Here is a 456654-nt window from a genome sequence, read left to right on the forward strand (position 1 = left end):
GCGCGAGGTGTCGACCGAGATGCCGCCCCCCGGCGCGTTGGTGTGGCCCTCAAGCGAGGAACCGACACCGAAGGCGATGACAGGAACGCGGTGCGCGGCGCAGGCGCGCACGATCTCCTGCACCTCTTCTGTCGTCTCCGGGAAAGCGACACCGTCAGGCGCCTGCGTCGGGATATAGGTGGTGGTATGCGCGTGCTGTGAACGAATCGCCGCGCCGGTCTGAAAACGTTCGCCGAGCTGCTGCTTGAGGATGCCGAGCACCGCGGCGATGCCTTCCTCGTTGCGTTCGACCGGGTTGAGGTCGCTCAGAGCCATGAATTCCTCCGCGAATGGACCAGCGTCCACGCTTGTTATGCGATTATGGATGCGTAGTCTCACCTACCGCGGCCTGTCCAGCACCAGAACTCGGTCCAGCACCAGAACAAGGAAGTTCCAATGTCCATCCCTGCCCCCTACGTCTCCAAGCCGATGGACATCGAGAAGGACTGGATCGACTATAACGGCCACCTCAACATGGCCTACTACAACGTGCTGTTCGACCGCTGCTCGGATGAAGCCTTTGCGGCAATGGGCATGGGGCTGGACTATGTCAAGGAGCGGCGCCTCACCATCTACACGGCCGAGGTGCATGTCTGCTACGTCCAGGAGCTGCATCTGGAGCACAAGGTCGTCGTCTCGTTCCAGTTGATCGACCATGACGACAAGCGGCTCAGGGCCTATCAGGAAATCCGCCATGTCGACGGCTGGCTCGCCGCCACCTCCGAAACCCTGTCGCTGCATGTCGACATGTCCGGGCCGAAGGTCGCGCCCTTCCCCGCCGACGTGCAGGCCAAGGTGGAAGCCATGCGCGCCGCCCATTCGGCGCTGCCGATGCCCGAGCGCGCCGGCCGTTCGATCGGTATTCGCCGCAAGACCGCTTGAAGCGCTTCCGTGCCCGCGTTAACCTTACCGAGCTTTTAACGTTAACAAACCATTTGAGCCATTGAACGACTCAGCGGACCGTTTGAGAACGGGTCGATCCGAGTTGCGATGCGGGCGGCGGGGCACAGGCGGTTCGAGGAACGTGCATGAAAACCGACATCAAGGTCGAAGCGGACAGGCTGGCTGCCGATCCGCGCATCACCGACTATGATTTCTGGCGCTCGTTGAAGAACGTCAACAACGAGATCTTCCACATCGCCAACAGCAACGAACCGATCCCGTTCGACATGATTCGCTGGCGCGCCATCCTGAAGCAGGCGCGTATGAAACGCGGCCACGCCTGACGTCGGCCTGCACTGCCCTCATTGCCCCGCCGGGCGTTGACCGGTCTACTAAGCCAGCTTCTCCTTCAGGAAAGCGATCGTCCTGCCCCAGGCCAGATCAGCTGCGTTCTTGTCGTAGCGCGCGGCCGATGTGTCGTTGTTGAAGGCATGGTTGACGCCGTCATACACATAGACGGTGTATTCGACATGCGCCGCGTCGAGCGCCTTCTTGTAGGCATCGATGCCGGCGTCGATGCGCTCGTCGAGCCCGGCATAGTGCAGCAACAGCGCCGCCTTGATCTTAGCCGCATCCTCGGCCTTCGGCTGCATGCCGTAATAGGCGACGCCGGCCGCGAGATCCGGCGCGTTGACGGCCAAACCGTTGACCGCGCCGCCGCCCCAGCAGAAGCCGACGGCGCCGACCTTGCCGTTGCCGTCCTTCTCGGCCTTGAGATAGGCGATGGTCGCCACACCGTCAGCAGCTACTTGCTTGGCGTCGAGCTTGGTGAACATGTCGCGCGCCTTGTCTTCATCAGCGGGCGTACCGCCGAGCGGCGACAGGAAATCCGGCGCCAGCGCCACGAAACCTTCAAGCGCCACCCGACGCGCCACATCCTTGATATGCGGATTGAGGCCCCTGTTCTCATGCACCACGATGACCGTGCCGAGCTTGCCCGACTGGTTCGCCGGCTTGACCAGATAGCCCTTCATCTCGCCGCTGCTGCCGGGATAGGTGATATCCTCAGCCTTCACCCGCGGATCATTGTCGGCGACGATTGCCGCCTGCGCCGAATTCGCGGCCAGCAGCGGCGCGATCGCGGCGGCTGCGGCGCCCGATCCGGCGAGCCTGGTCAGCTGTTCCATGAAGCGGCGGCGGTCGAGCGTCAGATGCGTGTATTCGTCATAGGCATCGATCATCGCCTGGCTAATGGCAGGAGTCGTGATGGCAGGCTTGGTGGCTTCGGCGGCGGCTTTCGTCATGGCGTGCTCCTCGCTAGGAGATGACCTCACGGTCACTCCGGGATGACCTTGCGGGTCAAGATAGGGTGCAAGCTCGCACGGTCCAGTCACGGGTGAGTGACGGTTTCGCCACTAGGCCGCCGGTTGGCACGAGACAGCGTCGACAACCGCGCGGCCATCACATTTTGGTCATTTCAGAGAATGTTGATGGTGCCGCCACAATATCAGGGGAAGTTGATTGTGGCTTCGCTCGTTGCGGCAGCCACACGAGAAGGAACAACGCCATGACCTTGTCCACTCCGATCCTTTTAAGCGCGCTCGTGGTTGCCTCAACCGCCTTGCTGGCCCTGCGCTCCGCCGCGTCGGAAGCAGCCAAGCGGATGGTGAAGGTCCGGGTCGACCGGCGCCGTTCGAAAACCCGCTGACTGACAGCCGAGGGGAAATACTATGGACGCCCAGAGCATCGTGACCATCGTCTCGCAGAAAGCCGGCCTCGATTCGGCGGTGACCGAAAAAGTCGTCCGCACCATTTTTTCGGTGCTCGAGCATGAAGCCGAAGGCACCAGCATCTCCAGCTTCTTCGCCAAGATCCCCGGCGCCGATGCGCTGGCCCAGAAATACGACGTCACGGCTGCCGGCACCAGCAGCGGCGGCGGTTTGCTGTCGTCACTGCAAGGCGCGCTTGGCGGCGTGCTCGGTGAAAAGACCGGTGCGCTGATCAACGGTGTCGCCGCACTCAAAGCCTCCGGCCTCGACATGGCGTAGATCCAGAAGGCCGGCACCACGCTGATCCAGCAGGCCGAAGCCGCGGCGGGACCGCAGCTGACCAATAAAATGCTGGACTCAGTGCCTAGCCTGAAGGGCCATCTGGGACTTTGAGCGAAGGCTACTTCGGTAGCGTATACGCCATCACATAATCGCCCGGCTTGGTGCCGACCGAGCCATGGCCGCCGGCGACGATGACGACGAACTGGCGGCCGTCGGCGACGGTGTAGGTCATCGGCGTCGATTGCCCGCCGGCCGGCAGCCTGGCCTGCCAGAGCTGGTTGCCCGACGTCACATCATAGGCGCGCAGATAGTCGTCGACGGCCGCACCCAGGAAGGCAACGCCGCCGGCAGTGATCATCGGTCCGCCAATGCCGGGCACGCCGACCTTCAGCGGCAGCGGCAGCGGTGTCATGTCGTAGACGGTGCCGTTGCGGTGCTTGTAGGCGATCTTGCCGGTTCTGAGATCGGCGCCTGCGACATAGCCCCATGGCGGCGCCTGGCATGGCACGCCGAGTGGCGACAGGAACGGCCCCATCACCACTGCATATGGCGCGCCTTCATTGCGGTTGAGCCCCTGTTCGCTGCCGCGACCTTCATCCGGCGGTGGCACCTGGTCGCGCGGAATGAGCTGCGATTTGAAGGCGAGATAGGTCGGCATGCCGAACATCACCTGCCGCACCGGGTCGACGGCGACGCCGCCCCAATTGAAGGTGCCGAAATTGCCGGGATAGATCAGCGCCCCCTGCACGGAAGGCGGTGTATAGCGGCCCTCATAGCGCAAGCCCTGGAATTCGATCCGGCAGGCCAGCTGGTCGAACATGGTGATGCCCCACATGTCGGCGCCGGTCAGCGGCTTCGGGTTAAAGGACAGATCCGAAACCGGCTGCGTCGGCGAGGTGTGATCACCCTCGACGGCGCCGCCTGGCGCCGGCACTTCCTTGACCGGGATTATCGGTTCGCCGCTGCGCCTGTCGAGCACATAGAGGTCGCCCTGTTTGGTTGGCCCGACCAGCGCCGGCACCAGGCCGGCAGCCGTGGTGATGTCGATCAGCGTCGGCTGCGCCGGCACGTCCATGTCCCAGAGGTCGTGATGCACGGTCTGGCGCACCCAGCGCAATTGTCCGGTGGCAAGATCGAGCGCGGTGATCGAGGAAGAGAACTTCTCGACATTGGCGCTGCGCCCCGCGCCGAGCTGGTCCGGCGTCTGGTTGCCGAGCGGCACGTAGAGAAGGCCGAGCTTCTCGTCGGCGCTCGGTGTCGACCACATGTTGGGTGAGTTGTGGGTGTAGGTCTGGCCCGCCGCTAGCGGTGTCGTCTGGTCCGGATTACCGGAATCCCAGTTCCATACAAGCGCGCCGGTGTCGACATCGAAGGCGCGGATGACGCCGGACGGTTCCTCGGTCGAATAATTGTCGTTGACCGCGCCGCCGACGATGATCTTGCCGCCTGATATCAGCGGCGCCGATGTCGAATAGTAGTAGCCCGACTTCGGGTACGGCATGTTGGTCAACAGGTTCAGCGTGCCGGCTTCGGCAAACGACGGGCAGACCTGGCCATTGGCGGCATCAAGCGCGATCAGCCGCGCGTCCGAGGTCGGCAGATAGACGCGTGTCGCGCAGGGCTGGCCTGCGGCGATCTTGGCATCGGCGTAATAGGACACGCCACGGCAGGTCTGGTGCTGGCGGTCCTTGTCGAGCTTGATCTTGGGGTCGAAGCGCCATTTCTCCTTGCCGGTCGCGGCATCGATGGCGATGGCGAAATTGTGCGGCGTGCAGATGTAGAGCGCATCGCCCACCTTGAGCGGCGTTACCTGATAGGTGGTTTCGCCGATGTCATCCGGACCCTTGACGTCACCGGTTTGGTAGGTCCAGGCCGGCTGCAATTTGGCGACATTGTCCGGCGTGATCTGGTCGAGCGGCGAATAGCGCTGACCATAGGGCGTGCGGCCATAGAAGTGCCACTCGCCCGGAGGCACATTGCCACCGAGATCCGCGGTCGGCGTCACCTTGTCGGCGCTGAGCTCGCCGGCGATGTCCTTGGGATCGGCGGTCATCGAATAGCCGGCCACTGCGAGCGATGCGAGCACCGCCAGGATGAGCGGCGCACGCGCGTCGGGGCCGGTGAGGCCCTGCCTTGCCCACGGCGTCAGCAGCCACAGCGCCAGAAGCACGATGACGCCGCCGCGCGGGCCGAGTTCCCACCAGTCGAAGCCGATTTCCCACACCGCCCAGGCAAGCGTGCAGAGCACGATCGCAGCGTAGAGCCACAGCGCCGTCGATTTGCGCCGGAAAAGCAGCCAGGCGGTTATCAGGAAGGCGAGCCCGGTGATGACATAATACCAGCTGCCGCCCAGCATCACGAGCCGGACGCCGCCGCCGCCAAGTGCCAGGCCGATGAGGAACAGGATGAGGGAGGTGATGACCACAGCCAAGACGATACTCCTTCGACTGTTACGCTTTGCGGCGCCTCTCAGGCAGCCGTCCCTGCCCTGTCGTCAGCTTTCTCCCGCAGGCCGCGTGTGTCAAGCTTGGCCTGCCAGCATAGGGTGAGAACAAGGCGGTCCCTTTGACCGCCTTTCGCGACGGCTTAACGGTGCAGCACATCCATGAGATTTTGACCGGTCGCGCGCTGGACATGCGCAGCGACCATCTCGGTCGGCACTGGGCGATCGGGTCGCCCTTGGCGGCCTCTATATCTGCGACCTTCATTCCAGCACTCGACCTCTTCCACCATGATCCATGGCGCGGCGCGGGATGCCGTCTATGTCGCCGACAAGGTCGGCGAGCGTATGCGGGCAGCAGCCAGGTAGGCCGGGCGAAAGGTTTTGCACAGGCTGTCGGGCGCTGGGGCGATAATATTCGCACGGCGCGCGGGAATCTGGCTTCCAAACCAGAACAAAACGTAGACACTTCTGGTCTTTCGCCGCCGAATCACTACATTCGGGGGCGATGTCCGGCTTTTCGGAAGACATGCCCTTCTTTGACGAACCGAATGCGCGGCCCGCGGCCCCGTCGGGGATCGCCGCGCGCGCCATGGCGGCCCGCAGCGGCCGCAACGAAACGCCTGATTATCTCAGCGGCCTCAACCCCGAGCAGCGGCTGGCGGTGGAAACCACCGAAGGCCCGGTCCTGGTGCTGGCCGGCGCCGGCACCGGCAAGACGCGGGTGCTGACCACCCGCATCGCCCACATTCTCGCAACCGGCCGGGCCTTTCCGTCGCAGATCCTGGCCGTGACCTTCACCAACAAGGCCGCGCGCGAGATGAAGCAGCGCATCGGCATCCTGATCGGTGAAGGCAATGTCGAGGGCATGCCGTGGCTCGGCACCTTCCACTCGATCGGCGTCAAGCTGTTGCGCCGCCATGCCGAGCTGGCCGGGCTCAAATCCGACTTCACCATTCTCGACACCGACGACGTCGTGCGGCTAATCAAGCAGCTGATCCAGGCCGAAGGCCTCGACGACAAGCGCTGGCCGGCCAAGCAGTTCGCGCAGATGATCGACGGCTGGAAGAACAAGGGGCTCGGCCCTGCCGACATTCCCGAAGGCGATGCGCGCAGCTTCGCCAACGGCAAGGGCCGCGAACTCTACAAGGCCTATCAGGAGCGGCTGCAGACGCTGAACGCCTGCGACTTCGGCGACCTGCTCTGCCATCCGATCCGCATCTTCCGCGCCAATCCCGACGTGCTCAAGGAATACCACAGGCGCTTCAAATACATCCTCGTCGACGAATACCAGGACACCAACACAGCGCAGTACATGTGGCTGCGGCTCCTGGCGCAGCGGCCGCAATCCTCCCCCCTTGAGGGGGAGGTGCCCGCGAAGCGGGCGGAGGGGGTCGCCGCAGAAGGCACCACCAAGGCGTCGAGCACTGCCGCGAGGACCCCACCCGACCGGGCTTCGCCCGGCCACCCTCCCCTCAAGGGGGAGGGATCCCAGCGCTCCACCGTGAATATCTGCTGCGTCGGCGACGATGACCAGTCCATCTATGGCTGGCGCGGCGCCGAGGTCGACAACATCCTGCGCTTCGACAAGGATTTTCCGGGCGCCACCATCATCAGGCTGGAGCGCAACTATCGCTCGACCGCGCATATTCTCGGCACCGCCTCGCACCTCATCGCCCACAATGAGGGTCGCTTCGGCAAGACATTGTTCACCGAGAAGGTCGCCGAGGACGACGAGAAGGTGCATGTCCACGCAGCCTGGGATTCCGAGGAGGAGGCCCGCGCCGTCGGCGAGACCATCGAGGCCTATCAGCGCGCCAAGCATAACCTCAACGACATGGCCATTCTTGTCCGCGCGTCCTTCCAGATGCGCGCCTTTGAAGATCGCTTCATCACGCTCGGCCTCAATTACCGCGTCATCGGCGGTCCGCGCTTCTACGAGCGCATGGAAATCCGCGATGCGCTGGCCTTCTTCCGCGTTGTCGCCAATGGCGGCGACGACCTCGCTTTCGAGCGCATCGTCAATGTGCCCAAACGTGGCCTCGGCGAAGCCACCATCCGCCAGATTCACGACACGGCGCGTGCACTGCGCATCCCGATGCTGGAAGCGGCCGGCAACCTCGCCGAAAGCGACGAGCTGAAGCCGAAGCCGCGCGCCGCCTTGCGCGAAGTCGCGGCCAATTTCGAGCGCTGGCAGAAGGCGCTGGAAACCACGCCGCACACCGAACTCGCCGAGACCATTCTGGAGGAGAGCGGCTACACCGACATGTGGAAGAACGACCGCTCGGCCGAAGCGCCGGGCCGGCTGGAAAATTTGAAGGAACTGGTTCGTTCCATGGAGGAGTACGAGTCGCTGCGCTCCTTCCTCGAACATGTGGCGCTGGTCATGGATGCCGAGCAGAATGCCGGGCTCGATGCCGTCAGCATCATGACGCTGCATTCGGCCAAAGGCCTCGAATTTGAGACCGTCTTCCTGCCGGGCTGGGAGGAAGGCCTGTTCCCGCATCAGCGCGCGCTCGACGAAGGCGGCCGTTCCGGACTGGAGGAAGAGCGCCGCCTCGCCTATGTCGGCCTGACCCGCGCCAAGAAGAACCTGCATATCTGGTTCGTCTCCAACCGCCAGATCCACGGCCTGTGGCAGTCGACCATCCCGTCGCGTTTCCTCGAAGAGTTGCCGAACGCCCATGTCGAGGTCGCCGAAAGCGGCAACTCCTATGGCGGCTACGGCAATGCCTATGGCGGCGGTTCCTTTGCTTCCGGTCGTGGCGGCCGCCAGAACCCCTATGGCGCCTCACGTTTCGACAATGTCGGCGCGGAAAAATCCGGCGCCTTCTCCAACACCTATGCGACGCCGGGCTGGCAGCGCGCGCAGGCCAACCGCACCGAGGCGACCGACCGCAACTGGGGCTCGCGCTCCGGCCACCAGGTCGAGCGCATCGGCTATGGCGAGACCGACTCCGGCTATGGCGCCGGCCGCACCTCGGTCAAAGGCCGCACCATCGATGGTGAGCTGGTCGCCAAATCCGTAGCCGACACGCCGTCGCCCTTCAGCGTCGGCGACCGCGTGTTCCACCAGAAATTCGGCAACGGCAACATCTCGGCCATCGAAGGCAACAAGCTGACCATCGACTTCGACAAGGCCGGCCAGAAACGCGTGCTGGACGGGTTCGTCGCGGCGGTGTGAGCTGCCTTAACGGCTACCCCCTCACCTGTACCGCGCCTGGTTCCACTTATGCCCCAGTAGCGACAGGATGATGATCAGCCCGTTGAAGAACTGCACATAGAAGCCGCTCAGCCCCGCCGCCACCACGCCGGTCTGGATGAAGGCGACGGTGACCGCGCCGATGGCGCCGCCCGCAACCGTGCCGATGCCGCCCCAGGTCGGCGTGCCGCCGACGAACACCGAGGCCAGCACCGGCAGGAGATAGCCGTCTCCGGCCGTCGGCCACCAGGTGAAGTTGATCATCACCGAGAACGTGCCGGCGATCGCAGCGCCTATGCCGACGAAGACGAACACTTTCACCCGCACACGCTTGACGTCGATGCCCATCTGTTGGGCGCTGTCGGGATTGTCGCCGACCACCCTGACCTGCGCGCCGAAGCGGTGGCGGTTGTAGAGCATCGCTGACAAAACGACGAAGGCGAGCGCCCAGAAGATCTGCACCGGGACACCCCACACCTGGCTGGAGAAGATCTTGTAGGCCCAGCTGTCGGCAAGTCCGGTCAGCGCCGTCGACTTGCCCTCGTTGATGATCTGGATCAGGCCGCGCAGCAAAAAGTTCATGCCGAGCGTGGCGATCAGCGACGACAGCCCGCCATAGACGACCAGCGATCCGACGAGGAAGCCGAGCAGCGTCCCGGTGACGATTGCTGCCGCAATGCCGAGGAACGGATCGTAGCCGGCCTGCACCACCAGCGCAAACACCCAGGAGGCAAAGCCCATCGTTGCCGGAAACGACAGGTCGATCTCGCCGCAGGTGACGACGAAGACCAGCGGCACCACCACGAACAGCGCGACCGGCAGCGTCGTCAGCACCGAACTGTAGAGATACCAGGTCGTGAACACGGTCGGGTTGGCGACCAGGAACACCGCCATCATGACGATGAACACGGCGAGCGTGCCGAGAGCGGCGCGATTATCGATGACGAAGCCGCGCAGCCAGTGATCGGACGGGTGTTTCCACTCAGGTCGCGCTGCCTCACCGCCGAGCGGGCTCTGCAGATCGGGTTCCATGGTCTTGCTCATCGCACTGCCCTCCCTGCGTCGCCGGCATCGTGCAATCCAGCCAATCCGCCGGGGTGCGCCACGTCTTCCATGAAATTGATGAGATCCTCGGCCGAGTTGACCTCGGTGCGGTCGGCGGTCAGCGCCACCTTGCCGCGGTCCAACACCACGAAGCGGTCGGCAATGTCGAAGACATGGTGGATGTTGTGGCCGATGAACAGGATCGAGCGGCCGCTTGCCCGCACCTGGCGCACGAAGTGAAAGACCTTGGCGGTCTCGGTCAGCGACAGCGCCGTCGTTGGCTCGTCGAGGATGATCAGCTCGGCCTGCTTGTAGATGGCGCGCGCGATCGCCACGCCTTGGCGTTCGCCGCCCGAGAGCTGGCCAACGATCGAATGCGGCGTGAACACCTTCGAGGTGAAGCCGATTTCGCGCATCAGCCGGCTCGCCTCCTCGATCTCCTTGTTGACCTTCAGAAAGCCCATGAAGCCAGTGAGTTCGCGACCCATGAAGATGTTGCGCACGATGGTCTGCTGCACCGCCAGCGCCCGGTCCTGGAACACCGTCTCGATGCCGGCGTCGCGCGAGCGCGCCGCGCTCCAGCCGGTCACCGGCTTGCCACGCACCAGGATCTCGCCGCTGGTCGGCTTGACGACGCCCGACAGGATCTTGATCAGCGTCGACTTGCCCGCGCCATTGTCGCCGATCAGGCCGACCACCTCGCCGCGGTCGACCGAGAGATTGACCCCACCCAGCGCATAGACCTGGCCGTAGGATTTGCTGATGTCGCGCAGTTCGATGATGCGTTCGGCCATGGCGATCCTCGCGTTTATTGTCGCTTGCCGGCATTCTCGCCGGCGGTCCTGCCGGCCGGGCTTGGGCCCAGCCGGCAGCTTGGGAGGTCAGCGCAGCGCCTGCTTGGCGAGCTCGGCGACAATCTCGTAATTCTGCGGCGTGACGAAGCCGGCGCCGGTGTCGACATTCATCGGCGCCAGGCCCAGCACCACCTGCTGGCAGAGGCTGAGGATCGGCAGGTAGCCCTGCAGGAACGGCTGCTGGTCGGCCGTCAGCTGCACCCAGCCGCCCTTGAACGCCTCGACGATCTGCGGGCTAGTGTCGAAACCGAAATTGAAGATGTCGCCGGGCTTGCGGCCTGCCGCCTGCATGTAGGTGGCGACATTGCCGAGCATCTGGCCGCCGGGATAGCCGACCGCCTTGACGTCAGGATTGTTGAGGAGCGCTGCCGTGATCACCGGGATCGCCAGATTGGGGTCGGACGCCCATTCGCCGCTCGGCGGAGACGACAGCTGGATGACCTCGACGCCGGCCTCCTTGAGCGCGGCCACCGTGCCGCGCTCGCGCGCCCCGCGGGCCTCGTTCTCGAACGGCCCGATCATGATCGCCTTGTCGCCGGACTTGAGCTTGCCGAGCTTGAACGCCTCGGCGCCGAGAGCGCGGCCCTGCTGTTCCTGCTGGGCGCCGACATAGCCGCCGCCGAACGCTTCCACCACCTTCGGCACCGGCACGTTCTGGTACATCATCTTGATGCCGTCCTTATGCGCCTGCTCGGCCAGCGGCATGATCGCGGCGTCGCCGGGATGGCCCATCATGGCGATGCCGTTTGGCTTCACGGCGACGGCCTCGCGCAATTGCTGCACCATCTTCTCGACGTCCCACTGCGAGAAGATGTAGTCGACCTTCGGTCCAAGATCGGCCGCCGCCTGCTTGGCGCCATTATAGACGATGGTTCCAAAGGCGTCGCCCTCGGCGCCGCCGACGAAGAAGCGGATGTGGACGTCCTTGCACCACTGGGCGTCGAGCGCCTGCGCCGGCAAAGTGGAGATGGCGGCGCAGAGCGCGGTGGCGGCGGCCACGACGGTCGAGCGCAGAAGTGTCGTTCTCATTGCGATGCTCATACACGTTCCTCCCTTTTGTCCTCGGTGAGCCGAGGGGTTTCGTCATTCGCTTGACAGCAGTGCTCAACACTCTTCTCCGGCCGGCTCCTCCCGCCGGCCGCTCCTCACGCCGGGTTCGGCAGATAGGTCGCACCTCCCCGGCATTGCTTGAGATAGTCGAGCGCGCGCACCTGGCCGGTGATCTCGAGATCGCCGCGATAGACCGGATCGTGCCAGCCCTCGATGTCGATGGCGCCCTTGTAGCCGGCCAGCCGCAATTCGCTGATCACCCGCGTCCAGTCGCTGTCGCCGAAACCGGGCGTGCGCATCTGCACGAAGGGCAGCCGGCCGAACACGCCGTGCTCGCGGATCACATCCCAGCGCACCGTCGCGTCCTTGCCGTGGACATGGAAGATGCGCGGCGCCCATTTGCGGATCTGCGGGATCGGATCGATCAGGTAGACGAGCTGATGGCAGGGCTCCCATTCCAGCCCGAGATTGTCGTCGGGCAATTCGTTGAACATCAGTTCCCAGGCATCCGGGTTGTGGGCGATGTTCCAGTCGCCGGTTGCCCAGTTGCCATCCATGGCGCAGTTCTCGAACGCGATGCGCACGCCCTTGTCGGCGGCGCGTTTTGCCAGCAGGCCCCAGACCTCGCGGAAGCGCGGCAGGCTGTCGGTCAACTTCTTGCCGCGCAGGCGACCGGTGAAGCCGCTGACCATCGAGGCACCGAACAGATGCGCATTGTCGATGACGGTTTCCCAGGCCGCGAGCACGCCGCGATCGACTTCGCCATCCTCCAGCGGATTGCCGAACACGCCGAGCGAGGACACGCTGACATCGGCATCGCCGATCGCCTCGCGGATCTCACCGGCGAGCCGCGGCAGATCCTTGCCGCCGAGCGTCTGCCAGAAGAAGGGCTGGATGCTCTCGAAACCGAGCGGCAGGATCTGCTTGATGTAGGCTGCCGGGTCATCGAGATTGGCCCGCACCATGGTGCCGATCCGGATGTCGAGAAGCGGGTTTGGCATCATTGTGTTTCCTGTGTGGGGATAGCCACCCGGCGCCCGGTCTCGGCGCTCTCGATCGCGCCAAAAACCATGGCCAGGCTTTTGATGTTGTCGCTCCCACGCGTTTCCGGCTCGCTGCCGGTCTCGATGGCGCGGATGAAATCCCTGATGATGCCGAGATGCCCCCCGACCCGGTCGGCCGGATCGAGCACCGGCACTTCGATCGCCTGCGTTTTGTCGATAATCCCGTCGCGGCCCGGCACCACCACTTCCGCCTTCAGGCCGTCATTGCCGTCCCAAATGAGGCTGCCGCGCTCGGCGACGATGCGCCAGCTGCCTTCCCAACTGGTGCGGAAACCGTCGGCGCACCAGGAGCCGGCATAGGTGAACACCTTGCCGCCGCCGAGATCGAAGACGGCGCTAGCCGACGAGCCCTGGCGGTACCAGGAATTGGCCGGCTCCCATTCCTGGCAATAGACGCCGGCGGGATCGCCGCTGACCATGTAGCGGGCGGCGTCGAACGTATGGATCGCCATGTCGAGCAGCAGCACATGCGCCATCTCCTCGCGAAAGCCGCCGAAATGCGGCGCGACGAAGAAGTCGGCGTGAATACTGGTCGGCTTGCCGATGGCGCCGGAGTCGAGAAACCGCCTTATGCGCCGGACATTGGCGACATAGCGGCGGTTCTGCACCACGGCATGGATGCGCCCGGCCCGGCGCGCCGCCTCGACGATGGCGCGTGCGTTCTCCGGAGTGTCGGCCAGCGGTTTTTCCGTCAGCAGATGGCAATTGTGGGCAAAGGCGGCAAAGGCGACGTCGCGGCGGGCGGCGGGCACCACGACATCGAACACGGCGTCAGGCTTGGTTTGGTCGAGCACCTGCTCCAGGCTGGTGCCGATGACGGCGCCGTCGAGCCCATATTCGCGCGCCCTCGCCTTCGCCCGTTCGGCGTCGAGATCGACAAGGCCGACAATGGCGAGCCCGTCGATTTGCCTTGCGGCATCGAGCCAGGCCTTGCTCATCGCACCGCAGCCGACGAGGACGGCGTTCATCATCCGGCATTCCTCCCGTCCGGTCCCTCCAGACCGAATGTCACGGCATTGACGGCATCACCGTAAACGTTTTTCCGTAAACGTTTACGAGAACACACCCGATGGCGTAGAATGTCAATCGGCTGCCTGCAAAAATCATCCCGAAGCCTTGGCCTGAGCGGCAGCCGGTGCTAGCCAAGGGTCGGCGGAGAGAAGTCCTTGGCGTCCAGCATCCACGACCTTGCGCGTCACCTGAACATTTCGATCGGCACCGTGTCGCGGGCGCTGAACGGCCGCGCCGACGTCAATGCCGACACCCGCCAGCGCGTGCTCGCCGCCGCCAAGCAACTGAACTATTCCCCGAACCAGTCGGGCCGAAGCCTCAGACAGGGCGCCACCCATTCGATCGCCTTCATGCTGCAACCGCATCCCGGCGACCAGCAATATGGCGAACCGTTCTTCATCCCGTTCCTGACCGGTCTGCAAGCGCGGCTCGCCGAGTATGACCTGGATCTGATGGTCGTCATGGGTGAGCCCGGCCAATATCAGCAGGAGAGGCTGCGCCGCGTGGTTGAGACGCGCCGGGCCGACGCGGTCGTGTTGGCCAATACACGGCGGGAAGACGATCGGATCGACTATCTCAGCAAGGCCGGCTTTCCCTTCGCCACGCTTGGCCGAAGTCAATCCGGCGACGACACCTACCCTTCGCTCGATATCGATTTCGAGAGGGCGGGTGATGAAGCCGTCGGCCGGCTGGTCGCGCGCGGCCACCGCCGCATTGCCGCCATCCGCCCTTCGCTTGATCTCAACTTCGGCTACCTGTTCCTCGACGGCTACCGCAAGGCGCTGAAGCGGCACGGCATCGAAGTCGACCCCGGCCTGATCGCCGACGGCTTCATCAACGAGGCCGGAGGCTACCAGGTGACGCCGCGCGTGATGCTCTCCAAGGACCGGCCCACAGCCATCATCTTCAACAATGACGCAATGGCGCTCGGCGGCTGCAAGGCACTGGCCGAGATGGGCATCAGGCCCGGCCACGACATCGCGGTGATCGTCATCGTCGACACGCCGCTTTGCCGCTACTTTTCGCCGGCGCTGACCGCCTTCCGTCCGTCGCTGGAGCCCATGGGCCGGCGGCTGGCCGAAATGCTGCTGGCCTCGCTCCCCGCCTTCGCCGGCCCCGAAGGCACACGCATCATCCGCGAAGTCTGGCCGCTGGAACTGATCGCACGCGACAGCGATTGATCCGCCGCGGGATGTAGGTCGGTCGGCCTCAATCCACCTTCTTCTCGCCCTTCTCGCCGGCCTTGACGATGTCGCCCGTGGTGAACAGGATTTCCTTCAGCTCCGCCCGCCAGTCTTTCTTCTGGCGCAGCAGGAATTCGAGATCCATGCCGAAATGCTTGAACTCCTCGCCTTGCGCGTTTTTCATGATCGCCTTGGCCTGCGGGTCCTTTTCCACCGACATGCGCTGTTCGTACCAGCCGATCGCCTCCGCCTCCTCAATCAGCGAAGTGATCATGCGGGCGAAGGTCCGCACCTTCTGCGTCAATTCTTCCGGCGGCTCGTGATACTGATCGAAACCCATGTCGCCCTCCCGAAAATGGACCGGCAAATCCAGCCGTATCCAGGAATGCGTTGGAGCGCCGCGGGTTCCGCCTCACTGCTGCAATTCGACCAAAGCCCTCTGCAAAGGCGCCGACGAAATCTGGATCGGGCCGGAGAACGGCACATCCATGTCGAGGATCAGGTAAAGCGCTCCGGCAATCAGCGCTGCCGACACCACGAACGTCTCTATGGTGATGGCATTTCGCGGCGCCCTGAAACCGAAACTGGCGAAGATCAGCACCAGCCAGGCAACGAGCATAACGATCAGCGGCCGCGGGATGGTACCTTCCGATTGCTCGATCAAAGCCCAGCGCAGTTCCACCACCTTCTGCAGATGCTGGTGGGCGTCCTCCAGCAGGGAACCATGCGCTGCGTCAGCAGGCTGCAGAGCGGTCAATCGTGTGCTGATCTCGGTCAACAGACGTTCAGACAGCCGGTTGGCGACGAGGGGTGTTTCGTTGGCTTCTGTCCAGTTGTTGGTCTGTCTTTGCACATAAGCGACCAGCGGCTGACGGACCTCGGCGGTCTCGGGCCCATATTGCCGAAGCGACCGGTCGAGAAGGATCAACTCGGTCGCATATGTGTGCACGTTGCGGTCGATCGACTCGAAAGTGTTCTTGGCCGAGTTGATCATGAGACCAAGCACCAGCGAGGTCATGACGACGAACAGGTTGGCGGCCAGCCGTACCACATTGTTGGTGTCGTCCTCGCGGTGATGCGCGGGCAATTTGCCATAGACAGCCATGCTGACCAGCGGCGCCGCCATCAGGCAGAGGAAAACGGCCACCGCGATGAGTGTTTCCTGCATGCAGCCATTTCTGCACGGCAAGCACCGAATGCCAATGGCCGGCAGAACGCCTTGTCACGCAAGTATCATGTTCGCGTCCTAGACCGCTTTGCGGGGGGCGACATCGTCGATGCGACGCGGAGCCCTTTGCAGTCTCGGCCGCTTGAAGGCTTGTCATAAAGAGGATCTCCATGAAAATCTCGCACCGAACCCTGTCGCTCGGCGTCGCGTTGGCGCTGTTTACCGCTTTGACCCCTGCCCTTGCCGACAGCACCGCCACCGTTGGCGGTGTCAGCTTCGTCAACAAGGGCTTGGTCGGCGTCGGTCGCCTCCCGGCCGACCTGAAGGACAAGTTCGGCGAGACCTTCGGCTCCGGCTCCGGCATGTCGATCGACGCCGCAAGCTGGACGCATGACGCCAACGGCTACAAGGGTTCGCTGTGGCTGCTGCCGGACCGTGGCTACAATGTCGTCGGCACCACCGACTACCGGCCGCGCCTCAACACTATTCGTATCGAGCTCACGCCGACCGCGCTGGGCGCCACGCCCGCCGCCGGCCAGGAACAGACCGGCGTCAAGGCGACGCTTGCCGATTCCCTGCTGCTGACCGATGACAAGGGCGCCGACGCCACCGGTCTTGATCCGTCGAATGGCGTGCGCGCGGCAAGCGGCGACCTGCCGATCCTCCCCGAAGCCAACGGCAAGCTGGCGCTCGACAATGAGGCGATCGCCCGCCTGCCCGACGGCACCATGTTCATCTCGGATGAATACGGCCCCAACATCTACCGCTTCTCGGCCGAGGGCCATTTGTTGTCGGCAACGCAGCCGCCGGCGGCCTTGGTACCGATGCGCAAGGGCACGCCGAACTTCGCCTCCGACAATCCAGGCCCCGGCGCGGCCGAGCCAGATCCGAAGGATCCCGAGACCGGCCGCCAGAACAACCAGGGCCTCGAAGGCATGGCGCTGACGCCGGACGGCAAGTCGCTGATCGCGGTGCTGCAGTCGGCGCCGCGCCAGGATGGCGGCGATTCCGGTGCGACGCGCCAGAACACCCGCGCCCTGGTCTATGACGCCTCCGACCCGGCCCATCTCAAGCAGGCGCACGAATATGTCATACCGCTGCCTGTGTTCAAGGACGACAAGGGCAAGACCAAGGTCGCCGCGCAGAGCGAGATCGTGGCGCTGTCCGACAAAACCTTCCTGATGCTGGCGCGCGACAGCGGCAGCGGCCAGGGCGTGAAGGGCGACACCTCGCTGGTGCGCCAGATCTTCGTCGTCGACGTCTCTGGTGCGACCGACATTGCCGGCGGCGCCTTCGATGCCGCCGACAAGCCTGTGGCGCCCAAGGGCGTGCTCGACCCCTCGGTGACGCCGGCCAAGCTGACGCCGTTCATCGACATCAACGACAACAAGGAACTCGGTCGCTTCGGCCTGCATGACGGCAAGCCGAACGACAAGAACAACCTGTCGGAGAAGTGGGAGGCAATGTCGGTGGTCAGCGTGCTCGATCCGGCGCTGCCCGACGACTATTTCCTGTTCGTCGGCAACGACAACGACTTCCTCGCCCAGGACGGCTTCCAGGTCGGCGCGCCCTACAAGGCCGAGGACGGCGCCGATGTCGACACCATGTTCCTGGTCTATCAGGTCACGCTGCCGGGCCTCGCCAAGAAGTAGTCGTATACAACAGACAAAAAGCGGAGGTACCCGGGCGCCTCCGCTTTTTTGTCGGCGATCAGCGAACCGTTGATGTCCTATTTCAGGATCTCCGCATCCCTCGGCACGCCGGCATCGATCGGCTCGGCGGTCCTGTTCGACACGGCGGAGCTCTCCCCAGCGATCGAGAAGTTCGCGCGCACGTGGACCTGGGTTACGCCGTTGACCCGGCTGTAGAGGTCGATGATGTCCTGGTTCATGAAGCGCACGCAGCCCGACGACGCGTTCTTGCCGATGGAATCCCATTCCGGCGTGCCATGCAGCCGGTACATCGTGTCCTTGCCGTCGCGGAAGAGATAGAGCGCGCGGGCGCCGAGCGGGCTCTGCGGTCCCGGCGGCATGCCGTCCTTGTATTTCGCCAGTTCGGGGCGGCGCTGGATCATTTCCGGCGGCGGCGTCCACACCGGCCACTTCTTGCGCGCCTGGACCACGGCGCTGCCGGTCCAGCCGAACCCGGCCTTGCCTAGGCTGACGCCGTAACGGATCGCCTTGCCGCCATCGCGCACCAGATAGAGGAAATGCTCCGACGTATCGACGACGATGGTGCCCGGTTTTTCGCCGGTCGGGTCGGTCACGATCTGGCGCACGAACTTCGGATCGAGCTTGGATATCGGGATCGCCGGCAGTTGATAGCCCTCGTCGACGCGTGCCGCGTACATGCTTTCGGCAGCGCCGAAAGCCGAATCGCTTGGCGGCGGCGGCGCTTCCACCGGCGGCGGCGCCACGTCCGTGGTTGTGCAGGCCGAAAGCGCCACGGAAGCAGCGCCCAAGGCGGATGCCCCAAGAAACGCGCGCCGGTTCATGCGCTCGGAAAAAAGCGGATTGTCGGACATGATCCCCCCGGTTTGCGACCCCACGCGGCGACGACCCATAGCCCATTCCGAGTGCTTTGAGAACCTGATTGGCTCAGACGCGCAAGGCGGAATGTTCCGATGGCGCATCGACCTTATCCGTCAAATCGGCAATCATTGCCGGGCGGACTTTGAGATGAACCTTCGCCGAGCAGCCCATGGACGAAAAAATGCCCGCGCGCCGGCGAGCCGCCCGACACCGGCCTCGGCATACCGCGCCAGCGCGCCAACATGGCGCCCGAGACGCCTAACGGGTGATCCTCAGCGCGCGTATTTTGCGCCGAATCCCAACGCGATTACGGAGAAGAGAGTGATCATACCGGCAAAGGCCAGGCTTGCCGTCGTCGGGCTGCTCCAGTTCGACAACAGGCCGATGCCGATGACCGGCAGCGCATTGCCGCAGAAGCAGCAGATGAAGAACGCCGACACCACTTCGGCGCGACGGTCGGCCGGCGCGATCTGGCTCACCACCTGCAGACCGCCGCGATAGCCGAGCGCCGCCGCCACGCCGCAGAGAGCAGTGGCGGCAATCATCAGCGACATCGAGGCAAAAAACTGAGCCGCGACGACCAGCGCCACTGCGGGGATCATCAGTGCCAGCGTTGGGGCAACTGGCCGGAGTTTGCTATGACCAGCTATGCCGAGACGACGACACGCGGCCATGAACTCGGCGGCCGTGCCGCGATGACTGCGGTTGCCGCCATGATCGCGGCGCTGTTCGCCGGCAGCACGGCGCTGACGCCGCTTTACATCATCTACAAGCAGGCTTTCGGTTTCTCGCAGATCACGCTGACGCTGGTCTACGCCGTCTATGTCGTCGGCAATCTCGGCGCATTGCTGATGTTCGGACGCTTGTCCGACGGCATTGGCCGCCGTCCTGCGGCGCTGGCATCGATGGCGGTGGCGGTGGTCAGCGCGCTGGTGTTCCTGCTGGCCGAGAATGTCGCCTGGCTCGATGCGGCCCGCATCCTGAGCGGCCTTGGCATAGGCATCGGCGCGGGAACAGGCACGGCCTGGCTTGCCGAGCTGATCGAAGGCAAAGACAAGTCGCGCGCGGCTGTCATCGCCACCAGCACCAATTTCGTCGGCCTTGGCCTTGGCGCGCTGGCCTCTGGGCTGCTCGCCGAATATGCGCCCTGGCCGCTCAGGCTGACGTTTACGGTCTATCTGGCGGTGCTGGTCGTGGTAACGCTGCTGATCTGGCGCACGCGTGAAACCGTCTTGCAGCCTGGGCGACTGGCCGATGTTTCGCTGCGGCCACGGCTGTCGGTGCCGGCCTATATCCGCGCCGCCTTTGTGGCGCCGGCGGTGACCGGCTTCGGCGCCATGGCGCTGGTCGGCTTCTATGCAGCGCTGGCGCCGAGCATTCTGGCGCAGCAGCTGCATGTAGCCAACCATGCCGTAGCAGGTGGGCTGTTCTTCGAGCTGTCGATCGTGGCCGCGGCCACAATTCTGGCCACGACCAGACTGCCCAGCCGTGCCGGCATGCTGGCGGCGCCCCGATCGAAGCCCAACGTCTATGTAAGGATTGCCGTTCCGCCTGCCGAACCCGCTCCTGACAATCTTGTCAGGATGGTCTTGCACGAAATCCTCCCGTAACGTCCGTCCAACGAGAGGGAGGAATCATGGGTAAAGGCAGAGTCGAGGCATTCACGGACGGCGTCGTCGCCATCATCATCACCATCATGGTGCTGGAGCTGAAAGTGCCGCATGGCGAGGATTTTTCGTCCCTCCTGCCGCTTTGGCCGATCTTTTTCAGCTATGTCCTGTCGTTCATCAATGTCGGCATCTACTGGAACAATCTGCACAACATGTTCCACACCGTGCAGCGCGTCGACGGCCGCGTGCTATGGGCCAATCTGAACCTTCTGTTCTGGCTGTCGCTGATGCCGGCGACCACTGCTTTCATGGGCGAGAACCATTTCGCCCCGGTGCCGGTCGCCGTCTACGGCATTGACCTTGTTCTGTGTGCGGTCGCCTACACCATCCTCGTCAGCAAGCTGCGCCCTTTGCACGGTAGCGACGCCGCCTTCACCAAGGCAGTCGGCAATGACCGGAAGGGCAAGATTTCGCTGGTGTGCTACATCGCCGCCGTGCTGCTGACCTTCGTCAATCAGTGGATCGGCGTCGCGATCTACTTTCTGGTGGCTGCCGTCTGGTTCGTGCCGGATACGCGTTTTTCGCGGGTGCTTGAAAAGTAGCTCAATCTACTTGCGCATCGCCTTCAGCTTTTCGGCGACCGACGCGGCGAGGTCGGCATAGCGCTCCTCCAGCCGTTCCGCCGCCTTGATGATCGAAAAATCATGGCCGAACTTTTCCAGCGCCATGCGCAATTTCTCGACGAACTCGGCCTGTTTTTCCAATGCCGAAAACAAGGTCTTCACCTGCGCTTCGCTGATGTCGGGATTGGCCAGCATCTGCGGCACCTCGCGGCCCATCTGGTCGCCGGTAGCGGTCTGCTCCTTCAGGATTGCGATCCAGTCGGTCAATCGGCAGTCTCCCTTTTCAGCCGCACCATGCGCAGCCAGCGCCTGTACGGTCAACCCGAACACGCTGGACAGCCTTGCACGAAGCGCTTCCCGCGCTAAGTTCGGCGGGACCCCAAACAAGGACCTGACCATGACCAGCGATGCCGAAATCCAGTCCGCTCTGCCCTCCCTCAGCCCAGGCAATGTCGCCGCTATCACCGGCGGCGCTAGCGGCATCGGCCTTGCCGCGGCCAAGAGGTTGGCGGCGATGGGCATGAGACTGGTGCTGGCCGACATTGGCGGCGCGCGCCTCGATGCGGCCCGCCAGGTGGTCGCCGCGATCGCCGGCGAGGATGCCGTGCTCGCCATCGCCACCGACGTCTCGAAAGCCGACGAGCTCGGCCGGCTGGCGGAAAAGACGCACAGTGCCTTCGGCACTGTTTCGCTGCTGATGAACAATGCCGGCGTCGGCAACAATCCGGGAAAGCCCTGGGAAAACGGCGACGCCTGGAAGCGGCTGATCGACATCAATTTCTGGGGCGTCGTGCACGGCGTTGAGGCCTTCGCGCCAGCCATGCTGGCGTCGGGCAAGCCAGGCCTGATCGTCAACACCGGCTCCAAGCAAGGCATCACCACGCCACCCGGCAACCTGGCCTACAACGTCTCCAAATCGGCGCTGAAGACCTTCACCGAAGGCCTTGCGCATGCGCTGCGCAACGAACCGGGCGCGAAGGTTGCGGCGCATCTTCTCATCCCCGGCTTCACCTTCACCGGCATCACCGAGGGAGCGACCGAAAAACCGGCCGGCGCCTGGACCGGCGAGCAGGTGATCGACTTCATGCTGACCTCGCTCACGCGTGGCGATTTCTACATCCTGTGCCCCGACAATGAGGTGAAGCGGTCGACGGACGAAAAACGCATGGCCTGGGCGATCGGCGACATCATCGAGAACCGCCCTGCTCTCTCGCGCTGGCACCCCGACCACAAGGACGCCTTCGCGGCCTTTATGGAGCGCTGAGCAACGGTTCACGCGGCGCGTTTTTTGGGAGCGCGTTTCTGGGTCACGGCTTTCTTGGCGGCCAGTTCGGCGAGCTCGGTGTCATGCCGTTTTGCCGCGCGTTCGCATTTGTCCCTGATTTCCTCGACCTCGGTCTCGGTCAGGTGCTCGATGCCGATGAAATGGTTGTGGCCCTTGCCGACCCGGATCAATTCGTCGAGCTTGGCCTGGACCGCGGCGCCGTCACGGTTCTGGGTGTTCTGGATCAGGAACACCATCAGGAAGGTGATGATCGTCGTTCCGGTGTTGATGACCAGTTGCCACGTGTCGGAAAAGCCGAAGAACGGCCCGCTGACCGCCCAGACGATGACGATCGCGCAGCAGCCGACAAAGGTCAGCGGCAGGCCGGCCAGATGGGAAACGGTATTGGCGATCTTGGTGAACAGCCTTTCCATCATTCAAAAAATCCCTCACGAGGCCCAGCCGATCGGAGCCGCATTCATCGCTCCAGCCAGAAACAACCGGCAGCCGCTCCCGGTTCCCTGTCGCAAGCGATATCGCGGCTACAATTGAATACACGCCAAAAGCGCAGCACCCCGAAAAGCCGCCTTATGGGTTTCCTGCCATAGTCGCCATGCAGGCCGGAGAGCCTGTTCCTTCCGCTTCACAGCGGTTTACCTCCAAAGCCCCTTCCGCTGCGCCACCCCCGCATAGCGGAAGGGGCTGTTGCCGCAGACCGGCGGCTCTCTCCCCCAACAGGCACGCTGTCTCAGAATTTCGGTGCGAGGATTTCGACCAGCCAGTCGATAAAGACGCGCACGCGCGGCGAGAGCTGGCGGCTCTTGGGATAGAGCACCGAGATCGGCATCGGCGTCGGCGGGTACTGCGGCAACACCTCGACCAGCCTGCCGGCGGCGACATCGCCAGCATAATGATGGCGCGGCGCCTGCATCAGTCCGAAGCCGAGGCGGGCAAGTGCTGCGTAGGTTTCGGAGTTGGTGACGGTGATGCGCACCGGCAGCGTCACGTTGCGCACCTCGCCCGCCACGCTGAACTCCAGCGGCAGCACCTGCCCCGTCCGCGACGAAGCGAAGCCAACCATCTCATGCCCGTCGAGATCGTCTGGTGAGCGCGGCATGCCGTGGCGCTCGATATAGGCGGGGCTGGCGAAAGTCGCTTCCTGCGCCAGACCCAGCCGGCGCACGATCATGTCGCTGTCGGTGATCTCGCCGCCGCGCACGACGCAGTCGAACCCCTCGCGCACGAGGTCGACGAAGCGGTCGCCCTCGCCGATGTGCAGTGAAAGCGCCGGATGGCGGCCAAGAAACGCCGGCAACCCGGGAAGGATATGGGTGCGCGCCATCGGACCATGCACGTCGATGCGCAGCAGGCCACGCACCTCGCTGCCGGTCAGCGCCGCTTCGGCATCCTCGATCTCGGCCAGGATGGCCTTGCAGCGCCGGTAGTAGATCTCGCCCTCAAGTGTGGGCGTGACGTGGCGGGTGGTCCGTTGCAGCAGCCGCACGCCGAGCCGCTCCTCGAACTGCTTGATCGCCGTCGTCGCGCTCGAGCGCGGCACGCCAAGGTCGGACGCCGCCGCGCTAAAACTCTGCCGCTCCACGACGCGCACCAGCAGGCGCATGCTGTCAAATCGGTCCATTGTTCTGATTTTCGGAATTAAGATGTCAAAATTGGATATATTGTTTCAATCTACAGACGGATTACATCCATGTCCATAATCAACCCCTAAAGGATTTGGACATGGGCACGCAGGCACGCAAAATCGCCCTCATCACCGGCGGCAGCCGGGGCCTCGGCCGCAACACCGCCGAAAACCTGGCCCGCAAGGGCGTCGATGTGGTGATCACCTATCATTCCCAGGCCGACGCCGCGCAGACAGTCGTCGCCGAGATCGAGGCCGAAGGCGGCAAGGCCATCGCCCTGCAGCTCGACACATCGGCGACGGCGACCTTCGACGGTTTTGCCGCACGGCTGAAGGACGCCCTTCGCGACATTTGGGGCCGCGACAGCTTCGACTTTCTCGTCAACAATGCCGGCACCGGCTTTCACAAGCCCATTGCCGAGACCAGCGAGGAGGATTTCGACGCGCTTGTGGCAATTCACCTGAGAGGCGTCTTCTTCCTGACGCAGAAGCTTCTGCCGCTGATTGCCGATGGCGGCCGCATCATCAATCTGTCGAGCGGCCTCGCCCGTTTCGCCATGGCCGGCACGGCTGCCTATGCGATGATGAAGGGCGGCATCGAAGTGTTCACCCGCAGCCTCGCCAAGGAACTTGGCCCGCGCGGCATCACCGCCAACACCGTGGCGCCGGGCGCCATCGCCACCGACTTCAATGGCGGCCGGCTGCGCGACAATCCGGACATGCAGCGCATGGTCGGCCAGGTGACGGCGCTCGGACGCCCCGGCGTCGCCGACGATATCGGCCCGATGATCGCTTCGCTGCTTTCGGAGGACAACCGCTGGATCAACGCGCAGCGCATCGAAGTCTCAGGCGGCATGCTCATCTGAGCACTCAGGAAGGATCGCGTTCCCAGCGGTCGAGAAAATCCTCGATCGCCAGGGCTTGCATGTCGGGAACCGCTTTCGCCAGTTTTTCCGGCGGCCAGTCCCACCAGGCGAGGCTTTCGATCCGCGCCGCGATCTCAGGCGTAAAACGCCGGCGCAATGGCTTGGCCGGCACGCCGGCGACGATCGCATAGGCCGGCACATCCCTGGTCACCACAGCATTGGCGCCGACGATGGCGCCATTGCCGATGCTGATGCCGGGCATGATGACCGCGCCGTGGCCGATCCAGACATCGTTACCGATGCTGACGGCCTTGGCCTGCCGCCGCGCGCGAAACGCCGCATCGACACCCAGCCAGCGGAAATACTCGTTCGGGCGGTAGCTAAGCTTGTGCTGCGTGACCCGCTCGATCGGATGCTCCAGCGCGTTGATGCGGCTGTTGGCGGCGATCGAGCAGAATTTGCCGATAGTCGTGTAGATCGCCTCGGCGTGGCGCTCGAAATAGGAGAAATCGCCGACATTGACCTCGCGCAGCACCACCCGCTCGCCGATCGAGGCATAGCGGCCAAGCTTGCACGCCTTCAGCTCGGCCGTCGGATGAATGCGCGGTTCAGGGTCTTTGAGGACAAGGTTCTCAGTACGGTCCATGGCGCGGATTTACCTCCGCGCAATTGCGGAAGCAATTGTCCCGCGCAATTGCTGCCGCAAAGCGGAAGCAATTGTCGCGCGGCCAGACAGCCCTGAGTCCGCCCTATTTCGGCTGGCCGTTGGTCCACACCACGCTCTGACCGAACAGCGGCACGGTGGTTACCGACATTTTCGCCGAGCCGTCCTGCACCTGGCGTGAATGCGAGAGATAAATCAGCGTCTGGTTTTTCTTGTCGTAGATGCGGTTCACCACCTGCTTCTTCCAGATCAGGCTGATGCCTTGTTTGAACACCTCTTCGCCGCCTTCGCTCATGTCGATGTCGCCGATGGTGATCGGCCCGGTCTGGCGACACGAGATCGACGAATCCGATGGGTCCTCGAACCAGTTGCCTTTCTGCAGCCGGTCGATGACGCCGCGGTCGAAATAGGAGACGTGGCAGGTGATGCCGTCGACCTTCGGGTCCTTGATCGCCTCGACGATGATGTCGTTGCCGAGCCAGTCGACGCCGACCTTGCCGACTTCCTCGGCCGCGGCAGCACCGGCGCCGAGGACAATGCATGCGGCCAGTGCGCCGCCGATCAGTTTCTGCAAGGGAGCCTCCTCAGTTCTGGTTGCCGGTCTCAGGTGGGGCGAACTGCCCGGCTTTGCAAGCTAGGCCTGTCGGAATGCCAGCATCCGCCGCAGCACGTCGGTCTTGAAGACGAAATGCTGAACCAGCGCCCCGGCCGTATGCAAGAGCACCACATAGAGCAGGATGTCCTTGCCCAGCACATGCACCAGACTTGCCCCTGGCACACCAAGGAACCATGCGGCGGCGCCCGAGAGCGGGACGATGAAGATGAGGGCGTAGATGACGAAATGCGTAGCCTTGGCGAGCAGCCTCAATGCCGGATGTTCCATACCAGACACGGGCGGAACACCGCGCGTCGCCCTGAGCCAGACCCGCCACGAAGCCAGGACCAGCACCGCCAGGCCGATCACGACATGCATATAGGCCAGCGGCACATCACCGGGCGACGCCTCCTGCCCCTGGCGAAAGGCACGCCACACATGCTCCATGCCGTCATGGGCGAGGAACTGGATCAGGATCAGGGCGGCAATGCTCCAGTGCAGCCAGATCTGGGTCTTGGAGTAGGAAGCCACAGACATATCCGACATTGGCTGGCTCCACAGCAAGAGAACAGACCGTCAAGATAGGTAGAGGCCCAAACCGGTCAAATTACCGTTTGGTAACTCCGGCCGCGTGCGAGGCAGCATCGAGAGCCGGTTGCGGCAACGCGGCATCTTTGCCTTGACCGCCGCTACCGGTTAAGACTGCCGCCGCAGGCGCCAATCCGGCGCCCATCAAAATCACGACGGATACTTCCTGATGATGCGTTCAATCCTGGTCGGCATTCTCGTCCTGATGGCGGCCGGCATCGGCTGGCTCACCTTCGACTGGTACAAGGGCCATTATGGCGGCGAGCCGTTCGGCGGGCCGTTCACGCTGGTCGACCAGAAAGGCGCGCCGATCACCGAAGCCGCCTTCAGAGACCATCCCAGCGTCGTCTTCTTCGGCTTCACCCATTGCCCGGAAGTCTGTCCGACCACGCTGTTCGAACTTGCCGGCTGGCTGAAGACGCTGGGCGACGACGGCAAGAACCTCAACGCCTATTTCGTGACCGTCGACCCCGAGCGCGACACGCCGCAGGTGATGAACACCTATGTCAGCAATTTTTCCGACCGCATCGTCGGCATATCGGGCGATCCCGACAAGGTGCACGCGATGGCGAAGTCGTTCAGCATCTACTGGAAAAAGGTCGACACCGGCGACGGCGACTACACGATGGACCACACCGCCTCGGTGCTGTTGTTGAATGCCAAGGGCGAGTTCGCCGGCACGATCGCTTACGGCGAGAACGCCGACACGGCGATCGCCAAGCTGAAGCGACTGGCGGCAGGCGCCCAAAGCTGATGACGCAGACCAGGCTCCATTTCACGGCCGGGAAGGTCGAGGCCGACAGCGTCTTTGCCGCGCTCGAAATGGCTTTCGAGGATGAAGGCCTGCCGCTCGCCGTGCTCGAAGTCGACGAGGACCGCGACATCCATGAAGTCTCGCTCTATGCCGACGGCGATGTCGACGCGGTCGAGGCACGGCTGAGAGATATCCTTTCTGGCCTTTCCCTGTCGAAGCCGATCGAACGCGAGGTCTTGCCCGATATCGACTGGGTGGCACGCTCGCTGGAGGGGCTGAAGCCGGTACGCGCCGGGCGTTTCTTCGTCCACGGCGCACATGACCGCAGGAAGCGCCACAGCGGCGAACTCGCCATCGAGATCGAGGCCGGCCTTGCCTTCGGCACCGGCCATCACGGCACCACCGCCGGCTGCCTGGAAATGCTGGAACGGGTCGTGCGCAGCGAGCATCCCAGGAATGCCCTCGACCTCGGCACCGGCAGCGCGGTGCTGGCGATCGCCGTCGCCAAGCTGGCGCATATTCCGGTGCTGGCGACCGACATCGATCCGATCGCTGTCAGGGTTGCCGCCGCCAATGCCCGCCTCAACCACGTCAAGGCGCTGGTCGAAACCGTGACGGCGCCCGGTTTTCATCACCCGATCTTCGGCAAACGCGCGCCTTTCGACCTCATCGTCGCCAACATATTGGCGCGGCCGCTGATGCGGCTGGCGCCGGAAATGGCTAGGCATATCCGGCTCGGCGGCTCGATCGTGCTGTCCGGCATCCTCGAGCGCCAGTGCTACGCAGTGATCTCGGCCTATGTCGGCCAGAATTTTCGTCATGTCAGGACCTTGCACCGCGAAGGCTGGGTGACGATCCACCTCAAACACTAATGCATGTCGCTCATAAGTGGTCCCGGTTTTGAGAGGACGACATGCATAAAATAAATACTTAAAGCGCGTCGCCTGAATCCGTTCAGACGCGACGCGCTTTAAGTCGAGCGCTTTGGACCAATCCGCTCTTTCGAAAATCGATTCCGGTTTTCGGGGGCATGCGCTACGCTCAAGCCAAGCACCTGAGGAGGCCTATCATGTTCCAGACCTTTGACTCCGCCGGCGATCCCAGCGTCGGCAAGCCGCGCGTGAATCTGCTGCGGCAATGGCTGGCGGATAATGGCCTGGATGGATTTCTGGTGCCCCGCGCCGACGAGCACCAGGGCGAGTATGTCGCCGATCGCTCGGCGCGGCTGAAATGGCTGACCGGGTTCAGCGGTTCGGCCGGCGTCGCGCTGGTGCTGCGCGACCGCGCCTTCATGTTTGTCGACGGCCGCTACACGCTGCAGGTGCGCAACGAAGTCGATCTCGACATTTTTGCCATCGAGAGTCTCGTCGACAATCCGCCGGCCGTCTGGATCAAGGACAATCTCGGCAAGGGCGCCAGGCTTGGCTTCGACCCCTGGCTGCACACGATCAACGAGGTCAAGGCGCTTCAAGCCTCGGCCGAGCAATCCGGCGCGACGCTGGTGCCGCTCGACATGAACCCGATCGACATCATCTGGAAGGACCAGCCGGCACCACCGGTGGCGCCGGTCGAGATCCACCCGATCGGCTTTGCGGGCGAACTGGCCAAGGACAAGCTGGTGCGGCTGGCAGCGGCGATCGCCAAGGACGGCGCCACGCACGCCGTGCTGACCGACCCCTCCTCGATCGCCTGGGCCTTCAACATTCGTGGCGGCGACGTGCCGCACACGCCACTGGCGCTCGGTTTCGCGGTCCTCGCAGCCGACGGCAAGAACCAGCTGTTCATGGACCAGCGCAAGTTTTCGCGCACCGTCGCCGCCTATCTCACCCAGCTCGCCGACTTGCATGAGCCCGGCGAATTCGAGGCGGCAATCATCGCCCTTGCCAAAGGTGGCGCAAGGATCGCGCTCGATCCGGTGCTGGCAGCGGAAAAGCTCAGAATGCTGGTCGACGACAATGGCGGCGCCTTTGTTGCCGCGCCCGATCCCGCCCGCATTCCGCGCGCCACCAAGAACCCAGCCGAAATCGCCGGCAGCCGCGCCGCGCATCGCCGCGACGGCGCGGCCGTCGCCAAGCTGCTGTGCTGGCTGGAGCGGCAGAAGCCGGGCTCGCTCGACGAAATTACCGTCGTCACCAAACTGGAAGAGACGCGCCGGCAGACCGGCGAGGAAACGCAGATGCCGCTGCGCGACGTCTCCTTCGACACCATTTCCGGCGCCGGCCCGAATGGCGCCATCATGCATTACCGCGTGTCGCGCGCCACCAATCGCAAGCTGGCAAAGGGCGAGTTGTTCCTGCTCGATTCCGGTGCCCAGTACCAGGACGGCACCACCGACATCACCCGCACCGTGCCGATCGGCCAGCCGTCCGAAGAAATGCGCGAGCGCTTCACCCTGGTGCTGAAGGGCATGATCGGCATTTCGACGCTGCGCTTCCCGGCGGGCACGCGCGGCTCTGAGATAGACGCGGTGGCGCGCATGGCGTTGTGGAAGCATGGCTGCGACTTCGCGCACGGCACCGGCCATGGCGTCGGCTCCTATCTCGCCGTCCACGAAGGGCCGCAACGCATTGCCCGCACCGGCACCGAAAAGCTGCTCGCCGGCATGATGCTCTCCAACGAGCCCGGCTACTACAAGGAAGGCTCCTACGGCATCCGCATCGAGAACCTGATCCTGGTGACGCCGGCCGATCAGGTCGAAGGCGGCGACATTGCCATGCACAGTTTCGAGACGCTGACGCTGGCGCCGATCGACGTCAGACTGATCCGCACCGACCTGTTGACCCGCGAGGAACTGCACTGGCTGGATACTTACCATGCCTGGGTGCTGGCCGAGATCGGCCCGATGCTCGACGGCGAGACGCTGGCCTGGCTGGAGAAAGCGACAGCACCGCTGCCGCACGACGCAAAGATTTGAGACTATCTCTCTAAAGGCCTGCGCCGCCCCTCATCCGCCTGCCGGCACCTTCTCCCCGTATAGTGACGGGGAGAAGGGAGATGAACGGACGCCGGCCTTCTTCCTGCAAAGTTGGCGATTGGCGAAATCATAAACGAGAGCTTCTTTCTCCCCGTCACTATACGGGGAGAAATGCCCGGCAGGGCAATGAGGGGCGGCGCCGACAGTTCGAAACTGTCCTGCTGGCAGATTCCCTACCCGACGAACTGCCGCGCCACGATCAGCACCGCAGCGCCGGCCAGAAACATCGCTCCCAGGCCGCCGCGCAGCGACACGAGCGCGGTTACGATTAACGCCGCCCATTCCGCCGGCCCGGCGCTGAGCGCGGCGGGCGCCACCAGCGTCGTCAGCACAGCGGCCGGCACGGCATTGAGGCCGGCCTCGACACGCGGATGGATGTGGTCGAAGCGCGAGATCACCAGATGGCCGCCGACGCGGGTGAGATAGGTGGCGACCGCACCGGCCAGGATGATCCAGAAGGTGGTGCTCATTGCTTTGCCTCCACGCCGCTATGGTGCGGCGGCAAGATGACGGCCAGAAGCACGCCGGCAACGGCGCCGATGGAAACATGCCAGGGCGACCCCACCGTCTTGTAGGCAACGATCGAGGCGGCCGCACTGGCAATCACCACCGGCAGCCACAGCGGCCGCTTGCGAAAGCCCAGCACCAGGCCAAGGAAATAGATCGGCAGCAGGAAGTCGATGCCGAGCGCATGCGTGTCCGGGATCAGCTTGCCGAACACCGCACCCAGCGCGCTCTCGATCACCCACAACACATAGACCGGCAGGCCAAGCCCCATATACCAGGCAAAGCCAACGGTCTCGCCGGCCTCGGCTTTGCGCTCGGTCACCGCGAATTGCGGATCGGTGAGCACGAAATAGCCCAGTGCCTGCTGGATAGCCGGCCAGTGCGCGATGCGGCGGCCGATGCCGGCGGAGTAAAGCACGTGACGGAAATTGACCGCGAAGATGGACAGCACGATCAGCCATGGCGCGACATGCTGGCCGAACAGTTCGATGCCGACCATCTGGCTGGCGCCGCCGAAGATCAGCGCGCTCATCAAAGTCGCTTCGAAAACGGAAAAGCCATTGTCGACGGCTATGGCGCCGAACAGCAGCCCAAACGGCGCCGCGGCAATCACCACCGGCATCGACAGCCGCACGCCGTCCCAGAAATCGCTGGCTACAGATTTTTCGGTTAAGGTCTCTGCCGACATGTCACATTTCCCGGTCGCGCTGCTATGTAGGAGCCAACGTTTGAAAAGTCAGACGAATTCGCTTGAGCCAACAAATCAGCGAAACTGATGTAACAGGTTGCGAAGCGCGGAGGGGGTTCAGATGATCGCTTATGATTTCACCGGCAGGCATGCCGTCGTCACCGGCGCCGGTGGTGGCATGGGCGAGGCGATCACGCTGGCGTTGCTCGATGCCGGCGCTTCGGTCACCGCCATCGACGTCAAGCCGCGTCCGGCATCGCTTGCCGCCTATGACGACCGGCTCACCTTCGCCCAGGGCGACCTCACCGACGCAGCCTTTGTCGAACAGACCATCAATGCTGCCGGCCGCTCGCGTGGCCGCATCGATTATCTCGCCAATGTCGCCGGCGTGCTCTGGTTCGGCCGCGACAAGTCGGCCCTCGAAATGGATCTCGACGTCTGGGACCAGGTCTTCAACATCAATCTGAAGTCCTTCGTACACACGGCGCGAGCGGTTGTTCCGCATATGCGCGCGGGCGGGCGTGGCGGCGCCATGGTGCATTTCTCGACCATCCAGTGGTATCGCGGCGATCCCAAACCGCAGGATGCCTACCAGGCCTCCAAGGCCGGCGTCTGTGCACTTTCGAAGTCGCTGGCCATGCAGCTGGCGAGCGATGGCATCCGCTCCAATTCGATCTGCCCGGGCATGGCGCTGACGCCGCTGCAGGCGCGTTGGGACACCGAGGAAAAGCGCGCTGCCGTTGCCAATTATGCGCCGCTCGGCCGCATCGGCACGCCGCAGGACATGGCCAATGCCGCGCTCTTCCTGCTTTCCGACGCGGCAAGCTACATCACCGGCATCGAACTCGCCGTTGACGGCGGTCTTTTGATGCGGATGTAGCCGCGTAGTGTGCCTGGACTAGCTCCGCAGCGCGGTGCCTTGGATCGCCCTGCCCCAGTCGAGCAGCGGCTTGGCACGCATGGTGAAATCGACAAGTTCATCGACCAGCGCGGGCGCGTGGATGCCGGCCGGATCGATCATGTGCTGAACATAGAAGTGCCGGTAGCGGATGGCGTCGACAAGATCGGGTTCGTTGACCTTCTCGAAGCCGCGCGGCGTGCGCTTCAACCGACCCTCGGTTTCGAGTTCGAAGCCGTTTTTCTTCAGCGTTGAAAGCAGTTTTCGGAACTCGGCTGGCCGGGCGATAATCGCCTTGCGCATCGCCAGCAGCAGGGGCGGCTCCGGGTTCCACCAGGCAACGTCGGCAAAGCAGCGGTCGATCCCGACATAGACGAAGAACACGCCCTGCTCCATCTTGGTGCCGTCCGGCGACAGCATGGCCGACAGATGCTGGTTGTAGGGCCGTTTGTCCTTGGCAAAGCGCACGTCGCGGTTGATGCGAAACAGCGATTTCTTGCGGTCGCCGCGCAGGCCGAGCCCCGCCGCCGCAAAGCGCTCGGTCAGCGTCTCGACCAGGTCGCAGAACGGCTCGTGCAGTTCGCTGTCGTAAAGCGCCCGGTTTTCCTGGAACCATTCGCGGCTCTGGTGGAAGTCGAGCGCCTTCAGGAACGGAATGGCTTTCTGGCCAAACCCTTTGAATGAGCCGCCGGTCACGCCTTGCCGACCCGTTGCAACCATGTGTCCTCGTCGATGACTTCGACGCCGAGTTCGCTGGCAAGCTTTAGTTTGGAGCCCGCGCCCGGCCCGGCCACCAGGAGGTCGGTCTTCGCCGACACCGAACCTGCTACCTTGGCGCCGAGCCGTTCGGCCATCGCCTTGGCCTCGGACCGGGTCATCTTTTCCAGCGTGCCGGTGAAGACGATGGTCTTGCCGGCAACCTCGCTGTCGGCCGAGACGGTGACGATGTACGGCTTCGGCTTGACCTGCTCGAGCAGCCTGTCGAGCACATCGTCATTGCGCTCATTGCCGAAGAAATCACGCAGCGCACCGATCACCGTGTCGCCGATACCGTTGACCGATGGGAAAACGGTGTGCGGATCGGCCGCCGCCGCTGTCTCCTTGCCGACACGGATCAGTTCCTCGATGGTCGAAAAGGTTCGGGCAAGCACGGCGGCCGTCGTTTCGCCGATATGGCGGATGCCGAGCGCGAAGATGAAACGATCGAGTTCGGGTTCGCGACGAGAGTCGATGGCGGCGAAGAGCTTGTCGAGGCCTTCGTAGTTGCGTTCCTCGACACTGCGTACATTCTTGCGCGTCTTGCCCGAGGCGGCCTCGCGCTGCCTGGCCTGCTCCTCGCGCCGCTCGGCCAGCGCCTTGGTGACGGCGGGGCGACGATCCCTGAGCGTGAAGATATCGGCGGCTGTCTTGATCAGTCCGGCATTGAAGAAGATATCGATGTTCTCGGCGCCCAGGCCTTCGATGTCCATGGCGCCGCGCGACACGAAGTGCCGCAGTCCTTCCACGGCCTGCGCTGGACAGATCAGTTCGCCGGTGCAGCGTCGGCGCGAATCTTCCTTGCCGGTCTTCTCGTTGATCTCGCGCGTCGCCGGCGAACCGCAGACCGGACAGGTGTGCGGGAATTCGTAAGGCACCGCATCGCCCGGCCGCTTGTCGATGACGACGCTGACGATCTGCGGAATGACGTCTCCTGCCCGTTGTATGACAACCGTGTCCCCGATGCGCACATCGATGCCGTCGCGGATCGGCAGGCCGTTGCTATCGAATCCCTTGATGTAGTCCTCATTATGCAGCGTCACGTTCTCGACCACCACGCCGCCAACCGTGACAGGCGCCAGCCGCGCCACCGGCGCCAACGTGCCGGTGCGGCCGACCTGGATATCGATCTTTTGCACCGTCGTCATCGCCTGTTCGGCAGGGAATTTGTGCGCAACTGCCCAGCGCGGCTCGCCGGTCACGAACCCCCAGCGACGCTGCAGTTCCAGCTGGTCGACCTTGTAGACGACGCCGTCGATGTCGTAGCCGAGCGACGAGCGCAGTTCCTCGATCTTGTGATATTGCGCGATGAGATCATCGACCGACTTCGCTCGCACCATCAGCGGGCTGACCTTGAACCCCCACTCGGCGAATTTCTGCACGGATTCGTACTGCGTCGGCGCGGGATCTGCCGTCGTGTAGCCCCAGGCATAGGCGAAGAATTTGAGATTGCGGCTGGCGGTGACGGAGGCATCCTTCTGGCGCAGCGATCCGGCAGCCGTGTTGCGCGGATTGACATAGTCCTGGCCGCCGACCGCCGCCGAGCGCGCCTTCAGCGCCTCGAACTCGGCATAGGTCATGTAGACCTCGCCGCGTATCTCGATGGTCTCGGGCCAGCCCGATCCCTTCAACTTGGCCGGAATGTCGGCGATGGTCCTGAGGTTGGCGGTGATGTCTTCACCCACCGCGCCGTCGCCGCGCGTGGCGCCCTGAACGAACATGCCGCGTTCATAGCGCAACGACGCCGACAGCCCATCGATCTTCGGTTCGGCCGTAAAGGCGATGTCGAGATCCTTGTCGCGGTCGAAGAAGCGCCGGCCACGTTCGATGAAATCGGCGACGTCCTCGTCGGTATAGGCCTTAGCGAGGCTGAGCATCGGCACCGCATGGCGCACCTTGGCAAAGCCTTCGGCCGGCGCGGCACCAACCCGCAGCGAGGGCGAATCCTCGCGCACCAGACCTGGGAAGCGCTCTTCGATAGCAAGGTTGCGCCGCCGCAGCGCATCGTATTCGGCGTCCGTGATCGTCGGCGCGTCGTCGGCATGGTAGCGCCGGTCGTGGCCGGCGATCTCCTCGGCCAGGCGCTGAAGCTCATCCGCGGCTTCGCTTTCGCTCAACGATTCGACTGGTTTTTCAGACATGCAGCGCGGTCCTCGAATTCTGGTGGGCCACTATAAATCAGGATTTGTCGGCAGCGAGATAGGCTGTGGAAAAATCAAATCCGAACAGCAGGATGTCGCCATATCCTGACTCTTTCCGGAAAAGCCAATTCGGGCATCTGCCGGTTGTTAAGCCGCCGCCGTGTTCTCGCGCAGCAACCGCTCCGCCGCAGCGCGCGCCTCGTCTGTAATGGTGGCGCCGGCCAGCATGCGCGCGATTTCTTCCTGGCGCGCCGCCCGGTCCATTTCGGCGATGCCGGTCGCGACCCGGTCGGTGCCGCCGGATTTGGAAATCAGGAAATGCGTTGCCGCACGTGCCGCCACCTGCGGCGCATGGGTGACGGACAGCACCTGCACCCGCGTCGACAGCCTGGCCAGTCTTTGGCCGATGGCATCGGCCACGGCGCCGCCCACCCCGGTGTCGATTTCGTCAAAGACCAATGTCGGCGCGGAGCCACGGTCGGCCAGCGCCACCTTGAGCGCCAGAAGGAAGCGCGACAGCTCGCCGCCGGAAGCAACCTTCATCATCGGGCCGGGCCTTGTGCCGGGATTGGTGCGCACCCAGAACTCGACCTGATCGATGCCTTCTTCCATGCGGTTTTCGCCATCGCTGGTCAGCCCGACGATGAACTCGGCCCGCTCGAGCTTCAGCGCCGGCAGTTCGGCCATGACAGCCTTGGTCAGGCCGATCGCAGCCGCATGGCGAAGCGAGGACAGCTGGGCCGCCGAAATGTCATAGGCCTCGCGCGCCGCGGCGGCCTGTTTCTCCAACCCATGCAGACGTTCCTCGCCGGCATCGAGATCGGCAAGGTCGGCCGACATCGTGTCGCGCAGCTGCGCCAGATCGTCGACCGCCACGCTGTGCTTGCGTGACGCGGCGCGCAGCGAAAACAGCCGCTCTTCCGCTTTCTCCAGCCGCTGCGGATCGTATTCGGTGGCGCGCAGCGCCGCCTCGACACCGGACTGTGCCGCATCCAGCGACAGCATCGCCTCATCGAGCGACTTCACCACATCCTCCAGCAGGCCAGGTGCTTCGCTGGCCTTGCGCTGCAGGCGCCTGAGCAGGCTGGCCAGTTGCGGCAGCGGCGAGGATGGACCTGACAGCACATCCTGCGCGTCGTGTATTTCCGAGGCGATCTTTTCCGCCCGCATCATCGTGGCGCGCAGTTCCGCCAGTTGCGTTTCCTCGCCGGGCTGCGGATCGAGCTTAGCCAGCTCAGCGACCGATGCCCTGAGATAATCGGCCTCGCGCGCCGCCGCCTCGACCTTGGCGCGATGCCGGGCAAAGTCCTGCTCGCAGCCGCGCCAATAGCGCCACGCCTCGCCTGTCGCGCGGGCAGCACCAAGATGGCCGCCAAAGCTGTCCAGCAATTCGCGATGCGCGCCAGGATCGACCAGGGCCCGCTCGTCGTGTTGGCCGTGGATCTCGACCAGCGCGTGGCCGATGTCGCGCATCAGGGTGACACTGGACGGCTGGTCGTTGACGAAGACGCGGGTGCGGCCATCCGCCGTCTGCAGCCGGCGCAGGATGATGTCGCCGTCATCCTCGATGGCGTTTTCGGCAAGCAGCGCACGCACCGGATGGTTGCGCGGCACGTCGAACACGGCAATGACCTGGCCCTGTGCCGCGCCATGGCGCACCAGCGAGGCGTCGCCGCGCGCGCCGAGCGCCAGCGACAGCGCGTCAAGCAGGATGGATTTGCCGGCGCCGGTTTCACCGGTCAGCACGGAAAGGCCGGGCTGGAAGTCGATATCCAGCTTCTCGATCAGGACGATATCGCGGATCGACAGTCTGGAAAGCATCAGAACCCGAACCTATCGCATGTCGCCCCAAGCGGACCGGTTTGGGACAACGGCGTGCACAAAACAAAAGACTTCAGGCGCGACGCGCCTCAATGCGGCATGCGACGGTGGAGTCGCAGCGCCGCACTATCTTTTTGTTTGAGCGTCGGATCAATCCGAAAAGCGCTGTGATCGCTCCAGTCGATGCTCAGCGTCAGGCGCCGGTGATCAGCTTTCCGGCCTTGGATATCCACGATCCGGCATTCTCGCGCGGTTCAAGCCCATTGCTCTGCAAGAGCTTGTAGGAATCCTTGTACCACTGGCTGTCGGGATAGTTGGTGCCGAGCACGGCCGCGGCCGTCTGCGCTTCCGAGGTCAAGCCCATCGCGTAATAGCTCTCGGTCAGGCGCGCCAGCGCCTCTTCGACATGGCGGGTGTTGGAATAGTTTTCGACCACGTTGCGGAAGCGCTTGACGGCGGCGATGTATTCGCGCCGTTCGAGATAGTAGCGGCCGATCTGCATCTCCTTGCCGGCGAGCTGGTCGTTGGCAAAACGGATCTTTTCCTTGGCGTCGTCGACATATTCCGAAGTCGGCCAGCGCGTCACCAGATCCTGCATCGTCTGCACGGTCTGGCGTGCTTCCTTCTGGTCCTGGGTGACGTCCTTGATCTGGCGGTAGTAGCTCAGGCCAATGATATACTGGGCATAAGCGGCGTCGTCGGTCGACGGATAGAGCGTAAGATAGCGCTTGGCCGAGCCGATCGCCTCGTCATAGTGGCCGGCGCGATAGTCGGCGAAGGCGCCCATCACCATCGATTTGCGGGCCCATTCGGAATAGGGATGCTGACGGTCGACGGCGTCGAACTTCTTGCTCGCCTCATCCAGGCGGCCGGCGTTGAGATTGGCAAGGCCTTGATTGTAAAGGACGTCGGCCGGTTCGGTCTGGTCGACATAGGTCGACAAATCGACGTCTTTCTCTGACGACATACAGGCCGACAGGAACAGCGATGGCACAACTATCGAAAACGCCAGGAAAACAGCCCGATACGGCGCTTTCGATTGACCAACTCGCGTGAAGAACATGATTGGATTGCGCCCTTTCGGCGTTATTTCAATGCCTTTCGCATGGCGTTCCCTCAAAACTGGTCCCCACTTTTGAGCGACATGCGTCTAATCGACGGCAGCAGCCATAAACCATAACTGTCTTGCCCAGCAACGCTATGTCTAGCCAATCGCACATTTTTGTGGCGGCTTGGTGTTGCCTCGAAAGCTATGCGCTTTCACCGGTCGGTGATGCATCCGCGCAACACCAGCCGACGCTCAGAAAGCCAGAAAATCGTTAAGAATCAGATCACCCAGGGCGCGAACACAGGCCCGGTGACGGCGCTCATCTCGGCAGTGCGGCCGCGCTCGCGGCGCGTGGTCTCAACGACCTCGAAGGCCGAACGGTCGGACAAAAGCCGCCGCAAGGCCGCGGCATTCATGCGGTGGCCGCCGCGATAGGAGCGGAAGCAGCCGATGAAACGGGCACCGGCCAGCGCCAGATCGCCCATCGCGTCCATCGTCTTGTGGCGAGCGAATTCATTGGGATAGCGCAGGCCACCCATATTGATCACCCGATTGTCGTCGCCGATCACCAGCGAGTTCTCCAGCGAGGAGCCCAGCGCATAGCCTGCCGCCCACAGCCGCTCGACATCCTTCATGAAACCAAAGGTGCGGGCACGCGCAATGTCCTGGCGGAAGACGTCGGGATTAATGTCGGAGGCGAACAGCTGACGGCCGATCGCCGGGCTTTCGAAATCGATCTCGACCTCGAAGCGCGTGCCGCTATAGGGCCTGAATTCAGCCCAGGACGCGCCGTTCTCGATGCGAACCGGCTTGACCACCCTGATGTAGCGGCGCTTGACCGCCAGCGTCTCGATGCCGGCCTGGTCGATGGCTTCCACGAACGCCACCGCGCTGCCGTCTAGGATCGGAACCTCGTGGCCGTCGATCTCGATGACGATGTTGTCGATGCCGAGTCCGAAGAGCGTCGCCATCAGATGTTCGACGGTGGCGATATGCTCGCCTGCCGGATCGCCGAGCATGGTGCAGAGGTCGGTCGCGCCGACTTCAGCAACAAGCGCACGGAACTCACGGCTCTCGCTTCCGGTCGAAAGGTGGAAGACGACGCCAGTGTCGGCGTCCGCGGGGAGGAAATTGATGGTGACCGGTTTGCCGCTGTGAACGCCGGTACCTGTTAGCGTCGCACGCGATCGAAGTGTCGTCTGGTAGTCTTGCAAGACAAACCCCATAGCCCATAACGCCCATGTCCGCTTTAAAGCCCCGAAGGGCGCGGCTCTTGATTATCGGCAGGCAGGGCCAACTCCCCGAATCCCAGCACACCGAAAGTGCTGCGGCAAAGATAGTTGCCCGTCAGGGAGACTCCAAATCACGGTTTCTTACTCTGTGTAACCGCGACCTGCTGTGAGCGTCACATCGTAACACCTTGTTATTAAATCACTTTAAGCGTTAACAGGCAAACGATCTCTCGTCTGCCTGTTAACAAGTGTTACATACCGTTAACGGTTCAGTTGGCCTGGCGGCGCAGGAACGCCGGGATCTCCAGTTGGTCGTCTTCCTGGGCAGACCGGGTCTGCGGCGTCAACCGGCCCTGATCGTCGAGCTGGCCACGGCGCGGCGCATAAAGCTGCGGATCCTGGCTGGCAAGGCGGCGCATTTCGGGCGCTGCCTGGCGCAGTTTCGGTTCGCGCGGCTGTGCCGGCTGCAATCGGGCCGGCTCTTCCTCGCGGCGCGTCAGTCCGTTGGTCAGCCGCTTGAGCAGCCCCATCGGCCCGCTGTTTTCATGGTCGGTCGGCCTGCCCTTGGCTTCCACCTCGGCCTTCACCACCGGCGGAAAATCCTCCACCCGCGGCATGCGCTGCGGTGCGGCAGCCACCAGCTGCGGCATTTCCCGCAGCGGCGCCGGCTGCATCATCGGCTGCACGACAGGTTGCGGCTGCGCCGGCGGGGCCTGGAAGATCTTGCTCTGCGGACGGAAGTCTTCCGCCTGGGCCATCGGCGCCGGACGAGCCATTGCCGCCGCATTGGCTTCGGCAAGCTGGATCGCCTCGGCGACCGGATCGGCCGCGCGCTGCTCATAGGTCTGCTGGACCGGCGCTGGCCGGCCTTCCGCGGCCGGAGCCGGACGGCTGACAGGCTTCTGCTGCGGTGGCACGGCGCGGATCGAGATCGGCACGGCGGCGATTTCGGCCGCCGACTTGTCGATGCCGGTGGCGACCACCGAGACACGGATGACGCCTTCGAGTTCCTCGTCGAAAGTGGCGCCGAGGATGATGTTGGCGTCCTGGTCGACTTCCTCGCGGATGCGGGTCGCGGCTTCATCGACTTCGAACAGGGTCAGGTCGCGGCCGCCGGTGATCGAGATCAGCAGGCCCTTGGCGCCCCTCATCGAGGTCTCGTCGAGCAGCGGGTTGGCGATCGCTGCCTCGGCGGCGGCCATCGCGCGGCCCTCGCCCGAAGCCTCGCCGGTGCCCATCATCGCCTTGCCCATCTCGCGCATCACCGAGCGGACGTCGGCGAAGTCGAGATTGATCAGGCCTTCCTTGACCATCAGGTCGGTGATGCAGGCAACACCGGAATAGAGCACCTGGTCGGCCATGGCGAAGGCGTCGGCGAAGGTGGTCTTGTCATTGGCCAGCCGGAACAGGTTCTGGTTGGGAATGACGATCAGGGTGTCGACGCACTTCTGCAGTTCCTCGATTCCCATATCCGCCGTCTTCATGCGGCGCTGGCCTTCGAAATGGAACGGCTTGGTGACGACGCCGACGGTGAGGATGCCCTTTTCGCGCGCCGCGCGGGCAACGACTGGGGCGGCACCCGTGCCGGTGCCGCCGCCCATGCCGGCGGTGACGAAGCACATATGGGTGTTGGAGAGGTGATCGATGATCTCATCGATGCACTCTTCCGCCGCCGCGCGGCCGACTTCCGGCTGCGATCCGGCGCCGAGGCCCTCGGTGACATGCGCGCCGAGCTGGATCAGCCGCTCGGCCTTCGACATGGTCAGCGCCTGCGCGTCGGTGTTGGCCACGACGAACTCTACGCCGCGCAAGCCCGCGGTGATCATGTTGTTGACGGCATTACCGCCACCGCCGCCGACACCGAACACGGTGATCCGCGGCTTGAGCTCGGTGATGTCCGGCTTTTGCAGATTGATGGTCATTGTCTCCGTCCTTTGCCTTTCCCGCCGCTTCGCCGCCGCGGCCGCCTATGGGGCTGTCCCCGTCAATTAGAAACTGTCTCTCAACCACTGACTCATGCGATGCAGTTTTCCACCCGTTCCGGTCATCCTGAGACCGGAAATTCCTTTCGCCGGATGGCTCTCGAAACTCGCCATCTGCGGATAGATCAGCAGTCCGACCGCCGTCGAGAAAGCCGGCCCCTTGGCGGCTTCGGGCAGCCCCGCCACACCGAGCGGGCGGCCGATGCGCACATTGCGTCCCAGAATACGGCGCGCCGCCTCGGGCAGGCCGGCAAGCTGGCTGGCGCCGCCGGTCAGCACGACGCGTTTTCCCACGGCATTGCCGTAGCCCGACTTGTTCAGCCGGTCGCGCAGAAGCTCCAGCGTCTCGTCGATGCGGGCGCGGATGATGCGCGTCATCACCGAGCGCGGGATCTGCAGCGGCATCTCGCCTTCCTCGCCGATCGGCTGGATCGACACCAGGTCGCGGTCATCGGCACTGCCGGGCAGCGCCGAGCCATGCATCACCTTCAGGCGTTCGGCGGCGTCGAGCGACGTCGACAGGCCCTTGGCCATGTCCAGCGTCACGTGATTGCCGCCGATGGCAATGGCGTCGCCATGGACGAACTTGCCTTCCGAAAACACCGAGATCGTCGTCGTGCCGCCGCCCATGTCGATGCAGGCCGCGCCCATTTCGAGCTCGTCATCGACAAGCGCCGCAAGTCCGCTGGCATAGGGCGTCGCCACCATGCGCTCGACCGACAGATGCGAGCGGTTGATGCAGAGCTCCAGATTACGCAGCGGTGCGGCGTCACCCGTCAGCACATGCATGTCGACGCCGAGCTGGTCGCCGACCATGCCGCGCGGATCGCGCACGCCGCGTTCGGCGTCCAGCGAAAAGCCCACCGGCAGCGAATGGATCACGTCGCGCTCGGCCTTCAGCGCCTGTTTGGCGCCGGCGGCAAGCACGCGCTTGATGTCGGCCTCGTCGGCCTGATGGCCGCCAAGGTTGATGGTGGCCGAATAGGTTTCGCTCTTCAGCCGGCCGGCCGTCATGTTGACGATCAGCGAATCCACCGTCAGTCCCGCCATGCGCTCGGCGGCGTCGACGGACAGGCGAATGGCGTGCTCGGCGCGGTCGAGATCGACGACCACGCCCGACTTCACGCCTTGCGACTTCTGATGGCCGATGCCGATCACCTGGATGCGGTGCGAGCGGCCGCGCAACAGCTTGCCGTCCTCGCGCGGCTTCAGTTTCGCCACCACGCAGCAAACCTTGCTTGAGCCGACATCCAGCACGGTCAGCGTGCCGGAGCGGCGCGAAGAGGCATCGCTGTTGCCGCCAAGCCAGCTCATATCTTCGTCTCCGACTTGCGCTTGAGGCTTTGCGGTTTTTCGTTGAGCGCCGCCTGGCGCTGCGTCGCCGCTTCCGGCGTCAGTTGCACGACCAGGCGATCGGAGATGCGCATGTCGACGGCGGCGATATCGCGTGTCAGAAGACCGTTGTCATGATCCATCCGAACCAGCTCGGCGATCGCCTGGTCCTCGCCATCCTCGGGCAGTTTGACGGTGATGCCGTTTTCCAGCTTCAGGTCCCAGCGCCGCTCGCCGATGCGGATATAGCCTTTGACCCTCGCCGCGAGCTCTGGATACGTCTTGATCTTGGCCAGGAAGTCGGGCGCCTTGGCCGGCGCTCCGGTGCCGATGATCAGCGGCAGCAAGGCCTGCTTGCCGCCCGAGAACGGCGCAATCACTGCGCCGGAGCGCTCGATCACGGAAAGCTCTGAACCCTGCTGCCAGAGCGCGAAGGGTTCGCGCTCCTCGACACGAACTTCCAGCGTATGCGGATAGACCTTGCGCACCGCTGCCACTTCGACCCAGGGCAGCGTATCGATGCGCTCGCGCGCTGCCTCGGCATCGAAGCCGATCAGCGACGTCCAGCCATCGAGTTCAAGCCGGTCCAGTATGTCGATCTCCGAAGTCTGGCGGTTGCCGACCACCTTGATCTGGTCGACGGCAAAGCCGGTGCGGGCGGTGATACTCTGGACGATGTCGTCGGCATGGCCGCCGAGAATGGCGCCATAGAGGCTGCTCGATGCGATGAGCGAAGCGGACAGGATGGCCGCGGAAAAGCGCGGCGCGACGAAGTCGCCGCCACCCAGGCGCGCCAGCACGCGCACCGGCCGGCGCAGCACGCGCGGCAGCACGAAATGGTCGAACGACAACGGCATGCCGAACAGCGCCGGCCCGGCGCCGTCCCTGCCCTTGTCCTGTCCCCATTTCAACGCAGACACGAAGCGTCCTCCACCATCCAACTCAACAGATCGCCGAACGAATGCCCCGCTTGGGCGGCGATTTCAGGCACCAAAGACGTCGGCGTCATGCCAGGCTGAGTGTTGATCTCGAGCCAGACAATTTCGCCGTTTTCGGAGTGACGATCGTCATAGCGGAAGTCCGACCGGGAAACGCCCCGACAGCCGATAGCCAGATGTGCCTTGAGCGCCAGTGTCTGTATTTTTTGGTAAATATTCGGTGAAATTTTAGCAGGGATTTCGTGTTTTGATCCGCCGGCGACGTATTTTGAATCATAGTCGTAGAAGGAATGGCCGGTCGGGATGATCTCGCAGACGCCGAGCGCCACATCGCCCATGACGGCGCAGGTCAGCTCGCGGCCATGGATGTAGCGCTCGACCATGACGGTCTCGCCATATTTCCATTCGGACGAGCCGATGACCTGCGGCGGATGCGACTGCCCTTCATGCACGATGACAACGCCGAAGCTCGAGCCTTCATTGACAGGCTTCACCACATAGGGCGGCTTCATCGGGTGCTTGTTCTGAATGGCGAAGCGGCTGGCAACCTTCGATTCCGCCACCGCGATTCCGGCAGCCTTGGCAACCTTCTTGGCCTGCTCCTTGTTCATGGCGAGCGCCGAGGCGAGCACACCCGAATGGGTGTAGGGAATGGCCAGATATTCGAGGATGCCCTGGATGGTGCCGTCCTCGCCGAACGGGCCGTGCAGCGCGTTGAAGACGACATCAGGCTTGAGCGCGCCAAGCACGGCGCCAACGTCGCGCGCAACATCGACGCGGGTAACCTGATAGCCTTCTTTCTCAAGCGCATCCGCACACGCCTTTCCCGAAGACAGAGACACGGGCCGCTCGGACGAGAATCCGCCCAGGAGGACAGCCACATGCTTGTTCTTCATTTCCCGTCATCCCTCTCACGGCGGGCCCGCAACCACGCATTCAGCGACCAGATGGAGTCCGAGTCTCCCGGCAGGTTGCCCCCCAGACGGAAAACGCGGTCGACGCGTCGAACGACTCAAATCAGGAAACGCTTTAGGGCAGAGAATCAGAGAGTTGATTCGCTGGCAAGTGCTTATGATTCCGACAGATTCACTTTCCGCGAAAACGGCGGCAAAAAGCGTGCGGTTGAGTCTTTCGGGCAACGGTCGCGCTGTTGTTTCAGACCGTTTGAAGTTCGAGCATCACATGAACTTCAGCTTGGGCTAATGGCCTACAGGAGTTGCCCGAGGAATTCCTGAACGGCGTGGCCGGGGCGGAAATTGCCGAGGCGCTTGATTTCCCACTGCAGCCTTATGCCGGAATTTACAAGCACCCGGGCGCGCACCGTCTCGCCGAGATATTCGAGGTCGTAGCCGGTCGCGGTTCCGGTGTTGATCATGAAGTTGCAGTGCATCGGCGACATCTGCGCGCCGCCGATCATCAGCCCGCGGCAGCCGGCCTTGTCGATCTCCTTCCAGGCCGAGGTGCCCTCCGGATTCTTGAAGGTCGAGCCGCCAGTCTTCTCGCGGATCGGCTGCACCGTCTCGCGATGCGTCTGGACGGCGTCCATGGCCGCCTTGATCGCCGCCTTGTCTTCCGGCACGCCTTCGAAAATGGCGGAGGTGAAGATCAGCCCGGCAGGTGCTGCCGAGTGACGATAGGCATAGCCCATGTCTTCATTGCTCAGCGTGTGCAGATTGCCCTTGCGGTCGAGCGCCCGCACCTCCACGACCCGCTCTCGTGTCTCAACGCCATTGGCGCCGGCATTCATTCTCAGCGCGCCACCGATGGCGCCGGGAATGCCGTGATAGAAATGAAAGCCGCCAATGCCGGCCTCATAGGCGACGGCCGCAACGCGTTTGTCGGGCGTCGCAGCACCCGCCTTGATGCCGGTCGGCGATATGACCTCGGCTTCGCCAAAACCCTTGGCCGAAAGCCTGATGACGAAACCCGGAATACCGCCGTCGCGCACCAGGAGGTTAGAGCCGACGCCGACGACGGTGAGCGGGATCTCCTCCGGCACGGCGCGCAGGAAGGCGGCGAGGTCTTCCTCGTCGGCCGGCTGGAACAGCACCTCGGCCAGCCCTCCGGCGCGGAACCAGGTGATCTTGTCCATCTCGGCATTGGGCGTGATGCGACCACGCAGGCCGGCAAGTCGGTCGCCAAGTCTGTCGATCAGATCCTGGCCGCGCATCATGAGACCGCACCGCCAAGTTCCCTGGGCAGCGCATAGGCCCATTGGGTGATGTTACCGGCGCCGAGGAAGACAACGAAGTCGCCGGACTTGGCCAGTTCGCGGATGGTGGGGGCGATGGCAGCGGCACTGTCGATATATCGCGCATCGCGGTGACCGCCGGAGCGGATGCGCGACACCAACGCCTCCGAACTCACGCCGTCGATCGGCTCTTCGCCCGCTGCATAGACCGGGGCCACCATCACCGTGTCGGCATCGTTGAAGCAGACCGAGAATTCGTCGAACAGATCGTGCAGGCGCGTGAAGCGGTGCGGCTGCGCAATGGCAATGACGCGGCCCTTGGTGGCGCTGCGCGCCGCCTTCAGCACCGCCGTGATCTCGACCGGGTGATGACCATAATCGTCGAAGATCTCGACGCCGTTCCACGAGCCGGTATGGGTGAAGCGCCGCTTGACGCCGGCGAAGGACGACAACCCCTTCTTGATCGCCTCGGCCGACAGGCCGAGCTCATGCGCAACCGCAATCGCGGCAGTCGCGTTGGAGACATTGTGGCGGCCGGGCATCGGCAGGCGCAGGTCCGATATCGTCGTCTGGCTGCCGGTCTTGCGGTCGCGGATCACCACGTCGAACTCGGAGGCAGCACCGGCCATACGGTGGTTGGTGAAGCGCACATCAGCCTGCGCGTTCTCGCCATAGGTGATGACGCGGCGGTCCTCGATGCGGCTGACCAGCGCCTGAACTTCCGGGTGGTCGGTGCACATCACACCAAAGCCGTAGAATGGCACGTTCTCGACGAACTGGCGAAAGGCCTCGCGCACCTTGTCGAAGCTGCCATAGTGGTCGAGATGCTCGGGATCGATGTTGGTGACGACGGCAATTTCGGCCGGCAGCTTGAGGAAGGTGCCGTCGCTCTCGTCGGCTTCGACCACCATCCATTCGCCATCGCCCATGCGGGCATTGGTGCCATAGGCATTGATGATCCCGCCATTGATCACGGTCGGGTCGAGCCCGCCGGCATCGAGCAGCGTCGCCACCATCGAGGTGGTCGTCGTCTTGCCGTGCGTGCCGCCGATGGCGACGGCCTGGCGAAAGCGCATCAACTCGGCCAGCATCTCGGCGCGGCGCACGATCGGCAAAAGCTTCTCGCGCGCGGCCTTCAGCTCGGGATTGGTCTTCTTGATCGCCGTCGACACCACCACCACTTCGGCGGCGCCGATATTCTCGGCCTTGTGGCCGACGAAGCATTCGATGCCCTTGTCGCGCAGCCGCTGCACATTGGCGCTGTCGGCCTGGTCGGAGCCCTGCACCTTGTAGCCGAGATTATGCAGCACCTCGGCAATGCCGCTCATGCCGATGCCGCCAATGCCGATGAAATGCACAAGGCCGATGGTCTGCGGCATCTTCATCAATGCGTCCCTTTCCTGAAATCCGATACGGTTTTTCTGGACGCAATAGCCTCTGTGAGATCGGCGAGCAACCGTGCCGCGTCCGGCCGGCCGGCTGACTTTGCGCCGGCAGCCATGGCCGCCAGCCGCTCGGGATTGTCCATCAGCCCGCCAACAAGCGCCGCGATGCGCTCGGGCGACAGCGACGATTGCGGATGCACCTCGCCGCCGCCGGCTGCGGCAAGAGCGGCTGCATTCGCCGCCTGGTCATGGTCCAACGCATGGGGATAAGGCACCAGCAGCGCCGGCCGGCCAATGACAGCAATCTCGGAGACCGTCGAAGCGCCCGAGCGCGAGATCACCAGATGCGCCGCCGCCATGCGCTGTGCCATATCGGTGAAGAAGGGCGACACCTCAACATGGAGGCCAAGTGCCGCATAGCCAGCCTTCACCCGCGCCACGTCGTCGGCGCGGGCCTGCTGGGTGATCACCAGCCGCTTGCGCTGCGCATCCGGCAAAAGTGCGACCGCCGCCGGCATGGCATCGGAAAAGAACTGCGCGCCCTGGCTGCCGCCGAACACCAAGAGCCGAAACGGCTCTTCCCCGGCGGAGGCCGTGTAGGGCGTCTTCGCTGCTTCCAAAATCGGCGGCCTGACCGGATTGCCTGTTATCACCGTCTTGGCGCCGGCAGCACTTTCGTCTTCGGGCAGGAAGCCGCCGGCAATGGCGTCGACACGGCCGGACAGCGCCCGGTTGGCGAGGCCCATCACCGCATTCTGTTCGTGGATCAGCGTCGGCACCTTGCGCCGTGTCGCCGCATAAAGCGGCGGCAGGGTCGGATAACCGCCGAAGCCGACGACCGCGTCAGGTTTGATCCTGCCGATGACAGCGGAGGCCTGGCGCACGCCGCGCCAAATCTTCCAGAACGCGCCAAGCAGAGCGACAGGGTTTTTCGAGCCCATGGTCGCCGACTGGATCGGATGGATGGCGGCGGCCGGGAAGTGGCCGGCAAACCGCTCGGCGCGGTCGTCGGTTGCCAGATGCACACTCCAGCCGCGCTCAATCAGCTCATGCGCCAGCGCCTCGGCCGGAAACAGATGCCCGCCGGTTCCGCCCGCCGCGAGAAGAATGACACCGCGCGCCATATCACTCCGCCGGCAAAGCGCGCTGCGACAGGGCAAAGCCCATCTGCTTGCGTTTTTCCGGTCGCTTGCGCGTCAGCGCCAGCACCATGCCCATCGAGATGGCAATGGCGATCTGCGAGGAGCCGCCATAGGAGATGAACGGCAGCGTCATGCCCTTGGCCGGCATCAGCTGCAGATTGACGCACATGTTGATGACCGACTGCAGGCCGAACACGGTGACAAGGCCGCCGACGGCATAGCGGGTGAAATCGTCATGCTCCTTGAGCGCCGTGTTGAGGCCGCGCAGCACGATGAAGGCGAAGATCGACATGATGAAGAAGCACATGATCAGCCCGAACTCTTCGCCGGCGACCGAAAACACGAAATCGGCATGCGCGTCGGGGATGACGCGCTTGACCGTGCCCTCACCCGGCCCGACGCCGAACCAGTGGCCGTTGATCAGCGCCTCACGGCCCATATCGACCTGGAACGTGTCGCCTTCGCCGGTCAGGAACTTGTCGATGCGGGCGGCGACGTGCGGGAACACGGTATAGGCGGCAAACAGGCCGCTGGCGCCGGTGGCGCCAAGCGCGATGATCCACAGCCATGGCAGGCCGGCCATGAAGAACATGACGCCCCAGGTGCCGGTCACCAGCATGGTCTGGCCAAGATCGGGCTGCGCCACCAAAAGCGAGATGACCAGGATCAAAAGCAGCATCGCGAACAAATTGCCTGGGATGTCAGGCTGGCGCTTGTGTTCGGCGAACAGCCACGCGCAGACGATGACAAAGGCAGGCTTCAAGAATTCCGACGGCTGGATCGACATGCCGACAAACGACACCCAGCGCCGCGCGCCCTTCACTTCGACGCCGATGTAGAGCACCGCCACCATCAGCACCAGCATGATGCACAGGATGACCAACGCCATGCGCCGAATCTGCCGCGATTCCAGGAATGAGACAGCCAGCATCACGCCGAGCGCCGGCACGGTGAAGATGATCTGCCTGGTGGCAAAGTGGAAACTGTCGAGGCCGATGCGTTCGGCCACCGCCGGGCTTGCCGCGAAGGAGAGCACGATGCCTAAGCCCATCAGCGACAGGAATGACGCCAGGAACCAGCGATCGATCGTCCACCACCAGGTTGCAACCGGGCTTTTGTCGAGACGGCTTTGCATTATCGTGCCCCTCCGATGGGTTTCACGCCCTCGATAGCATTCGCAGCTTGCCTGAAGGCTTCGCCGCGAACTTCGAAATTCTTGAACTGGTCGAAACTGGCACAGGCCGGCGACAGCAACACCACCACCTCGCCGCTGTCATCCTTGGCCGCGTCGTTCGCGGCATGGTCGACCGCGGCGGCCAGCGTACCCGAGATTTCATAAGGCACGGCTTCGCCCAGCGTCGCCGAAAAAGCAGGCGCCGCCTCGCCGATCAGATAGGCCTTGGCGATACGCGGGAAGAAACCGCGCAGCGGCTCGATACCGCCTTCCTTGGGCAGCCCGCCGGCGATCCAGTAGATGCGCGGAAAACTCGACAGCGCCGGTGCCGCCGCATCGGCATTGGTCGCCTTGGAATCGTTGACGAACAGCACATGGTCCTTGCGGCCGACCTGCTCCATGCGATGCGCGAGGCCCGGGAAGCTCTCGAGCCCCGCCTGTATCTCGCCGAGGCTTAAGCCCACCTTGAGGCAGGAGGCCACCGCGGCAAGCGCATTCTGCGCATTGTGCTGGCCGCGCAGAGAACCGATGCCTTCGAGGAAGGCGACACGGCTGTAGCGGCCATGCACGGCTTCCATCAGATTGGAGCCGTCGGCGAAATAGCCATCGGTCAGCGGCAGCCGCTTGGAGATGCGGATCACCTGCCTGCCCGCCCGCTCCAGCCGGTCGGCGATCTGCGCGCACCAGGAATCGTCGACGCCGACGATGGCGGTCTCGCTGCCGGCGACCAGCCGCTCCTTGATCGAAGCGTAGTGCTGCATGGTGCCATGGCGGTCGAGATGATCGGGCGTCAGATTGAGCAGGATGCCGGCCGTCGGATTGATCGAGGGCGCCAGATCGATCTGGTAGGACGAGCATTCGACGACATAGTGCCGGTCCGCCTGCGGCGGATCGAGCGTCATGATGGCACGGCCGATATTGCCGCCCATCTGCGTGTCGCGGTCTGCCGATTTCAGGATATGCGCAGTCAGCGCCGTGGTCGTCGACTTGCCGTTGGTGCCGGTGATGGCGATGAAGGGTGCTGTGGGCGCGCGCGCGATCCGCTCGCGGCAGAACAGCTCGATGTCGCCAATCGCCTCGACGCCGGCGCCGCGCGCCAGTTCCACCGTCCAGTGCGGCTTGGGATGGGTCAGCGGTACGCCGGGCGACAGCACGAAGGCCGAGAATTTCGCCCAATCGGCGCCGCGCAGATCGGCGGTAGCAATGCCCTGGCCGGCGGCCTTGGCGACGCTGTCGGGATTGTCGTCCCAGCCCAGAACGTCGGCCCCGCCCTCGATCAGCGCGCGCGCCGTGGCGATCCCCGAGCCACCGAGCCCGAAGAGCGAAACGCGTTTGCCCGAAAAGGATGCGGCGGGGATCAAGCGGGCTCCTATCTCAGCTTGAGGGTCGACAGGCCGACCAGCGCCAGGATGACGGCGATGATCCAGAAGCGGATCACCACCTGGCTTTCGGTCCAGCCGAGCTTTTCGAAATGATGGTGGATCGGCGCCATCAGGAAGACACGCTTGCCGGTCATCTTGAAGTAACCGACCTGAATGATGACCGACAGGATTTCCACGACAAACAATCCGCCGACAATGACCAGCACGATCTCATGCTTGGTGGCGACCGCAACCGTGCCGATCAGGCCGCCCATGGCCAGCGAACCGGTGTCGCCCATGAAGATCGCCGCCGGCGGCGCGTTGAACCAGAGGAAGCCGAGGCCGGCGCCGATGACGGCGCCGAGCACAACGGCCAGTTCACCGGTGCCGGGCACGAAATGAATCTGAAGATATTCGGCGAACACCGCATTGCCGGAGAGGTAGGCGATGACGCCGAAGGACGCCGCCGCGATCATGATCGGCACGATCGCCAGCCCGTCGAGGCCGTCGGTCAAATTCACCGCATTGCCGGCGCCGACAATGACGAAGCAGGAGAACGGCACGAAGAACCAGCCGAGATTGACGATGAATTCCTTGGCGAAGGGGAAGGTCAGCGACGACGAGAACGGCGCCTGGCCATTATGCATGATCACCCAGGCAGCGATGCCTGCGATGACGAATTCCAGCGCCAGCCGCGCCTTGCCGGAAAAGCCGAGATGCGACTGCTTCGTCACCTTGAGATAGTCGTCGTAGAAGCCGATCGAGCCGAAGCCCAGCGTCACCAGAAGCACCACCCAGACATAGATGCTGGAGAGGTTCGCCCACAGAAGCGACGAGCCAATGATGCCGCACAGGATCATCAGCCCGCCCATGGTCGGCGTGCCGGCCTTCTTGAAATGCGTCTGCGGCCCGTCGGCGCGGATCGGCTGGCCCTTGCCTTGCCTGAGCCTCAGCGAATTGATGATGGTCGGCCCGAAGATGAAAACGATCAGCGCCGAGGTGATCAGCGCGCCGCCGGTGCGGAAGGTTATGTAGCGGAAGACATTGAAGACCGAGATCTTGTCCGCAAAATCGACGAGCAATGTAAACATGCGATTCCGTCCCCCGGACTAGTTCTGTTTCGTGCCTGCGGCTTCAGCCGGAAATTTGCCGAGCAAGGCATCGACCAGTTTTGAAAAACCGATGCCTTTCGACGATTTGATCATCACCACGTCGCCCGGCTTCAGCGCCGACAGCAATACCGGCTTCAGATCCTCGGCGCCGGCGCGGTAGTCCGCTTCGATCTCGTCGGGCAGGATATCAGCCAGCGCCCGCATCTCCGGGCCGCCGAGAAAGACTTTGCGTGTTTCGGTACCGACGATCAGATCGGCAAGGGCTGCATGCAGCTTTGCCGAATGTTCGCCGAGTTCGAGCATGTCGCCGAGTACGGCGATCCGGCGGCCCTCGCCCGACACTGGCGTCGCGTTGAGCAGCGCCATGGCGGCACTCATCGACGCCGGATTGGCGTTGTAGCTCTCGTCGATCAGCGTGATCGGTCCCCTGGGATGGCGCAGCACGTGGCGCTTGCCGCGGCCGCGCTCGGCAGAGAGATCGGCCAGCGCCTCCGCCACCTTGCCGATGTCGGCTTCAACCAGATGCGCCGCGCCGAGAACCGCGAGCACATTCTGCACCATGTGGCGGCCGGGCGCGCCGATGCGGGCGACGATGTCCTGACCGCCGATTCTGGCGGTGATGTCGGAATGATCGGCATGCAGCTGGCATTTGGTGAGCTTGTAGGTCGAGCGGGCGTTTTCGCCGAAGCCGAAGACGTGTTCGACGCCAGCGGCACGCGCCATTTTGTCGAGCAGCTTCCAGCGCCCATCGTCGCGGTTGAGCAAGGCAGCACCGCCGGGCTCGATGCCTTCAAAAATCTCTGCCTTGGCCTTGGCGATCTCGTCGAGATTTTTGAAGAAGCCGAGATGTGCGGCGGCGATCAGCGTGACGATGGCGACATGCGGCCGGACCATCTTGACCAGCGGCCGGATCTCGCCGGGATGGTTCATGCCGATCTCGAACACCGCATAGTCGCAATCGTCCGGCATGCGCGCCAGCGTCAGCGGCACACCCCAATGATTGTTGAACGATTGCGCCGAGGCATGCACCTTGCCGACGGCCGACAGCACATGGCGCAGCGCTTCCTTGGTCGTGGTCTTGCCGGCAGAGCCGGTCACCGCGATGATTTTCGCCTTGGAACGCTCGCGCGCGGCGACGCCAAGTTTTTCGAGTGCAGCCAGCACATCCTGCACGACGATCATCGGCGCCGTCAGCCGCCCGAGCGATGGCAGTTTGCCTTCGGCGACAACCAGAACGCCGGCGCCGGCCTTGATCGCCGCGGTCGCGAAATCATGGCCGTCCATCGCCTCGCCTTTGATGGCGAAGAAGGCGTCGCCCGGCTGCAGGCTGCGGCTGTCGATCGAGATCCCCGATATGCCCTCCGGCATTGGCCCGAGCGGCCGTCCGCCCATGGCGTCAACCAGCGCATCGGCAGTCCAGAGCACGCTCATGCGGCCCGCTCCCGCAACGCCGAGCGGACTTCCTCATGGTCTGAGAAAGGAAATGTCTCGGCGCCGATGGTCTGGCCCTCTTCATGGCCTTTGCCGGCAACGATCAGCGTGTCGCCGGCCTTAAGCATGGCGACCGCCTCGTGGATCGCCTTGCGGCGGTCGCCGATCTCGATGGCGCCGGGCGCAGCCGCCAGGATTGCGGCGCGGATGGTTTCGGGCACTTCCGAACGCGGATTGTCATCGGTGACGATGACGACATCGGCAAGCCGTGTGGCGATCTCGCCCATGATCGGCCTTTTTCCCCGGTCGCGGTCGCCGCCGCAGCCGAACACGACAATGACGCGGCCGGTGGTGAACGGGCGCACAGCGGCCAGCACATTTTCCAGTGCGTCCGGCTTGTGGGCATAGTCGACATAGACCGGCGCGCCATTGGCGGTCGCGCCGACAAGGTCGAGCCGGCCTGGCGCCCCCTGGAGTTTCTCCAATGCCATCAAGGCCTTGGCGACTGGTGTTCCAGTGGAAATCGCCAGACCGGCCGAAACCAGGGCGTTGGCGATCTGGAAGTCGCCGGCGAGCGGCAGGTCGATCTCGTAGAGCACGCCATCGGCTTCGACCTCGGCGCGCTGGCGGTGGCGCTCGTGCTCGACCCGCTTCAGCTTGAGGAAATCGCCGTGGCGGCCGACCGTCAGCACTTTGAGCCCGGCCGCCTGCGCTGCCTTGACCGTCGGCGCAGACCACGGATCGTCGGCGAAGATGATGGCCGGCGCGCCTTTCGACAGCAGTGTGTCGAACAGGCGCAATTTTGCGCGGTGATAGCCCTCGACCGTCGGATGGTAGTCCATATGGTCGCGGCCGAGATTGGTGAAACCACCGGCGGCGAGCTTGACGCCATCGAGACGGCGCTGGTCGAGACCATGGCTGGAGGCTTCCATCGAGGCATGGGTGACGCCGGCCTCAGCCAATTCCTTGAGCAGTTGATGCAAAGCCACCGGATCGGGCGTGGTCAGCGATCCATATTCGTTGCGACCGGGCGCCACCACGCCGGTGGTGCCGATCGAAGCGGCGGCAAAGCCGGCCTGCTCCCAGATCTGCCTGGTGAAGGCAGCGACCGACGTCTTGCCCGCGGTGCCGGTCACCGCGACCATGGTTTCAGGCTGCCTGCCAAAGAAGCGCGCGGCGCTCAGCGCCAGCGCCAGGCGTGGGTCCGCGACGCTGAGAACCGGGACGGACAGACCGGCAATCGCGCTGGCCTTACCCACGACAACCGCCGCCGCGCCGCGTTTTGCCGCATCGGCGGCATAGGCGGCGCCGTCCGCCTTGCTGCCGGCAAGCGCAAAAAAGACGACGCCGGGTTTGACCTGGCGGGAATCCGACGAAATCCCGGTTACCTCCAGATCGCGGGACGCTGTTCCCTCGACAGGCAGGATACCGGCTAAATCTTTCAGGTGCATCGAACCCCGTTCATCGCAACAAAATAGCGCGCAGTTGCCGGCGCGCCCTAAGAATCACTGATAGGAAACCAGCGTTGCACCATTTTCATGGCTGAAATCTGGCTTCACGCCAAGCATGGCCGCTGCCCGCCGGATGATATTGCCGGCCATAACCCCCGCATTGTTGGCGGCAACGTCGGTCATCCCGGGCTTTTCCGGGTGCGGAGCGTCGGCAATCGTAAACACCAGATATTGCGGATCGTCCATCGGGAAAGCGGCGACGAAGGTGTTGAAATTCAGTTCCTTCGAGTAGCGGCCATTGATGACTTTCTCGGCCGTTCCAGTCTTGCCACCAACGCGGTAGCCAGGGGCCCTGGCGTTTCTGGCCGAGCCCTTCTCGGCATTGAGCGTGTAGAGGTAGCGCATGCCCTCCACGGTCTTTTCGCTGACCACTCTCTTGGCCACCGCCATGGCTTCCTGCTGGCTGCGGACCAGGAATGTCGGCTGGATCAGGTAGCCCTGCATCAGTGCCGCGCAGCCGACCGCGGCCTGCAGCGGTGTCGTCGACACGCCATGGCCGAAGGCGATGGTGAACGAGTTGACCTGTTTCCAGACCTTGGGCTCGGTCGGGCGTGCGACCTCGGGCAGTTCGGTCTGCATCCTGTCCAAAAGGCCGAGGCGATGCAGGAATTCGCGGTGCCCCTCGATGCCGACCAGCTCGGCCTCGCGGGCCGATCCGATGTTGGAGGAATAGAGGAACACTTCCGGCAGCGACAGCACGCGGTTCTTGCCATGAAAATCGTGGATGGCCTGATGGCCGACACGGATCGGATGCGACGCGTCGAAACGGCTGTTCATGTTAGCCTTGCCGGAATCGAGCGCCATCGCCGAGGTAAAGCTCTTGAAGGTCGAGCCCATCTCGTAGAGGCCGGCGGACATGCGGTTCAGCCGGTCCTTGTCCTGCGCATTAAAGGGATTGTTCGGATCGAAATCCGGCACCGAGGCCATGGCCACCACTTCACCGGTCTTGATATTGAGCACAACGGCGCCGGCGCCCATGGCGCGATAGCGTTCGAGGCCGGCGGCGATCTCGTCGCGCACCACATGCTGGACGCGCAGATCGATCGAAAGCTGCACCGGCTTCAGGTCCTTCGCCACCGCAAGGCCAGAGGCCTGCAAGTCGCTTAAGCCCTGCTCGTCGATGTATTTCTCCATGCCGGAGATGCCCTGATTGTCGATGTTGGTGAGGCCGACAATGTAGGATGACGTCACGCCGGCCGGATAGAAGCGGCGCTTTTCGGTGCGAAAGCCGATGCCTGGAATACCGAGCTGCATGATGTCGGCTTGCTGCTTGGGCGTCAGCTGCCGCTGCAGCCAGACGAAGCCGGCGCCGCTCTTCAGCTTGTGGTAGGTCTGCTCGGGGTCGATATCGGGCAGAATGGTCGACAGCTTTTCGATCGCCTCGTCGGCATCGACGATGCGGCGCGGCTCGGCAAACAACGACGCCGTCTTGATGTCGGTCGCCAGCACCTCGCCGTTGCGGTCGACAATGTCAGGCCGCGATGCCGTCACCCGGCTCTGCGGCCCGTTCGACATGTCGGGGTTCTGGAAACCGAGATAGACCAGCCGTCCGGCGATGGTGGAATAGATGCCGAAGAACACCGCCATCGTCATGATGATGCGGGTCTTGGCCTTGCCGCCGGTCGCCTTGCGCGCGCCTTCGACGACGATCGAGCCGTCCTCGCCGGTCCTTGCGCGCCGCTTTAGCAACCCACCGATCTTCGGAAGCTTGACGCTCATTGGAAACCCGACGGTCATTGCACGATGGCTCCGGTCGCCATGGGATCCTTGCCAGATGGTCCTTTGCCGGAATTATCGGCCATGCCGCCGAGCCGCTGCGACGACAGGTCCTCGATGTTGAGCGGTTTTGCCGGCAGGTCGTCGATCCCGACGATCTGCCGAGCATTGACCGGCTCGAGTGCGAGCTGCGATTTGTAGGTTTCAGCCAGCTTCTGCAGGCGCGACGGCTGGGTCAGCAGGCTCCAGTCGGCCTTGAGCAGGTCGATCGTGTCCTCCTCATAGCGGATCTGCGCCTCAATCTTTTGCACCGAGGCCAGTTGTTCCTCGGCCTCGCGCTTGGCCTTGTAGGTCAGGGCCGCGGCCGAGACCATGACGGCGATCAGGACTATGTCGCTGGTTCGAAACAATTGTTCACCTCTCTCGCGGCGCCTGGATGCCGGGAAGCTTTGGAAGGCCGAAAATCGAAAGATCGCCGGCGCGCGCCGGCGCCTCGGTGCGGATTGCAGCGCGCAGCCTGGCCGAGCGTGCGCGTGGATTGGCTGCTATTTCGGCGTCGCCGGGCGTGACGCCGCCACCGGCCTTGCGGAAGGTGGCGCTGCGCGCATGCGCCTCGGGCATATGGCGCGAGCCGGTCACCGCGTCGGCGCGGTCGGCGATGAAGCGCTTGACGATGCGGTCTTCCAGCGAATGGAACGTCACCACGGCGAGCCGCCCGCCGGGTTTCAGCACGCGCTCGGACGCCACCAGCGCCCTGGCGAGTTCACCAAGCTCATCATTGACGAAGATGCGCAGCGCCTGGAAGACGCGGGTGGCCGGATGGATCTTGTCCTTCGGCGCGCGGCCGATATGCGTCTCGATGGCGCCGGCGAGATCGAGCGTACGCTCGAACGGGCGTTTTTCGCGGCGGCTCTCGATCATGCGGGCGATGCGGCCGGCGTTGCGCTCTTCGCCAAGGAAACCGAAAATGCGGGCAAGATCGCCCGTCTTGAACGAATTGACGACATCGGCGGCGCTCAAGCCCGCCTGTGCCATGCGCATGTCGAGCGGCCCGTCGGCGCGGAACGAAAAGCCGCGCTCGGCCTGGTCGACCTGCATGGAGGAAATGCCGATGTCGAGCACCACGCCGTTGGCGCTTTCGACCTGTTCGTCCAGCGTCGAGAACGGCGCCTGAACCAGCCTCAGCCTGCCGCCGGATTGCTGCTCCAGGCTGCGTCCCGCGGCAATGGCGTCCGGATCGCGATCGATGGCGACAACGGAGGCGCCGCTCGCCAGGATCGCTTTGGTATAGCCGCCGGCGCCGAAGGTACCGTCGACGATCACATCGCCAGCTTTGGGCGACAGCGCTTCCAGCACTTCGGCAAGGAGGACCGGAATGTGACGGACCGATCCGCCAACGGCGCTGATATCATCGCCGTGATCCGCCATCATTCCGGTCGCTCCCCAGGCTTCGTCCCCTGCCGAAGCTGCAAAAGCCGGGCCCGCGCCTGCGCCCCGTAGGCGGCAAGCCGCCCGGGTTCCCAAACTTGAAAGAAATTGCCGCGGCCGACGAAAGCCACTTCGCTCGAGATGCCCGTATGCTCGCGGATGAAATCGCTCATCGTGATGCGGCCGTCCTGATCGAGTTTCAGGAACGTCCCGTCGCCATGGCAGAAGAACGACATGTCGTCCGCCGTCTGCAGGAAAGGATCCTCCAGCGCGATGCGCTGCTCGTAGCGGTCGAGCAGGTCGAGCCCTCCGACATCCATCGCCGGGACATCCAGGCCGCGCAGCGCGTAGAGCTCCGAATAGCCGCGTTTCTGCACGATCGCGCGGAAATGCGCCGGAACGGAGACCCGCCCCTTCGCATCGATCCTGTTCACCGCGCTTGACAGAAACCGGTCCATGACACTCTACAGCCGCTTCCGCCGCCGCACCCCTCTCCATGTTTTCGTCCGCGCCAGTGAGGCGCGTCCCCTGCCGAAAATCTGCTTCGGTCCCAACGGCAAAACCCTGCAAACGCACAGCCGCCGCGGCTGCCCGATTGGCGTACGCTTTACCCTGACGCGGAACGAAGGCTTTGGTGTCGAAATGGGATATCATGGGGCACTATGGGCGTCAACGGGATCAGGCTTCACAAACGCGCGCGCCACAACCGGTGAGAGCAGCTTTGACGACGCTCCCGTCTTTATCGTCCATTAAGCCTAACGAAGCGTTTAGAGCGGCTTGGCCCAACCGGAAGCGGCTTGTCGCGCATCGCTACCGCGCATAGCGTCAGCCGTCTTTCCGCCCAGCAACAAGGTTAGAAAATCCATGTCCGAAACAGCCAGGTCACGCGCGGCCTCCCTTGCCCATCTGCGTCGCGACGGGCTTGCCAAAGGCGACCCCATCCCGTTGCCGCTGACCATGGCCGCCATTTTCCACAATCCGGGCGATGGCGCCGGCTACAGTCAGTACGGCCGCTACAGCAACTCCACTTGGGATGCGGTCGAGCATATGCTGGCGCATCTGGAAGACGCTCCATGCGTCGGCTTCCCCTCGGGAATGGCGGCGATCTCGGCGGTGTTTTTCAGCCTGTTGAAATCGGGCGACCGCGTCCTGCTGCCCTCGGACGGCTATCACGCCACGCGCGCGCTGGCCGAGCGTTTCCTGAAGCCATTCGGCATCACCTATGATCTCAGACCGACATCGACCTTTCTCGACGGCGGCTTCCACGGCTACCGCCTTGTCTATGCGGAGACCCCGTCAAATCCGCGATTGGACATCTGCGACATCACAGCCGTCGCCGAGGCTGCCCACCGCGCGGGGGCAACGGTCGTCGTCGACAACACGACGATGACGCCGTTCGGCCAACGTCCGCTCGATCTTGGCGCCGACGTCGTCGTTGCCGCCGACACCAAGGCGGCCAACGGTCATTCCGACGTGTTGTTCGGCCATGTCGCCAGCCGCAATCCGGAGATCATTGCCGCCGTCACCGGCTGGCGCGAGATGGCGGGCGGCATTCCCGGACCGTTCGAGGCATGGCTGGTGCATCGCGGCCTGGAGACGCTGGATGTGCGCTTCGACCGCATGTGTTCTTCGGCGGAGGAGATCGCAAAGCGCCTGAAAAACCATCGTGCCGTGAGCGGCCTGCGCTATCCCGGATTGGAAGGCGATCCGTCGCACAACCTCGCCCGCGCCCAGATGGAACGTTTCGGTTTTCTCGTCTCCTTCGAACTCGCCTCAGAGGGCAAGGCCGAGGATTTCATCAACAACTGCACCCTGATGCAGGCGGCAACGTCCTTCGGCGGCGTCCACACCTCGGCCGAGAGGCGGGCCAAACGTGGCGATGCCGTTCCGCCCGGCTTCGTGCGACTGTCGGTCGGTTGCGAGCCGGTGGAAGAACTCTGGCAGGCAATCGAGGCATCGCTGGACAAGATCAGCGGTTGAGCTGACCGCTTAGGTGACGACGTCGTCGGCGCCGATATTGCGCCTGCCGTGCAAGACACGAACAATCTCGATCGCGTCGTCGCCGACGCGGTACAGGGTAAGATATTCGCCGGCGATCAGATGACGAATGCCGGGCGCGATATCATCACGCGGCGCGCCTGAGAAAGGGTGCAAGGTGAGGAGTGTCCATCGCCTCTCCAAGGCATCCACAAGACGCGCGGCCGCTTTTGGGCTGTGCTCCGCAATGTAGTCGCCGATGCCTTCGACATCTGACATTGCCTGAGGAAGCAGCCGACATCTCACTCCTCCGAGCCCGCGCCTTCCGACATTTTCTGATATTTGGCTCGCAGCCGGTCCATGAATGGCGGGCCATCCACCGCCGGCCCACTGTCGATCCCCTCCTGCACCAGCTTGCGCAACTCCTCGACCGTGTAGCCGAGCAGGTCGCGCCGGTCCTTCCACTGCCGCAGGGCGTCACGGATTACTTCGCTGGCCGAGGCATATTCGCCGGCGGCCACGACATCGTCTACCGCCGCTGCCAGCTCCGGCGAAAGCGTGATGCTACGTTTGTCGACCTGACCCATGGCACGCTCCTGATCCATCTATCCGATTATGGTACGATTTAATCGCACCATCTTCAAGAATGCCGTTGCTCCCAAACGATCCCAGCAGCTGAATCAGTTGACGAGCCGATTGAATCAATAGGCGCGCCCGAGGGCGCAACCTGCTGATCTCAATGGATCTTCCATATCGCGGAGAATTGCCAGCTGGCCTGTAAGCCGGGTTTTGTATGGCCCTCGCCCCTTGCGGAGCGAGAACGTGGCGGCCATTCATCTTGGGCGCATGTTGCCATGCGCCTCACGCAACCTACCCGGACGGTGGGCCGGAAACAGCCCTCGAAGGTTTCCCCTCGCACCGTCCCTATTCGGTCTTGCTCCCGGTGGGGTTTACCGTGCCGCTCCTGTTGCCAGTCGCGCGGTGGGCTCTTACCCTACCCTTTCACCCTTACCCCGATAAATCGTGGCGGTTTGCTTTCTGTGGCACTTTCCCTGGGGTCGCCCCCGCCGGCCATTAACCGGCACCGTGTCTCCATGGAGCCCGGACTTTCCTCACCCGCAGCCTTTCGGCTTTGCGGGTGCGGCCGCCCGGCCAGCTGGCAGAGCGTATAAAGGGGTTCACGTGCGAAAACGCAAATGAAAAAGAAGACTTATGCGGGAGATCCAAGGGCCGCCATCTGCACCTTGACCTTGCCGCAATAGGCGGCCGACACGGGATTCATCCGCGTCGCGGCATGACCGGCATTGTATTTCAGGATGGTGCCGCAGGTCGTGCCGCCACCGAGGTTGCGCGCCATGGCGAGATATTTCATACCGTATTTGATGTTGGTGTCGGGATCAAACAGGCCCTTGGCCGAACCGCTGTAACCCATCATCCGCGCCGTTGCCGGCTTGATCTGCATCAGACCGATCTCGCCAGCGCTGCCGACGATGTTGGGCCGGTAATTGCTCTCGATCTTGATCACCGCCTTGGCCAGCGATACCGGCACGCCTTCGGCCGCCGCGTAGCGGGCGATGATCGCCGAATACTGGCCGCCGAGCGCGGCCGCCGCCGTCGATTCTGCAGCGGTGCTTGGGCCGATCGACGCGGTCGTCGACAGGTCGATGCTCTTCCTGCTGCGCTTCAAATGCCTCTTGGCCTTCGTTTTTCTGGCCTTCACCACGGCTACTTTCTGCACTTTCGCCGTGGTTGCCCTTTTGGCTTTTGGGTTCGCTTTCGTCAGGGCGGTTTTGGCGGGTGCGTTTACGAAGCCCTGGTCTACCCTTTGGTTCAGTGGCGCAGCATCTGCCGCCCCGAAGGCAAAAGTCATCACGCCAGCAGCAATAGCTGCCGTTACAACGGTCAATTTCTGCATGTGGTCCTGTTCTGTCTGGGCCGCGCGAAGATCTTCGCGCAGCAACGCCTAATCAATATCGGAACATTCGGGGGGCTGAAGGTCCGATAACTTGCACGAACTGCCTTTGAGGGCCGAATTGGTGTCGAACAAGGCGAGGCAATTCACTTTCAGTGACAGGCTGTAACTCGAATATCAGGAGAAGATTATTTAGACGCAGCTGACCTAAGGGAAGTCAGCAGGCTTTGCAGCGTGCGGATCGTCGAACCGTCGGCGACGCCATCCACCAAGCGTGGCCGGAAATGCCGCTGAAACGCTTCGACGACGATTTCGGTTTGGCGGTCGAAGACACCGGATATCTCCACGCCATAGCCGTAGAGCGCCAGCATCGACTGCAGCGCTTCGACCTCGGCGCCGGTATCGCCAGCTTTCAGTACCGCGCCGCGCCGGATCGGCGCCGCAGGCACGAAATGGCCGACCCCCGCCGCAAACAGCACCCTCCAGGGGAATTTCTCGCCCGGATCGATCTTGCGCCCCGGCGCGATGTCGGAATGGGCGAGCACGCGTTGAGCCGCGATAGAATATCGCCCGATTATCCCTTTGCAGAGGCCAATCACCGCTTCGATCTGACGCTTGGGGAAGGCCGAATAACCGAGCGTATGGCCGGGATTGACGATTTCGATGCCGACCGAGCAGGAGTTGATGTCGGTGCGCCCGAACCAGGAACTTGCGCCGGCATGCCAGGCCCGGTCGCTCTCGCGCACCATCTGGACGATGCGGCCGTCCTCGTGGACGAGATAGTGTGAGGAAACTTCGCTGGCGGGGTCGCACAGCCACGCTTCGGCTGCAGCACCCGTCGCCATGCCGGTATAGTGCAGCACGATCATGTCGGGTCTGAGCGTCTCGCGCCGCGGGCCGAAATTCGGCGATACCCTGACCTCGGCGCCTGGCTCGTCGGGCAGGAAGCCGCTCATGCGTGCCTAAGGCCCCGCTCGATCATTTCATAGGCCGCGTTGATCGCCGCGACCCTGGTCGTCGCGATCTTGATGAACTCCTGCGGCAGGCCGCGCGCGATCAGCCGGTCCGGATGATTGTCGGAGACCAGCTTGCGATACCGCTTCCTGACCTCCTCGAACGGCTTGCCGCGCTCGATGCCCAGCACGACATAGGGATCGCCGGCGCCAAGATTGACGTGCCTGGCCATGATCGCCTCGTAGTGCACCTCGTCGATGCGGAAAATCTCGGCGATGCGGTGCAGGAAAATGCCTTCGCGTTCATGCACCAGCCCATCAGCCTTGGCGATATGGAACAGGCCGTCGAGTATGTCTTCCAGCATGACGCAGTTCGAATGGCCCGAGCCGCACATCTGCGCCATGCGCTCGGCATAGGTCTCGAACCCGGCAACGTCGCGCTTAGCCAGATCGTAGAGCCGCGCCACGTTGCGGGTCTGCTCTCTCGGCACCTCGAATATTTCCTGGAAGGCCCGCACCTCGTCTTGGGTGACGATACCGTCGGCCTTGGCCATCTTGGCCGACAGCGCAATCATCGCCACAGAGAAGGCAACGCGCCGGCGCAGATCCGCATCGCCGGAAAAAACAGTTCGCACGGCCTCGACCACTTCGGCGACGCCCGAATTGGCTGAAGAGGAAACGCGGTTGATGAACTCGCCAAGGCGATCCCAAATCGACATGAGCGCTTATTAGGGCCGCCAGCCACCGCTATCAAGCCAAGACAGCGCCGCAGGGTGGATCGATTTACGCAAACGCTGACGCGCTAGATCGCAAATCATAGGAATTAGCCGATCGTAGCCCACGAAAGGGCCGGCCCCCGGCCCTAAACGCAGGAAGGCCGGCGCGAAGCCGGCCTCCTCTCTCGTCACATCAAAGTGACCGAGACTGCTGCTACTGCGCGGGGGCGGCAGGAGCAGGCGTTGCCGGAGCCGGTTCAGCAGGCTTCGGGGTATCGGGGTTTGCCGGCTGCATCGGCTGGTCGGCCGCCGGCGGATTGGTGCTCTGGGTGGTGGTGTTGTCCGTACCGCTGTCGCTACAGGCGGCAACGCCGAGCAGGGCCAGGGCAGAAACGGACGCAAGAATGAGCTTTTTCATAACATCTCTCCTTCACTACACGCTCACATTGCAGTGAACGCTCGAAGAGGAAATGCATCAGACGGCCATGAGTTTCGTAACGTTGCGTTTCCTGATGTAACATCCCAGGCGGTGATTGCAGCTCGGGCGATGGCGCACAGAGGCGGATGATTTCAGGTCGAATCGACCTGAAATGAGCTCTGCGTGGACAAGAAATGGGATTTTTGGATCGACCGCGGCGGCACCTTCACCGACGTGATCGGGCGCGACCCGGACGGCGGGTTGCATCCCAGGAAACTCCTGTCGGAAAATCCCGAAGCCTACCCTGATGCGGCCATAGCCGGCATCCGTGAGTTGCTCGGTCTGAAATCGGGCGCCGCCATTCCGTCCGGCCTGATTGGCGACATCAAGATGGGCACCACCGTCGCCACCAACGCGCTTTTGGAGCGCAAGGGCGACCGCGTGCTCTTGCTGATCACCAAGGGCTTTCGCGATGCGCTAAAGATCGCCTATCAGGCGCGGCCAGATATCTTCGCCAAGGAGATCATCCTTCCCGAACAGCTCTACGAGCGTGTCATCGAGATCAACGAACGCGTGCGGGCCAATGGCGATGTCGAGCGCCTGCTCGACATCGCCGCCTGCCGTCCCGCGATCGAAAAGGCCCGCGCCGACGGCATCGATGCGGTGGCGATCGTCTTCATGCACGCCTGGAAATACCCCGACCACGAGAAGGCGGTGGCGAAAGTCTGCCGGAAGATCGGCTTTTCGCAGATTTCGGTCAGCCATGAGGTCTCGCCGCTGATCAAGCTGGTCGGTCGCGGCGACACCACCGTGGTCGATGCCTATCTCTCGCCGATCCTGTCGAGGTATGTGCAAAGGGTGGCGGGCGAGCTGGGCGCCCTCTCCCCCCTCGAGGGGGGTGAGGATCGGTCGGCCGAAGGCCGAGAAAAAGCCAACGATTTGGCTTTTTCAGCGACGAACGCCCGGAGCCATAGCGAAGGGCAGTCGGCAAAGCGGCCAGAGCGGGTCCACTCAGAAGGCACCGCCGGAGCGTCGAGCCCAATCGATCCGACCCCACCCGGCGGCTCCGCCGCCACCCTCCCCTCGAGGGGGAGGGAAAGCCCTCGCCTGATGTTCATGATGTCGTCGGGCGGGCTCACCGCCGCCGACATGTTCCAGGGCAAGGATGCGCTGTTGTCCGGTCCGGCGGGCGGCGTCGTCGGCATGGTCGAAACGGCGAAGCTCGCCGGCTTCGAGAAAGTCATCGGCTTCGACATGGGCGGCACCTCGACCGACGTCGCCCATTATGACGGCGAGTATGAGCGCGCCTTCGACACCGAGGTCGCCGGCGTGCGCATCCGCGCGCCAATGATGCGCATCCACACCGTGGCTGCCGGCGGCGGCTCGATCCTGCACTACGAAGCTGGCCGCTTTCGCGCCGGGCCGGATTCCGCCGGCGCCAATCCCGGCCCGGCCGCCTACCGGCGCGGCGGCCCGCTCGCCGTCACAGACGCCAATGTGATGCTGGGCAAGCTGCAGCCCGATTTCTTCCCCGCAATTTTCGGCCCCGGCCAGGACCAGCCGCTGGATGCGACCGCGGTACGCGAAAAATTCGCCGCACTCGCCGCCGAAATCGGCGACGGCCGCACCCCGGAAGCCGTCGCCGAAGGCTTTGTCACCATCGCCGTCGAAAACATGGCCAACGCCATCAAGAAGATATCCGTCCAGCGCGGCTACGACGTCACCGAATATGTGCTGAACTGTTTTGGCGGCGCCGGCGGCCAGCATGCCTGCCTGGTTGCCGACGCGCTCGGCATGGAAGCGGTGCTGATCCACCCCTTCTCCGGCCTGCTGTCGGCCTATGGCATCGGCCTGTCATCGGTCTTTGCTTCACGGCAGCAGGCGCTGCTCAAGCCGCTGGCGGAAGAGTCCAGGTCCGAGATCGACAGCCTCATTGCCACGTTGAAAAAGGCCGTCATCGCCGAACTCGCGGCGCAAGGCATCGCCGAGGATAAAGTTGCCGCAAAGCCGGTTCTGCACATCCGCTACGACGGCACCGACACAACGCTGCCGGTGAATTTCGAGCAGGACTCGATCTTACAGGCCAGGCGCGACTTCGAAGTCGCCCACAAGGCGCAGTTTGGTTTCGTCTATGACGACAAGCCGATGATCGTCGAGACGGTTGGCGTCGAAGGCAGCGAAATCGCCGAGGCCAGGGCCGAAGCCTATGCGCCCGCAGGACCTGCACGGGTTGAAGCCGGCGCTTCCGGAACGCGGCGCATCTACACCGAAGGCCGGTGGCATGAGGCCGGCATCCATCGCCGCGAAAACCTGCGCCCCTCCAATTTGGTCGCGGGACCCGCTCTCATTATCGAGCCGAACCAGACCATCGTCGTCGAGCCGGGCTGGCGGGCCGAAATCACCAATCTCAATCACGTCGTCATTCGCCGCACGGAACGGAAAGTGCGCGCTGCGGCCCTCGGCACCCAAGCCGATCCGGTGATGCTGGAGGTCTTCAACAACCTCTTCATGTCGATCGCCGAGCAGATGGGCGTCACGCTGCAGAACACTGCCTATTCCGTCAACATCAAGGAAAGGCTGGACTTTTCCTGCGCCGTCTTCGACCGTCACGGCGCGCTGGTCGCCAACGCGCCGCACATGCCAGTGCATCTCGGCTCCATGGACCGATCGGTCGAGACCATCATCCGGCTGAACTCCGGCGACATCCATCCCGGTGACGTCTTTGCGCTGAATGCCCCCTACAATGGCGGCACGCATCTGCCCGACATCACCGTGGTGACGCCGGTGTTCGATGATGCGAAGAAAGAAATCCTGTTCTGGGCGGCGTCACGCGGTCATCATGCCGACATTGGTGGCACGGCCCCCGGCTCGATGACGCCGCTCGCCACTACCGTCGACGAGGAAGGTGTTTTGTTCGACAATTTCCGTGTTGTCGATCGCGGAAAATTCCGCGAGGCGGAACTGCAGACGCTGCTCACCGACCACCCCTACCCCGCTCGCAACCCGCCCCAGAACATCGCCGACCTCAAGGCGCAGATCGCCGCCAATGAAAAGGGCGTGGCGGAGCTGCGCAAGATGGTCGCCCATTTCGGCCTCGATGTCGTCGAAGCCTATATGGGCCATGTCCAGGACAATGCCGCCGAAAGCGTGCGCCGCGTGCTGGAGCGGCTGCCCGACGCATCAGAATATGAATACCCGACCGACACCGGCCAGGTCATCAAGGTGAAGATCACGGTCGACCGGCAAAAACGCGAGGCGACCGTCGACTTCACCGGCACCTCGCCGGTCATGAGGAACAATTTCAACGCGCCGGAGCCCGTCGCCCGTGCAGCGGTGCTCTACGCCTTCCGCGTCATGGTCGAGGACATGATACCGATGAATGCCGGCTGTCTGCGGCCAATCAACATCATCATCCCCGACGGCTGCATGCTGAAACCCAGCTATCCCGCCGCCGTCGTCGCCGGCAATGTCGAGACCTCGCAGCATGTCACCAACGCGCTGTTCGGCGCCATGGGCGCCATGGCCAACGCGCAAGGCACGATGAACAACCTGACCTTCGGCAACAAGCAGTACCAGTATTACGAGACGATCTGTTCCGGCTCGCCGGCCGGGCAGATGAACTCTGGCCGCGGCTTTGCCGGCACCTCCGGCGTCCACTCCCACATGACCAATTCGCGCCTTACCGATCCGGAAGTGCTGGAACTGCGCTTTCCCGTTCTGCTCGAGGATTTCCACATCCGCGAAGGCTCCGGCGGCAAAGGCAAATGGAGCGCCGGCGACGGCACCAGGCGGACGATCCGTTTCCTCGAAAAGATGGAATGCGCGATCCTGTCCTCGCACCGCAACCGGCCGCCGAAAGGTTTGGATGGCGGCGGCGATGGCGAGGTCGGCTCGACCAAGGTCCGCCGCAATGACGGTTCAATCGATGTTCTGAAGGCTTGCGACCAGACGGTGCTCGACGCCGGCGACGCCGTCATCCTGACGACGCCGACGCCGGGAGGGTTTGGCCAAGATTAATGCACATCGCCCAAAAATTGTTCATCCGTTTTGGGAAAGCGACTTGCGTCAGAACAGCAACCTGAAGCGTCAACAGGCTGTCACTGGCCTGTCATGACGCTGCGCTACCCGCTTGCGCCAAAGCAAACGGGGAATCATTAGCCATGACGGACGTTTCGGCAGATCTGGTCTTTCGCCGTGGCAAGGAAGTTGGAAAAGCTGTCTATCAGAACCGCCCGCTGTCCAAGGCCGGTCTTTCCGAGCGGCTGTTTGCGCTTCTGTTTTCCGGCCTCGTCTACCCGCAGATCTGGGAAGACCCTGAAGTCGACATGGAGGCCATGCAGCTTGGCCAGGGCCATCGCGTCGTCACCATCGCCTCCGGCGGCTGCAACATCCTCGCTTACCTCACCCGCTCGCCTGAACGCGTCGATGCGGTCGATCTCAACGCCGCCCACATCGCCTTGAACCGGATGAAGCTGGAGGCGGTGCGGCATCTGCCTTCGCAGGGCGACCTGTTCCGCTTCTTTGGCGCCGCCGACACCAGCCACAATTCGGAAGCCTATGACCGCTTCATCGCGCCGCACCTCGACCCGGTCAGCCGCCACTACTGGGAGCGCCGCAACTGGCGCGGCCGCCGGCGCATCACCGTCTTCGACCGCAATTTCTACCAGACCGGCCTGCTCGGCCTGTTCATCGCCATGGGCCATCGCACCGCCAAATTCTTCGGTGTCGACCCCGCCGGCATCATGGCGTCGAAGAGCATCGCCGACCAGCGTCGTTTCTTCAACGAAGAGTTGGCGCCGGTCTTCGACAAGAAGCTGTTGCGATGGGCGACATCGCGCAAAGCCTCGCTGTTCGGTCTCGGCATTCCGCCGGCGCAGTACGATTCGCTGATCACTTCGGGCGACGGCTCAATGGCCAGCGTGCTGAAGGCCCGGCTGGAAAAGCTCGCTTGCGATTTTCCATTGAAGAACAATTACTTCGCCTGGCAGGCTTTCGCCCGCCGCTATCCCAATCCGGGCGAGGCCGCCCTTCCCGCCTACCTCGAAGAACGCAACTACAAGGCGATCCGCAATAATGTCGATCGCGTCGGCATCCACCACGCCAACCTGATCGAATTCCTGGCCGGCAAGGACGCCGGGACCGTCGACCGCTTCATCCTGCTCGACGCGCAGGACTGGATGACGGACGACCAGCTCAACGCGCTGTGGTCGGAGATCACCCGCACCGCCTCGGTCGGCGCCCGCGTCATCTTCCGCACCGCGGCCGAACCCAGCCTGCTGCCCGGCCGCGTCTCGACTTCGCTACTCGACCAGTGGAACTACGAGGACGAGGCCTCGCGCGACTATTCGGCCCGCGACCGCTCGGCGATCTATGGCGGCTTCCACCTCTATGTGAAGCGCCCGGCATGAGCACGAGCGAGCTGCCGGCCGACCATGCCAAGTTGATGGACGGCGTCTATCGCTGGCAGCGCCATATCTACGACCTGACCCGCAAATATTACCTGCTCGGCCGTGACCAGATGATATCGGGGCTGGACGTGCCGGCGAGAGGCACAGTGCTCGAACTCGGCTGCGGCACCGGCCGCAACATTGCGCTGGCCGCCCGCCGCTATCCCGATGCCCGTTTCTACGGCCTCGATATTTCGACCGAGATGCTGGAGACGGCCAGCAAGGCCATTGGCCGCGAAGGCCTGTCCGGTCGCGTCGTGCTGGCGTGCGGCGATGCCACCGATTTCGACGCCAAAACGCTGTTCGGCGTCGTTCACTTCGACCGCATTTTCGTGTCCTATTCGCTGTCGATGATCCCGGGCTGGGAAAAGACGGTTTCTGCTGCCCTTGCCGCGCTTGCGCCTGGCGGCTCGCTGCACGTCGTCGATTTCGGCCAGCAGGAAGGCCTGCCGCGCTGGTTCCGGACCGTGTTGCGCGGTTGGCTCAAAAAGTTCCATGTCACCCCGCGTGAATCTCTGCGCGAAGTCCTGGAATCGGAGTCTCGGCGAACCGGCGCAACCTTCCGTTTCCGCACGCTTTATCGCGGTTATGCGTGGCTGGCGGTGATCGCGCAGCCAAGAGTCTAATGTAGCGCCTTCACCAGCGCGCCAAGCATCACTTGCGGCCGGTAGCCGAGCTTGGCCGGCGTCAGCCCGAGCCGCACCACGACCAATTGCTCTGAAGGGATGATGGCGACCGTCTGGCCGTCATGGCCCTCCATCCAGTAGGTATCCTTGGGCAGGCCGGCGGCGACGCCGGCGCCAGGATTTTCCTCATCGCCCGGCGCTTCGATCCACAACTGCCCCTTGCCATAGACTTTCGAGGCAGGTGCAGGCTCTCTCATCCAGTCTACAAAACCGGCGGGCAGGATCTGGTTGCCGTTCCACACCCCGCCTTGCAGCAGGAACTGACCGAAGCGCGCCCAGTCATGGCCGGTGGCGTAGAGATAGGATGAGCCGACGAAGGTGCCTTCTTCGTCTGTTTCGAGCACCGCGCTTTGCATGCCAAGCGGCGCGAACAGCGCTGTCCGCGGCCAAGCCAGCGCCTTCGGCTTGTCGCCGATCGCGTCCTGCCACAGCCGCGACAGCATCACTGCCGTGCCGCTCGAATAGGAGAAGACCTTACCCACTTCGCCGGTCAGCGGCTTGGATTCGGCGAAGCCCGCCATGTCGGGCTCGAGATAGAGCATGCGCGTTACATCGGCGAGGTCGCCATAATCTTCGTTGAACTCCAGCCCGCTCGACATCGCCATCATGTCGGCCAGACTGATGGCGGCGCGGCCGTCCGTCTTCCAGGGGCCGAACAGGCCCTGATTGATCACCGCCATCTTGCCGTCCTTGACCAGCGTACCGACGAGCGCGGCATTGACCGTCTTGGTCATCGACCATCCGAGCAGCGGCGTCTTCGCCGAAAACCCGTCGCCATAGCGCTCGGCAACGATGCGGCCGTTCTTCACCACCACCACAGCCCGCATGCCGGTGCCGGTCATCCCTGCATCGTCGAGGATCTTGCCGATCTCGGGATTCTGCGAGGCATCGACCCGATCTCCCTCCGGCCACAGATCGCCCTTGGTGGTCGCCGACGCTTCGGCAGGGATTGTCGCGCGCCGTACCTTGCCGACATCGCCATCTGGAACCGAGGCGCAACCCAAGCCGTCGCGCGCGACGGCAATGCTCTTGCCGAGGAAGCCAAACAGTCCGGCCGAGACGGTCCCCCTGTTCTTGTCGACCGACACTTTCATCAGCCTGAGCAGCGGATGGCCGGGTGCCTGCACGTCGACGGCAAGCACCTCATTGGGGTCACGCCCGGCGATAAAAACATTCGAGCAGACGATCTTGGCCGAATAGCCGGAGCCGACGCGGATCAGTTCCGGCGGTGCGATGTAGAGCCAGGCAAACAGCGCGGCAACCGCCAGCACGACCAGGCCAAGCAGCCACTTTATGACCTTCACGACGATCCGCATCTTTAAGTCCCTGCTTTTCCGCTGCCCGGTGGCTTGCGGCTCGATTCATGTCATCGATTTGCCGCCATTGCTTCCGCAAAATCGATGTTCTTGTCGAGCGCCGTCAACCTGTTATCAACCATGATCGGCGATCACTGGAGAATCAGGCGATGCTGTGGGGCGATCGCCTGAGGGGCACCTGCAACAACAACCCAACAGCGACCGGCTGATTCCGGCTCGGAAAATGCGATGCGCCGTTTCGCGGCCCTCATCACGTTGACGCTGCTGGCCGCCTGCTCGACCGCCGGCGATCTCGTGCCGTCGATGTCGCCTTCGAGCAGCCCGACGGTTGCGGTGCGCGCACCGCGCTTCGAAGACTCCAAGCCGCATGAATGGGACAGCGGCGCGCCCTGGAATTACGCCGTTCACGGCACCGATGTCTCCAAGTACCAGACGTCGGTCGACTGGCCGACAGCCAAGGCCAGCGGCATCTCCTTCGCCTTCATCAAGGCGACCGAGGGCGGCGATCGTTTCGACGACTATTTCAACGAGCACTGGGCCCGCACCAAAGCCAATGGCATTCCGCGCGCGGCCTACCATTTCTTCTATTTCTGCACGCCGGCCGCCACCCAGGCGCGCTGGTTCATCGAAAACGTGCCTGTCGACCGCTCGGCCATGCCGCCGGTGCTCGACATGGAATGGAACCCGAAATCGCCGACCTGCCGGCTGCGTCCGGATTCGGCGACGGTGCGCGCGGAGATGACCACCTTTCTCGAAATCGTCGAACGGCACTATGGCAAGAAGCCGATCATCTACACCTCGGTCGACTTCTTTGACGACAATGACCTTTCGACTTTCCGCGGCTATCCCTACTGGCTGCGCTCGGTCGCCGGCCACCCCCGCCAGAAATATGGCAGCCACCCGTTCACCTTCTGGCAATACACCGGAACCGGCATCGTTCCCGGCATGACCGGCAAATCCGATATCAACGTCTTCAACGGCAGCGAAGCTGCCTGGAAAAAGTGGCTGCGGCAGAATACGCATTGACACCGGTGCAACGGCAGCGAAGCCGTCCGAAACCGCAGGCCGCGGCAGAACACCCGTTGACACCGGCGCTGCCGCCTGCTTTTCGACGGTCCATGCGAACCGATTTGCAACCACAGGGATATCAGGGCCGGAAACAGTCGAAGAACCGACTGCGCTCCGGGCTGCTCGCGGCCCTGCTGCTCAGCGCCGCGGCCATGCCGGCGGCGACGCAGGAATGCGGCGGCGACTTCGAAGCCTGGAAGCAGGGCGTCGCGGCGGAAGCCAAGGCAGCCGGCGTCGGCGCTGCCGGCCTCGACGCGCTGGAAGCCGCCAACATCGACGACAAGGTGCTGGCGCGCGATCGCGCCCAGGGCGTCTTCGCCCAGACCTTTATCCAGTTCTCCAACCGCATGATCTCGGCCTACCGGCTGAAGCAGGGCGCGGCCAACCTGAAGAAATACGCCGACGTCTTTGCCCGCGCCGACCAGCAGTTCGGCGTCCAGGCGCCGATCATCGCCGCCTTCTGGGGGCTGGAGACCGATTTCGGCGCCGTGCAGGGCGATTTCCACACGCTGAGCGCCTTGGTGACGCTGTCGCATGACTGCCGCCGCCCGCAGCTGTTTAGGCCGCAGCTGGTGCCGCTGTTGATGCTGATCGATCGCGGCGTCGTGCCGGCCGACGTCACCGGCGCCTGGGCCGGCGAGGTTGGCCAGACGCAGATCCTGCCCTCCGACTATCTGGCGCGCGGCGTCGACGGCGACGGCGATGGCATCGTCGACCTCAGGCGCAGCGTGCCCGACGTGATCATGACCACGGCCAACAAGGTGCTGTCGCGCGGCTGGAAACGCGACCAGCCCTGGATCGAGGAAGTGCGCGTGCCCGAGGACATGCCGTGGGAGCAGACCGGCCGCACCAACAAGCTGCCGCTGTCGCAATGGGCCGCCTGGGGCGTTACCAATCCCGACGGCACGCCGCTGATCGACAACGGCCTCAAGGCCGGCCTGGCGCTGCCGATGGGCCGCAAGGGCCCGGCCTTCCTCGCCTATGACAATTTCGACGTCTATCTCGAATGGAACCAGTCCTTCACCTACGCGCTGACGGCGGCAAACCTCGCGGCACGGTTGGCAGGGGCAAAGCAGTTCGACCCGCGCAATCCCGAAACCGGGCTCAATGGCGACCAGATGAAGGAATTGCAGACCAAGCTCGAAGCGCGTGGCTACGATGTCGGCACCGTCGACGGCATTCTGGGCACCAACACCCGTGAGGCTATCCGCAAGGAACAGATGCGGCTTGGCATGCCGGTCGATGGCTGGCCGACGCCGGAGCTGTTGGGGAAGTTGTGAAGAAGTGAGTAGGCAGCAGGGGCGTAGGCAGTAGAACCTCCCAAGCGGTATTCCCTATTCTCTAGTCCCTGCCCGAACGAAATCGATAAATACTCGCAAAGCCGGCGGGACGTGTCTCGAACTTGGGTGATACAGGAAGAAGCCTGGGAAGCTGGGCGACCAGGGCTCAAGAAATCTCACCAGCCTGCCAGTCCCGATCGACGGCTGGACCTGATAGTCGATCATGTAGGCGACACCTGCTCCACCCAGCGCCGCATTCAGCACCAGCTCGGTGTCGTTGACGGTCAGGCTGCCCTGGACTGCGATCTCAAGAACCCGTTTGCCGCGCGAAAACTCCCACCGGTAGATGTGGCCGCCGCCCGGCCATTGAAAATTGATGCATTGGTGCTGGTGCAGATCCTGGGGATGACGGGGAATTGCGCGGCCTTCAAGGTAGGCCGGGGCAGCCACCGCCGCCATTTGCAGATCCTCGCTGAGCTTGACTGCCACCATGTCCTTCTGCAGCCGCTCGCCGAGACGGATCCCGGCGTCGAACCGGCTCTGGACAATATCGGTCAGCATGTCGTCGACGATCACCGTCAGCGCGATTTCGGGATAGGCGCGCTGGAAGTCTCCCAGGATAGGCGCGATGAAACGCATCGCCGCGACGCGCGACACGTTGATGCGCAGCGGTCCCGCCGGCCGATCCCGTCCGGCCTGAACGTCGGCAACAGCACCATTCAGTTCGCCGAATGCAGCGGCCAGCCGGGCAAACAGCGTATCGCCGGCAGCGGTCGGTGAAACACTGCGGGTCGTGCGGTTGAGCAGCCTGACCCCGACACGAGCCTCCAACTGCCGGATCGATTGGCTGAGCGACGGCGGCGACACACGCAGCCGCGCAGCGGCGCGAACGAAACTGCCCTCCTCCACGATCGCGGCAAATGCCTTGAGCTGGGAGAATTCGGAACCGCGCATTGTGTATTCCTGGATTAACAAGCCAGTTAGATAATAGGCCATTATCTGATCAGTTGTATTGCCCTATTTCTCGACCATCGGCCTGCCAACCGCAGGCCTGAACGGTTGAAGGAATTGATCATGTCCCAGTCCTTGCAAGGCAAAACCGCACTGGTCACCGGCAGTTCGCGCGGTATCGGGCGAGCCATCGCCGAAGGGCTCGCGGCCAAGGGCGCTGCCGTCGTCGTCAATTATGTCAGCAACCGGAAAGCAGCTGACGAGGTCGTGGTCGCTATCGCCAGGAAGGGCGGAAAGGCAATCGCCATTGAGGCCGACATTTCCGTTCTTGCCGATGTCCGTCGCCTGTTCGACGAGACCGAGAACCAATTGGGCGCGATAGATATTGTCGTTGCCAATGTCGGCGTCGCCATCATCAAGCCGTCCATCGAGGTGAGTGAAGCCGATTTCGACCTTGTCTTCGGAACCAATGCCAAGGGCACGTTCTTCACGCTTCAGGAAGCAGCGCGCCGTGTGAGCGACAGCGGCCGGATCATCGCGGTCTCCACTGGCGGCACCAAGATGTTCTTCACGCAGACGGCGCTCTATCTCGGCAGCAAGGGTGCCGTCGAACAATTCGTCCGCGTGCTCTCGCGGGAACTCGGGGCGCGCGGCATCACCGTGAATGCACTGTCGCCGGGCTTCACCGACACGGACCTGCTTCCCGAGCGCGATCGTGCCGTGGCCGCCGGCATGTCGCCCTTCGGCAGGATTGGCGCCACGCGCGACGTTGCCGATGTCGCGGTCTTCCTGGCCAGCGACGAGGCCCGCTGGCTGACCGGCGAGAATATCCAGGCCGGTGGCGGGGTGGCCTAATCCGCCATCGTCTCCAGGCTGGCAAACCCTTGCGGTGCGTCCCCTTCGTCGAAGGGCGTCGTCACCTCGACGAAAGTGTCGGGATAAAAGCCGTTGAAGCGGGTTCTCAGCGACAGCGAATAGGCGCCGATATGGCCGATCTCGATCCAGTCGCCGGTGTCGACGGTTTCCGGCAGCCAGAAGGGCCTCGACAGGATGTCGACGGAATCGCAGGTGGCGCCGCAGACCTTGAACGGCACGATGTTCTTCTCCTCGCCATTGCGCGAGCGGATCGCCGGATCGGGAATGAAGCGCGCCGGCAGCGTTATCTTGCCGGTCCATGAATCCGACAGCGACGCCCAGATGCCGTCATTGATGTAGAGCCGCTTGCCCTTGCGCAGCAGCACGCGCACGATCAGCGAAAGGCAGCGCGCCACGATCACCCGGCCGGGCTCGGCCACCAGCGGCATCTGGTCGAACTGATATTCCCTGAGGTCGCCCGACAGCCGCGACATGATCTGGCCGAGCGACGGCATCTCGACCTGCTTGCGGTTGGGATCATGGCCATATTCGGCAGGAAAACCGCCGCCGACATCGAGGCCGGCAACGTCAAAGGTCAGCCGGTTGCGCACCCAGTCGGCCGAGGCCAATGCCCGTTCATAGGTGTCGGGATCCTCGATCTGGCTGCCGACATGAAAGCACAGGCCGACCTTGTAGCCGGTGCGGTTGAGCCGCTCGGCAAGCTCCACCGCATAGGCCGGCCCGGCGCCGAATTTCTTCGACAGTTCGTAAGCCGCCGAGCCCTTGGTCTGGATGCGCACGAAGACGCTGATGGCGCCCGGATCGATATCGAGCGCCCGCACCACGCGCGTCAGCTTGGTGATTTCGTCCTCATGGTCGAGCGAAATGACGCGGATGGCGTATTTCTCCAGCGCCAACTTGATGTCCGACTGCGCCTTGACCGGATGCATGTAAAGCATCTCGGCATCGGGTGAGACCGCACGCACGGCGGCGAACTCGCCGGGCGAAGCCACATCGAAGGCAGTAACGCCGGCTTCGACCAGCGCCTTCAGCACGATCTGCTCGCCATTGGTCTTGACCGCATAGGCGGTCTTGCCGGGAAACATGCCCATGAATTGTTTGGCATCCGCCTTCAGCACCTGCGGGCGAAAGCAGTAGACCGGGTCGTCAGGACGAAGCGCCAGCGCCGCCTCGCGGGCATTTTCGAATCGCTGCATGGACGAATCCCCTGACTTTCTCGGCTGCGCACAATTAATCCAAGCTAGCGGCTAAAGAAAACAATTCTGTGTCTCGCGGCGCTGATGCTACGGCGTTACGTCCAAATGGTTACGTCTGCCATCCGATCAGGTTTCGGGTGGCCCTTGTCGCTGGACCCTATATGCCTTTTGCCTGACCGACTGGCGCTCGCGCCGTCTGGGGAGGACGATTCGAAATGGCAATTGCCACGACATCCATGCAGCGCGGACCGATGACGCTCAGGGACTGGGGCCAGCTTCTGCTGCTCGGCGCGATCTGGGGCGGTTCATTCTTCTTTGCCCGCATCGCCGTTGCCGAGATGCACCCGCTGGTGCTGGTGCTGTTTCGCGTCGCCATCGCGGCCATCGCGCTGCAGCTCTATCTCGCCATTCGCGGCCCGTCCTTCCGCCTCGCCTTTCCGCATGCCGGCCTGTTTTTCCTCCTGGCGCTCGCTAACAATGTCGTGCCGTTCTCGCTGATCTTCGCCGGCCAGACCGCGCTCGGCGCCGGCGTCGCCTCGGTGCTCAATGCGACGACGCCGTTCTGGACGCTGATCCTCGCCAATGCGTTGACATCGGACGAAAAGCTGTCGTGGAACAAGCTTGCCGGCATCGGGCTCGGCATCGCCGGCACCGCGGTCATGATCGGCCCCGGCCTGCTGGCCGGGCTCGGCGGCCCGGTCTGGGCGAAGTTCGCGCTGATCGGCGCCTCGCTGTCCTACGCTGTCGCGCTGATGATCGCCCGCCGCTTCAAGGGCGTGCCCTCGCCCGTCATCGCCACCGGACAATTGACGGCGTCGACCATCATCATGATCCCGGTGGTGCTGTTCACCTACGGCCCGGCCGGCCTGTTCTCGGCCTCGCCGCCGGTCTGGACGGCGGTGTTGGCGCTGGCGCTGCTGTCCACCGCCTTCGCCTACATTCTCTATTTCAATCTCGTCGCCTCGGCCGGCGCCACCAACGCGTCGCTGGTGACGCTTATCGTCCCGGCCAGCGCCATCCTGCTCGGCTTACTGTTCCTGAGCGAGCGGCTCGCTCTGTTCGAGTTCTGCGGCATGGCGCTGATTGCCTTCGGCCTGGTGACGATCGACGGGCGGCTGTTCGGTCGCCGCTAGAACGGGGATGGTAGCGCTGCCATGCCACGCTTCCGCCACAGACCCGTCACAATTTATTCACAGCCCGCCAGCGGGTATTTGCCGAAGAGTTTCAATGCCTAACACCAAATGGCAGGTCGCAAATTCCACAATCGTGTCGCATTGCAGCATACTTTCCGCTTGCCTGTGGCATAAATGACCCTAGACTCCACCCATAGCTCTTTCATAGAGGAGGCTATGACATGGGACTTACGAGGCCAATCAACGCATTGATGATCTGTGCTGCATTTGCCTTCATTGGCGCCCTTATCATAGGCGTTCTTCCGTAACCGCCAGAGCGGAAGAAGATAGCAGCAAATAGCCCACAAATTCGAAAGGCCGGGTTTTTCGCCCGGCCTTTTGCATTTCAGATCATCACGATTAGACTCAGGCCGCGGCCGACCCAGCCACTTCCGTTTCGTGCGAGCGGATGCCGATCATGTGGCAGATCGCGAACACCAGGTCGGCCCGGTTCATGGTGTAGAAGTGGAAATCGCTGACACCGCGCTCGACAAGGTCGAGCACCTGCTCTGCGGCCACGGCCGATGCCACCAAAGCATGCGTCTGCGGGTCGTTTTGCAGCCCCTCGAAGCGCTCGGCCAGCCATGCCGGCACCAGCGCGCCGCAGCGTGCCGAGAAATTGGCGACCTGGGTGAAATTATGCACCGGCAGGATGCCGGGCACGATCGGGATGTAGATGCCGGCGCGGCGCGCCCGCTCGACATAACGCTCGTAGAGATCGTTGTCGAAGAAGAACTGGGTGATCGCCCGCGTCGCGCCATTGTCGGCCTTGCGCTTCAGCATGTCGAAGTCGGTGGCGAAGTCAGGGCTTTCCGGATGCTTTTCCGGATAGGCCGAGACCGAAATGTCGAAATCGCCGGCGCCCTTCAGCGCGCCGACCAGTTCGGCGCCATTGGCATAGCCATCTGGATGCGGCCGGTAGGCGGTGCCGACGCCCGCCGCTGGATCGCCGCGCAAGGCGACGAAGCGTTTCACGCCCATCTCGGCGAATTCGCGAACCACGGCGTCGACCTCATGGCGGGCGGCGTCAACGCAGGTCATGTGCGCCGCCGGCGTCAGCGTCGTCTCGTTGAGGATGCGCTTGACCGTGCGGGCCGTGCGCTCGCGCGTCGAGCCGCCGGCGCCATAGGTCACCGAAACGAATTTCGGCTTCAGCGGCTCCAGCCTGGTGACGGTGTCCCAGAGCCTCGCCTCCATCTCGTCGGTCTTCGGCGGAAAGAACTCGAAGGAGACGCGGACCTTGTCGCCAATGTCGGGACGGCGGGAAAAGCGGAACTGGTTCATCAGGCGGTTTCCCCAATTTGGTATGCTTTGGCCGGCAAAGAGTCGTTGGAAGGTTCGGCGATCAGCATGCGGCGGTCGCGGCCGAGCCACAGCTTGACGGTGAGCCTGGCTTCGTTGCCGCCGCGCGGCTCGAACTCCTGGGCATCTTCGAGGTCGAGCTCAGCCTCGGCAAACCATTCCGATATTTGCCGATCGGAAAAGCCCAGTCTGACATGCGCATGCTGATCGCGCAGGAACTCCAGCGCATGCGGCGCGAAGTCGACGATCACCAGCCGGCCCGCCGGGCGCAGCAGCCTCGCCGCCTCGCGGATTGCGCGGGCGGGGTCATCGAGATAGTGCAGCACCTGATGGATGGTGACGAGGTCGAAGGCATCGCGCTCGACCGGCGGCGCAAAGATGTCGCCCTGGCGGACCTGCGCATTGGCAATGCCGGCCTTGTCGAGACTGGCGCGCGCCACCGTCAGCATCTCGCGCGACATATCGATGCCGACGCCACGCCGGTAGAGCGGCGAGAAGATCTCGAGGAGGCGCCCGGTGCCGGTGCCAAGATCGAGCATCGACTGGAACGGCCGCTTGCCGACCAGTTTGAGGAGTGCTGCTTCCACCGCGCGGTCCGGCACATGCAGCGAGCGGATATGGTCCCAGCTCGCAGCGTTTTCGGAGAAATATTCGGCGGCGCGATCCTGCCGCTTGCGCTTGACCGACGCCAGCCGCTCGAGGTCGCGCTCGACCTGCGGGTCGGCGCCGCGAATGCCGGAGACCAGCCCCATGACGAAGTCGCGCGCGGAGTCGGTATCTGACAGCCGGAAGAACGCCCAGGAGCCTTCCTGATAACGGCCGATCAGCCCTGCTTCCAGCAACAGCTTCAGATGGCGCGACACGCGCGGCTGCGACTGGCTGAGGATCTCGGTGAGATCGGACACGGTAAGGTCGCCGCGCGACAACAGCGCCAGGATGCGCAGGCGGCTCGATTCGGCCGCCGCCTTCAATGTATCCACCATCGTATCGAGCGAGACATGCATTGGCGTATTCTCGTTGAAAAGATATAAACATATGTTTATGTCAGCTTTAACGACATGGCAAGACCTATGTCGCTTCCTGACAAGAAAATGCCGCACGTGTGATCCCCATGCCCGGAAAGCGCTTTTCCGTCACGATCGACTGGAAACCTGTGCTAGAGGCGAAAGCCATGTTCGAGACGCGCGACGGCGAAAAGCTCCTGCAGTCAGACCCGGCTGACATGCCGCCGGATGGCCACATCGTGTTCATCGGCCGCATCGCCTCGCCATGGACATCGCGGGAAAGCTGCCCGAAGAACATGCGCGCGGCCCGCGAGACGGGACAGGCGGCGACGGTTGTCATCGACCCACCCTATCGCGAGGGCCTGCTTGCGCTGGAGCGCGCCAGCCACATCATCATCCTGTCCTGGCTGCATCACGCACTGCGGGGACTGATTGTCCAGAAACCCCGCCATGCGGCTGAACCGAAAGGCGTTTTCTCGTTGCGCTCCCCGGCCCGGCCGAACCCGATCGGACTCCACGTAGCCAAGCTGACCGCCGTCGACATCGATACAGGCCGCATCGATATCGACGCCATCGATGTGCTCGACGGCACGCCGGTGATCGACATCAAACCCTATTTCGCCTCGACCGATGCCTTTGCCGGGGCAGCAACCATTGCCGGGCGCGACGAGACATGACCGCGCCCACCGGCCGCCGCCGCGCCATCGCCAAGGCGCTGACCGCGCTGCTGCCGCTGGCGCCCTATGCCGACATGGAGAAAATCCGCGCCGAGGCTGGTGCGGTGCATATGAAGACGCTGCCGCCGAGCATTGCCGTATGGCTGGCGACGATCGCCCATATCAGGCACGGCCATACCGACTATGAGAAACTGCTGGCCGAGGGCTATGATCGCGACTCGGCGCGGTTCTTCGTCATCGAGCAGACCAACATGGTGCTGACCCGCTGGCGCGCCACCCGCCTGCTCGATGCCGACGACGAAGAGGAATGACTGTTTTTGTGCATGTCGTTCTCTCAAAACCGGGACCACTTTTGAGCGACATGCATTAGGCTACTGCCGGCTCAGCACGGCAACGGCGTTGTAGGGCTGGCCGTCGGCCTGGCCAACCCAGGTCCAGGAGAGGTTTCCCTTGAAGAACCGGACCGTGATGCCGCCACCATCGATGCACTTGTCCTGGCCGTAGGTGATGTTTTCCCTGTATTCCGCCGAACTCTCGTCCCTGGAAATCTGGGTCAGGGATCCTCCACAGCCGAGCGAAGGATAATCGATCGACGCAGCGCCATCGCCGATGGTCATCGTGATCGCCCAGTCGGCGCCGGCAGCCCCTGCCGGGCTCTGATGGCCGCTGCCGGTCCAGATGCCGTTGAGCCCCGTCGCATTGACCACGCAAGGCACGTTCTGGAAGATCGGCGTCAGCTCGCTGCCCGTCTTTTCGCAGCGATAGGTCTGGCCGTTCTGGCACAGTTCCTCGCCCTCGCGCGCGCACTGCGCAAAGGCCTCGCCGGTGACGAAGACGAGGAAAACTGCAAAGATGATGGTCTGAAAGAATCTGCCCATGTTGCCCCCTCCCGGCCGGACATTTTCAAGGCTGACCATAGGGCAAATCGAATGTGCTACCTAGGACAAACAGCGCTGCCCGGGTGGCCCTATGCCGTCGACTGAAGGCCGCTAGCCTGATCATGCCCGCATTGAGCCGAAGGGACCAATCGCCATGAACCGAAGCGCAGCAGCAGGTAGCATTGCGCCATTGCCGACCCTGTCCGAGCGCCATATCGATCCGCATTCCTATCCCGACGGCGTCGCCTTTCTCGACGGCCAGTATCTGCCGATGTCGCAGGCGAAAATCTCGGTGCTGGACTGGGGATTTCTGCATTCCGACGCCACCTACGACACCGTGCATGTCTGGGACGGCAGCTTCTTCCGCCTCGACCTGCATCTCGACCGCTTCTTCGCCAGCTTGCAGAAACTGCGCATGACGGTCCCGTTCGACCGCGACGGGGTGAGCGAAATCCTGCACAATTGCGTGGCGCTCTCGGGCCACCGCGCCGCCTATGTCGAGATGCTGTGCACGCGCGGCGCTTCGCCGACCTTCAGCCGCGATCCGCGCCAGGCGATCAACCGCTTCATGGCATTTGCCGTGCCGTTCGGTTCGGTCGCCAATGCCGAGCAGTTGCGGCGTGGACTGCATGTCGCCATCAGCGACAAGGTGCGCATTCCGCCGGCCTCGATCGACCCGGCGATCAAGAACTACCACTGGCTCGACCTGGTGCGCGGCCTCTACGATGCCTATGACCGTGGCGGCGAGACGGCGCTGGTCCTCGACATCAACGGCAATGTCGCCGAAGGTCCCGGCTTCAACGTGTTCTGCGTCAAGGATGGCAGCCTGTCGACGCCGGCCATTGGCGTGCTGCCCGGCATCACCAGGCGCACTGTCTTCGATCTCTGCGCCGACGCCGGCCTTGCCGCCACGGCCGTCGATGTCAGCGTCGCCGCGCTGAAGGCTGCCGACGAAGTCTTCATCACCTCCACCGCCGGCGGCATCATGCCGGTGACGATGATCGACGGCATGCCAATCGCCGACGGCAAGGTCGGGCCGTTTACCAGCCGGCTGATGGCGCTCTACTGGCAAAAGCATGACGACCCGGCCTGGTCGAGCCCGGTGCGCTACCCCTGACCAGACAAGCGCCTTGCTCAATCGGACGGTCGGGGCAAAAAGATTCCTCCTCGCCTCTGGAAAATCGCGCGATGCGCCGTATATGGCAAAAACGGAGAAGCCTCCGTTTCCATCCCCAATTCACGGCCCGCATGGGCAAGGACACCACATCATGACATCAAAGGTTTGGTTCATCACCGGATCGTCGAAAGGTTTTGGCCGCGTCTGGGCCGAGGCAGCGCTCGCCCGTGGCGACCGTGTCGCCGCAACCGCCCGCGATGCCGGCACGCTCGCCGATCTCGTCGCAAAATACGGCGACAACATCGCCGCGATAAAGCTCGACGTCACCGACAAGAAGGCCGTCGATGCGGCAGTAGCCGAGGCGCACAAGCGCTTTGGCCGGCTCGACGTCGTCATCAACAATGCCGGCTATGGCCATTTTGGCGCCATCGAGGAAGTCAGCGAGCAGGAAGCCCGCGACCAGATCGAGACCAACGTCTTCGGCGCGCTCTGGGTCACCCAGGCGGCGCTGCCGATCATGCGGGCGCAGCGTTCCGGCCACATCATCCAGATCTCGTCGATTGGCGGCGTCAACGCCTTTGCCTCGCTTGGCCTCTACCACGCCTCCAAATGGGCGCTCGAAGCCTTCAGCCAGTCGCTCAGCCTGGAAGTCGCTGAGTTCGGCATTCATGTGACGCTGGTCGAGCCGGGCGGCTTCTCGACCGACTGGTCCGGTGCCTCGGCCAAGACCTCGAAAGCGATCGAGGCCTATGCACCCGCCCGCGCCGCCATGGCCGAGCGCCGCAGCCGCGCCGTGGCCGGCGATCCCGAGGCCACCGGACCGGCAATGCTCGAAATCGTCGACGCGGCCGAGCCGCCGCTGCGCGTGTTCTTCGGCGACGGCGGTCTGCCGATGATCAAGCAGGAATATGCCAACCGCATCGCGCTCTGGGAAAAGTGGGACCACGTTTCCATCGAGGCGCAGGGCGCGAAGAAGAACCGCAAGGCGGCCTGAACATTCTGTTAAATCCGGTTGCGCCGTCCCGGCGGCGCAGCCGGCTCTCGCATCGTAGAGCTACGGTCGATAAATCCACTGCTCCGGCACGCGCACCGAGATCTCTTCGCCGACCGTGATGCTGCCCGGTTTCTCGACCCAGGCAACCAGGCCGCGCAACCGCTTCGCCGCCTTCGGGAAGGCCAGCGCGCCCGTCTCGTGATCGGCCATCCCCGCATTTTCGGCGACCGAACGCCCGGCAAGGCGGCAAGGCCCATTCTGCGCATCGACCTTGATCGTTACCCCGCCTTTGAAGAACAGCAGCGTGCCTGAAGGCAACATCGAGAGATGCGGAACGCCCTCGATTAGCAGATTGGCGCCTATCCATTCCGGCTTGATCTCGGCTAGCCCCATCCGTCCGGCAACGATGGCCAGTTCGTCCGCCGCCACGATCGACAACTGTCGCTCGTTGCGCATTTCGGTGCCGCGTGGATACCATGGCTCGCGCCCGCCGGAGCAACGCGTGGCGCCAGCGTGGAAGTCGCCTGATATTCCGTCGAAGCCAAGCTGCAATGCTTCCACCGGGCGCGTCTGAAAATGATCTGATGGCGCGACGTAGAGTGCCGCCACCTTGGCGGCCAGCTTCCTGGCCGGGATGATTTCGACCGGCTTCTCAGCTTCGGGGAAAAGGTCCAGCGTGGTGTCCTGTCTCTGAATCATGCCCTTGGTTTTGCCTCCCGAGCGGCAAGGCCGCAAGAGCGGTTTCGGCCAAAGCCCGCAGCTCTTCGACCGAAGCGCCGTCCCGCGCCTGGATCGACATGCCGTTCATGGTCCCGGCCAGGTATTTGGCGAAGCCCTCAACGGAAATTCCTTCCGGCAAGTCACCTTTTGTCTTGCCCTCCGCCAGCCGTCCAGCGATCGCCGCTTCGCTCGCCTTGCGATACGTCTTGAGTTCATCGGCAATGGCTTGCGCCTGCGGCGAAGTCGCCAACGCACCGCTGACGAACAGGCAGCCACCGGGCTTGCCGGGCTTGGAATAGGCCTCCGCTGCCCCGAGCAGCAACCGCCGGATGGCCTCCCCCGTCGACACCGGTGCGCTCAGCGCCTCCAGCGCAAAGCCGATCTCTGTCTGGTGGTAGCGCTCAAGCGCCTTGCGGAACAAAGTCTCCTTGTCGGTGAAGGCATTGTAGATCTGCGGCGGCGTCAGCCCCATCGCCTCGCGCAGCATGGTGAGCGACGTCGCCTCGTAGCCATGCTCCCAGAACAGATGCATCGCCGCATCCAGTGCCCGGTCGGGGTCGAAGGCACGCGGCCGGCCGCCACGCGGCTTTTCCAAATCATCCATAGCGATCGTTACGAAACCTGTTGACTCGTTCTCCCTCCATAACGTAACAATCGATACGAAACATGGCAAGAAGCAACTGCAGTCCATGCGATCTCCAGGAGAGGATAGAAAAATGCCCATCACCGTAACCGCACCGCAAGGCGTACTGACCCCGGCCGGAGAGCGCGAGATCCTGCCGCGTCTCAGCGCCGCCCTGATCGAAGCGTCCGGCGCCAACGGCAATGCGTTCTTCACCGCGATCGTCGGCGGTACTGTCCACATCCTGCCGCCGCACCACATCTTTGCCGGCGGTGCCAATCGGCCTGTCGTCATGGTCGAGTTGAAATTGCCCAACATTGGCCTCGGCTCGCTTGAAGCCCGCAGCGCTTTCATCACCGCTGCCGCCAGCATCGTTGCCGAGCTTTGCATCCCCGGTCACAAGCCCGAAAACACCTGGATCAACATCGTCAATGCGCCCGACGGTGGCTGGGGCATCGGCGACAGGCAGTTTACCGGCGACGCGCTGATCGCAGCCGCAACCGCCGCCGCGCATTGACATGGCAAGCGCAACGACCAGGAACAACCCGATGCGGCTCTCCCCTTCGCTGTTCTTCACCACCAATTGCGAACCGGCGCTGGCCTTCTACGAACAGTGTGGGCTTGGCCGGGGAACGGTCCTGCTGCGCTGGGGCGACAACGGCATGCCGGTGCCAACCGAAGCCATGCGGGGAAAGGTGCTGCATGCGCGCTTCGAAGGTCCGGGCGTGCTGTTTCATGCCTCGGACAATGACGATGCGGAGCCGATGAAAGGCTCCGCTTTGATGCTGAAGTTCGACGACCAGGCCAAAATGCGGGAGCTTTTCGACCGCATGGCCTCGGGCGGCCGGATCACTGTACCGCTGGCACGGCAATATTGGGGAACCAGCTTCGGCATGCTGGTAGACGCATTTGGCGTGCAGTGGATGTTCTCGGGTGAATGAGCGTGGATCACGATCGTCTTACCTGAAAGCGGCACCGGTCCCGTATTGCGCCGCATTGCCGCCGTGCTGCGCCGGCTTCATTGTGAGACAGTCGGTGGAGGTCTCCCATGCGTCCCGGTACGGCGATCGCATTGCTCTGGCTGATCTGGGTCGTGTCCTGGTTTCTAGCCGCCTTTTGGTCCGACCCCGTGCAAAAGCGCGCCGGCATCCAGGCGGAGTTTCGCTATCGCGCTTTGTGGATGATCGGCGCGGTGCTGCTGTTCATTCCCGCGCATGGCTATTCCGGCCGGCTGCGGTTCTGGTTTCCGACCCTTGCCGAAGCGTGGATCTGCGTCGGGATCATTGCCGTTGGCCTGTTGTTCACCTGGTGGGCGCGGCTGCATCTCGGCCGCCTCTGGTCGGCTTCGGTCACGGCGAAGGCCCAACACCGTGTCATCGACACCGGCCCCTACGGGCTGGTCCGCCATCCGATCTACACTGGACTGCTCTTGGCAATCCTGGCCACCATGGCGGCCAAGGGCACGGTCTGGGGCATCGCCGGCGCGGTCTTTCTCACCGTTGGCATCGTCGTCAAGGCTAAGCTTGAGGAGCGTTTTTTGCGCGGCGAACTGGGCAGCGCCTATGACGACTATGCCCGCCGGGTGCCGATGCTGGTGCCGTTCACCCCATCCTGACTACAGCATTCTGAGCAGCGCGCCACCAATCGAGTAGCCGGCGCCGAAGGCGCACAGCACGCCGAAATCGCCGGGCTTCATGTCGGCGTGGTTTTCCGAAAGCGCAATGATGGCGCCGGCGCCGGCGGTGTTGCCGAGCCGCTCCAGCACCATCGGCGCGCGGTCATGGTCGACCTCATGGCCGAAAGCCAGCTTCAGGATCATGGCGTTCATCCGCGCATTGGCCTGATGCAGCCAGAAGCGCCGGACGGCTTGCGGCGTCAGCCCGTGCTCGGCGAGGAATTCGACGATGAATTTGTGGCCGGCGACGGTGACTTCCTTGAACACCTTGTTGCCGACCTGTTTGATCAAATTGCCTTCGAGGCTGATCATGTAAGGATCGTCCTGGGCAGTGCGGGTGTGGTAGCCCAGATTGGTGCGGATGTTGTTCGACATCTGCGTCCAGGTGCGCGTGTCCAGCACTTCGAAGCGTCCCGGCCGTTTCTCGCCCTTGGCCAGCCCTTCGACCACCATCGCCACCGACGCGTCGCCGAAGATGAAATGCGTCTGCCGGTCGCGAAAATTGAGATGGCCGGTGATGATCTCCGGCGTGACCACCAGGACGCGTTTGTGCGCCCCCGTCCGCACCAGATTGACCGCGATGTGCAAGGCGGCCGCGGCCGACGAACAGCCGAGGCCCATGTCGAACCCGGCGCCGTTGGTGCCCAGCGCCTCCTGCATTTCGATGGCGATCGCCGGATAGGGCCGCTGCTGGTGCGAGGCCGAGCAGATCACCAGGTCGATATCGGACGGTTTCAACCCTGCATGGTCGAGTGCTTTTTTTGCCGAGGCGACGCCGAACTCGGCCTGCAGCGAAAGCGCATCGTCGGGCCGGGCCGGGATGCGCGGCGCCATCCGGGTCGGATCGAGAATGCCTTCACGCTCGATGACATGGCGGGTCTGGACGCCCGAGGCGTGGACAATGAAGGCGCTGTCGGATTTCTGCAGCAGCGGCTCATCAGTGCCTTGGCGGCGCGCGTTCTCCATGTCGACCCAAGCATTGAAGCTGGCGACCAGTTCTTCATTGGTGATCTTGCCTTCAGGGATTTCAACGCCGATGCCGCTGATGATGACGCGATGCATATCCAGTCCGTTCATGCGCAGGCGTTGTCGTCCTCATGTGGGCGACGAAGAGGCGCGACGCAACACTTTTCTCACCCGGCCGGTTTACGCCGGCTTAAGCCGAGGACATTGGCCGGCATTCACCAGAGCGCTAACCCGCCAGCTTGGCGACGATGAAGATGCGCGGGAAGCGCAGCAACACCTTGCCGTTCGCCGTCTTCGGGTAGGCCTTGGCGATCTTCGCCGTGTAGCTCTCAAGAAACACTTTGCGCTCGTCGGCGTCCAGCGGATCGAGAAAGGGCTTCAACCCGGTCGACTTCACCCATTCGACGATCGCTTCGGCGTCGGCCAGCGGATGATTGTAGGCCGTATGCCAGATATCCACCCGGTCGGAGAGCGGCGACAAGAGATCATAGTAGAATGACACCGGCGGCAACGGCCCGCGCGCCGCACCCGCCATCTTGGCAGTGAACGGCATTTCGGCCGCGGTCTCGCGCATCAGCTGATGCGAGGGCTCAAGCAGATTGTCGGGCATCTGGACGGCGAGCGCGCCGCCGGGCGCTAGAAAGCCCATCAGCCGCTGGAAGACAGCCGGATGGGTGGGCAGCCACTGGAACACCGCATTGGCAAAGATGACGTTGACCGACTCGGCCGGCTGCCATGTCGAGGCGTCCGCAAGGTCGAAATTGACGCTGGACAGGCGCGCCCTCGCCTTTTCGATCATGTCAGGAGAGGTGTCGAAACCGCTGATCTGCGCATCCGGCCAACGCTCGACCAGCAGCTCGGTCGAATTGCCCGGCCCGCAGCCAATGTCGACCACCCGGCGCGGGAAATCGACCGGCACTTGCGCGACAAGATCGCGCGCCGGCCGCGTGCGCTCATCCTCGAATTTCAGATATTGGGCGGCGGACCAATCAGCCATTTGAGCTCCTCATATCGTCTTGAGAATTCGCCGCCCCGGTTGTTCCCTTACCGCGTCAGCCTCTTGTAGGTCATGCGGTGCGGGTTGACGGCTTCGGGCCCGAGCCGGCGGATCTTGTCCTGCTCGTAGTCCTCGAAATTGCCCTCGAACCATTCGACATGGCTGTCGCCCTCGAAGGCGAGGATGTGCGTCGCCAGACGGTCGAGGAACATACGATCGTGCGAGATGATGACGGCGCAGCCGCCGAAGTTTTCCAGCGCGTCCTCGAGCGCGGCCAACGTTTCCGTGTCAAGATCGTTGGTCGGTTCGTCGAGCAGCAGCACATTGCCGCCGGTCTTCAGCATTTTTGCCAGATGCACGCGGTTGCGCTGGCCGCCGGACAGGTTGCCGACCTTCTGCTGCTGGTCGCCGCCACGGAAGTTGAACGACGCGCAATAGGCGCGCGTGTTGGCCTCGAACTTGCCGAGCTTTACCACTTCGGCGCCGCCCGAGATTTCTTCCCAGACGGTCTTTGACGGATCGAGCGCGTCGCGGCTCTGGTCGACATAGCCGAGCTTGACCGTCTCGCCGACGCGGACCGTGCCGGCGTCCGGCTTTTCCTGGCCGGTGATCATGCGGAACAAAGTCGTCTTGCCGGCGCCGTTGGGGCCGATGACGCCGACAATGCCGCCCGGCGGCAGCTTGAACTCCAGCCCTTCGATCAAGAGCGTGTCGCCGAACCCCTTTGACAGGCCGTCGACCTCGATCACCACATTGCCGAGCCGTTCGCCATGCGGGATGACGATCTGCGTATCTGTCGGACGCCGCTTGTCGGCTGCATCCAAGAGATCCTGGAAGGCCTGGATACGCGCCTTGGACTTGGTCTGGCGGGCCTTGGGGCTCGACTGGATCCACTCGCGCTCGCGGCCGATGGCGCGCTGGCGAGCGTCGTCCTCGCGGCCTTCCTGCTTGAGGCGCTTGGCCTTGGCTTCGAGGTATTTGGTGTAGTTGCCCTCATAGGGAATGCCGCGGCCGCGATCGAGCTCGAGGATCCATCCGGTGACATTGTCGAGGAAGTAGCGATCGTGGGTGATGATCATCACAGCACCCGGATAGGCGCGCAGATGCTTTTCCAGCCACGCCGTGGTTTCGGCGTCGAGATGGTTGGTCGGTTCGTCGAGCAGCAGAAGGTCGGGCTGGCGCAGCAGGAGTTGGCAGAGCGCGACGCGGCGGCGCTCGCCACCCGAAAGCTTGGTGACGTCGGCCTCCTTGGGCGGGCAGCCAAGCGCTTCCATCGCCATCTCGACCTGCTGTTCGAGATCCCACAGGTTCAGCCGGTCCATCTCGTCCTGGAGCTTGGCGGACTCGTCCGCCGTCTCGTCGGAGTAGTTCATCATCAGTTCGTTGTAACGTTCGATGATGGCGGTCTTGGCTGCGACGCCTTCCATGATGTTCTCGAACACCGTCTTGTTCGGGTCGAGCGCCGGCTCCTGCGCCAGGTAGCCGACGGTGGCGCCTTCGGCGAGCCACGCTTCGCCGTTCCACTCCTTGTCGATGCCGGCCATGATCTTGAGGATCGTCGACTTGCCGGCGCCGTTGGGGCCGAGAATGCCGATCTTGGCGTCCGGGTAGAAGGACAGATGAATGTTTTCGAGCACCTTCTTGGTGCCATAGGCCTTGTTGAGGCCGGCCATGTGATAGATGAACTGGCGTGCCACGCGCGCTTTCCCTGACAGTTGACCGAAAATGTCGGATTGAATGGAGGTTGGGCGCTATGTAGGCGATGCCGGGCCGAACGGCAATCGCTTTTGCCATTTCAAGCCAGGTGTACACCGCACGTTAAGTTTCCCGCCGGTCGCAGAGCGCGCTGAAATCTCCGGTTAACCCTTCAGATCAAAACAGGATCGATCGCTGGCTTTCCGCGATTTCGAGAAAGAGAGATCGGACCGACGGCAGTGCTGAACAGTTTCCTGCTCCTTGCCGAAGCTGTGGTCTGCTTCAGCGTCATGGTCACGCATCCGAGCCCATTCGGCGTCCGTATAGGAAAAGCCCGGCCATTCCATGCGGCCGTCCTGGATTGCGATCATTCCCCTGGCCCAGAAGGCCAGCCGCGCCAGCGCGCCTGAAGTCATGCCACTCATCGCAACCCCCGTCGCATGAAATGCGTCAGACCATATCACCGCGTCACTGCCAAGCGACAGGCGGATATCCTACTGGAACCCGGCCGCATCGACCGAGCCCTTCGGGCAGCCGGCCTTGGTCGTCGGCGCAGAGGCCAGCATCAGATTGCCCAGCGAACTGTCCGGGCCGATCGGGCCGGTCAGGCCGAGCGTCAGCTCGCCGATCAGCCGCCTGCCGCTTGACGGATCGACCAGGCAGGAGACACGCACCCGCGCCCCGGCCCCGGCACCGAAGGCGCTGTCGAAGGCGCTGCGGATCTGGTCCGAGGTCAGCTGCTTGCCGACATTCTTGGTGAAGAGCTCACGCACCGGCGAGGCATTCACCGCCCGCATCAGGTTCAACGCCTCGGCAAAATACTCCTGCTGGCTCTTGCCGTAGCATGTGCCATGCTTGATCCATTCATGCCGTTCAAGCTTGGAGGCAGTCCCCGGCATCACCTGGTCGAGCTCGGCGCGCGTGTTGGCATCGAGATCGACCGGCGGCAGGTCTGCCCAATGGGCCGGATTATCATTGGCCTTGTCGCTCGCCGGCACCTGGCAATAGAAGTTGCCATTCGGCTGCGGCCACAGCCCGTGCAGCGTGAAATGCGACGCGTCGAAACCGCCGGCTGTCTGCGCCTGGCATTCGGGCTTGCTCGACTTGGTTTCGCAGAAGGCCGGTTGCCAGCTCAGCGCAAAGACATATTCGGGCTTTCCCGAAGCCGCAGGCTTGCCCTGATCGGCGGGCACGGTCGGCTGGGTCGACGCACTACCGCCGGAAACATGGCCACAGCTGATCTTGACCCAGCGGCGTTCCGGATCGGCGCCCGGCACACGGATGAGATAATGCGTCGGCGCATCCTTGTTGCCGGCCAGGAGATCGTAGCTTTGCCCGGCAGTCGTCGAGACATTACCCGGGTTCTTGCCGCTCTTGATCGCCTGCGTTGCCGGACAGGCAGCGTCTGCGACGAAAGAGCCGCTCATCTTGACGTCGGCTCGCGCCATGCCTGCGCTGGCCAGCGCCACCAACACCGCAGCCCATATCGCCGATATCCGCATTCCAGAACTCCTAGCGTTTCATGCCGCAAGCTAGAAACGTACGACATGTCAGAATTACGATTTCTTTCGTCCGCCGCAAAAAACAATCTCCATAAGGTGCGGCTGACGCTTCCCGACCTCCCCTTGACGTCGGTCGCGCCGTCGCCCAACAGTCGCTGAGGGAGCGAGACATGGCATTTGACAGGCAGACGACGCTGGCCTCACCGACCGGGGCCACGCTCAACCTTTATGTGAAGCACGCCAGCGGCCCTCCACGCGCCGTCGCCCAGATCAATCATGGCCTGGCCGAGCACGCCGCGCGCTATGCCCGCTTTGCCGATTACCTCGCGCCGCGCGGCTTTCATGTCTACGTCCACGACCACCGCGGTCACGGCGCGACCAAGGCGCCCGATGCGCCGCTCGGCAGGTTTGCCGGCACCGACGGCTCGGCCAAGGTGGTCGCCGATGTCGACGCCGTTCACGACTTGATCGCAAAGGAGCAGCCCGGCGTGCCGGTCATCCTGTTCGGCCATTCGATGGGCGCGTCGGTGGCGTTGAACTACCTGTTGGCACACTCGCCACGCGTGCACGCCGCCGCGATCTGGAACGGCAATTTCTCGCAAGGCCTGCTTGGTCAGCTTGCGCTCGCCATCCTGGCTTATGAGCGCTTCAGGCTGGGCTCCGACGTCCCCTCGCGTATCTTGCCGAGGCTGACCTTCCAGGCCTGGGGCAAGGCGGTGCCCAACCACAAGACTCTGTTCGACTGGCTGTCGCGCGACGAGGCGGAAGTGGCCAAATACGTCGCCGATCCGCTCTGCGGCTGGGATGCCTCGATCTCGATGTGGCGCGATGTCGTCCAGATGGCGCAGAACGGCGGCAAGGATTCCGGCTTTGCCGGCATAAGACGCGACCTCCCGGTCAGCATCGTCGGCGGCGAAAAAGATCCGGCTTCCGACTATGGCAAGGGCATCGATCATCTCGCCAAACGCATGCGCGCGATGGGCTTTTCGAATCTGCTTTCAAAGGTTTACGCCGACACCCGCCACGAAAGCCTGAACGAAGTGAACCGCGACATCGTCATGGACGATTTTGCCGCCTGGGCCGACAGCGTGCTGAAACGCTGATATCGCTGGCCCAGCGCAAGGCTCGTGACAGCGGCATCCCGGATTGATAGAGGCTGCGGTTCCGACCCGCTCTGGTGATTTATGGCTGAACCTCCACTGAAAGGCGTCCGCGTCGTCGAACTGGCCCGCATCCTGGCCGGGCCATGGGCCGGGCAGTTGCTGGCCGATCTCGGCGCCGATGTCATCAAGGTCGAGAGCCCCGATGGCGGCGACGACACCCGCAAATGGGGGCCGCCCTTCGTCATGAGCCATGACGGCGAGAACCTGTCGGCCGCCTATTACCATTCCTGCAATCGCGGCAAGCGCTCCATCGCCATCGACTTCTCGACGCCTGAGGGTGCTGAAACGATCCGCCGGCTGGTCGCTACCTCGGATGTGCTGATCGAGAACTTCAAGCTCGGCGGGCTCAAGAAATACGGGCTCGATTTTGATAGCCTTAAAGCAATCAATCCCCGACTCGTCTATTGCTCGATCACCGGCTTCGGCCAGGACGGCCCTTACGCGCCACGCGCCGGCTATGATTTCATCATCCAGGCCATGGCCGGCATGATGTCGATCACCGGCGAGGCTGGGCGCGAGCCGCAAAAGGCCGGCGTCGCCATTTCCGATATCTTCACCGGCCTCTATTCGGTGATCGCCATCCAGGCAGCGCTTCGCCATGCCGAAAAGACCGGCGAAGGCCAGCACATCGACATGGCGCTGTTCGACACCCAGATCTCCGCACTCGGCAACCAGAACCTCAACTATCTCGTCTCCGGCAAGTCGCCGGTGCAGATGGGCAATGCGCATATGAACATCGCCCCCTATGAGGTGGTGCCGGTCAGGGACGGCCACATCATCCTGGCAGTCGGCAATGACGGCCAGTTCGGCAAATTCTGCGCCGCCGTCGGGCTCGACCATCTCGCAGCGGATCCCGATTTCGCCACCAACCCGGCCCGCGTCGCCAACCGGGTGAAATTGCGCGAGCACATGATCGAGACGCTGAAGAACTGGGATCGCGACCCGCTGCTGGCGAAACTCGAAGCGGCAAGCGTGCCGGCGAGCCCGATCAACAATATCGGCCAGATGTTCGCCGATCCGCAGACCATTGCACGCGGCATGCGCCTCGACCTCGACGATGGCCATGGCAACCGTTTGCCTTCGGTGCGCGCGCCGATGGTGATGTCCGGCACGCCGCTGGTCTATGAACGCCCCTCGCCGCGCCTTGGCGAACACACTGACGAAATCCTTGCCGAACTGGAGAAATCTGGACGATGAAGACCGGCGGACAACTGATTGTCGACGCACTCGAGGCCAACGGCACCGATCGCATCTTTTGCGTGCCGGGCGAATCCTATCTTGCGGTGCTCGACGCGTTGCATGACTCACCGATCCGCACCATTGTCTGCCGCCAGGAAGGCGGCGCTGCCATGATGGCCGACTGCCAGGGGCGGCTGACCGGCAAGCCCGGCATCTGCTTCGTCACCCGCGGCCCCGGCGCCACCAACGCCTCGGCCGGCATTCACATCGCCATGCAGGATTCGATCCCCGTGATCCTGTTCATCGGCCAGGTCGCCAGCCACGCCAAGGAGCGCGAGGCTTTCCAGGAAGTCGACTACAAGAGGTTCTTCGGCGACATCGCCAAATGGGTCGTCGAGATCGACGATGCCGCGCGCATCCCGGAATTCGTCACCCGCGCCTTCGCTGTGGCAACCTCAGGCCGCCCCGGTCCTGTCGTGATCTCGTTGCCCGAGGACATGCTGACCAGTCTGGTCGAAGCGCCCGCAGCCTTGCCGCACACACCGGTCGAAACGCGGCCGGGCGAGACCGAGCTCGCTGCACTGGAGAAGCAGCTTGGCAAGGCCAAGCGTCCTTTCGTCATCCTCGGCGGCACGCGCTGGAACGAGGAAGCGGTGGCACGCATGCGCACCATTGCCGAGGCCTGGTCGCTGCCGGTCGGTTGTTCCTTCCGCCGCCAGATGCTGTTCGATCATCTCCACCCGAACTATGCCGGCGATGTCGGCATTGGCATCAATCCGAAGCTGGCAACGGCGATCAAGCAGGCCGATCTGGTGCTGCTGATCGGCGGCCGCATGGGCGAGATGCCGTCCTCGGACTATACGCTGCTGAAGAGCCCCTACCCCGACCAGACGCTGGTCCATGTCCACGCCGATGCCGGCGAGCTCGGCCGCGTCTACCGACCGACGCTGGCGATCAACGCTTCGCCCTTGGCTTTCGTCGAAGCTTTTGCCAAGCGCAAGCCGGCTGGCACGCCGTCCTGGGCGGATGAGACAGCGAAGGCGCATGCCGCCTATCTCGACTGGTCGACGCCGCCTGAAAGCGGCCCTGGCCCGGTCCAGATGGGACCGATCATGACCTACCTGGAAAAGGTGCTGCCCGACGACGCCATTCTGACCAACGGCGCCGGCAATTACGCCACCTGGGTACATCGCTTCCACCGCTTCCGCCGCTTCGCCACGCAAGGCGCGCCCACCTCCGGTTCGATGGGCTACGGCACGCCGGCTGCGGTCGCCGCCAAGGCACTTCATCCGGACCGCACCGTGATCGCCTTTGCCGGCGACGGCTGCTTCCTGATGAACGGGCAGGAATTCGCCACCGCTGTCCAGTATGACCTGCCGATCATCGTCATTGTCGTCAACAACGGCATCTACGGCACCATCCGCATGCACCAGGAACGTGACTATCCGGGCCGCGTCGTCGCCACCGACCTAAAGAACCCTGACTTCGCCGCTCTCGCCCGCGCCTATGGCGGCCATGGCGAGACGGTCGAGAAGACGGCCGATTTCGCTCCCGCCTTCGAGCGCGCGCGGGCCAGCGGCAAGCCGGCAATCGTCGAAATCAGGCTCGATCCCGAGGCGATCACGCCGACCCGGACGATGACGCAGATCCGCGACAAGGCGTAGTCCAAAAAAAGAGGCGGTCGCCCGCCCCTTTTGTCGAAGCGGCTTGCGCTACTTCGCCGCCTCGATCTGCCCGCGGATCTCGCCATCCTTGTTCGCGGCAGTGTGGACATTGACGTAATAGTTGCCGGCAGCCAGGTCAGCGGCCTGCGCATCGGTCAATTCGGCCGAGCCCTTGATCGGGCTCTTGAGCTTGCCTTTGAACGGGATGACGGGAGCGGCATTCGCACCCATCGCCGCCGGGCCGTGAATGTGCGCGGCGGTCGCCGGTCCGCTGAGGCCGGAATATTTGACGTTCCAGCTGAGCTTCTTCTTGGTGGTGTCGAACGTCAAGGTAGCGGTGCCTTTGCCCTTGGTGGCGACGGGCGGGCTCTGCTGGCTGCCGTCGAGCGTCGCCTTGTACTTCACCACCTCCGCCATGGCCGGCGACGCGAACAGGAAAGCGGTCGAAATGGCCAGCGCCGAAAGCACTGGCAGGATGGATTGAGTGCGCATGAAGAACCTCCGATTACATGTCGCATGCGTCGCGGCTCCCGCGGCGCGCGCATGCGTCAACCGAAACGGCTGGGCGGCGCAATGTTTCCCGACACACGGTTTTGTGACTGGGAAACAAAAAAGGGAGCGATCGCTCGCCCCCTTTCCAGTTCCAGAAGAGCTGCCGTCAGACGCCGGCCAGCGCTTGCGTCAGGTCGGCGATCAAATCGTCCGGGTGCTCGACGCCGATCGACAGCCTGACCGTGGTCTCCAGCACGCCGATGCGCTGGCGCACGTCGAAGGGAATGCCGGAATGCGTCATCGCCGCCGGGTGGCTGGCAAGCGATTCAGTGCCACCGAGGCTCACCGCCAGCTTGAATATCTGCAATCCGTTGAGAAAGGCGAAGGCCGCCTTCTCTCCGCCTTTGATATCGAACGAGAAGGTCGAGCCGGCGCCGCTGCACTGCGCCTTGTAGGCGCGGCCCGCGGCCGTATCCTCGCCGAGGAACGGCAGATAATGCACCTTCTCGACCTTGGCATGATCGCGCAGGAATTCAGCAACCAGCCGCGCATTGTCGTTGGCCCGCTCCATGCGGATCGACAGCGTCTCCAGCGAGCGGCCGAGCATCCAGCAGGAATGCGGGTCGAGCTGCGTGCCGATGGCGCCGCGCAGCGCCTTGATCGGCTTGGTCACCGCCTTGCTGCCCATGGCCGCACCGGCGATCAGGTCGGAATGGCCGCCGACATATTTGGTCAGTGAATAGACCGAGACATCGGCGCCGTGTTCGATGGGCCGCTGGAACACCGGGCCGAGCAGCGTGTTGTCGCAGACGATGATCGGCGTTGTTCCTTGCTTGGAGCCAATTTCGTCGGCGATCTTCCGGGTCAGCGCGATGTCGACCAGGCTGTTGGTTGGGTTGGACGGCGTCTCAATCAGGATGACCGACACACGGCCCTTCGCAACTGCCGCGTCTGCAGCCGCCCGCACCGCCTTCTCGTCGACGCCATCGGCGAAGCCGACAGCGCCGATGCCGAAGCCGGACAGCGTGCGCGTCAAAAGCGTCTCGGTGCCGCCGTAAAGCGGCTGCGAGTGCAGGATGACATCGCCCGGACGGGCATAGGCGAGCAGCGTCGTCGCGATCGCCGACATCCCTGATGAAAACAGGATGCAGGCATCCGTTCCCTCATAGATCGCCAGCCGGTCCTCGACGATCTCTGAGTTGGGATGGTTGAAGCGCGAATAGACCAGGCCCGACGCCGTGCCGCTCGGCGGTTCCTTGCGGCCGGAGGTATAGTCGAAGAAGTCGCGCCCCTCTTCCGCCGACTTGAACACGAAGGTCGAGGTCAAAAACACCGGCGGCTTGACCGCGCCCTCCGACAGCTGCGGATCGTAGCCGTAGCTCAGCATCAGCGTCTCCGGATGGAGCTTGTGGTTGCCGATATGGGTTTTCGACGGGCGTGGCGCGGTCATGGCTTTTCCTGCGTTCTGGAGGAGTCTCGCGCGGCAATTTATGCGATCCCGATCCACCAGTCCTTGCTATTTTTGGCCCTGCATGGCTGCATCCCCGCAACAAACTGCCAGGAGCGAGCAAAATTGCAGCAGAAGATAGCCGACGATTTCGACCTTAAGATCCTGCGCGAATTGCAGGCCGACGCCCGCATCACCAACAATGAGCTGGCCGAACGCATAGGCCTGTCGCCTTCGCCCTGCCTGCGGCGCGTGCGGCGGCTGGAGGAAGCCGGCATCATCCGGGGCTATACCACGCTGGTTGATCCCTCAGCCTTCGGCTGGAGCATGGTCGCCATCGCTACCGTCAGGCTCAGTCGCCAGAACGAGGACGAGATTGTCATGTTCGAGGAGGCGATCCGGGGCTGGGAAGAGGTGCTGGAATGCCACCTCGTCACCGGTTCGCGCGACTATGTGCTGAAGGTGGTGACCGGCAGCCTCGACCAATACGAGCGCTTCATCAAGGAAAAGATCGCGCGGCTGAAATGCGTCGCCTCGATCGAGACCAGCTTCGTCATGAACACCATAAAGGAACGGCGCCTCTGACAATGCATGTCGCCCAAAAGTGTGCAGCGGTTTTGGGGCAACGACATGCATCAAACAAAGAAAAAGAGCGGTTCTTTCGAACCGCTCTTCGCCGCTCTCAAGATCGAAACGACCTAACCAGGCTTATTTGATCGCCTTGTCGGTGATCGCCGTGGTGTAAGCGCCGGTCGGCGCCTTGGTGATGATCTTTTGGTCGAGCAGCGCCTTGGCGGTGCGCTCGTAGGTCGCCGGATCGAGCTTGCCGTCGGCATTGTCGATCAGCTTGGCGATTTCGCTCATCATCCGCTTCTGGTGGTTCTCGTCCTGGCCGCCATTGTCCATGACGATGCCTGCGGCTTCGTCATTGTTGTCGATGGCATATTTCCAGCCCTTCATCGAGGCGCGCACGAAACGCACCATCTTGTCCTCGAAGGCCGGATCCTTGAGCTTGTCTTCCGAGGCATAGAGCCCGTCTTCGAGCAGGTCGTTGCCCATCGCCGAGTAGTTGAACACGGTCAGCTGTTCCGGCTTGTAGCCGGCGTCGATCAGCTGCCAGTACTCGTTGTAGGTCATGACCGAGATGCAATCCGCCTGCTTCTGGATCAGCGGCTGCACGTCAAAGCTCTGCTTGAGAACGGTGACACCGTCCGGGCCGCCTTCGGTCTTGAGGCCGAGCTTGTTCATCCAGGCGTAGAACGGATACTCGTTGCCGAAGAACCAGACGCCCAGCGTGTGGCCCTTGAAATCGGCTTCGGTCTTGATCGGGCCGTCCTTCGGGCAGACCAGTTCCATGCCGGCCTTCTTGAACGGCTGGGCGATGTTGACCAGCGGCACGCCCTTTTCGCGCGCGGCCAGTGCACCACCCATCCAGTCGACGATGACGTCGGCGCCGCCGCCGGCGATCACCTGCTCCGGCGCGATATCGGGACCGCCCGGCTTGATGTCGACGTCGAGACCTTCGGCCTCATAGAAACCCTTGGCCTTGGCGACATAATAGCCGGCGAACTGGGCCTGCGTGACCCATTTCAGCTGCAAGGTCACCTTGTCGGCGGCCATGGCCTGGAACGCGGCCAGCGACATCGCGCCGGCCAGCAACGGAATGATCAGTCTTTTCATGTTTTTACCCTCTGAAGTTAACACCCAAAACCCACCGCCCTATCCACCACGGACAGAGGGATGCCAAAACGTGACGGCTCTCTCGATAAGCGCGACCACGCCATAAAAGACCGAACCCGCCAGTGCTGCAACTGCGATTTCGGCCCAGACCATGTCGATGTTCATCCGCCCGACCTCGGTCGAGATGCGGAAGCCCATGCCGACGACTGGCGTGCCGAAGAACTCGGCTACGATGGCGCCGATCAGCGCCAGCGTCGAGTTGATCTTCAGCGCGTTGAAAATGAACGGCGCCGCGGCCGGCAGCCGGAGCTTCAACAGCGTCGGCCAGTAGCCCGAGGCATAGGTGCGCATCAGGTCGCGCTCCATATGGCCGGAAGCGGCAAGGCCGGCGACCGTGTTCACCAGCATCGGAAAGAAAGTCATGATGATGACGACGGCCGCCTTGGATGGCCAGTCGAACCCGAACCACATCACCATGATCGGCGCCACACCAATGATCGGCAGCGCCGAGACCATGTTGCCGATCGGCAAGATCCCGCGCCGCAGGAACGGCACGCGGTCGGCCGCGATGGCCACGAGGAAGCCGGCGCCGCTACCGACGACATAGCCGAAGATCACCGCCTTGAAGATGGTCTGCCGCACATCGGCGCCGAGCACCGGCAGGGAACTCGCAATGCGCGCGCCGATGGCGCTCGGCGGCGGCAAAAGGATGAAGGGGACGCCGGCGCCACGCGTCACCGCTTCCCAGATGATCAGGATCCAGGCGCCGAAGATCGCCGGGATGATCAGGCGCAGCGCCATGCGGACACCTTTGGCCATCGGGCGAAGCCCCGACAGCACCGCCACGCAGCGCCAGGCCAGCAGCCAGGCAGCGGCAAGCAGCAGGAAATACGGCGCCAATGCCGTGCCTTCGAAACCTGTAATGCCGGAGATCAGCATCCAGGCGACGAGGTGGGCGCCGACAAACAGCACCACGGCTTCTGCCAGAGACGAAATCCTGAGCATCGAGATCAGCCCCGCCAGCACGGCCAGGCCGATCATCGGGGTCTTTATTCCGAAATAGGGATAGTCGAAGCTCGCCGCCGGATCCGCGAGTGCAGCCGCTTCCGGCTTCGACATTGCGCCGAGCGCCAGAGCGACAAGACACAGGAGAATGGCCAGCATCGCTTGCCAGGATGGCTTCAGCCAGCTCATGCCGGCCTCCCGCCCATGGCGCGGTCGACGAGGCGCCCGGCTATGCCGACCATCATCACCAGAAGTGCCGCCACCACCGAGCCAGCCACAAGTGCGGACCAGATATCGATCGACTGGCTGTAATAAGCACCGGCGAGCAGCTTGGCGCCGATCCCGGCGACAGCACCGGTCGGCAGTTCGCCGACAATGGCGCCGACCAGGCTTGCCGCCACCGCCACCTTCATCGAGGTGAACAGAAACGGCACCGAGGCCGGCACGCGCAACTTCCAGAAGGTCTGCGAAGGACTGGCATTGTAGGTGTGCATCAGGTCGAGATGCATGATCTCGGGCGAACGCAAGCCCTTCACCATGCCGACCGTCACCGGGAAGAACGACAGATAAGTCGATATCATCGCCTTCGGGATGAGACCGGTGATACCGACCGCCGCCAGCACGACGATGATCATCGGCGCCACCGCCAGGATGGGGATGGTCTGCGAGGCGATGATCCACGGCATCAGGCTGCGGTCGAGCGTTGCCACATGGACGATGCCGACGGCGATGATGATGCCGAGCGCGGTGCCGAAGGCAAAGCCGAGCAGCGTCGACGACAGGGTCACCCAGGCATTGTAGACGAGGCTCCGGGTCGAGGTGATCGGCCGCAGAAAGGTGTTCTCGAAGAAATTCACCGCCACCTGATGCGGCGCCGGCAGTGTCGGCTTCGGCTGCGACAACGTCTTGCCGATGAATTCGACGGTGCCGGGGGTTTCATTGGCACGGCGGTCGAGATCACGCTGGAACGGCGCGTTGAGGATCACGGCGAAGACATACCAGAGCACCACCACGCCAGCGAGGATCGATGTCACCGGAACGAGCTTGTCGCGGAAGCTGTCCATCTAGCCCACCGCCTCAATCTTCATAGCTGTGCCCCGCGTGCAGACCATCGCGGACGCGCGCGGCGATCGCCAGGAATTCCGGCGTCTCGCGGATGTGGAGCGGCCGCTCTCTCGGCAACGTCGATTCGATGACATCGGTGACGCGGCCCGGGCGTGGCGACATGACGACGATGCGCGTCGAAAGATACACGGCCTCAGGAATGGAGTGGGTGACGAAGCAGATGGTCTTGTTGGTGCGTCCCCACAATTCCAGCAATTGCTTATTGAGATGGTCGCGCACGATCTCGTCCAGCGCGCCGAACGGCTCGTCCATCAACAGAAGGTCGGCGTCGAAGGCGAGCGCGCGGGCGATCGAGGCGCGCTGCTGCATGCCGCCGGAAAGCTGCCAGGGATACTTCTTCTCGAATCCTGAGAGGTTGACGAGGTCCATCGTGCGCTTGATGCGCTCGACCTGTTCGGCTCTGGAGAGGCCCATGATCTCCAGCGGCAGCCCGACATTGCGCTCGATCGTGCGCCACGGAAACAGCGCGGCGGCCTGGAAAACATAGCCATAGGCGCGTTTCTGGCGCGCCTGTTCGGCCGTCATGCCGTTGATCGAAATCGTCCCCGAGGTCGGCTTCTCCAGATCCGCGATGACGCGCAGCAAGGTGGTCTTGCCGCAGCCCGATGGGCCGATGAAGGAGACGAACTCGCCCTTGCCGATGGTGAGGTCGACATTGGAGAGCGCCTGTACCGGACCGTCATTGGTCTGAAAGGTAAGGTCAAGTTTGCTTGCCGAAACGACGGCTGGCGAGGTCCCCGTCATTGGCTGCACGCCGCCTTTCACAGCCGCTGCCGCGCAGGACGAAATGCCGTTGCATTTGCGTTGATGTTGTTTTCCACTCGTCCAATCCCCATCAATCGACGCCCGGAGCCTTGCCGATGTCGCCCAAACCCACCTGCCACCTTATCCGTCCTGAAAGCACTTATGAAGGCAAGCAGGGATTGACCTATTTTGCCGGCATCGCGGCGGAGTCCGTCGGTTCCTCCGGCATCTGCATGCACGTGCTCACCATGCCGCCCGGCGCCCGCGCCAAGGCGCACCTGCATGAAAGCCATGAAACGGCGATCTACGTGCTCTCCGGCGAGGTCCACACCTGGTATGGCGACCGGCTCGAGCACCACATCGTCGTCAAGGCCGGCGACCTCTTCTACATTCCCGCCGGCGTGCCGCATCTGCCGGCCAATCTGAGCAACGCGCCGTCGTCGGCCGTCATCGCCCGCACCGATCCCAACGAACAGGAAAGCGTCGTCCTGCTGCCGGAACTGGATGCTCTGGTCGCCTGACACTGACAGGATCGCCGTCATCTGCACCGCGCAACTTCGCCCATGACGTTGCCGTCCTCGTCGGCAATCGTCAGTCTCTTGGCGTTCTTGGCGCTGCGCTTGATGGTGAACTTGGTTGGCCCCTGTCCCTCCTCACCTTCCGCCTCACATGTTGCCGTCACCACCAGCGAACCATCGGCCTGTGCCTGCTTTTGCGTGAAGGTGCAGGCACTGGCGGCAGTGACCAATGCCTCGTCGGTCAAAAGCAGCATCTGATCGGCGGCGACTTCCTGGCCGTTGCGGTTGATGCAGCCATATTTGTCGCCATAGGGTTTCGACAGATCGACGCCTGCCGCGAAAGCCTGACCAGCAGAAAAAACGGCAAGCACCGCGACAGAGAGACCAAAACCACGCACGCTCATTCCCCCAAATCCAACGTCACGAACACGGTAGCAGCGGTCCCATTTCTTCAAGGCCGGGAATGGTCACGAAGAACCCGTCCTCACCCTTGTTGGTGACAACAACGGTTTCAGCCGTCGTCCCTGCCTCGCCCTCGGCGGAACAGGTCGCATCAAGCGATTGCGTACCAGGCGCCGAGCTCAATTGCTGCGCGAACCGGCAGCCGCTGCCATAGGTCTCGATGCCTTCGGCGGTCAGCACGATGTAATCGTCGCGGTCCTGAAAACCGGCCTTAGCAAAGACACAGCCGGCATCGTTGCCCCAGGAGCCGAGCAGCCTGTCGGCCGCGGTCGCCGGACCAACGATGACGATCGCCACGACAAATGAGATGAGCGCCGCCGGGCTTCGCAACCTCAAACCCCGGTCGCCGGAATGCCGGTGCGTTCCACCTTGCGCGGCGCGGTAATGTCCTTCCAGGTCGACAGCGCTCGGTTGACCGCAGCGTTCGGCTCGCGAGCGACGAACTCGCCATGGCCGGGCTTGGCCTTGACCTCGGCTTCCTCGATCGACAGTTCACTGCGCGAGAAGACGAAGCGCGGCAGGCCGGTCACCTCGAACCCTTCGAAGACGTTGTAGTCGATCACCGACTGCTGCTTCTTCGACGTGATCTTCTTCTTGCGCTTCGGGTCCCACACCACGACGTCGGCATCCGCGCCTTCGACGATGGCACCCTTCTTCGGATACATGTTGAGAATCTTCGCGATATTGGTCGAGGTCACCGCGACGAACTCGTTCATCGTCAGCCGTCCGGTGTTGACGCCGGTCGTCCACAATACCGGCATGCGGTCTTCGAGCCCGCCAGTGCCGTTCGGGATTTTGGTGAAATCGCCAACGCCGTTGCGCTTCTGCTTGGTGGTGAAGGCGCAGTGGTCGGTCGCCACCACTTGCAGCGATCCGGCCTGCAGGCCGGCCCACAGCGAATCCTGATGCAGCTTGTTGCGGAAGGGAGGGCTCATGACGCGACGCGCAGCATGGTCCCAATCCTTGTCGAAATATTCGCTCTCATCCAGCGTCAGATGCTGGATCAACGGCTCGCCGAACACCCGCATGCCTTTCTGCCGCGCCCGGCGGATCGCCTCGTGCGCCTGCTCGCAGGAGACATGCACGATATAGAGCGGCACGCCGGCCATGTCGGCGATCATGATGGCACGGTTGGCCGCCTCGCCTTCCACCTCCGGTGGCCGCGAATAGGCATGTGCCTCCGGCCCGTTATTGCCGGCGGCCAAGAGCTTTTGCGACAGAGCGGCGACCACGTCGCCGTTTTCGGCATGCACCAGCGGCAGCGCGCCGAGGTCGGCGCAGCGCTGGAACGACGCATACATCTCGTCGTCGTCGACCATCAACGCGCCCTTATAGGCCATAAAATGCTTGAACGAGGTGATGCCCTTGTCGACGACGGTGGCCATCTCGTCGAACACCTGCTTGCCCCACCAGGTGATCGCCATGTGAAAGGAATAATCGCAGGACGCCTTCGACGTCTTGTTGTCCCACATCTGCAAGGCTTCGAGCAGCGACTGCTTCGGCGACGGCAGGCAGAAATCGACGACCATCGTCGTGCCGCCGGAAAGCGCTGCGCGCGTACCGGATTCGAAATCATCGGCCGAATAAGTGCCCATGAACGGCATTTCGAGATGGGTATGCGGGTCGATGCCGCCCGGCATGATGTAGCAGCCGGTGGCGTCGAACTCATGGTCGCCATGCAGGTTGGAGCCGATGGCGACGATCTTGCCGTGCTGCATCAGCACATCGGCCTTCCAGGTGCGGTCGGCAGTGACGATGGTGCCGTTTCGGATGACTTTGGTCATTTTCTTGTTCCCTTGTTCGGATGCGCTTCTTGTGAGCGCTTTGTTCATTCGGATAGTTCGGTGGCGGCCCCTTCAATTGACGCCAATTCTTCTGAAGTCAGCGCCGCCCCTCACCTGCCTGCCGGCATCCTCTCCCGTAGAGTGACGGGGAGAGGGGCGCCTTCGCTTGTGGTTTCGCCAATGGCAAACGCCGCAGAAATGGCGTGGAGGTTTCGGCCAGCCTCTTTCTCCCCGTCACTATACGGGGAGAAATGCCCGGCAGGGCAATGAGGGGCAGCGCTGACGTCGGCACAGTAGCCTGATCCAATTCGAGACCTCCTGTCCGGAGCGGCAAGCCGGGCTTGACGGTACAGCGCCGACCTCTCACGCCACGATCCCCGCAGTCTCCACCACCGCGTGGAACAGCACATCGGCGCCGGCGCCGGCCCATTCCTTGGTGATTTCCTCAGCCTCGTTGTGTGACAACCCGTCAACGCAGGGACACATCACCATGGCGGTCGGCGCAACGCGGTTGATCCAGCAGGCATCGTGGCCGGCGCCGGAGACGATATTGCGGTGCGAATAGCCGAGCCGATCGGCGGCGTCGCGGATTGCCTTGACGCAACCGGCGTCGAAGGTCACCGGATCGAAAGCGCCGACCTGCTCGACCTTGTACTGGATATCGAGCGCCTCGCAGATCGTGTCGATGCCTTCGCGGATCCGGCCGTCCATCGCGTCCAGAACTTCCTTCTCGGGCGAGCGGATGTCGATGGTGAAGACGGTGCGCCCTGCAATGATGTTGCGCGAATTCGGAAACACTTCCATATGGCCGACCGCACCGACGGCGTCCGGCTGGTAGTCCATGGCGATCTCGTGCACCAGCTCGATCACGCGGGCCATGCCGAGCCCGGCATTGCGCCGCTTGGGCATCGGCGTCGAACCGGTATGCGCCTCCTTGCCGGTCAGCGTCACCTGCAGCCATTTCAGGCCCTGGCCATGGGTGACGACGCCGATATCGATGCCTTCATCCTCGAGGATCGGCCCCTGCTCGATATGCAATTCGAAGAAGGCGTGGATTTTGCGATCGCCGACCTTCTCCGTGCCCTTCCAGCCGATTCGCTCCAACTCCTCGCCGAATTTTTTTCCCTGTTTATCGGTGTGCTGATACACGTCCGCCTGCTCCAGCACGCCAGCGAACACGCCGGACGCCATCATCGCCGGGGCAAAACGCGAGCCTTCCTCGTTGGTCCAGTTGGTGACGACGATCGGATGCCTGGTGGTGATGCCGAGATCGTTGAGCGAACGGATGATCTCCAGCCCGCCGAGCACGCCAAGCACGCCGTCATATTTGCCGCCGGTCGGCTGCGTGTCGAGATGGCTGCCGACATAGACCGGCGGCAGGCTGGGATCGGCGCCTTCCCGGCGGGCGAACATGGTGCCCATCTCGTCGAGGCCCATTTCGAGCCCGGCCGCCTCGCACCAGCGTTTGAACAGATGCCTGCCCTCGCCGTCCTCGTCAGTCACGGTCTGGCGATTGTTGCCACCGGCAATGCCGGGGCCGATCTTCGCCATCTCCATGATGGAAGCCCACAAACGGTCTGAATTGATTCGCAGATTCTCGCCTGGGGCAGCCATTCAAAATCCTCTCATTTCATATCACCAACCGGGTGGCGGTTCCCGCCACCACCCGACTGGCCCAAATAGATTAGTCTATCGCCCTCAGCACTTCACGCACATGGTCGATCAGTTCGTTGATCTGGCCCTTGGTGATGATCAGCGGCGGCGACAGCGCGATGATGTCGCCGGTGGTGCGGATAAGCGCGCCGCGCTCGAACGCCTTGACGAAGGCCGAGAAGGCCCGCTTGGTCGGGCTGCCGGCGATCGGCGCCAGCTCGATCGCGCCGATCAGGCCGATGTTCCTGATGTCGATGACATGCGGCTCGCCCTTCAGCGAATGCAGCGCATCTTCCCAGTAAGGCGCCAGTTCCTCGCCACGGGTGAGCAGGCCCTCTTCCTTGTAGGTGTCGAGCGTGCCCAAAGCTGCGGCACATGCGATCGGATTGCCCGAATAGGTGTAGCCGTGGAAGAACTCGATCATGTGCTCGGGGCCGGTCATGAAGGCGTCGTGGATTTCCTTCTTCACGAACACCGCGCCCATCGGGATGACGCCGTTGGAAACGCCCTTGGCGGTGGTCATGATGTCGGGCGTGACGCCAAAGTAGTCGGCGGCGAACGGCGCGCCGAGGCGGCCGAAACCGGTGATGACCTCGTCGAAGATCAACAGGATTCCATGCTTGGTGCAGATTTCGCGAAGCTTCTGCAGGTAGCCCTTGGGCGGCAGGATGACGCCGGTGGAGCCGGCGACCGGCTCGACGATGACGGCGGCGATGGTCGAGGCGTCATGCAGCGCAACGATGCGCTCCAGCTCATTGGCAAGCTCCGCGCCATATTCCGGCACGCCCTTGGAGAAGGCGTTCTTCTCCGGCAGATGCGTATGCGGCATATGGTCGACGCCGCCGAGCAGCGTGCCGAACATCTTGCGGTTGCTGACGATGCCGCCAACCGAGATGCCGCCGAAATTGACGCCGTGATAGCCGCGCTCGCGGCCGATCAGGCGGGTGCGCGCGCCCTCGCCCTTCACGCGGTGATAGGCGATCGCCATCTTCAGCGCCGTATCGACCGATTCCGAACCGGAATTGGTGAAGAAGACATGGTCCATGCCCTTGGGCGCAATGTCGACCAGGCGGTTGGCCAGTTCGAACACGATGGGGTGGCCCATCTGGAAGGCCGGCGCATAGTCGAGTTCGGCGGCCTGATGCTGAATCGCCTCTGTGATCTTCGGCCGGCAATGGCCGGCGTTGACGCACCACAGACCCGCGGTGCCGTCGAGCACCTTGCGGCCATCGCTGGCGGTGTAGTGCATGTCCTTGGCGGACACGAACATGCGTGGCGCCTGTTTGAACTGCCGGTTTGCCGTGAACGGCATCCAGAATGCGCTGAGATCGTTCGGCGTGACTTTCAGCCGGTTGGACATGACCAAGACTTCCCCTTGTAACCTGTTTCGGTGCGGCTAACGCTTGGTCTTTCCAACGCTTGGTCTTTGCTGCGTTTTCATGCTACGCAAATTTTGACCGATTGGACAAACGTTAGCACCGCCCTGTCGGCGGTCAAGGGATTACTAGCGGAAATGCGGCCTTCGAAGTGCGCTCCACGGCTCAGGGAAAAACTGGTCCAGAGAATTGGTCCAGATGACCCGCGCGACCAAGGCTTGGCTGTATGACCGACGCCATGGAAGGCTCCGCTCCTCGCCGCACCCGCATCCAGCAGGAAAAGCGCGAACTGATCCTGGAAGCGGCCCTCGAAGTCTTCTCCACCAACGGCTTTCGCGGCTCGACCATCGACCAGATCGCCGAAGCCGCGGGAATGTCGAAGCCGAACCTGCTCTATTATTTCCGCCGCAAGGAAGACATCCACGAAACGCTGATGGAGCGGCTGCTCGCGACCTGGCTGGCGCCCCTGCGTGAACTCGACGATATCGGCGATCCCCTGACCGAACTCAGGAACTACATCAGGCGCAAGCTTGAAATGGCGCGCGATTTTCCCAGGGAGAGCCGGCTGTTCGCCAACGAGATTTTGCAGGGCGCGCCGCGCATCATGCCGCTTTTGGAAGGCGAGCTGAAAACGCTGGTCGACGAGAAGGCCAATGTCATCAAGGGCTGGATGCGCGCAGGGAAGATCGCCCGCACCGATCCCTGGCACCTGATCTTCTCGATCTGGGCGACGACCCAGCATTACGCCGATTTCGACGTCCAGGTCCGCGCCGTGCTTGGCGCCGACCGCGGCGGCGACGGCCGCTTCGAGGATGCGGCGCGATTTCTCGAGCAGTTGTTCATTGATGGGCTGAAGCCGAAAGGCTGAGGCAAGATCGCGCTTGGGGGCCAACTTGCCGGTCGTCGGGGCTGCTGCGGACGGTGGAGATTGGCCGAAGCGCACATTGATTTCGTCATTCTAGGGCGAAGCTGAGAGGCTGCAGCCACCAACGCTACGCGCTGCGGCGCTCCACCGGCATCGCCTCGAGCAGCTCTTCCAGCTTCGCAACCGAATTCTGCTCGGCGAGTGGCGTGTAGACAATCAGCTTCATATCCGAGCCGTCGTCGATCGACAGGCTCATATGCTCAAACGCCATCGCGCCGGCGATCGGGTGGCGCAGATACTTCTTGCCGGACAGACGATGCACCACATCGCGCTGCGGCCACCATTCGCGGAATTCCGGGCTGGAGCGCATCATCAGCGCAATCAGCCGCTCGAAGTCCGGATCGCCGGTGTATTTCGCGCTCTCGGCGCGAAACGCGGCAAGGGTGGCGCGCGCCAGTTGTTCCCAATCGACCAGCAGGTGGCGCCGGCGCGGATCGGTGAACACGCCATGGAGGATGTTGCGGGCATCGCCTTCCAACAGACCGTAGTCGCCGAAAATGGCAACGGCCCCGGCATTCCAGGCCAGCACATCCCAGCGCGGCCCGACAATATAGGCCGGCTGCAGGACCAGGCTCTGCAGCATGTGCAGCAGTGGACCTTCGACCTTGACCGGGGTGATGCGCCGCCGCTCGGGCTGCTGGCGGCCGGCCAGCGTGAACAAATGCCGCTTCTCGGCGGCGTCGAGGCGCAAGGCCTCGCAAAGCGCCGTCAGCACCTCGACGGAAGGCCGCACGTCCCTGCCCTGCTCCAGCCAGGTGTACCAGGTCGTGCCGACACCGGCGATCATCGCCACTTCTTCGCGGCGCAGACCGGGCGTGCGCCGCCTGGCACCGGCTGCTATGCCGATGGCAGACGGCGAAAGCCTTTCGCGGCGTGAGCGCAGGAAGGCGCCAAGTTCGCGCCGGCGGCTGTCTTCGGGTGATGGTACGGAAACATCCATGGGCTCAGTATAGCAGTATCGATACCAGGATAAAGTTTGAACTGTTTGCGGCGCGCCGATCGCCCCATCTTGTTATCCAGAGCGAATATGGAGGCTCTCCGACATGGACCTGGCTTCGAACTGCGCTTTGCAGTCAATTATCTCGCCGGTTTCCTGCTGACGTCGGAGCTGCTGCCGCTGCTCAAGGCCAGCGCCCCGGCGCGCATCGTCAATGTCGCCTCGGCCGGCCAGCAAGCGATCGATTTCGGCGATGTCATGCTGACGCGCTCCTATGACGGCGTGCGCGCCTACTGCCAGAGCAAGCTGGCGCAGATCCTGTTCACCATCGACCTGGCCGGAGAGCTGAAGGGCAGCGGCGTCATCGTCAACGCCCTGCATCCGGCGAGCTACATGAACACCACAATGGTGCGCCAGGCCGGTGTGACACCGTGGAGTTCGGTCGAGACCGGCGCCGACGCCATCCTCAACCTCGCGACATCGCCCGCCCTTGAAGGCCGCAGCGGCCTCTATTTCGACGGCCAAAAGGAATCGCGCGCCGATGCGCAAGCCTATGGCGAAGGCGCGAGAACAATTGCGAGCTCTAAGCCTCGACCTCGTCGGCCAAGCCTCCGCAAAATCGAAGGAACAGCATTCATGATCAGCAACATCCAACACACAATCATCATCGGCGGCTCGTCCGGCATCGGCCTGGCGACCGCGCGCAAACTGCTCGGCCCTGGCATGAAGGTCACCATCACCGGCCGCAATCAGGACAAACTGAACAGCGCTTGGAAGAGCCTTGGCGGCGCGGCCGGCAAGGCTGCCTTCGATGCTTCGAAACCGGACGAAGTCCGCCAGTTCTTTGGGGAAGTCGGGCCCCTCGATCACCTTGTGCTGGCTGCCAGTGGCGGCAAGGGGCTTGGCCCATTCGCGAGCCTGGACCTTGCCGACGTCGCCGGTGGCGTCGACGAGAAAGTCCGGCCGCAGCTGTCTTGCCTGCAGGCGGCTTTGCCGACGCTCAACAAATCGGGATCGGTCACCTTCATATCGGCGGTGTCGGCGCAACTGACCGCGCCCGGCGTTGCCGGCATCGCCGCCGTCAACGGCATGCTGCTGACGGTGGTGCCGATCCTGGCGGTCGAGCTGAAGCCGCTGCGCGTCAATGTCGTCGCGCCCGGCGTCATCGACACGCCGTGGTGGGACTTTTTGCCTGACGACCAGCGGCAGGCGGTCTTTGCCGACTATGCCGGAAAGACGCCTGTTGGGAGGATCGGCCACCCCGAAGATGTCGCCGGTGCGATCGCCTTCCTCGTGTCCAACGGCTTCATGACCGGTCAGGTGCTGACTTGCGATGGTGGTTTGCGCTTTGCGGCGTAAACTTACAGCGACTGCGCGATCAGCGTCAGAAAACCGCCGGCGAGCGCGACATTGCCGACGAAGCCGTTGATGCGCGATGCCCGGTCCGGACCCTGATGGTCCCAGAAATTGTGGAACATCGGCGTGGCGGCGATGAGAAACAGCACCAGCACAGCACTTGCGATCGCGGTCCACACACCTGCCATTACCAGCGCGCCGGCAATGGTCTGCAGGACGATGCCGGCCCACAGCGCCAGCTTGGCCTGCGGCACGCCGCGCGCGGCCATTAGCCCGGTCAGGAAGGTCTCGTTCTGAACATTGCGCAGGCCGGCGACGACGAAGGCGCCGCCGAGCAACAGGCGGCCGAGAAACAACAAGGTCAAAGGCAAATCGACAGGCATAAAACTCTCCCCTTTAAAAACAGTTGGAGCGCCGCCCTCTCGACGACGCTCCATGGATAAACCGGACGGTCAGGCTGCTTTGGCGGCCGGCATCGGGTGAATGGCATGGAACGGTATGCAGAGCCGGTTCCAGGTGTTGATCATGCCGATCGCAACAGACAGCTTGACCAGTTCCTCTTCAGAGAAATGCGCGAGCGTGCGGGCATAGAGTTCGTCCGAAACGCCATTGTTGGCGATCAGGGTCGTCGCCTCGGTCCAGGCCAAGGCCGCACGTTCGCGCTCGGAAAACAGCGGCGATTCCTTCCAGGCTGCGACCAGGTAGAGCCGCGTCTCGGTCTCGCCGTCGCGCCGCGCCTCGCGGCTGTGCATCTCGACGCAGTAGGAGCAGCCGTTGATCTGCGAAGCCCTGAGCTTGATCAAATGCAGCAGGCCCACTTCAAGCCCGCATTCGTCGACCGCCTTGTTGAGCGCCGACACCGCCTTCATGATTTCCGGCGCCTTGGCGAAGAATTGCAGTCTCTGTTTCATCGTCTTTCCTTTCACGTCTTTCTGGCGAGGATTAAACTTGCTTGGTCGAAGCGGATTTCTGTGGCCGCTGATGGCGCGCCACAAAGGCACAGCTGGCGGCGATCGATCTCGGATCGCCTTCTGCCTGATAGTCAGCCACGATGTCGGACAACCGGGTTTCCGCGAGAGCCGCGCGATAGGCGCGCTCGGCCTTCAGCATCGCGGCGTTGATGCCGCACAGTTTTACATAGGCGGACGCGTCGAGCTTGGCCGGCCCGTTGCGGCGGATCTCGCCGCAGCGAAACGCCGGCTCCCGCCCTTCGATCGCCAGCACGATATCGAGCAGCGTGATGCGCTCGGCCGGCCGCGCCAGCCGGTAACCGCCCGCCGGCCCGGGTACCGATTCCAGGATGCGCTCCGCCGTCAGCATGTTGAGATGCTTCAAGAGATAGCTCGGCGACAGGCCGAAAGACTCTGCCAAGGCAGCGCCCGGCATGGTGCTGTTGCCCTCCACGCTGGCCAGCGTGGCCGCACAATGGATGGCCGCCTCAACGCCCTCGCCCAGCTTCATAGTAACGATCTCCAATTCATGGATACGTTTTATCGTGGATATATCTTATCTGCAATAGGAAAATGCGGAAATTTGCAAGTTTGCGATGGCTTAACTGGACTTGGGTTCCTCGCCCCCGCGGCAGCGGGGGAGAGGTGGCCCGGCGAAGCCGGGACGGAGAGGGGGACGCCCTCAGCGAAATCAGAACCGATGAGGGATGCGCGCGAACAAAAAGGCGATCAGGAGCCCAGGCAACCTCACAGTCGCCCCGAAGGCCCCTCTCCGCCCCGGCTTCGCCGGGCCACCCTGCCGGGGCGAGCCACGGGTCTCGCCCGTCCTTCGGACCCCCACTTCGGGCGAGGAACCCAAGCTTATTCCGCGGCCACCTTGGCCATCGGGTTGTTCGGATGCGTCGTCCAGTTGGCGTAGACCGGCGACACCGGCTTGCCGGTGCGCTGGTCCATCACGCCTGCGGCCAGCGGCTCCATGGTGATGCAGTTTTCGACCGGGCAGACATTGACGCACAGATTGCAGCCAACGCATTCGGCCTCGATCACCTCGAAGTGCCTGACGCCGTCGACCATGTTGGTGATCGCCTGGTGCGAGGTGTCCTCGCAGGCGATGTGACACCGGCCGCATTTGATGCAGGCGTCCTGGTCGATACGCGCCTTGGCGACATAATTGAGGTTGAGATACTGCCAGTCGGTGACGTTGGGCGTGGCGCGGCCGATAATGTCGTCGAGCGAGGCATGGCCTTTCTCGTCCATCCAGTTTTCCAGCCCCGCGATCATTTCCTGCACGATCTTGAAGCCGTAGGTCATCGCCGCCGTGCACACCTGCACATTGCCGGCGCCGAGCGCCATGAATTCGGCGGCGTCGCGCCAGGTGGTGATGCCGCCAATGCCGGAAATCGGCAGGCCATGGGTTTCGGGATCGCGCGCGATCTCGGCCACCATGTTCATGGCGATAGGCTTCACCGCCGGGCCGCAATAGCCGCCATGCGAGCCCTTGCCGTCGATGGTCGGCTGCGGTGCGAAGCTATCGAGATCGACGCCGGTGATCGAGTTGATGGTGTTGATAAGCGACACCGCGTCGGTGCCGCCGGAAAGTGCCGCACGCGCGGGCTTGCGCACGTCGGTTATGTTTGGCGTCAGCTTGGTGATGACGGGCATGCGGGTGTTGGCCTTGCACCAGCGCACCACCATTTCGATGTATTCCGGCACCTGGCCGACAGCCGCACCCATGCCGCGCTCCGACATGCCATGCGGGCAACCGAAATTGAGCTCGATGCCGTCGGCTTCGGTCTCCTCGACCACCGGCAGGATCGCCTTCCAGCTTTCCTCGACGCACGGCACCATCAGCGAGACGACGATGGCGCGGTCGGGCCAGTCCCTCTTGACCTGCTTGATCTCGCGCAGATTGACCTGCAGGTCGCGGTCGGTGATCAGTTCGATATTGTTGAGGCCGAGCAGGCGGCGGTCGGCCCCCCAGATCGCGCCGTAGCGCGGGCCGTTGACGTTGACCACCGGCGGGCCTTCTTCGCCGAGCGTCTTCCAGACCACACCGCCCCAGCCAGCTTTGAAGGCGCGGATGACGTTATACGCCTTGTCGGTCGGCGGCGCCGAAGCCAGCCAGAACGGATTGGGCGATTTGATGCCGACGAAATTGTTGCGGATGTCAGCCATGACAGGTCCCTTTCAACCGAGACGAAGGAGCATTTCCACAGGTGCAAGAATGCCGCCTTCAAGCGCGGCGGTGAGATTGGCGATCTTGGTGCGGGCGTTCTCGCCCATGATAAGATTAACGCCGGGAGGCGGTTTTTTGCCTTCCGCCTGCGCCGCAGCCATGCGCGCCCGTATCGTGGCGAAGAATTCGATGGCAAAGGCGCCGCGTGGGCGCTCGGCGGTTACAGAGAACCCTGCAGCCGCGGCAGCCGAGCGATAGTCGTCGGGCGTGGCGACGAAGGACATGCTCTCATCGGATGCCCATGGCAGCGGATAAGTCAGCGCACCTGCCTTGAGCCGCATCACATCGTAGACGGCAAAGACGCCGCCCGGCTTGAGCACACGCGCCGCCTCGCTCATCAGCTTTTTCTTGTCGGGAAGATTCATGCCGACATGCAGGATCATGGCCGTATCAAAGCTTTTGTTGCCGAACGGCATGTCCAGCGCGCTGCCCTGCACGAACCGGATTCTGTCGGCCATTCCCACCCGCTTCGACAGGCTGGTCGCGATATCGACATAGCTTTGCGTCAGATCGATGCCGGTGACATCGGCGCCGACATTGTTGGCGGCAAAGCGGGCTGGGCCACCCACGCCGGAACCAATGTCGAGCAGCCTGGCCCCCGGCTTCAACCCCATCTGGCCGATGAGTTCCCTGGTGGCGGCGACGCCGCCAATGTGGAACTCGTCGACCGCTTCGAGATCGCTGGCGCGCAGATGGGCAATGTCCACGCCGGTATCGGCGAGCACGGCAAGAATGTGCTGCTCAAGACCCGATACGTCGTAGTGACGGGCGATGCCCGATTCCACCGAGGCCATGATCTCTATCCCTGTGTCAGACTCCTGTTGATGCTCTCAGCCGCATCGCGCCCTTGGGCCACGGCCGAGACGGTCAGGTCGTCGCCGCCAAAAATGCAGTCGCCACCGGCCCAGACATTGGCGAGCGAGGTGCGCCCTTCCGCATCGACCTTGATGCGGCCGGCTTCGAGTTCGATCGATGCACCACTGCCGTTGAGCGCTGCCGGCACAAAACTCTGGCCGATCGCCTTGAACACCTGGTCGGCGGTGAGCGTCAGCCGCTCGCCGGTGCCAGCGAGCTTGTCGCCGTTCATGGCGGTGTATTCGAGCTCGATGCCCGACACCTTGCCGTTCTCGGCAATGACCCTCCTCGGCTGCAGCCAGTGGCGGATGGTGACGCCGTTGGCGGCGGCCAGATCCTGCTCGAACTCGGAGGCGTTCATATGCTCCTGGCCGCGCCGGTAGCAGATCGTCACCTCCTCGGCTCCGAGCAGCTTCGACTGCACCGCCGCGTCGATCGCCGTCATGCCGCCGCCGATGACGACGACGCGCCGGCCGACCGGCAGGCTTGCGAGATCGCTGGCCTGGCGCAGTTCGGCGATGAACTCGACCGCATTGGTGACGCCGTCGGCATCCTCGCCCTCGGCGCGCAGCGCATTGACGCCGCCAAGCCCCATGCCGAGGAAAACGGCATCGTAATTCCGGATCAGGTCCGACAGCTGGTAGTCTCGGCCGAGCGCCTTGCCGTTCTGGATGTCGATGCCGCCGATCCCCGTGACATAGTCGACCTCGGCCTGGGCGAAATTGTCGATGCTCTTGTAGGCGGCGATGCCGTACTCGTTGAGGCCGCCGGCCTTCGGGCGGGCTTCCAGAATGGTCACCTCGTGGCCATGGCGGGCGAGCCGGTGCGCGGCGGCAAGGCCGGCCGGCCCGGCGCCGACCACGGCAACCGACTTGCCGGTCGATTCCGCACGCGGATAGAACTGCTTGTGCTCGGCCATCGCGACGTCGGTGGCGTAGCGCTGCAAACGGCCGATCTGCACCGGCTTGCCTTCCGCCACTTCGCGCACGCAGACCTCTTCGCACAGCGTCTCGGTCGGGCAGACGCGGGCGCACATGCCGCCCAGTATGTTCTGGTCGAAAATAGTCTTGGCGGAGCCGATCGGGTTACCGGTCGAGATCTGGCGGATGAAAAGCGGAATGTCGATCGAGGTCGGGCATGCATTCATGCACGGCGCGTCGTAGCAGAAATAGCAGCGGTCGGATTCGACCAGGGCCTCGTGGTGATCGAGCGGCGGATGCAGGTCGGAAAAATTCTCGGCATACTGGTCGGCCGGCAGCCGGCCACCGGCAATACCGTCCTTGAACTGGCCTTCTGGCATCGTCAGTTCCCCATGTTTTCGTTTTGGGGAAGGCTAGCACGTTTTATTTTTTTATCAATTGGTCAATTTTCGGCGCAAAGCACTGAAAAGCCTCGATAATAACATGATTTTTTTTCTCATGTTATGCCCTATGGCGCTGGCGAAAAGCCAGAGCCTGGAGCGCCACCATGGATCGACCTTATCTCGTCGGCGACCAGTTGCTGCAGCCGCCACAGATTGCGGTCGCGGATGCCGAATTCCTCGAGGTGGCTGACGGTGTTGTAGAGATATTCGGCGCCCGATCCGACATGCCCGCAGGCCCGCGCCAGCACCCGCGCCACCCGGTCCAGCGGCTGCCCGAGCGAGGTTCCCCTGCCCGTCACCCCGACCCAGAAGCCGAGCGCCCGCACCACCCCTTGCGCCGTGCGCACCGGAACCCAACGGACCGAGCTGACACTCTCATGGTCGTCGATCTCGCGCCGCAAAAGTCTTTCGATGTGCTGTGGCTTGTCGCCGTCGGGCAGGCGGTAGATGACGCCGTCGCATCGCCCGCCGCGTTCGAGCGCCATCATCAGCCCCGGTTGTGCTGCGGTGCCGCGCCAGCGCACCATGTCGAGGCAAAAGGAGCGATGCCAGCCGAACGCGGTGGCGCGCTGGCGTTCGACAGATTCGAAAGCCGGCTTCCAGATCAGCGAGCCATAGGCGAACACCCATAGCGGCCCCGCGTCCGCTTCGTCGGACAGCTGCGCGGAAAGGGCGCGGAAATCCTCGTCGGTGAGCTGCGTCCAGCTGCCGTCGGGGCCGGGATCGACCTCCTGCCGATGGCAAAGTGACACAAGCTCAGGCGTGAGCGACATTTGACGCATGAAACGACAACCCCTCGTTTGCCCAAGGAAAGTCGAAAACCGCCGCACGTGCAAGCGGCCGGGCGCGACGAAATGCGGAACGATGTGTCAACGCAGCCGTTGAATTTTCTCATGCGCGCTGTCGGATTTGCGCCGCTGAAATCGTCCTTTGATGGATCGGACGACGATCGATGCATGAAGGTGAGGAGACCGAAAAAATGCCGAAAACCCCAATGCCCTTCTTCTGGTACGAACTGATGACCACCGATCTCGATGCCGCGCAAGCGTTCTACACCACAGTCGTCGGCTGGCGGGCCGAGCCCTTCGACAAGGCTCCCGGCATGCCACGCTACGTCGTGGTGAACTCCGCCGAGCGTGGCGTCGGTGGGCTGATGACCCTGCCCGAGGACGCCGCCAGGATGGGCATGAAGCCGGCCTGGCTCGGCTATATCCACACCAGGGACACGGACGCTTCGACCAAGGCGCTGAAGGCCGCCGGCGGAACTGTCCACCGCGAACCCGACGACATTCCCGGCGTCGGCCACTTTTCCGTCGTCGCCGACCCGCAGGGCGCCACCTTCATGTTCCTGCAGCCCAATGGACCCGACCAGCCTATCCTTCCAGCCACCACACCCGGCCATGTCGGCTGGCACGAGCTCTATGCAGCCGACCGCGAGGCGGCCTTCGACTTCTATTCGAGCCAGTTCGGCTGGACCGATGCCGGTAGCATGGACATCGGCGAGATGGGCATCTACCAGACCTTCGGGGCCGGCCCGGAATCCGGCGGCGGCATCATGAACAAGCCGCAGCAGCTGCCGGTGCCGGTATGGCTGTTCTACTTCAATGTCGATGCCATCGACGCCGCCGCCAAGCGCGTCACCGACAATGGCGGCAAGATCGTTATGGGTCCGATGCCGGTGCCGACCGGCCAATGGATCGCCCAGTTCACCGACCCGCAGGGCGCCTATTTCGCGTTGATCGCGCCGGCGCGCTGATCCGGCCAGAGGCGCATCAACACGAAACTGCTCTCATTGCACGCCGGTGCGATAAGGAAGCGCATCATTCCGGCGCCAGCACCGCGACCTTGATGCTCTCGTCCTTGGCGCCACTGAGCTGGATGGTGGCTGCGCCCGGCGTCAGCTTGAAGCGCACGCTCTTGCGAATGCCCGGACAGGTCTTCACACCGCTGAACGCTGCCGACTTTGTGGCATGGCCGTCTTGAATCACATCGATCCAGGCCTCGCCTGACAGGCTGATCTGGAGCTCGCCTTCCGGTGGGACGGTCACGCTCGCCGTCGCGCCAAACGTTCCGGCTGCCGGCGCACGTTCCGGCGGCACGGTAAAGCTGACCGCATCGACCGGCTCGAGCGCCAGGTCCGCGGCCTCGCCAGCCGCGAGGGCAGCGCCGGACTGCGTAGCAGGCGCTGCCGCAAACAGCGCCTGCTCGCGCGCCACCGGCCATTTGAAGGCATCACAGCCGCCGTCTGCGGCCATGGCGAAGCTGGTGCCTGCAAGGATTGCGAACAGGCTGAGGACGACTTTTTTCATGACCAGGGGAACCCATTTCGTTGGAGAGTCTACACGCAGACATACAACCATAGCGATATAAATGCAACCATACCGAGAACAAATATCGAAGTCCGACTGGAAGCAATTTCCAATCACCGATTGTTGATGGCAGGCCCCGGGAAGTGAATGGTCCAACGCAAATTGATCATCTATGGCCGGGCCGAAGGGTTGGAAAATGGAGTTTTAGATGAAGCTTTTTGACGGTCTCGCCAGGTTTCAGCCGCAGGCCCTCGGCGTCCTGCGCATCATGACGGCCCTGCAGTTCATCGAGCATGGCTCGCAGAAACTGTTCAACTTCCCGGTGAGCAGCGGTGAGCCGCATGCCCTCACCGGCCTGACGCTGACGGCGGCGATTCTCGAATTCGCCGGCGGCATCTTGCTGGCGCTCGGTCTCCTCACTCGCCCCGTCGCCTTCCTGCTGGCCGGCGAAATGGCCATTGCCTATTTCATGGCGCACTACCCGCGCGACTTCTTCCCGATCAACAACAACGGCGACGCCGCCATCTCCTTCTGCTTCATCTTCCTCTATCTGGTGTTTGCCGGCGCCGGCGCTTTCGCGCTCGACAATCGCCGCAACGCCTGATGTCCCCTGCGGGGGTGAGCCCTCATCCCCGCATCCGTTCGAAATTGGCATCGAACAGCGGCACCGCCTGCATGCGCGCCGCGTGACGCTTGCCCAAAAGTTCGATCTCGAAGCCGTCGCTCTCGTCGGCGATCTCCTTCGGCACATAGCCGAGGGCGACGGATTTTTTCGGATGATGCGCATAGCCGCCTGACGTCACCCAGCCGCGTACCGCGCCGCCGAACCAGATCGGCTCGTCACCGATGACATCGGCGTCGTCGGCATCGAGAATGAAGGTGCGCAGCCTGAGCTTGCCGCCTTGCTTGCGCTCGGCCAGAGCCGCCGCCTTGCCGATGAAATCAGCCTCCTTGCCATAGGCGACGAAACGGTCGAGCCCGGCCTCCAGTGGCCCGTAGATCGGCCGGTACTCACGCGCCCATGAACCATAGTTTTTCTCCAGCCGCAGCGCATTGAGCGCGCGCGAGCCGAACAGGCCGATGTCGAATTCCGCGCCCGCCGCCATCAGCGCCTGGAAGGCGGCCCGCTGATATTCCGGCGCCACCCAGATCTCGTAGCCGAGATCGCCTGTATAGCTGACGCGGTCGACCAGGCACGGCGCCATGCCGATATCCATTTTCGCAACCGCCATGAACGGAAACGCCGCATTGGAGACATCCGCGCGGCTGACCTTCGCCAGCACCTCCCTCGCCTTCGGCCCGGCGATTGCGAGGCCGGTCAGCTTCTGCCCCAGCGCCTCGATGCCCACCGAACCATCCCCGGGCAAATGCGCCTCGAACCAGCGCATATGGTACTGCTCGGCGATACCGGAACCGGCGATGAACCACTCGCCGTCGCCGTTGTTGGCGAGCGTAAAATCGCCGATCAGTCTGCCGTCGTCCTTCAGCATCGGCGCCAGCGTCATACGGCCAGGTCTGGGCAGCTTGCAGGCAAAAATCCGGTCGAGCCAGGCGGCCGCCCCCTCGCCCGTCACCTTGTATTTGGCGAAGTTCGAAATCTCCGCCAGGCCGACGCCATCGCGCACCGTGGCGACCTCCTTTGCGACGTGTGTGAAGTCGCTCGAGCGCCGCCACGAGAACTCGTCCTTGACGCCCTCGGGCGCATACCAGAGCGGCACCTCCAGCCCATAGGACACGCCCCATTGCGCGCCCTTGGCCGACAACAAATCGTAAATCGGCGTGGTCTTCAGCCCTCGTCCGGCGGGCAGTTCCTCATTGGGGAAACGGATCGAGAAGCGGCGCGAATAGTTCTCGCGCACCTTGGCGTTGGTATAGGCCATCGTTGCCCAGTCGCCATAGCGCGCAACATCCATGGCCCAGATATCGGCGCCGGGATCGCCCTCGATCATCCAGTTGGACAGCGCCAGACCGACGCCGCCGCCTTGGCTGAAGCCGGCCATGACGCCGCAGGCGACCCAGAAACCCGGCAGCCCGCGCACCGGCCCGACCAACGGGTTGCCGTCCGGCGCGAAGGTGAAAGGCCCGTTGATGATCTGCTTGATGCCGGTCCTCTCGAAGGCCGGGAAATGGCGGAAGCCGACTTCGAGTGACGGCGCGATGCGGTCGATGTCGGGCTCCAGCAATTCATGACCGAAGTTCCACGGTGTGGAGAACTCGGACCACACTTTGTTGGCCTTCTCATAAGTACCCATCAGCATGCCGCCGCGCTCCTGGCGCAGATAAAGCTCGCCGTCGAAATCGACAGCATGGATGATCTCCGTTCCGGTCTTGGCGTTCCACGCGGCGACCTCGGGCATGTCCTCGGTGATCAGGTACATGTGCTCCATGGCCAGCACCGGCAGTTCCAGCCCGACCATGCGGCCGACCTCGCGCGCCCACAGGCCGCCGGCATTGACGACATGCTCGGCCACCACCTCGCCCTTGTTGGTGATGACGCACCATAGCCCGTCGGGCCGACGCACGATGTCCTCAACTTTGGTGAAGCGCTCGACCTCGGCGCCGAGCTTGCGCGCCGCCTTGGCATAGGCGTGCGTCACGCCGGACGGATCGAGATGGCCGTCCTCCTTGTTGCGGACGGCGCCAACAAATTGCTTGGGATCAAGCAGCGGCATCAGTTCCGCCGCCTCATTGGCCGAGATTTCTTCAAGGTCGATGCCGAGATAGCGCCCCTTGGCGACGACGCCGCGCAGCCAGTCGAGCCGCGCCTCGGTCGCCGCCAGAAGCACGCCGCCGGTCAGATGCACGCCGGTCGCCTGGCCCGACAGCTCCTCGATCTCCTTGTAGAGCGAGATCGTGTATTTCTGCAGCTTGGCGACGTTGGGGTCGCCATTGATGGTGTGCATGCCGCCGGCCGCATGCCAGGTCGAGCCGGAGGTCAGTTCATCGCGCTCCAATAGCACGACATCGGTCCAGCCATGGCGCGCCAGATGGAACAGCACCGAGCAGCCGACGACGCCACCGCCGATGACCACCACCTTTGCATGCGATTTCATGGATTTTTCTCTGATATCAGCGAGTTGGGACGATGAGATGAATCAGGATGGGAAGGCATCACGGCTCGCCCTGCCCGATCGCTTCCTTGCGTCTGGCCACATACGCCTCCAGCGCCTCGCGTACGGCGGGATCCATCGTCGGCTCGACATAGTCTTCCAGCGCCTTCTTCCACAACCGCGTCGCGCGCGCCGTCGCGTCGAGGCCGCCGGCTTCCTGCCACGCCTCGTAATTTTGCCAGTTGGACAGCATGGGCTGGTAGAACGCCGTCGCATAACGTTCCAGCGTGTGCGGCTCGCCAAAGAAGTGGCCACCGGTCGGCACCGCGCCCAGCGCCTCGACCGCCAGCTCCGCCTCGTCGACCACGATCGGCCGCAGAAACTCCATCATGTGCTGGATCATCTCGACATCGATGATGAGCTTCTCGAACGATGCCGTCAGCCCGCCCTCCTGCCAGCCCGCAGCATGATAGACGAGGTTGCCGTGGCCGAGCACCGCACCCCACAGCGCCATCAGCGTCTCATAGGCGCCCTGCGCGTCGGCGGCGTTGGAGGCCGAGCCCGGTGTCGTGCGGTAAGGCAGATTGTAGCGCCGCGCCAACTGCCCCGAGGCGATGTTGGCCTTGGTGTTCTCCGGTGTGCCGAAGGCCGGCGCGCCCGACTTCATGTCGACATTGGAGGTGAAGGCGCCGTACATCACCGGCGCGCCGGGGCGCACGAGCTGCGTCAGCACCACGCCGAACAGCGCCTCGGCATTCTGCTGCGCCAGCGCGCCGGCCAGCGTCACCGGGCTCATCGCCCCCATCAGCGTGAACGGCGTGACCGCCACCGACTGGCCGAACTCGGCCATGGTCATCAGCCCTTCGGCCATCATCTCGTCGAAGCGGCGCGGCGAGTTGACCGAGATGATGGTGGCGATGCCTGGATCGTCGCGCATCTCGTCCAGCGTCAGCCCGCGCGCGATCGCCATCATCTCGATACCGTCCAGCGCCCGGCCCCTGCCGATCGCCGAGACATGGAAGGATTTGTCGGTCAGCGTCAGATTTGTGAAATAGGTATCCATGTGCCTGGTATTGGCCGGCAGCTCCACTGGCGCACAGACCTGGTTGCCAAGCATGTGGATGCAATTGAAATGCTGCGCCAGCCGGGTGAGATCGGCATAGTCGCGCAAATTGCCGGCGCGCCGGCCGCGCTCCATGTCATGCACGTTGGGCGGCCCGGCGACGAGGGTGAAATTGATCGTGTTGCCACCGAGATGGATGGCGTTGGCCGGATTGCGCGGTGTCAGCCGGTAGCTGGACTGCGTGGTCTTCAGCGCCTCGGCAACCAGGCCCCTGTCGATGCGGACATTCGCCGTCGCATGGTCGACCGTGGCGCCGGCCTTCTCGAACAGCGACAGCGCCCGCTGAGACATCACCTCGATGCCGAAATTTTCCAAAATGTGCATCGAGGCCTGATGGATCGCCTCGATCTGGTCGAGCGACAGCATTGCCATCGGCGGATAGGGATTGGTCACCCGCCTGAGCGGCAGTTGCGGGATGGCCGACGGCCCCCTGTTGCTGGTGCGCTCGGCGCCGCGCTTGCGTCTTGGTTCATTCATGCCGGCATCAGAGCGCCGGTATGCGGATACGGCTGTCAGAAATCCGCCCTCCGCGGGCGTGATTTTAGCCAAGGCGGCATTTCTGAATTCCGATGAAGACAAAGGCGACGCAAAAGGTCGGAATAATGGTACCGGCCTTCGCCAATCGACCCGGCCCGGCAACCCGTTAAGAAACGCCGCAAGATTCCCTTTATGATTTCGGCCTATTCGTCTTCCCATGCGTAGGTCGAGTTTTAGTAAAATTGTAGCGGTTGGTGTGCTGCTGGCGTTGTCGGCCTGCGCGACGCCGCCAAACCATATCAACAATGTGTGTGCCGTCTTCGACCAGAATGACGGCTGGTTCGACAACTGGCAGTCGGCGGCCGAACGCGCCTCGCAGAAATATAGCATCCCCGTCCCCGTGCTGATGGCGACGGTGCGCAAGGAGTCCGGCTTCAAGAGCAATGCCAGGCCGCCGCGCACCAAGCTGCTCGGCTTCATCCCTTGGAAGCACGTCTCCTCGGCGACCGGTTTCTCGCAGGCGCTCGACGGCACCTGGTCGCAATACCAGAGCGAAACCGGCAGCTGGGCGGCGCGGCGGACAAAGTTCGCCGATGCCGTCGATTTCGTCGGCTGGTATCACTCAAAAACCGCCGACACGTTCGGTGTCGCCCGCAACGACACCTACAATCTCTATCTCGCCTACTATCTCGGCTGGACCGCCTATGGCCGCGGCAACCGCGGCGATGCCGGCGTGCAGGGCTATGCGCGGGCGACCGACAAGATGGCCCGCGACTATGCCGTCCAATTGCAGCAGTGCGGCAGCTGAACGCGCCGCCTATTCAAAGGCCGTCGGATCGATCAGGCTATGACGCCACCCGGATGCTTTTTCATCATCAACGCATACGCATCCGCCGCCTTTTCAGTGTCCTCGATATAGGGCGTTGCACCGGGACGGGATCGGACCAGATCGTACAGTCTGGCAATCGATGAAAACTGCTCGCACGCCGCTTGGCGATCGAGATAGGCGATCCAGAAACACAGATAGAAATCGGCAAGCGAAAAGCGGGCGCCAAGGACGTAGGGGCCTCTTGCCGCCAGCCTCGTGTTCATGACACTCAGGCGGCTGAGAACCATCGATTTGGCGAGGTCCTGTATCGCGGCATCGTCGTGTCTTCGCAGCGAGAAACGGTGCGGGAAATGAAAGCGCTTCATCTCTGACTGAATGTCTCCCGCGATATGGAAAAACGTCGAGAGAAAGAGACCACGGTCCGGGTCGGTCACCGCAGGCGCAAGCTCCGTGAGCTGATGCCGTTCGGCCAGGTAAAGCATCAGCGCGGCTACGTCGTAGAGCGCCTCGCCCTCAGGCGTGATCAGCACCGGCACCAGCCCGGCCGGATTTATCGCCAGGAATTCCGCGCTGCGGTGCTCACCGTTCAGAATGTCAATTTTTCTGAGCTCATAGTCGATCTTGCCTTCCTCGAGCACCCACTGGACGAGAGGAGCGCGGGTGAAGTCACCGCCATAGAGAATGTACATCGGCCCCTCCGCGACTGCACCTCGCCTATTGCCTCGGCTGGACCGCCTATGGCCGCGGCAATCGGGGCGATGCCGGCGTGCAGAGCTATGCGCGGGCGACCGAAAAGATGGCCCGCGACTATGCCGTTCAGCTCCAGCAATGCGAAAACTAGCACCCTCTTGGTCTAGTGCCGCCTTGTCGTATCTTTCGGCTTCTTAACACCGGTTTCGGAAGCCTCGTCGACTACTTTGTGGCGACGGGCTCGCATCCCAGCCTGGCCCTGCTCCACGGCATCCCCGATCTGGTCGGCCTCCGCGCTGCCCGTTTTGCCTCGCGGCCGGTTAGGTGCTTTTCCAGTCGAAACCGGCCCGGTACTGGGCGCATCCTCCGGCACGCCTTCATGCGCCGCGTGCTCCTTGTCGAACTTGATCACCGGCTCCATCGTCGCCAGCACATCGTCCGACAGCCAGCACAGGCTCATATGGCCGTCGCCGAGATGCTTGACCGGCGGCACCTTGGTCTCGCACAGATTGTCCGGCACCAGTTTCTTGTAGCCGCAGCGCGTCTGGAACGGGCAGCCCGATGGCGGGTTCATCGCCGACGGGATGTCGCCTTCCAGCACGATGTGCTTCTTGACCACACTGGTGTCGGCGATCGGGATCGCCGACAGCAGCGCCTCGGTATAGGGGTGGTAGGGCGGCGCGAAGATCTGGTCGGTCGTGCCTTGCTCGACGATATAGCCGAGATACATGACGACCACGCGGTCGGCGATGTAGCGCACGACGGACAGATCGTGGCTGATGAACAGCATCGTCGTCTTGTTCTTGCGCTGAATGTCCATCAGCAGCTCGGTCACCGCCGCCTGCACCGAGACGTCGAGGGCCGAGACCGGCTCATCGGCCACCACCACCTTGGCGTCGCCGGCAAAGGCGCGCGCCACGCCGATGCGCTGTTTCTGGCCGCCTGAGAGCTGACGCGGCTTGCGCGTCTCGAAGGCGCGCGGCAACTTCACCAGGTCGAGCAGTTCCAGCATGCGCTTGCGCCGTTCGGCGACGTTGTTGCCGACATTGAATTTTTCCAGCGTGCGGATGATCTGCGAGCCGACGGAGTGGCTGGGATTGAGCGTATCGAACGGGTTCTGGAACACCATCTGGATCGACGACACCGTATCGACGCTGCGCTTCTCGATACTGGTCGACTGGATCTCCTTGTTGCCGAGCGTCACCGTTCCGGAACTTGCCGTCTCCAGGCCGAGCAGCACCTTGGCCAGCGTCGACTTTCCGCAGCCGGACTCGCCGACAATGGCGACAGTCTCGGATTCGCGCGCCACGAACGAGATCGTCTCATTGGCCTTGACGACGCGGCCTTCGCTGGAGCCGAACACTTCGCTGCCGCCGACCCTGTAGTATTTCCTGAGGTCCTCGATCTTGAGCACCGGGGCACCGGGCACGACCTTCTCATTGACCTTCTTGGCGCCGGGCGGCAGTGCTTCCCAGTCGATCTCGTTGAAGCGCACGCAGCGCGAGAAATGGCCTTCATGGCCGGCGACTTCGATCATCGGGATTTCGGCGGCGTTGCAGACGCCCTCGACGAAATGGTGGCAGCGCGGACCGAAATTGCAGCCCTTCGGGCGCTCATGCGGCAGCGGCAATTGCCCGGGAATGGAGATCAGCGGCCGCGAATTCTTGTCGGCGCCCGGCAGCGGGATCGAGCGGAACAGGCCTTGCGTATAGGGATGACGCATCCGGTCGAACACGTCCTTGATCTTGCCGGTCTCCACCGCTTCGCCCGAATACATCACAGTGATGCGGTCGCAGGTTTCCAGGATCAGGCCGAGATTGTGCGACACGAAGATCATCGACGTGCCGAACTTTTCGCCCAGTCCCTTGACCAGGTCGACAATGCCGGCCTCCACCGTCACATCGAGCGCCGTCGTCGGCTCGTCGAGCAGAAGCAGCGCCGGCTTTGACAGCAGCGCCATGGCGATGACGATGCGCTGCTGCTGGCCGCCGGAGAGCTGGTGCGGATAGGAGCGCATCATGCGCTCGGGATCGGGCAGCTTCACCGCCCGCACCATGTCCAGCGCGCGGGTGTAGGCCTCTTCCTTCGACACCTTGTCGTGGATCAGCGGCACTTCCATCAATTGCTGGCCGACCTTCATCGCCGGATTAAGGCTCGCCATCGGCTCCTGGTAGATCATGGCGATCTTGTTGCCGCGAATGGCGCGCAGTTCCTCGTCGGACAGTTCGCCCATGTCCTTGCCCTGGAACTTGATCTTGCCGCCGACGATCTTACCGATGTTGGAGAGGTCGCGCATGATGCCGAGCGACACGGTCGACTTGCCGCAGCCGGATTCGCCGACGATGCCCATCGCCTCGCCGGGCATCACCGTGCAGGAAAAATCCATGACGGCAGGGATCTCGCCCTTGCGGGTGAAGAAGGAGATCGACAGGTTCTCGATCTCGATGATCGGTTCTCCGGGATTTCGAACTGCCTCATTCATGGGTCGCTCCAATCCTGTTTTCATGCGCCGGGCCGAACCCGCAGATCAGTCTTTCATCGATTGTTCGCGCAGCGAGTCGGCGAGCAGGTTCAGCCCCAGCACGAACGACATCAGCGCGATCGTCGGCGGCAACGCCGGGTGGATGAAGGAGCGCAGCAGACGGCTGGCGTCCTTGATCGCGGTGCCCCAGTCCGGACTCTCCGGCGCCAGGCCGAGACCGAAGTACCCCAGCGTGCCGAGCAGGATCGTGGTGTAGCCGATGCGCAGGCAGGCATCGACGATCAGCGGGCCGCGCGCATTGGGCAGGATCTCCCACAGCATGATGTACCAGGGCGATTCGCCGCGTGTCTGCGCCGCCGCCACATAGTCGCGTGTCTTGATGTCCATGACCAGGCCACGCACGATGCGGAACACGCCGGGGCTGGAGGCGAACACCACCGCCACGAAGATGTTGAGCTGATTGGGATCGATGTGGATGATCTTTAACGGATCGGCATCGAAGACCAGGCCGAGATAGACCCAGCCGCCAATGATCAGGGTCAGTCCCATGAGAATGTAAAGTCGATCCGGCCGGTTCTTGTAGCGGGTCCAAAACAGCACGGAAAAGAAGATGATCGGGAACATGAAGAACAGCCCGGCCATCGCATAGGGGATGGGTGTGTCCATGATGCCTGGCGTCACCAGGAGGTAGAATAGCAGGATCACCGGGAAGGCCAGAACCAGATTGGCCAGGAACGACAGCACGGTGTCTATCCGACCGCCGTAATAGCCGGCGGGAAGGCCGAGCGTGATGCCGACCATCAGCGCGAACCCCGTCGCCGCCGGTGCGATGATCAGCACGATCTGGCTGCCATAGACCATGCGCGAGAAGACATCGCGGGCGAGCTTGTCGCCGCCGAAATAGTAGATGAGTTTGGATACCGGCTCGATCCCGCCCGGCAGCGCGTCCTTCATGATCGGCACCTGGGAAAGCGGATCGAAGGGCGCGACGGTCGCCGCGAAGATCGCGGTGAACAGCCAGAACAGGCAGATGCCGACGCCGACAATGCCGACGCCGCTATCGAACAGCTGGCCGTAAAGGCCGAGCCTTTTCTTGTAGGTGAAGCTCGCCCCCATCACCAGGGCCAGCCCCAGCCAGACCGGCCAGAAGCGCGCGATCACGCCGAGCACGATGTTGAAGGCGCCGATATATTCGACCTGCATCTGCCCAGACCCCTATTGAACCCTGATACGCGGATTGAGGAACGCGTAGCCGACATCCGAGATGAGCTGCGTGATCAGCACGATGAACACCGAGACCAGCGAGCAGCCGAGCAAAAGGTCGATGTCGTTGTTGCCGGCAGCCTCGACCAGCGTGTAGCCAAAGCCCTGATAGCGGAACATCACCTCGACGATGACGACGCCGGTGAGCAGCCAGGGGAATTGCAGCATGATGACGGTGAAGGGCGCAATCAGCGCGTTGCGCAACGCGTGCTTGACGACGACGCTGCCGAAGGAGAGGCCTTTCAGGCGGGCGGTGCGGATATATTGCTGCGTCATCACCTCAACCATCGAGGCGCGCGTCATGCGGGCGATATAGCCGATGCCGTAGATCGCCAGCGTCATCACCGGCAGGGTGAAATTATAGAAGGTGATGCCTTGGCTTGCCGAGGCCGCCGAACCATTCAGCCAGCCGAGCCAGGAGGCGAAGATGACGGTGAAGATGACACCCGACACATATTCCGGCGTCGCCGTCGAGGCGATCGAGGCGACGGACAGCGTCCGGTCCGTTCGCGAGCCCTCGCGCATGCCGGCCAAAATGCCGATCAGCAGCGAAATCGGCACCATCACCGCCAGCACGCAGAGCATCAGTATGCCGGTGGCGCCGAGTGCGGGAAAGAGCTTCGACGCAACGGTGGTCTTGAACTTGGTCGAACAGCCGAAATCGCCTTCCAGGACGCCGGAGAATTTCGGCTCCAGCGGGTCATTGCAGAAGGAAAAACGCTGCGTCGGCTCGCCGGTCGCCGGATCGGTCACCGGCTGCTTGGGCAGGACGCCCAGCCACTGGCCGTAGCGTACGAAGAAGTTCTGCCGGTAGCCATGGTTGACCAGCCAGCTTTCGAGCTGCTCGGCCGAAGTGTGCATTTCTGTCTGGCTGATCGCCAGCTTCTTCAAATTCGGCTGGAGATTGATCAGGAAGAAGACGATCATCGTCAGGCACAGCATCGTCAATGCCATGGTGCCCAGGCGCCTGATAACGAAAGAAAGCATGGCGGTCCCCTGCCGGTCTGGTTGGGGTTGGAGCCAACTTGGATAACCAGCTTTGCCGTTGCCGGCAGAGTTGGCCCTCAAACCGGCCCTCGAATGCGATCAACCCTGTTTTTATTGCATGGTCCTTGGTGAAGAGTCCGCAACTTTTCGCTGCGCCGGCTTCAGGTCCTGGACCCATGCGAGGAGTGATGGGGAGGAGGCGAACCGCCCCCTCCCGATCGGTCCGATCAGGCCTCGTCGAGCCAGACCTTGCCATAGTCGCGTTCGAAGGTCGGATGCATTTTGTAGTTCTGCACCGCCTTCACCGAGTGGCTGTAGAGCTTGCGCCAGTAAGGCTGGATGATGATGCCGGCATCCTGCAGGATCTGCTCGATATCCTTCATCATCTCCTTGCGCTTTGTAGCGTCCGCAACGGCGAGCGCAGCATTGAGCTTGGCGTCCCAGTCGGGATTCGACCAGGCTGTCTCATTCCAGGATTCGCCGGTGCGGTAACCCAGGGACAGAACCTGGACTCCCAGCGGCCGCATGTTCCAGGTGGTCATGGACAGCGGATATTTGGTCCAGTCGTTCCAGAACGTCGAGCCCGGCAGCACCGTACGCTTGACCTTGATGCCGGCTTCGCGCAACTGCGCGGCGATCGAATCGCCGGTGTTCTTCTGCCAGTCCTCGTCGACCGTGATCAAGTCGTGCTCGAAGTCGGCTTGGCCGGCTTCCGCCATCATTGCTTTCGCCTTGGCGGGATCACGGGCGATTTTCGGCAGCTCGTAATATTCCGGATGAATCGGGCAGACATGGTGGTTCTCGGCGACAGTGCCGGCATTGCCGTAGCCGAGTTGAAGGACGACAGCATTGTCGACGCCGAGCTGCAGCGCCTGACGCACCTTCTGGTTGTCGTAAGGCTTGTTGTTGACGTTGGTGCGGCAGACGATAGTCCCGGCGGTGACCACTTCGGACTTCACCAGTTCCATGCCGTCGAGGATTGACACGTAGTCGGCCGTGGTTTCGTAGTTGGCGTGCACTTCGCCCGCTTCGAAAGCGCTGACCATGGCCGCCGGGTCGGTGCCGTAGTCGATGAATTCGATGCCGTCGAGGAAGACCTCGCCGTCCCACCACTTGTTGTCTTCACGGCGCTTGTAGACCACCTTCTGGCCGACATCGTAGGACACCAGCTCGAATGGGCCGGTACCGATCGGACAGGCTTTGAAATCGCCGCCTTTTTCATCGAAGCTCTTGTGGACGATCAGGCCCGGATAGTCGCAGACATTGGGAATGATCGAAATGTCCGGCGAGCCAAGCTTCAGCTTGATGGTGTGATCGTCGACCTTGGTGACAGCGCTTTCATCGAGCTTGTCGTCCTTGACCAGCGTGCCGAGGCGGCCGGGCATCGAATTGCCTTCGGCTTTCTTGTCGGCCCAGCGCTTGAGGTTGAAGATGACGTCATCGGCGGTGAAGGCATCGCCGTTCGACCAGGTCACGCCCTTGCGCACATGCAACGTGTATTCGGTGGCGTCGTCGTTGATGTCCCAGCTTTCGAGCAAATAGGGGCGGAACGTGTATTCGCTCGTGTACTTGACCAGCGGCTCAAGCGCTTGGCGCTCGGCATTGGCGATTTCAGACCAGTCGGCCTTGCGTGGATCCTTCGGATCCTTGATCCACATCGCGACCTTCAGCGTGCCGCCTTTCTTGCCTTGAACTTCTTCGGCCTTGGCCGGCGTCGGGTCTACCAGGCCGAGCATGCCATAGGCCATCGCCGTGGACGCGCCGAAGACGCTGGCCAGAGCGAGGAACTCGCGGCGATCGACCCTACCTGCCTTGGCTTCTTCGGCCATGGCCAGGATGTGGTCGGGAACGCGATCGCCATTACTCTTGTAAATTGTCATGACTTAACTCCCATTGTTGGCTTTCCGCCTTTTAACATTCCGCATCCAGGCCGTGATGTCAAAGACGGCATGGATTGGGAACATGTTAGCGAATGTGCAACTTTGAAAGGGGAGCGGTTCGCGCGATAACGACAGTCTTGACGCAAATTTGCTACTGCCCAACGGATTCCTCAGGAATCTCGTTTCGTCGATTTAACTGAGACAGTTACTCTAGCTTCGCCAATGCCAGCGATGGGGGCCAAAGTCCGACCGAAGGATCAATATTCCTTCTCGTAGAAGATGCCGCCCTTGGCTTCGCCGCCATCGTTGGCCTCGCCGCGCAGCTTGACGCCGCGCCCGACATTGAGGTCGATCGTCGCCTTGCCCGATCCGGGCTTGTCGCCCTTCTGGATCGTCACATAGGTACGGTCGTTGAGGTATTTGCCCGCCGACACCGCGGTACCGCCCTGGTCGTCGGTGGTTACGTCCAGATCGTCGACCCCGATTGCACTGCGTAGATTTTCGAGCAGCGAGGTCGAACCGCCGACGCCGGCCAGTTGTCCGGCGGCCTCGGCGAGCTGGGCGATCTGCAGCGGCGACAGGTTCGACATCGAGCGGCCGAAGATCAATTGCGCCAGCACCTCATCCTCGGGCAGTGCCGGCACTGAGGAGAAGGTGAATTTCGGATTGGTCGCCTCGCCCGACACCACGATGGTGACGGTGGCGCTGGTCGTCGTCGATGTCGCGGTCAAATTGAGGTAGGGCACCAGCGAGCCGGAAAAGCCGACCGTGCCTTCGGTGAAGGTCAGCCGCTTGCCGAGGATCGACAGCCGCCCGCGCTGCAAGGTGAATGTGCCGACCGCTTGCGGCGACGCCGCCGGGCCGGTCAGCCTCAGCGAACCGCCGAGCTCGGCGTCGACGCCCCTGCCCTGGATGAAGATCTGGTTCGGCGCGTTGACGGTGACGTCGAGGACAAGCCCGCTGCCGCCCCCGCCGCTGGCAGTGGCCGGGCGCAAGGCCTTGTCCTGCGCCCGCACGCTGGCGGGCGCGTTCTTGTGCTTGACACCGAGTGCCGTCAGCGAGCCCGGCAGTTTCTCCGGAACGGTGATGACGGTCTTGGCGAGGTTGACGGTGCCCGAAATCACCGGTGCCGAGGTGAGCGGCCCCTTGATGGTAAGGTCGCCGCCGAGATTGGCGGTCACCACCCGCCCGTCGGTGTAGCGGCCGTCGACCAGCTTGATCGACAGGTCGGCCGGAAAACCTTGCGCCGGATTGATGCCGACCGTGCCACTGGCCGACAGGCTGCCGCGTGTCGACAGCGTGCCGGTAAGGCGATTGATCCGGGCCACACCATTGCCGATCGAAACGTCGGCGGCAATGTCATTGACGGCAAGGCCCGAGCGCGCGTCGACCAGGCGGGCGCCGGACGTGCTGACCGTGCCGCCGATTACGGGCGACGTCGCCGGGCCGCGCACCTGGACATTGACGTTGGCCGTGCCGCTCAGCGACAGGCCTTGCGCGGCAAGCTTGGCGGCAAGGAAGGAAAACGGCACCTTGCCGTTGAAGTCGAGCACTAGCGACGGCGTTCCCGCTGTGGTGACGCTGCCGCCACCCTTGAGGCCAAGCCCGGCGCCGTCGCTGATGTCGGCGTTGAAGGTGAGCTTCTTGCCGGCGAACGTTCCCGACGAAGAGATGTTCATGCCGCCAAGGCCGGCACTGCGCGTCTGCGACGTCTGCACCCCGCCGGCGTCGATGTCGAAGGCAACGGCCGGATTGGCCGGCGCGCCCGTCACCTTCACGGTACCGGAGATCGACCCGGCGGCATCGAGGCCCGGCGAAAAACTGTTGGCCAGCGATGCCGGCACCTTGGCCAGCGCGGCATTGATGTCCAGCGCCCGCCCGACCTTGCCCGTCACCGTCGCCGTACCGCCGCCGAGATTGAGCACCAGCCTGTCCAATGTCGTCGTGCCATTGGCGATGCTGACGGTCGAGGCCTGCGCGATGGCGGCCTTGATGCCCTGCACCGTGGCCTGCCCCGAAGCGAGTTCGATGGTTGTGATGCCGCCAGCGACCTTCACCCGGCCCGCGGCTTTCGCCGGGATACCCTTGACGGTAGCGCCGCCAGAAAAGCCGGTCCAATCGCCGTCGCGCTTGAGGTCGACATCGATGCCGCTGATAGCGGTGCCGCCGGAGATGACGCTGTCGGCGCGGATTTTGCCGGAAATGACCGGCGCGGCAAGATAGTTGGCGACCAGCGCATCGATCGACACCGTTTTTGCTTGCAGGTCGCCGCGGGTGATCGACGCGGTCGAAGCCTTGACGGCAACGTTGGCGCCGTCGTTGCTCTTGGTGAAGGCTATGGTGCCGCGCACGTCGCCTTCGGCCTTTTCCAGCGCCAGAGCTGCCAGTGGCCCGATGTCGGGCAGGTCGAGCGCGATGGTGCCGACCGGCACTAAAGCCTCGTCGAGCGCTAGGTCGCCGGAAATCTTGTTCTTGCCGAGCGACAACAGCAGGCCATTGATGGCGCTCTTGCCGTCGGCTGTCGCCAGCACCGCGCTGCCTTGCAGGGCTTGTCCGGCGACATTGCCGGTCAGTTGCACATTGGCCGCCGGATTGGCGGCATCGGCCTTGCCGGTGGCGGTCAACTTCAGCCCGGTGATTTCACGCTCCGCCACCAGCAGCCGGTCGCTGTTGACCGTCAGCGACAGGTCCGGCGCCATGACAGGCCCTTGCGCGTTGAGCGCAAAGCCAACCGCGCCCTTGGCATCCTTCGACAGCAGCGAGATGTCCGATAGGGCGCCCTTGATGTCGGCGCTGAGCTTGTTGTCGGCGAGGCTGGCCTGGCCGTCGGCGGTCAGCGCGCCCGATACCAGCTCGACCGGACTGGCGCTGACATTGCCTTGCGTATCGCGCTTGAGTGTAGCGCTGAGCTGCGTCCGCTCGGCCAGCACGCCGCGCGCCGCTGCCGGCAATGCCGCCGACAGGGCGTCAGCCTTGAGGTTGAGGTCGATGGCGCCGTCGGCCAGCGAGACGCGGCCATTGAAGGCGCTTTCCAGCGCTGCGCCCTGCACCGAACCGCTGTCAATGGTGATGGCATCCGCCGCCAGGCTGCCGGCGACCTTGGCGGTGATCTTGCCGGCAATCAGCGGTGCGATGGTCGGATTGTCCAGACCGATCTTTTCCGCCGTCACCGTGCCCGAGATCGGACCGGTTCGGCTTTTTACATCGAACGCATCGGAATGCAGTGCCAGCGCGATGCCTTCAACCTTGGTGAAATTCGTCGCCACCGACGGCAACACCGCCGAGATGTCGAGCTTGGCTTGCGCAGCCTGCCCCGCCGCCTTCACCGACAGCGCCTGCAATTCGAGCTTGATCGGGCTTTCCGCGCTGCCGAGCGTCAGCGGCAGGCTCGGACCAGACGAAGTCAGGTCGAGCGCAAAATCGCTGGCGCCGTTCGGGTTGATGGTCCCGGCCGCCTTGCCCGAGATTTTTTCGCCTGACAGCGTCGCCTGGTCCAACACCACGCCACCTGCCGTGGAATAACTGCCGGCCGCATCGAGATCGAGCGGCCCGAGCCTGGCCTGGCGGGTCTGGTTGGTCTCGGCACCAGCCAGTCTTGCATTAAAACGGATGTCCGGATTGGCCGACGCCCCGGTGATTTGCGCCGTGCCGTCCAGCATGCCCGCGGCGTCGAGGCCAGGCGAAAAATCATTGGCGAGGGCTGCCGGCAAGGCGGAGAAAGTTGCCGCCAGATCGAGCGTCTGGCCTGCCGTGCCCGACAGCGTCACCGAGCCGCCGCCGAGATCGACCACCAGCCTTTGAATGTTGGTGATGCCATCGGCGATCGTCAGGCTAGACGGCTCGGTAATCGCCGCCTTGATGCCGCGCACCGTCGCTTCGCCGGATGCGATCTCGACGCTGGTCGTGCCGCCGGCGATCTTCGCCCGCCCGGCAGCCGTCGCCGGGATGCCTGATATGGTCGCGCCGCCGGTAAAATTGGTCCAGTCGCCGTCGCGCTTCAAGTCAACGCCGATGCCGCTGACGACGGTCGTTCCCGAGGTCACGCTGTCGGCCTTGATCGTGCCGGAGATCGCCGGGCTGTCGAGATAGTTGGCGATCAACGCACTGACGGTGATCGCCTTGGCCGCCACATCGCCGCGCGCAACCGACACGCTGGCCGCATTGATGGTGACGGTGGGCGCCTCGCCGTCCTTGGCGAAAACGACGGTGCCGCCGATGTCGCCGGCCACCGTCTGCCCGGCCAGCGAAGCCAGCGGCGCGATGTCGGGAGCGGATATCGTCAGCGTGCCCAGCGGCAGGAAATGATCGTCCAGCGCGAGATCGCCAGACACCTTGTTGTCGCCCAGTGCCACGCTGAGCCCGTTGATGGAGCGCTTGCCTTCGCTGGTCACCAGCGCCGCCTTGACGGCGAGCGGCTGCTCATCGACCGAGCCGGTCAGCGAGACTTGCGCCGCCGGGCTTGCGATGTCCGCCTTGCCCGAGGCGGTCAGCTTGATGTCCTTCACCGTACGACCTGACGCCGTCAGGCTGGCGCTTTCGGCCGTGACAGAAAAATCCGGTGCATTGCGCGCGCCGCTAGCCGTCAGCGCGAAATCGACGCCGCCGGCGACCGGCACGCCAACCAGCGGCGACAGCACCGAGACGTCGCCGAGCTTGCCCTTGATGTCGGCCTGGATGTCGCTGCCTTGCGCGCTGGCGGTACCGCTGGCGCTGAGCGAACCGGAGGTGAGTTCGATCGAATTGGCGGCGAAAGAGCCCTGCGGATCGCGGGTGGCGGTCGCCGCGAACTTGACCCGTTCGCCAAGCAGCGAACTGATCTGCGGCGGCAATGCCGTCGACACCGCATCGGCATTCATCTTCAGCGTCATGGCGAGGTCGGCCAGCGTTACTTTGGCCGTCAGCCCGGCATTGAGCGCATCGCTGCGCAGCGTGCCTTCATCGAGCGAGATTTCATCCTTGCTGATTGTGCCGGCCAGAGAGGCCGTCAGCTTGCCGGTGATCAGCGGCGCCAGCGTCGCCACGTCGGTCTTCAGCCCGGCCGCCGTCAGCGACACGCTGACCGGGCCACTGCGGTTCTCAATGTCGAAGCCGTCGGAATGGATCCGCGCATCGAGATTGTTCACCTGGGAGCCGCCCGCCACCACCGAGACGAGTGAAGCGCCGGCGTCGATCATCGGCGCCTTGCCGTCGCCGAACGCGCGCGCCGTGACATTGTTTATGGCCACCATGATCGGCTGCGCCGGGTTGCCGACATTGACCGTGACAGGCTCGCCCTTGGAAGCGAGTTCGACCGAAAGGTCGCTGGCGCCCTTCGGGTCGACCATGCCTGAGGCGCTGCCGTGGACAGCGCCGCTCTCGATCGTGGCGCGCTCGATGTCGACGCCGCCGGCCGCGGTCGCGGTGCCGGCGAGGTCGAAACTGGTCTTGCCGGCAAACAGCGATCTGAACTGTTCCGGCAGAAAACCTTCGAACGAACCGTCGCCCTTGGCCTCGATCCGGTTGCCCTTGTCGGTCAGCTGATGACGGCCGGTAAGCTGGGTGACGATCTGGCCGTCGACCATGAAAGTGCCGACGCCGCTCCAGTTGGCCAGCGGCCCGGTGCCTGACACAACGATGTTGACCGGCGGCGCGCCGGGCAGCTTGAGCAGATTGGCAATGATGCCGCCGGCAGGTTCGGATGCCTTGAGATCGAGGTCGAGCTTGTTGTCGGCGGGCGCGAAATGGATGTTGGCGTCGACATTGCCCTGCTTACCGTCATGGCGGGTGATGTTGAGCACAGTCTCAACCGCAAGCGGCGATGCATCGACCTTGGCCGATCCCTTGGCGGCGAGTTCGGCAATGCCGCTGCCGGCAAGTTGCTGGCCAAGCGCGATCTCCGGCAGATCGATCGCTCTGATATCGAGCGAAACCGGCAGGCCGGTCGACCCGCTCTTGGCAGGCTCCGTGCTCGCAACCGGCAGCCGTGCCAGTTCGATGCGCTCGGCGGCGATGCGGTCGGCGCTGAAATTCTTCGACAGCAGCGCCAGCGGCGACCAGTCGACCGCCACCTTGCGCGCCACCAGCCATGCGCCCTCGCGGTCTTCCAGCACGACGTGGTCCACCGTCAGCGCGCCCGACCAGATGCCGTCAATGCCGCTGACGGTGACCTTGCTGTCCCCTGATGAGGCAATGTTCGAGATGATGCCGGCGAGGTTTTCGCGGCCACGCTCGGTCTTGGTCAGCACGACAAGCGCGCCGACGGCCGCCGCCAGCACGATCAGCAGCGTGTAGAAAAAGAGGCGAAGGATGCGTCTCAAAATCTTCATCGTCAGAAAGCCTGTCCGATGCCGGCATAGATGCCGAAACGCGGATCGCCACGGTCGCGGTTGAGTGGCAGGGCGGCGTCGATGCGCAGCGGCCCGAACGGCGTAATGTAGCGCAGGCCGACGCCGGCGCCGACCTTCATGTCGGAAAAGTCCGGCGTCGATTTGGTCGAGACGGTGCCGGCGTCGACGAACGGCACGATGCCGATCGTGTCGGTGAGCGCAATACGCATCTCGACCGATGTCTCGAAGAAGGAAAGCCCGCCGATCGGCTGATTGTCGATGTCCTTGGGACCGATGCCCTGATAGGCATAGCCGCGCACCGAACCGCCGCCGCCGGAATAGAAGCGCCGGTCGGCCGGAACATGTTCGAGGCTGGTGCCGACGATCGAACCAAGCGCGACGCGTTCGGCAAGCACGAACTTCGAAGCCGTGTCGAGCGACTGATAGGCCGACCCCTCGCCCTTCAGCTTGAGGAAGGCGGCGCCGCTCATAATGTCGTAGCTCGGCTCGGCAGAGGCCAGCACCCTGAAGCCGCTGGTCGGGTTGAGCCGGTTGTCCCTGTTATCATAGACATATTGCAGCGGAATGCTGGCGATGAGGTATTTGTGCTTGCCGAAAGCGTCGGTGATCCTGGAATAGTCGAGCGCGATTTCAGCCGAAACCGTCTGCTTCTTGTCGATGGCGTAGGACAGGCCGGTGCTGCCCTTGACCGAGAAATGGTCATAGGCATCGGGGTGTTCGAGCACAGTCTTGACGCTGGCGATGAATTTCGAGGCCGGTCCGATCACGCCCGGCTTTTCGAACATGATGCCGGCATTGTAATTGAGCTCGCTGAGATCATTGCTGCCGATACCGCTGATCTTGCCGTCGATGCGCAGCTTTTCGGCCCGGCCGAACAGGTTGCGATGGCCCCAATAGCCTTCGAGGCCGAGCCCTTCGGTGTTGGAGAACGTGCCGCCAACGCCAAAATAGCGCGGCTTGCGCTCACTGACCTGAACGCCGATCGGGATGTTGCCGTCGGCGTCTAGCTGGTCTGCTTCCTTCAGCGTGACGCTGTTGAACACTTCCAGCCCGAGCAGCCTGTCGCGGGCATCGTCGATCTCGTCAGGAGAATATTGCCGGCCGCGTTTCAGCCCCGTCATGTATTCGGTGAACTCGCGGTCGACCTTCTCGGTTCCCTCGACGGTGGTGTCGCCATAGCCGGCTACCGGCCCGGCGGCCACCGTCAGCGTCACGTCGAGCGTCGAGGTGTTGTGCTCGGCGACGATCTGCCGATCGGTGATCCGGGCGAGCGGCCGGCCCTCCTGCTTCAGCGCCCGCACAATCAGCGCTTCGGCCTTGAGCACGGCGCCCGAACCGGCATCGCCGCCAGCGATCAGGCCGAAATCGGCGCTCGCAAGCCCGGCGGCATCACCTGCCAGCCGGATGTTGCCGAGCGTGAATTTGGGCCCGCTGGCGATGCTGATCACCACCGGGATCGGCTGCGGACCGGTAAATTCGGCGTCCGGCGGCAAATCGTCGAGCGCCTTGCCCTGGATGGTGATGGTGACGACGCCTTCATAGCGGGCATCCGAATAAAGCGCCGCGACCAGCTGCTCGCGGTCGCTGCGCGCCTTGGCCAAAAGGCCGAGCGAGCCGGAAACCGGGCGTTCCTCGTCGGCTTTCAGCGTCGAGGCGTTTTCGAGCTTCTTGACCAGGTCCTTGTCGGCATCGGGCGCCTCGATGCTGACGGAATAGCGCAGCGGGTCGACGATATCGGCGTCCTCGTCATTAGACGAACCCCACAATTTGATGCCGAAAATCTCGAAGGCCGCCGCCGACCCCGATTCGGCGGCGAGCACGGTCGAGCACGCCAACGCCAGAATCAGGGCGCGCGAAAGCGCACGCCGTGGCGCGGTTCCTTTCGACATCTGCGCTTCACACGCCGGCATTAAGACAACCTAGGTTACAAAACTAAAATTGGAATGAAGTTTTGAAGCGCTCGTAAAGGGGCCACAATCCAATTGTCTGAAATAGGCAGGGCTTGGAATTCACACCTTTTGCGTTTTCGCAAGAAAGCGTGATCCCCTGTCCTGTTGAGCTACTACCGGTCATTGACCGGAAAGGAAACCGTTGGCAGGCGGCACCTGCCGCGTCCTCGTGTTGACAAGCCCGACTGAAGCTTGAACATGCCTTGGACGTCAGCAGTGTCTGGAGGGTGTTATGGCAATGCGCGCGGCTCGTGGTCTGTCTATCCTGATCCTTCTCTTTTTCGCCTGGGGAGCTGTCGCGCAAGCGGCCGAAGCCCGCCGGGTGGTGACCTCAAACAATTCCGATTACTTCGGTTTCGATCTCAGATCGGACCAGAATGTCAGCCTCGATCAGTGCAAGACCACATGCCTCGGCGACCCCGCCTGCCGCGCCTTCACCTACAACAACAAGGCCAAGTGGTGCTTTCTCAAATCCGACTATAACCAGCTGAAACCGTTCAGCGGCGCTGTCGCGGGCAAGGTCGTCAATGTCGATGGCGACCCCGATATCGGCGCCCCGCCGGAACTCACCTTCTTCCCCAACTGGATGGCCGACCAGGCCGAGCAATATCGCAACAAGCTGACCGATCCGGCCTATGACAAGCCGACCGACGGGCTGGAAGCGCTCCGCGCCGCGGCCGAGCAGGCGGCGCTGACCGGCGACCATGGCCAGGCCATGAACAAATACGAGGCCGCGGTCTCGGTCCTGCCCGACGACGGCCAGCTCTGGCTCGGCCTAGCGCGCGAAACGCTGGCCATACAGCCGGCTAACGGCAGCTCGGAATCCTATAATCTGCCCGTCAAAGGCACCTCCGCCGCCATCAACGCCTACAAATTGCTGCGCACCACCAAGACCCGCGCCGAGGTGCTGGCACTGCTGGGTAACGGCCTCGACCGCCGCGATCTCTACCGTCCGGCCCTGCAGGCCTATGAGGCGAGCCTCGCGCTGGTCAGTTCGCCGGCGGTCAAGGCAGAATATGAGGATCTCAAGGCCCGCAAGGGCTTCCGCGTCATCGATCACTCGGTCGACGCCGACACCAGCGCGCCGCGCATTTGCGCGCAGTTTTCCGAGGAGTTGGTCAAGACCGGCGTCGATTACGCCCAGTTCGTCACCGTCGACAACCAGCCGCCCAAGGGCGTCGAAGCCAAGGACAAGCAGATTTGCGTCGAAGGCCTTGAACATGGCCAGCATTACGAAGTGACCTTCCGCGCCGGCCTGCCGGCGGCCGTCGGCGAAGTCACCGCCGCCCCAGTCGTGTTGTCGATATATGTCCAAGACCGCGCGCCGTCCGCCCGCTTCACCGGCGACAGCTTCGTGCTGCCGGCCGGCGCCCGCCGCGGCATCCCGGTCGTCACCGTCAACATGACTGCCGCGCAGATGAAGCTTTATCGCATCGGCGATCGTTCGCTGGCGCAGCTTCTGTCCGGCTACCAGTTCCTGAAGCAGCTCGACGGCTACGACATCTCGAGCATTTCCGACCAGATGGGCGAACCGGTCTGGCAGGGACAGCTCGACATCGCCAACGACCTCAACAAGGACGTCACGACCTCGTTCCCGGTCGACGAGGCCTTGCCGCAGCGCAAGCCCGGCGTCTACGTGCTGACCGCGCAGCCGGTCAACGACAATGGTGAGGACAGCTACAATTCGCTTGCCACACAGTGGTTCGTCGTCTCCGACATCGGCCTGTCGACCTATACCGGCCAGGATGGGCTCAACGTCTTTACCCGCTCGCTCGGCACCGCCAAGCCGATTGCCGGCGCGGAACTGACGCTGCTGGCCAGGAACAATGAAATCCTCGGCACCGCGACCAGCGATGCCGAAGGCCATGCCGTCTTCAACCCCGGCCTGACGCGCGGCGACGGCGGCATGGTGCCGGCCGTGCTGATGGCCAAGCAGGGCGACAACGACTTCGTCTTTCTCGACATGGGCCGCGCCGGCTTCGATCTTTCCGATCGCGGCGTCTCCGGACGTGCCGCACCTGGTGCGCTCGATGTCTATGCCTGGACCGAACGCGGCATCTACCGCGCCGGCGAGGATGTGCATGTCGCAGCCCTTGCCCGCGACGGCGCCTCCAAGGCGGTCGAGAACCTGCCGCTGACCTTCATCTTCACCCGTCCCGACGGCGTCGAGAACCGCCGCATTGTCGCCGACGGCGTGTCGGCCGGCGGCTATGCCGTCGACCTGCCGCTTGAAGCCAACGCCATGCGCGGCACCTGGACGGTGTCGATCTACACCGATCCCAAGCAGGCCGCCGTCTCCAGCCAGATGTTCCTGGTCGAAGACTTCGTGCCGGATCGCATCGAATTCGACATGAAGTCCGACAAGCTCGAGATCGCACAGAGCGAAACCGCCAACATCAACATTGACGGCCGCTTCCTCTATGGCGCGCCGGCCGCAGGCCTGGCGCTCGAAGGCGAGCTGACGCTGTCGACGGCGCGCGACTGGGACCGTTTCGCCGGCTATTCGTTCGGCCTCGCCGACGAGCAGTCAGCCGAACCTTCGGTCACCCCGTTCACCGGTCTTCCGGTGGTCGGCGATGACGGCAAGGCGACCTTCCCGGTCACGGTCGACCAGTTGCCCGCCACTACCAAGCTGGTCGACGCCAAGGTCACGGTGCGCATGCGCGAAACCGGCGGCCGCGCCATCGAGCGCTCGCTCAATATCGGCATTCGCCCGCAAGGCCACATGATCGGCATCCGTCCGGATTTCGAGGACAATGAAGTGCCGCAGGGCGGCACGGCCAAATTCAGCCTGATCGCGGTCGATCCTGACGGCAAGCGCGAAACGCTGAAAGGCGCGCAGTGGTCGCTGGTCAAGGTCGAACGCAATTACCAGTGGTACCGCAACAACAACTCCTGGAACTACGAGCCGGTCACCTTCACCAAGTCGATCGCCAATGGCCAGGTCGATCTCAATGCCGATGCCGAGGCGACCGTAACGATGCCGGTCGACTGGGGCCAGTACCGGCTCGAGATCGAGACCGCCGACCCCGAGGGCCCGGCGACCAGCTATGAGTTCGACGCCGGCTGGTATGTCTCCTCGACCTCCACCGAAACCCCCGACGGGCTCGAAATCGCCCTCGACAAGGACAGCTATGCCGCCGGCGAAGTGGCCAAGCTGAAAGTATCGCCGCATTTTGCCGGCGAACTGCTGGTCACCATCGGCGCCGACAAGCTGCTCAAGACCGTCACGGCAACCGTGCCTGCCGGCGGCAGCACGGTCGACATCCCGGTCGGCGACGACTGGGGTGCCGGCGCCTACATCACCGCAACCCTGTTCCGCCCCGGCGATGCGCAGGAGACGCGCATGCCGGCGCGCGCCATCGGCGTGAAATGGCTGACGGTCGATCCGGGCTCGAAGAAGCTCGCCGTCACCTTGACGCCGCCCGACAAGACCATGCCGCGCCAGCAGCTGTCGATCCCCGTTTCGGTGGCTGGCGTTGCACCGGGCAGCAATGCCTACGTCACGGTCGCGGCCGTCGATGTCGGCATTTTGAACCTCACCAACTACAAGGCGCCGGATCCGGAGGACTGGTATTTCGGCCAGCGCATGCTGGGCCTTGAAGTCAGAGACATCTATGGCCGCCTGATCGACGGGTCGCTCGGCACCACCGGCAAGCTCAGGACCGGCGGTGACGGCGCCTCGATGCAGCCGCAAGGCAGCCCGCCGACCGAAAAGCTGGTCGCCTTCTTCTCCGGTGTGGTCCAGCTCGACGCCGACGGCAAGGCAAGGATCGACTTCGACATCCCGCAGTTCAACGGCACCGTGCGCGTCATGGCTGTCGCCTGGACCAAGGATGCGGTCGGCCATGCTTCGACCGACGTCATTGTCCGCGATCCGGTGGTGATCACCGCCGGCTTGCCGCGCTTCCTGGCGCCGAGCGATGCCGCTGTCATGCGGCTCGACGTCGCCGACACGGACGGCCCGGAGGGCGACTATGCGTTGTCGATCGCAACGACAGGCGACCTCTCGACCGGCGACAAGCCGCTGCCTGAAAAGCTGACGCTGGCCAAAGGCAAGCGCCAGACGCTGACCGTGCCGCTGATTGCACAGACGGCGGGCAATGCCTCGATCACCATCAAGCTCGCCCATGGCGACGGAACCGCCGTGGAACAGACGCTCTACGTCCCGGTCCGCCCGGCGCAATTGCCGGTCACCACGCGCCTTGTCGTCGACCTCAAGGGCAATGGCGGCTCGTTGCGCGTCGACAAGGAGCTGCTCGCGGCAAGCCTGCTCGACGGCGCCTCGGTCAGCGTCGGCGTTTCGCAGGCCGCCGCCTTCGACGTGCCGTCGCTGCTGATGACACTCGACCGCTACCCCTATGGTTGCGCCGAGCAGACCACCAGCCGCGCCATGCCGCTGCTCTACGTCAACGATCTGGCGTCCTCCATCGGCATGGCAAGCGACCCCGATCTGCACGATCGCGTCCAGGCCGCCATCTACAAGGTGCTGAGCTACCAGGCTTCGGCCGGCAGCTTCGGCCTGTGGGGTCCGGGCTCCGGCGATCTGTGGCTCGATTCCTATGTCACCGACTTCCTGACCCGGGCGCGCGAGCAGAACTACGACGTGCCGGCCCTGGCGATGAGCCAGGCGCTGAGCAACCTGCAAAACTCGGTCGGCTACGACCAGGACGTCCAGGACCGCGGCAGCGAGATCGCCTACGCGCTCTACGTTCTGGCCCGCAACAAGAAGGCCTCGGTCGGCGATCTGCGCTACTACGCCGACACCAAGCTCGAAGCCTTCTCGAGCCCGATGGCCGTCGCCCAGCTGGCAGCGAGCCTGGCGCTCTACGGCGACGCGCAACGTTCGGAAGCGACCTTCCAGACGGCGCTGCAGCTGGCCAAGTCGACCACCGAATACGACTACTACCGGTCCGACTATGGCTCGCGGCTGCGTGACGGCGCCGCGATCCTGGCGCTCGCCGCCGAATCGAAGCCGGTGCCGACCATTGTGCCGGAGCTGATCAAGCTGGTGGCAAAGGAACGCGCCGATGCCCGCTGGACCAGCACGCAAGACGAGTCCTGGATGCTTCTGGCTGCTCGTGCGCTGAAGTCGGGCAACGATTCGATCAAGCTTTCGGTCAACGGCGCGCCGCATGCCGGTGGTTACTCCACCCAGCTCAGCGGCAGCGATATCGCCGACAGCCCGCTGACCATCGCCAACACCGGCTCGACGCCACTGCAGGCGGTTGTCACCACGGTCGCCTCGCCAGTCCAGCCTCTGCCGGCCGGCGGTGACGGCTTCACAATCGACCGCACCTACTACAAGCTCGATGGCACCGAGGCCAACGTCACCGAGGCGACGCAGAACGAACGCTACGTGGTCGTGCTCAAGGTCTACGAGCAGAACCGCTGGCCGTCGCGCCTGCTGATCACCGACCTGTTGCCGGCCGGCTTCGAGATCGACAATCCGGGTCTTGTTTCCAGCGCCCAATTGTCGAACTTCACCTGGCTGGCGCAGACCGACGCCGCCCATCTCGAATTCCGCGACGACCGTTTCGTCGCGGCATTCAACCCCAATGACGGCGACGGCGACCGCAACATCATGCTGGCCTATGTCGTGCGTGCGGTGACGCCGGGCACCTATGCCCACCCGGCAGCCACGGTGGAGGACATGTACCGGCCGCAATACTCGGCCCGCACCGCCACCGGCATGATGGAGATCAAGGCGCCGTAAGGCGCCTTGATAGACGTAGCGATGGCGCTGCCCCTCATCCGCCTTCCGGCACCTTCTCCCCGTATAGTGACGGGGAGAAGGGGACTATCGCGAATTTCGCTGCTTGTTCTGCCACGTTGGCAATTGGCGAAACCATCGGCAACAGCGTCTTTCTCCCCGTCTCTATACGGGGAGAAAAGTCCGGCAGGACAATGAGGGGCGGCGCCATGTTCTCCAGGAAATTCGTTCGCCGCTCAGCCATCACAGCAGCTACTGTCGCCGGCCTTGCAGTCCTCTCCACCGCTACCCTCTGGGAACTCGACCGCGCCTTCCCGCCCCCGCTTCCCGCGGCGCTCGCCGTCTCGACCGAAGTCCAGGATCGCGACGGCCAGCTGTTGCGCGCCTTCGCCACGCCGGACGGCTACTGGCGGCTCGACACACACCTCGACCAGGTCGACAAGCAGTTCGTCGACATGCTGGTCACCTATGAAGACAAGCGCTTCTGGGACCATGACGGCGTCGACGTACTGGCGCTGGCGCGCGCTGCCGGTCAGCTCGTCACCAACGGCCACATCGTTTCCGGCGGCTCGTCGCTGTCGATGCAGCTTGCCAGGCTGATCGAGCCGCGCGAAAGCCGCAGCCTCGGCTCCAAGCTCAAGCAGATGCTGCGCGCCATCCAGATCGAGCGACGGCTGTCCAAGCAAGAGATCCTCGAACGCTACCTGACGCTGGCGCCCTATGGCGGCAATCTCGAAGGCGTGCGCGCCGCGTCCCTCGCCTATTTCGGCAAGGAGCCGAAGCGGCTGACCGTCTCGGAAGCTGCCCTGCTGGTGGCGCTGCCGCAATTGCCGGAAAAGCGCCGGCCCGACCGCAATCTCGACATCGCCCACGCCACCCGCGACCGCGTGCTGACCCGCATGGTTTCATCAGGCCTGCTCGGCGAGCGTGAGGCAGCGCGTGCAGCACTTGACGATGTCTCGGGCCTGCGCCGCAAACTGCCGGCGCTGGCGCCGCACGCCGCCTACGCCATGCTGCCCAAGGCCGTCCCCGGCAAGCCGCTGCAGCTGACGATTCGCAAAAGCGTCCAGCAAGGGCTGGAACAGGTGGCGCGCGATGCCGCCATCAAGCTTGGCCCTCGCCTCTCCGTCGCCATGGTCATGGCCGATGCCCGCACCGGCGATATCCTCGGCGAAGTGGGCTCGGCCGATTTCTTCGACGCCAACCGCTCCGGCTGGATCGACATGACCAAGATCGTGCGTTCGCCCGGCTCGACGCTGAAGCCGTTCATCTATGGCCTCGCCTTCGAGCAGGGGCTGGTGGCGCAGGAAATGCTGATCGAGGACAGTCCGGTCGATTTCGGCGGCTACCGGCCAAAGAATTTCGACATGGGCTACCAGGGCGATGTCTCGATCCGCCAGGCGCTGCAGCTGTCGCTCAACGTGCCGGCTATCCGTGTGCTTGACTCGGTCGGCCCGGCACGGCTGATGGCGCGCTTCCGCCAGGCCGGCGTCAGTCCGGTGCTGCCGGTCAACGAGGCGCCGGGCCTCGCCATCGGCCTCGGCGGCGTCGGCGTGACGCTGCGCGATCTCGTCCAGCTCTATACAGGGCTCGCCAATGGCGGCAAGGCGAACACGCTGCATGACGGCACCGAGCCGGCCAATGCCGAGCGCACCACCGCCACCATCCTCGACGCCCAGGCGAACTGGCAGATCACCGACATATTGTCCGGCGTGAAGCCGCCCGAGGGCGCCTTGCAGCGCGGCATTGCCTACAAAACCGGGACCTCCTACGGCTATCGCGATGCCTGGTCCGTCGGCTTCGACGGCCGCTACGTGCTGGGCGTCTGGGTCGGCCGCGCCGATGCGGGCGCCGTGCCCGGCCTGTCCGGCTATGTCTCGGCCGCCCCCATCCTGTTCGAGGGCTTTGTCCGCTCGGGCCTCGCCGCCGTGCCGCTGCCCAGCCAGCCGGCCGGCGTCGTCAAGGCCAAACGCGAAGATCTGCCGGTGACACTGGCCCGTTTCGGCGCCGGCGCCGACGGGCTGGTGCAGGCAGGCCCGACCGAGCCGGCGCCGACGATCATCTTCCCGCCCAACGGCGCCCGCGTCGATCTCGCCACCAATTCCGCCGATGCTTCGCCGCTGGTGCTGAAGCTGCAAGGCGGCCGCGCGCCGTTCCGCTGGCTCGCCAACGGCAAGCCGCTCGTCGGCATCGACCGCCGCCGTACCGCGACCTGGCTGCCCGACGGCGCCGGCTATTCGACGCTCACCGTCATTGACGCCGCAGGACGTGCGGCCAGCGTGAAGGTGTTCGTTGAATAGATGGCGCCAGGCGATTCAAAGCATTGGACTTTGCGTCCTCATGCCTTTCGTCTTCGCTCTGCCCGCCTCCGCCGATCCCCTGCCCGCCGGCTTTGTCCGCCTTGCGGATGTCGATCCTACAATCCGGCAGGACATCCGCTATGCCGGCCTGGAAAATTTTCTGCATCGCAGGGCCGACGGTTATGACGCGCCGGTCTGCATCCTCACAAGGCAGGCGGCGCAAGCGCTGTCCGGCGTGCAGAAAGCGCTCGCCACCGATGGCCTGACGCTGGTCGTCTTCGACTGCTACCGGCCGGCGCGCGCCGTTGCCGACATGGGCAAATGGACCAGGGAGGGTGGCCCGCCCGACCCGCAATGGTATCCCAAGGTCAAGCGCGGCGACCTCATCGCCAAGGGCTATATCGGCGAACTGTCTACCCATTCACGCGGCTCGACCGTCGATGTCGCCAGTGCCCGCAGCGATGGCAAAAGCACATCATCCGCTGCCTGCGGTGCTACGGGTGCCGGCACGCTCGATTTCAGCACCAGCTTCGACTGTTTCGATCCGGCGAGCGAAACCGCCCACCGCCCGCTCGCGGCCGATGCGGCGGCCAACCGCAAAAGACTGCTTGATGCCATGCGCGCCGGCGGCTTCAAGAATTATGCGCGCGAATGGTGGCACTACACGCTGGCAAACGAGCCGTTTCCGAGGCAGCGCTTCGACTTCCCCGTCACTGCGAATTGAAACCACCCAGCTGCTTCGACGAATCTCCGCCGCAACAGTCTTGCCTCCGCGCTGGCTGCTTCTACATAGCGCCGGACCGGCCTGAGTCGGCCTAGGCTAATATGAGGAAAATGTTTCCTCTCAGCGCGCAATATCGGCGAAAAATTGCTTCAAGGGGTCAAAAAAGGCAACGTTGAATGCATCTAATTTCTATCAATTCGATAGAGTTCAGCCGTCATCAACGGAGGCGGAAATGACCAACCCTCATTTCAGGAAACTGCTCGGCGCACTGGTCGCCACATCGATCCAGTTCGGCACGCTCGGTTTCGCGTTTGCCGATACCACCATTCTCAACGTGTCCTACGATCCGACACGCGAACTCTACAAGGCCTATGACGAGGCCTTCGTCGCCCACTGGAAGGCCGAGACCGGCGAGACGGTCACCATCCAGCAATCGCATGGCGGATCGGGCGCCCAGGCCCGCGCCGTGATCGACGGCCTCGACGCCGATGTGGTGACGCTGGCGCTCGAAGGCGACATCAACGCCATCGCCACCAAGTCGAAGAAGATCAATCCCGACTGGCGCAAGAAGTTCGAGAACAATTCGGCCCCCTACACCTCGACCATCATCTTCCTGGTCCGCAAGGGCAACCCGAAGGGCATCCACGACTGGAGCGATCTGGTCAAGGACGGCGTCCAGGTGATCACGCCGAACCCGAAGACGTCGGGCGGCGCTCGCTGGAACTACCTCGCCGCCTGGGCCTACGCCAATGCCAATGATGGCGGCGACGAGGCCAAGAACAAGGAATTCGTCGGCAAGCTCTACGCCAATGCTCCGGTGCTCGACACCGGTGCCCGCGGCTCGACCGTCACCTTCGCGCAAAAGGGCATTGGCGACGTGCTGATCGGCTGGGAAAACGACGCCTATCTGGCACTCAATGAATTCGGCGCCGACAATTTCGAGATCGTGTATCCGCCGACCTCGATCCTGGCCGAGCCGCCGGTGGCGATCGTCGACGCCAATGTCGACGCCAAGGGCACCCGCAAGGTCGCCGAAGCCTATCTCGGCTGGCTCTACTCCAAGGAAGCCCAGACGATCATTGCCAAGAACCACTATCGTCCGGCCAAGCCCGAGCTGGTGGATCCGGCGGATATTCCGAAGACGCCTGAAATCAAGCTGATCTCCATCGACGATCCGCTTTTCGGCGGCTGGAAGAAGGCACAGCCTTATCATTTCGGCGACGGTGGTATATTCGACCAGATCTACAAGCCGGCCCAGTGAGCTAAAATCTAGATCAGGACGACATGACCATAGCACCCGCCAAGGCGGGGTGGCGGTTCAGACAGCCGAGCGTCATTCCGGGTTTCGGACTGACGCTCGGCTTCTCGCTTGCCTACCTCACGCTCATCATCCTCATTCCCCTGTCGGGCCTCATCTGGCGTTCGGCAGCACTCGGCTGGACCGATTTCTGGGCGATCGCCACGGACCGCCGCACCCTCAACGCGCTCGAAATCAGCTTCGGCGCCGCCTTCATCGCGGCAGCCGTCAACGTCGTCTTCGGCACGCTCGTCGCTTGGGTGCTGGTGCGCTACCGCTTCCCCGGCCGCCGTATCGTCGACGCCATGGTCGACCTGCCCTTCGCGCTGCCGACGGCAGTGGCCGGCATCGCGCTGACCACGCTCTACGCGCCCAATGGCTGGATCGGCCATCTGCTGGCGCCGCTTGGCATCAAGGTCGCCTATACCCCGCTCGGCATCGTGGTGGCATTGGTCTTCATCGGCCTGCCCTTCGTCGTGCGCACGGTGCAGCCGATCATGGAGGAGATCGACAAGGAAGTGGAGGAGGCCGCAGCAACGCTCGGCGCCAACCGCTTCCAGATCATCACCCGCATCCTGTTTCCGGGCCTGGCGCCGGCCATCGTCACCGGCTTTTCACTGGCCTTCGCCCGCGGCGTCGGCGAATACGGCTCGGTCATCTTCATTGCCGGCAACCTGCCCTACAAGTCGGAGATCGCGCCGCTTCTGATCGTCATCCGGCTGGAGGAATACAACTATCCGGCAGCGACCGCGATCGCCGCGATCATGCTTTTGCTGTCGTTCCTGATGCTGCTGGTCATCAACCTGGCACAGTCATGGAGTCGCAAGCGCTATGGCTGACCCCGAAATCAAATCCTACGAGCCGCATCACGAGAGCCAGTCGGCGGCAGTGACCGAAAGCCTGCCGGTGCGGCTGCTGCTGATGGCGGTGGCCTTCGCCTTCCTCGTCATCTTCGTGCTCCTGCCGCTGATCATTGTCTTTCACGAGGCGCTGGCCAAAGGCCTCGGCGCCTATACGGAATCGCTGTCCAATCCCGATACGCGTTCGGCGATCCGGCTGACCCTGCTGGTGGCGGCCATCGCCGTGCCGCTCAACGTCGTCTTCGGCATCTCCGCCGCCTGGGCGATCGCCAAGTTCGAGTTCAAGGGCAAGGCGTTCCTGACCACGCTGATCGACCTGCCCTTCTCCGTCTCGCCCGTCATCTCAGGCCTGGTCTATGTGCTTTTGTTCGGCGCTCAGGGGCTGCTCGGCGAATGGCTGAAGGCGCACGGCATCCAGATCCTGTTCGCCGTGCCCGGCATCGTGCTCGCCACCGTCTTCGTCACCTTCCCGTTCGTTGCCCGCGAACTGATCCCGCTGATGCAGGAACAGGGCAATGGCGATGAGGAGGCGGCGCTGTCGCTCGGCGCCAATGGCTGGCAGACTTTCTGGTATGTGACGCTGCCCAACGTCAAATGGGGATTGCTCTACGGCGTGCTTCTGTGCAACGCCCGCTCGATGGGCGAATTCGGCGCGGTTTCGGTCGTGTCCGGCCACATACGCGGGCTGACCAACACCATGCCGCTGCATGTCGAAATCCTCTACAACGAGTACAACGCCGTTGGCGCCTTTGCCGTCGCTTCGCTGCTTGCCGGCCTGGCTTTGGTGACGCTGGTCTTGAAAACACTTCTCGAGATGCGCTACGGCGCCGAGATCGCCGCGACGCGCGGACACTGATAGAGGGATTTTCATGGAAGTTCGCGTTGCCAACGTGCGCAAGGAGTTTGACCGGTTCCCGGCCCTCCATGACGTATCGCTTGACATCAAGTCGGGTGAGCTGATCGCGCTGCTGGGGCCGTCGGGTTCCGGCAAGACGACACTGCTCAGATTGATTGCAGGGCTCGAGCGGCCGACGCGCGGAAAGATCTTCTTCGGCGACGACGATGCCTCGCAGAAGTCGATCCAGGAGCGCAATGTCGGCTTCGTCTTCCAGCACTATGCGCTGTTCCGGCACATGACGGTCGCCGACAATATCGGTTTTGGCCTGAAGGTCCGGCATGGGCCGTCGCGCCCGCCGGCGACGGAGATCCGCCGCCGCGCCTCAGAATTGCTCGACCTCGTCCAGCTTTCCGGCCTGGAAAAGCGCTATCCGGCTCAGCTCTCCGGCGGCCAGCGCCAGCGCGTGGCGCTTGCCCGCGCCATGGCGATCGAGCCCAAAGTGCTTTTGCTCGACGAGCCGTTCGGCGCGCTCGATGCGCAGGTGCGTAGGGAATTGCGCCGCTGGCTGCGCGAGATCCATGACCGCACCGGCCACACCACCGTCTTTGTGACCCACGACCAGGAAGAGGCGTTGGAGCTTGCCGACCGCGTCGTGGTGATGAGCCAGGGTCGCATCGAGCAGGTCGGCTCCGCCGACGAGATCTACGACACGCCGAACTCGCCCTTCGTCTACTCCTTCATCGGTGAATCGAGCACGCTTCCCGTAAAGGTCGAGGACGGCCAGGTCTGGATCGCCGACCGGCCGATCGGGCTGTCCGCGCCGCATGCGCCGAGTGGCGAGGCAGTCCTCTACTTCCGCCCGCACGATGTCGAACTGCTCGACGGGTGCAGCGGCTGCATCGCCGGCACGGTCGCCGCCAGCCGCCGCGTCGCCGGCACCAGGCGCGTCGAACTCGAAATTGGCGGCGAACGCCAGCGCGTCGAGATCGAACTTCCCGTCGACCATCCAGCGGCGCAGAAGAGCCGGGTGGCGTTCAGGCCGCGGCGGTGGAAGCTTTTCCCGGCGGCATAGTCCTCGACGTCTAATCCTCGATCAGTTGCTACTCCAGCCAGTTCTCGACCTTAAGGCCCTTAATCCGGCTGAACTCGCCTGTATTGGCTGTTACCAGCGTGATCCCCAGCGCACAGGCGTGGGAAGCAATGAAAAGGTCATTGTGGCCGATCGGCTGGCCCCGGGCCTCCAGCTCGGCACGAAGTGCGCCGTATTCGCTATCCACCGGCACATCGAGCGGCAGCACAGGTAACTCCGCCAGCAATTCCTCGACCTTGGCGAGCAGCTTGGCCGATCCCTTGCGGGCGCAACCATAACGCAGCTCCGAGGCAACGACGATGCTGGTGCACAGGGCGCCGTCGCCCTCGCGAGCCGCCGCACCGGCGGCTTTGCCAGCCGGATTTCGGATCATGTCGCTGATGATGTTGGTGTCGAGCATGAACCGCATCAGAAGATGTCCTCGGGCCTGACGGGCACATCACGGATCTCGGGAAAGTCGTCTTCAGGACCAAGCGGCGGCTCTTTCGCCCATTGGGCAAGCAGTGCCGTGAGGCCGGGTTTGCGGACCGGCTCGATGATCAGACGGTCGCCGTCGCGGCTGATCAGGACTTTTTCGCCGGGAAGCTCGAACTCGACGGGAATGCGCACTGCCTGGCTGCGGTTGTTGCGAAAGAGCTTCGCTTCCCTCGGCGGCGTTGAATGGCGGTGTTGCGGCATGGCTGCGCGTCCTTGTATATGCCATATGTATATGCCAAAACGGCAAGATGCAATCATTCTGCGACGCTTTGGAAGGAAATCCTACCAACCGGCTGTTTCAGCAATACTTTTTCTCACCACTGGATAATGGACCCGGACTGCGTGTCTGGCGGCGCTGGACATGGTCCTATTATGTTGGCGCATTATATCGAAGCATTCGAACCGGCATTCTCAAGGAGCCCCTTTTTCATGAAGCGATTTTTCCTCAGTGTCGCCACCGCCGCCAGCCTGTTCCTCACCTCCTCGCAAGCCTGGTCGGCCGACAACTTGCTCAACGCTTCCTATGATGTCGGGCGCGAATTGTTTGTCCAGGTGAACAAGGCTTTCATCGCCGGCCATCCCGGCGTCACCGTCGACCAGTCGCATGCCGGCACCTCGGCACAGGCGCGCGCCATCGCCGAAGGCCTTGGCGCTGACGTGGTCACCTTCAACCAGGTCACCGACATCGACTTCCTGGTCAAGAAGGGCCTCGTCTCCGCCGACTGGCAGAAGGATTTCCCCGACAACGCCTCGCCCTTCTATTCGCTGCCGTCCTTCCTGGTGCGTGCCGGCAATCCCAAGCACATCAAGGACTGGAACGACCTCGTGCGCGACGACGTGCAGGTGATCTTCCCCAACCCGAAAACCTCGGGCAATGCGCGCTACACCTATCTGGCGGCGACCGCCTACGCCAAGGAGGCCTTCAAGGGCGACGACGCCAAGGTGAAGGAGTTCGTCACCAAGCTGTTCAACAACGTGCCGATCTTCGATACGGGCGGCCGCGCCGCCACCACGACCTTCGTCCAGCGCGAGATCGGCGACGTGCTGATCACCTTCGAGTCGGAAACGCGCGGCATCCGCAGGGAGTATGGCGACGACAAGTTCGAACAGGTTACCCCAACTGTCAGCCTGCTTGCCGAATTCCCGGTGGCGATCGTCGACAAGGTCGCCGACGAGCACGGCACGCGCGATCTGGCTAAATCCTATCTAGACTTCCTCTACACGCCGGAGGGCCAGAATATTGCGGCTGAAAATGGCCTGAGGATCCGCAATGCTGAAGTCGCGGCCAAATACAAGGCTGACTTCCCCGATGTCCGCCTGCTGACGGTCGAAGACGTGTTCGGCGGCTGGGACAAGGTGCAGAAGGAACACTTCGCCGCCGGCGGCCTGCTCGACCAGACTTATGGCAGCCGCTGACAGCAGCAGCGTCCGACCTGAACAGGAAAGCCGGCTCTTTGCCGGCTTTTTCGTTTTTGCGCGCCGACAAACGGCTTTCCGCCCGAATCCGGCGGCATATGTGAAAAACGTTACAAAGAATCAACGCCTTTGTGCCTAACCTCTCAACCGGGCGGCTTGTTCTACGCGAAACCGGGTTGTTCAGGCGAAACGTCATGATTTGCACACAAACAACCGCCAGATGCGGGTGGTTGGGGTTTTCATGAACTGAATCGGGCATGCTTACCAAAAAAGGCAAATACGGCCTCAAGGCCCTCGTGCATCTTTCCGGCCTGCCGGTCGGCCAGCTTGCATTCGTCAACGACATTGCGGTCGCCAACAACATCCCGAAGAAATTCCTGGATGCAATTCTGGGCGAGCTGCGCAATGCCGGTTTTGTGCTGAGCCGCAAGGGCAAGGAAGGCGGCTATCGCCTCGCCCGGCCCGCTTCCGAGATCAAGATCGGCCACGTCGTGCGCGTGCTTGACGGACCGCTCGCGCCGATCCCTTGCGCCAGCCGCACCCAGTACCAGCGCTGCGAGGATTGCGACGAGGCGACCTGCCAGGTCCGGCACATGATGCTGGAGGTGCGCCAGGCCATCGCCGAGGTGCTGGATAACAGAAGCCTCGCCGCCATGCGCGATGCCGACAATGACGATTTTCCGGTCGAACTGACGTCGCAGATTTAGATAAGTTCGAACCCTGAATGGCGTTCACGGCCTGCCGGCGCCGATTGCGCGCCCGTGGCAGACGCAGTAAAGCGATTTTCGGACGCGCAAGAACAGGTGGACACCGGTCGGATGAGGCTGCCGTGGTTGGGAAAATCCCGGAAAGCCGACCGGACACCGTCGTCCGCCGTCATTTACCATACTGAAATCATCGCCGATCTCCTGGTGCTCGAGCGGGCCGAGCATGTGCGCTTCTTCAGCCGCAAGCTGGTTCGCCCCGGCAAGTTGCGTACCTTCAACAACAGGGATTTTCGCGAGCTGGTGCTGGCCGCCTTCTATCTCGGCGTCGCGGCATTGCTGCCGGTCAGTTGGTGGGCAGCGATCTGCAGCCGCGTATCGGGGCTGCGCCTCAAGCGCCATATCCGCAAGGACTTCGTGCGCTACGCCGCCGCGACGCGCGCGGTGCTCGGCAACGGCATCGATGCGCAAAGGCAGTTCAGGGCCCTGCTCTACGCCAACCACCGCAGGCGATTGCTGCTTGCCGCGCATCTCGTCGGCCGCCGCTGGTCACCCGATATCCAACTTGAGGGCCTGGAGGGCCTGCAAGCGGCGCTGAAGCGCGGCCACGGCGCCATCATCTGGTGCGATCAATTCACTGCCCAGACCATCATCGGCAAGCGCGCGCTTTATGAAGCCGGCATCGAGGCGCACCAGCTCAGTGTCAGCGCTCACGGCATCTCCGACTCGACCTTCGGCCTGCGCTTCCTGAACCCGCCAATGGTCCGGGTCGAGAACCGTTTCCTGAAAAGCCGGATCGTCTTCGATCGCAGCGATGCCTACCAGGTCACCGGCCGGATCCAGAAGATCCTTGGCAACAACGGCGTCGTGCTGGTGACCAACACCGTGCATGCCGGTTCGACATTCACCGAAGTCGGGATCGGCGAGAGCGGCTGGACCCACCTCGCCTCGGCGCCGACGAATTTCGCCGCCAGAGGCAAGGCGGCGCTGTTTTCCATGTCGACCTTCGAGACCGATCCGTTCCGCCAGTACCGCGCTATCCTGAGTCCCGAACTGGTGCCGGCCCCGGCGGGAACCGCTGAGCCCACGACAAGAGCCGGCGGCGCCAAGAACATGGCATTGCAGGCCGAGTACATCCTGCTCAAGCGCGACCGCTTGCTGGAGGCGCTGAAACTCTATCCCGAGCAAATGATGATCTGGTCCGGTGCCGACCGGTTCACCGAACGGCCGGAAAACGCCTTGCCCGATGAGGGTGGTTCATGATTTTGCGCCGGCCAGCAGGCTGGAAACGGCGCTAACGATGTCGGCCACTGGAAGCGTGGCGTCGACCGTCAGCGCCTGCTCGTCGGCGCCAGGCGGCTCAAGGATGGCGAACTGGCTTTCGACCAGGCTTGTCGGCATGAAATGCCCCTTGCGGGTGGCGACGCGCTGCTTGGCGGTGGCGGGATCGATCTTTAGATAGATGAAGACAATGTCCCCACGAAAGCCGCGTAGACGTTCGCGATAGCTGCGCTTCAGCGCCGAGCAGGCGGCGACCACGCCCTGGCCGCTGCCGGCTAGGTCCGCGATCCGTTCGCCAATGGCATCGAGCCAGCCTTCGCGAAGCTGATCGGTGAGCGGCTCACCGCTCGCCATGCGCGCGACGTTTTCGGGTGGGTGCAGCCTGTCGCCTTCGACAAAGACGACCCCTTCCGCTGCTGCCAGCGCCTTGCCGACGGCAGACTTGCCACAGCCGGCGACGCCCATCACCACGATGGCCCGAGGCACTGGGCCGGGAGCGCCCGTTGGCGCCTGTGCCTCGTTCACGGTCAGCGGCTTGCCGGCGCGCGGCCGTAGAGCAGGAGCATGGCGACGATGACGACGCCATAGATGATCTGCCGGCCTGCCTCGGGCATCTGCATGACCGAAAGGATGGATTGCAGGAGCGTGATCAGGATGACGCCGGCGACGGTGCCGAGATAGGAGCCGCGACCACCGAGGATCGAGGTGCCGCCCAGCACCACGGCGGCGATCGACGGCAGGAGATAGGCATCACCCATCGACTGCGCCGCCTTGGAAGCATAGCCGGCGAGAAGCACCCCGCCAAAGGCGGACAGCCCGCCCGATATGGCGAAGGCGATCATGACCACGCGCCTTGTGTCGATGCCGGAGAGATAGGCGGCACGCTCGCGGTTGCCGATGCCGTAGACGCTGCGGCCGAAGCTGGTGCGGGTCAGCATGAGCACCATCGCAGCACCGATCAACGCCCAGATGATGACTGCGTTGGGCACGCCCGGAATGGCAAAACCTGTCGCAAGATAACGCATGGCGCCGGTAGCCGAATCCTGTGGCGAGAAGCCACCTGTATAGACGACCATGAGCCCTTGCGCGACGGCGTTGGTGGCGAGTGTGATGATCATCGAGGGGATGCGCAGATAGGCGACACCGATGCCGTTGACGATGCCGATCAGCACGCCGCAAAAGATGCCAAACGGAATGGCCAGCGCCACACCGATCGGGCCATAGGCCGCGGCCGCGGCCGCCATCATGGCGCCGACCGCCACCGACCACGGCACCGACAGATCGATCTGGCCGAGCAGGATGACCAGCATCATGCCGGTGGCGATGACACCAAGGAACGACGCCACCTTGAGCTGCTGCAACAGATATTCCGGTGACAGGAAGCTGCGCGAATAGAGGCTGCCGAGAAACAGCAACAGCACGATGCAGGCAAAGGCGGTGAGCACCGCCGGATCGGCGCGGCGGATGAATTTCGGCATGCGCCCGGCGATGCCGCCGATGGTCGTCTCGCTCACAGGAACCACTCCAGCCGGTTGCGGACCCGAAACAGGGCGAAGGCGCCGAGGCTGACCGCGATCAGCAGGATAACGCCCTGGAACAGCGGCTGCCAGAGCGGGTCGAAATCGAAGACGAACAGCAGGTCGCCGATGGTGCGGAAGGCGAGCGCGCCGAAGATGGCCCCGATGGCGCTGCCTTTGCCGCCGAACAGCGAAACGCCGCCCAGCACGACGGCGGCGATCGAGAACAGCGTGTAGGCGTTGCCGCTGGCATAGGCCGCGTCGCCCGTATAGGTGAAGAAGGTCAGGAACAGCCCGCCGATCGCCGCCAGCAGCCCGGCAAGCGCGTAGGCGGCGAACTTGCCGCGCCGGATCGGCACACCTGACATGTAGGCCGCCGTCTCGGATGAGCCTGCTGCGTAAGCGGCACGGCCAAGCACCGAACGGCTGAACGGCACCCAGACGATCAGCACCACGGCGAACAGCGCGACCAGGCTCGCCGGCACCACGCCGAAGAGGCGCCCGGTGAGCGCATCGGCCAGATCCTCATTGACCGAGCCGCCCGGGAACGGCCTGAGCAGCAATGCGATGCCGAAATAGACGGCACCCGTGGCGATGGTGGCCACGATCGGCTGCAGTCGGCCGTAGATGACGATGGCGCCATTGATCGCGCCGCACAACAGCCCGGTGCCGAGCACGGCGACGACGCCGAAGGCGGTCTCGAGGCCGGTGCCGATGACCAGCCAGGAGGCGAGGCAATTGGTCAGCGTGAAGATCATGCCGACGGAAAGGTCGATGCCGGCGGTGATCACCACCAGGGTCTGCGCCATGGCGACGAAGGCGAGCAGCACGCCCTTGTTGGAGGCCGTCTGCACCACATTGGCGGTAAATCCCGCCGGATGGTTCGCGGTGTAGATCGCGAACATGAGGATGAAGATGGCGAACGCCAGCAGCGTTCCGCGTTGTTCGGCAAGCCAGTAGCGCCAATCCTTCACGCGTCCGCTCCGTGGCTAGGGGTGGCGTCGCCGCCATGGATGTTGAGCGCGCTGGCAATCAGCGCCCGTTCGGTGATCTCGGCGCCGACCAGCTCTCGCTTGACCGCGCCGTCATAGAGCACCAACACCCGGTCGCAGCAGCCGATCAGCTCGTCATAGTCGGTTGAGTAGAACAGGATAGCGGCACCCGCGTCCGCAAGCTTGCGCATCAGTTGATACAGCTCTTGCTTGGTGCCGACATCGATACCGCGCGTCGGATCGTTGAGCAGGATGATGCGCGGCTGGCGCATCAGCCATTTGGCGATGACGACCTTCTGCTGGTTGCCGCCCGACAGCGCGCCGACCGGAATGTCGAGGCCCGCCGTCTTGATCGCCAGCAGCCCCACCATGTCGTCGATCAGCCGCTGCTCGGCGGCGCGGTCGATGATGCCGCCTTTGGACAGTCGGTCGAGAGCCGCGAAGGAGAGGTTTTCGCGCACCGTCATCGGCAGCATCAACCCTTCCGTCTTGCGATCCTCGGGGATCAGCGCCATGCCGATCCGGTCGTCGCGCGCCGCCGCCGGACTGGCGATCGCCACCGGCTTGCCATCGATCAGGATCTCTCCGGAGAGACCGCGCAGCACGCCGAAGAAGGCAAGCAGCAACTCGCGCTGGCCCTGGCCGTCGAGGCCGCCAAGGCCCACCACCTCGCCAGCCGCGACGGTCAGCGAGACATTGTCCAGCCGGTCTGTCCACGACAGGTTGCGCGCTTCAAGCACCGGGACAGCAGTAGCCGGCAGGCGCACTGGCTTGGGCGGAAAAATATGGCTGTATTCTCGCCCGATCATCAACTCGACGACCTCATTGTCGCTCTTGGAGCCGGCGGCATAGCTGGCGACATTGCGGCCGTTGCGAAACACCGTGCACTGGTCGGCGAGCTCTGCGATCTCGTTCATCCGGTGCGAGATGTAGAGCAGCGCCAGCCCTTCCCCACGCAACCGCTTCAGCACCGCGAAGATCTTGGCGACATCGGCGGCAGCCAGCGCCGACGTTGCCTCGTCGAGGATCAGGATGCGCGGCTTCCTGGCCAATGCCTTGGCGATCTCGACCATCTGCCGTCTTGAAAGCGGAAGATCCTTGACCAGCGCCAGCGGATGGATGTCGGCCGCACCCGCGCGGGCAAGGGCTTCTTCGGCGATGCGGCGCTGCGCCTTGCGGTCGATCATGCCGAACCGTGTCGGCGGGTCGGAAATGACGATGTTGTCGGCGACGCTGAGCTCGGGGACAAGCGACAGTTCCTGGAAGATGCAGACGATGCCGGCCTGGTTGGCCGCGGCCGGCGAGGCAAAGCTGACCTCACGCCCGTCCAGCGTCATCGTGCCCTCGTCGGGCGCCACCACGCCGGCCATGACCTTGATCAGCGTCGATTTGCCGGCGCCATTTTCGCCGAGGATGCCGTGGATGCTGCCCGATGTGACCGAAAGTTCGGCCTTCTCCAGCGCACGCACGCCGCCATAGCGCTTGGAAATGCCTTCCATGCGAAAGAGTGGAGCTGCACCGTCCATCAGCCCTCCGGGGCAGTTTTATGGATTGAGATGGCAAGCGGTTCGGCGCCGCGGAGCATCCCGCGGCGCCGATTGTGCAGCCTATTGGTCGGCCTTGGTCTGGCCCATGATTTCCTGCGCGGTGAAATTGATGCCGCAGGTCGGGAAGGAATTGCCGACGAAGAAATTGTCGGACTGGTCAGGGAAGTAGTCCTGGCCTTCCTTGAAGTTCGGATCCTCGACGATGGCGAGCGGCAGCTTGACCGATTGCGGTACGACCTGACCCTCAAGTGCGGCGATCGCCGTCTTGATGGCGACCGCGACCTGGGCAGGACCAGTGCCGGCCGAGGAGCATTTCAGGCCGTCCGCCGCGTGCGCCGCGCAGAATTTGCGGAAACCGTTCTCGGTTTCGCCGCCGAACGGCACGAACGGATGCTTGGCGTCGATCATCGCCTGGACGATGCCTGTGTCGCCGCCCTGGCCGGTGATGCCGACGAACGGACCATTGGTGGCGATCGCGTCAGCCGTGACCTTCTGCGCTGTCGGATCATCCCACTTGCCGGCGACTTCGGTGACGTCCCATTTCTTGCCCGAGGCGTCGAAGGCCTCATGGATGCCGTTGTGGCGGTCGGTATCGACCGAAGTGCCGGCAACGCCGCGCACTTCAAGTATCTTGCCGCCATCCGGTATATGGTTGATTAGCCATTTGCCCCACAGTTCGCCAAGACCCTTCTGGTCCACGTTGACGTTGATGGCGTCCTTGGTGTCGAGGATGTTGTCGAAGGCGACCAGCACGACGCCGGCTTCCTTGGCGCGCTTGATGACCGGCCCGAAGGCGGTCGGATTCTGCGCGTTGACGACGATCGCGTCAAAACCGGAATCGATGAAGTTGTTGATCGCCGAGATTTGCGCCGGCACATCCTCGCCGGTCGATACGACCTTGAATTCCTTCAACTTTGCCGCGACGTCCTTCTGCGCAGCGTAGGCCTTGGCCGTCTGGATCATCTGGATGCGCCACGTGTTGGCGATATAGCCGTTGGCGAGCGCGATGCGGTATGGGCCTTCCTTCTTGGGGAATTTGAAGAACTGTGTATCGGCCGCCCACGGCGCGAAGCAGTCGGGCTCGGCCGCTGGTCCCTTGACGACTTCAGGTTCGGCCATGGCCGACGAACTCAGCATGACGAATGCAGTGGCGGCAACGATGCCACCAACAAGTGACTTGATCATCGATATTCCTCCCAGTTGCAGTTTAATTTTTGATGCTGCTTGCCGTGGTGCGTTTTTCCACGCCCGGCGAAGGCCCTCCAGCCTTGCGGGCGGCACGTCTCAAGGACCCGAAGCCGGCCCGATCCCCTCCCCCTCGCCGCTTCACGGGCGAGAAACGAAACCTAGCATATTATACATAATAAACAAGCATGAGCTGTTGCTTATGTATAATAAACAGGCCTGGCTCCTCCGCCAAAGTGCCTGTCCGTCGAAAATGGTAGCGCTACCATGACGTTGTGTAAAGCACCATTTGCTCAGGTCGCCAAAGCGTGTTCAGCGTGCCGTGCTCTCGCGGGGCTTGAGCTCGAAACCGAGATCGACAACCCGCTGCTCAGGCCTTCGCCCGGCGATCGCCGCCAGCGCCATGGCAACAGACCGGCGACCGATTTCATAGCGAGGGGTGCGGATGCTGGTGAGCGGCGGGAACGCCGCCTGCATCATCTCGAGGTCGTTGAAGCCGACAATGCCGATTGTCTTTGGCACGTCGAGTGCGGCGCTATGGCATTCGAACAAAACGCCGAGCGCGATATCGTCATTGTTGCAGAAGACGCCGTCGAGTGCCGGCATCTTGGCCAGCGCATCGCGAAGCAGCTCGCGGCCGAGCGTCACGCTGGACAACAGCGGCGTGGTGGTGATCAGCCGCGGGTCGAACAGGCCGGCCTTCTCCATTGCCGCGCGATAGCCGGCAAGGCGTCGCTGCGAGCGCGGATCCATACGCGCGCCGATGAAGCCGATCCGCCGGTAGCCCGCCTCGATCAGATGCTCGGTCGCTGTCCTGCCGCCGTCGAAATGCGAGAAGCCGACTAGCATGTCGACCGGGTCGGGCCCTGTCTCCATCACCTGCACCACCGGGCAGTCGGCGCTCTCCAGCAGTTTTCGCGAGGTCGGCGTCTGGTCGATGCCGGCCACGATCAGTGCCGCCGGACGCTGCGGTGCGAACACCTGCAGCAGGCGCTCCTCCTCGAGGCCGGAATAATGGGTGTTGCCGAGCTGGACGCGGAACGGGCCGTCCGACAGGCTGTCATAGATGCCGCGCACCACTTCGGCGAAGACGTTGTTGGTGAGCGACGGCACAAGCACGCCGAACACATCGGCGCGTGCCGAGGCCAGCGCCCGCGCATTGGGATCCGGCACATAGCCGAGCTCGTCGACGGCGGCTTGGATCTGGCGGCGCAAATCCTGGCTGACGCGGCCGGGCTCGCGAAGGGCTCGCGACACGGTGATGGCGCCAACGCCGGCCTTGCGCGCGACATCGGCGATCGTCGGGCGTCCGCCACCGCGGCGCGAGCGCGGCTTGGTCACGACCTTGCCCCTTGCGCTGCGCGCGATTGCGACCTCGTCGTCTCTGTCGCCATGTTTGTCCGGCTTCCCAACTATGCCATGCCAGCTTGGCGTCGCGCAGCAACTGACGATTGTCAAGCCAACGGCAGGTTGCGGCCTCGCCGGCTGAAGTCCCTCAGGCCGTAACCATGGCCGGGCGCCTAGCCCTCCACATCAGCAAAAGGATAGCCGCCACGTTGACCAGGTTCCACGCGATCCCGTTGAGGAACGCGGCCGCGTAGGAGCCGGTCAGGTCGTAGATCCAGCCCGACATCCAGCCACCTATCGCCATGCCGAAGATCGTCGCCATCATGACGATGCCGATACGCTGGCCGGCCTCCTTGGCGGGCAGGTATTCGCGCACGATGATGGCATAGCAAGGCACGATGCCGCCTTGCGACAGGCCGAACACCAGCGACACGACGTAGAGCGAGGCGAGCCCGTCGAACGGGATGTAAAACAGCAGCGACAGGCATTGCAGCACGGAACCGATAAGCAGCGTTTTCACGCCGCCGATGCGGTCGGCGATAAAGCCGGAGGCGAGCCGGCTGACGACGCCCGCGGCCATCATGATCGACAGCATGTCGGCGCCATGCGCGATGCCGTAGCCGAGATCCATGCAATAGGCGACGATGTGCACCTGCGGCATCGACATTGCCACGCAGCAGCCGAGACCGGCGATGACCAGCAGCATTTGCAGTGCCGCCGAAGAGATTGAAATCGGCTGTACAGGCCGGCTTCCCGGCGAGCCGGCCGCTGCCGCGTCCGGAGCGCCGCGCCGCAGCAACAGCACCAGCGGTATCATGGTGACCAGACAAAAGACGCCGATGGCGGCATAGGTGAAGCGCCAGCCTTCCGCCTTGATCAGCGTCGGCATGATGGTTGGCCAGAGCGCTCCGGCGAGGTAGTTGCCCGCGGCCGCCGCCGTGACGGCGACGCCACGTCGACGGTTGAACCAGTGCGAAATGTCGGCGATCAACGGTCCGAAGATCACCGATGAGCCAATGCCGATCAGCACCCCCTGGGCAAGGGTGAATTGCAGGATCGACGTCGACGCCGCCGCGAGCAGGAGTCCGGCGGCGAGTGCCACCGAGGAGATCAGCGCCGGGATCCAATAACCCATGCGATCGATGGCGCGGCCTACCAGTACATTGCCGGCGGCAAAGCCCACCATGGTTGCGGTGTAAGGCATCGATGCCGCCGCGCGGTCAACACCGAATTCGGCCTGCACGGCCGGCAACACCACGACGACGGCCCACATGCCGACGGCGCCAATCGTCGCCAGCAGGATCGAGATGGCGAGACGCATCCAGGCATAGGAGCTGTCGATGCCAGGGCTGCTCGCCGGATTGGCGACGATGGGGGTCAAGGCGTTTCCTGTCCGCGGTTCCGGGAAGTCGACCAGCGGCACTATCGGCGCATTCGCGGCGACGGGCAGCGCCACAGCGGCCCGATCGGTGGCTCCAGCGGCCAGGCGATTTTTTCGGGAACCGGCGACACTCTGCCTGAGTTTTGCGACAGGAAGGAGTTTGCCATGACCGCGAAGAAGAAATGGTCGGCCGAGGTGACCGAGCATAGCGATGCGATGGACCTCGAGGAGCACATCTTCGAAGCCGACGACGCCAGAAAGATCGCAGCTTCGCTCAAACGCTCGGCCGAGCACAGCGACCGGCGCAAGGCCGAGCCGTTCCAGTCGGCGATGTCGATGCTGAATTTCTACATCAATCGCGCCGGCAAGAACCTCCCGCAGGCCCGCCGGAAAGTGCTTGAGGATGCCAAGGACGAACTGCGCGTCGCCTTCGGTCGGCCGGAGCAGGACTAGTCCTCACAATTGGCTCCGCCAAATTCGCTTGAACTGGACCTAGTGACAGGTCCTCTTTCCCTCCAGTTTGCCAGCCTCGGCATTGCGTTCCCCAAGCCTGCAAAGTGGCGGCATGACGGTCAAGATCGGCATCAATCCCATTACCTGGAGCAATGACGATGTTCCCGAACTCGGCGGCGACACGCCGCTCGAGACCTGCCTGTCGGAAACCAGGCAGGCTGGCTATCGCGGCACCGAGCTCGGCGGCAAATTTCCCAGGCGAAGCGACGAGCTTGGAGCGATCCTGTCGTCCTATCGGCTGGAGCTCGTCTCCGGCTGGTATGACGGCCGCATTCTCGACCGCACGGTCGACGAGGAATTCTCCGCCATCACGCCGCATCTGACCTTGCTGCGCGACCTCGGCGCCAAGGTTGTCGTCTATGCCGACACATCACGCGGTCGGCATGACGGTATCTTTGCCCCGATCTCGCAGCGCCCGCGTCTCGCCGATGACGAATGGGCCGCCTATGGCGAGAAGCTGACCGAGCTCGCCGACCGTATGGCCGCCTTCGGCGTCGGCATGGCTTTCCATCATCACATGGGCACCATCGTCGAGACCGATGAGGAGGTCGACAGGCTGATGGCGGTCACCGGGAAATCCGTCGGCCTGCTGTTCGACACCGGCCATTGCCTGTTTTCGGGCGGTGACCCGGCCTCTCTCCTGAACCGGCATCTCGACCGCATCGTGCATTTCCATTGCAAGGACGTCCGCGCGGCCGTGCTGGAAAAAGCGCGGCGCCAGGACATGAGCTTCATGGCTGCGGTGATGGAGGGTATTTTCACCGTGCCCGGCGATGGTTCCGTCGATTTCCTGTCGCTGCTGCAGCCACTCGCCAAACGCGGTTACGAAGGCTGGATCGTCGTCGAGGCCGAACAGGATCCGGCCAAGGCGCATCCCTTGACCTATGCCACGAAGGGTTACGCTTCGCTTCTCGCCACGGCCCGCAAGGCCGGGTTTGAGGTAGCGACACGGGACTTGGCCTGACCATCGCCGGGGGCTGGTGGTTGGCCGGTTGGGCGCCGCCTCGGTAGGGGTAGCGACGCGAAAGCGCCCGGCGATCCGCGCCGCCGTCCTCCCCCTGGCGGCGCGGATCGCGCAATTCTCGGCACCGGTTTGGGGAGGTCGGATTTTAGACCCCGGAGTTTCCAGCCGCAGAGTTTCCAGCTTGAGGCTGGCGGCAAGCCGTGCCTTGATGCAGTTGGAGGAGCGATATGGCATTCGAGGCGGCACTCGGCATGGAACGGCTTTGCACCATCCGTGAGATTGCGAAAAAGGCGGAACTCGGCGCCGCCACCGTGCATCGCGCGCTGAAGAACAGCCGCGAGGTCCATCCCGAAACCAGGCGGCTGGTGCTCGAGACAGTCTGCCTTCTCAACGAAGAGAAGATCGCCCGCGCAGCCAGGTTCGTCGGAGACTAGACTTTGGGCGACCACATGCGCCTTTCCCTCGACATCATGTCGGTCGACCGCGCCTCGGACGAGCCGATGCACCGGCAGATCTATGGCGCCTTGCGGCGCTTCATCCTCGACGGCCAGATCCAGCAGAACACGCTTTTGCCCTCGACCCGCTCTCTGGCTGAGGATCTGAAAGTCGGCCGCAACACGGTGATTGCCGCCTACGATCAGCTGCTCGCCGAAGGTTTCATCGAGGCGCGCGCCGGATCCGGCACCTGGGTAGCGCCGATCCAGCAGAAGCGCCCGCCGGCCTCGCTGCGGGCCGGTCTCGCCGCTCCGCAAAAGCTCTCGCGGCGCGGCCAGACCATCGTCAACGGCCCGCAGCCACCGCGCAATGCCGGCGTCATCAACTTCCATCCCGGGGTGCCGGAAACGGCATCCTTCCCCTTCACCATCTGGTCGAGCCTTCTGGTGCGCAATGCGCGCAGCCGTGACGAGAACCTGCTTGGCTATCTCTCCTTTGCCGGCCATCCCGGCCTGCGCCAGGCCATCGCCTCAACCATCAGCCTGTCGCGCGGCATCAACTGCACCGCCGACCAGGTCATCATCGTCACCGGCGCGCAGGCGGCGCTCGACCTCGCCTCGCGCGTGCTGATGGACGAAGGCGACCATGTCTGGATGGAGGAGCCCGGCTATCTCGGCGCCAAGAGCGCCTTCCTCGCCAGCGGCGCCAGGCTCGCGCCGTTGAAGGTCGACCGGCACGGCTGGCACCTCGCCGACCCCGAGCTGCCGCCGCCAAGGCTGATCTATGTGACGCCGTCCTGCCAGTGGCCGTTCGGCACCATCATGCGCATCGAGGAGAGGCTGCAGCTGCTCGACATCGCCGAGCGCCACGGCGCCTGGATCGTCGAGGACGATTATGACGGCGAGTACCGTTTTCGTGGCCGGCCCGTGCCGGCTTTGCGCGGTCTCGATCACGCCGACCGCGTCGTCTATATCGGCTCCTTCGGCAAGACGCTGATCCCGGCGCTGCGCATCGGCTATCTCATCGTGCCGCGCGAACTGTCGGTGCCCTTCGACCGCGCCGTCTCCATCACCGGCCAGTTCGCGCCGCTGATCCTGCAGGCCACGGTCAACGACTTCATCACGCAAGGCTACTTCGCCACGCATCTGAAGCGCATGCGCCGGCTCTATGCGCGCCGGCAGGCCAATTTCGTCAAGCTTTGCCAGGAACATTTGTCTGAATGGCTGGCAGTGACCGAGAACGATTCCGGCATGCAGCTGCTGGCCAGTTTCACCAGGCCCTACAAGGACAGCGACGTCGTCGCCGCCGCCGTCAAGGAAGGGCTCGACGTGCAAGGCATTTCCATCAACTATCATTCGAGCGAGCCGGAGCATGGCCTGCTCTTGGGCTATGCCGCGATGGACGAGCGCCAGATCCTGCGCGCCGTGCTGGCGTTACGTGCCGCCTTTACGCGGCTGGACAGGCAGTAGGCCGGCCCAGAGCGCCGTGTTTCAGTTCACACTATCGAACTTCTGCAGATCTACTGGGGCTGCCTTGCGCACCTCGACATCGTCCAGCGAGGCGTTTTCCAGCGCCACGCGGGCTGCCGCGTCGATGTTGTGGATCATATCAGCAATATCGGCATCGCCATGCGCCGGGTTCATTGCCACCATCACCGTGCGGTTGAGGATGTCGAGCGACCCCTTGCCGAGATCGTCGGCGTACGTCAGCCGCAAGCCCTTGTTTTCCGACAGAGTGTAGGGATTGAGCGCCGGGTGGTGCGCGCCTTCATGCATCAGCACCTGGTCCCATTGGGTAAAATTGTGGCGACCGGTCTTGCCGGCAATGACGCTCGGAATGGTCTTGGAAAAAGTCTGCGCCGCCTGTTCGCTGGGCAGGAGATACATCACCTGCGCCGCGCAATCGTCGTCCGGGCTGTTCATCGGCGATGGCGTCAGGCCGAGGTTGCCGAGATGGCGCGTGCCGGCCAGCACCTTCTTCTTCTCCGCCCGCATCGCCTCGATGATGCCGTCGAGACGGTCGAGCTGGACGTTGAGCATGGCTCCCATCAGTTCCGAGGCCCGCGCGCCGATACCGGCGAACGGCTTGATGCTGTCATTGCGGCCCTGCCAGTAGAAATGGCATGGGTCAATGGCGCAGCGCGCCCGCTCCGCCACCTTCGGATCGCTGGTGGCGATGCCGCCGCCTTCGCCCGAAGTCATGTTCTTGAAGTAGTTGAAGGAGTAGGCGCCGGCATGGCCGATCGAGCCAAGCTTCCTGCCCTCATAGCCGCCGCCAATGCCCTGGCAGACATCTTCCAGAACCAGCAGGCCGCGTTTTTTGGCGATCTCCATGATGGCATTCATATTGCAGGCGGCACCCCACATATGCACCGGGATGACCGCCTTGGTGCGCGGACCGATGGCATCGCGCAGCGCTGCCGGATCGATGGTCAGGCTCTCGTCGATATCGACGATGACCGGAATGGCGCCGACCGAGAGCACGGCGGCGGCTGTCGCCATATAAGTGTGCGCCGGCACCAGCACTTCATCGCCAGGCCCGATGCCGAGCCCGATCAGGCCGGCGGCGAGGCCATAGGTGCCACTGGCGGCCAGCGCGAAATGCTCGACGCCGAGATGCCTGGCATAGCGGGCCTCGAAGCGATTGCACTCGCTGTTGTCGCCGTAGCGGAACAGCGCGCCCGAGCGGATCACCCTGGCAATGGCTTCGATCTCTTCTTCGCCGGCAGTGTACATGGCAGCTCTCCACATCGCTTGATGGTGTGAAAGCTCTACGCTTGCCGGCGCTGTTTGAAAGAACCACTCCGCCGCGATCGGACCAAGCCATCCCGGCTGCGCGAGGACGCGTTTGACGCCGAATGTGGGCATAACGAATGAAATCGGCATTCCACAATGCAGGTCCCGGGGAAAAATCGTACCCATCCGAATTCGCTGAAGTGGCCCTGTCGGAAAGCCGGCTTTGGGCGTTCCATCGCGTCCAGTTGGGCAAACGGTCGGTTCCATGCAGCACGGGACACACTTTGGAAAACCCTCGCAACCGGCGTGCCGGCAAGACGGTGGCCGTTCATGAATGCCCCCATGAATGCCCAAAGGCGACAGCTTGTGCTGCATGAAGACGATGTCGGCATGTGCCATGGCGCCAACAGCGCCTTCCTCGAACTGACCGGGCTGGGCGCCTGCAGCTCCGGCGCGGTGATGGTGCCTTGCCCGTGGTTCCCCGAGATGGCCGAAGCGGCAGCCGCGGACCCTGCCCTCGATCTCGGCGTCCACCTGACGCTGAACAGCGAAAAGCAACACTACAAATGGCGCCCGTTGACCTCGCCGTCGCGCGCGGCCGGCCTGACCGACGAGTTCGGCTATTTCTGGCCTGATGTCGCGACCACCCGCCGCAAGGCGGCACCACAAGCGGTCGAGACCGAGCTGCGCGCCCAGATCGACACCGCCTACCGTGCCGGCATCGACGTCACCCATCTCGACGCCCATATGGGCGCGGCCCTGTCGCCCGAGTTCTGCGACGTCTACATCAGGCTCGGGCTGGAATACCGACTGCCGGTGCTGCTGACCAAAACCCTGTCGGCCTATTCGCCCAACGACAATCTGGTCGGCGTCACCGAAGCGGCATTCCAGCGCGGCGTCGCCGAGGCCCGCGCCAAAGGTTTTGTCATCTTCGACGCCGCCATCCAGACGACATGGGGCCGCCCGCGGTCGAAGCCGATAGAGCCTGCCTACAAGGCGCTGGTCGAAGGCGTGCGTGAAGGCCTGACCTTCTTCTGCCTGCATTTCAACACGCCGGGCGAGCTCGAGTTGATCGAGCCGCGCTCCGCCTACATCCGCACCGAGGAATATGAGCTGTTCCGTGACCAGAATTTTCGCGACTGGCTCGACGCACAGGACATCGACATCATCGGCATGAAGCCGTTGCGCGAAGAGCTTCGTGCAAGGCTTGGAAGATCGACACCGGCAAAGGCCCGCAAAGCGGCCACCCGGTCAGCGCTATAAGCCGATCCTTCGGCCTGCGGCGCAAAGAGGGAATTGGAACTGCAACGACAATGGGAGAATGACATGAAGACCGTTCTGAAACTGGCGCTCGGCGCGCTTGTCTCGATGAGTATGCTGGCGGGCGTCGCGCAGGCGGCCGGCCTGAAGGACCCGAAAGATGTCCGCATCACCTTCGTGGTGCATGGTTCGGCCTCCGATCCCTACTGGTCGGTGGTCAAGCGCGGCGTCGACGATGCGGCCGCACTCACCGGCGCCAAGGTCGAATATTACGCGCCGCAAGTCTTCGACGTGGTCGAGCAATCCCGCCTGCTCGATGCGGCGATCGCCACCAATCCCGACGGCATCGCCGTCTCCATTGCCGACGCCAATGCGCTCGGCAAATCGGTCAAGGCGGGTCTCGCCGCAAACATCCCGATGGTGGTTCTGGATTCCGGCGAGAAGGAAGGCGCAGAGCTCGGGACGACCATGTATGTCGGCACGGTCTCCGAATATGATTCCGGCAAGAAGGCCGGCGAACGCCTGGCCAAGGACGGCACGCTCAAGGTCGTCTGCATCAACCACGAGGTCGGCAACGTCAGCCTCGACCAGCGCTGCCAGGGCTTGAATGACGGGCTGAAGCCTTCCGGCGGCGGCACCGAAGTCCTGACCGTGTCACCCGATCCGGCCGACATCCAGCGTCGCACCGAAGCCTATCTGTCGGCGCATCCCGACACCCAGGCCGTGTTCGCCCTCGGCGCCACTGCCGCCAATCCGCTGATCCCGTTCTTCCGGCAGAAGGAACTGTTCGGCAAGATCAAGCTCTACACGTTCGACATCAGCCCCGAAGTTCTGGATTCCGTCGTCGCCGGCGAAATGGGCTTCGGCATGGACGCCCAGCAATATCTGATGGGCTATTTGCCGGTGATCTATCTCGTCGAGCACGCCACGCACGGCTTCTGGCCGCAGAACAACGCCTATACCGGCCCGCTGTTCATCGACTCACCCGACAAGGCCAAGGCGATCCTGGCGCTCGCCAAGGACGGCATCCGCTAAAGCAATTCCAGGAGAAGTGTGAAGCGGTTTTCCGTCCGGAACTGCGCAAAACAAGAGAAACGGTGAAACGCTCCAGGCAAGAAACCAAACGGATCGGGGAGCCGCCATGCGCTCCCCGATCTCTGGTCGACATTGCGAAGTGAGCGATTGGGGAGCCTAATGGCAGCCGTGGAAGACAAGGCGATACCTTCAGAAGGGCCGGTCAAGGACCGTTTCGGCATGACGTCGAAGCGAGCCGCCGGCGCCGATGAACGGCTGGCCAGCACCGGCCGGCTGACGCAATGGCTGCGCCGGCCCGAAGCTGGTGCGGCCGGCGGCTTGATCGCCACCATCATCATCTTCGCCCTGCTGCCGGGAGCATCGAACCTCTATTCGCTGCAGGGGTCGATGACCTTCCTGACGCTGGCGGCCGAACTTGGCATCATCGCCACGGCCGCAGCCCTCCTCATCATCGCCGGCGAATTCGATCTCTCGGTCGGCTCGATGGTCGGCTTCGCCGGCGTCGTCATCGGGCTGACGGTCAAATACTGGGGCCTGCCGCTGTGGGGCGGCATCGCCTGCGCCTTCGCGGTCGCCATCCTCACCGGCTACGTCAATGGCCTGATCGTGGTGAAGACCCGCCTACCCTCCTTCATCGTCACGCTGGCCTCGCTCTATATCCTGCGCGGCCTGTCGATCGGCATCACCCGCGCCGTCACCGGCCGCACGCAGATCCCATACATCCTCGACGGCGCGCCGGACCCGGCCACCGCCGGCCTGTTCAACGGCCATCTCCTGACCGGCTTCTTCCACTGGATGGGTACGCAAGGCTGGATCGCCACCCGCACCGACGGCATTCCCTTTGTCGTCGGCATTCCGATGTCGATCGTCTGGTGGCTCGGCCTGACCGCGCTCGCCGGTTATGCCCTGACCCAGACCAAGTTCGGCAACTGGATCTTCGCCACCGGCGGCGACCTCAATGCCGCCCGCAATGTCGGCGTGCCGGTCGACCGGGTAAAGATCGCGCTGTTCATCTACACCGCCTGTGCCGCGACCTTGCTGGCCACCATCCAGGTCATGGAGGCCGGCTCAGCCGACACCACGCGCGGCCTGCTCAAGGAATTCGAGGCCATCATCGCCGCGGTCATCGGCGGCGTGCTGCTCACCGGCGGCTACGGCACCGTCTATGGCGTGCTGTTCGGCGCACTGATCTTCGGCCTGGTGCAGATGGGCATCTTCTACACCGGCATCGACACCGACTGGTTCAAGGTCTTCCTCGGCATCGTCATCCTTATGGCGGTGCTGGTCAACAACTACATCCGCCTCAAGGCGCTCGGACGCGGAGGCGGCAAATGACCCAAGCCATTCAGCCAGCCATGGAACTGCGCGGTGTGTCCGTCAATTTCGGTTCGGTGCGCGCGCTGCAGGACATCGACATCAAGGTCTATCCCGGAGAGGTGCACTGCCTGCTCGGCGACAACGGCGCCGGGAAGTCGACACTGATCAAGGTGCTCTCGGGCGTGCATCGGCCGAGCAAGGGCGAGATTTTCGTCGACGGCAAGCAGGTCGCCTTCCGCAGCCCGCGCGACGCGCAGGACCTCGGCGTCGCAACCGTGTTCCAGGACCTCGGCATGATCTCGCTGATGTCGATCACCCGCAATTTCTTCCTCGGCCGCGAGCCGACGAAGAGCAGTCTGCCCTTCTCGCGCATCGACAAGGAGCGCGCCAACACAATAGCCCGCCAGGCCATGGCCGACATCGGCATTGACGTGCGCGACCCGACACAGGCCGTCGGCACGCTGTCGGGCGGCGAGCGCCAATCGGTGGCCATCGCGCGCGCCGTGCATTTCGGCGCCAAAGTGCTTATCCTCGACGAGCCGACTTCGGCGCTCGGCGTCCATCAGGCGGCAATGGTGCTGAAGTTCATCATCGAGGCGCGCATGCGCGGACTGGCGGTAATCTTCATCAGCCACAACATCCATCACGCCTACCCCGTCGGCGACACTTTCACGCTGCTCAACCGCGGCCGCAATCGCGGCACCTACGCCAAATCAGAGATTTCGCGAGACGAGGTGATTTCGATCATGTCGGGGGGCGAGGATCTGAAAGCGGTCGAGGCGGAGATCGCCGGCCTGTTGGCGCAGATCGGCAACCGGCCATCGGCGGCGCCGTGACGTTTCAGACCATCAAGAGAGACATTGCATGAGCAGGATACGGGTCGGCGTCATCGGCGCCGGCATGATTTCGCAGGTCGAGCATATTCCAAACCTGTTGCGGCTCGGCGATTTGTTCGAATTGGTCGGCGTCGCCGATCCGTCGAAGGTCTCGCGGCAGTTTGTTACCGACACTCACGGCATTGGCAACTTCGAAACGCCGGAGCAGCTGTTCGACCAGAAGCTCGACGCCGTCGTCATCGGCTCGCCCGACCCGCTGCATCACGAGCAGGTGCTGGCCGGACTCCAGCGCGGCCTGCATGTCTTCTGCGAAAAGCCGCTCTGCTATTCACCGGAGGAGATCGCCGAGATCGTTGCCGCACGCGATAAGGCCAGCAAGGTCATGCAGGTAGGCTACATGAAGCGCTTCGATCCGAGCTACCGGCTGGCGCTGACCTCGCTGCCCGGCACCGCGAAGACGCTGCGTTCCGTCTCGGTCGAGGTCAACGATCCCGATGCCTGGCCCTTCATCGCCCACCAGCGCTATATCAGAGGCAACGACATTCCCAAGGACCTGATTGCTGCCTCGCAAGGCAAGCAGAAACAACAGGTCGAGCGCGCCATCGCCCAGCCTCTGACCGATCTCGCTTTCCGTGGATTTACCGGCGCTTACAGCTCCGCCTTGATTCACGATGTGAATGCCGTGCATGGCCTGCTCGACGCGCTCGGCGTGCCCGATGGCGAGGTCGTCGGCGCGCAGATCTTCGCCAATGGCGATGGCGGACAAGGCGCGATGAAACTGCTGGACGGCCAGGCGCTCTGGACCATGACTCATCTCACCGTGCCGAAGCTCGCCGACTATAAGGAGCGCATCACGCTGTTCTTCGACGATGCCAGCCTCGAGCTCGAATTCCCCTCGCCCTGGCTCAACCATCATCCGACCCGGCTGACGGTGAAGACGTCGGACGGCCATACGCTTTCGACACGCGACCTGCGCGCCGGCTACGGCGAAGCCTTTGTCGAGGAGATGCGCGGCTTCTGGGGCGCGATCGTCTACGGTGACGAAGTCGTCAATCCGCCCGAGCACGCCGCGCGCGACCAGGCGCTGCTGATCGCGCTGACAAGACGGCATTTAGCCGGATAGCCTGCAGGCTGATCCCGCTTTTAGCGGGAGTTGATAACGCCGTCGGTATTGGCGAGCAGCTTGCGCACGGCATTGCGGGCCGCCTCCGGCCGCTGCAGCCGGATGGCTTTCTCGATCGCCTCGTGCAGCTGCTGTGCGTGCTGCAGATCGTCGAGTTCACGCGTCGTAAAGGTGAACAGATGATCGAAGGCAGATTCGATCAGCACGCCGAGCGGCACCAGCAGATCGTTGCCGGAGGCGCGCAATATGGCGAGATGAAAGCGGGTGTCGGCGCGCGCGCGTTCCTGCAGGCTGGTCGCCTCGCCCATCTCGCGGCAGGCCTGGCTGATCTCGGCCATCTGCTCCTCGGTGCGCCGCATGGCGGCGAACGCTGTCGCTTCCGGCTCGATGATGTGGCGGAACTCTTGCACCGTTTTCAGGAACACTTCGCGGTCGGGCGAGGTCGCATACCAGGCCAGCACATCGCGGTCGAGCAGGTTCCAGCGCTCCCTGGGTTCAACCCAACTGCCGATCTTGGGGCGTGATGCCAAAAGGCTTTTGGCCATCAGCATCTTGATCGCTTCGCGCACCGCCGAGCGGCTGACGTTGAAGGTTTCCGACCATTTGGCTTCATTGGGCAGGATGGTGCCCGGCGGATAATCGCCGCGCACGATCCGAAGCCCGATTTCGCTGGCCAGCGACGCATGCACGCTGGAGCCGGGCACCCGGGTTGCGTCGGCCCGACGAAGCGCCGCCGGGCGCTCGGCGGCCGCCGCCTTGTCGGGCTTCTTTCCCTTATTCGGCTTTCCGTCCCTCATGCGTCCACAAAGTCCGGATTTCGAAAGCTGTCAAGCAGAGGAAAGGGCGTTGGCGGCAAAGCCTGAGGCTGTGCACAGATCAGGTTACAACCTTGCCTCCAAAGCCCTATTTGCCAGCCTATTTGACGTATTTGCGCCAGCTGTGTTCGGGACGGAAGCCGAGCATGTCCCTGGCCTTGCGGTTGGAGAGCAGCGTCTCATATTCGCCGAGCTCCGCCTTGACCGGCACATTGGGGTAAAACCGCTTCAACAGCTCGGCCGTCGGCAGGTCGGACGAGGTGTCGTCATTGGCGGCGTTGAAGACCTGAAAGCCGAGACCGTCCTTTTCCACCGCGCGCAGCGTGATCTGGCCGAGGTCGCGGGCATCGACATAGCTCCAGGCGATACGCTTGCGGAAACCCGGATCGGCGAACCACTTCGGAAACAGCGAATATTCATGCGGTTCGATGACGTTGCCGATGCGCAGCGCATAGATGTCGGTGCCGTTGCGCTGCGCAAAGGCGCGCGCCGTGTGTTCGTTGACGACCTTGGACAGCGCATAGCTGTCCATCGGATCGACGTCGTATTCTTCGTCGAGCGGGAAATATTTGGGGTCGCGCGGTTCGTTGGCGAACACCACACCATAGGTCGTCTCGCTGGATGCGATCACCACCTTCTTGATGCCGAGCTTCACTGCCGCTTCGATGACATTGTAGGTGCCCATCGCATTGATGCGGAACACCTCATTGTCGGGCGTGATCATGATGCGCGGGATGGCGGCGAAATGCACAACGGCATCGACCGGCTGCGAGCGCAGCGACGGGTCGAATTCATGCAGGCCCATATAGCTCGTCAGCGCGTTGAACACTTGGCCGCTGTCGGTGATGTCGGTGATCAGCGTGCGCACCTTGGGATTGTCGAGCGGTTTGGTGTCGATGTTGAGCACCTGGCAGCCCTGCTCGACCAGATATTGCACGACATGGCGCCCGGCCTTGCCACTGCCGCCGGTGAACATGATCCGCTTCGTCATTTTCGTCTCCAATGCCTAGGATTCCTGTGTATTGTCAGACAATATGGCATTCCGCAACCACCCTCGCCGGCAAAACGGCGGCGCCAGATATCAATCATTGCAACAGGACTTCAAGACATGACCACGACTGCCGCGAGCGAAAAGATCGGCTTCATCGGCCTTGGCCTGATGGGGCACGGCATCGCCAAGAACATCGTCGACAAGGGCTACAAGCTGACCTTCCTTGGCCGCAAGAACCGCAAGCCGGCGGAAGACCTGCTAGGCCGCGGCGCCAAGGAAGCAGCAACCTCGCGCGACGTGGCGGCGGCGTCCGATATCGTCTTCATCTGCGTCACCGGCTCGCGCGAGGTCGAAGCCATCATCCGCGGCCCCGGCGGCCTGAAGGAGGGCCTGAAGAAGGGCTCGGTCGTCGTCGACTGCTCGACCTCCGATCCGGTCTCGACCGTGGCGCTGGCGGCGGAACTCAAGGAGATCGGCGTAGACTTTGTCGACGCGCCGCTGAGCCGCACTCCGAAGGAAGCCTGGGAAGGCACGCTTGACGCCATGGTCGGCGCGCCCGACGCGCTCTTTGCGCGTGTGAAGCCTGTCATCGAAACCTGGGCCGGGCGCATCGTCCACATCGGCAACACCGGCGACGGTCACCGTATGAAGCTGCTCAACAACTTCATCTCGCTGGGCTACGCCGCGATCTATTCCGAGGCGCTGGCGCTGGCCGAGAAGGTCGGCATCTCGCCGCCGCGTTTCGACAGCGTCATCCGCAACGGCCGCATGGATTGCGGCTTCTACCAGACCTTCATGCGCTGGACGCTGGAAGGCGACCGCGACGCGCACAAATTCACCATTGCCAACGCCTTCAAGGACCTGACCTATCTGGAATCGATGGCGGGTGCGGCCGGCATCGCCAATCCGCTCGGCAACGCCACCAAGAATTCCTTCGCCGGCGCCCACGCTACCGGGCCGGCCGAGCAGTTCGTGCCGATGCTGGCCACGCATATCGCCAAAGTGAACGGCGTCGATCTCATGCCAAGCAAGGACGGCAAGAAGCAGACGATCTGATCAGCCGATCTCCCCCCGTGTGGGGAGATCGCGCTGCCTCACCGCCGCGCCTTGCCGATCCCCTCATCCGTATTGGCCAGCAACTTTCGCACCGCGTTGCGGGCCGCGTCGGGCCGCTGCAGGCGGATGGCCTTCTCGATCGCTTCGTGCAGCTTCTGGGCGTGCTGCTGGTCGCTGACCTGTATGGTCGTGAAGACGAAGAGATGGTCGAGCGCCGATTCGATCAGCACGCCGAGCGGTACCAAAAGATCGTTGCCGGAGGCGCGTAGGATCGTGAGATGAAAGCGCGTATCGGCGCGGATACGCTGCTGCAGGCTCAGCGCCTCGCCCATTTCCCGGCAGGCCTGGCTGATCTCGGCCATCTGCTCGTCGCTGCGTCGCATCGCGGCAAAGGCGCTGGCTTCCGGTTCTATGATGTGACGGAACTCCTGCACCGTGCGCAGGAACGCCTCCCGGTCCGGCCCGGTCGCATACCAGGCCAGCACATCGCGGTCGAGCAGGTTCCAGCGTTCCCTGGGCTCGACCCAGCTGCCGATCTTGGGCCGTGAAGCCAGCAGGCTTTTGGCCATCAGCATTTTGATGGCTTCGCGCACCGCCGAGCGGCTGACGTTGAACATCTCCGCCCATTTGGCTTCGTTTGGCAGGATGGCGCCTGGCGGATAGTCGCCGCGCACGATCCGAAGCCCGATCTCGTTGGCCAGCGAGGCGTGTACACTGGAGCCGGGGGGCCAGGCCGTATCCGGTCGTCGAACAGCGGTGGCAACCGGGCCGGCCGGCGCATCTATCCTGGCGGATCGCCTTCTTGGTATGTCGTCCGGCATCGTCGGCATCGGCAATTTGTCGCAGGGAAACCGTCCGGAATTGTCCGTGCCCTTCGCCGAAAGCAAGACGCATGAGCCCGTCAAAGCCGGAGCTGCCGCCCCGACAATGTTGCCTGTCCTTGTCCCTGAGGAAAATGACGGGGCGCCCTCAAAGGACGCCCCGGTATCGCCGACTATTTCTGGATGCAGGTGTCGACCGTATCCTTGGTGCATTCGTCGAGGCCGGTGAATACCGGATCGGCGACGGCCTTGCCTTCGATGAGATCGATCATCACCGACGGCGCCTTGTAGCCCATTTCGAACGGCCGCTGGCCAACCAGTGCGGTGACGAGGCCGTCCTTGGCGATCGCCACTTCGTCGCCGATCGTGTCGGCGGCGCCGATGACGAAATCATTGCTGGCGATGCGGTCCTTGAGCGGCCCGAACAGGTCGCGATAGGGCTGCGGGGCGCCGAACAACGGCCAGCCGCCCATGATGCCGAACGCATCGAGCTTCGGGTTGGCGGCGAGGATGTCGGTCATCGCCTGCACGCCCTTGGCGCCATCGTCATTGGTGAACACCGGGCAGCCGGCGGCTTCAGTCCAGCCACCTTCGCCGGCGAGTGCCGCCAGGCCTTCCTTGCCCGACAGCGCATCACGCATGCCTTGCGCGCGGCGCAGGATGTTGTCGGCCGCCGGATTGCCTTCGATGGTGCAGATCGTGCCGCCGTTCGGCTTGCCCTTCTTGATGTACTCACCGATCTTGTGACCCATCAGATAGTTGTCGGTGCCGAGATAGGTCTTGCGAAGTGCTGCATCTTCCTTGGCTAGGTCGGCGTCGAGGGTCATGATCGGGATCGTCGGATTGGCGGTCTTGATCGTCTGCGCGATCAGTGGCGCGTTGGACGGCGAAATCGCCATCGCCACCGTGTCGGCCTTGCTCAGCATATCCTGCACGATCTGCGCCTCGCCGGCCTCGTCGGATGTCGACGCCGGGCCGGTGTAGAAGCACTCATACTCCGAGCTGGCGTTTTCCTTGTTCCACTTCTCGCAGCCCTGGTGGATGGCCTCGAAGAACGGATTGTCGAGACCTTTCACCACGATGACGAGCTGCTTCTTGGCCAAAGCCGGCCCGGCGCCCAGCGCCATGGCGGCGACGGCGGCAAGCAAAACTGTTTTCCTCATGTCAGTCCTCCCTTGGAAACAGACGGACACGACGTGCCCGCCACACGAACCAACCCGGAATACGGTGACAGAGGGTCGCTATGCGAGCGCTCTTGTCGGCAAGCCAGGTCGATAAGCATTTCATTTCGGTCAGCCGGTTCGAAAAGAAGCCGGCTGGCACCGATGCATTCCTGCGATCCCACACGCAAACCGGCACGGGGTCGGCAGGTTACTCCTCCGCCCTTCAGCTAATATCGGCTTGTGGCCAACGTCAATGGTATTTGTCCTACAAAACGGATTTTTAGATTCCGCCTGCCGATTGACGCCCGTGCAGTCATTTGCGTAAATGGAATTCAACATCGCTGTCCCGGGAGGAGCTGGGCGAGCGAGGCCGCGGGCAGAACCGGCGGTCTGAGCATGATCCCGAAAAGTGGGAACCGGTTTTCGGGAGAGATCATGCTCCAACAACAAAGTGTTGGATCTGGATGACGTTTCAACCAAACGTCATCCCAGATCCAAGTCACGGGGAGGCAAGAAGGCTGGTGGCGGTTCTCGAACTCACCAACATCTCGAAACATTTCGGCGCCATCCAGGCGGTCAACGACGTCTCGTTGTCCATCGAGCCGGGCCAGGTCGTCGGGCTGATGGGCGACAACGGCGCCGGCAAGTCGACGCTGGTCAAGATGATCGCCGGCAATTTCCGCCCGAGCCACGGCTCGATGCAGATGGACGGCAAGGAGCTGATCCTGCACAAGCCGGTGGAGGCGCGCCAGCACGGCATCGAGATCGTCCATCAGGATCTCGCGCTGTGCAACAACCTGACCGCCGCCGCCAACGTCTATCTCGGGCGCGAATTGCGTCGGGGCGTCGGCCCGTTCCGCATCCTCGATTACGCCGCCATGTACAAGCGCGCCGGGCAGATTTTTGCCGAGCTGAAATCGGAGACGCGGCCGCGCGACCTGGTCAAGCAGATGTCGGGCGGTCAGCGCCAGGCAGTGGCCATCGCCCGCACCATGCTGTCGCAAGCCAAGATCGTGCTGATGGACGAGCCGACGGCGGCGATCTCAGTCCGCCAGGTGGCCGAAGTGCTCAACCTGATCCGTCATCTTCGCGACCAGGGCATCGCTGTGGTGCTGATCAGCCACCGCATGCCCGACGTCTTCGACGTCGCCGACCGCGTCATCGTCATGCGGCGCGGCCGGAAAGTCGCCGACAAGAGGATCGCATCCAGTTCGCCCGAGGAAGTCACCGGGTTGATCACCGGCGCGATCGAACAAGTCTGATTAGGGGATAAAGGTCGACAAATGGCAGTCACGCTTGACCAGACGATCGCGCAGAAACAGCACAGCTTTTTCTCGCGCATGTTCGCCAGCCAGACCTTCTGGGTGGTGATCGCCGTCATCCTCGCCTGCATTTTCCTGTCGTTTGCCACCGACGCTTTTGCGACGCAGAAAAACCTCTACAACATCACCCGCAACATCACCTTCGTCGCCATCATCGCGCTCGGCATGACGTTCGTCATCATCACCGGCGGCATCGACCTGTCGGTCGGCTCGGTGCTGTGCCTGTCGTCGATGGTGCTGGCCGTCACCATGCATGCCGGCTATTCGATCGAAATCGGCATCCTCGCCTCGATCGCCACCGCGCTCGCCATCGGCGCCTTTAACGGCATATTGATTGCCTATCTCGGCTTTCCACCCTTTGTGGTGACGCTCGGCATGCTGTCGATCGCGCGCAGCCTTGCCATGGTCGCCTCCAACAACACCGTCGTCTTCCAGTTCGGCCCGGACCACGACAAGCTTCTGGCGCTGGGCGGCGGCGCCTGGGTGTTCGGCATCGCCAATCCGGTGCTCTACATGATCCTTCTGGCGCTGATCACCGGCTTCACGCTGCGCTGGACCAAATTCGGCCGGCATATCTTCGCCATTGGCGGCAATGAGCATGCGGCGACGCTGACCGGCGTTCCCGTCAAGCAGATCAAGGTCGCCGTCTATATGATCTCGGCGCTGGCGGCCGGCATTGCCGGCATCGTCCAGACTGGGTGGCTGGGCGCCGTCACCACCAATCTCGGCACCGGCATGGAACTGCAGGTGATCGCCGCCACCGTCATCGGCGGCGCCAATCTGGCCGGCGGCGTCGGCACAGCCTTCGGCGCCATAGTCGGCGCAGCACTCATCGAAGTGATCCGCAACAGCCTTGGCCTGCTCGGCATCAATGCCTTCTGGCAAGGTGTGTTCATCGGCGGCGCCATCCTGCTTGCGGTGCTGTTCGACCGCATCCGCAACTTCAGGCGCAATGACTGAACCTTCCGCTGGAAACCATTGCTTTGACATCGAAATCCCTGTTCGACCTTAGCGGCCGGCTGGCGCTGATCACCGGCTCCGGCCAAGGCATCGGCCTGGCGCTGGCGCGCGGCCTTGCCGAGCATGGCGCAAGTGTCGTGCTGAATGGCCGCGATGCCGGCAAGGTTGCCAATGCGGTGGCAGGTTTGCGCGATGCCGGCTTCACGGCGCACGCCTCGGCCTTCGACGTGACGGACTTTCGCGCCGTCGATGCGGATGTCGCCCGCATCGAGGCCGAGATCGGTCCGATCGACATCCTGATCAACAATGCCGGCATCCAATTTCGCGCTCCGCTTGAGGATTTTCCCGAAGAGCAATGGGAGCGGCTGTTCAAGACCAATGTCTCCGGCGCCTTCCATGCCGGCAAGGCGGTCGCCCGCAACATGATCGGGCGCGGAAAAGGCAAGATCATCAACATCGGTTCGGTGCAGAGCGAACTCGCCCGACCCAACATCGCGCCCTATACGGCGACCAAGGGCGCGATCCGCAACCTGACCCGTGGCATGTGCACCGACTGGGCGAAATACGGCTTGCAGATCAACGCCATCGCACCCGGCTATTTCCGCACCGAGATGAACCAGGCACTGGTCGACAACCAGGAATTCTCAGCCTGGCTGGAAAAGCGCACGCCTGCCGGCCGCTGGGGTTATGTCGACGAGCTGATCGGCGCCGCCGTGTTCCTGGCGTCGGACGCATCATCCTTCGTGAACGGCCACACGCTCTATGTCGACGGAGGCATGACGGCTTCGGTTTGAGGCACCCCTTGGCAAAACCCTATCGCTCAGTCTGAAAATCCGCTGCCGCGCATGGCAGCACACGGCTGCTTTGGCCCTGCGCCTTGACGGGAGCCCGAACTCAGCCGCACAATCCCGGGTGCAGGCGAAGGGAGGCCAGTCGTCTGCGGGAGGATATACCCATGACGGACGCGATCAGGCTCTATTGGGGCCGGTTCGGACATGTTTCTGTCCTGAATGTCGCCAGCGACTTCGTCACCCATGCTCATGTCGAGGCCCATATCATCATCTGGCTGGAAGGCACGGCGGGCGAGATGACCATCGGCCGCGAGACGGTGCGGCTGGGTCCAGGCACCGCCGCGGGGATCAACTCCTACCAGCCGCACAGCCATGTCCTGTCGCAGAATGGCAGGCCCGGCCTGTTCCTCGCCTTCTATATCGATCCAGACTGGGCGCGCCGGCGCCGCGACCTGCCATCATCAGCGCCGCTGTTTGCGCAGGCGGCGATCACGCTCGAACCCTGGCTCCACCAGGCCGCCGCCAATCTGCTCGATCATTTGAGCGACAATGAAAGCATCGACAACGTCGCCAATTACGAGATCGAGCGCTTCATCGATAGCGTGCTCGACGCCGCCGATGCCTCGGCGCCGCAGGAGGCGCGCATCCGCATCAACACCATGCAGGATTTCCGCGTCCGCAAGGCGATCCAGCTGATGAAGGCCAATGTCTGCGAGCGCATCTCGTTTGACGACGTGGCCCGCAGCGTCGGCCTGTCGCGCCCGCATTTCTTCGCCTTGTTCAAGGAACAGACGAATCTGACGCCCAACGTATACTGGAACACGCTGCGCATGGAGGAAGCCGTGCGGCAGCTGCAGTGGTCGCAGGAGCCGCTGATCTCGGTTGCGTGCAATCTCGGCTTCACCACCCAGGGCAATTTCTCGCGCTTCTTCCGCGACCATGTCGGCGTGCCGCCGACGCTCTACCGCGAGGCGGCTCGGGCCATGGCCTGAAGCGAAACGGCTGTTTTTTCAGACTCCTTGATAGGGCCACAAGACCCCTTGATAAGCGCCGAGCCGGCCGCCGCCCTACCCTTGAATGCGAATTTGATCGCAAGGGAACGAGCTCATGGTTGATGTCACGATATCCAGCGTCATCGACGCACCGGTCGAAAAGGTCTGGGCGCGCATTCGCGACTTCAACGGCCTGCCGGGCTGGCATCCACGCATGGTCGAGAGCCACATCGAGGACGGCAAAGACGCCGAAACCATTGGCTGCGTGCGCAATTTCGAGCTCGCCAGCGGCGCGCGTATTCGCGAAAAACTGCTCGACTTTTCCGACGAGAATTTCCGCGTTAGCTACTCCATCCTGGAGACGCCGCAGCCGCTGACCAATCACAAGGCGACGCTGCAATTGCGCCGGGTGACCGACGGCGACCGCACCTATGCCGAATGGACCGCGAGCTTCGATGCGGCACCCGAAGAGGCCGACAAGATTGCCGCCGGCATGGGCGCCAATGTCTTTCAGGGCGGCTTCAGCGCGCTGAAGAGCCACTTTTCCAGCCAGAGCTGAGTTCGGGAGCCTGCCATGGCGCTTGCCCTCCAGACTTTTTCGACCGTCCGGGACGCCAACGCGGCGCTTAAAGCTGCGGGGACCCGCTATCTCGGCGGCGGCACGCTGGTTGTGCGCGCCGCCAATGAAGGCGATGTCTCCGTCACCAGCCTTGTCCGCTCCACCGATCCCTCGCTCTCGGCCATCGAGATCGCCGGCGGCAAAGCCCGCATCGGCGCCTCCGTGACAATGGCGGCCATCGCCCGCCATCCGCAGCTCGGCGCCATCGCCAAAGCGGCGCGCGCGGTCGGCGGCCCCGCGATCCGCAACATGGCGACCGTCGGCGGCAATCTGTTTGCGCCGGCGCCCTACGGCGATTTCGCCGTCACGCTGCTGGCGCTGGATGCGACGGTCAGCACCTATGATGGGGAATTGCCGATTGGGGATTTTTTGGCCAAGCGGGACGACAACCACGCCATCGTCACCTCAGTCAGCTTCGCGCTGCCGAAGGCCGAGAGCTTCCGCTTCCTGAAAGTGTCGCGCGTGAAGCCCAAGGGCGTCTCGGTGCTGAGCATCGCCGCCGCGCTCGAACAGGCCGGCGACGGCGCCATATCCTCGGCGCGGATCGCGCTCGGCTGCATGGCCGACCGGCCGATGCGTGCACGCGCGGCGGAAAAGGCGCTGATCGGCAGGCGGCTTGACCGGGACGGCATCGCAGCAGCGCTGGCTGCGGCAGGTGAAGGCACTTCGCCGATCACCGACCCGATCGCCAGCGCCTGGTATCGCGCCGAGGTCCTGCCGGTCCATCTCGGTCGTCTGCTGCTTACTTAACCACCGCTAGGGGGGGCGCGCGTCTGTCCGATCAATCGGGCAGGCGCGCTGGGAGGAAAACATGGCAAAGGTTCCGGTTCAGTTCACGCTCAACGGCAGCGAGAAGGCCGAATTCGTCGAGGGCGGCACGACGCTGCTGCATGGGCTGCGCGACAAAATCGGCGACACCTCGCCGAAGGGCGGCTGCCATCAGGGCACGTGCGGCGCCTGTTCGGTCATCATCGACGGCGAGTTAAAACTCTCCTGTCTAACGCTGGCCGAAACCTGCAACGGCGCGACGATCACCACGACATCGGGCCTCGCCGAGGCCGGCGTTCTGCACCCGCTGCAGCGCGCCTTCCTCGATGCCTTCGCCACGCAATGCGGCTTCTGCACACCGGGCATGATCATGGCTGCCAAGGTGCTGCTCGACCACACGCCCAACCCCAGCCGCGACGACGTTGTCGAGGCGCTGTCCGGCAACATCTGCCGCTGCACCGGCTATGAGCCGATCATTCAGGCGGTGCTCACTGCCGCGCGGGCCAATTCGCAGAACGCCGCCTAGAGCCGGATGATTTCAGGTCGAATCGACCTGAAATCTGAATCCGGCTCTAAATCAAAGAGATAGAGCATGATGTCGTCCGAAAACCGCTTCACACTTTTCGGCATCATGCTCTGAGGGGACCAAGAGAATGGAACTGCGCAAGAGCTATTTCGCCGATCAGCGCAAGGACGGCCTGCACGAGATCGGCCAGGGGCGTCCGCGGCTGGATTCGCCGGGCCATGTCACGGGCAAGACCGCCTATTTCGCCGACCGCAATTTCCCTGGCATGCTCCACCTGAAAATGGTGCGCAGCCCGCACCATCACGCCCGTATTCGCTCGATCGACACCTCCGAAGCCGAGAAGCATCCGGGCGTGGTGAAAATCCTCACCGCCAAGGACGTGCCGCACAATGTCTATACCATCCTGATCCTGATCCAGATCGGCCCGGAGGACGAGACGGTGCTGGCCGATGGCAAGGTGCGCTGGAAGGGCGAGGCCGTGGTGGCCGTACTGGCCGAGACCGAACGCGCGGCGCAGGAAGCCGCCGCCAAGGTCAAGGTTGACTACGAAGTGCTGCCGGCCGTCTTCGATATGGAGGAAGCGCTGAAACCCGGCGCACCGTTGGTCAACGAATACCACGGTCAGAACTATTATCTCTACGACAGTGGCGAATGCCGCAAGGTGCGCTTCGGCGATGTCGAGGAAGGCTTTGCCGAGGCCGACCATATCCTCGAGCAGAGCTACCAGTCCTCGCCGATCGAGCATGCGCCGACCGAGACCACCGGCTGCGTCGTGGTGCCCGAAGGCAATGACCGCTTCACCTGCTACACCAACACACAGGCGATGTTCTTCACACTCGATAACGCCTCGATCATCCTGCAGATGCCGGGCTCGAAGTTGCATTTCGTCGGCGGCACGGTCGGCGGCGGCTTTGGCGGCAAGGTCGATGTCATCGTCGAGCCGATTGCCATCCTCGGCGCCAAACTAACCGGACGACCGGTCTGTTTCATCTACAGCCGTGAGGAGGAAATGCAGATCTCGTCACCGCGCGCGGCCGAAAAGGTCGTCATCAAGGACGGCGTGATGAAGGATGGCCGCATCGTCGCGCGCAAAGTCACCGGCTACACCGACGCCGGCGCCTATTCGCGCCACTCGCCCTATGGCGCGCAGAAGGGTGCTGCGCACTATCCCGGGCCCTATACGATCCCCAATGTCTGGATCGACACCTACTGCGTCTACACCAACCGCACGCCCTCGTCGGCCATGCGCGGCTTCGGCGTCACCATCGGCGACTTTGCGCTGGAGGTGCAGATGGACAAGCTGGCGCGGCTGATCGGCATGGACCCGCTCGAATTCCGCTTCATCAACGCCTATCGCGACGGCGACATGAAGGCGCATCGCCAGCCGACCGAAGGCGCAGCGCTGATCGAGTGCATGCAGGAGGCCTCGCGCGCCGCCAACTGGCCGGTGGCCGAAAAATACATGGCGATGTCCTCCTACAAGAAGGGAGCCTGAGATGGCGATCCGGCGCGGACGCGGCGTCGCCGCGATCAACTATCCGACAGGTATGAATCTCGGCGGCGATCCGACCCAGGCGCTGGTGCATTCGACGCCGACCGGTAATTTCATGGTGACGCTATCTTCGGTCGATCTCGGCCAGGGCCTGAAGCAGATCATGGCGCAGATCTGCGCCGAGACGATAGGTGTGCCCACCGACCGCGTCATCATCGACACCGCCGATACCGACACCGGTCCGCACTGCATGGGCACCTTCGCCTCGCGCGGCACGCATCGCGCCGGCAATGCCGTCATCCAGGCGGCCAAGGAAGCCCGCCAGGTGATGCTGGAAGTGGCGGCGGAAGAGCTGGAAGTGAACGCCTCCGACCTCGAGACGGATGGCGAGGGCAACATCCTGGTCAAGGGCGCACCGCAGAAATCGATCTCGATCTTCGATGTCGCGCTGTCGGCGCATTTCAAGCGCGGCCGCTCGATCTCCGGACGCGGCATGTTCCTGATCCCGCGCTCCTATCCGGAGAAGGAAACCGGCGCGATGAAGCCGTCGACTTGCTACGCCCATGCCTGCACTGTGGCCGAGGTCGAGGTCGATGACGAAACCGGCGAAGTCACCGTGCTGACGGTGAAGAACATTTTCGAGATCGGCCGCGCGCTCAACCCGAAAATGGTCGAGCAGCAACTGGTCGGCGGCTCCTGGATGGGCATCAGCCATGCGCTCTACGAAACCACCGAACCGTATTATCCCAACCGCGACCATGGCGGCATCGACTTCAACCAGTATCTGATGCCGGGACCGGGCGACCTCGCCGAGACCGAGATCATCGTGCTGGAGCGACCGTCCGCCGACGGGCCCTATGGCGCCAAGGGGCCGGGGGAAATGTGCGCCAACCCGCAGATACCGGCGGTCGCCAATGCCGTCTTCGACGCCGTCGGCGTGCGTATCGACACGCTGCCGATCACGCCGGAGCGCATCCTGCGCGCGCTCAAGGCGCAAGCGGCGAGCTGAGGACTGGAAATGCCGGAGGTGACTGCCGAGACTGTCGCGACCTCACCGGAGGCGGTGGCGCAGCATCTGGCCGCCTCGCGCTATCTCGCCGACGACAGTCTTGCCACCGCCATCTTCCTCGCCATTCGGCTCGGCAAGCCGCTGCTGCTCGAAGGCGCGCCCGGCGTCGGCAAGACGGAAGCGGCGAAGGCCATCGCCGAAGCTCTCGGCCGAGATCTGGTGCGGCTGCAATGCTATGAAGGCATCGACGCCGCGCATGCGCTCTACGAATGGAATTACCAGCGCCAGCTGCTCGCCATCCGCCATGCCGGCGAGCACGAGATCGACATTTATGACAACCGTTTTTTGATCGCCAGGCCGTTGCTCCAAGTGCTGCGGGCGCCAGAACAGCGAGTGCTGCTGGTCGACGAGGTCGACCGCTCCGACCATGAGTTCGAAGCGCTGCTGCTCGAATTCCTCTCCGATTTCCAGATCAGCATCCCGGAGCGCGGCACCATCCGCGCCGAAGCGCAGCCGATCGTCATCCTGACCTCCAACCGCACCCGGGAACTTGCCGAGGCGCTGCGCCGGCGCTGCGTCTATCATTGGATCGGCTATCCCGACGCAAAGCGCGAGGCCGAGATCATCATGCTGCGCGCCGGTGTCGCCGAGGCCACCGCGCGTGCGGTCGCCAATGCCGTGCAGGAGATCCGCGGCCGCCCGCTCGCCAAGCCGCCGGGCATCTCCGAGGCCGTAGAGTGGGCCAACGCCGCCACCATATTGGAGAAGGGCGGCAGCCCGTGGCCGGAAGCCTTCCGCCGCGCCATCGGCGTGCTGATCAAGGATGAGGAGGATTTGTCCGTGATAACGCCGGAGCTTGGCCGGATTGTCGAGGAGGCGCTGGCGTGAGCCGGGACCTCAACGACCCCTTCGCCCCGTTTACGGGGAGAAGGTGCCCCGAAGGGGCGGATGAGGGGCGGCGCCATGGTGGGCAGAAGGTGGCGCTGCCCCTCACCTGCCTGCCGGCATCCTCTCCGGGCGAGGAGAGCTTGCCCCGCGCCGCCGAACCCTTGCTCGGCTTCGCCCGCTTGCTGCGCCACCACGCCTTTCCCATCGCACCCGAGCAAGTCTCCAGCTTCATGCAGGCCATTACCCTGCTCGGCCCGCGCTCCATGGCCGACATCCGCGAGGCGGCGCTCGCAACGCTCGCGCCCTCACCAGACCGCCTCGGCGAATTCGAGGCGCATTTCCGCAGCCATTTCTATGGCGACGCCAGACCCTCGATCGCAGGCGAAGAAGACGAGGAAACCCGCATCAAGGACGATCACGGCGCGCGCGAGGAAAAGAACCAGACCACGCGCCAGGAGAAAGGTGGCGAATTGTCGTCGGCGATCGAACAGCTGAGCAGCCGCGACTTCCAGCGCGACGATGATGGCCTTGGCCCCTTCCGCCGCAAGCTCGCTTCCGCGCTGCCCGCGCGCCGCTCCTTCCGCACCATGCGCACCCGTTCGCGCGGCACGCTCGACCTGCGCCGGTCGCTCAGCGAAATCGTCAGCGCCGATGGCGACATCCCCTCGCCGCAGCTTCGCCGCCGCCAGACCGTGCCACGCAAGCTGCTGCTCTTGATCGATATCTCCGGCTCGATGAAGCTGCATACTGCCGACTATCTCAAACTGGCGCATGCGACCGTGCAAGGCGCCGACCGCGCGGAAGTCTTCACCTTCGGCACGCGGCTGACCCGCATCACCTCGACAATGCGCATCCGTGATCGTGACCAGGCGCTGGCGCGCGCCGCTGCACTGGTCGACGATTGGGACGGCGGCACGCGCATGGGGCCGACGCTGCTCGCCTTCCTCTCGGTGCCGCGCTTCTCGGCCTTCGCGCGCGGTGCTGCAGTCGTCATCCTGTCGGATGCGCTGGAACGCGGCGACCATGCCGATCTCGAAACCGCGATACGCCGCCTGAGCGCCCGCGCCTTCCGGCTTTCGCTGGCAACACCTTTGGCCGGCGATCCGCGCTTTCAGCCGGCGACGGTGGCGCTGCGCGCCATCCTGCCTGACCTCGACGATCTCATCGACGGCTCGTCGCTGAACAGCCTCACCGATTTCATCCTGTCGCTCGCCCGCCCTGCCCCAGCGGCATCGACAATCTGGAAAAGGGTATCGTGATGCAGAAAGCCATCGACGCGCATTTCCACATCTGGCGCCAGCAGGATCAGCCCTGGCTGGTCGGTCCGATGGTGCCGCGCATCTTCGGGCCGTACGAGCCGATCCGCCGCGACTATCCGATCACGGAGTTTCTCGACGACCAGAAAGGCGCCGGCGTCGAAAAGGCGGTCTATGTCCAGACCAACTGGGCCAAGGAGGATTTCGAAAAAGAGGTCGCTTTCCTGCAGAAGACTGCTGATGAAACCGGCTGGCCGCATGCCATTGTTGGCTACGCCGACATGACCGTGGACGACGTCCGGCACCAGATCGACCGGCTGATGAAATACCCCCTGCTGCGCGGCGTGCGCATGCAGCTGCACTGGCATGAGACGCCGGCCTTCCGCTTCGCTGCCTCGGCCGACCAGGTCATCGACCCAAAGGTGCGGGCCAATGTGGCGCGGCTGAAGGACTATGGCCTGTCGTTCGACCTGCAGCTTTTCCCCGCCCAGATGAAGGATGGGCTGACGCTGGTCGGCGAGAACCCGGAAACCAACTTCATCCTCACCCATGCCGGCATGCTGACCGGCATGGAGCCGGAGACGACCGAAGCCTGGAAAGCCGGCCTGCGCACGCTGTCAGCCGCGCCGAATTTTTACGCCAAGCTGTCGGGACTCGGCACCTTCGTGCACCGCAACGACCCGGATCTGATCGCCTACATCGTCGACAATGCGATCGACATTCTGGGTAGCGACCACCTGATGTTCGGCTCGAACTTCCCGATCGAGAAACTCTGGACCAGCCACGCTGAGCTGATCAAGGCGCACCGTGCCGCAGTGGCCCGGCATGGCGCGGCGGCTGAGGCCGACATTCTCTGGAACACGGCTGAGAAGGTTTATCGGCCGGTGTAGCACGGACCTCCCCTTCTCCCCCTGTGGGAGAAGGTGGATCGGCGCGCAGCGCCGAGACGGATGAGGGGTGCTGGAAGAAACTAGACGTGAAAAGACCAAGGGATTTCAATCGCTTAGTTCTCAAAGGTCGCGATCCTTTCCAACACCCCCCATCCGACCTCGCTTCGCGCGGCCACCTTCTCCCACAGGGGGAGAAGGTAAGGGCGCGCCGCCGCCTCACTTCACCTCAAACTGCGGATCGACCGGGATCTGCATGGCCGTCACCAGATGATTGGTCTGCCCGGCCAGCCCGATGATCGACACCAGCTCGCCATGCTGTGCATCGGTCATGCCTTTGGCGCGTGCGGCGGCCGTGTGCGAATGGACGCAGTAAGAGCAGCCATTGGCGGTCGACACGGCGATGTAGATCATCTCCTTGGTCAGCGGATCGATAGCGCCTTCAGTGGCCATCACCACCTTCACCTGTTCCCATGTCCGTTTCAGCAAGGCTGGATCATTGGCCAGCCCGCGCCAGAAATTGTTGACGAAATCCGATTTGCGCGTCGCGCGGATGTCATCGAACACCGCCTTCAAGGCCGGGATCTTCTCGACCTCGGCATCGCTGAGCAGTCTTGTGGCGGCCATGATGTTTCCCTTTCGTTTGGATCATTCCGCAAGCGGTTGAATCAAGGGGTGAGCAAGAACCGCTAATCCATTTGCCGCATTTCGAATTTTACCCAGTTCAGGCAACAAAAATGTTCCATGACCGGGGTGCTGAACGTCAACCCTGCGTCGAGTGGCCGGAGACCTCGGCGCCCGCACCGGGCGGCAGCACGAGGAACCGCAACGCCGCCACCAGCCCTATGGCGCCGATCACCAGGAAGGCGATGCGAAAATCGACGAGGTCGAGCGCCGGCTGCGCCCTGACGATCTGCGACAGATTGAGGATTGCCGCCGCCACCGCGACACCGAACAGCATCGCTATTTGCTGCAGCATGGAAGACAGCGTCGCCGCCGAGCTGCGCTGCGTCGCGTCGATGTCGGCGAAGGCCAGCGTGTTCAGCGCGGTGAACTGCATCGAGCGCGACAGGCCGGCGACCAGCATCAGCGCCACCACCAGCGCCTGCGGCGTCTCAGGCGAGATCGCCGCGCAGGCCATGATCGAGGCCGAGGCGATCAGGCCGTTGACGACCATCACCGAACGGAAACCAAAGCGCCGCAGCGTCGGCGTCGTCACCGTCTTCATGCCGAGATTGCCGAGGAAATAGGCCAGGATCATCAAGCCGGCATCGACCGGCGAAAGCCCGAAACCAACCTGGAACAGCAATGGCAGCAGGAACGGCGTGGCGTTGATCGCCACACGGAAGATGGTGCCGGCGGCGAGCGTCGAGATGGCGAAGGTCAACACCTTGAACGCGGAGAGATCGAGCAGCGGATGCGGCGCGCGCCGGAGGTGCCGCACCGCCAGCCAGCCGATGACGATGCCGGCGGCAACCAGCAGCACCGTCGGCAAGGCACCATCCTCGGGATGCGCAATGCGTTCGAGGCCATAGAGCAGAAGGGCAAGTCCCAGCGATGTCAGGAAAAATCCCGGCCAGTCCAGCGGCTTGGGATCGGCCTCGCGGTCGCCGGGGATAAAACGCGCCACCAGCGCCAGCCCAATCAGCCCAAGCGGGATGTTGATGAAGAAATTCCAGTGCCAGGAGAGATGGGTGGTGATGAAGCCGCCGAGCACCGGCCCGACGACAGGCGCGAACAGCGCTGGCCAGGTGATCAGCGCCGTGGCATTGAGCAGCTCCGACTTCGGCGCATTGCGTAGCACGAGAATACGCCCGACCGGCGTCATCAGCGCGCTGCCCAGGCCCTGCACGACGCGGGCGGCGACGAATTGAGGGAGACTTTGCGAGAAGCCGCAGGCGAGCGAGGCCAGCGTGAACAGCACGATCGCCAGCAGGAAGATGTTGCGCGCCCCGAAGCGGTCGGCAAGCCAGCCCGACAGCGGCACGAACACCGCCATGGTCAGCATATAGACGGTGATGCCGATGCTCATCGCCACCGCCGGCACGCCGAAGGATTCTCCCATCTGCGGCAGCGAGGTCGAGATGATCGTCGAATCCAGCAGCTGCATGAAAAACGCGATGGCGACGATCAGCGCCACGCGCCGCGCATTGCTGGCGGTCTCGGTGGAGGCTTCGGTATCGGGAACGGCAGTCATGACGAACCGCGTTGAACAGCATATGGCTGGCCCAGTCCAGAGCCTAGCCAACAAACTTCCGTGTCAGCCCGAGGCCTGCTATGGGATGGACGGGTCGACGGAGGAAAGCGCGCGCATAAATGAAGCCGATCTATATCGACTACCTCAATGCCCTCGATATCGAAGCCCTTGAGATGACCGACGGCGAAATCATCGCCGCCGTCGAGGCCGGACTGGTCGCGCAAGGCAATGGCCAGACGGTGATCGAGCCGCGCGTCCATCTCGAACCCGATCCGGCTTTCCATGGCCATTTCAACGTGCTGCGCGGCTACGTCGCGCCGCTCGACGCGGCCGGCGTGAAGATCGTCGGCGACTATGTCGACAACTATCTGCACGGCCTTCCCTCGGAATTCGGTATTTTGAACCTGTTCGATCCGCGCACCGGCACGCCGCGCGCCATCCTTGACGCCACCGTCATCACCGACATGCGCACCGGCGCCGTCACCGCCATCGGCGCCAAGCATCTGGCGCGCAAGAACTCGAAGGTGCTTGCCCATATCGGCGCGCGCGGCACCGCCTACTGGAACGTGCGCCTGCTCGATCATCTCTTTGATTTCGACGAGATCCGCGTCCATTCGCGCCGCCCGGAAAGCCGCGACGGCTTTGCCGCCAAACTTTCAGCCGATCTAGGCAAGACAGTCACCGCGGTCGCTGACTGGGAGAGCTGCGTCAAAGGCGCCGACATCGTCGTCGAGGCTTCTCGGCTTTCGGAGCCGCAGCCGTTGCTCAAGACCGAATGGATCAAACCCGGCGCTTTCGTCGTGCCCTATGGTACGATGAGCGCGGTGGAATTGTCGCTGACCGACATCATGCAAAAAATGGTCGTCGACGATTGGGGCCAGTGCAAGGGCGGCAAGTTCGGCTCGCTGCGCGCCCATGTCGAGACCGGGAAGCTGAGTGAAAAGACGCTGCATGCCGAACTCGGCCAGATCGCCGCCGGCCTGAAAGCCGGGCGCGAAAGCGACGACGAGACGATCCTGTTCTGGCATCGCGGCCTGTCGCTGTCCGACATTGCGCTGGGCAAGGCAATGCTGGCCAAGGCCACAGACAAGGGCATAGGCCAGAGGCTGCGCTTCGCATGAGCGCGCTCGTCCTCAGCGGCGCCGGCATCAGCGTCGAGGATGTCGCGGCCGTCGCCCGTGGCGGCCGCAAGGTCGAGGTCGGGCCCGGCGTCATCGAGAGGCTCGACAAAGCCCGCAAAGTGCTTGACCAGGCCGCAGCGTCCGGCCAGCAGATCTACGGCCTCAACACCGGGCTCGGCGCCAATCTCGGCACCACGGTCGAAGGCGATGCCAGTGCCTTCCAGCGCCAGCTGCTGGAAGGCCGCAGCGGCGCTGTCGGCGAGCCGCTGTCGCAAGAGGCGGTGCGGGCGACAATGCTGGCGCGCGCCGCGATGTTCTCGGTTGGCGGTTCGGGTATTTCGCCGGCTGTTTTGACCGCCCTTGTCGACGCGCTCAATGCGGGCGTGCATCCTGTGATGCCGTCTCTAGGTTCAATCGGCGCCGGCGACCTGCTGCTGATGACCGCGATAGCCCGCACGCTGATTGCAGAGGGCGAGGCTGACTACCAAGGCCGGCGCATGCCTTCCGCAAAGGCGTTGATGATGGCGCGGCTGGCGCCGGTCAGCCTGGCGCCCAAAGACGGACTGTCGTTAATCAATGCTTCGGCGGTCTCGACGGGCGCCGGCGCACTGGCGCTCGCTGATGCCCTCTCAGCCTTTGAACAACAGCAGCAAGCCGGCGCACTGACGATGGAGGCACTTGGCACCAACCGCACCATCCTCGATCCGCGTCTGCATCTGGCGCGTCCGGCGGCCTGCCAGCAGCTTGCGGCAAAGGAGCTACGCGATCTGCTCGCCCGCGACGAGCAACCACCGCCCACCACCTTGCAGGATCCGCTTTCGGTCCGCTGCATGCCGTCGATACATGGCGCGCTGATCCAGGCGATCGACAATGCAAGGCTTGCGGTAGAAATCGAGCTCAACGCCGCCGCCGACAATCCTCTGGTACTCGAAGAGGACAATTTGGTCTTGTCGACAGGCAATTTCCACACCGCCTCGATGGCACTCGCTTTCGAGACGCTTGGCCTCGCCATCGCGCAGGCCTCAGCCGCAACGGCCGCACGCTTCGTCCAACTCACCGGCTCCGGCCGCAACGGCCTGCCCAAATATTTGTCGCCAATCGGCGGCGCGTCCGCCGGCTTCGTGCCGCTGCAAAAGACAGTCACGGCGATCCTCGCCGCCATCCGCCACAAGGCCAATCCCGTGATGCTCGACTTCCTGCCGGTCTCGGAAGGCGTCGAGGACCATGCGACGCAGACGCTGCTCGCTGTTACAAAATGCGCCGGCATGATCGGCCTGTGGAGACGGTTGATCGCCTTTGAGCTGATGGCGGCAGCACAGGCGGTCGATTTGCGCGAAGGCCTGACGCTGGCGCCGGCGACAGGAGTCATCCATGCGGCGGTGCGCGCGCACGTGGCAAGCCTCAGGGAAGACAGGCCGCTCGGCCCGGACGCCGAGCCGCTTTACGCCTCGCTCGCCAACGGTGGTTGGCGGGCGTAACAGCGACCAGGCCAGATCGGCGAGTTCAGGCCTTTTCATCCACTCTTTTCATGAATTGGCTGAGCTCGGCCGGGTCCATGCGCACCACATGCTTGTCTTCCGGATAAGCGCCGCTGTTGACGTCGGCGACATATTCGGAAAACGCCGCCACCCGCTCCGCTTGCAAGCGGTCATATTCGGCTGCGAAATTGCGATAGACCTTGGAATGGCGCGGCATGTGGCCCCTGTTCTGGCCGAGTATGTCGTCGGCGAACAGATATTGCGCATCGCAGCCGGTGCCCGCTCCCATCGACAGCATGATCAGCGAGGTGCGCTCCGAGATCGCCTTCGCCACCTCGACCGGCACCACTTCGATCTCCGCGCCGAGTGCGCCGACGGCCTCATACTGCTTGACCGCCTCGAAGATCTGCATGGCGGTGTCGGCGGTCTTGCCGACGGCCTTGAAACCGCCGGTCCAGGTCGCACGCGACGGAATGAGACCGACATGGCCGATGACGGGGATGGCATCGTCGGCAAGCCGCTTCACGGTGGCGAAGCCGGCGCTGCAATAGACCGCGTCGGCGCCGGCCTTGTAGAGCCGGAAGGCCCAGCGCAGGAAATCGTCCGCCGTGCCGATCTCGTAAAAATTCTCACCCGGCATGGTGAACAGGCTGGGCGCCGCATCGCGGTATTGCGGGTTGAGCACCAGCTCCGGCGGCACCGAGACGATGTCTACCCCTGCCCGCTCGGCGGCCTCGGCCTCATCCATGGTCAGCACGCGCAGCATGGTTAGCTGGCGCTTACCCTTCATGGCGCGTAAATCGGCCACCGTCGGTCTTTTCCGGCTCATCGATCTTGCTTCCTTGTGTTGCGGCTACTGCAGGCCGGTCAGCTGATGTCGATCATCACTTTGCCAGCCTCGACCTTAACTGCATAGGTCCTGAGATTGACGCAGACAGGCGCGCCCTTGGCGGCCCCTGTCTTGTAGTTGAAGCGGCCATTGTGCTTGGGGCATTCGATGATGTCGTCCATGACCAGCCCGTCGGCCAGATGCGTCTTCTCATGGGTGCAAAACCCGTCAGTGGCAAAGAATTCGTCATCGGGCGAGCGATAGATCGCAAAGCTGCGACCGCCATGATCGAAGCGGATGACATCCTCTTCGTCGACAGCGTCGACGGCGCACGCTTCAACCCAGTCAGCCATTTTTCTCTCCTGCTGAGATCGGAAGCCTATTCCGCCGCCGCCGACATGTTCAAGTCGTGGAATTCACCCCGGTAGGGCCGCGCAGTCGCCGGCAGTTCACGCTTGAGGAAATAGTCCTCGTATTTGAGCTGCTTGAGCATCACCGGCCAGACCTCGCGATAGGCATGCCACATCGACGGGTTGGGCTCCGGCAGATCATGCTTGATCAGCTCATGCAGCCGGGGCAGCGCATGGTAGGGCACCATCGGGAACATGTGATGCTCCACATGGTAATTCATGTTCCAGTAGATGAAGCGGCTGATCGGGTTCATGTAGACGGTGCGGGTGTTGAGCCGGTGGTCGACGACATTGTCGGCCAGACCGATATGCTGCAGCAGGCCGGTCAGCACCATGTGCCAGCTGCCGTAGAGGCGCGGCAGGCCGATGATCATCAGCGGCAGGAACGACCACATATAGAGCGCCAGCGCGATGGTCGCGACGTAGATGGCGACATGCCAGCGTGCGGCGGTGATGACCTTCGGCTGCTCCATCTCGGGGATGTAGCTTTTCTCGTCGGGCGAGATGTTGCCGAAGGCGTTGCGCACCAGTGTCGGCAGCGAATAGCGGAAATCGAGAATGCCGGTGAAGGCAAGGGCGGCGCGCAGCAGGTCCGGCGGCCGCATCACCGCGATCTCGGCGTCGCGGCCGACGATGATCGTGTCGGTGTGGTGGCGGGCATGGCTCCAGCGCCAGGTCACCGGATTGCGCACCACCATGAAGCTGGCGATCTGATAAATCGCATCGTTCATCCAGCGCGTCCTGAATGCGGTGCCATGACCGCATTCGTGCCAGCGCGAGTCGCTGGAGGAGCCATAGAGCAAGCCATAGGCGAAGAAGAACGGCACGCACCACCAGGTGCCCCAGAACCAGATGCCGCCGGCAGCAGAGCCCAGTATGGCGACGATCCAGATGATGGTGTCACGGATCGCCGGGCCGTCCGAACGCTGCATCAGCTCCTTCATCGCCTTGCGCGAGACATCGGTGTGATACCATTCGGCCGAGGCCAGACCGGTCTCGATCGCCCGCCGCGTGCTTTCGCCAACCAGGCTGTAGTCGCGCTTTTTCTCCGTCACATCGACCTCCGATTTCCGGCCCGCCAGCCGAAGTTTTGCATCCCGGTCATGCCTTGCCCGCCAATCCAGGAAAATTGCCCGACGGCTTCGGGTAATCCTCGCGCGGCTGCTGCGCGATGGCAGCAATCCGGCGCTCTGCAGCGATGATCTCATCGGCGCCGTCGAGAACGCGGAACACCGCATCGTAGGAGCGGCTTTCGCCATGCTCCAACCAGATCATCTCGCCGCGTTCACGCGCCGCAAGGTTGCCGAGCACATGATGCGTCGAGGGTTCGATGCCCAGCGCATACTGTCCGGCCTGGAAATTCTGCCACTGATAGGCGCAAGGCAGCTGGTCCTTGCGCGTCACCACTTCGAAGCCGAGGCCGAGCCGGTCGTTGACCACCGCCACCGGCACCTCGCCGGTGGCATTGGCGGCCATTTCATGCTGCCAGACCTGCTCGCTGAACCCCAGTTGCGGCGCCGGCATCGTGCGGTAGCCGACCTGCTGCGCCTCGTAGCGCTCGCCGGCATGTCCGGCCCAGACGACATCCTTGATCGGTGCCAGATAGCGCGACCCTTCGTCGAGCAAGGGATGGCTGACATTGATGTGGTAGAAATACATATGCGGCGTGCGGTTGAAGCCGTGATTGACGACGCGATCGGAAAGTCGGATCTCGTTGCCGCCGACATCGGCCTCGATGCGGCGCAACAGATGCAGATCCTCGCCGAACACCGTCGCCTGCTGGACGATCGCCTCGGCCCACAGCACGCAGCGGTCGCCGTCCCAGGCCTCGCCATAACCGGTCAGCCGCGCCGGAATGGTGCCGATGCGGCCATGCAGCGAATGGACCACGCTCTTCTTGCCGGGATAGTTGTAGGTGTCGGCCGACACTTCATCGCGGCCCAGAATATGGTCGAGACCGCAGGTCAAAAGCAGCCCGGAAAACGAACGCGCCCAGCCAAGTCCCTGCTCGCCTTCATAGTCGTGCAGGCCGGGATGACGGAACCCGCTTGGCGAATGCCAGCCGATCGCCTGGCCCCTGAAATCGCAATCGGCGATATCGAGCGCCCGGTCGACCAGCGCCGTGAAGCGCAGGCCCGAGCCGGTGCGGAATTCGAGCATGCGGATGCCGCGTTCGACGCCGTCGCCAAGTGTCATCAGCCGCACGCCGGCAAATTGCGACAGCATGCCCGAACGTTCGCTGACCTGCCGGCGCGAAAGCGTCTTGCCGTAAAGCTCTACCATGTGCCGGCCGCTTCTCTCACTTCGCTGTGGCGATGCGCCGCCGCAAAGCGGCGACGCAAGGGGTGTTGGTGTCAAAGGCCGTTGGCGCGGAACTTGTCGTCGAGGAATTTCTTCGCCCTCGGCACATCGTCTTCCGAGAGATGCTCGATGATGACAGGGATGTTCGGGTTCTTCTGCGCCAGGCGCTGCAGATAGAGATCGTAGTTGAGCGAACCGGTGCCCGGTGCGTTGAGCACCATCTCGCCGACGCCGCGGAAGGTGTGCGAGGCGAGCGCGTCATCATCGCCGATATCGGCGTGCTTCTCACTCTTGTCGTCGCCGGCGCGCGCGACATCCTTGGCGTGCGCAATCTTGACCTTGTCGGCCAGCGTGTCGAACACCTGGTTCAGCACCTTGTCCATCTGGTCGATGTTGTGGCTTTCGAAATAGTTGGTCGGGTCCATCAGCAGGCCGAGACCGGGATGGTCGACCTGCGCGAACATGCGCACCGTTTCCTCGACCGAGCCGACGACATTGTTGACGTAGGTTTCGAGCAGGAACATCGAGCCGTGGTCGTAGGCTTCCTGCGCCAGTTCGGCGATCACCTTGCGGCACATTTCAAAGCCCTCTTCGGACTTGTTCTTGGGATCGCTCATCCACTCGCTCTCGGTGTTGTAGGTGCCGGTTTCCGAGATCACATAGGCCGAGCCGAGCTGGCGGGCGTTGCGGATGATTTCCTTCAGCCGATCGACATTCGCCTTGCGGTGCGCGAGGTCGGGATGAATGACATTGGTGTAGCCCGAGATGCAGCAGATCGGCAGGTCGTAGGCACGAAATGTATCGCGGACTTTTTTGGCCTTGTCCTTGGTGATCTGGCCGGCCGACAGGTCGATATCCTTGAAGTGCAGGTCGAGCTGTACGGTGTTGAAGCCGTGGCCGCGAATTTTCTTCGCCGTCTCTTCGAGCCCGTAGGGGAAGTACCCCGTAAAAATCCCGGATTGCATCATGGTGTGAAGTCCTCCCTGTAAGCGATTCAGTTGATTCAGTTTGTCGAGATTTCGGAAAGCTTGACCGTGCGGCCCTTGTCGATCGAGCGGTAGCCGGCTTCGACCAGCGCCATGGTCTTGACGTTGTCGGCGACGGAGAGCGCCGGCGGCGTGCCGGTCTTCACCGCGTGCTGGAGCTGCTCCATGACGCCGATGAAGGCATGCGGGAACCACATCGTGTCCCAGCTGGGCGTCACCCATTTGCCGTCGGTGGTTTCGGTCGAGGCGTAGGTCAGCGTCGAGGCGGAGCCTGTCGGCCAGCCGATCGTGCCCTTGGCGACACCCTTGGTGCCGTCGACGCGCCAATTGATGTGCTGGTCGTCCTTGTAGCCATCCTGGCGCGGACCGGACCAGACATCTTCCAGCGACACCGCGAGCACGCCGGAGGGAAAGCGCAGCGTCGACACGGTGATGCCGTCGGAATGGTCGAATTTTGTGCGCGGGTCCTTGCGCGTCAGAGTCGTGATCTCGTCGGGATCGCCAAACAGAAAACGCAGCACGTCGAGATGGTGCACGCTCATATTGGCGAGCGTCAGCCGGTCATAGTCCTCGAGAAAAGTCTGCCAGTGCGGGATGGCGTGCATGTCGATCTGCGCGAAGACGATGTCGCCCAGCGCGCCGCTGTCCATGATCTGCTTCAGGACACGCATCGACTGGTCGTAGCGCATGTTCTGGTTGACCGAGAGGATCTTGCCGGCCTTGGCCGCCGCGTCGCGCAACTCGATCGCATCCTCGAGCGACAGCGCCAGCGGCTTTTGCGCCAGGATCGCCTTGATGTGCTTTTGCTTCAGCGCATGGCGGATCAGCGCCGGCTGCTGGTCCGGCGGAAAGGCTAGGTCGATGATCTCGACATTTGTGTCCTCGATCAGCTGTTCCGGCGTGTCGTGGACGGTCGGAATGCTCCAGCGCTTGGCGACTTTCTCGGCGCTGGCCTTGGTGCGCGAGGCTATCGCCACCACAGGAAAGCCGGCCTCCTTGTAGGCAGCCAGATGGCATTCGGCCATGATCATGCCGGCGCCGACGCAGCCGATTCTGTATTCCTTCGTGCGGACCTTCACGTCCGGCTCAAAGCCCTTGTTTGTCATCTGGTCCTCCCGAAATTCTTCTCTGAGCGTCGCCGTCATCGTGCCAGCGCTCCCCCGCTCTGTCCGAAATAATGCACGCGGGCCGGCTCGCAGGATATCGCCACCATTGCATCCGGCCTGATGTCGGGCTGACCGCGCAGCAGCGCCCGCAGCCGTGCCTGCCCGGCGGCCAGCGTCACCACCGTATAGCCGCCGAGCGGCTCGGCCTCGAACACCCGCGCCGGACGGCTTGACGTCCCATCCACCCATGGCCCGACCTTGATGTCTTCCGGCCTGAGCCCGATCTGGACGGCATCGGTTGGAGCAGCCTTATCAGCGATGCGGATCGTGCCTTCCGCCGCCTCGACGCCGCCGGCGCCGCGCACCGATTTCAGGATGTTCATCATCGGCGAACCGAGCAGTCGCGCCACATAGGTGCTGGCTGGGCGGTCGTAGATTTCGGCCGGCGCGCCGATCTGCCTGATCTTGCCGTTCTCCAGGATGGCGATGCGGTCGGCGACCGACATAGCCTCCTCCTGGTCGTGCGTGACGTAGATCAGCGTCTTGCCGAGTTCGCGCTGGATGCGCTTCAGCTCGACGCGCGTCTCCTCGCGCAGCCGCGCGTCGAGCGCCGAGATCGGATCGTCCATCAGATAGGCATTGGGATCGCGCACCAACGCACGCGCAATCGCTACGCGCTGCCGCTCGCCGCCCGAAAGCTGCGCCGGCGGCTTGTGCAGGATATGACCGATATGCAGCTTGGCGGCGACATCGGCGACGCGCTTTTTGATCTGGAGTTCGGCGACCCCGCGTTCGACCAGCGGGAAGCGCACATTGTCGAGCGCGCTCATATGCGGGAACAGCGCCAGATTCTGGAACACCATGGCCACGTTGCGCTCGGCCGGCGACACCGCATTGACCGGTTTGCCGCCGATCAGGATCTCGCCCGTATCAGGCGCTTCCAGCCCAAGCACCAAGCGTAGGATTGTAGACTTGCCCGACAGCGGCGGACCGAAAAAGCAAAAAAACTCGTTGTCGTTGACCGTGAACGAGGCGTCGTCGACGGCGAGTGTTTTGCCGTAGCGCTTGGTCACATTGCGGAAGACGATGTCGGCCATGGTCTCAGTCCGCTTTCATGGCGCGGCCGGTGGCGGCGTCGAAGATGCGCACCGACTGCGCGGCCGGCGCGAGGATGGCGGTTTGCCCGATCGCCAGGCCGACATCATTGTCGAACACCGCCTTCACGGCGCTCTCACCCTCACCGAGATGGACGATGGTGCGCGCGCCGATCCGCTCGACGAAGGTCACCGGCATCGACAAGCCCAGGCCACGCTGTACCAGTGTCACCTGCTCCGGACGAAAGCCGTAAAACACTTCGCCGCGCGCTCGGCGCACGGAAGCGGCGATATCGTCGGGCAGCGGTGGCGTGGCGCCCAGCGGACCGAGGTCGACGATCAGGCCGCGGTCGCTTTCCGCCAGCCAGCCCTTGAGCAGGTTCATGCCCGGCGCGCCGATGAAGCGGGCGACGAACAGATTGGCCGGATTGTTGTAGACCTCGAGCGGCGTGCCGACCTGCTGCAGCACGCCATGGTCCATGACAGCGATGCGGTCGGCCATGGTCATCGCTTCGAGCTGGTCGTGGGTGACATAGACCATTGTCTGCTTGAACTGGCGCTGCAACTGCTTCAGCTCGGTGCGCATGACGGCCCGGAAGGCGGCGTCGACATTGGACAGCGGCTCGTCGAGCAGGAAGATCGCCGGCTCCATGATCGCCGAGCGGCCAATCGCCACGCGCTGCAGAATGTTGACCGACAGCCGGTCGGCCTTGCGGTCGAGCAGCGGCGTTAGCTGCAGCATCTCGGCAATGGCGCCGACGCGGCGGTCGATCTCGGCTCGCGCCGCGCCGCGCATCCTCGGTCCATAGCCGAGGTTCTGGCGCACCGTCATATGGGTGAAGATGGCATAATTCTGGAACACGAAGCCGACGCCGCGCCGCCCCATCGGCACGCCGGCCATGTCCCGCTCGCCAAACAGGATCTTGCCGCCGGTCGGCTCTTCCATGCCGGCGATCATGTTCATCGTCGTCGACTTGCCGCAGCCCGAGGGGCCGAGCAGCGCCATGAACTCACCGTCGGCGATGGCCAGATCCATGGTCTTCAGCGCGGTGAAGTCGCCGAATTTCTTGACCAGGTTCTGCAAATGGATGGCGCTCATGCCGGCATCTGCGCTGTACGCGCCATGCGCTTCATGGCAAACACCGCTGCGATCGACAGCACGATCAATATGGCCAGCGCGATCGCCGCGACATAACCCCAGATCAGGTCCTGCGTCGTCAGCTTGTAGATGTAGACCGAGATGGTTTCGGTGGCGACGCCGGGACCGCCGCCGGTCATGATGTAGAGCGTGTCGAAGATCTTGAAGTTCTCGATCACCCGGATCGCCAGCGCGATGATGATGATCGTCTTCATCTTCGGCAGCACGATGGTGACGAAGCGCTGCCACGGATTGGCGCCAAGCAATGTCGCCGCCTTGATCTGGTCCTCCGGCACGCCAACCAGGCCGGCGAGCAGGATGAGGAACATCAGCGGTGTCCACTGCCAGATGTCGGCGACCATGACGGCAAACAGCGCCAGCGTCGGGTCCGACAGCCAGGCAATGGTCACCGGAGAACCGGTGAGCGACGACAAGATGTCGTTCACCGGGCCGCCGGACTGGAACAGCATGAAGAACATGTAGCCGGCCACCGCCGGCACCACCATCATCGGCATCAGCAGGACCGAATAGAAGATGCGCTTGCCCGGAAACTCGTCGGCAAACAGCGTTGCCAGCGCCAGCCCGAGCAGGAATTCCACCGGCACGCAAACAATCATGACGATGGCCGTGCGCTTCAGCGCGCTCCAGAAGCGCGCATCGGCGGCAAGGTCGGTGTAGTTGGCAAAACTGTTCCACATCGACCAGGCGCTCCACCAGCCGAGGCCCGACAGCGGCGACCAGTCGGTCAGGCTGATGTAGAGCTGCATCAGCAGCGGGAAGACGGCGATGAACAGCACCAGGATCTGCGCCGGCAGCGTCAGCCGAAAGCCGAGTTTTGCGCCATCGTCCCGCTGGGCCGGCTTTGCCTGGACGGCGTCCATGTCGTCCTCCGAAATCGTTGCGGTCACCGCGCTCATTGCTTGAGCGCCCCAAAGGTCAGGCCGCGCACCAGATGGCGCTGGATGGCGATGCCCATGATCACCGGCGGTACCGCGGCGATCAGGCCGAGCGCCGCCTTGGCGCCGTAGAGCTGTCCGGTCATCGAGGATGACAGCGAGGCCATGTAGACGGGGATCGTCACCCATTCGCGCGTCGTCAACAGCAGCGCGATCAGATAGTCCGACCAGTTGAGGATGAAGACGAAGAGCGCTGCGCTCGCCAGCGGAGCGCGCATCATCGGCAGCGTGATGCGGGTGAAGACGCGCCACCGCGAACAGCCCTCGACCAAGGCCGCTTCCTCGATCTCGCGCGGCATGTCGTCAAAAAAGGTCTTCATCAGCCAGAAGGCGAACGGCAGCGTGACGATGCCGTAGATCAGCGATAGCCCCCACCAGCTGTCGGTGAAATTGAGGAAAGCCCACATGATCATGACAGGCGTCATCACCGCCATCGGCGGAAACAGCCTGAGCTGGATCAGCGCCAGCGGCAGGTTCTGGCCCGAGCCGAAGCGCGACAGCCCGTAGGCGGCTGCGGTACCGGCCGACATGGCGATCGCTGTTCCGAACGTGGCCGACAGCAGCGACGACAGGATCGGTTTCAGCGCGTTGCGGTCAAGCGCGACGATCAGATTGTTGGTGGACTCGCCGAAGACGAAGCGAAAATTGCTGAGCGTCGGGTTTTTCGGCCACCATGTCAGCTCGGCGCCGGTTGCCGACCATTCGGCGATCGGCTTGAACGCCATCGACACCATCCACAGGATCGGGATCAACGTCACCGCCATGGCCGCGGCAATCGCGGCATAGCGGAATATCTCGAAGGGAGCGGAACGCTTCATCTGGCTGCTTTGCTGGTGGCGTCGTTTAGCGGAGAGGAGGAGCGACAAGCCCCTCCCCTCCCTTTTGATCCCGGATCAGCTGATCGGATCGAGAACGGTCGGCCAGGCCTCCTTGTTGGTCTTGATGGCTTCGAGAAGCTTATCCTCGCCGATGCGGCGGGCAATCTTCTTCCACTCGCTCTCGGTGTCGGCCATTGCCTGCTCTGCGGTCTTGGCCTTGGTCAGCGATGCCATCAGGTTCTCGTCCAGCGCATTGTGGAAGGCGGTGGCACCCGGATAGTTGATGGTCGGCACGGTGCGGGCGACCGTCTCGCGCACCACGTCCATGTGGTAGGCGTGATAGGTCTGGCGAACCAGCGGATCGGAGAAGTCCGACAGCCGGAACGGATCGAAATAGCCGCCCGGATTGGCCGTCATCCAGGCATAGATGCGGGCGGAGCCCAGCCATTGCAGCAGGAGATACGCGACCTCCTGGTTTTTCGACTGCGATGAGACCATGCCGGTCAGCGAGAACCACAGCACCGAACGGCTGATCAGCTTGCCGCCGATCTCGCGACCGGGCGGCAGCATGGAGCCGATCTTGCCGGTGACAGCCGAATCCTTGTTGCCGGCATTGTCGAGGAATTTCGGCAGATTGGAGAAGGCGCAGGTCATCGCCGCCCCACCCTTGGCGAAATTGCCATATTGCTCCGGCCAGCCCCACGAGATCGCATCCGGCGAATGATGCGCCAGCGAGGCGATGTATTCGTTGGTGGCGGCAATGCCCTGTTCGGAATTGATCAGCGGCTTGCCGTCTTCGCCGAACAGGAACTGGTTGGGCGACGCCATCGAAACATAGCGCTGATACCAGTTGGTGTAGCCCCAGCCCTGGTTGCGCAGGTCGGTCGAGCCGAACAGGCCCTTGTCCGGGCGCTGGAAGAAGGCGGCGATGTCGCCGTGCTGTGTCCAGGTTTTTGGCGGCGCCAGATCGTAGCCGTATTTGTCCTTGAACGCCTTCTTCTCGGCTTCGTCGCCGAACAGATCGGTGCGGTAGACCCAGGTCTGGAAGTCGCCGTCCAGCGACACGCCATAGGTCGAACCGCGATATTTGTTGAGCAGCGACACGCCCTTGGCGCCGTCGACATAGCCGGTCTTGGGGTCGTCCCACTCCGGCTTGTACTGGGCGACGAAGTCGTCGAGCTTGGCGATGCCGCCGGTTTCGGCGAGGTCGCCGAGGCGGTTCCATTCCGTCGAGTAGATGTCGTAGGCCCCACCCTTGGTGGAGATGTCCTGCATCGTCTTGGTGAATTCCTGGCCGTTCGGCAGGCCGACGATTTCGATCGGAATGCCGGTTTCCTTTTCCCACAGATCCTTGATCGACGGCGCACCGGCCGGGAACGGCTGCGTCAGCTGGCCGATCGAGCCATCCGAGAGGCCGAGCACGATCTTGGCCGGTGCCTTGCCGGCGCCCTTCAGCGCCTTGGCCGCCTCGATGGCGCGGCCTTCCGGCGTGTCGGCGCCATACTGATAGCGCTCGGCGCCGTCGAAGCCGGTCGGGCCGCCGACCATGCCCGGCGCCAGCGCGTCGGCCGCAAAGGCGCGGCCGGGGCGAATGAATTGCGGGGCGATACCTGCCGCGGCCACGAAGACGGCCGCCTTTCCACCGGACGCCAGCAAACGGCGCCGCGACATGCGGATTAAATCAGACATTGAAAACTCCTCCCTCAGAGCCTTGTTCCTCCATGGCTCCGATGATTGATATTGACGGCACTATGCAAAGGCTGTCAACATCATAAATAATCAAAAAACATCATAACATCGCATACAGGGAGAGAAAATGCCTTACACCGATCACCAGTCACCCCTCCCGATGCCTGTATTTGATGGGAAAATGCGGCTCGCCTCACACGCGCGGCTGGGCCGCATGATTTGGTTTAGCGCAATGGCTTGCGCATCGGCCAAGGCCGGTTACATCATTTCCCATCAGAATCGCGGACAGCGATGAACCGTCATCCGAGTCCGGGTTGCGCGATTTTGATGCTTTTGCTGAGGTGATCGACAGTGCGGTCCACGCTGACAGACATAGCCCGGGAAGCCGGTGTCTCCCCGGCCACGGTCGACCGTGTGCTCAACAACCGTGCCGGCGTTCGGGCGCGCACCCGCGAAGTCGTGCTCGAGACGGCACAGCGGCTTGGCTACATCGCGGAAAATTCGAACAGCCCGGTGCCGCGCAGCGCCTTCTCCGGCGACGTCATCCGGCTCGACTTCGCGCTTCCGGCCGGCACAAACTCCTTCATCAAGATGCTGCATCGCCACATCGAGGCGCAGGCGCAGGCGCGGCCCGATCTCGACGTCCATGTCTCCACCATTGAAGGGTTCAATCCGGACCGGCTCGCCCGCCTGCTGCAGGATTTGCGCGGCCAGACGCAAGGTGTCGGCGTCATCGCGCTCGACCACCCGACGGTGCGCGAGGCGATCCGCTCGCTGTCGGCCAACGACATCAAGGTCGTCACCATCGCCTCCGACATCCAGCATGTGCCGAGGGTCGCCTATATCGGCATCGACAACCGCGCCGCCGGGCGACTGGCCGGCTATCTGCTCAACCGCTTCATGGGATCAGGGCGTCCGGGCAAGGTGGCGTTGTTCGCCGGCTCGCTCTCCTATCGCGGCCATGAGGAACGGGAGATGGGTTTCCGCCACATACTGACGGAGGAATCGCCGAACCTGCAGATCGTCGAAATGCGCGAAATGCTCGACGACCGTGAGAAAGCCTATTCGGAGGCGTCCGCCCTTTTGGAGCGCCATCCGGATCTCGCCGCGATCTACAATGTCGGCGCCGGCAACACCGGCATTGCCCGCGCGCTGAAGGGGCGCGGCCGCGAACATTCGACCGTGTTTCTCGGCCATGAAGTAACGGACGGAACCAAGGACCTGCTGCTCGACGGCACGCTCGACGCGGTCATCGACCAGAACCCGCGCGTCGAGGCCCGCGAGGCGCTCAACACGCTGACCCATGCAGTGAAAGGCCTGCCCTACGAACTGCACCAGCCCCGGCTGCAGGTGATCTTCAGGGAAAACATCCCGGAGATTTGAGCAGTAGAAGGCTTGGCCGGATCCTATCCGGCGATCAGCACCGTGCTCTCCGGCGACCAGCGAAGCACCACGTCCTGCCCTTCGGCCAGCCGCTCGATGCCGGTGTTCTGGACGATGACCTTCAGCGTCTGGCCGGCCCGTTCGACGAAATAGGTGCTGTTGTTGCCGGCAAAGATACGCTTGGACACCTGCCCCTTGAGCATGTTGGCTTTGACCGCATCCGGCGCCCCCGCATCGGTGGCGATGCGGATGCGTTCGGGCCGCACCGCGCAGATCGCCTTGGCCCCGGCGGCGAGCTTTGCACCTGCCCCGGCGGCGATCGCCGTGCCGTCGGCCAAGCGGATACCGTTGCCGGTCGCATCGCCGCGAAAAATGTTGGCGTCGCCGAGGAAGGTGGCGGCGAACTCGCTCTTCGGGCTGTCGTAGATATCTTCCGGCGGCCCTTCCTGCACCAGCCTGCCGTCGCGCAATATGCCGATGCGGTCGCTCATCGTCAGCGCCTCTTCCTGGTCGTGGGTGACGAAGATGGTGGTGATGCCGATCTCGCGCTGGATGCGCTTGAGCTCGATCTGCATGTCGACGCGCAGCGCCTTGTCGAGTGCGCCGAGCGGCTCGTCGAGCAAAAGCACCCGCGGCTTGGTGACGATGGCGCGGGCCAATGCGACGCGCTGGCGCTGGCCGCCGGAGAGCTGGTGCGGCCGGCGGCCGCCAAGCTTGCCGAGTTGCACCAGATCGAGCGCGCGCTGCACTTCACTGGCAATGGTCGCCTTGGCCTCGCCTCGCACCGACAGGCCGAAGGCGACATTGTCGGCGACGCTCATATTGGGGAACAGCGCATAGTTCTGGAACACCATGCCGATCTGCCGCTTTTCGACCGGCACGCGTTCCACACTTTCACCGCCGATGGCGATGCGGCCGCTATCAGGGAAATCGAACCCGGCGATCTGTCTGAGCAGCGTGGTCTTGCCGCTGCCCGAGGGACCAAGCAGCGCATAAAAACCGCCATCGGCGAAATCGATGGACACATCGTCCAGCGCCTTGTGCGCCCCGAAGCTGCGCGACACATTCGATACCTGGACGCCAGCCATTATTTCTCTCCGCCGAATTTGAAGAAGCGCGCCGTGAGCAGCATCAGCGCCATCGACACGACAATGATAATGGTCGAGACCGCATTGATCTCGGGCGTGAAACCCTTGCGGATCGCGGCATAGATTTCGACCGGCAGCGTCGTCTGCCCCGGCGTCGCCAGGAAGTAGGAGACGACGAACTGGTCGAACGACACGGCAAACGCGAACAAGCCGCCGGCGATGACGCCGGGCATGATCCATGGCAGCGTCACGCGCGCTGTGACCTGCCACTGATTGGCGCCGAGCGACCGCGCCGCCTCTTCCAGTTCCGGCGCAAAAGTCTGCAGCCGGGCCGATACGACGACGATGACATAGGGCAACGCCAGCGCCACATGGCCGAGCAGGATGGCGAACAGGCCGCGCCCGATGCCGACGCCGAAGAAGAAGATCAGCATCGCCGTGCCGGTGATCAGCCACGGAATGGCAATCGGCGGAAACAGCAGCGCCTGCAGGAATTTCTTGCCGCGGAAGTCGTAGCGGTAGAGCGCCAGCGATGCTGCCGAGCCAAGCACCACGCAGATGATGGTGGTGATCACCGCGATCTCCAGGCTGTTCCAGGTGGCAGCGATGAGCTGGTCGTTCTGCCATAGCGAAGCGTACCATTCCGTCGTCCATTCGAACGGCAGCTGATAGAACGGCGAGACGTTGAGCGACATCAGCGCCATGATGATGATCGGCAGATAGAGGAAGGTGAGCAGCAGGCCGATATAGAAGCGGCCGAGCCCTTCGAGGACGCGGGTCGTCATCATCACCCGGCCCTCTTGAGCACCGGCGAGGCAACCGCCAGGATCACCAGCACGACCGCCAGCAGGATGAAGGACAAAGCCGCCCCCAGCGGCCAGTTGAATACTGCGACGAACTGGTCCTCGATGATCGTTCCGTAGAACGTGCCGGTGCGCCCGCCAAGAATGCGCGGCTCCATGAAAGAGCCGACAACCGGCACGAAGATCAGCGCGGCACCCGCCACCAGTCCGGGCATCGACAGCGGGATGATCACCCGCTTCAGCACCTGCAACCGCGACGCGCCGAGCGAGCGGCCGGCCTCGATCAGCGAGTCGTCAATTGCTTGCAGCGTTAAATAGCAGGTCAGCACCATGTAGGGCACGTAGGAGTGCACCAGACCGATGATGACGGCCGGGTAGGAATACATCAGATCGATGTTGATCTTGAACGGCAGCACCGCATTGAGCGCCGTGTCGAGAATGCCGCCCTCGCGCAAAACCATCGCCCATGAGAAAATGCGCACCAGCCCGTTCGACCAGAACGGCAGGATCACGAGCAGGAAGATCGCCTCGCGGCTGCGGCCCTTCAGCACCTTGGCCAGCACATAGGCCGCAGGATAGCCGATAATGACGCACCACAGCGTCACTTCGAGGCCGAGCCTGAGCGAGGCGAGCAGCAGCGTCAGGTAAAGGCTTTGCGAGAAGAAGGCGGCATAGTTGCCGAGCGTAAAAGCCCATGGCTTTCCCGACAGAGGCAGGTCGGTCATGAAGGAGAAGAACACCATGGCCGAAAGCGGCAGGAAGATCGCCGCCGTCAGCCAGAGATAGGCCGGCGCCAGCAGCGGCAGCGCCGAGCTCAGCCCGCTGCGCGACGTACCCTGCGCTGCCATGGTAACCCTCCTCCCAGGATTGAAAGACCAGCCGGCGCGAACCGCCGGCTGGCCGGGACGTAAGCTTTACTTCACGTCGACCTTGAGCTGCTGCCACAGCGCCAGATAGGCTTCGCGCTGTTTGTCGGTGATCGGCGCCTGGAACTGGATGCGTTTGGCAACCTCGGGATCGCCCATCACCTTGCGGTTGAAGGCATCCTCCGGCAGCGCTTCCACCGCCTTGGTGTTGGCGGAGACGGGAGCGCCGACCTTGGTGACCCATTCGACATAGAATTTCGGGTCGATCATGTAGTTGATGAAGGCTTCGGCGCCCTCGACATTCTTCGAACCGGCCGGAATGGAGAAAGCATCGAGCCAGGCGACGGCGCCCTCCTGCGGGATGACCAGCGAGACCGGCAGCTTGAAGTGGGTCTTGGCGCGGTCGGCCGAACCGCTCCAGTAGGTGCCGATGTCGATCTGGTTGGAGGCGACCATCTGGTTCCAGTCGTTCTCCGAGCTCCAGAAGGTCTTGATCTGCGGCATCAGCGAGGTCAGCTTCGCCTTGACCGCCTCCATATCCTTGATGTCGTTGATATTCTGGCCGGTGGCAATGGCCCCGAACTGAACCGCCTCGACGGCGTCGTCGCGAATGACTACGCGGCCCTTATGCGCGGCATTCCACATTTCGGCGATTGATGTCGGCGGCTTGTCGAAGGACTTTTCGTTGATGGCAAGCGCCGTCAGCCCCCACACCCACGGCACGCCATAGACCTTGCCGTCATGGTCGAGCATCGGCGAGCTCGCTTTGTCCGGGCTGATATTGGCATAGTTTGAAAGCTTCGACACATCGATCGGCTGGATCAGCTTTTCCGCCATCGCCTGGTCGTTGAAGGCGGCATTGATCATGACGACGTCGTAGAGCCCCGGGTTGGTCCGGATCTTGGTCAGCATTTCCTGTTCGGAATTGAAGAAGTCGTTGATGACCTTGTTGCCGGTCGCCTTCTCGAAGGCTTCGACGGCCCACGGCTCGTCGGCGCCGTAGCCCTTCCAGTTGAGCACGTGCACTTCGCCGGCGCTGGCCGCCAGCACCGAGGCGATGACGGAGGTTGCAGTCAGGAAAGCGGTCAGTCTGGGCATACGCATGTTTTCTTTCCTCTCATTGTTTGCCCGATTGATGGGCTTGTTAAGTTGCAGTCGCTTCCTTCCGGCCATGCACGGTTGTCGCTTCGCCGTGCTGGCTCAGGAATTCCTGGATTTCCGTGTCGATCGGCGCCGACGACCCGCCATGGCGGGTGACCGAAAGCGCGGCAGCCGCATTGGCATAGCGTGCCGCGTCGCAAGGGCTCAGGCCGCGCGAAAGGCCGCTGACGAAGGCGCCGATATGCGTGTCGCCGGCGCCATTCGTGTCGACAGCCTCCACCTCGAAACCGGGAACCGTTCGCGTGCCGCCGTCGGCCATGCGGACAAGGCAGCCATGCGCGCCGGCACGGATGACGACGCCCTCAGCCCTGGGGCAATGCTCGGCAAGCAATCGGATCGCGACGGCCTGGGCATCGCCCGCGCCGGCGATTTCCGCGGCCTCATTGGTGTTGCAGCTCAGCCAGGTCGTGCGAGCGAGAACCCTGTCCAGGATCCGGCGCGGAATGTCTGCGATCACCGGCGTCGGGTCGAAGACGAAAGGAATGTCGGCCGGCAGCGTCTCGATCCAGTCGGCGAGCACATCGCGGCTGCCCGGGTAGCTCAGCGTATAACCCGAGGTGAAAACCCAGTCTCTTGCCATGACTTGGACCGGCTTCATCATGTCCGGCGCGAGCCGGCTCTCGGCCCCCGGCCAGGAGACGAAGGTCCGTTCGGCGTCGCCACTGATCATGGCGACGCAATTGCCGCTGTCCATGATCGGCGACGGCGGCGTCAGCGTCTCGATGCCTTCGGCCGCGAATGCGGCGCGCAGGAAGTCCCCGTCCGGCCCGGTGCCCAGCTGGCCGCCGAACACCACCTTCATGCCGGTGCGGCTTGCCGCGACCATCATGTTGAAGCCGCCGCCTGCGACCCGCGCATAGCTCGTAGCGGTCTTTTCCGTACCGGCCGCCGGTAAGGCGTCGATCGCGTAGACATAATCGACCACAGCGCTGCCGACATGGACGAGCCGCCTGCTCATGCGGCGCCCTCCTTGCCTGGTCCGGCCTTCCTGGTTCTCGCGGCGACCAGGTCGCCGGCCAGCGCGCGAACCTGCGCGATGTCGATGCCATGCAGTTGGGCGATGCGGTCCTGCGGCAGCTTCGACAGTCCGGCGCAGGCGCCGGCCATGCCCGCTGCAATCGCCCCGATCGTGTCGGTGTCGCCGCCGAGATTGGCCGCAATGACGGCAGCCCGCCATGCATCGCCTTGCGCGACCTCCAGCACCGCGAATGCCGCAGGCACCGATTCCTGGCTGGCGACGCCGGTGCCGACCAGGTCGGCGATCAGCTTGATTGCTTCTTTCTCCGGTTTGCCCCGAACGAGCTCCTGCGCCCAGATAATGCGCGCCGCGATGTCGCCGCCGGTGACCCAATGGCCGAGAGTGGCGCCAAGTCGTGCGGCGGCAACGGCATGGCCGGATGCGGCGAGCCAGTCGCTACCCGAGACACCGAGACTGACCGCGGCTGCAACCGCGGCAGCCGATGCGATGGCTATCGACGTATTGTGCGTGGCCCGGCAGGTTTCCGCGACTTTGGCGACCAGGGCATCGAGCGGCTCCGGCGGCATCATGATGCCGACCGGCGCAATGCGCATCGCCGCGCCATTGGTGTCGCCGCCACGCCCGGCCTCCTCGGCCGGCACGCCGCTGTTGATGGCGTCGATGGCGCGCTTGGTCGATGGTCCAAGCAGATCGTAGCTGCCGCGCGCCTTGACGTCTCGCTCCCAATCCAGAAGCGCGTTGACCCAACGCGCATGGTCGAAGCGGTCGCCGGACTCGACAAGGATGCGACCAAGCAGCAGCGCCTGCTCGGTGTCGTCGGTGACGGCGCCGGCCGGCAGTCCCTTCGACACGGGATGATCGGCTGAGGGCGCCACAAAACCCTCGACGTGGCCGTAGAACTCGGCGATGCGGGCCGGCGACAGAAGCTGCGTCGGCATACCCAGTGCATCGCCCAGCGCCCCACCGATCAGCGCGCCCATTGCCCGATCACCCGTTGTTCGATCGCCCATTGTTCGATCGCTTGCCTCCCCCGCCATACTCAGAACTCCAGGTGAAGCGCGAAATGCGCGGGGTTGAGCAGGCTGGTGACGAATTCGATGGCGCGGCCGTCGGCGGCGCGCGTCAGGCGGCGCGTGCGCAGGAACGGCGTGCCGGGCGCGCAGCCGAGGACTGCGGCGTCGGCGGCGCTCAGCATCTCGATGTCGACCCACTCCTCGCCGTGGTCGGGAACAAGCCCTGCCCCGCGCAGCGTCTGGTGGAGCGTGCCTTCGCGCAATCCTCGCAGCGGGATGTCTTCCAACTCGGGCGACAGCGGCAGGCGGCTGCGCTCGATCGAGATGGCGTGGCCATCATCGGCGTTGGTGCGAGCACGGTCGACCGCGATGAAGGACGAACTTTCGACGCCGAGCCTGCCTGCCAGTTCCGCATCCTCGATGATCTCGAGCCGCAATGTGCGGGTCTCGGCATTGGCGCCCGCATTGGCAAGCGCGCGTGACCAGCCGATCGCATCGTCGACCGGCTTGCCGTCGAAGGTCACGAAGGAGCCGATGCCGACCTTGGTGGTGATGAGCCCCCGGCTCGACAGTTCCTCGAGCCCCTTGCGGACCGTATTGCGGCTGACGGAGAAGCGCTGGACGAGCTCGTTTTCGCTCTGCAGCCGATCGCCGAAGCCAAGCAGGCCGGAGCGTATCTCATGCTCCAGAACCGTCGCGATCTGCTCGGGCTTGCCCGTGCCGGGTGATAGCTGCATCGCGCGGCGGACCATATCAATACCTGTTCAGTGAACCTGTATAGTCCTGTTCATTAGCGCATTTGAAATGAAGCGTCAACGGCCAAGGTTTGCGCGTGCCATGGCGGCTTATTTGGGCGCTTGTGCTGCCCCTCACCTGCCTGCCGGCATCCTCTCCCCCGTATAGTGACGGGGAGAGGGGCGGTCTCGTCGATGATTTCACCAGTCGCCAATGTCGCAAGAACGGCGCCGAGGCTGAGGCAAGCTCCTTTTCCCCGTCACTATACGGGGAGAAGTGCCCGGTGTCCGAACCGGATAGATGGGTAACAGAATGGACCGATTAGATGGGTGACAGTTTTCTCCCTCGCCGGGAGGACCGGCGATGGTTTGGCGAGAGACTGGCATCATGGATGAGCGGCTTCGGTTTGTGGTGGGGTGCCTGACCGGCGAGGAGACGATGGCGCAGCTGTGTGCGACGTTCGGTATCTCTCGCAAGACTGGCTACAAATGGCTTGAACGCTACCGGAAGTTTGGGCCGGCAGGTCTGCATGATCTTCCGCGTGCGCCACTCAATCACGGCCGGGCTACGCCTTGGGATGTGGTGGAGCAGATCGTTGCTATGAAAGAGGCGCACCCGCTGTGGGATCCCAAGAAGATCATGGCCAGGCTCAAGCATGCGGAGCCTTGCTGCGGCTGGCCCGCGGTCTCGACGGCTGGTGAACTTCTGAAGCGACATGGACTTGTGGGGCGCAAGCGCAGGCGCTGGAAGGCGGCAGGCAATGGCCCATGGCCGGAGGCTTCGGAGCCGAACACGGTGTGGACCGGGGACCACAAGGGCTGGTTCCGGACCCGAGACGGGTGGCGTTGCGAACCGCTGACGGTGATGGATGTGGCGAGCCGCTATCTGTTGGGGCTGGAGGCAACGAACTCGACGGCGGATGAAGAGGCCTGGCCGGTGTTTGAGCGGTTGTTTGAGGAGAATGGCCTGCCGGATCGGTTCAGAAGCGACAATGGTTCACCATTTGCATCGGCCGGCGTCACGGGGCTGACGCCACTGCGGCGCGCTTCGTCAAACTCGGCATCGTCCTTGAGCGCATCCAGCCGGGAAAGCCGCAGCAGAACGGACGCCATGAACGTTTCCATCTGACCATGCTGCCGATGGCCAAGGCGCCGGAAGCCGACAGAACGGCCCAAGCCCAGGCTTTCGAGGCCTTCCGGCGCAGCTACAATGAGGAGCGCCCGCACGAGGCACTTGGCATGGGAACCCCAGCACAGCATTACCGGCCCTCGACCCGGTCCATGCCCAAGACTACCCCTGAGCCGGACTATCCGGCCGAAGCAGCGGTGCGCAGTGTGCGCCAGAACGGCGCCGTCAAATGGCAGGGCGCCGAAATCTACGTCTCTGCCACGCTGGCAGGCGAACCGGTTGCCATCGAAGAAACTGAGAGCGGCGAATGGGCGATACGCTTCTATGCCCACCCGCTCGGGTTTATCGACCAGAAGCACGGGAAACTGGTTCGCCGAAGCGCCGCGCCAACCAAACCGCTTGGCGCTGCGGCGAACTCAACATAAGGCGAAAACTGTTACCTATGTATCCGGTTCAAACTGTTACCCATCTATCGGCTGGACACCGGCAGGGCGATGAGGGGCAACGCCGACTTTCGGCGGTTGAGCGGCTGATCAGACGAAGAAGAATTCCTCGACGCGCTGCTTGGCCTTCCGCAGCACCGGCAGGATGTCGTGCTCCATCGCCGCGACCGAGAAACGCGCCGATTGCGTCGAGACATTGATGGCGGCGACTATGCGGCCGGCGCGATCACAGATCGGCACGGCTATCGAGCGCAGGCCGAGCTCCAGCTCCTCGTCGACGATGGCAAAGCCACCCGCCCTCGCGGCGTCGATCGCCTTGCTGAGGGCTGCGCGGCTGGTGATCGTCTTCGGCGTCCGCCGCTCGATCTTTGCTTCGGCAAGGAAGGCCTTCAGCTCGTCCGGCGCGAGCCCCGCAAGCAGAACCCGCCCCATCGAGGTGCAATGCGCCGGCAGCCTGGTGCCGACATCGAGCGATACGCTGAGGATGCGCCGGCCGGGGATTCGCGCGACATAGACGACATCCTCGCCCGACAGCACCGCCGCATTGCAGGCCTCGTTGAACTGCCCTGCCACCTCTCGCAGGATCGGCGCCGCGAAGGTCCACAGCGAAGCGCCGCCAAGCCAGGTCCGCACAATGGTCAACAGGCGCGGCGAAAGCGAAAACAGCCGGCCGGATTGCGTCGCATAACCGGTAGCGGTCAGCGTCAGCAGAAATCGGCGCGCGCCAGCGCGGGTCAGCCCCGCCTCTTCCGCCATCTCGGTCAGCGTCAAGCCCGCCGGATGCCGGGCAAGGATCTCCATGACCGCAAGGCCGCGTTCCAGCGAACCGACATGGTCGCGCGTCGTTCCCTCGTCGTCCATGCGGCCTCCGCGAAACAATGAGTCGCCATTGACTCATCGCGGCGACCCGATGTAAAAGTATTGCATACAAAACAAATGTTCGCAATACGAACTTTTGGAGTTTCCTGCGATGGTCAAATTCCTGCCGCTCAGTGAGGCCGTGGCCGAGAATCTGCATGATGGCGACGCGGTCGCTTTCGAGGGTTTTACCCATCTGATCCCGACGGCGGCGGCGCATGAGGCGATCCGCCAGGGCTTTCGCGATCTCACGCTGATCCGCATGACCCCCGACCTGATCTACGACCAGATGATCGGCATGGGCATGGCGAAGAAGATCATCTTCTCCTATGTCGGCAATCCCGGCGTCGGCCTGCTGCGGCGCGCCCGCGACGCCATCGAGAACAGCTTTCCCCGGGCGATCGAGATCGAGGAGCACAGCCATGCCGGCATGGCCAACGCCTATGAGGCGGGCGCGGCCGGACTGCCCTGTGCGGTGTTTCGCGGCTATCGCGGCGCTGGGCTTGTCGCCGTCAATCCGAACATCAAGTCGGTCACTTGTCCGTTCACCGGCGAAGTGCTGGCGGCGGTTCCCTCGATCCGCCCGGACGTCACCTTCATCCACGCCCAGAAGGCCGACAAAAAGGGCAATGTGCTGGTCGAAGGCATTGTCGGCATCCAGAAAGAAGCGGTGCTGGCCGCTAGCCGAGCCGTCGTGACGGTGGAGGAAGTCGTCGACAATTTCGACGACCTGCACCCCAATCTGACCGTGCTGCCGCGCTGGACCATCGCTGCGATATCGGTGGTGCCCGGCGGCTCCCATCCCTCCTACACGCACGGCTATTATGCCAGGGACAACGCCGCCTATCTCGAATGGGACGAGATCGCCGCCGACCGTGAAAAATTCCAGGCCTGGATGCAGGCCAATGTCATCGAACGCACGGCCGATGATTTCGCGGCCCGAGTCGAACATCTGAGGAGCGCGGCATGAGCGGCTTCACCCCCAATGAGATGATGACCATCGCCGCCAGCCGCGCCTTGAAGAACGACGATGTCTGCTTCGTCGGCATCGGCGCGCCGTCGGCCGCCTGCAACGTCGCGCGGCTGACGCATGCGCCCGACATCACGCTAATTTATGAAAGCGGCACCATCGGCACCGCGCCCGATGTTTTGCCGCTGTCGATCGGCGACGGTGAACTCTGCGACACCGCCGTCACCACCGTCTCGGTGCCCGAAATGTTCCGCTACTGGCTGCAGGGCGGCCGCATCTCCATCGGCTTCCTCGGCGCGGCGCAGCTCGACAAGTTCGGCAACATTAACACCACCGTCATCGGCGACTATGCGCATCCCAAGACCCGCCTGCCCGGCGGCGGCGGTGCGCCGGAGATCGCCACCTCATCGAAGGAGATCTACATCACCATGGCGCAATCGAAGCGCGGCATGGTCGAAAAGATCGACTTCTTCACCTCCTTCGGTCATGGCGACGGCGGCGACCATCGCCAGCACCTCGGCATCGACACATCAGGGCCGACGCTGCTGATCACCGACCTCGCCATCTGGAAGCCCGACCCGGTGACCAAGGAATTCACCGTGGTGTCGCTGCATCCCGGCGTGACGCGCCAACAGGTGCAGGACACTTGCGGCTGGACGGTGAGATTTGCCGATGCGCTTGAAGTGACGTCGGCGCCAACAGCGCTGGAACTGACGACATTGCGCGACCTGCAGGCCCGCACCAAGGCGGCGCATGAGGGAAGCGGAAAACAAAAGGCTGCATGACATGGCCGAGGCCTTCATCTGCGACTACATCCGCACCCCGATCGGCCGCTTCGGCGGCTCGCTTTCCTCAGTGCGCGCGGACGACCTCGGCGCCATCCCGCTGAAGGCGCTGATCGAGCGCAATGCCGGCATCGACTGGCAGGCGGTCGACGATGTCGTCTACGGCTGCGCCAACCAGGCCGGCGAGGACAATCGCAATGTGGCGAGGATGTCGCTGCTGCTGGCCGGCTTGCCGAAGGAGGTTCCCGGCTCGACCGTCAATCGCCTCTGCGGTTCCGGCATGGATGCCGTCACCATCGCCGCCCGCGCCATCAAATCGGGCGAGGCCGAATTGATGATTGCCGGTGGCGTCGAATCGATGAGCCGCGCGCCCTTCGTCATGCCCAAGGCCGAGACCGCCTTTTCGCGCCATGCCGAGATTTACGACACCACCATCGGCTGGCGCTTCATCAACCCACTGATGAAGAAACAGTACGGCGTCGATTCCATGCCCGAGACCGGCGAGAACGTCGCCGAGGATTTTTCGGTGTCGCGCGCCGACCAAGATGCGTTCGCCGTGCGCAGCCAGGACAAGGCCGTCGCCGCACAGGCCAATGGCCGGCTGGCGAAGGAGATCACTCTGGTGACGATCCCGCAGAAAAAGGGCGATGCGGTCATCGTCTCCAAAGATGAGCATCCTCGCGCCGGAACCACGGTCGAGTCCTTGGCCAAATTGCCGACGCCGTTCCGCCAAGGCGGGACGGTCACCGCCGGCAATGCGTCCGGCGTCAACGATGGCGCCGCGGCGCTGATCATCGCGTCGGAAGCGGCTGTGAAAAAATACGGACTGACGCCGATCGCCCGGATCCTCGGCGGCGCCGCCGCCGGCGTGGCGCCGCGCATCATGGGCATCGGCCCGGCGCCGGCGACGAAAAAGCTCTGTGCCCGTCTCGGCCTGACGCCGCAACAATTCGATGTCATCGAACTCAACGAAGCCTTCGCCTCGCAAGGTATCGCCGTGCTGCGCCAACTCGGCGTCGGCGAGGACGCGGACTACGTCAATCCCAATGGCGGCGCCATCGCACTTGGCCACCCGCTCGGCATGTCGGGCGCGCGCATCACCGGTACCGCGGCGCTGGAGCTGCGCGAGCGCGGCGGCCGTTATGCGCTGGCCACCATGTGCATCGGCGTCGGCCAAGGCATCGCAGTGGCGCTCGAGCGCGTTTGAGATCGCACCGCCCTCAATACGGTAAACCGACATAGTTCTCGGCCAGCGCGGTCGACGCCGCCTGCGAATGCACGAGATAGTCGAGTTCGGCCTCCTGGATGCGCTGGCCGAACTCGCCGGTATCAGGAAAGCGATGCAGCATCGTCGTCATCCACCAGGAAAAGCGTACCGCCTTCCACACTCGCGCCAGCGCCTTGGCCGAATAGGCGTCGAGCACACCCAGTGATTTGTCCAGGTAGAATTCGCGAAGTCCGGCAAAGAGATAGCGCACGTCGCTGGCAGCGAGGTTGAGCCCCTTGGCGCCGGTCGGCGGCACGATGTGGGCGGCGTCCCCGACCAGGAACAGCCGGCCAAAGCGCAGCGGCTCGGCAACGAAGGAGCGCAGCGGCGCGATCGACTTTTCGAAGGACGGGCCCGTAACGACGGCGGCAGCCGTCTGCTCCGGCAGGCGGCGGCGCAACTCATCCCAGAAGCGGTCGTCGCTCCACGCCTCGACCCGCTCGTCGGCCGCAACCTGCACATAGTAGCGGCTGCGATGGGTCGAGCGCATCGAGCACAGCGCAAAGCCGCGCTCGTGATTGGCGTAGACCAGTTCGTGATCGGCCGGCGGCACCTCGGCCAGCACGCCGAGCCAGCCGAACGGATAGGTCCGCTCAAAGGTTTTCAACACGCGCTCAGGCACCGATTTGCGGCTGACGCCGTGATAGCCGTCACAGCCGGCGATGAAATCGCAGTCGATGCGGAGGCTGACGCCATCCTTGTCATAGGTGACGAAGGGCGCTTCGCCGTCGAAACCATGCAGCGCGACATTGGCCGCCTCGTAGACCGTGGTGAGCCCCGCCGCCTCACGCTTGTCCATCAGGTCGTGCGTCACTTCCGTCTGGCCATAGACGGTGACGTGCTTACCGCCGGTCAGCGCCGTGAGATCAAGCCTGTGCAGGCTGCCGCCGAAGGCAAGCGAAATGCCGGCGTGCAGCAGGCCTTCGGCATGCAGCCTTGCAGCCGCGCCCGCCTCCTCCAGCAATTCGACCGTGCCCTGTTCGAGCACCCCTGCCCGCACACGGCCAAGCACGTGCTCCCGGCTCGAACGCTCGAGGATCACCGTCTCGACGCCGATGCCGCTAAGCAGTTGGCCGAGCAGCAGGCCAGACGGCCCGGAGCCGACAATGACGATCTTTGTACGCATCAATGCCCCAGGCTTTCGATTTCTCCGGCGAGCTCCGCGGCGAGCCGTAGTGCAGCCGCGGTCGCAACCGCCATTTGCGGCAGAAGCAGCCACTCCAGCGTCCACGCCGCGCCCGAGCGCTCCTGCTCGTGCACCAGCGCCTGGTGCACGCCGGAAAGCTGCGTGGCGTTGAAGCGCGCCAGCGCCACCAGCGCTTCGGCCTTCACCGGGTTCTGCTTGTGCGGCATGGCCGACGAGCCGCCGCCGCCGGACAGTGTGATCTCAGAGCCGGCCTGCGCCATCAGCGCAATGTCCTGGCCGAACTTGCCGAGGCCGCCGGTGATGAGCGACAGCAAGCTGGCGAATTCGGCCAGCGCATCGCGCTGGCTGTGCCATTGCGGTGCGTCGCCAAGGCCGAGTTTCGCGGCAAGGGCCGCGCGCACCGCAGGACCCTTGTCGCCGAGCTTTTTCAGCGTGCCGGCGGCGCCGCCAAATTGTACTACGAGCAAACGTGGCGACTGTTGCGACAATCTCTGCTGATGCCGCTGTAGCGGTGCTCGCCACGCTGCGATACGGTCCGACACTTTTATTGGGATCGCCACCTGCATCCGTGTCATCCCGGCCAATGTCCTGCCCCCGAAACGCTCTTCCAACGCCGTCAGCCGCACGATGTTTTCAATCAGCAAGAGATCGAGATGGTCGATCACGCGGCGCAGCCGAAGCACCAGGCCAGTATCGATGACATCCTGGCTGGTTGCGCCGAAATGCACGCTGGCCTCGTGCGGCGCGCCGACCGCTGCCTTCAACTGGCGCACCAGTTCGGGCACGATCACGCCGTCCTTGGCCACACCGGCCCGCAGCCGCGCGGTATCCGGCTTGTAGGACAACAGAACAGCGACAATTGCCGCCGCGGTGTCCTTGCCGATGATCCCGCTTTCGGCTTCCGCTTCCGCCAGCGCGCGCTCGAAATCGAGCATGGCGGCGATTTCCGCGTCGGCGGAAAAATACCGCGCCGCCTCCTCGTCGCCGAGCAGGCCGGACAGCAGCGGATGGTCGAAGGGCGATACGGTCATGTCTCTGGTCTCGCAGAGCAATTCCAGGAAACGTGTGAAGCGGTTTTCCGTCCGGAATTGCGTCAAGAAAAAATAGCTAGAGCGGTTCGYGCACCCTGTGCTCGATGCGGGCGAGGATCGGGTCTTCGGCATTGGCCTTCTCCTCGTCGGAGAAATAGAGCCGTGTGTGGAGGCCGATATTGACGCCCCGCGCCACGATCCACAGGCTGATATGCGGCGCCATAAGCCGCCCGTCGCCAAACGGCACGCGGCCCGGCTTGATCGTCTCGAAGCTGCACAGGCCGGTTTCCATGTCGGTCGGCTGACGGCCCCAGCCCTGAAAATCCGGATCGGCATCGCCGCGTAATTCCGCCGGCGAATTGTAGAACCCATTCGCATCCGCCTGCCAGATTTCGATCAGCGCATCCCGGAGCGGCGTGCCGGTGCCGTCGAGCACGCGGATGCGCAAACCAATGCGCTCGCCCTTGGTCTTGTCGTTGAGCATGGTCGCGCCAAGGTCCGTGGCATAGACGCCGCCGATGCCGCCGAAATTCGGCGTCAGGCCGATATGGACATAAGGCCCCGCCGTTTGCGACGGGCTCTCCTTCAGCCGGGTGAGAGCCTGCGCCATCAATTGCCCTCCGGCCGATTTTCGAACAGCGAGGCGCGGCGTCCGCGCAGCACGATGTCGAACTTGTAGGCGCGCGCGTCGAAGGGGATAGTTGCCTGCATGTCGAGGGCGGCGATCAGCGTTTCGATGGCCGCCTTGTCCGGGATGCCGCGCACGATCGGGCAGCGCCAGATCAGCGGGTCGCCCTCGAAATACATCTGCGTGATCAGACGTTGCGCAAAGCCGTGGCCGAACACCGAGAAATGGATGTGCGAAGGCCGCCAGTCATTGGGGCCGTTCGGCCAGGGATAGGGACCGGGCTTGACGGTGCGAAAGGCATAGCTGCCATCGGCGTCGGTGATGGTGCGGCCGCAGCCGCCGAAATTCGGATCGAGCGGCGCCAGATACCCGTCCTTCTTGTGGCGGTAGCGGCCGCCGGCATTGGCCTGCCAGAATTCGAGCAGCGCGCCCGAGACGCCAACGCCGCGCTCGTCGAGCACCCGGCCATAGACGATGATGCGCTCGCCGATGGCGCTCTCGCCGGGCTTCGCGAAATTGTGGATGAGGTCGGCGTCAAGCTCGCCCAGAATGGCGTGACCGAACACCGGGCCGGTGATTTCCGATGCCGTGTTGTCGAAGGCCAGCAGCGCCTTCTGAGGCGAGCGCAGCACCGATGTCTTGTAGTCCGGCGTCAGCGCCGGCGGATGCCAGTTCCTGTCGCGCTGGAAGAAGGCGCCGGTCTCGGGCCTGCGGTTCGAGCCGGCATCAGCTGGCATGGCCATTCCTGCTTCCGTCCATTTCCGAAAACACCTCCTTGGCGATCCTGAAGGCGCGGTTGGCCGCCGGCACGCCGGCGTAGATCGCCACATGCAGGAACGCTTCGCAGATGTCGTCACGCGAGGCGCCGGTGTTGGCGGTGGCGCGCACATGCATGGCGACCTCTTCATCATGGCCGAGTGCGGCGAGCAGGGCCAGCGTCACGATCGAGCGCTCGCGCTTGCTGAAACCCGGCCGCGCCCACACTGTCCCCCAGGCTGCCTCGGTGATCAGCTCCTGGAACGGCCGGTCGAAATCGGTGACGGCATCCTCGCTGCGGTCGACATGCGGGTCGCCGAGCACCGTGCGCCGCACCGTCAGACCGGTCCGGTATCTGGTCGTGGTCTTGGATACTTCATCCATGGATCTGCTTTCTCTGAGGAAGCGACGCGAGAAATTCTCGGATCAGGGCGGTCAGCGCACCGGGCTGCTCGACGCAAGGAATGTGGCCGGCATCCCGGATGATCTCAAAGCGCGCGCCGGGAATGAGTTCGGCCAGCCAGCGAACCAGGTCCGGCGGCGTCGAGCCGTCCTGGTCACCGACGACGCAAAGCGTAGGAATCGCGATAGCCTGAGCGACCTCGGTGAAATCGGCGTCGCGCACTGCAGCGCAGGTGCCGACATAACCGGCGACGGCTTGCCGGGTCATCATGTTCCAGTAGCCGTCAAGCTCGGCGATCCGGTCCGAGTGGAAGGCCGGGGTGAACCACAGTTTAAGCACTGCGTCGGCGATGGCCTGGATGCCTTTGCTTTCGACGGTTGCTATGCGGGTGTTCCAGCTGTCGGCGGTGCCGATCTTGTGCGCCGTGTCACACAGGATGAGACCTTCGACGATGTCGGGGCGCCTTGCATAGAAGCCTTGCGCGATGAGGCCGCCGACCGACAGGCCGCAAAGCACGACATTGGTCAGCCCGAAATGATCGATGAGGCCGGAGAGATCATCGACATGATCGTCAATCGAGGTGATGCCGCCAATGTCGGAAAGACCGTGGCCGCGCTTGTCGTAAACCAGCAAGGGCATGTCAGCGTTCAAGTCAGACACCACTTCGTCCCAGATGCGGAAGTCGGTACCGAGCGAATTGATAAACACGACTGGCCGCGCGTCCCCATTCGCCTTGAAGTTGCGATGGTGGAGCGTGATGCCGCCAATGTTGACGAATGGCACGATTTCGATCCTCCGTGTTCACATTGCACAAGGCATTTGGTTTGGTAAAATGATATTTTGCGCCGTTTCATTAACTGGGAGGTTACGAGAACCATGTCCGAAAGCCGCATAAGGTTCCGTCACCTGCAGGCATTCCTTGAGGTAGCGCGGCAAGGCAGCGTGGCGAGGGCGGCCGACTTTCTTCACGTCAGTCCGCCGGCGGTGACCAAGACGCTGCGCGAACTGGAAGAGGCGCTTGGCATCGCCGTCGTCGAACGCGACGGCCGCGGCATAAGGGTGACACGGCTCGGCGAAATCTTCCTCGGTCATGCCGGCACGGCGATCACCGCCTTGAAGCGTGGCGTCGATTCTGTCCGCCAGGACGGCGCCATCAACCGCCATCCGATCCGCATCGGCGCGCTGCCCACAGTGTCGGCCAGGGTCATGCCGCTCGCCATGAGTCTGTTCTTGAGTGAAAATACGGGAGCGGCGATCAAGATCGTCACCGGTGAGAATGCCGTGCTGCTCGAACAGTTGCGCGTCGGCGCGCTCGACCTCGTCGTCGGTCGGCTGGCGGCGCCGAAAAACATGACCGGCTTCTTCTTCGAGCATCTCTATTCCGAACAGGTTCTGTTCGTGGTGCGGGCCGGCCACCCCTTGGCGCAGCCGGGCCAGGACATCTTCGCCCGCCTCGATGACTTCCCGGTGCTGATGCCGACCCGGGAATCGGTCATCCGCCCGTTCGTCGACCGGCTGTTCATCACCAATGGCATGACCGCGCCGGCGACCGAAATCGAGACCGTCTCGGATTCCTTCGGCCGCGCCTTCCTGCGGCAAAGCGATGCCGTCTGGATCATCTCGACCGGCGTCGTCGCCAATGAAATCTCCAGCGGCGCCTTCGTCGCTCTGCCGGTCAACACCGAAGAGACCAAGGGACCTGTCGGCCTGACGATGCGCACCGACACGGCCCCCTCGCCGGCCTTCGCCATCCTGCTGAAAACGATCCGCGAGGCGGCCAGCCGAGGCGGCTGAGGCAGTCGTCCTCGCGTGAGCATGGCGATCAGATCAGTCCTACAGATCTGTGTGAACGGGCAATTCTCGTAACCCCAGGGTTAATAAAAAACCGCAAAATATCATTTTACCAAACCAAACACCTAAGGCACTGTGGCAATGGGAGGATCGAAATCGTGCCGTTTTCCGGCATTGGCGGCGTTCCGCCGCCGCCTTGGAGCCAGCCGGGGCATATCCGATCTGAACAACGGGCGGCACCGATTTTGAGCAGGCCGGCGGTCCCTCCAGGCACCGTCAGGAAAGGGAGGAATATCAGCATGACCTCAAGCAAATCCGGCGTCTCGCGGCGCCAGTTCATCGCCACATCTCTCGCCGGCGGCGCAGCCCTTGCGCTCAGCCGCGGCAAGGCTTTCGCGCAAGCTGCCGACACGCTGAAGGTCGGCTTTGTCAGTCCACGCACCGGCCCGCTTGCCGGCTTCGGCCAGACCGACGGCTATGTGCTCGACCTCGCCCGCAAGGCGCTCGCCGGCGGCCTCGATGTCGGCGGCAAGAAGTACAGTGTGGAAATCCTCGATCAGGATACGCAATCGGATCCCTCCCGCGCGGGCCAGCTCGCCAAGGACCTGATCAACAACCAGGCCATCGACCTGATGCTGGCGGTGTCGACGCCCGAGGTGATCAATCCGGTCGCCGACGCCTGCGAAGCCGCCGGCGTGCCTTGCCTCTCAACCGTCATGCCGTGGGAAGCCTGGTATTTCGGCCGTGGCGCCAAGCCCGACGCCCCCTCGCCGTTCAAGTGGACCTATCATTTCGGCTTCGGCGTCGACGAGTTCTTCCGGACCTATGTTTCGCAATGGAACCTGATCGAGACCAACAAGAAGGTCGGCGTTATGTATCCCAACGACGCCGACGGCAACGCCATCCGCGCCCATCTGGCGCCGCTGCTGGCCAAGCAGGGTTTCACCATAGTCGATCCCGGCGCCTACGAGACCGGCACCACCGACTATTCCTCGCAGATCGCGCTGTTCAAGCAGGAAGGTGTCGAGATTTTCAACTCCTTCCCGATCCCGCCGGACTTCGCCGCCTTCTGGCGTCAGGCCGCACAGCAGGGCCTGATCAAGCAGATCAAGATCTGCCAGGTCGCCAAGACCGGGCTGTTCCCGTCGGACATCGAGGCGCTTGGCGATCTCGGCAACAAGATTTCGAGCGCGGCCTACTGGCACAAGGCCTTCCCCTACAAGTCGCCGCTGACCGGCGTCTCGGGGGCCGAGCTTGCCGACGGCTATGAGGCAGCCAGCGGCAAGCAATGGACGCAGCAGCTTGGCGCTTCGATGTCGCTGCTCGACGCCGGCTTCGAAGCGCTGAAGGTGAGCACCGACGCCAAGGACAAGGCAGCAGTCGCCAAGGCGCTGAGCACGCTCAACACCGAGACCATGATCGGCAAGGTCGACTTCACCAGCGGCCCGGTCGCCAATGTCTCGCCCGGCCCGATCATCGGCACACAATGGGTAGCCTCCAAGGAAGGCAGCAAATTCCCGCTCGACTATGTCGTGACCGAGAACGCCACCGATCCGAAGGTGCCGGTCGAAGCCAAGCTCCAGCCGTATAACGGCTGAGCGACGGTTACGGGGATCGCATCGTGAACGATTCAGCAAACGCGATCCTCAGCGCCGCCGGCATCCACAAACGCTTCGGCGCGCTGGTGGTGCTGGACGATATCGACTTCGCCATGAATGCCGAAGAGGCGGTCGGCATTGTCGGCCCGAACGGCGCCGGCAAGACAACGTTGCTCAGCGTGCTTTCAGGCGCCTTTCCGCCGAGTGCCGGCACCGTCGCCTTTAGGGGTGGCGACGTGACGGCGATGCCGGCAACGACCCGCTGCCATCTCGGCCTTGTGCGCACGCACCAGGTGCCGAAGCCGTTCAGTGGCATGACCACGTTCGAGAACGTCTTCGTCGCCGCATCGCATGGCGCCGGTCTCGCCCGTGACGAAGCCTATGAGGAGGCGCTGGCGTCACTGAAACTGTGCGGCATGCTGGGCGTCGCCAACCGGCGCGCCGAGACGCTCGGCCTGCTCGACCGCAAGCGGCTGGAACTCGCCCGCGCGCTTGCGGCGAGACCGACGCTGCTTCTGCTCGACGAGATCGGCGGCGGACTGACCGATGGCGAAGCCAGCGAGCTTGTCGAAACCATCAAGGAATTGCGCCGGCGCAAGATCGGCATCGTCTGGATCGAGCACATTGTCCACATCCTGCTGCAGGTTGCCGAGCGGCTGATCTGCATGGATGCCGGCAAGATCATCGCCGACGGCGAGCCGCAGGCGGTGATGGCCGACCCGGACGTCGTGCGCGCCTATCTTGGTGGAGGCCCGAAATGAGCCTGCTCGCAATCGAGAACCTGGTTGTCCGGCACGGCCTCTTACAAGCAGTGCGCGGTGTGAGCTTTGCGATCGAGCGCGGCGAAACGCTGGCGCTGGTCGGCGCCAATGGCGCCGGCAAGACGACGTTGCTCAGGGCAATCGCCGGCGCGCATCAGCCGACGGCCGGCCGCGTGCTTCTGGATGGCGCCGATATCACCGGCGTGCCGTCGCACAAGCGCGTCGGCATGGGTGTCGCACTGGTGCCCGAGGGACGAAAGCTGTTCGTGCAGATGACCGTCGAAGAGAACCTCCTGCTTGGCAAGACCGCCGGCCGTCCCGGCGACTGGAGCGTGGAACGAGTGCTCGACACCTTTCCCAATCTGAAGCCACGCCGCCATGCCAAGACCGGGCATCTTTCCGGTGGCGAGCAGCAGGCCACGGCAATCGGCCGCGCGCTGATGAGCAATCCGGAACTGCTGCTGCTCGACGAGGTCTCGCTTGGCCTGTCGCCGCTGGTGGTCGACCGCGTCTACGCTTCCCTGCAAGGCCTGATCAGTTCCGGCACGACGATCATCCTGGTCGAACAGGACCTCAACCGCGCGCTCTCGGTCTCGGACAAAGTCATCTGCATGCTCGAAGGACGCGTGGCGCTCGAGGGTTCGAGCAAGGGGGTCTCGCGCGACGAGGTGACGAAGGCCTATTTCGGCCTGCACAGGAGAAGCGCCGGGAGTGTGCCGGCATGAGCAACCAGATCGTCCAGGGCATCCTGCTCGGCGGCTACTACGCGCTGATCGCCTGCGGCCTCTCCTTCATGTTTTCGGTGATGCGCATCATCAACCTCGCGCATGGCAGCCTTGCCGTATTTTCGGCCTATGCGCTGTGGTGGCTCGCCTCACGCTTCCACATCTCGCCTTTCGTCGGCCTGCTCATCGTCCTGCCGCTGATGGCGGCGATCGGCTGGGCGCTGCAACGCTTCCTGCTCGAGCGCAGCGCACGCGGCGGCGCGCTGCTGCCGATCCTCACCACCTTCGGCCTCGCCATCGTCATCGACAATGCGCTGTTCGAGCAATTCGGCGCCGACACACGTTCGCTGGCGCCCTATATCGGCAGCCTGTCCTACGATTCCTGGGAGTGGCCGGGCAGCATCTATGTCGGCAAGCTTGCCGTGATCATGTTCGCCGCCGCCGTCATCCTGCTCGGCGGGCTGCAGCTGTTCCTCACCCGCACCAGGCTTGGCCGCTCGATCCGCGCCACCTCGGAAGATCCCGATACGGCCGGTCTCGTCGGCGTCGACGCGCGCCGCGCCAACGCCCTTGCCGCAGCCATCGCCATGGTCACCGTCGGTCTTGCCGGCGCCTTTCTCGGCATGCGCGCCACCTTCGATCCCTATACCGGCGCACCGCAATTGCTGTTCGCTTTCGAGGCGGCGGTGATCGGCGGCGCCGGCTCGCTGTGGGGCACACTTCTCGGCGGCATCGTGCTGGCGCTTGCCCAGACGCTCGGCGCGCAGGTGCATCCGCAAGGCTTCCTCATCGGCGGCCATGTCGCCTTCCTGATCGTGTTGTTCATCCGGCTCTCCACGTCCGGCCTCGGCCTGCGGGGCCTGCTGCGCCTGCCCGTGAGGAAGACGACATGAGCGCAGTTTCGACCTCCCCCGTGATCGAGCGCGGCACACCTGCTTCGCGTATCTCGGCGATCGCGGTCGTCGGGATCATCGCGCTGCTCGCCGTTGCGCCGCACTTCCTGTCAGCCGGCGCGGTCGACCGCATGACGGCCTTGTTCATCTATGTGATCCTGGCTGCGATGTGGAATGCGCTGGCCGGCTTCGGCGGCCTGGTCTCTGTGGGACAGCAAGTGTTCTTCGGCCTCGGCGCCTACTTCGCCATTCGCCTGGCCGATGCCGGCCTCAACCCGTTCGCCTCGCTGTTCGTCTCGGCGATCATTGTCGGCGCGATCTCCTGGCCAATGTCACTGTTCATGCTGCGGCTGAAGAACGGCGAGTTCGCCATCGGCATGTGGGTGATTGCCGCGCTTACCCATCTCCTGGTCAATCTCGACCGGCTGGTGCAAGGCGAAACCGGGACGTCGCTGATTTCGCTCAACGTCTATGAAGTCGGCGCCAGGCGGGCGACGATCTACTGGCTGGCACTGGCCGCGATGACCGCGCTGCTTGCCATCCTGTTTGGCCTGCTGCGCGGCAGCACGGGCGCCGCCATCCGCGCCATCAGGGACAATGAGGATGCCGCCGCGTCGGTCGGCGTACGCGTCACCGGCACCAAGCGGCTGCTCTTCGTGCTCGCCGCCTTCGGCATCGGCATTGCCGGCGCGCTGTGGCTGGCGACTTCGATCACCTTCCAGCCGAAGACTTACTTCAATGTCCAGTGGACCGCCTACATGATCTTTATGGTGCTGGTCGGCGGCATCGGCACCTTCGAAGGCGCAATTCTCGGCGCGCTGCTGTTCTTCCTCATCGAGACCTGGTTTGGCGGCACCGGCGTCTGGTATCTGATCGGCCTCGGCGCCACCGCCGTGCTGTTTTCGCTGTTCCTGCCGCGCGGCCTGTGGGGGACACTGGAGGAGCGTTTTGGCATACGGCTGCTGCCGGTCGGCTATCGCGTCAGGCTGCCGGCAAACACCGGCGATGCGGACACGGCGGCAGCGTCGCACGAAACCACGGCACAGCGGGAGAAGGCGTGACCATGCTTTTCGGCAAAACCATTCTGATCACCGGTGTCGCTTCCGGCATTGGCGCCCGCACCGCCGAACTTGCCGGCCAGCTTGGCGCGGACGTGATCGGCGTCGATGTGCGTGAGCCGGCTGCACCGGTCGGCGGCTTCGTCAAGGCCGACATCTCGTCCAGGGCCGGCGTTGAGGACCTCATTGCGCACCTGCCGCAGCGCATCGACGCGCTCTGCAACGTCGCCGGCCTCTCCGGCAACACCGGCGCGGTGTCGACGCTGGCGGTCAACTTCTACGGTCTGCGCGCACTTTCGGAAGGTCTCGCGCCAAAGCTTCGCGAAGGCGGCGCCATCGTCAACGTCGCTTCTATCGCCGGCTATGGCTGGCGCGCCAACCTCAATCGCGCCGCGTCGATGGTCGGCATCGAAGGTTTTCCCGATGTCGCCAAAGTAGTCGCCGACCATCAGGTGAAGAACGAGGAAGGCTACCCCGTCTCCAAGGAACTGCTTCTGTTGTGGACGCAGCGCGCCGCGCATCAGGAGCAGTTCAGGAGCCGCGGCATCCGCGTCAATGCGGTCAGCCCCGGCCCGGTCGAGACGCCGATCCTGAAACAGTTCCGCACTGTGCTCGGCGATGCCCGCGTCGACAACGACATCGCCCGTGTCGGACGCGCCGGCACCTCGGGCGACATCGCGCCTGTCGTGCTGTTTCTGTGCTCGGACGGCGCACGCTGGGTCAACGGCGCCAACGTGCCGGTTGACGGCGGCCTCGAAGCATCGATCAACGCCGAAGTGCTCGGCTTTTAAATTTTGCGACGCTCGACGGCGAGCGAGGGAGAAAACAATGGATATCGGACTTCTGATCGACGGCGACAAACGGGATGCGTCGGGTGCTGCCTCCTACGAGCGGACGGACCCGTTCACCGGCAAGCTGGCAACGCGCGCCGCCGCAGCAAGTGTCGCCGACGCCAATGCCGCGGTCGAAGCTGCAGCCACTGCCTTCAAGACCTGGTCGAAAACTGGACCTGGCGAGCGCCGCGCTTTGCTCGCCAAGGCAGCCGATGTCCTGGATTCCAAGGTCGGCGAATTCACCAAATTGATGATGGAAGAGACCGGCGCCACCGGTCCCTGGGCCGGCTTCAACGTCATGCTGGCTGCCAAGATGCTGCGCGAGGCAGCCGCCATGACGACGCAGATTTCGGGCGAAGTCATCCCGTCCGACAAACCGGGCACGCTCGCCATGGCAATCCGCCAGCCGGCCGGCGTATGCCTCGGCATTGCACCGTGGAATGCCCCGGTCATTCTCGGCACCCGCGCCATCGCCATGCCGATCGCCTGCGGCAATACGGTGGTGCTGAAGGCCTCCGAAATGTGTCCGGGCACGCACCGGCTGATCGGCCAGGTGCTGGTCGAGGCCGGCCTGCCCAAGGGCGTCATCAATGTCGTCACCAACGATCCCAAGGATGCGGCGGCAATCGTCGAGACGCTGGTCGCGCATCCCGCGGTCAGGCGCGTCAACTTCACTGGTTCGACGAAGGTCGGCAGGATCATCGCCGAACTCGCCGGCAAGCACCTGAAGCCGGCGCTGCTCGAGCTCGGCGGCAAGGCGCCGCTCATCGTGCTCGACGATGCCGACATCGACGCCGCGGTCAATGCGGCAGCCTTCGGCGCCTACATGCACCAGGGCCAGATCTGCATGTCGACCGAACGCCTGGTCGTCGATGAAAAGATCGCCGACGAATTCGTCGCCAAGCTCGCCGCGCGCGCATCCCAGCTTCCAGCAGGCGACCCGCGCGGCCATGTCGTGCTGGGCTCGCTGATCAGCAGCCAGGCCGCCGACAAGATGGAAGAACTGGTGGCCGACGCCGTTGCCAAGGGCGCGAAGCTCGTGGCCGGCGGCAAGCGCACCGGCACCGTGGTCGAGGCGACATTGCTCGACCATGTCACGCCTTCCATGCGCGTCTACGCCGAAGAATCCTTCGGGCCGGTCAAGCCGGTGATCCGCGTCAACAGCGAGGACGAAGCCGTGCGCGTCGCCAACGACACCGAATACGGCCTCTCCTCGGCCGTCTTCAGCCGCGACATCCGCCGTGCCATGGCGGTCGCCGCGCGCATCGAGGCCGGCATCTGCCACATCAACGGCCCGACCGTCGGCGACGAAGCGCAAATGCCGTTCGGCGGCGTCAAGGGCTCAGGCTATGGCCGCTTCGGCGGCAAGGCCTCGATCGCCGAATTCACCGACCTGCGCTGGCTGACCATCGAGGATCCGAACCAGCACTATCCGTTCTGATTCTTCTTCCCTTCAATGGGGGCTATTGTCACTGTCCTCCCCCGGAATACGGGCCGTTGCCTGGCGAGCCAACGGATTCCCGCATCAAAACCCGGCAAGGCTCGAGCCGCGCGATCGGCGGCCCCTCCCCACCTTCAATTCTTGCAAACAGCGCCTCCATGGCGTGGCCGGCGATCTGGCGCACCGGCTGCACGACGGCGGCGATGGCCGGCCATGTCACCTGCATCCATTCGGCATCGTCGAAGCCGACCAGCGAGATGTCGTTGGGACAATGCCAGCCGCGCCGGCGGAACTCGGACAGCGCCACCAGCGTGCCCTTGAGGAACAGCGAATAGACCGCCGTCGGCCGTTCGCCTTTCGCGAAATACTCGCGCAACTGCGCTCGCAGCGGCTCGACGTCGGTTTCGGCCAGCACGACATCGATGCGCACATCCGGCGCCAGTTTGAGCGCAGTAGTGCGAAACCCGTCGAGGCGGGCGCGCATCGTGGCCGCCTGCTCGCCGAGGCCGACGACCAGTATGTGGCGATGGCCCTTGGCGATCAGTTCGCGCGCCACTTCGGCGCTGGCTGCGGCGCTATCGGCCGACACCGTGTCGAAGGCGTCGTCGGAGAGCACACGGTCGATCAGCACGCCGGTCATGCCATTGGCCTTCATGAAGTCGGCTGCCGGGCCATGCTCGTTGCGCACCGGCGCCAGCACCACGCCGGCGACGCGCCAGTCATGCATGCGGACGAGGATTTCCTTCTCACGCGCTTCCGATTCACGGCTCGACGCCGCCACCAGCGTGTAGCCGCGCTGCTCGGCGAGGCTCTCGAGCTGGGTGACCATCTGGCCAAAAAATTCGCTTTCGAATTCGGGCATGATGGCGCCGATAATGCGGCGCCTGGCCCGGCGCATGTCGGAGGCGAGCGGATCAATGCGGTAACCCAGCTGCTCGACCGCATCGAAGACGCGCTGCGCATTTTCGGGCTTCACCGTGGTGACGCCGGCCATGACCTTGGAGACGGTGGCGGCGGACACGCCGGCGCGGCTGGCCACGTCGTGGATCGACGCACGCCGCTGCTGGTCCTGCCTGTACGCCATCGGTCCTCCTCCCGAGGCGCGGACCGAGGCATTCCGTCCGCTGGAGAAATGAGTAAATCGATTTTTCGGAGTTGTAAATCGTTTAATCGTGGGTATTTTACCCGTCGAACGCATGTCGCCCTAAAGTGTGATGCGGTTTTGGGATAACGACAAGTGCAAAGCAAAAATACGCGATGCGGATCGCCCCGGGAGGAATCATCATGCCGAACAAGGCCTTGCCGCTGGTCATCAGCGCGCCGGAACCACGCACGCTCGAGCTGATCTTCACCCCGCCACAGCTGGCGCGCCTCAAGGCGCACTACCGCATTGTCGAGACGACGGCCGACGGCGTGGCGAAACTGCCGGCCGATGTGCTGGCCGAAGCCCGCTACATCATCGGCCAGCCACCAATCTCGCCTGAGACGCTGGAAGCTATGAAGGCGCTGCGCTGCGTCTTCAATGTCGAGACCAACCTCGTCAACAACATGCCCTACGAGACGCTGTTTGCGCGCGGCATCCATGTCGTCACCACCGGCTTGGTCTTTGCCGAGCCGGTGGCCGAGCTCGGGCTTGCCATGGCGCTCAATCTCGCCCGCAACATCGTCGATGCCGACCTCGCCTTCCGCAAAGGCGAGGAGCTGTGGGGCGGCGACGGCAACCTCACCGCGCGGCTGCTGTCGGGCGCCGATGTCGGCATCATCGGCTTCGGCGATCTCGGCCGCGCGCTGAACCGGCTGCTGTCGGGCTTTCGCACCCGCACCAAGGTGTTCGATCCCTGGCTGCCGCCGTCGATCCTGATCGACAATGGTGTCGAGCCGGCCTCGCTCGACGATGTCCTGACATCGAGCGACTTCGTCTTCGTCGTCGCTTCGGTGACCTCGGAGAACCAGGGTTTCCTCGGCACCGATGCTTTTGCCAGCATGCGCAAGGGTGCGGCCTTCATCCTGCTCAGCCGCGCCGGTGTCGTCGACTTCCCTGCTCTGATGGCAGCGGTAAGGAGCGGCCACATCGTTGCCGCCAGTGACGTCTTCCCGGAAGAGCCTTTGGCGCAGGACCACCCGGTCCGCACCATCCCCGGCTTCCTGCGCTCCGCCCACCGCGCCGGCGCGCTCGACATCGCCTTCAAGCGCATGGGCGACATGGTGCTGGAAGACATGGACCTGATCGATCGCGGCCTGCCGCCGCTGCGCTCCAAGCGCGCCGAGCGCGAGACGGTGTCGAGGATGCGCTCGAAGCCGGCGGATCGGAATTGACGGCAGGCGGGGGACCGTTTCGCTGATTTGTCCGTGGTTTGAGAAACACCGCGCGCCGTACACAAGCTCAAACCCGCTATGACCGCGCCATGACCGTGCTCTCCGCAGGCGATTGCAATATTACTAATTTAGTGACAACTTAATTAAGGATGCTGGCAACAGATCCCAACCCACGGGTTGGAAATGGGGGTGGAAAGAGACATGTACTTTCCGCAATTTCTGGTCGGGATGTCTGCAACCACAATCGGCGTTGCAATCTGGGCCTATCTGGAGACCGGGTCGATCTGGGCGACCCTTGGCTGGTCAGTGCTGACACTGGTAATCCTGCAGGTCGGTTACTTCGGCCTGGTCGTTCACCTGGTGTTTAGGCGATCATCGGAACCATCGGACGCACGCTCGGCGGCGGATCCGACAAGCCCGCTTTTATTTCAGACTTTCTGAACGGGCGAGATCGAAAGCCACGTCGGCGATAGCCCCAGGCGCATGGACGACAAGCTGCCAGAGGCCATGGGCCCGATCGACCACGGCCCGCCGCCGCTGCCCTCCAAGCGCGCCGAACGCGAGACAGTGTCGCGGATGCTCGAAGCCGGCGGACAGGAACTAGTTACCGCTCGTTGAGCGGCCAGATCTCGATCACGCCATGCGCCACCGCACAAGGCGATTTCGAGGCCAGCGCGATCGCCTCATCCATGTCGCTGGCTTCCATGATCGAAAAGCCGGCGATGGGCAGGTCCGACGAGAGATAGGGCCCGGTTTCGGTCAGCACGCCGCTGGCGTTCGGATTTCGCACCTGCACCGGTGTTTCGGCGATGCCCATCACCACGCCGCGCTGCTTGAGCGATGCATCGTGTTCATGGGCTGCCTGCCTGACATCCTGCGGCGTCCGGTCATATCCGGCCCGGTCGCCATAGCCGATGGTGATATACTTGGGCATGATTGGTTCCTCCATGTTCGAGGACAATGGCTGGGCAGCCGTGGTGGTTCCGGCAAAGCCAGCCGGCACGCTCTGCTGAAGCCCGGTCGGCGCGGGAACCTTTGTCCGGTGCTGGCGTTTTCTAGCCGGATCGTTCCCATTCGATCCAGACCCTCCAAACAATGCCCCGCCAGGCCTAGCCGGCGGGGTATTGATTTTGGCTATGACATGAGCACTTGCAGGAATCTCGCGGAACCATCCTTCCGCCGGATAGTTTTCAAGGCAGCCGGGCGGTGGGAAGCCCGGCGTACTCCACGGAGGCCCGTCACGATTCGCGTCGGTGGCGGGCCTTTTTTTCATTCCCGAGCCGTTAGGGCTGGAGGCGGCCTACTCGCCGCGCTATCCGGCAGCGACGCCGGCAGCCGAGCGATTGGCCAGCACCAACCCGACCTCGCCGACAACCTGCTCGACGCGCTTCAGGATGGGTTCGGACCGCAGCACGCCGTCGGAGAAATCCTTGTCCGTGGCGTAGACTCCTGTCGGCAGCGTGAGCGCCTCGAAGAAGCCGAACAGCGGCCGCAACTGGTGCTCGACGATCAACGCATGGCGATCATTGCCGCCGGTGGCGAGCAGCACCACCGGCTTGCCGCGCAAGGAAGCGGGATCGAACAGATCGAAGAAGTGCTTGAACAGGCCGGTGTAGCTGCCCTTGTAGGTCGGTGACCCCACCACCAGGACATCGGCGTTGACGACGCTGTCGAAAATCGCCCGCGCCTGGCCGTCGAGATCGCGCGCCCATTTGGCAGCGCCAAGCGAGGGGCCGAGGTCTTCGATGTCATAGGTACTCGCGGACAGTCCATGCTGGCGCGCAATATCCCTGACGACCTGGTCGACGAAGCCACGCGTCTTGGACGGCCGGGTGAAATTACCGGAAAACCCGACGACGGTTGGATTGGGCATGTGCTCTCACCTCTCAGGACGGTGGCCGTTTCATATCGCCTATTTACAGGCTTGCACCTGCCGCAAGAAGCAAGGATAGGCCCTCCAGCGCCATCCCTAGGGAATTTTTTTCCGTTTGCCCGACTCGCTCGCTGGTCCGCAAGAAACAGAATGGTCTGTAAGGCAAAACGACGTTGGCGGCGGCCATGCCTCGCGCTAGGGCTTTTTCAGGACTATGTCTGACCATATCCCGACGCCGTTCGTCGCCGCTTGCCCAGGAGATGCTTCGTGCCCAAAGGTTCAGACCTGCTTGTAGCCGCCCTCGAGAATGAGGGCGTAGATCGTATCTTCGGCATTCCGGGCGAAGAAAACCTCGACGTCGTCGAATCCATCCGCAAATCGTCGATCCAGCTGATCCTGACCCGCCATGAGCAGGCGGCAGCCTTCATGGCCGCCACCCATGGCAGGCTGACCGGCAAGCCAGGTGTGTGCATCACCACGCTCGGGCCTGGTGCCTTGAACCTGACGACGGGTGCTTCCTATGCGTTGCTCGGCGCCATGCCGATGATCATGATCACCGGGCAGAAGGGCATCCGGTCGTCGCGCCAGGCTCGCTTCCAGATTGTCGACATCGTCGCCGCGATGAAGCCGCTGACCAAGCTGTCGCGCCAGATCATCTCGCCGCGCACGATCCCCGCCGTGGTGCGGGAGGCCTTCCGCATTGCCGAGGAAGAGCGTCCCGGGCCGGTGCATCTGGAACTGCCCGAAGACATCGCGGCCGAGGAATGCGACGACGTCGCGCTGATCCCGCCGCATCCGGTCGAGCTGCCGCTGGCCAGCCCGCTCGCGCTCGACCGCGCCGCGCAGATGATCATCAAGGCGCAGCGCCCGCTGGCGATGCTGGGCGCCGCCGCCTCGCGGCCGCGCTCGACGTCGGACCTTGCGCAGTTCGTGCTCAGGACCGGCATCCCCTATTTCACCACGCAGATGGGCAAGGGCACGGTGCCCGGCGGGACCGAACTCTACATGGGCACGGCCGCGCTCTCCGAGCGCGACTATGTGCATGAGGCGATCGAACAGGCCGACCTCATCATCACCATCGGCCATGACACGATCGAGAAGCCGCCCTTCATCATGGGCGACAAGGGGCCGAAGGTCATCCATGTCGGCTACCAGCCGGCCAATGTCGAGCAGGTCTATTTCCCGCAGACCGAAGTGATCGGCGATATCGGCGCTTCACTGCGGCTGCTTGCCGATCGCATCGAGGGCAAGATCCCCAACGCGCAGGCGCTGCTGCCGCTGCGCGAAGGCATTTTGAGCCGCATTGCCGCGCGCGCCACCGAGGATCGCTTCACGCCGCAGCGCATGGTCCACGATATCCGCGCGGTCATGCCGGCCGACGGCATCCTCGCTCTCGACAACGGCATGTACAAGATCTGGTTTGCGCGCAACTACCGCACCCGCGTCGCCAACACGCTGCTGCTCGACAATGCGCTGGCCACGATGGGCGCCGGCCTGCCATCGGCGATGACGGCGGCGATGCTCTATCCCGGCCGCCGCGTCATGGCAATCTGCGGCGATGGCGGCTTCATGATGAACAGCCAGGAGCTGGAAACCGCCGTCAGGCTGAAACTCAACCTGGTCGTGCTGATCATCGAGGACAACGCATTCGGCATGATCCGCTGGAAGCAGGCGGTCGACCAGTTTCCCGATTTCGGCATGACCTTCGGCAACCCCGATTTCGTAAGATATGCCGAGGCCTATGGCGCCAAGGGCACCAGGGTCAGCGCCATTGCCGACCTCAAGCCGACGCTCGAAACGGCGTTCACCGCCGGCGGCGTCCATCTCGTCGTCGTTCCGATCGACTATTCGGAGAACGAGCGCGTCTTGGTCGAGGAACTGCGCCACCGGCTGCCGGCGCCACCGGAGGCTTGACGACGCGGTGGGAGCCGCCGCTGCAGCGGCGATCAGGCCGCCCGGACTTTGGCGCTCCCACGCGCCCAGGCCGGCAGCCAGTCGCCATGAGCGGCGAGCAGCTCATCGACCAGCGACCAGATCTGGTCGAGATCGAGTTCGGCCGCCGTATGCGGGTCCATCATCGCCGCGTGGTAGATGTGCTCGCGGTTTTCCGTCATCAGCGCCTGCACCGTCAGTTCCTGCACGTTGATGTTGGTGCGGATCAGCGCGGTGAGCTGCGGTGGCAACTCGCCGATGAAGGTCGGCTGGATGCCTGAGGCGTCGACCAGGCACGGCACCTCGGCCGCGCAGTTGTGCGGCAGCGAGGTGATGCAGCCATTGTTGCGGACATTGCCGTAGATCACCGACGGCTCGCCGGTCCACACCGAATTCATGATCGAGGAGGCGTATTCCTTCGACTGCTCGACCTCGATGCGGTCGGCCGAGCGATAGGCCTCGGCCTGTCCCTTCCAGCGCTCGATCTGCTCGATGCAGCGCTTGGGATACTCGTCGAGCGGAATGCCAAACTTCTCGATCAGATCGGGGCGCCCCTCCTTGATGAAATAGGGCGTATATTCGGCAAAATGCTCGGAGCTTTCGGTGACGAAATAGCCAAGCCGCGTCAGCATCTCGTAGCGCACCTTGTTAGGGCAGCGCGGGTTCCAGCCGGGCTTCGGCACCCTGCCCTCGCGATAGGCGCGGACAAGGTCGGGATAGAGGTTGCGGTAAGTGCCGTCCGCCTGGCGATGCTCGAATTTGAGATAGAAGGCCATGTGGTTGATGCCGGCCGAGCGGTAGCGGATCTCCTCGTAGGGAATGTCGAGATCGTGCGCCAGCTCCATCGCCGTGCCTTGCACCGAATGGCAAAGGCCGACCTGCTTAATGCTGGGATATTTCTCTGAAATCGCCCAGGTGTTGATCGCCATCGGATTGACGTATTGCAGCATGATCGCCTCTGGACAGACGGCGAGCATGTCCTCGCAGATCTTCCACAGATGCGGCACGGTCCTGAGGCCCCGCATGATGCCGCCGACGCCGAGCGTATCGGCGATGGTCTGGCGCAGGCCGTATTTCTTCGGCACCTCGAAATCTGTGACGGTGCACGGCTCGTAGCCGCCAATCTGGAAGGCGACGACGACGAAGTCGGCGCCGGCGAGCGCCTTCTTCTGGTCGGAATAGGTCTCGGCTTTCGCTTTCACGCCGAGCGTCGCGATCAGCTTGTTGACGACGATGGCGCTCTCTTCCAGCCGCTGCGGATTGATGTCCATCAGCGCGATCGTCGCGCCCGACAGCGATGGCCGCTGCAGCACGTCGCCGACAATGTTCTTCATGAACACGGTCGAGCCGGCGCCGATGAAGGTGATCCTGGGATGTCTTGCCACGTTAAACCTCCGGCACTTTGCTACGCCACATCGAAAGCGGCCCTGACGAGCCGTTCGGTGTAGGCGGTCTTGGGATTGGTGAGGACCTCGTCGACGGGTCCCTGTTCGACGATCTTGCCGTTCTGCATGACGATGACGCGGTGGCAGAGCGCGCGCACCACCTTGAGGTCGTGCGAAATGAAGAGATAGCTCAAGCCGCGCTCGTCCTGCAGCTTGCGCAACAGGTCAATGATCTGCGCCTGCACAGAGAGGTCGAGCGCCGATGTCGGCTCGTCGAGCAGGATGAATTCCGGTTCCAATGCAATGGCGCGGGCGATCGCTATGCGCTGCCGCTGGCCGCCGGAAAATTCGTGCGGAAAGCGCGAAAGAATGTCGCCTGGCATGCCGGCGCTGACCAGCGCGTCGCGCACCCGCTCGACCCGCTCGCGCCGCGTCGCCCCTAACCTGTTGACGACCAACCCTTCCTCGATGATCTGGCCGATCGTCATGCGCGGATTGAGCGAGGAGAACGGATCCTGGAAGACGACCTGCATGCGTGAGCGAAGCGGCCGCATCTCGGTGCGCGACAGGCCCTGGATCGGCTGGCCGTCGAAGCTGATCTCGCCACGCTTGGCGTCGGTGAGCTTGAGCAGAGCGAGGCCGAACGTGGTCTTGCCGGAGCCGGATTCACCAACCAGCCCAAGTGTTTCGTGGCGGCAAAGTTTCAGGCCAAGATCGTCGACGGCGACGAGTTCGCGCCAGTCCGGCTTCAGGAAGCTGCCATGGCGCAGCATGAAGCAGACACGCATGTCGTGGGCTTCTAGGATCGTGCCGCTGTTCTGAGGCAGCGGCTGCGGCTTGCCGTGCGGCTCGGAAGCGAGCAGCCGTTGTGTGTAGGGATGCTGCGGGTCATTGAACAGCCGCTCGGTGACGTTGTGTTCGCACATCTCGCCATACTGCATGACATAGACATAGTCGGAGAATTTCCGCACCACGGTGAGGTCGTGGGTGATCAGGATCACCGCCATCCTGAGCTCTTTCTGCAGATTGCGGATCAGGTTGAGGATCTGCGCCTGCACCGTGACGTCGAGCGCGGTCGTCGGCTCATCGGCGATCAGCACATCGGGGTCGTTGGCCAAAGCCATGGCGATCATCACGCGCTGGCGCTGCCCGCCCGACAGCTGGTGCGGATACTGCTTGATGCGTGCTTCGGGCTCGGGGATCCGGACATGCCGCAGCAATTCGAGCGCCCGTGCCCAGGCCTCCCTACGGCTCACCTTGCGATGCACCCTGATCGCCTCGACGATCTGGCTGCCGACCGTGTAGATCGGGTTGAGCGAACTCATCGGCTCCTGGAAGATCATCGAGATGCGGTTGCCGCGCAGCTTGCGCCGGGCGCTCTCGGGGAATTTCAGTATGTCCTGCCCGCAATAGTCGACGCTCGATTTCGGCGACACGGTGGCCCGCTTTGACAGAAGCCCCATGACGGTGCGCGCCGTCACCGACTTGCCGGAGCCGGACTCGCCGACGATGGCGATGGTCTCGCCGCGATAGAGCTGGAACGAGACGTCCTTCACCGCCTCGACGACACCGTGCTCGACCTTGAAGGCGACCTCGACGTTGCGGGCATCGATGATCGGTTGGTCGTGGCGGCCGGCATGGTCGAGCCGGACGGCGGGTGCGAAGGATTGTGCGAGCGCGACGGTCATTCCTGCCACCTCAATAGGGATCGACGGCATCGCGCAGGCCGTCGCCCAGCGCATTGAAGGCAAAGACGGTGACCAGCACGAAACCGACCGGCGACAGGATCCACGGATAGGTGCCGATGACCGAATAGGTCGCCGTGTCTTGCAGCATCAGCCCCCACGAGATCAGCGGCGGTTTCACCGCGAAGCCGAGGAAGCCGAGAAAGGCTTCGAGCAGCACCACCGTCGGGATCGCGATCGTCACCGCAACGATGACGTGGCTCATCACATTGGGGAAAATATGCTGCATGATGATGCGCATGTCGGTGGCGCCGACCGCCATCGCGGCGCGCACATAGTCGATCCGCGCCAGCGCCAGCGTCTTGCCGCGCACCTCGCGCGACATCTGAGCCCAGCCCAGCGCCGACATGACGATGATGACGAAGGCGAGGAAGACATTGGTCGGCGCGGTCACCGGGATCAGCGTCGTCAGCGCCAGATAAAGCGGCAGTTGCGGGAAGGCGAGCACCAATTCGACGAAGCGCTGCACCCAGACGTCGAACCGGCCGCCGAAATAGCCCGAAACCATGCCGACGGTGGTGCCGATGACGGTGATGATGAACACCACCGTCAGCGCGATCATCAACGAGACGCGCGACCCCTGGATGGCGCGCGACAGCACATCCCGGCCGAACTTGTCGGTGCCGAGAAAATGCACCGGCAGGCCGTCGGTCGAGGCGAAGAAATGCCGGTTGGCGGGGATCAGCCCGAGCAGCCGATACTCGGCACCCCTAACGAAGAAGCCGAGCAGGCGCGGATGCTCGTAGTCCGGTCCGACGACCGGCTGGAAGGTGACCGGGTCGAGGTCAGCCGAATCCGCCAGCGCATAGACCCGCGGCTGGAGCACGAAATTGCCGTCCTTGTCGCGAAAACTCATCACCTGCGGCGGAGCGAAAGCGACATCGGTCGCCTTGGGATCCATCGGCGCGAAGAAATCGGCAAACAGCGCCATCAGCACAAGAAGCACGACAAGGATCAGCCCGGCCATGCCGGTCCAGGAGCGCCGCAGCCGGCGCCAGACCAGCGCCATGTAGCTTTCATTGCCGCGCGGTGTCGGAATCGCTGTTGCTTCGGCCGGCGGCGGCGGGGATGGGTCGCGTGCCAACATCTAGCTCTCTCCGAACTGGCGCACGCGCGGGTCGAGCAGCGCAAGCAGCATGTCGGCGACAATGTTGCCGACGATCAGCGTCGCCGACAGCACCATCATGAACGTCGCCGTGACATAGACGTCGCCGACCGCCATCGAACCGACAATCGCCGGCCCGACCGTCGGCAGCGCGAAGATGATCGCCGTCTCGATCTCGCCGGTCAGCATGTAGGGCAGCACCACGCCCTGATACATGATGAGCGGGTGTAACGCGTTGGGCACGGCATGGCGCATGACGACAGCGCCGCCGGTAAGCCCCTTGGCCTTGGCCGTCTCGACATACTGGGCGTTGAGCGTATCGAGCAGATTGCCGCGCATGACGCGCATATTGTAGGCGAGCCCGCCAAAGGTGGCGATCGCCACCACCGGCCAGACATGTTTGACGAGGTCGGCGAACTTTGCCCACGACCACGGCGCGCCGCCATATTGCGGCGAGAAGAAGCTGCCGATCTCCGACACGTTGAACTGGAAGACCAGGAGATAGACGATGATCAGCGCCATCAGGAAGCGCGGCACGGTCATACCGAGGAAGGAGATGGCCGACAGCGTCGAGTCGATCCAGGTGTATTGCCGGGTGGCCGCCCAGATGCCGAAGGTGATGCCGAGCACCGAAGCGAGCAGATGGCAGACCAGCGCCAGCAGCAGTGTGCGCGGCAGCCGCTCGCCGACCACGGCGGCGACCGGCTTGTTGTAGTAGAGGCTGTAGCCGAAATCGCCGCGGGTGACGATGCCGGCGATCCAGTTCACGTACTGAACCGGCAGCGGTTTATCGAGACCATGCTCGACTCGGTAGGCTTGCGCCTGCGCGTCGGCTTCGGCAAAAGACGCGCCGCCCTGGTTGATGAGCTGCGAGCGGATATAGTCGGCATAGTCGCCCGGCGGCGCCTGGATGATGGCGAAGGTGACCAGGCTCAGGATGACCATAACCGGTAACGCCGATGCTATGCGCATGGCCAGGAATCGCAGCACCGTCTCGCCTCCTCGTCGCCGGTTTCAGGGTTCTCTGCCGCTGACCTTACTCCGTCCCGGCCGCGCGCGCAGCGCGGCCGGGCGTCAGCCAGGGGAGGTAACTCAGTTTGTCGGACCCTTGTCGCCGGGCTTGCCGGGAAGCTGCTCGGGAAAGAGTTCGTATTTCTGCTGCTTGTCGGCGGCGACGAAGACGCGCTCGCGCACGATCGAATCCTCGGCCCAGTTGAACATGAAGATCGGCGTTCCCTGCGGGATGTTGGAGAAGCGCTTGTTGATGATCAAGGCGCCGGGATATTCCGTTAGGCCGACATTGTAGACATGCTCGGTCGAGATCTTCTGGAACTCCTTCATCAGGCTGGCGCGCTCGTCATTGTCTGACGAGGAGACGAACTTGGTGACGATGTCGACGAGATCCTTTTCGAACGGCATCAGGTCGACCTGGCCGCTTTCCGGCGCGCGGTGATCCCAACTGGTCTTGGGGCCGACGGGAGCGAGTTGCACAGTATTCTGCACAACGGAGGTCAGCTCCTGCTCGTTGCGCCGGATCAGCCAGTCGAAGCGGCCGGAATATTGCGTGGCATCGCGCTGGGTGCCATTGAGGCCGTTGAGCACGATCCTCAAGCCCAGCTTCTCCATCTGCGCGACGACGCCTTCCGCAAGGCTCTTGTCGGTGGTGTAGTCGTTGTTGACCAGCATCACGATCTCGACATCCTTGCCGCCGGCGGTGCCGGCTGGGAAATTCACGATACCGTCGCCGTCCGTATCCTTGAGGCCGGCCTTGGCGAGCTCCGCCTTGGCGCCTTCGAGATCGAAGGGGTAGTAGACGGTCGAGTTGCGGTCATAGAAGCTGGTGCCGGAGGAAAAGCCGCCGGGGTAGATGGCTGTGAACGGACCCTTGACCAGCGAGTCGCCGAGCGCCTTGCGGTCGAGCGCCATAGTGATGCCCTTGCGGAAGTCCTCATTGCGGTTGAGCTCGCGGATCGCCTGACCGCGTTCGTCCGGATTGCCCCAGCCATTGGCGGAAAAATTCATGCGCAGATTGTAGCCGATCAGGCGCGGGCCGAAGGCGAGCCGGGCCGGTGCGTCCTTGTCCGCCGCGCGCTTCAGTGAGGCGACGAAGTTTTCCGGCTGCTCGAGGTTGGAGAAATCGGCGGCCCCGGCAACAGCCTGGACATCGCGATCGGCCCAGGTCGACAGCTTATAGTGCAGCTCGTTGAGATAGGGCAGCTGGTTGCCCTTCTCGTCGACCTTCCAGTAGTAGGGATTGCGGCGAAGAACGATGATGTCATCGGCCCGATACTCCACCGGCACCCAGGCGCCCATCACCGGCATATTCATATATTCCGGCGGGAAGGCATTCTTGAACTGATCGTAGGTGTTCTTCGAATATTTCGGATGCTGCGGTTTCAATATATGCGCGGGGCCGGGGCAGAAAGTGCCATAGGCCATGGCATAGAGATACTGCTTGGGAAAGGCGTCCTTGAACGTCCATTCGACGGTGTAGTCGTCGATCTTCTTCAGCGTCGTGCCGACGCCGAAAGTTTCCGCTGTGGCGCCGTTTAGCGGCGAGACATTGGGATCGACCACTTCGTCGTCCCAGTAGAACATGACATCGTCGGCATTGAACGCAACGCCGTCAGACCATTTGGCGCCTTCGACCAAGTGCATCGTCAGCGTGTGGCCGTCCTTCGACCAGTCCCAGCTTTTGGCCAGGTTCGGCAGCGGCTCGGTGTCCTTGGCCTCGACCTGGAACAAGGGTGCGGTGCGCGTCAGGCATTCGGAGAGGCCGATGTCGATGCCGCCCCATCCTTGCGTCTGGCCGGCGCCATAGTTCCAGCCCTCCGGCCGGCCGCCAATGACGTGGCGCATGGTGTCGCCATAGACGCCGATGCCATCCGGCATGTTGCTGGTCTTGAACACCAGCGGCTCCTTCGGCAGCCGATCCTTGACCGGTGGCAGCTTGCCGGTCTTGACGTATTTCTCGGTGACCCAGTCGGGCTCGTGATATTCGGGCAGCGCCTTGAACTCCAGGATGGAATCGCGGGCGACGTATTTGATCTTGCCCTCGGCCGGAAACGCCGCCGGCGCCGGCGGCGTGGTCGGCTCGGATGCGTATGCGGTGAGCGCCGATGCCGAGACGCTCAGCGCCATGCCGGCGAGAATGCCAATTCTGCGCCCGGCGAGAATGCCAATTCTGCGAACGTTCCTCATTGTATTCCTCCCAGATGTTTCGACGTCTTCTGCCCGCATCTATTCACGACGACTGATTGGCGAACCGGCCTCCCGCGGTCCGCCTGCAAGCATCCTCAGCCGGCCTGTTTCAGTGCCGTCTTTTCGGCGCGCAGTTCCTCGATCGAGCGCACATTGCGCCGCGCCGCCCCCGCCCAATCACGGGTCTTCACCTTCGATTTCGAAAGCCGCTCCTTCGCCGCCGGCACGGCCTCGGCATATTGCGGTAGCCAGCGCGCCTGGGCGACGACCATCTCGTCGACCATCTGCCACACCTCTTCCGGCATCGACACCGCACCCACCAGCGGATCGTGCAGCACGGCGAGTTTCAACAGGTCGATATCGCCAGATATCGCCGCATGCACCGACATGCGCTGGACGTTGATCGACGAAATGCAGGTGGCCGCGCACGCTTCCGGCAGCGTGATGCCGGAAGCCATGTTGATGCCGAAGCGATCGACGAAGCCGGGCGACTCGATGATGGCGTCCTGCGGCAGATTGGTGATGATGCCGGTGTTCTTGACGTTGAAGTGGCCGCGATAGACGCGATTCGTCTCCAGCGCTTCGAGAATGTGGCTGGCGTGCTCGTTGGAGCGCTTCGACGCGTCGAGCGGCTTCGACGCCGCTTCGAGGAATTGCGGATATTCGGTCTCAAACCAGTTGCGCGTTTCGGTGGAATAACGGAGGTAGCCGCCGGTCTCGCCGTGGATCCAGTCGGACATGTCGATCCAGCGGGTGATTTCGTCCGGCCGCTTGCGATACCACGGCAGATATTCGGAGAGGTGGCCGTTGCTTTCGGTCGAATAGACGCCGAAGCGCTTCAGCACGTCGATACGCAGTTTTTCCTGCTGCGAGTACACCGGATGCGCCTCGAAGGCGGCGATCAGCTCATCCTTGCCTATTCTGCGGCCGTTGAGGCGAAGGTCAATGAACCAGGTCTGGTGGTTGATGCCGGAGCAGACATAGTCGAGATCGCTGTGCGATTTGGCGCCGAGCACTTCGGCGATCTGTTCGGCGCCGTGCTGGACGCCATGGCAGAGGCCGACCGTGTCGACCTTGCCGTATTCGATCGCCGCCCAGGTGTTCATCGCCATCGGGTTGGCATAGTTGAGGAATTTCGCGCCCGGCTCGGCCAGTTCGCGGATGTCCTTGCAGAAGTCGAGAATGACCGGAATGTTGCGCTGGCCATAAAGGATACCGCCGGCGCAGATCGTGTCGCCGACGCACTGGTCGATGCCGTATTTCAGCGGAATGCGGATGTCGTCGGCATAGGCTTCGAGCCCGCCGACCCGCACACAGCTGATGACATAGCGCGCGCCTTCCAGCGCCTTGCGACGGTCGGTGGTGGCTGTGACTTTTGTCGGCAGCCTGTTGGCCTCGACGATGCGGTCGAGGATCGCCTTGATCATTTGCAGATTGTGCTCGCTGAGATCGGTCAGCGCGAATTCGATGTCGCTGAATTCCGGAACGCACAGAATGTCGGTGAACAGTTTTTTGGTGAAGCCGACGCTGCCGGCGCCGATAATAGCGATTTTGAAACTCATCACCTTCACCTCGATCCAATCGAATGCCAGGCAAGGAGCAACAAGAGAGGATATGGCGGCGCGCCCATGGCGCGCGTGCCATTCGAGCCGGAATTCCGGCTCTTTCTCCTCCCCGCCCGCTCCTCGACCGCGGGTCTTTCGCGTTCTCAGGATTTGGATTATGCCTTTATTCCACGGCGCGGCCAGAGAACGTTTATGCTTTCGAGGGTAATTTTGTGCTGCGTGACCTGATCGCCAACGGACAGTTGATGCGCACCATCTCGCTGCCGCGCGGTCGTCAGCGCCTGCATGCCATGCCGACCAGCACCGGCTATGAGGTGCGCGAAAGCGTGACCTATGACTGGGATGGGCGAAAGCGCGGCCAGACACCATTTACCGTGCTGCAGCACACGATCAGCGGCACTGGCCAGCTGCGCTACGAAAACCGCAACTACCGCCTGCAGGCGAACGACACGCTGCTGGTTCTGGTGCCGCACAACCATCGCTACTGGCTGGAGAAAGGCGACCGCTGGGAATATTTCTGGATCTCGATGAATGGCGAGGAGGCGCTGCGCATCCACAAATCCATTCTCAGCGTCTCCGGGCCGGTGTTCCGGCTGCAGCCGGAGACGATCGATCATCTCGCCGATTGCAGCCTGCGCCTGATCAAGGGCGGCGCTTCGCCGGGCGCTGCTTCGGCGATCGCGTACGAGGCGGCGATGGCGCTCTATGACGATGTCTTCGGCTCGCACGCTTTCACCGAGAAACAGAGCGCCATGCAGCCGGTGATCGACCATATCAACGCCAATCTCGACAAGCCCTTGCCGGTGGCCGATCTCGTTCAAATCAGTGGCCTCAGCCGCGCGCATTTCTCGCGCTGCTTCGCCGAAAGCGAAGGCATTCCGCCGGCCGAATTCGTGCTGCAGCAGCGGCTGCAGCGGGCGGCGAAACTTCTGACCAGGGCCGATTTCCTGCCGGTCAAGGAAGTCGCCATATTGTGCGGCTTCGAGGACGCCAACTATTTTTCGAAAGTCTTCCGCCGGCTCTACGGCATCAACCCGACGCAGTTCCGCACCACCGGCATGTATGCCAGCCTGGGCAACCACCGGTAAGGAGGGACTTCAGGCACTCTCACCCGATGCGGTTGCCGCTTTCCGGATCGAACAGGTGCAGCGCTGCCGGATCGGCGGACAGCCGCACCGTGTCGCCCGGCCGGATAGTGCTGCGCCCCATGACGAAGACGCAAACCAGCTGCCCCGCGAACCTGACATAGAACTGCGTCGACAGGCCGAGCGGCTCGACCACTTCGACCTCGGCCTTGAGCGCTCCGTCGTCGACGAGCTGGATGTGTTCCGGCCTCAGCCCGACGGTGAGCTTGTCGCCATCCTTGAGCGGCAGACCATCGGGCAATCTCAGCTTCTGGCCGTCGGCCAGCACCGCATCGACCTTGCCAGCCTTGGCGACCGTCGCCGGCAAAAAGTTCATGCCGGGCGAGCCGATGAAACCGGCAACGAAGGTGTTGACCGGCCGGTCGTAAAGTTCGAGCGGATGGCCGACCTGTTGGACATAGCCGTCATGCATGACGACGATGCGGTCGGCCATGGTCATGGCTTCGATCTGGTCGTGCGTGACATAGACCGAAGTGGTTTTCAGCTGCTGGTGCAGCGCCTTGATCTCGGCGCGCATGTGCACCCGCAGCTTGGCGTCGAGATTGCTGAGCGGTTCGTCGAAGAGGAACACTTTGGGATCGCGCACGATGGCGCGGCCCATGGCCACGCGCTGGCGTTGGCCGCCGGACAATTGCCGCGGTAGCCGGCCGAGGAAACTGTCGAGGCCGAGCCGCTTGGCGGCGGCCCCTACCCTGCCGTCGATCGTCGTCTTCTCCGCCTTCTTGAGCAGCAGGCTGAAGCCCATATTCGACGACACATCCATATGCGGGTAGAGCGCGTAGGATTGGAACACCATGGCGATATCGCGGTCCTTCGGCGCGACGTCATTGACCAGCCGCTCGCCGATGCGGATCTCGCCGCCAGACACCTCCTCCAGCCCGGCGATCATGCGCAACAGAGTCGACTTGCCGCAGCCGGACGGGCCGACCAGCACGACGAACTCGCCATCGGCGATTTCAAGATCGACGCCGTGCAGGATGCGCAGCGAACCGTAGTCCTTCTCGACGTTTTGCAGCGTGACGGAAGCCATCGATTATCCTTTGACCGCGCCGGCGGTCAGGCCGGTGACGAGATAGCGTTGCAGGAAGGCGAAGAAGATGCAGACCGGGATCAGCGCCAGGATCGACGCCGCCATCATCTGCCCCCAGTCGACGGCGAACTTGCCGATATAGGTGAGCAACCCGACGGCAAACGTCTTCTGGTCGTCACTGGAGATCAGCATCAGCGCGAACAGCAATTCGCTCCAGGCGGCGGTGAAGACGAAGCCGAGCGTCGCGCCCATGCCGGGCAACGTCAGCGGCACGATCACCTTGCGCATTGCCTGCGCACGGGTGCAGCCGTCGATCATCGCGGCTTCTTCCAAGTCCTTCGGAATGCCGTCGAAGAAGGACTGCATCAGGAAGGTGGCGAAGGCAGTGTTGAAGGCGGTGTAGATGATGATCAGTCCGACTAGGCTGTTGGTCAGGCCAAGCTCACCCATGACGCGGTAGATCGGCGGAATGACCATCACCAGCGGGAAGGTTTGCGTCAGCAAAAGCATGATCGCCAATGTCGCTTTGCCGCGGAAGGTGAAGCGCGACATGGCGTAGCCGGCGAGCGTGGCGATGACGGTGACGAATGCCGCCGTCGACACCGAGACGATGACGCTGTTGAGGAAATAGCGGGGGAAATCAGAGGCTTCGAGCACGGTGATGAAGTTGCGGAGTGTCGTTTCCGAGGGCCACAAAGTGATGCCTTCGGAATAGAGCAGCCGCTCCGGCGTCACGGAGATCTTCAGCGTCCAGAAGATCGGAAACAGCGCAAAGATCATGTAGGCCGCAATCGCCGCGTAGAGGCCGATGCCGCTGAAGATGCGCGAGGAGGTGGAGCGTCCGGCGATCATCAGACGTGCCTCACCAGCAAGCGGCGGATGGCGATCAGCGCGATCGCATAGGCGATGAGCAGGACCAGCAGCAGCACCGCGACCGCCGAGGCATAGCCCTTGTCCAGCGACTTGAAGGCGCTGACATAGATGTAGACCGGCACCGTGCTGGTCGAGCCGGCCGGCCCGCCTTCGGTCATGACGAAGATCAGATCGGCGAAGGTGGCGATCCAGATCGTGCGCAGCATGACGGTGATGACGATGGTCGGCGCCAGGAAAGGCAGCGTCACCTTGGTGAAGCGCTGCCAGGGCGAAGCGCCATCGATGGCCGCCGCCTCATGCAGTTCCGACGGGATGGACTTCAGCGCCGCCAGCAGCGTGATGGCGAAGAACGGGATGCCGAACCAGATGTTGGCGATGATCGGCCCCCACATGGCGGTGGCCGGATCGGACAGCACATTGGTCGGCTCGGCCTTCAGCCCAAGCGCGAAGAGCCAGTGCGGCAGCGGCCCGATGATCGGGTTGAACAGCCAGGCCCAGGTCAGACCCGACAGGAAGGACGGCACCGCCCAGGGCAGGAAGACGACCGCCTGCACGAACTTGCGGCCGATGAACGGCTTGTCGAGCAGCAGCGCCAGGCCAAGCCCGAGAAAGAACTGGAAGAACAGGCTGGCAACGGTCCACCACAGCGTGTTGACCAGCGCCTGCCCCAGCACCTGGTCGGAGAGCATCGCCTCATATTGGCCAAGGCCGACATATTCGGATTTGAAGGCTGAGAATTTGCGGAAGGAATAGCTGATGCCGATGATCAACGGCACCAACAGCACCACGACCAGCAGAACGATCGCCGGCGAGAGATAAAGCCAGGGTTCGATGGCGGCATGCGTCAGCCGCTTCTTTCGCGGCCGGCCTGCGGGTCGTATTGTGGACACGGCATAGGTCATCGGGTGCTAAATCGTCTCCTGGAGGAGCGCCGGAATTGGCGACAAGCGTCCTCCCCGCTCACGGGGAAAGATGCCGGTCCACCCTCCGTAGCTGCAGCGCAGCTGCTGCGGAGGACGGGCAAGCAGATGAGGGGCAGCGCCAACATTGGGGTGCTCGCGCTGCCCCTCATCCCACCTTCTCCCCGTAAACGGGGAGAGGAAGAAGAAGGCGGCGCCTACTTTTTGTTCTTGGCCATCCAGTCCTGCTGTTCCTTGGTCAGGAACGCGGCCCACTGGTCGGCAACGTCCTTGGCCGACTTCTGGCCGAGCAGCACTTCCTGGAAATTCTTGATCGCCACCTGGTCGACGAAGTTGCCGAGGTTCTCCAGATGCGTCGGCGGCGTCACCATTTCATATTTGGAGGTGTCGCTGAGCTCGGTGAACCAGCCCTTGAACTGCTCGGTCTTGAAATGGGCGTCCTGGTCGGCACCATTGTGGATCGGCACGACGCCGACTTCCTTGGCCCATTCCAGATTGTCCTTGGGCGACAACAGCGTCGCCATCAGCTTCCAGGCATCGTCCTTGTGCTGCGAATTGGCAAACATCGCCCAGCCGGCATAGCCCAGCGTCGGATAGGACTTGCCGCTCGGCCCGACTGGCAGCGGCGCCACGGCAAAATCGTCGGCGCTCATCTTGTCGGCAATGCCGATCAGCGCATCCGGATCCTGGTTGAGCATGGCGCAGGTGCCGGAATAGAAGCCGGTGACGGTCTCGTTGAAGCCCCAGCTCACCGCATCCTTCGGCGCCAGCCCGTCCTTGTACATGTCGGCCAGCATCTGCAGGCCCTTGACCGAGCCTTCCTCATTGATGGTCGAGGTGCCGTCCTCGTTGAAGTAGCCCCCCTTGCCCTGGGCGATGTTCATGAACATGTGCATGCCGTTGAAGGCGCCCGGGCCGCCACGCAAGCAGTAGCCATATTTGCCGGGAATGGCGGAGATCTTCTTTGAATCGGCAATGAAGTCGTCGAGCGTCGCCGGCGGGCCGTCGAGACCGGCTTCCTTGAACAGCTTCTTGTTCCAGAACAGCGCGTTCACATAATAGCCGTAGGGGATCATGAACTGGGTGTTGTTGACGGTCGAGCCGAACTGCTTGGCGCGCTCGCCGAGCGTCTTGGCGTCGTCCCATTTGGCCATGTAGGGCCCGAGATCCTCGAGCTGGCCGTTGGTGGCATAGAGGCCCATCCAGCGCTCCGGCATCTCGACGATGTCGGGCGTATCGCCGGCCTGCACCATGGTCAGGAATTTCTCGAACGCCTGACCCCAAGGCAGCGAGACCACCTCGACCTTGACGCCCGCATTGGCGGCCTCGAACTCGGCGATCTGCTTCTTCAGAAATTCGGTGCGCTGCGGGCTGGTGATGACCTCGACCAGCTTGAGGGTGGTGTCGGCCAGCGCGCCGCTGGCGGAAATCGCCAGGCCGGCAGCGGTGGCAAGCATGATGCTCAGTCTTTTCATGTTCAGAACTCCCATTTTGAACCCAGTTATTTTTTTGCTTTGTCGAAGGCCTGGGCGATGTCGGCCCAGAGGTCTTCGACGCTTTCCAATCCGACATTGAAGCGGATGGTTCGGGGGCTGACGCCGAAGCGCGCCATCGAATTCAGACCCGGCGTCTGCTCGAGCGAGGCCTTTGCCGGCACGACCAGGCTTTCGTGGCCGCCCCAGCTGACGCCGATGCGGAAGAATTTCAGCGCATCGACGAAAACCGGAATGTCGACATCCTCCGTCACCTCGAAGGAGAACAGCCCGGCATAGCCGGCAAGCGTCTTCTTGCCGGGATGGTTGGAATAGGCGGGATGATTGACCCGCTCGACCTTGTCATGCGCCTTGAGGCGCTCGGCGATGGTCAGCCCGCTCTTCATGTGATGCGGCAGCCTCAACGGCAGCGTGCGCAGGCCGCGCAGCAGCAGCCAGCCCTCGAAGGGCGACAGCTTGGCGCCGAGCTGGGAGTAGGTCTGCTCATTGATGTGGTTGATGTGGGCGGCCGAGCCCGCCACCACGCCGGCGACGGTGTCGCTGTGGCCGCCGAGATATTTCGAGGCCGAGTGCAGCACGAGGTCGACGCCGTGCAGGATCGGTTTCTGGAACACCGGCGTCGCCCAGGAATTGTCGATGGTGGTGACGATGCCCTGCTCTTTCGCCAGCCGCGCCAGATGCGCGATGTCCTGCAGCTCGAACATCATCGAGGTCGGGCTTTCCAGATAAAGCAGTTTCGCGCCAGGCAGTGCCGCCGCAATCGCGTCCGGATCGGAGCCGTCGACATAGTCCACCTTGATATTCAGACGCGGGAACAGCCGCTCGAACAGCCGGTAGGCGTCGCCATAGCAGTTGCGCACCGCGACGATGCGCTCGCCGGCGCCGACGAAGGCAAGCAGCGTGGAGCTGATTGCCGCCATGCCGCTGGAGAAGCCGCGCGCTGCTTCAGCACCTTCAAGCGCTGCAACGCGTGACTCGAACTCCATCACCGTCGGGTTGTCGCCGCGCGAATAGATCGGCTGCTTGCGGCGGCCGGCAAAGGTGTCGGCCATCTCGGCATAGCTGCCGAAGGTGAACAGCGAGGTCTGGTAGATCGGCGGCACCACTGCATTGCCGGGGAACGGATCGTCATGTGCCAGGAGCGTTGCCGCCTCGGCGAGATAGTCGCTGCCGGAAATGCCTGGGTCGAAGCTGTGCTCGTTCATTTGCGGTCCGCAAGTTTGAGGTTGGCGGCGCCGCGCTTCAGGTCGTCCTCGACGGTGGCGATCAGCTTCAGCGCCTCGGCCCGGGCGCCTTCCGGGTCGTGCGCGGCGATGCAATTGAACATTGTGCGGTGATAGGGAAAGCTGGCATGGCCGAAATCGCGCACGCCGAGCGGATGTTCCCAGAAGCGGTGGAACAGTTCGTGCATGGCGGCGATGATCTGCTCGAACAGCGGATTGCCGCAGGCGCGGTAGATCGCCTGATGGAATTCCCAGTCCTCTTCCGACGACATGCCGGCCCGGTTGAGAAACTCCTCCTCCATGATGTCGAGCTTGCGCTCGATCTCGGCGAGATCGTCCTCGTCGGCACGGACGGCGCAAAGCGCGGCGGCTTCCGCTTCCAGTGCGCGGCGGATTTCCAGCGTGCGCATCAGGCCGGTGAAATCATTGCCGCCGGCGAGCGTCAACGGCATGTGCAGCATGTCGAGCGAGACGGCGGCCTTGAGATAGGTGCCCGAGCCCTGCCGGCGCTCGACCAGGCCAAGCCCTTCCCAGCGCGTCAGCGCCTCGCGCACGGTGTTGCGGCTGACCTTCAGGCGCTCGGCGAGGATCCGTTCGGTCGGCAATCTCTCGCCGGGTTCCAGCTTCTCGCGCATGACGAAGCCGGCCAACGCCTTCAGCACCGCATCGTCGCGGGCCGTCGTCTGGATCGGCGGAAGGCTGAATTCGGTCACGCCTGTGCAAACTCAAAGTGGTTCAATGGTCCAACCAATTTCTGCACAGACGAAGGGACGTGTCAACAGTCGAAACGTAGCGGGGCCGAAGGGCCAGAGAGATGCGCCTTCGGCCCTGCCGCTTCAGCCGTGGATCCGCGCCGGCGCAGCGGCCGCGCGAGCCTTGCGCCAACGAGCGAACATTTCCTCGCGAACCCGTCTCGAACCCGCGAGCCGCTCCTTTGCATGTGCCAGCACGGCAGGCGAAGCCTCGGCGGGCGTGCCCGACTGGAAAGGAGGCGCCGGAGCATATTCGAGCGAGAGTTGCACGATCTCAGCTTCCTCCTGTCCAAGCAGCCTCGCAACCAGCGCCAGGCCGAAATCGATCCCGGAGGTGACGCCGCCGGCGGTAATGAGCTTGCCGTCCTCGACGATACGCTCATCGACCGGGATCGCCCCGAACTCTTCAAGGAAATCATGTGCATACCAGTGCGTCGTCGCCCGCTTGCCCTTCAGCAGCCCGGCCGCGCCGAGCACCAGAGCGCCGCTGCACACCGAGGTGATGTAGCGCACCTGCGCCGCGCGCTCCCACACGAAATCAAGGACTGTCTGGTCCTCCAGCAGCGGATTGACCCCACCCCCGCCGGGAATGCACAGCACGTCGAGCGGCGGGCAATCGTCGAAGGTCGCCGTTGGCGTAAGAGACAGCCGTGTCGAGGACATCACCGGACCGCGATCCTTCCAGATCAATTCCACTTCCGCGCCCTTGGCTGTTGCCAGGACTTCGTAGGGACCGGTGAGGTCGAGCTGCTGGACGTTGGGGAATACGAGGATGCCGAAACGCAGGGGCATGGAACTCTCCGTGGATTGACTTCCGGCAATTTAGGACATCATGTTTTGGCGCGATTGCCATTCATCCCTCGTTTCAGGCCAAACCCGATGCGCCGTATCGAAGTGCTTGCTTATCCCGACATCCAGCTCCTCGATGTCAGTGGACCGCTTCAGGTCTTTGCCAGCGCCAACGACTTCAAAAGGCAGGCCGGCGAGCCTGCTCCCTACGAGGTCTCGGTCGTCGCCGCCTCGCCGCGCATCCGCACATCGGCCGGCCTTGTGCTGGAGGCAGCAGCGCTGCCGGCGCACGGAGGCGAGATCGATACGTTGATCGTGCCCGGCGGATGGGGCGTTAACGCGGCCTGCGACGATCCCGTGCTGGTCCAGTGGATCGCCGGTCGCTCGCGTGATGCCACGCGAACCGCCTCGGTCTGCAGCGGCGCCATGGTGCTGGCGCAGGCGGGCCTGCTCGACGGCCGTCGCGCCGTGACCCACTGGGGACGTTGCGCGGAGTTCGCCCGGCGCTTTCCGGCAGTCCGCCTCGAACCCGACCCGATCTTCATCCGTGACGGCAATGTCTGGACATCGGCGGGCGTAACGGCGGGGATCGATCTCGCCCTCTCCCTCGTCGAGGCAGACCTTGGCCGGCATACGGCGCTTGCGGTGGCGCGCGAGTTGGTGGTCTTCCTGAAACGCCCCGGCGGTCAGGCGCAGTTCAGCCAGACCCTCAAGCTGCAGCAAGGCGACGGGCGCTTCGACCAGCTGCATGGCTGGATCCTCGAAAACCTGTCCGGCGACCTGTCGCTGGCGCAGTTGGCCGACCACGCCAATATGAGCCCGCGCAGCTTCTCGCGGCGCTATCGCGAGGCCACGGGCCGGACACCCGCCCGGGCGATCGAGGAAATCCGGATCGAGGCGGCACGACGGATGCTGGAGCGGGGCCAGCCGGTTAACCAGACGGCACGCCGCTGCGGTTTCGGCTCGGAAGAAACGATGCGACGCGGTTTCCTGCGCGTGCTGGGCACCAACCCACGCGCCTATCGCGAGCGTTTCTCTTGCGGTCAGGCCGCTACGACTTCGAGTTCACTTCCGCGGCGGCGCAAGCGTGACGCAGGCCTCTGAGGTCAGCAGCCGGAAGGTGAACGTCTCCTGCAGATAAAGCTCGACGCTCGTGCTGGAATGCGAGAGGTAGCCGATCGACAGGTCCTGGCCGATATCGAGCTCGAAATCCCCGCCGCGCGTGGAGAGCACGAACCCATCTTCGATGGCCGGCGCCCAGATGATACCGCCATCGACCATGCGCTCGACATGATGGAAGACCGGGTAACCCTCGTCGCTGCCGCCGCTGACGGCCGTGTAGGCCGCCGCACCCAGCACCAGCGCATAGGGGCCGTTGACCCCGGCGAGCCGCAACTGGCTGACCGCCTGGGCAACCGCTTCCGGATAGCCCATCACATTGGCCGTCAACGCCACGACCGGATTGCTGGTGCCTTCACGAATGCCCTGGATACCGGCGGCGGCGTAGCCGTCGAACACCGAGCGATCCTCGGCAAAAGCGATCTTGCGCGCCGCTTCCTTCACCGCGGACCAATCTGAATCCGTGGCACCCCGGTCGACATCGTCGATCGCCTGGCGCGTCAATTCGAACGGAACCCGCAACTCGACCAGCGCCTTGACCTCGCGCTGTGTCGATTGAACCCCCTCGCCTGGCGCCGCGATCGGCTTGGTATGGCCGGTGCCGACGGAAGACAGGTCAAAACCCTTCGGGCCGACGACATCGACGACACGCCGCGCCGCCAGATGTCGCTTGAGCGTGCGCGATGCCTCGTCATCGATCTGCGCCCAAGCGCCGTCGGAAATGGGAGCGAGTTCCCGGTAAAGCGTGTTCATGTCTGCCTCACATCCTTGAGAGATCCGATACCGAGTGAACCATCGCGCGGGCGCGACTGGGTTTGATCCGTCGCCTCAGGCTGGGTCGACAGCGGAGCAGCAGTCGCATCCGCCGCGACACCGTCAAGAAAAGTCGCAGACGGCACAAAAAACAGTGTGCCCGTCACCGCGCGGCTGAAGTCGAGCAGCCGGTCGTAATTGCCGGGCGGGCGGCCGATGAACATGTTCTCCAGCATCTGTTCGATGCGCCGCGGCGAGCGGGCATAACCGATGAAGTAAGTGCCGAACTCGCCCTTGCCGGCATCGCCGAACGGCATGTTGTCGCGCAGGATCTCCAGCTCTTCGCCGTCCTCGGTGATCGACGTCAGCGCATTGTGCGCCGATGTCGGTTTGACCGCGTCGTCGAGTTCGATGTCGGAAAGCTTGGTCCGGCCGATGATCTTCTCCTGCTCCGCCACTGGCACCTCGTTCCAGCGCGTCAGGTCGTGCAGGTATTTCTGCACGATGACGTAGCTGCCGCCGGCAAAGTCAGGATCCTCCTCGCCGATGATGGTGGCGTCGATTGCGCCCTGATCTACCGGGTTCTCGGTGCCATCGACGAAACCGATCAGATCGCGGTTGTCGAAATAGTTGAAGCCCTGCACCTCGTCCGTCGTGGCGACAGCGCTGCCAAGCCGCGCCATGATCTGCGTCGCCAGTTCGAAGCAGAGGTCCATTCGCGCCGCACGGATATGAAACAGCATGTCGCCCGGCGTCGAAACAGCGTGATGCTGGCCGCGGATCTCGCGGAACGGATGCAGATCCCTAGGCTTTGGGGTTGCGAACAACCGGTCCCACGCGTCGGAGCCAATTGCCATGACACAGGACAACCCGCCCTCGAGGTCGCGAAAGCCGACCGCTCGTTTGAGTGCGGATAGATCGGCGCACAGGCCGCGTGCGGTAGCGTCGTGTTCGGGGCCGGGTTTGAGCGTAACGACAAGAAAAATCGCGGCCCGCGTCAGGAGGGCGACGACCGGTTGCGAAACAACGACTGGCAAACTGGACTCCATGCTTGATCCGTTCGGTATCCTCTGACGCGGTGCCTGAATCAAGCAGCATCTTACTCAGGTTGGTTCACAGGATTTGGCGCTTGCGCCTGCCCTCGACGATACGGTATTCCCGCCGCAATGGGCATCCCTCCAAGGGATAGGTCGGAAGGATTTTTGATCCGGTTGCCTCACCATCCGCCCGCCCTTCGATTACCGGTATCGTGGGCAGGTCCGACAGGGCGAAGCGGGTTATGAAAGGCAGCGGCGTCGAATTCTCGACGCATGGCACGAGAACGATGTCTGCAAGTAAATGCAACCAGAGCAACATATTTTACCAACAGCGGTTGCTTGCAAACACCGGATCGGTTGATGCTTTTGACATCCAATCTAAAGCAATCGCTATTCATGGAACATGACGGAAATCCGGTTCTCATCGACCTTTTCTTGACGCAGGCCGCGTCGACATTTCCATGTCGTCCAGCGGCTGCGTAGGCGTTCGCGACACCAAACTCCCCGCCACGCTGCAATCGAATTCTGTAGGCCGACAAAATGCAAAGAGCGCGTTGATCCAATTGGGTTTTTTGCTTTAGGACCAAAAACAAACTCGACCTGAAATGGTCCGTTCTTCGCGATTTTGACAACGCTTCGCTGCGGCGATGCAACACATTGATTTATCTGTCAATTTTATGAAAAATTTACCCGTTAACTAACTATTAACGTATCGCTTAACTTTCCCCTCGTTTTACTTAGAATACTTCGAAATGGGTAACTTCCACGATGCGTGACGTTTCAAAAAAATCTCAAGGGGGTAAGAGCGCGATCCGCGAAGCGGATGCGCGGCGCCCCGAGGCGTCCGCAGCAGGTGAGGCTTCCCATCCCCGCTCACTTGGCGAGACCGCACCCGCAGGCGTGACAACCGGCGCGCAGTTTCCCGCCTTGCCGACGGTTGTGCTCGGCGGCCTGCCGATCACCGTTATCGATCGGCAAGACGCCGCCCGGCTGATGATCGCGTCGGCGCGCGGGCATCTGCCCAACACCCGCCCCTATTATTTCACCTCCGCCAATGGCGATGTCATCGCCCAGGTGGGGCAGAACACGGAGGTCGCCGGGCTGTTTCGCCAGGCCGACCAGATCTTCGCCGATGGCCAGCCGCTGGTTTTCGCCTCGCGCCTGCTGTGCAGCGTGCAGCTGCCCGAGCGGGTCGCCACCACTGACCTGTTCCATGATGTGGCCAAGCTCGCCGAACAGGAAGGAACGACATTCTACCTGCTGGGTTCGACGGAGGCGGAGAACAACAAGGCTGTCGCCCGCATCAGAGCCAAATACCCTCGCCTTCGCATCTCCGGCAATTGTCACGGCTTTCTCGCCGGCCAGGCGCTTGAAAGGAAACTCGACGAGATCAACGCGCTTGCGCCCGACATATTGTGGCTGGGCCTCGGCGTGCCGCGCGAGCAGATCTTTATCCGCGATTATGCATCGCGGCTCCACAATGTCGGCCTGATCAAGACGTCGGGCGGGCTTTTCGACCATATCGCCGGCAAGGTCCGGCGCGCCCCGCTATGGGTGCAGAAGGCTGGCTTCGAATGGCTCTGGCGTGTGATGATGGAGCCGCGCCGGCTTTTCTGGCGCTACTTCACGACCAGTCCCCTCGCCGTCTACGCCCTATTGAGGTATTCCAAATGACTGCCGAGCACCGCCACAGTCCGCTGCCCGAAGGGACCGATGCCGAGATCGCCATCGTCGGCGCCGGACTTTCCGGCACCATTGCAGCGAATGTGCTCGCACGGGCCGGTTACAGCGTCATCCTGATCGATCGCCATTCGGTCTTTCCCAGGGAATTCCGTGTCGAGAAAGTCGCCGGCGACCAGATTGAAAAACTGCGCCGGCTTGGCCTTCTGGACAGGCTTTCGACGGCGGCCGTGGCCTTCGACGACATCGTCAACATTCGCAGGGGGCGTGTCCTCGACCGCACGCATGCGCGCCACTACGGCATTTTCTACGATGACCTCGTAGCCGCCATGCGTGCCGAACTGCCCGAAAATGTTCGCTTCATTTCCGGCCGCGTCAACGGGCTGGAGACAGGAGCGGAACGCCAGCGAGTGTCGATCCTCGATCATCACGACGTGACGGCGCGGCTGCTCGTGCTGGCCACCGGCATGGGCGACATTCTGAAGCGCGACGTCGGCATCGAGCGCCACTTCGTTCACCAGAAGCAGTCGCTGACCTTCGGCTTCAATTTGCGCCCGGTGGGAATAAGCGCCTTCAAGCACGCGGCCGTCACCTACTACGGCGAGCGGGTCTCCGACGGCATCGACTACCTGACCCTGTTTCCCGCCGCCGACGTCACGCGCGCCAATCTGTTCGTCTTCCGCGATCACCGTGATCCCTGGGTAAAGGCGCTGCGCGAACGTCCACGGGAAACGCTCATCGAAACACTGCCGGGGCTGGTTAAGACATTCGGCGATTTCGAAGTCATCAACCGTGTCGACAGCTGGCTCACCGACATCACCGTGGCGCAGAACTGTGTGCGCGACGGTATCGTTTTGATCGGCGATGCCTATCAGACTTCTTGTCCGGCCGCCGGAACCGGCGTCAGCCGGCTGCTCACCGATGTCGAACGGTTGTGCACGGTGCATGTACCACAGTGGATGGCTTCGCCGGGCATGACGGCGGCCAAGATCGCAACATTCTACGACGATCCGGCAAAACAGGCGATGGACGAACACGGCCTGCATATGGCTGATTTTCGCCGCAGCCTGACCATCGACACGGACCTGCGCTGGCGCGCGCGCCGGCAGCTTCACTTCAGCCGCCGCCGCGTCATGCAGAAGATCAGCAATTTCAGCCCCGCTTTCGCGGCCAGGCTGCGCGGTTTCAGAAAGCCGGGTATCGAAGCCGCGACCTAAAGCAGCTCTATCTTTGCTTTTAAGCAGCTCTATCTTTGCTTTTGCGTCGTTCCGCAGAGAAGCGCCACGCGCTTTTCCCGCGAAAAACCGCTTCACCCTTTTCCTGTAATTGTTCTAGGAACCGGCCGCCTCGTCGCTGGGCGCCTGCGGCAGCACGGTACGGCCGGACTTGGGCTTCTTGCCATGCGACCCGACCAGACGCCGCGCCAGCGCCTTGGCCGCCGGCAATTTCTCGACGGTCATGTGCGCGGCATAGCCGAGCGGGCTGCCGGCCCTGAAAATCTGCCACATCGGCGATGGCCGGCCACCAAAGGTAATCTTGTAGGGTTCGTCGCCAATCGTGAAGTCGAGCGAATGGTCGCCGCGCTCGATGCAGTCGCGGGCGATCTGTTCGAACATCAGGCTGCCGATCGACTGCTTCCGGTAACCCGCCTCGTCAAAGCCGCCGAGAATGACCAGCAGCGAGCCGCGATGTGCGAGACCAAGCGCGCCGGCGATCGCCCGATCGTCCATCCAGAACGTGTAGGTGCGGGCAAAGCCGCCACTTCCCTCGGCCGCCACGGCCATATAGAACTCGAAATAGGACGGCGACTGCAACAGGTCGGCTGGGCCGTCGCTGCCGTCGAAACGCTTGCCGCGGTACAATTTGAGCGCATCGAATGTCGTCCGGATGGCGTCGATACTATCCGAACATTCAAAACGCGCCTGGCCCATCCGGCCGAGTTGCCGCGACTTCTTGTCGAGCTCCTTGCGATAGGAATTGTCGAGTTGGTGTTCGCGCCACGCCGTGAATGTCGTTTCAAGCTTGCTGGAATAGGCGCTCATGCCCATGCTTTCGCGCTTGTCGACGCCAAACAGGCGCTCGATTGCCAGCGAGCGGTCGGCCAGCTTGCCGATGCGCAGCAGGTCATAGGGCTTCAGATGCTTTCGGATGGCGGCCACGGTACGCCCATCTGCCACGATGCGCGAAAACGTCTCCTCGTCGGCGACCGGCGATATGTAGTCGGAAACACGCATGTCGGCGAATTCCACGACTTTCAGAAGCGTGTAGCGACGCCTGACCAGCGGCAGGACCATCGCCAGTCTTCCGCCTGCCCGCACGACGATGATCAGCGGCGTGGCCGCTCCATTTCCGACGATCTTCTCGTACAGCAGGGCGAGCCAAATGGGGTGCTGAAAAGCGGTCGCGGCCGAGCTGGCGAAAAGCTCGGCATATTCCTTCGAACGAAAATCGAACGAATCCTCGACTGTGACTTCAAACATGTATGGTCCGAACCGGCTGGGTATGGTCTATCGACGCTGTCTTGTGTTCCACGTCAAGGTCAACCGCATGGAATGTTAGAAACTTGGTATATGCGAAGCCTCAAGCGCTGATTGCATATCTACCGTCAATCCAGCATTGCGCGGCTGCCCGGCAGGATTGGTCAAGTTCTTCCCGTAAAGGGAATGGCCAGACTTGCAAGTAACCGCAAGGTAAGTTTTTTCAGTCAGTCATTTGTTTGTACCGGTCATTTCCCTTCAAATGTCCAGGCCGGGTCCCGATACAATCGCGAACTGGTACGACATGCTGGCGATCGACGTCATTGTTCCACAAACTGCACCGCGCCTGTGGCAGAAGATTGTCGTCGAGCAACTGCAATCGGACGGCCACGATGTCGCCGTGCTGCAGCAGCCGGGAACGGCAGGCTGGCCAGGTTCGGCCAAAGCCGCGTTCGCGTTCGAACAGCGGCTGTTTCGGCGCCGCCGTCCCAATCTGGCCGCGGCGTTGAACGAGATTCCGGTCCAGCCGGCCGGCCGGCCCGCAGCACTCAGGCTGGACCTTGCCGGCAATGCGCCGCGATCCGATGTACCAACCATTGGCCTCCTTTTCGACGGATCTCGGTCCGATCTTGCAGTGGCAACAGTGGTCGCGGCCGGAAAGCTGCCTGTTATCGATGCCGTCCTTGATGGAAAAGTGGTCGGCCGGGCACGGCCGATGGTGGACAAGCGGGAATCGGTGGCGCTCGGAACGGAAGATGTGCTCGCACGCGCCATTACCCTGATCGTCTCGCTCGCCAAGGCTTTTGCCGATGGCCGGGCCTTGCAGAACGAACCATCGTCTGAAGCCCGCAGCGGTCCGGCAATGCAATTCCTGCCCGCCTATCTCGGTTCGGCGCTGCCGCGGCTTGGCCGTGAAATCATCCGGCGCGTCAGCTATCGCCACGCGCATTGGCGGGTCGGCTACCGCTTTGCCGATACCCCCGGCGTCGTGGATACCGGCAGGCTGGGCAGCGGCTGGTCGGTGCTGCCCGACCCCGGCGACCATTTCTACGCCGATCCGTTCCCGTTCGAATGGCAGGGCCAGTCGTTCCTGTTCGTCGAGGACTATCCCCATGCTATCGGCAAGGCCGTCATCTCGGTCGTTGCGTTCGATGCCAACGGGGTTCCGGCGGCGCCGAGGGTGGTTCTAGAGGAACCGCACCACCTCTCCTATCCCCAGGTGTTCGAGCGTGACGGGGCAGTCTGGATGCTGCCCGAAGCCAGCGCCAGCGGCAAGCTCACCCTCTATCGCGCGTCAGCTTTCCCGGATCGCTGGACCGCCGAGACCGTTTTGGTCGAGGGCGAGGTTTCCGACGCAACGCTGCTCGAACATGACGGGCAGCTCTGGCTGTTCGCCACCGACCGCGACGGCTACGGCAGCACCTCCGACACGCTGGTGGTGTTTTCGGCTCCTGCCCTCACCGGCCCCTGGACGCCACATGCCGGCAACCCGATCCTGATCGACCATCGCATGGCGCGTCCGGGTGGCGCTTTCGTACACAGCCGCGACGGCCGTATCGTTCTTCCCGTACAGGACGGAACGCGCGGCTATGGCGGTGGCCTCGGCCTGTCCGAACTGTTGCAGCTCGACCGGCAGACGGTGCGGCTTTCAGCACCCCGGCCGATCGTTGCCGATGGCGACTGGCCATACCCGAAAATCCACACGCTCAACCGCGCCGGCAGGCTGGAAGTAATCGACGGGATCGCGGCGGTGCGGAGGCGCTAGAGCAATTCCAGGAAAAGTGTGAGCGGTTTTCCCGGGAAAAGCGCGCAGCGCTTTCCCTTGGGAATTGCGCAAAATAAAGACATAGAGCGATTCACCGTTTCCGTGAACCGCTCTAGGAAAGCAGTAGCGCCTCGTAGCCGGTACACATCTGGGCCGGCGAGTACTTGTCCTTGAGCCGCCGACCAGCCGCCGAAAGCCTGGTCATGAGCTCCGGCCTGGCGATCATCTCGGCAAGCCCCGTGGCCATGCCGGCGGCGTCGGCCTCGACGAAGATCGCAGCCGGTTCGCCGTCTTGCGCGGTCAGCACCTCGTGCATCACGGCAAGATTGCTTGCCACCACCGGCAGCCCGGAAATCGCCGCTTCGACGCAGGCAAGACCGAAGGTCTCGCTCGTCGACGGGAACGCATAGACATCGCCCGCCGCCAGGAATTCGAAAATCTGCGCCGGCGGAACTTCGCCGACCAGATGCAACCGGTCCGCCACGCCCCGCTCCCTGGCAAAGGTGACAAGCGTCTCGAGTTCCGGTCCGACGCCGGCAAGCGCTACATGGATGTCGGACAACCGTGCAAGTGCCCCGACCAGCGCGATCTGGTTCTTCGTCCGCGTCAGGCGTCCGGACGAGACGGCAAGCCACGCATTGCCTGGCAAGCCGAAGCGGGCGCGCGCAGCAGCCTTGTCGAATTGCTCACGCGGCGCCGATACACCGTGATCGATACGATGGAGGCGGCGCCGGTAGGCTTGCGGATAGTGATCGAATTGGGCTTCGGTCCAGGCCGAGTTGACGATGTTTGCATGATAAAGGCCGGTCACGCCCATAAGCTTGTCGATCTGGGAGAGCAGGCCCATGGTGCCCTTGGTGTGCGGTGCGCCGCTCTGGTTGGCGACGATGTGCCTGACCCCGGCCAGTCGCGCGCCGATCGTGCCGAAGATATTGCCATAATGCTGATAGGTGATGACGGCATCCGGCCGCGTCGTGCGCAGATAGCTCACCAGTCCGATGGTCGCCCGGATCTGTCCAGGCAAGCCTTTTGGCGGCTCGGCAAGGATGAAATCGGCGCTGGCGTCGTGGTCGAATGCGTCGGTCTTCCGGTACATGAAGACGGTGCGGACATCATGGCCACGCGCCCGCAATCCTTCACCCACCATGTCGGAAACGCGTTGCGCACCGGCCGCCTCCGCCTGCGTCTGGACCTGCACGATCTTCACGTGCGGTCTCTAAGCACAGGACGGGAAACGGCTGCCGCCTTGCCCATCACGAGGCCGAAGATGGACGGGTTTATGCCTATTCGGCGCCGCGCGATCGACACTGCGAGGGCAGTCCAGGCAATCACCGTTCCGGCGATGGTAACTGCCGCGCCGACCGGCCCGAAATAGTAGGTCGTCGCGGCGGTCGCGGCTAGCCCCAGCACGTTGACGATGATCAGCACCTTGAACAGTGCATGCTGAAGGCCGGTCAGTTGCAGCAGTATCTCGATCGGGCCGCAAGCGGTGGCGAAGGTCGCGCCGATGCCGAAGATGACGAGCGTCGTACGCATGGTGGGCGTGTCATAGGCCGGATTGAAAATGGACAGGATGAAGCCGCCGAAAAGCCAGAACGCCGCCAGCACGCAGAGCGCAATGGCGAAGCTGCCAAGTGCCGCAAGGCTGGTGATACGCTGCACATGCGCCCTGTCGCCGCTGTAGAAGGCGCTCGAAATCTGCGGCGCCAGCGCCTGGTTGATGCCGTTGAGCGCCAGCGCCACGAACCGCGTGGTGCGGTCGGCGACGAAGATGGCGCCGGCCGGCACTGGCCCCAGGATCATGGCCACCAGCAAGGTGCTGACCTGGCCGAGCGCCGGCGGCAGCGAGGTGACGCCCCACAGGCCAAGTGTCACCGTCTTGAATTCCTGCTTTTGCGCTGGGCTGAGCGGGCCGCGCTCGGCGCGCGCGGTTTCGCGCAGCAGAAGCACCGTCTGTGGCACGACCGAAAGGATGAGCAGCCCGGCGGTCAGAAAGGTCGCGGCGACCGCACCCATCTCGATATGCAGGAAGCGGCACCCGAGCATGACGGCAATGGTCGCCGCCCGCCATATGATATCGCGCGGCAACAGGCCGTAAATGAGTGCATGCTTGGCGCGGAAGGCGCCGGAGGTGAATTCCGACCAGCCGAGCGAGAATGACAGCACCGCGGCAGCCAGGCACAGTGATAGCCATTCGGGCGTGCCGCCGCCGACGAACGGCAAAAACCCCGCTACCAGGATGAGCAGGCTGGAGACGACAAGCCCGAGCAGCGCCACCAATATGGCCCGCGCCATCATGCCATGCGCCGAATTGAGGTCGCCAAGGCCGGCATATTGCGGCCAGAACCTGAGCACGGTGCTCTGCTGGCCAACCGATGCAAAGAAAGAAACCAGGCTGGCGCCGGCGTAGGTGGCGCTGTAGAGGCCGAACTGCCGCTCGTCCATCACCATCGCCACGGCCACGAACATCAGGAACGACAGGCCGGCACTGGCGAGCTTGATCACACCCGCGACCGCCCCGCTCCTGGCGAGCGCGGGGATGGACATGCGCATGTCGGCTGCCGGATTGCCGCTCCCAGCCATTGCGGCTTTGTTGTCGCTTATGTTGTCATCCAAGATCGGCTCCCGTGACGATCGGCAATGGCCTTGCCCCCGCGGCAGCCGAACCGACCCTGAAACCTGTCCCTGAATAGAACAAAAACTCACGCAAGCGCCAGTGCCAACGCGACGAATGGTTACTGGCGCCCCTGCATACAAAGGTGAAACGCTTTGGTAACCTTAACGAAGGGCTAACGATAATGGGAAATAGTGCGAGGTGTAGAGTGATGTGACTCTGCAGAGGAAAAATGATGAGTCCTGCCAGCATCGACGATCGCACGCTTCCACCGCTGTTTGATATCGCGGCGCTCTGGGCGATTCTTTGGGGCCGTCGCCTGATGATTTTTGTCATTACAGGTGCAGTGCTGCTGCTGACGGTGCTCTATCTCGCCGTGACCAGCCCGAGCTACACGGCAACAGCCTCGATCCTGATCGACCCGCGCGATTCGCGTTCCACCAATTTCAACAATGTTCTTCCCGGCATCGGCTCCGACAGCGCCGCCATTGCCAGCCAGGTCTTCGTCATCGAATCGCAGGATCTGCTGGGAGATGTATTCGACGGTCAAAAGGTTGAGAACGACCCCGAATTCTCGGGCCGCGGCCTGGTATCGCGGCTGTTTTCCATATTCGGATCGGACAAGAAAGCCACGCGCGACGCGACCTTCAAGCGCTTTCAAAAAGCGGTGACTGTGGAGCGCGAAGGGCTCACCTATGTCATCAATGTCAGCTTCACCTCGAAATCGCCGGAGACGGCCGCGCGCATCGCCAACGCCATCGTCGAGCGCTACCGGACCGGTCTTGCCGGAGAGCGCGAAGGCGCCAACAGCGATGTGAACTCCCTCCTCAACGACCGGATCAAGGGCCTGCAGAAGGACGTCAGCGACGCCGAACGCGCGGTCGAGGATTTCAAGACGACGCACAGGATCGTCGACCCGACCGATGGCGGCACGCTGCAATTCCAGCTCGACCAGCTGACGACGCAGCTGATCACCGCCCAGGGCGACGCCGACCAGGCAAGGAACCGCTACAATCAGGCGCTTGCCGTGGGCAGCTCGCCTGCAGGTCTGGCCAGACTGGCGGAAATCCTGTCCTCCAACTCGGCCATAAAATTGCGCGACGACTATAACCAGCGCGCCGCCGAACTCGCCAATCTCGAAACCATGTATGGGCCGCGCCATCCGGCGATCGCGCGGCTGCGGTCCGAGCTGGAACGGATGAATCGGCTCATGGGTGCCGAGGCCGACCGCATCAGGCAGCAGTTGAAGGCCAGCTACGATCTTGCGGCGCAAAATGTCGGCAAGTTGCAGGCCAAGCTCGAAGCCTTGCGCCAGCAGTCTTCCGACTCGAGCCTTGCCCAGGTGCAGCTGCGGATGCTGGACTCCAAGGCCCAGGCCGCTCGCGGCGTCCTCGACGACTATCTGAAGCGCGCCAAGGAAACCTCGCAGATGGAGGGCGTCCAGACCTCCGAGGCGCGCACGATCGCCAAGGCTTCGCCGCCACTGCAACCGACCTGGCCGAAGCCGGCTCTGCTGTTGCCAGTGAGCGCAGTTCTTGGCCTTCTCGCCGGATGCGGTCTCGCTCTGGCGTTCGGCCCGGTCCGCCGGCCCGAAGACGAACCGCAGGCGCCCAAGGAAGAAGTGGTGCCGGCGGTCCAGCCGAGGCAGGACGCACCGCGTGCCGCTGCCCAGCCGGCTCCGCAGCCGCTGCCGGCCAGTCTGGGCGAATACCGCGTGCCGGCAAGCGGTACGGCGCTTTCAGGCATCAAGGCAATCAGGGCCTCACTGTTCCAGGACGGCGACGAGACGCTATCGCGCGACGTGCTGAAGCTGATGCGGCAGATCATCCTGCGCCTGCACGACCATCCCAAACCCTTTGTGCTGGCCGTGTCCTCGACGCGCGGCAGCCTCGAGGCAAGGCTTGCCGGCGCATTGATCGGGATCAGCCTGCAGCGCGTCGAACAGAACGTGCTGGTCGTTGAGATCGAAGGCCAGCCATCCGCTTCGGCGGACCATGGCCCCGGTATATTCGTCGACAGCGCCAGCGGCCTCAGAACCGCCATCTGCAGCCCGCAGGGGCAAAAAGGCGGCCAGACCTTGGGCGACGTTCTGACCGAGGCTGGGAACGCCTTCGACTTCATTCTCGTCAGCGCCCCGGCCTTCAGCGAAAAGGCCTGGTCCCCGGAGTTTTTCACGCGGGCCGATCTGACGCTTCTGGCGCTGACCCCGTCGGAGCAGGCAGCCGACGCTGCCGCCCTGTTGGCGCAACGGCTGGGCGTCGCCCAGATCGGACGCAGCGCCACACTGGTGATCGCACCGCAGACCGCGCAGCCGGCCGCGCGCACGCCTGTGCCGCCGTCCGGCGCCGATTGGCGCCGCAGTTTGGCTGCGAGGAGCTGATCCGTGCCGGCGGAGCTGACATCGCTGCCGGTGATGTCACGGCGGCAGGCGCTCGCTCTGGCCGGCGGGGCTGTGCTGGCCGGCCTCCCCTTCCCGGCCTCCGCAACGACGACCGCGCGCAGCATTCCATCACGTGGCTTCAATCTTCCGGGATGGCTCGATCGCGAGGCAGGGATTGCTCCCGCCACTGCGACGCTGGAAAAGCTGCGCCAGTCGGGGTTCGAAACCATCCGCTTGCCGGTGAACAGCGATCTTATCTCGGCCGGCGACACGGCCGGGCTCGTCCGCATCCGTGACGGCGTCGCCGACCTTGCCGGGCTGGGCTTTGCCGTTCTCGTCGACATGCACCCGTCCGCCGACCTTCACGCCGCTTTCGAACGCGATCCGGCGGGCGCAAGCGAACAGGTTGTGCAGGCGTGGACGGCCTTGCGTCCCGTCATCGCCGATCTGCCGGCGGCCTCGGTCTATCCGGAGCTGCTGAACGAGCCGCCGATGGAGCACGCCGTCTGGCTGGCGCTGCGCGACAGGCTCGCCGAGACGCTGCGCGCAACATGTCCGCGCCACACACTGGTCTGGGGCCCTGCACGCTTCCAGGGCATATGGGAAATAGCCGATACGCCGCCTCTGGCCGACGACAACCAGATCGCCGCCATCCATTTCTACGCACCAATGGCGTTCACCCATCAATGCGAGAACTGGGATACGTCGCCGCTGGCGCGCATGGCCAACCTGCCCTTTCCCGCGACAAGGGAGACTCCGGCGGTCCGCGAGCTCATTGCTAGACTGCGCACTGCCGGCGACAAAGAAGCCGCTTCCCTGCTCGAGAACGAACTTTCGAACCCATGGACGCAGGCCGCGATCGCCGCGAACTTTGCCGAGGCCGCACGCTGGTCGGCGGCTCATGACTGCCCGGTGATGCTGAACGAATTCGGCGTGCTCAATTTCTGCGTCGATGCGCAAAGCCGCGCGGCCTGGGTCCGTGCCGTGCGCGAGGCCGCCGAAGCCAACCATATCGGCTGGACCTATTGGGAGCTCGACCAGGGCTTTGGCTTCATCGCCAGCAGGCAGAGCACTGAAGGTTTCGACGCCTCGATGATGGCTGCCCTCCTGGGCGAGGCGGGCCAGCTATGAGCGTCACCGGAGCCTATCCGCCAGTCGGCCTGCGCGCGCAAAGCCTGGCAGCCCCGCGCGACGCACTGCTGCATGTCTGCGTGTCGCTGATCGTTGTTGTCTTGACGGTTTCGGCCTTTGCCGTCTGGACCCCGTTCGGCATTGCCGCGACCTTCCTCCTGACGCTAATCGTGTCCAACGCCCTGCCCGCGGGCGTTCCCGTCCTGATCATCTGCGCCTTCCTCTACCAGAACCTCGTGGTCACCTGGTACACCCCTTACATCCCGGACAACGATACGTTCGATTCGCTGCGCGGTACCAATTTCGTCATCCTGATGAGCGCCTTCGGCATTTTCCTTGCCGCGTCGTTCCAGCACCGCGTGCGCGCCCTGATCGAATTGCGCTTCTGGCTGCTGCTCAGCCTCGTGCTCTGTGGAACCATCACCTTCTATCTCGCCCTGGGGGTCGTGCACGGCCAGCCCAAGGACGCGGTCGTCTATTTCCGCAACACGATCACGCCGCTTGCCTGCTTCCACATCGCCGTGCTCGCCGCCAGCCTCTATCCGGTCGACCTGCGCAAGAGCATGTTGTGGCTCGGTGCCGGCGCGGTCGTCTACGGATATCTGGAATTGATCTTCACGATGAATTTCCTCAGCCTCTTCCATGGCGACCTTTACATCGAACGCAGCATTTCGCGGCAGATCGAGACCGGCGTCTGGGAGAAGGCGCTGCAGGAGACCGGCTTCGTTTTCCGTGGGCTCGAGGACGTGATGACCACTACTTTCTTCAACACGCCGCTCTTCAACGACATCCTGCCCAGCGTCTTTCGTGTCGGCGGCCCGAATTTTCATCCGATCAGCTATGCCTATGCCCTCAGCATCATATCGGCCTGGCTGCTGTTCAAGGGACGCTGGCTGCTGCCGATCGCGGCCTTGCCGCTGCTGCTCGTCATCGGCTCCAAGGGCGCGACGTTCCTGCTGCTCATGGCGCTCGCCATGCGTCTGATCTACAGCCCCTCCCGTGCCGGTTTTACGCTCACCGCCGTCATAGTCCTGGCTTTAGCCTGGACGACCGCGGCAATCGGCTATGGCGCAACGCATGGGGACTATCACGTGCTTGGCCTGACGGCCGGCCTGCGCGACTTCCTGGCCAACCCACTTGGACAGGGACTGGGCTTTGGCGGCAATTTGTCGAGCACCAGCCTCAATCTCAGCTGGGCCAACGCCCAGGCGGAAGGTGTCGCCTCCGTTCCCGTCGAAAGCGCCGTCGGCGTCATGCTCTATCAGATGGGCATAGGCAGCTTTGTCTTCTTCGGTTTCCTGGCGGCGCTCGCCATGGCGGCACGGCGGCAGTTGATCGAAACCCGCGACCCGGATTTCCTGTTCGGTTTCGTCGTCATCGTTACCATCTCGGCCAATGCCGTGCTGCAGGAAGAAGCCTTCTACTCGCCGCTTGCACTCGGCTTCTGCCTGCTGCTCGTGGGCGTGTCGCTGGGCACGCGCTGGCGCGAACTGGCGATGCAAAGAGCAATTACGGCCCGAACACCACAAGCTCGGTGAAAGTCAGGTCGCCGGGCGCCGGCGGCTTCGGACCCTTGAAGTATTTTATCCCCCGGTTGGCGAAGTAGCGGCCGAACAGGCCAGGAATGGGCTCCTTGGCATCGACGAGGCAAAGCAGGATTCCCCTTCGCAAGACAAAGCGCCCCACGGCGCCGGCACACCGGCTCAGATCCGCCAGGGAGCGGCAATAGACGATCTGGGCGCAGGGGATGAGACCATGCAGTATTCGGCGCGGCATCAACACCAGCGGAGACGCCACCCCGTCACAAATGCAGACCAGAGAGATGCAGCCCAGCGCGGCGTGTTCCAGGACGATGTATCTTTCGCCGTCGGAGAGCATCGCCAACTCGGCAAGATCGGGACGAACCTCAAGCACCCGACACGACCCCCGTACCGAACTCAAGGCGGGCAGGAAAGCAAATTGTCCATTGGAAAAAAGCTGAAAGCCGAGTGCCTTGTTGGCCTTCAATGTCGAGGGCGCCGGCGAAATGTTGGTGAAGGTCACGTCCCTCCGCCTGAGGATCGCCCAAATCAACTTCATGGCCTGGGGGCGGTACCCTTCGTCCACCGTCCAGCTTGAAATGTTGCAGCGGATTTCGTCGCCCTCCCGGCCAGGGAAGCGGGCGTAGAGCGTCAGCACGACGCCAACGATCCGGCCGGCATTCTCCAAGGCAAAGCCGTACTGTGGAAAATCGGCGACGACGGGACGCTGCGACAAACGGGCAAGCGCCCGCATCCAGTAATTGCGGCTGCGTTCTGGAAAGCCCCGGCGCAGGCAATCGACTACGCCGTCCCAATCACCCTGGTGAATTGGCCGGCAGCTGAGATCGGGAGGAACGGTACCAAATACTGCCATAGTCGACCCGTGAACACGATCAGATTACCAGACCCATTCACCCCCAGACTGCCAATAACGCAGGACGATTAATAATCTGCTTTGTCGTCGGAAAACATCCCCATTATGGCGCCCGATGATAGCCTTGTCTCGGCGTCGATGGCAGGATTGGCCAGGGTGTCACCTGCCCGACGCGTGCCGGCCTGCATTCCTGCCGGAAAAGATGCAGCTGCCGAGAAATGTCCCTTCAAGCGCATTGTAGCCGTGATAGCCGCCACCGCCGCCGCCGGCCACCTCGCCCGCCGCATAGAGCCCGGCAATGGGCTCGCCATCGCCGTCGAGAACCTGTGAATTGAGGTTGGTGTGCAGGCCGCCCAGCGTCTTGCGGGTCAGGATGTTGAGGCGCACCGCAATCAGCGGCCCGTGCTTGGGGTCGAGTATCTTGTGCGGTTTGGTCACCCGGAAGATCTTGTCGCCGATGTAGTTGCGGGCGCCGCGGATGGCCGTGACCTGCGCGTCCTTGGTGTAGGCATGGTCGACCTCGCGGTCACGCGCCACGATCTGCGCCTTGAGCCGGTCGTAGTCGAGCAGATTGTCGCCGGACAACGCGTTCATGCCGGCGACCAGGTCGGCCAGGTTTTCGCGGACGACGAAGTCCTCGCCCTTTTCCAGAAACGCCGCCACCGATGGCGGCGCCTTGCCGCCGCGCCGGTTCTTCAGCACGGCCCGCCAATCCTTGCCGGTGAAGTCGAGGTTCTGCTCCGAGCCCGACAGCACGAACTCCTTCGAGGCGATCGTCTTGGTCAAAACGAACCAGGAGTAATCATGCCCGGTCGACAGGATGCGCTTCAGCGTGCCGAGCGAATCGAAGCTCGGAAAGAACGGCGCCTCCATGCGTTGTCCGAGCGCGTCGAACCATAACGGCGACGGCGCCGACAGGATGCGGATGCCATGGTTCGGCCAGATCGGATTCCAGTTCTTGATCCCCTCGACATAGTGCCACATGCGGTCGGCGTTGATGACGGCTCCGCCGGCTTGCTGGGTGATCGCCACCATGCGGCCATCGACATGGTGCGGCACGCCGGCGACCATACGCTTCGGCGCCGGCCCTAGCCGCTCGACCGGCCAGACCTTGCGGACAAGATCGTGGTTGCCGCCAATGCCGCCGGAAGTGACAATGACCGCGCTGGCCGAGAGTTCGAAGTCACCAACGACCGTGCGGTTCGACTGCTTGCCGCGCTCGACGTTGGACGCCTCCAGGATTTCGCCAGCGACACCGGTGACCGCGCCGTTGGTCTTGACCAGCCGGCTGACCTGATGGCGGAATTTCAGTGTGATCAACCCCTTGGCGACATGTTCGCGCACGCGCCTTTCGAACGGCGCGACCACGCCCGGCCCAGTGCCCCAGGTCAGATGGAAGCGCGGCACCGAATTGCCGTGGCCATTGGCCAGCGCGCCGCCGCGCTCGGCCCAGCCGACCACCGGCCACCAACGCATGCCCATGGCGTGCAGCCAGGGCCGCATCTCGCCGGCGGCGAAATCGACATAGGCTTCCGCCACTTTCCTTGGCCAGCGATCCTCGGGCCGGTCGAACTGGGCCGAACCCAGCCAGTCCTGCCAAGCGAGGTCGCGGCTGTCCCTGATGCGCAAGCGGCGTTGCTCGGGCGTATTGACCAGAAACAGGCCGCCGAGCGACCAGAATGCCTGACCGCCGAGAAAACCGCCGCCTTCCTGCTCGACGATGATCACGCGCTTGCCGGCTTCGCCGAGTTCGGCGGCGGCGGCCAGACCGGCCAGCCCGCCGCCCACAATGATTGCATCCGCGTCAGCCATTGTCGTAACTCCTGTCTCGCCTTTGCGATGCTGCCCTGGGATCGTCGCTTGCCACTCGGCACTATCCCAGCAGCGCGTTCCAGATGATACGCGGCAGTTTCAGGACGCTCGTCCGGTAGTGAAACTCGGTGATCAGCCGGCCGACGATGTGCGCCCTTTTATGTGTCAGGAACCACGCCGGTTTCGGTATGATGCGGAACGGCGCTTCGAGCACGCTGCGCTCGGGCTTGTCGAACAGGTAGGTGTTGTGGACGACGCCGATGCCGCTCTGCACATCGTCGAGCGTATGACCGGGGAAAGCGCCCCAGGTCGGCCGCAGCAGCGCAAACAGAACGCCGCTCCAGGAATTGATGCCGATGCCGCCATAGCGCAATTCGGCAACGATCTCCTCGAAGCGCTGCCGGCCGATCTCGGCGATCGTTTTGGGATGGATGAGAATGTTGGCGGCCAGCGTGCCGTGCAGCTTTTCATTGGCGTAGGCGACCGCGGCGCGCAGGTAGGATTCGGCGTTGCCAGCCGGCAGCCGCAAGACGCTGAGTGCTGGCGCAAACACTTCGGCTTTTTCGAGATAGGTGTCCGTGCCTGGCCGGAACGGCACCACCACGCAGGCCGGCCCGCCGGGCCGCTCGAATTTTTGAGCGCTGGCGGCATGCGCTTCGAAGGCGGCGAGGCGCTCGGTGGCACCGGGATAGTAGGCCGGCCGCGACGGAGCCTTCTGCACCACCTTTTCGAGCGCCGCCAGCAGCGCGTCGGATTTGTCCCAGCCTTCGGGCAGCACCAGCATCTGGCAGGCGATGCAGTTGAAGCCGGAATTGTTGAGCTTCTGGGTCGCGATCAATTCGGCATGGTAGGCGATTTCGGCATCCGACCATGGGCCGGGAACCACGATGGTCGGCGCCACGCCGCCAAGCTCGGAGGTGATACGCCTTCTGTTCCTCGGCGTCCCCGCAGCCTTGTTATTGCGACCCTCCTCGCCGGCACCCCAGACGATCGCGTCATGCGAGGCGGCGGCGCCGGTGATGTGGATGTCGTCGACCAGATCGTGATTGCACAGATAGGCGCCGACGTCGGCGCCGCCGCGCACGATGCGCAGCGCGCCGAACTCGATCAGCGGCCGCAGCGCCGGCCGCAGGAAATCGATGAGATAGTCGTTGACCGGGTTCATCTTGAGCAGGACGACCTGGTGTTCGACGAGCAGCTTGTGCAGGCAGTCGAGCGGCGCGATCGAGGCGACATTGCCGGCGCCGAGCACCAGGCCGATCTTGCCCTTGCGGCTGCTTGCCGGCGCGTCATAGGCCGAGGCGGTGTTTGCGGCGAGGTTCGCCTTGGTCACGCCAGGCTGCATCCAGATCTCGGCCTTGAGACCGGTGAACAGAACCTTGTCCCAGAGCGAGTTCGGAACCACCGTCACCGCCACCTGTCCGTTGGGCAAGGTGCGGACCGGCAGCCTGTCGAGGAATTTCTTGCCCTCCATCAGGCTGAGCGTGTGGATGAACTGGTTGCAGCCATCCATCAGCGCCGCCGGGCCGGCGAGCCACTCCTCGCCTTCCAGCGGCGAGCCGGTCGGGATGCCCTTCTTGCGGGTGGCGGTCTTGACCCATGCCTCGGCGACCTCGCGGATATGCTCCTTGATCTTGCGCAGCAGTGCGATCCGCTCGCTGTTCGAGGTCTGCGCCCAGTCATCCTTCTTGCGGTCGAGATCGGTGAGCGCCAGGTCGAGTTCAGCTGCCCATTCAGGCTGCACGGGGTGGGTTTTGACTGCCTTTGCGACCATCGTGTCCTCCTCCATTTCGATTTTACGAAAACGGCAGCGCGGCCCATTGCGCGGCGATCTTACCGCCGGAATAAACCTGGATCGAACCGAATTGCTGTAGCACGAATTCGCTCTGCGTCGGACGCAGGAAGGCGTAGTCGTCGGGCCCGACATTGGCATCGTCGGGCAGCGCCATGAATTGCTGATTGGTCGAAAAGCCGAACGTCTTGTCGGCCTTCATCCCGGCGGGATGGACAGGCTTGGCCATCCACTTGCCGCCATAGAGAAAACAGCCGCGCCGTGGCAGCAGCCCGAGCTTCTGCAGCAGCCATGAGCGCTGGTCGAGGCCCGGCACCTGGACATCGATCACCTTCAAGATCGACGTCGCAATGAAAGCGGCAGGCTGCAACTGGCTGAGGCTGGGCACGTCGAAATCGGTCGGCAAGACGAAGGCCGATCCGATGGACAATTCATTGGCGCCGACCCAGCTGTCATAGAGCAATGCGGTGCTGCTGCCGCCAAGGTTGAGGATCCTGCGCTGGTCGGGCGCAAGGCAGCCGACATACTGACGAAACAGGCTGACCGCCTTGGCGCGCGCCTTGGCCGGTCCGCCGAGCAGTTTGGGGATGTGGCCGATATGCGCCTCGTAGGCCATGACGCCTTCGCATTTCAGCCGCGGATAGTTCGCCAATGTGGCCACCGCCCGCGCCAGTGCGTCGGGATTGCCGATACCGCCGCGATGCAACCCGACATCGACCTCGAAGCAGATGCGCAGCTCGCGGTCGAGCTCAGCGGCAAGCGCGCCATAGGCGGCCAGCCGTTCCTCGGTGTCGATCAGCCAGACGATGCGCGACGTCGCTTCGCCAAGACCGGCGAGAACACCCTTGGTCAGTGCGTGCCTGGCGCCGGCGACTGGCATCGGCTTACCAAGCAGGAGATCGACATCGGGAAAGGCTTTCAGCATTTCAGCGCTGATTGGCAGATGAAAGGTCATCAGCCGGTCGGTAGCGAACGCCGCACGGATGTGCTCGATGAGCGGCAGGCAAGGCAGCGACTTGTCGACGATGCGCAGGTCGAGGCCCGTGGCGAACTTCGCCTTGATCGCAGCGATGTTGTGATCGAGCCGGTCGAGATCAAGCACCAGGCAAGGCTGAAAGATCTCGGCCGCCCTGAGCGCGCCGGATAGTTCGGCGAAATAGGTGTCGGTCAGGCTCATGCCGCGACGCCGAGCAGCCTTGCCATATAGGGCGACACGAAACGGTTGTCCGGGTCCATCTCGCGGCGCACCGCCATCGTATCGTTCCAGCGCGGATAGAGCGCGCTCAAGTCCCTCGATGTCAGGCTGTGCATCTTGCCCCAATGCGGGCGGCCGCCGCGCTTGCGGAAGATCGGCTCGGCGGCGTTGAAGTACGCCATCGGATCGCGCTCGACGCCGTGATGAATGGCGATGGAACAGGTCGGGCGCTTGTAGAACGGGCTCAGCCAGATGTTGTCAGGCGCGACGACGCGCACCTCCATCGGAAAGTAGACCTCTGGGAACCGCGTCTCGAGCATCGCAATGATCTCGCCGAGCGTCGCCGCCCCCTCCTCGAACGGAAGGTGGTACTCCATCTCGTTGAACTTGACGTTGCGCTCCGAGGTGAAGACCTTCAGCCAGTCCTCGACGTAATCCTCGGCCGGCACTTTCGCGAAGGCCGAGCCGATGAGACGGCGGCGTAGCCACGGAAACCAGGTGAGATAGTCGCGCAGCTTCCTCAGCGTGGTGACGGCATCGTCGTCTTCCGTCGGCGGGCGCACGGTCGCCGGCGCCTCGGTGATGTCGCTGGCGATCAGCAACGCCTGGCCGGAAAACGGCACATAGTAGAACTCGGCCGAACGATGCGCCGTCATGGTGCTCTCGAATTGCGCAAGCACATCGGCGATCGGCGCCGTCCAGCGGCGGTGCCGCATGCGGTAGCTCGCCATGTTGCGGATCGTCACTTCAGTGACGGCACCGAAGGCGCCGAGCGAGGCGCCCATGGCATCGATCATGTCCGGGCTCTTGGCGCGGTCGAATTCCTTGACCTCGCCGCGACCGTCGACGATTTGCATCGCCTCGAGCTGGGTATGATAGGCGCCGAGCGTAATGCCCGAACCATGCGTAGCGGTGCCGAGCGCGCCGCCAAACGCTTGCTTGTCGATGTCGCCCATATTCGGCAGCGCTTGGCCGACGCCGTGCAGCAGCTTCGCCAGCGCGCCGATCTTGGTGCCAGCGCCGACCCTCGCCGTCAGTCTTTCGGGATCATGCGCCTTCAGGCCTTCGAAGCGGTCGAGCGACAGGATGGTTCCGTCATTCTTGACCAGTGGCGTGAAGGAGTGCCCCGTGCCAGCGAAACGAACCGGTCCCGGCGAATTGCAAATGGCGACGCTCAACGCATCGAGAGTTTGCGGTTCGGCAAAAGCCTGGGGCGTGGCCGTGACATAGCCCGACCAATTGCTCCACTGGCTGATAGCCTCTCCCACAATCGCCTCCCTGGGACCGCCGGTTTGACCGGTCTTGATCGCTGCATGGAATAATATGATACATAGTCAGCTTTTTGAATATGATACATTGTCAGCTTTCTGTCAAGCTGGCAATCGACGGTACGCCGCCTTGAGCCGGCTTGAGAAGAAAGCGGCCGTCGGCTTCATGCCTCACGACTTTTCGCGTCAATCACCAAGCATATCATCGACTGTCATTTTTCGGGGGTAAGCAGCTGTTATGGGACGGCTGTCCCTCGGTCTTGCCGGCCGGGAACCCGTCCTGAACCGCCTGTCCCCCGAAGAGAAATTGCATGTGGCTAAGTGAATTCGAAATTGTCCTGCGCGACCGCGTCATCCCGAGCGGCGCGATTCGCATCGAAAACGGCCGGATTGCCGAGATCCGCAACCAGCCGGTCGAAAATGCCGACATCTCAGGCGGTGGCCGCCTGCTTCTGCCCGGCTTCATCGACATGCATGGCGACATGGTGGAAAAGGAAGTCGAGCCGCGCCTCGGCGTGCATGTGCCGATGCAGATCGGCATTGCCGAGCTCGACAAGAAGCTGGCGTCCTGCGGTGTCACCACCGCCTATGCCGCGCTCTCCTTCATCGGCGCCAGCGTCACCAGCGGCGTAGCGCGCTCTGAAGAGCATACGTCGGCGATCATCAACACCATTGCCGGAATGAAGGACCATTTGCTGGTCGATCATCGCATCCATGCCCGCTTCGAAGTCACCTTCACGCCGGCCATTGCCATGCTGCAAAGACTGATGGATTCCGGCAGGCTGCATCTGATCTCGCTGATGGACCACACGCCCGGACAAGGCCAGTATCGCGACGTCGAACTCTACATCGCCCGCATCGCCAAGGAGCGCGGCATGTCAGTTGCGCAGGCGTCCGAGGTCGTCGGCCACCGCATCGCCGGCCGCGACGGCCAGGGCGATGTGCTCAACGGTTTGCAGGACCTGTCAGCCCGTGCGCAAGCCAAGGGCGTCGTGCTTGCCTCGCATGATGACGACACGCTGGAGAAGGTGGAGCTGGTTCACGGCCTTGGCGCCACGCTGAGCGAATTCCCGGTGACCCTGGAAGCGGCGCAGGAAGCACGGAGGCTCGCAATGCATACCGTGATGGGAGCGCCCAATGCGCTGCGCGGCCAGTCCTATTCCGGCAATCTTTCGGCACGCCAGGCTTACGAAGCCGGGCTGCTCGACATGCTCGCCAGCGACTATCATCCGGCCTCGATCCTGCCCGCCGTGCTCGGCCTGGCGGAACTGCGCGAAGGCAGTCTTGTGGCGGCGGCAGCGCTGACGGGCGCCAATCCGGCGACAGCGCTAGGCCTGACCGATCGCGGCGCCATCGAGCCTGGACTTCTGGCCGATCTCGTGGTGGCCGATCGCCAGCCGGTGGCGCGGGTGCGGGCGACATTCCGTGCCGGCCGCATGATCTATAGCGACGGCACGCTGGGCCAGCGCCGGGATGACGGGGCATAAAGTCCAGCCCTGTCACGCCAGCCCGAACGTCTCCACGGCGCGCATGATGCCGCGCAGTTCGGCGAGGCCCTTCAGGCGGCCGATCAGCGAGTAGCCGGGATTGATCCTTGTCTTGCCGATATCATCGGCGAGCAGATGGCCATGGTCCGGCCGCATAGGGATTTGCCAGTCGGCGCGGCCTTCTCTGTGGCGACGCGCCTCTTCCTGCATCAGCGCCAGGATGACATGCGCCATGTCGGTGCCACCCTCGAGATGCTCAGCCTCGTAGAACGAGCCGTCCTTCTCGATGGTTATGTTGCGCAGATGGGCGAAATGGATGCGGTCGGCAAATTCCTTGACCATGGCGACAATGTCGTTGTCGGCGCGCGTGCCGTAGGAGCCGGTGCAGAACGTCAGTCCATTGGCCTGGCTGTCGACAGCACTCAAGATGAAGCGCGCATCCTCGGCGGTCGAAACGACGCGCGGCAGACCGTAGAGCGAGAAGGGCGGATCGTCTGGATGGATGCACATGCGCACCCCCTCCTCTTCCGCCACAGGAATGATCTCGCGCAGGAACCAGGCGAGGTTGTCGCGCAGCTCCTTCGGCCCGATCCCGTCATAGTCCGCCAAGGCCTCGCGAAAACTCTCACGATCATATTTGCGCTCGGTCGCCGGCAGGCCGGCGATCAGATTGCGCTCGATCTGATCGATCTTCTCGGGCGGCAATTCCTTGAGCCGCTTCTCCGCCTGCGCGATACGCGCCGGCGTATAGCTGTCGGCGCCGTCTTTGCGCTTCAGCACGAACAGATCGTATGCGGCGAAATCGATCGCGTCGAAACGCAGGGCATAACCCGTCGTCGGCAACCGGTAGGCGAGATCGGTGCGGGTCCAGTCGACCACAGGCATGAAATTGTAGCAGATCGTGGCGATGCCGGCCTTGGCCAGCGCGCGGATGCTATCGCGATAGTAGCCGGCATAGCGCTCGCGTTCCGGCGCGCCGATCTTGAAGGAATTGTGGACCGGGATGCTCTCGACGACCGACCAGGTCAGTCCGGCTTCCTCGATGATGTGCTTGCGCTCCAGCACGTCGGCTTCCGGCCACGCCCTGCCGTCGTAGATATGGTGAAGCGCCGAGACCACGCCGGTGGCGCCAGCCTGCTTGACATGATCGAGTGTCACCGGATCGTCAGGTCCATACCAGCGCCAGCATTGTTCCATTTTCGGCTTTCCTTCTGCGAGAGGTTGGCAACTTATTGTTGGACCGCGACGGGAGTCGATAGAAAAGGAAGGAGTTCTTAGAAATGATGGATTTCGAGGGCAAGGTGGCCCTGGTGACCGGGACGACCGGCATTGGCCTCGCGGGAGCCAGGCGCCTTGCGGCCGGCGGCGCCGCAATCATCGCCTGCGGCATCGACCGCGCCGCCAATGCGGAGATGAAAGCGCAACTGGAAAGCGCTGGAGCAGCAGCGCTGGTCATCGACACCGACGTCTCCGTCTTCGACCAGGTACGCGACGCGGTGGCGGCTGGCGTGGCGAAGTTCGGCGGTCTCGACGTCATCGTCAATTCGGCCGCGGTGCATCCCTACGGTACCGCGACGACCACCGATTGGGAAACCTGGAACCGGGCAATGACGGTCAATGTCGGCTCCATCTATCTGACCGCGCATTTCGGCATTCCGGAAATGATCAAGCGCGGCGGCGGCGCCATCGTCAACGTCGCCTCCGTGCAGGGCTTCGCCTGCCAGCAGAACGTCGCCGCCTACGCCACCACCAAAGGCGCCATCCACACGCTGACGCGCTCGCTGGCGCTCGACTATGCGGCTGCCGGCATCCGCGTCAATTCGGTGAGCCCGGGCTCGATCCGCACGCCGATCCTGGAGAAGGCCGCGCGTGGCGAGAGTGGCAGCGATGCCGATGTCGAAGAGGCCTACAAGCGCTTCGGCGCGGCGCATCCGCTCGGCCGCATCGGTGAACCGGAGGAGGTGGCGGAACTCATCGCTTTCCTGTGCTCGTCGAAAGCCGGTTTCTGCACCGGCGCCGACTACAAGATTGATGGCGGCCTGACGGCAGGCATTGGCGTGAAGTAAGGCTGTGATGGCGTTCTGCACGCTTGCCGGCAATCGCGAACCTTGTCCGATCGCCCTATAGCTTCCACATCCGCCTGGCATTGCCCGACAGCAATTTCATCCTCTCCTCGGGGCTGGCGCCCGCGATCAGCGCGTGCGTCGCCGCCACCCAGGTCGCGAGCCCTCCGCCAAGCGTGCACACCGGCCAGTCGCTGCCCCAGACGACGCGATCCCAACCGAAAGACCCGATCGTGTGTTCGACATAGGGGCGCAAGTTCTCGACACTCCACGAGCTGGGGTCCGCATAGGCCACGACGCCCGAAATCTTGCCAATGACATTGGGGCGCCGCGCGATCTCGGCCATGTGCTCGCGCCATGGGTGCTCGGCGCGGCCTTTGATATCGGGCACGCCGCAATGGTCGAGAACGAACTGGACGTCCGGCGCGAGATCGGCGAGTGCAATCGCGCGTGGAATCTGATGCGGCAGGACCACGAGATCGAAGGTCAGCCCACTGCCGGAAAGCCGTTTGATGTTGTCGCGAAACAGCGCACTGTCCGAAAGCTCGTCCGGCATGACATGCAGCACGCGGCGGAACCCCTTGACGAAGGGATCGGCCTGTTGGCGTTCGAGATAGGCGGCAAAGCCGCCCTCCTCTGGACGACAAGCGGCAATCGCGCCGCGCAAAAGACTGCCCGCCTGCTGCGACTGCGCCTTGACATGGCTGGTCTCGGCCTCGATGTCGGCTTGATCGACATCGACCTCCATATGCAATGCCGCCTCGATGCCGGCGCGGCGGGCCTGGGTCGCATACTCCTCATGCGGGAAATCGCGATTGAGCGCCGGTGCGCCGGCAAGCCAGGGATAGCGCAGCGCCGACAGATCGATCAGGTGCAGATGGGTGTCGATGATCATGCTTTCCTCGCGAGTCGATTTCGTATCGTCGCCAGATATTCCAGGCCTGGTTCAATGCCGCTTCGGGATCTCTTTGTCCTCGAGCAGCAACGTCAGCCCCATGGCAACGAAGTAGAGCGCCGCCACCCAGATGAACATCACATTGAACCCGCTGGAGTAATGGTCGAGCACCACTTCGCGGATCGCGCCCGGCAGGCTTGACGCGAGGTGGGGGGTCAACCCGTTCAGGCCCTGCGGCAGCAGGGCGGCGGCATCGGCGGGGAGTTCGGCAGTCTGCCGGTTCAGGGCCCAGATCATCACAGCGCCATTCAGCGCCAGTCCCAGTGATGCTCCCAAGGTCCGCGCCTGGGTGATCAGCGACGTCACCGCGCCGATGTCCTGCACGGGTGCCGCCGCCTGGATCGCCACGATCAACACCTGGAACTGCAGACCCATGCTGATGCCGAACACAGCCATCATTGTCGCCAGCACCCAGATCGGCGTGTGCTGGTTGGTGACGACGAAGCCCAGCATCAGGAACCCGCCGATAGCCATCGCGACCACCGGCATCCATTTGTAGCGTCCGGTTGCGGCAATCACGCGACCGGCGACGATTGAAATAACCATCGACGTCAGCGACGCCGGCAGGAACAGGAAGCCGACTTCGGCAGGGCTTAGACCCGTCAGCGTCTGCATGTAGAGCGCGAAATAGAAGAACATGCCCAGCGTCACCGTTCCGGCGACCAGCGACACGCCGGAGACGACGCTGACCGTCGAGTTACCGAACAGCCGCAACGGCACGATCGGTTCTTCCGCCTGGCGCTCGACCATGATGAACAGGACGATGGCGACCAGTGCGACCAGCGGCAGCGCGAAGGTGATGAGGTCCGGCCCTGTGGGGTCGAGCACATGATAGCCCCAATAGACGATGGCCGTCGTGCCGATGGCGAGCAGCGCGCCGCCGAGATAGTCGATGTGGTGCTTTCTCTCGTTGAACCGGCTGCGCATGGCGAAGGCCAGCACCGCCATCACGATAATGCCGATCGGCAGGTTGACCAGGAACACCCAGCGCCAGCCGAACAGGCTGGTGATGTAGCCGCCGGCCAGCGGACCGAGCACCGACGACAGCGCAAACACCGCCGAACTGTAGCCCTGGTATTTGGCGCGGTCGCGCGGCCCGAACAACTCGCCGATCATGGCGAAGGCCGAGACCATCAGCCCGCCGCCGCCAATGCCCTGCAGCACGCGCGCGGCGATCAGGCTCTCCATCGACCAAGCCATGCCGCAGACCAGCGACCCTACGAGAAACAGGCCGATCGCCGTCAACACGACATTCTTGCGGCCATACATATCGCCGAGCTTGCCGTAGAAAGGCGAGACCGCGGCGGTCGACAGCAGATAGGCGGCACCCACCCAGCCGAACAGATGCAGATTGCCGAGTTCACCGGCAATGGTGGGCAAGGCGGTGACGACGATCTGCATGTCGATGGTGGCCATGAACATGGCGATCAACGCACCGAAATAGACGACCAGTGTCGTCAGATCGGGCCTGGCTTCGGCCTCCACGGGCGCCGCATCTGGCAGCGTCTGGTCGACAGTCATCGGGGTCTCCGTAACTTGGGGCGCGATTTATGTGCCCACGGCCGAGAGGTGTCAAATAGGCGATAACGCCATGCCTGGACGCAGTCCGTTCGGTTAACAGGAAGAGCCCCAGCGCCGGAAGCGCCCCTCCTTCTCCCCGCCCCGGCTCCTGCGGGAGGATGTCGACGTGCGGAAGCCTGACCGGAAGCATTGTACACAGAGACGTTGAGATCAACTCGACGCCGTCTTGCCCACCTTTGCCGCCGCTGCCTGTTTCGCGCCCATCCCAAGCAGCAGATTGTCGTCGGAGAGCTCGTCCCCGCGCGCCTGCCGGAACAGGTTCAGCATATCGGGCAAGAGCCCGAAATGGCGCTCTTGGCGGGTTAGAATCCTCGGCCCGATCCCACCGGCTGCCTTACGCTAGTCGAAGAAACCGGCGTCCTCTTCCCCAAGATACTTCTTCGCCCCTGCGGCATCGATGTCGACACCCAATCCCGGGGCTTCGAGCACGTCGATCATCGAATCCTTCACGATCTGCTTTGGCAGGCCGATGACGATATCCTCCCACCAGGGATCGGAGGCGCTGGGGTATTCGAAGGCAATGTAGTTGGCGGGCAGCGTGGCGCAGACATTGATCAGTGCGCCGAGGCCGAGCAGGCCGTTCGCCGTACCGTGCGGCGCCATCATGATCGAGTGCATATACGCGTGCTCGGCCACCCATTTGAGCTCGGCGATGCCGCCAATATCGGCGGGATCCGGACCGATGACGCGCACGGCCTGCGTTTCGATCAGTTCCTTGAAATTATGCCGCAGGTAGATCTGTTCTCCGGTGTGGATGGGAGTAGACGTCGATGTCGTGAGTTCGCGGTAGGCCTGCGGATTGACCCATGGCACGTAGTCGCCGGTCAGCATGTCCTCCAGCCACATCAGATTGTAATTCTCGATGGCCTGCGCAAAGCGGATGGCGTCCGGCAGGAACCAGCCGGGGCCGCAATCCAGCGCCAGCGAGACCTTGTCGCCGAGCACCTCCTTCATGGCGATGACGCAGTCGATCATGTGCGCCATGCCACGCTCGCTGATCTGCCCCTGGTCCATCGCGCCGTGATAGGTCGGCGGCTGGCGTACGCCGTAGTGGAAGTCGGCGACGCTGGTCTTCATGTTGGAGTGGAAGCTGATGCCTTGCTTGACCATGAAGAAGTTTTCCGGCCGCTCCATCATCCATTTGACGTCGGCCGCGTAATCCTCAGGCTTGTCGCCGGTGCGCTTCTTGCGGATCGAGCCGTTATAGACCCGCACCTGGTCGCGCACCTTGCCGCCGAGCAGCTTGTAGACCGGAACGCCTGCCGCCTTGCCGGCGATGTCCCAAAGCGCGTGCTCGATGGCGCTGACGGCGGCGCCGTAGGGCTTGAACGAGCCGCGCTGGCGGATCTTCAGCATACAGCGTTCGACATCCGTCGGATCCTCGCCGATCAATGCCTCGCGGAAATGCAGCACCCAAGGCTTGAGATAGGGCTTGGTGTACTCGACCTCGCCGAGGCCATAGAGGCCTTCGTCAGTGACGATGCGGACGATGGGATGCTTGCCGATGACGGCGCACCGGAGATCGGTGATCTTCATGATGTCCTCTACTTCACCGACGAGAAGGCGGTTGGCGCGAGAAACTGGCTGGAAATATTGGCCAGGATCGGGCCATCGCGCTCGGACTCGTCGCGGACCTTGAGCCATGCCGGATCGGTGGTGAAGGCCTTCCATTTCACTTCGCGCTCGGCAAGGGATTCCCAGGCGACGAAATAGGTCAGTCGATTGCTGCTTTCGCCGACCACCGTGGTGAAGAACCCGGCTTGGCGGATGCCATGCCTCTCCCAGATGGCCAGCGTTTGGTCGGAAAAGCGCTTGAGCAAAGCCGGCAGCCTGCCCGGCAGGCAGTCATAGATACGCAGTTCGTAGATCATGGTTTCGTCCGTTTCTTTCTTCGCCTCTCCCTTGGGAGAGGTCGACACGAATGGTCGGTCGTTGGCCCCTGGGAGCCTGGGGGAATGAGGGCGGGGGGCTGGGCTAACTCCAGGTCCGGTCCCAGCTATATTCATTGTCCCAATGCTCGGTGGATTGCCATATCCCCGTGACACCGGGCTGCAAATGCCGGCTGATAACTTCGTCGACGACGTCGTCTATGCCGAGGCCTGGCTTGTCCGGCACGGTAATGAAGCCGTCCTTGACCAGCGGCTTGGGCAGGCCGGTGACGATATCGTCCCACCAGTCCACTTCGACGCTGTGATATTCGAGCGCCATGAAGTTTTCCGTGGCCACCGCGACATGTGCGGCGGCCATCGCCGCGATCGGGCTTTCGGCCATGTGAATGGCCATGGCGACGCCATGCTCCTGCGCCGCGTCGCCGATCTTCTTGGTCTCGAGAATGCCGCCTGACGTCAGCAGGTCTGGGTGGATGACCGAGATGCCCGCGTTGAGCAGCGGCTCGAATGCTTGCCTGAGGTAGATGTCTTCGCCTGTGCAGATCGGCACCGACGTAGCCTGCTGCAGCTGCCGATACTGTTCGGTGTACTGCCAAGGGATCACGTCTTCGAGCCAGGCCGGTGCGTATTTCTCGATCCGCCGGGCGAGACGAATGCCATCCTGCAGCGAGATGTGGCCGACATGGTCGATGGCCAGCGGAACCTCGTAGCCGATCACCTCGCGGACTTCGTGGATATACTGATCGAGCAGGTCGATGCCCTTCTCGGTGAAGTGCAGGCCGGTGAAGGGATGCGGCACGTTTTGCGCGTCATAGGCGGCATTGCGCGCCCGCCGCTCGTCCAGCGTGCGCGCCGGACCACGGGCGGCATGGCTGCGGAAACCGTCGAGCACGCCGGCCGGCGCCACCACCGCGCCCGGTATGTGCGCTATCTGCGCCAGGCCGAGATCCATCTTGAGGAAGGTGAAACCGAGATCCATCCGCGCCTTGAGCCGCTTGCCGGTCTCGGTGCCGCTGGGCTTGTCCGCATCGGTGTCGCAATAGACCCGCACCTTGTCGCGGAACCGTCCGCCGAGCATCTGGTAGATCGGCACGCCATAGGCCTTGCCGGCGAGGTCCCACAGCGCGATCTCGATTGCCGAGACACCGCCACCTTGCCGCCCATGGCCGCCAAACTGCTTGATGCGGCGGAACAGCCGGTCGACGTCACAGGGGTTCTCGCCCAGCAACCGGCTCTTCAGCATCAGCGCATAGGTCGCGCTGGCGCCGTCGCGCACCTCGCCCAGGCCGACAATGCCCTGGTTGGTGTAGATCTTGATCAAAGCCGAGGTGAACGGCGCGCCGACGATCTCGGCGACACGCAGGTCGGTGATGCGCAGCTCGCTCGGCCTGGAGTTCGTGTTCACCCGATTGAGCGCCTCGCCGGCTGCGTCCGTCTTTGGCATGATCTATCCTCGTTCTGGTTGGCTGCGCTTGGCGCCCGCACGCTGCGCCGGGCGAGAGCATTGCTAGCCCAGCTCAATCTCGTGGGCCTGCAGGTACTCGCGGTTCATCTCAACACCCAGACCGGGTTTCGACGTCAGCTTGAGGTTGCCGTTTGACACGTCGAGGGGTCTGTCGATGAGGTGATCGTATTTGCCAAGGTTCCACTCCGATGTCTCGAGCTTGTAGAAGTTGGGAACGGTCATCATCACCTGCGCTCCCGCAACCACGTTGATCGGTCCCGCCGCGTCATGGGGCGACACCGGGATATAGTAGGCTTCGCACAGAGCGGAAATCTTCTTGAGTTCGGTGATGCCGCCGGTCCAGGTCACGTCCGGCATGATGTAGTCGGCGAGCTTGTTCTCGAGCACCGGCACGAAATCCCACTTCGTGTGGCCGCGCTCGCCCCACGAGATAGGGGCGCTGACTTTCTCGCGCACCTGTTTGAGGGCGTTGAGGCTCTCGGGCGGGCAAGGCTCCTCAAACCAGTCGATCTGTCCCGCCTCCTCGAGGCTCCGGCAGAGACGAATGGCGGTGGGGACATCGAAGCGGCCATGCGCATCGATGAGGACGTCGACATCAGGCCCCGCCGTTTCGCGGATCAGAGCCGTGAGTTCGGCTGCCTCGCGCTCGTCCTTGCGGGTCATGCTGCCATCGAGGTAGCCGTCCCGCTGCTCGCGCGATTGCCCATCGGCGGTGCGGCCCTGATGGGGGAAAGGATCGAACTTCAGCCCCGTGTGTCCGGACTCGACGATGTCCCGAATTTCGCGAACCACAGCCTCCTTGCTGGTAAACTTGCGTTGGTCAGGATGGGTATAGAGCGCGACCTCATCGCGTACCGGTCCGCCCAGCAGCTCGTAGATCGGCTTGCCAAGGACTTTGCCGCGGATGTCCCAGAGCGCTATGTCGATGGCGCTTACGCATTCGACTGCGGCGCCGCGGCTGCCCATGTAGGTGAAGCTGCGAAATATCTTGTGCCACAGGTATTCGATACGCGCCGGGTCCTCGCCTGTCACGGCGGCACCGATCTGCCGCAGGATCGTGCAGAGCGCGCGGTTGGCGAGCCTTGTGGTGGTGGTGATCTCTCCCCAGCCGCTCAGCCCCTCGTCGGTTGTCACTTCGACGAACAGGAACTCTCCCCAATAAGAAGCACCGGACTTGATCAGCCACGGCCGAACGCTCGTGATTTTCATCTCAACTGCCTTATGCGAAGTGGATCGGGATAGCTGCGTTCCGGACCGGATGTTCTATCCTGCCCGAGCGGCGCTGCGCGCGCGCATGTGTTCGAGGACATGCCGGCCGGAGCCTTCAACATGGCGCGCAATCAGTTCGGCTGCCTCGTCGGCATTTCCCGCTTTTACATGCGCGATGAGCTCGCGGTGCTCGCGAAGGATCGCGGCACGCCGGGCGAGCGTGAAATTGAAACGCCGGCTCACAGCCCGCAGCACTTCGCGATGCTTCCACCAAAGCTCGGCGGCATGGCGGTTGTAGTGCCTCTGGTACATCACGGTGTGAAAGGCGGTATCCAGCTCGCTGTGCCTGAACGTGTCGGCAAAATTGTTCTCTTCAATCAGGCCTTGGATACGTTCGAGTTCGGCAATGTCCTCGACGGTAGCCATATTCACAAACCATCGCGTCAGTGCTGGCTCGATCAGGACTCCGATCTCGTAGATATCCCGGACAAAATCCTGGTCTATAGGCCGGACGCGCGCCCCACGGTTGGCAACAAAGGTGACAAAGCCCTCGCCCCGCAGCAGCTGCAGAGCCTCGCGCACGGGGTTGGTCGAGGTACCGTGACGCCGGGCGAGATCGGTGACCACAAGCCGTTCGTTGGCGGCGAGCCGCCCCTCGATGATGTCTTCCCTGATCAATTGATAAAGCGAAGCGCCCTCGCTGGAGGCCCCGATAGGGTCGATCCCTTCGGGTGGCTCTGCTTTGAAATCGCTTGCTTCGGCCAAGGCTGCCCCCAAATCAATACACGCCTTAATCGATATCACGCACGGTTTCCATAAACAATGTACGATTTGGCGCGTTGACAGACAATCCACGATCTGAAAACGTATGAAGCGCTCGAAGGGATACATCGAACGGTACGTTCGGCCACCGACGAGCAGGACCGCTCGCCTCGACGCAGAGCGGCGTGGGAGAGAAACCTGGAGGATACCCTATGACGAGGATTTCACTCGGCGGTGCCGTCCTGCGCGGCACTGTCTCCACTGCTTTGGTGGTATCGTTGATGTCCGCATCGGCGTTGGCTGCGGCGCCGGTCGACTTGAGCAAGTGGTCGCCGGAATATGTGCGCTCCATTGCGGGCACGCAGGATTTCGACACGGCCGCCGATTGCGGCAAGGTCACCCCTCTCGACTACAAGGGGCGACTGACTTTCTGGTATCAGGGCGTGTTCGAGGGCGACCCCGACCTCCTGCGCCAGTACTACAAGGATTTCTTCGAAACCTTCCGCAAGACCTACCCGAACATCCAGCTGGAAGAACAAGCCCTCACCTACAACGATCTCCTCGACAAGTTCCGCACGGCGCTCCTCGGCAATGCCGCGCCGATGGCGGTCCGCCTGCAAATCCTGGGTGGTACCGAATTCGCCGCAAAGGGCTATCTGCAGCCGCTCAAGCCCGAGAACGTGGGGTATTCGACCGAGGACTTCTGGCCCGGCGCCTTGAAAGCCGTGACCTGGGACGGGGTGAGCTACGGCATTCCGACCAACAACGAGACGATGGCATTCATCTGGAATGCCGACATCTTCAAGCGCGCGGGCCTTGACCCGGACAAGGCTCCGGCAACCTGGGACGACGTCGTCAAGTATTCCAAGCAGATCCACGACAAGCTCGGCATTGCCGGTTACGGTCTCGTGGCCCGCAAGAATGCCGGCAATACCCCGTACCGCTTCATGCCGCAGCTGTGGGCCTATGGCGGCGGCGTCTTCGACGAAGCCACCGCGAACCCGACCTATAAGGAGGTCGAGCTCAACAGCCCGCAGAGCAAGGCGGCGCTGCAAGCTTCCTATGACATGTATGTCCGCGACAAGTCGGTTCCGGTTTCGGCGCTCACCAACCAGCAGGCGGACAACCAGCCGCTGTTCCTCGCCGGCCAGCTCGGCATGATGATCTCGCACCCGTCCGACTACAACGTCATGCTCGACCTGCAGAAGAAGGCGACGGGCACCGACAAGGACAAGGCGCAGACCGTCATCGACAACATGCGCTACGGGCTGATTCCGACCGGGCCGGACGGCAAACGCGCCGTCGTCTTCGGCGGCTCGAACATTCACATCCTCAAGCCCGAATATGTCGAGGGCGGCAAGGTGGACGAGCCGGCGGCAAAGGCCATCATCTGCATGTGGACGAGCCCGGAATGGTCGTTGAAGATGGCCTATGCCGGCTCGAACCCCGGCAACCTCAACGGCTTCAAGACCAAATGGATGAAGGAACGCCTCGACAGCATCAAGTTCCTCGATGTCACGACCTCGATGCTGCCATACGGCATCCCGTTCCCGGCGCTGCCGCAGTCCCCCGAGATCATGAACATCATCGTCCCGGACATGCTGCAGAACGCCCTGACCGGAGCGATGACCGTCGATCAGGCAGCGGACGACGCGGCCCAGAAGGTAAAAGACCTGATGGGCGGACTCTAGTCCGAGCCGGACCCACGATCTGACCGGCTGCGCCGATGGTGCGGCCGGTTCGTTCCGAAGAACAAGGGCACGCCACAGTGACGATCGTGACCGGCAAGACCGAGGCTCGCCGAAGACTGCAACCCGGGAGGTCCGGCGTGCTGCGGAAGATCTGGGAGCATCGCGCTGACTACGCGTATGTGCTGCCTGCGATCGTCGTGATGCTCATCGTCATCGCTTATCCAATCTACTACACGGTCGAACTGTCGTTCTTCAATACGCCGCCCGGTCTGCAGCTCCGCGACAAGATCTTCATCGGCTTCGACAACTACACGGCCATCCTCACAAGTCAGGTGTTCTGGAAGGTCACGTGGAACACTCTTGTCTGGACATTGGCATCCACTTTCATCTCCTTCGCCCTCGGCTTTGCCGCCGCGCTGGCGCTCCACCGCGACTTTTTCGGCCGCGGTGTCCTGCGCGCCATCCTCATCATTCCCTGGGTCATCAGCGCGGTCGCCGCGTCCTACATCTGGAAGTGGATCTACCATTCGGATTTCGGCATCATCGGCGCGGTGCTGGTCGGCCTCGGATTGGCCGACCGGCCGCCGAATTTCATCGACAGCGTCTCAACGGTGCTGCCCTCCCTGATCGTCGTCAACATCTGGCGCGAATTTCCGTTTGCCATGATCATGATGATGGCCGGTCTGCAGACGGTTCCCGACCAGCTGCTGCGCGCCGCAAAGGTGGACGGAGCCAATGCATGGCAGCGCTTCTGGCACGTCACCTTCCCGCATTTGAGAAACGTCTCGACAGTGACGATCCTCCTGCTGGCAGTGGCCAACTTCAATTCCTTCATCATCCCCTGGATCATGACCGGCGGCGGGCCGTCGAACGCATCGCATATCTGGATCACCCATATCTATGAGCTCGCCTTCGGCCGGCAACGCTGGGGGGTGGCATCGGCCTATTCGGTGCTGCTGTTCCTCATCCTGATGGCGTTCGGCTACTTCTACGTCCGCGCGCTAAGCGGCAACGACAGGAAGGATGGCAACGCATGAGCACGATTGCCGAGACAGCCGCTCGAGGCCAGGCCCGTCGCCGCCTGCGTTTCGACGGATGGCGGTGGGGCGGACGCATCTTCCTCGTATTCATGCTGCTTTACACCGCGTTGCCGATGGTCTGGATGCTGATCACCTCGATCAAATCCGGCTTCGCCGCGATGCAATTCCCGCCGCAATGGTGGCCTGACCAGCCGACCCTTGCCAGCTACCAGAAGCTGCTCGATCCGCAAAACAGCGTCGGCCAGGACTTCCTCCGCTTCTTCTGGAACAGCCTCTTCGTCTCCACCGCCACGACTGTCCTTTCGGTGATCGTGGCGGTTCCCGCGGCCTACGCGTTTTCGCGCTTCACCTTCCCGGGCCGGAACTTCCTGTTCTTCACGGTCCTGCTTCGCAACATGTTCCCGGCGGTGATCTTTCTCGTGCCGCTCTTCATCCTGATGCGCGCGATCGGGTTGGTGAACACGCATGGCTCGCTCATTCTCACCTATCTCACCTTCGGCCTGCCGCTGGCGATCTGGCTGCTCAAGGGTTTTTACGACAACATTCCGGTGCAGCTCGAGCAGGCGGCGCGCATCGACGGGGCGACGCGGTTCCAGGCCTTCATCCTGATCGTGATGCCTCTGTCGACGCCGGGCATCATCGCCACCGCAATCTATTCCTTCATCGGCGCATGGAACGAGTACATCTATGCCTACACCTTCCTTTCGAAGAACGAGCAGTTGACCCTGCCGGTCGGCATCCAGCGCTTCTTTTCGGAAAACACGACGGACTTTCCAGGCCTGATGGCGGCGAGCTTCATGATGAGCGTGCCCGTCGTGGTGCTGTTCCTCGTCCTGCAGCGATACTTCGTACGCGCCCTGACAGAAGGCGCGGTCAAGCATTAGGGAGTTGCCGATGGCCCACGTGGTCCTCAAAGATCTGGTCAAGACCTATGGCGGCTTCAAAGCTGTCAACGACGTTTCGCTGACGGTCAATGACGGCGAATTCGTTGCGCTCGTCGGGCCTTCGGGCTGCGGCAAGACGACGACGCTCAATCTCATCGCCGGGCTGATCCCGATAACGTCGGGCGATATCTTCATCGGCGACCGGGTGGTCAACGATCTCGATCCCAAGGACCGGGACATCGCAATGGTGTTCCAGAACTACGCGCTCTATCCGCAAAAGTCGGTCTATATGAACCTCGCCTTCCCGCTGCAAATGCGCAAGCTGCCCAGGGATGAGATCGACAAGAAGGTCAGGGAAGCGGCGAAGGTGCTCGATATGACGCAGTTGCTTGAGCGCAAGCCACGCGAACTCTCGGGCGGGCAACAGCAGCGCGTGGCCCTGGGTCGCGCCCTCGTTCGAGATCCGGCGGTATTCCTGATGGACGAACCGCTCTCCAATCTCGACGCAAAGCTGCGCGTGCAGATGCGGTCCGAAATCAAGCGGTTCCACCAGGACCTCAAGGCGACGATCGTCTATGTGACGCACGACCAGCTCGAGGCCGTGACGATGGCCGACAGGATGGCTGTGATGAACGGCGGCTTCCTGCAGCAATACGATTCGCCGGCGCAAGTTTTCGCCCATCCCGCTAACATGTTCGTCGCGAGCTTCGTCGGCAGCCCGGCGATGAGCCTTATCCCGCTGGAGGCATCGACCGCAAACGGCGGCACCGTTCTGACCAGCGCGGAAGGCTGGAGCCTGCCGCTGTCGCAACTCAACGCGCGCAAGGTTCTGGGAGCAACCACCAGGAAGATCGTGCTCGGCGCGCGACATTCGACGATCAAGCTGCACAAGAGCGCCGCCCCCGGCGCCATTCCGGCCAAGGCCTATACGGTGGAGCCAACCGGAGACGTCACCTTCGTGCAAGCGTTCCTCTCCGGCGCGATCGTCAACATCAGTGTGGCCCCCAACATCGCCGTCACACCCGACGAGCACATCTGGCTCGAGTTCGATCAGGAACGCATCCATCTGTTCGACGGCGAAACGGAGATGGCCCTCCATGCCGATTGAGCCAGGGGAACGCGTGGGGGAATGCGTGTGAATGACCACAAAACTTAAGATCACGGCGATCAAGCCTTATCCGGTGTGGGTGGGAACCCGCAACCAGATGCTCGTCAAGGTCGAGACCGACCAGGGCATATATGGCTGGGGCGAGAGCGGTTTGAGCGGTCGCGAAAAGGCCGTGGCCGGCGCGATCGAGCACTATCGCGAATTCCTCATCGGCCGCGACCCGATGCAGATTGGTCGGATCTGGCAGGAGGTTTATCGCAGCCAGTACTTCGAAGGCGGACGCGTTCTGCAGGCGGCGATTTCCGCCATCGACATTGCCCTTCACGACATCAAGGGCAAGGCGCTGGGGGCGCCGGTCTACCAGTTGCTCGGCGGCAAACAGCGCGACCGCATCCCCACCTTCGCCTCGACCGGAGACGAGGCCGAGGGCGATATTGCCATCGAGCGAGCCCGGGAACTGTGCGCGCAGGGGTGGCAGGCGATCCGCTTCTTCCCCATCGGGCAAAGCAGCAAGGACATCTTCGAGCCGCGCGAGTCGATTGGCGCTACCGCGAGGATGCTAAACAAGGCACGCGAGGCGCTGGGCGACGAGGTGGTCCTTGGTATCGACTATCATCATCGGCTGTCGGTGGCCGAGGCGGCGAGCTTCTGCAACAAGCTCGGCCGTGGCGTGCTCGATTTTCTTGAGGAGCCGATACGCGACGAGACACCGGAGGCCTACGAATCCCTGCGCACGATGACCGACATCCCGTTCGCCATCGGCGAGGAATTTGCCAGCAAATGGCAATTCCTGCCCTACATCGAGCGCGGCATCCACCAATTCAACCGGCTCGATGTTTGCAATGTCGGCGGGCTCACCGAGGCGATGAAGGTCGCTGGCTGGAGCGAGGCGCACTATGTCGACCTGATGCCGCACAATCCCCTTGGCCCGGTCTGCACCGCCGCAACCATCCATCTGGCCGCGGCGGTGCCGAATTTCGCGTGGCTCGAGACCAGGGCGCCGGAAAGGAAGCTGGGCTTCGACAATTCCGAGTTCTTTCCCGTCCAACCACGGCTGGACGGCCCTGATTACCCGGTCAGCGATTTGCCGGGACTGGGCGTCGAGATCAATGAAGAGGCGATCCAGGCGCAGAGCTTCCGCTTCTGGGAAGCGCCTCACCTCAAGCGCCGCGATGGTTCAGTTACGAACTGGTAGCTCAATTCCAACCGGAGTCCATTATGACGCATACTCCCGATATCACGCAGCGGCCGCCAAAAGACCTGATCGACGCGCTAAGGGAGATTGGCGCCGCGACGGTTGCCGGCACGCTTGGCCACATGGGCTTCCGCAATCCGCACATGGTCGGTCCGGTGGCGCAGAACCACGGGAAGTCGATCGTCGGGCCGGCGCTGACGCTGCAATTCCTGCCGCAGCGGCCCGACCTCTTCAGCGAGGGAGAATACGCCGACCCGGAAACGCAATTGCACCGGCACGTGCTCTATCACGCTCAGGAGGGCGATGTGGTGGTGGTCGACGCGCGCGGCGACATGAGCTCCGGCGTCTTCGGCGATATGATGTCGACTTATTTCAAGGGCAGAGGTGGCGCGGGCATCGTCATCGACGGGTGCATGCGCGACCGGCCCAATGTCGAGAAGCTCGACCTCCCCCTTTGGCTGCGCGGCTGGACACCAAATTATCATGTGCAGACCAGCATCTACCCCAATGCCGTCAACGTGCCGATCGCCTGTGGCGGTGTCACTGTGATCCCCGGCGACATCATCGTGGCCGACGACGACGGGGTGGTGGTGCTTCCGCTCGCAATGGCCGCAAACGTGATCGAAGAATCACAGAAGCATCACGAGTGGGAGGAGTTCTCGCGCATGAAGCTGATGCAGGGTGCGCCGCTGCAGCGCTACTATCCGCTGCATGACGATGCCCGCGGCGAATATGAGGAGTGGCGCAAAGCCAATCGCCCGGCGGATTGACGTGGGACCACGCGGCGTATGTCGACTACATCCACTCCGGTGTGACAGCATTCGGCACCCGAGCCGTTCAAGTGAACTATTGCCTCGCAAGCAAGGGACCGGCTTGGCCGGCGGCCCCCGCCAAGCGCAAATGCGCTGTTACTGGTCCGTCTCAGCCGGGACCGCGTCGCCGACGAGCTTCCCGTTCAAGGAAGGCGCTTTCTTCGGGCGTGGCAGCAGCTCCGACACGGAAGGCGAAGGACGTGACCCGCGTCGCATTGGTGTCGATTCCGCACCGGAAGCTCAGATGGTACCATGTCGTTGCCGTGCGGAAAGCGGTGTCGGGGGCGTCAAGAATATTGCCGACTTTCAGCGGGATAACTGGGATCAATTGGGGAAAATTGGACGCGTCCTTCAGCTCCTGCTCCAGAACGCTGGCGCAAAGTTTGGCCGCCCGCTGGTCGCGAGGCACGTCGGCCATCGAGTTCGTTGCGAACACATCACCGGTAGCGCCTTGTGAAAAGAGCTTGCGGACGCCCGGAAGGCCCGAATACGCCCGTGATGTGGCCGCGGCCACCTCCGTGGAGCTTGGCTCTCCGGTGCTTCCGCGTCCTGACTTCGCAGCCTTGGAAGGGCGGGGTTTCGGCACATTTTCGGGTCTGGTTTGAGGCGCCTGAGCCGACGCTGGAAGCTCGATCTCACCGTCGTCACCGGGGTTGGTCAAAGGCATTGCTGCCACGGATGCCTGCTTGTCCGCGTCTGGAGCCCCCGCCTCCTGTTTGTCTGCTTCCGGCTTCTCGTCAACCTTAGCTGACTCTGCCGGCCCTCCGGCGTCTGGCGCCGGAGCGGGTTTACTCTCTGCATCCTTTGGAGCGGCAGCCGGCTTTGGCTCGTTATCCTTGGCGGGCGATGGGGCATTAGCGCTGCCTCCATCCAGGGATTTCCGGGGGCCGGTATCGTTGTCGCCGTACTGGAAAACAGGCTTCAGCACCTCGATTGACGACGGCTTTTCAGGCGTCGGCTTTTCAACCTTCTGCTCGGGAGGCTTTTTCGCCTCGGGTTTCTTTGGAGACGGCGCGGGAGCAGGTTTCGGCTTTGGCGGATCGGGCGGAGGTACGAGTGCGACGTTGACCGGTTGCTCCTCCTGCGGCTGTTCCGGAGGCGTGGGCAGGCCGTAAATCAGGAGCGCGGCGATGAGCGCGTGCAGGATCAGCGATGCGGGCAAGGCCCACAGCAAAGTCCGACGCCCCTCAAATGTCTCGTCCTTCATGCCTCACGATGTGGAGCGAAACTGCGGCCGCATCAAGCGTTGCCGCCGCATTGGCGCATTTTAGCCGCAGCCCCGCCGCGCTCGTGCTGGGCTGCGGCCGTTCCGCATCGTGCGATGCTGACGGCTCCTTGAGCGCCCACGCGTGGCAAGTGCGCGCACCGGCTGGTTGCTGTCAAAAGACACCACGACCACGCGACCAGCATTGCTACGACGCTCGCCAATCCCAAAAGATTGAGCTGGAACACGTTCAGGAGTTGCAGGCGTATATGGTACGAGCCCACATCTTGTCTTGCCGCAAAGTTCACCCTCTGATTCCCTGCGCCAAGGCTGTAAAAGCTGATTCTTGCACCTGGCGTGTTCAAACGGCGCGTTCCGGGATGAATCTTTTGTCGATCAATTCCAAGGAGACAAGACGATGAGCACCGCGGCAAGGCCCGTCATCTCTGAAATGCGGCCGAAGATAACCGTTGTCGGCGTCGGCGGTGGTGGCGGCAACGCGGTCAACAACATGATTGCGGAAAATCTGCAGGGGGCGGAATTCATCGTCGCCAACACCGATGCCCAGGCTCTCACCATGTCGAAGGCATCGCGGCTGATCCAGTTGGGAGCCCATGTCACGGAAGGCCTGGGCGCCGGATCGCTGCCCGCGGTCGGCCGTGCCGCAGCCGAGGAATCGATCGACGAGATCAGGGACCACCTTGCGGGAACCCATATGTGCTTCGTGACCGCCGGCATGGGAGGCGGCACTGGAACCGGTGCCGCGCCCGTCATAGCGAACGCTGCCCGGACAGCCGGCATCCTGACGGTGGCGGTCGTCACCAAACCGTTCACCTTCGAAGGAAAACGCCGCATGCAAGCCGCCGAAGAGGGCATCGACCGGCTTCGCGAATGCGCCGATACCGTGATCGTTATTCCGAACCAGAACCTGTTCAGGATCGCCGACGCGAAGACGACTTTCGCGGACGCCTTCGCCATGGCCGATCGCGTCCTTTATTCCGGCGTGGGCTGCATCACCGACCTCATCGTCAAGGAGGGGCTGATCAATCTCGACTTCGCCGATGTGAAGTCGGTGATGCGCGACATGGGCCGCGCGATGATGGGTACCGGGGAAGCCACGGGTGAGGACCGCGCCAAGAAGGCCGCCGAAGCGGCTATCGCGAACCCGCTTCTCGACGAAGCCTCGATGATCGGCGCCAAGGGCGTCCTGGTCTCGATCTCGGGCGGCATGGACATGACGCTGTTCGAAGTCGACGAGGCCGCCACCCGCATCCGCGAGGAGGTCGACGCCGACGCCGACATCATCGTCGGCGCCATATTCGACCGGGCACTGGCCGGAAAATTCAGGGTCTCAGTCGTCGCTACAGGATTGCGGCCGGGACTTGAAATGCCACAGTAAGCAAGGATCCGGTAGCTCACCTAACGGAGCTGCCGAGGCGGAGGCCGCTGCGACGAGGCCTATCAGGGGCGAAGGCTCCTGCTCGGACGCGCAAGATGACGTCCTTCATTCCCCGCTTCGCTGGTCGGGAAAACCCGAACGGGCACGAGGCGTGCTATTCGCTCTGGCGGTGAGCCTGACAACGTCGCTGTCGGCCACCGCGGAGCAGGTTTCCTCGGTGGATCTCGAGTTGGTTCTTTGTGTCGATGTATTGTCTTCAATGAGCCAGGCGGAACAACGGCTGCAGCGGGAGGATATGTCAACGCACCGCTCGATGCCGCAGTGTTGCAGTCCATTGTATCCGGCCGGCGTGGTAATGCCCATATCTGTCTCCTTCGACCAATATGAAGATCATAGGCCGTCCTTCAAAGGAATCCTGAATCCTTTAAATCGCTGGCACTAGCCAGATGGCGGGCAACCACAGGGTGGACATTTCAGCCCACATGGAAAATGATCATGTTGCCATGCACAATACTGCAGGGCTCTGATATCGACGAGAAGCCTGAGTGTAGAAGCGGATCAATCGACCCTCCGGGTCCAGCGAGTGGGGACGCAAATGGACACCCCCGAGAATGGGCAATTGCATCGCGGCGCGGGCTGGCGACCCCGTCGATCGGCCGGCTGGCTTGCCCGCGCCGTCCTGTCGGCAACATTCCTGCTCGGCATGGCTTTCGGCAGCACTGCGTTTGCGCAGGACCAGCAGCTACCCGTGGTGACGGCGGCCAAGCCGGTGGTCCGTGAAATCGTTGAAGACGACGAGTTCGTCGGACGCTTCGAAGCCGTTGACCAGGTCGCCATCCGTTCGCGCGTCAGCGGCTATCTGGACAAGGTCAGCTTCCAGGATGGCGCACTGGTCAACAAGGGCGACCTGCTCTTCACCATCGACCAGCGTCCGTACCAGGCGGCTTATGATGCCGCCAAATCGCAAGTGAACGTCGCCAAGTCCCTGCTCGAATTCTCCAAGATGCAGCTGGATCGCGCCGACGAACTCGCCAAGACCGGCAATATCTCGGCCGCGACGGTTGACGACCGCCGGCGGGAATACCTTTCGGCACAGGCGCAGATGCAGGGCGCGACGGCCGCGCTGACGTCGGCCAGCCTGAATCTGGAATTCACCGAGATCAAGGCGCCCTTGTCCGGCCGTATCGACCGCCGGCTGGTGTCGGTCGGCAACCTCGTACAGCCGGATTCCACCTTGCTGACGACCATCGTTACCCGCGATCCGATCGACTTCTATTTCGACGTCGATGAGCGCCTGTATTTCAGCTACGCCCGCGACGCGAAGGAGCGCGGCGGCTCGATGCAGGAAGGCGCCGGCGGGCTCGAGGTGGTGGTTCGCGTCGCCGACCGCGCGGAGGCGGTCTTCAAGGGCAAGCTCGATTTTGCCGAGAACCGGATCGACAACGCGACCGGCACCATGCGGGTGCGTGCAACGTTTCCCAACGCCGACGGCGTTCTCCAGCCAGGCATGTTCGGGCGCATCAACGTGCCGGGGTCGCTGCCGCATAGCGGCGTGCTGGTGCCCGACGAGGCGATCGGCGCCGATCAGGATCGCCGCATCGTGTTCCTGGTGGATGAGGCCGGGATGGTGTCGGCGAAGCCCGTGCGCACCGGCCCGCTTCTCGACGGCTACCGGGTGATCCGCTCGGGCCTGACCGGCAACGAGACGATCATCGTCAACGGGCTGATGCACGCCAGGCCCGGCACCAAGGTGAAGGTCGAGATGGTGACATTGCCACCCAAGGTCGAAACCGCCGGGTTGCAGCAATGAGGTTCGCACATTTCTTCGTCGACCGTCCGATCTTCGCATCGGTCGTTTCGATCGTTCTGCTGATTCTCGGCGGGATTGCTTATACCCAGCTGCCGGTCGCGCAATATCCCGAGATCGCGCCGCCGACCATCGTCGTTCGCGCCCAGTATCCGGGCGCCGACGCCGAGACGGTCGCAGCGACCGTGGCAACGCCGATCGAGCAGGAGATCAACGGCGTCGAGGGCATGCTCTACATGTCGTCCTATTCGTCGGGCGACGGGGCGATGGCGCTGACCATTACCTTCAAGCTGGGCACCGATCTCGACCAGGCGCAGGTGCTGGTGCAGAACCGCGTGTCGGTCGCCGAGCCGCGCCTGCCCGAAGAAGTCCGCCGCCTCGGCATCACCACCACCAAGAGCTCGCCCGACCTGATGATGGTCGTGCACATGCTGTCGCCCGACAATACCTACGACCAGCTCTACGTCTCGAACTACGCCCGCTCGCGGGTGCGTGACATACTGCTCAGGTTGGACGGCGTCGGCGACCTTATCATCTTCGGCGAACGCGAATATTCGCTGCGCATCTGGCTCGATCCGGAAAAACTGTCGGCCCTGGGGATGACCTCGGGCGATGTGGTGCAGGCGCTGCGCGACCAGAACGTCCAGGTGTCGGGCGGCTCGATCGGCGCGCCGCCGACCAACATGGGCACGGCGTTCCAGTACACGGTCACCACGCAAGGCCGCTTCAACGACGCGCGCGACTTCCGATACGTGATCGTCAAATCGACCGAAGACGGCCGCCTGATCCAGCTGCAGGACGTGGCGCGCATCGAGCTCGGCGCCAAGGATTACGTCACCAACTCCTATCTCAACGGCAAACCGGCGGTGGCGCTCGCCATCTTCCAGCGGCCGGGCACCAATGCGCTCGCCGCAGCCGCGGAGATCCAGGACAAGATGAAGGAGCTTTCCCGCGACTTCCCGAAGGGGTTGAGCTACGACATCGTCTACAATCCGACCGAGTTCGTCGCCGAGTCGATCCAGGAGGTCTACAAGACGATCCTGGAGGCGATGGTGCTGGTCATCATCGTCATCATCGTCTTCCTGCAATCGTGGCGCATGGCGATCGTGCCGATCGTGGCGATCCCCGTGTCGCTGATCGGCACACTGGCGGTGCTTTACGCCGCCGGCTTCTCGCTCAACATGCTGACGCTGTTCGGCCTCGTTCTAGCGATCGGCATCGTCGTCGACGATGCGATCGTCGTGGTCGAAAACGTCGAGCGCAATATCGCCAGAGGGCTGGCGCCCAATCCGGCGTCGCACCTGACTATGGACGAAGTCGGAACGGCGGTCATCGCGATCTCGCTGGTGCTGATAGCCGTGTTCGTACCGACAGCCTTCATCCCCGGCATTTCCGGGCAGTTCTACCTGCAGTTTGCGATCACCATCGCGGTGTCGACGGCGATCTCGGCATTCAATTCGCTGACGCTTTCGCCGGCGCTGGCCGCACTGCTGTTCAAGCCGCACCACACTGCTGCGGCGCCGCCACGCTTTTTCCTGGCGCGGTTCGGTCAGACGCTCGCCGACGGCTTCAATCGCGGCTTCGACAGGCTCGCCCATTGGTATTCGAGCATCGTCCGCGTGCTGGTTGGCTCGCGGATAGCGATCGGCGCCATGCTGGCCGTTTTTGCGGCCCTCATCTACGCCACGGTCTATATGGCGCAGACGGTGCCGCGCGGTTTCATTCCGTCGCTCGACCAGGGCTATGCGATCGTCGTCGTCCAGTTGCCGGACGGCGCCTCACTGTCGAGGACCGATGCTGTCATCCAGCAGGCGTCGCAGATCATCCAGAAAACCCCAGGCGTCGACTACGCAGTCGCCTTCGCCGGCTTCTCCGGCGCGACCTTCACCAACGCCAGCAACGCGGGCGTGATCTTCGCCAGGTTCAAGCCGTTTGACGAGCGACTGAAAGCCGGCCAGTCCGCGACCCAGGTCATCGGCAATCTGTTCGGCAGCCTGCAAAGCATCAAGGAAGCCTTCATTATCGCACTGCCGCCGCCGCCGATCCGCGGCGTCGGCAATGCCGGCGGCTTCAAGCTGCAGATCCAGGAGCGCAACAGCGCCGACATGCGGCAGATCCTGGCGCTTGCCTACGAAATCGCCGGCAAGGCCAACAAGACGCCGGGGCTGACGGGCGTGTTCACCACCTTCTCCGCGTCGAGCCCGCAATTCTTCCTGGCGATCGATCGCGACAAGGCGCGCATCCTGAACGTGCCGATCCCCAACATCTTCGAGACGCTGTCGATCAATTTGGGCACCGCCTACGTCAACGACTTCAACGCTTTCGGGCGCGTCTACCAGGTGCGGGCGCAGGCCGACCAGGCGTTCCGCCTCGATCGCGCCGACATCTTGAAACTGAAGGTGCGCTCGGCGACCGGCGCGCTGGTTCCGCTAGGCACGTTGATCGAGATCCGCGACGTCACCGGCCCGGCGCTGGTCCAGCGCTACAACATGTACGTTTCGGTGCCGCTGCAGGGCAACGCCGCGCCCGGCGTTTCCACGGGCGACGCGCTGGCATTGATGGAAGGGATCACGGCGCAGACGCTGCCGGCCGGTACCTCCTATGAATGGACCGAGCTCGCCTATCAGGAGCGCAACACCGGCAATGCCGCTGTCTATATTTTCGGACTGTCGGTGCTGTTCGTGTTCCTGGCGCTGGCGGCGCAATATGAAAGCTGGGTGCTGCCGTTCGCCATTGTGCTGGTGGTGCCGCTGGGCGTGCTCGCGGCGCTGCTCGGCGTGTCGTTCCGAGGGCTGGACAACAACATCCTCGTGCAGATCGGCCTCATCGTGCTGATCGGGCTTGCCGCCAAGAACGCGATCCTGATCGTCGAATTCGCGCGGCAGGCACAGGAACGCGGCCTGTCGGTCGCCGAGGCTGCCGTCGAAGCCTGCCGGCTCAGGCTGCGACCGATCCTGATGACCGCCTTCGCGTTCATCCTCGGCGTCGTGCCGCTGATGATCGCAACGGGCCCAGGCGCAGAAATGCGCCAGTCGCTCGGCACCGCGGTGTTCTCCGGCATGCTCGGCGTCACCTTCGTCGGCCTGTTCCTGACGCCGGTGTTCTACGTCACGCTCAGGTCGCTGTTTTCACGGCGCAAGCCGCGTGCCGAGGCCGAGCCTTCGGCGCCGGCAGAGGCGCCCTCGGAGACGGCCGCCGAATAGGGTTACGAATTCGCCGCGTCGGGCGCGGCTTATCGCTCCAGAAAATCGGCGCGACGCGGCAACGTCAACGATCTGAGTGATCTCGGCGTCGAGGTGCGGTGGAGACCCTGCTCGGCGAGACGATGCCGGGCGGCGGCATAACTGGCACGCTCGCGGATGTCTTCGCGAGAAATGCCGGCATCCGCCAGTGTGCGGTCCGGGACTCGCCTCAAGCTCGCAAGCGTCTGGCGATAGGCAAGCCAGCGCGCGAAACGCTGTCGAAGTTGATAGAACATAATCGTCTCCTTTGGCGGGCGGAACGCCCGCGCCTGAATTAATCGAAAGCGCAAAGCATCGGTTCAAAGCATACTCGATCGAAGGGATTGCGCCGGCTTGCTAGCATGCCGAGGCGCTTGTCGCCGCCCCGCAAGGCGGGATTTGTCCAACATTTCCAAGGCTCGCATACTTGCGCGTGGTGCCCGCTTCACGCTACAGCCACGGTCGCAACGATTTTTTCATTTCTGCAATATGGATATCGACTGGGACGATCTGAGGTTGTTTCTCGACGTTGCGCGGCTGGGTGGCTTGAGCGCTGCGACGGGAACCACGCGCCTAAGCGCGGCCACCCTTGGCCGACGCGTCACCGCGCTTGAAAAGCAGATCGGCGAACCGCTGTTCGTGCGTCAGCAGACAGGCTACCGGCTGACGCCAGTCGGTGACGAACTGCTGCGGCGCGCCGAAGATGTCGAGGCCGCAATGCAGTCACTGACCCGCTGGCGCGAGGGCAGCCTGCCCGACCGCATTGTCCGCGTCTCGGCCGGGCCATGGACCTCGACCTTCGTTTCCGCCCATATCGGCGAAATCTGGACGGTCGATGACGGCATAAGGGTGGAACTGATCACCACTACCGACCGGGTCGACATCGGCCGCCGTGCCGCCGACATCGGCATTCGCGGCGAGCGCCCGACCGAACAGTGGCTGGCCGGCCGTCAGAGCGGCAAGGTTGCACATGCCATTTATTCCGGACGCCACCTGATCAACGGCATCGCCGCCGGGTTGTTCGTCGGCGTCACTGGCGAAGGCGCAAACATTGCCTCGGCGCGCTGGCTGCAAGCTCATCACGGCGACCGCATCGCGGTGCGGGGCAACAACGCCCATTCGGTGCGTGAACTGGTGGCCGCCGGCGCCGGCCTTTCGATCTTCCCATGCTTCGTCGGTGACAGCGACCCGCGGCTGGTTCGCGTCGCTCAGCCCATTCCAGAACTCGAAACCGACCAATGGATCGTCACCCATCACGAGGAACGTCACTCCCCGCCGGTACGAAAAGTCGCCGACCGGATCGCGGCCTTGATGCGGGCGCACCAGCCGCTGTTTCGCGGCGAGACGCCTATCCGGTAAGCCTCAGTCGATCGCCCGCCAGCCGAGCGCATGCTGGCGCTCGTTCCTGGCCGCCACTGAAGCCGGGGACAAAGAGGCGGTTGTCGACACAGTTACGGCCAAGCGCGGTGGAGCGTTAGCGTCTGACCGCCGGCTCCGACAGAAAAGTTCCTGCTCGAAATCCGAAACCGCTGCCATGCGCCTGCTGTGAGCCGCCAATGTCGCTGCTCCGTTGCGAGCTGTCCATAGATAGGCGCCGCGACCGGTGGCGTCTCTCCCGTGTCGGCTCGGATAGGCGATCTGGAACGAGCGCCACATCCAAGAGCCGGCCGCATCTACTCCGCGGCCTGAAACCGATTGACCTGGATGATCGCCCTGATCTCGGCCCGGCAGGAGCCGCAATTGGTGCCGGCCTTCAGGGCGCCGCCGATGGCATCGACGGTCGCGCAGCCGGCCGTCACTGCCGCCACGATCTGGTTGACCCCGACGCCGAAACAGGAACAGACGATCGCACCGGCATCTGGCCGTTCGGCTCCAGCGCGGCCGGCGACGATGCGGAAGCGTTCGCGCTGGCTGGCGTGCACCTCCTCGAGCTGTTGCGCCGCCCAGCCGCGTGATACCGCGACCGGGCCGGACGCAACGAACAAGGCCCCGGCGAGGTGCTTGTCATCGAAGGCGGCGATACGGTGCTGGCCCGCGTCGCGGTCGTGATAGGCGAGCATTTCGGTTTCCGGCGGCGCGCCGAACAGGGACTGGGCAAAGCCTGTCCAGTCGATCTCCGCCTCGGCGAAAGCGAGTTCGATGCGCCAGCCACCCCTGCAGCGGGCTGCTGCCCAGTAGTCGGCGTCGATCGCCTCGGGACGTCGCCGCGTCACGGCGAAGCCAAAAGCTTTTGCGGCGAATTTCTCAAGCCGAACCGCGACGTGTTTCAAGGCGGGCTGACCGGAAACGGGGTCGGTGAGCGACGCGGTCAACGCGTCGAGCCGGCCCTTGGCGGCGAACTGGTCGGTCCAATGCATCGGTGCAAACAGGCTGCCACGGCGCTGGCGGGACGTGATCATTGCGCGCACGAGCACCTCGCCGCGCGGGCTGGAGATACGCACGATGTCGGCGTCGCCGATGCCGTAGCGCTGCGCATCCGCCGGGTGAATCTCGACGAAGGGCTCCGCGATGTGCTGGGACAGACGGGGGCTTTTGCCGGTCCGCGTCATGGTGTGCCAGTGGTCGCGGACCCGGCCGGTGTTGAGGATGAGCGGATAGTCCGGATTGGTGCGGCTTTCCGTGGCGGCCCGAATGGCGACGAACCGCGCCTTGCGGTCGGCTGTGTAGAAATTACCGTCGGCGAAGAAACGGGTGATGGAGGGACCAGGTGCGGTCTTCTGGGAGCTCGACGCTGGCCACTGGAAAGGTGCCAGCGCGTGATAGTCTTCTTCATCGACACCTGAATAGGCACCGATATCGAAATCGCGCGCGCCGTCATTCTCGAAGCCCGACAGCGCGGCGTGTTCGGCGAAGATTTTCGCCGGCGACGAATAGGAAAATGCTTCGCCAAAACCCATCCGCTTGCCAACCTCGGCGACAATCCGCCAGTCGGGTCGCGCCTCGCCGGGTGTTGGCAGAAAGGAGCGCTGGCGCGAGATCCGGCGCTCTGAATTGGTGACGGTGCCGTCCTTCTCGCCCCATGCGGCGGCGGGCAACCGGACATGGGCATGGCGTACGGTGTCGGTCTTGGCCAACACGTCCGACACCACGACGAAGGGGCAGGCCTTGATTGCTGCTTCAACGGCGTCGGCATCCGGCATGGAATCGACCGGGTTGGTAGCCATGATCCACAGCGCCTTGATGCGTCCGTCGGCGAGCGCCTGAAACATCTCCACCGCCTTCAGGCCGGGCTTTTGCGCAACGGCCGGCGCGTTCCAGAAGCGCTGCAGGCGGTCGCGATGCTCAGGGTTTTCGATCTCCATATGGGCGGCCAACATATTGGCCATGCCGCCGACCTCGCGGCCACCCATGGCGTTTGGCTGGCCGGTCACCGAAAACGGCCCTGCCCCGGGTTTGCCGATCCGGCCAGTGGCGAGATGGCAGTTGATGATGGCATTGACCTTGTCGGTGCCCGACGAAGACTGATTCACGCCCTGGCTGTAGACGGTGACGGTCTTCGCTGTGGCCACGAATAGGCTGTAGAAGCGGCCAAGCTCTTCCTCGCTGAGGCCAGTGGCGGCGGCAATGCCGGCAAGGTCGAGCTTCGAGGCGGCGAAAAGCGCTTGCCCGAAACCGGTCGTGTGCGCCGTGATGTAAGCGCGGTCGAGCGCGTTGTGCTGGCCGAGATAAGCGAGCAGCCCCATGAACAAAGCAACGTCGCCATCCGGCGCGATCGCCAGATGCATGTCGGCGATGTCAGCAGTCATGGTACGCCGCGGGTCGACCAGCACGACCTTCATGTCGGGCCGCTTTTCCCGCACTGCTGCGATGCGCTGGTAGAGAACGGGATGGCACCAGGCGAGGTTGGAGCCGACCAGCACGATCAAGTCGGCGAGCTCGAGATCCTCATAGGTGCCCGGCACGGTGTCGGAGCCGAAGGCGCGTCGGTGGCCGGCCACCGATGAGGCCATGCAGAGGCGGGAATTAGTGTCGATGTTGGCCGAGCCGACAAAACCTTTCATCAGCTTGTTGGCGACATAGTAATCTTCGGTCAGCAACTGTCCGGAAACATAGAAGGCGACCGAGTCCGGACCGTGCTCAGCGATGGTCCGCGAAAAGGTCGTGGCGACGCGGTCGAGCGCTTCGTCCCAGCCGGCGCGGCGCCCGTCGATTTCGGGGTGGAGCAGCCTGCCGTCGAGGTCGATGGTTTCGGCCAGGGCCGAGCCCTTGGAGCAAAGCCGGCCGAAATTGGCAGGATGGTCGGGATCGCCGCGGACCGACACTTGCCCGTCCGCGGCGACCTTCGCCAGCACGCCGCAACCCACCCCACAATAGGGGCAGGTGGTCCTCACCTCGCGCGCTGCGTCGATTTCCATGATTCAGGCCGCGCGGCTGGCCAGCGCTTCCAGCGCAATGAACAGGTGCTCGCCCTCGATGCGCACCGGAATGGTGCGCACCACACCTTCATCGGCGCCCAGCGCCTTGCCCGTCTCCAGCGAGATCACCCAATTGTGCAAGGGACAGGTCACCGCGGTGCCATGGACAATGCCTTGGCTCAGCGGTCCGCCTTTGTGCGGGCAGTGGTCGTCGATTGCATAGACCTGATCGTCCTGGGTGCGGAAGACCGCGACCTTGCCTTCCGGCGTGGCGACGCAGCGCGCCCCACGGCGTGGGATGTCTGAGAGCGAGCCAATGGCGATCCAATTCATCATGCTCACTCCGCCGCCTGCGCAAACCCGACCGAAGCCATCGGCCTGAACTCGTGCTTGTCCTTGCCGGAGACGCGCTCCGACCACGGGTCGACCTGGGCGAATTTCTGGCTGAAGACGAAGCGGTCGTAGTAGGCCTTGCGCTTGTCGCCGTTGTCCATGATCTGGCGCTTGATCTCCGGGATGCCGATGCGCTTGGCCCATTTGTAGATGCGTTCGAGATAGCGGCCCTGCTCGCGATACATCTGCGTCAGCGCCACGATATGTTCGAGCGCCTCGTCTTCTGTCTTCACAAGGCCGAGCACCTCGGTGCCCTTGATGTCGAGGCCGGCCGCTCCGGCAAAATGGATCTCGTAGCCACTATCGACGCAGATCACGCCAACATCCTTGCAGGTTGCCTCGGCGCAGTTCCTCGGGCAGCCCGACACCGCCATCTTGACCTTGGCAGGGGTCCACGAGCCCCACATGAACTTTTCGATGCGGATGCCGAGGCCCGTCGAATCCTGCGTGCCGAAACGGCACCAGTCCGAACCGACGCAGGTCTTCACCGTGCGCAACCCCTTGGCGTAGGCATGGCCGGAGACAAAGCCGGCCTGGCCGAGATCGGCCCACACCGCCGGCAGGTCTTCCTTGCGGATGCCGAGCATATCGATGCGCTGGCCGCCGGTGACCTTGACCATGGGGATCTCGAACTTGTCGACGACATCGGCGATGGCGCGGAGTTCCGCGGCGTTTGTCACGCCGCCCCACATGCGCGGCACCACCGAATAGGTGCCGTCCTTCTGGATGTTGGCGTGAACGCGCTCGTTGATGAAACGCGACTGATAGTCGTCGGCATAGTCGTCCGGCCAGTCGCAGACGAGGTAGTAGTTGAGCGCCGGCCGGCATTTGGCGCAGCCGCAAGAAGTTGTCCATTCCAGCTCCTGCATGACGGCCGGAATGGTCTTCAGGCTCTTGGCGATGATCAGCCGGCGCACCTCGTCATGGCCGAGCGTGGTGCAGCCGCACATAGGCTGTACTGCTGCCGGGTTGTATTTGTCGCCGATGGTCAGCACCATCAGCTTCTCGACCAGCCCGGTGCAAGAGCCGCAAGAGGCCGACGCCTTGGTGTGGGCGCGCACGTCGTCAAGCGAGGTCAAGGCCTTGGCCGTGATCGCGCCTGTGATCTTGCCCTTGCAAACGCCGTTGCAGCCGCAGATTTCCGCATCATCCGGCAAGGCTGCAACGGCCGCCATAGGGTCCAGCGGGGCACCCCCCTGGTACGATTGGCCGAAGATCAGTGTGTCGCGCATCTCCGATATGTCGGTCTGCTTCTTCTTGAGATCGTTGAACCAGGCCCCATCCGCCGTCTCGCCATAGAGCACGGTGCCGATGATGCGATCGTCCTTCAGCACCAGGCGCTTGTAGACGCCGGCCGCGGCATCGCGCAGCACGATCTCCTGGCGGTCCTCGCCCTCGGCGAAGTCGCCGAGCGAGAACAGGTCGATGCCGGTGACCTTGAGCTTGGTCGGCGTGTCCATATGGACGAAAGCGGCTGCCTCGTCGCCGGCAAGCTGGCGTGCCGCAACGCGTGCCATCTCGTAAAGCGGCGCCACCAGGCCATAGACCTGTCCGTTGACCTCGGCGCATTCGCCGAGTGCGTAGATATCGGGATCGTTGCTGCGCATGCCGGCATCAACGACGATGCCGCGGTTGACGGCGATGCCAGCCTCTTTGGCCAACGCCGAATTCGGCCTGATACCGACGGCCATCACCACCAGCGTCGCCGGAATGACGGTGCCGTCGGCAAGTTCGACCTGCCCGACCTTGCCGTTGCCTGTGATCGCCTTTGTGTTGGCCTTGGTGATGACCTTGATGCCGCGCTGTTCGACGGCGCGCTGCAGGAGATAGCCGGCGGCCGGATCGAGCTGGCGCTCCATCAGCGTCGGCATGACATGCAGCACGGTGACGTCCATGCCTTGGGCGTTCAAACCGGCTGCCGCCTCGAGCCCGAGCAGGCCGCCGCCGATGACCACGGCCTTGGCGCGCGACTGCGCGGCAAGCATCATCGCCTGCACGTCGTCGAGGTCGCGATAGGTCAGCACGCCCGGCAGATCATGGCCGGGTACCGGAATGATGAACGGCACCGAGCCGGTGGCGATGACGAGCTTGTCGTAAGGCTCGGTGACGCCATGATCGGACGTGACGGTCTTCGCCGTCCGGTCGATCGCGATGATCTTGTGACCCTTGTAGAGGGTGATGTTGTTGGCGATGTACCAGCCGTCGCCGTGGATGATGATTTCCTCATAGGCCTTTTCGCCCGACAGAACCGGCGACAGCATGATGCGGTCGTAGTTCACGCGCGGCTCGGCGTTGAAGATGGTGACGGTGTAGCGACCGGGAGCTTGCTCAAGCAGATGCTCAAGCATGCGCCCCGGGGCCATGCCATTGCCGATGATGACGAGTTTTTCGCTCATGGCGTTACTCCGCGGCTTCGACAAAGCGGTGGCGTTCGTAGAGGAACTTCAGCACCGCCTCGCGGCAGCGCAGGAAGGTGCGGTCCGAAGAGAGTTCGATGCGCCGGCGCGGACGCGCCAGCGGCACCGCAAGCACCTCGCCGATGGTCGCCGCCGGGCCGTTGGTCATCATGACGATACGATCGGACAACAGCACTGCCTCGTCGACATCGTGGGTGATCATGATCGTCGTCGAGCCGAGCCTGGAATGGATGTCCATCACCGCATCCTGCAGATGGGCGCGCGTCAGCGCGTCGAGCGCGCCGAACGGCTCGTCGAGCAGCAGGATCTTCGGTTCCATGGCCAGAGCCCTGGCGATGCCGACGCGCTGCTTCATGCCGCCCGATATTTCGGCTGGCCGCTTGTCCTTGGCATGCGCCATCTGGACGAGATCGAGATTGCGCATGATCCAGTCATGCCTCTCGGCCCTGCTCTTCGAACGTCCGAGGACTTTCGATACCGCCAGGTTGATGTTTTCGTAGACGGTGAGCCACGGCAGCAGCGAATGGTTCTGGAACACCACGGCGCGTTCGGGTCCGGGGCTGTCGACTTCCTTGTCTTCGAGTAGCACGGCGCCGGCGGAAACCTTGGTCAGCCCGGCGATCAGGTTGAGCAAGGTCGACTTGCCGCAGCCGGAATGACCGATGATCGAGACGAACTCGCCCTTGTCGATGGTCAGCCTGATGTCCTTCAGCACCTCGCTGACCTGATTGCCGCGGGCAAAGGATTTGTCGATATGATCGAGTTTCAGATAGGCTTTCATCACCCTCTCCTCACTTTGCCGTTGTGCCGCGGGTGACGAAGGCGCCGACCGCCGCGACCAGACGGTCGAGGCAGAAGCCGGTGACGCCGATATAGGCGAGCGCGACGATGATGTCGGGCAGCCGCGACGAGTTCCAGGCATCCCAGATGAAGAAGCCGATGCCGACGCCGCCGGTCAGCATTTCGGCGGCGACGATGGCGAGCCAGGACAGGCCGATGCCGATCCTGAGACCGGTGAAGATGTAGGGGGCCGCGGCCGGCACCATGATCTTGACGAAGAATTCGAACTGGTTGAGCCGCAGGATGCGCGAGACGTTGCGGTAGTCCTCGGGGATGTTGCGCACGCCGACGGCGGTGTTGATGATGATCGGCCAGATCGAGGTGATGAAGATGACGAAGATCGCCGACGGGCTGGAATCGCGGAACGCTGCCAGCGACAGCGGCAACCAGGCCAGCGGCGGCACGGTGCGCAGGATCTGGAACACCGGATCGAGACCGCGCATCGCCCAGATCGACTGGCCGACCAGCGCGCCAAGCGCGACGCCGACGACCGCCGCCAGGCCAAAGCCGATGGCGACGCGCTGCAGCGAAATCAGCACCCGCCACGCCAGCCCGATATCTTGCGGACCATTGTTGAAGAACGGATGGGCGATCAGGTCATAAGCCTCGTTCCAGACCTGGCTCGGCGGCGGCAGGCTGGCGGTGGGCGACGAGCAGGCGATCTGCCAGACGACCAACATCAGGGCGATGACGATCGCTGGCGGCACCAGCGCACTGGCCAGTTTGCCGGCGATCACGATCGGATCAAAGCGGCGCCGCGCCTTGGCGGTGAAGGCGATGACCTCCGCCGGCTTCGCGGGGAACGCCTTCACCGTTGTGTCCTCGATAGTCTGAATCGACATGTCTGGGAAAAACTCCTTGGGGCAGATCTGGCGACAAACGGCTTGCACCGTTTGCGCCGGATTAGGCGGATGCCTTGATCTTCAGGCTGTCGAGATAGGCGGACGGGTTGGCGGGATCGAAGACCTTGCCGTCGAAGAAAGTCTCGACGCCGCGCGATGAAGACGCCGGGATGTCGGCCGCCGCAACGCCGAGATCCTTGGCCGCCTCGCGCCACAGGTCCTCGCGGTTGACCTGGTCGACGAGTGCCTTGATGTCGGTGGTCGGCGCGAATTTTCCCCAACGGATGTTTTCTGCGAGGAACCAGCTGTCGTGGCTCTTGAAGGGATAGGAGACGCCGCCGTTCCAGAATTTCATGTAGAGATCGGTGCCGGAGGCGACGCGGCCATTGCCGTAATTGATGTCGCCCTTGAGGCGGCCGATGATGTCGGCGACAGGGACGTTCATCCATTGCCGTTTGCCGATGATGGCGGCCATCTCGTCCTTGTTCTCCATGGCCTCGCACCATTGCTGCGCTTCCATGACGGCCATCAGGATCGCCTTGGTGGCGTTCGGGTATTTGTCGATGAATTCGGCGCGCAGGCCGAGCGCCTTTTCGGGATGGCCCTTCCACAACTCGCCAGTCGTGGCGGCAGTGAAACCGACGCCCTGATGGACGAGCTGTTCGTTCCACGGCTCGCCGACACAGAAGACGTCCATGTTGCCGACCTTCATGTTGGCGACCATCTGCGGCGGCGGCACGACGATGGTCGAAACATCCTTGTCGGGATCGATGCCGCCGGCGGCGAGCCAATAGCGCAGCCAGAGGTCATGCGTGCCGCCCGGGAAAGTCATGGCGGCCTTGATCTCCTTGCCGGCTGCCTTCTTGGCGGCGAAGGCGTCCTTCAGCTTGGAGGCATCGAGGCCGACACCGGTGGCGGCATATTCCTGCGCCACCGAAATGCCCTGGCAGTCGTAATTGAGCCGCGCCACGATCGCCATGGGCATCGGCTGGTTGTTCTGCGTTACCTTGCCTGTGTGCATGAGGTAAGGCAGCGGCGTCAGGATGTGGGCTCCGTCGATGCCGTTGGCTTCGCCGCCGAGCATCAGATTGTCACGCGTCGCGCCCCAGGAGGCCTGCTTCAGCACTTCGACATCGGGCATTCCGTGTTTGGCGAACAGCCCCTTCTCCTTGGCGATCATCAGCGGTGCCGCATCGGTCAGCGCGATGAAGCCGAGCTTGGCGCCGGTGACTTCCGGAGCAGTCGTGGCGGCATAGGCGCCCGAGGGGAAGAGCTTGCGAGCCGCTATGAACAGACCTGCGGTCATGGCACTGCTGACAAGAAAATCGCGACGCGTCACATCCTTGAGCGACGCGCCTGTCCCGATCCATTGCTTCATAGTCTTCTTCATCGTCGTCTCCAGTTGAACGCGAGGGCGTTGGCCCAAAACAAAAAAGCCACCGTCCAGGCCTCACGCGTCCGTACATCCGGGATCGCATCTTGACCTGAGCGGCAGCTTTGCCTGTGGCGCCCGCCATTGGACGCCTGTTCCGTGACCCGCGAAGGGCCTGACTACTTCAAAGCAGGAACCGTGCCAGTTTTGGATTGGAGGAAAAACATCAATGAAATCAGCAATCCGAAGCAATTCCCATTACGCCGGCGCATAGGCTGGGAGGCCAAAGATTGTTCATTAGAGCAATTGCACGCACAATTTTTGTGCAATGCACAAGAATGGCGCAGAATTGATCAGGCGGGATGCAGGCCTGATTTTTGACTGGCGACATAGGCGTCGATCTCGTCGGGATCGAAGATCTGGCCGTCGAAGAAGCCGTCCGGGCCGAGCACAAGGCTCGCCCCCGCCGAACCGACAGGGGTCGCCGTCTTCAGTGCGCCCTCGACCTTGGCGTTAGCGCCGGGCAGCGCCACGCCGAGCGGCTTCAGCGCCGCGCGGTAGAGGTCGGGCCGGTAGCAATCCCTGGCGATGGCGAGGTTTTCCGGCGTGTGCGCGACGTCGCCCCAGCGCACCATCTGCGTGTAGAACCACAGCGCATGGCTCTTCCACGGAAAGTTCGCCGCCTTGTCGAAAGGCACGAAGAAATCCTCGACCGTCCGCTTCGCGCCGCCGCCAAGGTGGAGATGTCCGGTGAGGACAGGCATCTGGATCGCTGATGGCTGGCCCAGGAAGCGAGGCTCCGCCATCAACGAGGCCAGATCCCCTCGGTTTGCCGCATCCTGACACCAGCGAGCGGAATGATGCAGCGCTCTCAAAAGCGCCGCCAGCGCCTGCGGATTTTCCTCGGCCCAGGCCTTGCGGGCGCCGATCACCTTCTCCGGGCTGTTCTTCCACAGCAGCGCCTTGACGGTGACGATATGGCCGGTGCCGGCAGCCACTGCGGCGCTGTTCCAAGGTTCGCCGACGCAATAGCCGTCGATACGCCCGGTGGCCAGCGCGTCGGCCATGAAGGGCGGCGGCACGATGACGATCTCGATCTCGCGCTCTGGATCGATACCGCAGGCAGCAAGCCAGTAGCGCAGTTCGTAATTGTGCCCGGAGTGCGGGTGCACGACGGCAAAACGCAGCAGCTCTCGGCCCGCTGCCGCCCGCTCGCGGATAAATGCGCCAAGTGCTGCCCCGGCGCGCGCCGGGTTGAGATCCGGCTCGGCGCCATGTGCTGCCATGCCGTCCCAGACCGCGTTGGAGACGGTGACGCAGTTGCCGCCCAAGCCTAGCGAGAATGGCACGATGGTCTGCGAAGCGAGCGGCGTCAGGCCGAGGCTGCAGGCAAGCGGCATCGGCCCCAGCATGTGGGCAACGTCGAAATGGCCGATGGCGATGCGGTCGCGGATGTTGGCCCAGGATGTCTCGCGCTGCAGCTTGAGTTCAACCCCTTCGCGGGCGGCAAAACCCAACTCGCGGGCGGCCACGAGCACGGCGCTGTCGAAGAGTGGCATGAAGCCGGCGGTGATCTGGTGCGCAGCAGTCATGCTCATTCGTCCCTTATCGGCCCTAGCAGCCCAGCGGCGGTCACCAGGCTCTGGGCGATGTCGCTGATCTTCCGGTTCTGGTTCATCGCCGTCTTGCGCAGCAGCGCGTAGGCCGCCTCTTCCGTCAGGCCGCGTGACTTCATCAATATGCCTTTGGCGCGATCGATCACCTTGCGGTTCTCGAGCTCACCGCGAACCTCTTCCAATTCGCGCGCCATGCGCGAGAAGGCGTTGAAGCGGCTGACTGCCATGTCGAGGATCGGCTTGACGCGCTCCTGCCTGAGACCATCGACGACATAGGCCGAGACGCCGGCATCGACTGCTGCCTCGATCGAGGCCTGGTCCGAGCGGTCGACGAACATGGCGATCGGCCGCTTCACCGCGCGCGACAGTTGGAACATGCTTTCCAGCATGTCTCGATTCGGATTTTCGAGATCGATGACGATGACGTCCGGCTCGATCTCGGCGATGCGGCGTGCGATGCCGATCACGTCATGGATGATAGTGACCCGCTCATGCCCGGCCTCGCGCAAGCCTGCCTCGATGATCGAGGCACGTATGCGGTTTTCGTCGATCACCAGGACGGCGAGTGGGGAGCGGACCATGCCTGCATTGTGACCAAGCGAAAGAATTGTGCAATGCGGGATCACCGACCGGTCACAGGCCGATTCCCTGGTGCGTCGAGCCAAAATCAGAAATCCCGTATCGTTCCATATGGTTCCGCGACAGCCAAACATGGCGACCTATCCTCGTTCGCGCCAACGGGTCGGTCGAGTTTCCAAATGCGTCCCAGCTCAGTTTCCAGCAGGGGAAGCAACTCCTCGCGAGGGCATGGATAGGCCAGTACACGTACGTTGGAGCCGAAAAGCCGCGCGATACCCTCGAGCAGGCGGCAGGGCCCTGCGATGCCCAGTCCTTGGCGCTTCGTTCCCACCTGCGAGCCCGTTCCCAGGTCAAGAACCACGCCCGGGTGACGGCACACCAACACGGATCAACCTAGAAAAATCCGGCGACAGGCCCGACTTCCGCGCACGGTCGCCTATGTGGGCCAACTCACTCAAGGTCGACATTGGCAAGCGGGTGTCGAGTGCACCCCGGTCGTACGCATATTCGGGAAGATAGCCGTTGACGATGAGGCGCCAGTCGAAAGGAATTGTGTCACCGACCGCTCGCATCATCTTGACGATCGTCGTCGTGCAATTCGTCGTGATGGAATTGTAGAATGCAGGCGTCGCGGCAAGCGCATTTGCGTCCGAGACGTATTCCAGCAGAAGCGCGCGGGCCGCGTCCGGCGACGCTCTCAGGCGATAGATCTGGACATCCTCTCCCCGAACATTTGACCTGACGCCGACCACGTCTCGCTCGTCGGCCGCGATAATGACCAGGGGATTGCTCTTGAACAGGTCCGCTATGGGCGAAAACTCGCCACCGACACGACGCCGCACCTCGATGGACCACGCAAGATGGTCACCCCCGGAAAAACCAAAGCTCATGATGACATGGGCGATTTTCGGTCCAGCCCAATAGGACATGAAGAGGTCGGCGCTCTGAACGGTGGAAAGGTCGTAGGTCCGGCTTGTCCAGCGTTCGGTGAAATCGGTGCCACTGCGCCATTCGAAGTCGCGCACGTCTTTCAGCGTCAACAGATTTCCGTCGCGGGTGCCGGTTACCTGACGGGCCACATCTGGCGCCCAGTCGGCGTCGCCCAAAGGCTTGATGGTGCTCCACCAGACCAGAACCGCAGCGAACGCGGCCACAAACAGGACAAACGTCGGGATACGAAACCGGCTGAAGAGCGCGATGATGGTGCCGAGGCCGAACAAGACCAAAAGGGCGCAGGCCACAGCCCGACCAGGCTCTCCCCCAGGCAGCCGATACCACATGGCAAATCCGGCCCAGGCAGTCAAAATTGCAACAGCCAGTGACAGGGTGATGGCGAGCGCTATCCGAGCGATGCGATGCATCATCCCCTTTCCAGCCATGCAGGACCCGCAGAGGCGTCGCTTCGGGTGCGGTTGGGCTCGCTCGTTGCCATCTGAATGCCATTCTCACGGAACGTGAGAAGCATTTCGAGATTGGGCATCAATAAGCTTCGCTGCCGCCCTGGCCTCGTTGAGTCATTACTTTCTTGCAGCCCTTCGTGGAGGTCGCGCAACCCTTGTTGGCCTGGCTGCTTGGAGAACCAGTTAAACTCTCGACCTCATTGCCGTAGTTTTCCCTGGTGTTCTGATCGACCATTGCAACGGGTGCCGAAATCACCAACCCTGCAGCGCTTCCAGCCGCCGCCGCCGCGCCGGTCGTTGCTTGCACGATCGTGTCGCCAAGGCCTACCCTGCTATCGGTCAGGGCCTGGCCGGCAGCCATCCGCGCCCCAATCAATTGCACGATCTGCGGTGAAGAGGCGAACTTGCCGTGATTCAGACTGTCGCCGGATTTAACTTTCGTCAGGTCGATGACGACCACATTGTTGCTCGCGAGTTCTTCCTTGTACGGAGCTTGCTGCGGATCAATCGAACCGAGGCGCGGGATATTGCCCCAGACCCGTCGCGAAACCTTGAGCGCGCGATCGTCCTGCGAGACAAAGAGGGTGAACTGCGGATGCTGTTTGCCCATGTCGGCAATCTGGGTGCGGAACACGTCGACATCGACGTCTGGTGCGGCCAGCATGACGTTCTTGAACTTCGCCGGCAGCCCGCCGTTGCGGATCGCCATCTGGCGCAAGGATTCCAACGCAAGCCAGTTGCCCATCGAATGGGCGAGGATCGAAACCTCTTTTACTTCGGGATCGTGCGCCAGGTATTGGAACAGCAGTTCAAGCGCATTTCGCGTGTAGTTGGTGCTTTCGCGATCGTAGCCATAGGCCAGTGTACTGCCTCGGGAAGGCCATGTGACCAAAATCGGAGCGCTGTCGGTACCGGTATCCTTGGCGATCTGCGCAAAGCGATAAAGGGAGTCCTCGAAGCGGTTGTTGAAGCCATGGATGAAGACCAGCACACTGTGGTCCGGGCTCTTCCTGACGGAGGCGCTCAGCCATGCCTTCGCGCCATCCCGTGTTAATTCTTCGGCTTTCACCACTGCGAAATCGGTAGCAGGGTTTGAGGGCAGCTTCTTGGGCCAGGCGACCTCGCCGACCTTGCGCACCGACGTTGGTGGGATAGACACCGTAACGTCCGCGAATGAAGGAGCCAGTCCGCGCTCGCCCGTATACATCTCTGCCGGATTGGCCGAGCGGGCGCGCGTCGTCGTCACCAGCATCTCCACCTTGCTGGATGACGGGGACGTATCGGCCACCGGCAACAAGACATTCTTCGGACGGGACGCGCAGCCGAAAAGCAGGCCAACCAATGCAAATGCCAGCAATGCATTTGTGGTACGCCCGACATTTAATCTACTTACAACGCCGGTTCTCAAAACGCCCCCCAAGTGTGGAACCTCGACAAGGTGGCTAGTACCGTTGTCGCCAACCGATCAGTCGATGCAGATTGCCACGACAGTGGCACGCGAGGACTGATGGGCATGCCGCCCCACACGGCCAAATGAAGTATCGGAGTCCTCTGCTTTGCGCAACTGCTGGCATATGTCGCAACGCTTCGCCTCGGAGCGCAGCGGGGTGCCGCCCGTCGTCGAAGCCTACTCCTCATGCCGCCGACTTTACTTGATGCGGGCGACGCCACCCGAAATCTCGATAGTTTCAGAGCCGGTCAAGGCCTCAAGGTCACCATTGGGCCAGGTGACGAAACAGCCGTTCGGGCAGAATTCCGCGGTCTCGCCGGCGTGCAGCGGCAGCTTCGTCTTGCCGCCGCCTTCCGTCACGACCAGCGTGCGGACCTCGCTGTCCTTGTTGACTACGCTCGCTGCGAAGGTCGAACCACCCACGGCAAGAACAGCAATGGCGGCGGCGAGCGACTTCCACATTTTACGACAGATGGACTGATCTAGCGGCGGATAATATTCAAACTGCTTTGTGAGCAGGGTCGTAAACGACCAGTTCTGGTTGATCATGAAGTGGCCCCTCCCGGGGAGATTGGTATTGGTGATGGCATCACCGTCTCCGAACCAAGCTAATCACCGGTCACCTGCCATTTGTCGTCGGGATTGAACTGCTTTATCGCGCCAGCCGCAGCCTCCGTTTTCGGGCCAAGGTCGGCCTCGTAGACGATGCCTTGATGATTGACCGCAAAGGTTTTGACGCCCGTTTCCGCATATTTCACAGGCCAGGCCAGAAGCGCGAAACCGGCGGTCATGTTGCCGTTGATGACATAGTTGTAGGCGCCACCGGCGATATTCTTGCCTTGGCCCGTCAGGATACGGAAGCGATAGCCAAAATAGCCATTGCCTTTCTTTGCCTTGTCGAGAGCCGCCTGGTTGATGAAATCGCCTGCCGGACTGACGCCATTGGTCTCGTCGGATGGCCAATACAGTCCGTCGGCCTGGCCCTCGCTGCTGATCAGCTTCTGGGTGTACTCGAGCACGCCATCGCCATCGCGGTCTTCTGCCGAGTAGTCGCGTTGAGCGTCCACGTAGGCGCGGACCGTTTCGATCGCCGCGATCTCATTTTCGCCGACGCGCCGGTTGATGATCTCTTCGATGCCAGCCTGGGTGTCGAAAGCCCATTTGCCGTCCTTACCCTTGGTGATCGGGAACGGCAGCGTCCATAGCTTGTCGCCAATATTGAGTTCCTTGCGATCGCCAAGATCGCGCACTATCACCGTCTTCTCAGCGCCTTGCCGGATCTGCGCGTAGGTATCCATCACGCCTTCGCTTGTCCGCAGCTTCGCGGCATCCAGCCCAAGCAGTCCGGCCAGTCCATCGAAATCATCCTTCGCCAGGACCGACTTGAACGCTTCCACCGCCGCTGAGGGATTATCGAAAGGCGGCGGACCTTTCTTGGCCACGTAATCCGAGAGGCTGTGCACCTCCTGCGCGCCGGCAAGATTTGCGGAACCCGCGCCAATGCTCAAGATCATTCCGGCACCGAGCAGCGAGCGTAGAACAAGACTCCGGACAGACGTTTTCATGTCGGTTTTCCTCTCGCCAAAGTTTTAACGCCTGCGCCCGCCACCGCCCTGCCTGCCACCACCCTGCCTGATCATCTTGTGGCCGCCGCCGCCGCTGCGAATTCCGCCTCCCATGCTCCTCGCACCGCGGTTGGAGGCTATCTGCTGACGTTTTCCGGAGCTGACGTTGCCAAGACCCGAAGGATTCCTCGGTCTGTTGTCTGCCTTCATTGCGGGCTTCGGTTTTCCAACCGGTCGAGTGATTTTCCCTGGTCGGTCAATTTTTCCAGCCGAAGCATTCGGGTTGGTTGGCCTCTTGAGATCCGGCCTTGTTGTTGGCCCGGCTTTCAGACCTTGTCTGATTTCGCGTTGGCGGATGTCTTTCACCTTCGCCGAATTCCCAGGCAGCGCGCTGATCTGGCCTCTCCTTAATTCGGATGCCTTGTCGCGCATATTGTTGCGATCGTTCGTTTTAACGCGATTGCCGATGCTCGTGTTATCGATCTTGGCGAACTGGTTTTTGTCGAAGTTTATCTTGGAACGGTCGACGTTTTTCCAGTCGACGTCGTTGAAATTGACCTTGCCGTTTATGTTGTTGAAGCAATTGTTGCAGTCGATATCGATATCGTTGCCGTTCCAGCGGCCACCCCAGACACCCCAATCATTCCAATCCACTGCCGCTGCCCAGACGGCGCCAGTCACAAAGGCCGCGAAATAGGGCGCAGTGGGATAATAATAACTTGGGTAGGGGTCTGGATAGTACGCAATCGGAGCAACCGGGTAGTCGATGACATAGAGCATTTCCGGCTCATAGCGTGGAACATAGATCGTTTCGGCGCTGGCGGACCGGATGACGACATTGTCGTTCTCCTCGACGACCTTGATCTTGTCATCGGACTTGATCACGCCTTTGGCCACAGCTGTGTCGCGCAACTGCTGGATGGCGACCAGAACGTCTTTTTGCTGATATGTCAGTGCGTCGCCAAGCGTCTGGGTCCACTCCAGATCGTCACTCATCATCTTGACGATGTCGGGATAGTTGAGCAGCGAGATGACGCTGCCGTCCCAGCTTTCCTTCGGTTTCAGGTCTGGCTTCTTGGCGACCTGATCCAAAAACCGGCTCGCCTCCACGATCTGCAATGGATACAGCGACGCTTCGGAAATCACTGCGACAAGCTCGTCGGGGTAGAGCGCAATTCGCGCTACCAGAATTTCGAGTTCATCCTCGTCGAGCGGTTCGGGGGTGGCCGCTGCGGCAGCCGTGGCAGCGGCTTGATCCTGAGCAATCGCGAAAGAGGCAGGACCGGAGCACATCAAGAACGCCATTATGGCCACAGCGCCAAAAGGCCAGTGCGGAAACTTGATCTCCATTGTCGTCCCTCCAAGGTATGTGAACCTGGTGGTCAGCGATGTTCTATCGCCGAGTCCGGGCGAATGTTTCTTGCCTTGGCGTTACGTTGGCGCATTGCCCGCCGATGCGGAAGGTAAGTAACTGTATGCTACGTGCAGAACTGAGAGACCCTGCCAGCAGATCAAGTCGACGTCGGGGCCATCTTTCGGATCGAATGTCCCCGTCAAACAACAGTGTTCGAGGGCGCGGCGCAGATGGCCGCCGGAGCCGAACCATGAGATGTTCTTGGGCGTCGAAGCAAGCATCCGGCCGGCGATTTCGATGGCGATCGGCCAGGTCTTTGCTCGGCTGCTTCGGCGAAATGGAATACCGCTAAGACGAGGCCTGGATGAAACGGAAAGGACGCAAAGCCCGAGCGGTCACAAACGCTTCATGGACGGCACCCTGTCTTCAGCGCTGCGCCTCGGTCCCGGCCAAAGCAACGCCATCATGAAGATCGTATAGGCGATCGCTATCAATATGTAGTTGACCCGCGTGGCAAAGGATTCAGCTGCCGATCCCGGCAAGGGCGAGACGCCCGTTCCAAACAGGATGAGGAAGATTGTCAGCGCGCCCGCGTAGAGCTTGGCGGCAGGATTGCTCAGCGCGGCGCGGCCGCCAAACACCAGGCCGGCGAGCAGCACCAGGACAAACAGCGTGGGGGTAGTGGGACGAACCTGCAGAAATGCGAACGCAACGGATGCGGCCACGCCTCCGAGGAGATTGACCAGGACAAGGCCGAAGGCTGCCCTTGCGCTTGCGATGACATCGAGTTGCGACAACAGCGATGCGACGGTGATCGGAATGACGATCGCCGTGGCGAGGCCGTTCCGTGTCAGGCAAGCGAGCACGGCGATCAGCAAAATGATGGCATTGGCGGCGGCATAGCGCGCAGCGCGAGGGTTTGCAGCAGGAGCCGGGGCCTGAACGTCGGCGCTACCCCGGTCGGGTATGACCGCATGGGCAATCCACATCAGGATCGCTCCACTGACCACGCCCTGCACAAGGATCGACAGGATGGAATCGCCGAGATCGCGGTTGAGCACGGTCAGCAGCGGCACCATCACGGCGACCACCAGGACAAGAAAGATCGCCCCGCCGCCCTTGCCGTTCGCCTGCAGGTAGAAACAGACGAAATAGAGAAGCCCGAGCAGCAGCAGGAGCACCGCACGCCGGTCGCCTGTCAGTACCGCGACGGCCTGCAGAAGTGCACCGGCGACAACAATGAGGATCGCCATTCCCAGGGCCTGTTTCAGCTGCAGTGGGCGGGAACTGGAGATCAGGAACTGCGCTGCGAACAATGGTCCCAGAAAGGGGATGATGGCCCCTGACAGAACCGACCACGTGAAGCCGACGGCTACGGCCAGCGCGATGCGCAGACCCTTGCGCCTGGCATTGGCGAGCGCAAGGTCGCCATCAGCTGACATAGGTCAGGACCGACAACACGCGCATCCAGATGCGCCCGATCGTGTTGGTCACAGGATGGTCGCCGGTATAGATCACCACGTTCGCCTGCGACCCGTAGCGCACGCCCTTTGGCCTGCCCTCGTCGAGGATCAGGCGAACCGGAAAGCTCTGTGGCGTTCTCACCCATCCGCTTTCGGTGGAAATCTTTGGCAGCCCGGTCTTGGGGTCGACACTTCCCTGGGCCACGCCCATCCCGACGCTCTCGACCGTCGCGCCAAAAACCTGGCCGGGCAAGAGGTCGAACAACACGTCCGCGCGGTTGCCGGCGGCGACGTTCTCGAGGCTGTTTTCCTTGAAGGCCGCGGTGATCCATACCGTGCCGACATCGATGAAGGTCATCGCGCTCTGGCCGGCGCCGACAACGCCTCCAACGGAGAGCTGGAGGTTGGTGACGACACCCTCCGCCGGCGCCAGAACCGTCGTGCGCAAGAGATCAAGCTGCGCACGTTCAAGCGCCGCGAGCGACTCCTTCAGCTGCGGATTGTCGGCGCCGGATGGCCCAAGCTCCTCCTGCGCCCGCTTGAGGTCCGCTTCAGCGGCGACGACCGAGGCATTTGCCTGGTCCACCGCCGCCTTCGCCTCGTCATACTTCGCCTTGGAATAGACGCCGCGCTTGACGAGCTCCATGGCCCGGTTGGCCTGTTCCTGGACGTTGTCGCGAACTGCCTTCGCTTCCACAAGACGTGCCTGGACGGCATCGACGGAGGCTGTCGAAGCGCCGATCGACTGGCCGACTTGGGCAAGCTTTGCTTCTGCCTCATTGACGGCCAACTGGTATTGCTGTGGATCGATACGAAACAGCATCTGTCCAGGCTTCACGCCGCTGTTGTCGGTCACACCCACTTCGATGACCCGGCCGGTGACCTCCGGCGCGATGCCGACGACATAGGCGCTGACCGTCGCCTGCGATGAAGAAGGCGTGCGCCTTTCCATGAAGACCGCAACCACGAACAGCAGGCAAGCCAGTAGCAGGACGACAAGGGCGACCCGGCGCAGCGGATTCTTCTTCGTCGCTTGTGTATCGGCGTCGTGAGCAGAGTTGTCTTGAGAGGTCCCAGTTGCGTCGGACGCCATGGCATCTTCTCCCTGTCAGACCAAGCGGGCATCGGGCCACGCACGGATGACTGTTTCCTGGTCAACTTCGGCCCAGGCAAGCCGGCAGCGGACCCCCGCGCGCAGGCGCGAGTAGTCATGACTTACCGGCGGTCCGGTTTCATTGCGTAAGAGCCCCCTCCGGCGCCTTCACACTATACACAGTCTTTTGACGGTTCCAGCCAACTGGGCCGTTATTTACGTGGTAACAACTGCGGATCTCGCACATTGATTTAGCTTGTCGCGCCATCAGATGTCCACGCGGTAAACCATAGGTTGGCGGCTTGCTCGATCTCCCACCGTTGTGACGTCTTCCGTGGCAATTTTCACCACGCATCGGAGGCCGAGGTGGCATGTGGAAGTGTCCACGGGCTGCGCCATGCGCGCGGCCGGCCGGTAACGCCGGCAGTAGTTGGGCGCGCACAGGAAAGACCCGCCCTTGGTGACCTTGCGCGGAATCCTGATGTCGGGTGTCGCCGGATCGTAGCTCGCCTCGCGTTCGCCGCCGCGCGGGTTGGCCATCGTGCAACAAGGGCTCTCGATCTGGCGGTGTTCCTGGTACCAGTCAGTGGTCCACTGCCAGACATTGCCGGCCATGTCGTAGAGCCCATAGCCGTTTGCCGCAAAGGAGCCTACCGGCGCGGTCCATTCGTAGCCGTCCTCGCAATCGTTGCGGAATGGGAACTGGCCCTGGAACGTGTTGGCCATATGCTGGCCGCCGGGGGTTAGTTCGTCGCCCCATACGAACTCGGCGCCATCCAACCCGCCGCGGGCAGCGAACTCCCATTCGGCCTCGGTCGGTAGTTCCTTTCCCGCCCAGTTCGCATAGGCTTGGGCGTCTTCATATGCGATATGGACGACAGGATGGTTTTCGAGGCGCTTGAGGGTGCTGGCGGGCCCGCGTGGATGCCGCCAATTCGCGCCGCGCACGTAGGCCCACCAGTTATAGTGATTGCTGCGATCGATACCGCGAGCAGGCTTGACGAACAAAGCTGAAGCCGGCGCCAATGAATCGACGCTGGCTCCAGGATAGTCCGCGGCATTTGCCGGACGCTCGGCCAGCGTGACATAACCGCTGGCCTCGACAAAGCGCCTGAACTCGCCATTCGTCACGGTCGTGCGATCCATCCAGAAGCCGCCAACGACAACACGGTGCGCCGGCGCCTCTTCCGGATAGTGGTGGTCCGAACCCATCAGGAATTCGCCGCCGGGCACCCACACCATATTTTGAAATGGCGGGCTGTGCGCAGGAACGGAACGGACAGGTTCCAAATCCCTTGTAGATGGCACAACTGCGCTCGAGTCGTTCATGATAGCAACTGCGGACTTCTATCCGGGCGCACCTAGTCTCCGAGTTGATTGAACATCGAGGACGGATCGGCCGAAATCGGCGGTGCACCGAAGGTCAGCTTGATCGCCTCCCCTATCAGTAGCGGAGGCGCCATTTGTTTGGCGATATCCACGATTTTCCCTTTCAATTTCTGGACCTTATCGGGATTCTTGTCGGCCAGGTTGGTGGTTTCGGACTTGTCAGCGGCAAGATCGAACAGTTCGACCCGCTCCAACACGCCGGCCGACCAGACAAGCTTCATATCGCCTTCGCGAATTGCGCCGCCGGTCGGGTCGACATTATAGACCATCTCGCCGCTGGGCGAGGGCTTGCCTTCGCTGACCGTATCCCAGACATCCATGCCGTCGAGCGGCTTGTTCTTGGTTGGTTTCGCACCGGCAAGCCCGGCAAGGGTCGGATAGATGTCAGTGACATGTATCAGGCCGTTCACGTCGCCGGCCTTCACCTTGCCTGGCCAGTTCGCCAGGGCGCAGACACGGGTGCCGCCCTCATAAAGCGTGCCTTTGCCACTGCGGTACGGCCCATTGTCGGCCGGAAGGCTGTTGCCGACCTTCGATTCACCCGCAAACATTGCATCCCGCACGCCGCCATTGTCGCTCTGAAAGATGACGATGGTATTGTCGCGCATCTTCTTCTTCTCGAGCGCGGCAACAACCCGGCCGATCTCGTCGTCCATGACGGAGACCATGGCGGAATAGAGCCGCCGTTGCTCATCGGCGACATGAGCATATTTTTTGATGTACTCTTCGGGTGCCTGGTAGGGCGAATGCGGCGCGGTGAATGCCAGGTACAAGAACAGCGGCGCCTTGCCGTCATGTTTTTCGATTACCTTGGCGGCTTCCTTGCCGAACAGGGTATTATCGAAGCCAGGCTCCTTCAGCGGCTTGTTGTTGCGGTACCAGTCCATCACGCCATGAGAAGCGTGCTTGAAATGATCGATCTCGCCAACCAGGGCGCCGTAGAATGAATCGAAGCCACGCTGGCGCGGCCAATACTCGGTCTTTGCGTGACCAAGATGCCATTTGCCCACCATCGCGGTCTTGTATCCTGCGTCCTTGAGCATCTGGGGCAGGAGATACTCGTCGGTGGCAAGGCCGTAGCTGCCACCCGATGGGATAACACCCATCTGCAGCCCGTAGCGCAACGGATAGCGTCCCGTCATCAGCGCCGCGCGGGTGGGCGTGCACATCGGCTGGGCATAGAACTGTTCCAACCGCGCACCTTCGGCGGCGAGCTTGTCGATGTTGGGCGTCTTGATGTCCGAGCCGTGGAAGCCCACGTCCTTCCAGCCCTGGTCGTCGGCGATGATGTAGACGATGTTGGGGCGTGCCGGTTGGGCCGCCGCTTGCTCGACACCGCCGAGACCAGCGAGCGCGCCCGAAAGGCCGACCGGTGCGGCAAACCGCGTAACGGCGGCCGCCGTGCCGACCATCAATGCGTCGCGCCGCGTGATTTTGGTGGTGATACCGGCTTCCGGCAAGTCCTGATTGTTGTTCATCTTTTAGCCCTCCCGTTATTTGTCGGCGCGAGCCTGGCTTTGGCCTGGACCGACTGAATGCGTGCGCCTTCTGCCGATCAGTGCCCCGGCACCCAAAGCGGCATGGCAACCGTTAGGAAGACTGAGTCGCCTTCCAAACGATTTTTGGCATCGAACTCGTGGTAATATTTGATCCGGGTCGAGACCGGCAGCTTGCCAACCTGAAAGTTATAGCCTGCGGTGGCTCCGATCGCCGCCACTTCGCCTCTAAACCCGCCAAGCACCGGGGGAACTCCGGACCCGCTATCGTCGGTCAGCTGGTTGTAATAATAGCCAACCAAACCCACGTCGAAGGCCTTGCTGAAGTGCTGGTCGATCGTTCCCTCGATGTGGAACTCCGTGCCGTTCTTGTAGTGTGTCGCCGTATCCTCGCCGTTGAAGGTGATGCCGGTTGCCGCCGAGAGTTCAACGCCTGTAGCGGAGTTCAGCCACGTACCCGATGCGTAGATGTCCGCGGCCCAGTGGTTGAACGATAGATTGGCGATGTCTCCCTCGTGATAATCCCCCACCGGCACGTTCACGCTCACTCCGGTCTGCCAGTGAAAGTCTCCGCTGTGCCAGCCGACGAAAGTTCCAAGCACCGGATCGCCCAGGGTCGTGATGCTGTCGGATACCGACAACGGGCTCGGAACAATTCTGCCCGTGACATCGGGGCCGCCGATCGGCACGGTCGCCGTGAACGCGACGTTGCCGCCCATGACTTGCCAGGGAGAAACCCAAAGTGCGGTGGAGAGGTTGATAAGGGCCTTCGCGTCGACGTCGGCCACCAGCTTTCCGCCGAGATCCAGATCGACGTTTGCGTTGCCGGAATAGATGTAGAAATCGTTCTGAAAATAGACGCCTGGCGGCGGGGTGAACCCCGCCATGGGGCCGCGCGAGCCGAGCAGATAGAAGCTCGCGCCGCCTTCTGCAGCATGAAGGCTCGGCACTGTCGCCAAGCTTGCCAACACGGTCGCAGCCGCGCCGAAGAAGCCATTGGCTCCACGACGCATCAAAGTCCCGGCAAGGGCGGCCCTTGGCGCACCCTTCTGAATTTCTTCTCTCTCCATAGTCCCCCACTCGCCGTGCGTCGGCGATATTTCGCGCTAATTGATCTCGCGCAATTTGTGCAAAAGCTACACCCAATAAAACCGCGCTACTATCCATTTTGCGCAAAGGAGGTATTTTTTGACATCCTGGCCTTCATCGCCTTCGCACCGGGATGTGCAGCTTGGCCCAGACCAGCTTGCCGATGCCGCCTCGGGAATGCTGGTGGAGGTCGACAGGCTCTCGGCCGGGGGACAGCCGTCGCGCATCCGGCAAATCCAGTCCCACGGCAAGTGGGCAATCGATTTGGCCGAGTTCAACTGCGCCTTGCGAGCCAGTGGCGGGCTGGATCGGGGCTCTGTGGTGGTTTTGGCTGTCGAGCGCGCCCGCGAGTCGACAATCTGTGGCATTCCGCTCCAAGATGGCATGATCGTGACAATTCCAGCCGGCACGACGGTGACGGCAACCGTCAAGCCCGGCCTCAGCTACGCGGGCGCCGTTGTTCCGGCCGCGATCTGGGCGGAAATCCAGGCGGTTGCCGCGGGGGTGATCGTCGAACAGGCGGCCGATCAAACCCGCGCCGTTCGGCTCGCTACAAGCGATGCTCGAACGTTCCGGAACCAGATCGTGTTGATGGCCGACCGCCTCGTTGCAGCCGCGAGCGATCCGGGTTACTCGGAGCATCCTCCCATCGCGTTCACTGAATATCTGGGATCGCTGGCCGAAGCTTGTGCGGTCGCCGGCGATCGTGACCCCGGGATCGATCGGTCTGCACGTCGACATCTCCGCCAGGCCTGGAAGGCTCAGGATTTCATTCACGCCCACATTCGGGAAGAGATGCCGATCATTCGGTTGTGCAGGGAAGTCGGCGTCAGCCGCCGACAGTTGGAGTACGCCTTTCGTGCCACGTTCGCCGTAAGTCCGCGCGAATTTATCCACGCTCTCCGTCTCAATGAAGCCAGGCGGCAACTGGCGACCGCGCGTGCGAATGGGCTAAGTGTCACACGGGTGGCGACGGACATCGGGATCAACCATCTTGGTCGCTTCGCAGCGAGCTATCGCTCGCTCTTCGGCGAGTCCCCCAAAGAAACATTCCTGCGTGCCGAGAGACCGTAACGGGCCTCTCGAAGCGGCGAAGGGCTCCGTCTTGCTTGCCAACTCAAGACTCCGACCAGAGTGGATCAGACAGGCTCAACGGATTTGACGGCGCCGTCGGTGTCCACGAGGCCGCTTGTGCAGCAGCCAGACACGATCATAGCCAAGCTCGCCACGCCTAGTTCGTTGGCGCCGCCGACCAAGGCTCTGAACCAGCGTTGGCAGGCGGCGCGCGATCCGCCTGCCAATCAGCGTTTCCCTAGCCGGCCGGCGTATACCAGATCGGCGATGTGTAGGCTCGTTCTTGCATCTTCATCGGCACCTCTGGCGGCATCTTGATGCCGAAGTATTTGGCGTCATATGCCGTCCAGCGCGGTGTGGGGATTTCGAGGACGCGCCCGTAGTAAAAAGCCCGTTGCGCGGGATCGAAGTCTGGATCTGTCCAGACTCTGATCAATTCCGGCGCCCCGATCGTATTGGTCCAATTGGCATTGGCGACGTCGACCGTGTCGCCAACCGGGGGCAATTTGCCGTCCGCACCGGGTTTGCGGTCGCCCGACCACGCGACATCATAGACCTTCTCGTGCATCTCGCCCGCGGCGTCGAGCCAACCCTTGATTATCTGAAAGCGATCGAGATTCGCACCGATCGGGTCCTTGAGCGCCGCGACCATGAAGGTTGGCGCTTTGCCGGCCGGGGCGGGTCCAATGTCACCGCCCATCGGTACGCCCTTTGTGTAGCCCACGAGGGCAGGACTGCGGGTATTAGCGTCGGCTTCGACGAAATCGAAACCGCCAAACAAGCGAACCAGCATTCGCGGTCCGGTGGTGGCGTAGGTCTCGCGTCGCTCCATAGCGTCGAAAATCGCCTTGCGGGTGTTTTCGGTCGCCCAAACGGCGGCATAGCCGGAGGCTGTGGTTTCCCAGCCCATGATCGTGAGGCCGCTCGTCTTGTTTGAAACGAACGGGTGCTCGGCGCGACCAGGCGATGGTTCGGAGCTGGCGGTCTTGCCGAAGAAATTGTCCTCCTCAATGGCGGCCAGCCCAGTGTGGGCGTCAGTCGAGCCGACCATGCCGAACTTGTACGGGTTGACCCCAAGCTTCGCCTCCAACTTGAGACCATTCTTTAGCGCGGAGCGCGCATACTCGAATTCGAGCATCTCCGGCTTCTTAGCCACAGTCAGGTCGAGATTGCCTTTGTCCCAACGCTCGAAGTTTGCGAACTCATCATTCGGCGAGAGGAAGGGGTGAGTTTCACTGTCACCTTTAATTTGTGTAGCCTCGTAAAGGCGTTCCCACTTTGCACGCGTCTCCGCATATTCGCGGTCAATAGGCTTCTCGGTACCCGGCTCGATGATGGGGAACATGCGGCCGTTGGAAAGATTGCCATTGTGAGCGATGGCGAGGACTTTGCCTCCGGTCTTTTCCTCATAGGCCGCCATCCATTTCCACAAGTCGCGTGGGTTATCGCTGCCAGGCGGCAAAACGGTATAGGGGACCACCTGGCTCGCCTTGTCTGCATTATCCCGAAAGATAACGTTGCGGTGGAGATTGTTGCCGCCGGTATTAGATGTCCATTCGTAGCCGATTACTGCCGTAAACCGGCCCGGATCGTTGGCGTCCTCTGCGGCATCGATGGTTTCCTGCCACGCCGAACGATAGGCGGAGGAGTCCGGTGAATAAAGAATCGGCCCCTTGAACTTCCCGGCTCCAAAGGACGTGATGATGTCAATCGCCGCTTCCGCGCCCTTGCCCGACTGCACCATATCATACCACTTTCGGCCCAGCGGGTCGGCAAGGAGTTCCGGCTTTCCCGCAAGCAGATCCGGGAAGAAGCCCATATTGTCGGAGTGGTCCGCGACCACGAGAAAGTCGAGTGGCCGCGAAAGCTTCGCCGGTTGCCCGGAAGAGGCGGTTACCTCCTCACCCTTAGCGAAGCGATAGGCATCGCGCGGGCCCAGCCGCGCGCCGAAAGCTCCGGCATCCATCGAGAACGAGGTGTGGAGATGAGTATCGCCAAACAGCGGCCGCGTCGGGAAATTGCGTCCTGCATAGGGCGAATAGGGGCGCTTTGTCGGGAACACCTCCGCGCCCGTGGTCTTGTCGATATCGCCGATATCGGTATGCACCGCCTCTTGCGCCCACGCGGGCTGAATAACGGCAAGCAGACCTGCCAGCGCTGCGCCTCTCAGGAGCGCGCGTTTCAAATGACGAATCTTCATAAGTTCCTCCCCTTTGTCAGCCGACCGGGTTGTACCAGATCGGCGAGGTATAGGCTCGTTCCTGAGTGGTCATCGGTACTTCCGGCGGCAGGCTTAGGCCGTAATATTTGGCATCGTACGCGGTCCAGCGCGGCGTCGGGATTTCGATCACGCGGCCATAGTAGAACGCCCGTTGGGACGGATCGAAGTCGGGATCCTTCCACACCGTGATCAGCTCGGGCGCGCCGATCGTGTTGGTCCATGTAGCATTGGCTACGTCGACCGTGTCGCCAACCGGCGGCAGCTTGCCGTCGGCGCCTGGCTTGCGGTCGCCCGACCAGGCAACGTCATAGACCTGTTCGTGCACTTCGCCGGCCTTGTCGAGCCAGCCCTTGACGATCTGATAGCGGTCGAGATTGGCGCCGATCGGATCCTTGAGCGCCGCGACAAGGAAGGTCGGCACCTTGCCCGCGGGGGCCTGGGTCAGGTCACCGCCCATCGGCACGCCCTTGGTGTAGCCGGCGATCGCCGGACTGCGGCTATTCGCGTCGGCATCGACGAAATCGAAGCCGCCGAAGAAGCGCACCAGCATGCGCGGCCCGGTGGTGGCATAGGTCTCGCGCCGCTTCATCGCATCGAAGATCGAAGCGCGCGTGTTCTCCAGCGCCCACACCGCGGCATAGCCCGACGCGGTCGTCTCCCAGCCCATGATCTGCAGGCCAAGTTTTGGATTGCTCATGAAGGGATGCATGGCCCGGCCGGGACTCGGCTCGGACGTCGATACCTTGCCGAAGAAGTTGTCGTCGTCGGCAGTGGCAAGTCCAGTGTGCGAGTCGGTGCTGCCGACCAGGCCGAACTTGTAGGGATTGATGCCCAGCTTGGCTTCCAGCTTGAGGCCGTTCTTGAGCGCCGAGCGCGTGTACTCGAACTCCAGCATGTCCGGCGTCTTCTTCGCGCTCAGCTCGAGATTGCCTTTGTCCCATTTCTCGAAATTGGCGAACTCGTCGTTGGGGGAAAGGAAGGGGTGGCTCTCACCGTCGCCCTTTATCTGGGTGGTTTCGTAGAGCGGTTCCCAGCGGCGATGTTGCTCGGCGTATTCGCGGTCGATCTCCTTGCCGCTGAAGGATTCGATGATCGGGAACATCGTGCCGTTGCTCAAATTGCCGTTGTGGGCAATCGCCAGCACTTCGCCGCCGGTCTTGTCCTCGTAGTTCTGCAGCCACTTCCACAGGTCGCGCGGATTGTTGCTGCCGACGGGCGGCTGCGTCGTGTAAGGCTCGATGAGGCCGGCCTTGTTGCCATCATCACGAAAGATCACGTTGCGATGAAGGTTGTTTCCCTTTTGTTGAGACGTCCACTCGAAGCCGATGAACGCGGTGAAGCGTCCCGGATCGTTGAGCTCATCGGCTGCTGCGATGATGCTCTCCCACACCGACCGGTAGGCCGGGTTACCTGGCTGGTAAGTTATTTCCTTCGGAAATTTCCCTTGTGAGAAGGCTGTCACGATGGCCCATGCCGCCTCTGCGCCGCGCCCCGACTGGATCATGTCATACCACTCACGGGCCTGTGCGTTCTGCAGGATTTCAGGCTTTCCGGCCATGAAGTCGCCGAAAAACCCCAAATTGTCGGAGTGATCCGCCACGACCAGGAAGTCGAGCGGACGCGAAAGCTTGGCCGGCTGCCCGGTGGAGGAAACGACCTCTTCGCCCTTGGCGAACTTGTAGGCCTCGCGCGGCCCGAGCTTGGCGCCGGCGGCGCCGGCGTCGAAAGAAAGCGCCGTGTGCAGATGGGTATCGCCGAACAGCGGCCGGGTCGGAAAATTGCGTCCTGCATAGGGCGAATACGGGCGCTTTTTCGGGAATACCTCGGCACCCGTCGTCTTGTCGATATCGCCGATATCGGTATGCACCGCCTCTTGCGCCCACGCGGACTGCGCCACCACCAACAGGCCTGCAAGCGCTACGCTCTTCAGCAGCGCGCTTTCGAGATGACGGATTTTCATTGACGTTCCTCCTATGAAAACATCGCGTGCAGCCGCTGGACGCTCCAGAATGTCGCGACGACCCCAATGGTGTAGGCCGAGGCGACGATCGCCCGCCGCGGGATCGCGACGATCCGGCTGACCATGTAGACGGCGCTCAGGATGACCGCGATGAAGGCAAGCTGTCCGAGCTCGACGCCAACGTTAAAAGCGAGCAGCGCCAGCGGAATGTCGCTATGCGGCAGCCCAAGCTCGACAAGCGCCCCCGCAAACCCGAAGCCGTGCAGGAGGCCGAAGGCGAAGGCCACAATCCACGGCTTGGCGATGGCCAGGCTGAACTGCCCGCGCTCCATCCGCACCACCTCGGCAGCGACCATGACGATGCTTATGGCGATCATCGCTTCCACCGGCCGCGACGGCAGCGTCAACCATCCAAGGGTGGCGCAGCTCAAGGTGATCGAATGAGCCGCTGTGAAAGCGGTGATCGCTTTCACCAGCTTGCGCCAATCGCGCACGATCAGCATCAGCCCGGTGACGAACAGCAGGTGGTCGAAGCCGAAGGCGATGTGCTCGATGCCATGACGCACGTAAGTCACGAACACCGCCCAGGCGCTCTGCGACGCCGGGATCACTGCCGACGGTTCGCTGGGGGTGAGCCGCGCCGTCCAACTGTTGCCGTTTGCGAACACCACGTGGACCAGCGCGTCGGTCATGGTGTTCTGCAACCCGTCGATCACGACGTTCTGGCCTGCGAGCGGCTCCAGCGTTCGCATGCGCCAGGTCTGCACCATAGCATCCCCGGTCGGATGCGAGATGATCGGCGTCACCGTCTCGATCTTGCCGGAAAAAAGTGCCGACAGCGCCAGTCGTGCATTGCCCTGCATCGGCGTTTTGAACAGAACGCTGAACTCGTTCGGAGCCTCCTCCTTAAGGCTGAGATAGGCGGGGCGGACCTCGTGGGAGTAGGCAACTTCGCAGAACAGGGCAGCAATTGCTGCTGCCAAGACGACCAGCCGAACGCTCTCCAACGCGGAGCGGGCTCCCCGCACGAGCTTAGACCACTTGGCCCGCCGCGTCATTGTGCGGCCACAGTCATTGATGGCCCTGACCCCAGTGCGGCTTTCGTGCTGTCGTCCAGCTCCACGCCATACTTGTTGCGCAGCGCGATCAGATAATCCCGGCTGAATTCGGTCTGCTTCGCCGAGCGCCAGTCAGCAAGGACGGCATCCCTGACAGTCTCGAAGGGCTTCGACGTGGTCGGCGTCCGATGCGAGATCAGCACCAGATGAAACCCGTAGCCGGATTTCACCGGACCGCGCCAGCCGCCTGGTTCAAGCGCAAACACCTCGCGCGCAAAATCGGTGCCGAACATTCCCGAAAGCGCCTGTTCGTCGGTGTCGGCAAAGCTGTCGCCGAACAGCAGCCGGTCACCCTCGATCGATTCGTCCTCGACATTCGCTGATAGCGCACCCAATGCGGCGGTCGCGTCCGCCGCGGCATCCTTGCGATGCTCCGGGTTAAAGTACACCTGCCGAAACGAGAGTTTTCCAGGCGTCTCGAAGTGTGCAGGGTTGGCGGCATAGAACTGCCGCAGTTCCGCTTCGGTTGGCTCGGCAAGCTGGGCCGTATCCTCGACAAGGAATTTCAGCTTTTGCGCCAAGCGGCGGCGGATGATGGTGTCGTCCTTCTCGAGGCCCATCTCCTGCGCTTCGCGCGCCATCACCTTCTCATTCAGCAGATCGTCGACAAGACCCTTGAGCTCATCGGCGGTTGGCTCGCGCAGCCACTGGCTCGACCAGGTCTGTTTGAGCCAGCGCAAGTCGCCTTCGCCGATCCGGACCGGATCCGCGGCTGTTGCTTCGACATGCCTGTCGTTCAGCCAGGAATAGCCGCCAAACAGGATCGCGCCGACGACGGCAAAGTGCAGCAGAGGCTCCCTGAGCAACGTCATACGTTTTCCTCCGCCCCGCCTACGGCTAGCGTCTCGCATCTCGGCGAGCACTTCCTGCACTTCTTCATGGATAGTAGACCCCAAAGAGCTGGCGCTGGAATGTAAGTTACGTGGGGTGAGCATGTAATCGCGCTACTGGACCGTCGTCGTTGCGGGCGCGAACGCGTAGATGTGCCGGGCGCGGCATCTTGGGGACCTAGCGGAGTTTCGCTCGGAAGCCCCGCAGAAGCAGACCACCCCAGACGGCAAGAAGTGCGTGAAATACAACCGTTGGCCAAAGCATGACGCCGGTGATTTTTAGGACTGCACCCGCGTAGACGAGGAGAATTGATACGGCCGTGTTGTAAATCAGAATGCCAACAAGCAATCCAGACAGTGAAGGATTCGACTCGTCCTTCCTCGCCATCCAGCTTGCGACACCGATAGCAAGCAGCGCCACGCCCGCAATGCGGCCGACAAAAATTGCTTCAACCGTGGCGCTTTCCAACCCAAGCAGGAGAGCAAATGGAACGGAAGGTAGCAAAAGAAGACCGAGGCCTGTCGCCGCTTCGACCGCCGCAATTACGATCAAGAATAAATTTCGTTTCGCGTTCATATGTTGACTTTGTCCATAGCTAGGCCCGCCGATTGGTGCCGGCAGTATCCGAGCGCACGACCGCAACCGGTCGTTGTTTGGACGATCGTGTCGTCCAAGGCCGGCCGGCTGTCAGTCAGGTCTGGCCGGCGGCCATCCGCGCCCCGATCAGTTGATATGAACAACCACGTACTTTGAGCCGGTGCGCTGATAGTATGTCGCGCCGCAGTGCCAGACGGACGTCCCATTGACCGAAGTTTTGACGCAGCCGGCTGGAAGCCTAGCTACGTAAATGTTCGTTCTGCGGATGACCCGCCGGGTCGTGCGCCGCGCAACACCCGCTGCGCTTCCGGGCGTAAGGGGGCGACCAACTTTCGCCATCGCCTGAGACGAGACCGAGCCTTCTGTTACCAAGGAAACCGGATCGATTTGGACGAAAGTTATCAAAGCCAAGGCAAGGACGATAGAATTGCGTATTGCGAGCTTCAGCTTCATCATTTCCTCCATTGTTTAATCATACTAAGTCTGCAGTTAGAAACGCATGACCAGCCCCAAGATTGGTCCCTGCTGGACGACATCGAAGACAAAGCCGTCATTGCGGTAGTTGACGCCGAGAGCGCGGTAGCCGGCGACCGCCGAAAAGCGTTCGTTGAACCGGTAGCCCAGTGCGGCGGCGACATCCCAGTCGACATTGGCGCCACCTGCGCCAACCATGCCCCAGCCCGTCAGATAGATTTCGGGCGTGAGCGAGTAATTCGCGCGAACGCCAACCAGCCCGTCGACCCAGGTTGCCCCGTCGCTGCGCGACACGCCGTCGAGGATACCGCCGTGGAAGTCGAGGTCCGTATTGACCGACCAGACCCTCATCGCGCCGACGAGATCGAGACGGCCGGCGTCGCTCTGGAAGATCGAATAGCCCGCTCCGATCAACCCTGAAAACGTTTCGGAACTGACATCGACATTGGTGGCGATGATGCCGCGCGGAGTACCGCTCCCCGTCGACAGCTTTACATACATGAGGTCGCCGAAGATGCTGTAGCGGTCGTGGCGCGCCTCCCCGATCGCCATCGCCGCAAAGTCGAGATTCTTCAGAATGTCGCCGAAATTCGCGTCGACGTCGACGGTGGGGAGACCGAACTGCGAAACGCTTCCGGACAATCCCGCCGCCCAGAAGTAAGGTGCGACGGAGAACGTCCACCCTTGCTCGCTTGCTACGGGCTTAAGTTCCGGCGTCAGCGGTGAGACCACATCCGCGGCCCCGGCGGGCTGGGCAAGCCAAAGGACGGAAAGAACACCACAACCCAAGGCTTGTATCCGATGGAAAGTCTTCATGTCAGGGCTCGCTCCATGGCACTTCCTGCATTCATTCATGGATAGTAGGCCCCAAAGAGCTGGCGCCGGAATGTAAGTTACGTGGGGTAAGCATGTAATTGCGCTACAACTTCAACGTATCGCCTTTGGTGGCTTGACGTCGACCGGATTGCCGCTGTGTTTGATGGCCCGCCGGAAGGTCAGTGCTTGAGGCACTTGCGGCCCACTGCCATTGCTTTGAAAGTTCCCTTCAGGTCGACGACAAAGGTCCCCTTGGTTTCCGGAAACACGGTCATTTTGTATTTTTTCGCCACGTCGCGCTTGAACTTCGGGTCGTCGGTCAAAATGTAGCCGCCAGAATATCCGCCCTTGAGTTCGCCGCTCGTGCTGGTGGCCACACCCTTGTAGAGATGGCCGTCCAAAGAGACAAAGATGTCCGACGTGTTCCCGTTCTTAAGGCCGATATCCACCTTCGTGAACACGCCAAGATACCCGATTTCCTGATTTGCGGTAACGCCCATTTGCACCGCACTTGGCCCGTCTTGGCGCACGATCAAGCAATCTCCTCGGGTTTGATTTGTATAGACCGTCCAGCCCTCGACGTCCTCGCCGTATCGGACAAGCACATCGCTGGCTTTGGGCAGCGGATTTTGTGTTTGTGCGTAGGTTGCCGTCGCAGACGAAAGTGCTACTGAGATTGCCGCGATGAGCGTCATGAAGTTTCGCATGGTATTGCCTTCCCTTTGTTGTCGTTCTTTGCTCATGAATGTTCGTTTTGTGGGATTGTCACTGCCGTGCTCACTCATGGCTGTTCACCGTGGCGGCCACGGGTTGATACCTGCCTTGCGGGCGGCATCGGTATTCAGCACTGCCGCCCCTACCTCTCCAACCAGGCGATCCACCAGTTCCTGCCATTCGGCTCGTCGGGCCTCGCGCAATGCCGGCGGCGCCTCGTCGACCTTCGAGAGGGCAAACTCCGCATCGGCGAGTTCCTCGCAGATGTCGCGAAAACTCTCGCTTCGATCCATCAGCCGATGGATCGTCAATTCAAACTGGGGGTATCGGCGTACTGCCGCCGAGACCGCTCGGTATCTGTGAGACGATCCGTCTTTTGTGCTCATGACGCCAGTTCATCGACCTGACGCAATCATATTGCCAAGAGAGGGCAGCAGAAGGTAAGTTACGTGGATAAGCATGTAACCGCACAACAACAAGAACGCGGTTGCGAGGGATCGAGGGAGGACATGGCGATCCAGGCGGAAACGCCCGCACCGGGGGTGCATGAGCTCCCCGTCAAGGCTTGTCGCCTCCAACTTGCCCTTATCCTCGACAGTATCGATTTCGATGCCACAGGCCGCGAGCGGCGTTTCCTCAGCCATGTGGTGGAAGAGGCATTGTCGGGCCGAGGCGATCGCATTAAGGCCTATTCCATCGCAGTCGAAGTGTTTGGTCGCGGCGAGGCGTTCGACCCGCAAACGGATCCGATCGTTCGCATCGAGGCTGGCCACCTCAGGCGTGCGCTGGAGCGCTACTATCTGACGGCCGGACACACAGACCCGATCCTGATTACGATTCCAAAGGGGGGTTACGTTCCTGTCTTCTCGCTTCGTTCGCCATCTGCACTAGAAGCGCTCCCATTGTCGGTTGTTTCGCAAAAGCCAACCGAACTTCCAGCACGGCGGATGCCCCTGCTGCTGACCGCCTTGGGTGCTGCAGCGCTTCTCGCGGTCGCTGCGTTGGTGCTGGTGTGGTCATGGACATCCGTCAGGCCGGGCGCGCCGGTAATGCCCCGTGTGCTTGTGGAGAAGTTTGACGATCTGACCGGCACTCAGAGTGGGTCGGCGATCGCTATCGGATTGAAGCAGGAAATTGTCGTCCAGCTTTCCAAGTTCAAGGACATCGCGGTCATGGAAACGCCCGCAAACGGCGGGGAGGCATCGCTACCGCGATTTGTTCTTTCAGGGAGCGTCAACCTTGCCCCAGACGCATTCTGGCTCCGGATGCGGCTGGTCAACCGGGCCGATGGTTCAGTTCTCTGGTCTGAAAGTTACAATGGTGGATTGAGGGTGGCTGACCTCGTCAAGGCCCAGGGCGATATCGCGAGCAAGGTGGCGACCAGCCTCGCCCAGGCTTACGGCGTCATCTTCCAGGCAGATGCCAAGCTCCGCGTCGGCAATCCCCCCGACGATTGGGCCGCCTATTCCTGCACGCTTTCCTTCTACGAATACAAGACCACCCTCAGTCCCGAAATGCGAGCATCGGTGCGTACCTGCCTGGAGAAGACAGTGGACCACTTCCCAGACTACGCCACAGCCTGGGGGCTTCTTTCGTTGATTTACATAGATGATTACCGGTTCGAGATTCCAGCCGATCCAGCCTCGTCGGCGGCAGCCCTCGAGTTCGGCTTGGCTGCCGCAAGAAAGGCTGTGGAAGCTGACCCTCTCAATGTCCGCGGACGTCAGGCAGAAATGCTTGGGCTTTATTTCAGCAAGGAAATCGATGCTGCACTGAGCGTTGGCAAACAGGCTTTGGCCATCAACCCGAACGACACCAATTTTATGGGCGAATATGGAGAGCGCCTGGCGCTCTCCGGCAATTGGCATGATGGATGTTCGTTGCTCAATGAAGCGCGTGAAAGGAATCCTGGCGCCCTGCGCACCTTTGAGGCGGACCTGGCCCTTTGCTCTTATTTCAGCGGCGACTATCGGCAGGCAGCCACGTGGATCAATAGATCCGCGGTTCCGGCGAATCCGCTCTACCATCTGATTGCTGCTGCGGTGTTCGGCGAAGGAGGAAACAAAATCGAAGCCGAACGCGAGCGTGACTGGCTGGTCCAAAATGCACCGAATCTGGTGAAGACCGTGCGCCGGCAAGTTTCGATGCGTTTGGCCCGTTCGCAAGATGTCGAGCTCTTCATCGGTTCGCTGAAGAAAGCCGGCCTCGACGTGGCGGACTGAAAGCAAATTCTGTGACGCCGTAACCGCTCTCCTTGGCGGGTAACTTAGCCCTGCGGCCCTTCTGTATAGAAACGCGACCCGGCTACAGTCACGGTCGCATCAGAGCGGGCAGTCAATCCTTCGCCACCCCGGTAAGCTGGCGATCTTTTCGGCACTGGGAGCCGGTGGCCCCAAGGGATTTACCGTTAGTTACGTGGCGCCTCAAAACGGAAGGTGCGAAGGTAATGCGGAGATTCGGACACTCGGCTAGGGTGTTTTGGAAGGGGGTGTCATGGCTGACAAAATCCACGGTTTTCTGCCGGCCACGGCCGAAATGCCGACTGACCGTCAGCGGCTGATCATCCGCTATATCTTCGGAGTCTTGATCGACCTCGTGGTCCTAAACCTGTTCGATGAGTTTTCGGACAGCGTCACGGTCGCTTCCTTCAGCGTGTCGTTGCTTGCAGCCATCTTGTTGCAGGCCCTTCTGAAGGGGACGATCGCTATTGAGCATCAGGTCGCCGTGTTCTTCACGGCAAGGCAAGGTGCCTTCATGAAGTTCATGCGGTTCTTCGGCGCATGGGTGGTGCTGTTTCTGTCCAAGTTCGTGATCCTGGAGGCGATTACCTTCGTGTTCGGGGATAGGGTTAGCTTCGAGGGCATGCTGCACGGCGTGGTGACGTTGATTATTGTCGTCATGGCCATGCTCATCGCCGAGGAAGCGATCGTCCGGCTCGTCAGATGGATCCGTTGAGGGCTTGCACAAGTATCAGCCCACGTGGGAGGCACGGTTTCTCCTAGCGGGATGCTTGGCGCGATCCGGAGCGCGGCATCCTGGTCCAGCTCCCGGTCGCGATCGCGCCAGTCCAAACGCCTAGCCACGCCGCATTGAATGTCCAGACGTGTCCAATGTGATCAGCATACATCAGCACGGCGTAGCCGTGATTGTCCGAATGCTCAGGCTCCGGGATTGGATGTCAGCGGCTTTGAGACAACCTGAATGCCGTTTTCCAGAAATGCGTCGTGCACGGCGAGCAAAACGGCCCGGCGGATCATGAAGTTTCTGCCCGCTTTCGCCTTGAATTTGGCCCGGATGACCAGCGTGCCGTCCTCGACCTCGGCAATTCCCTGGCTCTTGAACGGCTCGAGCAGATCTCCAGAAAGTTCCGGGTTGGCCGAAATATCCTGGCCGATCTTCTTGAAAATCTTGCGGACTTTTTCGACATCGGTGTTGAATGCAACGCGAAAGGTCAGTTTCTCGATCATCCAGTCCCGGCTATAATTCTGGATCTTGCCTATCTCGCCATAGGGAATTGTCGCCAAGGCACCCCGCTGATGGCGCAGGGAAACCGACCGGACCGAGATTTTTTCTACGGTTCCCTTGGCGCCTGACGTTTCAATGTATTCGCCGAAGCGGAATGCGTCGTCGATCAGGAAAAACAGCCCGGAGACGAGGTCCTTCACCAGCGTCTGCGAGCCGAAGCCGATGGCCAGCCCGAACACGCTCATGCCGGCGATCAGCGGCCAGACATTGACCCCGATCGACAGCAGGATCGAGAGCAGCGCCAAGGCCAGAATGCTCGATTTGCCAACCGCGCTGAGCAGTGGCACCAGGGTACCCAGCCGCGAACGCGGCGCACCCAGCGCCTCCTCGTCAGCATCTAAGGTGGGTAACTCCGCGCGCAAGGCGCGAGCCGTCCCCGTGCCGACCACGTTCCAAAGAAACGCAGCCCCCAACATGATCAGCGCCACACCAGATGCGCCCTTGGCGACCTCTCGCAGATCTATGCCGAACCCGGCAGCCAGCGGTGTCGCCCATAGCGCTCCCAGCATGGCAATCATGATAGCCACGACGGTGAAGCGGGCGGTCTGTCGCCCTGCCGCTGCCAAGATCGAGATGTCAGGAGACTCCAATCCGCGCTGGGCCCAGTTCCCGATCATTGCGTCAAGATGCGGCGCGGCGAGAAACACCAAAGCGGTCAGCAGAACGGCAGACCCACGAAGCGATGCTCCCAGGGTCAGTGCGGCCTGAGTGCTGAGAAAGGTGATTATCACGAACATGATCACGATTGCCGGCCACATTTTGGCGAGACGGGTGCGCCAGCGGCCTCTGGGGCGTGGGCCGGCGACCGCGGCTGCCATTGTGCGTCTGTGCCGCCATACCGCCCATGCAAACAGAAGGTAGATCGGAATTGCCAAGCCTGTTCGCAGCAGATCCCCCAAGGCCGGCCCTACGCTCCAGAGCCGCAACGTCGCGAACAACGTAGTGCCGATGATCGCGACGCCAATGGCAAGCGAGAGGTCGTGAACGAGCGCCGCCAAATGGGCGGAGCGCTCTGCAAACTCGGTTCGCCGCGATGCCATCAAGAGTGATCTGACGGCGGCGAGAATGATGAGGCCGAGCACGGTAACCAGCGTCCAAAGGCGAAGGGTTTGCAAAGGCACGCCAGAACCGGCCAGCAGCCGCGCAGCAATGAAACCGATCAACAGCGCCACCACAGTAGCCGCCACGCCCGCGAAGAATCTGCGCCATGCACTGCTTGTGGCACTCGCCTTCTTGAACCGCCGGGCGAGCAGGATGAACACGCCCGCGACGAGCGCAACAACCAACACAATCTCGAACAGGAGCCCAAGGAGAGATGTTCCCCCGGCCGCAAGCGAGGCCCTCAGGTTTTCAAGCTCGACAGGGACGTCGCTCAAAGCGGCAAACCGCGCGAACAGTCCGGAGATGAATCGCTCGGCGAGTTGTTCGAAGCCCGAAATCAACGAAGTAACGTCCGTTTCCGCCGTCGTGTCCACGATTTCTCCCCCTCAGCGCCTCGGAAGCCAGTTCCGGCTCTCGCTCATCGGCCGCTGTCTCGCTATCCAGCGCCCGACCGTCGAACAATTCAAGCTCTTTTGCCCGGCCCATTGCCCCGCGCGGGGTCCGAGCGCACTGAACTTGTTAGCCCAGAGCGCAACGACTGCGCCGGTGTTGTAGTTCCCCGAAACACAATCCGATCTGACTTCTTAAGGTGGTTCGAGTCCATGGTGTGGGCAAAGAAAAAATAAATAAATAAAATCAGTAAACTTCGGTTACTTGGGTGGGCCCGGAGGGTCAACGTTTTCTGCACAAAATCAATATGTTAGCGGATGGTTCGCCAACCCATTTCCTTCGTATTCCCTCGTATGGTCGGGCGAACCTAAGGGCCAAGAGGAGGGACTAGACAAGCGTGGCTGGTTGGGGCTGCAAGCGGACTGGCAGCTTTCCGGCTTCGCAACGAAGATAATCAGAAGTTTCAACCTACCTCGGTCGGGGCCCCAAGCCCCTCTTGCCTTCGCAAAGTGTGTTGACGAAGTTCAAACGGGAACGCGATCTGACAAAAAGCGGCGCCAGCCGCCGAATGACGAGATGTCGGAAGCGCCTAGCAAGCCCACGGATTCCACCAGAAAGCCTTTGGCGGTGCTGCCGTCATCAAGCTCTATACTGCCAATGCCCAGCGGCGGCGGGATGGCGGCCACAAAGTGGCCGAAAGCGTCGGCAGGCAGCCGCCAGACCTCCACCTCGATCGCAGTGCCGTCGTTGCCGACACGGACCAGTCCCGGCTTGGGCGTGGCTTGGCCCGCGAGCTCATAAAGCTTGTATGAAGAGGCCGTCCTCATCGCCCGGCAGAACCGAGCACCAGCCTCCCTGAGCTGGCCATTGAGCGGCATTCCCGAGAGGTGAGCGCCGACCACCACCAATTCGATCGTGCCGTCTTCGGCCGATGCGCCGACAGGCTGCGCCCCCGGCTGCCGCCAGCCAGTCGCGCCGAGGGTGAGGCCGCTCGCGGCATGGAGATCGCGCGCGACGGACGCCACAAGGCCGTCCAGTCCGGCGGCCGCAAGCAGCGTCACACTCATCGGCAGGCCGTCATCGCGCGTGCCGGTCGGTACGGCAATGCCGCACATATCGAGCAGGTTGACGAAATTGGTGTAGGTGCCGAGCCGGCTGTTGGTCTCGACCGGATCGGAGAGCACGCCGGCAGTGGTGTAATGCGTCGGCGCGGTCGGCACGCAGAACAGGTCGACCGAGGCGATGACCGGGGCGAGCTTCGCCTTGTAGGCCTGCAAGGCATAGAGGCCGCGAAAGGCGTCCGCCGCCGACAGACTTCTGGCGCCGCCGATGATCTTTCGCGTCACCGGATGCATGGCGGCTTCGTTGGCTTCCATGAAATCGCGGATCGCGGCATAGCGTTCGGCCACCCAGGCGCCCTCATAAAGGAGGTTGGCGGTGGCGTAGAAATCGCCGAACGGGATTTCGACCAGCCGACAGCCGAGCCGCGACAGCATGGCAAGCGAGGCCTCGAAGCCATCCTGCATCGCCGCATCGCCGAAGAATTTCAGGTCGGCTTTTGCCGGGATGCCGACGTTCAGCACCGGCGGGCGGGCGGCGAGCGGCTGGACGGCGACGTCGCGCGAATAGGGATCGGCCGCATCGCGCGCGGCTGCGACCGAGAACACCAGATAGGCGTCGTCGACGGTCAGCGCGAACACCGAGACGCAGTCGAGCGTGCGGCAGGCCGGCACGACGCCGGCCGTCGACAGCGCACCGACGGTCGGCTTCAGCCCGACGATGTTGTTGAGGCCGGCCGGGATGCGGCCGGAGCCGGCCGTGTCGGTGCCGAGCGCGAAGGAGACGATGCCGCGCGCCGTCGCCACCGCCGACCCCGAGGAGGAGCCGCCCGGCACGAGCTCCGCGTCGATGGCGTTGCGCGGGATCGGCCAGGGCGTGCGGACGCCGACGAGGCCGGTGGCGAACTGGTCGAGATTGGTCTTGCCGACGACGAGCGCGCCGGCGGCCCTGAGCCGCGCCACTACGGTGGCGTCACTGTCGGGCCAGTAGGTGTATTCGGCGCAGGCCGCCGTCGTCGGCATGCCGGCGACGTCGATGTTGTCCTTGACGGCGAAGGGAATGCCCCAGAGCGGTTTTCCCAGCGGGTCGAACGGGCCGAGCGCTTCGGCCGCCGCAAGCAGATCCGCCCGGGCGGCGAGATGGATGAAGATGCCCGCATCGTCAGCTGTCTCGATGCGGGCATAAATCGTCGCGATCACATCGCCAACGCTGACGCCGTCCCTATAGGCAGCGTGCAGGCTCGCTATATCGAAGTGGACATCACTCATCTCGTTTCCCCCAGAATGATCACCGGCAGGTCCCACTGGATCAGCACGACGCAGCCGTCCTTCGTCCACACCGAATGCTCGGTCCCGACCGGATTGAGGATCACGCTGCCGGCAGGATAGTCACCGTTCTCGTCGCTCTGGGTCCCTTCCAGCACGACGATGGTCTCCAGCCCGACATGGCGGTGGCGTGGCACGCCGGCGCCAGGCTGGTAGCTGAGGATGGCGACCGAGGGTTCGACCGGTCCGCCCTTGAGCAGCCAGTGCACCCTGATGCCGTCGCGGAAATACTCGAGCGCCAGATCGCGCCAGCCGCCGTCGAGCAGGCCGGCAAAGGCAAGATTAGGCATTGACAATTCCTTCGAGCACCTGGTCGGTCGTTGCCGTCCAGCCAACGATGGCGCCCTGCGCCCTGATCATGGCGATTGCCGCCGCCTTGAACTCGGGAAAATAACTTTCCGTCGCGTCCTCGGCGAGCAGGCACTCATAGCCGCGATCGTTGGCCTCGCGCATCGTCGTCTGCACGCAGACTTCGGTCGTCACGCCGGCAAAGACGAGTTGGCGGGCGCCGATCCACTTGAGGTCGTTGCCGAGGCTGGTCGCATAGAAGGCGCCCTTGCCGGGCTTCTCGATGACGATCTCGCCGGGCAAGGGCGCAAGCTCGTCGAGGATCGCGGTGCCGGGTTCGCCCGCGATCAGTAGACGTCCCATCGGGCCCATATCGCCGATGCGGATCGACGGATTGCCGCGGTCGCGCTTGGCCGGCGGCAGGTCCGAAAGGTCGGGCCTATGGCACTCCATGGTGTGGATCACCGGCAGGCCGGCAGCGCGAAAGCCTTCGATCAGCCGCTTCACTGTCGGCACGATCGCGGTCACGCGGCCGACGTCGTTGCCGAGACTGGCCCCGAAGCCGCCGGGCTCGGCGAAGTCTCGCTGCATGTCGATGACCACCAGCGCCATGGTCTGCGGCTTGAAGGTGAAGGAAAACGGCAGCGCATCGATTTCCGCCATCAGTGATGTCCCGCCATGTGTTCGCCGATGGTCTGCACGCTGGCCTGCGCAATCTGCGTCTCATAGACCAGCGCGCCGTCCGACATGACGAAGATGCGGTCGGACAGTTCGAGCAGTTCGTCGAGGTCTTCCGACATCAGGAGCACGGCGGCACCCGCATTGCGCGCCTTCATGATGCGGGCGCGGATTTCGGCCACCGCCGAGAAGTCGAGGCCGAAGCACGGGTTGGAGACGATCAGCAGATCGACCTCGCCGGTGAGTTCGCGGGCAAGCACGGCGCGCTGCACATTGCCGCCCGACAGCGAAGCGATTGGCGAGGCAAGCGAGGCGGTCTTGACCTTGAACTGCTCGACCAGCCTGGCGCTGAATGCCTTGATGGCGCTGGCGCTGATCCAGCTCACCGGCCTGCCGTTGCTGTCGATGTCGAAGGTGCGGAAGGAGATGTTCTCGGCCACCGTCATCTTCGGCGCGCAGGCGTTTTTCAGCGGCTCTTCCGGGATGAGCCGGACGTTGAGCGCACGCGCCTCGGCGCGCGTCGCCGCATAGGCGGTACCGCGCACCATGACTTCGCCGGCATCGCGGGGGCGCTGCCCGGCCAGCACTTCGAGGAATTCCTTCTGGCCGTTGCCGGAAATGCCGGCGATGCCGACGATCTCGCCGGAGCGCACGCCGAGATCCTCGATCCGGATCGACTTCAGCCCGGTGCGGTCAGGCGCCTTCAGCGCCGTGACCTTGAGCACGATCTCGGCGTCCAGCCTGGGCTCGGCGCGGCTGTCGAGCGCGGCGATCGGCTGGTCGCCGATCATCATCGCCGCCATGGCTTTGTGGTCTAGGTCGACGACGCGGCCGGTGCCGGTCAGCCTGCCCTTGCGCAGCACGCTGACGTCGTCGGCGAACGCCGTCACCTCGTGGAATTTGTGCGAGATCATCAGCACGGTGAGGTCGCCGGCTTTTGTCATGTCGCGCACAAGGCCCAGCACTTCCTGCGCCTCGCCGGGGGTGAGCACGGAGGTCGGCTCGTCCAGCACCAGGAAGGAGCGGCCAAGATAGAGCTGCTTGATGATCTCCAGCTTCTGCTTCTCGCCGGCCGCCAGTTCGGCCACCTTGACGTCGAGCGGGAGCTTGAACGGCATGCGATCCATGAACACGGCAAGGTCGCCGCGCTCCTTGCGCCAGTCGATCACGCCGGGAACCTTCTCACGCGAAATGACCAGGTTTTCGGCGCCGGTCAGCGACGGGACAAGCGTAAAATGCTGGTAGACCATGCCGAGGCCGAGCGCCGATGCGTCCCTGGGGCTGGCGATCGCCACCTCGCGGCCGTCGACCAGAATGCCGCCGGCGGTCGGGTGATAGAAACCCATCATGCATTTGACCAGCGTCGACTTGCCGGCGCCGTTTTCGCCGAGCAGGGCGTGGAAAGAGCCGGCCGGCACCTTGATCGAGACATCGCCCAGCGCCGTGAAGGCGCCGAAACGCATGGTCATGCCGATGGTCTCGACGCCGACGGCCTTGCCGGTGATCGCGCTCATCCTGGCTTCCTCACGGCAGTTGGGCGACGAAGGACGCGGCGTTCGACACCGCGCCGAAGACGCCGCCCTGCATCTTGATCATCTTGATCGCGGCGAGATGATTGCCGTAGTCGGTCGCCCCGCAACAATCCTCCAGCATGACGCATTCGAAGCCGCGGTCGTTGGCCTCGCGCATGGTGGTGTGGACGCAGACATCGGTGGTGATGCCGGTGAGCACGATGTTTTCGATGCCGCGCTGGTTGAGGATCAGTTCCAGGTCGGTGGCGCAGAACGAGCCCTTGCCCGGCTTGTCGATGATCGGCTCGCCCTCGATCGGGTAAAGGTCGGGAATGATGTCCCAACCCGGCTCGCCGCGCACCAGGATGCGCCCGCAGGGGCCGGGGTCGCCAATGCCGGCATTGATGCGGCGCGAGCGCCAGCGCTTGTTGGCGGGCAGGTCGGCGAGGTCGGGCCGGTGACCCTCGCGGGTGTGGATGATGGTGTAACCTTTCGCGCGCATGGCCGACAGCACCGACTTGATCGGTTCGATCGGCGCGCGCACCAGCGAGAGGTCGTAGCCCATATGGTCAACATAGCCGCCCGGCCCGCAGAAATCGGTCTGCATGTCGATGATGATCAACGCCGTGTTGTCGGGGCGAAGTTCGCCATTGTAGGGCCATGGATAGGGGTCCGCGTCGATGTAGCGCTGGGTGATTTCGGCTCTGGCGTTCATGGCAAAAAACTCCAGTTATTTGGTGATCGACAATTCCCCCGGCGCGCCGGCAAGCGAACGGGTCGGCGACGAGGTGGCGATCATGATGATCAAGGTGAGGATGTAGGGGGCGGCGTAGAACAGATAGTAGCCTTGCGTGACGCCGACCGACTGCAGCGCCGGTCCGAGCGCTCCGGCGCCGCCGAACAGAAGGGCAGCGGCAAAGCAGCCGAGCGGATTCCAGCGCGCGAAAATGACCAGTGCCACCGCCATCAGCCCCTGGCCAGACGAGATGCGCTCCGTCCAGCTGCCGGGATAGTAGAGCGAGAGATAGGCGCCGCCGATACCGGCCAGCGCGCCGCCGACACCGGTGGCGACGAGGCGCACCGTGTTCGGGTTGAGGCCCATGGCGCGCGCGGCGTCGGAACTATCGCCGACGACGCGCACGATGAGGCCGGCGCGAGTGTTGCGGAAGGCCCACCACAGGACGAACGAAAGCGCCGCCCCGATCAGGAACAGGACGTTGACGTCGAGCGCCGCCTGCACCTGCGGAATGTCGGACCATGCGCCGAGCGGAATGGCCGGAAGGTTGGGCGCCTTCGGTTTGATGAACGGCTTGCCGAAGAAGAAGGCGAGCCCCGAGCCGAACAGCATCAGCGCGATGCCGATTGCGATGTCATTGACTTTCGGGAATTTGCAGATCCAGCCATGGAACAGGCCGAAGCAAAGGCCGGCGGCCGCGGCGGCCAGCAGGCCGAGCCATGGCGAGTCGGTCATCACCGCGACCGCATAGGCGGTCATGGCGCCGAAGACGAGCGTGCCTTCGAGGCCAAGGTTGATGCGACCGGAGCGCTCGGTGATGGCCTCGCCCAGCGAGACGAAGATGAAGGGCGTCGACACGCGGATGGCACCGCCGAGGATGGCGAGCGGCACGCCCCAGAGACCGATCTCGGTTGCGTCCATCAGGCGGCCCTCTGCCACAGGTCGGGATTGAAGGCCTTGAAGCGGCCGTACAAGGTCTCGCTGAACAGGATGACGATGAACAGCATGCCTTGCAGCACCAGCACGGTGGCGTCGGGCAGGTCCATGCGGCGCTGGATCAGCCCGCCGGACGCGTCGATGCCGCCAAGCAGGATGGCGACCGGGATGATGGCCAGCGGGTTGTGGCGAGCGAGGAAGGCGACGAGGATGCCGGTGTAACCATAGCCGGCGGCGAGCGAGCCGTTGGCGCTGCCTTGCACGGCCGCGACTTCCAGCATGCCGGCAAGGCCGGCAAAGCCGCCGGCAAGCGCGGTAAAGCCGACGATGAGCGGTCCGACGGCCAGCCCCTGCACCTGCGCTGCCCTGACATTGCCGCCGGCGATACGGGCGGCGAAGCCCCAGCGGGTCTTTTCGATCAGCACCCAGGAGAGCACGCAGGCGACGACGCCGACGGCAAGCCCCCAATGCACCTCCATGCCCGGAATGTTGCCGATGCGGTAGATGTCGGCGAGCGGCTGGGTCGAGGGCTTGTTGAGCGAGGCCGGGTCGCGCAGCGGTCCTTCCACCAGCTGGTTCATCAGGGCGATGGCGATGTAGGCCATCAGCAGGCTGGAGATGGTTTCGTTTACGGCCCGGTAATGGCGGAGCGCGCCGACGGCACCTATCCAGATGCCGCCGGCGGCCATGCCCGCCACGCCCATGGCAAGAATGACGATTGATGATGGCGCGCCGCCCAGCGCCACGCCGATGGCAGCGGCGGCGACGCCGCCGAGAACGATGGCGCCCTCGCCGCCGATGACAACGAGGCCGAGCCGCGCCGGCAGCGCCACGCAGAGCGCCGCGAGCAGCAGGGGCGCCCCGCGCGACAGCGAGTTCTGGATGGAGAACCACGAGCCGAAGCCGCCGCGCCACATGGTTTCATAGAGCTGGACCGGCGACTTGCCGACCAGCGCAATAAACAGGCTGAACAGGACCATGCCGACGACCAGCGCCGCGAGCGGAATAACGAAGGCTTCCGCCCGCCTGGCGATCCATTCGAGCGCCGCCGGATATCCCCTGGCGCCGAACACTGCCGGCGCTTCCGCACTGCTGGTCGTATCCGTCATGGTCCCCGTCTCCGCGCTCAGCTTCAGGCGGTCGAACCGACAACGCCCTCGACGAGATAGTCCATGCTTTCGAGCTCGATGGCGGTCTCCGCGAAGGCCTGGCCTTCCGTCGCCACGACGGCGCCCTTGTTGCTCTTCAGCGGGCCTTTGATGACAGAGAAGCCGCCCTTCATCATTTCGGCCAGGGTGGTATCGAATTGCTTGCGGGCCGGCTCACCGACCGCGGGGCCGAGCGGGCTCATCTTGACGAAGCCGTCGGCCAGTCCGCCGCGGGTGAAATTGGGAAGCGGCGTGCCGGCGATGAGGTCGTCGACGAACATCTTGTAGACCTTGGCCCAGTTCCACTCGGCACCGGTGAGGTATTTTTCCGGCGCCAGCGGGCTCTGGTTGGCGTGATAGCCGCAGACGAAGGCGCCGCGGCCGGCGGCCGTCTCGACCACCACTTTCGGGCTGTCGACATGACAGGTGATGACGTCGGCGCCCTGGTCGACCAGGGCGTTGGTGGCTTCCGCCTCCTTGACCGCCAGCGACCACTCGCCGGTGAAGATGACCTGGCAGGTGATTGTCGGGTCGACCGAGCGCGCGCCGAGCAGGAAGGAGTTGATGTTGAGCAGCACCTGCGGGATCGGCTTGGCGGCGACGAAGCCGAGCTTCTTGCTTTTCGAGGTGTGGCCGGCGACGACGCCGTTGAGATACTGGCCCATGCCGATATAGCCGAAATAGGAACCGGCATTCATCGGATGCTTGTCCTTGTTCCACATGCCGCCGCAATGGCGGAACTGCACGTCGGGGAATTTCGCGCACATGGCCAGCATGTGCGGATCGAAATAGCCGAAGGAGGTCGGGAAGATGAGCGAGGCGCCGTCGAGATTGATCATCGATTCCATCGTCTTTTGGACGTCGACCGTCTCGGGAACGTTTTCCTCCTCGACGACGGAGATGCCTTCGATGCCCTTCAGCGACGCCGCCCCCTCGGCATGCGCCTGGTTGTAGCCGTAGTCGTCCTTCGGGCCGACATAGATGAAGCCGACGGCGGCGGCGGCGGCGAAGGCACGGCTGATCGGAAAGGATGCCGAGGCCAGGCCGAGTGCGGCTCCCGCGGCGGAGGTCTTGAGCAGTTGGCGGCGGTTAAGCATGTATCTGTCGGTCATAGTGAATGCTCCCCTTTGGGACCCTTTTCCGGGTCGGTTAACATGCCGTCAAGAAAGTGCATGCAATCACCGTGCCAGTTTTCGAATTGAAATTTATCTAATAAAATCAGTTATTGTGTCGAAGGCTCGTGCTCACAGCAGAGGCAATTGCATGCACTTTTTGCCTTGAAAATAGCCAGTTTGACAGGCAGATTAAAATAGAGGCATAGAAGGCATATCGAGTCGAAGGACCAACGAGTCGGCCGACTCCACGAGAAGACGCGACGGAGGAAACTTGTCGGGGAAGCGCAGCTTGATCAGGTCGGGCACGACCGTGGATCAGATGGTGCGGGCGATCGGCGACCGGATCGTCACCGGCTACCTGCGCCCCGGCGAAAAGCTGGACGAGGCCTCGCTCGCCGCCCGCTTCGACGTATCACGCACCCCGGTCAGGGAGGCGCTCGGCCAGCTCAGCGCCATGGGCCTGGTCGAGAGGCGACCCAACAGGGGCGCTATCGTCGCCGTCGTGACGCAGGAGCATCTCGCCTCGATGTTCGAGAGCATGGCCGAACTGGAGGCGATCTGCGCGCGCTTCTCGGCCGAGCGCATGACCAGCAGCGAGCGCCGCGGGCTCGAGATCGAGCACCAGGCTTCAGCGCGGATGGTTCAGCTGGGTGCCGAGGAGGACTACGAGTATTTCAATACCGAGTTCCATAGCCGGCTTTATCGTGGCGCCCACAATACGCATATCCACGATCTCACCGTGATGACCCGCAGCCGGTTGGCACCCTTCCGCCGCGCGCAGTTCATGCTGCCCGGACGGCTGGCCAAATCCTGGCAGGAACACGACCTAATTGTCACCGCAATCATGCGCGGAGACAGCGTGGCTGCGGGCAAGGCCGCCAGGGACCATGTCTCTATCGTCAGCGAAGCGAGCGCGGTGTTCGCGACTGACGATCGCAAGCCAATTCGGCGGGACGTGGCCTGAAAATTTCCGGACAGCCCGAATGCCCGCAGACGATGTCGCTTCCAGGCAGTGCAAAGTTTCACTCCAACGACCGTGATGCGAGGGTGGGTTCAACCGGTCATCGCAACACGCTTTAATCTGAGAGGCTTCCGCGACCGAGCTCGTCAAGTCGAATTAAACGGCCTATGCGCGCCCAGGAGAACCCTGAACTGAAGTCAGGGACCGCGCTCAGAAACGCGCAGCTTTTGATCAGCCCCGGCCATTGGCGCAAAATCGGATTTGGCCAGCACCCCAGCTATCCTGGCAAAGCCGACAAATGCCTGCCGCGCCTGATCGGTTGTCATCTGACCAGCAATCGCGGCGTTGCAGCTTCTCACCGCGCAGCTGTAAACCGGTCCCCGACGGGCCCGTGGCCACTGGTTCAAGAATACCAGCGCCTCCCGCACCGAGTTGATGTCGTGTATCACGTCACTGGTCTTAACCTGCACGGGGGCACGGAAAGCCAGACTGGTCATTTGTTACCTCCCTGGGATTGCAAGGGTTGATTCAGCATCACATGATGTGGCTCTTTCGTTTGAGGACGCTGTCTGCAGAGGCCAAGGCTCGACGAGCCTCGGCCTTCCTTCGCGAACCTCATTTGCTGCCGTTGATTGCTATGCGTTTGGCGTTTGCCTGCGCCTTTTTGGTCCCCGGCAGTGTCACTGTGAGCACACCGTTCTTGAACGTAGCCACCACCTTGTCGTCTTCAACCTCACGGCCGAGACTGAAGCGCCGCTCAAAGCGCCCATAATAGCGTTCGCTGAACTGGCGGTCCTTGTCCTCGGTTTCTGCTTTCTTCTCGCCGCGAAGCGTCAGAACACCATCATCCAGCATGACCTCGACGTCGTTTTCATCGAGGCCCGGGATTTCGGCCGTCACCCGGATTTCCTTATCGGTTTCCGAGAACTCCACGCTTGGCCAAGTGCCATTGAGAGGACGCACGCGGCCAAGAACCGAAGGCGTGTCAAATCCGCGGAACACCTCGTCGAATAGCCGGTTGACATTGCGGTGCAACGACAGGAACGGATCCATGTCGTCACTGCGATAAATGCTCGGTGCCTGGCTGCCGCCACGGCTCCAGGGAATCAAGTCACGTACGCTCATTTGTCCTTCTCCTTTCCGTTTTATGGGTCGCACCCGGACCCCATCCACGACAGGACGGGGTGTCTGCTGCAGGCCGACCGCCAAAGATCAGGCCGCCGCGCTTTCAATGCCCTTGGAGGCCGCATTCTTGCCGGTATCGACATTAATCGCGATCCGGCGCGGCTTCATCTCCTCGGGAATTTCCTTCTTGAGGTCGATGATCAGCAGACCGTTTTCGAGCTTTGCCCCGACAATGGTCACGTGATCGGCCAGTTCGAAGCGGCGCGCGAACGACCTTAACGCCAAGCCATGATGGAGGTACTGAACCCCGTCATTCTCTGTCTTGGCGCCCTCGATCACGAGCATATTTGGCTCATGCGTGATCGCAAGCTCGTCTTCACCGAAACCTGCGACCGCGAGGACAATGCGATAGGTGTCTTCGCCGAGCTTGGCGATATCGTATGGCGGCCAGCTATCCGCGTTCTGCGGGGGGCTGGCGTTTTCGAGCAGGTTGAAGATGCGGTCAAAGCCGATGCTCGACCGATAGAAGGGGGAAAAGTCCAGGTTCGTTCTCATAGCTACATCCTCCTTGGAGCAACATAGATACGAGGGAACGCCAAGAAGCCCCGGCGCTCCCTGACACATCGGCCGGCCCCTTGCGCGGCGACCGACAAAGATGAGTTGGGAATCGATTTCGGCCGTGTCAAGAGCGACCGCTAAAGCAGTTTCGCTACCGCCTTCGGATGGCACGGTGGGCAAGCTCTCCAGCGAATGCCCCATCTACTTCGCAGGTATTTCGAACGGAGGAAAAGGATGACCATGACACGCCAGGACGTCGTCTCGGTCCTCGGATTCAAGGACGACGTGACGATTGCGGAAATCATCGCGTCCGGTGCCTCGCTCGAGGAATTGAGAAGGCTGGGCCCTGGGCCTTCGGTGATGAGGCGCTGATGAGCCAGGGACCACCATTGCCGGGGACACGGGTGGCAGCGCAAGGGAACCGGGACGAAGCGTGAAGATGCCGGCAGGTCCTGCCATTCAGGCAGACGTGCTTAGTCGTGCGATCCGCTTGGAGGTTTTCCGTGCTGGAGGCATCTATATGAACAGACAACGACAAGGGCTCGGCTTCCCGCTCCCCTCGCCTCGGTGACGCACCGCTTTGATGCTGCGGCGGTAGATTACCGCCGCAGTACTAGCCCTGACTATCTAAAGATGGTCTATTTTGCTGATCTGGCCCTGTCATCCACTGCGGCGCCGCGGGCAGATCCTCGATGACGGCGACCCTGCGTGCCCAGGTCATAAAGGCCCTGTTCGCCGCCTCGACAGACTTCCGGCCATCGTACGCGGAGTAGCATGCATCCGACGCCGCAGCGTGGAGGAGGCCGCGCCTTTCAACCGGCCATTCTTCCAGAAACTCTATCGCATCCATGACACAGCCGATCTTTTGGACAACATGGCCCTCGTCTCTTACGAAAACCGGTTGTTTGAACGTCGCACTTTCCATAGTGACCTCCCTTCAAACCTTGGGGCAACTGAATCTTGCCTCCCCGTGCGCGGCTCCCGGCAAACGATGTCGGCTACTTGGCGAACGCCACGGAAAACGGCGGAAACCGGATTTTCAAAGGGCATCGTTTCCATGCGATCCTTCGGCTCCTGCTAACCCGACATCCGGCAAGCCGCGCTGGACACATAAAAAGATTGGAAACGCCACTTTCCAGTTCAAGGGGAGCGGACCCGGCTATTGAATTGTGAAGATGCCGTCTACGGCCTGCCATTCGGAAGGCCGGATAAGGCGGTGATGGGCGACTCGCACGGAATGCAGCGCTCCTTCGAGTTCGCGCTCCCAGTAATCCAGAAACCCCTTGAGGGTCGGGAATTCCGGTGCCAGGTCGTATTCCTGCCAAACGTAGAGCTGCAAAAGGCTCGGATGATCGGGAAGGTGGTAGTGAATTTCCGCAGTTGTGAGACCGTAGCCCTCCATCTGCAGCCGGAATTCCCTGCTGACCATGCGTCTCTCCTATCGCGCGCGTTCAGGCATCAAGTCTTTGCGGGCGTTCTCGGGCCCGCCGTTCCTCGAGGTCACAGCCTACCTCGGCGCGACTATCGTCCAGTCGGCGAAGTGCATCCATGACGGCGTCAAATGTCACCGGGTTCGCAGCACCCGGTGGCTTTCGCAGCGCAGGCATGGAGTCGACGGCGCAAGCATCAGAAGCCCATGAGGCAAGAATGGCGCGCTTCTCCTGAGTGTCGAGCGTGCGGTCGCCCACTACCTCATCGGGGTGGCTAAAGTGCCGCGCCGGAAACAGCAGGCGGTCAAGCGAAGGATCAGTGGTTTCAGGGGTGATCGAGGGGATGTTTTTTGGGAAAGTTCGTTCCATCGACAGTCTCCGCGTCCTAACAATCTCCTTGGCATCATTGGTGTTGCAGTGACCCTTTTCGGGATCTCCAACCGCAAAAAATTTCGTGGAGTTCGGGCCGAATTTCAAGACCTGAAAATCGCGCGCCCCGCAAAAATAGCTGCATGAATTCATGCGGCTAGCACTCCGGAATGCCGAGTGCCAAAATTTTTCCAGCGACCTCTTGAAACGCAGAAAATGCAAAACTAGTTCGATATGCGCGCGATGCCTGGAAAAGGGTCGCGGCGCCCCGCACTGGCCCGATATTGCCGGTCCGGTGTGGAGGAACTCAAAAATCTGTTTGTCCTGAAGGAGAACGATATGACGTTCCGTCCATTGCATGACCGTATCCTGGTCCGCCGCATCGAAGCCGAGGAAATGACGGCTGGCGGCATCATTATCCCCGACACCGCCAAGGAGAAGCCGCAAGAGGGCGAGGTGGTTGCCGTCGGCCCAGGCGCCCGCGACGAGAGTGGCAAGCTCACGCCGCTCGACGTCAAGATCGGCGACCGCATCCTGTTCGGCAAGTGGTCCGGCACGGAGATCAAGCTCAACGGCGAAGATCTGCTCATCATGAAGGAAAGCGATGTGATGGGCGTGATCGAGCAGACCGCGACGGTCAAGAAAGCCGCCTGAGCGAGGCTCTGGTCCAACCGCAATCCAGTCCGTGAACTGCCTAGTGAAGGAGTGATCCAATGGCTGCCAAGGAAGTGAAATTCCATTCCGACGCTCGCGAGCGCATGCTGCGCGGCGTCAACATCCTCGCCGACGCGGTGAAGGTGACGCTCGGCCCCAAGGGCCGCAACGTCGTCATCGACAAGTCGTTCGGCGCCCCGCGCATCACCAAGGACGGCGTGACCGTCGCCAAGGAGATCGAGCTCGAGGACAAGTTCGAGAACATGGGCGCGCAGATGGTGCGCGAGGTCGCCTCGAAGACCAGCGACATCGCGGGTGACGGCACTACCACCGCTACGGTGCTCGCCCAGGCGATCGTCCGCGAAGGCGCCAAGGCGGTCGCGTCGGGGATGAATCCGATGGACCTGAAGCGCGGCATCGACAAGGCCGTAGAAGCCGTCGTGGCTGAGCTGAAGACCAATGCCCGCAAGGTGACCAAAAATGACGAGATCGCCCAGGTTGGCACCATCTCGGCCAATGGCGACGCCGAGATCGGCCGCTTCCTTGCGGAAGCGATGCAGAAGGTCGGCAATGAGGGCGTCATCACCGTCGAGGAAGCCAAGACCGCCGAGACCGAGCTGGAAGTCGTCGAGGGCATGCAGTTCGACCGCGGCTACCTCAGTCCCTACTTCATCACCAACCAGGACAAGATGCGCGTCGAGCTTGAAGAGCCCTATGTGCTGATCCACGAGAAGAAGCTGTCCAACCTGCAGGCGCTGCTTCCGGTGCTGGAAGCTGTCGTACAGTCGTCCAAACCGCTGCTGATCATCGCCGAGGATGTCGAGGGCGAAGCGTTGGCGACGCTGGTCGTCAACAAGCTGCGCGGTGGCCTCAAAGTCGCCGCCGTCAAGGCGCCGGGCTTCGGCGACCGCCGCAAGGCAATGCTGGAGGATATTGCCATCCTCACCGGCGGCACCGCGATCTCGGAAGATCTCGGCATCAAGCTAGAGAATGTCACGCTCAACATGCTGGGCCGCGCCAAGAAAGTGGTGATCGAGAAGGAGAACACCACCATCGTCGACGGTGCCGGCTCGAAGAGCGAGATTCAGGGCCGCGTCAGTCAGATCAAGGCGCAGATCGAGGAGACTACCTCCGACTACGACAAGGAAAAGCTGCAGGAGCGGCTGGCCAAGCTCGCCGGCGGTGTCGCCGTCATCCGCGTCGGCGGCTCGACCGAGGTCGAAGTCAAGGAGCGCAAGGACCGTGTCGACGATGCCATGCATGCGACGCGCGCTGCGGTCGAGGAAGGCGTGTTGCCAGGTGGCGGCGTGGCGCTTCTGCGTGCGGCCAAGGCACTGGACAGCGTGCAGGCCGAGAATGAAGACCAAAAGCACGGTATCGAGATCGTGCGCCGCGCGATCGAAGCGCCTGTGCGCCAGATCGCCGAGAACGCCGGCGCGGAAGGCTCGATCATCGTCGGCAAGCTACGCGAGAGGCCGGAATTCGGCTGGGGCTGGAACGCACAGACCAACGCGTTCGGCGACCTCTACAACGAGGGCGTCATCGATCCGGTAAAGGTGGTGCGGACCGCGCTCCAGGATGCGGCATCGGTTGCCGGCCTGCTGGTAACGACGGAAGCGATGGTTGCCGAGAAGCCGAAGAAGGAACCCGCCGTTCCGGCAATGCCGGCTGGTGGCATGGACTTCTGATGGTAACGGCTGTGTCCGCGCCCGGTGGGGGCGCGGACACCCTGACAAATGGGTAGAGCCATGAACGTGATGAACTTGAACGTAATCCCCCAGCCGTCGCGTGCGGCCACCGATCTGAACTACGAGGCAGACCTGAAGGTTGCGCTTGACCCGATACTGGTCGAGTTGCTCGACAGAGCGGAGGCCGCGGGTTGGGATCGGCGCAAAGCCGCATACACGGTGATGTTTCTGGCCGCGCGGAATCTTACCGACGGCAAAGGCCCTCCTGGAAACGGGAGTTCGGCAGGCTAAGGCGCGACGCACGCAACCTATCGCGCACGCGCCGTGGGAAAGGCTTCCGATTGATTGAGCTAACCACGTGAACGGAGGAACACATGGAACACAATCAATTTCAGCATCCCGTGAGGGTGCTCGTGGGTCTTGGGTTTCCAACCGACATTCAAAGCGTAAAGGACGCCTTCGTCCTGCTTGATGAATGGCCGCCATCGAAGCGAAACCCTGCTCATGGCGTCGCGCTCAATGCCTGTCGGGCAGCCCTTGCCGGCGAGGTGGATGCCGAAACCGCTCGCAGCACTTTTGTTGCCTTCGCCCGCCGCATGGATTTGCTTGTACAGGCCGCAGGCGACATCGTCGCGGCCAAGGCAGTCGGCACCTTCGCTGCGGGAGGCCATTTCAACAAATCGATGTAATCGATCTGTCGGAACGGAGGAAACCATGAGGGATATTCGATTTCCCGAACCAGTGAGACTGCGCGTGAGACCCTCAAGGGAGCGGTTGGTTGCCAGCAGTTGGGAAGCACTTGAGTGCCTTTATGACCAATGGCCAGAATGGGCGAGAGGACCAAGCTATCGAGCAGCCTGCCGCACTTGCCGCGACTCCCTGGACGGATGGCGGGCCCCACAACAAGCAAGAAGGGCATTCTTACAAGCAGCCCGTCGTGCAGGTTTGGTCCAGGCTTCATAGTGAGCTCAGATGCGCGCGAGCCGTCGCTGGGACAAAGCGGAGAGGCCTCGCGCCAGATCTGCGCAGGCGAGACCTCAACGCCTACTCGGATGAGCATGATCCGCCTGGACGTCGAACTGCGGCGTCACCCCGGAGGACTTACCCCCGCGCCTCCTGCCAGTGGGGATAGGTGACATAGGCAGTGACCGCGCCTTGCTCGTGCGAGCGGATCGTGACCTTCTGGCCTTTGGGCATATGGACGATTTCGCCCGGCCCTGCGGTGACGCTGCCTGACTTTCCGGACACCGACAGCCGCCCCTCGAGGACGACCATCACATCATCGACGGCCATTGTCTCCTCAAGCGTCTGGTTCGGCCCATAGCGCCCGTATCCGATGGTGATCGGGGAGGCATCGTGCTGGTCGATCAGATTGCCCACAAATACGTCTCCGCCCTGCCCCGGGGAACGCTCCAGCACTGCGTCGGTGATGTTGAACTTGCGAACCTTCACGGCAATTGCTCCTTCTCGCTGGCGTGGTTGAGCGGTTAGCTCAAACTCCTGAGTCTCAACGCGGAGTCCACAGGGCTGCCTCCTTCACGTCGTCCTCGACCCGACTCTGTCAAGGCCGGGGCTTAGCGCGAATGGCGATGGGGCGCTCGATGCATTGCCGAGCACGCAATTGGCCCGCTTGCGAACATCAAGTCCGCTCAGGCGGTTGCGCCACCGTCGGCGGTCAGGATGGAGCCCGTGATCATGCTCGCGGCGGGACTTGCCAGAAAGACCACAGCGTTCGCGATTTCGCGCGGCTCGGCGTAGCGTCCCAGTGGCGTCAGGCTTCGCTGGAAATCGGCAGCCTCCCCATCCGCCGGATTTGCATCCGTATTGGTCGCCCCGGGCTGCACGAGATTCACGGTGATGCCGTTCGGACCGAGTTCACGCGAAAGACCGCGGGTAAAGGAGGTAAGTGCCGCTTTGGACATCGCGTAAACCGTTATGCCTGGGAATGGGACCCGCTCTCCCAGGGCCGAACCGATCGTGATGATGCGTCCCCCTTCGGTGAGATGCGGGATAACTGCTGTCGCAAACAGCACTGGCGCTCGCACGTTGACGTCCATCACGGCCTGATAGTCGTTCACGTCGATCTCGGCGATCGCTCCGGTGTGGCCGATAGCCGCGCTGTTGACGAGGATATCGAGTCCACCGAGCGCCGAGACGGCTTGGCTCACGGAGCGCATGATGGCCTCCGGGGCGGCGCTGTCGGCTTGGATGGCGACTGCGCGACGCCCCATGTTTTCGATGGACTTGACCACCGCATCAGACTTCTCGGCGGAGCGCCGGTAAGTAAATGCAACGTCGGCGCCGCTCTCCGCCAGTGCTAACGCGATCGCGGCCCCGATGCCCCGCGATCCTCCAGTCACCAATGCACGCTTCCCACTCAGATCGATCATGTGTCCGTCCTTTTCTACCAACTTAGTTCAGGCATCCAATTGGTTCGCGTAGGATGCGACACCCGCTCGACGGCCTGATCCGGAATTTGGTGTTCGGCATTGGTCCCGATTAGTGTCGAGAAGTGCCAAACAGTGTTGCGGGGGGAGGAACGCTGCCCGATGGCTCACAAGGCAGCCAGGGTAATCATCCTCAGGAGCGATGGCCGCTTCGTCCTGGAGCCTAGGAAGCCACCGGCCCGGTAGAGTAGAGCCCGGGTAAAGCCGCCTCGGGCGGCCGCTGATGTGCGCTCCGGATGGGTGACACCGCGCCCGCCCCGGTGCTGTCCCGATGATGGAAGTCGGTTCCTTGACAGGGCCTTGAGCGGTTCGCGTTCTACTAGGGGTCGAGACCCCAAACTTCCGGGTTCCTTTTGAAATACTCAGTCAGCATTTCGGTGAGCACCCGCACTTTCCGCGCGGGATGCTGACCCGGCGGGCGTACGACATACGCGGCCCCCGGAGGTACCGGATAGCGTGTCATGATCGGAACCAATGCACCGGAGGCCACATATTCATATGTGATGCAATCTGGGAGCCAGGCGATACCGAGGCCTGCCGCAGCAGCAGCGGCAAGCGCCGTGGCGCTGTCGGCCTTGAACCTGCCCTGCGGCTGGACCGTGACGATCCTGCCGCCATCCATGAACTGCCAGGCTTCCGTTCCCTGCATGAGGGCCTGATGGGTGACGAGTTCGTCCAGCGTCTCAGGTGAGCCATGCGCCTCGATATAATCCGGGCTTGCGACAAGCTTGCCATGGATCGGCCCCACGCGCTTCGCGATCAAGTTGGAGTCCTGAAGGTAGGCGCCCCGGATCGCGCAATCGAAACCCTCCGCAATGAGATCGACGAAGCGATCGCTGTAGGAGGTATGGATTTGAAGCTTCGGGTGCAGACGCGCCATTTCCGCAATCACCGGGGCGAAGTGGGTTGGGCCGAAAGTAAGCGGCATGGCAACCCTTAGGCGGCCGCGAAGGTCGCCGGTCGGGAGGATCGTTTCCCTGGCGGTGTCGATCTCGGCACTGGCCCGGGCCGCATGGTCCCTGAACGTGATTCCCGCTTCGGTGAGCGCGGCGCCGCGGGTCGTTCGTGCAAGAAGCTGGACGCCAAGCTCCGCTTCAACCCGAAAGAGCCGTCGACTGACAATTGACTTGGAGACGCCAAGCCGGCGCGCGGCTGACGATATGCCCCCTGCATCGGCCACTACGACGAATGTCTGTAGATCTTCGATGTCCATCCTGGCGTTCCTTGTTTCGCGACACAGCTCGCCCGACTATGGCACTACCGCATCACCAACAGGAACAGCAAATTGTGCCCAGGCAACGTCGCCCGCTGGCGCATGTCTCCCGTGAACCCATTCCCGTCCATGGCGGCAGAGAAAGGAAGTCCTGATGACCCTTCGTAACGGCCTCGATTCGCTTCTTCGTCCTGAAGACTCGGTACTCGTCCTGATCGATCACCAGCCCTATCAGCTCGCAAACCTGAACAGCCACGATCCGCAAGCTGTGGTCAATCTCACGACCGCGTTGGCGAAGCTGGCAAAAGCCTTCAATGTTCCGACCATTCTCACGAGCGTGATTGCGGGTCGCGGTGGCCTCCTATTCAAGCAGATCACCGACGTCTTTCCGGGCCAGGAGGTGATCGACCGTACCTGGGTGAACACCTGGCAGGACGAGAAGGTCGTGAACGCGGTCAAGGCGACCGGCCGCAAGCAACTGATCATCGCCGGCCTTTGGACCGAAGTCTGCGTCGCGATGCCTGTGATCCAGGCCGCTGGCGAAGGCTGGGACGTGACCGTGATCACCGACGCGTCGGGCGGCATTTCGAAGGAATCTCACGAGGTTGCCGTCCAGCGGATGATCGCAGCCGGCGCGAACCCGATGACCGTGATGGCGCTCGCTGGCGAATGGCAACGCGATTGGGCGCGCACCGAGCATGTCGAGGAGCTGACCGAGATTCTCATCCACCACTTCGGCGGCAGCGGCATCGCGTATCTTTGGGAGCAGCAGCTTCTCAACACGCCGGTAGCTGGCTGATCCCGGCCGGGATGGCGAGCATTTCGGTGAGGGTCGGACTCGATCCGTTTGCCGGCCCTCGCCATCCTCACCTCACAGGGAAGCCTTATGATGTCAGCGATAAATCCATGGGCTTTGTCACGACCGACGACGACGTACGGATCTTCTACAAGGACTGGGGTCCCAAGGACGCCCAGCCAATGTTTTTCACCATGGCTGGACGCTCAGCTTCGACGACCGGGACGCGCAGCCGCCACACCGTCTTTGGTACGTTCAGAGATTAGGCGCCGCTCGAAATGAGCGATGGCGCCGAACACATGGAAGACGAGTTCGCCCGCGGCCGACGATGTGTCGATCTTTTCCTCGAGGCTGAGTAAGGCGATCTGTCGCTCCCGCAGCATGTTCACCGTTGCAAGCAGTTCCGCCAATGATCGGCCAAGACGATCGAGGCGGACGATAGCGAGCGTCGCCTGGACGGGCATAGGCGAGAAGGTCGGCGAGGCCCGCCTGGTCCATGTCTTTTCCGATTTGATGTCGGTGAACACCCTGATTACGCCGGCCGTAGCTCACCCCTGCATGTAGCTCACCCTTACATATGGTCACGCGGTATTCGAGCGCTGCGCTCGCGCTCGAATACCTTATGACCGTCAGCCAGTGCTTCAACCCGCTCCGTAATCACCCATTCGGTCGCCGTGCAGGAGAGATGCGTGGTGCAATGGCTCTGCGTTCGCCAGCCTTCCCGCTCGGCACAGCAAGTCCAGTGGACCTCTGCCGTCAGCGACAGCGGGTTATCGGGCGCTATCGACCATACCTCCTGCCGGACGTCGCGCGTGCACAAGCCGTTGCCCGGATGGCGGCTAAGACCTGTGTCCTCGTGCACCCGATAGCGCGTCACGCCATTTTGCAGATCGCGTTCAACAGAGCGGTCCGAAGATCCGTCTGTCAGGACTTCGTAACGGGGCAGAGGATCGGGATTGGGTGGCTGCGGGATTTCGACCCTGCGATGCTCGCCAAGCAGCGGCAGTTCCAATCGCAGCGTGGCAAGATCGATCATCAGCGTTGCGTCGCAGGGCGACGGCAGGATCGTCGGCCAATAGGCGCTCGACAAGGACAGACGCAGACGGTGGCCGGGCGCAAAACGGTAGCCACACGCATCCAGCACCAACTCGATTTCGACCGTCTCGCCCGGCTTCAGAGGGCGTGGTTCGGCATTGCCGTTGCGATGCGAGAGGTTGAGCACACCGTAGCTGACGCGCGTCGCCGCACCATCGGGATGGACGTCGACGAGCCTGACGGCAAGGTTGGCGAAGTTGGCATCACTGGAAAGCGACAGTTTTACGAGCGGTTGGCCAAAGACGACGCATTCCTCAGCAAGGACGGCGCTGTCGAAGGTGAGTGATCCAGCATCATCGATACGCTGGTCGCCGGCCATTTCCGAATCCGGCCTCCGCGGGAAGAACTCTCCCGCAGCGGTTCCCGTATCCTGAGGCGAGTGCAGGAGGGCTTTCCCTTCAGCATGCGATGAAGTGCTCCGAGCGAGCCCGCCCGAAGCGTCCAGGCTAAGGACGAGTGTGTCGGGAACGTTCCATCTGTCCATGGCAACCCAATGGCCCGGGTCGGTCTCGCGCCGGCGGCCGGGTCGCGGCCCGTCCAGGATATAAGCACGCAGCCTCGGCGTATTCTCCACCTTGTTGTCTTCCGCGCACAGCCAATGCCGCCACCATGAAATTGCCTCGGCATGAAAATCGACGCGGGGCTTCGGATAGGCGAAATGCGGATACTTGTGAACCCATGGACCGATCAGGCCCCAGGCCATTTCCAGCATCCCGGCGACCGCCTTCAAGGGCGTGTTGCGGTAGCCGTCGGCCCATCCGGCAATCACCAGTGCGGGAACGGAAAAACCGTCAAAGTCCTCGCAAATCGAACCGTGACGCCAGAAGTCGTCGCGGCGTTGGTGGGAGAGCCACTGCTCCATGAAGAACGGCTCGCCTTCCAGGCGCTCGAGCCACATGTCGCGCCAGCGTTCTCCGACGAGGTCGGGATCGGGGGACCGCGACTGGAAGGCAGTCATCGTCGCCGCCCATGACAGTTGCGCCGATAGATGCGCGCCATTCTTGTAGTGGATGTCGTCATTGTAGCGGTCGACGGTGGACGACAGGGAAATCACGGCCTTGAGAGCTGGTGGTTTGAGAGCCGCGACCTGAAGCGCGTTGAACCCGCCCCAGGAAATTCCCATCATGCCGACATTGCCGTTCGACCAGTCCTGCGCTGCGATCCATTCGATAACCTCGACGGCGTCGGCAAGCTCGCGCGCGGTATATTCGCCATCGATCACGCCGTCGGATTCTCCGCAACCGCGAATGTCGACACGCACGCCCGCGATGCCGGCCGCCGCGAAGACCGGATAGGTGGACTCGTCACGCGCGGTGGTGCCGTTGCGTTTGCGATAAGGCAGGAATTCGAGCACCGCCGGCACCCCGCCAGGAACCGTTTCGGGCATCCAGATGCGCGCGGCGAGCCGGGTGTCGTCTTTCAGGACGATCCACTCATTTTCAATGACACGGAAATTCCTGTTCGTCATGCGATCACCACCAAAGCTCCACGCGGTGGCAAGCACACTATCCCGCCGCCGGAAAGGTACGATCATTTCCCGGTTCAAGCCTCCAGCCAGACCCGGCTGGCGATGCGGCCATTGGAAAAGTCATTGCCAATATCGGGAACAAAACCCTTGAGATGGCTCGTGCAGGCGTTGATGAAGTCGTTGAACACCGGCAGTATCAGGCCGCCCTCATCTCGCACCATCAGCGCCATGTCACGGTAGAGTACGCGCCGCTTGGTCTCATCCAGTTCACCGCGCGCCTGCACCACCATCTTGTCGAAGTCGGGCCGCTTGAAGCGGGTGTCGTTCCACTCCGCGTTGGAAACGTAGGAAGTGGAATAGCGCGCGTCCTGCGTCGGACGACCACCCCAAAAGGAGGTGCAGAACGGCTTGACGTTCCAGACTTCCGACCAGTAGCCGTCACTCGGCTCGCGCTGCACATTGATCTTGATACCAGCCTTTTCCGCGCTCAATTGGAAAAGCTGGGCCGCATCGACTGCGCCGGGGAACGCCGCTTCCGAGGTGCGCAGCAGAATTGGATCTTGAAGGCCGGACTTCTTGAAGTGGAATGCAGCCTTGTCGGGATCGTAATTGCGCTGCTCTATATCGGCAGGCGCGAGCGCATAGTTGGCGTTGATCGGGTAATCATTGCCAATGGTGCCGAACCCGCCCAGAACCCCCTTGAGGATAGCCTCGCGGTCTATCGCATATTTGAGCGCCAAACGCAGATCATTGTTGTCGAAGGGCGAGGTGTCGCAATGCATCAGGAAGGAATAGAACCCCTTGCCGGAGGTGCGCAGGATCTCGACGCCCGGAACCCTCTTCAGCAACGGCACGATCTTGGGTTCGACGGTGCTGATGAAATCGACCTGACCGGATCGCAAGGCGCTGGTCCGCGCGGTCAGGTCGTTCATCACGGTAATAAGCACGCTGTCGACGTAGCCCCGGTCCTGGCGCCAGTCGTCGGTGTTTTTTTCGAAAGCGGCGCGAATGCCCGGCTCGAACGCAACCAGCTTGTAGGGACCGGTGCCGATCGCTGCCGCAGGTTTTTCCACGCCGCCGCCCGGCTGGATCTGAAGATGATAATCGGTAAATATCAGCGGCAAGTCAGCATTGGCTTCCTTCAGCCTCACCACCATGTCGCCCGACCGTTCCTCGATGCGGTCTATCCCGGACAGCAGGCCGAGTGCGCCCGATTGCGATTTCTTTCCGGCGTGGCGGCGCAAGGTCTCGACTGCATCGCTGACAGTAAATGCCTTGCCATCGTGGAAACGAACGTCTTTGCGTATCTTGAAGGTCCACTCCTTGGCGTCGGCCGACGGGGACCAGGATTCGGCCAGCGAGGGAACCGCCGCGCCCGTCTTGGGATCGGATTCGACCAGCGTATCGCCCCAGCAATGCGCGATCACAAAATTGACGCTGGCGGATGCCAGGGCCGGGTCGAGCGTGTCGGCGGAGGCGCCGCCATCGAGCCCCAGCCGCAACTGTCCGCCGCGCACTGGCGTTTGCGCCGCGGCCGGTGACGCCAGCGAGCCTGCGGCTGCGACAAGGCCTAGAGCCACCCCCGCTTGAAGTAGATCACGGCGTGAGAGACTCGATAACCTGCTGGAAGCGCTCATTGGGTTCCCCTTTGGACTGAAGCCTTGTGGCCGATACTAGGCAGAGCCCGCGGCAACGCAATTTCGTCGCTTGAAGCGTTTTTAAGCGAGTTTATACTGTCGCCATGAGCAAACCATGGGCCAATTTCAGCAGCAACCTGAAACTCGCCTGCAGCACGCACAGATCGGTATCCGATCTATGCCGCACCATCGGTATCAACCGACAGCAGTTCAACCGCTACCTCAATGCAGGAACCCTTCCTTCCGCCCATAATCTCCTGACGATCGCGGCAGCCTTTGGCCTCGAACCAGCCGATTTCGACCTTCCTCCGGGCGTGTTCCGCAGCAAATTGGGCGAGCGGCGCCGACACGCCGACCTTACAGGCCCGCTAGCGGAAGCCTTTCCGGGCGACCTGCATGCACTCGAACCCTATCTCGGATTCTACCAGGCGTGGCACACATCGCTGTCCTGGCCTGACCGGATCGTCTGCGCCTGCGCTCACCTGCGCGAAAATGGCGGACAAGTTCTGGTTTCCACGCTTGAGCGCATCGAAGATACCGAAAACGGCATCGTGCAGCGTTCACGGTACGTCGGGCTCGCGGCGTATCGCCACGAGCGCATCTTCCTGACGGAACTGACGCGCGGCGAGGCTCCAACCTTTGGACAGACGATCCTCATGCCGTTCGAAACGTACCAGCGGCGTTACCTGCGGGGCATTACTATGGGCATATCGTGGCGAGCCAACAATCTGCCCTACGCCACCCGCACCGTCTGGCACTATCTGGGGAAACGCGTCAACAAGAGGAGTCTTATCTCGCGTTGCGGCATCTATGCGCCCAATTCCGCAGCGCTACCCCCGGCCGTGCTGTCTTTCCTGACCGAGGCCCAGCCGGTCGCCGCCGCGCCTGTGCAGGCACCAAGGGGCTCTGTGGGCATTACTGCACTAATACCCGCTAAGGGAAATTGACTTGTTCGGATTGAATTGGTTAGCGCGAATTGGCCTGAATCGTTCGAGGGACGGTCAATTTCGTTCCAGAGGTAGTCGCCGATGAGCGCGAGATAAACCAATGGCAGCGGTGCGACCTGGGACAAAAGCCCGCCGCCCTATCTCCTCTGCGTTCCGGCCGCAACCAGTGCGGGTCGATCGCGTCACGGCCGACGCCGAGCCATCGAGACGGGGCGTCTACCCCTGTTAATCCCTGTCAGCTTGCCGGACTGCGCGCCGTGACGATCCACGCCGCGCCGTCGATCATCACCGACCGGTCGCCGGGGCAGCCCGCGAAGACGGCACGAACCGCGGCCGAGGCGCGGGCGCGGATATCGTCGGGCTGATCAGCGAGAGAGCGCGCCAGCGGGCCGACCTCGAGTGTCATCTCCACCGCGTCGTCGATCGCCGCGTCCCGCGTCCCCCCCTCGCCAAACGGGATGGAGGCATCGAATGGCGCGATAGCGACATCGGTGAAGCCAGCCGCCGTTAGAATACGCGCCACCCGCCCCTGGTCGCCAAACGAGAACGGGCCGGGCGCTTCGGGATCGGGCGGCACCATCGGCGGGACGATGTCCTTGATTGCGCCCATCGGCAAGCGCACCCAATCGTTGTCGGCCATACCGCGCCAGCAGACGAAAGCGACCCGCGCGCCCGGCTTGAGCGCACGCCGCATATGAGCGAACGCCGCCGTAGGATCGTCAAAGAACATCACCCCGAAGCGCGAAAACAGGATGTCGAACGCGGCCTCGGGCAACTCGGTGCTGCTGGCGTCGGCCACCTGGAACAGGACCGGCGTATCCTGCGGCGCTAGCGCGCGCGCTCTGCCGATCAGCGGTTCGGATATGTCCACGCCCAGCACATGGCCCCCCGCGCCGACGCGGGCGGCCAGATGCAGACTAGACGCCCCTGCGCCGCAGCCGACGTCCAGTACGCGTTCGCCCGTGGCGGGCGCGGCGGCTTCGATCGCGGCCTGGCCGAACACCGCCATCATGGCATCGAGCCGGGCCTGGTAAGCGACCCAACGCTCCCCGCTTTGGCCATTCCAGTCGGCTACCTGATAAACATTTTTCTCTGCCATGCCATATCCTTGTTCTGATCCGTTCTTAACGAGACTCTCCGGCCACGTGGTCGTTGCCACCGTGCGCGGCGATGAACATGGCGACGGCCGACCGGCAATAGGATTCGATTTCGTTGTCGTCCTCTGCTCTCGCCTGATCGAAGCGTGCGATAATCAGGAGATCGGATCCTTTGATAAGCGCGGCAAACAAGCGGGCGGACCGGAGAGGATCGGGCACGTTCAGAACCGCCTTCGCGTGCAACTGACGCAACAGGGCCTCGATTTGGGCGATGACATAGGCGGGGCCGGCTTCGTAATGGAGCTTGCTTAACGACTTTTGATTCGTCTTGTCGGCCATGATCATGGCTTCGACACTGCGGACGTCCGGGCTCAACAGCGTGCGAAGCAGGGATGTTCCCACCGCCATGAGCTGATGTTCTGCCGAACCGTCGACGCCTTCAATAAGAGCCTGTGGTGCAAACTGATGGCAGTGGGCCGCGATGGCCGCACTGAACAGCGCCTCCTTGTTCTCGAAGTGCCGATAGATGCTGAGCTTGGATATCCTCGCTCGCCGAGCGACCTTGTCCAATGTCGTCGCTTGAAAACCCAATTCCACAAAGAGTTCGCACGCGGCGTCGACTATCGTTTGGCCAAGCGCCTCGTTGGCGGGCCGGCCGCGCCGAGCCTGGCTGTTTTCGGTCACGACAATTCCAGTCCTTGACAGTATCCTAATTCTTGCATTACGATACCATGTAGTATCTGAAATGTGCAAGCCAATGGGTAGGTGTCCTCCAAATCAAGTTGCCCCGGGCCGCCCGGCGATATCGAATGCGGCATTGTCCGGCCGGCCAAAACAGTGATGGGCGACTTTCTCGTCGATGCCGAAGCCCGGCTCGCTGCCCGTCTCGAGCGCATATTGCTGGACGAAATTTCGCGCCAGGCCCAGCCCCCTCCAACCACAACACGGAGCCCATCACTATGGATGACGTCATCATCATCGGTGGCAGCTTTGCCGGTCTCGCCGCCGCCCTCCAGCTCGGCCGTGCCCGCCGCAAGGTCACCGTTCTCGATACCGGCCTGCCGCGCAACCGCTTCGCCGGCCACTCGCATGGCTTGCTCGGCCACGATCACAAGCCGCCGCTGGACATCCTGGCCGAGGCGCGGCAGCAGCTGGCGCGTTATCCCACGGTCAAGCTGGTCAATGCCCGGGCCGACAGCATCTCCGGCGCCATCGACAATTTCTCCGTCCTCACTGGCGATGGCGAAAGCCTTGGGGCGCGCCGCCTGATCCTGAGCTATGGCGTTGCCGACCAGATGCCTGATGTTCCGGGCTTTGCCGAAAGCTGGGGCACATCCATCGTGCCCTGCCCCTATTGCGACGGCTTTGAAGTCGCCGGCCAGCATTGGGGCCTCGTCTGGTCCGGCCCGCCGTCGCACAATTATGTCAGGCTGTACCACGATTGGACCGACACGTTGACGGTCTTCGCCGATGGTCACGACATTGCACCAGATATCCGGGCCGATCTGGCGCGCCGCAACATACCTGTCGTTGATGGCCGGATCACCGAAATCGCCCGTGACGGGGGCCATAATGCCACCGTCAAGCTCGATACCGCCCCCAATGTCGCAGTCGACATCTTGTTCGCGCATCCGCGCAACAAGCCGTCCGCAAGCCTGCATGAATCACTGGGACTCGCCACGGTCGATACGCCGACCGGCATCGCCCTCAAAGTCGACGAGCGCCGCGAAACCAGCATACCCGGCATCTACGCCGCCGGCGACCTCGCCAACCCCGGAATGCCCTCGGTCACCACGGCATCATGGCAGGGCGCGACGGCGGGTATCTCGGCCCAGCAGTCGATGCTGGTTTGAGAAGACACACATAGAGTTCGAACACGTCACCTTCGACCTGCCACACGGCACCTTTCACGCGCTGCAGGGTGGTGATCCCGATGGTCAACCGACGATCGTCTTGCGCGCCGTCCCCGACTGCGGGGCCGTTCGACCTCGCAGCCCTCACCAGCGACGTGCTCGCGCTGATCGACCGCTGGTCTCCGGGGCGACCCGTGGAGTTGATTGGCCACGACCGGGGCGCCCTGATCACATATGATGCCTGCGTCACCGCGCCGGAGCGGATCGAAACGCGCGGTCACGCTCGCAATCCCTCACCCACTCACGTTCATGAGCCGGCTGACGCACGCCGCTCAGCTACGCCGGAGCTGGTACATGGGGCTCTTTCAACCGCCGGGAAGCGGCTGGATGGCCACCGCCCGCGATCTCGCCCTCATCGACCGCCTCTGGCGTCAGTGGTCGCCCGGCTTCTCGCTCGATCCTGCTCTCCAGGCGGAGCTCACGAGCACCTGCGGGCGAGCATGCCCGCGCCCCTAAAGTACTATCGGGCGATGCTGCGACCCGGCATGCTTGGGGCGACGCGCCGCCTGTCTCAGCCGATCGCGGTGCCCTGTTGCAGCTTCACGGTGTGCAGCTTCAGGCTGCGAATCTTCGTGAGCGGACATTAATGGGCGGCGTGGGCATCGTCAGGATCTGACCCGATCCGGACCTTCGTTTCATGACGTTCTACGGACTCGAATCAGCCTTTCGGATTGCATATCGTCGGGTTGGAAGGTCATTCATCGCGCCAGTATGGGTGGGAACAGCTGAATTGGCGCGAGCCAACCAGACGGCGTTTGGTGCCCGATATCGTTCCTTGGACCTGCGGATCATTCGCGGTCATGTCGGGCACGACAGTGTAACCCTGATCGACAAGCTGCAGTTTCAGCTCTGCCAGGTGGCGCCTGAATCCGTTTTCGATGTAGCTGCGAGGATACCGCCATCCGTTCCTGCATGCTCGCACGAGGATGTCGGAATACAGTTCAGCGCTGGCAGCTTTCACCGCTGCTTCGGAAATCAGTTTGCCGTTAGTTTGGGTGCCTTCGGACAAGCATGGCCCCGCCGACACCGACAGGACCAGTATTGCGGTCAAGTCAGACAACTTTGTCATGGAGGCCCTCCGTGTTTTGAATCGACCAGGGCCTGCCAAGCGACCAGACCCTGCCGACCTGCAGAGGCTAGGACGCCGACCCGTCGGATGGAATCGTGCAAATGCAGTGTTTTCGATGTCGCATCTGTAGTATTTTCACCCTGATGCAAGGTCATCGGGTTCTGGCCACAGGTCGGCAGCGGAAGGGAAATAGGAACGATGCTTCGCGCTGTAGACAATCCTCTCGCCGGCCTGTCTGATCGGGAGTTGGTGGTCGCGGCAAAGTTCGCGGAGGGAATGACTTATCGCGAAATCGGCGAAACACTCTTCATAGCGCCTACCACCGTTCGAACCCATCTTTCGGCCATTTATCGGAAGCTCGATGTTCGCAGCAAGGTGGCGCTTGTTGGGTTACTTGCCGATCACCTCCAGCAGGACCGCAGCCAGGCACCACCCGGAAGCCTTTCGACCGACGAGTCGGGTCCACCGGTCCTCGCAGTTCTCCCGTTCGACAATCTAAGCGGAGAAGAACGCTGGACTCGTATCGCGGACGGTTTGTCGGCGGACCTCATAGTTGATCTCGCCCGCTACCGGGACCTTGCGGTGATCGCCCGCCAAACAATGCTTTCTTACAAGGGACGGCGTGTTGACGTGCGAGCCCTCGGACGAGAGTTGAATGCCGACTACGTGATCGAGGGAAGTTTTCAAGTGGACGGGCAGCGGGTGCGCATCCGCGTCCAACTCGTCGACGCCCACACAGGGGTCGATGTTTGGACGGTGCGTTACGATCGTTCCGCGAACAACCTGTTTGCGATGCTGGACAGCGTGACCGAAAACGTCATCAATGTCCTTGCAACTTGCCACGGTCAGCTCGCCAATCTGCGACGCGATGCGGCTCGTCGGAAGCCTCCAGCAAGTTTGCAGGCCTATGACTGCTATCTGCTTGGGCTTGAGCAGAAGCACCTTTTCACCCGTGAGTCGAACAAGGAGGCGATACGGCTTCTGGCGCGTGCGATCGAACTCGACCCGGGTCTAGCAAGAGCTTGGACCGCGCTGGCACTTGCGCACGCTGTGGATGCTATCAACGGGTTTACCGACAACGTTTCCGGCTCGATCGAGAGCTGGAGCAAATGTGTCAAGCAAGCGCTGGCGCTCGATCCGGCCGACTTTTACGCCCGCATAATGCTTGCTGATCTTCGAGCATTGCAGGGTGATGTCGAAGCTGCTGTCGAAGAACATGACCGAGTTTTGGCGGCTGCTCCAAATGACGCTGACTCACTTGCCTTTCTTGCGGGTAGCCTTGCTCTTGTTGGTAGCGACCCGAAGCGGGGATACGAACTGGCCAAGCGAGCGGTCCGGCTAAATCCTCATGTTCCCTGGTATTATGGAATGCTTGCGCGATGCAGCTACGTTCTAGGCCTTTATCGGGAATCGCTGGTCGCGCTACGTCAATCTGCACCAGATTCGCCCGCCACACTTCTGTTTCTGGCAATGACTCATGCGATGCTCAATGAAACGCCTCAGGTCGCCAAGATCAATTCGCGACTGAAGTACGAGTTCCCGGACTTCACACCCGAAGTGTTTATCAGCACCTATCCGGTTACCAATCCTGTCGCAATTGCTGCGATCAGAGAAGGCGCCCGTCGTGCGGGTTTGGCGTAGCTTCATTCCTGGTCAACACTGGACGCGTGGTAGCTCGCTCGGGCCTAGGTCCTATATTCGTTGCCACAAGCGGCGAATGTCCGCTGTGGCGCCACTACGACCTACAGCATGGCCATCCACGACGTCTGCTTCTGGGCGGAGACGAGTTCACCTTTATGGCCGACTTGAGGCGCATTTCAGACTGGTGGCTCTGGGGCTGAAAGCCGAATGGCAGCTTCTGGGGAGTGGCACCAAAGCTGACGTATCGTGCCGCGTCTGAATGCATACTGGGTTGAGCACCTCCTGTCGACGATGGGTGGCGCACGACGACCTGACTGAGAAGGATCATCTGGCGGGGTTCAGAGCCTGCCTCGGTCCTTCAGCAATGCGCGCATGCAGCAGCATCGGAAGTTCCAGGCCGAAGCTCCTTTCTCTTTCCGTAGGCTGGCAACTGCGCGATACTCAGATTGTAGCCGCGAAGGAGTTCCAAGGGGAGGATAGGAGTTCCGAGGGGGAAGATTGTGACCGACGACAACTTAGCCGAACGGGCTCCAACGTCTTTCTCGTTCGGGCCATTCACGCTTGTTCCAAATCGCCAGTTGCTCCTGCAGGGCGAAGTCCCGGTTCGGATTGGCGGCCGCGCGCTTGACATCCTGACGGCACTCGTCGAGCGGCCCGGCGAACTGATCAGCAAGCGCGAATTGATGGTGCGCGCTTGGCCGAGCATCAACGTCGATGACAGTAATCTCAAGGTCAACATGGCCGCCTTGAGACGAATTCTAGGCAACGGGCCAGGCGCGGCAGAGTACATTGCGACGGTCACGGGGCGAGGTTATCGGTTCATTGCCCCCGTTCAACCCAAGGGACCGTTCTTCTATCAGTCAGCCTCCTGGACAACGCCCCGCAGCAACAATTTGCCGATCGCGTCAACAAGGATCTTCGGTCGAAGAGATGCGATCGATACTATCCGACAGGATCTAGATAAATCGCGGCTTGTGTCGATTGTCGGCGCCGGCGGCATCGGGAAGACGACTGTAGCACTCGCTGCCGCCGAACACGCGCTCGGGTCATTCAAGGATGGCGTCTGGCTTGTCGATCTTGCGCTGCTGAGAGACCCGACGCTTGCGGCCAACGCAATAGCGACAGCGATAGGCTTGGCCGTGCACTCCGCGGACGCGCTCGCCGCGTTGCGTGAGCATCTGCGCGACCGCGAGATGCTGATCGTGCTCGACAGTTGCGAGCATATCATCGAGGCGGCAGCCCAGTGTGCGGACCTGATCCTGGCGGGCGCGGCGGGCGTTAAGATCCTCGTCACCAGCAGAGAGCCACTTCGCGTCAAGGGAGAGCGCGTGCGCCGGCTGCCGGGGCTAGGCACTCCCGCGCCCTCGGCTCAGCCGGGCGCCGTGGAAGCGCTCACCTACCCCGCCATCCAGCTCTTCGTCGAGCGAGCCACAGAGAGTTTGGAGCAGTTCGAACTCACCGATTCTGACGCGCCGAAGGCAGCCGAACTGTGCCGGCGGCTCGACGGGCTCGCGCTGGCGATCGAGCTGGCCGCGGCGCGCGTCAATCCCTTCGGGGTCGGCGGCCTGCTACGGCAGCTCGACGACCGCTTCCGCCTGCTGGTGGGGCGTCGAGCGGGGCCGGCACGGCACCGCACGCTGATGGAGACATTGGACTGGAGCTACAGCCTGCTGACGGAGCGCGAGGCAGCGCTCTTGCGCGCCGTTTCCGTCTTCGCCGGCGTCTTCGGCGTTGATGATGCTTCGGCGATTTCGGACATGGCTCCCGCCGATGCGGCGGACGCGCTGGCGGAGCTGGCTGCGAAATCGCTGCTTGCGACCGACCTCAATGCCGACGGCCCTGCCTACCGGCTTCTCGAGACCATGCGCGCCTATAGCCTTGAGCACCTGCGCGCCAGCGGCGAGGATCCGGCCGTGCGGCAGCGTCACGCGGAACATGTGCTTCAGTTGCTCGAGAGGGGCACGGACGAGTGGACGCAGCGCCCGGCCGGCGAATGGGGGACCACCTACGGCCGTTTAATAGACGATTTGCGCGGCGCGCTCGTCTGGGCCGGGCAGGACACTGCCAATCGGCAGCTTCGCATCCGGCTGACGGTCGCGGGACTTCTGCTGTGGAACCATCTCTCGCTAACCGAAGAATGTCGTATCCACGTCTCGCAGGCAGTCGATGAGCTCGACTCGGCCGGGCTCGCGGGGACGTCCCTCGAGATGCAGCTCAAGGTCTGGCTCGGCGGCGCGACGATGTTTACGAAGGGTCTCCTGCCCTCGGCGATTGACGCCATGCGACGGGCCCTGGAGATCGCAGTCGAGATCGGCGACATCGATTGTCACGTCCGCTGCCTCAGGCTGATCGGCGTGTTCCAGCTGTTCAATGGCGAGAACGACGCAGCAATCCGCACGCTGGAGGAATTCGCCTCGATCGCAGCAGCGGAAGTCCCCTCCGCGGTGCTCGAGGCGGAAGTCGCGCTCGGTATCGGCGAGCTCTTCGTCGGTCGCCTCCAGGACGTCCGCGGACGCTTCGAGCGCCGCCACGAGCTCAACATGCGGGACATCAACGACTCGCAGCGCCTGCGCCACCATGTGCGATATTTGTCCGACAGGATAGTCGATGTGACGAACCTGCTGTCGCACGCCCAGTGGCTGACTGGTTCGCCCGACACCGCGCTGACCACCGCGCGCGCGACCGTTGACTACGCGCTGGGGACCAGGCATCACCTCTCGCTCGGCAATGCACTGTCCTGGGTCTGCCCGGTTTTCTACTGGACCGGACGGCATGAGGAGTGCGCCCGCTATGTCGCAATGCTCGACGACCAGGCGAACCGGCACGGCTTCGACGTCCGCCGTCCGGTTGCCATGTTCTATCGCGCGGCACTGAGATGTGCGCAGGAAGACGCGTCGGCGGACGAAATCGAGCATGTCGAGCGGGCGATCGAGGAATTCCACGCTACCGGGCACCTTGCCCGGTTGGCCTATTATCTTGGCGTGCTGGCCGAGCTGCAGGCAAGACAGGGTCGTCTCGGCGAAGCCGGGATCACGATCGGAGCCGCGCTCGATCGGGCCAACGCGAAGAACGACCGATGGTGCGCGCCCGAACTCCTACGGGTCCACGCCGCGATTCTCAGCGCCGAGGGCAAGACCGACGACGCGCAGGCAGCTCTCCTCACCTCGATGGAACTCGCTTTTGAGACTGGTGCGCTGTCATGGCGGCTGCGTGCGGCCAGCGATCTCGCGCGGCTCTGGCGCGTGGCATCGAGGCCGCAGGACGCGCGCAACATGCTGCTGCCCGTATTCAGTGAGTTTACGGAAGGGGCCGACACGCGCGATCTTCAGGTCGCCGCCGGCCTTCTTGCCTCGCTCGCACGCCCAAGGGACGGCGAGGCCGCGTAGAGTTCTCCAGCTTGGGGCACCTCGCCCACGCATTCAGACAGCATGTACGCTCATCGCCGCGCGAGTGCTGCGGCGATCGATGGCTCGTACTGGCCGTCAATTTGGATGAACAACATGCGGCAAAGCTTTCCCGAGCGGTTCGCCCAAGCGTGGTTGGTGCCGCGCTGGATCACAACGCTGCCGGGCTTCAGCGGCACCTCGGAATCATCGAGCACCAGCGTCATCTCGCCCTCGACGACGATGCCGTAGTCGACCGCCTCGCTGCGATGCATCATTGGGTGGGGCGAATCGGACTTTCTGGTCAGCCCCTTGGCGTCGTTGACCTCTTCGAACAACTCCTTCATTTGTGACTCGCTATCCGCCAGGTACTCCTCGTCTGGCGGCATGTCGACGAAGCGAATGCGGGTGCCGTGCGCCGGCGGCTGATGCATCAGCGGTCCGGTGGTTGGGTCTGGGCTATTGTCGACCGGTGCCGGCGTGCCGCGAGTCTCCCAAACCTCATGGAAGATCATCCCTGGAATCGAAGCCAGGTCAACGACGGTGGGCAGCGGGCCATTGCTTACCACAATAGACTTGCCATCGGGATCGTGTCCGGTGACGACGCGGTGGATAGGAGGAAAGGACATTGAAATCTCCCCGAGGATTGCGAAGCGGTAGGATCCAAGCACGGCAGCACGACACCCCAACGACGCGCTCGTCACTGACTTAGTGCCGCAAGACCAATTTACCGGATCTTACCAGTCCTAACACCCGACCGGACCATGAAAGCATAAGATGTAAGCCGTCGCTCTCTTTGGCGAGAAAGCAACGAAAGAAGTCTTGAGCAAGGGAAAAGTGATGGTGCTGCGCTCGAACACGACCCGGATTGAGACAGGGAACGCCATGAAAGCCCATGATATCACCGGTGAGTTGCCTGTGATCGACCGTCGGGGATTGCTCCTGGGACTTTCGACGCTGGCAGCCGTAGTCCCCGCGACGCAGGCCGTATCCGCCCAGTCGTCCGATCCGCTCGCTGCGTCTCCCGTTCCCGTGACACACCACCGGACGAAGGATGTCGACGGCGTCAAGATATTCTATCGCGAAGCAGGGGCGGCGGGCGCGCCCGCAGTGCTACTGTTGCACGGCTTCCCGACCTCGTCGCACATGTTCCGCAACCTGATCCCCGCGCTTGCCGACCGCTATCATGTGATCGCGCCGGATTATCCGGGCTATGGCCAAAGCGACATGCCGGAGCGGGCGACGTTCGCCTACACATTCGACCGCTTCGGCGAACTGGTCGCTGGCCTGCTCGATCAGCTCGGCGTCGAACGCTACGCCATGTATGTCATGGACTACGGGGCGCCGGTGGGCTGGCGTCTGGTGCTCGCGCATCCGGAGCGGGTCACAGCTCTCATAGTCCAGAATGGCAATGCCTATGAGGAAGGACTCAAGGAGTTCTGGGATCCGATCAAGGCCTATTGGTCCGATCACTCGGATGCCCACCGCCAAGCGCTCTATGTGCTTGTCTCTCCCGAGATTACGAAGTTCCAATACACCGACGGGGTGGCCGACGTTAGCCGCATCGCGCCCGACAACTGGGTGCATGATCAGGCGCTACTAGACCGGCCTGGCAACGCCGAAATCCAGATGGACCTCTTCTACGACTACCGGACCAACCTGCTGCTCTATCCCGCCGTGCAAGCTTATTTCCGGGAGCATCAGCCCCCGACGTTGGTCGTCTGGGGCAAGAACGACAAGATCTTTCCGGCCGATGGCGCCTATCCCTACAAGCGCGACCTGCCTGAGATAGAATTCCACCTCCTGGATACCGGCCATTTCGCCCTTGAAGACAAGGCCGACGAGATGGTGCCATTGATCCGCGGCTTCCTGGCGCGCAAGGTCGGATAGCCGAGACGAGCATCGGTCATGCAGTCGTCAAGTCGCGATTCTGACGCCCGCTTCGTCACTGATCGCCAATCCATGAGCAACCCGTGCGGCTCCCCCACATACCGGCATCCTACTTCGGAGTAGTCCCCGGCCTGGCGATATGCTCCGCGTGGCGACATTCGAACGACATCGGGTACCTCCCTCGCAAATACCAGTCGGTGCGCTTTCGCCAGAAATTCATGAATGGCGGCGACGACCTGAGCGCCTTCGCCGACGGCAGACGCCACGCGCTTGACGGAACCGGCGCGGCCTCGATGCGCTCGATCAGATATTTCGACATCGAGGCGGCGAGGCTGGCGCCGCGGACGATCAGCCAGACCTTCTCGACCTGGCCGGCGAGATAGACCGCCGCCTGGCCGGCGGAGTTGCCGGCGCCCACCAGCGCGATCTCCTGGCCCTCGCAAAGACGCGCCTCGATCGGCGAGGCCCAATAATGCACCGATCGCGCGCTCGCCCGGGACAGCCTGAGCGCCGCGTTCGATCGTGCAAGCGGCAGGGAGAATACTGGGCGCAGCCGGAATTGCTGCGCGTGCGCGGCCTTTTTCAGCGACTGGACGGCGATCTGGCCGGCGCCTCGGAAACCTTGATGCTTGCGGCTGAGACAGTGCGGGAAAGCGGTGCTCTTCTTCCGGCTGCGCCTCGACGTCGCTGGCGGAACTGTGGGCCGAAACCAACCGGCAGGTGGCGGCAGCCGAACTGCTCTCGCCGGTCTGTGCCAAATTCGATGACGCGCTGCCTTGCGCAAGCGCCGCGCGGGCCCGTCAGTTGCTGGAGGTCCTCGCGCGGCAAGATAAAGCCGCGCGCACTGGCGTAGCCTGAACTTACCTATCCGTTCTTATTCGCAACTAGCGCGGGGTCGAGGACAAAGGCGTTCCTCTCCGCGAGGTCGCCAATTTTCGACAGGTAGTCCTTGAAATGCGGCGTCTCCCGATGCGCCGCGACCGCGGCGTTGTCGACGTACAATTCGTCCAGCACGTAACGTTCGGCCTTCGCCTGGTCCCGCCAGACATCCCACCGCAGATTGCCTGGTTCCAGCCGGCAATGGGGCGCCATCCCGAACAACAGCGCCTCGAGCTCTGAGGCCTTGCCCGACCTGGCGAGCAAGGTTGCCATGATCTTGATGTGAGACATGGTCTGCTCCTACCGTACGCTATTTCGCGGTTGCCGCACTCTCGATGAAAGCAGCAACCTCCTTCGGATGCGACAGCATCACCGCATGGCTGCTGTCGATCTCGACGGTCGTGGCGCCAGCCCGCTTGGCGAAGGCCCGCTGGAATGTCGGCGGTATCATCATGTCTTTTTTGGTGACCATGAAGTGCGAGGGCTTCGTCTTCCACGCGACCTTGTTGATCGGAGTCTGCACCGCTTCCAAGCCCCACGGAACCTGGGCGACGGCCATGAAGCCGGTCACCGCCGGATCAACATCTGCTGCGAAAGCGGTCGGAAATCTTGAGGGATCGACCAGCAGGTAGCCATCTTTCGGCGGCAGCAGGGGCGCTCCCAACTCTCCCGCAGGCACGGGTTGCTCAGCAAGCGATGCGACCGATTCCTTGGCGTCGGGCGCAAAGGCGGCAAGGTAGACCAGGCTCTGCACCTTCGGATTATCGCCTGCCTCGGTGATCACCATCCCGCCATAGGAATGGCCCACGAGGACGACCGACTTGCTTGCTGCAACGATCACACGATTGGTGGCTGCAACGTCGCCGCTAAGGCTGATCGTCGGGTTCTGCACGACCAGCACCTCGTACCCGTCGCCGGTCAGGATGTCGAACACTGCTTGCCAGCCGGAGCCGTCGACGAACGCGCCATGCACCAGGACGATCGAGACGGGCTTGTCGGCGGCAGCAGAGGCGGCTGAAGATGCGATAATCATGGCAGCGAGAAATCCCCAAATTGATCGTTTCATAGTCGTCTCCATCAGTTTCTGGCGTCTGGGCGGCCGAAGCGGCGCGCCTGCCTGTTAAGCTCACGTGCGATTCCGGTTCAGCGCAGCGATCAGGGCGGCGGCGATCGGATGGTCTGAGCGCGGATTCTGGCCCGTGATCAGCTCACGGTCCTCGATCACATAGGGCTCGAAATCTGGGCCGACGGTCGTTTTAGCGCCTGCCAGGTCTAAGGATTCTGGCATGTGGAAATAGAGCTTGCCGTGGAGGATGTTGTCCTCGATGGGTTTTTCCTCGCTGGCCGAATAGACCGTCATCCTGTAGCCGGCATATTGCCATCCCTTCGCAAGTTCGGCTGCCTTGGCGCGATCGCCCTGAATCAGCGCCTCGCGAAATTCCTTCGCCCGAGGCAAGGCGGCGATCGAGACGATCGGGCCGTGGCAGAGCAGCGCGGTAGGCTTTCCGGCCGCATGGAAATGCCGAAGTATCTCGCCCGCGTCGGGATCTTGCATCAGATCGACGACCGGCCCTTGGCCTCCCGGGGCGAACACACCCGCATAGTTGTCCAGTCCCTCCTCGACCACCGATCGCAAGGTGCGGCCCTGGTTCGTCGACGGATCGTTGGCGAAGAAATCCTTGCCACGCCGATACGCCGCCTCATCGCCACCGAAATGCTGGACCGCATCGGACGCCGGGTCGATGTATGGCTTGGCGCCCGAGGGAGTGGCGAGCAAAACTTCATAACCTGCCCCGACAAGCGCCATCATCGGCACCACTGTTTCATTGAGATATTGTCCTGTCGGTCCCGTGCCGCCTCCCTGAATTTCGATACGTGTGGCATTCGAGCCCAGCACCACCACCTTTCCCTTGCTCATGAAAGCCTCCGGATGTTTCGCGGTGGATGGCGGACCGAAGCCGGCCATCCGGGAACTGCGGATACGATATCGCGGCGACGGCAGGACGGCTGGTTAAAAGAGGTAAAAACCAGAGCGGGTCGTGATGGCAGGGATCGGCCCGGCGGCGTTACGCGAATGCCTCGGTTTTCCGGATCGGATAGGGCCCCAGTAAAATAACCGTTGCCGCGCCACCGATCAGCAGCAGCGCACAGGCTTCGAGGATTCCCGAATAGGTGCCGTGCTGTCGAACGCGTAACCGAACAGGCGGCCGAGCCGGCGTGGAATTCCTATACGCCCGCATGTCGCCAATCCATGTCCTCAATCACTATACGACGATAGTCAAAGTCGCTCGGCGCGGGCCTTCACCATTTGATATAGCATGTCGCGAAGGCGACGAAGCCCTATTAGCCACTTCTGTCTCATCACGTTTTCGTCCTGTTGAAAGCAACTTGCTTCGCAGACTTGATTCAGATGAACTGCGCGGCCGTGGCCACCCCGACCAGCGAAGTGGCGAGACCGGCGGTGCGGATGGCCCCCGGCCAACCGGCGAATTTGGTGGCGGACAACACGCCCACCGCATGCAGGATCGAGGTGGCGAGGACGAAACCGACGGCATAAGCGAGGCCACTGTCGCTTTCGGCAATCTCAAGGCCATGGGCGTTTCCATGGAACAATCCGAACAAGGTCGTCAGCGACATGGCGACGGCCAGCGGCAAAGGCTTCGCCAGCCCGACCATCGCCCCGAACACCACGAGCGACAGTGCGATGCCGGTTTCAAGGGAGGGCAAGCCGATGCCGGCGACTCCGAACAGAGCTCCGACGACCATAGCGGAGACGAAGAGCAACGGAACGAGAAGAACGGCGCGCCCGCCGGTTCTCGCGGCGATCATGCCGACAGCCACCATCGCGAGCAGATGGTCGATGCCGAACAGAGGATGCTCGACGCCGGCCAGGAAGCCATGGACGTGATAGCCGCCCGGATGGGCGAACGCCAGCGAGGGCCTCAAGACGGCTAAGGCCGAAAGGATAGTCATGCCAAGTCTTTGGAGCGTTTTCATGGTTGGGTCTGTCCGATGAATGAGGTTGGCGAATGAGTTCAATGTCCGGGAACGGCGAATTGCGAGGCAGCGGAACGGTCGGCAAGGGCGCGCGCCGCGGCGAAGCCGAGATGTTTTTGCTGGGTGCCATCGTGATAGATGAAAGCAAGGCGGCGGCGGTGCGATGTCAGGCGCGCCGGCAACGGATGATAGGCGACGCCAGTACCGCCGACGAGCGGCATGACCGCGCCGACATCGACCAGGTCCTCGGTCTCGACGCGCAGCAAATGAAGCCTCACGCCGTCCTCCATTTGACCAACAAAAGGTATGCCGGCGAGACGCAGAAAGCTGGATGGGTCCGGTGCTCGCGCAAATCCTTCCAGGAAGGCCGTTTCAACAAGATCGAGATCGACCGACGCGGGATCGACAGGCGACTCCTGGGCCTGGTCAGGTGGCAGATGCGGCGTCTGCCATTGCAGCGGCTTGCCAGCGGGTCCGTTGTGGCCAAGCGTGTGATGATCGTTCGGCCCATGGTGATGGTGGCCGTCGCGATGGCCATGAGAATGGTCATGATCGTCGTGCATGGTCAGAAACTCACCGGTTTGTCGATGATGGATTTATGCTTGCCGAGATTACCGTGGGCGACCATCGAACCGAGCGCCTCGACGACGACGCGCACACCGAACAGCGCAGTGATGTCCGACGTGTCGTAGGGCGGCGATACCTCGACCACTTCCAGCCCGCAGATGCCCGGCGCCGTCACCAGTCCGAGAAGCTTGAGCGCCTCGCGCGGCAGGAAACCGCCAGGCTCTGGCCATCCCGTGCCGGGCACGAAACCGCAATCAAGGCTGTCGACGTCGAAAGAGATGTAGACGGCATCGGTGTCCTTCCAGGCGAGTTCGAGAGCGACTTCCGCCGCCTTCTCAAGCCCCATCTGCTCAATATCCGAAATGGTGAGCACGTTAGTGCCCCGCTTCCTCGCCTCGGCGACGCCGTAGCGGGGAACCTGCCAGCCGCCGATGCCGAGTTGCACGAGATTGGTTGCCGAGACATTCGGCAGGTTGGTCGCCCAATACCAGGGCGTGGTGTGCATGCGCTCGTCGAGATCCTTTTCCTGGATGTCGATATGCCGATCGAAATGGATGATACCGATGCGCTTCGAGGTGACGTCGGCGATGCCGCGCACACAGGGGAAGCCGATCGAATGGTCGCCACCCAGCATGATCGGCAGCGCGCCCGACGAGGCGACATGGCTGACGCCCTTGGTGATCTGGTCAAAACTCTTTTCGAGGTTAGCCGGAATGGTGAAGACGTCGCCGGCGTCGCAAAGCGTCATCTGTTCGCGCAGATCGACGCCGAGTTCGTAGTTGTAAGGCGTGTAGAGCGCCGAGATACGGCGGATGCCTTGCGGACCGAAACGGGTTCCCGGGCGGTAGGTGGTGCCGCTGTCAAAGGGAATGCCAATGACGGCCGCATCATATTTGCCGACATCGCGGACGTTTTCGACATAGGGCGCCTTCAGAAAGGTGTTGATGCCGGCGAAATGCGGCAGTTCGCCGCGCGCGAATGTCGGGATCGACTTGTCGATGATCGAGTCCGATCCGGGCAGGCCCATGTCGAGCGCCCATTGCTGCTCCTTGCGCCAGCCGCTTTCCGGCAGCTTCCCCTCGGCCTCGATCGACTTCCAGCCCTGCGTGCCGCGGGCATCAAAATCAGGATGGTGCAAACGCCGCGACGGCTCTCGGGCGACCACGCCCGCCCGGCGGTGGCTGCGTTCGGGGATATTTCCAAACATTCTAAGATCTCCCTTGCGACGCCGTCGTCGCCATTGCTGCATCCGGCCGGGCCGTCCCGACCATCGCGGCCACCTTGGCCACGTCTCGTGAGGAAGCCCGGTTCTTGCGGTCGAGCTTCAGATCGTAGGTGATCGTCGCGCCGTAGGCCGACGGGAACTGCGGGTCGTGGCGCACCTTGTCGAAGACCAGCACGCGGGTGCCGAGCTTGAAGGCCTCGCCGATGTCGTGGGTGACCATCACCACCGTCATGCCATGCTCGGTCCAGAGCTCGGTCAGCAGCTCGTGCATCTCGACGCGGATGCCGGGATCGAGCGCACCGAACGGCTCGTCGAGAAGCAGGATCTGCGGACGGCCGAGCAGGGTCTGCGCAATCGCAAGCCGCTGCTGCATACCCCCAGAGAGCGATGCCGGATAAAGGTCGCGCGCATGGGCAAGGCCAACCCGTTCCAGCATGGCCTCGGCCTCTTGCCTGGCGCTTCTGCGCCTGACACCGAAGACGCGGCCAAACGGCCCGCCCGAGCGAAAGTCTTCAACCAGCAGCAGATTCTGAATGGCGGTCAGATGCGGAAACACCGAATAGCGCTGAAAGACGATGCCGCGCTGCGGTGTCGGCTCGGGCACAATCGGGCTGTCGCCGACGATGACCACGCCCCCGCTTTGCTGTTCCTGACCGAGCAGGATGCGCAGGAACGTCGATTTTCCGCAGCCGCTGGCGCCGACCAGTGACAGGAATTCGCCGGCCTCGGCCGTAACGTTGACCCGCTCGAGCACCCGGGCATCGCCATAGCTCTTCTCCAGCCCATGGACGACGATGCGGCTCATTTGGCCTCCACCGGATGAGCCCAGGGAGACAACGCCCGGGACAGTCGCACCAGAAGCCAGTCGGTGATGACGGCAAGCAGCGTAATCCAGGCGACGTAGGGCAGGATGACGTCCATCGACAGATAGCGGCGGACGAGGAAGATGCGGTAGCCCAGTCCTTCTGTCGAGGCGATGGCTTCGGCGGCGATCAGGAACAGCCAGGCTGGTCCGAGTGCCAGCCGCACGCAGGTGATGAGCCGTGGCATGACCTGCGGCAGCACGAGCCTTAGAACCATGGTCCAGCTGTTGCCGCCGAGTGTCTGCGCCTTGGCGATCAGTTCCGGCGGCAACTCCATCACCCGGTTGGCGATGTCGCGCACCATCACCGGCGCCACGCCGATGGCGATCAGCGTGATCTTGGCCGTTTCGCCGAGGCCGAGCGCAATGAACAGGATCGGCAGGAGCGCCAATGGTGGGATGACGCAGACGACGGTGACGAAGGGTAGCAGGAAGGCCCGCACTCGCGGAATGAAGCCGATGGCGATGCCGAGCGAAAGGGCGACCAGCGTGGCGGCGGCCACCCCCGCGAACAGCCTGACGAGACTAGCATAGGTATCGACCCACAGGATGAGATCGCCGGAGCGTTTGTCCGGAACCGTGGCAAGGTCCAGGAAAGCTGACCACATCTGTGCTGGCGAGGGCAACAGCTTGTCGGCAGGGTTGGCGTCCAGCCTTTTGCCCGACGCGATCAGATAGGCGCCCGCTGCGACCAGAAATGGCAAAGCGCCGAGAAACAAGGCGCCACCTCGGGAGACCCTTGCGTTGATCATGCGAAGGCGCACCTTCGGCCATGGCTGGGGAGGGCGCGTACCCTCCCCGCCCGCCTCGGAGACTGCATTCATGATGCCAATGCCCCTGGCTAGCATGTCATGCCTATGTCAGGGCGTGGCGGTTGCAACCTCAGCCATGAAGGCTGGATCGAAACGCAGCTTGACGTTTTTGGCGTCGCCCAGCGTGGATCCGTCGGGAAAACTCATGCCGACCACATCGACACTCACCGCGTTTGTGCCGAGGATGCCGTGGCTGAACAGAAAGTTGCGGACAAGATCCATCGTCTTCGGCAGTTCGGCGCCCTTGGTGAATTCGACAGCCTTGGCGGGATCGAAGAACATCGCCGTCGAGGCAAGCTGCGCGTCGAAGCCAGCGAGGTCAGTGCCGGACGCCTTGGCCATCTCCTCCTTGGCTGCTTGGCCTTCCGGCGTGCCCGAGGTCATCAGACGCATCGCTTCGTACCATGCGCCAACAAGCGCCTTGCCCAGCGCGGGGTTGTCCTTCAGCGTCTCGGTGTTGACGACCATCATGTCGATGATCTCACCGGGAATCTGCGACGAATCGAACACCTTGTGAGCACCCGGCATGGCGACGATCTCGGAAACCAGCGGGTTCCAGGTGACGACGGAGGTGACGTCGCTGGTGCCATAGGCGGCAACCATGTCGGCATCCGAGGTGTTGACGACGGTGATGTCCTTCTCGGTGAGCTTGACCGTGTCCAGCGCCCGCGCCAGCAGATAATGCGAGACCGAGAGTTCGACGAGATTGACCTTCTGGCCGGCAATGTCGGTGAGTGCAGCTTTGTCCTTGAGGATGACGGCGTCGTTGCCATTGGAGAAGTCGCCGATGATCATGGCTGTGCTGTCGACGCCGCCGCCCGCAGGGATCGACAGCGCGTCCATGTTGGTCATCGCACAGCCGTCGAAGCCGCCGGCTGTGTACTGGTTGATGCTCTCGACATAGTCGTTGATGCGGGTGACCTCGACATTGATGCCGTATTTGTCCGCCCATTTCTTCATGATGCCGCTTTCGGCAAGATAGCCCCACGGCATCCAGCCGACATAGATCGACCAGCATATCTTGAAATCTTTCTTGGGCGCCGCGCCGGCAGCGGAAACGATAGGAACGCTGAGTGTTGCGGCTAGGATGATTGCGGCCAGCTTGCGAAGCATTGCGTACCCCTGTTCGCGATCCGGATTGCGTCCGGACTTTATGTTGGGGTTTACAGAGCGCGCATCCGGGAGTGGTTCGCGCCAGCAAACCCGTGCAGGGTTCTCCCGGGATTTTGGCCCGCCGTGTTCCGCCGGATGCCTCAATGCATCCTGGGCGGTCGCATCTCTTGGACCAGCACCGCTCTAACCGCAGTCGGAACCCTAGACGCTCTGCACCTAAAACAACATGCAAGGTATGTGCCAGGTTCGAATGGCATGGTTTGCACGACATATTCGCGTGCGCCGCCCCTCGACCCACCGCGCCGATGATAAAAAATTCATCGCGGCGCCCGAAGATTGGGCAACCTTGATCGCACACCAACCGATGACAGTCCTGATCTTCCGAATCCCCGTACCTAAGACCTAGATCGCCCACTCGCTAGGGATGAGTCCCCGGCTGCGTATTATGCGACTTTGCCGCACGTAGAAGACAGGATATCGCTGATGCAATGATCGATCGCCACGGAGAGCGGCATTTCGCGCCAGCTGGCTAGCCGTCGCGGCATTCTCGACCAATCGCTCAAACCATCCCCGTTTGCACGTCGTTGCCGCCGATGACCGCACGGATCGCTGAGCGACCTTTCGACGCCAGAATTTCTGTATTAGGTGTGACGTGTGTTTTGGATGAAAGGAGAGTTGTAGGAAAAAAAGCCCAAATGTTTTCTTTCGAACGACGTACGTTTAGCCGAGATAAACGAATTCACCCGTGAAGGCTTTCGTGTAAGCCTTTGATATTCTTGATTCTGGTGGGCCCGGAGGATGTTTTTGAAACGACGCTAAATCAAGTAGTTAGGGACCAGTGGGACCGCGTGGCTTTCATATCTTTGCCAATATTTTTCAATGTTTTTGTCCCACCACGGCGCTAGATTCCACCCGATCAAAAGCCTCGCCGGCATTGGACAATGGCCGGAAACTCGCCCGCTGGTATACGAACTGGCCAGCAACCTTGATGAGCGCTCGCTCCATGGACGCAAGGAAGAGGTCGACATGTTCGGCCTAGCAAACGAGCGGCGGCCGCACTTTCAGTGAATCCTCGTTGGCCCCTGTCGTACTGATCAGGACACCGTCGTCCCGCATTGCGTTCACCACATCCAGCGCCACGGCACGCCGCCCTGCCGCGGCTGTGCCCTCTGACCCCATATCGACGCCAAAGAAGAGACCGGCGTTGCGGATTGCACGGATTCCGGGCTGCTGCTTCGCGAGTTTCTCCAGCCCAGCCCGGAGACGCTGGCCCATGGCAAGCGCATTCTGGAGTATCTGGTCACGCTGCAGGATCGTCAGCACCGCGTCAGCCGTCGCGATACCAATCGTATTTCCGGCGAATGTATTCGAGTACCGCGCGGTGTTGCCAAATCGATCCATCGGTACCCTGCGACCAACGACGGTGCCAATCGGAAACCCATTGCCCATCGGCTTGCCGAGGCGCATTTCAGACTGGCGGCTCTGGGGCCGCGAGCGGAAGGGCAGCTTCGAGTCCGCGGATATCGAAAGCGGACATTCACGTCGATGTGGGCATGATCATGATCTGACCCCGAACAGACTGGGAGCGAGGTGCCAAAAGCTTCAACGCCGAAGAGCGATGTAGGTCAAATCAGACGATCCTCATTATGACATCGATGTTGCCCCGTGTCGCTTTGGAGTAAGGACAAATCTCGCGCGCTTCATCCACCAGAATTTGTACCACATCGCGCTCCAGACTCGGCACGGCAATATCCAGTTGGACGCTAAGAAAGTGGCCGTTTTCTCCGTAGTTCAGATTCACCTCGGCCTCGATTCTCATCCCTGCAGGCAGCGCGATTTTTCGTTCGTGGGCCGCAGACGCGATTGCGCTTGCGAAGCTGGCCGACCAGCCGGCCGCGAGCAACTGCTCCGGATTGGTGCCGATGCGCGCCGATCCAGGCGTCGATAGCCAGATGTCCAGAAGGCCGTCGGAACTGCGCGAGGCGCCATTTTCGCGGCTGCCCGTGGTTGCGGTCCTGGCCGTATAGACAACCCTTGCGATGTGGCTCATGGACATTCTTTTGCTGGTAGCGGTAACCGCCGCTTGGGCGGTGGCCGCGAACTCGATCAGGCGTCGACTTCGACAACGGCATCGGCAAAGGCCTGCGGCGCTTCCTGGGGCAGGTTGTGCCCGATGCCGCCAGTGACGACCCGATGCGCGTATCTGGCCGGGAACATGGCGGCATACACGCTGGCGTCCGGATGCGGTGCGCCATTGGCGTCGCCTTCGAGGGTGATCGTCGGCACGCCGATGACCGGTGCCTGCGCCAGTCGCTCCTCGAACGTGTCGTATTGCTGCTCGCCGGCGGCGAGTCCGAGCCGCCAGCGATAATTGTGAACCACAATGGCCACGTGATCGGGATTGTCGAAGGCTGCGGCGCTGCGCTCGAATGTGGCATCGTCGAAATTCCACTGCGGCGACGCGAGTTGCCAGATCAGCCTGGCGAAATCCCGCGTGTATTTCTCGTAGCCGGCGCGGCCGCGATCGGTGGCGAAGTAATATTGATACCACCATTGCAGCTCGGCCTTGGGTGGCAGCGGCAGCTTGCCGGCTTGCTGGTTGCCGATGAGGTAGCCGCTCACCGAGACCATCGCCTTGCAGCGTTCAGGCCATAGTGCGGCAATGATGTTCGCGGTGCGGGCGCCCCAGTCGCAGCCGCCAATCGTCGCCTTTTCGATGCCCAGTGCGTTCATCAGGGCGACAATGTCCGCGGCAATCGCAGACTGCTGACCGTTGCGCATCGTGTCATCCGACAGGAATCGGGTCGTGCCGTATCCGCGCAGGTAGGGAACAATCACGCGGTGGCCTTTCGCTGCCAGCAGAGGGGCGACATCGGCATAGGTGTGGATGTCATACGGCCAGCCATGTAGCAGGATGACGGGCGGGCCATCGGTCGGTCCAAGTTCCGCATAGCCGACGCTCAGCACGCCGGCCTCGATCCGCTTCAAGGGCCCAAAGGACGCCGCAGGCTCTCCAGTCGTCTGTTGCGCTTGCGCCGGGCCGATCAGGCCGAACTGAGTGGCGGCGACAGCCATCGCGGCGGCGCCAAGGAACCGACGGCGATCTTGGTCGATCTCATCCGGGATATTGAGCGAATGCATTTGGGAACCTCTATCCTTGCGCGCGCGATCAGCCGAACGTGAATGCAAAGACCTCCACGCCTGAGTCGAGAAACTCGATCTCGAACTGCCGATCGACGATGGGTTTCGATTGTCGGATCAGTTGGTATAGGCGCTGCTCTGTCACTGCGCCTTCGCCCTTTTCATTTGCGTCGATGCCGTGAGCCGTGCCTGGCGGCTGTCCGTCGATCAGCACGCGAAATCTCACAGACGTTCCCGGCGCTGCCGGACCCATGACCAGATGAAGGTCGCGCGCGTGAAAACGGTACGCGATGCCGCCATCGGACTTGTTCAGTACGGCGGTTTCTTTCCTTACCGTCCAACTGCCAGACAGCCCCCATTCATTCAGGTGTAATCGCGCCGGCACATCGTAGATGTGCGGCGCGTCCAAGACCGCTCCACCGCCGGAGGCAAAATTCTGGGTGCGTTCGTAGCCGAGATAATTTTCCGGAGACTTGAGGGTCTCCCAATCGGCCGCGGCTTCGATGCCGCGGGCATCCACCGACACAGGCTCACGGTCGAATCCGCCGGCGCCAGCCTCAGTCAGCAATTCCTGGATGACCATTTCCGACTGTTGGTATGAGCCCTCGCCAAAGTGGTGATACCGGACGCGTCCCCGCGAATCGACGAAATAGAGTGCCGGCCAGTACTGGTTGTTGAAAGCCCGCCATATGAGATGGTCGTTGTCGACGGCGATCGGGTAATCGATCCCCAGGTCTTTCACCGCCCGGCGCACGTTGTTCAGGTCTTTTTCGAACGCGAACTCCGGCGCGTGGATTCCGATAACCACCAAACCATGCTTCCGGTATTTCTCGTCCCAGGTCTGAACGTAGGGAAGCGTGCGTAGCCAGTTGATGCAGGTGTAGGTCCAGAAATCGATGAGGACGACCTTGCCATGCAAAGCCGACGCCGTCAGCGGCGGCGAATTTATCCACTCGTTCGCCACGCCAAGCGAAGCAAGCTCGGATTGCCCCTCAAACTGGTCGGAGGAAAGTCCGTGAAGAAACGGAACCCTCATCGGTGCGGAGGCTATCGGCTGAGCCACATTCGTGTCTCCCAGAAAACTGGTAATCGGAGCCCCGATTGCCATTGCGAGCGCCACGGCGACGAGCAGCTTGGTTGCTTTCATCGACGACGCCTTTTTCAGTTTCGATCGATATCGCCGCGCAGACGGTTCTGCGGCGCGCTACGCGCTGAATCGTTCAAAGCGGAAGCTCTTTGCCGGCCTGCTCAGCCACCATGTATTCCGCGTACCAGTCCGGCCAGTTCTCATCGCGCTGGCCGCCGTTGCGCTTCTCGTGCTCGCCGTGGGCCTCCGACGCGCGTCGCAGCGCGGCAGCAAGATCCGCTCCGGAAGCGTAGGTCGTGGTGCTGGAGTCGATCCGGCCGGGAAAGCGGGTGGTGATTTCCTGCAGCAGCCATTCGTTGCCGTCCGGGTCCTTGAACGTCGCGAACGAGGAGTAGCTGCGCCGCTCGGGATCGCGCCCCTTGACCGTCGGCTTGCCGGGACCTGTGCGGTGAAACGCCTCGTTAACCTCGGCGCCGTGGCCAATGAGCTCGGCGCGCGCCGCCTCGATGTCCGACACGACAAGATAAAGTCCGCTTGCCGAGCCGGGCGCCGACTTCGTGATCCCCTTGCCGAAGTGGATCGAGGCAGGCGAGCCCGGAGGTGTGAACTGCACACCCCGGAACGTATCGCCGACGACGAAATCGCCGTCGAGCCGCCAACCCAGGCCGCTATAAAAGCTCTTGGCGCGATCGACGTCCGAGACGGGGATGACCACGACCTCGAGCTTCATGTCGAGCGCCTGCTTTTTTCGGGTCCCCGTCGCAGTTTCGCGCTTTTCGTCACGGGGCGTTTTCATGGTTTGAGACATTTGTCGTTCCTTTCTAGTGAGGTCGTTATTTGGTTTGCTAGTGAGGTCGTTATTTGGTTTGCCGCAGCGGCCTGAAGGCAGCGCGCAACTCGGCGGAGAAGAGTTCCGGCTGCTCCCACGCGGCGAAGTGGCCGCCTTTGTCGACCTCATGGAAGTAGATCAGGTTGGGATAGGCGCGCCGGGCCCACGTCTCGGGGGCCTGATAGCCTTCCCCCGGAAAGACCGTGATGGCGACCGGCACCGAGATTTCGTTGGTCTTCTCCGGGTCGGCAAAAACGGGACTGCGCCCGCCGCCGTACTCCCAGTAAATGCGCCCCGACGAGGTGGCGGTGTTCGTCAGCCAGTACAGAGTTATGTCGTCCAGCACCTCGTCCGGCGACTTTTCAGGGTCGCTTTTGTCGTAGGTCCAGCCCGAAAAGCCCGGATGCCCGAGCATCCAGGCGGCCAGCCCTGCGGGGGAGTCATTGATGGCGTAACCGATCGTCTGGGGCCGGGTGCCCATCATCGTGGCGTAGGATCTGTTCCCCATCTTGGCGGCCATGCTGAGCGCATCGAACGCCGCGCGCTCCTTGTCCATGAGCCTCGCCGGCGCCGGTCCGCCGGCGGCGAGCACCGCGGCAATCTCTGGGGGTACGACAGCCGGCAGGTTGACATGAATGCCGAGCAGGCCTGCCGGGGCCAGACGTCCTATTGCATTCGACACGGGAGAGCCCCAGTCGCCGCCCTGGGCGACATACTCTGTGTAGCCAAGGCGCTTCATCAGCTCTGCCCAGGCTCGTGCAATGCGGTCTGTATCCCAGCCAGTATCTGTGGGTTTGCCGGAGAAGCCGAAACCCGGCAACGACGGCAGTACGAGGTCGAACGCGTCTTCCGGCCCACCGCCATGCGCCGTGGGATCGGTGAGCGGGCCTACGGTCTTGAGCAGCTCCAGCACCGAGCCGGGCCAGCCATGCGTCATGATCAGCGGCAGGGCATGGGGATGTTTCGAGCGAACGTGGATGAAGTAAATGTCCACGCCGTCGATCGTGGTCATGAACTGAGGCAGGGAATTCAGCTTCGCTTCCGCTGTCCGCCAGTCGTAGGCCGTGCCCCAATACTCGACGAGCGGCCTGATCTTCGCGAGCTGTATGCCCTGCGACTGGTCATCGACCGTCTCCCGGTCGGGCCACCGTGTCTGCGCAATGCGACTGCGAAGATCATCGAGCGGCGCTTGCGGCACATGGACTTTGAAGGGCCGGATCGAGCGATCCTCAACCGGGTTGGCGGAGGCGGGCGCGGAAAGGATGCAAAGCCCGAATGCCAGCACGGCCGCCAGTTGGTCGAGCCTCATAGCTGCACCTTCTTGTCCGGAGTGTGGAACGTCACCGTTTGTTTGGTGAAGACTTTGCCTTCGGGATCCACCACCTCGATCAGCACCTTGTGCTGGCCGCTTGGCATGCCCACCAGGATGATGGTGTTGCTCTGACCGTAGTCCGCCCACGCCCAAGGCAGGTCGTCGATGGTGACATGCAGATGCCCGACCCGCGGAGATACGTTGCGCGCGGCCGCCCCGCCCACAGGCAGGATGCGCAAGTTCTCCACCCGGTACGGGATGAACACGACGCCGCCGGCCAGCGGCCCCGGAAGCGGCGGCTCCACGATCAGCTTGGGTGCGGGCTCGTTGTCGATGGGAATGACGGTGCTCTGGGCAAAAGCGCCCGTGGCGAGCACGGTGCAAGCCGCGAGTGCGGCGAGCGTCTTGATGAGGGGGTTCATTGCAGTCGCTCCCTTCGGAGGTTCGCTACGCAGCTGCCGCTGGGCGGAAGATGACGCGCGTCCGGCGCGCCATCCCCCGGCAACACGTCATGTCTGCAACGCCTTGAATGTTGCGCGCACCTCTTCGGTGAAACTCTTCGGCTGCTCCCAGGCGGCGAAATGGCAGCCCTTGTCCGTGCGGCCATAGTGCAGAAGCTTCGGGAACGCGCGTTCGGTCCAACTCTTCGGTGCGGTGTAGATTTCGCTGGGGTTCGCAGTCGCACCGACGGGTATGGTGATGCCCTTGGCGTCGAAGAAGCCGGCCTTCGCCGTTTGCGTATGTTCCCAATAGAGACGTGCCGACGAAATCGCCGTGTTCGTCAGCCAGTAGAACGTGATGTTGTCGAGGATGTCGTCGCGGGTAAGGCCCTCCGGCTCTCCATCGAAGGAGCGGGCGATCAGCGCATAACTGTCCGCATCGTGATCGAGGATCCACGCCGCCAGGCCGGCCGGTGAATCGACGATCCCGTAGAGCGTTTGCGGACGAAGAGCCATCTCGTTGGCGTAGCCCAGGCCGTTTTTGTAGAAGAACGCTACCTGCTCGTAGGCACGCTTCTCGTCGGGGCCAAGATCAGCGGGGGGCGGACCGCCGGAGGCCAGCGCCTTCACGATCTCCGGCGGAATGGTCCCAGGCATATTCGTGTGGATGGCGACCAGCTCGGAAGGTGCGATCAGGGCCATCTGTTCCGTGATGAGTGCTCCCCAATCGCCGCCCTGCGCGACGTAGCGGTCGTAGCCGAGGCGTTTCATCAGCACGATCCACGCCCGCGCGATGCGCCCGGGATCCCAACCGGTTTCGGTGGGCTTGCCGGAAAAGCCGTAGCCCGGCATCGACGGGATCACCACGTCGAACGCCTCCGCCTCCGTGCCTCCGTGTGCAGTGGGATTGGTGAACGGGTCGATGATCTTCAAGAGTTCGATGACCGAACCGGGCCAGCCGTGCGTGATGATGACAGGCAGGGCGCCCTGATGCTTAGACCTCACATGGATGAAGTGGATGTCGAGCCCATCGATCTCAGTGACGAAATTCGGCAGCGCCTTCAACTGCGCCTCGCACTTGCTCCAATCGTATTCCGTTCCCCAGTACTGCATGAGCTTCTGCATTGTGGCGAGTTGCACGCCCTGCGTTGGCCCTACAGTTGCTGGGGTCGACCAGATCCGCCGGGACGCCTCGTCGGAGACGAGCTCGCGCTCGGGCCAGCGCGTGGCGGCGATGCGCCGGCGAAGTTCATTGATCTCCTCCTGCGGAAAACTGACAGTGAAAGGGCGGATGGCATCGCTCGTGGATGCGGCGGCCAATTGCGACGGGAGCAGGCTTGCCGCGCCGGCGGCGGCGATGCCGGCCGCCGCAGTGCCCAAAAGTCGCCGGCGATCCTGGTCGATTGCTTCTGAGGTTCTGGTCGTGTCCATGGGTCTCTCCTGGGTTGATGGGTTTGCGATCCAAGGTAACTTGAACTACGCCCAGGAGGCGGGATTAGCCCGTTATGCGTCGTGAGCTTGTGTTAGCCGCTGCCAGCCTGCCGCTTTTTTGAGCAGATAGGAGGCGCCTAGACTGTGAGACTCCCTATGGTGCAGGAGCGCTCCTTGACTTAAACTGCGGCGCTGGTGCAGGCGGCTCCAAAAGAAGACGCCATGACGACAACGGGAATACAGGCCAAAGACAGATTGTCGTTTGGCCCTTTCCATTTGGCTGCGGGTGAAAGGCTCCTGACAAGAGAAGGCGCTCCCGTAGAGCTGGGCTCGCGCGCCCTTGAAATTCTCATCGTCCTGACTTCCGCGCCGAATGAAGTCGTCAGCAAGAAGGATCTGATGTCGCGGGTTTGGCCGGATGTCGTCGTCGAGGAAGGCAGCCTGCGGTTCCACATGACCGGACTGCGCAAGGCGCTGGGCGATGGAAAGGGTGGCGCGCGGTACATCACGACGCTTCCGGGGCGGGGCTATTGCTTCGTTGCGCCGGTCTCGCGATTAAACAGCTCACGCGACGAAGTCCCATTCATTGCCGCTGGGTTTCCGCACGCGAATCTTCCAAACCGCTTGAGCAGGGTGGTCGGGCGGGACGAGGATGTTCTTAAGCTGTCGGTACAGCTGAATGCTTCGCGGTTCGTCACCATCGTTGGCGCCGGTGGCGTCGGCAAAACCACCGTCGCGATCGCAGTCGGGCATCACCTGATCGAAGCATTTTCAGGGGCGGTCTTGTTCGTCGATCTGGGAATGATCGGCGATCCCGGTCTGGTGACGACAGCCGTCGCCTCGATGCTTGGGCTGACGGTTCAAACAGAAGATGCGACGCCCAACCTGATCGCTTACTTGCGCAACAAGCGGATTCTCTTGATCCTCGATACCTGTGAGCATCTCGTGGATGCGGTGGCGCCTCTGGCCTCGAACATCGTCGATGCGGCGTCACAGGTCTACATCCTGGCGACGAGCCGCGAGGCGCTTCGGGTTGAGGGCGAGCATATCTATCGATTGGATGCGCTTGCCTATCCGCCCGACGAACCGGGACTAACGGCGGCCATTGTCCAGACCTTCCCGGCCACCCAACTGTTCGTCGAACGAGCGGTGGCAGGCGGCGCTCGTTTGGACGTCAGCGATGCGGAAGCCCTGCTCATCGCAAGCATCTGTCGAAAGCTCGACGGCGTGGCGCTCTCGATCGAACTGGCGGCCAGACGCGTCGAATCCTATGGGCTGCAGCAAACAGCCGCGCTTCTCGATCAACGCCTGACACTGCTGTGGCTCGGTTCACGGACAGCGCCGCCGCGTCAGCAGACCTTGCAGGCGACACTGGACTGGAGCTTTGGGCTCCTGACCGACCTTGAGCGCGTGGTGCTTCGCAGGCTCGCTGTATTCGTCGGTCATTTCACGCTCGATGCCGCCCTGGAGGTCGTGACGAGCGCGACCCTCGACCGATCGACCGTCCTTGGCGCCATGGACAGTCTTGTCGCCAAATCGATCGTGGCGACGCGCCCGGTCGGAGCAATGATGCGCTACAGGCTCCTCGATACGACGCGCGCCTACGTTCTCGACGTCCGGACCGATGACGCCGAGGCTGCCGATCTGGCAGTGCGCCACGCCGCCTACTATCGGAGATGGCTGGAGCACACCGGGATCGAGTGGCCAAGCCTGGCGACCGGTGAGGAGCGGGCGCCTCACTTTGCCGCCATCAACAATGTCCGAGCTGCCCTGGAATGGTGCTTCGGCAACAACGGGAACGCCGACATCGGCATGGGACTCGCCATCGCTGCGGCGCCGGTTTTCCTGGCTATGTCCTTGTTGCCGGAGTGTCATCGCTGGTCTGAAAGAGCAATATTGGCTTCCGACGGTGCCGCCCTTGGCGGATTTGACGAGATGCATCTTCAGGCAGCTCTCGGCGTATCCTTCATGTTCATGCGGGGAGGACGCGACAGGGCGCGCGTAGCCCTGCAGAGAAGCCTGGCGATCGCCGAGGAGCGCGGCGATCCGCTGGACCAGGTGCGTCTGTTGGGTCCGCTCAACATGTTCCATCTGCGGACGGGCAATTTCGCAACCGCCCTTGAGTTTGCAAGGCGTTGTTCAGCCACAGCCGCGACCTTGGACGACTCGGTCGCCAGCGCGCTGGCACACTCGATCCTGGGCATCTCGCTCCACCTGCGAGGCGATCTCGCGGAGGCCCGCGCAGAGCTGGAGGCGGCGCTCGACCGTGGGCCGCGCTCCCAGCGGACCACGACGATCTATCTGGGCTTCGAAGGCAAAATCCTGGCTAGGGCCATCCTGGCGAGGAACCTTTGGCTACAAGGCCATCCGGATCAAGCCATGGCACACGCCCGACAGGCCGTTGAAGAGGCTGCCGCCATGGATCATTCTCTAACATTGGCGATCGCGCTGATCTGGGCGATATCGGTCTTCCTTTGGACCGGCGACCTGAAGAGCGCCGAGGCGTACATAGATATGCTCATCGCCCGCGCGGAATCCCATTCCATGACTCCTTACCTGCTGGTCGGTCGGGGCTTCAAAAGCGAAGTTGCGATCCGTCACGGCGATGCAAAAAGCGGCGTCGAGGGCCTGCAGACATCTCTTCAGAAGCTCCACGCGGCGCCTTATGAATTGCTCACGACGCCGCTCAACCTGTCGCTAGTTGGGGGACTGTCCGCGATCGGTCAGGTTGATGAAGCCATTGCGTTGATAGACGAGGCGCGTGGTCAAGTCGAAAAGAACGGCGATCAATTGTACCTCCCGGAGTTGCTGCGGATGAAAGGAAGCCTCCTTCTCCAGTCGGAGCGCAACCGTGATGAAGCTGCCGCCTACCTCATGCAGGCACTGGAGTTGAGCCGAAGTCAGCGCGCACGGGCATGGGAGTTGCGAACCGCAATCGACATGGCGACGATGATGGCCCGGCGAAGGGAGGCGGATAGCGCTCGCGAGCTCTTGCAACCAGTCGTGGAGCATTTCGTCGAGGGCCTGGACACTGCGGATGTTAAGGCTGCCGAGCACCTTCTGGCTACGCTGAGGTAGCAATCGTCAACGAAACTTCTTTCACTGATGATGACCTCTGCCTTGGGAGCAGAGTTGCTTGTGGCCTCTAAGCGGAGCACAGTCCGGCAACAGGCTGGCTGGCAAGATCATCGATCAATTCTGGCTGTGCGCGGAATGTCCGGTTTGCGCGGGATGATCGCCGTCGACCCACTGGACGATCATCCGGAATTGCACTTTCGCTTCCGAATACGTGCGATAGAAGTCGAGAAGTTCTCCTGTGGGTTCCGACAATCGTTGGAAGCCCGAAATGAAGGCGACGACCGTGCCGATCGTCGTTTGCCCGCGGATCACAAGATAGCCGCCAACGATCAGGACCATCAGGGATCCCATCGCGTTGGCTATATTCAGCAACGTCTTCAGCCCGAATTTCAACAAATAGAATTCAATGCGATTGCTGAAGATCGTGCGTATGGTGCGAAAGGCTACCCGGCGCTTCGGCGAGTGGCTGGCGAAGGAATTGACTGCTTGGTTGCCAAGCTTTCGGACCAGCGCGACCTGCCGCTCCACGAGTGTGTTCAGGTCCTTCTGCATGTAAAGCGCAAGCAGGATCTGCGGCAGGAGTGACATGCCGCTGACCAGAGCGATCACCGGCTGCATGTAGATCATGTAAGATACGACGGAGATCATGATCGTGACGTTGACTACGCATTCGGAGATGCTCGTGCCGACAAATCCGCCAACATAGTCGATCTCGTTGCCGATGATGCTGGCGGTCTGACCACTCCTTGCGTGGTCGCGCGCGGACCTTTGCGTGGCGACGAGAGCGAGTTGGTCGCGGGCCGTCTTCACCACGCTCTCTCCGACCCAGCCCTGATAGACGATCATTGCGTATTTCAGCCCCGCATGCAGGAGTATAGCCGCAAGATACAGGCCGCCGAGCATCAGAAGTGCCCGTACGTCCTTGTCGGCAATCGCCACATCGACGACCCGTCTCTGCAGGTCGATAGGGATAAAGTTGGCCAAGGCAACCGAAATTGCGATCACGCTGATATAGACCTGATGCGTGCCGCTGGCGCGCCGGACAAAACTGGGAAACTTCTCGCCAGGGCGCATCGCGTCGGCCATCGGCTCAAACGGGGTGAAGCGCCCTGCAATTGTCGCGAAAATTCTGCTCACCTTCGGTAGCCCTCAGTCGCCTCCAATTCCGGTCCAGCCGCTAAGGGCAACGCACCCTGTGGGTGACCAGCTGAACGGGCATTCTCAATCGGATCCCGGACTGTCGCTCGGCCATGCCTTGCGCGCCGTTGTCGGTGAAGGCCGCGAGGCGCGACGATCAGGACCAGAACCAGCGGATTGCAAAACTGCCGCAACAGGACCGCCGGCGCTTGTTCTCGCCGATGATCGGCGAACGTGTTTGGCCCGTGGCGCGAAAGCCCGTTGCGCGCCTCGGTCGAAGTCAGCCCGGTAGGCCGAGAGCGGCATTCCTGCAGCACCTCGATAGCCGGTCGCGACCAGTAGGGCTCGCCAACGCCGCGCCACGTTGGGGATGCTGGGTTCTCGATCATCACGGTTTGATAGCGAAGAAGGCCGCGAGCCCCCTTGATCGACATCAAGGCTGGGGGAATTTACGATCCGAGCTGAAGCAGGCAGGCTGCGCGATAGATGCGCTGGAGAGATCAGCGTTGCGTGAACCGGGACCACCGTCCTGCCGGAGCCGCGCCTAGGTGCTAGAATTTGATATGAAGCCTACGGGCGCGGTCTCTAAACGTCTGTGAGATCCTCGAAGGCCGAGAAGTAGCGCAAACGTGCCATCTCGCCTGTTCGCTAGAATGTCAGCTTTTGGGATGCGGCTATGGTCTGCTCAACGACCGACATGAGGCGCGAAGCTGACCTTCAAAACGACCAGGGAAATCTGTGCACCCGGCCAAGAGGCGACAAAGCTCTGTCCGGCAATCGACCGTTTTCAGGACACGACCAACCTGACATCCACTAGCAATTAAGGCCGGTTTGTTTTTGACGCACGACCAAAAGGGCTTGGTCAGAAATAGGGGTTCGAGTCCACGTCCTGGCCCCTCCAGAAAATGATATAAAAAATCAGCCACTTACGCGGTTGTTTTGGTGGGCCTGGAGGGCGTATTAAAATTGAAATTGAAGTCTCTAACATTCCGCGCGCCAGTTGCGGACATACAATCCCGCGCCTCAATCTTGAATCGTTTGGCAAATCAACGGGAAAGTTTCACCCTCTCCTCGGCGAGCAGCTTCAAAAGCACAGTACGGATTGCGAAGTCAGCTTCCGTTTCTAGCCTCTTTTCGAAGTGCTTGATATTCTCTCGGTGTACGAATTCAGCTTCGCTGAACGACATCACGCGCTCCTCTCAGGAGGCTTGAGCAAGCCGGGCACGCTACGACTTTTGCGCGCGGGTGCAATGAAATATTGGAGGAGGACTTACTCTACACAGCGACGTGGGCCTTCTCGCTCGCCATCTGTGGGTGCCGACGCCGGTCTGCACAATCGTTCCGATGTGGTCTTATTTTGACACTTGGACGTCTGCTTTTGAGACCTGGGCGCTCGTGCGAAGGTAGCAACTCGCTCTTTTGCCGAAGCCCCTGTACCTGTAGATATAGGGCGCGCGCCCCAGATATGCAGCCTTTGAGGCTGTCGCGCGCGATTTCGGAGCGATCGAAGTGGTGACGGGTTTTGCGGCGGGAGGAAGGGCAGTCTCGTGGGCTTGAGCCTGTGACACAAAGCCGATGATGCATGCCAGCGCCGCCTCAGTGACAAGTCGCCGCCTTTTTCCGCCACCGAGTGTGATATTTGCGCCAGCCATTGCGGCGCGTGAGCCCCAAGGAGCTATCCGGGAAGAATTTTCCTGCCGGCTCCATGGGGACCGAAGGTCAGTGCTGCGATCGAATTCATTGAAGGGACAGGCAAGCCTGCTGCAATCGGCAAGCTCGATCACGCCCTCGAAATTGTCAAAGGGGAACGCGGCACCTGGGTCGAAGCCAGCGCCCTGCCCTCACCCATCGAGCCTGCGAGACCTTAGGCTACTGCCACGACACCGATGACATAATTCTTGCCGTAGGCTTTGGCGCATTTCGGGCACGTTGTGTAAAAGAAGTACACGTCGCGAGGCTCCGTGTTTCGGGCGCGCGCAATCTGCCGCATCTCTTCGTCCCACGTCCTGGCCTGGCTGAACGGACCCTCGAACACCTTCGTTACAAAGTCCCCACTCAACGTGACCATCTCCTCGTCGGGGACCGGCTTTGAAACCGCGAACAGATGCTCGCTGCTCCAGGGAGAGATCTCCCTGCTCAGCACGATGAATTGATTCTCGCCGGAAGCGCCGGCGTCTTCCATGTGCTTGTTAACGCGCGCGAACACGCTGGCCATGTTCATCGGGATATGCATGACGCTGTGGGTTGTAGCTTTGACGAAGCGCTTGCCCTTGAAATGCAGTTCTTGGCTGTCCCAACCCTCGGGATTGAATCTGGGGCAGCAACCGGTCGTATTGACGCTGGCGTCGTACCGAGGGGTTTCATTCGTCTGCATGCTGTTCCCCAATTGCATCAAGGGCCATCCAACAGGCAATGAGGCCGGCCTCCATTGATCCTGGTCAACCTGCCTCTGAAGCATGGATTGATGCGTATCAAAGCCGGCCTTGTGCACGCCTGTTAGCTAGGACTCACAGTAGCTCGGAGACGGTCATGGCTCACAAACAGGTATTGTTTCGTTCCGCGGCGCGCGAAAAGATTCTGCGCGGCGCAACCCAGCTCGCAGACGCCGTGCGCGTGACGCTCGGCCCGCGCTCCAAATCGGTTTTGATCGAAAAGAAATGGGGCGCTCCCATCGTCTGCAATGATGGAGTGACCATTGCCAAGGAATTCGACCTGAAGGATCCCGAGGAGAATCTTGGCGCCCGTATGCTCAGGCAGGCAGCCGAGAAGACCGGGGACATGGTCGGGGACGGCACCAGCACGTCAACCATTCTGGCCCATGCGATATTCGCCGACGGCGTGCGCAATGTCGTCGCCGGCGCCAGCGCGATCGACATCAAGCGTGGTCTCGATCGTGCCACAAAACGGGCAATAGAGACGCTCAAGCAGATATCCCGACCAGTCTCGACCCGCCGCGAGAAAGAGCAGGTAGCGACAATCTCCGCGCACAACGACCCGCTCATCGGACAGTTGGTCGGTGAGGCCATGGAAAAGGTCGGCGGTGAAGGCGTCATCACGGTTGAAGAGTCGAAGACCACCGAGACCGTTCTCGACGTCGTCGAAGGCATGCAGTTCGATCGCGGATTCCTGTCACCGTATTTCGTGACCGATCCCGAGAAGATGGAAGCGGTCCTCGAAGACGCGCTGGTGCTGATCGTGGAGAAGAAAATTGCTTCGCTGAACGACCTCATCAAGCTGCTGGAAGCCGTGGCAAAGTCGGGCTCGCCCTTGCTGGTTGTCGCCGAGGAAGTCGAAGGCGAGGCGCTTGCGACCCTTATCGTCAATCAGATCCGGGGCACCTTCAAGAACTGCGCCGTCAAGGCGCCCGGTTTCGGCGACCGTCGCAAGGCCATGCTGCAGGACATCGCCATCCTGACCAGCGGTCAGGTTATTTCCGAAGACCTCGGGCTCAAACTGGAAAATGTCACGATGGAGCAGTTGGGGCGCGCAAAACGCGTGGTCGTCGACAAGGACAATACGACAATCATCGGCGGCAGCGGTGACGCGAAGGCGATCAAGGGTCGAGTGGAACAGATCCGGCGTGAGATCGACGACACGAGCAGCGACTATGATCGCGAAAAGCTGCAGGAACGGCTAGCCAAGCTTGCAGGTGGCGTCGCGGTCATAAAGGTCGGCGCGCCGACCGAGGCCGAAATGAAGTCGAAAAAGGAAGCGCTCGACGACGCAATCAGCGCCACCAAGGCGGCGGTCGCCGAAGGCATCGTGCCAGGCGGCGGGCTTGCCCTGCTGCGATGCATCGCTGCCGTGGCGAACGAGGAGCAGCATTGCGAAGGCGACGAACGGACCGGTGTGCAGATTCTCAGGCGGGCACTCGAAACGCCGGTCCGGCAGATCGCCGAGAACTCGGCGGTCGATGGCGGCGTCGTCATTGCCAAGATGATCGAAGGCACCGGAAATTTCGGCTTCGATGCCGGCAAGAAGGAATATGTCGACTTGGTCGAAGCCGGCATCATCGACCCGACCAAGGTCGTTCGCATCGCGCTTGAGAACGCAGTCTCCGTCGCCAGCGTGCTGCTGCTCACCGAGGCAACCATGACAGAGATTCCGGAGCCACAGAAGGAACGGTCGCTCGAGCCTGAAATGACGATGTAACGCGCGACGCGTCGTTGATGAGGTGGAAATAGACAACTCGATGATGATTTCGGCGCGGCAGTGCCGCGCTGATCGCATTCTCATCCGGGTCGACCGTTCTCTCTTGATTACAGCGTCTCGCCAGCCGGCGATGACGATGTGCCCTGACGGACCTGCAAGAGATGCAGGCTTTGATGCGCATCAAGGCGCAAGATCGAACCTCCGGTGATCCTGCGACAAATCTCATCGGAGGCACGAAAATGATCTTCAACACCATCATGGTTCAACTCGATGTCGATTCTCCGGCAGCGCCGCGAACGACCTATGCGCTGGAGTTGGCGCGGCGCTTCGAAGCCACGCTGATCGGTTTTGCCGCGGCCGACGCATATGTGTTTGTTCCTGGCGACGATGGCGGCATGGCGGCGGCGGAAATCATGCGTCAACGCCTCACCGAGATCGAGGATCGCCTGAAGATCCTGAAGGAAGAATTCCTGGTCGTCGTCGGAGACGAGGCTTCCTGGCGCGAGGAGATCGGCGATCCGACACGTCTGCTCGCGGTGCATGCCCGCGCAGCGGACCTGATCGTGACCGGAGCGCCGGCCTTGGGAGTTGCCGGTGACCACCACCGGGTGGTCGATACAGGAACGCTGGTGCTGTCGGCTGGACGGCCCGTGCTGATTGCGGCCGACGGACTTGCCCCGCTCGATCCCAAGAAGGTTGTGGTGGCGTGGAAGGATAGTCGCGAGGCTCGGCGCGCAGTCATCGATGCGCTTCCCTTTCTCACCGGCGCACAAGATGTGCTGGTGGCGACGGTCGAGGAACAGAACCAGAGGGAGGCGCGCGAAAGTGTCAGCGACGTCATCCGGTTCCTGATGAGGCACGGCGCCAAGGCGAGATCGGAGGTGCTGGGCGTCGGTCATGCGGACGCCTGCGAAACCGTCATCGAACTCGCCCACCGCATGGGTGCTGAGCTTGTGGTCGCTGGCGGCTACGGTCACAGCCGGGTCCGCGAATGGGCCTTTGGAGGCATGACCCGCTCCCTGCTCAAGCAAGGCTCGGTCAACCGGTTGTTTTCGAACTGACGATATCGCCGAGTACAGGCCATTCGCCTGATCGCCTTCTGCGCAGCTGATGCACCCCTGCCGGTCACGATGGCACCTGAAGGTGCCGCAATAGCCGCGGAGGTCTGGCAGCAATTGAGGGATGACATCCAGAAACGGTTCAAGGACCTCCACGCCGAGTTCGACAGCCTGGTTGCTGGTTCGGTGGCGACGGAATGGCGCAATACGCGCGACAACCCCAACCACGCCCTGGTCGCGACGTCGAGGATTGCGGATCTCATTATCACCAGTGCTTCCCAAGGCGCCTCCACCGGGGATTCCTATCGGACCGTCGATCCCGGCAGCCTCGTGCTGCGTGCCGGCAGGCCGCTGCTGATCGCGTCAAGCGGCGCCGAACATGCGCCGTCAGGCAGGATCGTGGTTGCTTGGAAGGATACGCGCGAAGCGAGACGCGCGATGGCCGACGCCGTGCCGCTGATGGCGATAGCAAACGACGTGATCGTGGTTGCAGTCGATTCCGAGCCCGACGACAGGACCAGGGCCGACACAGGGATGTCGCGACCTTCCTGGGCGGAAATGGCATCAAGGCTCGCACTGAAGTGCTGAAGTCCGACGACGAGAGTGCCAGGCTGATCGATTTCCTGAACACCGCCAATGCTGACCTGATCGTATCGGGCGCCTACGGGCACAGCCGGATCAAGGATGGGTGTTGGCGGCGTCACCCGCTCGCTGCTCGACGACACGCGGCTCTGTCGCTTCATGTCAAGCTGATGTCCGCTCGCGGCAATGTCCATGGCGTATTCGTCAACAACATCCCAGCCATGGCGTCAGCTTGGGCTTGCCAGTGAGAGATAGCGATGCCCTATGCGACCGAGAAGGATCTTCCACCGTCCGTCAGCGCGCATCTGCCCTTGCATGTTCGGGAAATCTTTCGCGCTGAAGGGCGCGAGGAAATAGCCCACCGCGTCGCCTGCAAGGAGGGGAGCGACTGGGTGCCGTTGTGAGCGGCCTGGTGCAATTTGATCGAAATCAAAACCATCTCTGCCGCTTCATTTATAGGATTGCAATCAGGCACTTAAGTAATGCGGGTTCAATGACGGACATCGTCGCGAGGCTTCTCAATGCGTGCAACGCGGAGAAGAACAAGGGAGCGGACTTTCCGACGATCTGGAAAGACATCCTCAAGGCGCACCCTTATGTCGCGGGATCGCCGATCCAGGACAGCGGTAGGGACGGTCCCTTATTGAAAATCCCCCTGATCACCGGGCAGGTTCTTGTCTTTCTCGGTTCGAATTTCTCTCTACTTTAGCTGCAGCTGCCACATGTCGGATATCCAGCAGAAGTGCCCTTCCCAATCTCGGCTAGCATGCCGGCGACATCCCCCATCCGGGAAGCCCTTCGCGATGCCGGCCGATTCGCCCAGAGATCGCCGTTGCAAGAGGCTCGCGCCGATAGTCGGGATCAGTCTGGTCATGACCTGGGCGGGACTCAATCCGCCGCCAATGTGTTCTCGATGGCCTCGATGGGATGTTTCGCGAGATCCTTGGCAAGTTCGCCCACCAGCTTTGCCTTCAGCGAAGCCTGGAAGTGCTTGCGCAGTTCGCCCAACGTGCGCGGATCGGCGATCACCACCACATGCTGGAACGCTTCCGTGAGCGCTTCGCGATTGAGATAGGCTGCCACGGTGGCGGCAAAGTCGTCTTCCCGCAGGCGCGAGTCGTCGGGATTGGCCGCGGAACTGCGATGCCGTCCGCCCGAGCCCGTGTTAGCCGAGTGCAGCACCGGTTCGGGCAATTCCACCAGGTCGATCCGGGGTTCGGGGCTCTTGTTGCGGAAGAGACGCAGCTTCTCGCCGTCGGTGACCACGACGATAGTACCATTAGCCAGAATCATTTTGTTTCTCCTTGACATGGTTTTGATCGAGGTCCAACGCACTCCCTCGCCATCCTTGGCAACGATCTTCGTCGCCTCGTGAACTGGAAGAGAACGCCCTCTTCCTCCGAGCGTACTTCTCTCGACCGAATGCACACGGCGCGCTGTATCGGCACCGCGGCGGCAACCCGTGGAAGCCGCCGCGCCGAGCTTATCGGCATCAGATTATGGAAATCCGATCTTCCACCGCCCGGACGCCCGGTGAGGACCAGGCTGCACGCTCGGCTGCCTGACGCTCGGACAACGCCCGGACCTTGCCTTCAAGGGTAACCTTGCCATCCTGAACGATGACGCGGATCGCCTGTGCTTCGGTTTCCGCATTGCGCTTCAGGGCGTTCTCGATGCGCTTCTTGATGTCGGATACCGAGGCTCGTGGATTGATTTCGATCTGGTTGGCAACACCGACGACGCCCGCCAGGCCGCGCACGGCCTCGGCCGCGGCATTCTTCTGGTACTGCCATTCGAGTCTCCCCGTCAGCGTGATCCATCCATCCTGTACCTTGACCTGCACCTTGTCCCTCGGGATGGAGACATTCCAGGTGATCGCATCGACCGCGCGCTTGGCGATCTCGTCGTCGGCGGTTCCTTTCAAGCCAACCAGCCGGACTTCGATTTCCTCGGCGAGGCCCTTCACGCCCTTGACCCGCTTGACCACATTTTCGGCAGTTGTCTTTTCCCAGTAGGAAGAAACATGCCCGGTCAGGGTGACGATGCCATCTTCCACGGCAACGCCGATGTGGGCAGCGTCAATGCTCGGCTCGAATTCCAACTCATCGAGAATGTTCTGACGCAACGCTAGATCCGTCATGGTCTGTCTCCTGTTTGTTGAGTGGGCTCTTCTCCCGCTGCGAAAACAAAAAGCATCCTTTCCGTCCCTGCTCATTGATCCGGCTCAATGTCCGGTCGAATAATCAGCTGGCTGGACGACCGTCACGAGGTCGCGGAAGTGCCTACAAGCCAATGGTGTCGCATGCTGTCCAGGGTCTCGGCGATGTCATCGGCCTCGATCTTGACCAGATCGGCGTGACCAAAACCCAAGGAATAGTCGAGTACAGAGATGATCGCGGGCCGTACCCTGAACAGTTTCACGGGTGCGGCCTCACTGGGCTGGATAGCCGAAATCTGTGGGAAGCGCTGCACCATCAAGCGTCCGATTTCTGTGAGTTCGGAGGGTAAAACGACCTCTGTCGCGGTAGCTGCCATCGACAGTCCCTTGATCTCCAGCCAATTCTCATAGGGCGCGGTCACGGCGATCGAAACGCGCGGGTCGCGAGAAATATTCATGGCCTTTTGCGAGCCGGCTCCGCAGCCGAAATAGAGCAGGAGACCGTCATGGACGAACGAGACCACAGTCGCCTGTGGCGAGCCATCGAGGCGGGTCGTTGCAATCGTCATGTCCATGCAACGCGCCAGGATGTCGATAATCTTTTGTTGAAGTTTGTGCTTCATGACACTCTCCTCGCTCGTTCAAGGGGCTCGCATCCTGGCCCGGGTCGCGGTCACGCCGCAGGGACCAGAACCGCGTCGCGTCGCAACGGCGCGAAGTCGTCGGGTGTCAGCGTCGTGACGGCCGCAACCTTGCCCTCCTCGGTGAGGCGGATCACGTCACTGTAGGAAAGCTGGACAGTGTCGCGATAGGCGAACCAGACCTGAAACATCTCAATGATCAGGATGGCGACGATGACGTAGCCTATGTTGAAGGTGTGTTTGCGATCCATGACATCCAGCCGGAAATTGCATTCATCGGCAGAATGTCACGACCAGCGGGCGCGTCCTTGACACGCATCAAAGTGCGGATCGCTGCTGACCACCATTGTACCGGCTATGATGGGGCACCGGCAAATTGCAGATCTGGCGGCGAAGGTGCGCTTTCTCAGCGATCCGGCGGCATACGGGAGCGGGACGACCCATGTGGATGCCCGCGAGACGCATATGTCCTGGGTCTTCCTCACGGACGAACTGGTCTACAAGCTCAAAAAGCCGGTCAGGCATGCGTTCCTCAACTTCAGCACAATCGCGAGGCGGCACTTCTACTGTGGCGAGGAATTGCGGCTGAACGCCCGGCTTGCTGCCGAAACCTATCGGCGGGTGCTCCCTCTTCGCCGTGACGTATCCGGCCATTTCACCCTCGGCGGCAGCGGGCGCGTCGTCGACTGGCTGGTCGAAATGAAGCGCCTGCCGCAAGGCGATATGCTGGATGCGCGCATCGGCAGCGGCCGCCTGACGGCAGCCGAGATCAACGAAGTGGCCAAAACGTTGGCAGCCTTCTATGTGCATCGCCAGGTTGAAATTGACGACGGCGGCGCATATCCGCGTCACCTCATTGGAGAACAGCGGATCAACCGCGCGATCCTGCTCAAGCCGGAATTCGCGTTGGCCGACATTGCTTCCGGCCCGCTCGACATAGTTGACGCCCTGCTGCAGCGATTGAGGCCGCGGATCGAAGCACGCATCCTTTGCGGCGCGATCGTCGAAGGTCATGGCGACCTGCGTCCCGAACACGTGTGCCTTTGCCAGCCACCCCAGATCATCGACTGCCTCGAGTTCAACCGGTCGATGCGCATCGTCGATCCCTTTGACGAGATCAACTATCTTGGCCTGGAATGCGAGATGCTGGGGGCGCCATGGATCCGGCCGCTTCTGGTCCAGGCTCTTGAAAACCGGCTGCCGGATCGCCCCGATGCCGAATTGCTGGCGCTCTATGGCGGTTTCCGGGCATTGCTGAGGGCCCGTCTGGCGGTCGCTCATCTCCTGGAGACGCCGATCCGTCATCCGGAAAAATGGCGCCCGCAGGCGATCCGCTACATCAAGCAGGCGGAGCGCGAGATTTTCAGTGTTCGATCCCGATCAGTTCGGAAATCGACCCCAGTGTGTGGAGACGCCTGATCGCCTTGCCGATCAGGCGACCGACCGGCACAATGTCTAAGCGCGCATCCGGGTAACGGGCTTTGGCGACTGCCGCCGAGTCCACGCTGTCAGTGACGATGATCCGGTCTATCGCCTGGCTGCCGAACAGCATGCTGGCACCCTTGCCAAACAATCCATGCGTGGCGATCGCATGAACGGTCCGGGCGCCACGTTCACGACAGGCAAGTGCTGCACGCAACAAGGTGCCACCCGTGCTGATCATGTCATCGACAATGAAAACGGCATTGTCGGCGACATCGCCTGCAAACAGTTCGCCGGAAACCACGTTCCGGCTGCGGCGCTTTTCCATAAAGCCGAAGCCGATTTCTTTCCCGGATTCCGCCGCCAGCGTCTCCTTGAGCAATTGCGCACGCTTTACGCCGCCGCTGTCGGGTGAAAAAATGGTGATCGGCAGATCGCCGGCCAATTTGGCTATCAGCGGGGCAAACAGCTTCCGCGTATCGAGATGGATGCTCTCGCACCGGAAGGCGTTCTGGAAAGCCGCGAAATTGTGGACATCGACCGTCATAATCCGATCAGTGCCCATAGCCTCGAAGAGTTGCGCGACATAGCGCGTAGTGACGGGGTCATGCGCTTTGGTCTGCCGGTCCTTGCGCGCATAGGCTAGATACGGAACGACCGCTGTTACTCGCGCGGCGCCGTTCTCCTTGCATGTCGCCAGGAAGAACAGGAGCCTGCACAGCTTGTCGTTGGTAGATGCGCCGCCCCTTCCGGCGAGGCTGTGCAGCACATAAACATCCTCGCCACGCACGTTGACGAGCGGGCGCGTCTTATGCTCCCCGTCCTCGAAATCCCGCTCTTCATGCGGATCGAGTTCGATCGCGAGCGCTTGCGCTGCCGCGACGCCGAGTTCTTCCGAGCCTTTGAGTGCGAAGAAGCGCATGCTTCCCGCTATCCGGTTTCAGTCGTGGATGGATTGATGCGCATCAAGGATGCGGGCCGTCGCATGGTTTAGGAGCATCAATCGATGAACTTGAACTCAGCGCCGGGGACAGCCATGCCGGAGCCGCTTCAGACCGCGACGCCGGACGCAGGCGTCAGGCCAATCACGATGTTGGCAATGAAACCGCTTCCCGAGAACGTCGGCGTGGCGGCGAAACTCCGCGATTTTGCCGATCTCCTCGACAGCCAGGGCGCCGATGGTTTTCGTGCCCGGGCTTACAGATTGGCGGCGGATGTGGTCGCCAAATTGCAACGGCCCTTGGGCGAAATCCTGGCGAAGGAAGGACGCGACGGCCTCGTCGCCCTCCCCGCGATCGGAACAGGCATCGCCGGCGCGATTGCCGAGATGGTCGCCACGGGGCGTTGGTCTCAACTGGAACGGCTGCGCGGCGAGATGGAGCCGGAGGCGCTGTTCCGGTCAATCCCCGGCATCGGTCCACAATACGCGCATCGCCTCGCCGAGGAGGCACAGCTCGAGACCCTCGAAGACCTCGAGAGCGCGCTCCATAGCGGCGCGCTTCATATCAGGGGCATCGGTCACAGGCGCAAGGAGATGCTGGGGGCAGCCCTCGCCGAGCGGCTCGGCAGGGCTCGGCTGAGAACGACCCATCAACCTCAACCCTTGCCACCGGTTTCAATGCTGCTCGACGTCGATCGCATCTACCGCGAAAAAGCAGCTGCCGGCGAACTTCGCAAAATTGCGCCGAAGCGCTTCAACCCAAAGGGCGAAGCCTGGCTGCCGGTCCTGCATGCGCGACATGACAACTGGCATTTCACCGCGTTCTTTTCGAACACCAGGCTGGCGCACGAACTGGCAAGGACGAGCGACTGGGTTGTGATCTATTTCCAGGCCGAAGGCCAACCGGAGGGACGATGCACTGTCGTCACCGAGACAAGGGGGCCGATGGCAGGCAAGCGCGTCGTCCGAGGACGGGAAGACGAACAGCAACCGAAGGAACCGGTATGATGGGAAAAGCGGCGAACACGACTGGCGACGGCGAAACGGAACTTGAAGTTCCGCTTGAAACCGTATGCTTCATCATCATGAAGGCGCGCGAGTTCGATGCCAAGGATCCGGTGACCGAACCCAGCCCCGCGTCCAATCCGTCCGACGATCAGTCCGCCGCGATCCTCGAGGACCATGACGACGACCCGGTCCTCGAAGAATTGCAGTCGATGATTTCCGATCTTTCCGTCGACGCACAAATCGACCTGGTCGCCCTGATGTGGTTGGGACGCGACGATCAAACCGCCGACGAGTGGCAAAGTGTCCGCCAGCAGGCAGCTGACGCGCACAACGAGCATACTGCCGACTATCTCTGTGGGACCCCGCTGCTTGCGGACCATCTCGCCGATGGTCTTTCGACACTCGGCTACTCCTGCGTCGAATTTGAGCGCGAGCACTTTTAGTCAGCGGAGCGCCCTGGACTGCTGACGGACGGCGTTTGGGTGCCGCCGCTGTGCGATCCCTTGCTGGTCGCGCATCCCCGTCCGGGCTCCAGCGGAAGACATTTTCTGTCGCAATTGATCCCAATCAATGAGCCTCCCCTTTTCAGCTGATTTGATGCTGTTCTTGCCAGGCCGAGCCAAATTTGGCGACGCGGGCGCGATGGACAGCGGCAAAACCGCGGATTCGCGAAGCAATGGGCCAGTTCGACGACGACACTTGGCAAGCGGGTCCGCTGACCTCCAGCTCTAGCGCCTCTTGGGAGACCTAAGGTGGAAGGGTGGAGGCGGCGGTACCTGTCCGATCAACTCACTCGCGAGGAGAAGAACCATGGCCGAAGCTGCCACCAAGCTACCTGTCAAGACAGAGAAGAGCACTGCGCCGGCGCCAGCCGGCAACTGGACCGCTCCGTTCGAAAGCCTGCGTCGCGAAGTCGACCGTCTGTTCGAAGACTTCCATCCTTTCGATTTTCGCCTGCCCTCGACGCGCTCCCTGTTCGGTCATGAACTGCCGTCCCTGCGCAATGCGGGCTGGCCGGTCGCGCCGGCCATGGATCTGGTCGAGAAGGACAAGGAGTACGAGATCACGGCCGAACTGCCCGGCATCGACGAAAAGAATGTCGAGATCAAACTCGCCAACCGCATGCTGACCATCAAGGGCGAGAAGCAGGAGGAAAAAGAAGAGAAGGACAAGGACTACTACCTGTCCGAGCGCCGCTACGGTTCCTTCCAGCGCTCGTTCCAGCTGCCTGAAGGGGTCGATGCCGACAAGATCGAGGCGACTTTCGCCAAGGGCGTGCTGACGGTCAAGCTGCCCAAGACGGCCGAAGCGCAGAAGGCCGAGAAAAAGATCACGGTAAAGGCCGCATAGCACCGTGACCGCTGATCGCCCTCAGCGCGTCTGTTCGGCGCGCTGAGGGCCTTCAAGAGAAGGCAATTTGCCGAGCCGGGCTTACTCTGGACCTAACCCAGCCCCCCGAAACGGACCACGTTTCCGCTTTATGTGTTTGTATCAGCGCGACGGTTTGGCAATCTTCCTGGGCTGCCAGGTCCACGGGACTGATCGCGTGCTCGGCTTTCGGCGATATCGAGCTTCTTCTGCTCCAACGCCAGCAAGCCTTCGATGACGCGCCGCTGTTCCGAATCGGTCTCGCGTGAGAGCAGATCCTGAAAATGGGCGATGTTGGCGCGCGCAATGAACCGGTCCATGACATCCCTCAAGACGGCACCCTACACCCAATTCCCAGGCCGCCCCAAAGCTATTTTTTGATTCACGTCGATGCCCACTGGCGCGTGGGCTTTCCCACCCTCTATCGCGCAGCCCGTCGAGGTTACATCTGGCGCGGCTGTCTAGGTGGAATCCCATAAGGACCAAACCGGATTTCGCAATTTCAGATATTGCGCCATTGATCTCATAAGCAGAGGCAGATTGTCGTATCGATCCTGGTGACATCAGCTTCACCATCGAGACGGTCTTTCCGTGCCTTCCCAATCCCCGAGCAGAAGGCACAATCAAAGTGCCGTGCCTGCGCAGCAGCGAGATCACGAAATGGCAAACCCTGCGGAACGCGGCGACCCAAGAGCGGTGAATCCGATTGCTGATCGCCATATTGCTGATCGCCGTCTGGAAGGCATTCCCCTGCCCGGCACGCGAGATGACCGGTCGTCGGATTTGACCTGCGTCAAGGATACCTTTGCCTTTCCGTCCCAAGATCAATCCATGTGGCAACCGATATCGAACGCCCCCTTCGATCGAGATTTGGAATTGGCCGTCATAGATGGGGACGGCGCTCACTCGCTCGTCTTTCCCTGCAGGCGTGTACTGACGGGCTGGACCAAGGCGGCCACGAAAGAACGGGTGGATGTCTCACCCACGCATTGGCGAACATGGGAACCTGCCACCAAGGATGTCTAGCGGCGATGTTGGCGCGTCTCTCTATTTACTGTTGTGCCCGCTTTTTCCCTTTTCAGTCGCCTCGATTTTTCTGAGCTTTTCCTCTTCCTTCGCGAGCAGATCAAGCAGGGTCTTCCGCTTGACCTCATCCTGCTCCTCGGCCAGGCGCTGTCGAAAATGCTCGATATTCAGGTGAGCGATCCGCTTATCCACTCTTCACATAAGCAGCCGCAGCGGCTTCCCTGTTTGTCTGTGACCAACATAGCACGGCCAGATTGCAGGTAGCGCGACAAAATTGCCGCGGTTCGATGCCTCCCAAATTGCCAGCGTCTGATCCCGCCGGCATGAGTCAGTTCCACCGGAGGCATGCTCCAGATGGCACGCAGCCCCGGCTTTGGAAACCACTCCCTTTGCGAATGCTCCGAGCAAGCCGCACCCACAACGATGCCATGCACATGGCGGCTGGCGCCCGTTGATGCAGGTCAATGCCGCCAACGTCACCGCGTGATCTAGTTAGTTTTTGGCAGTCCGCCCTGAAGGAGGTGCTCGATGTTCAATTTGCGCAATATTTTCGCGGCGGGCCTGATGCTGACCGTTGCCGCAATGCCTGTTGCGGCCGGAGCTGAAGACAAGGATTCCGGTTGGTGGCCCCGCTGGGGGATCGGTCGAATGATGATGGGTCAATGGGGCATGGCCGGCCCGATGGGCGGCTATGATTCAGATCAGATGCTCGATCGAATCGACGGACGCCTCGCATTCCTCAAAACCGAGTTGAAGATCACCGACGAGCAGGCGCCCTCATGGGACGAGCTTGCCGGCGTTATCCGCAGCACGGCCGAGTCGCATAACGTGTTGATGCAGGACATGATGAAGCAATTCCAGGACGGTGAGTTTCTGAAGAAGCCCCTGCCCGAGCGACTGGCCTACCAACAGACCCATCTCGAAGCCCGTCTGGAGCAGGTGAAGGCTGTCAGGGCAGCGGTCGAAAAACTGTACGCAAAGCTGAGCGATGAGCAGAAGCAGGCCGCTGACGAGATTGTCCTGCCGATGATGGGCATGGGCATGGGGCGCTCGGGCTTCGGTCCTGGAATGATGTTCAGATAGCCTAGATTGCCTCCCGATCGTGTAATGCGCTGATTGAGCCGGATATCGCGGAGGAACTGAACGCATGTTCGTGGCATTTCGCCTTGTGACCGCGCTAGCTCTGCTCGGCATCAACCAAGCCGCCGGCTCGACGATCTTTCCGACGGGGGTTGTATACAGCAACTGGACTGAAGAGAGCGAGGAGGCCAGGGTGTGTGAGATCGTCCTCGACGTAAGCAACCCACCATCGCGGGAAGTCGTCAAGTTCATCACGATTGCCGGTTACAACAAATTCGACGGGACGATCCTGGCCGGCTTTCTCATGGCCGCGGCCGACATCACGACAATCGGCAAATACCAAATAGCACAGATTTCAGAAGCCACCTTCAGCTCCCGCACATTCAACGCGCTCGGCCATTTGGATTACGAAAGCTATGACGACGGCACCATCATGGCGACGACACAAGATCCACTTGTCGCCACAGCCTTCATTCACGCGGTGATCTCCGGAACCTATGAGTTGCGTTTTGCACGGACAGATTCAAACGCCGAAATGCGAACCTACAAGATTGCATCCGCGCCAGGGGAATCCGTCGTCAGCAATTTCAGCCACTGTATGGATCACCTCGCCAGCGAGTCCCATCGGACACAATCAGATGCATCGACAAAACGGTAGCCCGCTGCCAGAGGGAGGTGGCAGCGGGCTCAGCATCGCGACGGATCAGGGAGGAGAATCCATCGCTCGCCCACGTTAGGGGAGGACATGGGCGGTCCACAGGTAGGAACATGTTCCTACCATTCAAGAGACCCGTGCCATTTTCTTGCGGGACCGTTGTTCATTCAGGTCGCGAAGCGAAAGAACGCACTATCTGAAGCAGCGGTCGCGGCACGCTGTACTTCATCGCGCCATCAAGACAGGCAGCGATTGATCCTCAAGGATCGACTTGGTGACGCCGCCGAAAATCCGCTCGCGCAACCTGGAATGACCATAGGCGCCCATCACCATCAGCTCGGCGCTGCTGTCGAATGCATGCCGGCGAAGAACATCCGCGACGGAATGGTTCGCACTCGGGAGACGGTCGACCGTAACCTTCACGCCATGCCGCGCGAGATAGGCAGCGGCATCGGCCCCAGGTTCCTGACCGTGGTGGTGCTCGCCTTCCACCGGATCGACCATTGCGAGGCGCACTTCGTCGGCGCATCTTAGAATATCGAGTGATTCACGGACGGCGCGTGACGACTCAAGGCGAGCGTCCCATGCTACCAGTACTCGTTTCGGCCTCAGTGTCGGTCGCGTCCCCGCTGGAATGATCAGCAGCGGCTTCCCGGATGAAAACAAGGCGCCCTCGATCACCTTGTTCTTCAGCGTCTCGCCAGCGAGTAAATCCGGCCCGATCACGGTAATGTCGGAATAGCGGGCACGTCGACCAATTGTTTCGTCAGCCCAGCCGGCCTCCGGATATTCGCTTGAGACATCGGCAGAAAACGCTCTGCTCGCGAGAAAAGCCGACACGGCAGAAGTTCGCTTCTTCAAGAGCTTCTCGTCGGCTTGCCGCTCCTTCAGCCAGTCTTCTGAAACGATTGCCGCATATTCTCCGACTGGCGGCGGCGCAGCAATGGCAACGGCAAGAACAGCAAGATGGGCACCGATTTCGTCGCAAAGGTCAGCGGCGAGTTTGAGATCGTCATCGCCCATATGCGGTCCCGTAACCGCAAGGATCGTCCTGAAAGTCATGGCGGCTGCTCCCGATCTTGTGTCAAACCATGACAACGATAACAAGACGGTTCGGCATGCTCGTTGCGCTGAATCAAAGACCATGCCAAGCCGAATTGATCCGGATCAACCCGCGTGCGGATTGATGCGGTACGCTCAACCGATCAATCGGTGGATGCGCACATGAGGTTCCTGCTCATATTGGCTCTCGCGACCATGGCCTGCGAAGCGTCCACGGCGCAGGAGATGAGTTACGGCCAGGCGGAATATCTGAACTCCTGCGCTGTCTGTCACGGTGTCGATGGCAAAGGTGACGGGGTCTTGCGCGACCTATTGATCAAGCGTCCGGCTGACCTGACGCACCTTTCCGAACGCAATGGCGGGAGTTTTCCCTATTCCAAGGTCTTCGCGACTATTGACGGTCGCTACGCCATAGCAAGTCACGGCAAGCGCGAGATGCCTGTCTGGGGTCGCCAATTCCTTGAAGACGACGCAAAAATCTACGGCCCTAGTGGTGGCGAAGTGGTGACCACGGAACGCATCCACAACCTAGCGGGTTACATCGCGACGCTGCAGCATTAAATATGGGAGTAGCTAATATGATCGCCAAAATGGCGTGCTCCTGCGATGGATTGGTACGCGCGAGGCGCCAATCAACTTCGTTCGGGAGGCGATGACAGACATCTGCATCAGGCTGGACGAACGCCTTGGCCGGGTCCATGCAAGGCAGCGTGGGCATGGAAGCCGACCCCGAAGCACAAATCTTCGGCCACGGCCTGAACTTCTTTCACCTGGAGAATTGGTATTCGATCCATGCGATGATCCGCAACGGGATGAGGGTCACGGGGCTCTTTGGACGCGGGTTGCCGCAACGCCGAAAACGTTCATCCGCATCAACACGATCGCGTCGGCAGCCCTGCCTCGCCGCTTCGAAGGATTCAGAATCCTGCATCTCAGCGATCTGCATATGGACATGAGTGGCCCCGCGATGGATCGCGTCACGGAACTCGTCGTTTGTCTCGACTATGACATTTGCGTCTTGACCGGCGATTTCCGCCCAAAGACCTTCGGTCCCTATGAAGCTGGACGGCCGCGCCTAATTTCGCTTTCTCGGCGGGGTGAAGGAGGTCTCGCGTGAGCGCCTCGTCGAAATGACGCGCTCCGATGATGCCCGGATACACAATTTCCTTGCCTTCCCATCGACGGCATGCTGATCGCGGTAGCAACTTTGGCATGCGATCAGGCTGGTCGGCACGGAGAAGTCGCGATCTACATTTGGGCGGATCGCAAGCATCTGGGCGTCAGCTGGGAGTTGCTCGCGTATGCTGAAAGGCTTGGCCTCGATACGATCCAGTCGATTGAGAATCGCGAAAACCGTGCTGCCGTCGAACTCGAACGCGATATGGGATTTGCTGTGACAACTTGTCCCGATGATCCGACACTTGTGCTGGTTCGAAGAGAACTGGGAAGAATGGCACAGTCTAGCTGCCGGGTACCGGGTCCGCCTCCGATGGGCCCTTCAATCGCTTCTTAAGAATATCAACGAGGCTGATCGTGACGGCTATCGCAGCCGGGCCGAGAACGAGCCCGGAAGCTCCGAAGAGGACAATGCCGCCGACCGCGCCGATGAAGGCCACCACCGTGTGGAGCCGCAACCGGTTCCCGACAAGCATCGGGTAGAGCAGATTGTCGATGCCGGCGACGATGACGCCGCCCCATATGGTCAATATCGCCGCGCTGGCCCAAACGCCTTCCAGCGCGAAATAGACCGCTGCCGGCACCCAGATTACGAAAGCGCCGAGCACAGGCACGATGGCCAGAAGCCCCATCACCAGGCCCCAGAAGGCCGGAGTGGGCAAGCCGAGCCACCAGAACATCAGACCACCCAAGGCTCCCTGAACAGCGGCGACGACCACGGTGCCGATGAGAGAGGCATGTACCGTTTCTGCAAAACGGGACAGGATGTAAGCCGTTTCCGGAGCATGCAGGGGCGAAAGGCTCTCAACCCATCGCAGGACATGCGACCGATCCCGCAGGAAATAGAAGAGAAAATAGAACGTTAGCACGAACATCACGACCTGATTGATGGAGCCCCGCAATAGCGATGTGCTTTGTCCCGTCAGCCATTGAGCGAATGCGGCAACTGAGCCGGCCGGGTCGAGTCGATCCTCAATCCACAGAGCAATGGCCGAAAGCCTGGGATAATCTGACGCGAAGCCATTTGCGTTCCATCCCCGGATGACCTCCTCCAGATAGGTAGCTCCGTTTGCCGCCTCGCGAACGAGTTGCTGTGCCACGAAGATCAGCGGCAAGCCGACTGCAACAGCCGCGACGCTTACCGATATCAGGGCTGCCAGATTTCGATTTCCGGTCTTTGCCTCCACCTTCAGATGGGCCGGATGAAGCACGATTGCCAGCACGAGTGCCCAAGTCAATGCGGATAAGAACGGCAGCGCCAACAGATAGCAGACATATAAACCGATCGCTGTCGCAGCCAGGACGCCCAGCAACCTCACCTGTTTCATGTCCGACATCTGTTTCGGGCCGAGCATCTCGCGCCATCTCACAAGCCAAGCGAGCCTGACTGGTTTCCTGACAAAAGGGCAACTTCCGTAGCCATATCCTTGCCACTGTCGAACCTGGCAAATTTAGAATCCGATAGCGACGACGGATTGGCAAGCACGTCAGGAAGTTCGCAGTGTAAATTCACATTCCACACACGCGGGTGTGACAACAGCACCGGCAGCCTAAGGCTTTCCGCACCCGGTGAATGTATGCTTAGGCATTGGCTTCTCAGGATCTCGAACCTTCCAAATTGGCGTCGCTGCGACATGCGACCACCAATGGGACCGCAACAAAACCGCTAACGAGAAGTAACCAATCTTGCGGCACGCCGAGGAGGAACGCTGCACTCCCTCCGATCAACGACCAGATGAAGGGGATCGCGAGCAGCCACCGCGACATAGGAGGCTTTGCGAAGAGAAAGAAACCGAAGGTGAAAATCGTCACGGGACAGGGCGTGACACCGAACACTGGCATTTGCGGATATGCGTGACCCGTCCAGATGCCTAGAAGGGGGTAAAGGACGACCGCATAGGCGACCAAACCAATTCCCACGCTCGCTGCAGGTCCAGAACCCAGCCCGAAGCGCAGTTCGTTCCTAACGACACCAACAGAGGCCAGCATGGCTCCCTGCGCGACAAAGAGGCCGCCAAAGATAAGCGCGGCCTTGTTGATCTCTGCAAAATGGAGCCAATGATATCCAACTCCGGTCCACAGCCACATGATTGCAAGGGTGCCAGCGATCAGACGATCCGCCATTCGCGGTCGCCAAAACAACATGGCCACGGCAAGCAAGCCAAGGCCAAATGCAGCCAGTTGCGCCGGCCAGATGTCTTCATTGTATGCGGCCAGGTTGGCGAGAAACTGATCACGCGTGAAGGGCAACATCGAGTGGATCTCCATGCCGTTTCACCATAGCCGCGGCCGCAGGACACTCGATTGATCTGGCGCAAATGCGGAAACGCAATTCGCCCCTCCTCAAGCGGCCTGTCTCCCAGCAGACCTGACTAATCGTTAAGTTATGTGCACACCAACGCCCATCCGCTTTTCCCGAGGCAAGCCGACGCCTCGTCTTGGCAGCACCGGCAACGGCGGCTGCGCTCGCGATCACGTGCGCAGCACGCGGTAGATCGCCGGTATGACCAGCACAGTCAGCAGCGTCGAGGAGGCCAGGCCGAACAGCAGCGAGATCGCCAGACCCTGGAAGATCGGATCGGTCAGGATCACCGCCGCGCCGATCATGGCGGCAAGTGCGGTGAGCAGGATCGGCTTGAACCTGATCGCGCCGGCCTCGATCAGCACCTCGCTCAACGGCCTGTCGGGCGATGCCGCATGGCGGATGAAGTCGACCAGCAGGATCGAATTGCGCACGATGATGCCGGCCAGCGCGATGAAGCCGATCATCGAGGTGGCTGTGAACGGCGCGCCGAACAGCCAGTGCCCGCCGAGTATGCCGATGAAGGTCAGCGGGATCGGCGTCAGGATCACCAGGGGCACCTTGAACGAGCCGAACTGGGCGACGACGAGGATGTAGATGCCGAGCAGCGCGACGCCGAAGGCCGCCCCCATGTCGCGGAAGGTCACCCAGGTGACTTCCCATTCGCCGTCCCACAAAAGCGTCGGCCGGCTTTCATCCTCCGGCTGGCCGTGCAGCAAGATCGCGGGCTTCGGCAGTCCGGTCCAGTTCTGCGCGTCGATGGCCTTGCTGACGGCGAGCATGCCGTAAAGCGGCGCCTCGAAGCTGCCGGCAAGCTCGGCCGTCACCATTTCGGCAGCGCGGCCATTATGCCTGAACACCGGGAACGAAGCGCGCTCCGGCGTCACCCGCACGACATCGCCGAGTTCGACCACGCCGCGGTCGCCAGGCAGGACATTGGCCGGAATTGGGGTGGTCAGGAAGCGCTCGTCGAGCGTCCTTTCGCCCTTCGGCCGCTCGATCCGGATCGGGATCGGCTGGCGGCCTCCGCCGCGATGCGAATAGCCGACGGTCTTGCCCCCATTGAGGATGGCAAGCGTGTCGAAGACGTCGCTTTCCTCGACATGGAAGAACTCCGCATCGTCGGTGGAGATCGTGGCGCGCAGCCGGCGTGCCGGCTGTCCCCAGGAGTTGTCGACGTCGACGATGAAGGGCACGGAGCGGAACGCCGCCTCGATCCTGGCGGCGACCTTGCGACGGGTCCCGCCGTCGGGTCCGTAGATCTCGGCCAGCAGCGTTGCCATCACCGGCGGGCCGGGCGGCGGCTCGACCACCTTCAGGCTGGTGCCTTGCGGTACGGGGATCGTGGCGATGCGTTGGCGGACGTCGAGCGCGATCTCATGGCTGGAGCGGGCACGGTTCGCCTTCGGCAGCAGGTTGAGCGCCACGTCGCCCTGCTGCGGCTCGGTGCGCAGGACGGCGTGGCGGACGAGGCCGTTGAAGTTGAAGGGTGCCGCCGTGGCGGCATGTGTCTGGACCGATCGAACCTCCTTCAATTCGAGAACCTTGGCGGCGACGGCCTGCGCCACCGCATCGGTCGCTTCGACGGAAGACCCTTCCGGCAGATCGATGGTCACCGACAGGTCGGACTTGTTGTCGAAGGGCAGCAGCTTGACCGTGACATGCTCGGTGTAGAACAGCGCGAGCGAGCCGAGCGTCAGCACGCCGACGACGAGCAGGAAGGCCCAGCTCGCCTTCTTCGAGGCCAGGATCGGCCGGGCGACGGCGGTGTAGGCGCGGCCGAGCGGGCCGCCATTGCCATGATCCTGGTGGGCATGCACCGGCGCCCGCCCGGCAAGTTTAAGCATCAGCCACGGCGTCACCGTCACCGCGACGAAGAAGGAGAAGATCATCGCCGCCGAGGCATTGGCCGGGATCGGGCTCATATAGGGGCCCATCATTCCCGAGACGAACAGCATCGGCAGCAGTGCGGCGACCACGGTCAAGGTGGCGACGATGGTCGGGTTGCCGACCTCCGCTACCGCCTCGATTGCCGCCTGCCGGCGATCCCGGCCGCCGCCCATGGCCCAGTGGCGCGAGATGTTCTCGATTACCACGATGGCATCGTCGACGAGAATGCCTATGGAGAAGATCAGCGCGAACAGCGAGACGCGGTTCAGCGTGTAGCCCATGACGCGCGAGGCAAACAGCGTGAGCAGGATGGTCACCGGAATGACGACGGCCACGACCATCGCTTCGCGGCGGCCGATGGCGACCCAGACCAGTACGATGATCGAGATCGTCGCCAGGCCGAGATGGTAGAGGAGCTCATTGGCCTTGTCGTTGGCGGTCTCGCCGTAATTGCGCGTCACGTCGATCGAGATATCGCCGGGGATCAGCCCGCCCTGGAGCAATGCGACCCGGTGCAGAATGGCGTCGGCGACGGCGACCGCGTTCGATCCAGCGCGTTTGGCGATTGCGAGCGTGACAGACGGCACGCGGTCGACACCAACGCCGGCCCCGGTGACCGTTGACACCAGCGTATCACCTGTGTCGGCGGCGAAGGCGACGTCGGCCACATCGCGGACATAGACGGGACGGTTGTCACGCGATGTCAGGAGCAGGTTGCCGATCTGGTCGGGCGAGGCCAATGTCTCGCCGGCGACGATGTCGATCTGCTCGCCCCTGTCGCGCACACGTCCGGCGGGAAAGGCCTTGTTGGCGCCCGACACCTTGGCGGCGAGCTGCTGCAGGGTGACACCGTAAAGGGCGAGCTTTTCCGGGTTCGGATTGACGCGGATGATCTCTCCGGTGTCGCCGACCAGATAGGTTAGGCCGACATTGTCGATCTTGGCGATCTCGGTGCGCAGTTCGCGCGCGATGCGGGTGAGGTCGTTGGCCGTCATGCGCGCGGCCGCCTCCGGCTTCGGCGACAGCGTCAGCGTGACGATGGCGACGTCGTCGATGCCGCGGCCGACGATCAGCGGCTCGGGCACGCCGACGGGAATGCGATCCATGTTGGCGCGCACCTTGTCGTGTACGCGCAGCACGGCAGCGTCCGACGATGTGCCGACGATGAAGCGGGCGGTGACCATCACCTGGTCGTCGCGCGTCTGCGAATAGACATGCTCGACGCCGTCGATGCCCTTGACGATCGTCTCCAGCGGCTCGGTGATCAGCTTCACGGCGTCGTCTGCCTTGAGGCCATCGGCGCGCACGAAGATGTCGACCATCGGCACCGAGATCTGCGGCTCCTCCTCGCGCGGCAGCGTAAGCAGCGCCACCAGCCCGAAGGCGAAGGCGGCGACCAGGAACAGCGGCGTCAGCGGCGACGCAATGAAGGCCCGCGTCAGCGCACCGGCGATGCCTAACGAGGCGGGACCTTTCATGGGGTGACCACGACCTCGCCGGCCGCCAGGCCGGTCAGGATCTCGACATAGTCACCGTCGGCGCGCTTGGTCCGTTCGCCTGTGACCACCGCGCGCTCGACACTTCCACCACCTGCGGCGACGCGCACGAAATCGATCCCCGAACGGGTCTGGATCGCCGAAGCCGGCACCAGCAGCGCGGAGCGCTCGGCGACCGGCAGCTCGACCAGGACACGGGCATCGATGAAATTGGTATCGAGATTATCAACCTCGACGTCGGCGATGACGCGGCCATTGTCGATCTGCGGATAGATCTTGGCGAGGCGGCCAGGGGCCTCCTTGCCGCCGGCATTGATACGGATGGCGGCGCCCTCTCTCAGGGACGCCGCGTAACGCTCCGGAACGGCCAGCCGTAGGAACACGCCGCCGCCACCAATGGTGGCCACCACTTCACCGGCCATGATGACCGCGCCACGCGTCGCCGGCACGGTCAGCACGCGGCCGTCGCCGGGAGCAAAGACATCGCCCTCGGCGCCCTGTTGCACGATCACCGAACGCTGGGCCTCGGTCGCGGCAAGCTGGTTGCGCGCGACGTCGACTTCGGTACGGAGCTGATCGAGGCGCTGCGCGGTCACGACGCCCTTGTCGACCAGCGACTGGCCACGGGCGAGTTCGGACTGCGCGGTGTCCAGCTGTGCCTGCAGCGCGCGCAACTGGGCGTCCAGCGCGGCGACCTGATACGCGATCTTGTCGTCCTGGACGGTGGCAATCTTTTGCCCCGCCTTGACCGGTTCACCCTCGGTGACGGCCAGGTCGACGATCAGCCCGCCGATGCGGGCGCGCGCCGGGACAGTGTCGCGCGCCTCGACACGGCCATAGACCGCTTTCCATTCGGTCACGGTCGTCGGCGCCAGCGTCAGCGTGCCGGCAAGCGCTGGAGAGGTCGCCAGCAACGCGGCGACCAAAAGGGGCATGCGCATCCGGGTCTTCCTTAGAATGCGCATCCCGGCTTGACGCCGAGCTTGCGGAAGACCATCGCCGCCGGACAGAAGCCGGTGAACGCCGATTGCAGCATGTTCAAGCCGACGAAGACCGTCAGCCATACGAACAGCGGCGAGACAAAGGCGGTGAGCACCACGGACAAAAGCACCATGGTGCCGGCGAAGGCGAGAACGGAACGGTCAAGGGACATCGACATCTCCATTTGTATATGATTATATGTAGATATATGAATGTTATCGTTGACTGCAAGGGGCTAAGCCAGATTTGTCGCCGGCGGTTACGGGCCTTCGATTGGGCCGCCAGCCGCCGTCCGCCTGAGGGCCGGTCGCAGCGGCTTGCCCCGGTCAGGCTCCCGGGACATCCGCTGATACCTCGACCTTAATCTGCTTGAGCTTGTCGATGCCGAGCGCCTGCAACGCCAGGCGCTCGTAGAAGGGTTCGGACTTGCCGGTCCTGATCTTATGCAGGAAATACTTCTCAAAGCCGACCTTGGCGGTGTGCACCCATTTGCCGGAGGAGGACCAGTTGACGTTGCGCGGCGGAATCTGCGGCTGCGCTACGAAGGCGACACCGGAATCGCCGAAATCGGCGAGGCAGACCGCGTTCCACGTGCCCTGGGCATCGGGCTCGGCGCCCTTCACCAGCCGACCAATGTTGCGCGCCGTCGCCGTCACCATGGATTCGATCATGAAGCCGGTCTTGGGCACGCCCACCGGTACAGGTGTCTTGCCGATCGGCGGGATGGCGACGCAGACGCCGACCGCGAATATTTCGGGGAAGGCCGGGTTGCGCTGGTGCTTGTCAACGATGATAAAGCCGCGCGGATTGGTGAGCCCCTCGATGCCGCGCACCGCCGCCACGCCGCGGAAGGCCGGCAGCATCATCGCAAAGGTGTGCGGCAATTCATGCGCCTGCCTGACCGACCCGTCGTCGGCGATTTCCTGGACGAACATCTTGCCGGGCTCGACCTTGTCGACCTTGGCGTTGCAGATCCACTTGATGTGATGCTGGCGCATCTCGCTCTCGAGCAGGCCCTTGGTGTCGCCGACGCCGTCGAGGCCGAGATGGCCGATATAGGGTTCGGAGGTGACGAAGGTCATGGGCACGCGGTCGCGCACCCTGGCGTCGCGCAACGCCTTGTCGAGGATGAAGGTGAATTCGTAAGCCGGTCCGAAGCAGGACGCGCCCTGGACCGCGCCGATGACGACCGGACCCGGCCTGGCGACGAGCGCGTCGAAGGCCGTCCTGGCCTTGAGTGCGTGGTCGATCTGGCAGACGGACTGGGTGTTGTGCTCCGGCCCGAGGCCCTCGATCTCATCGAAAGCGAGTTCGGGGCCGGTGGCGATCACCAGATAGTCGTAGGAGACAGATGAGCCGTCATTGAGTTCCACCGTGCGCTCAACCGGGTGGACGCGCCTGGCTCCTTGCGGATGAAAACCGATCTTGCGCCGTGCCAGCACCGGAGCAAGGTCGATCTCGACCGCTTGCCTGTCGCGCCAGCCGACGGCGACCCAGGGGTTGGACGGCACGAATGAATAGTGGCTGCCATTGTTAACGACGGAAACCTGGTGTTCCCCGGCCAGTCCGTCGCGAAGCTCGTAGGCCATGATGGTGCCTCCCAACCCGGCACCCAGGACGACGACATGCGCCATGCTCTTCCCTCCTTTGCGTTGCTTCTAGCGTAGCGCCAACGTTTCTGCCCCCGCGCAGGGATCGACGTTCGATAATCCTGCTCCATTGCGGCCGGCCGCGACTTGATCCGGATCAAATGAGCGCCGGGCGCTGGGCACGCGGTATCGAACCGTCGGATTGACAGATCCAAGGGTCGGGCCAATATTATTTGTGGCTCTTAATATGATAATGTATTGATATGCGTAATGAGAAGATCATCCAACTGGACAAAAAGGCACGCGAGGCAGCTGAACTGCTTGCGGCGATGGCCAATGAAAAGCGGCTGATGGTTCTATGCCATCTGCTAAACGGCGAGACGAGCGTCAATGATCTTGCCAAACTTGTCGCCATGAACCAGTCGGCGCTGTCGCAGCTCTTGTCGAAACTACGGGCACTGAAGCTGGTCGACACCCGACGCGATGCCCAGCAAATCTACTATAGGCTGGCCTCGGTGGAGGTCGAGCGCATTCTGCAGACACTCTACGGCATCTATTGCGACCCGGCGACGAAGGTGGCGAACTCCAGATCCAGGTGACATCGCACCCGCGCAATGGAGCCTAATGAGAACCGGGATGACGCATATCGTCCAACGCCTGACCAGCAGGAGGAGATGGTTCGAACAGCATTTCCAGGTCGAGGTTCGCGAGATGGCGTTGCTCCACATCACGGGTGGTCGTCGCGCCCTCGCAGCCGGTGGCCTACGTAGTTTCCCGTAGGGACATAACCGAATTTCGCGTGATCCGAATTCGCGCGATTGCTGTTGTCACGATCAACCGGGAACACAGCCATGTACGCTCAACAGATCGCCCACATTGAACTGCCAGTGCAACAGAGCCCTTTTTCCCTCCTCGATGGGGCATTGCCTCAGCCGGTCAGCTTCTTCCCAGCTGGTACGGAGATCTACGCCCAGGGCGAAAGGGCTGGGCCTCTTTACCAGGTCGAATTCGGCGCCGTGCGCGTCTACCGTTTGCTGGCCGACGGCCGGCGGCAGATCAGCGCCTTCCATATGGCCGGAGAGACATTCGGCTTCGAAGCCGACACCACGCACCATTTCTTCGCCGAGGCCATCAACGCGACCGGCGTGCGCGTCTTGCGGGTCGCCGCGGCCGCCGACATGTCCCGGCAGTTGCTGCCGCTGGCCCTCAAGGGCCTGATCAGAGCGCAGGAACATCTGCTGGTGCTTGGTCGCCAGAACGCCCTAGAACGTGTGGCGGCTTTCCTCGTCGACATGGCCGAACGCCAGGGCGGATTGCGCCAGGTCGAACTGCCGATGTCGCGGATGGATATCGGCGACTATCTCGGCCTCACGATCGAGACGGTCTCGCGGGTCTTCACCCGCCTGAAGGACAAGGGCGTCATCCGCCTCATCGGCCTGCGCAGCCTCGATATCCTCAAGCCGGACGTGCTCTTGGACATGGGCGAATAGCGCCCTCATCGCCCCGGCGACGCCATACAACGGCGCCCACAGGGCTAGTTAGGATCAGACGACGATGAGCAAAACCCTGACCACGCACACCGGATTCTGCTTTGAAGTGCGCGCCGCACGACCTGAAGATGAGCCAACATTGGCAGAGTTTTTCACCCATGTGACGCCGGAAGATTTGCGTTTCCGCTTTCTCGGCGCCGTGCGCGAAGTATCGCACGAACGGCTGGTCGCAATGACCCGCTCCGACGACACCCACATCCATAATTTCCTCGCGTTCGCACCGGGAGGAATGTTGATCGCGGTGGCAACGCTCGCCAGCGATCCGGCCGACCGGCGTGGCGAGGTCGCAGTCTGCATTCGCGACGACCACAAGCATCTGGGGGTCAGTTGGGAATTGCTCGCCCACATCGCGCGCTATGCGGACGAGCACGGTCTGGAATCGATCGAATCGATCGAAAATCGGGAAAACCGCGCTGCGATCGAGCTCGAGCGCGAGATGGGCTTCACTGTCACCACGGATCCTGACGACCCGACGCTCGTGCTGGTCCAGCGCAAGCGGGGCGCCAAGTTGCCGAAGTAGGTACGGGTGAGTGCTTCCAGCTGTGGGAAGATCGCTCAGAATGTTAGCAGTTCTCTTGCCACGGCTTGTTCTTCGTTGGCGGGAATGACGAGAATGTCGACGCTGGAATCTCGCGCGCCGACAACACCCGCACCGTTCTGGTTCAAATCATCGTCGAGCGCTACGCCAAGCCATTCGGCTGCCTCGCAAATCTTATGCCTGATCAGCGGCGCGTGCTCACCAATGCCAGCGGTGAACACCAGCGTGTCGAGCCCGCCAAGCGCGGCGGCAAGCGACCCGATCTCCAGTCCGACGCGATAGATGCCTACCCCGCGCCCGGCGGCATTGCGAGGTAGCTTATTGTGGCTGTGCCAGGAGTATTTCCGACGGGGCGGCACCGAAGTTACCGAAGCTACCATGCTTCACCGATGGGCGATCCTGGAAGCTGTTTGCAAGCTTTCACACCCGCTCCGCGGGCCCGTCGACCGCGAATTTCCGACTAAGAGCACCCTGCCCTTTGCAGCAATGAAACGGGCTCACGTCAAAGAGCTCCGGGACACACGGGCCGATGCTCCGGGAGCTGCGAACAACATAACGAAGGCCATCAGCGCCATGTTTGCGTGGGTGAAGGATGCCGAGATTGTCGACGTCAACCCTGCAAACGGGAAAGCGCCTCACCACGGGCGACGATGAAGGTCTTCACACTTGGGAAGTGTCCGAGATCGTCCAGTATGAGAACCGGCACCCGCGCGGGACGATGGCTCGCATGGCACTGGCAATTTTCATGTTCACGGGGGCTGCGGCTGTCCGATGCGGCAATCTTCGGCAGACAACACATCACCGAGGTTCACAACAAGAATACGGGTAACTGGGAGAAGTGGACCGGATCAAGCCGGGCAAGACAGACAAAAGTAAGGTGCGCAGCCAGCCGGTGGTCGTCGAATTGCCGTTGCTGCCGGAACTCGAGGCCGAGCTTTCCTGCGCACCGGCGGGCAACCTGACATTCCTCGTTACCGAGTATGGCCGGCCCTTTCGGAAAATGGCCTTGGGAACAAAATGCGCCAATGGTGCGATGAAGCCGGACTTCCCAACTGCAGCGCCCATGGGGTGCGCAAGGCAGGTGCTACCGTCGCTGCAGAAAACGGTGCCACGCACGAGCAGCTGAAAGCGATATATGGCTGGACTACCTATCAGCAGCCTGACCACTACATCCGCAAGGCGCGCCGCCGGATAGTGGCTCAGTCAGCCCGGACCCTGCTGGTATACGATCGAAACGAGAACGAAAATGTCCCACTTTTTGACGGGGCTGAGGAAGGTGGGACAAAAAAGACCAAAAAAGCAGTTAAATCAATGGCGGAGAGAGCCAATGGTGGGCCCGGAGGATGTATGAAAACTATTGATTCTATTGCGTTTTTCGTGGGCCAAAATTAGAAAGTTCCCGTATCGTTCCGTATTGTCTTGCGATTGATCCCGACATCAGATTTCGACACGCCAGCGCGAAACAGTATCGGCTTGTGGCGACGTCATTTCCCTATCAAGCCATGCCATCGGCCTACCCCGCCGCCAAAGCCGTCACTTCACGGCGGAACGGCAGCGCATCACCAATATCGTCTTCGTCCAGTTCGCGCGCGAAGCGGTGTCCGGCATAGGTCGCCCAGGCGATCGGACCTGGCGCCTCGGCATCGCCTATGACCTTGATCGAGCGAATGCCATTGTCGGCCCATTCGTCGCGCCGGGCTTTCAGGTCGCGCCAGACCTGGTCGTCCTGTTGGCGCGACGTCACCAGCACCACGGCGTCGGCGGCAATGTCGCGTTCGGCACCGGTGTAGGCGCAGACGGTGGCAACGCCTCCCGGCACGACGCGCGTCACGGTCCGGTTCAGCACGATCTCGACGCCGAGCCCGGCCAGACGGCGGTGGATGGCGCCCTGCTCCAGCGTGTTGCGGGTCCAGTCCGACACATAGGCGGACGGCGTCACCAGCGTCACCCTAGCGCCATTGCGCGCCATCAGCTCGGCCAGAACGCCGCCCATGTGGTAGTGGTCGTCGTCGAACAGCACGATGGTGCCAGTCGGCACATTGCCGCCCATCAAATCGTCCGGCGTGTAGACCGGCATGGCCAGATCCATCGGCATCGGCACGACATGCGCGCGTGCCACGCCGTCGCGGCGCCATGTTGAGCCGGTCGCGATGGCGATGTTTTGAAAGCCGAAGGCCAGGATCTCGTCGGCAGACAACCGGCTTTCGAAATAGATGTCGACATTGGCCATCTGGCTGAGCTGATACTGGCGATAGTCGCGCACGCGGCCCCAGGCGGAAAGGCCAGGCAAGAGGCACTCGCGCGCCACGCGGCCGCCGAGCTCGGTCCCGGCCTCGGCGAGGGCCACCTGATAGCCGCGCAGGCCGAGCGCGCGTGCAGCCTCCAGCCCGGCAGGACCGGCACCGACGATCAGCACGCTGTCACTGTCGCCCTTAGCCTGCATGCGTTCGGGATGCCACCCCTTGCGCCACTCCTCCATGAAGGTCGGGTTCTGCGTGCAGCGCGAGATCGACATGGTCATGTCGCCGGTAATGCAGATGTTGCAGCCGATGCACTCGCGAATGTCCTCGATCCGCCCCTCTTCAACCTTCTTCGGCAGGAAGGGATCGGCGATCGACGGCCGCGCGCAGCCGATGAAATCAAGCGTACCGGACTTGATCATCTTCACCATCACGTCTGGCGAGGTAAAATCATCAGCAAGCGGACGTTCCGCTGGCAAGAAGAATTTCGCTTGGTGGCGGACGAAAAAAGCGACGGCGTGCAGATCCTGGCCGTGCCAGAGAGAGCCAACATTTGAAAACATCAATTGCCGGGGTGAAAATCTCGATTGCGCCCGGTATCATCTATGAAAATACCCAAATCGGAAGGACGCCGGTGCAAACCAAGAAGATCATCAATGACGGCAATCGCGCCGTCGACGAGATGCTGGAAGGCATCCTGGCAGCGCATCCCCGCCATCTCAAAAGCGTGGACGGCAGCCCACGTTCGATCATCGCCCGCGACGGACCGCGCCAGGGTAAGATAGGCCTCGTCATTGGTGGCGGCTCGGGCCACGAGCCGAGTTTTCTCGGCTTTGTCGGCAAGGGGCTGGCAGACGCGGCGGCCATCGGCAACGTCTTCGCCTCGCCGCCGCCCGACCCGATCCTTGAATGCGCAAAGGCAGCAGATGGCGGCGCCGGTGTGCTGTTCATGTACGGCAACTATGCAGGCGACGTAATGAATTTCGACATGGCGGCCGAGATGGCTGGGATGGACGATATTGAGGTGCGCACGGTGCTGAGCACCGACGACGTCGCGTCCGCGCCCGTTGGCGACAGGCACAAGAGACGGGGTGTCGCGGGCAATTTCTTCATCTTCAAGGCGGCAGGTGCCGCCTGCGACCGCATGTTGTCCTTCGATGAATGCGAGCGCATCGCTCGGAAAGCCAACGACCAAACATTCACCATGGGTGTGGCGTTGGCGCCTTGTTCGTTGCCGCAAACCCGCCGGCCGAATTTTGAGATCGGACCCGACGAGATGGAGATCGGCATGGGCATCCATGGCGAACCCGGCATCGCGCGCGGAAAGCTTAAAACGGCCGACGAGATCACCGACGAGATGCTGGACAGGATCCTCGCCGAGATGGCGCCGGCACGCGGCGAGAAGGTCGCCGTGCTGGTCAATTCGCTCGGTTCGACACCGCTGATGGAACTCTACATCATGAACCGGCGCGTGAAGCAGAGGCTTGACGATATCGGTGTGTCCATTCACGCAAGCTGGGTCGGCAATTACTGCACCTCGCTCGAAATGGCCGGCGCTTCGATCACGCTGCACCACCTCGACGAGGAGTTGCAGACGATGCTCGACCACCCTTGCGACTGCGCCATGTTTCGCGTTGGCTAAAACCTGTCGGAGCAGCAAGGGGACAAAGACATGACAACGATCGACACTGCCCACCTTGCCGCAATGTTCGCTGCCATTGCGGACGCCATGTCAGCCGACCGGGACCGGCTGTGCGCGCTTGACGGCGTGATTGGCGACGCCGACCACGGCATTGCGATGGAGCTTGGATTTTCCGCGGCACGCGACGCGGTTGCCGCATTGAACGCCGGGACCACCGAACCGACCACTTTGCTGAACACGGCGGCGAGGTCGTTCCTGAATGCCGTCGGCGCATCCTCCGGTCCGCTCTATGCCACCGCGTTCATGCGCGGCGCGGCAGCCGTGAAAGGCAAGACGACGCTCGATGAGGCGGACATGGTCGCCATGTTCCAGGCCATGGCCAAAGGCATCCAGGATCGCGGCAAGGCTGAAACAGGCGAAAAGACGATGATGGATGCCTGGGCGCCGGCTGCGACGGCGGCGGGCGAGGCGCTGGCCGCCGGCACGGGCCTGGCCGGCAGCCTTGCAGCTGCGGCCGAGGCGGCAAAGGCGGGCGCGGAGGCGACCAAGGCGATGATCGCCACCAAGGGACGGGCCGCCCGCCTCGGCGAACGCTCGCTTGGCCACATGGATCCGGGAGCGGCGTCTGCCGTAACCGTGATCGAGGCGATGCGGATCGCCTTGACCGGCTAGACCATCTCCATTTCGGAAAAGATCATATTCACGCAATAGGATAGAGGCTTGACTCGACTCTACCCGGCATCTTCAGCGCTTCGCGTCGAGCTTGTCGACGGCCTGCACATTTGCTGCAGACGGGCCGTTCGGATCGAACTCCGAGGCCAGCCACGCGTCGGCGATCGATTTCGCCAGTTCGGGACCGATCACGCGGGCACCCATGGTGATGATCTGGGCGTTGTTCGATTTTGCGGCGCGCTCCGCCGAATAGGTGTCGTGGGTCAAGGCTGCACGAATGCCCGGCACCTTGTTGGCGGAGATGCTGACGCCGATGCCGGTGCCGCAAAACAGGATGGCGCGATCGTAGTTGCCGTCGATAATTTCGTGGCCAACTGCGGCGGCGATATCGGCGTAGAATCCGGCCTGGCTGAGATCGACGACCTGCAGTTCGGGTTTGGTAGCGAGATGCTTGGCGATGACGTCGAGCAGCGGCTTGCCGGCGCTGTCGGCTCCGAGTGCGATCTTCATAACATGAACTCCTTTTGCTTCGCGGTCAGCGCTCGATTGCGCCCGACGCCTTTTTTAGAATGTCGATGTACCCTTCCGCTTGCCACGCCGAGCGGCCGATGAACAGCCCGTCGATATGTGGCTGGCCGATCAGTTCGGCCGCGTTGCCTGGATTGACGCTGCCGCCGTAAAGCACAAGCGGGGAGGCCGGCAAACGGCTTTGGGCGACCTGCTTGATCAGGGCCTGCTGCTTGTCGGCATAGTCCGCGCTTGCTGGAATGCCTTTCTCGCCGATCGCCCAGACCGGCTCATAGGCAAAGAGGATTTCGGCCGACAGTTCGTCGTCCTTCAAGCCCTGCAGTGCACCGAGAACCTGCGCGGTCAGGACATGATCGGCGCGGCCGCCTTCGCGCTCGGCCAACGTCTCGCCAACGCAGATCAGCGGCACCAGGCCATGCTTGACCGCCGCCGCCGTCTTCAATCCTACTGTCGCATCCGTTTCGCCGAAATGCTCGCGACGCTCGCTATGGCCAAGCTCGATCAGGTCCAGCCCGCAATCCCTCAGCATCACCGGCGAAATCTCTCCCGTCCAGGCGCCGGCATCGGCCCAATGCATGTTCTGGGCACCGACCTTCACGCGGGTGTCGGCGAGAGCCGCCTTCACCTGCCGCACCGCGGTGAACGGCGGAATGACGAAAGGCTGTATCGCCGGATCGAAACCGGGCACGAAGGCCGCCAACGCATCAGCGAACTGCAATGCCTCCGCCAGCGTCTTGTTCATCTTCCAGCTCGTGCCGACCCAATATGGGGTCATTCTTTTCTCCTTCGATCCGAAATTCGGACGACGCGTGTTCTCCCGGCCAGCATCGGCGCCGGCTTTCGAGCCGGCGTTTTCCCTCAGGCCCGAGGCTTGAGATCGTCGCGGCCGCTGTCGATGTAAGGCGCCCAGAAATCCACCGACTCGCGGATCATTGCAATCACCTGATGATCGACCGGTTCCCTCTCCCGGAACGAAAGTTCAAGGCAAATCTCGTTGTCGGTTCCGCCGCCCTGTCGCACGGTGTCGAGCAACTTCTGTGGAAGGATGCGACCATCTTTGTTGTAGGCGGCCGTGAAGGGCCAGTGGCCACCCTTGTTCATGGACGACTGCTTGATATGGATGATCGGGGATTGCAACGGAAAGGCTTTCGCCCAGGCATAGGGATCGGTATCGGCGGGGTTGGGTGAAGTGACGTCGCCATGGTCGATGTCGACCATCATTTTCATCGGGATCGGGAGCTTGGCCGCGTCGATGGCGCCCTGCAGGTCAACGCAGCTTTCGATCGTATGGCCAAACTCCCGCCCCACCGACATCGGCTCCCAGAACAGGTAGGTCAGGCCGGCTGCCTTGGCATGCTCGGCCACTTCGCACCAGCATTCGAGCGCGACGTCGAGAAGCGCTGCCCGCCGTTGCGGATCGTCATAATCCTTATAGGTGAAGATAGCGAACTGTGTGCCCATACCCGAAGCGCCGAGTTCGGCGGAGATGTCGGCAAAGGTCTTGAACCAGTCGACATAGTAGCGGCGCACATCTGCGTCCGGATGGCCGAAATGGTTGAGCCTGCCATAAGGCCCGGTCATCCCTGAGGTGACGCGTACTCCGGTCCGCGCCAGGGCGCTGTTGAACAGGCGCAGGAATTTGGCAATCGTTGCCGTCGGCCAGCCCGGATTGACGAATTCATGCGTCAGCTGCACGTCGCGGATGCCGATGCCATAGGCAATGGCGTCGATCAAATCGTCGGGATCAGCGAAACGATTGACCAGCGGGTTGGTGTTGAGAGAAAGCGTGAAGGCCATCAGTTTGCCGCCGCCATGATGTTAGCGCACCAGTCTTCAAATATTTTCCGCTCGGCCGCATTGATGTGCAACCCGTGCTTGGTGCGGCGTTCGAGAACATCGGCAGCAGTCATCGCCCATTCGGTCTCGAACAGGAAGGCAGCTTCGCGCTCAAAGAAATCCGGGCCGAAACGACGGCCGAGATCGGCTTCGTTTTTCACCCCTTTCAGCAAAGCGCGCGTGCGCGTGCCGTAGCTTCGCGCATAGTGCTTCACCAGCGACGGGCTAAGCGAGGAAAACTCGGCGTGCAGATCGCTCAAAAACTGCTCGAAATCCGCGTTGGGCAGGTCGCCCCCCGGCAAGGGAATTTTGGCGGTCCAGGCTTTCTTCATCGTCGGGAAGAATGGCTGGATTTTTTCCAGCGCATGTTCGGACAACTTGCGGAAGGTGGTGATCTTGCCGCCGAACACCGAAAGCAGTGGCGCGCCGCCATTCGGGGCGTCGAGTTCGAAGATGTAGTCGCGTGTCACCGCGCTTGGGTTGTCGGCATTGTCGTCATAGAGCGGTCGCACACCTGAGAAACTGTAGACCACGTCCTGCGCAGTCAGCTGGCGCTTGAAGTAGCGATTGACCACCTTGATCAGATAATCGACTTCGCTGGCCTCGGCAGCCACTTCCTCGGGCTTGCCTTCATAAGGAATGTCGGTGGTGCCGATCAGCGCCAGATCGTTCTCATACGGGTTGACGAAAATCACCCGCTTGTCGCTGTTCTGGATGAGGTAGGCCTGCCGTCCTTCCCAGAATTTGGGCACGACGATATGGCTGCCCTTCACCAGGCGAACGTTGCGGGTGGAATTCTGCCCGGCAACTCGGCTGATAATGTCGTTGACCCACGGCCCCGCCGCGTTGGCCAGCCCGCGTGCGCGGACCCTCGTCACAGCACCGGTGCGGCCGTCCTGCATGTCGATCGACCACAGGCCGCCTTCGCGCCTGGCAGCAATACAGGCGGTGCGAGTGAAGACTTTTGCGCCGCGCTGACTGGCGTCAAGCGCATTGAGCAGCACCAGCCTGGCGTCATCGACCCAGCAGTCGGAATATTCGAAGCCGAGCTTGAATTCGTCCTTGATCGGCGCCCCTTCCGGTGCCGTTCTTAGGTTCAGCGTCCTCGTTCCCGGCAGCCGCTTGCGGCCGCCAAGATGGTCGTAGAGAAACAGCCCGAGCCTGATAAGCCATGCCGGCCTGTCCTCGGGGCTATGCGGCAGCACGAAGCGCATCGGCCATATGATGTGCGGCGCCGCCTCAAGCAGCACCTCGCGTTCGATCAGCGCTTCGCGCACCAACCGGAACTCGTAATATTCGAGATAGCGCAGGCCGCCATGCACGAGCTTGCCGGAGCGTGAACTGGTGCCTTGCGCGAGATCGTCCTTCTCGCACAGGATGACCGACAGCCCTCGACCGGCCGCATCGCGCGCTATCCCGGCGCCGTTGACGCCGCCGCCAATCACAAAGAGATCGACAACATCTGACGTATCACTCAAGACTTTGCTCCTGTGCGGTGCGCCATGCCTTTCCACACCGGCCGCAGCGCCTGGCGCGCCGCGACAAAGGATGGAAACAGCGCATCGTAGGTTTGGGAAAGCGCCTCGTCATAGGTGTCGCATTCGCCCAGAAGTGGTGTCACCCATTCGGCGCAGCAATCATCCATGGAGCGATAAACGCCAAGCCCGACCGCGGCCATCATCGCCGCACCCGCAGCACCGGCTTCCTGGCGGCTGCTCGTCCTGACTTGCGCGCGGGTCACTGCGGCGATGATGCGGCGCAGCGAAGGGCTGCGCGCCGCGCCGCCCGACAGGCGGATTTCGCCCGGCACCGCGCCCATTGCCTGGTAGCAATCGCGCGCCGCGAAGGCCAATCCCTCAAGAACCGCGCGCGCCAGATCGCCAAAACCGTGCTTGACCGAAAGGCCGATGAAGCCTGCCCGCGCATCGGGATCGACGAACGGTCCGCGTTCGCCGGCGAGGGAGATATAGGGCTGATAGACCAGCGATCCCGGCTCCGATCCTTCGACCCAGGCATCGAGTGCTTTCAGCCATTCGTCGCGCGAAGGCTTGGCGCCGCTGGCAGTCAGCACGTCGCGCGCCAGGCCGAGCAGCCAGTCTATGTTGAGCGTCGCCGCCATGTTGGATTGCAGTTGCGCATAGGCGCCGGGAACCGGCATGGCGATCGTATAGCCGGACGCATTGTCGTTGAGCACGACATCGTCGGCGGTGCGCGCCAGGCGCGTGTGAATGCCGGTGGAGCCGATGACCGTGCAGCCGACATTGCCGCTTGGATCGTAGAGGCCGGCTCCGAGCGCGGTGCTGACCATATCCACGTAACCCAGCACCACCGGCGTGCCTTCGAGTAGGCCGGTCTCTCTCGCCGCCGATGGCGACAGCGGGTGATGGTCGGTCGTGCCTTCAAGCATGGGCGGCAACAAGCGGCGATGTGTCGTCAGATCGAGAATCTCGAGCACCGCATCGGAATAGCTGCGCGAGCGAAAATCGCCGAAGGTGAATGTGCCTTCCGACGGATCTGTGGCGCGCTCGCCGGTCATTTTGAAATAGAGCCAGTCCTTGCAATGAAAGGCGGTGGCGGCCCGCTTCAGGATTTCCGGGCTGTTCCTTTTCAGCCAGCTGAGCTGAGCGCCCTGCTGGCAGGCGTTGAGCCCGGTGCCGGTGATCTCGAACCGTGTGCGATCTCGGGCATCGCAGCGCATCTCGTCCACCAGATGGCCGGCGCGGGCATCGAGCCAGAGCCAGGCGCGCCCGACCGGCATGCCGTCGCCATCGATTAGCCAGGTACCGTCGCCCTGCCCGGTGATCGCCACCGCCGCAATTCGCCGCGCGAGATCGGGAATTTTCGTCACCAGTTCGCGAACCGTCTGAACCATATCGCGCCAGGTTTGATCGAGATCCTGCTCGGCGCCGCCGCCTTCCAGCGTGACGAAGCTGTTGGTCACCGACGCCATGGCAAGCTGCCGCCCCGAAAGATCGAAAGCGACCGATTTGATCACGGAGGTTCCCGCGTCGATCCCGATCAGCAGGTCTTTCATGCGGCAAGTTCCGGATGGTTATGAGGGCAATTCAAAGGAGCAGTCTTGTTGTCTGGAAGCCGTAGAAGAGGCAGGGAGTGTCCGCACGGACACCCCCTGTGCAGGTTTATTCCGACAGCACGAAGGGTGCGGTGTACTTGTCCACATTGTCCTTGGTGATGAGAAGGCAATCGAACAGCTGCTTCTCGCTGGTGGCGCCGGTGGCGCCCGTCTTGATGAACGAGTCGGCCTGCTGCACGGCCTTCGCCGAGAAGATGGCCACCGGCTGAAGCACGGTGTACTGCAGTTCGCCCGACTTGATGGCCGCAACCGCATCCGGCGAGCCATCAAAGCCGCCGACCTTGATGCCGGCGAGCTTGCCGGCTTCCTTCAGCGCCGCAACCGCACCAAGCGCCATTTCGTCATTGCCGCTGATCACGGCGATGATGTCGGGATTGGCCTGCAGCATGCTCTGCATCTTGTCGTGGCCCTGGGTACGATCCCAGTTGGCGACCTGCGAAGCAGCCTTTTCGAGATCCGGATACTGGCTCAGGACGGTCGCGTAGCCGTTCGAGCGCGTGGCAGCGTTGTTGTCCGACGGGGCGCCGAGCAATTCGACATACTTGCCCTTTTCACCGACCGCCTGCACCCACTGCTGGGCACCGAGAGCCGCACCCTGCGCGTTGTTGGAGACGAGCTGTCCCTTGGCGAGGCCTTCCTGGTTGATCTCGGCATTGACGAGGAAAACCGGGATGTTGGCGGCAATCGCCTTCTTCACCGCGCCGACCGAACCATCGGCATTGGCCGGGTCGAGGATGATCGCCACCGACTTGTTGGTGATGGCGGTGTCGATCAGATTGCTTTCCGTGTTGGTGTCACCCTTGTGGGCAGCGACATTGGCCGTATAGCCGAGCTTTTCGGCCTCGGCCTTGGCGACGTTGCCTTCGGTCAGCCAATAGGGATTGGCCGGATCGTTGACGATGATCGAGATCAGGCCCGCGGCCGATGCGGCTGCGCTAAACCCAACCACCATTGCGGCAGCTAGCAAACTTCTAAGCACGATTTTCATGTACATTCCTCCAATGATTTACGCGGTGTTGCTGCCGGTCACCCGGCAGTCTTCCCTTGGGCAGGATTGGCCGGTTCGGCCTTCCCCCGTTTCTGAGAAGTCGGTTGGCCGCCCGTGGAAGCTGGAAGCTTGCTACGGCGGCGATACTGAACGGCATTGAGGAGCACGGCGAGCACGATGACGGCGCCGGTGAACACTGTCTGCCAGTAGGATGAGATGCCGATGATCACCAGACCGTCGGACAGGAAGCCGATGACGAAGGCCCCGAGCAAGGTGCCGCGGATGTTGCCGCGCCCGCCGGTCAGCGCCGCGCCGCCGATGACGACGGCCGCGATGGCCGTCAATTCGTAGGTGGTGCCCGCGGTCGGTCCGGCTGAGGTCAGCTGCGAGGACAGGATCAGGCCGGCAATGGCGGCGCAGATGCCTGAAAGCACATAGACTGAAATCTGCACCGTCTTGACCGGAACGCCGGAGAGTTCGGCGGCGCGCTCATTGCCGCCCGAGGCGTAGAGCCAGCGGCCGAAAGCGGTGCGGTTCAAGACGATGCTGCCGATCAGCGCGATGACCACCAGCACCACCACGCCGGTCGGCACGCCGAACAGGCGGTTGAAGCCGAGCGCGTCGAAGCCGGTGTTGCCCAGCTCCGGCTTGCCGCCGAGATTGTTGTAGGTCAGGCCACTGGTCATCAGCAGCGCCAGGCCGCGCGCCATGTACATGACGCCGAGCGTGGCGACGAAGGCCGGAACCTTGAACCGCGCGATCAGCACGCCGTTGACCAGGCCGACGGCAGCGCCCAGCATGCAGGCCAGCACCGCCACCACCCAGACCGGAGGGTAGAGAACGATGCCCAGCCAGGTCAGCGTCACGCCCTGCATCAGAAATCCGGCAACGACGCCGGCAAGCCCAAGCGTCGAGCCCACCGACAGGTCGATGCCGCCATTGAGGATGACAAGCAGCATGCCGACGGCGAGAATCCCGAAGATGGCGACATGCGAGGCCATGGTCAGGAAGTTCGCCACCGAGAGGTAGTAGGGCGACAGGATCGAGAAGACGACGATGATGACGATCAGGGCAAAGAAAGCCCGACCTTCGAGCAGCAGCTTGGCCACGTCGAAGCCCTCGCCGCCCGTGCTGGGGCTGGACTGTTTGCTGGCCTGGCTGACATCGGTCATGATCGGGGCTCCGAAATTCTATGATCAGGCGACCACGGCTTCGCCGGAGGCGGCCATGATCTGCTCTTTGGTGGCGTTCGCGCCGAACTCGGCTGAAATCTTGCCGCGCCGCATGACGACGATGCGGTGGGCGATGCTGAGGCACTCATTGACCTCCGAGGTCGAGAAGATGACCGCCAGGCCTTGCGCAGCGCGCTCGCTGAGCAGACGGAAGACTTCGGCCTTGGCGCCAACATCGATGCCGCGGCTCGGCTCGTCGAGAAGGATGACCTTGGGGTTGGTCGTCAGCATCTTGCCGATGACGACCTTCTGCTGATTGCCGCCCGACAGCGATCCGATCATGGCGTTGCCGCCGGCGGTCTTGATGGTCACCTTGCGAATCGAGTCGTCGATCAGTGCGCGTTCCCTGGGGCGGGAGAGGAACAAGCCCTTGGCGAAAGCCTCGATGCTGGCAAGCGACAGATTGCGGCCGACGGTCATCGTCTGGACCAGACCGTCGCGCTGGCGGTCCTCGGGCACCAGCACCAGGCCTCTGGCGATGCGCTGGGCAATGGTCAGCCCCGAGACGTCCTCGCCTTCCAGCAGCGCCCGCCCGCCCGCCATCGGAACGCGTCCGGCAACGGCTTCCAGCAATTCCGTGCGCCCGGCGCCCATCAGTCCATAGATGCAGACGATCTCGCCTGCCCTGACGTCCAGCGACAGGTGATCGACGACCGAGTAGCCTGAACCCGAAGTGTCGGTGACGCTGACATCCTCGATCGACAGCGCCACCTCGCCGAATTCATGGCCGGTCGGTGGCGTGCCGAGGTCAAAATTCTCACCCACCATGTTGCGGACGATCCATTCGAGATCGATGTCCTTGGCCTCGGCCGTCGCCGTGATCGATCCGTCGCGCAGCACGACGGCATAGTCGGTAATCTGCAGCGCCTCTTCGAGGTGATGCGATATGTAGACGATCGAGACGCCGCGGCTGGTCAGGTCGCGGATCACCTTGAACAGCACTTCCACCTCTGTGGCACTGAGTGCGGAGGTCGGCTCGTCCATGATCAGGATGCGGGAATCGACCGACAATGCGCGTGCGATCTCGACGATCTGCTGCTGCCCAAGGCGCAGATCCTCGACCAGGGTCATCGGATCGATGTCTTCTTCGAGGTCGGCCATCAGCGCCCGCGCCTGGCGCGACTCCTCGGCGAAGTCGAGGCCGGTTCTGGTGCGCAGTTCGCGGCCCATGAAGATGTTGTCGCGAACGCTCAGATTCGGCGCCAGGCTGAGCTCCTGGTGGATGATCGAAATGCCGCGATCGCGCGCATCCGAAGACGAGGAAAAGCTGACGAGATTGCCATCGAGCACGATGTCGCCGGATGTCGGCGTCACCACGCCGGACAGGATCTTCATCAGCGTCGACTTGCCGGCGCCATTCTCTCCAAACAGGGTGGTGACCTTGCCGCGATGGATGTCGAAGTTGACGCCTTTGAGCGCGTGAACGCCTCCATACGACATGACGATATTGCGCGCCCAAAGCACGGCGTCGCCAGTCGCGGGTTCTGTGCCGGAAGCCGTTGTCATTTGACGTCCAGCCTCACCGGCGTGACCAACCAGCTCTTCGGATTGACCAGCTTGAAGGCGCCGACCACCGCTATGGTCTTGCCGGTCAAGGCGCTGGTATCGACTTTCGCCAGCACCTCTTTCTTCATCTCGTTGTTCAGCGCCGAGCCGGCGTCTTGGTATTCGATCTGGTTGGTGAACTGACCGAAGGTGATCTTGCCGGTGGCGTCGCGAAGCTCTGTGCCGTTGATCGCCGGCCCTGTCTGTACGCGGACCGTCAACGTGTCCGGCAAACCGTCGATGGCGACTTTGTAGATGCCCGACTTTCCCTCGCCGACGACGCCGGTGAACTTGACCGAGATGACCGGCCCGACACCCGCGGGCACGCCGTATTCTTTCTCGGCCGTCGCCCTGTCCTTGGCGATCGCCGTCGCCACCGTCACCGCATCGGCGGCACGCGTCTCGACATCGGCCTGCACCTTGGGAAATTCCGACTTGCCGTAGTCGGCTGCGGAGAACACGGCGTTGCGAACATCGCCGGCGGAGCCGATCTTGACGATTTTGGTATCGAGCGCCATAGCGCCGAGCAGAAGCAGGACTGCGGCGCCGGCAAGTGCGCGGCGCAAGCCGGGCGAAGTCTGCCGGGGCGATGCGGTGGCAGCCTTGGCGCTCATGATACAACCCCCAGCGAAGCGGATTTTCCCTTGTCACGCATTCGACGATCCTCCGTTCACGCGGCGTTTCGTTGCACCGGATGCACTCTCAAGCCGACCCTGTTCGATCAGTGCCCTGGCGGTGCATTCGTCAGTGATCAGGCCGCTCAGATACCGGCTTTCGAGCACCGCCTTGATGGCCCGTACTTTCACCTTGCCGCCGGCCACCGCGACGATCCTGCGGCCCTTCAGCTGGTCGCGGGGCAGCGCCAGGATTCTTTCCGACAGCGCCGTTTCGACCGGGCGGCCCTTGTCGTCGAAGAAATGCGCAAGCAATTCGCCGACGCCACCGTCACGTTTGACATCGTCGATTTCGGACGGCTCGATCATGCCTGTGGCGACCAGCGACGCTTCCCGCTCGGCCGTGCCTATTCCGACGAACATCAGGTCGGACCGGCTGGCGAGCGCAAAGACATCGCTGATGCCACGCTGGCCAAGCAGCACCTCACGGTCCTCGGCGGTGTTGGCGACAAAAGGCACCGGCATGACAAAAGCCTGCGCGCCGGTCCGCTCGGCCAGGCGATGCATGACGTCGTGCGGGTTGGCGGCGAATTTGCGCGTTACCCCGCCAAGCAACGAGACAAAACGGATGTGGGCAGCAGTGGTGCGTGTCAGATATTCGACGCTGGCTGCAAGCGTGCGGCCATGGCCGACGCCGATCAGCATGTCTTCGCCGCGATCGATTTCGCGCTTGAGGAACTGGGCGCCGGCAATGCCCAGACCTTTGAGCGGCAGTTCGTCCTGATCGAGATCGGGAACCACTTCGCAATAGTCGAGCCCATAGGCGGCGGTCAGGCGCTGCTCCAGGTCGATGCATTCGGCGACATCTCCGTCGATGAACACTCTGACCAGGCCGTCCTGGTTGGCCTTAGTGATCAGCCGATGCGCCTTGAGGCTGGTCAGGCCAAGCCGCTTGGCCACCTGAGCCTGTGTGAACCCTCCGGCATAGTGGAGCCAGGCCGCGCGCGTGGCGAGGCTGGACTCGTGGTCGCGGTTCGCGGTTCCGCCGGATTTCAAGCCATCCCCTCCCCAGGGTGATAATATTATCTTTGTATGCAAAAATTTTCACACCTTTGCATCGCTGTCAATCCTCCGCAGATGGTTGCCTCAGCCAACGGATCGGGCAACCGACGCAGCATATTAGGAGGTCAACATATCAGGCGATCATACGGCGGCGTTAAATTAACGTCAATTTGCGTTATATCATGTTCAACGACAACATGGGCCCTTGAGCGTCGGCACCCGAAACAGCGAATAAGTATTTGTTTTTGTTTAAATGTTTCGCGACGGTTAAAATCCCAATCTGGATGTAAGACAGGAATTTTGGTGCACAAGGCGCAACAAGGGCAAACCGATCAGATTGCCCCAGAATACTATCGGCGTCGGCGATGGCGCGATCAGTCCAGCCGCATCAGGTTCCTGCCCTCAAGCTCGACAACAGCGGCTTCGACTTCCCGCGCGAGGCGCTCCGTGCTCCACGCCAACGCTCGCCCGGCGATCGCGGCAATCTCCTCCAGGTCGCGGCGCGTCAGCGAACCGCCTATCGCCAAAGTGCTGCGACGCATGACGACATCGGCCAAATGTTCGACGAATTCGTTGCGCGCGATGTAGTCGATTTCAGTCTTGCTATAGCCGTCCGAGTCCGGCAGGCGACCCCCATCATTCGACCCGTGCCTGGCGATCTGCGCGGCTCTGGTCCCGTAGCGCGACAGCAATTGATCAAGGCGCTCTTGCTCGGCGCCCGTTGCCTGCTGTGCCTCAGCCAGCCAGTCCGCGCGCGCCGCGGCATTGGCCGGAAAATCCCTCCCACCCCCGATCGGCATCGACTGAGTGGACACCTTGCGGCTGCGCTGCAAGCGCCCGAGCACGGTGTCAGCGACTTCCTCGGCAAAGCCGCGGAACGTCGTCCATTTGCCGCCGACCAGCGAAATGACTGCAAAGGGCCTGTTGCCGTCCGGCTCGGCAACCGGCGCCGAATGATCGCGACTGATCAGTCCGGGCGTCGCTGCTTCAGACGTCGGCAGGGGTCGGATGCCGCTATAGGCATAGACGATCTGGTCGAGCTCGAACGCCATGCCCGGCAGCAGCGTTCGCACACTGTCGAGCAGATAGTCGACTTCTTCGGGTTCGCAGCGCACCTCGTCCGGATTGTCGGCCTTGATGTCGGTCGAGCCGACCAGCGCTAGGCCGAGATAGTTGTAAACCAGGCAGATGCGGCCGTCATCGGCCTCGAAATAGAGCATGCGCCCTGCGAGGCTTTTGACCAGTTCGTCATGCTTTAACAGGATATGCGAGCCCTTGGTGCCGCCGATCATCTTCGACGACGCGCCAAGCAACGCATTGACGTCATCGATCCACGGACCGGCGGCGTTCACCACCAGCTTCGGCCGCACCGAAAAAGCGGTGCCGTTTTCGGGCTGGAAGGTGAGCACGCCATTGGCTGAAGCCGCCAGTGTCGTGTAGTTGGCACTGGCAGATGCGGCGTGGGCCTGCAAGCCGTCGAGGATCAGCTCCAGTACCAGCCTCTCGGGGTGGCTGATCTTGGCATCGTAGTAGGTGCCGGTGGCGACGATCGCCGGATTGAGCGCCGGCATCTCGCTGAGCGTCTGCCGCCGTCCGACCATGCGGTGGCGCGGCATGACCTGGTTTCGCGAACCGTAGAAATCGTAGATCATCAAGCCAATCTTGATCAGTATGGCACCGCGGCTGCGCGGCGCGCTGGTCGAGCCGAACAGCGTTCGCAACGCCGCCAGCATGCCCTTGCTCCATGAGAAGATCGGAATGACGGTCGGCAGCGGGCTGACATAGTGCGGCGCGTTTTGCAGAAGCAGATTGCGTTCGAGCGTCGACTGCGCCACCAGCCCGAACTCGCCGGTCTCGAGATATTTCAGGCCACCGTGGATGAGCCTCGACGGCGCGGCACTGGTGCCCGAGCCAAAATCCGCCTTGTCGACGATCAGGCATCTGACGCCTTGCGCGCACAGATCGCGAAACAGCCCTGCCCCGTTGATGCCGGCGCCAAGAATGACGACGTCGACCTCGCCGGTCGCAGCCATGGGGGCGAGACGTCCGGCGGGATTGTCCGCCCCTGCTCCGTTTGCTGGGCTCATGGCGCTTTCGTCTTGACGATGCGCAGCTTCACGCCCGCCCGCTCGAGGCTCTGCGCCTGCGCATCGCCCAGGCCCTCGGTCACCAGCACGGCATCAAAACTGGTCAGATCGTCGAAGACATGCAGCGCGATCCGGTCGAATTTTGCGTGGTCGACCAAAAGGATGCGCTTGACCGATGCGGCCATCATCGCCTGCTTGACCCGCACGACATTCGGATCCTGGATGAAGGACGTGGTTCCGGTGATCGCCGAAGCCGAACAGATCAGTACATTGGCGCGCAGCTGCGCCACGGCGTTCTCGCAGACGATGCCGATATAGGCATTGTAGGTGCCATGGTACTGGCCGCCGAGGCAGATGAAGTCGATGTCGTCGACATTGGTCAGCAGTGCAGCCGTGGCCACGCTGTTGGTGATGACCGTCAGCGGCTTGACGTCAAGCAGCAGTGTCGCGACCGCGTTTGCCGTCGATGAATCGTCGAGCATGACAACCTGGCCGGCTTCGACATAATCCAGTGCTGCCCGCGCCAGCGCATCCTTCTCCGCCCTGTTGACCGTCACCCTATAGCGGAAGGCGCTTTCGTAGAGACCGGACGGCTGAACCGTCACCGCACCATGCAGCTTGCGCAGCACGCCCTGCTGCGCCAGCCGGTCGATGTGCCGGTGGATGGTCATGCGCGACACGCCGAAATGCTCGACCAGATCGTCGATGCGCACCTGGCCGAGCTTGATCACATAGTCGGCGATCTCTTCGCGTCGTTCGTCGGCCTTGATCATGCGTTTTCCCCCGGCCGTGCCAGCCTTTCGATTTCCGGCCAATGCGACTTCAGCTGCTCGGCTATGCGGCAGTAGAGGGAAAACCGCTCATTGAACACAGCACTGGAGGCCGGCGCTGGCTGATATTTGCGCTCTGTCATCCCGACCTGCCTGGCGCCCTGTTGCGGCGTCGCGAAGATTCCGACCGCAGCCCCCGCGCAAAGGGCGGCGCCCAGGGCCGCGGCCTCGTCGGTCGAGGTGATGGTGACCGGAGCGTTCAGCACGTCGGCAAACATCTGGACGAAGGCAGGATTGCGCGAACTGCCACCGGTCAGGCGGATCTCGCGAACGGCAAAGCCTTCGCGCAAGGCCTCGACATGAGTGCGGTGATTAAAAACAATGCCTTCCAGAACCGCCTTCAGCATGTCGCCGCGATTGTGCCAGCCATGCAGGCCGATAAAGCTGCCGCTGGCCACGTCGCCATAAGGAGAGCCGAACAGATAGGGATGAAACAGGATGGTCGAGGGCTTCTTCAACGCCGCGTCGATCTCTCCCGCCAGCAATTCGTGGAGGGAGCCGCCATCCGCGTTTGTCCTGTCTTGCTCCAAGCGGCAGAAAGTGTCGAGAAACCAGTCGTAGTTCGCAGTCGAGGCCGGCGAGATCGCCATGTTGTTCCAGCGGCCCGCGTCGATGGCGTTGCGGCAGAACCAACGCTGATCGACGCGCGGTTGCGAAGAGACGACTTCGTTGATGGAATAGGTACCGGCGACGATGGCGAGCACGCCGTCCTCATGGCCACCCATGCCAAGTGCCGAGGCGGCCACGTCGTGCAGGCCGCAGGCGACCGGTGTTCCCTTGCGAAGCCCAGTCCTTTCGGCGGCATCGGCGGTGACTTGACCGGCGATGTCAGCGGAATGCGCCACCGACGGCAGCGCGTCGAACAGATCGTCCATCCCGAAGATGCGCAGCGCTTCGGGCGAATAGGCTTGCGTGCGAAAATCCGTGAATGAGGTGCTGGCCTCCGTACGGTCGGTCCCTATCGTGCCGGTCAGGCAAAAGCGCAGCCAGTCTTTGCAGGCCAGCACATGGCCGATGCGGCCATAGCGATCAGGATCGTTCTGCTTGAGCCATGCCAGCAGCGCCGACGGCGCCGAAACATGCGGCGTCTGGCCTGTCGTCGCCAGCGCATCGGTGAAAACGGTACCGGCGGACCACCTGTCGACAATGTCGCCGGCGCGGCTGTCGAGCGATAGGATGCCAGGTCCCAAAGGCTGACGGTCATGATCGAGCAGATAGAGACCATCGCCATGCGCAGTCGCCGCTACCGCCTTGATGTCTTCCGCCGGCCTGCCGGAAAGCGCGATCGCCTCCTTGATGGCGTCGGCGGTCGCTTGCCACAGGCCTGCCATGTCGCGTTCCACCGAACGCGCAAGGGGCATAGATTGCGGCACCCGGCGACGCGCCACAGACAATTGCGTGCCGTCGGCATCGAAGATGACCGCCTTGGTGACCGTGAGACCGTTATCGATTCCGAGCAGGCTGGGCATGATCACCGCCTCTTTCAGCAACTAGCGATTGCTACAGGGCGATCCTGCAGTCTGATGCAAGGGCGAAACACATAGCGACAACCCCGATAGAGCAAGGCGGACGAACGATAAAAGTACCTTGCCGCGAGAATGAACCCATATCGTTATGTGAATTTAACGTCAACATGCGCGACAATTTCGACGCTATTCAAGCCATTGCGTTTCAGGTTGTCGACTAGGCTTTCACTAAGGCTTCGGCGCCAGTCGAGGCACGGATGGATCTCGCGGTTGCTGGCGCGGACGCGTTGTCAACTGCGAAGGCCGTCGCGAATGGCGCTGAAATAGCGTTCGGTTCCGACCTGCCCGCCCTTGAGCGCCACCTCCAGCCCATCGATCGCCTTGATGCGCGAGTGAGCGACGCAAAGCGGCGAGCCCGGCGATGCCGGCAGCGGCATCCGCACCGTCAGCGCATCGACACCCATCTGGCCGAGCGCGTGGCTCGACGTGTCGCCGCCGGCAATGACCACGCGTTGCAAATTCTGCTCGATCGTCAGCGCGCGAAGCAGTTCGCCAAGGCCGCGACCAAGCTTGTGGCGGGCACCTTCCTGCCGGTCGATTTCGGCGCCCCGGTCCGCCGCGGGACCAAGGGCGGTGTAGAGAACCACACTGCGGCCGGCTTCCAGACTGGAGCGGCCGGCAGAAACTGCGCGCGCGATTGCATCTCCGGACGCTTCGGAGATCAGTTCGACAGGATCGACCTCGATGCCGTCGAAGCCGTCGGTCAAAGCGTGCCGGATCTGTCGTTCGGTCGTCGGCGAACAACTGCCCGAGACCACCGCGACCCGGTCGGCCGCACCCGGCGGCGAAAATTTCGGTTCAGCACTGACCGTCCCGTTCGACACCCATTCGGCTAGCAGCGCATATTCGATCCCGGACGAGCCGACGACGAAAGAGCCGCCCGGCTTGCGGACACGCCAAATCTCCTTGCCGGCAAGCGCCTGCGTCTCCCGGCTGTCGACATCGACAAGCACGATGTCGGTGCCCTCGGCCAACAAGCGATCGAACGCTTCAGACCGGCCCGCCGACTGCAGCGTCGCGAGATCGACCAGCCCCGACGTCAGCTTCGTCTGCCGCGACAGATGGATCAGCAGGTCGGATTCATCCATCGGCGTGGTCGGGTGGCGGCTCATCACCGGATGGCGGTCGATGCGGAAATACTTTTCGCGATAGGCGGCGAACAGATGGCCAAAGGCGGTGTAGCGCTTGAGCTGCGGCGCCCCGACCAGCAGCGGCACGCTGTCCTGCGCGAAGACCGAACGACCGATCTCGATGGCGCGGCCGATGCTGCCGATCGTCGGGCTGGAGTCGAAGGTCGAGCAGACCTTGTAGTGGCAGAGCGCGGCGTTCAGCGTCTTCAGCCAGGCGAAGGCTTCGCGCAGGTTCGTGTCCATCCAGAGCGGAGCCTCGCTGCGGCTGGTGCCGGCCAGTCCGATGGCTCGGCAATGGCTGAACTGCGCAAGCATGGCCGAGTTCGGCCGGCGCATGAACAGCACGGTCGGCACGCCGCCGAGCTCAAGCGCCTCCATCACATCGGTCGAGCCGGTGAGGTCGTCGCCATAATAGCTGAGCAGAAGGTTTTGCATCGCTTCAGGCTGCCTTGCCGTCGCCGAATTTTTCGATTGACCGCGCCAGCTCAGGATGGCTCAAGGCGAACTCCACCAGCGGAATGCCGTCGACCGCAGCTTGCCAGGCCTGCAGCACGGCGCGCACGCCGGCGCTCGGCCCGTCCGGATGGCTGACGATGCCCCCGCCGCACAGATAGAGCAGGTCGACCGTGCGGCCGGTTCGTGCATAGGTCTCGGGCGCCTGCCCGCCCCACTGGCCGGAGCCGGCCACTGGCAGCGCGCAGTCCTCAGGCAAAAAGATCGGTGTCGTCACCGCCTTGAAGGATTCGACGAAGGACGTGTCCGGCTCCCAGTATTTCGATTGGATGCCGTTGATCTGGAACTGGTCGACGCCGAGCAGCCGCCAGAATTGCTGCCAGACCTTGAAGTCCATGCCGAGGCCGGGATGGCGGGTGAGGATATCCCAGCCGTTGCGATGGGCGTGCAGCACCAGGCTGGAGCGCTTCCTGAGAAAGGCCATTCCGCCGAAGCCGATGGAATTGATGTTGACCACCGCGCAATTGCCACCGGCCTTGGCGACAAAGTCGTGGTTGCGCATCATCTCGTCCGGATCGGCATGCGAAATGCCGAAGGCATACATCACCTTCTTGCCGGTCTTCTGCTCATGGTCGAGGATCAGCGGCATGATTGCCTTCACCCGTTCCGCCAAGGGCGAATAGGCTGGGCTCATCAGCTTCTCGTCGTCCTTGATGAAATCGACGCCGGCGGCGATCAGCTCGCCCACCATTGCGGCGGTCTCGTGCGGCCGCAGCCCCAGCGCCGGCTTGACGATGGTGCCGATGATCGGCCGATCCGTGACGCCGGTCAGCTGGCGGCTGCCGGCGACACCGAACTGCGGACCTGGATGAGCGGCGCGATATTGCTCCGGCAGCTTCATGTCGACGACGCGAATGCCGGACAGGCCCTTGATCGAGTAGGCGCCGCCGATGGCAATCGTCATCAGTGCCGACAGGTCGGTGCCGATGGCACCGAACGGAAAGGCGATGTCGACATCCGCGCGCTTGAACGGCCCGTCACCGGCCTCGGGAATGGAGGGCCTGTCAGCCTCAGTCAGATGGCGTATGGCGAGAACGCGCGCCGCCACTCTGGCCTTGAGTTCCTCGGTCTCACCGGGCAGCGCAACGAAGGTTCCGGTCGACTGGTCGCTGGCGATCTTGGCTGCCAGCGCCTCGATGCTGCCTGATGTCTCGATGCGGTAGGTGAGCGTGATCATGGTTCGTTGTCTGAGGCCGAAGGAGGTTCGAAAAGAGTTCCTTGATCGTCGAAATCTGGTATAATGAGTACATAAGCTTTGCAAGCAATATCCTGCTCGCAAGATATGGGCTGATTGGCTGGCAGGCATTCTGGAAATCGTGACGGCAGTGCTAGATAGACACCGGTCAAGGGAGTGATTCGCGACGATGAACCGTTCGGAGCCGATCGTCCGGCGCAAGCTTTCCGATGAAGTGTTTTTGCGGCTGAAGCGCCTGATCACCAGCGGCGAACTGACGCCGGGCGACGATATGCCCTCGGAGCGCGAACTGATGGAGCGCTTCGAGGTCGGCCGTCCCGCGATCCGCGAGGCGATGCAGGCGCTGAGCAATATGGGCCTGGTCGCGATCTCGCATGGCGAGCGCGCCAAGGTGCTGCAGTTGACCGCCAAGTCGATCATCAAACAGGTCGATGGCGCGGCCAAGATCATCCTGTCGTCGTCGAAGGACACGCTGGAACACCTGAAAACCGCGCGCATCTTCTTCGAGCGCGGCATGGTCAGGGAAGCCGCCGAAAACGCCACCGCCGAGGACGTTGAGCGACTGCGGGCCACAATTGCCGAACAGCGCGGCTTTCGCGGCGATTCCGAAGCCTTCATTTCCGCCGACATGAAGTTTCACACCCAGATCGCGGCGATTTCAGGCAACCCGATCTATGTCGCCGTCAGCGAGGCGATGCTCGGTTGGCTGAAGGAATATCATACGGAAATGCTGATCTGGACCGGCAAGGAAAAGTTCACGCTGACCGAGCACGAAGAGATCATCGACCGCATCGAGAAGAAGGATGCCGACGGCGCCGAGAAGGCGATGATCAAGCATCTCGAGCGCTCCCGCGCGCTCTATGTGATGAATTCCGAAAAATAGCTTAGCCGATCCGCGCGATCGCGTAAGGCGCCATCAAGAATTGCTCCCGACCAAGCGCTGAGATGTCGACCGGCACGTCGCCCGCTGTCAGGTTCACCAGCCACAAGATGATCTTGCCCGAGGCGGCGCGGCCAGCCAGCGCCAGCACCTTGGTCTCATCGCTCGTCCTTGCCGCCACATGCGCAAGGCCGGCCATTTCGCAAAGCCCCTTGATGGCATCGAAGATCGGCCGGGGTGATCCTTCCGCGACGGGTTCTCCGGACGCCGCCAGCACGCCGAACGGTCCAGTGAAGCCGGAGAGCGTGAGTTGCTCCAGTCCAACCGGCGCGACGTGCGCGGCATAGCCGATCGTCCACGCGGCGGCGAACAGTCCGGCATGGCGCGGGTCGCGGTCGGCCATGGCGATGCGCAGGCCCTCCGGGTTTTCCTTGGTGGCGCCGCCATAGGGGTTCTGGCGCATGGCAATCGTCGACGGGCCGATGCGGTAGGGTTTTTCTCCGAAGATCGCTCGCGCAGATCGCGTGATGAAGGGCAGCGCCTCCAGTGACTGCATGACGCTGAGATCGTCGGCGGCGTGCACGATCGGGCAAGTGCAGTGGGTGACGAAATCCAGCAAGCCGGCCGGCACGCGCTTGCGGTTGAGTTCGGTGAAATAGCTGAACATGCCACCGCCAAGCCGGATACCAGGAAAGGCGCGACGAGCAGCGGCATAAACGTCTTCGAGCGGCGGACAGTCCGGCCACGCGCTGCCCGGCGGCGTCGACTGCCGGTCGACGGAAGGCGAGACGGCAATGGCCGAAAGTTTTAGCCCGGCCTGGCGCACCATGTCGGCGACGGCTGAAAGTTCAGCTTCGAGATCGCCCGCGCAGGCAACGACGCATTCCAGCGTCGTCTGCACTGGATAGGCGGCGGCAAGTTTTGCAAAGGACTGCAACGCACCCAGCCCATGGCCACGTGTCGGGTCGTAGTGGAAGACAAGTTGCTGCGGGCCCAGCGCGGCCAATGT

At 62.8% G+C, this 456654-nt stretch carries 416 protein-coding genes, 1 other RNA gene, 6 pseudogenes and 1 riboswitch (2 of these 424 only partly in view); of the genes and pseudogenes, 150 read left to right on the plus strand and 273 right to left on the minus strand.

From position 1 onward, the window contains the following. Window positions 1–315 carry the start of an FAD-binding oxidoreductase gene (locus AC1D1N_RS08715; RefSeq protein ID WP_477347917.1) on the minus strand. Its footprint begins 1104 nt before the window's first position, so 315 of the gene's 1419 nt are visible here — the first part of the coding sequence; the start codon lies at window positions 313–315; its stop codon lies off the left edge, out of view. Window positions 316–435: 120 nt separating this feature from the next. Between AC1D1N_RS08715 and AC1D1N_RS08720 the strand changes: the two genes are divergently transcribed. Next, complete coding sequence (locus tag AC1D1N_RS08720) at window positions 436–921, plus strand: thioesterase family protein (protein WP_112560425.1); 486 nt, start codon at window positions 436–438, stop codon at window positions 919–921. Window positions 922–1067: 146 nt separating this feature from the next. Then, entirely contained in the window at window positions 1068–1265 is a 198-nt protein-coding gene (locus tag AC1D1N_RS08725) for a hypothetical protein (RefSeq protein WP_477347919.1), read from the plus strand. Between the two features lie 48 nt (window positions 1266–1313). Here the strand turns inward: AC1D1N_RS08725 and AC1D1N_RS08730 are convergent, their stop codons facing one another. Beyond that, on the minus strand, window positions 1314–2225 hold the full coding sequence (locus tag AC1D1N_RS08730) for a dienelactone hydrolase family protein (RefSeq protein ID WP_477347921.1): 912 nt from the start codon (window positions 2223–2225) through the stop codon (window positions 1314–1316). A gap of 263 nt (window positions 2226–2488) precedes the next feature. On the opposite strand from AC1D1N_RS08730, the gene AC1D1N_RS08735 reads away from it, so the two are divergent. Together AC1D1N_RS08735 and AC1D1N_RS08740 are read left to right on the plus strand one after the other, a co-directional pair. Next, window positions 2489–2629 (plus strand): hypothetical protein, encoded by a 141-nt coding sequence (locus tag AC1D1N_RS08735; protein WP_477347923.1) that lies wholly within the window; start codon window positions 2489–2491, stop codon window positions 2627–2629. Between the two features lie 22 nt (window positions 2630–2651). Beyond that, window positions 2652–2969 (plus strand): hypothetical protein, encoded by a 318-nt coding sequence (locus tag AC1D1N_RS08740; RefSeq protein ID WP_477347925.1) that lies wholly within the window; start codon window positions 2652–2654, stop codon window positions 2967–2969. A gap of 121 nt (window positions 2970–3090) precedes the next feature. Here AC1D1N_RS08740 and AC1D1N_RS08745 read toward each other — a convergent pair whose 3' ends face one another. Beyond that, window positions 3091–5403 (minus strand): glucose/quinate/shikimate family membrane-bound PQQ-dependent dehydrogenase, encoded by a 2313-nt coding sequence (locus AC1D1N_RS08745; RefSeq protein ID WP_477347927.1) that lies wholly within the window; start codon window positions 5401–5403, stop codon window positions 3091–3093. Window positions 5404–5920: 517 nt separating this feature from the next. On the opposite strand from AC1D1N_RS08745, the gene AC1D1N_RS08750 reads away from it, so the two are divergent. Further along, complete coding sequence (locus AC1D1N_RS08750; protein ID WP_436260594.1) at window positions 5921–8596, plus strand: ATP-dependent helicase; 2676 nt, start codon at window positions 5921–5923, stop codon at window positions 8594–8596. Window positions 8597–8617: 21 nt separating this feature from the next. Here AC1D1N_RS08750 and AC1D1N_RS08755 read toward each other — a convergent pair whose 3' ends face one another. The 5 genes from AC1D1N_RS08755 to AC1D1N_RS08775 all read right to left on the minus strand — a co-directional run bounded on the left by AC1D1N_RS08755 (window position 8618) and on the right by AC1D1N_RS08775 (window position 13597). Beyond that, window positions 8618–9658: an ABC transporter permease gene (locus AC1D1N_RS08755; protein ID WP_477347929.1), complete on the minus strand. Its 1041-nt coding sequence runs from the start codon at window positions 9656–9658 to the stop codon at window positions 8618–8620. After that, window positions 9655–10452, minus strand: a complete 798-nt coding sequence (locus AC1D1N_RS08760; protein WP_477347931.1) for an ATP-binding cassette domain-containing protein — start codon at window positions 10450–10452, stop codon at window positions 9655–9657. Before AC1D1N_RS08760 ends, AC1D1N_RS08755 begins: the two co-directional genes overlap by 4 nt. An 87-nt stretch (window positions 10453–10539) precedes the next feature. Next, a complete protein-coding gene (locus AC1D1N_RS08765) occupies window positions 10540–11553 on the minus strand; it encodes a substrate-binding domain-containing protein (RefSeq protein ID WP_142865366.1) in 1014 nt (337 codons plus the stop codon). A 104-nt stretch (window positions 11554–11657) separates the two neighbouring features. Beyond that, a complete protein-coding gene (locus AC1D1N_RS08770) occupies window positions 11658–12566 on the minus strand; it encodes a sugar phosphate isomerase/epimerase family protein (RefSeq protein ID WP_436260597.1) in 909 nt (302 codons plus the stop codon). Then, entirely contained in the window at window positions 12563–13597 is a 1035-nt protein-coding gene (locus AC1D1N_RS08775; RefSeq protein WP_477347934.1) for a Gfo/Idh/MocA family protein, read from the minus strand. Before AC1D1N_RS08775 ends, AC1D1N_RS08770 begins: the two co-directional genes overlap by 4 nt. A 195-nt stretch (window positions 13598–13792) precedes the next feature. On the opposite strand from AC1D1N_RS08775, the gene AC1D1N_RS08780 reads away from it, so the two are divergent. Next, the gene (locus AC1D1N_RS08780) at window positions 13793–14818 is read left to right on the plus strand and encodes a LacI family DNA-binding transcriptional regulator (RefSeq protein ID WP_477347936.1); all 1026 of its coding nucleotides are present in this window, start codon (window positions 13793–13795) and stop codon (window positions 14816–14818) included. Window positions 14819–14846: 28 nt separating this feature from the next. Here AC1D1N_RS08780 and AC1D1N_RS08785 read toward each other — a convergent pair whose 3' ends face one another. Further along, window positions 14847–15161 (minus strand): ferritin family protein, encoded by a 315-nt coding sequence (locus AC1D1N_RS08785; protein WP_192258424.1) that lies wholly within the window; start codon window positions 15159–15161, stop codon window positions 14847–14849. Window positions 15162–15233: 72 nt separating this feature from the next. After that, a complete protein-coding gene (locus AC1D1N_RS08790) occupies window positions 15234–15989 on the minus strand; it encodes a bestrophin-like domain (RefSeq protein ID WP_477347938.1) in 756 nt (251 codons plus the stop codon). A gap of 170 nt (window positions 15990–16159) precedes the next feature. Here AC1D1N_RS08790 and AC1D1N_RS08795 point away from each other — a divergent pair, with 170 nt between their 5' ends. Further along, window positions 16160–17641 carry an esterase-like activity of phytase family protein gene (locus tag AC1D1N_RS08795; RefSeq protein WP_477347940.1) on the plus strand — a complete coding sequence of 494 codons (1482 nt, stop codon included), beginning with the start codon at window positions 16160–16162 and terminating at the stop codon, window positions 17639–17641. A gap of 77 nt (window positions 17642–17718) precedes the next feature. Here AC1D1N_RS08795 and AC1D1N_RS08800 read toward each other — a convergent pair whose 3' ends face one another. Both AC1D1N_RS08800 and AC1D1N_RS08805 read right to left on the minus strand, forming a co-directional pair. Continuing rightward, the gene (locus AC1D1N_RS08800) at window positions 17719–18513 is read right to left on the minus strand and encodes a L,D-transpeptidase (RefSeq protein ID WP_477347942.1); all 795 of its coding nucleotides are present in this window, start codon (window positions 18511–18513) and stop codon (window positions 17719–17721) included. Between the two features lie 279 nt (window positions 18514–18792). Continuing rightward, window positions 18793–19122, minus strand: a complete 330-nt coding sequence (locus AC1D1N_RS08805) for a hypothetical protein (RefSeq protein ID WP_477347944.1) — start codon at window positions 19120–19122, stop codon at window positions 18793–18795. 36 nt (window positions 19123–19158) lie between these two features. On the opposite strand from AC1D1N_RS08805, the gene AC1D1N_RS08810 reads away from it, so the two are divergent. Continuing rightward, complete coding sequence (locus tag AC1D1N_RS08810; RefSeq protein ID WP_477347946.1) at window positions 19159–20130, plus strand: MFS transporter; 972 nt, start codon at window positions 19159–19161, stop codon at window positions 20128–20130. A 26-nt stretch (window positions 20131–20156) separates the two neighbouring features. Then, entirely contained in the window at window positions 20157–20732 is a 576-nt protein-coding gene (locus AC1D1N_RS08815; RefSeq protein WP_436260605.1) for a TMEM175 family protein, read from the plus strand. A gap of 6 nt (window positions 20733–20738) precedes the next feature. Here the strand turns inward: AC1D1N_RS08815 and AC1D1N_RS08820 are convergent, their stop codons facing one another. Continuing rightward, window positions 20739–21020 carry a hypothetical protein gene (locus tag AC1D1N_RS08820; protein ID WP_095773965.1) on the minus strand — a complete coding sequence of 94 codons (282 nt, stop codon included), beginning with the start codon at window positions 21018–21020 and terminating at the stop codon, window positions 20739–20741. 130 nt (window positions 21021–21150) lie between these two features. On the opposite strand from AC1D1N_RS08820, the gene AC1D1N_RS08825 reads away from it, so the two are divergent. Continuing rightward, on the plus strand, window positions 21151–22017 hold the full coding sequence (locus AC1D1N_RS08825) for an SDR family NAD(P)-dependent oxidoreductase (protein WP_436260606.1): 867 nt from the start codon (window positions 21151–21153) through the stop codon (window positions 22015–22017). An 8-nt stretch (window positions 22018–22025) separates the two neighbouring features. Here AC1D1N_RS08825 and AC1D1N_RS08830 read toward each other — a convergent pair whose 3' ends face one another. Together AC1D1N_RS08830 and AC1D1N_RS08835 are read right to left on the minus strand one after the other, a co-directional pair. Next, window positions 22026–22451 (minus strand): low affinity iron permease family protein, encoded by a 426-nt coding sequence (locus tag AC1D1N_RS08830; RefSeq protein WP_436262021.1) that lies wholly within the window; start codon window positions 22449–22451, stop codon window positions 22026–22028. 314 nt (window positions 22452–22765) lie between these two features. Further along, window positions 22766–23656, minus strand: a complete 891-nt coding sequence (locus AC1D1N_RS08835; RefSeq protein ID WP_112560406.1) for a LysR family transcriptional regulator — start codon at window positions 23654–23656, stop codon at window positions 22766–22768. 101 nt (window positions 23657–23757) lie between these two features. Between AC1D1N_RS08835 and AC1D1N_RS08840 the strand changes: the two genes are divergently transcribed. Further along, window positions 23758–24525, plus strand: a complete 768-nt coding sequence (locus AC1D1N_RS08840; RefSeq protein ID WP_477347948.1) for an SDR family NAD(P)-dependent oxidoreductase — start codon at window positions 23758–23760, stop codon at window positions 24523–24525. A 4-nt stretch (window positions 24526–24529) separates the two neighbouring features. Here the strand turns inward: AC1D1N_RS08840 and AC1D1N_RS08845 are convergent, their stop codons facing one another. The 3 genes from AC1D1N_RS08845 to AC1D1N_RS08855 all read right to left on the minus strand — a co-directional run bounded on the left by AC1D1N_RS08845 (window position 24530) and on the right by AC1D1N_RS08855 (window position 26330). Beyond that, the gene (locus AC1D1N_RS08845; RefSeq protein WP_477347951.1) at window positions 24530–25171 is read right to left on the minus strand and encodes a DapH/DapD/GlmU-related protein; all 642 of its coding nucleotides are present in this window, start codon (window positions 25169–25171) and stop codon (window positions 24530–24532) included. Window positions 25172–25274: 103 nt separating this feature from the next. Continuing rightward, window positions 25275–25763, minus strand: coding sequence for a CreA family protein (locus tag AC1D1N_RS08850; protein ID WP_477347953.1), 489 nt, complete (start codon window positions 25761–25763; stop codon window positions 25275–25277). Window positions 25764–25823: 60 nt separating this feature from the next. Continuing rightward, complete coding sequence (locus AC1D1N_RS08855) at window positions 25824–26330, minus strand: cytochrome b (protein WP_477347955.1); 507 nt, start codon at window positions 26328–26330, stop codon at window positions 25824–25826. 211 nt (window positions 26331–26541) lie between these two features. Between AC1D1N_RS08855 and AC1D1N_RS08860 the strand changes: the two genes are divergently transcribed. The 3 genes from AC1D1N_RS08860 (at window position 26542) to AC1D1N_RS08870 (ending at window position 30040) form a co-directional block, all read left to right on the plus strand. After that, on the plus strand, window positions 26542–27126 hold the full coding sequence (locus AC1D1N_RS08860; protein ID WP_477347957.1) for an SCO family protein: 585 nt from the start codon (window positions 26542–26544) through the stop codon (window positions 27124–27126). Next, window positions 27126–27998 (plus strand): 50S ribosomal protein L11 methyltransferase, encoded by an 873-nt coding sequence (locus tag AC1D1N_RS08865; protein ID WP_477347959.1) that lies wholly within the window; start codon window positions 27126–27128, stop codon window positions 27996–27998. Before AC1D1N_RS08860 ends, AC1D1N_RS08865 begins: the two co-directional genes overlap by 1 nt. A 197-nt stretch (window positions 27999–28195) precedes the next feature. Beyond that, the gene (locus AC1D1N_RS08870) at window positions 28196–30040 is read left to right on the plus strand and encodes an aminopeptidase P family protein (protein ID WP_477347961.1); all 1845 of its coding nucleotides are present in this window, start codon (window positions 28196–28198) and stop codon (window positions 30038–30040) included. A gap of 233 nt (window positions 30041–30273) precedes the next feature. Here AC1D1N_RS08870 and AC1D1N_RS08875 read toward each other — a convergent pair whose 3' ends face one another. Together AC1D1N_RS08875 and AC1D1N_RS08880 are read right to left on the minus strand one after the other, a co-directional pair. After that, a complete protein-coding gene (locus AC1D1N_RS08875; protein WP_436260614.1) occupies window positions 30274–30570 on the minus strand; it encodes an AzlD family protein in 297 nt (98 codons plus the stop codon). Beyond that, the gene (locus AC1D1N_RS08880; RefSeq protein ID WP_477347963.1) at window positions 30567–31295 is read right to left on the minus strand and encodes an AzlC family ABC transporter permease; all 729 of its coding nucleotides are present in this window, start codon (window positions 31293–31295) and stop codon (window positions 30567–30569) included. The genes AC1D1N_RS08875 and AC1D1N_RS08880 overlap by 4 nt, the downstream gene beginning before the upstream one ends. A gap of 121 nt (window positions 31296–31416) precedes the next feature. Here AC1D1N_RS08880 and AC1D1N_RS08885 point away from each other — a divergent pair, with 121 nt between their 5' ends. Continuing rightward, window positions 31417–32175: an SDR family NAD(P)-dependent oxidoreductase gene (locus AC1D1N_RS08885; RefSeq protein ID WP_477347965.1), complete on the plus strand. Its 759-nt coding sequence runs from the start codon at window positions 31417–31419 to the stop codon at window positions 32173–32175. Between the two features lie 18 nt (window positions 32176–32193). Here AC1D1N_RS08885 and AC1D1N_RS08890 read toward each other — a convergent pair whose 3' ends face one another. The 21 genes from AC1D1N_RS08890 to mraZ all read right to left on the minus strand — a co-directional run bounded on the left by AC1D1N_RS08890 (window position 32194) and on the right by mraZ (window position 58352). Further along, on the minus strand, window positions 32194–32913 hold the full coding sequence (locus AC1D1N_RS08890; protein WP_477347966.1) for a DUF2461 domain-containing protein: 720 nt from the start codon (window positions 32911–32913) through the stop codon (window positions 32194–32196). Then, the gene (gene ligA / locus AC1D1N_RS08895) at window positions 32886–35090 is read right to left on the minus strand and encodes an NAD-dependent DNA ligase LigA (RefSeq protein WP_477347968.1); all 2205 of its coding nucleotides are present in this window, start codon (window positions 35088–35090) and stop codon (window positions 32886–32888) included. The genes AC1D1N_RS08890 and ligA overlap by 28 nt, the downstream gene beginning before the upstream one ends. A gap of 147 nt (window positions 35091–35237) precedes the next feature. Beyond that, on the minus strand, window positions 35238–36911 hold the full coding sequence (recN, locus tag AC1D1N_RS08900; RefSeq protein WP_477347970.1) for a DNA repair protein RecN: 1674 nt from the start codon (window positions 36909–36911) through the stop codon (window positions 35238–35240). Window positions 36912–37104: 193 nt separating this feature from the next. Beyond that, window positions 37105–37974, minus strand: a complete 870-nt coding sequence (locus AC1D1N_RS08905) for an outer membrane protein assembly factor BamD (protein WP_477347972.1) — start codon at window positions 37972–37974, stop codon at window positions 37105–37107. A gap of 263 nt (window positions 37975–38237) precedes the next feature. Continuing rightward, window positions 38238–39185: a UDP-3-O-acyl-N-acetylglucosamine deacetylase gene (lpxC, locus tag AC1D1N_RS08910; protein WP_477347974.1), complete on the minus strand. Its 948-nt coding sequence runs from the start codon at window positions 39183–39185 to the stop codon at window positions 38238–38240. Between the two features lie 275 nt (window positions 39186–39460). Next, window positions 39461–41113, minus strand: a complete 1653-nt coding sequence (gene ftsZ, locus AC1D1N_RS08915; protein ID WP_477347976.1) for a cell division protein FtsZ — start codon at window positions 41111–41113, stop codon at window positions 39461–39463. Between the two features lie 66 nt (window positions 41114–41179). Beyond that, the gene (gene ftsA / locus AC1D1N_RS08920) at window positions 41180–42487 is read right to left on the minus strand and encodes a cell division protein FtsA (RefSeq protein ID WP_112560390.1); all 1308 of its coding nucleotides are present in this window, start codon (window positions 42485–42487) and stop codon (window positions 41180–41182) included. Further along, complete coding sequence (locus AC1D1N_RS08925) at window positions 42484–43425, minus strand: cell division protein FtsQ/DivIB (protein ID WP_477347978.1); 942 nt, start codon at window positions 43423–43425, stop codon at window positions 42484–42486. The genes ftsA and AC1D1N_RS08925 overlap by 4 nt, the downstream gene beginning before the upstream one ends. Then, a complete protein-coding gene (locus AC1D1N_RS08930) occupies window positions 43413–44339 on the minus strand; it encodes a D-alanine--D-alanine ligase (protein ID WP_477347980.1) in 927 nt (308 codons plus the stop codon). Before AC1D1N_RS08930 ends, AC1D1N_RS08925 begins: the two co-directional genes overlap by 13 nt. Before the next feature lie 311 nt (window positions 44340–44650). Further along, window positions 44651–45616: a UDP-N-acetylmuramate dehydrogenase gene (murB, locus tag AC1D1N_RS08935; RefSeq protein WP_436260624.1), complete on the minus strand. Its 966-nt coding sequence runs from the start codon at window positions 45614–45616 to the stop codon at window positions 44651–44653. Beyond that, on the minus strand, window positions 45613–47019 hold the full coding sequence (gene murC / locus AC1D1N_RS08940) for a UDP-N-acetylmuramate--L-alanine ligase (protein ID WP_352559062.1): 1407 nt from the start codon (window positions 47017–47019) through the stop codon (window positions 45613–45615). Before murC ends, murB begins: the two co-directional genes overlap by 4 nt. Continuing rightward, entirely contained in the window at window positions 47019–48143 is a 1125-nt protein-coding gene (murG, locus tag AC1D1N_RS08945) for an undecaprenyldiphospho-muramoylpentapeptide beta-N-acetylglucosaminyltransferase (protein ID WP_477347982.1), read from the minus strand. The genes murC and murG overlap by 1 nt, the downstream gene beginning before the upstream one ends. A gap of 1 nt (window position 48144) precedes the next feature. Next, window positions 48145–49296, minus strand: a complete 1152-nt coding sequence (gene ftsW, locus AC1D1N_RS08950; RefSeq protein WP_477347984.1) for a putative lipid II flippase FtsW — start codon at window positions 49294–49296, stop codon at window positions 48145–48147. Next, entirely contained in the window at window positions 49296–50696 is a 1401-nt protein-coding gene (gene murD, locus AC1D1N_RS08955) for a UDP-N-acetylmuramoyl-L-alanine--D-glutamate ligase (protein WP_436260627.1), read from the minus strand. Before murD ends, ftsW begins: the two co-directional genes overlap by 1 nt. An 8-nt stretch (window positions 50697–50704) precedes the next feature. Then, window positions 50705–51787 carry a phospho-N-acetylmuramoyl-pentapeptide-transferase gene (gene mraY / locus AC1D1N_RS08960; protein ID WP_112560382.1) on the minus strand — a complete coding sequence of 361 codons (1083 nt, stop codon included), beginning with the start codon at window positions 51785–51787 and terminating at the stop codon, window positions 50705–50707. Between the two features lie 18 nt (window positions 51788–51805). Beyond that, on the minus strand, window positions 51806–53239 hold the full coding sequence (locus AC1D1N_RS08965; RefSeq protein WP_477347986.1) for a UDP-N-acetylmuramoylalanyl-D-glutamyl-2,6-diaminopimelate--D-alanyl-D-alanine ligase: 1434 nt from the start codon (window positions 53237–53239) through the stop codon (window positions 51806–51808). Further along, on the minus strand, window positions 53236–54690 hold the full coding sequence (locus tag AC1D1N_RS08970) for a UDP-N-acetylmuramoyl-L-alanyl-D-glutamate--2,6-diaminopimelate ligase (RefSeq protein ID WP_477347988.1): 1455 nt from the start codon (window positions 54688–54690) through the stop codon (window positions 53236–53238). Before AC1D1N_RS08970 ends, AC1D1N_RS08965 begins: the two co-directional genes overlap by 4 nt. Window positions 54691–54744: 54 nt before the next feature. After that, window positions 54745–56469, minus strand: a complete 1725-nt coding sequence (locus tag AC1D1N_RS08975) for a peptidoglycan D,D-transpeptidase FtsI family protein (RefSeq protein ID WP_112560379.1) — start codon at window positions 56467–56469, stop codon at window positions 54745–54747. 14 nt (window positions 56470–56483) lie between these two features. Next, complete coding sequence (ftsL, locus tag AC1D1N_RS08980; protein WP_477347990.1) at window positions 56484–56876, minus strand: cell division protein FtsL; 393 nt, start codon at window positions 56874–56876, stop codon at window positions 56484–56486. Window positions 56877–56880: 4 nt separating this feature from the next. After that, window positions 56881–57897: a 16S rRNA (cytosine(1402)-N(4))-methyltransferase RsmH gene (gene rsmH / locus AC1D1N_RS08985; protein ID WP_477347992.1), complete on the minus strand. Its 1017-nt coding sequence runs from the start codon at window positions 57895–57897 to the stop codon at window positions 56881–56883. Further along, on the minus strand, window positions 57894–58352 hold the full coding sequence (gene mraZ / locus AC1D1N_RS08990; protein ID WP_477347994.1) for a division/cell wall cluster transcriptional repressor MraZ: 459 nt from the start codon (window positions 58350–58352) through the stop codon (window positions 57894–57896). Before mraZ ends, rsmH begins: the two co-directional genes overlap by 4 nt. Here mraZ and AC1D1N_RS08995 point away from each other — a divergent pair. Continuing rightward, window positions 58351–58647: a hypothetical protein gene (locus AC1D1N_RS08995; protein ID WP_203278694.1), complete on the plus strand. Its 297-nt coding sequence runs from the start codon at window positions 58351–58353 to the stop codon at window positions 58645–58647. The two genes, mraZ and AC1D1N_RS08995, sit on opposite strands and share 2 nt — an antisense overlap. 111 nt (window positions 58648–58758) lie before the next feature. Further along, window positions 58759–59874: a cystathionine gamma-lyase gene (locus AC1D1N_RS09000; protein ID WP_477347996.1), complete on the plus strand. Its 1116-nt coding sequence runs from the start codon at window positions 58759–58761 to the stop codon at window positions 59872–59874. A 9-nt stretch (window positions 59875–59883) separates the two neighbouring features. Here AC1D1N_RS09000 and AC1D1N_RS09005 read toward each other — a convergent pair whose 3' ends face one another. From AC1D1N_RS09005 to AC1D1N_RS09035, 7 genes are all read right to left on the minus strand, one after another. After that, a complete protein-coding gene (locus AC1D1N_RS09005; protein WP_477347998.1) occupies window positions 59884–60177 on the minus strand; it encodes a type II toxin-antitoxin system RelE/ParE family toxin in 294 nt (97 codons plus the stop codon). After that, the gene (locus AC1D1N_RS09010; protein WP_436260635.1) at window positions 60174–60458 is read right to left on the minus strand and encodes a type II toxin-antitoxin system ParD family antitoxin; all 285 of its coding nucleotides are present in this window, start codon (window positions 60456–60458) and stop codon (window positions 60174–60176) included. The genes AC1D1N_RS09005 and AC1D1N_RS09010 overlap by 4 nt, the downstream gene beginning before the upstream one ends. Window positions 60459–60633: 175 nt before the next feature. After that, window positions 60634–61031: RNase P RNA component class A (gene rnpB, locus AC1D1N_RS09015), an RNA gene on the minus strand. Window positions 61032–61081: 50 nt separating this feature from the next. Then, a complete protein-coding gene (locus tag AC1D1N_RS09020) occupies window positions 61082–61786 on the minus strand; it encodes a lytic transglycosylase domain-containing protein (protein ID WP_477348000.1) in 705 nt (234 codons plus the stop codon). Between the two features lie 185 nt (window positions 61787–61971). After that, a complete protein-coding gene (locus tag AC1D1N_RS09025) occupies window positions 61972–62739 on the minus strand; it encodes an N-acetylmuramoyl-L-alanine amidase (RefSeq protein WP_436260637.1) in 768 nt (255 codons plus the stop codon). Continuing rightward, complete coding sequence (locus AC1D1N_RS09030; RefSeq protein ID WP_477231536.1) at window positions 62736–63455, minus strand: TerB family tellurite resistance protein; 720 nt, start codon at window positions 63453–63455, stop codon at window positions 62736–62738. Before AC1D1N_RS09030 ends, AC1D1N_RS09025 begins: the two co-directional genes overlap by 4 nt. A 211-nt stretch (window positions 63456–63666) precedes the next feature. Next, window positions 63667–63870, minus strand: a complete 204-nt coding sequence (locus tag AC1D1N_RS09035; RefSeq protein ID WP_112560371.1) for a hypothetical protein — start codon at window positions 63868–63870, stop codon at window positions 63667–63669. A 183-nt stretch (window positions 63871–64053) separates the two neighbouring features. Between AC1D1N_RS09035 and AC1D1N_RS09040 the strand changes: the two genes are divergently transcribed. From AC1D1N_RS09040 to AC1D1N_RS09050, 3 genes are all read left to right on the plus strand, one after another. Beyond that, window positions 64054–67887, plus strand: a complete 3834-nt coding sequence (locus AC1D1N_RS09040; protein WP_477348002.1) for a hydantoinase B/oxoprolinase family protein — start codon at window positions 64054–64056, stop codon at window positions 67885–67887. A gap of 143 nt (window positions 67888–68030) precedes the next feature. Continuing rightward, a complete protein-coding gene (locus AC1D1N_RS09045; RefSeq protein ID WP_477348004.1) occupies window positions 68031–69278 on the plus strand; it encodes a BtaA family protein in 1248 nt (415 codons plus the stop codon). Then, window positions 69275–69943 carry a class I SAM-dependent methyltransferase gene (locus tag AC1D1N_RS09050; RefSeq protein WP_477348006.1) on the plus strand — a complete coding sequence of 223 codons (669 nt, stop codon included), beginning with the start codon at window positions 69275–69277 and terminating at the stop codon, window positions 69941–69943. Before AC1D1N_RS09045 ends, AC1D1N_RS09050 begins: the two co-directional genes overlap by 4 nt. Here the strand turns inward: AC1D1N_RS09050 and AC1D1N_RS09055 are convergent. After that, window positions 69940–71319 carry a serine hydrolase domain-containing protein gene (locus tag AC1D1N_RS09055; RefSeq protein WP_477348008.1) on the minus strand — a complete coding sequence of 460 codons (1380 nt, stop codon included), beginning with the start codon at window positions 71317–71319 and terminating at the stop codon, window positions 69940–69942. The genes AC1D1N_RS09050 and AC1D1N_RS09055 overlap by 4 nt on opposite strands. Before the next feature lie 228 nt (window positions 71320–71547). Here AC1D1N_RS09055 and AC1D1N_RS09060 point away from each other — a divergent pair, with 228 nt between their 5' ends. Next, window positions 71548–72345 carry a glycoside hydrolase family 25 protein gene (locus tag AC1D1N_RS09060; protein WP_112560366.1) on the plus strand — a complete coding sequence of 266 codons (798 nt, stop codon included), beginning with the start codon at window positions 71548–71550 and terminating at the stop codon, window positions 72343–72345. Window positions 72346–72437: 92 nt separating this feature from the next. Next, complete coding sequence (locus tag AC1D1N_RS09065) at window positions 72438–73667, plus strand: lytic murein transglycosylase (RefSeq protein ID WP_477348010.1); 1230 nt, start codon at window positions 72438–72440, stop codon at window positions 73665–73667. A 54-nt stretch (window positions 73668–73721) separates the two neighbouring features. Here AC1D1N_RS09065 and AC1D1N_RS09070 read toward each other — a convergent pair whose 3' ends face one another. Further along, window positions 73722–74621 carry a LysR family transcriptional regulator gene (locus AC1D1N_RS09070; RefSeq protein WP_477348012.1) on the minus strand — a complete coding sequence of 300 codons (900 nt, stop codon included), beginning with the start codon at window positions 74619–74621 and terminating at the stop codon, window positions 73722–73724. Between the two features lie 120 nt (window positions 74622–74741). On the opposite strand from AC1D1N_RS09070, the gene AC1D1N_RS09075 reads away from it, so the two are divergent. Next, the gene (locus AC1D1N_RS09075) at window positions 74742–75473 is read left to right on the plus strand and encodes an SDR family oxidoreductase (protein ID WP_477348014.1); all 732 of its coding nucleotides are present in this window, start codon (window positions 74742–74744) and stop codon (window positions 75471–75473) included. On the opposite strand, the gene AC1D1N_RS09080 is transcribed toward AC1D1N_RS09075, so the two are convergent. After that, window positions 75470–76690, minus strand: coding sequence for an alanine racemase (locus AC1D1N_RS09080; protein ID WP_352559937.1), 1221 nt, complete (start codon window positions 76688–76690; stop codon window positions 75470–75472). The genes AC1D1N_RS09075 and AC1D1N_RS09080 overlap by 4 nt on opposite strands. A gap of 215 nt (window positions 76691–76905) precedes the next feature. On the opposite strand from AC1D1N_RS09080, the gene AC1D1N_RS09085 reads away from it, so the two are divergent. Then, window positions 76906–77823, plus strand: a complete 918-nt coding sequence (locus AC1D1N_RS09085; RefSeq protein ID WP_477348016.1) for a DMT family transporter — start codon at window positions 76906–76908, stop codon at window positions 77821–77823. 405 nt (window positions 77824–78228) lie between these two features. Here AC1D1N_RS09085 and metF read toward each other — a convergent pair whose 3' ends face one another. Further along, window positions 78229–79146, minus strand: coding sequence for a methylenetetrahydrofolate reductase [NAD(P)H] (metF, locus tag AC1D1N_RS09090; protein WP_112560361.1), 918 nt, complete (start codon window positions 79144–79146; stop codon window positions 78229–78231). Further along, entirely contained in the window at window positions 79146–80168 is a 1023-nt protein-coding gene (locus tag AC1D1N_RS09095; protein ID WP_477348018.1) for an ArsR/SmtB family transcription factor, read from the minus strand. The genes metF and AC1D1N_RS09095 overlap by 1 nt, the downstream gene beginning before the upstream one ends. Before the next feature lie 167 nt (window positions 80169–80335). Here AC1D1N_RS09095 and tsaA point away from each other — a divergent pair, with 167 nt between their 5' ends. Both tsaA and AC1D1N_RS09105 read left to right on the plus strand, forming a co-directional pair. Beyond that, entirely contained in the window at window positions 80336–80845 is a 510-nt protein-coding gene (tsaA, locus tag AC1D1N_RS09100) for a tRNA (N6-threonylcarbamoyladenosine(37)-N6)-methyltransferase TrmO (protein ID WP_477348020.1), read from the plus strand. Then, window positions 80842–81156: a DUF2293 domain-containing protein gene (locus AC1D1N_RS09105; RefSeq protein ID WP_436260645.1), complete on the plus strand. Its 315-nt coding sequence runs from the start codon at window positions 80842–80844 to the stop codon at window positions 81154–81156. The genes tsaA and AC1D1N_RS09105 overlap by 4 nt, the downstream gene beginning before the upstream one ends. Window positions 81157–81216: 60 nt before the next feature. Here the strand turns inward: AC1D1N_RS09105 and AC1D1N_RS09110 are convergent, their stop codons facing one another. Beyond that, window positions 81217–81723, minus strand: coding sequence for a hypothetical protein (locus tag AC1D1N_RS09110; RefSeq protein WP_436260646.1), 507 nt, complete (start codon window positions 81721–81723; stop codon window positions 81217–81219). Between the two features lie 154 nt (window positions 81724–81877). Here AC1D1N_RS09110 and AC1D1N_RS09115 point away from each other — a divergent pair, with 154 nt between their 5' ends. Next, window positions 81878–82840, plus strand: a complete 963-nt coding sequence (locus AC1D1N_RS09115) for a D-amino acid aminotransferase (protein ID WP_436260647.1) — start codon at window positions 81878–81880, stop codon at window positions 82838–82840. Between the two features lie 151 nt (window positions 82841–82991). Beyond that, complete coding sequence (locus tag AC1D1N_RS09120; protein ID WP_436260648.1) at window positions 82992–83834, plus strand: SDR family oxidoreductase; 843 nt, start codon at window positions 82992–82994, stop codon at window positions 83832–83834. 60 nt (window positions 83835–83894) lie between these two features. Here the strand turns inward: AC1D1N_RS09120 and AC1D1N_RS09125 are convergent, their stop codons facing one another. Both AC1D1N_RS09125 and AC1D1N_RS09130 read right to left on the minus strand, forming a co-directional pair. After that, window positions 83895–84533: an MOSC domain-containing protein gene (locus AC1D1N_RS09125; RefSeq protein ID WP_436260649.1), complete on the minus strand. Its 639-nt coding sequence runs from the start codon at window positions 84531–84533 to the stop codon at window positions 83895–83897. Next, a complete protein-coding gene (locus AC1D1N_RS09130; RefSeq protein ID WP_477348023.1) occupies window positions 84487–85278 on the minus strand; it encodes a TetR/AcrR family transcriptional regulator in 792 nt (263 codons plus the stop codon). The genes AC1D1N_RS09125 and AC1D1N_RS09130 overlap by 47 nt, the downstream gene beginning before the upstream one ends. Here AC1D1N_RS09130 and AC1D1N_RS09135 point away from each other — a divergent pair. The 3 genes from AC1D1N_RS09135 (at window position 85271) to AC1D1N_RS09145 (ending at window position 86791) form a co-directional block, all read left to right on the plus strand. Beyond that, the gene (locus AC1D1N_RS09135) at window positions 85271–85693 is read left to right on the plus strand and encodes a hypothetical protein (RefSeq protein ID WP_477348025.1); all 423 of its coding nucleotides are present in this window, start codon (window positions 85271–85273) and stop codon (window positions 85691–85693) included. The genes AC1D1N_RS09130 and AC1D1N_RS09135 overlap by 8 nt on opposite strands. 31 nt (window positions 85694–85724) lie before the next feature. Then, window positions 85725–86117: a VOC family protein gene (locus AC1D1N_RS09140; protein WP_477348027.1), complete on the plus strand. Its 393-nt coding sequence runs from the start codon at window positions 85725–85727 to the stop codon at window positions 86115–86117. A gap of 107 nt (window positions 86118–86224) precedes the next feature. Further along, window positions 86225–86791 (plus strand): methyltransferase family protein, encoded by a 567-nt coding sequence (locus AC1D1N_RS09145; protein WP_477348029.1) that lies wholly within the window; start codon window positions 86225–86227, stop codon window positions 86789–86791. On the opposite strand, the gene AC1D1N_RS09150 is transcribed toward AC1D1N_RS09145, so the two are convergent. From AC1D1N_RS09150 to AC1D1N_RS09170, 5 genes are all read right to left on the minus strand, one after another. After that, a complete protein-coding gene (locus tag AC1D1N_RS09150; RefSeq protein WP_436262023.1) occupies window positions 86792–87913 on the minus strand; it encodes a beta-ketoacyl-ACP synthase III in 1122 nt (373 codons plus the stop codon). It abuts the gene before it with no gap. 130 nt (window positions 87914–88043) lie between these two features. Beyond that, window positions 88044–88814 (minus strand): trans-aconitate 2-methyltransferase, encoded by a 771-nt coding sequence (gene tam, locus AC1D1N_RS09155; RefSeq protein ID WP_477348031.1) that lies wholly within the window; start codon window positions 88812–88814, stop codon window positions 88044–88046. 47 nt (window positions 88815–88861) lie between these two features. Next, on the minus strand, window positions 88862–90511 hold the full coding sequence (gene ettA, locus AC1D1N_RS09160; RefSeq protein WP_112560345.1) for an energy-dependent translational throttle protein EttA: 1650 nt from the start codon (window positions 90509–90511) through the stop codon (window positions 88862–88864). A 162-nt stretch (window positions 90512–90673) separates the two neighbouring features. Next, on the minus strand, window positions 90674–90925 hold the full coding sequence (locus tag AC1D1N_RS09165; RefSeq protein ID WP_477348033.1) for a hypothetical protein: 252 nt from the start codon (window positions 90923–90925) through the stop codon (window positions 90674–90676). Window positions 90926–91003: 78 nt separating this feature from the next. Next, a complete protein-coding gene (locus AC1D1N_RS09170; RefSeq protein ID WP_477348035.1) occupies window positions 91004–92011 on the minus strand; it encodes a ribonuclease T2 family protein in 1008 nt (335 codons plus the stop codon). A gap of 170 nt (window positions 92012–92181) precedes the next feature. Between AC1D1N_RS09170 and AC1D1N_RS09175 the strand changes: the two genes are divergently transcribed. From AC1D1N_RS09175 to AC1D1N_RS09185, 3 genes are all read left to right on the plus strand, one after another. Continuing rightward, window positions 92182–93114 carry an alpha/beta fold hydrolase gene (locus tag AC1D1N_RS09175; RefSeq protein WP_477348037.1) on the plus strand — a complete coding sequence of 311 codons (933 nt, stop codon included), beginning with the start codon at window positions 92182–92184 and terminating at the stop codon, window positions 93112–93114. Between the two features lie 81 nt (window positions 93115–93195). Continuing rightward, window positions 93196–94371, plus strand: coding sequence for a CaiB/BaiF CoA transferase family protein (locus AC1D1N_RS09180; protein WP_477348039.1), 1176 nt, complete (start codon window positions 93196–93198; stop codon window positions 94369–94371). Continuing rightward, on the plus strand, window positions 94368–96017 hold the full coding sequence (locus tag AC1D1N_RS09185) for a thiamine pyrophosphate-binding protein (protein ID WP_477348041.1): 1650 nt from the start codon (window positions 94368–94370) through the stop codon (window positions 96015–96017). Before AC1D1N_RS09180 ends, AC1D1N_RS09185 begins: the two co-directional genes overlap by 4 nt. Window positions 96018–96065: 48 nt before the next feature. Here AC1D1N_RS09185 and AC1D1N_RS09190 read toward each other — a convergent pair whose 3' ends face one another. Both AC1D1N_RS09190 and AC1D1N_RS09195 read right to left on the minus strand, forming a co-directional pair. Further along, complete coding sequence (locus tag AC1D1N_RS09190; protein ID WP_477348042.1) at window positions 96066–96509, minus strand: CHRD domain-containing protein; 444 nt, start codon at window positions 96507–96509, stop codon at window positions 96066–96068. Between the two features lie 166 nt (window positions 96510–96675). Further along, complete coding sequence (locus AC1D1N_RS09195) at window positions 96676–97959, minus strand: cystathionine gamma-synthase family protein (RefSeq protein ID WP_477348044.1); 1284 nt, start codon at window positions 97957–97959, stop codon at window positions 96676–96678. Between the two features lie 123 nt (window positions 97960–98082). Between AC1D1N_RS09195 and AC1D1N_RS09200 the strand changes: the two genes are divergently transcribed. Continuing rightward, window positions 98083–98541: an Lrp/AsnC family transcriptional regulator gene (locus AC1D1N_RS09200; protein ID WP_112560478.1), complete on the plus strand. Its 459-nt coding sequence runs from the start codon at window positions 98083–98085 to the stop codon at window positions 98539–98541. Between the two features lie 123 nt (window positions 98542–98664). Here the strand turns inward: AC1D1N_RS09200 and AC1D1N_RS09205 are convergent, their stop codons facing one another. From AC1D1N_RS09205 to AC1D1N_RS09220, 4 genes are read right to left on the minus strand one after another with little or no spacing between them, the layout of a single operon-like run. Beyond that, window positions 98665–99636: an ABC transporter substrate-binding protein gene (locus tag AC1D1N_RS09205; protein ID WP_192258496.1), complete on the minus strand. Its 972-nt coding sequence runs from the start codon at window positions 99634–99636 to the stop codon at window positions 98665–98667. Window positions 99637–99675: 39 nt separating this feature from the next. Further along, window positions 99676–100830 carry an ABC transporter permease gene (locus AC1D1N_RS09210; protein ID WP_477348046.1) on the minus strand — a complete coding sequence of 385 codons (1155 nt, stop codon included), beginning with the start codon at window positions 100828–100830 and terminating at the stop codon, window positions 99676–99678. Next, on the minus strand, window positions 100827–101705 hold the full coding sequence (locus AC1D1N_RS09215) for an ABC transporter permease (protein WP_477348048.1): 879 nt from the start codon (window positions 101703–101705) through the stop codon (window positions 100827–100829). The genes AC1D1N_RS09210 and AC1D1N_RS09215 overlap by 4 nt, the downstream gene beginning before the upstream one ends. A gap of 13 nt (window positions 101706–101718) precedes the next feature. Beyond that, complete coding sequence (locus AC1D1N_RS09220; protein ID WP_477348050.1) at window positions 101719–102510, minus strand: ABC transporter ATP-binding protein; 792 nt, start codon at window positions 102508–102510, stop codon at window positions 101719–101721. Between the two features lie 116 nt (window positions 102511–102626). On the opposite strand from AC1D1N_RS09220, the gene AC1D1N_RS09225 reads away from it, so the two are divergent. Beyond that, window positions 102627–103031, plus strand: a complete 405-nt coding sequence (locus AC1D1N_RS09225) for a cupin domain-containing protein (RefSeq protein WP_112560333.1) — start codon at window positions 102627–102629, stop codon at window positions 103029–103031. A gap of 17 nt (window positions 103032–103048) precedes the next feature. Here AC1D1N_RS09225 and AC1D1N_RS09230 read toward each other — a convergent pair whose 3' ends face one another. From AC1D1N_RS09230 to aptA, 5 genes are all read right to left on the minus strand, one after another. Then, window positions 103049–103432, minus strand: coding sequence for a hypothetical protein (locus AC1D1N_RS09230; RefSeq protein WP_477348052.1), 384 nt, complete (start codon window positions 103430–103432; stop codon window positions 103049–103051). Window positions 103433–103448: 16 nt separating this feature from the next. Then, window positions 103449–103787, minus strand: a complete 339-nt coding sequence (locus tag AC1D1N_RS09235) for a hypothetical protein (protein ID WP_477348053.1) — start codon at window positions 103785–103787, stop codon at window positions 103449–103451. A gap of 35 nt (window positions 103788–103822) precedes the next feature. Next, window positions 103823–105274 (minus strand): dihydropyrimidinase, encoded by a 1452-nt coding sequence (gene hydA / locus AC1D1N_RS09240; protein ID WP_477348055.1) that lies wholly within the window; start codon window positions 105272–105274, stop codon window positions 103823–103825. Between the two features lie 363 nt (window positions 105275–105637). Continuing rightward, a complete protein-coding gene (locus tag AC1D1N_RS09245; protein WP_477348057.1) occupies window positions 105638–106888 on the minus strand; it encodes a Zn-dependent hydrolase in 1251 nt (416 codons plus the stop codon). 70 nt (window positions 106889–106958) lie between these two features. Next, window positions 106959–108287, minus strand: coding sequence for an omega-aminotransferase AptA (aptA, locus tag AC1D1N_RS09250; RefSeq protein ID WP_477348058.1), 1329 nt, complete (start codon window positions 108285–108287; stop codon window positions 106959–106961). 254 nt (window positions 108288–108541) lie between these two features. Here aptA and AC1D1N_RS09255 point away from each other — a divergent pair, with 254 nt between their 5' ends. Next, window positions 108542–109171, plus strand: a complete 630-nt coding sequence (locus AC1D1N_RS09255) for a TetR family transcriptional regulator C-terminal domain-containing protein (protein ID WP_112560477.1) — start codon at window positions 108542–108544, stop codon at window positions 109169–109171. A 124-nt stretch (window positions 109172–109295) separates the two neighbouring features. On the opposite strand, the gene AC1D1N_RS09260 is transcribed toward AC1D1N_RS09255, so the two are convergent. Continuing rightward, a complete protein-coding gene (locus AC1D1N_RS09260; protein WP_112560326.1) occupies window positions 109296–110168 on the minus strand; it encodes a helix-turn-helix transcriptional regulator in 873 nt (290 codons plus the stop codon). A 111-nt stretch (window positions 110169–110279) separates the two neighbouring features. Between AC1D1N_RS09260 and AC1D1N_RS09265 the strand changes: the two are divergent. Continuing rightward, a pseudogene (locus tag AC1D1N_RS09265) lies at window positions 110280–110805 on the plus strand (SDR family NAD(P)-dependent oxidoreductase); the annotation flags it as partial. Continuing rightward, on the plus strand, window positions 110802–111524 hold the full coding sequence (locus AC1D1N_RS09270; RefSeq protein WP_477348061.1) for an SDR family oxidoreductase: 723 nt from the start codon (window positions 110802–110804) through the stop codon (window positions 111522–111524). The pseudogene AC1D1N_RS09265 and the gene AC1D1N_RS09270, both read left to right, overlap by 4 nt. Before the next feature lie 2 nt (window positions 111525–111526). Here AC1D1N_RS09270 and AC1D1N_RS09275 read toward each other — a convergent pair whose 3' ends face one another. From AC1D1N_RS09275 to AC1D1N_RS09305, 7 genes are all read right to left on the minus strand, one after another. Beyond that, window positions 111527–111904 carry a DoxX family protein gene (locus tag AC1D1N_RS09275; protein ID WP_477348063.1) on the minus strand — a complete coding sequence of 126 codons (378 nt, stop codon included), beginning with the start codon at window positions 111902–111904 and terminating at the stop codon, window positions 111527–111529. A 69-nt stretch (window positions 111905–111973) separates the two neighbouring features. After that, entirely contained in the window at window positions 111974–112432 is a 459-nt protein-coding gene (locus AC1D1N_RS09280; protein WP_112560322.1) for a carboxymuconolactone decarboxylase family protein, read from the minus strand. A 31-nt stretch (window positions 112433–112463) separates the two neighbouring features. Next, entirely contained in the window at window positions 112464–112982 is a 519-nt protein-coding gene (locus AC1D1N_RS09285) for an RrF2 family transcriptional regulator (protein ID WP_477348065.1), read from the minus strand. A 350-nt stretch (window positions 112983–113332) separates the two neighbouring features. After that, window positions 113333–114646, minus strand: a complete 1314-nt coding sequence (gene preA / locus AC1D1N_RS09290) for an NAD-dependent dihydropyrimidine dehydrogenase subunit PreA (RefSeq protein ID WP_436260677.1) — start codon at window positions 114644–114646, stop codon at window positions 113333–113335. Between the two features lie 12 nt (window positions 114647–114658). Further along, window positions 114659–115501 carry a class I SAM-dependent methyltransferase gene (locus AC1D1N_RS09295; protein ID WP_436260678.1) on the minus strand — a complete coding sequence of 281 codons (843 nt, stop codon included), beginning with the start codon at window positions 115499–115501 and terminating at the stop codon, window positions 114659–114661. Between the two features lie 5 nt (window positions 115502–115506). Then, the gene (locus AC1D1N_RS09300) at window positions 115507–116862 is read right to left on the minus strand and encodes an NAD(P)-dependent oxidoreductase (protein ID WP_477348067.1); all 1356 of its coding nucleotides are present in this window, start codon (window positions 116860–116862) and stop codon (window positions 115507–115509) included. Window positions 116863–116990: 128 nt separating this feature from the next. After that, on the minus strand, window positions 116991–117707 hold the full coding sequence (locus AC1D1N_RS09305) for a gamma-glutamylcyclotransferase (protein ID WP_477348069.1): 717 nt from the start codon (window positions 117705–117707) through the stop codon (window positions 116991–116993). Between the two features lie 197 nt (window positions 117708–117904). Here AC1D1N_RS09305 and AC1D1N_RS09310 point away from each other — a divergent pair, with 197 nt between their 5' ends. Further along, window positions 117905–118681 carry a VOC family protein gene (locus AC1D1N_RS09310; protein WP_477348071.1) on the plus strand — a complete coding sequence of 259 codons (777 nt, stop codon included), beginning with the start codon at window positions 117905–117907 and terminating at the stop codon, window positions 118679–118681. Window positions 118682–118745: 64 nt separating this feature from the next. On the opposite strand, the gene AC1D1N_RS09315 is transcribed toward AC1D1N_RS09310, so the two are convergent. Next, window positions 118746–119234, minus strand: coding sequence for a hypothetical protein (locus tag AC1D1N_RS09315; protein ID WP_477348073.1), 489 nt, complete (start codon window positions 119232–119234; stop codon window positions 118746–118748). 208 nt (window positions 119235–119442) lie between these two features. Between AC1D1N_RS09315 and AC1D1N_RS09320 the strand changes: the two genes are divergently transcribed. Continuing rightward, a complete protein-coding gene (locus tag AC1D1N_RS09320; RefSeq protein WP_352559891.1) occupies window positions 119443–119838 on the plus strand; it encodes a DoxX family protein in 396 nt (131 codons plus the stop codon). Between the two features lie 22 nt (window positions 119839–119860). On the opposite strand, the gene AC1D1N_RS09325 is transcribed toward AC1D1N_RS09320, so the two are convergent. Continuing rightward, window positions 119861–122287 carry a GcvT family protein gene (locus tag AC1D1N_RS09325; RefSeq protein ID WP_477348076.1) on the minus strand — a complete coding sequence of 809 codons (2427 nt, stop codon included), beginning with the start codon at window positions 122285–122287 and terminating at the stop codon, window positions 119861–119863. A 58-nt stretch (window positions 122288–122345) separates the two neighbouring features. Next, window positions 122346–123884 carry a trimethylamine methyltransferase family protein gene (locus AC1D1N_RS09330; protein ID WP_477348077.1) on the minus strand — a complete coding sequence of 513 codons (1539 nt, stop codon included), beginning with the start codon at window positions 123882–123884 and terminating at the stop codon, window positions 122346–122348. A gap of 217 nt (window positions 123885–124101) precedes the next feature. Here AC1D1N_RS09330 and AC1D1N_RS09335 point away from each other — a divergent pair, with 217 nt between their 5' ends. Further along, window positions 124102–124692: a transglycosylase SLT domain-containing protein gene (locus AC1D1N_RS09335; protein WP_192258520.1), complete on the plus strand. Its 591-nt coding sequence runs from the start codon at window positions 124102–124104 to the stop codon at window positions 124690–124692. 32 nt (window positions 124693–124724) lie between these two features. Here AC1D1N_RS09335 and AC1D1N_RS09340 read toward each other — a convergent pair whose 3' ends face one another. The 7 genes from AC1D1N_RS09340 to AC1D1N_RS09370 form a co-directional block, all read right to left on the minus strand. Then, window positions 124725–125402 (minus strand): glutathione S-transferase family protein, encoded by a 678-nt coding sequence (locus AC1D1N_RS09340; protein WP_477348080.1) that lies wholly within the window; start codon window positions 125400–125402, stop codon window positions 124725–124727. A 164-nt stretch (window positions 125403–125566) separates the two neighbouring features. Then, a complete protein-coding gene (locus tag AC1D1N_RS09345) occupies window positions 125567–127885 on the minus strand; it encodes a dipeptide ABC transporter ATP-binding protein (RefSeq protein ID WP_477348081.1) in 2319 nt (772 codons plus the stop codon). A 45-nt stretch (window positions 127886–127930) separates the two neighbouring features. After that, entirely contained in the window at window positions 127931–129088 is a 1158-nt protein-coding gene (locus AC1D1N_RS09350) for an ABC transporter permease (RefSeq protein WP_436260686.1), read from the minus strand. 12 nt (window positions 129089–129100) lie between these two features. Continuing rightward, window positions 129101–130135 carry an ABC transporter permease gene (locus tag AC1D1N_RS09355; RefSeq protein ID WP_477348084.1) on the minus strand — a complete coding sequence of 345 codons (1035 nt, stop codon included), beginning with the start codon at window positions 130133–130135 and terminating at the stop codon, window positions 129101–129103. 227 nt (window positions 130136–130362) lie between these two features. Beyond that, complete coding sequence (locus AC1D1N_RS09360; protein ID WP_477348086.1) at window positions 130363–132015, minus strand: ABC transporter substrate-binding protein; 1653 nt, start codon at window positions 132013–132015, stop codon at window positions 130363–130365. A gap of 257 nt (window positions 132016–132272) precedes the next feature. Continuing rightward, on the minus strand, window positions 132273–138320 hold the full coding sequence (locus AC1D1N_RS09365) for a translocation/assembly module TamB domain-containing protein (protein WP_477348088.1): 6048 nt from the start codon (window positions 138318–138320) through the stop codon (window positions 132273–132275). A 2-nt stretch (window positions 138321–138322) separates the two neighbouring features. Next, window positions 138323–140251 carry an autotransporter assembly complex protein TamA gene (locus tag AC1D1N_RS09370; RefSeq protein ID WP_477348089.1) on the minus strand — a complete coding sequence of 643 codons (1929 nt, stop codon included), beginning with the start codon at window positions 140249–140251 and terminating at the stop codon, window positions 138323–138325. Between the two features lie 271 nt (window positions 140252–140522). On the opposite strand from AC1D1N_RS09370, the gene AC1D1N_RS09375 reads away from it, so the two are divergent. From AC1D1N_RS09375 to AC1D1N_RS09405, 7 genes are all read left to right on the plus strand, one after another. Next, window positions 140523–146006, plus strand: coding sequence for an alpha-2-macroglobulin family protein (locus tag AC1D1N_RS09375; protein WP_477348091.1), 5484 nt, complete (start codon window positions 140523–140525; stop codon window positions 146004–146006). Window positions 146007–146212: 206 nt separating this feature from the next. Beyond that, window positions 146213–148303 (plus strand): penicillin-binding protein 1C, encoded by a 2091-nt coding sequence (gene pbpC, locus AC1D1N_RS09380; RefSeq protein WP_477348093.1) that lies wholly within the window; start codon window positions 146213–146215, stop codon window positions 148301–148303. A gap of 40 nt (window positions 148304–148343) precedes the next feature. Then, window positions 148344–149027: a M15 family metallopeptidase gene (locus tag AC1D1N_RS09385; protein ID WP_436260693.1), complete on the plus strand. Its 684-nt coding sequence runs from the start codon at window positions 148344–148346 to the stop codon at window positions 149025–149027. 232 nt (window positions 149028–149259) lie between these two features. Next, window positions 149260–150288 carry a sulfate ABC transporter substrate-binding protein gene (locus AC1D1N_RS09390; protein WP_436260694.1) on the plus strand — a complete coding sequence of 343 codons (1029 nt, stop codon included), beginning with the start codon at window positions 149260–149262 and terminating at the stop codon, window positions 150286–150288. A gap of 23 nt (window positions 150289–150311) precedes the next feature. Continuing rightward, a complete protein-coding gene (cysT, locus tag AC1D1N_RS09395) occupies window positions 150312–151163 on the plus strand; it encodes a sulfate ABC transporter permease subunit CysT (protein ID WP_192258530.1) in 852 nt (283 codons plus the stop codon). After that, window positions 151156–152040: a sulfate ABC transporter permease subunit CysW gene (gene cysW, locus AC1D1N_RS09400; protein WP_112560300.1), complete on the plus strand. Its 885-nt coding sequence runs from the start codon at window positions 151156–151158 to the stop codon at window positions 152038–152040. Before cysT ends, cysW begins: the two co-directional genes overlap by 8 nt. 13 nt (window positions 152041–152053) lie before the next feature. Further along, window positions 152054–153094 (plus strand): sulfate/molybdate ABC transporter ATP-binding protein, encoded by a 1041-nt coding sequence (locus AC1D1N_RS09405; protein ID WP_436260695.1) that lies wholly within the window; start codon window positions 152054–152056, stop codon window positions 153092–153094. Window positions 153095–153122: 28 nt separating this feature from the next. Here AC1D1N_RS09405 and AC1D1N_RS09410 read toward each other — a convergent pair whose 3' ends face one another. Together AC1D1N_RS09410 and AC1D1N_RS09415 are read right to left on the minus strand one after the other, a co-directional pair. Continuing rightward, entirely contained in the window at window positions 153123–153521 is a 399-nt protein-coding gene (locus AC1D1N_RS09410; protein WP_436260696.1) for a type II toxin-antitoxin system VapC family toxin, read from the minus strand. Continuing rightward, complete coding sequence (locus AC1D1N_RS09415; protein ID WP_192258533.1) at window positions 153521–153790, minus strand: antitoxin; 270 nt, start codon at window positions 153788–153790, stop codon at window positions 153521–153523. The genes AC1D1N_RS09410 and AC1D1N_RS09415 overlap by 1 nt, the downstream gene beginning before the upstream one ends. Before the next feature lie 228 nt (window positions 153791–154018). Here AC1D1N_RS09415 and AC1D1N_RS09420 point away from each other — a divergent pair, with 228 nt between their 5' ends. From AC1D1N_RS09420 to AC1D1N_RS09430, 3 genes are all read left to right on the plus strand, one after another. Then, window positions 154019–155005 carry a sulfate ABC transporter substrate-binding protein gene (locus tag AC1D1N_RS09420; protein ID WP_477348097.1) on the plus strand — a complete coding sequence of 329 codons (987 nt, stop codon included), beginning with the start codon at window positions 154019–154021 and terminating at the stop codon, window positions 155003–155005. A 257-nt stretch (window positions 155006–155262) separates the two neighbouring features. Then, window positions 155263–155712, plus strand: coding sequence for an RrF2 family transcriptional regulator (locus tag AC1D1N_RS09425; RefSeq protein WP_112394487.1), 450 nt, complete (start codon window positions 155263–155265; stop codon window positions 155710–155712). Window positions 155713–155823: 111 nt separating this feature from the next. After that, window positions 155824–156972, plus strand: a complete 1149-nt coding sequence (locus AC1D1N_RS09430; RefSeq protein WP_477348098.1) for a hypothetical protein — start codon at window positions 155824–155826, stop codon at window positions 156970–156972. Here the strand turns inward: AC1D1N_RS09430 and AC1D1N_RS09435 are convergent. From AC1D1N_RS09435 to AC1D1N_RS09465, 7 genes are all read right to left on the minus strand, one after another. Then, window positions 156967–157455 (minus strand): gluconokinase, encoded by a 489-nt coding sequence (locus AC1D1N_RS09435; RefSeq protein ID WP_477348843.1) that lies wholly within the window; start codon window positions 157453–157455, stop codon window positions 156967–156969. The two genes, AC1D1N_RS09430 and AC1D1N_RS09435, sit on opposite strands and share 6 nt — an antisense overlap. Before the next feature lie 62 nt (window positions 157456–157517). Next, window positions 157518–158504, minus strand: coding sequence for an ABC transporter permease (locus AC1D1N_RS09440; RefSeq protein WP_112560474.1), 987 nt, complete (start codon window positions 158502–158504; stop codon window positions 157518–157520). Next, window positions 158501–159481 (minus strand): ABC transporter permease, encoded by a 981-nt coding sequence (locus AC1D1N_RS09445; protein ID WP_112560295.1) that lies wholly within the window; start codon window positions 159479–159481, stop codon window positions 158501–158503. The genes AC1D1N_RS09440 and AC1D1N_RS09445 overlap by 4 nt, the downstream gene beginning before the upstream one ends. Beyond that, window positions 159478–161025, minus strand: a complete 1548-nt coding sequence (locus AC1D1N_RS09450) for a sugar ABC transporter ATP-binding protein (protein WP_436260700.1) — start codon at window positions 161023–161025, stop codon at window positions 159478–159480. Before AC1D1N_RS09450 ends, AC1D1N_RS09445 begins: the two co-directional genes overlap by 4 nt. A gap of 81 nt (window positions 161026–161106) precedes the next feature. Next, window positions 161107–162231 carry a sugar ABC transporter substrate-binding protein gene (locus AC1D1N_RS09455; protein ID WP_352583755.1) on the minus strand — a complete coding sequence of 375 codons (1125 nt, stop codon included), beginning with the start codon at window positions 162229–162231 and terminating at the stop codon, window positions 161107–161109. 312 nt (window positions 162232–162543) lie between these two features. Continuing rightward, window positions 162544–163572 (minus strand): HTH-type transcriptional regulator GntR, encoded by a 1029-nt coding sequence (gene gntR, locus AC1D1N_RS09460; RefSeq protein WP_477348101.1) that lies wholly within the window; start codon window positions 163570–163572, stop codon window positions 162544–162546. A gap of 154 nt (window positions 163573–163726) precedes the next feature. Continuing rightward, window positions 163727–164899, minus strand: a complete 1173-nt coding sequence (locus AC1D1N_RS09465; protein WP_477348845.1) for an MFS transporter — start codon at window positions 164897–164899, stop codon at window positions 163727–163729. A 225-nt stretch (window positions 164900–165124) separates the two neighbouring features. On the opposite strand from AC1D1N_RS09465, the gene AC1D1N_RS09470 reads away from it, so the two are divergent. The 4 genes from AC1D1N_RS09470 (at window position 165125) to mocR (ending at window position 168340) form a co-directional block, all read left to right on the plus strand. Then, complete coding sequence (locus AC1D1N_RS09470; RefSeq protein WP_436260702.1) at window positions 165125–165412, plus strand: DUF3175 domain-containing protein; 288 nt, start codon at window positions 165125–165127, stop codon at window positions 165410–165412. Between the two features lie 112 nt (window positions 165413–165524). Then, on the plus strand, window positions 165525–166436 hold the full coding sequence (gene iolE / locus AC1D1N_RS09475; protein ID WP_477348103.1) for a myo-inosose-2 dehydratase: 912 nt from the start codon (window positions 165525–165527) through the stop codon (window positions 166434–166436). A gap of 227 nt (window positions 166437–166663) precedes the next feature. Then, window positions 166664–166870 carry a LacI family DNA-binding transcriptional regulator gene (locus tag AC1D1N_RS09480; protein ID WP_477348105.1) on the plus strand — a complete coding sequence of 69 codons (207 nt, stop codon included), beginning with the start codon at window positions 166664–166666 and terminating at the stop codon, window positions 166868–166870. A 15-nt stretch (window positions 166871–166885) separates the two neighbouring features. After that, window positions 166886–168340 carry a rhizopine catabolism transcriptional regulator MocR gene (gene mocR / locus AC1D1N_RS09485; protein WP_436260705.1) on the plus strand — a complete coding sequence of 485 codons (1455 nt, stop codon included), beginning with the start codon at window positions 166886–166888 and terminating at the stop codon, window positions 168338–168340. A gap of 21 nt (window positions 168341–168361) precedes the next feature. On the opposite strand, the gene AC1D1N_RS09490 is transcribed toward mocR, so the two are convergent. Continuing rightward, window positions 168362–169606 (minus strand): DegT/DnrJ/EryC1/StrS family aminotransferase, encoded by a 1245-nt coding sequence (locus AC1D1N_RS09490; RefSeq protein ID WP_477348107.1) that lies wholly within the window; start codon window positions 169604–169606, stop codon window positions 168362–168364. A gap of 342 nt (window positions 169607–169948) precedes the next feature. Between AC1D1N_RS09490 and AC1D1N_RS09495 the strand changes: the two genes are divergently transcribed. The 5 genes from AC1D1N_RS09495 to AC1D1N_RS09515 all read left to right on the plus strand — a co-directional run bounded on the left by AC1D1N_RS09495 (window position 169949) and on the right by AC1D1N_RS09515 (window position 175177). Continuing rightward, entirely contained in the window at window positions 169949–170869 is a 921-nt protein-coding gene (locus AC1D1N_RS09495; RefSeq protein WP_477348109.1) for a ChbG/HpnK family deacetylase, read from the plus strand. A 63-nt stretch (window positions 170870–170932) separates the two neighbouring features. After that, window positions 170933–171901, plus strand: a complete 969-nt coding sequence (locus tag AC1D1N_RS09500) for a rhizopine catabolism ABC transporter substrate-binding protein (protein WP_477348111.1) — start codon at window positions 170933–170935, stop codon at window positions 171899–171901. Between the two features lie 219 nt (window positions 171902–172120). Further along, window positions 172121–173236 (plus strand): ABC transporter permease, encoded by a 1116-nt coding sequence (locus tag AC1D1N_RS09505; protein ID WP_477348847.1) that lies wholly within the window; start codon window positions 172121–172123, stop codon window positions 173234–173236. Continuing rightward, on the plus strand, window positions 173233–174054 hold the full coding sequence (locus AC1D1N_RS09510) for an ATP-binding cassette domain-containing protein (RefSeq protein ID WP_203278761.1): 822 nt from the start codon (window positions 173233–173235) through the stop codon (window positions 174052–174054). The genes AC1D1N_RS09505 and AC1D1N_RS09510 overlap by 4 nt, the downstream gene beginning before the upstream one ends. Before the next feature lie 28 nt (window positions 174055–174082). Beyond that, complete coding sequence (locus AC1D1N_RS09515; RefSeq protein WP_477348113.1) at window positions 174083–175177, plus strand: Gfo/Idh/MocA family protein; 1095 nt, start codon at window positions 174083–174085, stop codon at window positions 175175–175177. Between the two features lie 20 nt (window positions 175178–175197). On the opposite strand, the gene AC1D1N_RS09520 is transcribed toward AC1D1N_RS09515, so the two are convergent. After that, window positions 175198–175974: a FadR/GntR family transcriptional regulator gene (locus tag AC1D1N_RS09520; RefSeq protein WP_477348115.1), complete on the minus strand. Its 777-nt coding sequence runs from the start codon at window positions 175972–175974 to the stop codon at window positions 175198–175200. Window positions 175975–176092: 118 nt separating this feature from the next. Further along, complete coding sequence (locus AC1D1N_RS09525; protein ID WP_112560284.1) at window positions 176093–176983, minus strand: NAD-dependent epimerase/dehydratase family protein; 891 nt, start codon at window positions 176981–176983, stop codon at window positions 176093–176095. 117 nt (window positions 176984–177100) lie between these two features. Between AC1D1N_RS09525 and AC1D1N_RS09530 the strand changes: the two genes are divergently transcribed. Beyond that, the gene (locus AC1D1N_RS09530; protein WP_477343010.1) at window positions 177101–178039 is read left to right on the plus strand and encodes an NAD(P)-dependent oxidoreductase; all 939 of its coding nucleotides are present in this window, start codon (window positions 177101–177103) and stop codon (window positions 178037–178039) included. Between the two features lie 38 nt (window positions 178040–178077). Here the strand turns inward: AC1D1N_RS09530 and AC1D1N_RS09535 are convergent, their stop codons facing one another. Both AC1D1N_RS09535 and AC1D1N_RS09540 read right to left on the minus strand, forming a co-directional pair. Beyond that, window positions 178078–178860: a FadR/GntR family transcriptional regulator gene (locus AC1D1N_RS09535; protein ID WP_352584325.1), complete on the minus strand. Its 783-nt coding sequence runs from the start codon at window positions 178858–178860 to the stop codon at window positions 178078–178080. A 173-nt stretch (window positions 178861–179033) separates the two neighbouring features. Next, a complete protein-coding gene (locus AC1D1N_RS09540) occupies window positions 179034–180023 on the minus strand; it encodes a sugar-binding protein (protein ID WP_352583732.1) in 990 nt (329 codons plus the stop codon). Window positions 180024–180544: 521 nt separating this feature from the next. Between AC1D1N_RS09540 and AC1D1N_RS09545 the strand changes: the two genes are divergently transcribed. The 12 genes from AC1D1N_RS09545 to AC1D1N_RS09600 all read left to right on the plus strand — a co-directional run bounded on the left by AC1D1N_RS09545 (window position 180545) and on the right by AC1D1N_RS09600 (window position 191536). Beyond that, a complete protein-coding gene (locus tag AC1D1N_RS09545) occupies window positions 180545–181285 on the plus strand; it encodes an ATP-binding cassette domain-containing protein (RefSeq protein ID WP_112560281.1) in 741 nt (246 codons plus the stop codon). 21 nt (window positions 181286–181306) lie between these two features. Then, a complete protein-coding gene (locus tag AC1D1N_RS09550; RefSeq protein ID WP_112560280.1) occupies window positions 181307–182305 on the plus strand; it encodes an ABC transporter permease in 999 nt (332 codons plus the stop codon). 23 nt (window positions 182306–182328) lie between these two features. Continuing rightward, window positions 182329–183099, plus strand: coding sequence for an SDR family oxidoreductase (locus tag AC1D1N_RS09555; protein WP_436260713.1), 771 nt, complete (start codon window positions 182329–182331; stop codon window positions 183097–183099). A gap of 161 nt (window positions 183100–183260) precedes the next feature. Next, window positions 183261–184088, plus strand: a complete 828-nt coding sequence (locus AC1D1N_RS09560; RefSeq protein WP_477348117.1) for a helix-turn-helix domain-containing protein — start codon at window positions 183261–183263, stop codon at window positions 184086–184088. Window positions 184089–184203: 115 nt separating this feature from the next. Further along, window positions 184204–184647, plus strand: coding sequence for an SRPBCC family protein (locus AC1D1N_RS09565; protein WP_477348119.1), 444 nt, complete (start codon window positions 184204–184206; stop codon window positions 184645–184647). A gap of 15 nt (window positions 184648–184662) precedes the next feature. After that, the gene (locus tag AC1D1N_RS09570) at window positions 184663–185457 is read left to right on the plus strand and encodes an FAD binding domain-containing protein (protein ID WP_477348121.1); all 795 of its coding nucleotides are present in this window, start codon (window positions 184663–184665) and stop codon (window positions 185455–185457) included. A 61-nt stretch (window positions 185458–185518) separates the two neighbouring features. Further along, a complete protein-coding gene (locus AC1D1N_RS09575) occupies window positions 185519–186001 on the plus strand; it encodes a (2Fe-2S)-binding protein (protein WP_112560275.1) in 483 nt (160 codons plus the stop codon). Window positions 186002–186128: 127 nt separating this feature from the next. After that, entirely contained in the window at window positions 186129–187496 is a 1368-nt protein-coding gene (locus AC1D1N_RS09580) for a xanthine dehydrogenase family protein molybdopterin-binding subunit (protein WP_112560274.1), read from the plus strand. Window position 187497: 1 nt separating this feature from the next. After that, window positions 187498–188502: a xanthine dehydrogenase family protein molybdopterin-binding subunit gene (locus AC1D1N_RS09585; RefSeq protein ID WP_112560273.1), complete on the plus strand. Its 1005-nt coding sequence runs from the start codon at window positions 187498–187500 to the stop codon at window positions 188500–188502. A 9-nt stretch (window positions 188503–188511) separates the two neighbouring features. Next, window positions 188512–189390 (plus strand): AAA family ATPase, encoded by an 879-nt coding sequence (locus AC1D1N_RS09590; protein WP_477348123.1) that lies wholly within the window; start codon window positions 188512–188514, stop codon window positions 189388–189390. Further along, window positions 189387–190649 carry a vWA domain-containing protein gene (locus AC1D1N_RS09595; RefSeq protein WP_477348125.1) on the plus strand — a complete coding sequence of 421 codons (1263 nt, stop codon included), beginning with the start codon at window positions 189387–189389 and terminating at the stop codon, window positions 190647–190649. Before AC1D1N_RS09590 ends, AC1D1N_RS09595 begins: the two co-directional genes overlap by 4 nt. Beyond that, window positions 190649–191536, plus strand: a complete 888-nt coding sequence (locus AC1D1N_RS09600) for an amidohydrolase family protein (RefSeq protein WP_162712037.1) — start codon at window positions 190649–190651, stop codon at window positions 191534–191536. Before AC1D1N_RS09595 ends, AC1D1N_RS09600 begins: the two co-directional genes overlap by 1 nt. A gap of 216 nt (window positions 191537–191752) precedes the next feature. Here the strand turns inward: AC1D1N_RS09600 and AC1D1N_RS09605 are convergent, their stop codons facing one another. Together AC1D1N_RS09605 and AC1D1N_RS09610 are read right to left on the minus strand one after the other, a co-directional pair. Then, a complete protein-coding gene (locus tag AC1D1N_RS09605; protein WP_477348127.1) occupies window positions 191753–192160 on the minus strand; it encodes a carboxymuconolactone decarboxylase family protein in 408 nt (135 codons plus the stop codon). Between the two features lie 136 nt (window positions 192161–192296). Further along, on the minus strand, window positions 192297–193730 hold the full coding sequence (locus AC1D1N_RS09610) for a DHA2 family efflux MFS transporter permease subunit (protein ID WP_477348129.1): 1434 nt from the start codon (window positions 193728–193730) through the stop codon (window positions 192297–192299). Between the two features lie 119 nt (window positions 193731–193849). Here AC1D1N_RS09610 and AC1D1N_RS09615 point away from each other — a divergent pair, with 119 nt between their 5' ends. Continuing rightward, window positions 193850–194851, plus strand: coding sequence for an ornithine cyclodeaminase family protein (locus AC1D1N_RS09615; RefSeq protein ID WP_477348131.1), 1002 nt, complete (start codon window positions 193850–193852; stop codon window positions 194849–194851). Further along, entirely contained in the window at window positions 194848–196329 is a 1482-nt protein-coding gene (locus AC1D1N_RS09620; RefSeq protein WP_477348133.1) for an HAL/PAL/TAL family ammonia-lyase, read from the plus strand. Before AC1D1N_RS09615 ends, AC1D1N_RS09620 begins: the two co-directional genes overlap by 4 nt. Window positions 196330–196354: 25 nt before the next feature. On the opposite strand, the gene AC1D1N_RS09625 is transcribed toward AC1D1N_RS09620, so the two are convergent. The 11 genes from AC1D1N_RS09625 to AC1D1N_RS09675 all read right to left on the minus strand — a co-directional run bounded on the left by AC1D1N_RS09625 (window position 196355) and on the right by AC1D1N_RS09675 (window position 207656). Next, entirely contained in the window at window positions 196355–197158 is an 804-nt protein-coding gene (locus AC1D1N_RS09625) for a 3-methyl-2-oxobutanoate hydroxymethyltransferase (RefSeq protein WP_192259435.1), read from the minus strand. A 38-nt stretch (window positions 197159–197196) separates the two neighbouring features. Then, on the minus strand, window positions 197197–197511 hold the full coding sequence (locus AC1D1N_RS09630; RefSeq protein ID WP_112560265.1) for a MocE family 2Fe-2S type ferredoxin: 315 nt from the start codon (window positions 197509–197511) through the stop codon (window positions 197197–197199). 26 nt (window positions 197512–197537) lie between these two features. After that, window positions 197538–198623: a fatty acid desaturase family protein gene (locus AC1D1N_RS09635; protein WP_477348135.1), complete on the minus strand. Its 1086-nt coding sequence runs from the start codon at window positions 198621–198623 to the stop codon at window positions 197538–197540. Between the two features lie 46 nt (window positions 198624–198669). Beyond that, window positions 198670–199851 carry an aldose 1-epimerase family protein gene (locus AC1D1N_RS09640; protein WP_112560263.1) on the minus strand — a complete coding sequence of 394 codons (1182 nt, stop codon included), beginning with the start codon at window positions 199849–199851 and terminating at the stop codon, window positions 198670–198672. Window positions 199852–199922: 71 nt separating this feature from the next. Beyond that, window positions 199923–200837 (minus strand): sugar phosphate isomerase/epimerase family protein, encoded by a 915-nt coding sequence (locus AC1D1N_RS09645; RefSeq protein WP_112560262.1) that lies wholly within the window; start codon window positions 200835–200837, stop codon window positions 199923–199925. Between the two features lie 35 nt (window positions 200838–200872). After that, window positions 200873–201961, minus strand: coding sequence for a Gfo/Idh/MocA family protein (locus tag AC1D1N_RS09650; RefSeq protein ID WP_112560261.1), 1089 nt, complete (start codon window positions 201959–201961; stop codon window positions 200873–200875). 35 nt (window positions 201962–201996) lie between these two features. Continuing rightward, window positions 201997–203058, minus strand: a complete 1062-nt coding sequence (locus AC1D1N_RS09655) for an ABC transporter ATP-binding protein (protein WP_477348137.1) — start codon at window positions 203056–203058, stop codon at window positions 201997–201999. A gap of 4 nt (window positions 203059–203062) precedes the next feature. Further along, window positions 203063–204154, minus strand: a complete 1092-nt coding sequence (locus AC1D1N_RS09660; RefSeq protein ID WP_477348139.1) for an ABC transporter ATP-binding protein — start codon at window positions 204152–204154, stop codon at window positions 203063–203065. Continuing rightward, window positions 204151–205110: a carbohydrate ABC transporter permease gene (locus tag AC1D1N_RS09665; RefSeq protein WP_477348141.1), complete on the minus strand. Its 960-nt coding sequence runs from the start codon at window positions 205108–205110 to the stop codon at window positions 204151–204153. Before AC1D1N_RS09665 ends, AC1D1N_RS09660 begins: the two co-directional genes overlap by 4 nt. Continuing rightward, complete coding sequence (locus AC1D1N_RS09670; protein WP_112560257.1) at window positions 205107–205967, minus strand: carbohydrate ABC transporter permease; 861 nt, start codon at window positions 205965–205967, stop codon at window positions 205107–205109. The genes AC1D1N_RS09665 and AC1D1N_RS09670 overlap by 4 nt, the downstream gene beginning before the upstream one ends. 75 nt (window positions 205968–206042) lie before the next feature. Further along, window positions 206043–207656: an extracellular solute-binding protein gene (locus AC1D1N_RS09675; RefSeq protein ID WP_477348143.1), complete on the minus strand. Its 1614-nt coding sequence runs from the start codon at window positions 207654–207656 to the stop codon at window positions 206043–206045. A 351-nt stretch (window positions 207657–208007) separates the two neighbouring features. Between AC1D1N_RS09675 and AC1D1N_RS09680 the strand changes: the two genes are divergently transcribed. After that, window positions 208008–209039 carry a LacI family DNA-binding transcriptional regulator gene (locus AC1D1N_RS09680; protein ID WP_477348145.1) on the plus strand — a complete coding sequence of 344 codons (1032 nt, stop codon included), beginning with the start codon at window positions 208008–208010 and terminating at the stop codon, window positions 209037–209039. A gap of 23 nt (window positions 209040–209062) precedes the next feature. Here AC1D1N_RS09680 and AC1D1N_RS09685 read toward each other — a convergent pair whose 3' ends face one another. From AC1D1N_RS09685 to AC1D1N_RS09715, 7 genes are all read right to left on the minus strand, one after another. Continuing rightward, complete coding sequence (locus tag AC1D1N_RS09685; protein ID WP_477348147.1) at window positions 209063–210127, minus strand: ABC transporter ATP-binding protein; 1065 nt, start codon at window positions 210125–210127, stop codon at window positions 209063–209065. Then, window positions 210127–210915, minus strand: coding sequence for an ABC transporter permease (locus AC1D1N_RS09690; protein WP_112560253.1), 789 nt, complete (start codon window positions 210913–210915; stop codon window positions 210127–210129). Before AC1D1N_RS09690 ends, AC1D1N_RS09685 begins: the two co-directional genes overlap by 1 nt. Next, a complete protein-coding gene (locus AC1D1N_RS09695; RefSeq protein ID WP_436260730.1) occupies window positions 210915–211778 on the minus strand; it encodes an ABC transporter permease in 864 nt (287 codons plus the stop codon). The genes AC1D1N_RS09690 and AC1D1N_RS09695 overlap by 1 nt, the downstream gene beginning before the upstream one ends. Before the next feature lie 66 nt (window positions 211779–211844). Next, entirely contained in the window at window positions 211845–212900 is a 1056-nt protein-coding gene (locus AC1D1N_RS09700) for an ABC transporter substrate-binding protein (RefSeq protein WP_352559840.1), read from the minus strand. A gap of 40 nt (window positions 212901–212940) precedes the next feature. After that, window positions 212941–213915: a PfkB family carbohydrate kinase gene (locus AC1D1N_RS09705; protein ID WP_477348150.1), complete on the minus strand. Its 975-nt coding sequence runs from the start codon at window positions 213913–213915 to the stop codon at window positions 212941–212943. Next, the gene (locus AC1D1N_RS09710) at window positions 213912–214946 is read right to left on the minus strand and encodes an ADP-ribosylglycohydrolase family protein (RefSeq protein WP_477348152.1); all 1035 of its coding nucleotides are present in this window, start codon (window positions 214944–214946) and stop codon (window positions 213912–213914) included. Before AC1D1N_RS09710 ends, AC1D1N_RS09705 begins: the two co-directional genes overlap by 4 nt. A 29-nt stretch (window positions 214947–214975) precedes the next feature. Continuing rightward, window positions 214976–215701, minus strand: coding sequence for a GntR family transcriptional regulator (locus tag AC1D1N_RS09715; RefSeq protein WP_477348154.1), 726 nt, complete (start codon window positions 215699–215701; stop codon window positions 214976–214978). 346 nt (window positions 215702–216047) lie between these two features. On the opposite strand from AC1D1N_RS09715, the pseudogene AC1D1N_RS09720 reads away from it, so the two are divergent. Further along, window positions 216048–217237: pseudogene (locus AC1D1N_RS09720) on the plus strand (integrase core domain-containing protein). Window positions 217238–217345: 108 nt separating this feature from the next. Here the strand turns inward: AC1D1N_RS09720 and AC1D1N_RS09725 are convergent. Then, window positions 217346–218116, minus strand: coding sequence for an IclR family transcriptional regulator domain-containing protein (locus AC1D1N_RS09725; protein WP_477348156.1), 771 nt, complete (start codon window positions 218114–218116; stop codon window positions 217346–217348). A 109-nt stretch (window positions 218117–218225) separates the two neighbouring features. Between AC1D1N_RS09725 and AC1D1N_RS09730 the strand changes: the two genes are divergently transcribed. Genes AC1D1N_RS09730 through pcaF form a run of 3 tightly spaced genes read left to right on the plus strand, consistent with a single transcriptional unit; the run spans window position 218226 to window position 221075 of the window. After that, the gene (locus AC1D1N_RS09730) at window positions 218226–219083 is read left to right on the plus strand and encodes a CoA transferase subunit A (protein ID WP_352562209.1); all 858 of its coding nucleotides are present in this window, start codon (window positions 218226–218228) and stop codon (window positions 219081–219083) included. Next, complete coding sequence (locus tag AC1D1N_RS09735) at window positions 219080–219868, plus strand: CoA-transferase subunit beta (RefSeq protein WP_477348158.1); 789 nt, start codon at window positions 219080–219082, stop codon at window positions 219866–219868. The genes AC1D1N_RS09730 and AC1D1N_RS09735 overlap by 4 nt, the downstream gene beginning before the upstream one ends. A gap of 1 nt (window position 219869) precedes the next feature. Further along, entirely contained in the window at window positions 219870–221075 is a 1206-nt protein-coding gene (gene pcaF / locus AC1D1N_RS09740; protein WP_477348160.1) for a 3-oxoadipyl-CoA thiolase, read from the plus strand. A gap of 13 nt (window positions 221076–221088) precedes the next feature. Here pcaF and pobA read toward each other — a convergent pair whose 3' ends face one another. The 6 genes and pseudogenes from pobA to pcaD all read right to left on the minus strand — a co-directional run bounded on the left by pobA (window position 221089) and on the right by pcaD (window position 225883). Then, complete coding sequence (pobA, locus tag AC1D1N_RS09745; protein ID WP_477348162.1) at window positions 221089–222261, minus strand: 4-hydroxybenzoate 3-monooxygenase; 1173 nt, start codon at window positions 222259–222261, stop codon at window positions 221089–221091. After that, window positions 222261–223313 carry a 3-carboxy-cis,cis-muconate cycloisomerase gene (locus tag AC1D1N_RS09750; RefSeq protein ID WP_477348164.1) on the minus strand — a complete coding sequence of 351 codons (1053 nt, stop codon included), beginning with the start codon at window positions 223311–223313 and terminating at the stop codon, window positions 222261–222263. Before AC1D1N_RS09750 ends, pobA begins: the two co-directional genes overlap by 1 nt. Before the next feature lie 82 nt (window positions 223314–223395). Further along, window positions 223396–223923 (minus strand): annotated as a pseudogene (gene pcaG, locus AC1D1N_RS09755) (protocatechuate 3,4-dioxygenase subunit alpha); the annotation flags it as partial. After that, the gene (pcaH, locus tag AC1D1N_RS09760; protein WP_477348849.1) at window positions 223923–224678 is read right to left on the minus strand and encodes a protocatechuate 3,4-dioxygenase subunit beta; all 756 of its coding nucleotides are present in this window, start codon (window positions 224676–224678) and stop codon (window positions 223923–223925) included. The pseudogene pcaG and the gene pcaH, both read right to left, overlap by 1 nt. Beyond that, on the minus strand, window positions 224668–225081 hold the full coding sequence (gene pcaC, locus AC1D1N_RS09765) for a 4-carboxymuconolactone decarboxylase (protein WP_477348166.1): 414 nt from the start codon (window positions 225079–225081) through the stop codon (window positions 224668–224670). The genes pcaH and pcaC overlap by 11 nt, the downstream gene beginning before the upstream one ends. After that, window positions 225074–225883: a 3-oxoadipate enol-lactonase gene (pcaD, locus tag AC1D1N_RS09770; RefSeq protein ID WP_477348168.1), complete on the minus strand. Its 810-nt coding sequence runs from the start codon at window positions 225881–225883 to the stop codon at window positions 225074–225076. The genes pcaC and pcaD overlap by 8 nt, the downstream gene beginning before the upstream one ends. A 93-nt stretch (window positions 225884–225976) precedes the next feature. Between pcaD and pcaQ the strand changes: the two genes are divergently transcribed. From pcaQ to AC1D1N_RS09810, 8 genes are all read left to right on the plus strand, one after another. Further along, window positions 225977–226894, plus strand: coding sequence for a pca operon transcription factor PcaQ (gene pcaQ, locus AC1D1N_RS09775; protein ID WP_477348170.1), 918 nt, complete (start codon window positions 225977–225979; stop codon window positions 226892–226894). A gap of 296 nt (window positions 226895–227190) precedes the next feature. Further along, the gene (locus tag AC1D1N_RS09780) at window positions 227191–228489 is read left to right on the plus strand and encodes an ABC transporter substrate-binding protein (protein WP_477348172.1); all 1299 of its coding nucleotides are present in this window, start codon (window positions 227191–227193) and stop codon (window positions 228487–228489) included. Window positions 228490–228575: 86 nt separating this feature from the next. Continuing rightward, complete coding sequence (locus AC1D1N_RS09785; RefSeq protein WP_477348851.1) at window positions 228576–229250, plus strand: ABC transporter ATP-binding protein; 675 nt, start codon at window positions 228576–228578, stop codon at window positions 229248–229250. Further along, window positions 229247–229975: an ABC transporter ATP-binding protein gene (locus AC1D1N_RS09790; protein ID WP_477348174.1), complete on the plus strand. Its 729-nt coding sequence runs from the start codon at window positions 229247–229249 to the stop codon at window positions 229973–229975. Before AC1D1N_RS09785 ends, AC1D1N_RS09790 begins: the two co-directional genes overlap by 4 nt. Next, the gene (locus AC1D1N_RS09795; protein ID WP_477348176.1) at window positions 229972–230868 is read left to right on the plus strand and encodes a branched-chain amino acid ABC transporter permease; all 897 of its coding nucleotides are present in this window, start codon (window positions 229972–229974) and stop codon (window positions 230866–230868) included. The genes AC1D1N_RS09790 and AC1D1N_RS09795 overlap by 4 nt, the downstream gene beginning before the upstream one ends. Beyond that, window positions 230865–231929, plus strand: coding sequence for a branched-chain amino acid ABC transporter permease (locus AC1D1N_RS09800; protein ID WP_477348178.1), 1065 nt, complete (start codon window positions 230865–230867; stop codon window positions 231927–231929). The genes AC1D1N_RS09795 and AC1D1N_RS09800 overlap by 4 nt, the downstream gene beginning before the upstream one ends. 2 nt (window positions 231930–231931) lie before the next feature. Next, on the plus strand, window positions 231932–232717 hold the full coding sequence (locus tag AC1D1N_RS09805) for a coniferyl-alcohol dehydrogenase (protein ID WP_477348853.1): 786 nt from the start codon (window positions 231932–231934) through the stop codon (window positions 232715–232717). 37 nt (window positions 232718–232754) lie between these two features. Continuing rightward, the gene (locus tag AC1D1N_RS09810) at window positions 232755–234200 is read left to right on the plus strand and encodes an aldehyde dehydrogenase (RefSeq protein ID WP_477348180.1); all 1446 of its coding nucleotides are present in this window, start codon (window positions 232755–232757) and stop codon (window positions 234198–234200) included. A gap of 28 nt (window positions 234201–234228) precedes the next feature. Here the strand turns inward: AC1D1N_RS09810 and AC1D1N_RS09815 are convergent, their stop codons facing one another. Then, complete coding sequence (locus AC1D1N_RS09815; RefSeq protein ID WP_477348182.1) at window positions 234229–235284, minus strand: LacI family DNA-binding transcriptional regulator; 1056 nt, start codon at window positions 235282–235284, stop codon at window positions 234229–234231. Between the two features lie 200 nt (window positions 235285–235484). Between AC1D1N_RS09815 and AC1D1N_RS09820 the strand changes: the two genes are divergently transcribed. The 3 genes from AC1D1N_RS09820 (at window position 235485) to AC1D1N_RS09830 (ending at window position 237134) form a co-directional block, all read left to right on the plus strand. After that, window positions 235485–236516, plus strand: a complete 1032-nt coding sequence (locus AC1D1N_RS09820) for a hydroxyacid dehydrogenase (RefSeq protein WP_477348184.1) — start codon at window positions 235485–235487, stop codon at window positions 236514–236516. A gap of 201 nt (window positions 236517–236717) precedes the next feature. Continuing rightward, window positions 236718–236957, plus strand: a complete 240-nt coding sequence (locus AC1D1N_RS09825; RefSeq protein ID WP_477231669.1) for an exopolysaccharide production repressor protein — start codon at window positions 236718–236720, stop codon at window positions 236955–236957. Between the two features lie 42 nt (window positions 236958–236999). Next, window positions 237000–237134: a hypothetical protein gene (locus AC1D1N_RS09830; RefSeq protein WP_477348186.1), complete on the plus strand. Its 135-nt coding sequence runs from the start codon at window positions 237000–237002 to the stop codon at window positions 237132–237134. Here the strand turns inward: AC1D1N_RS09830 and AC1D1N_RS09835 are convergent. Continuing rightward, on the minus strand, window positions 237121–237450 hold the full coding sequence (locus AC1D1N_RS09835; RefSeq protein ID WP_477348188.1) for a YciI family protein: 330 nt from the start codon (window positions 237448–237450) through the stop codon (window positions 237121–237123). The genes AC1D1N_RS09830 and AC1D1N_RS09835 overlap by 14 nt on opposite strands. A gap of 378 nt (window positions 237451–237828) precedes the next feature. Continuing rightward, complete coding sequence (gene msuE / locus AC1D1N_RS09840) at window positions 237829–238389, minus strand: FMN reductase (protein WP_192259484.1); 561 nt, start codon at window positions 238387–238389, stop codon at window positions 237829–237831. A gap of 267 nt (window positions 238390–238656) precedes the next feature. On the opposite strand from msuE, the gene AC1D1N_RS09845 reads away from it, so the two are divergent. Further along, entirely contained in the window at window positions 238657–240303 is a 1647-nt protein-coding gene (locus tag AC1D1N_RS09845) for an acetolactate synthase large subunit (RefSeq protein WP_477348190.1), read from the plus strand. 32 nt (window positions 240304–240335) lie between these two features. Here the strand turns inward: AC1D1N_RS09845 and melA (AC1D1N_RS09850) are convergent, their stop codons facing one another. The 6 genes from melA (AC1D1N_RS09850) to melA (AC1D1N_RS09875) all read right to left on the minus strand — a co-directional run bounded on the left by melA (AC1D1N_RS09850) (window position 240336) and on the right by melA (AC1D1N_RS09875) (window position 249319). Continuing rightward, window positions 240336–241706, minus strand: coding sequence for an alpha-galactosidase (melA, locus tag AC1D1N_RS09850; RefSeq protein ID WP_477348192.1), 1371 nt, complete (start codon window positions 241704–241706; stop codon window positions 240336–240338). 20 nt (window positions 241707–241726) lie between these two features. Beyond that, window positions 241727–243394, minus strand: a complete 1668-nt coding sequence (locus AC1D1N_RS09855) for an ABC transporter ATP-binding protein (protein WP_477348194.1) — start codon at window positions 243392–243394, stop codon at window positions 241727–241729. 10 nt (window positions 243395–243404) lie between these two features. Then, a complete protein-coding gene (locus AC1D1N_RS09860) occupies window positions 243405–244538 on the minus strand; it encodes an ABC transporter permease (protein WP_477348196.1) in 1134 nt (377 codons plus the stop codon). Next, window positions 244539–245546 carry an ABC transporter permease gene (locus tag AC1D1N_RS09865; protein ID WP_477348198.1) on the minus strand — a complete coding sequence of 336 codons (1008 nt, stop codon included), beginning with the start codon at window positions 245544–245546 and terminating at the stop codon, window positions 244539–244541. It abuts the gene before it with no gap. A gap of 102 nt (window positions 245547–245648) precedes the next feature. Then, complete coding sequence (locus AC1D1N_RS09870; RefSeq protein ID WP_477348200.1) at window positions 245649–247757, minus strand: ABC transporter substrate-binding protein; 2109 nt, start codon at window positions 247755–247757, stop codon at window positions 245649–245651. 95 nt (window positions 247758–247852) lie between these two features. Then, the gene (gene melA / locus AC1D1N_RS09875; protein ID WP_477348202.1) at window positions 247853–249319 is read right to left on the minus strand and encodes an alpha-galactosidase; all 1467 of its coding nucleotides are present in this window, start codon (window positions 249317–249319) and stop codon (window positions 247853–247855) included. Window positions 249320–249567: 248 nt separating this feature from the next. Here melA (AC1D1N_RS09875) and AC1D1N_RS09880 point away from each other — a divergent pair, with 248 nt between their 5' ends. Beyond that, window positions 249568–250410, plus strand: a complete 843-nt coding sequence (locus AC1D1N_RS09880; RefSeq protein ID WP_210388229.1) for an AraC family transcriptional regulator — start codon at window positions 249568–249570, stop codon at window positions 250408–250410. Between the two features lie 19 nt (window positions 250411–250429). Here the strand turns inward: AC1D1N_RS09880 and AC1D1N_RS09885 are convergent, their stop codons facing one another. The 7 genes from AC1D1N_RS09885 to AC1D1N_RS09915 form a co-directional block, all read right to left on the minus strand. Further along, window positions 250430–251497, minus strand: a complete 1068-nt coding sequence (locus AC1D1N_RS09885; protein ID WP_352561387.1) for an ABC transporter ATP-binding protein — start codon at window positions 251495–251497, stop codon at window positions 250430–250432. 3 nt (window positions 251498–251500) lie between these two features. Beyond that, window positions 251501–252349, minus strand: a complete 849-nt coding sequence (locus AC1D1N_RS09890) for a carbohydrate ABC transporter permease (RefSeq protein ID WP_477280310.1) — start codon at window positions 252347–252349, stop codon at window positions 251501–251503. Further along, entirely contained in the window at window positions 252349–253272 is a 924-nt protein-coding gene (locus AC1D1N_RS09895; RefSeq protein WP_192259506.1) for a carbohydrate ABC transporter permease, read from the minus strand. The genes AC1D1N_RS09890 and AC1D1N_RS09895 overlap by 1 nt, the downstream gene beginning before the upstream one ends. 215 nt (window positions 253273–253487) lie before the next feature. Then, entirely contained in the window at window positions 253488–254765 is a 1278-nt protein-coding gene (locus AC1D1N_RS09900) for an ABC transporter substrate-binding protein (RefSeq protein WP_203277355.1), read from the minus strand. 26 nt (window positions 254766–254791) lie between these two features. Continuing rightward, window positions 254792–255988: a PLP-dependent transferase gene (locus AC1D1N_RS09905; RefSeq protein WP_477348204.1), complete on the minus strand. Its 1197-nt coding sequence runs from the start codon at window positions 255986–255988 to the stop codon at window positions 254792–254794. Continuing rightward, entirely contained in the window at window positions 255985–256719 is a 735-nt protein-coding gene (locus tag AC1D1N_RS09910; protein WP_112562068.1) for a FadR/GntR family transcriptional regulator, read from the minus strand. Before AC1D1N_RS09910 ends, AC1D1N_RS09905 begins: the two co-directional genes overlap by 4 nt. Before the next feature lie 123 nt (window positions 256720–256842). Further along, window positions 256843–257550, minus strand: coding sequence for a DJ-1/PfpI family protein (locus AC1D1N_RS09915; protein WP_477348206.1), 708 nt, complete (start codon window positions 257548–257550; stop codon window positions 256843–256845). 87 nt (window positions 257551–257637) lie between these two features. Here AC1D1N_RS09915 and AC1D1N_RS09920 point away from each other — a divergent pair, with 87 nt between their 5' ends. Next, window positions 257638–258651 (plus strand): GlxA family transcriptional regulator, encoded by a 1014-nt coding sequence (locus AC1D1N_RS09920; protein WP_477348208.1) that lies wholly within the window; start codon window positions 257638–257640, stop codon window positions 258649–258651. Here AC1D1N_RS09920 and AC1D1N_RS09925 read toward each other — a convergent pair. Then, on the minus strand, window positions 258613–259419 hold the full coding sequence (locus AC1D1N_RS09925; protein ID WP_477348210.1) for a family 1 encapsulin nanocompartment shell protein: 807 nt from the start codon (window positions 259417–259419) through the stop codon (window positions 258613–258615). The two genes, AC1D1N_RS09920 and AC1D1N_RS09925, sit on opposite strands and share 39 nt — an antisense overlap. Further along, on the minus strand, window positions 259416–260468 hold the full coding sequence (locus tag AC1D1N_RS09930) for a Dyp-type peroxidase (protein ID WP_477348211.1): 1053 nt from the start codon (window positions 260466–260468) through the stop codon (window positions 259416–259418). The genes AC1D1N_RS09925 and AC1D1N_RS09930 overlap by 4 nt, the downstream gene beginning before the upstream one ends. 888 nt (window positions 260469–261356) lie before the next feature. Here AC1D1N_RS09930 and AC1D1N_RS09935 point away from each other — a divergent pair. Then, a complete protein-coding gene (locus AC1D1N_RS09935; RefSeq protein WP_477348213.1) occupies window positions 261357–262130 on the plus strand; it encodes a WecB/TagA/CpsF family glycosyltransferase in 774 nt (257 codons plus the stop codon). Further along, window positions 262127–263353 carry an FAD-dependent oxidoreductase gene (locus AC1D1N_RS09940; protein ID WP_477348215.1) on the plus strand — a complete coding sequence of 409 codons (1227 nt, stop codon included), beginning with the start codon at window positions 262127–262129 and terminating at the stop codon, window positions 263351–263353. Before AC1D1N_RS09935 ends, AC1D1N_RS09940 begins: the two co-directional genes overlap by 4 nt. A gap of 114 nt (window positions 263354–263467) precedes the next feature. Here AC1D1N_RS09940 and AC1D1N_RS09945 read toward each other — a convergent pair whose 3' ends face one another. After that, window positions 263468–264616, minus strand: a complete 1149-nt coding sequence (locus AC1D1N_RS09945; RefSeq protein ID WP_477348217.1) for a GNAT family N-acetyltransferase — start codon at window positions 264614–264616, stop codon at window positions 263468–263470. 259 nt (window positions 264617–264875) lie between these two features. On the opposite strand from AC1D1N_RS09945, the gene AC1D1N_RS09950 reads away from it, so the two are divergent. Beyond that, window positions 264876–266378, plus strand: a complete 1503-nt coding sequence (locus AC1D1N_RS09950) for a glucosamine inositolphosphorylceramide transferase family protein (RefSeq protein ID WP_477348219.1) — start codon at window positions 264876–264878, stop codon at window positions 266376–266378. Window positions 266379–266490: 112 nt separating this feature from the next. Here AC1D1N_RS09950 and AC1D1N_RS09955 read toward each other — a convergent pair whose 3' ends face one another. Together AC1D1N_RS09955 and AC1D1N_RS09960 are read right to left on the minus strand one after the other, a co-directional pair. Beyond that, window positions 266491–267585, minus strand: coding sequence for a glycosyltransferase family 4 protein (locus AC1D1N_RS09955; RefSeq protein WP_477348221.1), 1095 nt, complete (start codon window positions 267583–267585; stop codon window positions 266491–266493). Further along, window positions 267582–268994 carry a lipopolysaccharide biosynthesis protein gene (locus AC1D1N_RS09960; protein ID WP_477348223.1) on the minus strand — a complete coding sequence of 471 codons (1413 nt, stop codon included), beginning with the start codon at window positions 268992–268994 and terminating at the stop codon, window positions 267582–267584. Before AC1D1N_RS09960 ends, AC1D1N_RS09955 begins: the two co-directional genes overlap by 4 nt. A gap of 233 nt (window positions 268995–269227) precedes the next feature. Here AC1D1N_RS09960 and AC1D1N_RS09965 point away from each other — a divergent pair, with 233 nt between their 5' ends. Genes AC1D1N_RS09965 through AC1D1N_RS09975 form a run of 3 tightly spaced genes read left to right on the plus strand, consistent with a single transcriptional unit; the run spans window position 269228 to window position 274041 of the window. After that, window positions 269228–271372, plus strand: a complete 2145-nt coding sequence (locus tag AC1D1N_RS09965) for a GumC family protein (protein WP_477348225.1) — start codon at window positions 269228–269230, stop codon at window positions 271370–271372. A 3-nt stretch (window positions 271373–271375) separates the two neighbouring features. Beyond that, window positions 271376–272503, plus strand: a complete 1128-nt coding sequence (locus AC1D1N_RS09970) for a glycoside hydrolase family 5 protein (RefSeq protein WP_477348227.1) — start codon at window positions 271376–271378, stop codon at window positions 272501–272503. Then, entirely contained in the window at window positions 272500–274041 is a 1542-nt protein-coding gene (locus AC1D1N_RS09975) for a hypothetical protein (protein ID WP_477348229.1), read from the plus strand. Before AC1D1N_RS09970 ends, AC1D1N_RS09975 begins: the two co-directional genes overlap by 4 nt. Here AC1D1N_RS09975 and AC1D1N_RS09980 read toward each other — a convergent pair. The 5 genes from AC1D1N_RS09980 to AC1D1N_RS10000 form a co-directional block, all read right to left on the minus strand. Beyond that, window positions 274013–274897, minus strand: a complete 885-nt coding sequence (locus AC1D1N_RS09980; protein ID WP_477348231.1) for a hypothetical protein — start codon at window positions 274895–274897, stop codon at window positions 274013–274015. The genes AC1D1N_RS09975 and AC1D1N_RS09980 overlap by 29 nt on opposite strands. 159 nt (window positions 274898–275056) lie before the next feature. Beyond that, on the minus strand, window positions 275057–276709 hold the full coding sequence (locus AC1D1N_RS09985) for an FAD-binding dehydrogenase (protein ID WP_477348233.1): 1653 nt from the start codon (window positions 276707–276709) through the stop codon (window positions 275057–275059). Window positions 276710–276770: 61 nt separating this feature from the next. Next, complete coding sequence (locus AC1D1N_RS09990; protein ID WP_477348235.1) at window positions 276771–278483, minus strand: aldehyde dehydrogenase family protein; 1713 nt, start codon at window positions 278481–278483, stop codon at window positions 276771–276773. 22 nt (window positions 278484–278505) lie between these two features. Beyond that, a complete protein-coding gene (locus tag AC1D1N_RS09995) occupies window positions 278506–279678 on the minus strand; it encodes an alanine racemase (protein ID WP_477348237.1) in 1173 nt (390 codons plus the stop codon). Next, on the minus strand, window positions 279675–280964 hold the full coding sequence (locus AC1D1N_RS10000; RefSeq protein ID WP_477348239.1) for a D-arabinono-1,4-lactone oxidase: 1290 nt from the start codon (window positions 280962–280964) through the stop codon (window positions 279675–279677). The genes AC1D1N_RS09995 and AC1D1N_RS10000 overlap by 4 nt, the downstream gene beginning before the upstream one ends. 311 nt (window positions 280965–281275) lie before the next feature. Here AC1D1N_RS10000 and AC1D1N_RS10005 point away from each other — a divergent pair, with 311 nt between their 5' ends. Next, window positions 281276–282451: an alpha-D-ribose 1-methylphosphonate 5-triphosphate diphosphatase gene (locus AC1D1N_RS10005; RefSeq protein WP_477348241.1), complete on the plus strand. Its 1176-nt coding sequence runs from the start codon at window positions 281276–281278 to the stop codon at window positions 282449–282451. Between the two features lie 12 nt (window positions 282452–282463). On the opposite strand, the gene uxuA is transcribed toward AC1D1N_RS10005, so the two are convergent. Then, window positions 282464–283648 carry a mannonate dehydratase gene (uxuA, locus tag AC1D1N_RS10010; protein WP_477348243.1) on the minus strand — a complete coding sequence of 395 codons (1185 nt, stop codon included), beginning with the start codon at window positions 283646–283648 and terminating at the stop codon, window positions 282464–282466. An 83-nt stretch (window positions 283649–283731) separates the two neighbouring features. Here uxuA and AC1D1N_RS10015 point away from each other — a divergent pair, with 83 nt between their 5' ends. Further along, window positions 283732–284517 (plus strand): SDR family NAD(P)-dependent oxidoreductase, encoded by a 786-nt coding sequence (locus AC1D1N_RS10015; RefSeq protein WP_477348245.1) that lies wholly within the window; start codon window positions 283732–283734, stop codon window positions 284515–284517. Between the two features lie 55 nt (window positions 284518–284572). Here AC1D1N_RS10015 and AC1D1N_RS10020 read toward each other — a convergent pair whose 3' ends face one another. The 7 genes from AC1D1N_RS10020 to AC1D1N_RS10050 all read right to left on the minus strand — a co-directional run bounded on the left by AC1D1N_RS10020 (window position 284573) and on the right by AC1D1N_RS10050 (window position 292378). Continuing rightward, window positions 284573–285409: an amidohydrolase family protein gene (locus AC1D1N_RS10020; RefSeq protein ID WP_477348247.1), complete on the minus strand. Its 837-nt coding sequence runs from the start codon at window positions 285407–285409 to the stop codon at window positions 284573–284575. Window positions 285410–285460: 51 nt separating this feature from the next. Next, window positions 285461–286990, minus strand: coding sequence for an MDR family MFS transporter (locus tag AC1D1N_RS10025; RefSeq protein WP_477348248.1), 1530 nt, complete (start codon window positions 286988–286990; stop codon window positions 285461–285463). Window positions 286991–287389: 399 nt separating this feature from the next. Then, window positions 287390–288586, minus strand: a complete 1197-nt coding sequence (locus AC1D1N_RS10030; RefSeq protein WP_477348250.1) for a mandelate racemase/muconate lactonizing enzyme family protein — start codon at window positions 288584–288586, stop codon at window positions 287390–287392. Window positions 288587–288594: 8 nt separating this feature from the next. After that, window positions 288595–288921, minus strand: a complete 327-nt coding sequence (locus AC1D1N_RS10035) for an NIPSNAP family protein (protein ID WP_112562147.1) — start codon at window positions 288919–288921, stop codon at window positions 288595–288597. 103 nt (window positions 288922–289024) lie between these two features. Next, window positions 289025–290383 carry a mandelate racemase/muconate lactonizing enzyme family protein gene (locus AC1D1N_RS10040; RefSeq protein WP_436260784.1) on the minus strand — a complete coding sequence of 453 codons (1359 nt, stop codon included), beginning with the start codon at window positions 290381–290383 and terminating at the stop codon, window positions 289025–289027. 63 nt (window positions 290384–290446) lie between these two features. Beyond that, on the minus strand, window positions 290447–291613 hold the full coding sequence (locus tag AC1D1N_RS10045) for a mandelate racemase/muconate lactonizing enzyme family protein (protein ID WP_436260785.1): 1167 nt from the start codon (window positions 291611–291613) through the stop codon (window positions 290447–290449). 54 nt (window positions 291614–291667) lie between these two features. Then, on the minus strand, window positions 291668–292378 hold the full coding sequence (locus AC1D1N_RS10050) for a GntR family transcriptional regulator (protein WP_112562095.1): 711 nt from the start codon (window positions 292376–292378) through the stop codon (window positions 291668–291670). A gap of 209 nt (window positions 292379–292587) precedes the next feature. On the opposite strand from AC1D1N_RS10050, the gene AC1D1N_RS10055 reads away from it, so the two are divergent. The 6 genes from AC1D1N_RS10055 to AC1D1N_RS10080 all read left to right on the plus strand — a co-directional run bounded on the left by AC1D1N_RS10055 (window position 292588) and on the right by AC1D1N_RS10080 (window position 299063). Then, window positions 292588–294066: an ABC transporter substrate-binding protein gene (locus tag AC1D1N_RS10055; RefSeq protein ID WP_436260786.1), complete on the plus strand. Its 1479-nt coding sequence runs from the start codon at window positions 292588–292590 to the stop codon at window positions 294064–294066. Window positions 294067–294143: 77 nt separating this feature from the next. Then, window positions 294144–295103: a carbohydrate ABC transporter permease gene (locus tag AC1D1N_RS10060; protein ID WP_436260787.1), complete on the plus strand. Its 960-nt coding sequence runs from the start codon at window positions 294144–294146 to the stop codon at window positions 295101–295103. Continuing rightward, window positions 295100–295990, plus strand: a complete 891-nt coding sequence (locus AC1D1N_RS10065; RefSeq protein WP_112562097.1) for a carbohydrate ABC transporter permease — start codon at window positions 295100–295102, stop codon at window positions 295988–295990. The genes AC1D1N_RS10060 and AC1D1N_RS10065 overlap by 4 nt, the downstream gene beginning before the upstream one ends. A 10-nt stretch (window positions 295991–296000) precedes the next feature. Beyond that, window positions 296001–297098 (plus strand): ABC transporter ATP-binding protein, encoded by a 1098-nt coding sequence (locus AC1D1N_RS10070; RefSeq protein WP_436260788.1) that lies wholly within the window; start codon window positions 296001–296003, stop codon window positions 297096–297098. A gap of 31 nt (window positions 297099–297129) precedes the next feature. Beyond that, window positions 297130–298293: a mandelate racemase/muconate lactonizing enzyme family protein gene (locus AC1D1N_RS10075; protein WP_477348254.1), complete on the plus strand. Its 1164-nt coding sequence runs from the start codon at window positions 297130–297132 to the stop codon at window positions 298291–298293. A gap of 23 nt (window positions 298294–298316) precedes the next feature. Then, window positions 298317–299063, plus strand: coding sequence for a ribonuclease activity regulator RraA (locus tag AC1D1N_RS10080; protein ID WP_477348256.1), 747 nt, complete (start codon window positions 298317–298319; stop codon window positions 299061–299063). 151 nt (window positions 299064–299214) lie between these two features. Here AC1D1N_RS10080 and AC1D1N_RS10085 read toward each other — a convergent pair whose 3' ends face one another. After that, window positions 299215–300312 (minus strand): DUF930 domain-containing protein, encoded by a 1098-nt coding sequence (locus AC1D1N_RS10085; protein WP_477348258.1) that lies wholly within the window; start codon window positions 300310–300312, stop codon window positions 299215–299217. Window positions 300313–300727: 415 nt separating this feature from the next. On the opposite strand from AC1D1N_RS10085, the gene ftsZ (AC1D1N_RS10090) reads away from it, so the two are divergent. From ftsZ (AC1D1N_RS10090) to AC1D1N_RS10100, 3 genes are all read left to right on the plus strand, one after another. Then, the gene (gene ftsZ / locus AC1D1N_RS10090) at window positions 300728–301708 is read left to right on the plus strand and encodes a cell division protein FtsZ (protein ID WP_352561451.1); all 981 of its coding nucleotides are present in this window, start codon (window positions 300728–300730) and stop codon (window positions 301706–301708) included. A 703-nt stretch (window positions 301709–302411) separates the two neighbouring features. Beyond that, window positions 302412–303518, plus strand: a complete 1107-nt coding sequence (locus AC1D1N_RS10095) for an efflux RND transporter periplasmic adaptor subunit (RefSeq protein ID WP_436262033.1) — start codon at window positions 302412–302414, stop codon at window positions 303516–303518. After that, a complete protein-coding gene (locus AC1D1N_RS10100) occupies window positions 303515–306718 on the plus strand; it encodes an efflux RND transporter permease subunit (protein WP_436260791.1) in 3204 nt (1067 codons plus the stop codon). The genes AC1D1N_RS10095 and AC1D1N_RS10100 overlap by 4 nt, the downstream gene beginning before the upstream one ends. A 29-nt stretch (window positions 306719–306747) precedes the next feature. On the opposite strand, the gene AC1D1N_RS10105 is transcribed toward AC1D1N_RS10100, so the two are convergent. After that, on the minus strand, window positions 306748–306993 hold the full coding sequence (locus tag AC1D1N_RS10105; protein WP_477348261.1) for a DUF1127 domain-containing protein: 246 nt from the start codon (window positions 306991–306993) through the stop codon (window positions 306748–306750). A 232-nt stretch (window positions 306994–307225) separates the two neighbouring features. On the opposite strand from AC1D1N_RS10105, the gene AC1D1N_RS10110 reads away from it, so the two are divergent. Then, window positions 307226–308095, plus strand: a complete 870-nt coding sequence (locus AC1D1N_RS10110) for a LysR family transcriptional regulator (RefSeq protein ID WP_436260793.1) — start codon at window positions 307226–307228, stop codon at window positions 308093–308095. A 314-nt stretch (window positions 308096–308409) separates the two neighbouring features. Here AC1D1N_RS10110 and AC1D1N_RS10115 read toward each other — a convergent pair whose 3' ends face one another. From AC1D1N_RS10115 to AC1D1N_RS10200, 18 genes are all read right to left on the minus strand, one after another. Then, window positions 308410–311091, minus strand: coding sequence for a nitrate reductase (locus AC1D1N_RS10115; RefSeq protein ID WP_477348263.1), 2682 nt, complete (start codon window positions 311089–311091; stop codon window positions 308410–308412). A 3-nt stretch (window positions 311092–311094) separates the two neighbouring features. Continuing rightward, window positions 311095–311424: a nitrite reductase small subunit NirD gene (gene nirD / locus AC1D1N_RS10120; protein WP_477348855.1), complete on the minus strand. Its 330-nt coding sequence runs from the start codon at window positions 311422–311424 to the stop codon at window positions 311095–311097. 5 nt (window positions 311425–311429) lie between these two features. Then, window positions 311430–313880, minus strand: coding sequence for a nitrite reductase large subunit NirB (gene nirB / locus AC1D1N_RS10125; RefSeq protein ID WP_477348265.1), 2451 nt, complete (start codon window positions 313878–313880; stop codon window positions 311430–311432). 4 nt (window positions 313881–313884) lie between these two features. Next, a complete protein-coding gene (locus AC1D1N_RS10130) occupies window positions 313885–314682 on the minus strand; it encodes an ABC transporter ATP-binding protein (protein ID WP_112562110.1) in 798 nt (265 codons plus the stop codon). Between the two features lie 10 nt (window positions 314683–314692). Next, a complete protein-coding gene (gene ntrB, locus AC1D1N_RS10135; RefSeq protein WP_352583552.1) occupies window positions 314693–315583 on the minus strand; it encodes a nitrate ABC transporter permease in 891 nt (296 codons plus the stop codon). Between the two features lie 61 nt (window positions 315584–315644). After that, complete coding sequence (locus tag AC1D1N_RS10140) at window positions 315645–316973, minus strand: CmpA/NrtA family ABC transporter substrate-binding protein (protein WP_477348267.1); 1329 nt, start codon at window positions 316971–316973, stop codon at window positions 315645–315647. A 335-nt stretch (window positions 316974–317308) separates the two neighbouring features. Next, a complete protein-coding gene (locus tag AC1D1N_RS10145; protein ID WP_477348269.1) occupies window positions 317309–318547 on the minus strand; it encodes a CmpA/NrtA family ABC transporter substrate-binding protein in 1239 nt (412 codons plus the stop codon). A gap of 2 nt (window positions 318548–318549) precedes the next feature. Further along, the gene (locus tag AC1D1N_RS10150; protein WP_477348271.1) at window positions 318550–319152 is read right to left on the minus strand and encodes an ANTAR domain-containing response regulator; all 603 of its coding nucleotides are present in this window, start codon (window positions 319150–319152) and stop codon (window positions 318550–318552) included. Between the two features lie 348 nt (window positions 319153–319500). After that, a complete protein-coding gene (locus AC1D1N_RS10155; RefSeq protein ID WP_477348857.1) occupies window positions 319501–320511 on the minus strand; it encodes an Lnb N-terminal periplasmic domain-containing protein in 1011 nt (336 codons plus the stop codon). A 118-nt stretch (window positions 320512–320629) separates the two neighbouring features. Beyond that, a complete protein-coding gene (locus AC1D1N_RS10160) occupies window positions 320630–321907 on the minus strand; it encodes an alpha/beta hydrolase (protein WP_477348273.1) in 1278 nt (425 codons plus the stop codon). 291 nt (window positions 321908–322198) lie between these two features. Beyond that, window positions 322199–322462, minus strand: a complete 264-nt coding sequence (locus AC1D1N_RS10165; RefSeq protein ID WP_436262035.1) for a hypothetical protein — start codon at window positions 322460–322462, stop codon at window positions 322199–322201. A 146-nt stretch (window positions 322463–322608) separates the two neighbouring features. Next, on the minus strand, window positions 322609–323565 hold the full coding sequence (locus AC1D1N_RS10170; RefSeq protein ID WP_477348275.1) for a DUF2950 domain-containing protein: 957 nt from the start codon (window positions 323563–323565) through the stop codon (window positions 322609–322611). A gap of 24 nt (window positions 323566–323589) precedes the next feature. After that, entirely contained in the window at window positions 323590–324915 is a 1326-nt protein-coding gene (locus tag AC1D1N_RS10175) for a DUF3300 domain-containing protein (RefSeq protein WP_436260801.1), read from the minus strand. A gap of 399 nt (window positions 324916–325314) precedes the next feature. Next, window positions 325315–326361: a DUF2955 domain-containing protein gene (locus AC1D1N_RS10180; protein WP_477348277.1), complete on the minus strand. Its 1047-nt coding sequence runs from the start codon at window positions 326359–326361 to the stop codon at window positions 325315–325317. Next, a complete protein-coding gene (locus AC1D1N_RS10185) occupies window positions 326351–327475 on the minus strand; it encodes an HlyD family secretion protein (RefSeq protein WP_477348279.1) in 1125 nt (374 codons plus the stop codon). The genes AC1D1N_RS10180 and AC1D1N_RS10185 overlap by 11 nt, the downstream gene beginning before the upstream one ends. Before the next feature lie 267 nt (window positions 327476–327742). Beyond that, a complete protein-coding gene (locus AC1D1N_RS10190) occupies window positions 327743–328717 on the minus strand; it encodes a formylglycine-generating enzyme family protein (RefSeq protein ID WP_477348859.1) in 975 nt (324 codons plus the stop codon). Between the two features lie 119 nt (window positions 328718–328836). Beyond that, window positions 328837–330342 (minus strand): arylsulfatase B, encoded by a 1506-nt coding sequence (locus tag AC1D1N_RS10195; RefSeq protein ID WP_477348281.1) that lies wholly within the window; start codon window positions 330340–330342, stop codon window positions 328837–328839. Between the two features lie 77 nt (window positions 330343–330419). Next, complete coding sequence (locus AC1D1N_RS10200; RefSeq protein WP_436260806.1) at window positions 330420–331430, minus strand: SphA family protein; 1011 nt, start codon at window positions 331428–331430, stop codon at window positions 330420–330422. A gap of 118 nt (window positions 331431–331548) precedes the next feature. Between AC1D1N_RS10200 and AC1D1N_RS10205 the strand changes: the two genes are divergently transcribed. Continuing rightward, window positions 331549–332523: a helix-turn-helix domain-containing protein gene (locus AC1D1N_RS10205; RefSeq protein WP_477348284.1), complete on the plus strand. Its 975-nt coding sequence runs from the start codon at window positions 331549–331551 to the stop codon at window positions 332521–332523. 238 nt (window positions 332524–332761) lie between these two features. On the opposite strand, the gene AC1D1N_RS10210 is transcribed toward AC1D1N_RS10205, so the two are convergent. The 9 genes from AC1D1N_RS10210 to AC1D1N_RS10250 form a co-directional block, all read right to left on the minus strand. Continuing rightward, window positions 332762–334723 (minus strand): DUF3604 domain-containing protein, encoded by a 1962-nt coding sequence (locus AC1D1N_RS10210; protein WP_477348286.1) that lies wholly within the window; start codon window positions 334721–334723, stop codon window positions 332762–332764. 16 nt (window positions 334724–334739) lie between these two features. Next, window positions 334740–336704, minus strand: a complete 1965-nt coding sequence (locus AC1D1N_RS10215) for a DUF3604 domain-containing protein (protein WP_477348288.1) — start codon at window positions 336702–336704, stop codon at window positions 334740–334742. A gap of 11 nt (window positions 336705–336715) precedes the next feature. Then, window positions 336716–337762, minus strand: a complete 1047-nt coding sequence (locus AC1D1N_RS10220; protein WP_477348290.1) for a HupE/UreJ family protein — start codon at window positions 337760–337762, stop codon at window positions 336716–336718. Beyond that, complete coding sequence (locus AC1D1N_RS10225) at window positions 337759–338634, minus strand: peptidyl-prolyl cis-trans isomerase (protein WP_477348292.1); 876 nt, start codon at window positions 338632–338634, stop codon at window positions 337759–337761. Before AC1D1N_RS10225 ends, AC1D1N_RS10220 begins: the two co-directional genes overlap by 4 nt. A 196-nt stretch (window positions 338635–338830) precedes the next feature. After that, complete coding sequence (locus AC1D1N_RS10230; protein ID WP_477348294.1) at window positions 338831–339229, minus strand: hypothetical protein; 399 nt, start codon at window positions 339227–339229, stop codon at window positions 338831–338833. A gap of 147 nt (window positions 339230–339376) precedes the next feature. After that, on the minus strand, window positions 339377–339706 hold the full coding sequence (locus tag AC1D1N_RS10235; RefSeq protein ID WP_477348296.1) for a hypothetical protein: 330 nt from the start codon (window positions 339704–339706) through the stop codon (window positions 339377–339379). A gap of 33 nt (window positions 339707–339739) precedes the next feature. Next, window positions 339740–340540: a hypothetical protein gene (locus tag AC1D1N_RS10240; protein WP_436260815.1), complete on the minus strand. Its 801-nt coding sequence runs from the start codon at window positions 340538–340540 to the stop codon at window positions 339740–339742. 179 nt (window positions 340541–340719) lie between these two features. Then, window positions 340720–341325 carry a hypothetical protein gene (locus AC1D1N_RS10245; protein WP_477348298.1) on the minus strand — a complete coding sequence of 202 codons (606 nt, stop codon included), beginning with the start codon at window positions 341323–341325 and terminating at the stop codon, window positions 340720–340722. Between the two features lie 6 nt (window positions 341326–341331). Next, window positions 341332–341640, minus strand: coding sequence for a hypothetical protein (locus AC1D1N_RS10250; protein WP_436260817.1), 309 nt, complete (start codon window positions 341638–341640; stop codon window positions 341332–341334). A 123-nt stretch (window positions 341641–341763) separates the two neighbouring features. On the opposite strand from AC1D1N_RS10250, the gene AC1D1N_RS10255 reads away from it, so the two are divergent. After that, the gene (locus tag AC1D1N_RS10255) at window positions 341764–343476 is read left to right on the plus strand and encodes a hypothetical protein (protein ID WP_477348300.1); all 1713 of its coding nucleotides are present in this window, start codon (window positions 341764–341766) and stop codon (window positions 343474–343476) included. Between the two features lie 271 nt (window positions 343477–343747). Beyond that, complete coding sequence (locus AC1D1N_RS10260) at window positions 343748–344209, plus strand: hypothetical protein (RefSeq protein ID WP_436260819.1); 462 nt, start codon at window positions 343748–343750, stop codon at window positions 344207–344209. 203 nt (window positions 344210–344412) lie between these two features. On the opposite strand, the gene AC1D1N_RS10265 is transcribed toward AC1D1N_RS10260, so the two are convergent. From AC1D1N_RS10265 to AC1D1N_RS10305, 9 genes are all read right to left on the minus strand, one after another. Next, complete coding sequence (locus tag AC1D1N_RS10265; RefSeq protein ID WP_477348302.1) at window positions 344413–346254, minus strand: mechanosensitive ion channel family protein; 1842 nt, start codon at window positions 346252–346254, stop codon at window positions 344413–344415. Between the two features lie 540 nt (window positions 346255–346794). After that, window positions 346795–348597, minus strand: a complete 1803-nt coding sequence (atzF, locus tag AC1D1N_RS10270; protein ID WP_477348304.1) for an allophanate hydrolase — start codon at window positions 348595–348597, stop codon at window positions 346795–346797. After that, a complete protein-coding gene (locus tag AC1D1N_RS10275; RefSeq protein WP_477348306.1) occupies window positions 348594–348944 on the minus strand; it encodes a cupin domain-containing protein in 351 nt (116 codons plus the stop codon). The genes atzF and AC1D1N_RS10275 overlap by 4 nt, the downstream gene beginning before the upstream one ends. Further along, window positions 348937–349605, minus strand: coding sequence for a cysteine hydrolase family protein (locus AC1D1N_RS10280; RefSeq protein WP_477348308.1), 669 nt, complete (start codon window positions 349603–349605; stop codon window positions 348937–348939). Before AC1D1N_RS10280 ends, AC1D1N_RS10275 begins: the two co-directional genes overlap by 8 nt. After that, window positions 349605–351134 carry an ABC transporter ATP-binding protein gene (locus AC1D1N_RS10285; protein ID WP_477348310.1) on the minus strand — a complete coding sequence of 510 codons (1530 nt, stop codon included), beginning with the start codon at window positions 351132–351134 and terminating at the stop codon, window positions 349605–349607. Before AC1D1N_RS10285 ends, AC1D1N_RS10280 begins: the two co-directional genes overlap by 1 nt. A 10-nt stretch (window positions 351135–351144) precedes the next feature. Then, entirely contained in the window at window positions 351145–351846 is a 702-nt protein-coding gene (gene biuH, locus AC1D1N_RS10290; RefSeq protein ID WP_203277336.1) for a biuret amidohydrolase, read from the minus strand. A gap of 15 nt (window positions 351847–351861) precedes the next feature. Beyond that, window positions 351862–352788 (minus strand): ABC transporter permease, encoded by a 927-nt coding sequence (locus tag AC1D1N_RS10295; protein WP_477348311.1) that lies wholly within the window; start codon window positions 352786–352788, stop codon window positions 351862–351864. After that, complete coding sequence (locus AC1D1N_RS10300; RefSeq protein WP_436260824.1) at window positions 352788–353912, minus strand: ABC transporter permease; 1125 nt, start codon at window positions 353910–353912, stop codon at window positions 352788–352790. The genes AC1D1N_RS10295 and AC1D1N_RS10300 overlap by 1 nt, the downstream gene beginning before the upstream one ends. Before the next feature lie 23 nt (window positions 353913–353935). Then, the gene (locus AC1D1N_RS10305; protein WP_477348314.1) at window positions 353936–355063 is read right to left on the minus strand and encodes a BMP family ABC transporter substrate-binding protein; all 1128 of its coding nucleotides are present in this window, start codon (window positions 355061–355063) and stop codon (window positions 353936–353938) included. 292 nt (window positions 355064–355355) lie between these two features. Here AC1D1N_RS10305 and AC1D1N_RS10310 point away from each other — a divergent pair, with 292 nt between their 5' ends. Continuing rightward, complete coding sequence (locus AC1D1N_RS10310) at window positions 355356–356030, plus strand: GntR family transcriptional regulator (protein WP_192259606.1); 675 nt, start codon at window positions 355356–355358, stop codon at window positions 356028–356030. 194 nt (window positions 356031–356224) lie between these two features. Here the strand turns inward: AC1D1N_RS10310 and AC1D1N_RS10315 are convergent, their stop codons facing one another. From AC1D1N_RS10315 to AC1D1N_RS10325, 3 genes are all read right to left on the minus strand, one after another. After that, window positions 356225–356524, minus strand: a complete 300-nt coding sequence (locus AC1D1N_RS10315) for a DUF982 domain-containing protein (protein ID WP_477348316.1) — start codon at window positions 356522–356524, stop codon at window positions 356225–356227. 118 nt (window positions 356525–356642) lie between these two features. Further along, the gene (locus AC1D1N_RS10320) at window positions 356643–357152 is read right to left on the minus strand and encodes an Hsp20/alpha crystallin family protein (protein WP_477348318.1); all 510 of its coding nucleotides are present in this window, start codon (window positions 357150–357152) and stop codon (window positions 356643–356645) included. An 87-nt stretch (window positions 357153–357239) separates the two neighbouring features. Beyond that, window positions 357240–357707 carry an Hsp20 family protein gene (locus tag AC1D1N_RS10325; RefSeq protein WP_477348320.1) on the minus strand — a complete coding sequence of 156 codons (468 nt, stop codon included), beginning with the start codon at window positions 357705–357707 and terminating at the stop codon, window positions 357240–357242. Between the two features lie 237 nt (window positions 357708–357944). Between AC1D1N_RS10325 and AC1D1N_RS10330 the strand changes: the two genes are divergently transcribed. After that, window positions 357945–358082: a hypothetical protein gene (locus AC1D1N_RS10330; protein WP_477348322.1), complete on the plus strand. Its 138-nt coding sequence runs from the start codon at window positions 357945–357947 to the stop codon at window positions 358080–358082. Window positions 358083–358323: 241 nt separating this feature from the next. On the opposite strand, the gene AC1D1N_RS10335 is transcribed toward AC1D1N_RS10330, so the two are convergent. The 3 genes from AC1D1N_RS10335 to AC1D1N_RS10345 form a co-directional block, all read right to left on the minus strand. Further along, entirely contained in the window at window positions 358324–358635 is a 312-nt protein-coding gene (locus AC1D1N_RS10335) for a DUF982 domain-containing protein (RefSeq protein ID WP_477348324.1), read from the minus strand. Window positions 358636–358869: 234 nt separating this feature from the next. After that, entirely contained in the window at window positions 358870–359139 is a 270-nt protein-coding gene (locus tag AC1D1N_RS10340) for an usg protein (RefSeq protein ID WP_352561483.1), read from the minus strand. Window positions 359140–359161: 22 nt separating this feature from the next. Beyond that, the gene (locus tag AC1D1N_RS10345; RefSeq protein WP_477348326.1) at window positions 359162–359869 is read right to left on the minus strand and encodes a hypothetical protein; all 708 of its coding nucleotides are present in this window, start codon (window positions 359867–359869) and stop codon (window positions 359162–359164) included. Here AC1D1N_RS10345 and AC1D1N_RS10350 point away from each other — a divergent pair. From AC1D1N_RS10350 to AC1D1N_RS10360, 3 genes are read left to right on the plus strand one after another with little or no spacing between them, the layout of a single operon-like run. Next, a complete protein-coding gene (locus AC1D1N_RS10350) occupies window positions 359849–360163 on the plus strand; it encodes a co-chaperone GroES (RefSeq protein ID WP_477348328.1) in 315 nt (104 codons plus the stop codon). The genes AC1D1N_RS10345 and AC1D1N_RS10350 overlap by 21 nt on opposite strands. 59 nt (window positions 360164–360222) lie before the next feature. Continuing rightward, window positions 360223–361851 carry a chaperonin GroEL gene (gene groL, locus AC1D1N_RS10355; RefSeq protein WP_477348330.1) on the plus strand — a complete coding sequence of 543 codons (1629 nt, stop codon included), beginning with the start codon at window positions 360223–360225 and terminating at the stop codon, window positions 361849–361851. Between the two features lie 60 nt (window positions 361852–361911). Next, window positions 361912–362142, plus strand: coding sequence for a hypothetical protein (locus AC1D1N_RS10360; protein ID WP_477348332.1), 231 nt, complete (start codon window positions 361912–361914; stop codon window positions 362140–362142). Window positions 362143–362201: 59 nt separating this feature from the next. On the opposite strand, the gene AC1D1N_RS10365 is transcribed toward AC1D1N_RS10360, so the two are convergent. Continuing rightward, window positions 362202–362567, minus strand: a complete 366-nt coding sequence (locus tag AC1D1N_RS10365; protein ID WP_436260833.1) for a hypothetical protein — start codon at window positions 362565–362567, stop codon at window positions 362202–362204. Between AC1D1N_RS10365 and AC1D1N_RS10370 the strand changes: the two genes are divergently transcribed. Then, window positions 362566–362814, plus strand: a complete 249-nt coding sequence (locus tag AC1D1N_RS10370; RefSeq protein ID WP_477348334.1) for a DUF982 domain-containing protein — start codon at window positions 362566–362568, stop codon at window positions 362812–362814. The genes AC1D1N_RS10365 and AC1D1N_RS10370 overlap by 2 nt on opposite strands. A 138-nt stretch (window positions 362815–362952) precedes the next feature. Here AC1D1N_RS10370 and AC1D1N_RS10375 read toward each other — a convergent pair whose 3' ends face one another. From AC1D1N_RS10375 to AC1D1N_RS10385, 3 genes are all read right to left on the minus strand, one after another. Beyond that, complete coding sequence (locus tag AC1D1N_RS10375) at window positions 362953–363309, minus strand: ethanolamine utilization protein (protein ID WP_477348861.1); 357 nt, start codon at window positions 363307–363309, stop codon at window positions 362953–362955. A 191-nt stretch (window positions 363310–363500) separates the two neighbouring features. After that, window positions 363501–364241 (minus strand): SDR family NAD(P)-dependent oxidoreductase, encoded by a 741-nt coding sequence (locus tag AC1D1N_RS10380; protein ID WP_477348336.1) that lies wholly within the window; start codon window positions 364239–364241, stop codon window positions 363501–363503. Window positions 364242–364617: 376 nt separating this feature from the next. Then, the gene (locus tag AC1D1N_RS10385; protein WP_477348338.1) at window positions 364618–365511 is read right to left on the minus strand and encodes a LysR family transcriptional regulator; all 894 of its coding nucleotides are present in this window, start codon (window positions 365509–365511) and stop codon (window positions 364618–364620) included. 154 nt (window positions 365512–365665) lie between these two features. Between AC1D1N_RS10385 and AC1D1N_RS10390 the strand changes: the two genes are divergently transcribed. Both AC1D1N_RS10390 and AC1D1N_RS10395 read left to right on the plus strand, forming a co-directional pair. Continuing rightward, window positions 365666–366310: a hydrolase gene (locus AC1D1N_RS10390; RefSeq protein WP_477348340.1), complete on the plus strand. Its 645-nt coding sequence runs from the start codon at window positions 365666–365668 to the stop codon at window positions 366308–366310. Window positions 366311–366417: 107 nt separating this feature from the next. After that, window positions 366418–366614, plus strand: a pseudogene (locus tag AC1D1N_RS10395) (alpha/beta fold hydrolase); the annotation flags it as partial. Here the strand turns inward: AC1D1N_RS10395 and AC1D1N_RS10400 are convergent. The 3 genes and pseudogenes from AC1D1N_RS10400 to AC1D1N_RS10410 all read right to left on the minus strand — a co-directional run. Beyond that, window positions 366592–366771: pseudogene (locus AC1D1N_RS10400) on the minus strand (recombinase family protein); the annotation flags it as partial. The pseudogenes AC1D1N_RS10395 and AC1D1N_RS10400 overlap by 23 nt on opposite strands. 107 nt (window positions 366772–366878) lie before the next feature. After that, entirely contained in the window at window positions 366879–368870 is a 1992-nt protein-coding gene (locus AC1D1N_RS10405; RefSeq protein WP_477348341.1) for a CocE/NonD family hydrolase, read from the minus strand. A gap of 74 nt (window positions 368871–368944) precedes the next feature. Beyond that, window positions 368945–370507 (minus strand): ABC transporter substrate-binding protein, encoded by a 1563-nt coding sequence (locus AC1D1N_RS10410; protein WP_477348343.1) that lies wholly within the window; start codon window positions 370505–370507, stop codon window positions 368945–368947. 104 nt (window positions 370508–370611) lie between these two features. Here AC1D1N_RS10410 and AC1D1N_RS10415 point away from each other — a divergent pair, with 104 nt between their 5' ends. Continuing rightward, window positions 370612–371454 carry a helix-turn-helix domain-containing protein gene (locus tag AC1D1N_RS10415; protein WP_477348345.1) on the plus strand — a complete coding sequence of 281 codons (843 nt, stop codon included), beginning with the start codon at window positions 370612–370614 and terminating at the stop codon, window positions 371452–371454. Between the two features lie 235 nt (window positions 371455–371689). Here the strand turns inward: AC1D1N_RS10415 and AC1D1N_RS10420 are convergent, their stop codons facing one another. Further along, the gene (locus AC1D1N_RS10420) at window positions 371690–372553 is read right to left on the minus strand and encodes a class I SAM-dependent methyltransferase (RefSeq protein ID WP_477348347.1); all 864 of its coding nucleotides are present in this window, start codon (window positions 372551–372553) and stop codon (window positions 371690–371692) included. A 25-nt stretch (window positions 372554–372578) separates the two neighbouring features. Next, entirely contained in the window at window positions 372579–373235 is a 657-nt protein-coding gene (locus tag AC1D1N_RS10425) for a TetR/AcrR family transcriptional regulator (RefSeq protein ID WP_477348349.1), read from the minus strand. 275 nt (window positions 373236–373510) lie between these two features. On the opposite strand from AC1D1N_RS10425, the gene AC1D1N_RS10430 reads away from it, so the two are divergent. Next, a complete protein-coding gene (locus tag AC1D1N_RS10430) occupies window positions 373511–374404 on the plus strand; it encodes an NAD(P)/FAD-dependent oxidoreductase (RefSeq protein ID WP_477348351.1) in 894 nt (297 codons plus the stop codon). Window positions 374405–375158: 754 nt separating this feature from the next. Here the strand turns inward: AC1D1N_RS10430 and AC1D1N_RS10435 are convergent. Then, complete coding sequence (locus AC1D1N_RS10435) at window positions 375159–375533, minus strand: hypothetical protein (RefSeq protein ID WP_477348353.1); 375 nt, start codon at window positions 375531–375533, stop codon at window positions 375159–375161. Window positions 375534–375731: 198 nt separating this feature from the next. Here AC1D1N_RS10435 and AC1D1N_RS10440 point away from each other — a divergent pair, with 198 nt between their 5' ends. Both AC1D1N_RS10440 and AC1D1N_RS10445 read left to right on the plus strand, forming a co-directional pair. Continuing rightward, window positions 375732–377174: a LuxR C-terminal-related transcriptional regulator gene (locus tag AC1D1N_RS10440; RefSeq protein ID WP_477348355.1), complete on the plus strand. Its 1443-nt coding sequence runs from the start codon at window positions 375732–375734 to the stop codon at window positions 377172–377174. A gap of 500 nt (window positions 377175–377674) precedes the next feature. Then, complete coding sequence (locus AC1D1N_RS10445) at window positions 377675–380560, plus strand: ATP-binding protein (protein WP_477348357.1); 2886 nt, start codon at window positions 377675–377677, stop codon at window positions 380558–380560. Between the two features lie 50 nt (window positions 380561–380610). On the opposite strand, the gene AC1D1N_RS10450 is transcribed toward AC1D1N_RS10445, so the two are convergent. After that, window positions 380611–381186 (minus strand): cupin domain-containing protein, encoded by a 576-nt coding sequence (locus AC1D1N_RS10450; protein ID WP_112563006.1) that lies wholly within the window; start codon window positions 381184–381186, stop codon window positions 380611–380613. A 256-nt stretch (window positions 381187–381442) separates the two neighbouring features. On the opposite strand from AC1D1N_RS10450, the gene AC1D1N_RS10455 reads away from it, so the two are divergent. Then, on the plus strand, window positions 381443–382447 hold the full coding sequence (locus AC1D1N_RS10455; RefSeq protein WP_477348863.1) for an alpha/beta fold hydrolase: 1005 nt from the start codon (window positions 381443–381445) through the stop codon (window positions 382445–382447). A 280-nt stretch (window positions 382448–382727) separates the two neighbouring features. Here the strand turns inward: AC1D1N_RS10455 and AC1D1N_RS10460 are convergent. The 18 genes and pseudogenes from AC1D1N_RS10460 to AC1D1N_RS10545 all read right to left on the minus strand — a co-directional run. Further along, window positions 382728–382931, minus strand: a pseudogene (locus AC1D1N_RS10460) (thioredoxin reductase); the annotation flags it as partial. Window positions 382932–383311: 380 nt separating this feature from the next. Beyond that, window positions 383312–383617, minus strand: a complete 306-nt coding sequence (locus AC1D1N_RS10465; protein ID WP_112563013.1) for a putative quinol monooxygenase — start codon at window positions 383615–383617, stop codon at window positions 383312–383314. 19 nt (window positions 383618–383636) lie between these two features. Then, the gene (locus AC1D1N_RS10470) at window positions 383637–384392 is read right to left on the minus strand and encodes an alpha/beta fold hydrolase (RefSeq protein WP_477348359.1); all 756 of its coding nucleotides are present in this window, start codon (window positions 384390–384392) and stop codon (window positions 383637–383639) included. Window positions 384393–384452: 60 nt separating this feature from the next. Continuing rightward, window positions 384453–385244: a DJ-1/PfpI family protein gene (locus AC1D1N_RS10475; RefSeq protein WP_477348361.1), complete on the minus strand. Its 792-nt coding sequence runs from the start codon at window positions 385242–385244 to the stop codon at window positions 384453–384455. A gap of 488 nt (window positions 385245–385732) precedes the next feature. Next, window positions 385733–386323 carry a HupE/UreJ family protein gene (locus tag AC1D1N_RS10480; protein WP_477348363.1) on the minus strand — a complete coding sequence of 197 codons (591 nt, stop codon included), beginning with the start codon at window positions 386321–386323 and terminating at the stop codon, window positions 385733–385735. 38 nt (window positions 386324–386361) lie between these two features. Next, the gene (locus tag AC1D1N_RS10485) at window positions 386362–386886 is read right to left on the minus strand and encodes a hypothetical protein (protein ID WP_352558237.1); all 525 of its coding nucleotides are present in this window, start codon (window positions 386884–386886) and stop codon (window positions 386362–386364) included. Window positions 386887–386888: 2 nt separating this feature from the next. Continuing rightward, window positions 386889–388097: an agmatinase family protein gene (locus AC1D1N_RS10490; protein WP_112559951.1), complete on the minus strand. Its 1209-nt coding sequence runs from the start codon at window positions 388095–388097 to the stop codon at window positions 386889–386891. A 1-nt stretch (window position 388098) separates the two neighbouring features. After that, complete coding sequence (locus tag AC1D1N_RS10495; RefSeq protein ID WP_477339664.1) at window positions 388099–388920, minus strand: ATP-binding cassette domain-containing protein; 822 nt, start codon at window positions 388918–388920, stop codon at window positions 388099–388101. Next, window positions 388917–389729 (minus strand): ABC transporter permease, encoded by an 813-nt coding sequence (locus AC1D1N_RS10500; protein ID WP_352583480.1) that lies wholly within the window; start codon window positions 389727–389729, stop codon window positions 388917–388919. The genes AC1D1N_RS10495 and AC1D1N_RS10500 overlap by 4 nt, the downstream gene beginning before the upstream one ends. A gap of 108 nt (window positions 389730–389837) precedes the next feature. Continuing rightward, on the minus strand, window positions 389838–390902 hold the full coding sequence (locus AC1D1N_RS10505) for a putative urea ABC transporter substrate-binding protein (RefSeq protein WP_477348366.1): 1065 nt from the start codon (window positions 390900–390902) through the stop codon (window positions 389838–389840). A 100-nt stretch (window positions 390903–391002) separates the two neighbouring features. Then, window positions 391003–391118: riboswitch (guanidine-I (ykkC/yxkD leader) on the minus strand. Window positions 391119–391937: 819 nt separating this feature from the next. Next, window positions 391938–392369 carry an aminotransferase class III-fold pyridoxal phosphate-dependent enzyme gene (locus tag AC1D1N_RS10510; protein WP_477348368.1) on the minus strand — a complete coding sequence of 144 codons (432 nt, stop codon included), beginning with the start codon at window positions 392367–392369 and terminating at the stop codon, window positions 391938–391940. Between the two features lie 163 nt (window positions 392370–392532). Beyond that, window positions 392533–392952 (minus strand): Ohr family peroxiredoxin, encoded by a 420-nt coding sequence (locus AC1D1N_RS10515; RefSeq protein WP_477348370.1) that lies wholly within the window; start codon window positions 392950–392952, stop codon window positions 392533–392535. A 56-nt stretch (window positions 392953–393008) separates the two neighbouring features. Next, entirely contained in the window at window positions 393009–394043 is a 1035-nt protein-coding gene (locus tag AC1D1N_RS10520; RefSeq protein ID WP_477348372.1) for an alpha/beta fold hydrolase, read from the minus strand. Between the two features lie 28 nt (window positions 394044–394071). Then, window positions 394072–395190 (minus strand): redoxin domain-containing protein, encoded by a 1119-nt coding sequence (locus AC1D1N_RS10525; protein ID WP_112563037.1) that lies wholly within the window; start codon window positions 395188–395190, stop codon window positions 394072–394074. Between the two features lie 73 nt (window positions 395191–395263). Then, entirely contained in the window at window positions 395264–395926 is a 663-nt protein-coding gene (locus AC1D1N_RS10530) for a VOC family protein (protein WP_477348865.1), read from the minus strand. 61 nt (window positions 395927–395987) lie between these two features. Beyond that, on the minus strand, window positions 395988–397268 hold the full coding sequence (locus AC1D1N_RS10535) for an epoxide hydrolase family protein (RefSeq protein WP_477348374.1): 1281 nt from the start codon (window positions 397266–397268) through the stop codon (window positions 395988–395990). Beyond that, window positions 397265–397693 carry a DUF6130 family protein gene (locus tag AC1D1N_RS10540; RefSeq protein WP_477348375.1) on the minus strand — a complete coding sequence of 143 codons (429 nt, stop codon included), beginning with the start codon at window positions 397691–397693 and terminating at the stop codon, window positions 397265–397267. Before AC1D1N_RS10540 ends, AC1D1N_RS10535 begins: the two co-directional genes overlap by 4 nt. Before the next feature lie 87 nt (window positions 397694–397780). Next, entirely contained in the window at window positions 397781–399142 is a 1362-nt protein-coding gene (locus tag AC1D1N_RS10545; RefSeq protein WP_477348377.1) for an epoxide hydrolase family protein, read from the minus strand. A gap of 222 nt (window positions 399143–399364) precedes the next feature. Here AC1D1N_RS10545 and AC1D1N_RS10550 point away from each other — a divergent pair, with 222 nt between their 5' ends. Continuing rightward, window positions 399365–402220 carry an ATP-binding protein gene (locus AC1D1N_RS10550; RefSeq protein WP_477348379.1) on the plus strand — a complete coding sequence of 952 codons (2856 nt, stop codon included), beginning with the start codon at window positions 399365–399367 and terminating at the stop codon, window positions 402218–402220. Between the two features lie 114 nt (window positions 402221–402334). Here AC1D1N_RS10550 and AC1D1N_RS10555 read toward each other — a convergent pair whose 3' ends face one another. The 3 genes from AC1D1N_RS10555 to AC1D1N_RS10565 form a co-directional block, all read right to left on the minus strand. Further along, a complete protein-coding gene (locus AC1D1N_RS10555) occupies window positions 402335–403357 on the minus strand; it encodes an ABC transporter transmembrane domain-containing protein (protein ID WP_477348381.1) in 1023 nt (340 codons plus the stop codon). Continuing rightward, a complete protein-coding gene (locus AC1D1N_RS10560; RefSeq protein WP_477348383.1) occupies window positions 403354–403791 on the minus strand; it encodes a cation-transporting P-type ATPase in 438 nt (145 codons plus the stop codon). Before AC1D1N_RS10560 ends, AC1D1N_RS10555 begins: the two co-directional genes overlap by 4 nt. A gap of 1430 nt (window positions 403792–405221) precedes the next feature. Beyond that, complete coding sequence (locus AC1D1N_RS10565) at window positions 405222–405731, minus strand: hydrolase (protein WP_477348385.1); 510 nt, start codon at window positions 405729–405731, stop codon at window positions 405222–405224. A gap of 155 nt (window positions 405732–405886) precedes the next feature. Here AC1D1N_RS10565 and groL (AC1D1N_RS10570) point away from each other — a divergent pair, with 155 nt between their 5' ends. The 5 genes from groL (AC1D1N_RS10570) to AC1D1N_RS10590 all read left to right on the plus strand — a co-directional run bounded on the left by groL (AC1D1N_RS10570) (window position 405887) and on the right by AC1D1N_RS10590 (window position 409858). Continuing rightward, entirely contained in the window at window positions 405887–407509 is a 1623-nt protein-coding gene (groL, locus tag AC1D1N_RS10570) for a chaperonin GroEL (protein ID WP_436260865.1), read from the plus strand. Window positions 407510–407748: 239 nt separating this feature from the next. Continuing rightward, window positions 407749–408570, plus strand: coding sequence for a universal stress protein (locus AC1D1N_RS10575; protein ID WP_477348387.1), 822 nt, complete (start codon window positions 407749–407751; stop codon window positions 408568–408570). Between the two features lie 114 nt (window positions 408571–408684). Then, window positions 408685–409155: a hypothetical protein gene (locus AC1D1N_RS10580; protein ID WP_436260867.1), complete on the plus strand. Its 471-nt coding sequence runs from the start codon at window positions 408685–408687 to the stop codon at window positions 409153–409155. Continuing rightward, window positions 409149–409397 carry a hypothetical protein gene (locus AC1D1N_RS10585; RefSeq protein ID WP_436260868.1) on the plus strand — a complete coding sequence of 83 codons (249 nt, stop codon included), beginning with the start codon at window positions 409149–409151 and terminating at the stop codon, window positions 409395–409397. Before AC1D1N_RS10580 ends, AC1D1N_RS10585 begins: the two co-directional genes overlap by 7 nt. A gap of 245 nt (window positions 409398–409642) precedes the next feature. Next, on the plus strand, window positions 409643–409858 hold the full coding sequence (locus AC1D1N_RS10590; RefSeq protein WP_436260870.1) for a hypothetical protein: 216 nt from the start codon (window positions 409643–409645) through the stop codon (window positions 409856–409858). 179 nt (window positions 409859–410037) lie between these two features. Here the strand turns inward: AC1D1N_RS10590 and AC1D1N_RS10595 are convergent, their stop codons facing one another. From AC1D1N_RS10595 to AC1D1N_RS10610, 4 genes are all read right to left on the minus strand, one after another. Further along, window positions 410038–410442: a host attachment family protein gene (locus tag AC1D1N_RS10595; protein WP_436260871.1), complete on the minus strand. Its 405-nt coding sequence runs from the start codon at window positions 410440–410442 to the stop codon at window positions 410038–410040. A gap of 199 nt (window positions 410443–410641) precedes the next feature. Next, on the minus strand, window positions 410642–411289 hold the full coding sequence (locus tag AC1D1N_RS10600) for a BON domain-containing protein (protein ID WP_477348867.1): 648 nt from the start codon (window positions 411287–411289) through the stop codon (window positions 410642–410644). A gap of 122 nt (window positions 411290–411411) precedes the next feature. Further along, the gene (locus AC1D1N_RS10605; RefSeq protein WP_477348390.1) at window positions 411412–411930 is read right to left on the minus strand and encodes a pyridoxamine 5'-phosphate oxidase family protein; all 519 of its coding nucleotides are present in this window, start codon (window positions 411928–411930) and stop codon (window positions 411412–411414) included. Between the two features lie 50 nt (window positions 411931–411980). Further along, the gene (locus AC1D1N_RS10610; RefSeq protein ID WP_477348392.1) at window positions 411981–412199 is read right to left on the minus strand and encodes a hypothetical protein; all 219 of its coding nucleotides are present in this window, start codon (window positions 412197–412199) and stop codon (window positions 411981–411983) included. A gap of 106 nt (window positions 412200–412305) precedes the next feature. Between AC1D1N_RS10610 and AC1D1N_RS10615 the strand changes: the two genes are divergently transcribed. Continuing rightward, window positions 412306–413367 (plus strand): hypothetical protein, encoded by a 1062-nt coding sequence (locus AC1D1N_RS10615; RefSeq protein WP_477348394.1) that lies wholly within the window; start codon window positions 412306–412308, stop codon window positions 413365–413367. On the opposite strand, the gene AC1D1N_RS10620 is transcribed toward AC1D1N_RS10615, so the two are convergent. Continuing rightward, on the minus strand, window positions 413312–414292 hold the full coding sequence (locus AC1D1N_RS10620; RefSeq protein WP_477348396.1) for a ribose-phosphate diphosphokinase: 981 nt from the start codon (window positions 414290–414292) through the stop codon (window positions 413312–413314). The two genes, AC1D1N_RS10615 and AC1D1N_RS10620, sit on opposite strands and share 56 nt — an antisense overlap. Before the next feature lie 177 nt (window positions 414293–414469). Here AC1D1N_RS10620 and AC1D1N_RS10625 point away from each other — a divergent pair, with 177 nt between their 5' ends. The 3 genes from AC1D1N_RS10625 to AC1D1N_RS10635 all read left to right on the plus strand — a co-directional run bounded on the left by AC1D1N_RS10625 (window position 414470) and on the right by AC1D1N_RS10635 (window position 416668). Next, window positions 414470–415318 carry a DNA-binding protein gene (locus AC1D1N_RS10625; protein WP_477348398.1) on the plus strand — a complete coding sequence of 283 codons (849 nt, stop codon included), beginning with the start codon at window positions 414470–414472 and terminating at the stop codon, window positions 415316–415318. Continuing rightward, a complete protein-coding gene (locus AC1D1N_RS10630) occupies window positions 415315–415761 on the plus strand; it encodes a DUF3775 domain-containing protein (RefSeq protein WP_436260878.1) in 447 nt (148 codons plus the stop codon). Before AC1D1N_RS10625 ends, AC1D1N_RS10630 begins: the two co-directional genes overlap by 4 nt. Before the next feature lie 367 nt (window positions 415762–416128). After that, entirely contained in the window at window positions 416129–416668 is a 540-nt protein-coding gene (locus AC1D1N_RS10635; protein ID WP_477348400.1) for an Hsp20/alpha crystallin family protein, read from the plus strand. Between the two features lie 128 nt (window positions 416669–416796). Here AC1D1N_RS10635 and AC1D1N_RS10640 read toward each other — a convergent pair whose 3' ends face one another. Continuing rightward, the gene (locus AC1D1N_RS10640; RefSeq protein WP_477348402.1) at window positions 416797–417006 is read right to left on the minus strand and encodes a hypothetical protein; all 210 of its coding nucleotides are present in this window, start codon (window positions 417004–417006) and stop codon (window positions 416797–416799) included. 340 nt (window positions 417007–417346) lie between these two features. On the opposite strand from AC1D1N_RS10640, the gene AC1D1N_RS10645 reads away from it, so the two are divergent. Next, window positions 417347–417712, plus strand: coding sequence for a hypothetical protein (locus AC1D1N_RS10645; protein WP_477348404.1), 366 nt, complete (start codon window positions 417347–417349; stop codon window positions 417710–417712). 21 nt (window positions 417713–417733) lie between these two features. On the opposite strand, the gene AC1D1N_RS10650 is transcribed toward AC1D1N_RS10645, so the two are convergent. After that, window positions 417734–417904: a hypothetical protein gene (locus tag AC1D1N_RS10650; RefSeq protein ID WP_477348406.1), complete on the minus strand. Its 171-nt coding sequence runs from the start codon at window positions 417902–417904 to the stop codon at window positions 417734–417736. 336 nt (window positions 417905–418240) lie between these two features. Between AC1D1N_RS10650 and AC1D1N_RS10655 the strand changes: the two genes are divergently transcribed. Both AC1D1N_RS10655 and AC1D1N_RS10660 read left to right on the plus strand, forming a co-directional pair. Continuing rightward, window positions 418241–418795, plus strand: coding sequence for a Spy/CpxP family protein refolding chaperone (locus AC1D1N_RS10655; RefSeq protein WP_436260883.1), 555 nt, complete (start codon window positions 418241–418243; stop codon window positions 418793–418795). Between the two features lie 64 nt (window positions 418796–418859). Continuing rightward, window positions 418860–419450 carry a hypothetical protein gene (locus tag AC1D1N_RS10660; RefSeq protein ID WP_477348408.1) on the plus strand — a complete coding sequence of 197 codons (591 nt, stop codon included), beginning with the start codon at window positions 418860–418862 and terminating at the stop codon, window positions 419448–419450. A gap of 222 nt (window positions 419451–419672) precedes the next feature. Here AC1D1N_RS10660 and AC1D1N_RS10665 read toward each other — a convergent pair whose 3' ends face one another. Beyond that, entirely contained in the window at window positions 419673–420509 is an 837-nt protein-coding gene (locus AC1D1N_RS10665; RefSeq protein WP_477348409.1) for a universal stress protein, read from the minus strand. Between the two features lie 162 nt (window positions 420510–420671). Between AC1D1N_RS10665 and AC1D1N_RS10670 the strand changes: the two genes are divergently transcribed. Beyond that, a complete protein-coding gene (locus AC1D1N_RS10670) occupies window positions 420672–421070 on the plus strand; it encodes a c-type cytochrome (protein ID WP_477348411.1) in 399 nt (132 codons plus the stop codon). Window positions 421071–421969: 899 nt separating this feature from the next. On the opposite strand, the gene AC1D1N_RS10675 is transcribed toward AC1D1N_RS10670, so the two are convergent. The 6 genes from AC1D1N_RS10675 to AC1D1N_RS10700 all read right to left on the minus strand — a co-directional run bounded on the left by AC1D1N_RS10675 (window position 421970) and on the right by AC1D1N_RS10700 (window position 429988). After that, the gene (locus AC1D1N_RS10675; RefSeq protein ID WP_477348413.1) at window positions 421970–423040 is read right to left on the minus strand and encodes an AI-2E family transporter; all 1071 of its coding nucleotides are present in this window, start codon (window positions 423038–423040) and stop codon (window positions 421970–421972) included. A gap of 241 nt (window positions 423041–423281) precedes the next feature. Continuing rightward, window positions 423282–423953 (minus strand): DUF6064 family protein, encoded by a 672-nt coding sequence (locus AC1D1N_RS10680; RefSeq protein WP_477348415.1) that lies wholly within the window; start codon window positions 423951–423953, stop codon window positions 423282–423284. A gap of 204 nt (window positions 423954–424157) precedes the next feature. After that, window positions 424158–427355, minus strand: coding sequence for an efflux RND transporter permease subunit (locus tag AC1D1N_RS10685; RefSeq protein WP_477348417.1), 3198 nt, complete (start codon window positions 427353–427355; stop codon window positions 424158–424160). Continuing rightward, window positions 427352–428314, minus strand: coding sequence for an efflux RND transporter periplasmic adaptor subunit (locus AC1D1N_RS10690; protein ID WP_436260891.1), 963 nt, complete (start codon window positions 428312–428314; stop codon window positions 427352–427354). Before AC1D1N_RS10690 ends, AC1D1N_RS10685 begins: the two co-directional genes overlap by 4 nt. An 11-nt stretch (window positions 428315–428325) precedes the next feature. After that, a complete protein-coding gene (locus AC1D1N_RS10695) occupies window positions 428326–428526 on the minus strand; it encodes a YgaP family membrane protein (protein ID WP_140685429.1) in 201 nt (66 codons plus the stop codon). Window positions 428527–428680: 154 nt separating this feature from the next. Then, the gene (locus AC1D1N_RS10700; RefSeq protein WP_436260892.1) at window positions 428681–429988 is read right to left on the minus strand and encodes an NAD(P)/FAD-dependent oxidoreductase; all 1308 of its coding nucleotides are present in this window, start codon (window positions 429986–429988) and stop codon (window positions 428681–428683) included. Between the two features lie 218 nt (window positions 429989–430206). Between AC1D1N_RS10700 and AC1D1N_RS10705 the strand changes: the two genes are divergently transcribed. From AC1D1N_RS10705 to AC1D1N_RS10715, 3 genes are all read left to right on the plus strand, one after another. Beyond that, on the plus strand, window positions 430207–430542 hold the full coding sequence (locus AC1D1N_RS10705; protein WP_436260893.1) for an ArsR/SmtB family transcription factor: 336 nt from the start codon (window positions 430207–430209) through the stop codon (window positions 430540–430542). 252 nt (window positions 430543–430794) lie between these two features. After that, window positions 430795–431433, plus strand: coding sequence for a helix-turn-helix domain-containing protein (locus AC1D1N_RS10710; protein WP_477348420.1), 639 nt, complete (start codon window positions 430795–430797; stop codon window positions 431431–431433). A 64-nt stretch (window positions 431434–431497) separates the two neighbouring features. Then, window positions 431498–432013, plus strand: coding sequence for a GNAT family N-acetyltransferase (locus AC1D1N_RS10715; protein WP_436260895.1), 516 nt, complete (start codon window positions 431498–431500; stop codon window positions 432011–432013). Window positions 432014–432048: 35 nt separating this feature from the next. Here AC1D1N_RS10715 and AC1D1N_RS10720 read toward each other — a convergent pair whose 3' ends face one another. Continuing rightward, window positions 432049–432411: a hypothetical protein gene (locus AC1D1N_RS10720; RefSeq protein ID WP_477348423.1), complete on the minus strand. Its 363-nt coding sequence runs from the start codon at window positions 432409–432411 to the stop codon at window positions 432049–432051. 458 nt (window positions 432412–432869) lie between these two features. On the opposite strand from AC1D1N_RS10720, the gene AC1D1N_RS10725 reads away from it, so the two are divergent. After that, window positions 432870–433157, plus strand: coding sequence for a hypothetical protein (locus AC1D1N_RS10725; protein WP_436260897.1), 288 nt, complete (start codon window positions 432870–432872; stop codon window positions 433155–433157). A gap of 387 nt (window positions 433158–433544) precedes the next feature. Here AC1D1N_RS10725 and AC1D1N_RS10730 read toward each other — a convergent pair whose 3' ends face one another. Next, entirely contained in the window at window positions 433545–434750 is a 1206-nt protein-coding gene (locus AC1D1N_RS10730) for an FAD-dependent oxidoreductase (RefSeq protein WP_436260898.1), read from the minus strand. A 155-nt stretch (window positions 434751–434905) separates the two neighbouring features. Between AC1D1N_RS10730 and AC1D1N_RS10735 the strand changes: the two genes are divergently transcribed. Both AC1D1N_RS10735 and dhaL read left to right on the plus strand, forming a co-directional pair. Continuing rightward, window positions 434906–435913, plus strand: a complete 1008-nt coding sequence (locus AC1D1N_RS10735) for a dihydroxyacetone kinase subunit DhaK (RefSeq protein ID WP_436260899.1) — start codon at window positions 434906–434908, stop codon at window positions 435911–435913. A 30-nt stretch (window positions 435914–435943) separates the two neighbouring features. Further along, window positions 435944–436585 (plus strand): dihydroxyacetone kinase subunit DhaL, encoded by a 642-nt coding sequence (gene dhaL / locus AC1D1N_RS10740; protein WP_436260900.1) that lies wholly within the window; start codon window positions 435944–435946, stop codon window positions 436583–436585. A 72-nt stretch (window positions 436586–436657) separates the two neighbouring features. On the opposite strand, the gene derI is transcribed toward dhaL, so the two are convergent. From derI to oiaX, 15 genes are all read right to left on the minus strand, one after another. After that, the gene (derI, locus tag AC1D1N_RS10745) at window positions 436658–437095 is read right to left on the minus strand and encodes a D-erythrulose-4-phosphate isomerase (protein ID WP_352558297.1); all 438 of its coding nucleotides are present in this window, start codon (window positions 437093–437095) and stop codon (window positions 436658–436660) included. Window positions 437096–437120: 25 nt separating this feature from the next. Further along, window positions 437121–437888 (minus strand): triose-phosphate isomerase, encoded by a 768-nt coding sequence (locus AC1D1N_RS10750; protein WP_436260901.1) that lies wholly within the window; start codon window positions 437886–437888, stop codon window positions 437121–437123. Window positions 437889–437971: 83 nt separating this feature from the next. Further along, window positions 437972–438910 (minus strand): sugar phosphate isomerase/epimerase family protein, encoded by a 939-nt coding sequence (locus AC1D1N_RS10755; RefSeq protein ID WP_436260902.1) that lies wholly within the window; start codon window positions 438908–438910, stop codon window positions 437972–437974. Further along, the gene (locus AC1D1N_RS10760) at window positions 438910–440427 is read right to left on the minus strand and encodes a glycerol-3-phosphate dehydrogenase (protein WP_477348427.1); all 1518 of its coding nucleotides are present in this window, start codon (window positions 440425–440427) and stop codon (window positions 438910–438912) included. The genes AC1D1N_RS10755 and AC1D1N_RS10760 overlap by 1 nt, the downstream gene beginning before the upstream one ends. Continuing rightward, complete coding sequence (locus AC1D1N_RS10765) at window positions 440424–441983, minus strand: FGGY family carbohydrate kinase (RefSeq protein ID WP_477348429.1); 1560 nt, start codon at window positions 441981–441983, stop codon at window positions 440424–440426. Before AC1D1N_RS10765 ends, AC1D1N_RS10760 begins: the two co-directional genes overlap by 4 nt. A 106-nt stretch (window positions 441984–442089) precedes the next feature. Then, a complete protein-coding gene (locus tag AC1D1N_RS10770) occupies window positions 442090–443031 on the minus strand; it encodes a D-ribose ABC transporter substrate-binding protein (RefSeq protein WP_081726801.1) in 942 nt (313 codons plus the stop codon). 38 nt (window positions 443032–443069) lie between these two features. After that, window positions 443070–444203: an ABC transporter permease gene (locus AC1D1N_RS10775; protein WP_436260905.1), complete on the minus strand. Its 1134-nt coding sequence runs from the start codon at window positions 444201–444203 to the stop codon at window positions 443070–443072. Between the two features lie 24 nt (window positions 444204–444227). Then, window positions 444228–445769 carry a sugar ABC transporter ATP-binding protein gene (locus AC1D1N_RS10780; RefSeq protein ID WP_477348431.1) on the minus strand — a complete coding sequence of 514 codons (1542 nt, stop codon included), beginning with the start codon at window positions 445767–445769 and terminating at the stop codon, window positions 444228–444230. Next, window positions 445766–446422, minus strand: coding sequence for a DUF2291 family protein (locus tag AC1D1N_RS10785; protein ID WP_477348432.1), 657 nt, complete (start codon window positions 446420–446422; stop codon window positions 445766–445768). The genes AC1D1N_RS10780 and AC1D1N_RS10785 overlap by 4 nt, the downstream gene beginning before the upstream one ends. 33 nt (window positions 446423–446455) lie before the next feature. Then, a complete protein-coding gene (locus tag AC1D1N_RS10790; protein WP_436260908.1) occupies window positions 446456–447478 on the minus strand; it encodes a sugar-binding transcriptional regulator in 1023 nt (340 codons plus the stop codon). A gap of 380 nt (window positions 447479–447858) precedes the next feature. After that, entirely contained in the window at window positions 447859–449571 is a 1713-nt protein-coding gene (locus AC1D1N_RS10795; protein ID WP_477348434.1) for a glycerol-3-phosphate dehydrogenase/oxidase, read from the minus strand. Then, window positions 449568–450344: a DeoR/GlpR family DNA-binding transcription regulator gene (locus AC1D1N_RS10800; protein WP_436260910.1), complete on the minus strand. Its 777-nt coding sequence runs from the start codon at window positions 450342–450344 to the stop codon at window positions 449568–449570. The genes AC1D1N_RS10795 and AC1D1N_RS10800 overlap by 4 nt, the downstream gene beginning before the upstream one ends. Continuing rightward, entirely contained in the window at window positions 450341–451870 is a 1530-nt protein-coding gene (locus AC1D1N_RS10805) for an FGGY-family carbohydrate kinase (protein ID WP_436260911.1), read from the minus strand. Before AC1D1N_RS10805 ends, AC1D1N_RS10800 begins: the two co-directional genes overlap by 4 nt. Before the next feature lie 287 nt (window positions 451871–452157). Further along, complete coding sequence (locus AC1D1N_RS10810; protein WP_112563073.1) at window positions 452158–453492, minus strand: four-carbon acid sugar kinase family protein; 1335 nt, start codon at window positions 453490–453492, stop codon at window positions 452158–452160. A gap of 4 nt (window positions 453493–453496) precedes the next feature. Next, the gene (gene oiaX / locus AC1D1N_RS10815; protein WP_477348436.1) at window positions 453497–454747 is read right to left on the minus strand and encodes a 3-oxo-isoapionate-4-phosphate decarboxylase OiaX; all 1251 of its coding nucleotides are present in this window, start codon (window positions 454745–454747) and stop codon (window positions 453497–453499) included. 187 nt (window positions 454748–454934) lie between these two features. Between oiaX and AC1D1N_RS10820 the strand changes: the two genes are divergently transcribed. Beyond that, window positions 454935–455648, plus strand: a complete 714-nt coding sequence (locus AC1D1N_RS10820) for a transcriptional regulator NanR (protein WP_142866853.1) — start codon at window positions 454935–454937, stop codon at window positions 455646–455648. A 1-nt stretch (window position 455649) separates the two neighbouring features. Here AC1D1N_RS10820 and apnL read toward each other — a convergent pair whose 3' ends face one another. Continuing rightward, window positions 455650–456654, minus strand: the 3' portion of a protein-coding gene (gene apnL, locus AC1D1N_RS10825; protein ID WP_477348438.1) for a D-apionate lactonase. It continues 834 nt past the right edge of the window; the window shows 1005 of its 1839 coding nt (coding positions 835–1839); the start codon falls outside the window, past its right edge — the gene reads right to left on this strand; it ends in the stop codon at window positions 455650–455652.

Source organism: Mesorhizobium sp. P2_B5, assembly GCF_056404775.1.

Bases quoted from the DNA above. Each gene is read 5' to 3' on its own strand.
- AC1D1N_RS08720 (WP_112560425.1), top strand. From the start codon at position 436: ATGTCCATCCCTGCCCCCTACGTCTCCAAGCCGATGGACATCGAGAAG.
- AC1D1N_RS08725 (WP_477347919.1), top strand. From the start codon at position 1,068: ATGAAAACCGACATCAAGGTCGAAGCGGACAGGCTGGCTGCCGATCCG.
- AC1D1N_RS08730 (WP_477347921.1), bottom strand. From the start codon at position 2,225: ATGACGAAAGCCGCCGCCGAAGCCACCAAGCCTGCCATCACGACTCCT.
- AC1D1N_RS08735 (WP_477347923.1), top strand. From the start codon at position 2,489: ATGACCTTGTCCACTCCGATCCTTTTAAGCGCGCTCGTGGTTGCCTCA.
- AC1D1N_RS08740 (WP_477347925.1), top strand. From the start codon at position 2,652: ATGGACGCCCAGAGCATCGTGACCATCGTCTCGCAGAAAGCCGGCCTC.
- AC1D1N_RS08750 (WP_436260594.1), top strand. From the start codon at position 5,921: ATGTCCGGCTTTTCGGAAGACATGCCCTTCTTTGACGAACCGAATGCG.
- AC1D1N_RS08755 (WP_477347929.1), bottom strand. From the start codon at position 9,658: ATGAGCAAGACCATGGAACCCGATCTGCAGAGCCCGCTCGGCGGTGAG.
- AC1D1N_RS08760 (WP_477347931.1), bottom strand. From the start codon at position 10,452: ATGGCCGAACGCATCATCGAACTGCGCGACATCAGCAAATCCTACGGC.
- AC1D1N_RS08765 (WP_142865366.1), bottom strand. From the start codon at position 11,553: ATGAGCATCGCAATGAGAACGACACTTCTGCGCTCGACCGTCGTGGCC.
- AC1D1N_RS08770 (WP_436260597.1), bottom strand. From the start codon at position 12,566: ATGATGCCAAACCCGCTTCTCGACATCCGGATCGGCACCATGGTGCGG.
- AC1D1N_RS08775 (WP_477347934.1), bottom strand. From the start codon at position 13,597: ATGATGAACGCCGTCCTCGTCGGCTGCGGTGCGATGAGCAAGGCCTGG.
- AC1D1N_RS08785 (WP_192258424.1), bottom strand. From the start codon at position 15,161: ATGGGTTTCGATCAGTATCACGAGCCGCCGGAAGAATTGACGCAGAAG.
- AC1D1N_RS08790 (WP_477347938.1), bottom strand. From the start codon at position 15,989: ATGCAGGAAACACTCATCGCGGTGGCCGTTTTCCTCTGCCTGATGGCG.
- AC1D1N_RS08795 (WP_477347940.1), top strand. From the start codon at position 16,160: ATGAAAATCTCGCACCGAACCCTGTCGCTCGGCGTCGCGTTGGCGCTG.
- AC1D1N_RS08800 (WP_477347942.1), bottom strand. From the start codon at position 18,513: ATGTCCGACAATCCGCTTTTTTCCGAGCGCATGAACCGGCGCGCGTTT.
- AC1D1N_RS08805 (WP_477347944.1), bottom strand. From the start codon at position 19,122: ATGATCCCCGCAGTGGCGCTGGTCGTCGCGGCTCAGTTTTTTGCCTCG.
- AC1D1N_RS08810 (WP_477347946.1), top strand. From the start codon at position 19,159: ATGACCAGCTATGCCGAGACGACGACACGCGGCCATGAACTCGGCGGC.
- AC1D1N_RS08815 (WP_436260605.1), top strand. From the start codon at position 20,157: ATGGGTAAAGGCAGAGTCGAGGCATTCACGGACGGCGTCGTCGCCATC.
- AC1D1N_RS08825 (WP_436260606.1), top strand. From the start codon at position 21,151: ATGACCAGCGATGCCGAAATCCAGTCCGCTCTGCCCTCCCTCAGCCCA.
- AC1D1N_RS08830 (WP_436262021.1), bottom strand. From the start codon at position 22,451: ATGGAAAGGCTGTTCACCAAGATCGCCAATACCGTTTCCCATCTGGCC.
- AC1D1N_RS08835 (WP_112560406.1), bottom strand. From the start codon at position 23,656: ATGGACCGATTTGACAGCATGCGCCTGCTGGTGCGCGTCGTGGAGCGG.
- AC1D1N_RS08840 (WP_477347948.1), top strand. From the start codon at position 23,758: ATGGGCACGCAGGCACGCAAAATCGCCCTCATCACCGGCGGCAGCCGG.
- AC1D1N_RS08845 (WP_477347951.1), bottom strand. From the start codon at position 25,171: ATGGACCGTACTGAGAACCTTGTCCTCAAAGACCCTGAACCGCGCATT.
- AC1D1N_RS08855 (WP_477347955.1), bottom strand. From the start codon at position 26,330: ATGTCGGATATGTCTGTGGCTTCCTACTCCAAGACCCAGATCTGGCTG.
- AC1D1N_RS08860 (WP_477347957.1), top strand. From the start codon at position 26,542: ATGATGCGTTCAATCCTGGTCGGCATTCTCGTCCTGATGGCGGCCGGC.
- AC1D1N_RS08865 (WP_477347959.1), top strand. From the start codon at position 27,126: ATGACGCAGACCAGGCTCCATTTCACGGCCGGGAAGGTCGAGGCCGAC.
- AC1D1N_RS08870 (WP_477347961.1), top strand. From the start codon at position 28,196: ATGTTCCAGACCTTTGACTCCGCCGGCGATCCCAGCGTCGGCAAGCCG.
- AC1D1N_RS08875 (WP_436260614.1), bottom strand. From the start codon at position 30,570: ATGAGCACCACCTTCTGGATCATCCTGGCCGGTGCGGTCGCCACCTAT.
- AC1D1N_RS08880 (WP_477347963.1), bottom strand. From the start codon at position 31,295: ATGTCGGCAGAGACCTTAACCGAAAAATCTGTAGCCAGCGATTTCTGG.
- AC1D1N_RS08885 (WP_477347965.1), top strand. From the start codon at position 31,417: ATGATCGCTTATGATTTCACCGGCAGGCATGCCGTCGTCACCGGCGCC.
- AC1D1N_RS08890 (WP_477347966.1), bottom strand. From the start codon at position 32,913: ATGGTTGCAACGGGTCGGCAAGGCGTGACCGGCGGCTCATTCAAAGGG.
- ligA (WP_477347968.1), bottom strand. From the start codon at position 35,090: ATGTCTGAAAAACCAGTCGAATCGTTGAGCGAAAGCGAAGCCGCGGAT.
- recN (WP_477347970.1), bottom strand. From the start codon at position 36,911: ATGCTTTCCAGACTGTCGATCCGCGATATCGTCCTGATCGAGAAGCTG.
- AC1D1N_RS08905 (WP_477347972.1), bottom strand. From the start codon at position 37,974: ATGTTCTTCACGCGAGTTGGTCAATCGAAAGCGCCGTATCGGGCTGTT.
- lpxC (WP_477347974.1), bottom strand. From the start codon at position 39,185: ATGGGGTTTGTCTTGCAAGACTACCAGACGACACTTCGATCGCGTGCG.
- ftsZ (WP_477347976.1), bottom strand. From the start codon at position 41,113: ATGACCATCAATCTGCAAAAGCCGGACATCACCGAGCTCAAGCCGCGG.
- ftsA (WP_112560390.1), bottom strand. From the start codon at position 42,487: ATGAGCTGGCTTGGCGGCAACAGCGATGCCTCTTCGCGCCGCTCCGGC.
- AC1D1N_RS08930 (WP_477347980.1), bottom strand. From the start codon at position 44,339: ATGAAGAACAAGCATGTGGCTGTCCTCCTGGGCGGATTCTCGTCCGAG.
- murB (WP_436260624.1), bottom strand. From the start codon at position 45,616: ATGATGCGCGGCCAGGATCTGATCGACAGACTTGGCGACCGACTTGCC.
- murC (WP_352559062.1), bottom strand. From the start codon at position 47,019: ATGAAGATGCCGCAGACCATCGGCCTTGTGCATTTCATCGGCATTGGC.
- murG (WP_477347982.1), bottom strand. From the start codon at position 48,143: ATGGCGCGCGGTGTCATTCTTCTCGCGGCGGGCGGAACCGGCGGGCAT.
- ftsW (WP_477347984.1), bottom strand. From the start codon at position 49,296: ATGCAAAGCCGTCTCGACAAAAGCCCGGTTGCAACCTGGTGGTGGACG.
- mraY (WP_112560382.1), bottom strand. From the start codon at position 51,787: ATGTTTACATTGCTCGTCGATTTTGCGGACAAGATCTCGGTCTTCAAT.
- AC1D1N_RS08965 (WP_477347986.1), bottom strand. From the start codon at position 53,239: ATGAGCGTGCTCTGGACTGCCGATGCGCTGGTTGACGCCATGGGCGGA.
- AC1D1N_RS08970 (WP_477347988.1), bottom strand. From the start codon at position 54,690: ATGCACCTGAAAGATTTAGCCGGTATCCTGCCTGTCGAGGGAACAGCG.
- AC1D1N_RS08975 (WP_112560379.1), bottom strand. From the start codon at position 56,469: ATGAGCGTCAAGCTTCCGAAGATCGGTGGGTTGCTAAAGCGGCGCGCA.
- rsmH (WP_477347992.1), bottom strand. From the start codon at position 57,897: ATGATGGCGGATCACGGCGATGATATCAGCGCCGTTGGCGGATCGGTC.
- AC1D1N_RS08995 (WP_203278694.1), top strand. From the start codon at position 58,351: ATGACACTCTACAGCCGCTTCCGCCGCCGCACCCCTCTCCATGTTTTC.
- mraZ (WP_477347994.1), bottom strand. From the start codon at position 58,352: ATGGACCGGTTTCTGTCAAGCGCGGTGAACAGGATCGATGCGAAGGGG.
- AC1D1N_RS09000 (WP_477347996.1), top strand. From the start codon at position 58,759: ATGTCCGAAACAGCCAGGTCACGCGCGGCCTCCCTTGCCCATCTGCGT.
- AC1D1N_RS09010 (WP_436260635.1), bottom strand. From the start codon at position 60,458: ATGGGTCAGGTCGACAAACGTAGCATCACGCTTTCGCCGGAGCTGGCA.
- AC1D1N_RS09020 (WP_477348000.1), bottom strand. From the start codon at position 61,786: ATGCAGAAATTGACCGTTGTAACGGCAGCTATTGCTGCTGGCGTGATG.
- AC1D1N_RS09025 (WP_436260637.1), bottom strand. From the start codon at position 62,739: ATGAGCGGCTTCCTGCCCGACGAGCCAGGCGCCGAGGTCAGGGTATCG.
- AC1D1N_RS09030 (WP_477231536.1), bottom strand. From the start codon at position 63,455: ATGTCGATTTGGGATCGCCTTGGCGAGTTCATCAACCGCGTTTCCTCT.
- AC1D1N_RS09035 (WP_112560371.1), bottom strand. From the start codon at position 63,870: ATGAAAAAGCTCATTCTTGCGTCCGTTTCTGCCCTGGCCCTGCTCGGC.
- AC1D1N_RS09045 (WP_477348004.1), top strand. From the start codon at position 68,031: ATGACGGACGTTTCGGCAGATCTGGTCTTTCGCCGTGGCAAGGAAGTT.
- AC1D1N_RS09050 (WP_477348006.1), top strand. From the start codon at position 69,275: ATGAGCACGAGCGAGCTGCCGGCCGACCATGCCAAGTTGATGGACGGC.
- AC1D1N_RS09055 (WP_477348008.1), bottom strand. From the start codon at position 71,319: ATGCGGATCGTCGTGAAGGTCATAAAGTGGCTGCTTGGCCTGGTCGTG.
- AC1D1N_RS09060 (WP_112560366.1), top strand. From the start codon at position 71,548: ATGCGCCGTTTCGCGGCCCTCATCACGTTGACGCTGCTGGCCGCCTGC.
- AC1D1N_RS09065 (WP_477348010.1), top strand. From the start codon at position 72,438: ATGCGAACCGATTTGCAACCACAGGGATATCAGGGCCGGAAACAGTCG.
- AC1D1N_RS09070 (WP_477348012.1), bottom strand. From the start codon at position 74,621: ATGCGCGGTTCCGAATTCTCCCAGCTCAAGGCATTTGCCGCGATCGTG.
- AC1D1N_RS09075 (WP_477348014.1), top strand. From the start codon at position 74,742: ATGTCCCAGTCCTTGCAAGGCAAAACCGCACTGGTCACCGGCAGTTCG.
- AC1D1N_RS09080 (WP_352559937.1), bottom strand. From the start codon at position 76,690: ATGCAGCGATTCGAAAATGCCCGCGAGGCGGCGCTGGCGCTTCGTCCT.
- AC1D1N_RS09085 (WP_477348016.1), top strand. From the start codon at position 76,906: ATGGCAATTGCCACGACATCCATGCAGCGCGGACCGATGACGCTCAGG.
- metF (WP_112560361.1), bottom strand. From the start codon at position 79,146: ATGAACCAGTTCCGCTTTTCCCGCCGTCCCGACATTGGCGACAAGGTC.
- AC1D1N_RS09095 (WP_477348018.1), bottom strand. From the start codon at position 80,168: ATGCATGTCTCGCTCGATACGATGGTGGATACATTGAAGGCGGCGGCC.
- tsaA (WP_477348020.1), top strand. From the start codon at position 80,336: ATGTTCGAGACGCGCGACGGCGAAAAGCTCCTGCAGTCAGACCCGGCT.
- AC1D1N_RS09105 (WP_436260645.1), top strand. From the start codon at position 80,842: ATGACCGCGCCCACCGGCCGCCGCCGCGCCATCGCCAAGGCGCTGACC.
- AC1D1N_RS09110 (WP_436260646.1), bottom strand. From the start codon at position 81,723: ATGGGCAGATTCTTTCAGACCATCATCTTTGCAGTTTTCCTCGTCTTC.
- AC1D1N_RS09115 (WP_436260647.1), top strand. From the start codon at position 81,878: ATGAACCGAAGCGCAGCAGCAGGTAGCATTGCGCCATTGCCGACCCTG.
- AC1D1N_RS09120 (WP_436260648.1), top strand. From the start codon at position 82,992: ATGACATCAAAGGTTTGGTTCATCACCGGATCGTCGAAAGGTTTTGGC.
- AC1D1N_RS09125 (WP_436260649.1), bottom strand. From the start codon at position 84,533: ATGATTCAGAGACAGGACACCACGCTGGACCTTTTCCCCGAAGCTGAG.
- AC1D1N_RS09135 (WP_477348025.1), top strand. From the start codon at position 85,271: ATGCCCATCACCGTAACCGCACCGCAAGGCGTACTGACCCCGGCCGGA.
- AC1D1N_RS09130 (WP_477348023.1), bottom strand. From the start codon at position 85,278: ATGGGCATTTTTCTATCCTCTCCTGGAGATCGCATGGACTGCAGTTGC.
- AC1D1N_RS09140 (WP_477348027.1), top strand. From the start codon at position 85,725: ATGCGGCTCTCCCCTTCGCTGTTCTTCACCACCAATTGCGAACCGGCG.
- AC1D1N_RS09145 (WP_477348029.1), top strand. From the start codon at position 86,225: ATGCGTCCCGGTACGGCGATCGCATTGCTCTGGCTGATCTGGGTCGTG.
- AC1D1N_RS09150 (WP_436262023.1), bottom strand. From the start codon at position 87,913: ATGCATCGCGTCATCATCAGCGGCATCGGCGTTGAAATCCCTGAAGGC.
- tam (WP_477348031.1), bottom strand. From the start codon at position 88,814: ATGGCTGATTGGTCCGCCGCCCAATATCTGAAATTCGAGGATGAGCGC.
- AC1D1N_RS09165 (WP_477348033.1), bottom strand. From the start codon at position 90,925: ATGACTTCAGGCGCGCTGGCGCGGCTGGCCTTCTGGGCCAGGGGAATG.
- AC1D1N_RS09170 (WP_477348035.1), bottom strand. From the start codon at position 92,011: ATGCGGATATCGGCGATATGGGCTGCGGTGTTGGTGGCGCTGGCCAGC.
- AC1D1N_RS09175 (WP_477348037.1), top strand. From the start codon at position 92,182: ATGGCATTTGACAGGCAGACGACGCTGGCCTCACCGACCGGGGCCACG.
- AC1D1N_RS09180 (WP_477348039.1), top strand. From the start codon at position 93,196: ATGGCTGAACCTCCACTGAAAGGCGTCCGCGTCGTCGAACTGGCCCGC.
- AC1D1N_RS09185 (WP_477348041.1), top strand. From the start codon at position 94,368: ATGAAGACCGGCGGACAACTGATTGTCGACGCACTCGAGGCCAACGGC.
- AC1D1N_RS09190 (WP_477348042.1), bottom strand. From the start codon at position 96,509: ATGCGCACTCAATCCATCCTGCCAGTGCTTTCGGCGCTGGCCATTTCG.
- AC1D1N_RS09195 (WP_477348044.1), bottom strand. From the start codon at position 97,959: ATGACCGCGCCACGCCCGTCGAAAACCCATATCGGCAACCACAAGCTC.
- AC1D1N_RS09205 (WP_192258496.1), bottom strand. From the start codon at position 99,636: ATGAAAAGACTGATCATTCCGTTGCTGGCCGGCGCGATGTCGCTGGCC.
- AC1D1N_RS09210 (WP_477348046.1), bottom strand. From the start codon at position 100,830: ATGAGCTGGCTGAAGCCATCCTGGCAAGCGATGCTGGCCATTCTCCTG.
- AC1D1N_RS09215 (WP_477348048.1), bottom strand. From the start codon at position 101,705: ATGGACAGCTTCCGCGACAAGCTCGTTCCGGTGACATCGATCCTCGCT.
- AC1D1N_RS09220 (WP_477348050.1), bottom strand. From the start codon at position 102,510: ATGACGGGGACCTCGCCAGCCGTCGTTTCGGCAAGCAAACTTGACCTT.
- AC1D1N_RS09225 (WP_112560333.1), top strand. From the start codon at position 102,627: ATGTCGCCCAAACCCACCTGCCACCTTATCCGTCCTGAAAGCACTTAT.
- AC1D1N_RS09230 (WP_477348052.1), bottom strand. From the start codon at position 103,432: ATGAGCGTGCGTGGTTTTGGTCTCTCTGTCGCGGTGCTTGCCGTTTTT.
- hydA (WP_477348055.1), bottom strand. From the start codon at position 105,274: ATGACCAAAGTCATCCGAAACGGCACCATCGTCACTGCCGACCGCACC.
- AC1D1N_RS09245 (WP_477348057.1), bottom strand. From the start codon at position 106,888: ATGGCTGCCCCAGGCGAGAATCTGCGAATCAATTCAGACCGTTTGTGG.
- aptA (WP_477348058.1), bottom strand. From the start codon at position 108,287: ATGTCCAACCGGCTGAAAGTCACGCCGAACGATCTCAGCGCATTCTGG.
- AC1D1N_RS09255 (WP_112560477.1), top strand. From the start codon at position 108,542: ATGGAAGGCTCCGCTCCTCGCCGCACCCGCATCCAGCAGGAAAAGCGC.
- AC1D1N_RS09260 (WP_112560326.1), bottom strand. From the start codon at position 110,168: ATGGATGTTTCCGTACCATCACCCGAAGACAGCCGCCGGCGCGAACTT.
- AC1D1N_RS09270 (WP_477348061.1), top strand. From the start codon at position 110,802: ATGATCAGCAACATCCAACACACAATCATCATCGGCGGCTCGTCCGGC.
- AC1D1N_RS09275 (WP_477348063.1), bottom strand. From the start codon at position 111,904: ATGCCTGTCGATTTGCCTTTGACCTTGTTGTTTCTCGGCCGCCTGTTG.
- AC1D1N_RS09280 (WP_112560322.1), bottom strand. From the start codon at position 112,432: ATGAAACAGAGACTGCAATTCTTCGCCAAGGCGCCGGAAATCATGAAG.
- AC1D1N_RS09285 (WP_477348065.1), bottom strand. From the start codon at position 112,982: ATGAAGCTGGGCGAGGGCGTTGAGGCGGCCATCCATTGTGCGGCCACG.
- preA (WP_436260677.1), bottom strand. From the start codon at position 114,646: ATGGCTGACATCCGCAACAATTTCGTCGGCATCAAATCGCCCAATCCG.
- AC1D1N_RS09295 (WP_436260678.1), bottom strand. From the start codon at position 115,501: ATGGCCTCGGTGGAATCGGGCATCGCCCGTCACTACGACGTATCGGGT.
- AC1D1N_RS09300 (WP_477348067.1), bottom strand. From the start codon at position 116,862: ATGCCAGAAGGCCAGTTCAAGGACGGTATTGCCGGTGGCCGGCTGCCG.
- AC1D1N_RS09305 (WP_477348069.1), bottom strand. From the start codon at position 117,707: ATGCGTCAAATGTCGCTCACGCCTGAGCTTGTGTCACTTTGCCATCGG.
- AC1D1N_RS09310 (WP_477348071.1), top strand. From the start codon at position 117,905: ATGCCGAAAACCCCAATGCCCTTCTTCTGGTACGAACTGATGACCACC.
- AC1D1N_RS09315 (WP_477348073.1), bottom strand. From the start codon at position 119,234: ATGAAAAAAGTCGTCCTCAGCCTGTTCGCAATCCTTGCAGGCACCAGC.
- AC1D1N_RS09320 (WP_352559891.1), top strand. From the start codon at position 119,443: ATGAAGCTTTTTGACGGTCTCGCCAGGTTTCAGCCGCAGGCCCTCGGC.
- AC1D1N_RS09325 (WP_477348076.1), bottom strand. From the start codon at position 122,287: ATGAAATCGCATGCAAAGGTGGTGGTCATCGGCGGTGGCGTCGTCGGC.
- AC1D1N_RS09330 (WP_477348077.1), bottom strand. From the start codon at position 123,884: ATGAATGAACCAAGACGCAAGCGCGGCGCCGAGCGCACCAGCAACAGG.
- AC1D1N_RS09335 (WP_192258520.1), top strand. From the start codon at position 124,102: ATGCGTAGGTCGAGTTTTAGTAAAATTGTAGCGGTTGGTGTGCTGCTG.
- AC1D1N_RS09340 (WP_477348080.1), bottom strand. From the start codon at position 125,402: ATGTACATTCTCTATGGCGGTGACTTCACCCGCGCTCCTCTCGTCCAG.
- AC1D1N_RS09345 (WP_477348081.1), bottom strand. From the start codon at position 127,885: ATGAATGAGGCAGTTCGAAATCCCGGAGAACCGATCATCGAGATCGAG.
- AC1D1N_RS09350 (WP_436260686.1), bottom strand. From the start codon at position 129,088: ATGCAGGTCGAATATATCGGCGCCTTCAACATCGTGCTCGGCGTGATC.
- AC1D1N_RS09355 (WP_477348084.1), bottom strand. From the start codon at position 130,135: ATGCTTTCTTTCGTTATCAGGCGCCTGGGCACCATGGCATTGACGATG.
- AC1D1N_RS09360 (WP_477348086.1), bottom strand. From the start codon at position 132,015: ATGACAATTTACAAGAGTAATGGCGATCGCGTTCCCGACCACATCCTG.
- AC1D1N_RS09365 (WP_477348088.1), bottom strand. From the start codon at position 138,320: ATGAAGATTTTGAGACGCATCCTTCGCCTCTTTTTCTACACGCTGCTG.
- AC1D1N_RS09370 (WP_477348089.1), bottom strand. From the start codon at position 140,251: ATGCCGGCGTGTGAAGCGCAGATGTCGAAAGGAACCGCGCCACGGCGT.
- AC1D1N_RS09375 (WP_477348091.1), top strand. From the start codon at position 140,523: ATGGCAATGCGCGCGGCTCGTGGTCTGTCTATCCTGATCCTTCTCTTT.
- pbpC (WP_477348093.1), top strand. From the start codon at position 146,213: ATGTTCTCCAGGAAATTCGTTCGCCGCTCAGCCATCACAGCAGCTACT.
- AC1D1N_RS09385 (WP_436260693.1), top strand. From the start codon at position 148,344: ATGCCTTTCGTCTTCGCTCTGCCCGCCTCCGCCGATCCCCTGCCCGCC.
- AC1D1N_RS09390 (WP_436260694.1), top strand. From the start codon at position 149,260: ATGACCAACCCTCATTTCAGGAAACTGCTCGGCGCACTGGTCGCCACA.
- cysT (WP_192258530.1), top strand. From the start codon at position 150,312: ATGACCATAGCACCCGCCAAGGCGGGGTGGCGGTTCAGACAGCCGAGC.
- cysW (WP_112560300.1), top strand. From the start codon at position 151,156: ATGGCTGACCCCGAAATCAAATCCTACGAGCCGCATCACGAGAGCCAG.
- AC1D1N_RS09405 (WP_436260695.1), top strand. From the start codon at position 152,054: ATGGAAGTTCGCGTTGCCAACGTGCGCAAGGAGTTTGACCGGTTCCCG.
- AC1D1N_RS09410 (WP_436260696.1), bottom strand. From the start codon at position 153,521: ATGCGGTTCATGCTCGACACCAACATCATCAGCGACATGATCCGAAAT.
- AC1D1N_RS09415 (WP_192258533.1), bottom strand. From the start codon at position 153,790: ATGCCGCAACACCGCCATTCAACGCCGCCGAGGGAAGCGAAGCTCTTT.
- AC1D1N_RS09420 (WP_477348097.1), top strand. From the start codon at position 154,019: ATGAAGCGATTTTTCCTCAGTGTCGCCACCGCCGCCAGCCTGTTCCTC.
- AC1D1N_RS09425 (WP_112394487.1), top strand. From the start codon at position 155,263: ATGCTTACCAAAAAAGGCAAATACGGCCTCAAGGCCCTCGTGCATCTT.
- AC1D1N_RS09430 (WP_477348098.1), top strand. From the start codon at position 155,824: ATGAGGCTGCCGTGGTTGGGAAAATCCCGGAAAGCCGACCGGACACCG.
- AC1D1N_RS09435 (WP_477348843.1), bottom strand. From the start codon at position 157,455: ATGGGCGTCGCCGGCTGTGGCAAGTCTGCCGTCGGCAAGGCGCTGGCA.
- AC1D1N_RS09450 (WP_436260700.1), bottom strand. From the start codon at position 161,025: ATGGACGGTGCAGCTCCACTCTTTCGCATGGAAGGCATTTCCAAGCGC.
- AC1D1N_RS09455 (WP_352583755.1), bottom strand. From the start codon at position 162,231: ATGATCAAGTCACTTGTTGGTGGCATCGTTGCCGCCACTGCATTCGTC.
- AC1D1N_RS09465 (WP_477348845.1), bottom strand. From the start codon at position 164,899: ATGCGTCTCGCCATCTCGATCCTGCTGGCGACGATTGGCGCCGTCGGC.
- AC1D1N_RS09470 (WP_436260702.1), top strand. From the start codon at position 165,125: ATGACCGCGAAGAAGAAATGGTCGGCCGAGGTGACCGAGCATAGCGAT.
- iolE (WP_477348103.1), top strand. From the start codon at position 165,525: ATGACGGTCAAGATCGGCATCAATCCCATTACCTGGAGCAATGACGAT.
- AC1D1N_RS09480 (WP_477348105.1), top strand. From the start codon at position 166,664: ATGGCATTCGAGGCGGCACTCGGCATGGAACGGCTTTGCACCATCCGT.
- mocR (WP_436260705.1), top strand. From the start codon at position 166,886: ATGCGCCTTTCCCTCGACATCATGTCGGTCGACCGCGCCTCGGACGAG.
- AC1D1N_RS09490 (WP_477348107.1), bottom strand. From the start codon at position 169,606: ATGTACACTGCCGGCGAAGAAGAGATCGAAGCCATTGCCAGGGTGATC.
- AC1D1N_RS09495 (WP_477348109.1), top strand. From the start codon at position 169,949: ATGAATGCCCAAAGGCGACAGCTTGTGCTGCATGAAGACGATGTCGGC.
- AC1D1N_RS09500 (WP_477348111.1), top strand. From the start codon at position 170,933: ATGAAGACCGTTCTGAAACTGGCGCTCGGCGCGCTTGTCTCGATGAGT.
- AC1D1N_RS09505 (WP_477348847.1), top strand. From the start codon at position 172,121: ATGACGTCGAAGCGAGCCGCCGGCGCCGATGAACGGCTGGCCAGCACC.
- AC1D1N_RS09510 (WP_203278761.1), top strand. From the start codon at position 173,233: ATGACCCAAGCCATTCAGCCAGCCATGGAACTGCGCGGTGTGTCCGTC.
- AC1D1N_RS09515 (WP_477348113.1), top strand. From the start codon at position 174,083: ATGAGCAGGATACGGGTCGGCGTCATCGGCGCCGGCATGATTTCGCAG.
- AC1D1N_RS09520 (WP_477348115.1), bottom strand. From the start codon at position 175,974: ATGAGGGACGGAAAGCCGAATAAGGGAAAGAAGCCCGACAAGGCGGCG.
- AC1D1N_RS09525 (WP_112560284.1), bottom strand. From the start codon at position 176,983: ATGACGAAGCGGATCATGTTCACCGGCGGCAGTGGCAAGGCCGGGCGC.
- AC1D1N_RS09530 (WP_477343010.1), top strand. From the start codon at position 177,101: ATGACCACGACTGCCGCGAGCGAAAAGATCGGCTTCATCGGCCTTGGC.
- AC1D1N_RS09535 (WP_352584325.1), bottom strand. From the start codon at position 178,860: ATGCCGGACGACATACCAAGAAGGCGATCCGCCAGGATAGATGCGCCG.
- AC1D1N_RS09540 (WP_352583732.1), bottom strand. From the start codon at position 180,023: ATGAGGAAAACAGTTTTGCTTGCCGCCGTCGCCGCCATGGCGCTGGGC.
- AC1D1N_RS09550 (WP_112560280.1), top strand. From the start codon at position 181,307: ATGGCAGTCACGCTTGACCAGACGATCGCGCAGAAACAGCACAGCTTT.
- AC1D1N_RS09560 (WP_477348117.1), top strand. From the start codon at position 183,261: ATGACGGACGCGATCAGGCTCTATTGGGGCCGGTTCGGACATGTTTCT.
- AC1D1N_RS09565 (WP_477348119.1), top strand. From the start codon at position 184,204: ATGGTTGATGTCACGATATCCAGCGTCATCGACGCACCGGTCGAAAAG.
- AC1D1N_RS09570 (WP_477348121.1), top strand. From the start codon at position 184,663: ATGGCGCTTGCCCTCCAGACTTTTTCGACCGTCCGGGACGCCAACGCG.
- AC1D1N_RS09575 (WP_112560275.1), top strand. From the start codon at position 185,519: ATGGCAAAGGTTCCGGTTCAGTTCACGCTCAACGGCAGCGAGAAGGCC.
- AC1D1N_RS09580 (WP_112560274.1), top strand. From the start codon at position 186,129: ATGGAACTGCGCAAGAGCTATTTCGCCGATCAGCGCAAGGACGGCCTG.
- AC1D1N_RS09585 (WP_112560273.1), top strand. From the start codon at position 187,498: ATGGCGATCCGGCGCGGACGCGGCGTCGCCGCGATCAACTATCCGACA.
- AC1D1N_RS09590 (WP_477348123.1), top strand. From the start codon at position 188,512: ATGCCGGAGGTGACTGCCGAGACTGTCGCGACCTCACCGGAGGCGGTG.
- AC1D1N_RS09600 (WP_162712037.1), top strand. From the start codon at position 190,649: ATGCAGAAAGCCATCGACGCGCATTTCCACATCTGGCGCCAGCAGGAT.
- AC1D1N_RS09605 (WP_477348127.1), bottom strand. From the start codon at position 192,160: ATGGCCGCCACAAGACTGCTCAGCGATGCCGAGGTCGAGAAGATCCCG.
- AC1D1N_RS09610 (WP_477348129.1), bottom strand. From the start codon at position 193,730: ATGACTGCCGTTCCCGATACCGAAGCCTCCACCGAGACCGCCAGCAAT.
- AC1D1N_RS09615 (WP_477348131.1), top strand. From the start codon at position 193,850: ATGAAGCCGATCTATATCGACTACCTCAATGCCCTCGATATCGAAGCC.
- AC1D1N_RS09620 (WP_477348133.1), top strand. From the start codon at position 194,848: ATGAGCGCGCTCGTCCTCAGCGGCGCCGGCATCAGCGTCGAGGATGTC.
- AC1D1N_RS09625 (WP_192259435.1), bottom strand. From the start codon at position 197,158: ATGAGCCGGAAAAGACCGACGGTGGCCGATTTACGCGCCATGAAGGGT.
- AC1D1N_RS09630 (WP_112560265.1), bottom strand. From the start codon at position 197,511: ATGGCTGACTGGGTTGAAGCGTGCGCCGTCGACGCTGTCGACGAAGAG.
- AC1D1N_RS09640 (WP_112560263.1), bottom strand. From the start codon at position 199,851: ATGGTAGAGCTTTACGGCAAGACGCTTTCGCGCCGGCAGGTCAGCGAA.
- AC1D1N_RS09645 (WP_112560262.1), bottom strand. From the start codon at position 200,837: ATGATGCAATCCGGGATTTTTACGGGGTACTTCCCCTACGGGCTCGAA.
- AC1D1N_RS09650 (WP_112560261.1), bottom strand. From the start codon at position 201,961: ATGACAAACAAGGGCTTTGAGCCGGACGTGAAGGTCCGCACGAAGGAA.
- AC1D1N_RS09655 (WP_477348137.1), bottom strand. From the start codon at position 203,058: ATGGCCGACATCGTCTTCCGCAATGTGACCAAGCGCTACGGCAAAACA.
- AC1D1N_RS09660 (WP_477348139.1), bottom strand. From the start codon at position 204,154: ATGAGCGCCATCCATTTGCAGAACCTGGTCAAGAAATTCGGCGACTTC.
- AC1D1N_RS09665 (WP_477348141.1), bottom strand. From the start codon at position 205,110: ATGAGCGCGGTGACCGCAACGATTTCGGAGGACGACATGGACGCCGTC.
- AC1D1N_RS09670 (WP_112560257.1), bottom strand. From the start codon at position 205,967: ATGAAGCGTTCCGCTCCCTTCGAGATATTCCGCTATGCCGCGATTGCC.
- AC1D1N_RS09675 (WP_477348143.1), bottom strand. From the start codon at position 207,656: ATGTCTGATTTAATCCGCATGTCGCGGCGCCGTTTGCTGGCGTCCGGT.
- AC1D1N_RS09685 (WP_477348147.1), bottom strand. From the start codon at position 210,127: ATGGCTGGCGTCCAGGTATCGAATGTGTCGCGCAGCTTCGGGGCGCAC.
- AC1D1N_RS09690 (WP_112560253.1), bottom strand. From the start codon at position 210,915: ATGATGACGACCCGCGTCCTCGAAGGGCTCGGCCGCTTCTATATCGGC.
- AC1D1N_RS09695 (WP_436260730.1), bottom strand. From the start codon at position 211,778: ATGGCAGCGCAGGGTACGTCGCGCAGCGGGCTGAGCTCGGCGCTGCCG.
- AC1D1N_RS09700 (WP_352559840.1), bottom strand. From the start codon at position 212,900: ATGCGTATGCCCAGACTGACCGCTTTCCTGACTGCAACCTCCGTCATC.
- AC1D1N_RS09705 (WP_477348150.1), bottom strand. From the start codon at position 213,915: ATGAGCAGGCGGCTCGTCCATGTCGGCAGCGCTGTGGTCGATTATGTC.
- AC1D1N_RS09710 (WP_477348152.1), bottom strand. From the start codon at position 214,946: ATGGGCGATCGAACAACGGGTGATCGGGCAATGGGCGCGCTGATCGGT.
- AC1D1N_RS09715 (WP_477348154.1), bottom strand. From the start codon at position 215,701: ATGGTCCGCCGCGCGATGCAGCTATCACCCGGCACGGGCAAGCCCGAG.
- AC1D1N_RS09725 (WP_477348156.1), bottom strand. From the start codon at position 218,116: ATGGACGACGAGGGAACGACGCGCGACCATGTCGGTTCGCTGGAACGC.
- AC1D1N_RS09730 (WP_352562209.1), top strand. From the start codon at position 218,226: ATGGTCAAATTCCTGCCGCTCAGTGAGGCCGTGGCCGAGAATCTGCAT.
- AC1D1N_RS09735 (WP_477348158.1), top strand. From the start codon at position 219,080: ATGAGCGGCTTCACCCCCAATGAGATGATGACCATCGCCGCCAGCCGC.
- pcaF (WP_477348160.1), top strand. From the start codon at position 219,870: ATGGCCGAGGCCTTCATCTGCGACTACATCCGCACCCCGATCGGCCGC.
- pobA (WP_477348162.1), bottom strand. From the start codon at position 222,261: ATGCGTACAAAGATCGTCATTGTCGGCTCCGGGCCGTCTGGCCTGCTG.
- AC1D1N_RS09750 (WP_477348164.1), bottom strand. From the start codon at position 223,313: ATGACCGTATCGCCCTTCGACCATCCGCTGCTGTCCGGCCTGCTCGGC.
- pcaH (WP_477348849.1), bottom strand. From the start codon at position 224,678: ATGCCAGCTGATGCCGGCTCGAACCGCAGGCCCGAGACCGGCGCCTTC.
- pcaC (WP_477348166.1), bottom strand. From the start codon at position 225,081: ATGGATGAAGTATCCAAGACCACGACCAGATACCGGACCGGTCTGACG.
- pcaQ (WP_477348170.1), top strand. From the start codon at position 225,977: ATGTCCGAAAGCCGCATAAGGTTCCGTCACCTGCAGGCATTCCTTGAG.
- AC1D1N_RS09780 (WP_477348172.1), top strand. From the start codon at position 227,191: ATGACCTCAAGCAAATCCGGCGTCTCGCGGCGCCAGTTCATCGCCACA.
- AC1D1N_RS09790 (WP_477348174.1), top strand. From the start codon at position 229,247: ATGAGCCTGCTCGCAATCGAGAACCTGGTTGTCCGGCACGGCCTCTTA.
- AC1D1N_RS09795 (WP_477348176.1), top strand. From the start codon at position 229,972: ATGAGCAACCAGATCGTCCAGGGCATCCTGCTCGGCGGCTACTACGCG.
- AC1D1N_RS09800 (WP_477348178.1), top strand. From the start codon at position 230,865: ATGAGCGCAGTTTCGACCTCCCCCGTGATCGAGCGCGGCACACCTGCT.
- AC1D1N_RS09805 (WP_477348853.1), top strand. From the start codon at position 231,932: ATGCTTTTCGGCAAAACCATTCTGATCACCGGTGTCGCTTCCGGCATT.
- AC1D1N_RS09810 (WP_477348180.1), top strand. From the start codon at position 232,755: ATGGATATCGGACTTCTGATCGACGGCGACAAACGGGATGCGTCGGGT.
- AC1D1N_RS09815 (WP_477348182.1), bottom strand. From the start codon at position 235,284: ATGGCGTACAGGCAGGACCAGCAGCGGCGTGCGTCGATCCACGACGTG.
- AC1D1N_RS09820 (WP_477348184.1), top strand. From the start codon at position 235,485: ATGCCGAACAAGGCCTTGCCGCTGGTCATCAGCGCGCCGGAACCACGC.
- AC1D1N_RS09825 (WP_477231669.1), top strand. From the start codon at position 236,718: ATGTACTTTCCGCAATTTCTGGTCGGGATGTCTGCAACCACAATCGGC.
- AC1D1N_RS09830 (WP_477348186.1), top strand. From the start codon at position 237,000: ATGGACGACAAGCTGCCAGAGGCCATGGGCCCGATCGACCACGGCCCG.
- AC1D1N_RS09835 (WP_477348188.1), bottom strand. From the start codon at position 237,450: ATGCCCAAGTATATCACCATCGGCTATGGCGACCGGGCCGGATATGAC.
- msuE (WP_192259484.1), bottom strand. From the start codon at position 238,389: ATGCCCAATCCAACCGTCGTCGGGTTTTCCGGTAATTTCACCCGGCCG.
- AC1D1N_RS09855 (WP_477348194.1), bottom strand. From the start codon at position 243,394: ATGACCGTCGCGCTCGCACAATCCTTCGCACCCGCCGTCCGGCTCGAC.
- AC1D1N_RS09860 (WP_477348196.1), bottom strand. From the start codon at position 244,538: ATGTTGGCACGCGACCCATCCCCGCCGCCGCCGGCCGAAGCAACAGCG.
- AC1D1N_RS09870 (WP_477348200.1), bottom strand. From the start codon at position 247,757: ATGAGGAACGTTCGCAGAATTGGCATTCTCGCCGGGCGCAGAATTGGC.
- melA (WP_477348202.1), bottom strand. From the start codon at position 249,319: ATGAGTTTCAAAATCGCTATTATCGGCGCCGGCAGCGTCGGCTTCACC.
- AC1D1N_RS09880 (WP_210388229.1), top strand. From the start codon at position 249,568: ATGCGCACCATCTCGCTGCCGCGCGGTCGTCAGCGCCTGCATGCCATG.
- AC1D1N_RS09885 (WP_352561387.1), bottom strand. From the start codon at position 251,497: ATGGCTTCCGTCACGCTGCAAAACGTCGAGAAGGACTACGGTTCGCTG.
- AC1D1N_RS09890 (WP_477280310.1), bottom strand. From the start codon at position 252,349: ATGATCGCCGGACGCTCCACCTCCTCGCGCATCTTCAGCGGCATCGGC.
- AC1D1N_RS09895 (WP_192259506.1), bottom strand. From the start codon at position 253,272: ATGACCTATGCCGTGTCCACAATACGACCCGCAGGCCGGCCGCGAAAG.
- AC1D1N_RS09900 (WP_203277355.1), bottom strand. From the start codon at position 254,765: ATGAAAAGACTGAGCATCATGCTTGCCACCGCTGCCGGCCTGGCGATT.
- AC1D1N_RS09905 (WP_477348204.1), bottom strand. From the start codon at position 255,988: ATGAACGAGCACAGCTTCGACCCAGGCATTTCCGGCAGCGACTATCTC.
- AC1D1N_RS09915 (WP_477348206.1), bottom strand. From the start codon at position 257,550: ATGCCCCTGCGTTTCGGCATCCTCGTATTCCCCAACGTCCAGCAGCTC.
- AC1D1N_RS09920 (WP_477348208.1), top strand. From the start codon at position 257,638: ATGCGCCGTATCGAAGTGCTTGCTTATCCCGACATCCAGCTCCTCGAT.
- AC1D1N_RS09925 (WP_477348210.1), bottom strand. From the start codon at position 259,419: ATGAACACGCTTTACCGGGAACTCGCTCCCATTTCCGACGGCGCTTGG.
- AC1D1N_RS09930 (WP_477348211.1), bottom strand. From the start codon at position 260,468: ATGGAGTCCAGTTTGCCAGTCGTTGTTTCGCAACCGGTCGTCGCCCTC.
- AC1D1N_RS09940 (WP_477348215.1), top strand. From the start codon at position 262,127: ATGACTGCCGAGCACCGCCACAGTCCGCTGCCCGAAGGGACCGATGCC.
- AC1D1N_RS09945 (WP_477348217.1), bottom strand. From the start codon at position 264,616: ATGTTTGAAGTCACAGTCGAGGATTCGTTCGATTTTCGTTCGAAGGAA.
- AC1D1N_RS09950 (WP_477348219.1), top strand. From the start codon at position 264,876: ATGTCCAGGCCGGGTCCCGATACAATCGCGAACTGGTACGACATGCTG.
- AC1D1N_RS09965 (WP_477348225.1), top strand. From the start codon at position 269,228: ATGAGTCCTGCCAGCATCGACGATCGCACGCTTCCACCGCTGTTTGAT.
- AC1D1N_RS09975 (WP_477348229.1), top strand. From the start codon at position 272,500: ATGAGCGTCACCGGAGCCTATCCGCCAGTCGGCCTGCGCGCGCAAAGC.
- AC1D1N_RS09980 (WP_477348231.1), bottom strand. From the start codon at position 274,897: ATGGCAGTATTTGGTACCGTTCCTCCCGATCTCAGCTGCCGGCCAATT.
- AC1D1N_RS09985 (WP_477348233.1), bottom strand. From the start codon at position 276,709: ATGGCTGACGCGGATGCAATCATTGTGGGCGGCGGGCTGGCCGGTCTG.
- AC1D1N_RS09990 (WP_477348235.1), bottom strand. From the start codon at position 278,483: ATGGTCGCAAAGGCAGTCAAAACCCACCCCGTGCAGCCTGAATGGGCA.
- AC1D1N_RS09995 (WP_477348237.1), bottom strand. From the start codon at position 279,678: ATGAGCCTGACCGACACCTATTTCGCCGAACTATCCGGCGCGCTCAGG.
- AC1D1N_RS10005 (WP_477348241.1), top strand. From the start codon at position 281,276: ATGTGGCTAAGTGAATTCGAAATTGTCCTGCGCGACCGCGTCATCCCG.
- uxuA (WP_477348243.1), bottom strand. From the start codon at position 283,648: ATGGAACAATGCTGGCGCTGGTATGGACCTGACGATCCGGTGACACTC.
- AC1D1N_RS10015 (WP_477348245.1), top strand. From the start codon at position 283,732: ATGATGGATTTCGAGGGCAAGGTGGCCCTGGTGACCGGGACGACCGGC.
- AC1D1N_RS10020 (WP_477348247.1), bottom strand. From the start codon at position 285,409: ATGATCATCGACACCCATCTGCACCTGATCGATCTGTCGGCGCTGCGC.
- AC1D1N_RS10025 (WP_477348248.1), bottom strand. From the start codon at position 286,990: ATGACTGTCGACCAGACGCTGCCAGATGCGGCGCCCGTGGAGGCCGAA.
- AC1D1N_RS10030 (WP_477348250.1), bottom strand. From the start codon at position 288,586: ATGAAGATCACCGATCTCCGGTGCGCCGTCATCGGCAAGCATCCCATC.
- AC1D1N_RS10035 (WP_112562147.1), bottom strand. From the start codon at position 288,921: ATGATCTACGAACTGCGTATCTATGACTGCCTGCCGGGCAGGCTGCCG.
- AC1D1N_RS10040 (WP_436260784.1), bottom strand. From the start codon at position 290,383: ATGCCAAAGACGGACGCAGCCGGCGAGGCGCTCAATCGGGTGAACACG.
- AC1D1N_RS10045 (WP_436260785.1), bottom strand. From the start codon at position 291,613: ATGAAAATCACGAGCGTTCGGCCGTGGCTGATCAAGTCCGGTGCTTCT.
- AC1D1N_RS10055 (WP_436260786.1), top strand. From the start codon at position 292,588: ATGACGAGGATTTCACTCGGCGGTGCCGTCCTGCGCGGCACTGTCTCC.
- AC1D1N_RS10065 (WP_112562097.1), top strand. From the start codon at position 295,100: ATGAGCACGATTGCCGAGACAGCCGCTCGAGGCCAGGCCCGTCGCCGC.
- AC1D1N_RS10070 (WP_436260788.1), top strand. From the start codon at position 296,001: ATGGCCCACGTGGTCCTCAAAGATCTGGTCAAGACCTATGGCGGCTTC.
- AC1D1N_RS10075 (WP_477348254.1), top strand. From the start codon at position 297,130: ATGACCACAAAACTTAAGATCACGGCGATCAAGCCTTATCCGGTGTGG.
- AC1D1N_RS10080 (WP_477348256.1), top strand. From the start codon at position 298,317: ATGACGCATACTCCCGATATCACGCAGCGGCCGCCAAAAGACCTGATC.
- AC1D1N_RS10085 (WP_477348258.1), bottom strand. From the start codon at position 300,312: ATGAAGGACGAGACATTTGAGGGGCGTCGGACTTTGCTGTGGGCCTTG.
- ftsZ (WP_352561451.1), top strand. From the start codon at position 300,728: ATGAGCACCGCGGCAAGGCCCGTCATCTCTGAAATGCGGCCGAAGATA.
- AC1D1N_RS10095 (WP_436262033.1), top strand. From the start codon at position 302,412: ATGGCTTTCGGCAGCACTGCGTTTGCGCAGGACCAGCAGCTACCCGTG.
- AC1D1N_RS10100 (WP_436260791.1), top strand. From the start codon at position 303,515: ATGAGGTTCGCACATTTCTTCGTCGACCGTCCGATCTTCGCATCGGTC.
- AC1D1N_RS10105 (WP_477348261.1), bottom strand. From the start codon at position 306,993: ATGTTCTATCAACTTCGACAGCGTTTCGCGCGCTGGCTTGCCTATCGC.
- AC1D1N_RS10110 (WP_436260793.1), top strand. From the start codon at position 307,226: ATGGATATCGACTGGGACGATCTGAGGTTGTTTCTCGACGTTGCGCGG.
- AC1D1N_RS10115 (WP_477348263.1), bottom strand. From the start codon at position 311,091: ATGGAAATCGACGCAGCGCGCGAGGTGAGGACCACCTGCCCCTATTGT.
- nirD (WP_477348855.1), bottom strand. From the start codon at position 311,424: ATGAATTGGATCGCCATTGGCTCGCTCTCAGACATCCCACGCCGTGGG.
- nirB (WP_477348265.1), bottom strand. From the start codon at position 313,880: ATGAGCGAAAAACTCGTCATCATCGGCAATGGCATGGCCCCGGGGCGC.
- AC1D1N_RS10130 (WP_112562110.1), bottom strand. From the start codon at position 314,682: ATGAAAGCCTATCTGAAACTCGATCATATCGACAAATCCTTTGCCCGC.
- ntrB (WP_352583552.1), bottom strand. From the start codon at position 315,583: ATGTCGATTCAGACTATCGAGGACACAACGGTGAAGGCGTTCCCCGCG.
- AC1D1N_RS10140 (WP_477348267.1), bottom strand. From the start codon at position 316,973: ATGAAGAAGACTATGAAGCAATGGATCGGGACAGGCGCGTCGCTCAAG.
- AC1D1N_RS10145 (WP_477348269.1), bottom strand. From the start codon at position 318,547: ATGACTGCTGCGCACCAGATCACCGCCGGCTTCATGCCACTCTTCGAC.
- AC1D1N_RS10150 (WP_477348271.1), bottom strand. From the start codon at position 319,152: ATGGTCCGCTCCCCACTCGCCGTCCTGGTGATCGACGAAAACCGCATA.
- AC1D1N_RS10155 (WP_477348857.1), bottom strand. From the start codon at position 320,511: ATGCATCGCATCGCTCGGATAGCGCTCGCCATCACCCTGTCACTGGCT.
- AC1D1N_RS10165 (WP_436262035.1), bottom strand. From the start codon at position 322,462: ATGTGGAAGTCGCTCGCCGCCGCCATTGCTGTTCTTGCCGTGGGTGGT.
- AC1D1N_RS10170 (WP_477348275.1), bottom strand. From the start codon at position 323,565: ATGAAAACGTCTGTCCGGAGTCTTGTTCTACGCTCGCTGCTCGGTGCC.
- AC1D1N_RS10175 (WP_436260801.1), bottom strand. From the start codon at position 324,915: ATGGAGATCAAGTTTCCGCACTGGCCTTTTGGCGCTGTGGCCATAATG.
- AC1D1N_RS10180 (WP_477348277.1), bottom strand. From the start codon at position 326,361: ATGTCAGCTGATGGCGACCTTGCGCTCGCCAATGCCAGGCGCAAGGGT.
- AC1D1N_RS10185 (WP_477348279.1), bottom strand. From the start codon at position 327,475: ATGGCGTCCGACGCAACTGGGACCTCTCAAGACAACTCTGCTCACGAC.
- AC1D1N_RS10190 (WP_477348859.1), bottom strand. From the start codon at position 328,717: ATGGTGTGGGTGCCCGGCGGCGAATTCCTGATGGGTTCGGACCACCAC.
- AC1D1N_RS10195 (WP_477348281.1), bottom strand. From the start codon at position 330,342: ATGAACAACAATCAGGACTTGCCGGAAGCCGGTATCACCACCAAAATC.
- AC1D1N_RS10200 (WP_436260806.1), bottom strand. From the start codon at position 331,430: ATGGAGAGAGAAGAAATTCAGAAGGGTGCGCCAAGGGCCGCCCTTGCC.
- AC1D1N_RS10210 (WP_477348286.1), bottom strand. From the start codon at position 334,723: ATGAAGATTCGTCATTTGAAACGCGCGCTCCTGAGAGGCGCAGCGCTG.
- AC1D1N_RS10215 (WP_477348288.1), bottom strand. From the start codon at position 336,704: ATGAAAATCCGTCATCTCGAAAGCGCGCTGCTGAAGAGCGTAGCGCTT.
- AC1D1N_RS10220 (WP_477348290.1), bottom strand. From the start codon at position 337,762: ATGACGCGGCGGGCCAAGTGGTCTAAGCTCGTGCGGGGAGCCCGCTCC.
- AC1D1N_RS10225 (WP_477348292.1), bottom strand. From the start codon at position 338,634: ATGACGTTGCTCAGGGAGCCTCTGCTGCACTTTGCCGTCGTCGGCGCG.
- AC1D1N_RS10230 (WP_477348294.1), bottom strand. From the start codon at position 339,229: ATGAACGCGAAACGAAATTTATTCTTGATCGTAATTGCGGCGGTCGAA.
- AC1D1N_RS10235 (WP_477348296.1), bottom strand. From the start codon at position 339,706: ATGATGAAGCTGAAGCTCGCAATACGCAATTCTATCGTCCTTGCCTTG.
- AC1D1N_RS10240 (WP_436260815.1), bottom strand. From the start codon at position 340,540: ATGAAGACTTTCCATCGGATACAAGCCTTGGGTTGTGGTGTTCTTTCC.
- AC1D1N_RS10245 (WP_477348298.1), bottom strand. From the start codon at position 341,325: ATGAGTGAGCACGGCAGTGACAATCCCACAAAACGAACATTCATGAGC.
- AC1D1N_RS10250 (WP_436260817.1), bottom strand. From the start codon at position 341,640: ATGAGCACAAAAGACGGATCGTCTCACAGATACCGAGCGGTCTCGGCG.
- AC1D1N_RS10255 (WP_477348300.1), top strand. From the start codon at position 341,764: ATGGCGATCCAGGCGGAAACGCCCGCACCGGGGGTGCATGAGCTCCCC.
- AC1D1N_RS10260 (WP_436260819.1), top strand. From the start codon at position 343,748: ATGGCTGACAAAATCCACGGTTTTCTGCCGGCCACGGCCGAAATGCCG.
- atzF (WP_477348304.1), bottom strand. From the start codon at position 348,597: ATGAGTGATGTCCACTTCGATATAGCGAGCCTGCACGCTGCCTATAGG.
- AC1D1N_RS10275 (WP_477348306.1), bottom strand. From the start codon at position 348,944: ATGCCTAATCTTGCCTTTGCCGGCCTGCTCGACGGCGGCTGGCGCGAT.
- AC1D1N_RS10280 (WP_477348308.1), bottom strand. From the start codon at position 349,605: ATGGCGGAAATCGATGCGCTGCCGTTTTCCTTCACCTTCAAGCCGCAG.
- AC1D1N_RS10285 (WP_477348310.1), bottom strand. From the start codon at position 351,134: ATGAGCGCGATCACCGGCAAGGCCGTCGGCGTCGAGACCATCGGCATG.
- biuH (WP_203277336.1), bottom strand. From the start codon at position 351,846: ATGAACGCCAGAGCCGAAATCACCCAGCGCTACATCGACGCGGACCCC.
- AC1D1N_RS10295 (WP_477348311.1), bottom strand. From the start codon at position 352,788: ATGGACGCAACCGAGATCGGTCTCTGGGGCGTGCCGCTCGCCATCCTC.
- AC1D1N_RS10300 (WP_436260824.1), bottom strand. From the start codon at position 353,912: ATGACGGATACGACCAGCAGTGCGGAAGCGCCGGCAGTGTTCGGCGCC.
- AC1D1N_RS10305 (WP_477348314.1), bottom strand. From the start codon at position 355,063: ATGACCGACAGATACATGCTTAACCGCCGCCAACTGCTCAAGACCTCC.
- AC1D1N_RS10315 (WP_477348316.1), bottom strand. From the start codon at position 356,524: ATGACCAGTCTGGCTTTCCGTGCCCCCGTGCAGGTTAAGACCAGTGAC.
- AC1D1N_RS10320 (WP_477348318.1), bottom strand. From the start codon at position 357,152: ATGAGCGTACGTGACTTGATTCCCTGGAGCCGTGGCGGCAGCCAGGCA.
- AC1D1N_RS10325 (WP_477348320.1), bottom strand. From the start codon at position 357,707: ATGAGAACGAACCTGGACTTTTCCCCCTTCTATCGGTCGAGCATCGGC.
- AC1D1N_RS10330 (WP_477348322.1), top strand. From the start codon at position 357,945: ATGACCATGACACGCCAGGACGTCGTCTCGGTCCTCGGATTCAAGGAC.
- AC1D1N_RS10335 (WP_477348324.1), bottom strand. From the start codon at position 358,635: ATGGAAAGTGCGACGTTCAAACAACCGGTTTTCGTAAGAGACGAGGGC.
- AC1D1N_RS10340 (WP_352561483.1), bottom strand. From the start codon at position 359,139: ATGGTCAGCAGGGAATTCCGGCTGCAGATGGAGGGCTACGGTCTCACA.
- AC1D1N_RS10350 (WP_477348328.1), top strand. From the start codon at position 359,849: ATGACGTTCCGTCCATTGCATGACCGTATCCTGGTCCGCCGCATCGAA.
- AC1D1N_RS10345 (WP_477348326.1), bottom strand. From the start codon at position 359,869: ATGCAATGGACGGAACGTCATATCGTTCTCCTTCAGGACAAACAGATT.
- groL (WP_477348330.1), top strand. From the start codon at position 360,223: ATGGCTGCCAAGGAAGTGAAATTCCATTCCGACGCTCGCGAGCGCATG.
- AC1D1N_RS10360 (WP_477348332.1), top strand. From the start codon at position 361,912: ATGAACGTGATGAACTTGAACGTAATCCCCCAGCCGTCGCGTGCGGCC.
- AC1D1N_RS10370 (WP_477348334.1), top strand. From the start codon at position 362,566: ATGAGGGATATTCGATTTCCCGAACCAGTGAGACTGCGCGTGAGACCC.
- AC1D1N_RS10365 (WP_436260833.1), bottom strand. From the start codon at position 362,567: ATGGTTTCCTCCGTTCCGACAGATCGATTACATCGATTTGTTGAAATG.
- AC1D1N_RS10380 (WP_477348336.1), bottom strand. From the start codon at position 364,241: ATGATCGATCTGAGTGGGAAGCGTGCATTGGTGACTGGAGGATCGCGG.
- AC1D1N_RS10385 (WP_477348338.1), bottom strand. From the start codon at position 365,511: ATGGACATCGAAGATCTACAGACATTCGTCGTAGTGGCCGATGCAGGG.
- AC1D1N_RS10390 (WP_477348340.1), top strand. From the start codon at position 365,666: ATGACCCTTCGTAACGGCCTCGATTCGCTTCTTCGTCCTGAAGACTCG.
- AC1D1N_RS10405 (WP_477348341.1), bottom strand. From the start codon at position 368,870: ATGACGAACAGGAATTTCCGTGTCATTGAAAATGAGTGGATCGTCCTG.
- AC1D1N_RS10410 (WP_477348343.1), bottom strand. From the start codon at position 370,507: ATGAGCGCTTCCAGCAGGTTATCGAGTCTCTCACGCCGTGATCTACTT.
- AC1D1N_RS10415 (WP_477348345.1), top strand. From the start codon at position 370,612: ATGAGCAAACCATGGGCCAATTTCAGCAGCAACCTGAAACTCGCCTGC.
- AC1D1N_RS10420 (WP_477348347.1), bottom strand. From the start codon at position 372,553: ATGGCAGAGAAAAATGTTTATCAGGTAGCCGACTGGAATGGCCAAAGC.
- AC1D1N_RS10430 (WP_477348351.1), top strand. From the start codon at position 373,511: ATGGATGACGTCATCATCATCGGTGGCAGCTTTGCCGGTCTCGCCGCC.
- AC1D1N_RS10435 (WP_477348353.1), bottom strand. From the start codon at position 375,533: ATGACAAAGTTGTCTGACTTGACCGCAATACTGGTCCTGTCGGTGTCG.
- AC1D1N_RS10440 (WP_477348355.1), top strand. From the start codon at position 375,732: ATGCTTCGCGCTGTAGACAATCCTCTCGCCGGCCTGTCTGATCGGGAG.
- AC1D1N_RS10450 (WP_112563006.1), bottom strand. From the start codon at position 381,186: ATGTCCTTTCCTCCTATCCACCGCGTCGTCACCGGACACGATCCCGAT.
- AC1D1N_RS10455 (WP_477348863.1), top strand. From the start codon at position 381,443: ATGAAAGCCCATGATATCACCGGTGAGTTGCCTGTGATCGACCGTCGG.
- AC1D1N_RS10465 (WP_112563013.1), bottom strand. From the start codon at position 383,617: ATGTCTCACATCAAGATCATGGCAACCTTGCTCGCCAGGTCGGGCAAG.
- AC1D1N_RS10470 (WP_477348359.1), bottom strand. From the start codon at position 384,392: ATGAAACGATCAATTTGGGGATTTCTCGCTGCCATGATTATCGCATCT.
- AC1D1N_RS10475 (WP_477348361.1), bottom strand. From the start codon at position 385,244: ATGAGCAAGGGAAAGGTGGTGGTGCTGGGCTCGAATGCCACACGTATC.
- AC1D1N_RS10480 (WP_477348363.1), bottom strand. From the start codon at position 386,323: ATGAAAACGCTCCAAAGACTTGGCATGACTATCCTTTCGGCCTTAGCC.
- AC1D1N_RS10485 (WP_352558237.1), bottom strand. From the start codon at position 386,886: ATGCACGACGATCATGACCATTCTCATGGCCATCGCGACGGCCACCAT.
- AC1D1N_RS10490 (WP_112559951.1), bottom strand. From the start codon at position 388,097: ATGTTTGGAAATATCCCCGAACGCAGCCACCGCCGGGCGGGCGTGGTC.
- AC1D1N_RS10495 (WP_477339664.1), bottom strand. From the start codon at position 388,920: ATGAGCCGCATCGTCGTCCATGGGCTGGAGAAGAGCTATGGCGATGCC.
- AC1D1N_RS10500 (WP_352583480.1), bottom strand. From the start codon at position 389,729: ATGATCAACGCAAGGGTCTCCCGAGGTGGCGCCTTGTTTCTCGGCGCT.
- AC1D1N_RS10505 (WP_477348366.1), bottom strand. From the start codon at position 390,902: ATGCTTCGCAAGCTGGCCGCAATCATCCTAGCCGCAACACTCAGCGTT.
- AC1D1N_RS10510 (WP_477348368.1), bottom strand. From the start codon at position 392,369: ATGCGCCTCGGCAAGCCGATGGGCAATGGGTTTCCGATTGGCACCGTC.
- AC1D1N_RS10515 (WP_477348370.1), bottom strand. From the start codon at position 392,952: ATGAGCCACATCGCAAGGGTTGTCTATACGGCCAGGACCGCAACCACG.
- AC1D1N_RS10520 (WP_477348372.1), bottom strand. From the start codon at position 394,043: ATGCATTCGCTCAATATCCCGGATGAGATCGACCAAGATCGCCGTCGG.
- AC1D1N_RS10525 (WP_112563037.1), bottom strand. From the start codon at position 395,190: ATGAAAGCAACCAAGCTGCTCGTCGCCGTGGCGCTCGCAATGGCAATC.
- AC1D1N_RS10530 (WP_477348865.1), bottom strand. From the start codon at position 395,926: ATGAAAACGCCCCGTGACGAAAAGCGCGAAACTGCGACGGGGACCCGA.
- AC1D1N_RS10535 (WP_477348374.1), bottom strand. From the start codon at position 397,268: ATGAGGCTCGACCAACTGGCGGCCGTGCTGGCATTCGGGCTTTGCATC.
- AC1D1N_RS10540 (WP_477348375.1), bottom strand. From the start codon at position 397,693: ATGAACCCCCTCATCAAGACGCTCGCCGCACTCGCGGCTTGCACCGTG.
- AC1D1N_RS10545 (WP_477348377.1), bottom strand. From the start codon at position 399,142: ATGGACACGACCAGAACCTCAGAAGCAATCGACCAGGATCGCCGGCGA.
- AC1D1N_RS10550 (WP_477348379.1), top strand. From the start codon at position 399,365: ATGACGACAACGGGAATACAGGCCAAAGACAGATTGTCGTTTGGCCCT.
- AC1D1N_RS10560 (WP_477348383.1), bottom strand. From the start codon at position 403,791: ATGTCGATCAAGGGGGCTCGCGGCCTTCTTCGCTATCAAACCGTGATG.
- AC1D1N_RS10565 (WP_477348385.1), bottom strand. From the start codon at position 405,731: ATGCAGACGAATGAAACCCCTCGGTACGACGCCAGCGTCAATACGACC.
- groL (WP_436260865.1), top strand. From the start codon at position 405,887: ATGGCTCACAAACAGGTATTGTTTCGTTCCGCGGCGCGCGAAAAGATT.
- AC1D1N_RS10575 (WP_477348387.1), top strand. From the start codon at position 407,749: ATGATCTTCAACACCATCATGGTTCAACTCGATGTCGATTCTCCGGCA.
- AC1D1N_RS10590 (WP_436260870.1), top strand. From the start codon at position 409,643: ATGACGGACATCGTCGCGAGGCTTCTCAATGCGTGCAACGCGGAGAAG.
- AC1D1N_RS10595 (WP_436260871.1), bottom strand. From the start codon at position 410,442: ATGATTCTGGCTAATGGTACTATCGTCGTGGTCACCGACGGCGAGAAG.
- AC1D1N_RS10600 (WP_477348867.1), bottom strand. From the start codon at position 411,289: ATGACGGATCTAGCGTTGCGTCAGAACATTCTCGATGAGTTGGAATTC.
- AC1D1N_RS10605 (WP_477348390.1), bottom strand. From the start codon at position 411,930: ATGAAGCACAAACTTCAACAAAAGATTATCGACATCCTGGCGCGTTGC.
- AC1D1N_RS10610 (WP_477348392.1), bottom strand. From the start codon at position 412,199: ATGGATCGCAAACACACCTTCAACATAGGCTACGTCATCGTCGCCATC.
- AC1D1N_RS10615 (WP_477348394.1), top strand. From the start codon at position 412,306: ATGATGGGGCACCGGCAAATTGCAGATCTGGCGGCGAAGGTGCGCTTT.
- AC1D1N_RS10620 (WP_477348396.1), bottom strand. From the start codon at position 414,292: ATGCGCTTCTTCGCACTCAAAGGCTCGGAAGAACTCGGCGTCGCGGCA.
- AC1D1N_RS10625 (WP_477348398.1), top strand. From the start codon at position 414,470: ATGAAACCGCTTCCCGAGAACGTCGGCGTGGCGGCGAAACTCCGCGAT.
- AC1D1N_RS10630 (WP_436260878.1), top strand. From the start codon at position 415,315: ATGATGGGAAAAGCGGCGAACACGACTGGCGACGGCGAAACGGAACTT.
- AC1D1N_RS10635 (WP_477348400.1), top strand. From the start codon at position 416,129: ATGGCCGAAGCTGCCACCAAGCTACCTGTCAAGACAGAGAAGAGCACT.
- AC1D1N_RS10640 (WP_477348402.1), bottom strand. From the start codon at position 417,006: ATGGACCGGTTCATTGCGCGCGCCAACATCGCCCATTTTCAGGATCTG.
- AC1D1N_RS10645 (WP_477348404.1), top strand. From the start codon at position 417,347: ATGGCAAACCCTGCGGAACGCGGCGACCCAAGAGCGGTGAATCCGATT.
- AC1D1N_RS10655 (WP_436260883.1), top strand. From the start codon at position 418,241: ATGTTCAATTTGCGCAATATTTTCGCGGCGGGCCTGATGCTGACCGTT.
- AC1D1N_RS10660 (WP_477348408.1), top strand. From the start codon at position 418,860: ATGTTCGTGGCATTTCGCCTTGTGACCGCGCTAGCTCTGCTCGGCATC.
- AC1D1N_RS10665 (WP_477348409.1), bottom strand. From the start codon at position 420,509: ATGACTTTCAGGACGATCCTTGCGGTTACGGGACCGCATATGGGCGAT.
- AC1D1N_RS10670 (WP_477348411.1), top strand. From the start codon at position 420,672: ATGAGGTTCCTGCTCATATTGGCTCTCGCGACCATGGCCTGCGAAGCG.
- AC1D1N_RS10675 (WP_477348413.1), bottom strand. From the start codon at position 423,040: ATGCTCGGCCCGAAACAGATGTCGGACATGAAACAGGTGAGGTTGCTG.
- AC1D1N_RS10680 (WP_477348415.1), bottom strand. From the start codon at position 423,953: ATGGAGATCCACTCGATGTTGCCCTTCACGCGTGATCAGTTTCTCGCC.
- AC1D1N_RS10685 (WP_477348417.1), bottom strand. From the start codon at position 427,355: ATGAAAGGTCCCGCCTCGTTAGGCATCGCCGGTGCGCTGACGCGGGCC.
- AC1D1N_RS10690 (WP_436260891.1), bottom strand. From the start codon at position 428,314: ATGCGCATGCCCCTTTTGGTCGCCGCGTTGCTGGCGACCTCTCCAGCG.
- AC1D1N_RS10695 (WP_140685429.1), bottom strand. From the start codon at position 428,526: ATGTCCCTTGACCGTTCCGTTCTCGCCTTCGCCGGCACCATGGTGCTT.
- AC1D1N_RS10700 (WP_436260892.1), bottom strand. From the start codon at position 429,988: ATGGCGCATGTCGTCGTCCTGGGTGCCGGGTTGGGAGGCACCATCATG.
- AC1D1N_RS10705 (WP_436260893.1), top strand. From the start codon at position 430,207: ATGCGTAATGAGAAGATCATCCAACTGGACAAAAAGGCACGCGAGGCA.
- AC1D1N_RS10710 (WP_477348420.1), top strand. From the start codon at position 430,795: ATGTACGCTCAACAGATCGCCCACATTGAACTGCCAGTGCAACAGAGC.
- AC1D1N_RS10715 (WP_436260895.1), top strand. From the start codon at position 431,498: ATGAGCAAAACCCTGACCACGCACACCGGATTCTGCTTTGAAGTGCGC.
- AC1D1N_RS10720 (WP_477348423.1), bottom strand. From the start codon at position 432,411: ATGGTAGCTTCGGTAACTTCGGTGCCGCCCCGTCGGAAATACTCCTGG.
- dhaL (WP_436260900.1), top strand. From the start codon at position 435,944: ATGACAACGATCGACACTGCCCACCTTGCCGCAATGTTCGCTGCCATT.
- derI (WP_352558297.1), bottom strand. From the start codon at position 437,095: ATGAAGATCGCACTCGGAGCCGACAGCGCCGGCAAGCCGCTGCTCGAC.
- AC1D1N_RS10750 (WP_436260901.1), bottom strand. From the start codon at position 437,888: ATGACCCCATATTGGGTCGGCACGAGCTGGAAGATGAACAAGACGCTG.
- AC1D1N_RS10755 (WP_436260902.1), bottom strand. From the start codon at position 438,910: ATGGCCTTCACGCTTTCTCTCAACACCAACCCGCTGGTCAATCGTTTC.
- AC1D1N_RS10765 (WP_477348429.1), bottom strand. From the start codon at position 441,983: ATGAAAGACCTGCTGATCGGGATCGACGCGGGAACCTCCGTGATCAAA.
- AC1D1N_RS10770 (WP_081726801.1), bottom strand. From the start codon at position 443,031: ATGAAAATCGTGCTTAGAAGTTTGCTAGCTGCCGCAATGGTGGTTGGG.
- AC1D1N_RS10775 (WP_436260905.1), bottom strand. From the start codon at position 444,203: ATGACCGATGTCAGCCAGGCCAGCAAACAGTCCAGCCCCAGCACGGGC.
- AC1D1N_RS10780 (WP_477348431.1), bottom strand. From the start codon at position 445,769: ATGACAACGGCTTCCGGCACAGAACCCGCGACTGGCGACGCCGTGCTT.
- AC1D1N_RS10785 (WP_477348432.1), bottom strand. From the start codon at position 446,422: ATGAGCGCCAAGGCTGCCACCGCATCGCCCCGGCAGACTTCGCCCGGC.
- AC1D1N_RS10795 (WP_477348434.1), bottom strand. From the start codon at position 449,571: ATGAGCCCAGCAAACGGAGCAGGGGCGGACAATCCCGCCGGACGTCTC.
- AC1D1N_RS10800 (WP_436260910.1), bottom strand. From the start codon at position 450,344: ATGATCAAGGCCGACGAACGACGCGAAGAGATCGCCGACTATGTGATC.
- AC1D1N_RS10805 (WP_436260911.1), bottom strand. From the start codon at position 451,870: ATGCCCAGCCTGCTCGGAATCGATAACGGTCTCACGGTCACCAAGGCG.
- AC1D1N_RS10810 (WP_112563073.1), bottom strand. From the start codon at position 453,492: ATGCAAAACCTTCTGCTCAGCTATTATGGCGACGACCTCACCGGCTCG.
- oiaX (WP_477348436.1), bottom strand. From the start codon at position 454,747: ATGATCACGCTCACCTACCGCATCGAGACATCAGGCAGCATCGAGGCG.
- AC1D1N_RS10820 (WP_142866853.1), top strand. From the start codon at position 454,935: ATGAACCGTTCGGAGCCGATCGTCCGGCGCAAGCTTTCCGATGAAGTG.